Here is a 461,373-nt window from a genome sequence, read left to right as displayed (position 1 = left end):
AGTGTTGCCCGGCCGTGGGGCCAGACGACTGCTGCCCGGCAGAGGTGGCGGTGTCGCGGGCCGCCGCGTCCGACGGCTCCCCACCGGTGCCGTACCTGTTGTGAACACGCGCACTCGACAGTGAGAAGGCGAAGTGTGATGGGCGAACCGAAGAACCTCGGTTTGGCCGCGGCCGTGGCCGGAGGCTACCTGCTCGGCCGCGGGAAGAAGGGCCAGCTGGCTCTCACCGCCGCGGCGGTGCTGGCCGGCCGGGGCCTGCGGCCGGGCTCGATCGTCGCGGGCGGCCTGCGCAAGCTTCCCGGGGTGCCGGCGTCCCTCAGGGGCGGCGGCGACGATGACGAGGACGGGAACGACGGCGCTGACGAGGGCGGCGGCAAGGAGAGCCGCGGCCGTATCGGCCGGGCCGCGTCCTCCGTCACCAACCGCGGCCTGTCGGCACTGGCCGGCGCGCTGCACGAACGCACGCTCGGCCTGAGCGACGGTCCTCCCGAGGACGAGGAGGACGACGACGGCGCCGACGCGGAGGACGAGGATCAGGCGGACGAGGACGAAGACGCCGCCGACGACGCCGCCGACGCCGACGCGGACGACGCCGACGACGCTGACGCCGACGCCGGTGCGGACGAGGACGACGAGCCGCAAGAGCCGGCGCCCGCGCGCAAGCGCGCCGCCGGGAAGGCCGCCGAGCGGAGCGCGCCGCGCAAGAAGGCACCGGTCGGCGACGCGCCCGCGCGGCAGTCGGCCGCCAGGAAGCCCGCAGCGAAGAAGCGGGCGGCGCCCGAGAAGCCGCCGCCGGCCAAGGCACCGTCCGGCCGGTCCTCCGCCAGGACGACGACCGCGAAGAAGAGCCAGCCCACCAAGAAGGCAACTCCGCGTACCCGCCGGGAGAGGTGACCGACATGGCGTCCGACCAGAAGTCCAAGGGAACCGATTCCAGCCCACTGAGCCTGTTGAAGCGGGAGGTCGGCCAGTATCTGAGCGCACGGGCCAAGCAGGCCGCGCGCAAGGCCGGCAGCCGGCTGGCCGACGCGACGGACAAGATGCTGGACGTCGACGAGGACAGCGGCGCCGTCCCGAAGGCCGCCAGCCGGGTCCTGCACGGCGAGTCGCCCGCCAAGGCGATCGCCGCCGAGAAGGGCGAGGAGCTCAAGAGCGGGGTCACCGGGAAGATCAAGGATGCCGTTCCCGGACTCGATTCAGGCGACTCGGACGGCGGCGACGGCGGCGGCGGCTCGGGCGGCGGCGACCTGTCGGGCGACAGCAAAGCCACGAACATCGTCGAGACCATGGACGTCGGGGTCCCGCTGCGTACCGCCTACGACCACTGGACCGAATACGAGAACTTCAGCGGCTTCACCAAGAGCGTGCGGCAAGCGGAGCGCGGCGACGAGGCCACCAGCGAGTGGACGGTCAAGATCGGCCCGTCGACCAGGTCGTGGAAGGCGACCGTCCAGGAGCAACTTCCTGATGACCGCATCGTCTGGACGACCGAAGGCACCGCAGGCACCACGCAGGGTGCCGTCAGCTTCCACGAGATCACTCCGACGCTCACCCGGATCATCCTCGTCCTCGTCTACAAACCGAGCGGGTTCGTGGAGAAGACCGGCAACATCTGGCGCACCCAGGGCCGCCGGGCACGCCTGGACTTCAAGAACTTCCAGCGGTACGTGACCTTCTCCGAGGAGGAGGCCGAGGGCTGGCGCGGCGAGATCCGCGACGGCGAGGTCGTGAAGAGCCACGAGGACGCCATCGAGGAAGAGGAAGCGGAGGAGGACGAAGGGGAGGACGGCGAGGAGGAGGAAGACCTTGACGAGGACGACGAGGCATACGAAGAGGCCGGCTGACCATGGACGGTGACAGGACAGTGGACGAACGGCAGGACGGCGAGCTGGCAGTGCCGTCGGATGCCCGTAAGCCGAGCACCGAACCGGATGTGCTGCTCGACGTCCAGGACCTGCACGTCGACGAGATCGATCTCGACGTCCAGGATCTGCGTGCCCGGGTGGCACTCCACGCCGAAGTGCTCGACCTGCTCAAACTCGACGTCGGGGTGGATGTCGTGCTGGGCCGGGTCCAGCTCGACATCACCGGCGTCCAGGCGCAGGCCCTGCTCAAGGTGCGCCTGGACAACGTCGCCGAGATCGTCGGCACCGTGCTGCGCACGATCGACCACAACCCGCAGATCCTCGAACAGATCACCCGGCCCGTCGGCGAGGCGGTCCAGTCGGTCGGCGAGGGCACGGGGCACGCGGTCGGCGAGATCGGCAGCGGCGCCGGTGAGGCCGTCGAGGACGTCGGCGAGGGCGCCGGCAAGGCGGTGGAGGAGGTCGGTTCCGGCGCCGGGGACGCGGTCCAGGACGTCGGCGAAGGCGCGGGCAAGGCGGTGGAGGAGGTCGGCTCGGGTGCTGGTGAGGCGGCCAAGGACGTCGGCGAAGGCGCGGGCAAGGCGGCGGAAGAGGTCGGCTCGGGTGCTGGTGAGGCGGCCAAGGACGTCGGGTCCGGTGCCGGTGAGGCGGCCAAGGACGTCGGCGATGTCGCCGACAGTGCCGGGTCCGCGGCGGGTGACGCCGTCCAGGGCACCGCGTCCGAGGCCTCCTCCACGGCTGACGGTGCCGTCAAGGACATCAGCGCGACGGCGACCACGACGGCCGACGACGCCGCCGGGACGGCCGAGGACACGGCGGACGACGCCGGGGACAAGGCCGAGGACACCGCGGACGACGCGGCCGGCAAGGCGCAGGACACCGCGGACGACGTCGGAGACAAGGCGCAGGACACCGCCGAGGACAAGGCAGCGGACGCGCCGCCGGCCGAATCCGGGGCGAAGCCGGAGCGCGCGCCCGAGCACACCAGCCCTCCGCGCCGGCGGCCGCGCCGTCCGAGCCCGTCGCCGCACCGCACGGGAGCCTCCCGGCGCCACGCCCGCTGACCCGCCCGTACCCGGGTCGCGGCCGCGCGTGCCGCGACCGGGTACGGATAGCCGCGGGCGGCCCGGGTAGCCGCCGAAGGAGAGCGGGCCACGAGCCGGAGACCGGCGCGAGGAGGTCGCCATGGCCGCCAAGGACACCCTGGCCGACTACCACCGTCGGCGGGACTTCACCAGGACGCACGAACCCGAGGGGCGCGCGGGCGGCGCCGCCGGGGGCGACGGGCAGCCGTCCTTCGTGGTGCAGATCCACGACGCGACGAGCATGCACTTCGACTTCCGGATGGAGGCGGAGGGCGTGCTGAAGTCCTGGGCGGTGCCGAAGGGCCCGTCCGACGACCCGCACGTCAAGCGGCTGGCGATGCCGACCGAGGACCACCCGATGGACTACCGCGACTTCGAGGGCGCGATCGCCGCGGGGGAGTACGGTGCGGGCGCCGTCATCGTCTGGGACGAGGGCAGCTACCTGAATCTCACCACTGACCGCCGCGGCGCCCCGGTGCCCGTCGCGGAGGCGGTGCGCAGGGGCCATGTGTCCTTCCGCCTCCACGGGCACAAGTTGCACGGCGGCTACTCGCTGACCCGTTTCCGCGGCTCCGACGCGCCCGGCGGGGAGGCCTGGCTGCTGGTCAAGCACGCGGACGCGCAGGCCTCGCGGCACCCGACCCCCGACCCGCGGCGGGCCAGGTCCGCGCTCAGCGGCCACACCCTCGGGCAGGTCAGGGCGGCGGCCGAGGCCGGCGAGGCGGACACCTGGTCGGCCTCGGACGACGGGCGCCCGGCATGACGCCCGACGACGTGCTGGCCCGGCTGCCGGAACGCCAGCGCGGCCTGCTGCGGCCCGCGGCGGCCGACCCCGGCGAGCCGATGCTGGCGCAGCTCAGCGACCGCAGGGACTTCGGCGAGGACTGGATCTTCGAGCGGAAGCTGGACGGCGTCCGGCTGCTCGCCTCCCGCGAGAACGGGCAGGTGGAACTGTGGTCCCGCACCGGCGTGCGGCTGAACGCCACCTACCCGGAGGTGGCCGAGGCGCTTGCCGCGCAGCCGAGCGGGGACTTCGTGGTGGACGGCGAGCTGGTGGCGCTGCACCGCGGCCGCACCGACTTCGCCCGCCTCCAGCAGCGCAGCGGCCTGACCGCCCCGGCCGCCGTACGCGCCAGCGGTGTCGTCGTCACCTACTACCTCTTCGACCTGCTGCGGCTCGGCGGCCTTGACACCACCGGGCTGCCGCAGCGGCTGCGCAAGACGCTGCTGCGGGACACCCTGGACTTCCGCGCGCCGCTGCGCTTCACGCCGCACCGCAACCACGGCGGCCAGGAACTCCTCGACCAGGCGTGCGCCTGGGGCTGGGAGGGGCTGATCGCCAAGCGGGCAGGAGCGCCGTACGCGCACCGCCGCTCGCCCAACTGGCTCAAGCTCAAGTGCGCGGCCGGGCAGGAGCTGGTCGTCGGCGGCTTCACCGAGCCCGCGGGCAGCCGTATCGGCTTCGGAGCACTGCTGGTCGGCTACCAGCAGGACGGCGGGCTGCGCTACGCGGGCAAGGTCGGCACCGGCTACGACACCCGGACCCTGCGGGCGCTGCACAGCCGGCTGGAGGCGCTGGAGACGGGCCGCTCACCCTTCAAGGACGCGGTGAGGGAGCGGGGCGCGCACTGGGTGCGGCCCGAACTCGTCGTGCAGGTCGGCTTCACCGAGTGGACCCGGGACGGCCGGCTGCGCCATCCCCGCTATCTCGGCCTGCGCGAGGACAAGTCCGCCGCGGAGGTCACCCGCGAGACGCCGGCCAGGAGGCCCTGACGATGAGCGAGACCCCGTACACCACGATCCGCACCGGCGGCCGCTCGGTGCGGATCAACCGTCCCGGCAAGGTGCTCTTCCCCGACGACGGTCTGACGAAGGCCGACCTGGCCGCGTACTACCGGACCGTCGCCCGCCGGATGCTGCCGCACCTGCGCGCCCGGCCGCTGACGCTGGAGCGCCGGCCGGGCGGGATCGGCGAGCACGGTTTCTACCAGAAGGACACGCCCGCCCACGTGCCGGAATGGGTGCACCGGGTCGAACTCCCCAAGGAGGGCGGCACGGTCACCTACACCGTGTGCGACGACACCCCGACGCTGATGTACCTGGCGGACCAGGCGTGCGTGACGCTGCACCGCTTCCTGTCCCGCGCGGACCACGCCGACCGGCCGGACCGGCTGGTCATCGACCTGGACCCGCCGCACGACGACTTCGCACCGGTCCGCAGCGCCGCGGTGCGGGTGCGCGGCCTGCTCGGTGAGCTGGAGCTGCCGTCCACGGTGATGACGACCGGGTCGAGCGGGGTGCACATCGTGATCCCGCTGGACGCCGCGGCCGGCTTCGACGACGTCCGCGCGTTCGCCCGTGACGCCGCGGAACTGCTGGCCGCCAGGCACCCGGACAGCCTCTCGGCCGAGGCGCGCAAGGACGCCCGCCGCGGCCGGCTGTATCTGGACGTGCAGCGCAACGGGTACGGCCAGACGGCCGTCGCCCCCTACTCCGTCCGCCCGCTGGCCGGCGCGCCCGTCGCGGCGCCGATCGCCTGGGACGACATCGAGGACCCGGAGCTGACCGCCAGGCGCTGGACCGTCGCCACCGTCGAGGACCTGCTGAAGACCGATCCGTGGCGCGGGGCGCCGCGTGGCCGCTCGCTGGGCCCGGCCCGCCGCCGGCTGGCCGCGCTGCGCAAGGAGGCCGGCCTGTCATGACCTGACCGGCGGGCGGGGCGGGTTTCGCCCCGCGATGACCGGTAAGGCGGTCATCATGGTGCAAATCGGATACACGATGATGACCGAGCAGGCCGGCCCGCGCGACCTCGTCGACCACGTCGTCGGCGCCGAGCGGGCGGGCTTCGACTTCTCCGTCACCTCCGACCACTACTTCCCCTGGCTGGACACGCAGGGCCACGCGCCCTACGCCTGGAGCGTGCTCGGCGCCGCGGCGCAGGCCACCGAGCGGATACCGCTGATGACGTACGTGACGTGTCCGACCACCCGTTACCATCCGGTGGTGGTCGCCCAGAAGGCCGCGACGGTGCAGCAGCTCTCCGAGGGCCGCTTCCGGCTGGGCCTGGGTTCGGGGGAGAACCTCAACGAGCACGTGGTGGGCGGCGGCTGGCCGCCGGCGCCGGTCCGGCTGGAGAAGCTGGAGGAGGCGGTGGAGATCATCAGGGACCTGCTGTCAGGAGCCGAGCTCGACCGCCGGGGCCGGTACTTCGAGGCCCGCGGCGCCCGGCTGTGGGACCTGCCCGACGTGCCGCCGCCCATCGGCGTGGCCGTCTCGGGCGAGACCTCCTGCGCGCTGGCCGGGCGGCTCGCGGACCTGGTCATCGCCACCGAGCCCAAGCGCGAGCTGATAGAGGCGTTCGACCGGCACGGCGGGGCGGGCAAGCCCCGCGTCGGCCAGGTGCCGCTCTGCTACGACACCGACCGCGACGCCGCGATCGCCCGCGCCCACGACCAGTTCCGCTGGTTCGGCAGCAGCTGGAAGGTGAACTCAGAGCTCCCCGGGACGGCCGGTTTCGCCGGCGCCACCCAGTTCGTCCGCCCCGAGGACGTCGCGCGGTCGATCCCCTGCGGGGACGACGTCGAGGCGTTCGTGGACGCGGTGCGCCCCTACGTCGACGCCGGTTTCGACGAGGTCGCGCTGATCCAGGTCGGCGGCGACCAGCAGGCGCCGTTCCTCGCCTGGGCGGAGAAGACGCTGCTGCCGGCGCTGCGCGACGCCCTGTGAGCCCTGCTGCCCCGCCGCGGTCCGCCCATCCTTCCCGGTCACGCGGCGGGGCAGCGTTGCCCGCGTTTCCGTGGGTAGTCGACGCTGTGACGTGAGCGAGGGGCCGGCTGAGGGCCCGAGAGGGGTGAGGACAGTGGACTTGTTCGACGACGAGATACCGGACCCGGTGACCCAGGAGCTCCCGATACCCGACTACAACCACCTGCCCCGGCTGGACGTCGAGAGCCGCAGCAGACAGCTGGACGCCGAGGGTCTTGAGCTGGTGCTCCGCTACGAGCGCACGCACCGGGACCGGACGCCGGTCGCCCAGTTCCTCACCGCCCGCCTGCGCCGCCTGCGGGACCAGGGCCGCGAGGACCGGCGCGTCAAGGGCGGCTACGGCCCCGCGCCCCGCTCCTCCCGGCCGCTGTGACCGCACCTCGGCCCGGCTCCGCTGCGTAAGCGACCCACTCCGCAGGTGTGGTCCGCGGCATATGGGTAGCCGTAGGGCTGAGAGGGCGTTTTTGCGGCCTTTGGCCCCGATGTGCGCTCTCCGGCCGCAGCTGCCGCAGCGGCACTCCCGCCCGTCAGGAATCCCGCCCCGGATCAGGAATCCCCCTCGGAGAGGAGCGGCCCCATGAAGGCCCTGGTGTTCGACGGCCCGCCCCCACGGCATCTCGACCGAGCCGGTGCGGCACGCCTGCCGGCAGCCCGGCAGACCCCACGACGGACCTGCACGGCGTGCCGGCCGCTGACCGCGCCCGGTGGCGCCCGATGACCGCCGGCGCAGGGCGCTCCGCCGCGCCGCCCCGACCGGGAGGTACCCCCATGACGACCGTCGCCGAACCGCTGCGCCGCCGATCGAGCAGTCACTGGACGCTGCCGGGTGTCTACGCCCCGCAGGCGGACACGCGGCTGCTCGGCCGGGTGCTGCGGCAGGAGGGCGAGCTGGCCGGGGCCGACGTGCTGGAGATCGGCACGGGCAGCGGGGCGCTCGCGGTACTGGCCGCGCGGATGGGCGCCCGCGTCGCGGCCACCGACATCTCGTGGCGGGCGGTGATGACCGCCCGCCTCAACGCGGCACGGCAGCGCCAGCGCGTCCGGGTCCGCCGGGGCGACCTGGCAGGTCCGGGCAACGGGCGCACCTACGACCTGGTCATCACGAACCCGCCGTACGTACCCGCACCGCAGGCACTGCCCCCGGTCGGCGGCCGGGCGCGGGCGTGGGACGCCGGGCACGACGGGCGGCACGTGGTGGACCGGATCTGCGCGCACACCCCCGCGCTGCTGCGCCCCGCCGGGGTGCTGCTGATGGTGCACTCCGGCCTGTGCGGGGTGGAGACGACCCTGGGCCAGCTGCGGCGCGCCGGGCTGACGGCGGAGGTCGCCGCCCGGGCCCGGGTGCCGTTCGGACCGGTGATGGGCGGCCGGCTGGCCTGGCTGCGCGAGCAGGGCCTGGTCGGCCCGGCCGAGGAGCATGAGGAACTGGTGGTCATCCGTGCCGCACGCACCTGAACCCTACGATCGCGAGCACGCCGCGCCGGCCGGCGGCCCGGCCCCCGGCGAGCCCGGCCGGCAGCCCCGCAGGGTCATCGTCGACCCCGAGGGGCCGACGCTGGTCGAAGGGCCGGTCGAGGTGGTCGGGGAGGACGGCACGGTCGCCTACAGCGACCGGTTCGTGGTCGCGCTGTGCACCTGCCGGCGCACCCGGACCGCGCCCTGGTGCGACACCAGCCACCGGCGCCACCGGCGCCCCCGACGACCCGGAGAGGACGAGTCCCACGGTGACACTCCTGCCTGAGCGCGATCTCGCCGCCCCCGCGGTCCCGCAGCCGCGCGGACCGCTGTCGGCTGCCGTCGTGGCGGCCCTGACGGCGGACCGGCCGCCGGCGCTCGACGACGTACGGCAGGCGGAGGCCACCGACGACCCCTACGGCGACGACCTGCAACTGGCCCTCTACCTGCTCTACGAGCTGCACTACCGCGGCTTCGCCGCAGTACCCGAGGACCTGGAGTGGGCCCCCGCGCTCGCACCCTTGCGCGCCGCGCTTGAGGACCGCTTCCTGCGCGCGCTGCGCGCCGACGTGCCCGGCCGCACTCCCGACGACGCCTTCGGCGACCTGCTGGTGGAGCCCACCGAGCACGAGGGGAGCGTCGCCTACCACCTCGAACACGCCGGTGACCTGCGGCAGATGCGCGAGTACGCCGCCCTGCGGTCGCTGTACCACCTCAAGGAGGCCGACCCGCACGTCTGGGTCGTCCCGCGGCTGCGCGGCCGGGCGAAGGCCGCCATGGTCGCCATCGAGTTCGACGAGTACGGCGGCGGCCGGGCCGAGCGCGTGCACGCCCGGCTCTTCGCCGACCTGATGGCCGACCTCGGTCTCGACACCGCCTACGGCCGCTACGTCGACCTCGCCCCGGCCGAAGCGCTCGCGACGACCAACCTGATGACGCTGTTCGGCCTGCGCCGCACCCTGCGCGGGGCGCTGGTCGGCCACTTCGGATGCGTCGAGGTCACCTCCTCACCCGGTTCGCGGCGGCTCGCCGCGGGCATGCGCCGTCTCGGGGCCGGTCCGGCGGCGGAGGGCTTCTACAGCGAGCACGTGGAGGCCGACGCGGTCCACGAGCAGATGGTCAGGCACGAGGTGGTCGGCGGCCTGCTCGCCGACGAGCCCCACCTGGCCGCGGACATCGCCTTCGGCGTCGACGCCACCGTCTTCCTGGAGGACCGGCTGGCCGCCCATCTGCTGCGCGCCTGGCGCGGGGAAGGATCCGCCCTGGTCCGGCCACTGGGGTGAGAGGGGCCGGGAGGCCGTGTGCTGCGCCTGCAGAAGAATCTTCTGCGGGCTGCATGAGGCTGGGGTCGCGGGGTAGACGTGCCGCACCGGGCCATCTGGCCCCCCGGCCCACAACCTGAGGTGATGACGTGACCGCATCCACGCAGCCCGCAGTATCGTCCGTCGAGCCGGGCTCGACCGCGCTGCTCGCCAGTGCGGCAGGCCGGGTCGGTGAGCTGCCGTGGATCGAGGACGCGGGCAAGGTCACGCCGAAGGACGCCAGGTCGCTCACCAGGATGTTCTTCGACCGGCTGCAGGCACTCGAAGAGGGCACGGCCGAATACTCCTACGCGCGCAACACCCTGATCGAGATGAACATGTCCCTGGTCAGGTTCAGCGCGCGGCGCTTCCGCAGCCGCGGCCCCGAGGAGATGGAGGACATCCTCCAGGTCGGCACCATCGGCCTGATCAAGGCCATCGACCGCTTCGAGCTCAGCCGCGAGGTGGAGTTCACCACCTTCGCCGTGCCGTACATCGTCGGCGAGATGAAGCGCTTCTTCCGCGACACCACCTGGGCCGTCCACGTCCCGCGCCGGCTCCAGGAGCTGCGGGTCGAGCTGGCCAAGGCCCGCGACCACCTCACCGCCGTGCTGGACGCGCCGCCCACCGTCGCCGAGCTGGCCGCCTACCTCGAACTGTCCGAGGAGGACGTCATCGAGGGCCTGGTCGCCTCCAACGGCTACACCGCGGGATCCCTCGACCTCCCCAGCGGCGACGGCGAGGACGCCGGCTCCGACACCGGCCGCTCGTACGCCGAGACGGTCGGCGCCTGGGACCCGGCGATGGAGCTCGTCGAGGACTTCCAGTCGCTGGCGCCGCTGCTCGGCCGCCTCGACGAGCGCGAGCGGACGATCCTCCAGCTGCGCTTCGGCCAGGAGCTGACCCAGGCCGAGATCGGCGAGCAGCTCGGCTACTCCCAGATGCACGTCTCCCGGCTGCTCAGCCGGATCCTGAAGAAGCTCCGCACCGGGCTGCTCACCGAGCACTGACCCCCCTCGGCTGTTCGCCGCCGCCGGCCCCGGCCGGCGGCGGCCATCCGTGTGCTGCTGACGTGCGCGGACGGCCGCCGACGTGCTTGCGCCCGCCGTGGCAGCGCAGGGCTGGACGGCGGGCGCGGGTGCGGTCACACCTCGGGGGTCACACCCGGCGGTGGCGCCCGTAGTAGTGCTCGGTCTGCGCGCGGTGCTCCGGATCGGTCAGGTGCTTGTCCTTGTCGAACTCCGGTGCGTCCTTGATCTCGTCCTTGGTCAGGGCGATGAAGACCGTCTGCCGGTCGAGGTCGATGGAGCTGATGGTGGCCGCGGGAAGCAGCACGTGCTTGCCGAAGATCCACACGCCGACGTCGACCACGAGATAGGACGAGTCGACCTCGACCGAGTGCTTGTCGACCTTCCCGATGCTTCCGTCGGTCGCCTCGACCCGGAACCCGGCCAGGTCGGTACCCGGGTTGTATCCGGCGGCCGGCTGGTGCGCCCACATGGAGTCAGTCACTGCGTCAACTTTCCGTCGCGCGCACCCCTTGCCCTCCGGACGAGCCCGGGGGTTCGGTGCGCGAATCCAGGTGATTCCCTTTGCCCAGGTCGGCTGCCCTGCGGACACGGTGCCAAACGGGCGGGCTCCTCACCTGGCGGGCTCCCTGCCGGGCCGGCACCGCCTGGCGGGACGCTGCTACTGGGCCGGGATCCGCCCGCAGAGCAGGTTGCCCGGCTCCGCCGGATTGTCGCTGATCCAGAACTGGCGCCACAGCAGCGCGAACTCCTCGCGGCTGAGGTGGCCGTCGCCGTTCAGGTCGAGCAGCTCGAAGACCCCGGCCACGTCCACCGGCCGGCCGTTCCAGGTCTCGACGAGCCTGAGGTGCTCCTCCGGGGAGATCACGCCGTCGCCGTTGGCGTCCACCGCGTCGAAGACGGTGTCGGCGGTCGCGGTGACGTCGGCGACCATCGTGGGCAGCCGGTCGACGAGGGCGAGCACCTCGCCGAGGTCCACCGCGCCGTTCCCGTTGGTGTCGCCGGCTTCCCGCAGCGCCGCCCACCAGCCCATCAGCAGCGTCTCGACCCGGGTGCGCAGCTCCGTTCCCGGGCCCACCCCCGGCAGCCGGCTCCAGCGGGCGACCAGCGCCCGGAAGTCCTCCTCGCGCAGATAGCCGTCGCTGTCCGTGTCGAACGCCGCGAACATCCCCTTGAGCTTGCGCTCCTGAAACACGCTGGCCATGAGCGGCCTCCTCGTCGCAGAACCGGGCAGTGAACCCGTCTGAACCGGGCTGAAGCGGGTGGTGCACCGCCGGGGCAGGCGCCCGGACAGGCGCGGACAGCGGGTAACTATAGGCTTGGATGCCCGGTCGGCCCCACGGGCACATGTGTACGGAGGGTCACCCTCGGGGTGCGGGCGGCCCCAGTGAGAACGCAGAGAGGGGCCCCGGACCGAAGTCCGGAGCCCCGTGCGGCAGTCGGGCGGCCGGCTCAGGGCCGGCCCGCAGGCGTCAGGAGCCGGCGCCTCCGGTGATCGTGAACTGCGAACCCGGTTCGACCAGGATGTTGCCGTCGGCCGAGTCGGTGATGGTCACGTTCGTCAGCGTCGCGCTGCCGCGGGCGCCGCTCTGGGCGCGGATGCCCGCGCCGTTGTCGGACTTGTCGATCTTCACGTTGCTGATCACGACGCCCGGCATGTTGCCGCCGCCGGTCTTGAACTGGATGCCGTCGTAGGTCGAGTCGTAGATGTCGGTGTCCCGGATGGTGACCCCGGTGATGTCGCGACTGGACGGGAAGAGCGTGATGGCGCCGAACTCCTGCGCCTCGCCCCAGAAGGCACCGCCCGTGCGGTAGAGGGCGTTGTTGGCGACCAGTGTCTGCCCGGAGAAGGGCAGCGGGTCGTGGTCGGTCGCCAGCATGATGCCCGGGTAGTTCATGGTGTCGTAGATCAGGTTGTTCTCCACGGTGTTGCCGTAACCGCCGTAGATCGCGACACCGTTGGCCCGCCAGGGCAGCTGGATGGTGTTGTTGACGAAGTGGTTGTCATGGCCGATGTCGACCGAGGTGTCCTTCACGTAGCGGCTGGCCCAGACCGCCAGTGAGTCGTCGCCGGTGGTGCGGAAGGAGGAGTTGAACACCTTCGAGTTCCGGGTGCCGTTGGTGAAGTTGATGCCGTCGGCGTAGGTGTCGCGGATCCGCATCCCGCTGAACTGCAGCCCGTCCGCCGGGCCCCACAGGGCGGGGATGTTGTCGTAGTCGCGGCCGACCCACACGCCCACGTTGGAGTGCTCGATCCACACGTTGCTGATCCGGGTGTTCTGGCCGAAGCGGCCGTTGAGGCCGACGCCGCCCTCGTCGTTGCCGTCACCGCCGCGGATGCGGCCGGAGCCGAAGATGGCGATGTCGGAGATCTGGGTGTTGTCGTCGATGTCGAAGCCGAAGTTGCCCTCGTGCGGGTGGTTGATGCCGCCGGCGTCCTGCGGCTCGGTCAGGGTGTAGAGCTGGGAGTACCACATGCCCGCGCCGCGGATCGTGACGTTGCTGATGCCCACCTGGTTGTACTGCCCGCGGTTCAGCGGGTCGTCGGTGAGGATCTTCTGCTCCTGCCGCCACTGGCCCGCCGGGATCCACACGCAGTTGATCGTGCCCGTCTGGTCGGCGGTGACCGCTCGCTGGATGGCGGCCGTGTCGTCGATACCGTCGTCCGGCACCGCCCCGTAGTCGGTGATCGAGGTGCACTCGGCGGGCTTGGCGGTCGGCGGGGCCACCTGCTCCAGGTCGACCATGTCGATGATGTAGAACGACGCGGTGTCGGTGGCGTCGCGCTGCAGCCGGAAGGTGGTGCCGGCCGGATAGGTGGTGTTCAGCAACGCGTTGGACTCGTCGAACAGCCGCCGGGCGTCGCCCCCTGGCCGGTTCGTCAGCCCCTCGGGGTCGTCGGTGCTGCCGTACAGCCAGCTGTGCGTCGAGGACAGCGTGAGCTTGCGGACGAAGGTGTGGTTGACGTAGAGGCTGATGGTCGCGTCGATGCCGCCGCCGGCCGCCGCGTCCGGGATGGAGTTGCGCACCACGATGGAGTTCGTCGGCACGGTCGAGGTGAACTGCACGTACTGGCCGGTGGAGTTGAGCCGTACGGACTTGCGGCCGGAGGACTCGGTGGCGAAGTCGGTGTGCCCGAAGGTGCGTTCCCGGTCGGTGGTCAGCAACGTGCCCTGGTAGGTGCCGTTCTCGGCCTCGTACTCGGTGAACGGCACGGCTGCTCCGCGGCCGACGACGATGGGCTGGGAGAAGATGTTGTTGCTTTCGTTGGTCTCGGTGACGACACCGGTCGCGTCGGCGGTGGCCACGATGGTGGCGCCGCCGCTGGTGGCGGTCCAGGTGCCGCTGACGTTCACGGTCGTGGTCGAACCGGCGGCGACCGAGGGGGTGTTGGTGTTGAGCGTGGTCCCGCCCACCGTCAGCCGGGTCACCGTGGTGGCGCCGGAGGCGGTGGTGCCGCGGTTGTGCACGGCGACGGTGAAGGAGACAGAGGCGCCGACCGCCGGATTGGACGGGCTCGACGTGACGCCGAGCACCTGGAGGTCGGGTCCGGGGCTCTGGGCGACCACCAGCGGGGAGGACGCCGTCAGGCTGTTGTTGGCGTTGTTCTGCTCGATCACCGTGTCCGACGGGTCCACCGCCGCGGTGACGGGGTAACTGCCCGTCGGCCGCTTCCCCGCGTTCACCGACACGGTGGCGGAGGCCCCGGCCGCCAGGGCGCCGACCGGGGCGGTGCCCGCGACCACGCCGCCCACGCTGACGTTCACCGTGGTGGCGGGGGAGGCCGCCGAGCCGGCGTTCCTTACGGTCGCGCTGACCGTGACGCTGTCGGTCTCCACCGGCGCCGCGGGCGACCAGGACAGGGCGGTGACCGTCAGGTCGGGGTTGGGCGCCGGGACTCCGATGACCTGGAACTCGGCGACCTGGGCCCCGGGCGCACCGGAGTTGCCGGTGATGGCGAGTTGCACGTCGGCGGCCCGGCCGCTCACCGGAATCCGCACCGAGTTCTGGTTGGTGGCCGGATTGAAGGTGTAGGCGGCCGCGGCCGCCAGTGAGGTGAAGCCGCCGCCGGCCTGCCCGCGGCCGAGGACCTGGATGTTCTGCGTCCTGGTGCCCCAGACGCCGTCGGGGTTGAGCTTGACCACGACCGAGGTCAGGTCGGCGTCCGCGCCGAGCTTCGCGGTCAGGGTCGCGGGGAAGCCGTTGGACTCCCAGTAGGTGCCCAGCTGGCCGTCGTCGGCGTTGGCCGCGACGAAGGACTGGGTCGTGGAGGAGGCCTCGATCGGCTTGCCGTGGGCGAGGTCGGTGCCGTTGCCGTCACCGGGGTCACCGGGGTCACCGCCGGGATCGGTCGCCTCGGTGCCGTAGATCTCGAACTCGGAGACCTGCGCGGCGGGCCAGCCGGTGTTGCCGGTGATGTTCAGCCGTACGTACCGCGCGTCGGCGGCGCTGAAGCTGATGGTCACGGTGTTGGCCGTGCCCGGCGCGAACGCCCGTCCCTGCGCGGCGGCCAGCGTGCTGAACGCGGTCCCGTCGGTGCTGCCCTGCACGCTGAGCGTCTCGGTGCGCGCCTCCCACGAGGCCGGCAGCTTGAGCACCACCTGGTCGACGGCGGCGATGTGCCCGAGGTCGACCTGAAGCCCCTGCGGGAACGCGTTCGTCGGACCCTCCCAGTACGAACCCTGGTTCCCGTCGGTGACATTGGCCGCGGGATAGCCGCCGGTCGACCCGCCCGCGGAAGCGGGTTTGCCGAGCGCCAGGTCGGGGCGGTCGGCAGCGCCGGCCGAGGTGGCGAGGGGGGAGAGGCCGAGGGCGATCAGGCCGGCCGCGAGCACGCCCGTGATCAGGCGTCTGAGCTGTTTGCGTTTCATGGTCTCCTCTGTTCTGTCCGGAACGAGAGAGCGGGTGGGGGGAGGCCTCCTGGCCGCTTCGGCGACGGCTCGCGCGGCGCGGGGGCATGCTGGGGCAGCGGCCGGTGCCATGAAGTTGCAAACAACAGCCAGTAAAAGTGGGGACCTTGGCCAGCTTTTTGCGAGTCAAAGGCTGCAATCATGTCTCTGCTTTGTCAACGGTTTGCACATGGCTGGCGAGTTGTTGACGTGCCGGGTGGCGGAACCGCCGTGCCGGGTGCTGGCGTCACCTCCAGCGGGGGTGGTGGCATGAGCCAGCCATGGGGGATGAGCGGGCCGGAGTTCCTGGCGGTGTACGCGGCGGCCTTCGCCGGCGCCGGGATGGTGACGGGCCTGCTGAGAGCGGGACTTCGCAAGCGGTACGACACGGATCCGGCGGCCGGCACCGGGCCCGCTGACGTCTACACGCTGGCCGTGGTCGGCGGCGGCAGGGCGCGGGTGGTGGACACCGCGGTGCAGGCGCTCATCGAGGACGGCCGGCTGCGGGCCGGCCGGAACCACCGGATCACCGTCTGCGGGACGCCCGCGGCGGCCGAGCCGGTGCAGCAGGCGGTGCTGACCTGCTTCGGCGGCACCGGGGGCATCGACCTCTCGGTCGTGCGGGCCCGCGCCGCCGCGCGCGAGCCGGTGTCGCGGATCGCCGGGGACGCCGTCGCCCGCGGCCTGCTGCTCCCGCCAGGCAGGCGGGCCGGGTCGCTGGCCGCGGCGCTGCCGATGCTCGCGGTGTTCTGCGCCGGTGTGGCCAGACTCGTCAACGGGATCCACCTGGGCCGCCCGGTCGGCCTGCTGGTCCTCGCCCTGGTGGTCAGCGGTGTCGTCCTGGGCGTCACGGCGGCGGCCGTCCCGCGGCGCACCCTGGCGGGGGACCGGCTGCTGGAGCGGGCGCGGCAGGGCGGTGCGCCCGACCCGGGGCTGTTCGGCCGCTACGACGCTGCCTACGCACCGGCCGGCGGCGGCGACTCCCTCGTCCCCGCGGCGGTCCTCGGCGTCGCGGTGCTGGGCGCCGCGGGCGTGGCGGACCCCGACCTGCGCAACGCCCTCTACGGGGGGCTGTCAGGGTCCTCGGGCGGCGACTCCGGCGGCGGAAGCGGGGGCGGCTGTGGCGGCGGCGGATGCGGTGGCGGGGGGTGCGGCGGGTGACCGCCGCCGCGCCCGCGCTGGGGTACGGCATCGGCTGGCGGCCGCAGATCGACCTCACCGTCGAGCGGCTGCCCGGCGTCGACTTCGTGGAGGCCGTCGCGGAAGGGATCGTCCCGAGGCGGCTGTTCACCTCGCTGCGCGTGCTGCGCGACCGCGGCACCACGGTGATCCCGCACGGCGTCTCGCTGTCGCTCGGCGGCGCGGAACGCCCGGACCCCCGGCGGCTGGCGCATCTCGCCGCGTGCGCGACCGCACTGGGCGCACCGCTGGTCAGCGAGCACATCGCCTTCACCCGGGCCGGCGCCTGGAACGCCGGGCACCTGATCCCGGTGCCCAGGACCAGGGCCGCGCTCGGCGTCCTCACCGAGAACATCAGGATCGCCCAGGACCAGCTGCCGGTCCCGCTGGCGCTGGAGAACATCGCGCCGCTGCTCGCCTGGCCGGACGAGGAACTGACCGAGGGCCAGTTCATCGCCGAACTCGCCGAACGCACCGGCGTGCTGCTGCTGGTCGACGTCGCCAACCTGCACACCGCGCACGTCAACCTCGGCATCGACCCGCACCGGGTGCTCGACGACCTCCCGCTGGAGCGGCTCGGCTACGTCCACGTGGCCGGCGGGGCCGAGCGGGACGGCGTCTGGCACGACACCCACACCCACCCGGTGGGCCGGGCGGTGATCGACCTGCTCGCCGACCTCGCGGCCAGGACCCGGCTGCCGGGCGTGCTGCTCGAACGGGACGGCGACTACCCGGCCGACGCCGAACTCGCCGCCGAACTCGCCGCCATCCGCGGCGCCGTGGCCAGGGGCGCCGGTGTCCGAGGATGAGCGGGCCGCGCTCGGCGCGGCGCAGCAGCGGCTGCTGGCCGCACTCGTCGGCGGCGCCGAGCCGCCGCCCGGCTTCGACCCGGAACGCGTCCGGGTCCAGGCGCAGGCGCTCCGCGCCAAGCACGCGCACGCCGCTTCGGCGCCCCGCGGCCGGCGCCGCTTCCTCCCGCGATGGCGCCCGGCCGGCGCGTGGGCGTCCCATGGCGGCCGCTGAGCGTCCCCGCTACCCGCGGTGGCCGCCTTCCTCGTCCCGCGCGGCCTTCCGCGGACGCAGAGTGACGAGCGGCGGGCCTGGCGGCGGGTCTGGCGCCGGGCCTGGCGGCCGGGCGGGGCCGTCAGCCGCCCGGGGTGTTCTCGCCCTGCGTGCAGACCACGAACAGCGTCAGGTCGGCCGCGGTGCCGCGGTGCCCGGGCCGGCTGCGGGCGTCCCGGGCGAGGTCCTTGCGCACCGCGACGGTCCACCCGGTGGCGTCCGGGGTCGGCCGGCTCTCCACCAGGTCCGCCGAGGTGTGGCCGAGGGTCCGTCCCCGGGGGGCCGAGAGGGCGAAACCGCCGCTCAGGACGTTCTCTTCCGGCGGGCACATCAACGTGCGCGGGCTGCCGTCGGCGCCGCCCCTGATCACGCCGCCTTGCACCGCCTGCGGCTGTACGGTGGTCTGCGCCACGGCTGTCGTTCCGCCGCCTGCCATGACGACGAGCACCGAGGTGCCCACCGCCGCGGCGGCGCGCTTGAGGGTCCTGCTGATCACTGAACGCGCTCCTTCCAGCTGTCCTCGCACTTCCCGCCGAAGCGGTTCCAGTCATTGCAGCACGCCCCCGACCGGAAGCGCGGCCGGACACCCAGAGTGACCACTATCGAGTGACCGTACGGGATTCGGCGCTGTGTCCACTCCCCATTGCGCACTCTGCGTGATCAAATCATCGCTGTCCGTAGTCACATGTGCGGCCTGACCGGCGTATGCCGCACGCCGTCCGTCCCGTCCGCCGGTGCGGCCGGGCTGAGGAGTCCGATGTCACCCAACAGATCACGCATCCGCCCGCGCACCGGACGGCCGGCGGTGCGGGCGGCCTGGGGCGCCGTGCTCGCCCTGGGCACGACCGCCGCGCTGACCGCGCCGCTGTCGGCCTCGGCCGCCTCCGACCCCGGGTCGGGGGACCGTGCCACGCGCGCGGTCCAGACCGGCTACCCGCAGACCACCCGCACCCTGCGGCTGAAGATGCTCACCGAGACGCAGGCCAAGGACAACGCGAAGTTCGACCCGGCGAAGTCGGGGAAGTTCACCGACTACTTCTCCAGCCCCGACTTCGGCGTCCATGTCGCGCTGCTGCCGACCGGCAGGGTCCTGCTGTTCTCCTTCGAGAGCGTCGAGGACAACCCGCAGAAGGAGCCCGCGCCCACCGACGTCATCGGCAGCCGCAACGCCGGCCGCGCCTACGTCTGGGACCCGGCCGCCGGTGAGGGCCCGGCGGCCTTCAAGGCCGTACCGCCGCCGGTGGTCAACATGCCGGACGGGACCGACGAGCCGCGGCCCGCCCCGTTCTTCTGCGCCGGCCACTCCTACCTGCCCAACGGCATGATCGGCGTGTTCGGCGGGAATCTGGGCGGCAACGGCGGCACCGGGGCCAAGCTCGCGCTGGTCTTCGACCCGTGGACGGAGACCTGGCACCAGCAGCAGGATCTGGCGGTCGGCCGCTGGTATCCGACCGTGGTCACCGACGCCGAGGGCCGGCAGGTCATCATGTCCGGCCAGTCCGAGCTGGGTTGGGGCACCCCGACACCGGTCATCGAGCAGTTCCCGGCGAAGGGCGTCCCGGTCCCGTCCGACCCGGCACAGGCTCCTGACGGCGTCGCCGCCGACCAGTGGTCCTCCGAGGCGCCGTACCGGATGGACTACCCGCACCTCTTCGCGCTGAACGACGGGAGGATCTACGGCTTCGGCCGCGACGCGGACCAGGAGTGGCGCTTCGACCCGGCCGACCAGTCCCGTACGCAGCTGCCCGACCGTCCCGACGGGGGCCTGCGCAACTACGGTTCTGCCATCGCGCTGCCGGGCGGGACGCAGGGCCCCGACTCGGTCCTGGTGCTCGGCGGGAACCGCAACGACCCGAACACCTACCGCTTCTCCGGCGGCGCGTGGCACAAGGACACCCCGCGCGCGTTCGGCCGCACCCAGGACGACACGCTCATCCTGCCCGACGGCACGCTGCTCACCGTCAACGGCGCCTACGACATCCGCAACTACGGCAACGGCGACCTCAACCCGAACGCCGACCTGAAGTACCGCCAGACCGAGATGCGCGACGCCGACGGCACCTGGCGGCTCGGGCCCGCCCAGCGCCTGCCGCGCGGCTACCACTCCAACGCCGTCATCCTCCCCGACGGCCGGATCATGGTCACCGGCGACGAGCTCCAGCAGATCGCCAACAACCCGGACATCACCTCGGGCCAGAACGGCACCATCGAGATCTACGAGCCGGCCTATCTGCACCAGGGCGCCCGACCGGTGCTGAGCAGCGCGCCCACCGGCCCGGTCGGCTACGGCGCCGACGTGCGGGTCGGCACCAGCACCCCTGACCAGGTCAGCAGGGCGGTCCTGCTGGCGCCCATCACCTCCACCCACTCGGTGGACACCAGCCAGCGGCACCTGGACCTCCAGATCACCGGCCGTGCCGGGAACCAGCTGGAGTTGAAGATGCCACCGTCCGCCAAGGCGGCCCCGCCCGGCTACTACATGCTCTTCCTGCTCAACGACAAGGGCGTGCCCAGCGTCGCCAAGTGGGTCCGGCTGGCGCCCACTTCCTGAACCACCGTCCCAGCCCACGCCCCCCGGGGGCGGCCGCCGGCCGCCCCCGGGGGGTTTCGCTGTCCCCGCCGCCTCGGGCCGGGCCGGGCGGTGGCACGGTGTCACGGCGCCCGTGCCGTGCACGGAAAGCGGCCAACCTGCGGCGCCTGGAAGGTACTTCGGTGACAAAGCGTGGTAGCAGGGCAGGAAGAGACCACCCGGGTGGCATGGCACCCGCAGCCCGGGCGGTGGGTGCCGCCGGGCCGGCGGCGTCCGGGAAGGAGCGCCCTGATGGAGATCGACGCCGACGCGCTCGCGGTCGCGCCGCTGGACACCGCAACCGCCCGGGATCCGGGCCTGTCCGGGGCGAAGGCCGCCAACCTGGCCCGCGCCGCCGCGGCCGGCCTGCCGGTACTGCCCGGCTTCGTGATCGTGCCCGCCGGCCGCGCCCCCGGCCTCCCCGGCGGTGGCGACGCGCTGCGCGCCGCCGCCGTCTACCTGGTGATCTACCTCTACCGCTGGGAGTGGCAGCGCGCGATCGTCGCGGGGGTCCTGCTGCTCGCCGTCGAGGGTTTCCTGGTGCTGGTGGTGATGCTCGGCAGGCTGGGCCGGATCGAGCGGCGGCTCGCCGAGGCCGACAGCCGCGTCGACGAGATCAGGCGGCGTCTCGAGCACTCCCGCGACGAGCGGTCGGCGAACGCCTTCCGCTGGCTCGGCGGCGACCCGCGCCGCGACGCCCCTGACGGTACGGGCCGGACCTTCGTGTTCGTCCCCGTGCTGATGGTGACCGGAGCGGCGCTGTCCGGACTGGCCTGGGTGGTGTAGCGGTTCGCCGCCCTCACCGCCCGCCCCGGCGCCGAACGCCGCCTGGCGGGCCGGCTCGCCCCGCTGGCCGCCCCGGTGGGCGGCGTCCGCGGCCCGCTGCCGCAGTGGGAGGACCGGCCTGTCGTGCCGCGTCCGCACGTGCTGCGCACGTCGGCCGCGGTGCTCGGCTCGCTGATCGCCGTCGTGCTGCTGGTCCTCGGCGTCAGAGCCCTGTCCGACGCCACCGAGACCCGCGCCGAGTCCCGGCCGAACTCCGCCGCCAGCATCGTGGTCTTCCAGATCCAGGTGCACGGCGGCAACAGCGAACAGGCCCGCCGGCTCGCCGCCCAGGACCTGTGGGAGAGCTGCCGGCGCTCGACGTCCGCCGACAGCCCGGCAGCGAGCCTCGACCGGCTCTCCGGCGGGGTCTACGCGGCCGTCGTCCGCCCCGCGCTCAGCTCCCACGACAAGCTGCGGCTGCGCGGCTGCCTGACGGACGCGACGGCCAACCGGGCGACCGCGACGGTGCTGGGCGACGGTGACGCGATACGCGCTCACTGACCGTCAGGCCCGAGGGGGACACGGCGGCGGCAGGTACGCTGCTGGCACGGTCGCCGCCGCCGGCACGGCTGCGGCGGCTCCCGTCCCCGGCCTTCCGCCCAGGTGGTGACCCGCGCTTGCCCCCGTCCCCGGCTCCCCCCGTCGCCCCGCCCCCACCCGTCCTCGCCCCGGCCCCGCGACCACCTCTCACGTACCGGCAACTGCCGCGCCGGCTGGCGAAGTTCCTGGTCCTCGCGCTGCTCGGCTACGGCGTGCTGTGGGCCGGCTCGGCCGGCGGCATGCTCGCGCTGACCGGCTGGGCCCGCCACGACGCCTCCGGCGGGCGGCACACCGCGGCCGGCATCAACCACTTCCTGCGCGTCGACGGCAAGGTGTGGCGCGGCTCGGCACCCGCCCAGGCCGGCTACCGCGAACTCGCCCGGCAGGGCATCAGCACCGTGGTCGACCTGCGCGCCGAGCACCTGCCCGCCGATGAACTGGCCCGCCCCGCCCGGGCCGGCATCACCGCGGTCCGGCTGCCGATCCGCGACGGCCAGACCCCCCCGAGGCGTCAGGTGGACGAATTCCTCGCCGTCGTCCGGCAGTCGCCGGGGCCGGTGTACGTGCACTGCGGCGCCGGCGTCGGCCGTACCGGCTCGATGATCGCGGCCTACCTGGTGCGCACCGGCCAGGCCACCGTCCACCAGGCCACGGTCAGGACGCTGGCGGTGGGCCCGCCCTCCATCGAGCAGGTCTACTACGTGCTCAACGTCTCGGCCCGCGGCGCGGCCCGCCCGCCCGCGCTCGTACGCGGCATCAGCCGGTTCTTCGACGCCCCGCGCCGGATCAAGGCCTCGCTGTGATCCGCCCCTCGGGACCCGACGGGTCCTGAACCGTCCGGCGGCCACGGGACCTCCCGTGGCCGCCGGTGGCGATTACCTGGCGCGGCGCGCGACCGTGAAGTGGTCGATGCGTCGCCCTGTCTCGGCGATGGCGGAGACCGTCAGCGTCGACTCGCGGCCCGGGCGGGCAGGTTCGACGTCCACCGAGACGAACGAGTAGCCGGTGTAGCGCACCCGCGACCAGTGCACGGTGTCCACCACGTGCGCGCCGCCCTTGGCCGAGTGCCAGGTGGTCACCGTGTCCACCCGGTTCTCGCTGCCCTCGAAGGTGTCGGGGGCCGGGAAGTCGTAGAGGCTGCGGCCCGCACCGCCCGCGGTGATGTAGACGGTGCCGTCGGTGGCCGGACGGGTGGTCTCCCCGATCGGCACCGCGTGCGCGACCGCGCCCTTGCGGATCGCGTCGGTCCGCTCGTAGACGTGGTTGTGGCCGTTGATCACCAGGTCGACCTGGTGCTTCTCGAAGATCGGCACCCACTCGGCCTGCACGCCGCCGTCGGAGGCGTGCGAGTTGGTGGTCGAGTAGGCGCAGTGGTGGAAGAAGACCACCAGGAAGTCGATCTCCCGGCGGCCGCGGTAGCCGGCCAGGGTGCGGTCCAGCCACGCGGTCTGCTTGCCGCCGGTGATCCCGTAGTTGGCGGGGATCTCGTACGACACGTCGTTCGCGTCGAGCGCGATCACCGCGGTGTTGCCGTAGACGAAGGAGTAGGCGCCCGGCTGGTTCTTCGGGTCGTGGCCGTTGCCCGGCAGCGTCCAGCGGGCCTCCTGGCCGCCGTAGCCGTTGGGCGAGTACCAGGCCTCCATGTCGTGGTTGCCGGTGGTGACCATCCACGGCACCCGGGCCGACACCGACTCGGTCTGCGCCAGGAAGGAGTCCCAGGTGCGCGCGTCGTAGTCGGCCGCGTCGCTCTGCTGGCCGGAGCCGTCCGGGTCGGCGTAGCAGATGTCGCCCGCGTGCAGGTGGAAGGCCGGGTTCTGCGCCAGGATCAGCGAGTCGTTGGCCAGCGCGTGGTAGCTGACGCCCTGGTCGCCGAAGGCGGTGAAGGTGAAGCGCTCGCTGCGCGCGGGCGCGGTGGTGAACGAGCCGATGGTGGCGAAGGCCGCCGAGGTCGCCGGGTCGAAGCCCTCGTGGCCGACGCCGTAGTAGTACGTGGTGCCGGGACGCAGGCCGTCGATCCGCGTGTGCAGGTAGAACTGGTCGACCGGCGGCAGCTTGCTGTTCAGCAGCTGCGGGGTGTGCAGGTCCCGGACCTCGGCCTCGATCCTGTGGCTGAGCGACCAGGGCTGCAGGCCGATCCGCACGAACGGCTTGCGGACCGCGAGCGGCACCTGCCAGGAGATGGTGAACTGCGTCTTCGGGTCGGCCCCGAACTGCAGGTGCCGCCCGAACGGGGCGACCAGCGCTCCGTCGACGTGGTGGTCGGTGGCCGGCCGGGTGAGCAGTGCCGGGCTGGTGCTCTGGGCCTGCGCGACCCCGCTGAGCAGCCCGGACGCGGCGACCGTGCCCGCGGTGGCGATCCCGCCGAGCACCATCCGACGGCGCGTCACCTTGGACCGCAGATACTCGTGCTGCTCCGCCATGCTCATCTTCGCTGCGAGCCTGGCGTCAATACCCGTGTGAGGTGTGTCCATGCTGCGCAATCTGGCAGCGCCGGGCAACCGCCAGGGGACACCCGGGTGAACGTCGGATGTCTGCTTCCCTCTGGACGGTGGGCAGTTGGCCGCCTGACCGGGGTTGCCCGCCCGCGTCACCTTCCCCGCTGTCACTGCGGCCCCACCAGCCAACCCCGCCTTCGATCATCCGTCAATACCCCGGTGGTCGGCATCTTTTGCAGGCCGGGTGAGGGCTGTGGGGGATGTTCCGCAGGGTTCTGCTTTTTTCGTTGACAGCGGAAAAGAATGATCCTATGTTTCCGGCCATGCGCCCAGCCCCTCTGCACGCGACGGTCCCGGCGACGACGCCTGCCGCCTCCCTGGTCTTCACCACCGTGCTGTCCCGCGGCCCGCTCACCCGGTCCGAGATCGCCCGGCGGACCAGGCTGTCGCCGGCCGCGGTCACCAAGGCGGTACGCCCGCTGATGGAGGTCGGCTACCTGGTCGAGGACCTGGACGAGGACGCGCGGCCCGCCGTCGGACGCCCGGCCAACCTGGTGCGGGTGGACGGCGGCAGGGCGCTGTTCATCGGTGTCAAGGTGACGGGCGACGAGATCATCGCCGTGCTCACCGACCTGTGCTGCCGCATCCGGGTCGCCCGGCACGCGCCGCTCGGCGGGCGCGAGCCCGCGGCGGTGCTGCCGCCGCTCATCGCCATGGTGCAGGAACTCCTCACGGAGGCGGACGGGTTCGGCGTCCCGGTGTCCGGTCTCGGCATCGCCGTGTCGGGCGACGTCGACCGGGTGGACGGCGTGGTGCGCTACTCGCCCTTCCTGGACTGGCGGGACGTACCGCTCGCCGACGTCGCAGGCACCGCGACCGGGCTGCCGGTCACCGTCGACAACGACGTGCGGGCGCTCACCGTGGCCGAACAGTGGTTCGGGGCCGGAGTGGGCCTGTCCGACTTCGCGCTGGTGACGGTCGGCGCCGGCATCGGCTGCGGTCTTGTGGTGCACGGGCGGGTGGTCTCGGGGGCGCACGGCGTCGCCGGCGAGATCGGGCACCTGTCCATCGATCCGCTCGGGCCGCCGTGCCACTGCGGCAACCGCGGATGCGTGGAAGGCATCGCGTCGGACCCGGCGATCCTGCGCGCCGTCCGCGCCGCCACCGGCCTGCCGCTGGCCGGCGCCGCCGAGGCCCTGGAACTGGCCCGCGCCGGGGACCCGCTGGCCAGGGAGGTCTACGCACGGGCCGGTGCGGCGATCGGCCGCGCCATCGGTTCCGTGGTCAACGTCCTCGGTCCAGAGCGGGTGATCATCTCCGGTGAGGGACTGGCCGCCTACGACCTCTTCGCCGAGGACATCCGCACCGCCTTCGCCAGTTCGGCCTTCGGCACCGCCGCACAGTGCGACGTGATGACTCGCCCGCTGCCCTTCGAGGAGTGGGCGCGGGGCGCCGCGGCCACCGCGATCCAGACCTTCATCGGCCCCCACACCCCCCAGGACTAGACGCCGCGGCAGCCGCCGAGCCGCCCTTCCCCTCCGACCCCCCCTGCCCCGGAACGCGCTCCCGGTTCCGGCACGCCCTTGCCCGTACCCCCGACAGGAGGTCCGCCCCCCATGCGGTCATCGTCCTACCCGGCCCCGCACGGAGCCGCCACCGGCCCCGTGCGCCGGTCGCTCAGAGCCCTGCTGGTGCTGGCCGTCACGGCCGGCCTGGCGACGGCCGTGCCCGCCGGCGCCCGTGCCGCGGCCGCCGCTCCCGCGGCCCCGCCTGCGGCCGCCGGCGCCCAGGCGGCAGCCGCGGGCGGCACCGCCGCCACGCCGTACATGGGCTGGTCCAGCTGGAGCATGCAGTCCTCGCAGTATCCGGGTCTCAACCCGGAAGGCAGCTACAGCTACCTCACCGAGGCGAACGTCCTGAAGCAGGCGGACGCCCTCGCCACCACGCTGAAGCCGTACGGCTACGACTACGTCAACATCGACGCCGGCTGGTGGATGGACAACAGCTGGACGCCCGGCTATGACCAGTACGGCCGGCAGCGGCCCGACCCGGTCCGCTTCCCGCACGGCATGAAGCCGGTGGCCGACCACATCCACGCCAAGGGCCTCAAGGCCGGCATCTACCTGCCCGTCGGCCTGGAGAAGGGCGCCTACGGCAACGGCGAGGTGCCGATCTGGAACGCCCCCGGCTGCACCACCGCCGACATCGTCTACCCGGACCTGCGCACCACCAACGGCTGGGACAGCGCCTACAAGCTGGACTTCGGCAACCCCTGCGCGCAGAAGTACGTCGACTCGCAGGCGCGGGCCTTCGCCGACTGGGGCTACGACTTCCTCAAGCTGGACGGCGTCGGTCCCGGCTCGGCCAAGTCCGGTGACAACTACGACAACGTCCCCGACGTCGCCGCCTGGCAGCAGGCCATCGCCGCCACCGGCCGGCCCATCCACCTCGAAATATCCTGGGCACTGGACATCGGCCACGCGGCCGACTGGCAGCGGTACTCCGACGGCTGGCGGATCGACACCGACGTCGAGTGCTACTGCAACACCCTTGTCACCTGGGAGAACTCGGTCGACAACCGGTGGCAGGACGCCCCCGCGTGGAGCAGCAAGGCGGGTCCGGGCGGCTGGAACGACCTGGACGCGGTCGACGTCGGCAACGGCGCGATGGACGGCCTGACCAAGGCCGAGCGGCAGAGCTATCTGACGCTGTGGGCCATCAACAAGTCCCCGCTGTTCACCGGCGACGACCTCACCGCGCTGGACAGCTACGGCGTCTCCCTGCTGACCAACCGGGAGGTCATCGCCGTCGACCAGAACGCCTCGCCGGTCGCGCGCCCGGTCACCCCGGTGGGCGACCAGCAGGTGTGGGCCGCGAAGAACGCCGACGGCAGCTACACCGTCGCCCTGTTCAACCTCGCCGGCGCGCCGGCCTCCGTCACCGCGGGCTGGGCGTCGCTGGGCTTCGCCGGCAGCGCCTCGGTGCGTGACCTGTGGAACAAGCAGAACCTCGGGTCGTACCGGGACGGCATCACCGGGGCACTGCCCGCGCACGGCTCCCGGCTCTTCACCGTCAAGCCGGCCGGCCACGCGCTGGTGACGACGGCCTACGAGGCGGAGTCCGCGGCCAACACCCTCGGCGGCAACGCCTCCGTCGCGGACTGCGCGGCCTGTTCCGGTGGCCACAAGGTCGGCAACCTCTACGCGGGCGGCACGCTGCGGTTCAACGACGTCACGGCGGCGAAGGACGGCATCTACACCGTCAAGGTCGCCTACACCAGCGGTGATCCGCGCTCGGTGACGGTCCGCTCCAACAGCGGCAACGGAACATCCCTGCCCTTCCCGTCCACCGGCGACTGGGGCACCGTCCAGACCGTCGCCGTCCAGCTCGCGCTCAAGGCGGGCGCCAACACCATCACCTTCGACAGCGGCGCCGACGGATACGCGCCCGACATCGACCGGATCGACGTGCCGCAGTCCGGCTGACCGACCCCGGGCGGGGCCCGGTGACACCGGCCGGGCCCGCCCCCACCCCGTCAAGGCCGCACGACCGCTCCCGCCGTCCCTCACCCTGGAGTGCAGCACGTGGACATCCAGCACACCGACTCACCCGCACCCGACAACCGCCCCAGCCGCCGGGGCTTCCTGGCCCTCGCCGCCGCGACCGGCGCCACCGCCGCCCTCGGCCTGCCCGCATTCTCGGCGTCGGCGGCCCCGCAGCGTCCCACCGACTCGCCCCTGCTGTCCGCCGCCGACGCCGCGCGGAACCAGCTGTGGTGGCAGGCACCCGGCTCGGCCGGCTCGATGATCGGCCAGGGCCTGCCGGTCGGCAACGGCCGGCTGGGAGCGCTCGCCGGCAACGACCCCGCCGCCGAGCTGCTGATGATCACCGACGCCACCCTGTGGACCGGGGGCCGCAACGACACCCTGCAGGACGACGGCCAGTTCCCCTACGGCCGCGACGACTTCGGCTCCCTCACCCTGCTGGGCCAGCTCACCGTCGAGATACCCGACCACGACCTCGGCTCGGTGAACGGCTACCGCCGCGTCCTGGACATGGCGCAGGGCGTGCTGACCACCAGCTACGACGTCGGCGGCGCGAGTTACCAGCGGCAGATCTTCGCCAGCCGCCCCGACGACGCGATCGTGCTGCACTTCTCCCAGCGCGGCGGCGGCAGTTACACCGGCACCGTCTCCCTCGCCGGCACCCACGGCGAGACCACCACCGCCGACCGCGGCGGCCGCCACGCCTCGTTCGGCGCGGCCCTCGGCAACGGCCTGGCCTACGGCGCCGCGGTCACGGCCACCAGCAGCACCGGCAAGGTCGCCGTGGACGGCACGGCGCTGTCGTTCACGGGGTGCAGGGACCTCACCGTGGTCGTCAGCGGCGGCACCGACTACGCCCCGGACGCGTCGGCCGGCTTCCGTGACCCGTCCGTGGACCCGGAACGCCTCGCCAGGACGAAGGTCCTCGCCGCGGCCCGGCACTCCGCGACCACCCTGCTGCACACCCATGTCGCCGACTTCCGGGCCGCCTTCGGCGGGTTCGACCTGCGGCTGGGCACGTCCTCGGCGGCGCAGCGCGCGCTGGACACCTGGCAGCGGGTGCAGGCCCGCTACCGCGACGACGTCCCCGACCCGGAGCTGGAGGCCGCGTATCTGCAGTACGGCCGCTACCTGATGATCTCCGGGTCGCGGGGCAGCCTGCCGATGGGCCTGCAGGGCGTGTGGCTGGACGGCAACGACCCGGACTGGATGGGCGACTACCACACCGACATCAACCTCCAGATGAACTACTGGATGGCCGACAGGGCGGGCCTGGCGGACAGCTTCGACGCCTTCGCGGACTACTGCCTGGCGCAGCTGCCCTGCTGGACCGACACCACCAGGCGGCTGTTCGACGACCCGGCCAACCGATACCGCAACTCCAGCGGCAAGGTGGCCGGCTGGACCGTGGCGATCTCCACCAACCCTTACGGCGGCGGCGGTTGGTGGTGGCATCCGGCCGGCAACGCGTGGCTGTGCCACAACCTCTTCGAGCACTACGAGTACACCCAGGACCGCGACTACCTGGCGAAGGTCTACCCGCTCATCAAGGGAGCCGTCGACTTCTGGGAGGCGCGGCTGATCACCACCACCGTCACCGATGCTTCCGGGGCCACCCGCGAGGTATTGATCGCCGACAGCGACTGGTCGCCCGAGCAGGGGCCGCTGGATGCGAGGGGGATCACCTACGCCCAGGAACTGGTGTGGAACCTCTTCGGGCACTACCGCACCGCGACCCTGGTGCTCGGCAGGGACACCGGCCACAGCGCGGCGGTCGAGGCGCTCCGCGACCGGCTCTACCTGCCCGTGGTCAGCCCCACGACCGGCTGGCTTGAGGAGTGGATGTCACCGGACAACCTCGGCGAGACCACCCACCGCCACCTGTCACCGCTGTTCGGCCTCTTCCCTGGTGACCGGATCCGCCCCGACGACTCCACCCCGAAGGGCATCCTGGCCGGCGCGACGGCCCTGCTCACCGCCCGCGGCATGAACAGTTTCGGCTGGGCCAACGCCTGGCGCAGCCTGTGCTGGGCGCGGCTGAAGGACGCCGAGAAGGCCTACCGGCTGGTCGTCACCAACCTCAGGCCGTCGGCGGACGGCAGCAACGGCAGCGCGATGAACCTGTTCGACATCTACGAGGTGGAGCAGGGCCGCGGCATCTTCCAGATCGACGCCAACTTCGGCACCCCCTCCGCGATCGTGGAGATGCTGGTCTACTCCCGGCCCGGCCACGTCGAGCTGCTGCCCGCGCTGCCCGCCGCGTGGGCGGCAGCCGGCTCGGTCTCCGGCGTGGGGGTCCGCGGCGGCTTCGTCGTGGACCTGAGCTGGCGGGACGGCAAGGTCACCCAGGCGACCCTGCGCAGCGTGGGGGGCCGCACCACGACGCTCGCCGCGGGCGGCGGCTCCCGCCGGATCGACCTCAGGCCGGGGGAGTCCGTCACCCTGCGCCACCTGTAGGGCGCCGCGGGGGCGCTGGCTGGAAAACATCGGTGCGCCGGGCGGCCCGGCGCACCGGAACCCCGCGGTCCGTGACCTCGTCGAGACTTGTCCGTGCGTGATGAATGTATTAAAGTCCTGGTCATGTCCAGTGCACACAGGGTCTTCGACACGCGGTCGACCGGGGGAACCCCGCTCGTCGCGCGTCGGCATGTCGACCTGTGCCACTGCAACGGCGACCTCTGTACGCCGTGACGCGAATTCGCCCCTGAGGTCCCCGCCGCCCCGTGCCCACCCGGCCGTGTGCGGCGGCACACGACTGCCGGGGCGGCGTCCCGGCGCCTCGCGCCGGCCCTTCACCACCCGGCCCGGTCGTCGTCCGCCTGCCGCTCCTGATCCGCGTACTCGCTGAGGAGCGTGCGGCACGAGCTGCACCGCGCCGGTCCACCTCATCCGCGGTGTCCGGCCGTGTCCGCTCTCTCCAGGAGTTCCCCCTTGCCTGCCCTGCTCAAGAGAACCCCGTTCTGGGCCCAGATCCTCGGCGGTCTGGTCCTCGGCGTCGTCCTCGGGCTGATCGCCCGCGACGCCGACGTGAACTGGCTCACCGAGACCCTCACCCGGATCGGCGACATCTTCGTCCAACTGCTCAAGCTGGCCGTCCCGCCGCTGGTCTTCACCGCCGTGCTGGTCAGCGTGGTGAACCTGCGCAACGTCACCAACGCCGCCCGCCTGGCGCTGCGCACGCTGACGTGGTTCTGCATCACCTCGCTGATCGCGGTGAGCATCGGCCTGCTGCTGGGGCTCGCCACCAAGCCCGGCGACGGCGTGCACCTCAAGGCCGCCGCGCTGCCCGACGAGCTGCACAAGGGCAGCTGGATCGACTTCCTCACCGGGATCATCCCCACCAACGTGGTGGACGCCTTCAGCGAGCCCAACGTGCTGCAGATCGTCTTCCTCGCCGTGGTGGTCGGCGCCGCGTGCCTGTCGGTCGGCCCGAAGGCAGAACCCCTGATCGACTTCTCCAAGGTCGTGCTCGAGGTCGTGCAGAAGGCGCTGTGGTGGGTCATCAGGCTCGCCCCGCTGGGCACGCTGGGACTGATCGGCAAGTCCGTCGCCACCTACGGCTGGGACCTGCTCAAGCCGCTCGGCACCTTCACCGTCGACGTCTACGTGGGCTGCGCCCTGGTGATGTTCGTGGTCTACCCGCTGCTGCTCGCGCTGGTCGGCAAGGTGAACCCGGTCAACTTCTTCAGGGGTGCGTGGCCGGCCATCCAGCTCGCCTTCGTCTCCCGCTCCTCGGTGGGCACCATGCCGGTGACGCAGCGGGTGACCGAGCGGCTCGGCGTGCCGCGCGACTACGCCTCGTTCGCGGTGCCGTTCGGCGCCACCACGAAGATGGACGGCTGCGCCGCGGTCTACCCGGCGCTGGCGGCGATCTTCGTCGCGGAGGTCTACCACGTGCACCTGGGGATCGGCGACTACCTGCTGATCGCCTTCGTCTCGGTGATCGGCTCGGCCGCGACCGCCGGGCTCACCGGCGCCATCGTGATGCTGACGCTGACCCTGAGCACGGTCGGCCTGCCGCTCGAAGGCGTCGGCCTGCTGCTCGCGATCGACCCGATCCTGGACATGATGCGGACCGCGACCAACGTCGCCGGGCAGGTCGTGACCCCGGTCCTGGTCGCCTCGCGGGAGAAGATCCTGGACCTGGAAAAGTTCAACAACCCGCGCGACATCGAGGACCCCGACGAGCAGTCCGCCGAGCAGAGCGCACCCGACCGGGAGCTGGTCGGCGTCTGACCCCGGAACGCACTGCGGCGGCCCCCGGCCTCTCCACCACGGAGACCGGGGGCCGCCGCATGCGGTGCGGCGTCAGCCGGCCGCCGCGGTCGCGCGGGCCAGCTCCAGCGTCCGCTCGACGGCCCCGGGTATGTCGTCGACGGGGAACAGCGCGTGCCGTACGGTCCGCTCGCGGTCCACGACCAGGACCAGGCGCTTGAGACGCAGCCGCCCCGCGCCCCGGAAGGCCGGCAGCCGCAGGGCGGCCGCCAGTTGCTGCTGGGCGTCGGAGAGCAGCGGGTAGGGCACGGACTGGGCGCGGGCGAAGGCCGCCTGTTCGTGGGGGAGTTGGGTGCTGACCCCGTGCACCGCCACGCCCACCCGGCGGAAGTCGGGCCAGGTGTCGCGGAAGAGCTGGTTCTCCAGGGTGCACCCGGGGGCGCCGGGGATCGGGTCGTCGCCCCAGTCCACGCCGGTGCCGGGGTAGGTGAACAGCACGGTGGCGGCGGCGTCCGGGGCCACGACGTGGTGCGGGTCCCCGTCGGCGCCGGGCAGCCGGAGGTCCGCGGGCAGCTGCGTGCCGGTACGGGCGAGGGCGTGCACCCGGGCGTGCTCGGAACTGTCCGGCGCCGCCGTCGCGGTGGCGCTGCCGTCGCCGAGCACCCAGCGGTCGCCCCAGTCCTGCATGGCCACCAGCAGCGGCAGCAGGGCGAGTCCGGCGTCGGTGAGCAGGTACTCGTAGCGGACCGGGCGGCGCTGGTACAGGCTGCGGCGCAGGACACCGCGGGCCACCAGGGCGCCGAGCCGTTCGGTGAGGACCTTGCGGGACAGGCCGAGTTCGGCGGCGAGGGCGTCGAAGCGCACATGGCCGCGCGCCACCTCTCGCAGCACGAGCACGTTCCACCAGTCGGCCATCACGACGGCGGCCTGGGCGATCCCGCAGTCGGCGTCGGCGTTGTGCATCTTCATCCCGGCAGAGTACATTCCTTTTCGGAACTCACTTTGTTTTGGGTGGGAACTTAGTCCCGCCGTACGGACCGACCATGGGGAGCAGCACCATGACCGCCATCACCCGGATCGTCGCGCGCGAGATCATCGACAGCAGGGGCAACCCGACCGTCGAGGTGGACGTGGAGCTCGCCGACGGCTCGACCGGGCGGGCGGCCGCGCCGTCGGGTGCCTCGACCGGCGCGCGGGAGGCCGTGGAACTGCGCGACGAGGACCCGGCCCGCTTCCACGGCAAGGGCGTCAGGCGCGCCGTCGACGCCGTCAACGAGTCCATCGCGGACGTCGTGGTGGGCCTGCCCGCGGAGGACCAGGCCCTGGTGGACGCCGCGTTGATCGAGCTGGACGGCACCCCCGACAAGGCCAGGCTCGGGGCGAACGCGATCCTGGGCGTCTCGTTGGCCACCGCCAAGGCCGCCGCGCTCGCCCACAGGGTGCCGCTCCACCGCTACGTCGGCGGGGTGGACGCGCGGCTGCTGCCGGTGCCGATGATGAACATCGTCAACGGCGGCGCGCACGCCGACAACCGCCTGGACTTCCAGGAGTTCATGATCGCGCCGATCGGCGCCGCCACCTTCGCCGAGGCGGTGCGGATGGGCTCCGAGGTCTTCCACACCCTGCGCCGCGACCTGCTGGCCGCCGGCCACAGCACCGGCGTCGGCGACGAGGGCGGCTTCGCCCCGGATCTGCGCAGCGCGGAGGAGGCGCTGGACTTCGTCGTCCGGGCGGTCGAGCGGACCGGTTACAAGCCCGGCACGGACATCACCGTCGTGATGGACCCCGCCACGTCCGAGTTCTTCCGTGACGGGGTCTACGACTACGCCGGCGAGGGTGTCCGCCGCAGCGTCGAGGAACACGTCGACTACCTCGCCGCGTTGGTGGCCGCGTATCCGGTCGCGTCCATCGAGGACCCGATGGCCGAGGACGACCGCGACGGGTGGCGGCTGCTGATGGCACGGCTCGGCGACCGCTGCCAGCTCACCGGCGACGACGTCTTCTGCACCAACGAGACGCTGCTGCGCGAGGGGATCCGCGACGGCGTCGCCAACTCGATCCTGGTGAAGGTCAACCAGATCGGCACCCTCACCGAGACGCTGGCCACCGTCGGCACCGCGCACCGCGCCGGCTACACCGTCGTGATGTCCCACCGGTCAGGCGAGACCGAGGACACCACCATCGCCGACCTCGCCGTCGCCACCGGCTGCGGCCAGATCAAGACCGGTTCGCTGTCCCGCTCCGACCGCACCGCCAAGTACAACCAGCTCATCCGTATCGAGGAGGAGTTGGGCACCCAGGCCCGCTACGCCGGCCGCGACGCCCTCGGCCTGCGCCCCCGGACCCCCTGACGCCGGGGCGGCACCGTACGGGTGGGCCGCCCCGGCGTCAGCCGGTGTGGGTCAGAAGACGCGGATCGCGGTCTCAGCGGGGTCGGCGAGCAGGTCGGAGATCTCGTCGTCCAGCCGGACCAGGGTCACCGACGCGCCTGCCATGTCCAGCGAGGTGCAGTATTCGCCGACGTAGCTGCGGGCGACGCTGATGCCGCGGTCGGCCAGCAGGCGGTGAGCGATGCCGTACACCAGATACAGCTCGCTGATCGGGGTGCCGCCCAGGCCGTTGACCATCAGCGCCACCTCGTCGCCCGAGGCGTACGGCAGGTCGTCGGCGACCGCGTCCACCAGCTCGCGGACGATGGTGTCCGCTTCCTGCAGCTTCTCCCGGCGGCGGCCCGGCTCGCCGTGGATGCCGACGCCCATCTCGACCTCGTCGTCGGGCAGTTCGAACAGCGGCGAGCCCTTGGCCGGGGGAGTGCACGCGGTGAGGGCCATACCCATGGTGCGGGTCACCGAGTTGACCTTCTCGCCGATCCGCACCGCCTCGTCGAGTTCCGCGCCGCGCTCGGCCGCCGCGCCGACCGCCTTCATCACGAAGAAGTTGCCGGCCACGCCCCGGCGCCCGACGGTGTACGTCGAGTCCTGCACCGAGACGTCGTCGTCGATGAACAGCGTGCGCACCTTGGTGCCCTCGGCCTCGGAGAACTCCTGGGCCATCTCGAACGCCATCCGGTCACCGGTGTAGTTGTTGACCAGCAGCAGCACGCCCTTGGGGGAGGCGACGCGTTTGATCGTCTCCAGCACGTAGTCGGTGGGCGGCGCGGAGAAGACGTCGCCGGGACAGGCCGCGTCCAGCATGCCCTTGCCGACGCTCATCACGTGCGCAGGCTCGTGGCCGGAGCCCGAGCCCTGGATGATGGAGATCTTGTCGTCGTTCGGAGCGTCGGCCCGCATGATCAGGTTGTACTCGGGTACGTAGCGCAGACTGTCCGGGTTGGCGAGAGCCAGCCCCTGCAGCATCTCCGGGATGTAGTTCTTCGGGTCGTTGACGAACTTCTTCATGGTGTCACTCCCTGTCTCGGCTTCGTCAGGCCGCGCGCCCGGCCCACTCGTCGGCCACGCGTTCGGCCATCACCGCGACCGCCACCGCGCCCGCGTCCGGCGAGCCGATGCTCCGCTCGCCGGTGTAGCTCGGCCGGCCCCGCATGGCCTGCATCGGGGTGGTGGCGTCGGCCGCGGCACGTGCCGCGGACGCGGTGGACCGCGCCAGTCCGGCGGCACTGTCGTCGCCGGCGCCCAACTCCTTCTCCAGTGCGTCGGTCATCGGGATCAGCGCGTCAAGCAGCGTCTTGTCGCCCAGATCGGACTTGCCGCGGACCTTGATGCCCTCGGCCGCCGCGCGCAGCATGGCCACCGCGTCCTGCCCGGTCAGCGCGTCCAGTTCGGCTCGGTCGTTGACCGCGCTCGCCGCCCGCAGGAAGGCCGTGCCCCACAGCGGGCCCGACGTCCCGCCCACCCGCTGCGAGATGACCAGCGCGACCTTCTTCAGGAAGGCCGACGGAGTCGAGCGGTCGAAGCTCTCCCAGTCGGCGAGCACGATCTCGAAGCCGCGGGCGAGCGAGTAACCGAAGTCCCCGTCGCCGACGACCGCGTCGAGCTCGCCGAACTCCCGCTCGTTGTCGACCGAGGTCTGCGCCACGGTCCTGACCACGAATTCGAGGTCACTGACTGCTGGTGATGACGATGACATGGCTCTCCTTGCCGTCGCGGTGTCAACCCGCCCGCGGGGGCGGGGCCGTGAGCAGGAACTCGAGATCGGCGAGCGTGACGTACGCGCCCGGTTCCGCGCCGAACGGGTCGTCGAGCACCCGCGCAGCCACCGGGTCGGGCGGCGGCGCGCCCAGCGTGCTGACCACCAGCGAGGCGCCGGTGAAGTCCTCGTCCCCGGTGTAGGCGCTGGTCGTGACGGTGCACCTCAGGCCCGCGGCCAGCGCGGCGAGCATCCCGTTGCGGCTGTCCTCCACCACCAGCACGTCGGCCGCGTCCGCACCCATGTGGTCCACGGCGTGGGTGTAGATGTCCGGAGCGGGCTTCTTGCGGTCGACCACGTCGCCGGCGAACACCGAGAAGCGGGACGCCAGTTCGCTGCCCATCGCCATGTCGAGCACCGCGCGGACCGAGGGCTCGGCCGAGGTCGAGGCGACCGCGAGCGCCCAGCCGGCGCCCCGGGCCTGCTCGGCGACCCGCCGCACGCCGGGCCGCGCCGGGATGCTGCCGCTGGCGATGGTGGTCGTGTAGATGTCGGTCTTCCGCCGGTGCCAGCGGGCGACCTCCGCGTCCAGCGCGTCCGGATCGGTGGGCAGTCCGGCCTCGGCGACGAACTCCGGTGTCAGCAGCGTCTTCATCCGTTCCTTGCCGCCGCCGACCTTCACCTTCTCGGCGTAGTCCTGGTCGCTCCACCGCACCGGCAGGCCGAACTCCTCGAACGTCCGGTTGAACGCGGGCAGATGGCCGAAGCGCTCGGTGTCGGCGAGGACGCCGTCACAGTCGAAGACGAGTGCGGGCATGGCGATCACGCCACCCGTCCGGCGCTGCCGAACAACCGCATCAGCGAGGCCGCCAGCTCCACCACGTCCGCCCTGACGTGCGTGAAGAGCGAGGGCGGGTCCCACTTCTGCTTCTGCGCCGCGGTTTCGAGGAAGGCCAGATTCGACGTCATGAACGTCTCTTTGAGCGCGGTGGAGATGTTGACCTTCGCGCATCCCCGGGAGATCAGGTCGCGGAACTGCTCGTCGGAGAGCCCGCTGCCGCCGTGCAGGGCGATCGGCATCGGATGCGCGTCGACGATCGCCGTGACGCGTTCCGCGTCGAGCACGGGCGCCTGCTTGTAACTGCCGTGCGCGTTGCCGATGGCCGGCGCGAAGACGTCGACCCGCGTGGTCCGCAGGAACTCCAGCGCGACCGCGAGGTCCTGCTGCTGGGCCGCGGTGTCACTGCCGATCCCGTCCTCCACGCCCGTGATGGACTCGATCTCGCCCTCGACGTGCGCCCCGTACCGCCGCGCCTCCGCGACCACCTCGACGGTCTGCCGCATGTTCTCCTCCACCGGCAGCCGGGAGGCGTCGAAGAGCACGGAGTTCCAGCCGTGCCGCAGGCACTCGGAGATGACCTCGCGTTCCGGGCAGTGATCGAGGTGCAGGGTGACCGGTACCTCGATACCGGCCGTCATCGAGCGCCACATCGCGAAGAGCACGTCGTAGCCGATCGCCTTGACCGTCTTCACGGAGGTCTGGACGATCAGCGGTGACGAGTTCTCCACGGCGGCGGCGAGTACGGCCTCCAAGGTGAGGTCGTTGACCACGTTGATGGCCGGTACGCCGTAGCGCTCCTTGAAGGCGTCGGACAGGATGTCGGTCAGCGGTACGACGGACACATCGACTCCCCGGGCTCGGGTTCGCCTTTCCCCATCCACGCTAATCCGGGAGACGGCCGAGGTCAGCGGGGGTTCCCCCCATGCCGGGGCGGGAAATCCCCCATGCCGGGGCTCAGCGGCCCGCGGCCCGGTGCGCCAGCACCGTGCGGTTGGGCGCCCCGGTCTTGCGGAGCACCGCCCCGACGTGTTTCTCGACGGTCTTCACCGAGATCGCCAGCATCGCGGCGATCTGCTTGTCCGGCAGACCGCGCTCCACCAGCGCCCGCACCTCGCGCTCCCGGCCGGTGAGCGGGTCCGGCGCGGGACGGTCACGGGTGGTGAGCCGGCGCAGGATCCGCTCGGTGAGCAGCGCGTCCCCGCGGGTCGCGGCCAGCACGGCCCGGGCCAGCCCGGGACCGTCCAGGTCGGTGCCCACGCAGCCGCGGGCGCCCGCCCGCACCGCCTCCTCCAGCAGCTCGTCGCCGAGGTCGTCGGTCAGCATCAGCACCGCGGTGCCGGGGCTGGCGGAGCGGACGTACGAGGTCAGCCGGAGGCCGTCAAGACCCGGCATCCGCAGATCGAGCAGGACCACGTCGGGCTCCAGCGCCCGTACCGCGTCGACCACCTTGCGCGCGTCCCCGACCTCGCCCACCACCTCGATCTCCGGCCCCGACCTGGACAGCAGCCGGACCAGGCCGGCCCGCACCACCGGCCGCCGGTCCACCACCAGGACCCGGAAGGGCGCCGTGGCGGGATGCGGGTGCCCGCGGTCGGCCGCGTAGGGGATCCGGGCCGTGAGCCGGGTGCCCCAGCCGGGCGTCGACTCGATGCGCAGATCCGCGCCGAGCTGGTCGGCGCGCTCCACGATGCCGGTCAGCCCCATGCCGCGCCGTCGCACCCCGGCGTCCGCCGGGTCGAAACCGCGGCCGTCGTCCTCCACGACCAGCGCGACCTCGTCGTCCCCGTACATCACGCCCACCCTGACCACCTCCGCGTGCGCGTGGGCGACCACGTTGGTCAGCGCCTCCTGCACCAGCCGCAGGGCGTGCCCGCCGATGTCCGCGTCCAGCTGCGGGCGGTCGCCGGTGACCACCAGGTCGGTCCTGACCCCCGCCGTGGAGTGCACCCAGGCCAGCTCGACGGCGATCGCGTCGTCCAGCGAGTGCAGGTCGAGCAGCGACGGGCCGAGGCCCAGGACGGTCCGCCGGGTGTCGGACAGCGCGGCACGCGCCACCGCGCGGGCCGCGGCCAGCCGGTCGGCCGCACCGGCGGCATCGGCGGCATCGGGCGGCGAGAGCGCGTCGCCGGCGTCGAGGTGGCGCAGGATGGAGCCGAGCGCGCGGGCCACCGTGTCGTGGACGTCGCGCACCATCCGCTCGCGCTCGGCGCCGACCGCGAGCCGCCTGGCCCGCTGCTCGGCCTCCTGGTGCAGCCGGGCGTTGGCGATCGCGATGGCGGCGTGCTGGGCGAAGATGTGCAGCAGCTCCACGTCGCCCTTGTCGAAGCGGGTCTCGGGGTCGGTGCTGAAGACGACGCACACCCCGATGATCTCGTCGTGCCAGGTGATCGGTACCGCGAGCGTGGCGTGCAGGCGTGCCCGGTCCGCGGGGTCCACATGGCCGCCCGGCACGTCGGCGTAGCTGTCGAAGACGCAGGGGCCGCGCCGGGCCACCACCGCCCCGGTGGCGCCCTCGGCGAGCGGGAAGACCGCGCCCTCCTGGCAGCCGACCCCGAGGTCGACCTCCTTGCGGTACGTACCGGCCCTCTCGTCGACCGTGCTGATCGAGCCGGCGTCGGCGCCCAGCAGGCCCACGGCCCGCCGCAGGATCCGCTGCAGCAGCGGTCGCAGGGCGAACTGGCCGGCGAGGTCCTCGACCGCGCCGCTCAGCGCGTCGACCTGCGCGTCGGGTCTGGCCCGCCAGCCGGCGGCGTCCCCTGCGGTGTCGGCGGCCTTCCCGGCGGCGTCCGCGGCCTTCCTGGCAGCCTTCCCCGGGCCGTCCGCGGCCGTCCTGGAGCTCTTCGCCGCGGCCCGGGCCTGACCGGCGGCGCCCTGCCGCGCCTGGCCCGCCCTGCCACGGGAGCCGCGCGCCTCACCCACGGCACGACCGCCTGGTCCGCATGTTTTTCAGCATAACTTCGGCATGCCCGATGTGCTCCGGGCCGCGGGCGGGCGAAAGCGGCCCGCCGTGCACCGCAGCGCTACCGCTTCTCCGGCTCCCGCGGCGCCGGGGACCCGGCGGGCGGCGGCGTCATGGCCCAGCGGATGGCCCGGGTCAGCCCGCGACCCGCCAGCCGGACGCCTGTCTCCTCGACCACCGGCAGATACGGCACCCGCAGCGGCACCCGGGCCCACAGCGGGAGCAGGGCCACGGCGTTGGCGGCCAGCACCGCGTACGGCGCCCTGGCCGCCCACGGCAGCGGAGGGCTCAGCAGCAGGAAACGGGCGGCGTCCCGGGCCTGCGGGGTGGCGCGCAGCTCGGGCCGGTAGGCGTCGAGCTGCGCGGCGAGCTCGGCCTGGTCGCGCGGCGGGTCCTGGACGCCGAGCGCGACGGCCACCCGGGCGGCGTCGGCGACGTAGGCGTCGTAGCCGTCCTCGTCCAGCGGCGTGGCACCGTAGCGCCGGTGCGCCCGCAGGAAGCTGTCCACCTCGGCCACGTGCACCCACCTGAGCAGGTGCGGGTCCGAGGCGCGGTACGGCTCGCCCTCCGGGGTGGTGCCCGACACCCGGGCGTGGATCGCGCGCACGTGCGCGACGGCCTCCTCCGCGTCCTGCGCGGTCCCGAACGTCGTCACGGCGAGGAACGCGCTGGTCCGCTGCAGTCTGCCCCAGGGGTCGCCCCGGTAGCCGGAGTGCGCGGCGACCGCGGCCATGGCCAGCGGGTGCAGGGACTGGAGCAGCAGCGCCCGGAGGCCGCCGACGAACATCGAGGCGTCGCCGTGCACCGCACGGATCGGCCGCTCCGGGCCGAACCAGCGGTCGCCGGGGGTGCCGTTGATACGGGCCCGGCGGGCGGGCCCCTCCGGCCCCGCGACGCGCGCGAAGAGCTCGGCCCCGATCCGGCGCCGCACCGCGTCAAGTCCTGGTATCTCCGGGTAGCCCACACGGCCACTGTACGTCGGCCGCCTCCCGGGCCCGGCCCTGACGCACGAGGTCCCCGAGTGCCCGGGAGCGCATGCGCGCGGGGACGGGCGGGGGCAGGATGGGCCGCGGATCGCACTGGCTCCGTCTGCGGAAGGTCTGGCCCCATGCCGTACAGCCATCGCAAGGACATCGGCCTGCTCGCCCTGCGTCTGGGCACCGGCGGGGTGCTGCTCGCGCATGGCGCGCAGAAGCTCCTCGGCTGGTTCGGCGGCGGTGGCATCGAGGGGACGACCGCGGCCATGGAGAGCATGGGCTTCACGCCCGGGCGGGAGAACGCGATCGCCGCCGGCCTGGGCGAGGCGGGCGGCGGCGCCCTGCTGGTGCTGGGGCTCGCCACTCCCGTGGCGGGCGCGGCTGCGGCGGGCGCCATGGCCGGCGCGGTGTCCGTGCACGCGCCCGCCGGCTTCTTCTTCCAGCAGGGAGGCTTCGAATACCCGGCCTTCCTCGGCTTCGTCGCCGCGGGCCTCGGCCTCGCCGGACCCGGCTGCTACTCGATCGACGCGGTCTCCGGCCACCGGCTGAACCGCCCGAGCACCGTGCTGCTGGCCTTCGCCGTCAGCGCCGCGGCCGCGGTCGTCGTGGTCAACCGGCGGATGGCGACGCTCGCGTCCGCGGGTGAGCCGCTGGACGAGTCGCCGGCCGGGTAGCCGTACCCGCCCACCGGCACCTGATTCACCGTCACATCCCGAACCCGGCGACCGGGCGTGGTCGCCCCGCCGAAACACGGGGTGATCCCGCGCGAACCGGAGCGCGGCACCGGCGAGGCCCGCTGACGTGGTGGATGCCGGCCCGCCTCCGCCGTCCGAAGTGGCCCGCACCAGGCAGGACTTGGGTCAGGCGGTCGGCCGCCGCCGGTGTGCCTCGGCCGGGAGTGCCCGCCGGCGCCCGCCGCGCTGCTCCGGCCGCCCGCCGATGCGTTCACCTTCTGGACGGGTGATGACCGTTTCTTTATTGACGCTGCATAGCGCTGGTGCTTCACTTCGTCCCTGAGAGCGCTCTCTTGCGGTTCGGGACCAACCGCGATCCCTCCCCCATCCACCACTTCAGGGAGAGCCGTGTCCGTAATCCCCACTCGCCGTTCCGTACTCCGCGGGGCCGCTGTCGCCGCCGCGGTGCCGCTGGCCGGCGGTATCGCCGGCGGATCCGCCTTCGCCTCGTCGCCCGCGCACCGGGACCGCGCCGACCTCGGGCCGAACGTCCTGGTCTTCCACCCCTCCATGGGTGACGCCGCGATCCAGGCGCAGGTCGACGCCGTCTTCGCCGTTCAGGAGTCCAACCAGTTCGGCAACGAGCGCTTCGCCCTGGCCTTCCTGCCGGGGACGTACGCCATCGACCTCAACGTCGGTTTCTACACCCACGTGCTCGGCCTCGGCGCCAGCCCCTCCGACGTGGTGATCAACGGTCATGTCACGGTCGACGCCCAGTGGTTCGACGGCAACGGGACGCAGAACTTCTGGCGCGCCGCGGAGAACCTGACCATCGTGCCGCCGGACGGCCTCAACCGGTGGGCCGTCGCGCAGGCAGGACCGATGCGCCGGGTGCACGTCAAGGGCAACCTGACCCTGTGGCCGAGCCCGCCCGGCAACCAGTGGTCGAGCGGCGGCTTCCTGGTCGACAGCGTGGTGGACGGCTACGTGGAGTCCGGCTCGCAGCAGCAGTGGCTGTCCCGCAACGACACCTTCGGCAGCTGGACCGGCTCCAACTGGAACATGGTCTTCGTCGGCGTCCAGGGCGCACCCGCCACCAGCTTCCCGACACCCCCCTACACGACGGTCGACCACACCCCGGTCGTCCGCGAGAAGCCGTTCCTGACCGTGGACCGGCACGGCTCGTACGAGGTCTTCGTACCGGCCCTGCGCCACAACAGCACCGGCACCAGCTGGGCCCACGGGCACGCCGCGGGGCACAGCATCGCCCTCTCGCACTTCTTCGTGGCCCGGCCCGGCGACTCCGCCACCGAGATCAACCGGGCGCTGGCCAGGGGCCAGCACCTGCTGTTCACGCCCGGCATCTACCAGCTGTCCTCGCCGATCAGGGTCACCCGCCCCGGCACGGTGGTGCTGGGCCTGGGCTACACCACCCTGCGGTCCACCCACGGCAACACCCTGATCGACGTCGCCGACGTCAGCGGCGTCACCGTCGCCGGCGTGCTCGTCGAGGCGGCCTCGGCGCACACCCCCGTGCTGCTCAAGGTCGGCGACGGCCGCAGCCGGCGCCGCCACCAGTCCGACCCGACCGTGCTCTTCGACGTCTTCGCCCGGATCGGCGGCGCCATCGGCGGCGGCGCGGGCGTCAGCGTGCAGATCGACAGCAACGACGTCATCGGCGACCACCTGTGGCTGTGGCGCGCCGACCACGGCCTGGACGGCACCGTCGGCTGGTCGGTGAACCCGGCCGACACCGGCTTCCTGGTCAACGGCGACCACGTCACCGCCTACGGGCTGTTCGTGGAGCACTACCAGAAGTACGAGGTGCTCTGGAACGGCGACCACGGCAGCACGTACTTCTTCCAGAACGAGCACCCCTACGACGTCCCCACGCAGTCCGCCTGGGTCCACGGCACGACCAAGGGGTACGCCGCCTACAAGGTCGGGGACCACGTCAGGGACCACCAGGCCTGGGGGCTCGGCAGCTACTGCTTCTTCAACCTGGAGGCGGACATCTACACCGACCGGGCGTACGAGGTCCCGGACACCCCCGGCGTCGTGTTCACCGACCTGATGACCGTCTGCCTCAACGGCGCCGGCGGCGGCGGCATCCTGCACGCCATCAACAACAGCGGTGATCCGGTGCAGAACGGCTTCGGCACCTACGACATGAGGCGCTACGTGAACGGCGTCGCCACCGCCTGACCGTACGCCGTGGCCGCGGGCCGGTACTCAGGGCAGGATGGAGTCGATGTAGCCCCCGTCGGCCCGCACGGCCGCTCCGGTGGTGGCCGTGGCGAAGGGCGAGCTGAGGTAGACCGCCATATGGGCGATCTCCGCCGGCTCGATCAGCCGCTTGAGCAGCGACTGCGGGCGGTGCTCGGCCATGAACACCCGCTGCGCCTCCTCCCAGGGCAGCGACCGGTCCACCAGCGAGTAGACGAAGTCCTCCACGCCCGCGGTGTGGGTGGGGCCGGCGATCAACGAGTTCACCGTCACGCCGGTGCCCGCCGCGTCCTTGGCGAAGCCGCGGGTCACCGAGAGCAGGGCGGTCTTCGTCATGCCGTAGTGGATCATCTCGACGGGGGTGACCACGGCCGAGTCGCTGGCGACGTTGATCACCCGCCCCCAGGAGCGGTCCTTCATCCCCGGCAGGTAGCCGCGGATCATCCGCACCGCGGCCAGGACGTTCACCTCGAAATACCGCCGCCATTCCGCGTCGCTGATCTCCAGCGCGGCGACCGCGCCGTAGACGCCCAGGTTGTTGACCAGGATGTCCACGTCGGGGACGGCCTCGGTGACCTGCCGCGCCCCGTCGTCGGTGGCCAGGTCCCCGACCGCGCCGAGGACGGCACCCGACCCGGTCTCCTCGCGCAGCGCGGCGACGGCCCGCTCCACGGAGTCGGCGCTCCTGCCGTTCAGCGCGACCCGGGCGCCGGCCCGCGCCAGGCCGGCGGCGACGGCGTACCCGATGCCCTGTGTCGAGCCGGTCACCAGGGCGGTCCGGCCGTCCAGGTCGATGATCATCTTCTGTTCTCCCGCTGTCCGAGGAACGCCCGCGACCGGGCGCCGAGGTTCTCCTTCCCGGCCGGACCGCCACCGTGCCTCGGCCAGCCGGGGGTTTCGGTCCCGCGGCGCCCGCCGCCCGGTCCCGCGGCCCTCGCGTCCCAGGTCATCTGCTACCTGTTACGTTCTCGTGACTCCTTGGGCCAGCGCCGATCACCTGGCACAACCAGTCTGGTCTGCCATGCAACATGCGAAAAAGCGCGGGTCACCGGCGGTGACACCCGCAAGGGACGGCAGAGCGGGGTCACGCCGCCGCGGCGGCGGGCGCCGCCGGCGGGGGCTGTGGGCGCTCTGCGCGGTGCTGGCCGTCGGGCTGGCCGGCGCCGTAGTGGCCGGCAGGAACGCGGGGCGGAGCGCGACCGCCTCGCACGCGGCACAGATCAGCACGCGCGCGCCGACCACCCCGCCGCCGGCCGCCACGCCGGCGCCCACCCGGTCACCGAAGCCGAAGCCGAAGCCGAAGCCGGGCGCGACCGGCGCGGACCCCGGCCCGGAGAGCGGCACCGGCCGCTTCAGCACCGCCGAGGCGGCAGGCAAGCCCGTCGGCGAGGGCACCGTCCGCCGCTACAAGGTCCAGGTCGAGCAGGGCAGCGGCGTCTCGGCGGGCACCGCGGCCCGCGAGATCGAGCAGATCCTGGGCGACCCCAGGGGCTGGACCGCCGACCACCACGACGCCTTCCAGCTGGTCTCCGGCGGTTCCTACGACTTCGAGGTGAAGATCGCGACCCCGGCGACGGTGGACGCCATCTGCGGAGCCGCCGGCCTGCACACCCACGGCGAGGTGAACTGCGACGTCGGCGCCCAGGTGATCGTCAACCTCAAGCGCTGGAACATCGGCTCACCGGAGTTCCCGGGACCGGTCACCGACTACCGCGCACTGATCATCAACCACGAGGTCGGCCACCGCATCGGCCACGGCCACGAGACATGCCCAGGACCTGGCGAGCCGGCCCCCGCGATGATGCAGCAGATCGACGGCCTGCACGGTTGCGTCGCCAACGCCTGGCCCTACGACGCCCACGGGCGCTACCTCGGCGGTCCGCACGTGCCCTGAGCCGCGGGCCGCGGCGGTCAGGCGGCGATGCCGAGGGCGTGGGCGGTGACGACCCTGACCTGCGAGCCGGACCGCCCGTCGAGCCCCGGCCCCCGCGGTGTGACAGCCGGGCGCCGCGGCCTTGATCGCGGCCGGATGAATGCCTCGCCCCGGAACGGGCAGCCGCAGGCCACACCGCTTTCCGGTACAGAAGGGAAACCGTGGCCATGAGTGACGAGGAGAGCATGGGAGACGAGGTCTACCAGCCGACCGGGGAGGGCGAGGACCAGGGTGACGCCACCGAGCTGGACATGGAGGACGCCCTCGGCGAGGACGACTACGACCAGGAGCTCGACAAGGGCTACTCGCCGCCGGAGCGGCCGTACGCGGTGAACGCCGACGGCACCACCGCGGCGGAGCAGCGCGAGGGCGAGAGCCTCGACGAGCGCCTCGCCGAGGAGGTCCCCGACGTCCGCCCGGAGCAGGGCGACGGCATCGGCGACTCCACGGACACCGAGGGTGAGCCGCTGGACCCGGAGGCGGGCGACCGGCGGGCCGGGCGGCTGGTGGCGCCCGACGAGGGCTCGGACCGCCCGGTGCAGGACGGGGAAGTGGCCGAGGACGTCGGCATCGACGGCGGCGCCGCGGGCGCCGAGGAGGCGGCCGTCCACATCGTGGAGGACCCCGAGTAGGACCCCGGCGGCGGGACCGTGCGCCGCCCGCCGGTGCGCCCCCGGCGACGTCGAGCCGGCCGCACGCCGCTCCGCGCCGGGGATTCATCCCGCCCGGACAGGACAGGCGCAGACCTGAGGGGCTTCGGCCGGGCGGACCACCCCGGGCCCGGCGGCCCGGCAGCTACCGCTGAGAGGAAGCGTATGGAGCCGCAGGGGGGCCGCCCGGCCGTGCACAGGACCGTCGTCATCACCGGCGCAAGCGGCGGCATCGGCCGTGCCTGCGCACGTGAGTTCGCCAGAAGAGGGGACAGGGTCGGTCTGATCGCCCGCGGCCTGACCGGCCTTCAGGCCGCCGCCCGGGAGGTCACCGGACTCGGCGGGCAGGCCCTGGCCGTGCCGGCGGACGTCGCCGACCACGAGGCGCTGCACTCGGCGGCCGACGCGGTGGAGGAGGAGTTCGGCCCGATCGACGTCTGGGTGAACGTCGCCTTCACCTCGGTCTTCGCCCCCTTCGACGAGATCACCCCGGAGGAGTTCCAGCGGGTCACCGACGTCAGCTACCTCGGCTACGTCAACGGCACGCGCGAGGCGCTGTCGCGGATGCAGCCGCGAGACGCGGGCACGATCGTCCAGGTCGGCTCGGCCCTCGGCGAGCGCTCGATCCCGCTGCAGTCCGCCTACTGCGGTGCCAAGCACGCGGTGAACGGCTTCACCTCCTCGGTGCGCACCGAACTGATGCACCAGCACAGCGCCGTACGCGTCACCGTGGTGCAGATGCCGGCCGTGAACACCCCGCAGTTCTCCTGGGTGCTGTCCCGGCTGCCCCGGCATCCGCAGCCGGTGCCGCCCATCTACCAGCCCGAGGTCGCCGCCCGCGCGGTCGTCTACGCCGCCGGGCATCCGGGCCGCAAGCAGTTCTACGTCGGCGCCTCCACCGTCGCGACCATCGTGGCCGACAAGTTCGCGGCCGGGCTGCTCGACCGCTACCTGGCCAGGACCGGCTATGCCGCCCAGCAGACGGGCGAGCGCGGCGGCCACGACCGGCGTCCTGGCAACCTGTGGCAGCCGCTGGACGGATCGTCCCCCGGCGCACACGACTACGGCGCCCACGGCGTCTTCGACGAGCGGTCCCACCACAGGTCACCGCAGGCGTCGCTGTCCCGGCACTCCCGGCTGCTGTGGACCGCCTCCGCCGTGGCGGCCGCCGCGGGCCTGGCGGCGGGAGCGCTCCGGGCCAGGCGGCGCTGACCCCGGCGCGCGCCCGGCCGTCGGACCCCGGGGACCGGCGGGCGACGCCGGCGGGACGCGGACTCCGGCCGGTGGCGGCGTGTTTGCCCCGCGGCATCCGAGGTAGGCGGGGCCTATTCGTCACCGTCCCAGCGAAGGGAGTGCTCGCATGGCGTGGATGGACGACGCAGCGTGCGCCGGCAAGGATCCCGAAGTCTTCTTCCCGGTCAGCGAATCCGGCGCGGGCCTGCGGCAGATCGCCGAGGCCAAGCACATCTGTGCCCGCTGCCCCGTCGCGGAGGCGTGCCTGGACTGGGCCCTGCGGACCAGGCAACCGGACGGCGTGTGGGGCGGGATGAGCACGGGCGAGCGGCATGCCGTGCGCCGGCCGGGCCGCCGGGCGCGCACCACCCGCGGCCGGGCGGCGAGACGCGCCACCGCCGCCCGCTGAGGTGCCGCCGGAGGGCGGTGGGAAAGCCGCAGGACCGCAGCCGTCACCGGATGGGTGGGCTGCGGTCCCGCCGGTTCCCGGGCGTTCCGGGTGCGCTACTTCCCGATGCGCGGCAGGCTGTTGAGCTGGCCGGGCAGTACGGTGTCGGTCTGCTGGGCCCGGATCAGTGCGATGACCGCGCCCACCGCGGCCAGGATCAGGCTGAGCCAGAAGCTGAAGGCGTGGCCGCCGTCCGGGCCGAAGTCGGAGTGGGCGAAGATCGCGATGAGGTAGAGCACGAAGCCCACCGCGAAGGCGAGGAAGGACAGCGTCCTGGCCGGCGCGGGCAGCGAGACCGTGGGCGCGAACAGGCTGACCGCCAGCACGGCGGCGCCGAGCACGGTGAGGACCATCGCGAACCAGGCTATGAACAGCCCGTGGCTGAAGTGCCAGGCGCTCCAGCTGACGCTGCCCAGGTCGATGCCGTACCCGCCGAAGTCCCACGAGTAGTAGTCGAAGAACGAGAAGATGAACACGACGAACCCGATAGCGAGAATCGCCCAGTCGAGGCGGTTGACGGATGCCGGGTCGAAGGAATGTGCTGAAGGACCGCCGGAGTTCGGCGGCTGGGCCGGCGGCCCGGGCGGCGGCGGCACTTCGTGCGTCATGGTGGTGGGTCTCCCTGCTGAAGTCGTTCGACGAGCACTCGGGGGCTGAGACTAGGGCACGCGGCCTTGCGCCGTAAGCAGGTTGGCCCGGCCTGCACCGGGTGAGTTGAATGAGCCGTATTAGTGCCCGTGGGAATCCACGTGACAACTGGCGGCTTCCCGTGCGGACGTGAACGCCGGGGTCGAAGCGAAACCGAAAGCGCCGGGCGGTTCCACCCGCGACATTCAAGCACCCGCAAATTCGGCGTGCCGGAAACTCCGGCGCGGATGTCCCATGGTCATCCGATGTGTCCCGGCCTGACGCCCATTGCTTCCAATGAACTGTGCAAAATTTTCTTTGTGCACGCGGAAGCTTGCGGAGCGACAGGGTGCTCAGTACGGTACGGACGCCCCTCCCCCCACCCCAAGGAGCATCCCATGCGTGCGATCCCGAGGCCCGTGCGGAAGACGCGGGTCCTCCCACGTATGTCCGCGGCCCTCGCCGCCCTGGCCGGTCTGATCTGGATATCCGTCGCGCCGGCCAGCGCCGCCCCCCACGCCTCCGCCGTCCCGCGGGCGGCCGCGGCGAGCGCCGCGGCGGGGGCCGCGACGCCCTTCGCCATCTACGAGGGCGAGGCGGGGACGCTGGGCGGCGGCGCGAGCACCGTGTCGCTGACCTCGGCGCCCACCACGCAGTTCTCCAGCGCGCCCCTCGAGGCGTCCGGGCACGCCTACGCCCACCTCGCCGGCACCGGGCAGTCGGTCCAGTGGACCAACACCACCGGCCACCCCATCAGCTTCGTCAACGTCCGCGCCAGCATCCCCGATTCGGCCGCCGGCGGCGGCCTGACCGGCACGCTCGACCTGTACGTCAACGGCACGTTCCGGCAGGCGCTGAACCTCAACTCCAAGCAGACCTGGGTGTACGAGGGCAACAACAACTACAACACCAGCGACAACCAGAACCCCTCCGACGGCTCCCCGCGGGTGTTCTTCGACGAGTCGCACGCCTTCGTCACCGGCGACCCGATCGCCGCCGGCAGCACCTTCGCGCTGAAGAAGGACGCCGCCAACAGCGCGTCCTCCTACGACATCGACTCCGTGGACGTGGAGAACCCGCCCGCGCCGATCGCCCAGCCGGCCAACTCGATCTCGCTGACCAGCTGCGGGGCGGTGTCGGACAGCACCCCGACCAACGGCTCCGCCGACAGCCAGGCCGTCGACAGCAGCGCCGCCATCCAGAACTGCATCAACCAGGCGCAGTCCCAGTCCAAGACGCTGTGGATCCCGCCGGGCACCTTCTACGTCAAGGGCACCGCGGGACTGCACGCCACCGGGATCACCATCGCCGGCGCCGGGATGTGGTACAGCACCATCTACCGTGACGTGCCGGTACCCAACAACACGCCGCTGGCGGCGCTGTTCTCGGTCACCTCGTGCACGGTGAAGGACTTCCACATCGACGCCAACGCCGTCAGCCGCAGCACCATCGGCGGCGACGGCGGCGCCATGGACACCACCGGCACCAACTGGGTGGCCGACGGCATCTGGACCCAGCACACCATGTCCGGCTTCTGGGCCTCCGGCACCGGCGGCAAGGTGCAGAACAGCCGGCTGACCTCGATCTGGGCGGACGGGATCAACCTCAACAACGTCTCGCTGGGCGCCGACACGGGCAACAACCTGACCGCGACCAACAACTTCGTCCGCGGCACCGGTGACGACGCCATGGCGATCAACTCGGTCAACTACAACACCGACGGCGGCACCACCACCTACTACCACCCGATGACCGCCGTCACCTTCACCGGCAACACGGCGATCGCGCCCTGGGGCGGCAAGGGCATCGGCATCTACGGCGGCAGCGGCCATCTGGTCAGCAACAACTACATCAGCGACACGGCCCGCTACATCGGCCTTGGCGCCGGCCGGTTCGGCGTCAACGGCAGCGACCTGCTCTCGGCCGCGGTCACCGGCAACGTCGTCGTGCGCTCCGGCGGCAACGCCTACAGCCAGGGCCAGCCGGCACTGCACGTCGGCAACGGCGGCGACGGCCAGAACACCGGTGTCGTCGACCACGTCACCGTCACCGGCAACACCGTCGCCGACTCGGTCTACGACGCGGTGGGCTTCTCCACCTCCACCAACACCCTGCTGCAGAACAACACCATCACCAACCCCGGGCGCAACGGCGTCGTGATCTCGCCGCCGTTCTACCCCGCCCCCAGCGGGTCCGCCACCATCAGCGGCAACACCCTGACCGGCCTGCACGCGGGGAACGTCGCCTACGCCAACAACTCCGCCGGTTTCAGCGCGACGCTCAGCGGAAACAGCTGGCAGACCAGCACCCCGCCGGCCGGCGGCCCCTACGGCGGCACCCCCGCCGCCGTGCCCGGCACCGTACAGGCGGAGAACTACGACACCGGCGGCCAGGGCTCGGCCTACAACGTCACCTCGGTCAACGGCAACGGCACGGCCTACCGCGGTGACGGCGTCAACCTGGAGGCCACCTCCGACTCCGGCGGCGGCTACGACCTGGGCTGGACCGGCAGCGGGCAGTGGTTCCGCTACACGGTGGACGTCGCCTCGGCCGGTACGTACACCGTCGGCCTGCGGGCGGCGGCCCCCGCCGCCGTCAGCGGCGCCCTGCACCTGTCCAACGCCTCCGGCGCCAACCTCAGCGGAGCGGTGGCCCTCCCGGCCACCGGCGACTGGCAGAGCTGGGCGACGGTCACCACCAGCGTCACCCTGCCGGCCGGCCGGCAGGTACTGACGGTCAACCAGGACAACGGCGGCTGGAACCTCAACCAGCTGGCCTTCACCGCCTCGACCGGCACCACCCCGGCCACCGACCTGGCCGCGGGCCGGCCGGCCGGCGAGTCCAGCCACACGCAGACGTACAGCGCCTCGAACGTGACGGACGCGGACCGTTCCAGCTACTGGGAGAGCGCCAACAACGCCTTCCCGCAGTGGGTCCAGGTGGACCTGGGCTCGGCGCAGAGCGTGTCCCGCGTGGTACTCAGGCTGCCCGCAGGCTGGGGCGCCCGCACCCAGACGGTGTCCCTGCAGGGCAGCACCGACGGCTCGGCCTTCGGCACCCTCAAGGCCTCCGCGACCTACACCTTCGATCCGGCGGCCGACAACACCGTCACCGTCACCTTCCCCGCCACCACCGAGCGGTACGTCCGGGTGACCGTCACGGCCAACTCGGGCTGGCCGGCCGGCCAGCTCTCCGAGGTCCAGGTCTGGAAGGCGTGATCGCAGGCGGCCCGGCCGCCGTGCCACCCCCCACGGGTGGCACGGCGGCCGGGCCGCTGGTCAGACCCCGCTGGGCTGCGCGCGCAGGTCGGCTGCCGGTCCCTCCACCGGCAGCGACAGGCGCGGCTTAGGGCCGTGGCGCAGCATCACCCGCACCTGCCCGAGCGTCAGGACCAGCAGGGCGACGAGCACCGCGCTCCGCGCGAGCGGTGACCAAGCCTGCGGAAGCATCGACTCGTGGGCCAGCAGCGTGAGCAGCATGCCCCGGCCGACGATCGCGGTGGCCGAGATCAGCAGCGCCTCGCGGCGCGGGTGGGCGTCAGCGGCCAGCCGGCGCAGCAGCCACAGCACCACCGCGAGCTGTACGGCCGAGGCGGTCACCAGCGCCGGGGTCGGCCTGGGCGCACCCGCCAGCAGCAGGGCGCAGCCGGCCGTCCAGCCCACCGCGCTGAAGCGGCAGGTCCAGACCCTGCCGTGGCGGACCAGGAAGGTGCGCTTGCCGAACAGCGCGTCGCCGCGCACGTCCCGGAAGTCCTTGAGCAGGATCCGCCCGACGAAGCCGACGTAGAGCCCGAGCGGCAGCAGCATCCCCCGGCCGCGCGGCAGCGGGGCGACCGCCAGCCAGCCCACCAGGTACGGGACCGCGACGTAGCAGGCGGGCAGCACCAGCGCCGCCACCGCACCGCGGTCGGACAGCCGGACCGGGGGCAGCGAGTAGCCGGCGCTCACCAGGAGCCCCGCGATGACGGCCAGGCCCGGCCACGGCCCGAGCAGGAACCCGCCGGCCACCGCGACGGCCGCACTCGCGAGCGCGACCACCGTCATCTCCGCGCGCAGCGCGCCCGCGCCGACCAGCGGCCGGCGCGGGTCGCCCGGCAGGTTGACCCGGTCGATCCGCTCGTCCGCCAGGTCGTTGACCGCCACCGAGAACATCAGGAACGCGGCGACGGGCACCAGCGCCCGGCCCAGCAGCAGGTGGTCGCCCGCCCGGCCGGCGCCGGCCAGTGCCAGCGCGGTGTAGAGGGCGAACAGCATGAGGACCGGCGGCCTGGCCACCGTCACCAGCAGCCGCAGGCGGTTCGCCGGCGTCCGCAGCCGCTCCGGCCGGACAGCGTTCTCGCGGGCACGGCTCATTTGTTCGACCCCATGGTGTTCATGCCCACGGCGAGCATCACCATGGCCCCGACGACCACCAGCCCGGTCAGCGCCAGCACGATGGCCAGCAGGCTGCCGATCGCCGTCCACACGGACCGCTCCCGCCGGCCGCGGCCTCCCCGGGGCGGCCGCGGGTCGAACTTCCCCGGCGGAAGATAGTCGGGCATGACGCCTCCCGGTGCTCGTCGACGTGCCGGACCCTGCGTCCGTCCGGCACGAAGTATTCCCGGGCGGACGGCGGCGGCGCATGAGCATCCGTACTCAGTACGGGCCGCCGAGGCCGTACGCGGTCCCTCCGCCCGGCGTGGCCGGAAGCAGCGTCGGTTGCGAGGCGGCGACCAGGGCCCCGGGACCGCCGCGGGCCGGGTGTCCGGGTCGTTCCTTCGGCCCGGCGCGGTGGCGGGCCGGCGGGCCGTGCGGTGCGATGAACAGGTGACCTCACCTCCCGGCCGTCCCAGCCCCGGCACTTCCGACGCGCCGGCCGGGAGCGGAGCGCGATCCCGGCCCACCGTCGCGCAGGTGCTGGAGATGCTGCGCGGCACATCGCCGGGCGCCGGGGCCGTGGTGATGGCGACCGGGATCATCTCGGTGGGCCTTGGCCGGCTCGGCCACGCGTCGCTGTCCGGCGCCGCCCTCGCGGTCACCGCCCTGGTGTGGGTGGTGCTGGCGGCGGCCTTCGCGCTGCGGCTCGGCTGGGACCGGGCGGGCTGGCAGGCCGTTGCCGCCAGCCCGCCGGGACTGACCGCGGTCGCGGCGTCCTGCGTGCTGGGGACGCGGCTGTCGCTGTTCGGCTGGCAGACGGTCGCCGAGATCCTGCTGGCGCTGTCAGCCGCCGTCTGCCCGTGGCTGCTGGTCTCCGTTCTGCGGCACTGGAAGCGCCGGATGCCGGGCGTGGTCTTCCTTGTCTGCGTCGCGGCCGAGAGCCTGGCGGTGCTCGCGATCACCCTCTCGCTCGCCGAGCACTCCGAGTGGCTGGCGTCGGCGGCGCTGGCCGCCTGCGCCCTGGGCATCGTGCTCTACCTGGCGGCGCTGCCCCGCTTCGGCTTCCGGCAGGTCACCGTCGGGGCGGGGGACCAGTGGATCTCCGGGGGCGCGATCGCCATCGCCGCGCTGACCACCGCCAAGCTCAGCACGTCGCCGGTGTGGACCGGCGGCGCCCACTCGGCCCTGCGCACCGGCGCCTACGTGCTGCTGTCACTCGACCTGGCCTGGTGCGCCGTCCTCGCCCTCGCCGAGATCGCCTACCCGCGGCCGCACTACGACCTGCGCCGCTGGTCGACCGTCTTCCCGCTCGGCATGACCGCGGAGGCCACCCTGTTCACCAGCGACGCGACGGGCACCCGCTGGCTGCACGGCCTCGGCGCCGTACTGCTGTGGATCTCGGTGGCCGCCTGGCTGCTGGCCGCGGCAGGCGCCGCCCGCGCGTCGGCGGCCCGGCACCCGGAGCTCCTGCCGTCCCGGCGCTGACACCGCGCCGGCGCCCCCGGAGCCGGCGGCCGGGGGATCCTTCGGCGGGTGCCGAAACGTCGCGGCCCTACGGTCGGCGTCATGGACAGCGCGAAGCTCAGCAGCAGGCCCGCGGACACCCCGGCAGGCCATGTGGCCATCACACCGAGCATCCTGTATTTCGGGACGCCGGTCGTGCTGCTCTCGACGGAGAACGAGGACGGCTCGTTCAACCTGGCGCCGATGTCGTCGGCCTGGGCGCTCGGCCAGGTGGTCGTCCTCGGGCTGGGCGGTGAAGGGCAGACGGCGGCCAACCTGCGCAGCCGCCCCGACCTCGTCGTCAGCCTTCCCGGGCCCGAGCAGTGGCCCGCGGTGGAGCGGCTGGCACCGTTGACCGGCCGCAATCCGGTCCCCGCGCACAAGCGCGGCACCTTCCGCTTCGAACCGGACAAGTTCGCCGCCGCCGGCCTGCGGCCGCAGCCCGCGGAGCTGGTGCGGCCGCCCCGGGTCGCCGGGTGCCCGCTCCAGCTGGAGGCCCGGGCCGCGGCGGTCCGGGCCGACGCCTCGGGGGAGTTCCTCATCGTCGAGGCCCGGGTGCTCAAGGTGCACGCCGACCCGCGGATCGTCGTCCCCGGCACCCAGCACGTCGACCCGGCCGCGTGGAGCCCGCTGATCTACAACTTCAGGCACTACCACGGTCTCGGGCCCGAACTCGGGCACAGCTTCCGCTCCCTGACGCCCCGGTGAGACCGTGCGGGGGGCCGGCCCGGGCGCCGGGCGCGCCCGCCGACGCCGTAGGGTGCAGATCCGCCGGACCCGACCCGGACCGGCCACCGCGCGTGCGACGCCCGCGACGCCCGCAAGAAGGGACCCCCGATGATCACCTGTGTCGTCGACTACACCATCGACCCGTCGCAGATCGCCGCTTTCGAGGAGTTCGCGCGCCGCTGGATGGACCTGGTGCAGCGGCAGGGCGGGACGCACCACGGCTACTTCCTGCCGTCCGAGGGGGCCAGCGACAAGGCCCTCGCGCTCTTCAGCTTCCCCTCGCTGGCCGCCTACGAGGAGTACCGCTCGCTCTTCGGCCAGGACCCGGAGTTCATCGCCGCCGACGCCGTCCGCGACGACAGCGCCTGCGTGCTGCGCTACGAGCGCACCTTCATGCGCCCCCTGCTGCCGGCCGGCCCGCAGGACTGACGGCGCCGGCTCAGCCGGGGTCCGGCCGGCTGGAGAGGGCGAACTCGCCGACGCTCGACTCGGCCAGCGGGTCGAGCCCGGTGGCCAGCGCGAACAGGTCCGCGTCGCCGGTGCCCAGGGCGCACGGGGCCAGGCCGGTCGCGGTGGCCACCAGATACATCGTCTGCAGCAGCGCGCCCAGGTCCTTCAGGACGAGCGCGTAGGCCATGCTGCGGTACTTCCACATCACCCGGCCGAAGCGGGCCGAGACCACGAGCAGCACCTGCGGCGCTGCGCCGCCGGTCGCCGCGGTGGCGTCGGCGAGCAGCCTGCGGACGGTCGCCGGCCGCGCCGGGACCGGTTCCAGCAGGTGGCCGTAGGGGTCGTAGTGGTACATCCCGCCGGGCAGGCCGTCGACCGTGCGCACCACCGGGTACAGCTCAAGGGCGTGCAGGCCGCCGCCCGAGGGGCTGGCGCGCAGCGCCCCGCCGGGGCCACCGGTGTCCGCCGCGGCGCTCAGGTACAGGAACTCGCCGAGCCCGGCGACGGTCAGCGGCGCCCGCTCGTCCGCCGTCCGCAGCGAGCGCCGCGCGCGCAGCGCCGCGCCCAGCGGCATGGCCGGGGCGCCGGCCTCGGGGACGGGCAGCTGTACGGGAGCGCCCGGCCAGGGCGGGCGGCGCGCAGGCAGCGGCGGGAAGCGGCCCTCCGCCCAGCCGGTGGCCCCGTAGGGCAGGTCGTGGTGGCCCGCGCGGCTGCCGCGGTGGAACCACAGCTCGTGCGGGCTCCACTGCTCGGTGGCCAGGTCCGGCGGGTCCTCGGCGGCGGCGTCGTCCAGGAAGCCGTAACGGGCCAACAGGGCGAGGAGACCGGTGCGTACCGGCGCGGCCAGGTCCGCCGGCGGGGGACCGCCGGCCAGCGCGTGCAGCAGGGCCATCGCCTCGGGGCTGTGCACCTCGAAGACCGCACGGCTCAGCGGCGACTCCAGGACCAGGGCGCCGCCGTGCCCGCGCAGCACGGCGAACCGCGACAGCCGGGCCTCGGCGGGGGCGTGCGCGGGCGGCCCGCGATGCGCAGTGGGGGGTCCCAGCGGTCCCAGCGGCCGTACCGTCACCAGGCGCCGGCCGCCGAAGGCGTAGTGGACGGTGAGCCAGCCGCCGGCGTGCAGCCGCCGCACCAGCGGCCCGGCCGCCGGCCCGGCGAGCACGTCCAGGTCGGCCTGCGCGCACTCGCCCGCCGCGAGCGCCCGCAGCACCGCTTTCTGCGGCTGGGTCAGCACGCCGACGGCCTCGCTGTGCCGTCCGCCGTCGAGCAGTGAGATCCCCGAGTCCCTGCCGGTCACCAGCCGCACCCCGGGGCGTAGCGCCATGCGCCGCTCGACGGCGCCGGTCACCGCTGCTCCCGCAGCGCGGCCGACGTCTCGCGGACCACGGTGGCCGCGTCCACCCCGTAGGCGTCCTCGACGGTGCCCGCGACCAGGTGGCACAGCAGATAGCGCTCGTCGGGGCGGATCCCGATCCTGGTGAGCTGGAGGTAGAGCAGGTTCAGCAGAAGCCGGTAGCGCCGGAAGGGGACGGAGGTCTTCATCCGCAGCTGGAAGTCCTCGTTGGCCAGCAGCTCGCGCAGGAAGGGCGTGCTGCCGCGGGCCGGGCGGGAGGGGTGGTCCATCGTCAGCCCGCCTGCGTCGGCGAGCGCGAGGGCCGGTTCCCGTACGGTGCGCAGCGCGGCCGCCCAGTCCCTGACGTGGGGCGGGCCGCCGCAGCTGTCGACCGCGGTGACCACCTGGCGGAGCCGGCCGGCCAGCGCGGGAGCCGCGGCCCGGTGCAGCCGGTCCCAGGCGGCCCGGGTACGCCGCTGGTCGGCGGTGCGGGTGAGGTGGGTGTCCGCGTGGGCGCGGAAGGACACGTAGCCGCGGGACACACCGCCGCCGGAGAAGAGGTGCGCGGTCGCGGCCATCAGGTCGAACGCGGCCCACAGCCGCTGCCGTTCGGCCCGTGCCGCCTCCAGTGCGCTGAAGGCGGCCGGGTTGGCGGCCACGTAGAAGCCGGCGATCAGGGCCGCCGCCGCGGGGCCGCCCAGGACGCCGGCCCGGGAGTCGTAGGGCTCGGTGCTCAGGGTGTTGTCGGTGCTCGGCGGCCCCAGCGGGCGGTCGTCCAGCTCGACCGCCGCCAGCTCGCGGTGCCGGGGCAGCAGGGCGCGGACGTCCAGCGCTGACCGCGACGGGCGCTCCCGCAGGTGGGCGCCGACCGTGCGGTCCGCCGCGGGCAGCACGACCGCGTCCAGCACCTCGGGTGTCGTCAGCACGTTCAGGCGCAGGTGGGGGCCGCGCCGCCAGTGCTGGAGGAAGTAGGCGGCGCCGACCTGTCCCGACAGCTCGCCGAACAGCGGGCGTACCGCGTCCAGGATCAGGTCGCTGCGGCCCGCGTCCGCGAAGTGGTCGACGCGCAGGGTGTGCCAGCCTGCCGGTTCGGTCATCGGTCCTCGCTCTCACAGGTCACGGTGCGGTACGCCAGCCGGCGCAGCCGGTGTTCCTCGCGCGGTCCGACGCCCAGCCGGTTGCAGAAGAGGTGCGCGCAGATGTCGCGCACCCCGGGCTCCGGCAGGCTGCTGACCGTCCGCCACCAGGCCGTCAGGGCGCCGTCGTCCGGCAGCGGTGAGGTGCCGGCGGCGATCCGCGCCGCCGCGGCCGCCACGTCGTGCAGCAGCGTCACGTTGCCCCGGTAGGCCTCGTCGTCGCCGGCTTCCGTCGCCGGGTCCGCCGGCGGGACGGGGGGCCGGGGCAGGCCCTGCCAGGCGAGGACGAGCGCGGCGAAGGCCGCGATCTGCCGCTGCCCGCGGTCCGCCCCCGCGGCGATCAGGCCCAGCGCGATCCGGCTGGACTCGCCGAAGTGCCGCTCCGCGGCCGCCAGCGAGACGCCCTCGCCGTAGCGGCCGGTCTCGGGCCGGTAGGCGACGGCCCGCACGGTGTTGTTGGGCTCGGGGGTGCGCAGGTGGTCGGTGACGCCCTCCGCCGCCGCCAGCCGGGCGGACTGCGCCGGGTAGCCGGGCTGCGGGCGGTCGGCCGCCGGGTGGTCCCGCAGGTAGCCGCGCAGCGCGCCCAGGGCGATGCCGGTGACCTCGGCGTCGCGCGCGGTACGGAGGCGGACGCGCAGGTGCGGCCCGCCGTCCCAGTAGCGCAGGTAGAAGAAGCCGTCGATCAGTGCTGCCCGCCGCAGGTCGTCCACCAGCGGGCGGACCCCGTCGAGCAGCAGCACGTCGAGGTCACCGTGGTGGAAGGCGTGCAGGCTCACCCAGCTCACCGCGTCACCGCCGCCGTCTCGACCACGACTTCGGCGGTACGCCGCTCACCTGGCCCGTCCCCGACCGACGGCAGCGCTTCGGTGAACGCCACCGGGTCGGTGGCCTCAGACGTCAGCCGCTCGAACAGCGCGACCAGCCAGGGGCTCGCGAAATCGACGTAGAGCGGCTTGCGGGCCTTGGCGGGGCCGGCCGCCGCCCAGCCGGCGCCGCCCGGCGTGCTGGTCCGCACGAAGCACCGCTGCGGGATGCGGTGTTCGGCCAGCCAGCGGTGCAGCCGCAGCAGCAGCGACGCCGCCGGCTCGCCGGCCGTCCGGCGCGGGACCAGCGCGGCGGGCACCGTCCAGGTGGCGCGGCGCAGCACGACGGCGCCGACCTCGATCCTGGGGGCCGCGCTGACCGCGGCGTCCAGGACCGGCGGCGCCAGCAGGTCGTCAGGGCGCAGCAGCCAGCCCGGACTGGCGCCCAGGCCGCGGCAGAGCAGTTGCAGCGCCGGGGGCAGGCCGGTCTCCACGACCATCCCGCGGTGCGCCGGGACCACGCGCCGCCCGCTGCCGAGGTGCCGCAGCACGAGCAGCCCGGTGTCCGGGTCCCGCCCGACGCCGAGGTCCCGCAGGGCGGTCACCGGGCGGTGTCCGGGGGAGTGGACGGTGAAGGGGTAGTCGAGCTCGTGGCCGCCGTCCGCCCGCCGCAGGTTCAGGCTGTGCCCGAAGTCGCCGGAGGAGTCGGCCACCAGCGCCTCCGTGGGCGGCGCCGCGGTGGGCGGGAGGTCGCCGCCGCCGTGGGCGATGAGGTAGAGGGAGCGGTCGCGGCCCCTGCCATGGCCGCTCATCGCGCAGTTGAGCACCAGCCGCGGCCCGTCCGGCTGGACGAACCAGGCGACCGAGCCGGCCGGGACCGCCCAGGACGGCAGGCCGGCGTCCCCGGCCGGCAGGTCCGGGTCCGGCCGCGCGACACCGTCGGCGCCAGGCGGCGTCCCGAGCAGGGCGGCCACCGAGCGGGCCCGCAGCGCGGCCAGGTCCCGCAGCGCGGCCGACCGCCAGGTGGCGGCGCCCCTGCCGGTGCCGCCGAGGGCGAGCAGCGTCCGCAGGTCGTCCAGCGGGCCGCCGCCGCCACCGGCGAGATCGGCGAGCAGCGCCCGGTGGAAGACCAGGAAGGGCACCGGATCCCCGGCCGGGTAGCGGCTGTTCCCGTACGCGCCGAGGGCGAGCCGCAGCGGGAGGGCGGTGTCGTGCGGCGCCATCCAGCGGCGGATCAGCTCCAGGCTCGCCAGCGGGTCCTGCCAGGCGGGCAGCGCGGCCGTGGCGACGGGCCCGGGGAAGACGGCGTATTCGTGCAGCGAGGCCGACCGTCCCTCGGGGTCTGGCACCAGCCCGGCGCTCGCCCGCAGCTCGGTGACCGCGGCCCCGACCGCGCGCAGCCGCGCCCGGTGGCCGGCCACCGCACCGGCGTCCCCCGGCGCGGTGAGGGCGGCGGACAGCCGGGCGGACGCCGCGGCGGCCGGCGCCCAGCGGGCACCGCCGTGCTGCCGCAGCCAGCGTGCCAGGGCGCCGAACTTGTCCCGCTCCTGGTCGTCCACCGGCAGATGCGGCTCGATGACGCCGAGTTCGGCCAGCCGGTCGACGAAGGCGCGTACCTTGCCGCCGTCCGTGCCCGCGCCGAGCCGCGCGTACAGCTCGCCGAGCGCGGGCCGGTCGCCGTCCAGCGCCCGCAGGCACGCCTCCACGCCGGGCAGCGCGGCGACCGAGGCGATGTCCTCCAGGGGGCGGCGGCCCAGCACCATCACCCGGTCGCCCACCCGGGTGAGGCTGGGATTGGCGCGCACCCGCAGCGCGGGCCGCAGCTCGGCGTCGGCGGCGACGGCGGCGGCCAGGTCCGCCATCAGCGTGCCGTCCGGTTCGATCAGGCAGCGGGCGGGCGGCAGCGGCGCGAGGACCAGGACGCCGTCCCCGCCGGAGGTCCACGCGCCGGTCCCGATCGCGGTGAAGGTGCTGTTCGGGCTGGTCTTGGCGGCGGCCCGGGAGACGTATCTGACCAGCCGGACCAGCACCTTGCGGGGCGGCTGGCCGACCGGGTGCGCGAGCCACTTCTCCCACTGCGCCGAGAGGGTGGGGCTGGACTGGACGAGGCCGTGCCGGAACTCCGGGCGGGCGGCGGTGCCGATCAGCAGCCCCAGGGTGCGCTCGGTCTCCCGCTCCAGCGTGCCCGGCAGCCCGGCGGCGAGCCGGTCGCGCCGGGCGAGCCGCTCCGTCCAGGCGCCGATCCGGTCTGCGGTGCCCGCGGGCAGCGCGGCGCGCACGGCGGTGGACCACTCGGAGCCGCGGGGCGCCCGGCCGCGGAAGAGGGAGCGGCGCAGCCCGACCAGGAGGGGTTTGAGTGCCGGATCGCCCGGCTCGCCGATGAGGGCCCCGAGGTCGTCGGCGAGCGCCCGGCCCTCGCCGGCGACGGCCCGCTCCTCGGCCAGGGTTCGTGCCAGCAGCTCCCGCAGCGGCGCCGACGACAGGCCGGTGAGCGCGGAGGCCGGCAGGCCGGCGATCCGCACCACGAAGGGCGCGGCGACCTCAAGGACGGTGCTGGTGGCCGTGAGCGGGTCGAGCCGGGGCATCCGCGCCTCCTACGGGAACGGGTGCGGGTAGGGGCTGATCTCGTCCTCGGGCAGCGGGTCACCGCGGTGCCCGAGCAGCATCGGCACGGTCCGCAGCCGGGGCAGCCCGGTGAGCCGGCGGTTGCGGTGGCCGAAGGTCATCGGGAGCGTGCCCGGCACGATCACCCGGACCGAGGACAGGCCGGCCGCGCGCTGTTCCGGGCCGGTCTGGTCCACCGCGACCACGTCTAGACCGGCCCGGCGGTAGCGGTCAAGCAGCCCGGTCAGGTCGTCGCGCAGGTCGGCAGCGGGCGCCGGACGCCCGGTGAAGGAGTCCTCGAAGGTGCGCTGCCCGGCGCTGCCGCGGTCGAGCAGGAAGTCCCAGCGGGGCAGGGTGTCGCGATGGCCGTAGAGCAGTTCGTGGTCGGTCATCGCGGTCACCAGGTCGCTGTCGGCCGCCATGGCGGCGGCCCTGGCCCGCTCCGCCGGGTACCGCACGGGCAGGTGCGCCACCAGCAGGGCGAGTTCGGTCAGCGCCGACCAGCAGGCGTGCTCCGGGTCGGGATGGGCCGCCGCGGCGCACATCACGGCGGGGCGCAGCGGGTCGGTGGAGCGGTCGACGGCGAGCAGCGCGACCGAGGGGACGCCGTGCTCCAGGGAGGTGTCGAAGGCCAGCACCTCGTAACCGTGGGCGTGGTCGACGCGGTCGGCGAGCAGCCGGACCCGGCTGGACCTCGCCGACCCGATCGCGACGCGCGGCACCGGCATCCGGGCGTACCAGGTGAGCAGGAACGCGTCACGCTCGGCGACCTCCAGCAGGCCGTGGAGCACGGCTTCCTCGTAACAGCCGCCCAGCGCGCAGCCGTTGGAGGTCTCGTGGACGCGCGACCGGCCGGCGGCGCCGGGCAGCGGGCCGAAGTAGGCGTGCTCCGCGGGGACCAGGACCGGCTCGCCCCGGCCGAAGGAGAACCCCCACACCCAGGCCCTCTCCTCGCGGGGGTCGAGCTGTGCCGCCTCGCCGGCGCCGCCGGGCAGGCCGAGGGTCCGCGGATCGACGGCGTGCCCGCGCACGTCGGCGTACGCCGCCCGCTCGACCGGCCACCGCCCCGACGGCACGGTCCCCGCCCGGCGTTCGACCGCCTCCAGCAGCGCGGCGGCCCGGGCGGAGCGCCGGTCCGCGCCGCGCCCGATACCCGGCTCGGGGCGTCCCACCCCGGGCAGCCCGGTGTACGCGTACGCCACCGGCAGGCCGCAGGCGTCCCGTTCGCGTACCGCGCGCACGAGACCGGCCGTGCCGTCGACGTACACGCGCTCCAACTCCGCCGCCCGGGAGACCAGATCGGTGGCCCGCAGCACCGAAGGGTCCGGCTTGGGCCGGGCGGTGAGCCCGACCGCGGCGGCCCGCCGGGCGCCGGCCGGGTCGCCCGCCGGTGCGCAGGTGGCGCACGACGGGTCCGGCAGGAAGGGGTGGACGCCGGTCGTCAGCCGGTCCAACTCCACCACCAGGACCGCGCCGACAGTACGCGGAGTCCGGCCTTGGGCCAGGGCACGAAGTTCGGCGGCCACCACGCCGGCCACCGCGGGCACCGCGAAGGCCGTCAGCCAGGTGGACGGCGGTGCGGGCCGGTCGCCGCGCGCCGCGAGCAGCGCGGCCCGGTCGGCCGCGCCCGCCGGGTCGGCCGCGGCCCGCCTGGCGTCCAGGCAGCCGGTGCACCCCGCGCGCCCCGGCAGCACGGTCGGGCCGACGAGGACCTGGCCGAACTCCACCCGCACCCCGAGGAAGGGCATGCCGTCCGCCGCCGCGGCGCGCGCGCTCGCCGTGATCAGCGCCGGATCCCAGCCGTCGCTGACGGCCACCACCGCCCCGCCCTGCCCGCCGCCCGGCGGCAGCAGGCGCTCGACCGCGTCGTGCAGCACGCCGCTGCCGGCCAGCCGCCACGGCCCGGCTGTGGCACCCGCCTCAGGCATGCGCGAGCACCACCCGGACGACGAAGGGCATGATGCGCGACACCTCGGAGTCGTGGTCAAGCGGGACGGCGACCGGGTCGAGCCCGCGCGCCCGCAGCGCCGCCACCGCCTGCGGCACGGTGCACGGCACCGCCGCCACGCCCGTGGCTGCTTCGCCGGGATCCGGCTGCGGTACCGGCGGCGGCGCGTAGGCGGGCTGGTGGTGGCGGCGGGCCTGCTCGTCGAGCAGGATCGCGCGCAGCCCGGCGGCCAGCGCGCCGGCGGGCCGCAGCGCGCTGACGTAGGCGACGGTCCTGGAGCCGGTCAGGAACGCCAGCGTCGGCACGCGCAGGGAGCCGGTGACGTCGTGGACGGCGAGCGGCACCCCGAGGATGCGGACCATCCGCAGGCAGTGCGCGGCTTCCTGGCCGCTCCGGCGCGCGAGCAGGTCCAGGTCGACACGGACCGTGGGCCCCGGCCTGGCAGCGGTCAGCCGGGCGCAGTGGTCGAGCAGCCCGGCCGTGACGGCCTCCTGCCAGCTGAGAGCGGCCGCCGCGCCCACCGCTTCGCCGCCGGCGGTGGCGAAGCGGTCCCGGCCGGGCCCGCTGTCCTGCGCCAGGGTGAAGACGTCCGCCGGGTCAACCGACCGGGCGCGGTCGTCGGCGAGCTGGACACCCCAGGCCTGGCGGGCCGGCAGCCGGCTGATGTCCGTGCCCGACACCCCGTACGCCGCGAGCGCGGCGAGCACCGCCCGCCACCGGGCCTGCTCGACGGTGGTGCCTGCGCCCGTCAGCGGGTCGCGCACGCCGGCCGCGGTGGCGACGGCGACATTGAGCGGGAGCTGTGCGAAGTCGCGCTCGGACAGCTCCCCGAGCACACCCAGCCGCGGGTCGAGCAGCCTGGCTCCTGTCGCGTCGAGCACGTCCACGGTCAGCGCCGGTGCGGCCCGCAGCCGGGCCACCTTCTCGGTGACCGACCGGGCTGCGCCGCTTCGCTGGGCCATGAAACCGGGTCTCATCTCCCACGGCGGGAGTGGCACCGGCAGGAACCGGTGGGTGGTGGACGTGAGCGTGGCGATGTCCAGGCAGTCCATCGTGTCGGCCTCCGCCGCCTCCGCGACCCCGGTGAGCAGCCGCAACGCCGCTGTCCCGAGCCACCCGGCGGCCAGCGCCACCACCTCGGGCGGCAGCGCGTCGCTGCCCGAAGCCGGTCGCCCGAGGCCGCGCGACCACCGGTCGAGCCGGCTCAGGCCCCCCGTCCCGCCGGTGCCCGCGTGGAACCACAGCTCGCCGCCGCGCCTGACCGCGCGCACCACCGGCACACCGGCGCACTGGCACAGGCGGTCGACGTCCTCCGCCGGCAGGTCGGCAGGACCGCCGGGGACGTGCACGACGAGGTCGGCGCCGCGGTCGAGCGCGTCCTTCAGCGTCATGATTTCCGCCGCACCGGCGCCGGTCGGCAGCTGTCGGGCGGCGGTCATGCCCGAGCGGGCCAGCAGCCGCAGGAGTTCACCGAGGATCGACCCCGATCCGACAGCGAGGGCGCGGGCCTGCCGGTAGGTGGCGAGCGCGTGCCCGGCGTCGGGCAGGAAGGCGTCGAGGTAGCCGGTCTCGGCCCGTCCTGCGGGTTCCCCGCCGTCACGGACCAGCCCGCGGTCGATCAGCGCGGCGACGATCCGCTCCACCATCTCCCGCTGCCCGGCTGGCAGCCGGCCGACCAGTTCGGACAGCGGGGTGCTGCCGTCGAGGTACGGGGCGAGCACGCTGAGCCAGCGGTGGATGGTGGGGCCGCCGAGCGACTCGCCACCGCGGTTGGTGAGGAACCTGGCGCCGTCCGGAGCGGGTACCAGGAAGACGTCCGGCCGGAGCCGCGCCATGACATGGGATACGCCGTCCGCCACGGCGCGGCTCCTTCCCTGGTCGGGGTTACAGGGACACGCAGCTTCCGTTGCCCGACCAGCACGAACAGGACGCGGCCGTCTCGGTCATCGCGTGGGCGCCGGTGAGCGACTCCACCTCGACGTCCTCCCCGGTGATGCTGAAGACGTCGGCGGCCAGGCCGTCGAGGTCGAATGCGAGTTCTTCATCCATCGAACCACTCCCTGGTAAAGACGAGTTGGACACAAACGGACGGTGAACAGCTCGCGTGCCCCCGGGCTGCCGGGAGTGAGGTCCCCTCACTCCAGCGGAGCGGATCGCAACACGTCGGTTCCAGGTGGCTGCTGTTCACCGCGTCCCCCGTGGTCGGGTCCACTCGCGGACGCGGCCAGTGGCGGTGATGCCGGCATACGAAGCGTCGCGGCTGGCGACTCCCCCTCCGTGCTCGAATCGTGGCAGATCCGCGCGTGATAATGTGCGAATTTCGCGCAGATTGCGATAGTGGGCACTGGTTTCCGGACATCTGCGGGTGATCGCGCTCCCGGGTCCGGTGGCCCCGCGAGCAGCCGACGGGGCCCGGTCGGGGCGCCCGGGGGTGTCCGGGAGCGGACCCGCACCTGACCGAAAACCAGGCCTGCGCATAGCATCGGGCGATGCGTTCCCTCCCCACGGCGATACCCGTACTCGCCTGCCTGCTGACCGGCGCCCTGCTGACGGGTTGCGGGGCCTCCGGCGGCGGCCCCACGGCCGCTTCGGCGCCCGTGACGTCCGCGTCCCTGACGGCGACCACGGCCACCGCCGCCACGCCGACGCGTTCGGCCACCGCGGCCAGCACCCACCGGGCCAAGCCGTCCCCCACGAAGAAGGCGACCAGGCCGGCGGCCCCCGCCTCCGCCGGGAATCCGGCCGGGCACGCGACGGTGCCCGCCGCCGGCCGGGCCGCCGACACCTCGAAGCCCACCCGCACGGTGGGCAGCGGGACACCCGCGAGCTGCACGTCGGCCGCCGTGGTGGCCGCGGTCGCCGCGGGGGGAGTCATCACGTTCCACTGCGGGCCGCGTCCGGTGGTGATCACCATGAAGGCCACCGCCAAGGTCCGCAACGCCTCGCCGCGCGTCGTGCTGGACGGCGGCGGGCTGGTCACCCTCAGCGGCGGCGGCGCCCGGCGCATCCTCTACATGGACACCTGCGACCAGGCCCAGGGGTGGACCACCTCGCACTGCCAGGACCAGAGCACACCCGAACTCACCGTGCAGAACCTGGCCTTCGCCGACGGCAACTCCACCGGCCAGAGCGCCGAGGGCGGTGGCGGCGGGGCGATCCTGGTCCGCGGCGGCCGCTTCAAGGCCGTCAACGACCGCTTCGTACGCAACCGTTGCGACCGCACGGGGCCTGACCTCGGGGGCGCCGCGATCCGCGTCCTCGACCAGTACCACGGCCTGCCGGTCTACATCACCGGCAGCACCTTCGGCGGCGGGCCGGGACTGGGCGGGTCCTGCTCCAACGGCGGCGCGCTGAGCAGCATCGGGGTCTCCTGGGTGGTGCTCAACAGCGTCATCACCTACAACTCGGCGGTCGGCAGCGGGGCCAACCCCGCCCGCGGCGGCACCCCCGGCGGCGGCAGCGGCGGCGCGGTCTACACCGACGGCAACCGCTACACCGTCCGGGTCGAGGGCTCGCTCCTCGCGCACAACGACGCCAAGGAGGGTGGCGGCGCCTTCTTCTTCGTCAGCAACGACCACACCGGCACCCTGGCCGTGCACGGGTCGACCCTGCGCACCAACCCCAGCCACGGCTTCGCCACCGCCGGCTACCCCGGGGTCTTCTTCATCGGCGCCGGAAAGCCGGACGTGTCCGGCAGCACCCTCGACTGACCCCGGGTCCGCTCCGCACCCCGGCCGCCGCCCCCGGGCGGGCGGCGGCCGGGGTGCCGGGCCGGCTACGGCCGCTCGTCGGGGGAGGAGGAGGCGGGGGAGTGGTGGGTCTCGCTCTCGGCCGGCGTGTGCCACGAGTCGGAGCCGGGCTGCGGCTCCTGCGGCGGTACGGGCCGGCGCGAGGCGCGGCGGGAACCCCACCAGAAGGCGGCGATGATCAGGGCCACCAGGACCACGCCGACGGCGACGGCCCACCCGGCGCCGAAGGAACCGGCCAGGACCGTGGTGTTCTGCGCTGCTGCGACCATGGGGCGCCTTCCGTGAGGGGAGCCCCGGCGCGAGTCCGGCGGGCTCCGTGAACAGGGCGGCGGTCACCGGGTACCGGGGCCCGCCGTGCCGGGCGCGTACCCCCGCGTCATCGGGTTACCCCTCCATGACGGCCCGTCAGGAGGAGGGGCGCTGCCCGGGGTCCAGCGAGAGCAGGGCGAGGAGGGCGGCCACGGTCGGGCCGGCGTCCGCCGGGTGGCGCAGCGAGGTGCCGCCGGGGATCTCGTAGGTGTTGGTGCGCCCGTTGCGCGTGTGGGTGAGATATCCGTCCGACTCCAGGTCGGAGATGATCTTCTGTACCGCACGCTCGGTGAGCAGGCAGCGCTCGGCGATGTCGCGCACGCGGATGTCGGGATTGCGCGCGATGGCCGCCAGGACGCGGGCGTGGTTGGTGAGGAAGGTCCATCCGGTCCTCTGGCTGGCGACGTCATCCATGGCGGTATCGTACGACGCAGAATTCAGGACATGCAAAACACGAAACAGATTTCGCGTATCTCTTGACAGGGATCGCGGCGGACCGCACGCTGGAGCCGCCCAGTTCGGAACTCGAGGAGGTCTCAGCCGTGGCAGGTACAGGGCGCCGCCCGATCCCGCTGTCGCCGCCGGACGCGGTGACCGTCGCGCAGGCGAGGGCCTCGCGGGACGTGCGCGTGGTCCGGCATCTGCGGTCCGGCCTGGTCCTGCGGCTGTCCGACGCCGACGGCCTGACCCGGGCGTCCGTGCACGGCGAGATCGACTTCGACTCCGCGGACCTGCTGGAGCGGGTGCTGTCCGGTGCCCTGCTGGCGGCTCCCCGCGGCCTTCACGTCGATCTGGGCAGCGTCGGATTCTTCGACTGCGCCGGGCTGAACGCGCTGCTGCGGGTCTGCGCGCAGGCCGGCCCCGGCGGCGGCGAGCTGACGGTGACCGCGATCTCCGCCGCGGTGGCCCGCGTGCTGGACCTCACGCAGACCTGGCTCGCCTTCCCGCTGGCCGCCGCCCCCGAGGACCGCGCCGTGCCGAGCGTCCTGCCGCTGCACCGCGCCCGCCCCGCCTGACGGCCGCCCGGGGCGCCGGCGCACGTTCTAGACCTGCGCCCCCAGGGCGATCAGCAGGCCGGCCAGGCCGACGGTCAGCCAGGCCACGTAGTCGCCGAGGTGGCCCGAGTGCAGCCGGCGCAGTGGCACGATCAGCCGGCGGTCGACGCCGCGGGCCACGGCCGCCAGCGGGCTCGGCAGCCGGAAGGCGGCCAGGCGCAGGGCGGTGGCGGCGAAGGCCACGGCGAGCGCCACCGACAGCACGCCCAGCCCGGCCCCCGCCCCGGTCCAGGCCGCGTCCGGCGGCCGCGCGGCCTGCCCGGGCACCGGCAGGCCTTCTACCTGGGCGAGGTAGCCGGCCCGGTCCTGGAAGGCCACCGCCGCCGATGCCACAGCGCGCCCGACGGCCGGCCACACCCCGACCACGAACGCCCCGCACAGCAGCGCCGCCGGCACCGCGGTCATCGCGCCCGGCACCGCCCGCCGGGGGCCGCGGACCTCCGACTCCTCGCCCTCCCCGCCGGTCTCCACGTCGGAGTGGCCGCAGTCCGGAGCGGGCCCCGCCCCGAAGAAGACGCGCAGCCCGGCGCGCAGCACGGCGCCGCCGGTCAGCGCCGACACCACGACGTAGACCGCGGGCAGCCAGGCGGCGTGCTCGCCCGCCGCGTGCTCGGCCACCGCCTTGCCCAGCCCGACGCCGAACGGCGGCAGCCCCGCCAGCGCCAGCCCGCAGGCCACGTAGAGCGCGCCGGTCCACGGCGAGCCGCGTTCCGTGCCGTGCAGGCCGAGTTCGTCGACCGAGCCGTGCCGGTCGAGCAGGACGCCGGTCAGGCCGAACAGCGCCGCCTTCACCCCCGCGTGCCCGGCGACGTAGAGGGCGGTGCCCGCGGTCGCCGCCGGGTCGAGCAGGCTCAGGCCGAGCAGCCACAGGCCGGTGTGGCCGATGGTCGAGAAGGCCAGCAGGCGCTTGAGGTGCCGCTGCTTCCAGCACATGGTGGCGCCGACCAGTGCGGTCAGTACGCCGAGCGCGGCCAGCGTGTGGGTGTAGGCCGGGGCAGGGATGCCGCCGGGACCGGCGAAGACCGTCAGGTACACCCGGGCGATGCCGTACACCCCGAGTTCGACCATCACCCCCGACATCAGCATGCAGACCGGCGTGGGTGCCACCGCGTGCGCGTCGGGCAGCCAGAAGTGGAAGGGCACGGTCGCGGACTTCACCAGCAGGCCCGCCATCACCAGGACGAACGCGGTGACGGTGAGCGCGTCGGTGCGGTGGCCGGCCAGCGCGCCGCCGATCTGCGCCATGCCCAGCTCGCCGGTGCGCGCGTAGAGCAGGCCGATGCCGAGCAGCGAAGCGTACGCGGCAAGGGAGTTGACCACGCCGAAGGTCAGCGCGCCGTGCAGGGAGCGCGGGTCCTCGATGCGGAAGCCGGTCAGCGCGTAGGCCACCACGCCCATCAGCTCGAAGAAGACGAACGCGTTGAACAGGTCGCCGGTCAGCGCGAATCCGCACATGCCGGCCTCGAAGAGCAGCAGCAGCGCGGGGAAGACGCCGCGGTGCCGTGCGGGCGGTTCGTCGAAGTACCGCCAGGAGTAGACGAGTACGGCGGCCACCAGGGCCGCGACGAGCAGTGCGAGCCCCACGCCGAGCCGGTCGCCGACCAGCACGATGCCGATCCCGCGGCCGTGCAGCGGGGTCCAGCCGCCGGCCCAGGACACCACCCGGCCGCCGTCCGCGTCCCCCGCCCGGTCCCACAGCAGGGCGAGTTCGGCGACGGTGCCGGCCGCGAAGGCGGTCGCCACCGCGTCCAGGGCGGTACGCGGCAGCACCCGCCCGGCCAGCACCAGGAAGGCCGCGCCGAACAGCGGGATCGCGACGGCGAGCGGCAGCAGGTCGGCCGGCTGCCAGCCGGGATACGCCACGTGCGCCCCTCAGCCCTTCAGCTCGCTGAGCGCCTCGGGATCCACCGTCCCGGTGCGCTTGCGGATCTGGATGACCAGGCTGAGCAGCAGCGCCGTCACGGTCGCCCCGACCACGATGTCGGTGAGGACCAGCGCCTGGACGACCGGGTCGACCACGGGGGTGCCGACCGGGATGTCGGAGAACACCGGTGCGGTCCCGCCGTGCCGGTACCCGATGCCCAGCAGCAGGACGTACGTCGAGGACTGCGCCACGGCCAGGCAGCCGACCGCGTGCACCAGGTTGCGGCTGGTCACCATGCCGTAGACGCCGACCAGGAGGATCCAGCCGGCCGCGAGGAAGGGCAGTACGGTCATCGGTCGTCCTCTCCCGGAGCCGGGACGCGCTGCGTCCCGGTTGACTCGATCTCCACGGCCTGGTCGAGGAACTGCGCGACCAGCACGATCACGCCGGAGCCGACCTCCACGCCCACCGCGGCGTTCAGCAACGGCACCAGCCCGGCCGACGAGAGCTGGTTGAACGTGCCGAGCGGCAGCACGTTCTGCAGATAGGCGGCCCCGACGAACAGCCCGGCGAGCCCCAGCGCGGTGAAGGCCACGGCGCCCACCGCGTCCAGCGCGGCGAAGACGGCCAGCGGCCGCACCCGGCGCAGCACCCGGTAGTCGGCCGCCACGTAGGCCAGGTGCAGCCCGGTGGCGAGCACCACCCCGCCCTGGAACCCGCCGCCCGGGCTGAGCTGGCCGTGCGCCACGACGTAGCCGCCGACCAGCACCGTGACCGGCAGCAGGCACGCGCCGAGCAGCATCGTCGAGGGCTGCACCCGGCCGGGCTCGGGGTCGGCCCGGTCCTCGTCCCGCGCGCGGCGCAGCAGGACGACCGAGCCGAGCACCGACCCGAACAGGATCGACTCCTCGCCGAGGGTGTCCAGCGCGCGCTGGTCGAAGTTGATCGAGGAGATCACGTTGGCGGTGTGCTGCCGGACGGCCGCGGCGACCGCCCTGGTGCCGTAGGGGTGGTGCGCGGTGCCGAAGCGCGGCAGGTCGGTGCAGGCCAGCGCGAAGGCGATCGCGAGGACCGCCGCGGCCAGCAGGAAGACCGTGCTGCGGGCCCGCCGGCTCACCGCTCGCGCTCCGGGTCCTGCCCGTTCTCCGGCGGCGTCCGGCCGCGCGGGCCGCGGTGGATCTTGCGGACGGTGAGCAGGATCAGCAGCGGTGTCACCGCGCTGCCCACCGCGAGCTGCGACAGCGCCACGTCGGGCGCCTGGAGGGCGAGGAAGAGCAGCGCCAGGCACACTCCGAGCACCGAGAGCAGCACGGACTGGCGTACCGGGTCACGGGTGAGCGCGGCAGCGGTGGCGACCGCGCTCACCAGGACGAGGCCGGCGGCCACCAGGAAGTCGACCGCTCCGGGCGAAGGGTTCACGCCGGCGGCCCCTCGTCCCGCACGCCGCTGTCGACGGCCTCGTCCTCGTGCACCATCGTGCGGCCCACGACGATCGTGGTGACCGGGCCGGAGACGGCCGTCAGGGCGCCGATGACCAGCAGCTTCGCCGCCAGCCGGCCGGCGCCCGCGTCGACCGCGAGGGCCAGGCAGATCAGCGGCACGCCCAGGCTGGTCGCCGGGGCGAGCGCGTGCAGCCGGGCGTAGGGCGAGCGCAGCACCGCCAGCGCCGCCGCGGCCAGCAGCAGGGCGGCGCAGCCGCAGCAGAGCAGCGCCAGGGCCAGACCGTGGGTCCAGGTCATCTCAGTCCCGCCCTCCCGGCCCATCCCGCGTGGGGTCGGCGGGCCTGCCCGCGCCCCCCGCCAGGCAGCGTGCGAAGACCAGCGTCCCGGTGGGCGAGAGCACCGCCGTCACCAGGGCGACGTCCACGTACGAGGTGCGGTGCAGGCCGCGCGCCGCCAGCAGGAAGAAGGCCACCGCCATCACCCCGGCCAGCGCCATCGCCGGCAGCCGCCGGGCCGGCTCGCCGACGCAGGCCCGCCACACGCAGGGCGCGAGACCGGCGGGCAGCAGCACGCAGGCGGCCAGCAGCCAGGCGTTCACCGCGACCTCCGTCCGCCGAGCGCCCGCTCGACGGCCGAGGGCGCGTCGTCGAGCACGTGGACGGTCACGTCCGCCCCCACGGTGTCCAGCACGCACGCGCCGGGCGTGGCGGACAGCAGCATCGCGGCCAGCGCCGGGTCGGTGTCCGCGGGCAGCCGGATGACGACCTCGCCCTCCCCGGGCGTGCGCCCGCCGCGCGCGACGGCCGCCGCGAGCTGCGCGGTCTCCGTGAGCAGCGAGACGGGCAGCGCGGCGACGGCGGCGGCGATCCGGCGGCCACCGTGCACTCGTGGATGCTCGGCCCGGCGCACCGCCTCCGCGGCGATCCCGCCGAGGACGGCGAGAGCGCCGCCCACCACGGCCTCCAGCGTAGTGACGTCGGAGATCAGCACGATGTAGAGGACGAGGAGCAGCCCCGACCACCCGACCACGGTGGCCGCGGTGACCAGGACCCGGGACGTCATCCGCGCTCGCCTCCTCGAACCGTGCGGGCTGCCGCCCGTCGTCGCGCATGTCCGACTGCCCCGGTATACCGGGCGGCCGGTCCGTGCGGGGCCGAAGCGGGGGACACGCCTGAGCGGGCCACTCCTCTGCCGTGTGCGGCATCCGTCCCGCCCCGCCGGCCGGAAACCGCGGCGGCCCGCCGGTAACCCCGGCGGGCCGTAGCGGCGGGGTCAGCGCCGGGGTGACCGGTCCTTGGCGACCTGCTCCTCGACTGCCCGGTCGACCTCCTCCTTGCGCTCGCGGGCGCGCACCCGCTCGTGGTGGTCGGCGTCGACGATGTCGAGGAACACCTCACCGAAGGCCGGGCACCGGGTGCGCAGCTCGCGCTTGATCCGCTCGCTGACCTCCTCGACGTCCTCGCTGTCGATGCCCTCGCGCAGGTCGACCCGGGCCGCGAGCAGCGCCGAGTCCACCCCGAGGCGCATGGTCTGCAGCACGGCCACGGTGTCGATCTCCTCCTGCTCGGCGAGCAGCTCGTAGGCCTCCTGCTGCAGCCGGGGGTCCACGGCCTGTCCCACCAGCAGGTCGCGGGCCGAGCGGCCGAGGCCGTACGCGACGAGCACCAGCAGCAGCGCGATGGCCAGCGCGGCCGCCGCCTCCCAGCGCGACGAACCCGTGAGCTGGTGGCCCAGCACGCCGCCCGCGGCCAGCAGGACGCCGAGCACGGCGGTGGCGTCCTCCGCGAACACCGTCCGCACCGTCGGGTCCTCGCTCCTGGAGACCTCCTGCAGCAGGGTGCGCCCGTGGGTGCGGGCCCGGCCGCGCAGCTGGACGACCGCCCGCAGCAGCGAGGTGCCCTCGGCGACGAGGGCCACCGCCAGGACGACGTAGGTGATCAGGAAGTGCCCCGATCCCTCCGACTCCGGCGACAGCCAGCTGTGCAGCCCCTGGTAGAAGGAGAAGCACCCGCCGGTCACGAAGATGCCGACGGCCGCGAGGAGCGCCCAGAAGAAGCGCTCCTTGCCGTAGCCGAAGGGATGCTGCGCGTCGGGCTTGCGGCGGCTGAAGCGGACCGAGGCCAGCAGGAAGACCTCGTTGAGGGTGTCGGCGACCGAGTGCGCGGCCTCGGCGAGCAGGGCGGGGGAGGCGGTGATGACGCCGACGACGGCCTTGGCGATCGCGATCGCCACGTTCGCCAGCAGCGCGACCAGCACCGTTCCCCGGGTCGTGTCGTCGTCCTCCGCCTGCCCGGAGCCCGGGGGCTTGCCCGTGTCGGTGCCGCTGTCCGCGGCCTTTTCGGTGTCTGTGCCTGTGTCGGGAGTCATGGCGGTGTCGTGCGACCTCCGGGCCGGCGGAAGGCGGCTGGCGCCGCCGGTTGTCGGAGGTCGGCTACCCCTCCGGCCGCCCCGTACGCGACGGCGGGCCGATTGAGCGGTGCGGACGGGGTAGGAGTCAGCCATGGACGGTCGGGCGGCGGGCGGGATCACCCTCGGCGTCGAGGAGGAGTTCCTGCTCCTGGACGCGCGGACCGGACTGCCCGCCGCGCGTGCCGCCGAGGTGCAGGCCGCCGCCGACCTGGAGCCGGTCCTCGGCGCGGGCGAGGTGGACAACGAACTGCTGCAGGCCCAGGTGGAGGTGGCCACCCCGATCTGCTCCGGCCTCGCCGAGGTCGAGGCGCAGCTGCGGCGGCTGCGGCAGGCGGTCGGCGGCGCGGCCCTGCACACCGGGTGCCGGCTGGCCGCGACCGGCGGCGCGCCGCTGTGGTCCCGCGACGCGACGCCGGTGACCGAGGAGCCGCGCTATCAGGACATGCGCACCGACGCCGCCCGGCTGGTCGACGAACACCTCATCAACGGTATGCACATCCATGTCGCGGTGCCCGACCGGCACGCCGGTGCCGCCGCGCTCGGCCGGGTCCGGCCGTGGCTGCCGGTGCTGGTAGCGCTCGGCGCGAACTCGCCCTTCTGGGACGGCCGCGACACCGGGTTCGCCAGCTGGCGCACGGTGGTCTTCGGCCGCTGGCCGGTCAGCGGCTCGCCGCCGTACACCGCCGACGCGGCGACGTACGAGCAGCGGGTGGACGCGCTGGTGGACACCGGTGTGATCCGCGGCAGGCGGCAGGTCTACTGGCACGCCCGGCTCTCCGAGCGCTATCCGACGCTGGAGATCCGCGCGACCGACGTGCAGCTCGACGTCGCCAGCGCCGTCACCCTCGCGGGCCTCGGGCGGGCCGTGGTGGCGACCGGGTTGCGGGAGGCCGCCGCCGGGACGCCCGCCCTGGACCCGCCGGGGAGCGTGCTGCACGCGGCCGGCTGGCACGCGGCCAGGCACGGCGTCGACGCCGACCTGGTCGACCCGGTGCGCGGCAGGCCCGCCAAGGCCGCCGACGTGGTCGGCGCGCTGCTGGAGTACGTGACGCCCGCGCTGGAGGAGTACGGGGACGCGGAGCGGGTCGCCGGCGGCCTGACGGAGCTGCTCGACGGCGGCACCGGCGCGGCCCGCCAGCGCCGGGCGGTGCGCGGCGGCGGCATGCCCGCCCTCCTGGACCTGATCGCCCCCGCCCCGGGAACCGTCTAGGACTCAGGCACCGGCGGTCGGGGCGGGGCCCGCGACGAGCAGCCGGTATCCGTAGTCCACGGCGGACCGGCCGAGCAGGTCGGCGTGCCGCCGGTGCCAGGCACCCGACGCCAGATCGCCGCGCAGCCGCTCGGCCGCCGCCTCCACCACGGCGGGCGGCAGCTGGGCGAAGGTGGAGCTGGCCAGCCGCACAGCCGGGTCGAGATAGGCCTCGGGGCGCCGCCAGTAGGCGATCTGGAAGCCGTCCGTGAAGTCGTGCGGGATCGGGAAGGGCAGCACGGTGTGCGCGCCGAGGGCCTCGGCGACGACGTCCAGCGGGGTGAAGCGGGCGTGCTCCATCTCCCGGATCTCCGGCAGGTACTCCTCGATCAGCCACAGCTCCGGCCGGAAGACCGGGTCCCAGGTGAAGACGACCTGCCGGCGGGCCACCCGGCGCAACTCGCCGAGACCGCGGCGCAGGTCCGGCCAGTGATGGACGGTCATGACCGCCATGGCCGCGTCGAAGGAGCCGTCGGGGAACGGAAGCGCGTCGGCTGACGCCTTCACCTTCGCCGCCCCCGGGTGCTGGTCCAGCATGACCCGCGAAGGATCGACCGCGGTCACCGCGGCGCCCACCGGCTCGTAGGAGCCGGCGCCCGCGCCGACGTTGACGACGCTGCGGGCACCGTCCAGGGCCCGGGTGATCAGCGCGTGCAGCCGCGGATCGGGCCGCCGGATGTCGCGGTAGCCGGTGCCGATGCGGTCGTAGACGGCAGGCGTGCCGTCGGAGGCGGAGTTCATGAGGGCCAGCCCACCAGGCGGAAGGTGCGGCGGCCAGAGATTCAACAGGCGCCGAACGTTGCCGTCCCGGGCCCGAGTCGGTGGGCCTCGGCCGCCGGGCCGGGCACGCGCCGCCCGGCCGGCGCCGATCGGGCCACGGGGGAGCGAGTGCCGGGCCGCCCGGGCGGCGTTGCTACAGTCCGCCCATGTCTGCCTCCTCCTCGCGCGACTCGCTGGCCGGTGCCGGCTGGGAAGGCCACGAACCCGGCACGTACCGGGAGTTGATGCCGCCCAAGGTGAACAACCTGTCGTGGCTGAACCCCAGCACGCTGTGGAAGGCCCGCAACGGCCCGCTGGCCTCGCTGTTCGGCGACCCGACCGGCGCCGACCGGCAGCGGTGGGTGCGGGCGCAGGCGGCCGGTGGCGACCTGGTCATCACCAGGGACGACCCGGCGGAGTTCTCCTTCCTGCTGCTCGGCGACACCGGCGAGGGCGACGACCCGCAGTACGCGGTGGTGCCCGGCTTGCTCAAGGCGGGCGCCGGCACCCGCTTCGCGGTGGTGTGCAGCGACGTCCTCTACCCGGTCGGCAGCGCCAACGAGTACGGCCGCAAGTTCTTCCGCCCGTACCGCGACTACCCGGCGCCGATCTACGCGATACCGGGCAACCACGACTGGTACGACGGCCTGACCGGCTTCATGCGGGTCTTCTGCCGGGCGCCCGCACTGCCGCCGGGGCCCCGGCCGCGGCCGCTGTCGGCGGCCTGGTGGCGCGGCCTGCTGTGGCGCCCCTCGACCACCCCGGACGACGAACGGCTCGACCGGGCACGGGAGATGCGCGGCGCACCGGAGCAGGCGGCCGCGCAGCCCGGGCCGTACTGGGCACTGGACACCGGGCCGGTACGGATCATCGGCATCGACACCGGGCTGCTCGGTGACATCGACCGCGAGCAGGGCGAGTGGCTGCGCCGGGTGGCCGCGGGGCCCCGCCCGAAGATCCTGGTGACGGGCTCTCCCCTCTACGTGGACGGCGAGCACCACCCGTGCACGATCGAGGGCGGCGGCACCGTCGACGAGATCGTCCGCGACCCCGAGCACCACTTCGTCGCCGCGATAGGCGGCGACATCCACAACTACCAGCACTATCCGGTGGACGTGGACGGCCGGCGGATCGAATACGTCGTCTCCGGCGGCGGCGGCGCCTTCATGCACGCCACCCACACCATCCCGCGGGTCGCGGTGGGCGGCGTGGTCGAGGAGGAGTTCCGCTGCTACCCGATGCGCGGCGACTCGCTGGCCTTCTACAGCCGCTTCTACGGCGACCGGCTGCGCATGCGGCGGCTGTTCGCGCTGACCCCCGACGAGGCGGCCGCGGTGATCGCCGAGCGGCTGGAGGGCACCCCGGTACGCACCGCGGCGGGCCCGGCCCGGGTGACGCTGCGGACCCGCTTCGTCGCCTCGGCCCTCGGCGTGGCGCCGCGCGCGACGAGCGGCGTGCGCCGGTTCCGGCTGCCGGTGCGGCGGGTGCTGACCCGGGTGCTGTCGCCGGGGGGTGCGACCTACAGCCCGCCGTTCTTCAAGAGCTTCCTGCGGCTGGACGTCGGCGCCGACGCGATACGGGTGCGGTGCTTCGCCGCGACCGGGCTGCGGGCGCAGGAGGAGGACCCGCCGGTGGAGGACGACTTCACGATCAGGCTGTGAAGGGGAGTTTCCGGGGCAGGTGTACGTCGAACCCCCGACGGAGGTGACCATGGCGTACGACTCCTCGATGCGGGCCACAGGATGGGCCCGTTCGCTGCCCCTGAGCAGCGAGATCAGAACGGCCCGCGAGTGGACCAGGCGGCATCTGGAAACCCTCGGCTGGTCCGCCAGCGAGCCGGAGACGGTCGACGCCGTCCTGCTCACGGTCTCCGAACTGGTCACCAACGCGCACCGCCACGCGCACAGTTCGGCCCAGCTGGTGCTCACCTGGGACGGCACCTGCCTGCACGTCAGCGTGCACGACTCGTCGCCCGCGCTGCCCAGCCCGAACCTGCCGTCCGCCGACGCGCTGGGCGGGCGGGGGATGTTCCTGGTCGACGCCCTCGCCGACACCTGGCAGGCCCGCCCGTGCCCGGACGGCAAGACGGTCACGGCGTGCTTCCGGCTGCCCAAGGACGGCGACGGCTGAGGGAGGCGCCGGCGGCCCGGCGCTGCCCGATCCGGGCACGGGCGGCCCGGGAGGTGCCCCCACCCTCCGCGTTGCGATCGCACGCACCAGGCACCGCGGCCCCCGCCCTACCGGGCGGACGACGCCATGTGTCAGACATGGCCCTGGGAATGGCGTCGCCGCATCGTACTCACGCCACCGCCCTGCCGGGGCAGGTCAGCCGGCAGTCACCGTGCTCTTCCTGCGGGCGCGGTAGGCGGCCGCCTTGATGCGGTTGCCGCAGGACTCCATGCCGCACCACTGCCGGCGCGTGCCACGGGACCTGTCGATGTAGACCCGGGTGCACTCGGGGTTGCCGCACTCCTTGAGCAGCGGCACGTCCGCACCGCTCAGCAGCTCGACGGCACGCCGGGCGACCGCCGACAGCGCCTCGGCCGGCGTCGCCTGCGTCCAGCGCCCCTCGGCGGTCAGCTGCGGCACCGCGGAGGGGGTGCGGGCGGCGTCGTTGACCAGGGCCAGCGCCTCCGGGTCGTACTCCTGCCCGAGGCGGCGCGCGGTGACGAGCCGGTACACCGCCTCGCGTACCGCCGTCGCCTGCGCCACGTCGCCCGGGCCGCCCGGGGTGATGGCGTCGACCACCCCGGACTCCAGATACCAGGCGTCGAGCCGGTCCGGCGTCACGAACATCTCGAAGCGCGCCGACCGCCGGGCACGCAGGGTCGCCGCGAAGTCGAGCGCCGGATCCCCGCAGACGAAGACATGCTCAAGGTTCATGTCACCACTCTGGCAGGTGACCGACAGGCCGGCAAGAATCCCCGGCTGCCGGAGCGGGTCACACCGGCGGGGCCCCGATCTCCGCCAGCTCGCCGCCGGCCAGCCGCAGCCAGCGGTCCACCCCGATCCCACGCAGGAAGCGGTCGTCGTGGCTGACCACCACGAAGGCCCCCTGGTAGGAGTTCAGCGCGCTCTCCAGCTGGGCGGTGCCGAGCAGGTCCAGGTTGTTGGTCGGCTCGTCGAGCAGCAGCAGGTGCGGGGCCGGCTCCGCGCACAGGACGCACGCGAGGGTCGCGCGCAGCCGCTCCCCGCCGGACAGCAACCGCACGGGGAGATGCGCCCGCGCGCCGCGGAAGAGGAAGCGGGCGAGCAGGTTCATCCGCTCCGCCTCCGGCCGCTCCGGGGCGGCGGCGGCGAAGTTCTCGGCGACCGTGCGGTCCGGGTCGAGCAGGTCGAGCCGCTGCGACAGATACGCGATGCGCCCGTCGGCCCGTCCGGCCTCGCCGCTCCCCGGGGCCAGGTCGCCGTGGACCAGGCGCAGCAGCGTGCTCTTCCCCGCGCCGTTGGGGCCGGTCAGCGCGATGCGCTCAGGACCTCGGATGGCCAGGTCGACCCCCGCTCCGGCGAACACCTGCCGATCGCCGAGCGCGATCCGCAGCTGCTCGCCGAGGAAGAGGGTGCGCCCGGCGGGCACCCGGGTGTCCGGCAGGTCCAGGGCGATGAGCTGCTCGTCGCGCAGCGAACGGCCCGCCTCGTCGAGCCGGGCCCTGGCCTCGTCGACCCGGCCGGCGTGCACCTGGCCCGCGCGGCCCGCGGACTCCTGCGCGCCGCGTTTCATGGTCCCGGCGAAGATGCGGGGCAGGCCCGCGCTCCTGAGGTTCCTGGCGGCGTTGCCGGCCCGGCGCTCGGCGCGCTCCCTTGCCTGCTGCATCTCGCGCTTCTCCCGCTTCAGCTCCTGTTCGGCGTTGCGGACGTTCTTCTCGGCGGCCTCCTGCTCGGCCCGCACGGCCGTCTCGTAGTCGCTGAAGCTGCCGCCGTACAGCCGCACGTCGCCGGCGTCCAGCTCGGCGATGCGCTCCATGCGGTCGAGCAGTTCCCGGTCGTGGCTGACCAGCAGCAGGCAGCCGGTGAAGTCCTGCACCGCCTCGTAGAGCTTGAGGCGGGCCTCGCGGTCCAGGTTGTTGGTGGGTTCGTCGAGCAGCAGCACGTCGGGCCGCTTCAGCAGCTGGGCGGCCAGGCCCAGCGAGACGACCTGGCCGCCGCTGAGCGTGCCCAGCCGCCGGTCCAGGCCGAGGCCGGTCAGGCCGAGGCGGTCCAGCTGGGCGCGGGTGCGCTCCTCGATGTCCCAGTCGTCGCCGATGGCGGTGAAGTGCTCCTCGGCGACGTCGCCGGACTCGACGGCGTCCAGGGCGTGGATCACCGCGGCGACGCCGAGCACGTCGGCCACCGAGAGGTCGCCGGTCAGCGGGAGGCTCTGCGGGAGGTGGCCGAGGGTGCCGGCCACCGACACGGATCCGGCGCCGGGCCGCAGGTCGCCGGCGATCAGCCGGAGCAGGGTGGTCTTGCCGGCGCCGTTCGGGGCGACCAGGCCGGTACGGCCGGGGCCGACGGTGAAGGACAGGTCCTGGAAGACGGGGGTGCCGTCGGGCCAGGCGAAGGACAGGTTCGAGCAGATGACGGACGCGTCGGACATGGGGGTGACCTCGGGGGTGCGGGGCAGCAGGACGCACCTGTGCCCCGGGCGGCGGACAGGGAGGGAAGCGGGGACGACGACGCAGCCAGTGCGGCGGCGCTCCTGAGCGCCGGCGTGGCCGGTCGGATCCGGGTGTCACCCGGAGATGTCGTCGTCTACCAGCATGTCCGCACTCCTCGACAAACGATCAACGTCAGCTTCAGCTTAACAGCGGGCCCCGCCCCGCCGCCGGGTCATTCCTCCCGACCTCGCGGAAAGTGGCGGCGGAACCGCCGCCGCGGCCGGGCCGGACATGGAATCGTGCGGGCCTCGGAGGCGTTGACACCACTGAAGCCTGTGGGCCGGCGGGCGTCACAGCCGGGCCGCCCACGACGGCGGCTGTCCATGACGTGATGAGCGCGGAGAGGAACGAGATGGCCACGCAGATGCAGAAGGCGGTACTGGCGGGCGGCTGCTTCTGGGGGATGCAGGACCTGCTCCGACGGCTGCCGGGTGTGACCGGGACCCGGGTCGGCTACACGGGCGGCGACGTACCGAACGCCACGTACCGCAACCATGGCACCCACGCGGAGGCCATCGAGATCACCTTCGATCCCGAGAAGACCGACTTCCGCACCATCCTGGAGACGTTCTTCCAGATCCACGACCCGAGCACCAAGAACCGGCAGGGCAACGACATCGGTCTGAGCTACCGCTCGGCGATCTACTACGTGGACGACGAGCAGAAGCGGATCGCCGAGGACACCATCGCCGACGTGGACGCCTCGGGCCTGTGGCCCGGCAAGGTGGTCACCGAGGTCGAGCCCGAGGGCCCGTTCTGGGAGGCGGAGCCCGAGCACCAGGACTACCTGGAGCGGTACCCGGACGGGTACACGTGCCACTTCCCGCGGGCCGGCTGGCGGCTGCCCGCCCGTACCACGGGCTGACCGGACCGCCTCCCGCAGCGGCGCCGCCGCGCCGCTGCGGGACCCCGACCGTCGTGCTGTACTGGCCAGATGGAGCGCAAGCACCACAATCTGGTCTTCCCGGGGCACACCGGGCGGCAGGGCGCCGCGGACGCCGCCGTCGCCCGGCTGGCCGAGCAGGTGCGCACCCGGGTCCGGCTGACCATCGAGATCACCGCCCGGGCGGGTGAGTACCGCCGGGGCCTGCTGGGCGCGGTGAACCGCCTGAGCCCGGAGGAGGCGGCGATCGTCGCCGACCTGGAGCAGCACGGCCTCCAGGTCCCGCAGCTGCACGACGTGCTGTGCGGCGGGCACGTGCTGGTGGACGACCCGGAGCTCTACGAGAAGTGGCGGGCGGCCAAGGGCAGCCACCCCCGGCTGTCCAGCCACCACCGCGACATCGACAAGACGCTCTACCCCGACATCGGCATGCGCGGACACGTCGTCCGGGAGAAGCTGCACGGGCGCACGGCGACCGGCACCTGGGTGCAGCTGGAGAAGACGCCGGCCGCGTTCGGCGGCCGGAAGATGCCCAGCCTGGACGACCTGCGGCACCTGATGGACTACGTCGTCTACCGCTTCACCGGCAGCAACGTCGGCCCCTGGGGCCTGTCGCGGATGACCGAGCGGCGCCCGATGTATCTGTCCCCGATCGTGGCGGTGCCCACCACGCTGACACCGCCGGTCGCGCGGTCGCTGACCAAGGCGCTGCGCAGGATCGAGAAGGCAGACGACGTCACCGCCGTCTCCACCAGGCTCGCCGGGCACTTCCCGCCCCCTGACCGCCCCGACCTCGCCGGTGAGCTGGGCCAGGCGCTGTCCCGCAGGGGCGGGCGCGGCCTGTTCGGCAGCTCCGAGGTGTGGATCACCCAGACACCGTCACGCAGCGCCGCCGCGGTCCTCCGCACCCGCGGCGAGCAGCCACCCGCGGTGCGACTACGGCCGACGGGAGGCCCGCGATGAGTCACGAGCAGCGCGACGAGAGCCTGCCCGGCACGGCGGGCCCGCCCGCTCACACGGCGCCGGGCACCGCCCCCGGCGAGGCGTCCGTCCCGTCCGGGCTGGTCACCGCGGTGGTCAACCTGGTGCACACCGGGCCGGTACTGCTCGGCGCCTACACCATCGCCGAACTCACCGCGGTGGACGCGATCGTGGACTTCCTGGAGGCCCGGCCCTCGGAGGACGAGCTCACCGAGGCCGTCAGGTCGCTGGCGGCGCGGGAACTGCTGCTGGCCGGCGACTCCGGCGAGCAGGTCCAGGTGCGCGGCGACCTGGGCATCGCGGTGGCGTTCCAGCAGCGCGCCCGGGTGGTGCTCGACGCCCGCACGAGCGGTACCGGACCGGGGGAGCCGTGGCGGATCCTGCTGCTGCCGCAGCCCGAGCAGATCTGCCTGATGGTCCGCATCGACGCCCTCGGCGTCCACCAGATGGGCCTGTACGTGCTGGACGAGGCCCTGCGCATGGTCACCGACTGGCTGCCCAAGGGCAGTGCGGCCGACCACGACGAGCGCACGCTGGACGCCGACGCGCTGCTCGACGCGGCCGAGCGCTCCTCACTGGTCACCGTCACCCACTACACCGCCGAGGGCTCCGCGGAGATCGCCGGCGAGAGCACCGACCTGGTCCTCGCCCGCCACGACGGCCGGCTGCACGTCCTGTCCCGCGACCCCGACCGGCCGGACGAGCTGGTCCCGACCCCGCTCGACGGCAAGGACGCCGTCCGCGACCGCCTCGCCGAACTGCTGCACTAGGCCGTGTCCCCCGCCCGCGCGGGTCGCCCGGCGGGCCTGGAGCGGCCCGGCAGGTGACCCGCCCGGGGGTGTGACGGGCGGCCCGCGGGGTGCGGGAGTCCTAGCCGAAGACCTCCATCTCGTAGAGCGAGTAACCCCATTGACCCGACTTCTGCGTGCCCTGCATGCGCACGTAGCGGGCCGACCCGCTCACCGGGACCTTCTCGGTGCCGCCCGCGGAGTTCGTCTGGGTGACGAGGTCCCGCCAGGTCGAGCCGTCGGTGGACGCCTGCAGTTTGTCGCACTTCGCGTACGACTCCTCCCACAGCAGGTCGATCCCGCTGAGGGCGTACGTGCCGCCGAGGTCGACCTGCAGCCAGCTGCTCGCGTCAGGGCCGGCGCTCCAGCGGGTGGACAGGTCACCGTCGAAGGCCTTGGCGGCGCCCTGGTCGCTGCTGGACTCCGACGAGGCGGAGGCCGGCTTGCCCTGCGCCAGATCGGTCTTCGGCGCGTCGAGGGTCAGGTCCAGGGTGACCGTCCTGCCCTTCCGCAACGGCAGCACGCGGGCGATGGAACGCGTCCTGGCCGGCGAGACCCCCGGCCCCGGCTCGCCGCTGACCCGCCATCACCTGCGGGCGATCGACGGCATGCACAAGCTGACCCGCGGCCTCCAGCCGCACGTGCCGACCCCCGCCGAGGGCGCCGACTGGCACTTCGCCACCCAGCTGGTCCAGGCCCGCGCGGTGGCGGCGGGAACCGAGTGGCTGCGCTCCCGCGAGCGGTGCGGCGGGGTCGTCGTCTGGCAGCTCAACGACTGCTGGCCGGCCGGCAGCTGGTCGGCCGTCGACAGCGCCGGGATCGAGAAGCCACTCTGGTACGCCCTGCGCCACGCCTTCGCGCCCCGGCTGGCCACGGTGCAGCCCGTCCACCCCGGTCCGACCCACGACCCGACCGGTACCGCAGGCCTGCTGCTCGCCCTGGTCAACGACACCGGCGCCGACTGGCACCGGACGTCCTCGTGCTGCAGATCGGACTCGACGGCCAGGAGCACGCCCGCGCCCGGCTGCGGCCCGGCTGCCCGGCCGGCGGCCTGCTCCACCTGCCGCTGGACCCCGCGGTCTGCCGGCCGGCCGACCCGCACGCCGAGATGCTCGTCGTCGAGGCCGACGGGGTCCGCACCACCTGGACGTACCGGCCGGACCGGGAACTGGCCGGCCCGCGCCCGGAGCGTACGGTCGAGCCGGCAGCCGTCGGCGGCGGGCTGCTGGTGACGGTCACCGCCGGGACGCTGCTGCGTGACCTGTGCGTCTTCGCCGACCGGCTGGCCGCGCCGCTCGGGCTCGACCCGCACGAACTGGTGGTGGATGACGCCCTGGTCACCCTGCTGCCGGGGGAGCGGCGCACCTTCCGGGTGACCCGCAGGGACGGCCTGCCGATCACCGGGCAGGGCGGCGCCGCCCTGCCCGGCGCCGACCTGCTCGACGTGGCGGTCCGGTCGGCCGGCGAGCTCACCGGCTGACCGCGGGGGCCCGCCGGTGGCCGGGCCCGCCCGGCTACCGGCCCGGCAGCGATCGAGGCAGCCCGAACCACGGCAGCGTGCTGTTCTCGAACCGCGTCATGGCGCTGATCCGGTCGCCGGAGAGGGTGACGGCGATCAGGCCCGTGCCGTGCCGGACGCCGGTGGCCGCGTGCAGGTACGCCCCGAAGGCAGGCTGGCCGTTCGCGCGGGTCGCGACCAGGTCGAAACGCCGGCCGTCGCGGAAGAGACCGGCACAGAAGCGGGCCACCAGATCGCGGCCCTCGTACTCCAGCGGCATCGGCGGCATCGACATGAAGACGTCGTCGGTGAGCAGCGCGATCAGCGCGTCGAGATCGGCGGACTCGTAGGCGCTGACGAACCTCGCCACCAGGGCCTGCTCGGCCGGTGAGCCGGCGGCGGGGGCCGGCTCGCGCTCGGGCGCGGGCAGCCTGCGGTGCAGGGCGGCGCGGGCGCGCTTGAGCGCGCTGTTGACCGAGTCGAGCGTCGAGTCCAGCATCGCGGCCACCTCGGCGGCGTGGAATCCGAGGACGTCGCGCAGCAGCAGGACGGCCACCTGGCGCGGCGGCAGCACCTGCAGCGCGGTCACGAAGGCCAGCGAGACCGACTCGCTCTGCTCGTAGCGCGCCTCAGGCCCGAGCGGGACGCCGCCCACCCCGTCCAGCGCGGCGTCGGGGAAGGGTTCGAGCCAGACGACCTCGCCCAGCCGGGTCGGCTCCGGCGGCTGGACACCGGGGACGTTCCACTCCCTGGCCGGGCGCCGGGCCGCCGAACGCCGCGCGTTGAGGCACCGGTTGGTCGCGATCCGGTAGAGCCAGGTCCGCAGCGAGGCACGGCCCTCGAAGCCGCCCAGACCCTGCCAGGCGGTCAGCAGCGCGTCCTGCAGCGCGTCCTCCGCGTCCTGGAACGAGCCGAGCATCCGGTAGCAGTGCACCTGCAACTCCCGGCGGTAGGGCCCGACGAGCTCCCGGAACGCCTCACCGTCCCCGCCTCGCGCCCGGTCCAGCAGGCCGTCCGCCGCCGCGGTGGCTCCTACGTTCTTCCGCACCTTTTCCATCCCTTCCCCGCGCCTGGTCCCGCTCCGTGCAGACACCGGCCGGGGCCCGAACTGGGCGGTCGCCGGACGCCCACTTGCCAGGAAGCGCGGTGTCCGCACCACCGAAGACCGCGGCGATACGCGGACAGGTACGGATCGCCGCAGTGAAGCAGGGGAGAGGAACGCAGGCAATGATGCTCAAGGACAAGGTCGTGGTGGTCTACGGCGCCGGAGGGGCGATCGGGGGCGCGGTCGCCCGCGCCTTCGCCAGCGAGGGGGCCAGGCTCTTCGTCACCGGACGCCGCAGGGAACCGGTCGACGCCGTCGCCGAGGAGATCGCCGCGGCCGGCGGATCGGCCGAGGCGGCCACCGTCGACGCGCTGGACGAGCAGGCCGTGGACAGCCATCTGCGGTACGTGGTTGAGCAGGCGGGGCGCCTGGACGTCTCCTTCAACGCCGTCGGGGTGCCGGACACCGAGGTGGTGGGGGTGCCGCTGGTCGACCTGGACGCCGACCGGTTCTCGCTGCCGATCGCCGACTACACCAGGTCGTACTTCCTGACCGCCCGCCTGGCGGCCCGGCGGATGATCGAGAACGCCTCGGGGGTGATCATGACGCTGACCGCGCTGCCGGCCCGCTCGGGCACCACCCTGGTCGGCGGCTACGCCCCGGCGCAGGCCGCCAAGGAGGCGCTGACCCGGAGCCTGTCCGCGGAACTGGCGCCGCACGGCATCCGGGTGGTCGCGCTGCGGCCGCACGGCATTCCCGAGACGCCCTCGATGCGGGAGGTCGCCGGGCTCAAGGCGGCGGGACTGGGCTACGAGCAGTTCCAGAAGTACCTCGCCGACTCCACCCACCCGCGACGGGTCATGACGCTCGCGGACGTGGCGGGAGCCGCGGTCCTGATGGCGAGCGACCGGGCGAGCGGCCTCACCGGCACCACGGTCAACCTGACCATGGGCGGTCTGGACGACTGACCGGCGAGCCCCGGGGCCGGTACGGCACGCACCGCACCGGCTTCGGGGCGCCCGGCCGCCGGCCGGTCAGGCCAGGAAGGCCGCGGTCGTCGCGGTGAAGCCGGCCGGGTCGTCCAGCCAGGGGTAGTGGCCCGCGGCCGGCTGGACGCTGACGGTGGCGTCGGGGAAGAGGGCGGCCACCTCGCCGGTCGGGCGCGGCGGGCTGTTCACGTCGTACTCGCCGGTCAGCAGCAGCACGGGGGAGGGGAAGGCCGCCAGGGCGGCGCGGGTGGCGGGCGGGGTGAAGGCGTCCTCGGCCCCGAAGAGCGCGACGGCCTCGTCGTTCGCCGGCCGGCCGGCCGCGTGATGGTCGCGGGCCCCGGCGTCCCAACGGCCGTAGAAGAACGGTGTGGTGGCCTCCGCGTCGGCCGGCGTGCCCGCTCCCGAGGTGAGCGCCGCCAGGGCGGCGAAGGCCGTGGGGAACCACGGCTCGTGCGCGCGCAGCCCGGCGACCTCGCGCCGGACGTCCCCGGTGACCGGGATGCCGACGGCCCGGGTGCTGGGGCCGATCAGGGCGAGCCTGCGCAGCCGGTGCGGGTGGCGGGCCGCGTACTGCACCGCGGTGTTGGTGCCGCCGGAGTGGGCCAGCAGGTCGATCAGCGGCAGGCCGAGGTGGGCACGCAGCGCCTCGACGTCCTCGACCTGGCGGTCGCTGCGGTAGGAGGAGGGGTCCTGCGGCACGGCGGAGCCGCCGGTGCCGCGCGGATCGAGCAGGACCAGCCGGCGGTGGGCGGACAGACCGCCGAGATCGCCGAGGTAGCGGGCGTCGGTGGGGCCGCCCGGCAGGCACAGCAGCGGGGGGCCGTCGCCGGTGACGCGGTAGGCGAGCCGGGTCCCGTCGGATGCGGAGAAGGTGGGCATGGCGCGCAGTCTTGCAGCCCATAACTCGGTTGTACAACCGGGTTATATTTCCTGGATCCAGGTATACAACCAGCTATGGCAGAGGACATGCGACGCGCACCCGAGACGCTGACCGAGGAGCAGGCCGCCCGGATGCTCGCCGACATGAACGACGTCATCCGGGCCGGCGAGGAGATGCGGAAGCTGCGTACGGAGATGATCCAGGTCTTCGCGGGCTTCGGCTGGACCCAGGACCGGATCGCCCGGCTCACCGACATGAGCCAGCCCGCGGTGTCCAAGCAGGTGGCCAGGCACCGGACGGGCGAGCCGGCGCCGCCGCTCGGGCTCGGCCTCGACCAGGGCGACGCACCCTGGCTCGAAGGACGGCTCTGGGCCCTGGCCGAGGAGATCGCCGAGACCTGCGACGCGGCCGCCTGCGCACGCCACGTCCAGGCCGTCGCCAGGGGGAGGAAGCGCTTCACCCCGCAGAGCGTGGACGAGCTGCGCCGCCTGGTCGAGGAGGACCTGCGGGTGCGCCACGCCGAACTGCCCGCCGCCTACCGTGCCGCGTACGACACGATCAGCCGCGGCCTGGACCTCCCCGACCTCTCGGCCGCCGCCCCCGCCGCACCGGCCTCGGTGCGCCGCGCCCTGGCCCGCCAGATCCAGCGCGACCGGCTCAGGGGCGACGGCTAGCCCGGCGGATCCGCGCCGGTGGTCGCCAGGGCGGCCCCGTGCGGGTCCCCCCGTCCGGCCCGGGGGCCGGGCAGGGAGACCCGTCGCCGGCTCAGCGGTGGAACGCCTCGCGCACCGAGCCGCCGACCACGGCGCACCAGGTGCTCAGGTCGACCTTGCCGTCGGGCCTGAGGCCGTGCAGGCGCTGCATGGACTGCACCGCCTTCATCGTCGGGTGGTCGAACTCCCCGGTGGCGGTCACCTCCGCGTAGCCCTTGCGGGCGAGCATGAACTGCAGCGCGGTGACCGGCAGGCCGGCGGCGTGCTTGTCGAGCGGCGGGGCGAGGGCCTCCCACGTCGTGGTGTCGAAGGTGGAGTCCGGCGTCACCGGGATGCCCCGGGTGGTCTGGAAATCAGCGAGCGCGTCGTTCATGTCGTAGCCGAAGACGCCGTCCGGTGTGAGCGCGTAGCCGGCGTTGTCGAGCAGGTACTGCCCCACCTGGACGACCGGGCTGTCCACGAAGCGCCAGATGTCCGGCCACCGGCGGGCCGGCGCCGCGGACGGCTTGACGTCCATGGCGCGCAGCACCCGGGCGCGGATCATCGGGAACTGCGCGTAGAAGGCGATCCCCGGGCAGTCGGTGATCCGGAAGTCCCAGTGGCCGAAGATGTCCCAGGCGTTCAGCTCGAACTTCCCGCACACCGCGACGCACAGCTGCACGAGCGAGTCGAGCAGCGCCTCGGGCGGCGTCTCGGTGATGTACGTGCCCTCGTTCTCGATGCCGATGGCGTTGCCGTTCTCCCCGGGGCAGTGGGCCGCGGTGACCTGGTGCTCGCCGGCTTCCAGCGTCTCCAGGCTGCGGTGCCGGCCCTCCAGGACGTAGCCGCCCCGGCTGACGGTGAAGTGCTGGCCGGTGTCCGCCCAGCCGTTGGTGTCCATGTGCAGGTCCTGGCAGTCCTTGGCCAGCTGGACGGCGTGCTCGCGGGAGTAGTCGGTGACGTTGGGGAATGCCATGTGGTGCAGGATGATCTTGTTCGTCGTGTTGCCGGTGATCTGGATCGGGCTGGACGGCGGCCGGGCGCCCCAGCTGTCGCAGTCGATGATCCAGGGGAACTCGGCCGAGGGCTCGGCCTCGGCGGTACCGGGAAGGGCGAGTCCGGTGCCGACAACCGCGGCGACCGCGGTTCCCAGTCCGACCCTGAACAGCGTTCGGCGATCCACCTCGTGCTCGTGCAAGGCCATGCATACTCCGCATTGGACAGTGGGCGGCAGCTTTTCGGCTGCCGATGACCCCCGGAGAATATGAAGCCGGCTGACGCCTGGTCGGGAACTTCTCAAGATTGGGGTCCGCTTGCGGGGAAGATCCCCTTTGCGGCCCCCTGATCGGCGGACGTTCCGGCTGCGCATTGCCGTGTCCGGAATGGGTACCCGAGGTGCGGAAAGACTTTCCCGGGCAACCATCGGAGGCCCACCATGGCGGTCACCCACCCCGCACGGTCCGTGAACCCGCACCTGCCGGACGAGGGGCTGAGCGTCCCCGAGGACACGGTGCAGGGGGCCGGGCAGACCTCGCCGGCCGAATCGGGGATCTCCTCGCTCGACGGTCCCGAACGCCTCCCGCTCAGCCGCGGCTGGGCCACGGCACCGATCATCGGCATCATGTTCGTCGTCGGCATCTTCGCCGCCGGGGCGCTCGGGATGGCGATCGAGCTCATGCTCTGACCCGCGGCGGCTCCTCGTAGCGAAGGGTCCCGATCCGGCCGCGGCGGGCGTGGTGCCCGTCACGCCGGATCCGGGAATTGATCAGCACCCCCGGCGGCTGTCCCATGACGGCGGGCCGCGGACCCCTGAGGCCCCTTCGGACAAGGAAGTTGATCGCATGTACAAGAAGATCCTGGCCGCCGTCGACGGTTCGTCCCACGGCGCAGGGGTGCTGGACACCGTGGCGTCGCTGGCCGGGCTGACCGGCGCGGCCGTCCACGTCATCCACGTCAGGCCCTCCCAGGTCATCACCGACGGCATCTCCGGCGGCGTCTACACCGCCGAGAACCCCGCGGAGGGCAAGCAGGTCGTGGACGAGGCGCTCGCCACGCTGCGGGCCGCCGGGATCACCGCGGACGGCGAGGTGGACGAGGGGCTGCGCGAGGACCTGGCCGGCATCCTGGTCGAGCGGGCCGCGGCCCTGGGCAGCGACCTGATCGCCGTCGGCCCCGGCCACTACAACGGGATCTCCGCGCTGCTGCACACCAGCGTCAGCCGCGGCGTGGCGAAGGCCGCGCCGGTCTCGGTGCTGCTGGTCCGCGCCGAGGCCTGAGCCCCGGGCGGGGCCGGGTGAACTGACGGCGGCCCGGCCCCGCGTGCGGCACTACTCGCCGCGTGCGGTCAGCACGTAGTGCAGCGTCTGCCAGTGCTTCCTGCGGTGCAGGAACGGCACCAGGAAGCCGTGCAGGACCGGGTACTTGCGGGCGAGGGCCTTCGCCGCCGCGGCCGCCTCCGCGCCGCCGAGCAGAATGGCCCGCGCCTGCTCGGGAGCACCGGTGGGCTTCCCCCGCGCAGTGCACGGCGCGATCTCGACGTCCGGGTTGTTCCGCAACCGCTTGACCTTCCAGGCCGCGCTGTAGGTCCTGAAGACGGGCCGGTCCCCGTCGAAGGCGATACTCACCGCCGTGCCGACCGGGGTGCCGTCCCGCTTGTACGTGGTGAGCAGGATCGTCTTGTGCCTGGTGAACCGCGCGAGCGGCGAAGGGGTACTCGTCATCGGCTGCCTCCGGTCTCCGCGGCCCGCGGGCGCGGGCCACTGAGTACGACGGGGCGCCCGGCCCCCTCGTGACATGTCCGGCCCCATCGTCCTGTCCCGGCCGGCACAAGGACAGCCCCCGGCGCCCGCGCGGCAGGCACGGCCGCCGCCGCGGCCCGGCTCCCGCAGTGCCGCGCGGAGCCGCCGAGGACCCCGCCGCCGGGTGTCAGCCGCCCGGACCGCGCCAGATGTTGTCGAAGGCGGCCTGCTCGATGTCCCGCCGCTGGCGTACGGCGTCCAGCTCCATCACCGCGTCGCCGACCGTCGCCAGGACGGCGACGACCGCCTCGTCGGCCACCGCCGGGTCGTCGGAGGGCGCTTCCGCCTCACCGGCGGCCACCTCCTCTTCGGCGGCCGGCGGCTCGTCGCCCGACCCGGGGCGGATGCCGAGCGCGCCCGCCAGGAGCGCGAGGACCGGTTCGCCCGAGGTCCAGCGCTCGGTGGCGCGCCGCCTGGCGGGTGTGTCGGCGGGCGTCGCGGGACCCGGCCGGCCGGGGAGCAGCCGCCGGTGCTGCCGGGTGATCTGCCCCTCGGACTCCATGACGTCCACATACGCCGCGGACAGCGCGCGGCCCCTGCGCCACAGCCAGTCCTCGACCGACTCGTACGGCCGCTGCCGCACCAGCGCCGCCGCGGCCTCGGCCAGCAGCCGGTCGTCCGGCGTGCTCCCGGGCCCTGGCACCAGGAGCTCGCCGTCCAGCGTGACGAGGCCGGCGTCGAGCAGATCGACCAGTTCGGCGCCGGCCAGGACGAGCGAGAGGTCGCCCGACTCCACCGGGCGGCTCGACTCCACGTCCATGGCGACGATCAGCAGGTCCTGCGGTGTGGTCATGAGCGGCTCCACGTCGGGGCGCGCGGCCGGACGGCACGCGCTTGCGGTACACGACCGACGGTAACCCGGCAGCCGCGCGGACGGCCGCCCGGGACCGGACGTACCACGCACCTGCGTCATGCCGAGCGGCGTCTTCGGGTCGCCTGTAGCGTGAAGACGAGGATTTCCGGCGGGTGCCGGGATCGGCGGTCGACGGCCGGTGGACGAGCGGACAAGGGGCTCTGGATGGGATCGGATGCGGCCGGGGCGCCCGCTGCCGGTGAGCCGCCGGCCGGCGCCGGCCACGACGGGCAGGGCGGCGGCCGGCCCGGCGACGAGAACGACGCGGCCGAGGTCGGGCACGGGCCGAGACTGGCCTCGGTGGTGGTCTTCGTCCGCGACCTCGACCGGGCGATGGAGTTCTACCGGGAACTGCTGCTGATGCGGGTCGCGGTCCGCACCACGACGGCCGCGCTGCTGGTCGGCTCGGCCGACACCCAGCTGTATCTGCGCGTCATGGGCTCCGGCAGTGAGCACCCGCTCGGCGCCATCGGCGTGCAGTACGTGATCTGGACCGCGAACAGCGCCGACGACCTCCAGCGCTGCGAGCGGCTGCTCAAGGAGCGCGCCGCCCACATCTCCTCCAAGGAGACCGCGGACGGCGTGACGGTGGTCGAGGGCCGCGATCCCGACGGCCTGCCGCTGGTCATCGCCTTTCCCGGGCCGCACGGCGCGGCCCGGCAGGAGATCATGGCGCGGATCTACGCCTGGTGACCGGCGGCCGGCGGGAAGGTGCGGACCGGCGAGGAGGTGCGGGCATGACCGAGGACACCGGGTCCGGCGCCCCGGGCCGGGACGGGCCGGCGGCCTCCCTCGAGGAGCAGCTGCGCAGGCTGGAAACGCGCCAGCGCAGGCAGCGCCGGCTGCTGGACGCGGTCGTGGCCATGAGCGCGGACATGGACATGCGCAGCGTGCTGCACCAGATCGTGCTGGCGGGCATCGACCTGGTGGACGCCCGCCACGGCTCGCTCGGGGTGGTCGGCGAGGGCGGCAACGTGGTCGACGTCATCACGGTCGGCACCAAGGAGTGGGCCCCGGGCCAGCCGCCGGGGCACCCGGCGACCCGGAGCGTGCTGGGCGTCCCGCTGACCGTACGCGGCACGGTCTACGGCAACCTGTGCCTGTCGGGCAAGAACGACGGGACGCCCTTCAACGACGACGACCAGACCCTGCTGGCGGCGCTGGCCAGCGCCGCCAGCGTCAGCATCGAGAACACCCGGCTCTACGAACGGCTGAAGTACACCACCGAGCAGTTCCAGCGCAGCCTGCTGCCCGCGCTGCCCGACATTGCCCCGATCGAGGTGCGGGCGCGCTACCAGCCGGCCTCCGAGCTGCCCAATCTCGGCGGCGACTGGTACGACGTCCAGATCCTGCCCGACGGAGTGGCCTGCGTCGTCGTCGGCGACGTCACCGGGCACGACCCCGGGGTGGCCCCGGTCATGGGGCAGTTCCGCAACATGCTGCGGGCTCTGGCCCACGACCGGGGCGGGCCGCCGGGCATGATCGTCTCGAAGCTGGACGACGTCGTCGCGACCCTCATCGACCCGCCCGCGGCCACCCTGGTGCTCGGCCGGCTGGAGGAGCGCAGCGCGGGGGAGTACACCTTCCACTGGACCAACGCCGGGCACCCGCCGCCGCTGCTGGTCACCGTGGACGGCGCCGTCTGCTACCTCGCCCCGCCACGGCACGGCATCCCGGTCGGTGTCGACACCCGGCTGCCGCGGCCCGACCACGAGTACCCGCTGCCGCCGGGGAGCACCCTGCTGCTGTTCACCGACGGCCTGGTCGAGCGGCGCGGCCAGGACATCGACGAGGGCCTGCGTGCGCTGGCCGCGCAGGCGGGATCGCTGGCCACGGCCCCGCTGGACGTGTGGTGCGACGAGGTCATCGCCAACCACGGCCAGGTCTTCGACGACGACGTGGCGGTGCTCGTCGTACGGTTCCCGCGGCGGCCGGCCCTCTGACGGCGGCGGCACGCTGCGGGGCCTGCTACTTCTTCGGGCCGGCCAGCCACTCGGCGAGGACCGCGGCCTGGCTGCGGTCCACGTCCTTGGTGGCGGTCAGCAGCGTCAGCCGCCCGTCGCCCGCGAGCCCGCGCAGGCGCTCCGCGGCCGTACGGTGGCCGGCGTCGCGCAGTTCGGCCTGGTAGCGGCGGCGGAACTCGGGGAAGCGGTCGGGCTCGTGCCCGTACCAGCGCCGCAGGTCGGTCGAGGGGGCGATGTCCCGCAGCCACTCGTCCAGGTGCGCGTCCGCCTTGCGCATGCCGCGCGGCCAGACCCGGTCCACGAGCACCCGCGTGCCGTCCTGCGGTGTGGTCTCCTCGTAGACTCGGCGATAGGTGATCGACTGGGCCATGGCAGCACCTTCCGCTGACGGGTCACCCCGAGTTCCTCCATTTTACCGGCGGCAGGTGCTCGCGGCCGTTCGCGCACGCCACCGCGGGGCAGAGGGAGGCCAGGCCTTGGGAGTCGGCACACCGGGTGTCGGCCCGGACGATCCGGGCTTCCCCGTCGCGGCCGCCGCAGGAGCGGACGGTGTGCCCGCGCTGGACGCGGTGGTGACCACCTGCCGGGCGTGCCCGCGGCTGGTCGCCTGGCGCGAGGAGGTCGGCCGGGCCAGGCGGCGCGCGTACCTCGACTGGACGTACTGGGCCAGGCCGGTCCCCGGCTTCGGCCCGCACGACGCCGCGCTGGCGATCGTCGGGCTGGCCCCCGCCGCGCACGGCGGCAACCGCACGGGGCGGATGTTCACCGGAGACCCCTCGGGCGACGTGCTCTACGCCGCCCTGCACGCCGTCGGCCTGGCCTCCGGGCCCACCGCCGTGGACCGCTCGGACGGCCTTGAGCTGCACGGCGTAAGGATCACCTCTCCCGTGCACTGCGCCCCGCCCGACAACCGGCCGACCACCGCGGAACGCGACACCTGCCGCCCCTGGCTGGCCCAGGAGTTCCGGCTGCTGCGCCCGGCGCTGCGGGCCGTCGTCGTGCTCGGCGGCTTCGGCTGGCAGGCGCTGCTGCCTGTCCTGCGGGACGCCGGCTGGCAACTGCCCCGCCCCCGGCCGGCGTTCGGCCATGCCGCGCAGGTGCTGCTGCACGACGCGGGCGGCGGGCCCGACCTGCAGCTCTTCGGCAGTTACCATCCCAGCCAGCGCAACATCTCCACCCGCACGGTGACCCCGGCCATGCTGCGCGACGTGCTGCGCTCGGCCGCCGGCGCCGCGGGCCTGACCACCCGCGACTGACCGGCGGCGGGCGGTCCCCCGCCTGCCGTCACCGGCCGTCCGGGTCAGGACGCGGCGGCAGGCCCATCCCTGCGAGGCGCTCCGGGTCGCTCACCGACAGCACCTCGACGATGCGGCCGTCCGCCACGGTGCACGCCATCACCCCCAGCAGCCTGCCGCGGGCACCCCACACCACCACCCCGGCCGCGCCGTCGACCAGCACGGGGCGCGCCGCGACCACGGCGCGGGCGCCGCGCCGGACCTGGTCGGCCACCTCCGGAGCGCCCGTGCTGACGGACGGGCCGCGCGCGGACCAGGAGCGCCATGTCACCTCCGGGTCGAGCAGCCGCAGCAGGCCGTCGAAGTCGCCGCTGCGTGCCGCCGCCAGGAAGGCGTCGACCACCGCGCGACGGCGCTGCCGCCCGCCGGCGGGCGGGTCGGTGGCCTGCACCTTCCTGCGGGCCCTGCTCGCGAGCATCTTGGCGGCGTCGGTGGTCCTGCCGACGATCGGGGCGATCTCGTCGAACGGCACCGCGAACATGTCGTGCAGCACGAACGCCAGCCGCTCGGCGGGCCGCAGAGTGTCCAGCACCACCAGCAGCGCCGTCCCGACCGCGTCGGCGAGCACCGCGTCGTCCTCGGGGGCCGCGCCCTCGTCCTCGGCCACCACGACCTGCGGCAGCCGCTCGTCGTAGGGCGCCTCCGGCCGGGCCTTGCGCGAGCGCAGCACGTCGATGCAGACCCGGCCGACCACGGTGGTCAGCCAGCCGGTGAGGTTGCCGATCGAGCCCGCGTCCTGGCGGGCCAGCCGCAGCCACGCCTCCTGGACCGCGTCCTCCGCGTCGGCCCGCGACCCGAGCATCCGGGAGGCCACCGCCACCAGCCGCGGCCGCTGCTCCTCGAAGGCCCGCGCCAGCGCGTCGTCGGGACCTGGTCCCGCCATCGGCCTCACCCTTCCTCATGTGCGTCCCGTCCAGGGTGTGACGGTCCGGGGACGGCCGAGGTAACCGGCGGACGAGCCCCGCGAGGCAATCACGCGGGGGCTAAGGCGCACAAGCCGCCCGGGGCGACAGCGGCCCGCAGGATTCGGCGTTCTGACGGCGCCGCAGGGCCGCGGGGCGGACAATGGGCGGATGGCTGACACCACACCCGCGCAACCCGCACCGTCCGCCCCGGAGCCGGGGACGACGATCTTCGACGCGATCGGCGGCGCCGCCGCGGTCGAGGCCGTGGTCGACCTCTTCTACGACCGGGTGCTGGGCGACCCGGCCCTCGCCGGCTACTTCGAGGGCATCGACGTGGCCCGGCTCAAGCGCCATCAGCGGCTCTTCGTAGGGCAGGCGCTGGGGTCGGCGGAGCCGTACCCCGGGCGGACCATGGAGGTGGCGCACAGCGGCCTCGGCGTCACCGGTGAGGCGTTCGACCTGGTCGTCGCCCACCTGGCCGCCGCGCTCGCCGAGGCGGGCGTGGACGAACCCACCATCGGCACCATCGCGGGGGCGCTGCTGCCGCTGAAGCCGGACATCGTCACCGCCTGAGTACCCCCCGGCGGCCCCCGCGATCCGGCCGGCCCGGTGCTGCTGCCCGGCGAGTTCGCGGACGTTGCCGGTGCGGACGGAGCCGCGGGGGCGGCGAGTCACGCCCGCCCGCACCTTCTTGTTATCGCCGGGGGGCCGTCCGGGTCTCCTGTGCATGAGGTACGCAACGACACGCAGGCGGCACCGGGTCCGGCCGGCCTGGCCGCGGACCGCGGCGGTGCTCGCGGCGGTGGCAGCGATCGCGCTGGTCTCCTGGCTGGCGTCGCCGCTGGATCTGGGCTCCGGCGGCTCCGGCGCCGCCCGGCCCGCCGCCGGGGCGCCAGCGGCCCCCGCGCCGAGCACCGTGGCGGGCCCGCCCACCGCGTCGCCCACCACCCCCACCGCCACCGCCACGCCCACCCGCAGCGCCCGGGCGACCCCTTCCGCCACCCCTACCAAGCGCGCCGCACCGAAGAAGACGGTGGCCCCTGCGGCACCCCTCAAGCAGTCCGCGCCGGGCGGGCAGCGCAGCATCGTCATCGTCAACCGCACCGCTCAGACGGTGTGGGCGGTGGCCACCGGCACCGCCGCCTACCCCGGCGGCCGCAAGCTCGCGCCGGGCGCGAGCACGTCGCTGCTGGTCGGCAACTCCTGGGGCGGCCGGATCTGGGGCCGCACCGGCTGCACCGGCGACGCCTCGGGCCACTGCCTGACCGGTGACTGCACCACCACCTGCGGCGGGCCCGTGACGCCCACCACCCTCGGCGAATTCACCTTCGACGCCTTCGACGGCATGGACTTCTACGACGTCAGCATGGTGGACGGGTCCAACCTGCCGATGTACGTCAACATCTCGCACACCGTCAGCACCGACCCGCTCACCGCCGCCGGCTGCTACCACGGCGCCTGCACCCGTCCGGTGGACTGCCCGACCGCCATGCGGGCGACCTCCGGCGGCCAGGTCATCGGCTGCAAGCCGCCCTGCGCGGCGTTCGGCGGCGACACCTACTGCTGCCGGGGCGCCTGGGCCGGCCGCGAGCACTGCGTCCCGGCGAAGTGGCCGGTGGACTACACCCAGGTCTTCAAGAAGGCCGAGCCCTACGCCTACTCCTACGCCTTCGACGACTCGGCCACCATGGCCTGCAAGGGCGCCTGCTACTACCGGGTGACCTTCGGCACCAGCTGAACTGCCGCCCGGGCAGGCCTTAGCATGGGTCGGATGCGCGACGACACGCCCGACGAGGCGCACCGGGGCCGGCTGGGCGGGATCTTCGACGAGGATGCGGAGCTCTACGACCGGGCCAGGCCCGGCTATCCGCCGCGGCTGTTCGACGACCTCGACACGCTGGCCGGCACGGGGCCGGGCTGCCGGGTGCTGGAAGTGGGCGCGGGCACCGGCAAGGCGACCGTGCCGCTCGCCGAGCGCGGCTGCCGGATCACCGCCGTGGAGCTGGGCCCGGGCATGGCCGCCGTCGCCCGCCGCCGTCTGGCCGGGTTCGCGGCGGTCCAGGTCGTGACGGCGGACTTCGAGACCTGGCCGCTGCCGGCCGAGCCCTTCGACGCGGTCGTCGCGGCGACGGCCTTCCACTGGATCGACCCGGCGGTGCGGATGGCCAGGTGCGCCGACGCGCTGCGCCCCGGTGGCGCCCTCGCCGTGGTCGCCACCCAGCATGTGGCGGGCGGCACCGAGCTGTTCTTCGTCGAGGTGCAGGACTGCTACGAGCGTTTCGACCCGGACACGCCGCCGGGGCTGCGGCCGCCCGCCGCGGACGACGTCGACACCTCGGACCACGCGGACGAGGTCGCCCGCAGCGGCCGGTTCGGACCGGTCGCCGTCCGGCGCCACGAGTGGGAGCTGACGTACACCACGGGGGAGTACCTGGACGTGCTCCGCACCTACTCCGGTCACCGGGCGCTGTCGCCGGCGGCCAGGGACGGGCTGCTCGGCTGCGTGGCCGGGCTGATCGACCACCGCTACGCGGGCCGGATCACCAAGCGCTACCTGACGGAGCTGCGGGTGTCGCGAACGCTGTGACGACGCCGGCGACACCCGCGGCCGAGGGACGTCAGCGGATCCTGGTGCCCGTGCCGCCGACCCGGACCCTGGCGTCCCCGGCCCGCAGCTCCACGCTCAGGGTGCCGGGGCGGCCCATGTCCGCGCCCTGGTACAGGGTCAGCACGGCGTCCGCGGGGACCAGCGCGAGTTCCCGCGCGTAGGCGCCGAAGGCGGCCGCGGCCGCGCCGGTCGCCGGGTCCTCGACCACCCCGCCGACCGGGAACGGATCCCGGACGTGGAAGGTGCGCTCCGCCTCGCGCCACACCAGCTGCACGGTCGTCAGGGCGGCCCGGTGCATCAGCGCTTCGAGCCGTGCGAAGTCGTAGTGGAGGTCGGCCAGCCGCGTGCGGGTCCCGGCGGCCAGCACCAGGTGGCGGGCGCCCGCGTAGGCGATCCTGGGCGGCAGCGCCGGGTCGAGGTCCGCCGCGTCCCAGCCGAGCGCGGCCAGCGCCTCGGTGACGTCGGCCGGGTCGGGGTCCTCGACGTACGGCTCGACACTGGTCAGGGTCGCGCGCAGCTCGCCGTCCTGCCGGACCACGCTGACCGGCACCGGTCCCGCGGGAGTGGCGAACTCCAGCTCGCCCGGCCCGTCCCGCTCGGCCAGCGCGACCGCGGTGGCCACGGTGGCGTGCCCGCAGAAGGGCACTTCGGCCTTCGGGCTGAAGTAGCGGATCGCGTAGGCCCGTTCGCCGGTCCGCGCGGTCAGGAAGGCCGTCTCGCTGTAGCCCAGCCGCGCCGCGACGCCGAGCATCTGCTCCTCGTCGAGGCCGGACGCGTCGAGGACGACACCGGCGGGGTTGCCGCCCGCGGGGTCGGCGGAGAAGGCGGTGTAGTGCAGGATCTCGGTCCCGGAGGTCACAGTCACGACGCAGTCAACGGCGCAGGACCGCCCGGCATTCCCGCGCTGTTCCGCTCGGGGACGGGGAACGCCGGGCGGCGGCCGCCGCTCAGGAGTGGCCGATGACCGGGTGCGGCCGGTAGGGGGCTTCGAGGCGGGCGCCGTCGTCGGGAGTCAGGCGCAGGTCCACGGCCGCCACCGCGTCGTCCACATGGTGCGGCTTGGTGGCGCCGACGACCGGGGCGGTGACGCCCGGCCGCCCGAGCAGCCAGCCGAGGGCGACCCTGGCCGGTGGCACGCCGTGCTCGGCGGCGACGGCCCGCAGGACGTCCACGACATCGAAGTCGGCCTCGGCGTGGGCCTCGAAGCGGGCGTCGGCGAGCGGGTCGGAAGCCGCCCTGACCGTCCGCCGGCCGCCGGCCCGGGTACGGTTGCCCGCCAGCAGGCCGCGGGCCAGCGGGCTGTACGGGATGACGCCGACGCCCTGGTCCACGCACTGCGGGAGCATCTCGCGCTCCTCCTCGCGGTAGACCAGGTTGTAGTGGCTCTGCATCGACACGAAGCCGGGCCAGCCCGCCGCCCGCGCCGCGTACTGCGCCTTCGCGAACTGCCAGGCGTACATGCTGGACGCGCCGACGCAGCGGGCCTTCCCCGCCTTCACCACGTCCGCCAGCGCCGCCATGGTCTCCTCGACCGGGACGTCCGGGTCGTAGCGGTGGATCTGGTAGAGGTCGACGTAGTCGGTGCCGAGCCGGGTCAGGGAGGCGTCGATCGCCGCCATGACGTGGGTGCGTGACAGGCCGCGGTCCTGGGGGCCAGGGCCGGTGGGGAAGAAGACCTTGGTGGCCAGGACGTAGTCCTCGCGGCGGGCGAAGAGCCCGGAGAGCAGCCGGCCGGTGATCTCCTCGCCGCTGCCGCCCGCGTAGCTGTCCGCGGTGTCGAAGAAGGTCACCCCTGCCTCGACGGCCCGCCGGACGATCGGCCCGGCAGCGTCCTCCTTCAGCTGCCACTCGCGCGCCGGGGTGTCGCCGAAGCTCATCATGCCCAGGCAGATCCGCGAGACCGTCAGCTCCGAGGACCCCAGCCGTGCGTACTGCATCCGTGCCTCCTGCCGTGCCGCCACGGAGCGCCCGCCGGTGCGGGGACCGCGCGTGCCACGCGCCACACCGTACGGGACCGCGGCTCGCCGGTGCGGTCCCGTACAGTGCGCTCCGCGGGCGGCTGCGCCGACGACCGGCAACGCCGGGGCACCTCCCGCCGGAGGCAGCGGGAGGGCGTGCGTGCCGGACGCCGCAGGCCAGGCGGGATCTGTCGGACACGGCCTAGTCTGGTGCCGTGCACCTCAGCTTCGTCTGTACGGGCAACATCTGCCGGTCGCCGTCCGCCGCGCTGGTCCTCGCCGAGCGGCTGCGCCGGGCCGGACTCGCCGACCGGGTGCGGGTCAGCAGCGCCGGGCTCGGCGGCTGGCACGTCGGCGACGCCATCGACCCGCGGGCCGCGGACGTGCTGACCGGGCACGGCTACCCCGTCGACCATGTCGCGGCCCAGGTCGGCCCCGAACACCTCGACGCCGACCTGCTGGTGGCGATGGACCGGGGCCACGAGAAGGCGCTGCGCCGGCTGGCCGACGACCCCGCACGCGTACGGCTGCTGCGCTCCTTCGACCCGGCCGCGGTCGGCGACCCCGACGTGCCAGACCCGTACTACGGCGGCCCCGAGGGCTTCGAGGAGATGCTGGCCATGATCGAGGCGGCGATGCCCGGGCTGCTGGGCTGGGTGCGCGAGCACCTGGAGACGTGAGCGCCGACGGCCCGGGCGCCGCCGCGGCCCGGCTGACGGGCCACCGGGCGGCCGGCGAGCGCCGGCTGTCCGGCACGCTGGCCGAAGTCGTCCTGGACGGCGGCCCGGTGGTGATGGTCAAACGCGCCGACGAGCCGGGCTCGGTACGGGCCGAGGCGGCGGGGCTGCGCTGGCTGGCCGCCGCGGGAGCGGTCCGGGTGCCCGCGGTCCGCGGCGGCGACGACGAGTGGCTGGTGACCGACCGGGTCGCGGCCGGCCGCCCCGGGCAGGAAGCGGCGGCGGACTTCGGCCGGGACCTGGCCGCCCTGCATGCCGCGGGCGCGCCCGCCTTCGGCGCACCGCCGCCCGGCGGTCCGGTGGACGCCTTCATCGGGCGGGCGCCGATGCGCAACACCACCGGCACCGACTGGCCGCGCTGGTACGCCGAGCACCGTGTGCTGCCGTATCTGCGGCGGGCGGTGGACGCCGGCAGCATGCCCGCGACCGGGGCCGCCGTCGTGGCGGAGGCCTGCGAGCGGCTGCCAGGACTCGCCGGTCCCGCCGAGCCACCGGCCCGGCTGCACGGCGACCTGTGGAACGGCAACGTGCTGTGGGGCGCCGACGGGCACGTCCGGCTGATCGACCCGGCCGCGCACGGCGGGCACCGGGAGACCGACCTGGCGATGCTCCGGCTGTTCGGCTGCCCGCAGCTGTCCGTGGTCCTCGACGCCTACCAGGAGGCGGCGCCGCTCGCCGACGGCTTCGCGTCCCGCGTCCCGCTGCACCAGCTCTTCCCGCTGCTGGTGCACACCGTGCTCTTCGGCGGCGGCTACGCCGACCAGGCCGTCGCGGCGGCCCGCGCCGCCCTGGCGGCCTGATCGCCCCGCGGAGCCGGCCCGGTAGGGCGACGTAGTCTGTTCGACCATGGACTATCTCAAGCTCGGCACGACCGGCCTCGACGTCTCCCGTATCTGTCTGGGCTGCATGAGCTACGGCGTGGCCGACCGCGGCACCCACAGCTGGACCCTGGACGAGGAGGCGAGCCGGCCCTTCATACGTCAGGCCGTCGAGGCCGGGATCAACTTCTTCGACACCGCGAACGTCTACTCCGACGGCACCAGCGAGGAGATCGTCGGCCGCGCGCTGGCCGACTTCGCCCGCCGTGACGAGATCGTGCTGGCCACCAAGGTGCACGGCCGGATGCGGCCGGGTGCCAACGGCGGCGGCCTGTCCCGCAAGGCGATCATGACCGAGATCGACCACAGCCTGCGCCGGCTCGGCACCGACTACGTCGACCTCTACCAGATACACCGCTGGGACCGGGTGACTCCGATAGAGGAGACCATGGAGGCCCTGCACGACGTGGTGAAGGCCGGCAAGGCCCGCTACATCGGGGCGAGTTCGATGTACGCCTGGCAGTTCTCCAAGGCGCAGTACGTCGCCGAGCGGCACGGCTGGACCCGGTTCGTCAGCATGCAGGACCACTACAACCTGCTCTACCGCGAGGAGGAGCGGGAGATGCTGCCGCTGTGCGCCGACCAGGGCGTCGGGGTCATCCCGTGGAGCCCGCTGGCCAGGGGGCGGCTCACCCGCGCCTGGGACACCAGCAGCGCGCGCAGCGAGACCGACGAGTTCGGCAAGAACCTCTACCAGGACACCGACCGGCACATCGTGGACGCCGTGGCGGGGATCGCAGACGAGCGCGGGGTCACCCGCGCCCAGGTCGCGCTGGCCTGGCTGCTGCGGCAGCCCGGGGTGACCGCGCCGATCGTCGGCGCGACCAAGCCGCACCATCTGGACGACGCGATCGCCTCGGTCGACCTGCGGCTGAGCGACGAGGAGTGCAAGCGCCTTGAGGAGCCCTACACCCCGCGCGACATCGCCGGCTTCGTGTAGGCAGCACGCGCAACGCGCGGGAGCGGCCCGGCCGTTCGGCCGGGCCGCTCCTGTCTGACCTGCCGTTACACCGTGGTCACCGCCACACTCGCGGGCCGCGCCGGGGTGCCGGTCGGGTCCTCGGCCGTGGCCTTGACCGTGTGCGGCCCGGCGGCGAGCGTGCCGGACCCGGTGCAGGTCCAGCTGCCGCTGTCGGAGACCTCGGCCGTGCACAGCGGTGCGTCGTCGGACGTCACCGTGACCTTCGCGCCGGGTTCCGCGGACCCCGAGACGGCGGGGGCGGTTCCGACGGTGTCGCCCGCGGCCGGAGAGGTGATCGCCACCGGCGGTGCGAAGTCGGTGACATCGGGCACGCCGTCACCGCTGATCTTCACCGCCACGCTGTGCACGGTCACCTGCCCGCCGCCGTTGCGCAGCCGGAAGTCGGCCGCCGAGTGCTGCTGCCCGCCGAGGTAGGCGTCGGTGGCGGTCACCGTCGCGGTCTTCCAGGTGTCGCTGCCGGTGAGCGCGATCCCGGCGGTCGACTTGTACGGGTCGGACGATCCGTTGTCGTACTGCACCGAGAACGAGCCGGTGCCCTGGTCGTAGTAGGAGACGGTGAAGACCGCCGTGTAGTAGCCCGCGTGTGCGATCGAGTCGTCGACGTCGAAGTAGATGTTGCCCTGGGTGCTGGTACGCGCCGAGCGGCCGTCGATCACCGAGGCGGTCGTGGGGCCGTCGAAGCCGCCCGAGGGACGCTCGTCCTCGGCCATGCCGTACGCGTGGTCGGTGGCTCCGACGACCGAGCCGACCACGGCGGTGCCGGGCGGCAGGTCCGAGGCGTCGAAGGCGACACCCGCCGAGGCGTCGCCGACCAGGCCGGTCGGGTCGGTGGCCGTCGCGGTGGCGGTCTGCCGCCCCGGTGTGAAGCCGCCGTCGGGAGCGCAGCTCCAGGCGCCGCTGTCGTCCGCGGTGGCGGTGCACAGCACCCCGGACGCCTCGCGTACGGTCACCGTGCCGTCCGGGATCGCCGTGCCGGACACCGCCGAGGTCAGCTTGACCGTGGCGCCGGTGCGCGGAGTGGTGATCACCGGCGCGGGCGGGAAGGCGTGCCGGTCGGGCACCCAGGCGCCGGTGACCGTGACGCCGACGCTGTGCACGGTCAGGGGGCCCGGTGCCGGATGCAGCCGCAGGTCCGCGCCGTTGTGCTGCAGCCCGCCGAAGTAGCCGCCGCTGGCGGTGACGTGGGCGGTCTTCCAGGTGTCGGTGCCGGTCAGCTGGATGCTGCCGGCCTGGTGGTAGCGGTCCTTGGGCCCCGCGTCGTACTGCACGGCCACCGAGCCGGTGCCGGAGTCGTAGTACGACACGGTGACCTCGGCGTCGTAGGCCCCGGTCGCGGCCACGTCGTCGCCGATGTCGAAGGACAGGTCGCCGTCCGCTGTCCTGGCGGTGAGCCCCGCCACCTCGGCGGCGGTGGTGGCGGAACCGGCGTCCTCGGTCTGGCGCAGGCCGTAGTCCCGGTTGGTGCCGCCGAGCACGGTGCCGACCGTCGAACTGCCGGACCGCGCCGCCGCGTCGAGGCCGAGCTGCACGCCGCCCAGGTGCCGGGCCGCGGTCGGCGGGGTGCTGGTGACCTTCGCGAACGGCAGGGCGGTGGTGGGGGCGTCCGCCTGCTGCACCAGATAGGTCCTGCCGGACCTGACGGGGACGTCGAGGAGGTCCGCGGTGCCGGCCTTCACCACCACGTGGCCGTTCTTGCCGTCCACGACCTCGGTGCGCTGCCCGGGCCACGGGTTCTTCACCCGCAGGGTGCCCGAACTGCCCGCCTCGATCGCGGCGGTGACCAGCTTGCCGCCCTGCACCTGCACGTCGACCTTGCTCTTGCCCTGGATGTAGACGCTGCCGGCGCCCTCCCACTCGGTGGGCCAGGCAGGTGCGAAGCGCAGGATGCCGTCGTAGTCCTGCGCCAGCGCCTCGCCGACCGCGGTGGCGACGCCGGACTCCTGCTCGATGTAGGGCTGGAAGCCGACCGAACTGCCCAGGTCCGCAAAGCCGTTGGGGTAGACCTGGTGTCCCTCGGTGAGCGAGATCAGGTTGCTGCGCACCTCGGCGGGGTTCTGCAGCCTGGCCGCGTCGATGGCGTCCATCGACCAGTCGTTGCCGCCCTTGTTGGGCCGGTGGGTGAAGCTGCGCTGCTCCAGCGGGAAAAGGTCCTTGTCCTGGTCACTGACGGTGTTCCAGGGCCACAGCGGCTCCAGTTCGATGTTCTCGCCGTTCCTGCGCTCGGCCGCCGGCTGGTAGGAGATCGCCAGCATGTCGGTGCCGGTGGCGTCCGCCGCGGCGGTCTCGGCCGCGGTGTAACCGGGGTTGAGCAGCTGGCTGCGGGTGGCCTGGTCGGTCCGCGGGTAGGGCGGGATCTGCCGCTGGGCGGCGGCGACCCGGGACACCAGCGACCGGTCGGCGCCGCGGTCGGTGCCGAGCACCTGCGCGATCTCGCCGATCAGGGGGAAGACCGCCTGGTCGAGCGCGATGTCGGTGGTCGGGTCCTGCACCGCCCACTGCGTCTCGTGGGCGTTGGCGTCGGCGTGCAGCAGCCCGTCGGCGCCGGGGGTCTGGTAGGCGAGCTGGAACTCGGTGACCGACTTGATGAACGGCCAGTACCGCTTCAGCGCCGCCTTGTCGCCGGTGCCCTGGTACTGCTCCCACATGTAGAGGGCGATCTCCGGTCCCGAGGAGATGTCCAGCGCGTTCCAGTTGGGGCTGCCGGGCTCGCTGCACGAGCCGTTCTCGCCGGCGCCGGGGGAGATGCCGTTGCCGTTGAAGCGCATGGTCTCCGGCACGCACGCGCCGGGACGGCCGCCCATCTGCTGCTCGGTCCACGCCTCGATGGCGGGCAGGTCGTCGGCGTACATGTCGAAGACCGGTGTGTTGAGCTGGTAGTTGCCCGAGCTCATGTTCGCCGCGATCTGGGTGCGCAGGTTCCACAGCCAGTACGCCGAGGGCGTCCAGGTCTGGACGTCCTCGTTCCAGGAGAACATGTCGGCCTCGCCGGCCTGGCTGCCAGGGTAGATGCCCTTCCTCATCGACGCCGCCTCCTCGTAGAGGTACAGCGTGCGCAGATTCTCGATGTATTCGGCGCTGCCGTCCGCCGAGCTCATCGCGATCAGTCCTGAATGCGTCCAGAATGCGTCCCACCAGCGGTCCTGCGCGGACAGCAGCTTCCGCGCGGACGCGGTCGCGTCATGTCCGATCACCTTGGCCGCGGTCCTGGCGGCGTTGCCGCCGGTCCAGCCGGGGGAGGCGACGACGACCCGGAAGGTGCCGTCGGCGTGCGGGGTGAAACTGGTCGTGACCTGCGTGGGGCCGGTGACGGTGGTGGCGACCCGGCGGCCGCCCGCGGTGATGGCGGCGAGCGAGCCGAAGGTCTTCCCGGTGCCGATCGGCGGGGCGCCGTCCACCCACGTCTCGGCGAGGGTCCCGACGGTGCCGGACACGGCGGCGGTGGGCTTGCGGGGCGACCACAGGTCGATGGTGGCCGTCTGCGCGACGCTCGGGTCCGCGCCCGAGACGTCCACGACCAGCTCGTCCTTGCCGGTGGCGACCCAGGCCTTCATCGACATCCCGCCGCCGGACTCGCGCAGCACCCCGTCGGTGAGGTCCAGCTGCCCGTGGAAGTCCGCGGCGTGCGAGATGACCGACAGCCCGGGGATGTTCAGCTTGCCGGGCGACTTGCGGTCCGGCATGGTGTCGGACCGGTTGAGCTGGGCGGTGAAGCCGCCGGCGGCCCACGCCGCCACGCCCAGCGAGCCGTTGCCGAGCGGCATGGACGCGGTGGGGTCGGAGTTCGGTGCACCGAGCACGATGTCGGAGCGGCCGGCGACGCCCGCCGGGTCGAGCGCGAAGTCTCCGCGGTGCCAGGCGGTGGTGGGTCCCGCGGCAGCGGCGGCGGTGTCCGCGTCGGCCACGGCGGCGCCCGCGAGGGCGGTGAGCGCCGCCGAACAGAGCGCGACGATCCGTCTGTACGGAACCCGCCGGCGACGGCGGGGGAAGTTCTGCACGATGCCCTCCAGGGCGATGCGGCCATCAGCCAACGGTGTTGACTCAGTTCTCCGATGAATGCGTCTGCTTCCCTGCATGACTTCGCTACGACGGGCGGAAATCAGGTGTGGGGCTCACGTAACATCGGATGACTGTCGTTCTAGACCATCGATGGCGATGCCGTAAAGACCCCGGACGCACGAAAGTGCCGGTCCGCGGGCAGCCCGCGGACCGGCACCTGGCCGTCACCGTCGTCCGGCGTCACCCGGCCGAGGCCGTCGGCATCCCGAGGTCGACCGGGCCGGACGCCCCGCCCGCGGCGGGCTTGCAGGAGTCGTGGCAGTCCTTGTCCAGGCTGCAGCACAGCGAGCAGATCACACCGCTGTGGAAGGAGCAGCCGGCGATGTCGGGCCGCTCGAAGTCCTCGGCGCAGATCGTGCACGTCATGGTCGCCGCCGACAGCAGGCCGTCCTCCTGGAACAGCGGCTCCGCCAGGTCGTCGGTGCGCGCGATGTAGTAGCGGCCCTTGGTGGCCACCGCGAGCAGCGGCGAGAGCACCATCGCCACGACCAGCGCGATGAACGGCGAGAACGCCTTGCCGTACGCGCCGAAGGCGTGGAAGTACGCGGCGATGGACACCGCCGAGGCCACCAGCATCGAACCGAAGCCCACCGGGTTGAAGTTGTACAGGTGCGCGCGCTTGAACTCGATGTAGGACGGGCTGAGGCCCAGCGGCTTGTTGATCACCAGGTCCGCCACGACCGCGCCGATCCAGGCGATGGCCACGTTGGAGTAGAAGCCGAGCACGGTGTTGAGGAAGCCGAAGACGCCGCCTTCCATCAGGGCCAGCGCGATGCCGACGTTGAGGAAGATGTAGACGACCCGGCCGGGGTGGCGGTGGGTCAGCCGGGAGAAGAAGTTCGACCAGGACAGCGAGCCGGAGTAGGCGTTGGTGGTGTTGATCTTGATCTGCGAGAGGATCACGAAGAAGGTCGCCAGGCCCAGCGCGACCGGCGCGGCGAAGGTGTGGATACCCGAGACGTACTGCTGGATCGGCTCGTTGGCCTTGGCCAGGCCGATGTGCCCGGCGATGTAGAAGGCCAGGAAGGCGCCGCCCAACTGCTTGGCCGCGCCCAGCACCACCCAGCCGGGGCCGGCCGCGAGCACCGCGCTCCACCAGCGCCGGGCGTTCGCCGGCGTCTTGTCCGGCATGAAGCGCAGGTAGTCCACCTGCTCGCCGATCTGCGCGATCAGCGACAGCGCGACGCCCGCGCCGGCGCCCACCCCGAGCAGGCTGACCGAGGAACCGGTGGGGGAGTTGCCCGCGAAGTGCGTGAACCGCGAGAAGGCGTGCGGGTCCTGGATCGCGATCGACACGAAAGGCGCCACCATCAGCACCAGCCACACCGGCTGGGTCCACACCTGCATCGTGGACAGCGCGGTCATCCCGTAGAAGACCAGCGGCAGGATGATCAGCGCGCAGATCAGGTAGCCCACCGCCAGCGGGATGTGCAGGCCCAGATCGAGCGCCTGGGCCATGATCGAGCCTTCGAGGGCGAAGAAGATGAAGGTGAAGCTGGCATAGATGATGGACGTGAGGGTGGAGCCGAGATAGCCGAATCCGGCGCCCCTGGTCAACAGGTCCATGTCGATGGAGTATTTCGCCGAGTAGTACGAGATGGGAATTCCGGTGAGGAAGATGGTGACCGCGGCGGCCAGGATCGCGATCAGTGCGCTGCCGAATCCGTGCGAGATCGCGATGGAGCCGCCGATGGCGAAGTCGGCGAGGTAGGCGATGCCGCCGAGCGCGGTGGTGGCCACCACATAGGGGGTCCAGCGGCGGAAGGACTTGGGCGCGTAACGCAGCGAGTAGTCCTCCAGCGTGGTGTTCTTCGTCCAGCCGTTGTACCGGCGGGTCGTCGTACCGGTGGCGCCGCCGGGAGGCGCCGGTGTGTCGACCGTGTCCGTCACGAGAACTCCCTTTTCCGTCCGCGAGGTGCGATCCACCGCCAAGGACATGTCCATGGCGGCGTTGGAAGAGTCCCGCTGGTGTGTTTCTCGGTGATGTCCGGCGCTTTAAATACGTGACGCGTCGCCAGGAAATGGGTGACGCGCGTAGATCAAAAGGAGAAGGCGGCCGTGGATAAGGCGCTGATCCGCTGCTGCTATCCGCTCGGCGCAAATGCGCGGCACATCCGGAATACGCTCGGCGTGCGGCCGGGGCGCGAACGGCGCGGAGGGCGGCGCTGCCCGGCGACAGATGCTTCCCCTAGAAAGTATTTCCTGGGGAAGATACTGTCAATGCCCGGAGAGGGGCTCACAGTTGCGCGACGACCGCGAAGTCGAAGGTGTCGGCCCTGGCCAGGTACACCCGCTGGTCGAGATGGCTGCCGCGCAGCCGCAGCGCGCCGCGCGGGCCCTCGTAGCCGACCGAGTCGCGTACCGCGTGCATGGCGCGCACGTCGGCGGACCCGGCCCGCTCGGCCAGCGCCCCGAGCAGCCGCAGACCCTCGAAGCAGGACTCGCCGAGGCTGCCCACCACGGGCGCGTCCACCCCGAAGCGTCGGGCGAAGCGGCGGTTGAAGTCCAGGCTCTCCGCGGTGGCCAGCGTCTCGAAGTAGCCTGCAGCCGCCCACAGTCCCGCGGTGCCGTCGGCGCCGCTGGCCAGCAGCATGTTCTCGTCCATGTGCGTGCTCAGCCGCTGGCAGCGGGCCGGCAGCCCGTACGCGGCGAAGGCCCGGTTGAAGCGGACCGCGTCCGCGCCGACCAGCAGCATCAGCACCGCGTCCGCCTCGGTCCGCTCGATCCGCCGCAGCACGGGGCCGAAGTCGGCGCTGCCCAGCGGCAGCAGCTCCTCGCCGACCGTCCGCCCGCCGCAGGCCCTGGCGTGCCGGCGGGCGGCGGCCGCGGTGACCCGCGGCCACACGTAGTCGTTGCCGACCGTGAACCAGCGGCGTACACCGGTCGCCTCGGCCAGCAGCCGCATCGCGGGCCGCAGTTGGCGCCGGTCGGTCTCCCCGGTGAGGAACACCCCCGGCGTGCGCTCGCCACCCTCGTACTGCGCGGTGTAGACATACGGCACCAGGTGCGCGATCCGGGGTGCCAGCGCCCGGCGCACCGCCGAGATGTGCCAGCCCACCACCGCGTCCACTGCGCCGAGCCGGACCAGCGCCTCGACCTCCGCGGCCACCTGCTGCGGCGGCCCGGCGCCGTCCACCGGGAAGAGCCGGACCGGCCGCCCCGCCACCCCGTCGGCCGCGTTCAGCTCCTCCGCGGCGAGCTGCGCGGCCAGTTCGCAGGACGGGCCGAGGATGCCGCCGGGGCCGTGCAGCGGGACGACCAGGGCCACGGTCAGTGGTGGATCGGTACGCGCGGCGGGCCCGCCACGGGGCCGCCGCGCGGGGGCGTCCTGCGGTTCCGGCAGCATGCGGCCACCTCCGGAGGGGCGTTCGGGTACGAGGAAGGCCGACCCGGTCCCGGCGCCCTCGCAGAGACCTCCTAATGTGGCCGAACAGTAGACCTGGGAAAGGACACCGGCAAACATGCCATCGGATCCGCCACGGCAGCCCGGACGGGACCTCGCGCTCGTCCTCAGCCGCGCCGAACGCCTCATGGTGGCGCGGCTGTCGGTGCTGCTCGCGGCGGAGGACTGCTCGGTCGAGCAGTGGCGGGTGCTGAGCGCGGTGGCGGACGGCTGCGGCCGGTCCATGACGGAGATCGCCGACCACGCGCTGATGCCGGCGCCGAGCCTGACCAAGCTGGTGGACCGGATGGTCGCCGACAACCTCGTCTACCGCAGGGCCGACCCCGGTGACCGGCGACGGGTGCTGCTGCACCTGGCCGCCCGCGGCCGCATCCTGCACCAGCGCGCCGCCCACCGGGTGGCCGAGGACCACGCCCGGGTGCTCGCCGCGCTCGGCGACCGCGGCGATCTCGCCGCCGCGCTCGCGCTGCTCGCCGAGATCGTCGGCGACGGCCCGCGCGCCCACTTACCGGGCTGACCGCCCTTCCGCCCGGCCGCCGCGATGGCGGCCGGGACGTACACGGACGAATCCAGGACGCCACCCGCGCAGCCGGGGCGTCTCCGCAGCACGCCTGACGGGCGGTGTTGTGGCCAATTCCCAGAAAATTGTGCACAATGACAGGGTCGGACCGTCCGTTTCGATGGCGTTTACGGCGAGTGCGACCCCACGACAAGAGAGAGGCGGTGGCGTCGGTGGCGGGATCCGCGAAGACGACCGTCCGGTCGGACGGCAGCGAGCAGAGCGTCTACAACGAGCTGCGCCGCCTGATCCTGATGGGCGAACTGGAACCCGGGGCCGAGATCAGCCAGTTGGAGCTGGCCGACCGGCTCAGGGTCTCCCGTACCCCCCTGCGTGAGGCGCTGCGGCAGCTGGTCAGCGAGGGTCTGGTCGTCAGCAGCGGGCCGCACCGCTCGGTCCGGATCAGCACCCTGAGCATGAGCGACCTCGACGACCTGTACTCGATGCGGGTGCTGGGGGAGGGCCTGGCGATCTGGCTGACCGTGCCGATACTGCGCGGCGAGGACTTCGAACGGCTGGAGCACGACCTCGAACTGACCACCTCGCGGGCCGACGCGGACGCCCACGGCCGCTTCCACGCGGGCCTGCGGATCGGTGCGGGCGCCCGGCTGAACGACGAGCTGCGCCGGCAGTTCGACCACGCCGAGCGCTACCAGCGGGCCTTCCTGCGGCTGCTCGACCCCGAGGTCTTCGCCGTGAAGGTCGCCGAGCACCGCGCCATCCTGGACGCCTGCGCGGCCCGGGACGCCGAGCGGGCCAGGGACCTGATGGTCGACCACCTGGCGGGCACCGCGATGAGCCTGATGACCTCGCAGCGCCACGCGCCCTTCGCCCTGCCCGCCGCGGTGGTCATGGCCAAGGCGGGGCGCTCGGCCGGCCGCGGTTAGCCTCGCCGTAACGGAAGAGGGGGGTGCCGCCGGACCCGGAGGTCCGGTGGCACCCCCATGGGCGGGGTCACGAAGGGCGGGTCAGATCCGCCGGTCGTGCCCGGCCCAGTATTCGTCGCGCAGGGTCTTCTTGAGCACCTTGCCCGCCTCGGAGCGCGGGAGGCGCCGGAAGACGACCTGCTTGGGCGCCTTGACACTGCCGAGCCGTTCCCGGCACAGCGCGATGACCTCCTCGGCGCCGGCCTGCGCGCCGGCCTTGAGCTCCACCACCGCGGTCACCCGCTCGCCCCACTTGTCGTCGGGCAGCCCGATCACCGCGCAGTCGCCGACCGCCGGATGCGACCAGAGCACCTGCTCGACCTCGCTGGGGAAGACGTTGAAGCCGCCGGAGATGATGACATCGCGCTTGCGGTCGACCAGGTAGACGAATCCGTCCCCGTCGACGTAGCCGATGTCACCGGTGGCGTGCCAGCCCCCGGGGCGGCGCACCGCGGCGGTCTGCTCGGGGTCGTCGTGGTAGCCCGTCATCCGCAGCGAGGTGCGCACCACGATCTCGCCGTGCGTGCCGCTGCCGCAGAGCCTGCCCTCGTCGTCCATGATCGCGACGTTGGCGGCAAGGGAGGGCCGCCCGCAGCTGGCGAGCCGCTTGCGCAGCGCCGGGTCGGCCAGCGCCTCGGCGTGCTCCTCGGGGGAGAAGAAGGCGCACATCATCGGCGCCTCCACCTGGCCGTAGAACTGCGCCATCACCGGGCCGAAGACCTTGATCGCCTGTTCCAGCCTGGCCACCGACATCGGCGCGGCACCGTAGAGGAAGTAGCGCAGGCTCGAGGTGTCGCGGGTCCCCGCGTCGGGGTGGTCCAGCAGCGCATAGATCGCGGTGGGCGGCAGCAGCAGGCGGGTCACCCGGTGCTCCTCGACGGACCGCAGGATCGCGGCGGGCGAGACCCCGTCGTGGATGATCGTGGTACCGCCGAGGCTGAGCACCGGGAAGGCAGCGGCGCCGGCCGCGTGGGTGAGCGGGGCGGCGACCAGGTTGACCGGCTGCCGCTCCGGCAGATGCGCGTTGAAGGCGTGGATCATCGTCTCCAGCGCGCGGTGCGGCAGTCCGACCGCCTTGGGCCGCCCGGTGGTGCCGCCGGTGCCGAAGTAGGCTGCCACGCCCTCGGGTTCCAGCGGCGGCAGCTCGACCCTGCTGCCCTCGGGCGCCATCCACTGGTCGAGGCAGGGCCGGCCGTCCGCCGCGGGCCGCAGCGCCACCAGGTGGTCAAGGCCCGGCAGGCGCTCCGCCAACTGCCCCGCGACATCGGCCGCCTGGGGTGCGTAGACCAGCATGCGCGCGCCGACCAGCGCGAGCATCGCCGCCAACTCGTCGGTGTTCGAGGTCGCGTTGAGCGCGACCCAGCGGCAGCCGGCCCGCATGATGCCCAGCACGCACGGCATCACCAGCGGGTCGTTGGGGCTGAGCACCGCCACCTGGACCTCGCCCGCCGCGCCGAGGTCGCGGTGCAGGGCGGCGGCCACCCGGTGGGTGATCTCCTGCGCCTGCGCGTACGTCATCGCCTCGGTGCCGTCGTGCCGCATGAAGGCGACGGCCTCGGGGTCGAGCGACACCCCCCGGTCGAAGAACTCGATCACCCGCATCGCCCACCGCCTCCCGGGCGGGCGCGGCGGGCCGCACCGGTCACCGGCTGCCCTGCACGCTGTGCACGGCGCCCGGCGTGCCGGTGACCGGTGCCACGCAGCGGTTGGCCTGCTCGCCGAGGCCGGCGATGGCGGTCCGCAGCGTCTGGCCGGCGGACAGGTACAGCGGTGGGCGGCGGGCACCGCCGATGCCGGCCGGCGTGCCGGTGGCGATCAGGTCGCCGGGCACCAGGGTGATGAAGGAGCTGATGTAGGAGATCAGGCTGCCGACCGAGTGGATGAGCTGGCTGGTGTCCGACTGCTGCATCACGGTGGCGTCCACCGAGCAGCTCACCTCGAGCGAGCGGGCGTGCCCGACCTCGTCCGGGGTGACCAGGAAGGGGCCCACCGGGGTGGAGGCCTCGAAGGTCTTGCCCTGCAGGAACTGCGAGGTGCGCAACTGCCAGTCGCGCATGGAGACGTCGTTGACGATGGTGTAGCCGGCCACCGACTGCCAGGCCTGCTCCTCGTCGGCGTCCCTGACCGTCTGGCCGATCACGACGCCGAGTTCGACCTCCCAGTCGACCGCGTCGGAGTTCGCCGGCAGCACCAGGTCGTCGTAGGGGCCGATCAGGCTGCGGCTGTACTTCGCGAAGAGCGTGGGGTGGTCGGGCAGCGTCAGGCCCACCTCCGCCACGTGGTCACGGTAGTTGACGCCGACGCAGACGACCTTCTCCGGATGCGGCACCAGCGGTGCGTAGTCGGCCTCCTCGCAGGACACCCGGCCGCCGTCCGACTGCATCAGCGCGCGGGCCCGCCAGTCGGGACCCGACGCGAGCAGCGCACCGACGTCGGCGTACGGAAGCAGTCGGATGTCATCCCCGTCCACCCGGCCCGCTCTGGTGCCGCCTTCCCATCGGATCGTCGTCAGTCGCATCGGTCCCGTCCTCCTGTTGGTCAGCCAAGAATGCGCGAAACACGGCTCTCCTGTACGCTCTTCCCCGCCGAGTGTATACTAATCGCATTACATTGGATACAAAGACGGGGCTGCCGTTGTCCCATGGGATCCACGGCCCGCCGGGCGACCCACCTTGAAGTGCGTTGCCAGTCGCGCAACTTGAGTACCCAATGCATCCCAAAGCACTTCAATCACCTTAATCACCCCAGTAATCGGCTTGAAGCGACCGCTTGAAGCAATCGAGGAAGGATGGACGCCGTGATCCCACGACGCACCCTGCGCAGCGCCGTAGCACTGACGGTCGGCAGTCTCCTGCTCGTCGGTGTCAGTGCCTGCGGCAGCGACTCGGGCTCGTCGGGCAAAGGGGGCAAGCTGACAACGGTCAGCTACCGCGGCCCGTTCGTCACCTCCGGTGGTGACGCACCGATCTACTACGCGGAGAAACTCGGCTACTTCGCCGACGAAGGCCTCAAGGTCACCATCCGGGACAGCAAGGGCTCCGGGCAGACCATCACCGACGTGAACGCCGGCGGTTCCGACTACGGCATGGCCGCGCCGGTCAACCTGGTGCTGGCCGTCGGCCAGGGCCAGTCGGTCACCAGCGTCGCCACCCCGCTGGGCCTGAGCAGTTTCGGCTTCTTCGTGCCCAAGGACTCGGGCATCACCTCGATCAAGCAGCTGTCCGGCAAGAAGATCCTGGTCACCGCCTCCGCCCAGGCCAACGTCTTCGCCGCGCTGGCGGCCGAGGGCCTGGACAAGTCCTCGGTGCACCTGGTCGTCTCCGACCCGACGACGCTGAGCACCGCCTACGTGGGGTCCAAGGGCGTCGACGCGGTCTACACCACGCAGTTCCTCGCGCCGACGATGGCCAAGCGCCCGTCGTCCTTCCTGCCGCAGTCCGAGGCCGGTTACAACCCGCCCGACTACGCCGTCCTGGTCAAGAGGAGCAAGCTGGCCGCGGACCCCGGCCAGGTCCACGGCTTCGTCCGCGCGGTGCTGCGCGGCTACCAGGCCGCCCAGAAGGACCCGCAGGCCGCCGTCGACGCGCTGCTGGCCAAGCACCCGGAGCTCAACCCGGCCCAGGCGACGGGCACCTTGAAGGCGACGCTGCCCTTCTACTGCGCGCCCGGACAGCTCGAACAGCCCTACGGCATCAACGCCAACCGTGACTGGGTGATCACCGCCAACGCGATGAAGACCTACGCCGGACTGCCGGGCGCCACCAACGGGAGCAGGTTCTACGCGAATGACCTGTTCTCCGGGAAGGACCCGCTGAGTGTGGCAACGTGCTAGCAGCGCGCCGGATACCGGGTCACGGGCCGGATCGGAAGGGGAGGCGAAGATGACGGGGAAGAGCACGGCCAAACGCCCGCCTGCCACGTCCGCCGGCCTGCAGGTGCGGGTGGAGGGTCTCGGCAAGACCTTCCGCCCGGCCCGGGGCGCGGCCGTACGGGCGCTGGACGGGATCGACCTGAGCATCGGGGCCGGCGAGTTCGTCAGCATCCTGGGACCCAGCGGATGCGGCAAGAGCACACTGCTGGCCATCATGGCGGGTCTCGACAGCGCCACCGACGGCGCCGCGGTGGTCGGCGGGCGGCCGGTGACCGCGCCGCTGGTCGACGCGGGGGTGATGTTCCAGCGCGACCTGCTGCTGGACTGGCACACCTGCGAGGACAACATCCTGATGCAGTTCAGGATGCGCGGGCAGCCCACCGCCCAGTACCGCGACCGGGCCCGCGAACTGCTGGCGCTGGTCGGCATGGAGCACGCGGCGCAGCGCTATCCGCGCGAGCTGTCCGGCGGTATGCGGCAGCGGGTCGCCATCTGCCGGGCCCTGGTGCACGATCCGCCGCTGCTCTTTCTCGACGAGCCGTTCGGCGCCCTCGACGCCCTCACGCGGGAGAACCTGAACGCCGAACTCGCCGCGCTCACCGCCCACTCGGGCGCGACGGTCGTCTTCGTCACGCACAGCATCGACGAGGCGGTCTTCCTCGGCGACCGTGCCGTGGTGATGTCGGCCCGCCCGGGCCGCGTCATCGCCGACGTGCGGATCGACCTGCCGCACCCGCGCGGCCCGCAGGTGCGCGAACTGCCGCAGTTCACCGCTTACGCCGCGCAGTTGCGCAAGCTGCTGGCCCACGACGGGCCGGCCGTGGCAGTGGAAGGAGCCCGATCATGACGGGGACCGGTCAGCGCACCCCCACCCGGCACAAGTTCCAGGCGGGCGTGGCGGATCCGGTCGGGATGGAACGGCAGGCGGGCGATCCCGGGCTGCGCGGCGGGGTGGCGGCGCTGGCCGGCCGGGCCGGGCAGTGGACCGCGGTCTGGTATCTGGTGGCGGTGCTGCTGGTGCTGCTCGCCTGGGAGATCGCCATCGTGATCGGCGGCACGCCCGACTACCTGCTGCCGCCGCCCACCCAGGTGCTCAAGGCCTTCCGCACGTATCACCAACCGCTGGTCCACAACGGCTGGTTCACGCTGCGGGAGATCCTGTTCGGCTTCGCCGTCGCGGTCGGCGCCGGTGTGCTGCTCGCCGTGCCGATCGCCTTCTCCAAGATGGTGGAGCGGGTCGCGTACCCGCTCATCGTGATGATCCAGGCGGTGCCCAAGGTCGCCCTCGGCCCGCTGTTCATCGTGTGGTTCGGCTTCGGCCTGGAGACCGACATCTTCATCGCGGTGTCGGTGGCGATCTTCCCGGTCATCGTCAACACCGCGCTGGGCCTGACGTCCATCGACCCCGACCTGGTGCGGCTCGGCCGCTCCATGGGCGGCTCCCCGATGCGGCTGTTCTGGCTGGTGCGGCTGCCGACCGCGCTGCCGAGCATCTTCGCCGGGCTGAAGGTCGCGGTCACCTTCGCGGTGATCGGCGCGGTGGTCGGCGAGTTCATCGTCGGCGGTTCCGGCCTGGGCTATCTGACCCTGTCGGCCAGCGGCAACCAGAACGTGCCGCTGCTGTTCGCCTGCGTCATCGCGCTGGCCGTCATCGGCGTGCTGTTCTACGCGGCCATCGACATCGCCGAGCGGCTGGTGCTGCGGCACCACCCGCAGTCCGGTCACCGTGGATGACCGGTGACACCGGCGTCCTGCTGGCGGAGCTGACCGCGGCTCCCCGGCAGGCGCTGCCCGTCACGCGGCTGGCGGCACTGGTACGGGCGGCCGGCCTCGACGCCGGCCGCTTCGCCGGTGCGCTGGCCGCGCTGGCGGACGGCGGGCGGGTCGCCGTACTCGACCCGCCGCCGCCCGACCCGCACCTGGCCGGCACCGACCTGCGGGTGGTCGCCGCCGTCGCGGGGCCGGCCGGCGACGACCCGGCGGGCGCGTACCTGCGGGCCCGGCAGTGCTGGGACGAGATCCTGCGCGGCTTCCTGACCGCCCACCGCTGCCGCTGACCCCCGCCGGCCGCCGGCGCCACTTCGCCGTACCCACCCCCGCCGCACCATCGCGCACGAACGAGGAGCGAACACCATGGCACTGCGTGCAGCCGTCGACATCGGAGGCACCTTCACCGACGTCGTCACCTACGACGATCTGACCGGTCAGCTGCAGCTGGGCAAATCGCTCAGCACACCGCAGGACATGATCCAGGGCGTCTTCGACGGGCTGGCCGCGGCCGGGACGGCGCTGGAGGAACTGGCCTTCGTCATCCACGGCAGCACGGTGGTGGTCAACTCGCTGATCGAGCGCAAGGGCGCCCGCACCGCGCTGGTCACCACGGCCGGTTTCCGCGACGTCTACGAGATCGGCCGGATCAACCGCCCCGACGCGTTCAACCTCGCCTTCACCAAGCACGAGCCGCTGATACCCCGCGAGTTGATCCACGAGGTGCCCGAACGGCTCGGCGCCGACGGCCGGCTGATGACCCCGCTGGACGAGGAGCAGGCCAGGAAGGTCGCCAGGCGGCTGGCCGCCCAGGGCGTCGAGGCGGTCGCGGTGACCTTCCTGCACGCCTACCGCAACCCCGCGCACGAGATCAGGATGGGCGAGATCCTGCGCGAGGAGCTGCCGGGCGCCTACGTCTGCCTCTCGCACGGGATCAGCCGCGAGTACCGCGAGTTCGAGCGGACCTCGACCGCCGCCGCGAACGCCTTCGTCGGACCGCTGGTCAGCGACTACCTGCGCCGGCTCGACGACCGCCTCACCGCGGGCGGCTCCGCCGCGCCACTGGCGATCATGCAGTCCAACGGCGGGGTGTGCGACGTGGCCACCGCCGCCGCCCAGTGCGTCCAGATGCTGGAGTCCGGACCGGCCGGCGGGGTGGTCGGCGCCATCGCGCTGTGCGAGGCGCTCGGCCACCGGGAGGCCATCGCCTTCGACATGGGCGGCACCACCGCCAAGACCGCCGTCATCCGCGATCTGACCTTCCCGCTCGCCAGCGACTACTTCCTCGGCGGTTACCGCACCGGCCTGCCGATCCGCATCCCCTGCCTGGACATCGTCGAGGTGGGCACCGGGGGCGGCAGCATCGCCTGGCTGGACGACGCCCGCGGCATCCACGTCGGCCCGCGCAGCGCGGGCGCCGACCCGGGACCTGCCGCGTACGGCCGCGGCGGCACCCAGGCGACCATCACCGACGCTGCGGTCGTCCTCGGCCACCTGGCCGCCGGCGGTCGGCTGGCCGGCGGCCTGGAACTCGACGGCGACGCCGCCCGGCACGCCGTCGACCGGCTGGCCGCCCAGCTGGACCTGGACGCGGCCTCCACCGCGGCCGGCGTCATCGCGATCGGCGCCGCCGCGATGGCCAACTCGGTGCGCGCGGTCACCACGGAACGAGGCCTGGACCCGCGGGACTTCGCGCTGTTCGCCTACGGCGGCAACGGGCCGCTGCACATCTCGCTGGTGGCCCGCGAACTCGGGGTGCGCAACGTCGTCGTGCCGCCCTTCCCCGCCGTCTTCGCCGCCCTCGGCATGCTGATGGCCGACGTCCGCAGGGACATCGTGCAGACCGGGGTGCGGACCCTCGGCACCGAGGAGCACATCGAGGCCGGCACCGCGGAATCGCTCGAGACCTCCTTCCAGGAGCTGGAGCGCGAGTGCGCGCAGGCGCTGCGGGACGGCGCGGTCCGCTTCGAGGGCCTGGAGTTCCAGCGCGCCGCGGACATGCGCTACGTCGGCCAGGAGCACACCGTGACCGTCCAGGTCCCGGCCGAGCCGGGTCCCGCCGCGCTCAAGCGGGCCTTCGACACCACCCACGGGCAGCGCTACGGCCACAGCGCGCCCCAGGAGCGCGCGCAGATCGTCAGCCTGCGGGTGTCGGCGGTCGGCACCCTCGGCAAGCCGGACCTGCCCAAGATCGCCCGCGGGCAGGCGGAGCCGCCGGCCGGCGCGAGGACCGGCGCCCGCGACATCGTCTTCAGCCCCGCGGAGGGCCCCGTGGCCTCCGCGGTCTACGCCCGGGCGGCGCTGCTCGCGGGCAACACGATCGCCGGCCCCGCCGTCGTGGAGGAGCCCACCGCGACGACGTTGCTGCGGCCGGGCGACACCCTCGAGGTCGACGCGTTCGGCAACCTCCTCCTCACGATCGGACAGTGAGCACGCCATGGACAAGCCCGCCCTGCCCGCGGCCGCCGCGACGCCCGACGCCGCCCCCGGCACCGATCCGATCACCGCGGAGATCATCCGCGCCTCGCTGGTCTCGATCACCGACGAGATGAAGACCAACCTGATGAGGACCGCCTACAACCTCATCATCTACGAGGCCCAGGACTTCACCGTCGGCCTGTTCGACGCCAACGGCGACACCATCTCGGTCGGCCTGGGGCTGCCGATGTTCGTCGGCGGCCTGTCGGACGCCATCAAGGCGAAACTGGCCTTCTACGGGCCCAACGGCATCAGGCCGGGCGACATCCTGCTGACCAACGACGCCTACATCATGGGCAGTCACCTCAACCACATGATCTTCACGCTGCCGGTCTTCCACGAGGGCCGGCTGGTCGCCTTCGCCGCCTCGATGGCGCACTGGCTCGACGTGGGCGGCCTGCTCGGCGGCACCACCACGGACATCTTCGCCGAGGGGCTGCAGATCCCGATCGTGAAGCTGTTCAAGGAAGGCGTGCAGGACGACGAGCTGACCCGGCTGATCGCCACCAACGTCCGCTTCCCCGACCTGGCGATGGGCGACCTGCGCGCCCAGGTCGCGGCCATCCGCACCGGCGAGACCCGGATGCGCACCCTGCTGGAGCGCTACGGGGCCGATACCATACAGGCCGGGATCACCGGACTGTTCGACCACAGCGAGGAGTTGGCGCGGCAGTCGGTCCGCGACATCCCCGACGGCGACTACCGGGCCGAGGCGTACATGGACGACGACGGGGTGCACACCGGCACCCCGGTGCCGATCCGGGTCCGGGTGGTGGTCAAGGGCGACACCATGACCATCGACCTGAGCGAGATGAGCCCGCAGGTCGCGGGCTACTTCAACTCCGGTGCGACGGCGGGGCGTTCGGCGGCGCAGGTGGCCTTCACCTGCCTGACCTCGCCCGGCCGGCGCCCGATCAACTCCGGCTCGGTGCGCCCGCTGGAGGTGGTGCTGCCGCCCGGCACGGTGGTCAGCGCCACCAAGCCGGCCGCGATGCGCTGGTGGATGACCTACCCGATGACGGTGGTGGACTGCGTCTTCCGCGCGCTCGCCGAGGTGCTGCCGGACGGCTGCATCGCCGGGCACTACGCCGACCTGGGCATGACGCACAGCTACGGTGTCGACGACCTGACGGGCCAGTTCTTCCAGTTCTTCGGCGGACCGCAGGGCGGCGGCTGGGGCGCCACCTCGCGCGCCGACGGACAGAGTGCCACCATCTGCATCAACGACGGCGACACCCACAACGCACCGGCCGAGGTCGTCGAGGCCAAGTACCCGATGGTGACCGTCGAGGACTACGCGCTGCGCGAGGACTCCGGCGGCGCCGGCCGCAACCGCGGCGGCCTCGGCACCCGGATCCGGGTGCGGATGAACACCTCCTCCCGGCTGGACTCCTGGATCGAGCGCACCTCGTGTGCGCCCTGGGGCCTGGCGGGCGGCCATGACGCGCTCGCCAACCGGATCTCGGTCCAGCGGGCCGACGGCGAGCAGGTGGACTTCCCCAACGGCAAGGTCGGCGCCCAACTGGCCGCCGGCGACTGCCATGTGGTGGAACTCGGCGGGGGCGGCGGCTACGGGGACCCGTACGAGCGCCCCGCCGCGCGGGTGCTGGCCGACGTGCGGGCGGGCTATGTCTCGCCGGCGGCGGCCAGGGACTCCTACGGCGTCGTGGTGGTCCCCGACGGCGAGGACTTCCGGCTGGACGAGCCTGCGACGGCCCGGTTGCGGGAAGGCTGAACCACGGGCCCCGTCCGGGTGCACCCGCCGGAGATGTGTGTACAGCTGCCGAGAAGCTGTACGCTACGATTCCGGAAGTGAATACAGTTCGTGCCGTGACCGTGACGGTTCCGGCAGCTCGCTGGCAGGGAGGCCGCAGATGCGCCGCGCGTATGCCGATGTTCCGGCAGGCCAGATCCACTACGTGGAGGAGGGCGAGGGCGAGCCGGTGCTGATGCTGCACCAGTCGCCGCGCTCTTGGACGGAGTTCCGCCACGTGCTGCCGCTGCTCGGGCGCACCCATCGGGCGATCGCGATGGACACCCTCGGCTACGGTGCCTCCTCCGCGCCCCTGCCGCCGGCCGACGGACCCCTGCTGGAGTCGGTCGAGGCGTACGGGGAGGGTGTCGTCCAGCTGCTCGACGCCCTGGGCATCGAACGGGCCGCGCTGGTGGGCCACCACACCGGCGGGGTGATAGCGGTCGAGGTGGCCGCCACCCACCCCGACCGGGTGGCGAAGATCGTGCTCTCCTGCACCCCGCTGGTCGACGCCGAGGGCCGCACCAGCCGCCCCCGGGTCGACCACGCCGAGACCCACGAGGACGGCGACCACCTGCTGGAGCTGTGGCGCGCACGGCAGCCGTACTACCCGCCGGGCCGCCCCGACCTGCTGGAGGCCTTCATCGTCGACGCCCTGATGGCCGGCCCGCGCCGGCACGAGGGCCACGCGGCCGTGGCGCGCTACGTCATGGAGACCCGGCTGCCCCAACTGCGCTGTCCCGTCATGGCGGTCGGCGCCCCCGGCGACGTCGCCTACGGCGACCTGCCCCGCTGGGCGGCCGCGGTCCCCGGCATCCGCATCGAGGAGATCAAGGGCGGCATGGTGCCGCTGCCCGACCACCTGCCCGAGGAGTTCACCGACGTGGTCCGCGACTTCCTGGACGCCGCATGAGCGCCCCCACGTTCGGCCTGCGCCTGCCGCCGTGCGCGCCTGTCCGCGAGGTCGCCGACTTCGCCCGGCGCGCCGAGGACGAAGGCGTCGGCACGGTGTGGATCCCCGACTCGCAGTTCCTGTGGCACGACGTGTGGACCACCGCGGCCCTGGTCGCCGACCGCACCGAGCACATCGGCATCGGGGTCGCCGTCACCAACTTCGAGACCCGCCACATCGCGGTCACCGCCAACTCCGTCGCCTCCATCGACGACATCTCCGGCGGCCGGGTCAAGGTGGCCTTCGGCACCGGCGACAGCTCGGTGAAGACCATCGGCAAGCGCCCCACCCCGCTGCACCGGATGCGCGAGAACGTCGCGCTGCTGCGCCGGCTGCTGCGCGGCGAGGAGGCCTGCTGGCCGGGACCCTACGGCGAGCGGCCGATGCGGCTGCGCCGGCCCGCGACCCGCGAGGTGCCGGTCTACATGGCGGCGAGCGGGCCCAAGGCGCTCGCGCTGGCCGGTGAGGTCGCCGACGGCGTCATCCTCGCCGCAGGCACCGCGCCGCACCTGATCCGACGCGGCACCGGTTTCGTCCGCGCGGGAGCCGAGCGCGCCGGGCGCGCCCTGACCGACCTGGACATCGTCCTCGCCGCCCACACCCTGGTCACCGAGGACGAGGCCGACGCCGTCCGCCAGGTCAAACCGATGTGCCTGGCCATGGCGCAGAACGGCGCCGGGGCGGCCCTGCGCGCGGTCGGCATCGACATCGAGGTGCCCGACGTGGTCGAGGGCGTCTACCCCGACATCACCCACGCCGAGAGCTGGGACCTCGCCGTCGCGATCGCCGACCGCTACATCGGCGACGACGACGCCGAGCGCTTCGCGTCGAACCTGACCCTCGCGGGCACTCCCGGCCAGATCGGCAAGCGCGTCGACGCCGCCGCGGAGGTCGGCATCGAGTCCTTCTACCTGCTGGGCCTGTCCTCCTACCAGCTGCCGGTCAACCAGCTCGACGCCTTCGCCACGACCTTCGCCCGGCACAACCGATAGCTGGCCCGGCGGCCGGTACGCCGCCCGGCCGGACCGGTCCGCCGTCGCACACCACGGGGGGTGCGACGGCGGACCGGCTCACTCCGGGGCGCTCCCCCCGGGACGGGCTGCGAGCCGGACGGCAGCCGGTGCGGCATCGGCGGATTGCGCCGGTAACGCCACAAGTCCGCACCGGCCAGGGCATGATGGGCGTCGGCGGAATGCACCAGGGGGGGACGTCGTGGGGAGCCGGTTGCGCTGTGACGACATGATCGTCGTCATACCGGGAATTCTGGGCAGCACACTGCACCGCGGCGGAGAGCCGCTGTGGCAGCCGCCGCTCGCGCTCGGCGGGGCGCTGAGGCGCGGCGGCCGCGGACTTGAGGACCTGGCGGGGGACCACACCGCGCTCGACGACCCCGACCACGACGACGGTGTCGTCGCCACCGGTCTGATCGGCACCCCCGTCGCGCTGCCGGGGCTGGCCAAGGTGAACCAGTACCGGCTGCTGCGCCGCCGCATCACCGGTGAACTCGACGTCGTCCGCGGCGATCCCCGGGTGGACGGCCCGCCGGCCAACTACTTCGAATTCCCCTACGACTGGCGGCGCGACAACCGGGTGGCCGCGGGCCGCCTGAAGGCGCTCGTCGACCGCGAACTGCCCAAGTGGCAGACCACGCTCCCCTACGGGAAGCGCGCCAGGGCCGTGCTGGTCTGCCACAGCATGGGCGGCCTGGTGGCGAAGTTCTACCTGGACGTGCTCGGCGGCCGGGACCACTGCCGCGCCCTGATCACCTTCGGCACCCCCTTCCGCGGCTCGGTGGACGCGCTCGGCTTCCTGGCCAACGGCGTACGCAAGTTCGGCGTCGGCTTCGACGCCCTGTCCGAGGTGGCGGGGGAATTCACCTCCGTCCACCAGCTGCTGCCGCGTTACCCGGTCGTCGTCGACCACAGGTCCGGCAGGCCGCAGTTGCTCCGGGTGCGCGAACTCGCCCGCACGGTGGGCCGGTTGGACCTCAAGCGCACCACGGCGGCCTACCAGGACTTCCACCGGCCGATGGACGAGGGCGCCGCCGGTGCCGCCGGGTCACCCCTCACGGTCGTGCCGGTCGTCGGATACGGCCACCGCACCCTGCAGGCGGCCGAGATCGACGGCGTCGGGCGGCTGCGCACCACGAGGGATCCCCTCGCGCTCGACCCGGGGCAGGACTGGCTGGCGACCGGCGACGGCACCGTGCCGCTGCTGTCGGCGGTGCCCGTGGAGCTGTCGGAGTCGGGAACCTGGGCCTGGGAGAACGAAACGCACTCCTCCATGCACGCGACGCCCGCGGTGCTTGACCGGTTGCTGGCCGCACTCGCGCTGTTCGGTGCCGGCCTGCGCGATCTGCAGGGGCCCGACAGCCCACCCCCCTCGCTGCCCTTCAGCCCGGCCGCGGACCCCCAAGCGCTGGATCTGCGCGTGCAGGACGGCCTCGCCGACGGCGAGCCCGCGGTCGTGGTGTGCGACGGGGAACCGGTGCGGGCCGGGTCCGAGCCGGTCGACATCGCCTTCACCGGACCCGGCACCCCGGCCGGGATCGTCCGCGACGAGCTGGACGGCGCCGCCCGCTGGACCGCCACCGGACTCCCGGCCGGCAGCTACGAGGTGACCGTGACGGTCGGCGCCCGCAGCGTGACCGACGTCCTCGGTGTCTGGTGACCCACCAGCCGCCCTACCCCGGGCAGTGGGAGAAGTGGAAGCGGACCGAGCCCGCCCGCCTCGCCTGCTACGTCGACCCGCGGCGCATCGCGGACCGCTTCGGCGCCGGTCTCGGATCCACCCACGACGTGCGCGACGCCGACCGGCGGGCGACCGCACGGCTGCTCTACGACCACCTCGCCGGGCAGAGCCTGCGCTACGAGACGGCGGAGATCGACAGCGCGGCCTTCCACGAGGCCGAGCAGGTCATCAGACCGCCCGACCGGGTCGTCGCCGAGGGCGGCAACTGCCTTGAGCTGACACTGCTCTTCGCCGGACTGTGCCTGCACCACAAGCTGCGCACCCTGGTGGTGCTGCTGGAGGACCACGCACTGGCCGCGGTCTGGCTCGACGGCGACCTGGACGAGGTGTGGCCGGCCGGACGCCCGGCCGGGCACGACCACCGGGTGATGAGCGGCGGGCTGCTCAACCCGGCACCTCCGACCGGCACGGCGGGCGGCAATCTCGCGGCCCTGGTGGCCGAGGGGAGGTATCTGCTGGTCGAGTGCACCGGCCTGACCACGACCGGCCGGCGACCCCGGCGGAACTTCGACGCGGCTGTCGCCGAGGGCCTGGCCAGGATCGGACGCCAGGAGGTCGTCGGCCTGGTGGACGTCGCCTTCCACCAGCGCACCGGCCTCTATCCGCCGTACCCGCCACCGGCCGCCGCTCCACGCCGCTCGCTCGAAGACACCAGGCGGGGGTCCGAAGCCCCCGTGACCGGCGCGCACCCCGGGCCCGTGACCGGGCACCTCGCCGCCGTACCCGCCACGCGGCCCCTGCTCGGCGCGCTCGGCGCCCGCGTCCTCGGCTCCGGGCTGGGCGACGCGGCGCCCGCCATCCCGGCACTGGCCGGCTTCGCGCCCACCGCGTCCTGGTCGCGGCCCGACCTGCTGCGACTGCTGGGCGCGCTGGACGACGCCACGGCGTGCATGGAGAAGAACCGGCTGACCACCACCGTCGAAGGGCTCGTACTCGCCCTGGGCGCACAGGAGTTCATCACCGCCTGGATGCCGCAGGCGGTGACCCCCGCGGGACTGCGGCGTGCCCTGCTCGCCTGCGTCGCCGACTCCGCGCGGGTCTCGCCTCAGGGTCTGTCCGACCACCTGGCGGCGGTCGTGCTCTACCGCCCGGTCACCGAACCCGACGCCCGTGCGTCGCTCCTCGGCTTCGTCCTGCGGCTCGCCGTCGGTTCCGGGGTGGACACCGCGGACGACCGCTTCCACTGGTGGTGCCTGACCGACGGCTACGACATCGCGGCTGCCAACAGCCTGCGGCAGCGGCTGCGTACCGACGCGGAGACCAGGCGCACCCGCCTGGTGATAGAGCTGCGGAGCACGGGAGCCCACGACCGGTCCGGCGCCGGGGACCTGGCCGCCTGGCTGCTGGACGAGAAGGGCAGGTCCACCGCCAGCCGGCAGGCGGCGGACGGCCCGCCGGGGACCGGCACCGTGGAGGAGCAGCTCGCGGACGTCATGGAATGGGCCTACGCCACGGCCACCGTGCCGCTGCTGTCCCGGGTCGACCTCGCCCTGCCGACCGGTACGCTGCTGCGGCGCTGGCAGCCCGAGGACGCCGACGTGGGCACCCGGCTCGGCGCCCAGCACGAGGTGGTCGTCCACTGGGGCGGCCGCATCGAACCCCCGGGCGTCCTGCGGCGGTTCGCCCCGGTGGTCGCCCACCGGCTGCGGCAGATCGAACAAGCAGAGGACGCGTACGGCTCCGTGGACTGGGTCAGCCCCGAAACGGCCGACGCGCAGGACCAGTTCGAGGAACGGCTCAGCAGGAACGACTACCCGGGCGCGCTGGGCCTGCGGTTCGAACCCGCAGGCCGCGACGACCTGTTCGAGCTGCTGCTCGCGCAGTTCCCGGTCCTGCTCTGGCCGCGCGGACCCGTGGCGGGCTGGGACACCGTGGAGGAACACGTGCGGGACCAGTGGGTGAACCTGCCGGGCGGACTGACCACCGCCTACCGCGCCGCCTGGGGGTGCGAACCGGCCGCGGTCCCGCCGCTGGCAGGGGTGCGCGCAGTGTGGGACGACGCGGGGTGGCTCGCCTTCTGCCGCGAGACCAGCCGTTTCAGGGCGGGAATCGCGCCGGGTGACGGCGTACGACCGGGAGGACGTTCATGACCTGGAAGCCGTACTACCGGGGCGACGGCGACGCCCGTGCGGACAAGCTCCCCGAGCCGCCGTCGTGGCGGCTGGCCGCCCAGCGCGAGACGGCCGCCACCTTCCGCCCGCCACCCGGCCTGATCGAGGCGGTCAACGCGGCGCTGTACCTGCGCAGACCGCTGCTGCTCACCGGATCGCCCGGCACGGGCAAGTCCACGGTGGCGGCGTCCGTCGCGCACGAACTGAGCCTCGGCCAGGTCCTGCAGTGGCACATGACCTCACGCAGCACCCTCACGGACGCGCTCTACCGTTACGACGCGCTCGGCCGCCTCGACGCGACCCGGCGCAACGAGCAGGACGACATCGGCCGCTTCGTGGAACTCGGCCCGCTGGGCACCGCGCTGGTCCCCTCCAGGCGCCCCAGGATGCTGCTGGTCGACGAGATCGACAAGAGCGACATCGACCTGCCGAGCGACCTGCTCAACATCATCGAGAAGGGGACCTTCGACATCCCCGAACTGGCCCGGCACGCCAGGCGGCAGGTGCGGGTCCGCCCGTACGACGGCGGCGCGCCGGTCACGGTCCGCGATGGCAAGGTGCAGTGCACCGAGTTCCCGTTCATCGTCATGACCAGCAACGGCGAACGCGGCTTCCCGCCGCCCTTCCTGCGCCGGTGCGTCCGCTTCCAGATGCCCGACCCTGACGTCAAGCAGCTCGTCAAGATCGTCACCGCCCATCTCGGCCCCGACGTGACCGCCCGGACGGCCAAGTTGCTCGCCGACTTCGAGACCCGGCTCAAGCGCCGGGAGAGTCTCGCCACCGACCAACTGCTCAACGCGATCCACCTGGTGACCACGGAACTGGCCCCCGACGGCGAGCAGCGGGACCGGCTGGTCGACCTGCTGCTGCGCGACCTGTCCGCCACCTGACGTGCTCGACGACCTCATCCGCGCCCTGCGGGCGGCCGGCTGCGACGCCGACCCGGTGGCGCTCGCCGACGCCCTGTGGCTGGCCGGTGCGATGGCCGGCTCAGCGGACGGCGGCGGCGGGGACGGCTCCTCCGGCGGTGAGCCCGCCCCCAGGGGCGACGACAGTACGGCCCGGGACCCTGTCGGCCCGGCCGGTCCCGACGAGCTCGGCGGGCAACCGCCGCCGCCCGCCGAAGGGATGGACGCCTTCGACTCGGCGGGCGGCGTCGGCGGCAGGCCCGCGGTGATCCGCCACGCGGGCCGCGGTGTCGCCCTGCCGGACCGGCAGGCCGTCGCCCGCGCGCTGCGACCCCTCAAACTCGCCTTTCCGCGCGGCCGGGAGGTCGCCCTCGACGCCGAGGCAACCGTCCGCGCCACCGTCGAGGCCCGCACGCTGACCCCGGTGCTCTCCCCGCTGCCCGAACGCTGGTTCCACCTGGACCTGGTGGTGGACGGCTCGGCGTCGATGCAGGTGTGGCAGGACGTGGTCGGCGAACTCCAGTCCGTCATGGAGCAGTTGGGCGCCTTCAGTACCGTCAGGCGGTGGTCCCTCGACCCGGCGGCACCGGACGGCCACCCCGTACGCGGCCCCGACGGCGGCCCCGTACGAGCCGACCGGCTGTGCGACGCGGCCGGCCGCCGCCTTGTCGCCGTCGTCTCGGACTGCGTCGCTCCCGGGTGGCGCCGCCCCGAGGTGTGGCAGGCGCTGCGCACCTGGGGCCGGTCCACCGCGACCGTCCTGCTCAACCCGCTGCCACGCCGCATGTGGCCGCACACCGGCCTGGACGGCTACGTGGTCCCGCTGGCGGCGGCGGGCCGCGGCGCCCGCACGAACGACTTCGGCTACACCGTTCCCGCCGCTCTGCGGGTGCTCGCCGCCATGGATCCGCCGGACGCGGCCGGTGGATGGATGCCCTGTCCCGTGGTCGGCATCTCGGCGGACTCGGTCGGCGCCTGGGCAGGCACCCTGATGGCCACCGGCCTCGACGGCTGCGAGGGCGTCCTGATCCCGCCCGGCGGCCTGCTGCCGGAACCGGACGGCGACCTCTTCCCCGACGCCGATCAGGCCGACGAGCCGCTGCCGAGCGTCGAGCGGCTGATCGACACCTTCCGCCGGGTCTCGTCGCCGGCCGCCCAGCGCCTCGCCGTGCTGTGCAGCCCTTTCCCCACCCTGTCCCTCCCGGTGCTGCGGACCGTCCAGGCCGCACTCGAACCGCGTTCAGAAGTGGCCGACCTGGCCGAACTCGTCGTCGGCGGCCTCTTCGCCCACGCCCCCGGCTCGGACAGCCACGACCTGCGGCTGTGCTTCCGCACCGGCGTCCAGCACGAGCTGGGCAAGGCCCTCGCCTCGGACGACCTGTGGCAGGTCCACTTCGCCCTGAGCCGCTTCCTCCAGCAGGAGACGTCGCAGCGCGGCTTCCGCTACGCGGTCGCCGACCCGCTCGGCGACGAGACGATCCCGGACGACCTGCTGCCTTTCGCCGCTGCGAGCGAAGCCACGCTGAGGCTGCTGGGGGACGGAGCGATCCAGGAGGGCGGAGAGGGGTCGCCCCGGGAGCGGGAACTGGCGGTGGCGGGTGCGGCGGGTGAGGAATGGGAGTGGGGCTGGGAGCCGTTGCTGATCAGAGTGCAGCCCAGAGGGGCGGACGTGCGCGAATTCGACGTGGAGGCGACGATCCTCGGCCGGCTTCTGCTGGCGGAGATCGCCGGTCGCCAATCACAGGACGTCCGATCACTGGTGATGGAGAGTGTGGCAAGGGCGGAAGGCAGCCCCGGGACCGTCGCACGGCTGATGGTCGTGGTCGACCTGTCGCATACGGACCCGGCTGTCCCCGTGTATCACTGGGAGCGCTATCCGGGTGACCCGACGCACAGCCGTCCCCTCGACGCTGAGCACCCCGTGGTGGTGCGGTGGTCCCCGGACTCCGGCGGACTGCCGGCCAGGCGGCTCGGCGGCCACCACCGCTGGGAACTGATGGTCCGCGCGCGGGGTCGCGTTCGCGAGGACGACGTGTACTGGGCCGGCGACGAGGACGAGTGGACGCTGGCCGCGGGGTTGCGCGACAACCCCGCGGTGCTGTGCGTCGTTCTCGACGGTCCTCCCGTCGACCGTGGCAGCGCCCGCCGTCTCGGCCAGCTGCGGACGGCGGTATCCGCCGGCGTCCGCGCGGTGATCTGGAACGAGCGCCGAGGGGATCGCGAGGCTTTCCGCGACCTGGTGCGCGAGTTGCTGTCCCGGCCCAAAGCACTGCCCGATGCCCTGCTGGATCTGCGCAACGACCTCCTGGCCGAGGAAGGTCAGCCGGACCTCGCGCTCCTCTGGAACGACCCCGCGCTGGACGAGGAGCGCAGTTCCTTTCGCGATGCGGAGGTCCGCGAACTCTTCGGGTTCCCGGTCGCGAGGACCTACGCGGTGGTGGTGGGCGTCGAGACCTACGCCGCCGGAACCCCCGGACTGGACGGTCCCGCGCATGACGCGTGCAACGCCATCGAGTGGCTGCGGAAGTGCGGGGTGCCGGCCTCGCACATCTCGGCGCTGATCTCTCCGTCGGAGGTGAACCGCGCGAAGGTGGAGCGAGCGGGTGTGCCGACGAGGGACGCCACGCTGGCAGAGGTCGAGGCAGTGTTGTTCGGCGAGGTGTCCGAGCGCCGGGACGACGACTTGCTGCTGGTGTTCTGGAGCGGCCACGGTTTCCGGGACAGCACCGGCGAGTCGCGCCTGCTGCTCGCCGACGGCGAGCCCGAGGCGGCGAGCCTGGAGCTCGGCCGGACACTGGCGGCTTTCCGGCGGGAACACATCGGATTCGGACGTCAGCTGTGGTTCGTCGACTCCTGTGGGGGATCGCCGGCCGCCCTCCTGGACGGCATGGCGAACCAGGAATACACGGGGTGGACCCGCCCGCGGACGGTCGGCGGTACCGCCCAGGCGGTGTATCTGGCCAGCGGGCCCGAGGACAACGCGCAGGACATTCCCGGGGTGGGCGGCCTGTTCAGCATCGAAGTGATGAGGGCTTTCCGCACGATCGACCCGCGAGCGCCGATCGATCCCGAGGGACTGTTCGGCACGCTCGCGGACCGCTTCGCGGAATTGCGCCGCTCGGGGCAGACGGATCAGGCCCCCGCGTTCTTCAGGACCGGCTCCTGGGACGCCGCCCCGCCACCCGCCTGACCGCCCGTGGTCAGTTCTGCCAGGTCCAGTCGGCGACCTCCGGCAGGTCGGTGCCGTGCTCGCGGATCCAGGCGTGGTGGCGGAGACGTACCTCCTCCATGCGCTGGCGTACCGCGGCAGCGGTCACGGGGAGGCCGGGGACGCGGTCGATGACGTCCATCACCAGGCGGTAGCGGTCCAGGTCGTTGCGCAGCACCATGTCGAAGGGTGTCGTCGTGGTGCCGATCTCCTTGTAGCCGCGCACATGGAGGTTGGCGTGGCCGGTGCGGCGGTAGGCGAGGCGGTGGATGAGCCAGGGGTAGCCGTGATAGGCGAGGATGACCGGTTTGTCGGGGGTGAACAGGGCGTCGTATTCCGCGTCGGTCATACCGTGCGGGTGCTCCTCGTGCGGCATGAGGCGGGCGAGGTCGACGATGTTGACCACCCGGACGCCGAGTTGGGGCAGGTGGTGGCGCAACAGCTGCGCCGCTGCGAGCACTTCAAGGGTCGGCACGTCGCCGGCGCAGGCGAGGACGACGTCAGGACCGCGTCGTACGTCCTCGGTGCCCGCCCATTCCCACAGCCCGGCGCCGCGGGCCGCATGCGCGCGGGCGGCGTCCATGGACAGCCAGTCGAAGCTGGGCTGCTTCCCGGCGACGACGACGTTGACGTAGCCCCGGGAGGCCAGGACGTGGTCGGCCACCGAGAGCAGGGTGTTGGTGTCCGGCGGCAGGTAGACGCGGACGACCTCGGGAGCCTTGTTCAGCACGTGGTCGATGAAGCCGGGGTCCTGGTGGGAGAAGCCGTTGTGGTCCTGGCGCCAGACGTGCGAGGTGAGCAGGTAGTTCAGCGAGGCCAGCGGGCGGCGCCAGCGGAGTTCGCGGGTGGTGCGCAGCCATTTGATGTGCTGGTTGACCATCGAGTCGACGATGTGGACGAAGGCCTCGTAGCTGGAGAACAGGCCGTGCCGCCCGGTGAGGAGGTAGCCCTCGAGCCAGCCCTGGCAGGTGTGCTCGGACAGGATCTCCATGACCCGCCCGTGCCGGTCCAGGTGCTCGTCCACGTCGAGGACATCGGCCTGCCAGGCCTTACCGGTGGCCCCGTAGACGTCCTGCAGCCGGTTGGACGCGGTCTCGTCCGGGCCGACGATCCGGAAGTTCCTGCTGCCGGCGGTGTCGGCCATGATCCGCTCCAGCAGGGAGCCCAGGACCCGGGTCGGCTCGTGCAGGGTGGTGCCCGGGGTGTCGACCGGCACGGCGAATTCGTCGAGCGGCGGCAGCGGGAGGTCGCGCAGCAGCAGCCCGCCGTTGGTGTGCGGGTTCGCGCCCAGCCGCCGGGTGCCCTCCGGGACGCACTCGAGCACCTGGGGGCGGGGGTGGCCGTCGGCGTCGAAGAGTTCGGTGGGCCGGTAGGAGCGCAGCCACTCCTCCAGCTGGCGCAGGTGGTCGGGGTTGGTGCGCACCCCGCCGAGCGGCACCTGGTGGGCACGCCAGGTACCGGCGACCGGCAGCCCGTCGACCTCGGCGGGGCCGGTCCAGCCCTTGGGGGTGCGCAGCACGATCATCGGCCAGCGCGGCCGCTCGGTGGCGCCACGCTCCCTGGCCGCCTCCTGGAAGGCGGCGACACGGTCCAGGGCGGTGTCCATGGCGGCGGCCATCTCCTGGTGCACGGCCAGGGGGTCGTCGCCGGTGACGTGGATCGGGTCGTGGCCGTAGCCGCGCAGCAGCTCGTCCAGCTCCTCGCGGGGGAGGCGGGCCAGCACGGTGGGGTTGGCGATCTTGTAGCCGTTCAGGTGCAGGATCGGCAGCACGGCCCCGTCGTGCACCGGGTCGAGGAACTTGTTGGAGTGCCACGAGGCGGCCAGCGGCCCGGTCTCCGCCTCGCCGTCGCCGATCACGCAGGCGACCACCAGGCCCGGGTTGTCCAGCGCGGCGCCGTAGGCGTGCGAGAGGGAGTAGCCCAGCTCGCCGCCTTCGTGGATCGAGCCGGGCGTCTCCGGCGCCACGTGCGAGGGCACCCCGCCGGGGAAGGAGAACTGCCGGAACAGCCGGCCCATACCTTCCGCGTCCCGGCTGATCTCCGGGTAGGTCTCGGTGTAGCTGCCCTCGATCCAGGAGTTCGCCAGGACCGCCGGGCCGCCGTGGCCGGGGCCCCAGACGCAGATCGCGTCCAGGTCACGGGCGCTGATCACCCGGTTGAGGTGGGTGTGGACCAGGTTCAGCCCAGGGGAGGTGCCCCAGTGGCCGAGCAGCCGCGGCTTGATGTGCTCAGGACGCAGCGGCTCGGTCAGCAGCGGGTTGGCCATCAGGTAGATCTGCCCGACCGCGAGGTAGTTCGAGGCCCGCCAGTGGGCGTCGAGCGCCCTCAGCTCGTCCTCGGACAGGGCCGCGGGCGGGCGGGTGGTGGGCGCGTCGGGCATCGGGACCTCCAGGCGGGGACGGTGTCGTCCGGACCAGCCTTCCCGCCCGCCGCCTCCGGGCAGCGGGGCCGTTCGGGCATACCTGCCGGATTCCGGCCCCGCGGGGGACCTCCCCGGCCGGGCGTACGCTCGACGGGGGACGGCGGTCACGCCGCCGTACGGTCATGCGAACGCGGGAGGCTGCCGATGCCGGGCAGGGGAGTGCCACAGCGCATGCTGTGGATCACGGCGGCGGCGGGGCTCGCGCTCGACCAGGTGACGAAGGCGGTCGCGGCCGTGGTGGTCGAGGGCCACCCGCCGCACCACACGCTCGGCGGCCACCTCACCTTCACCGCCTACCGCAACTCCGGCGCCGCCGGATCCTTCGCGCCGCGCGCGACCCTGGTATTCACCGTGCTGGCGATCGGCGTGCTCGCCTTCATCATCCGCACGGCGCCGACGGTACGCAGCCGGGGCTGGGCGGTCGGCCTCGGCCTGATCTTCGCCGGCGCCGGCGGCAACCTCACCGACCGCATCTTCCGCACGCCCGGTTTCGGGCGGGGAGCGGTGCTGGACTTCATCCAGGTCGGCCACGGCGGCATCTTCAACCTCAGCGACCAGTGCGTCATGGCCGGCGTCGTCACGGTGATGGTCCAGCTGCTCCGGGGCGTGCCGCTCGGCCCGGCCGAGGTGAAGACCGCCGACCGGGCCGCCGCGGGCTGACCTCCCGGTCCGGGCTGGCTGACCTTCGGCCCGGACCCTCGCGCACGGAACCGGCTGACCTCCGCCCGGACCCCGCCGAACTCCCGCCCCGCGCCCCGCCGGACGGCGTGCGGCGCCGGCGGCCCGTGCACCGGGGCCGGGCTACGCCGTCGCCGTCACCAGCCAGGCCGCTCCGGTGAGGCGGACACCCTCGGGGGTCTCATGCCCGGCAAGAGCCTCCTGGATGACCTTGCGCACCGCATCGGGTGACGGCTCGGCCGCGCAGAGCGCGCGGACCGGGCCCCAGCCGGACAGGAAGCGGGCCGCCGCGGCCGCGTCGCGGCCCCACACCTGGGGCGCCTCGACGCCGGTGGCGGCGACGTCGTGGAAGCCCGCCCGGTCCAGCAGCGCGGCGACCGTGTCCCGCTCGGCGAGCGAGAAGGCCCCGGCCAGGTCGGCGGCCGGTGCGTCCGGGGGCGCGTAGCGGCGGGCGACCTGGCCGAGGACCGCGCCGATCCCGTTGCGCTCCATGGCCTGCAGGCACAGGAAGACCAGCCGCCCGCCGGGCCGCAGCGCGCGGTGGACGTTGGAGAAGGCCGCGACCGGGTCGGCGAAGAACATCACGCCGAAGCGGCTGACGGCGACGTCGAAACCGGCGTCCGGAAACGGGTGGACCTGCGCGTCGCCCTGGGCGAACTCCGCGTTCGTGACGTCCTCGACCACCGCCGTCGCCCTGGCGCGCTGGAGTATCGGCGCCGACAGGTCGATGCCGAGCGCACGGCCCCACGGGGCGCGGCGGGCGGCGAGCCGGGTGACCTGGCCGTTGCCGCAGCCGATGTCGAGCACCCGGTCCTCGTCGGCGACCCGGGCCGCCGCGAACAGCGCCTCGTTGAAACCGCTGTTCACGGCGTCGTAGTCCTGCTGGTGGTCCGCCCAGTGGACGCCTTCGTCACCGTTCCAGGCGGCCGCCTGCTCGGTGTTGACGATGCTGTGCACACGACTCCCTCCGCGGGCGCGGCCGGCCGGCCCGCGTTGTCTCGTATCGACACCTCAACGACCGGCGCCGGCGCGCGTCACGGGGCGGTCGGGTGACACCGGGCGGCGTCCCGCGGCCGTTCAGCGGGCGGGGGTGCGGGAGAGCCCCGCTCAAGCCAGCAATCTGCGCGATGCCGCCGGATCGGGCCGGACGTAGCGTCTGAGCCGGGACTTTAGGTCCGCGGGCGTACTGACGGGGGTGGTGGTTGCCGCCTGCCGTCGCCGCGCCCCGACCGCCGACCGTCAGGGAGGGCATCCGGATGCAGGAGCACGACGACGCGGTCGCGGTCATCGGGCTGGGGTGCAGGCTTCCGCAGGCCCCGGACCCGGCGGCGTTCTGGCACCTGCTGACGGAAGGCCGCAGCGCCATCGGCGAGGTCCCGGCCGGGCGCTGGGACCTCGCGGACGCGGCGGCGGACGGCGATGACGGCGACCTGCCCGCAGCCGTCCGCACCGGCGGCTTCATCGACGGGGTGGACCTCTTCGACCCGGCCTTCTTCCGGCTCTCGCCCCGGGAAGCCACCGCCATGGACCCGCAGCAGCGGCTGATGCTCGAACTGGGCTGGGAATCGCTGGAGGACGCCGGTATCCGCCCGGCAGACCTGCGCGGCAGCGCCACCGGTGTCTTCTTCGGCGCGATGGCCGACGACTACGCCACCATCGCCCGGCGCGGCGGCCACCGGGCGATCACCCGGCACACCCTCGCGGGCCTGGAGCGCGGGCTGATGGCCAACCGGCTCTCGTACGTCCTCGGCCTGCGGGGCCCGAGTCTGACCGTCGACTCCGGTCAGTCCTCGTCGCTGGTCGCCGTCCACCTGGCGGTGGAGAGCCTGCGCTCCGGCCGCAGCGCGCTGGCGCTGGCCGGCGGCGTCCACCTCAACCTCGTACCGGACAGCGCGGTGAGCGCCCACCGCTTCGGCGCGCTGTCGCCCGACGGCCGATGTCGGGTTTTCGACGCGCAGGCCAACGGATACGTCCGGGGCGAGGGCGGCGGGGTGGTCGTGCTCAAGCCGCTGCGGAAGGCTCTGGAGGACGGCGACGACATCTACTGCGTGATCCGCGGCACCGCTGTGAACAACGCCGGGGCCGCGGCAGGTCTGACCGTGCCGAGCGCGCCCGCCCAGGAGGAGGTGCTGCGCGGAGCCCATGCGATGGCCGGCACCGATCCGGCCGCCACCCAGTACGTCGAACTGCACGGCACCGGGACGAAGGTCGGCGACCCGGTCGAGGCGGCCGCGCTCGGCGCCGTCTTCGGCGAGGGCCGCACCGGCGGGGACGACCCGCTGCTGGTCGGATCCGCGAAGACGAACGTCGGGCACCTGGAGGGTGCGGCCGGCATCGTCGGGCTCCTCAAGGCGGCGCTGAGCATCAGGCACCGGCGCATCCCGGCCAGCCTCAACCTCACCGCCCCCAACCCCGCCGTCCCGCGCACCGTGCGGGTCGCGACCGCCGCAGGACCCTGGCCGCACCCCCATCGCCCGCTGCTGGCCGGCGTCAGCTCCTTCGGGATGGGCGGCACGAACTGCCACCTGGTGCTGACCGACGCCCCCCGGCCCGCGGCCGTCCAGGCCGTGCCCACCGCGCTGCCCGCCGCCGCACCCGTGCTGCCCTGGCCCGTGTCGGGACGGGACGCCGATGCCCTGCGCGGGCAGGCCGGGCAGCTGCGCGAGCACGTCCTCGCGTACCCCGAGCTCTCCGTCGCCGACCTCGGCCTGTCGCTCGCCGTGGCCAGGACCGCGTTCGCCGAGCGCGCGGTGATCGTCGCCGGGGACCGCGACGGCCACCTCCGCGCGCTCGACGCGCTGGCGCACGGCGGCGACGACCCCGCGCTCGTGCGGGGCACGGCCGACGAGGGGCCGCACCGGACGGCGTTCCTCTTCGGCGGGCAGGGCGGACAGCGGGCCGGCATGGGGCGCGGACTGCACGCCGCGTTCCCGGTCTACGCGCGCGCATTCGACGCCGTCTGCGCGCAGTTCGACCGGCACCTCGACCTCTCGCTGCGCGAACTCGTCCTGGCACCGGCCGGATCAGGGCCCGACGGGCCGATCGACCGGACCGCGTACACCCAGCCGGCGCTCTTCGCGCTCGAAGTGGCGCTGCACCGGCTGCTCGACCACCTGGGTGTCACCCCCGACCTGCTCGCCGGGCACTCCATCGGCGAGGTGGCCGCCGCCCATGTCGCGGGGACGCTGTCGCTGCCGGACGCCGTCACCCTGGTCGCCGCCCGCGGGCGGCTGATGCAGGAACTGCCCGGCGGCGGGGCGATGGTCGCGGTCCAGGCGGCGCCCGACGAGGTCACCGCCCTGCTGGCGGCGCACGCGGGCCGGGCCGGCATCGCGGCGCTCAACGGACCTGCGTCGGTGGTCGTCGCGGGCGACGAGGCCGCGGTGCTCGCGGTGGCCGCCGAACTGGCCGGCCGGGGCCGGAAGACCAAGCGGCTCCGGGTCAGCCACGCCTTCCACTCGCCGCTCATGGATCCGATGCTGGACGCCTTCGGTGAGGTCGTGGCGGGCCTGGACCTGCGACCGCCGGCGCTGCCGGTGGTCTCCACCCTGACCGGCGCCCTGGCCGACCCGGAGCGGTTCGCCAGCCCCGCCTACTGGGTCGAACACGCCCGCGGCACCGTGCGGTTCGCCGACGCGGTCGGCGCGCTGCACGCGCTCGGCGCCACGACCTTCCTCGAACTCGGCCCGGACGGCGCTCTGTCGGGCCTGGCCCGCGGCTGCCTGCGCGATCCGGCGGCCGCGATGCTGCCCACGCTGCGCGGCGACCGGCCCGAAGCGGGCGTCCTCGTCACGGCGCTGGCGCGGGCCCATGTCCGCGGCGTGCCGGTGGACCTCGGCGTGCTGTACGGCGCCGGTGCGCGCCGGGTGCCGCTGCCCACCTACGCCTTCCAGCGCACCCGGCACTGGCTGGGCGCAGCAGCCGAGCCGGTCACCGCGCTTTCCGCCACCGTTCCCGCGCCCCCGGCCGCCGAGGCGCCGCAGGTGCCCGAGGCGGCAGCGGACGCGCTGGAGCTGGTGCGCACCAACCTGGCGCTCGTCCTCGGCCATGTCACCACCGACGTCGTCGACGTGGACCGTGCCTTCAGCGAACTCGGCCTCGACTCGCTCGGCGCCGTCGAACTCGCCGACCGGCTCGGCACCCTCACCGGCGTCGACCTGCCGCCCGAGCAGATCTTCAACCACCCCAGCGCCGCGCTGCTCGCCCGCCACCTCGGCGGCCTGCGCGGCGAGGTGGCCGACACCGCCGACGGCGGCACGGCCGCGGCGGCCGCAGACCCGGCCGAGCCGATCGCCATCGTCGGGATGGCCTGCCGCTACCCCGGCGGCGTCACCGGGCCCGAGGACCTGTGGGAACTGGTGAGGTCCGGCGGCGACGCGATCAGCGACTTCCCCGGGAACCGCGGCTGGGACCCCGGTTCGCTCTTCGACGCCGATCCCGACAAGCCCGGCACGTCGTCCGCGCGGGCCGGCGGCTTCCTGCACGACGCCGACCGGTTCGACCCGGCCTTCTTCGGTATCAGCCCGCGTGAGGCCGCCGCGATGGACCCGCAGCAGCGGCTGCTGCTCGAGACGTCGTGGGAGGCGCTGGAGCGGGCCGGCGTCGTACCGGGGTCGCTGCGCGGCAGCAGCACGGCCGTCTTCGTCGGCGCGATGTCGCAGGAGTACGGTCCGCGGCTGCACGAGCCCGCTCTCGGCTACGACGGCTACCTGCTCACCGGCAGCACCGCGAGCGTCGCCTCGGGGCGTATCGCCTACACCCTCGGCCTGCACGGTCCCGCGCTCACCGTGGACACCGCGTGCTCGTCCTCGCTGGTGGCGACCCACCTCGCGGTGCGGTCGCTGCGCCAGGGCGAGTGCTCGCTGGCGCTCGCGGGCGGCGCGACCGTGATGGCCACGCCCGGGATGTTCGTGGAGTTCAGCCGCCAGCACGGGCTGTCGCCCGACGGCCGGTGCAAGGCCTTCTCCGCCGACGCCGACGGCACCGGGTGGTCGGAGGGCGTCGGCCTGCTCGTCCTCGAACGGCTCTCCGACGCCGTCCGCAACGGCCGTACGGTACTCGCCGTCCTGCGCGGCTCCGCGGTCAACCAGGACGGCGCGAGCAACGGGCTGACCGCGCCCAACGGCCTCGCCCAGGAACGGGTCATCCGGCAGGCGCTCGCCGACGCCCGCCTGGCACCGGCCGACGTGGACGCCGTCGAGGCGCACGGCACCGGCACGACGCTCGGCGACCCCATCGAGGCCCGCGCCCTGATGGCCGTCTACGGCGCCGGCCGCCCCGCGCACCGGCCGCTGCGGCTCGGCTCCCTCAAGTCCAACCTCGGCCACGCGCAGGCCGCAGCGGGCGTGGGCGGGGTGATCAAGACCGTGATGGCGCTGCGCCACGGCCTGCTCCCGAAGACCCTGCACGCGGACACCCCGACGTCCCGCGTCGACTGGTCCACCGGTGGGGTCTCGCTGCTGACGGAACCGGCGCACTGGCCCGCGGGTGAGACCCCCGGCAGCCCGCGCCGGGCCGCCGTCTCGTCCTTCGGCATCAGCGGCACGAACGCCCACGTCATCCTCGAACTGGCCCCGGACGACCCGGCCTTCGGCGACCTCGGCGACCTCGGCGAGGGCGGCCCCGAAGGCCGTACCGCCGTGCCACCACCCGCTCAGGACGCCGACGTGGTGCCGGCCGCCGCGGTCGCGCTGCCGCTGTCCGCGAAGGACCCCGCCGCGCTGCGCGAGCAGGCGGCCCGGGTGGGCGCGCTGCTGGACGGCGGCGCGGCCGCCGCCGACGTCGGCCACGCACTGGCCACCACCCGCAGCCACTTCGAGCACCGCGCCGTCGTGGTCGGCGGGAGCGCAGCGGAGTTACGCGCCGCGCTCGGTGGGCTGCGCGACGGCGGGATGCCGGCCGGCGTCGTCACCGGGCGGGCCGGGGCGCCGGGACGTACCGTCTTCGTCTTCCCGGGGCAGGGCTCGCAGTGGCGCGGCATGGGGCTCGAACTGCTCGACAGCAGTGCCGACTTCGCCCGCAGGATGCACGAGTGCGACGCCGCGCTCGCCCGCTGGACCGGCTGGTCGGTGCTCGCGGTGCTCCGCGGCGAGCCGGACGCGCCGCCGGTGGAACGGGTGGACGTGGTGCAGCCGTTGCTGTTCGCCGTGATGGTGTCGCTCGCCGAGGTGTGGCGGGCGCACGGGGTCGAACCCGACGCGGTCGTCGGGCACTCGCAGGGCGAGATCGCCGCCGCCTGCGTGGCGGGTGCGCTCGAACTCGACGCGGCGGCGCGGGTCAGCGCGCTGCGCGGCAAGGCGGTGGCGGCGCTGTCCGGACTCGGCGGGATGGCCTCGATACCGCTGCCCGCCGCCGAGGTCGAGCGGCGGCTCGCCGTCCACGACGGGCGGCTCGGGATCGCGGTGACCAACGGCCCGGCGGCCACGGTGGTCTCCGGCGACGCGACGGCGCTGGAGGAACTCCTGGCCGGCTTCAAGGCCGAGGAGATCGACGCCCGCAGAATCGACGTCGACTACGCCTCGCACTCCGCCCACGTGGAGACGCTGCGGGACCGGCTCGCACAGGAGCTGGCCGGCGTCACCGCCGGCGAAGCCGCGACGGCCTTCTACTCCACCGTCGCCGCCGACGTCTTCGACACCGCGGGACTCGACGCGGACTACTGGTTCCGCAACCTGCGCCACACGGTCCGCTTCGACGACACCATCCGGCGGCTGTACGCCGACGGGCACCGCTCCTTCGTGGAGATCAGCCCGCACCCGGTGCTGGTGACCGCCATCCAGGACACCCTGCGGGAGACCGCGCCCGACGACGGGATCGGCGCCGACGCCTGGGGGACGCTGCGCCGGGGCGACGGCGGCCGCGGGCGCTTCCTCGCCTCGCTCGGCCAGGCCCACGTCCGCGGCCTCGCGGTGGACTGGGACGCCGTCTTCGCCGGCGCCCCGGCCGGCCATGTCGACCTGCCGACTTATCCGTTCCAGCGGCAGCGCTACTGGCTCGACGCCCCCGCCCCGGCGGGCGACACACCCGGCCTGGAAGCGGCCGGCCACCCGCTGCTCGCGGCGGCCCTCGACCTGGCGGACGGCGGCGGGCTGGTGCTGACCGGGCGACTGTCGCTGCCGACCCACGAGTGGCTGGCCGACCACGTCGTGCGCGGCACGGTGCTGCTGGCCGGCGCCGCCTTCGCCGACCTCGCCCTGCACGCGGCGCGCCGCGCCGGATGCGGGCAGGTCGAGGAGCTCACGCTGCACGCTCCGCTGGCCCTGGCGGCGGAGGACGCCGTGCAGATCCAGCTCACGGTCGGCGCCCCCGACGCCGAGGGGCGGCGGCCCGTCGCCGTCCACGCCAGGCCGCAGGCGTCCCCCGGCGGGGCCGCAGACCCGGCGGACTGGACCTGCCACGCGGACGGCACCCTCGCCCCCGCCACGCCCGCCGGCCACCCGCTCGACGGCGCCTGGCCGCCGCCCGGCGCCGAAACGCTGGACGTCACCGGCGCCTACCAGCGGCTCGCCGAGCTGGGGTACGAGTACGGCCCCGGCTTCCAGGGGCTGCGAGCCGCCTGGCGAAAAGGCGACGAGGTCTACGCGGACGTCGCGCTGCCCGCGGCGCCCGAGGAAGGCGCCCAGGACGCGGCGGGCGGCTTCGAGGTGAACCCCGCGCTGCTGGACGCCGCGCTGCACCCGCTGGTGCTCTTCGCCGTCGGACACGAGGAGCCCGGCATCGTCCTGCCCTACAGCTGGGGCGGGCTGGCGCTGCACGCCACCGGCGCGAGCGCGCTGCGGGTGCGTATCGCCCCGGTCGGCGCGGGCGGCGGCACGTTCGCGCTGGACGCCGCAGACCCGGACGGCGCACCGGTGCTGAGCGTCGCCGCGCTCGCCACCAGGGTCGCAGGCGAGGAGCAGTTCGGCGGCGCCCGCCACCCGGCGGGAACACCGCTGCTGCACGTCGAGTGGTCCGAGGTGCCCGCCGCCACCGGCCCGCAGCAGGCGCGGGCGCCGCGCTGGGCCGTCCTCGACGGTTCGTGGGGCGAGGGGTCGCCGGTCGCGGACGTCTACGTGCTGCGTACCCCGCCCTCCGGCCAGGACCAGCCGGCCGCCACCCATCGCGCGACCGCGACCGCACTGCGCCAGGTGCAGGACTGGCTCGGCCAGGACCGCCTCGCCGGCAGCCGGCTGGTCGTCAGCACCCGGGGCGCGGTGGCCGCCCGCGACGGCGAGGACCCCGCCGACCTGGCGGCCGCGGCCCTGTGGGGCCTGCTCCGGGTCGCCCAGACCGAGCACCCCGGCCGCATCGTCCTGTGGGACGCCGACCCGCGGCTGCCCGACCCCGGCCAGGACGAGGGCCACTGGGAACGCCATGCCGCCGTACTCGCCGCCGGCGAGCCGCAACTGGCCGAGCGCGACGGGATGTTGCTGGCACCGCGGCTGGCCCGGGTGCCCGCCGGCCTGCCCGGGGCGCCGGAGGGTGCCCCCTGGCGGCTGGAGCCCGCGCCCGGCGCGCGCGGCGACCTGGACGCCGTCGTCCTGGCCCGGCGCCCCGAGCTGCGACGGCCGCTGGAACCAGGGGAGGTACGGGTCGCGCTGCGGGCGGCCGGGCTGAACTTCCGGGACGTCGTGGTCACCCTCGGCATGGTCGACGACGGCCGGGCGATGTGCGGGGAAGGCGCCGGAGTGGTGCTTGAGACCGGACCCGGCGTCACGGACTTGGCGGCCGGTGACCGCGTGATGGGCCTGTTCTTCGCCGGCGTCGGCCCGGTCACCGTCACCGACCGCCGCCTGCTCGCGCCGGTCCCGGCCGGCTGGAGCTTCGCGCAGGCCGCCACCGTGCCCATCGTCTTCATCTCCGCCTGGCACGGCCTGGCCGACCTCGCCGCGATCAAACCCGGCGACTCGCTGCTGCTGCACGCGGCGGCCGGCGGTGTCGGCATGGCGGCGCTGCAACTCGCCCAGCACTGGGGAGCCGAGGTCTACACGACCGCGAGCCGCCCCAAGCACGCCACCCTGCGGGCGCTCGGCGTCCAAGCCGACCGCATCGCCGACTCGCGCACCCTCGGCTTCGAGGACGCCTTCCGCGCCGCCGTGCCCGGCGGCATGGACGTCGTACTCAACTCGCTGGCCGGGGAGTTCACCGACGCCTCGCTGCGACTGACGGCCGGCGGCGGGCGGTTCGTCGAGATCGGCAAGACGGACATCAGGGACGCCGCCGAGGTCGCCGCCGCCCACCCAGGCGTCAGCTACCAGGCGTTCGACATCCTCGACGCCGGCCCCGACCGCATCCAGCAGATACTGGCCGAGCTCGGGGCGCTGTTCGACCGCGGCACGCTGCACCCGCTGCCGCTGCGCGCGTGGGATGTCCGCCGGGCCGGCCGGGCGCTGCGGCACCTGGGCGCGGCCCGGCACACCGGCAAGGTCGTCCTGCGCCTGCCGTGCGACCTCGACCCCGAGGGCACGGTGCTGATCACCGGCGGTACCGGCACGCTCGGCCTGCTGCTTGCCCGGCACCTCGCGACCGCCCACGGCGTACGCCGCCTGCTGCTGATCAGCCGCCGCGGCGCGGCCGGCGAGGCCGCGGCCCGGCTCACCGCCGACCTCGCGGCGCTCGGCGCCGAGGTGACCGTCGCCGCCTGCGACGCCGCCGACCAGGGGGAGTTGGCCGCCGTCCTGGACGCGATCCCCGCCCGGCACCCGCTGACCGCCGTGGTGCACGCGGCCGGGGCGCTTGACGACATGACGATCGGCTCGCTCACCCAGGGGCAGTTGGCGAGCGTGCTGCGCCCGAAGGTGGACGCCGGGTGGAACCTGCACCGGCTCACCGCCGGGCTCGACCTCGCCGCCTTCGTCCTCTTCTCCTCGATCGCCGGCGTCCTCGGCAGCCCCGGCCAGGCCAACTACGCGGCAGGCAACGCCTTCCTGGACGCCCTCGCCCAGCACCGCCAGGCAGCCGGCCTGCCCGCGACCAGCATCGCCTGGGGCTACTGGGCCGAGACCAGCGGGATGACCGCCCACCTGACCGGCCAGGACAGCGCCCGGATGGCCCGCGGCGGCCAGCTGCCGCTCGCCTCCGACGAGGCCTTGCGGCTCTTCGACGACGCCCTGGCCCACCGTGGTGCGGCCACCGTGGCCGCCCGCTTCGACCACGCGGCACTCGGCGCCCAGGACTCCGCCGTCCCCCCACTGCTGCGCGCTCTGATCCGCCCGCCGGTCCGGCGGGCGGCCGCGGCGCCACGGGAGGCGGCGCTCTCGCTGGCCCAGCGGCTCGCCGCGGGCACCGGCACCGACCACCCGCAGCGCGTGCTGCTCGACCTCGTACGCGCCCACGCGGCGGCCGTGCTCGGCCACGGCGACCCCGAACACATCGCCCCCGGGCGGTCGTTCAAGGAAGCCGGCTTCGACTCGCTGACCGCGGTGGAATTCCGCAACCGCATCACCGCCGCCACCGAACTGCGGCTGCCCGCCACGCTCGTCTTCGACCACCCCACCCCCACGGAGGTCACCGCCTTCCTGCTCGAACGCCTCGCCCCGGCGGCCGGAGCCGCGGCCGCCCCGGCCGCCTCCGCCGCGCCGCCGGGGGCCACGCTCACCGCCGACCTGGACCGGATCGAGGCGGCACTGGCCGTCCTCGGCGCGGACGAACCCGAGCGGGCGGCCGCGGCCGACCGGCTCACAGAGCTCCTACGCCGCCTGTCGGGCGACCAGTCGGCCGCCGCGGCCGCGTCCGGCACCGTCCACGACTTCGCGTCCGCCTCCGACGAAGACCTCTTCAACGCGCTGGACAGCGACCCCTTGATGCGCCAGGTGGGAAATGACTACTGAAGCCAAGCTCCGCAGTTACCTCAAGACCGCCACGTCACGCCTGGCCGAGGCACATCAGCGGTTGCGCGACCAGGAGGCCCGCGACGCCGAGCCGATGGCGATCATCGGCATGGCGTGCCGCTACCCCGGCGACGTGGCCGGCCCCGACGACCTGTGGCGGGTGGCCGCCGACGGCACCGACACGATCAGCGGCTTCCCCGAGGACCGCGGCTGGGACCTCGGCGCGCTGCGGCGGGCGGGCGACGCCCCCGCGACGGGCGGCGGATTCCTCGCCGACGCCGCGGGGTTCGACGCCGCCTTCTTCGGCATCTCGCCGCGCGAGGCGGTGGCCGTCGACCCGCAGCAGCGGCTGCTGCTCGAACTGGCCTGGGAGGCCGTCGAATACGCCGGCATCGACCCGCAGACGCTGCGTGGCGGCGACACCGGCGTCTTCACCGGCCTGGTGCACAACGACTACTGCGCCCCCCTGCACGAGCCGCCCGAGGGCCTGGAAGGTCACCTGCTCACCGGCAGGTCGACCAGCGTCGCCTCCGGCCGGATCGCGTACAGCCTGGGCCTGGGCGGACCCGCCGTCACCATCGACACGGCCTGCTCGTCCTCGCTGGTCGCGATGCACCTGGCGTGCGCGGCCCTGCGCCGCGGCGAGTGCGGGATCGCCCTGGCGGGCGGCGCCGCGGTGATGCCGACACCGGGGATGTTCGTGGAGTTCGGCGCGCAGGGCGGGCTCGCGCCCGACGGGCGGTGCAAGCCGTTCGCCGACGCGGCGGACGGCACGGCCTGGAGCGAGGGCGCGGGACTCGTCGTCCTGGAGCGCCTCTCCGACGCCCGGCGCAACGGCCACCGGGTGCTCGCGGTCGTCCGCGGCAGCGCCGTCAACCAGGACGGCGCAAGCAACGGTCTCACCGCGCCGAGCGGCCCCGCACAGCAGCGCGTGATCCGGCAGGCCCTCGCCGCGGCCCGGCTCACCCCCGCCGACATCGACGCGGTCGAGGCGCACGGCACCGGCACGACGCTGGGCGACCCCATCGAGGCGCAGGCCCTGCTGTCGGTCTTCGGCCCGGGCCGACCGGCCGGCCGCCCGCTGCTGCTCGGCGCCCTCAAGTCCAACCTCGGCCACTCGCAGGCCGCGTCCGGCGTCGCGGGGGTGATCAAGATGGTCATGGCGATGCGGCACGGCCTGCTCCCGCGTACCCTGCACACCGACCGCCCCTCCGACCACGTCGACTGGACCTCCGGCGCGATCACCCTGCTGACCGAACCCACCCCGTGGCCCCCCGGTGCCGTCCCGCGGCGCGCGGGCGTCTCGGCGTTCGGCATCAGCGGCACCAACGCGCACGTCATCCTGGAGGAGCCGCCCGCCCCCGAGGCGTACGCCCCCGCCGAGCCGGGCGTGTCGCCCGCGCCTGCGGTCACGCCCCCCACGCCCGGCAGCACGGCCGCTCCGGCCGGGCCGACCGCCGGGGTGTCGGACCAGGACCCGGCGGGCAGCCAGGCCGCCACCGACCCGGCGGCGACGCCGGACGCGGCAGGCGCCGGGGACGCCCCGCACCTCGCGGCCTCCGCGTCGGCGGGTGCGGACGCCGCGGACGGTGCCGCGGCGGAGCCGACGGGCAGGACCGGCACAGCCGGCGGGACGGACGCGTCCGGCGCCGGGGGAGCTCTTGCCCCGCGTGTCGCGGGCGTGTCAGCGGACGGGAGCGACGCGCCCGGCGCGCGGCAGGCCGGGGCCGCCGGCGGGCCCGGCGCCGGCGTCGTGCCCTGGGCGCTGTCCGCCCGGTCGCAGGGGGCGTTGCGGGAGATGGCCGCGCGACTGCGAGCGTACGCCGAGGACGGCGAGGACGCCGGGACCGGGGACATCGGGCTGGCACTCGCCACGACCCGGACGGACTTCGAGCACCGGGCGGTCGTCGTCGGACAGGGCCGGGCCGAACTGCTCGACGGGCTCCGCGCGCTCAGCGCGGGTGACGACGCCCCGCAGGTCGTCCGCGGCGAGGCGGGTGAACGGCCGCTCACCGCCTTCCTCTTCACCGGGCAGGGCGCCCAGCGCGCGGGCCGGGGCGCGGAACTCCACCGCGAGCAACCCGTCTTCGCCGCGGCGCTCGACGAGGTGTGCGCGGCACTCGACCCGCACCTCGAACGGCCGCTGCGGGAGCTGATGTTCGCCGCCCCCGGCAGCGCGCAGGCGGCGCTGCTGGACCGAACCGTCTACACGCAGCCCGCGCTCTTCGCACTCGAAGTCGCCCTCTACCGGCTGGCGGAGTCCTTCGGCGTCGTCCCCGACTACCTGCTCGGCCACTCCATCGGCGAGCTGGCCGCCGCCCATGTCGCGGGCGTCCTCTCCTTGCCGGACGCGGCCGCCCTGGTCGCCGCGCGCGGCCGGCTGATGGACGCGACGCCCGCGGGCGGTGCGATGTTCTCGCTCGACGGCGACGAGCCGGAGGTGCGCGCACTGCTCGCCGGCCGTACCGACCGCGTCACGATCGGCGCGGTCAACGCCCCAGGCGCCACGGTGATCTCCGGCGACGCGGACGCCACGGCCGAGCTGGCCGAGCAGTGGCGGTCCCGCGGCAGGAAGGCCACCCGGCTGCGGGTCAGCCACGCGTTCCACTCCCCGCACATGGACGGCGCGCTCGACCAACTGCGGGCGGTGGCGGCCACGGTGACCTTCCACCCGCCGCGCATCCCGGTGGTCTCCAACGTCACCGGAGCCGTCGCGGGCGAGGAGTTGCTGACCGCGGACTACTGGGTCGCCCAGGCCCGCGAGGCCGTCCGCTTCCTCGACGGCGTCCGCACCCTGCGGGCCGCCAAGGTCACCGCCTACCTCGAACTCGGCCCCGACCGGGTGCTCACCGCGCTGGTCCACCGCTGCCTGGGCGACGACGCGGGCGGCAGCGTCCTGGCCACCACGCTGCGCACCGGCAGTGCGGAGACCCGCGGCCTGCTGACCGCGTTCGCCGAACTGCACGCGGCCGGCGCCACGGTGACCTGGCCCGCCGCGGTCTTCGGCGCCGGCGCACGGGCGGTCCGGCTGCCGACATATCCCTTCCAGCGCCGGCGCTACTGGCACTTCGCCGGGCCGGGTACCGCCACCGCCGCCCCGGCGGCGCGGCCGGGCCATCCGCTGCTGGGCGCCCCCGTCGAGCTGGCCGGCGCTGCGGGCCGCTGGTTCGGGCAGAGCCTCGCGGCCGACCGGCCGTGGTATCTCGACCAGCACCGGGTCGCCGGTGTGCCGGTCCTGCCGGCGGCGGCGATGGTCGAATGGGCACTGGCCGCGGCCCGGACGGCGCTGGACACCCGCGGTGTCGGGGGCGGCGTCACCCTCGACACCGTCACCTTCACCGAGTTCCTGCCGTTCACCGACTCCCACCCCCGTCCCGTGCAGGCCGTCGTGCAGCCGCATCCGGACGGCGCCGCCTCCATCCGCTGCTTCAGCCGCGAGGACGGCGCCGCCGAGTGGACCGAGCACGCGACCGCGACCGCCACCCGTACCGCCGCCCCGCGCCCCGCGGACGCCCCGCCCGCCACCTTGACCGTCGGCATGACCGAGATCCCGGTCGACACCCTCTACGCCCGGCTGCGCGCGGGCGCCGTCGACCACGGTCCCGCCTTCCGCGCGCTGCGCCGCCTGTGGCGCACCGGAAACGAGGCGACCGCGCTGGTCGAGATGCCCCCGCCACCCGCGGCCGCGACCGGTCCTGCCGCTCCGGCCACGCCCGCAGGCGACGGCTGCCTGCTCGACCCGCCGCTGCTCGACGCCTGCTTCCAGACGGTCGGCGCCTTCCTGGGCGACGGCGACGGCGTGCCGCTGCCCACCTCGCTCGGCCGGTGCACCGTCTACGAGGCGCTGCCGCCCCGGGTCTGGTGCCGCGTCCGGCGGACCGACGACGGGACGACGGGGGAGCGGGTGCTGGACCTCGCCCTGCACGCGGAGAACGGCCGATGTCTTGCCGTGGTCGAGGCCCTGCGCTTCCAGGCCGTCCCGGCGGGCGCGCTCGCCGCCCTCGCCGGTCCGGCACTGCGCCGCTACGAGACCGCCTGGGTGCCGCTCGACGACACGGCAAGCACCGTGACGGCGCCCGGACCCGCGGGCGCGACCTGGCTGCTCTTCAGCGACGAGCCGGCCGTCGCCACCCGCTGGTCCGCCCAGCTGGCCGCCGTCGGCTCCCCGGTCGCCGCGCTCACCGAAGGTACCGCCGAGGCGCTGCGCGCCGAAGTGGCCCGCCTGCGCACCACGGGTGGCGCGGTGGCCGGCCTGATCCTGCACGCGGCCCCGTCCGCCCCGGCCGGCGAGCGCACACCGGCCGTATCGCCGCGCGAGGCACTGACGGGGGAGGCGGCGCAGGCACCTCCGGGCGGACCACCGCTCGCCGGAGGGGCCGCCGCCGACCGCGACGAGGACACCTTGCAGGCCGCCTTCCGGCTCGCCCGCCACAGCTTCGCCCTGCTCCAGGAGTTCGTGCGCTCGCCCGGCACCCAGGACGCGCAGATCCTGGTCTGCTCCACCGGCGCCGCCGACGACGCGCCCGACCCGGCGCAGGCGGTGCTCACCGGCGCCGCCAAGGCGGTCATCGCCGACTTCCCCGACCTGCGGGTCGCCCAGGTCGACCTCGACCCGGCCGCGGAGGCGCCCGCGCTGCCCGCGCTGCTCGACACCGTCGCCGGCCGGGACGGGTCCGGGCACTACAGGCTGCGCCGCGGCCACTGGTCCGAGGCGCGGCTGCGCGAGGGCGAACTCGCGGCCACCAAGCCGCCACCGGTGCGGGCGGACGCCACCTACCTGGTCACCGGTGCCTTCGGCGGCCTCGGCCGGGTCACCGCGAGCTGGCTGGCGCAGCACGGCGCACGCTCCCTCGTCCTGATCGGGCGGCACGTCCCGGCTGCCGGCACGCCGTGGATCGCCGACCTGCGGGACCGCGGCACCCGGGTCGAGACACGTGCCGTGGACATCGCGGATCCGGCGGCGGTCGCCGACCTCTTCGCGGAGACGGCCAAGGAACTCCCGCCGCTGCGCGGTGTCGTGCACGCGGCGGGCGTCACCGACGACGCGGCCCTGACCGACCTCGACTGGCCGCGCTTCAGCCGGGTGCTGGAACCGAAGGTCCGCGGCGCCTGGCTGCTGCACCAGCACACCGCCTCCCTGGACCTGGACTTCTGCGTCCTCTACTCCTCGGTGCTGTCGCTGACCGGCTCGCCCGGCCAGGCCGCCTACGTCGTCGCCAACAGCTTCCTCGACGCACTGGCGGGCTACCGCAGCGGCCACGGCCGCCGCACCCTGAGCGCCGGATGGGGGCCGTGGGCCGAGGCCGGTATGGCCTACGACCGCGGCCTGCTCGACCGCTTCACCGCGCAGGGGATGGAGGCGATACCGACCCGGCGGGCGCTGGCCGCGCTCGGCGGGCTGCTGGCCGGCGGCCCGCAGCCGCATGTGGGCCTGGCCCGGGTGGACTGGGACCGCTACCGGACCGCCTTCTCCCGGCGCCGGCCCTACACCCTGCTCGGCGACCTCGTCGGGGCGGCGCCCGACGAGCCGGCGGCCGACGCCGTGTCGCTTGAGGAGCTCACCTCGCTGGTGCTGCGGGACCCGGCGGCGGCCAGGCGGGCCGTGCTCGACGGCCTGCTCGACCGGGTCGGGCTGCTGCTGCGCATCCCCGGCGCCGACCGGGAGGAGCTGCGGCGGCGCTTCGCGGGCGTCCGGCTGAACACGCTGGGCCTGGACTCGCTGACCACGGTGCAGCTGCGCAGCAGGCTGCTCGCCGACTTCCGCGCCGACGTACCGCCGGACCTGCTCTTCAGCGGCGGCACCGCGGCGGAGGTGGCCGAGCTGATCTGCCAGCAGCTGACGATCAGAAGCGTGTCCGCCGCACCCGACGACGACTTTGACGGAGACCAGGAGACCGAGGTGCTGACGCTGTGACCACCGTCCCAGATCTGCTGGCCGAACTCGCCGGGGCCGGAGTGAGACTGCGGCTCGTGGACGACGCCCGCCTTGAGGTGTCCGCGCCCAAGGGCAGCCTGGGCGCCGACCTGCGTGACCGGATCGTGCTGCACAAGCCCGAGCTGATCGAGTGGCTGAGCGGGCTGGCCGGCACCGGCGCCGGCGACCTGCCGGTGATCAGCCATGACGCGGCGGCCCTGGGCGAGCCCTTCGCGCCCTCCGACCTGCAGACGTCCTTCATCATCGGCAGCCGCGAGGGCTTCGAGCACCATGTCCGCCCGCACCAGTACATGGAGTGGGAGTTCGCCGAACTCGACCCGGCCCGCTACGAGGCAGCTCTGAACCAGGTGCTGCGCAGGCAGCGCAAGGACCTGGTCGTGGTCCGCGACGACCTGCGGGTGCAGGCGGTCGGTGCGGACCCGGCACCGGTGCGGGTGACCGTGTCCGACCTGGCGGGCATGTCCGAGGCCGAGGAGCGGGCGGAGATCGCCCGGGTCCGCGCCGCGATGGAGCGGCACGAGCCCGACATCTCCCGCTGGCCGTGGGTCGAGGCGCACATCAGCCGCTACGGCGACGGCCGTGCCCGGCTGCACTGGAACAACAACAACCTCTTCAGCGACGCCCCCGGCACCATGGGCTTCCTGGCGAACGTGATGCGCGCCTACGACGACCCCGCCTCGGTGGCCGACGACCTGACGATCGGTTACCGCGACTGCGTGCTGGCCCTCGCCGAGCTGGAGGAGTCGCCGCAGGGCAGGGCGGCGGAACGCTACTGGCGCGAGCGCATCCCCGGCTGGCCGGAGGCGCCCGCCGTGCCGCTCGCGGCCGGCGCCGACCTGCGGCGCCGCTCGCTGCTGGTGCGCAGGGAGATCCTCTTCCCCGCCGAGCTGTGGACGGCGCTGCGGGGCAGGGCCGAGGCCAGGGGGCTGACCAAGACCAACGTGGTGCTCGCCGCGCACGCGGAACTGCTCGCGTACTGGAGCGGGTCGCGGCACTTCCTGATCAACAACATGATCACCCACCGGGTGCCGCTGCACCCGCAGATCGGCGAGGTGCTCGGCAACTTCGCCTCGCTCTATCCGCTGGAGGCCGACTGGCGGCACGACGAGCCGTTACTGGCCCGCGCGAGGAGGCTGCAGTCGCAGGTCATCACGGACGTCGAGCACTCGCAGTGGAGCGGGGTGAAGGTGCTCCAGGCGCTCAACCAGGCCCGCCGCACCCCGGGCCGCGCGGTCTGCCCGTTCGCGGTCGGCAGCGCGCTCTTCGTCGGCGCCACGCAGCGGCCCGACTACAGCACCCTGGAGACACCGCAGGTGCGGTTCGACTGCGAGTTCTGGGAACTGCCCGACGGCCGGCTGTGGGTGGTGTGGGACGTCATCGAGGAGATGTTCCCCGAAGGCCTGATCGACGCCATGGAGGAGGGCTACCGGACGGCGCTCACCGCGCTGGCGTACGACGACGCGGCCTGGGAGGCGCCCGGCCTCGACCTGCTGCCCGCCGCCCAGCGCGTCCGGCGCTCGCTGCCCGCGCCCGCGGCGGCGGCGCCCGCCGCCGACTTCCTGCACGACGCGCTCGCCGCGCGCGCGACGGATGCCCCGGACGCACCCGCGGTCATCGCCGACGGCGCCACCTGGACGTACGCCGAACTCCAGACCCGCAGCGCCGGGCTGGCCGCCCGGCTGCGCGCCTGCGGCGTCACGGACGGCTCCCGGGTCGCCGTGGTGCTGCCCAAGGGTCCCGAGCAGATCGTCGCGGTCTTCGCCGCGCTCGCCGCCGGCGCGGCGTACGTCCCGATGGACCCCGGCTGGCCGCAGGACCGCGTCGGCTACCTGCTCGGCGACATCGAGGCGGCCGCGGTCCTGACCGACGCCCCGCACAGCGCCGCGCTGGCCGCACTGACCACCGCCCCGGTGCTCTCCGTCACCCCCGCGGACGACGGGCAGGACGCCGTCACGCCTGCCGGCGAGGGGCAGGACGCCGTCACCCCTGCCGGTGACGGGCAGGACTCCCTCACCCCCGCGGGCGGCGGCGGTACGCGGACGCCCGCCGACCTCGCGTACGTCATCTACACCTCCGGTTCCACCGGCCGTCCCAAGGGCGTGATGCTCGACCACCGCGGTCCGCTGAACACCGTCGAGGACATCAACCGCCGCTTCGGCATCGGCGCGGGAGACGTCGTCTTCGGCATCTCCTCGCTCTGCTTCGACCTGTCGGTCTACGACGTGTTCGGCACCGCCGCCGCCGGCGCCGCCCTGGTGCTGCCGACCGCCGCGGCGGCCGACCCGGGAGCGTGGCTGGACCTGGTCGGGCGGCACGGCGTGACCGTGTGGAACTCGGTGCCCGCGATCATGCAGCTGTTCACCGAGGCCGCCGAGGCCGCGGGCGCGACCTTCCCGCGGTTGCGGACGGTGCTGCTCAGCGGCGACTGGATCCCGGTGCAACTGCCTGACCGCATCCGGCGTATCGCGCCCAACGCCCGGGTGGTCAGCCTCGGCGGCGCCACCGAGGCGTCGATCTGGTCGATCTGCCACCCGGTCGACCACGTCGACCCCGGGTGGACCAGCATCCCCTACGGCCGCCCGCTGGCCGGGCAGAGCTGGCACATCCTGGACGACCTCGGCCGCGACGCGCCCACCTGGGTCCCCGGCCACCTGTACATCGGCGGCGCCGGACTGGCGCTCGGCTACCTCGGCGACCCGGCCAAGACCGACGCGGCCTTCGTCACCCACCCCCGCACCGGCGAGCGCGTCTACCGCACCGGGGACCTCGGCCGCTACCTGCCCGACGGCACCATCGAATTCCTCGGCAGGGCCGACTTCCAGGTCAAGATCCAGGGCTTCCGGGTCGAGCCCGGCGAGGTCGAGCAGACGCTGCTCGACCACGAAGCCGTCGCGCAGGCTGCCGTGGTGGCCCGCAGCACCGGCTCAGGCAAGCAGCTCGCCGCCTTCGTCGTCGGCCACCCCGGCGCCGCACCGGACGGCGGGCCCACCGCCGAAGCGCTGCGCGAACTCGCGGCGGGGCGGCTGCCCTCCTACCTGGTGCCCGCGCACATCACGGTGCTGCCCGCGCTGCCGCTGACCGCCAACGGCAAGTTAGACCGGCGCGCGCTAGAAGCGCTCGGCCCGGGCGACGAGGGCGGCAGGGCCGCGCCCGTGGCGCCGCGGACAGCGACCGAGGCCGCCATCGCCGAGGTGTGGGCGGAGACGCTGGAGGCCGAACAGGTCGGCGTGCACGACGACTTCTTCGACCTCGGCGGCCAGTCCTTCGCCGCGCTGCGGGTCATCGAACGCCTCGCGGCCACCACCGGCCGCCGCATACCGCTCGGCGTGCTGCTCGAGCAGCGTACGGTGGCGGGCCTGGCCCAGTGGCTGGAGACCGCGCAGCCCCGGTGGTCCCCGCTGGTACGGCTCACCCACCGCCCCAGCGGCACCCCGTGGTTCTTCGTGCACCCGGCGGGCGGCAACGTGCTCTGCTACGACAGGCTCGCCGAACTGCTCGACGCGCCGGTGCACGCCTTCCAGGCGCCCACCCCGAGCAGCGGCGGCGGCCCGCTGGACAAGGTCGAGGACTTCGCCGGCCGCTACCTCGACGCGCTGCTCGCCGTCCAGCCGCACGGCCCCTACCGGCTCGGTGGCTGGTCGTCGGGCGGCGTCATCGCCTTCGAGCTGGCGCACCTTCTCGAGGCGCGCGGCGAGAGGGTGGAACGGCTGGCGGTGCTCGACTCGCCGAGCCCGACCGCCCCGCGCGCACTGGACGACACCCGGCTGCTGCTGTGGTTCGTCGAGGACCTCGGCGTCGGCTTCCGCGCCGAGACGGTCGCCGAGGACGAGGTGCGCGGGCTGTCCGCGCTGCCCGACGCGCAGGCGCTTGCCGAGGTGCTGGCACTGGCCGGCCCTGGCGCCGCCGGCATCGAACCGGCGTCGCTCGCCGACCCGCTGGCCGTCTTCCGCGGTGTGGTCCGCGCCTGCAACGGCTACGCGGCGCCGACCATCGCCGCCGACCTCGTCGTCGTACGCGCCGGCGAGGGCGAGGTCGGCGAATTCGCCGGCCACCCGGCTGCCGCCGTGCCCGACTGGGGCTGGGCGGCGGTGACCTCAGGGTCCGTGACCGGCGCCACCGTGCCGGCCACGCACTACACCTTGCTGACTCCCCGACATGCCGCCGCGGTGGCCGAAGCGATCAGCCGACCAAGACAAGGTGCGTAGACATCATGGCCCAGGCTCTGCTCTCCGAACTGCACCGGCGCGGCATCAGGCTGCGCCTGGTCGACGACCGTCTCGACGTGGTGGCTCCGGCCGGATCGCTCACCCCGGAACTGCGCCAACAGCTCAAGGCCGAGCGCGACCAGCTGATCGCGCTGCTGCGCCGCAGCGAGGCCGGCGGCGAGGACGTCCGCGTCGTGCCGCGCCCCGACCTGCGCCACGAGCCCTTCCCGCTGACCGACATCCAGCAGGCGTACTGGATCGGCCGCAGCTCCGCGATCGAACTGGGCGGCGTCTCCACCCACTACTACTTCGAACTCGACGGCAAGGGCCTCGACCCCGACCGCCTCACCCGCGCCCTGAACGCCGTCATCGAGCGGCACGACATGCTGCGGGCGATCGTCCAGCCCGACGGGTTGCAGCGGGTGCTGCCCGACGTGCCGGCGTACGAGATCGCGGTGCGCGACCTGGGCGGGCTGTCCCGGCAGCAGCGCGAGCACGAACTGCTGCACATCCGGGCGGAGATGGGCTCGCACACCCCGGAGCCGGACGCCTGGCCGCTGTTCGAGATCCGCACCAGCCTGGTCGGGGACGGGCGGCACCGGCTGCACCTGAGCTTCAACATCCTGATCATCGACTTCTTCAGCCTGGCGCTGCTCTTCCACGACTGGCGGATCTGCTACCAGCGGCCCGACCGGCTGCCCGAGCCGCCCGGCGTCTTCTACCGCGACTACATCACCGCACAGCAGGAGCTCCGCCAGGGCCCCGGCTACCAGCAGGCGGAGGCGTACTGGCTGGGGCGGCTCGCCGACCTGCCGCCCGCGCCCGAGCTCCCGCTGGCCAGGCAGCCCGCACAGCTGCCGTCGGTGGAGTTCGTCCGCCGCCAGGGCCGGCTGCCGCGCGAGCAGTGGGACGCGGTCAAGGCCGCGGCCAAGCGGCGCGGGCTGACCCCGTCGGTGGCGCTGATGGCGGCCTTCTCCGACGTGCTGCGGCTGTGGTCCGCCGGGCAGGACGGCTTCACCCTCAACCTGACGCTCTTCGACCGTCCGCCGCTGCACCCGAGCATCGGTGAGATCATCGGCGACTTCACCTCGCTGACCATGCTCGCCGTCCAGGAGCCCGGCGACGAGCCGTTCGCCGAGCGGGCGCTGCGGCTCGGCGGCCAGTTGCTGCGCGACCTCGGGCACACCGCCTACAGCGGGCTGCGGGTGCTGCGCGAGCGGGCCCGCAGCATGTCCTCGGGACTGGGCGCCGCGATGCCCATCGTGGTCACCAGCGCCATCGGCTCCGCCCCCGAGCAGGACCAGGCCGCGGACCGCGGCTTCTTCGGCCGGCTCGGCTACGGCATCAGCCAGACCCCGCAGGTGTGGATCGACCACCAGATCATGGAGGAGTTCGGCGATCTCCTCTACAACTGGGACTGCGTCGACGCGCTCTTCCCCGACCAGCTGCTCGACGACATGTTCGCCGCCTACCACGCCCTGCTCGAACAGCTCGCGGCCGACGACGGCGCCTGGGACGACCCGGGCCTGCGCCCGCGGCTGCCCGGCTGGCAGCGGGCCGAGCGCGACGCCGCCAACGCCACGGACCGGGAGCTGCCCGGCGGCACGCTGTGCGGCCTCGCCGAGGAGCAGGCACGCCGCACCCCCGACGCGGTCGCGGTCATCGCCGGCGACACCCGGCTGACGTACCGCCAGGTCACCGGGCACGCCAACCGGCTGGCCCGGCGGCTGCTCGAATGCGGCGCCCGGCGCGACAACCTGGTCGGCATCGTGCTGGAACGCGGCTGGGAGCAGGTCGCCGCCACCCTCGGGGTGACCGCGTCGGGAGCCGCCTACCTGCCGGTCGACCCGTCGTGGCCGCAGGCCCGCAGGTCCCAGGTGCTGGAGCTGGGCGGGGCGCAGCTGGTGGTGACCTCCGCCGCGCTGCGGGACTCCGCCCAGTGGCCGGCCGGCGTCCAGGTGCTGACCCTGGACGACGACGAGGTGCTGGCCGCCGACGACGGCCCGCTCGACAGCGGCCCGGCCCCCACCGACCTGGCCTACGTCATCTTCACCTCCGGCTCGACGGGCACGCCCAAGGGCGTGATGATCGACCACCGCGGCGCGGTCAACACCGTGCTGGACATCAACGAGCGCTTCGGCGTCGGCCCGCAGGACCGGGTCCTCGCGCTGTCCTCGCTGAGCTTCGACCTGTCCGTCTACGACGTCTTCGGCACGCTGGCGGCCGGCGCCGCCGTGGTGATCCCCTCGCCGTCCGGCGCCCGCGACCCGCAGCACTGGACCGAGCTGATGGACGGTCACCGCGTCACCGTGTGGAACTCGGTGCCCGCACTGATGCAGGCCTGGGTGGACGCCGGCGGCCGGACCGCCGCGGGCACGCTGCGTACGGTGCTGCTCAGCGGCGACTGGATCCCGGTCACCCTGCCTGACGCGATACGGGCCGCCGAGCCGGCCGCGCGGGTGATCAGCCTGGGCGGCGCCACCGAGGCGTCGATCTGGTCGGTCTGCTACCCGGTCGGCAAGGTGCCGCCTGAGTGGGTCCGCATCCCCTACGGCAAGCCGCTGGCCAACCAGACCCTGCACATCTACGACGCGGCCTTCGAGGACTGCCCGGTGTGGACCCCCGGCGACCTCTACATCGGCGGCACCGGCGTGGCCAAGGGTTACTGGGCCGACCCGCAGCGCACCGCGGCCGGCTTCGTCACCCACCCGGTCACCGGGGAACGCCTGTACCGCACCGGTGACCTCGGGCGCTACCTGCCCGGCGGCGACATCGAGTTCCTCGGCCGGCTGGACTCCCAGGTCAAGCTGAACGGCTACCGGATCGAGCTGGGCGAGATCACCGCGGCCCTGCGCCGGCTGCCCGGCGTGGCCGAGGGCCTGGTCCGGGTGGACGCCAACCCCGTCACCGGCGCCCGCCAGCTGGTCGCCTACGTGGTGGCGGCGCCCGGCTCGCAACCCGACACCGAAGCCGTACGCGACGCGCTCGCCGAGGTGCTGCCCGACTACATGGTGCCGCAGCACTACCTGCTCATCGACGCCGTGCCGCTCAGCGCCAACGGCAAGGTCGACGTCTCGGCGCTGCCCACCGCCTGGACGGAACCGGACCAGGAAGCGCTGGTCGGGCCGCGCGACGACCTGGAGGAGCGGATGCTCGGCATCTGGCGCGAGGTGCTGCAGCGCGACGACTTCGGGGTGCTGGACAACCTCTTCGAGATGGGCGCCGACTCGCTGCACGCCGTCCGCATCCTGACCCGGCTGCGCGAGGACCTCGGCTTCGACACCGAGGGCGACGAGGGCCTTCGGCTGCTGTTCGAGAGCCCCACGGTCACCGAACTCACCGCGGAGCTGCGCAAGCGGGCCGGGGCGCCGGCCTGATGGCGCGGGCGGCGGGCGAGGTGCTCGGGCGCGGCTGGGACGACATCGTCGTGGGCGCGGGCTCGGCCGGCTCGGTGCTGGCCGCCCGGCTGACCGAACAGGCCGGGCGGCGGGTGCTGCTGGTCGAGGCGGGCACCGAGCCCGCACCGCAGGCGGGGCCGCCCGGCAGCCCGGTGCTGACCGGTGCGAACTGGGACCACACGGCGTCCGTCGGCGACACCCCGCCCGGCATCGGGCGGCAGTATCCGTACCTGGTCGGCAAGGCGCTCGGCGGGTCCTCCGCGGTCAACGGGGCCATCGCGCTGCGCGGCCTGCCCGCCGACTTCGACGGCTGGGCGGCGGCCGGCAACCCCGGCTGGTCCTGGGCGCAGGTGCTGCCGTACTTCCGCCGCCTGGAGTCCGACGCGGACCACCGGGACGGCGGACCGCGCGGCCTGCACGGTACGGACGGCCCGCTGCCGATCCGCCGCCCGGCCCCCGGGCGGCTGTCGGCGACCGCGGCCGCCTTCCTGGCCGGCTGCCGCGCCGTGGGCCTGCCCGACCGGCCCGACCTCAACGACGGCGGCATCGGCGCCGGTCCGATCCCCGGCAACCTGGACGGGCCGCGCCGGGTCTCGGCCGCCGACGCCTACCTGGCGCCGGTACGCGGCCGCGCCGGGCTCGCCGTCCTCGACCGCTGCGAGGTCACCCGGGTGCTGGCCGCCGGCGGCCGGGCCACCGGCGTGGAACTGGTCCACGACGGGCGGCTCCACCAGGTGGCGGCCGACCGGGTCACCCTGTGCGCCGGCGCCATCGGCACCCCGCTGCTGCTCCAGCGCTCCGGTATCGGCGCCGCGGAACGCTCCGTCGCGCTGGGGCTGCCGGTGGTCGCCGACCTGGCCGGCGTCGGCGGCAATCTGATCGACCATCCGCTGGTGCCGGTGTGGTCCGCCGCGGCACCCGGGGTGTGCCGGGACGGCGACCCGTGGCACGAGGCGCTGGCCAGGGTCGCCACCACCGGCGAGGAGCCGGACATCAACCTGCTGCTGGTCGCCAACGTACGCGGCGCGGCGGTCCCCGGCATCGGCGCCGTGCTCGGCAGCGACCCGGGCATCTCGGTCGGCGCGCTGCTGCTCGCCCCGCGCTCGCGCGGCACGGTCGAGCTCACCGACGCCGACCCCAAGGCCGCCCCGGCGATCAGGCTGGGGCTCGGCACGGACCCCGACGACGTGCTGCGGCTGATGAACGGCGTACGGCTCGCCTGGTCGGTGGTGCGCTCCGAGCCGTTCGCCCCGGTGCTCTCGCGGACCTTCCTGTGGACCGACCGGATGGTGGACGACGACGCCCTGCTGCGCCGGGCGGTCGGCAACTTCGTCTCGCCGACCTGGCACGCGGCGGGCACCGCCCGGATGGGCACCGCGGACGACCCGGGCGCGGTCGTCGACGAGCGGCTCAACGTGCACGGCGTGGCGGGCCTGCGGGTCGCCGACGCCTCCGTGATGCCCTCGATCGTGCGCGCCCCCACCAACCTCACCTGCATCATGCTCGCCGAGCGGGCCGCCGAGTGGATGCGATGACCGGGAGGCAGCGATGACGGCGCCGAGGCCGATCACGGCGATGACGGGGAGACAGCGATGACAGTGCGGCAGCTCACCGAGAACGACCCGGCGCCGCAGGCGCCCGCTCCCTCGCCTGACGTCTTCCCGCTCACCGACCTGCAGGCCGGCTACCTGGTCGGCAGCAGCAGCCTCATCGAACTGGGCGGCTTCCGGCCGACGATGTACGTCGAGATCGACATGGTCGACTTCGACGCCGACCGGGCCCGCCGGGCCGTCGACCTGCTGATCGCCCGGCACGAGCACCTGCGGACCGTCGTGCTCGCCGAGGGCGCGCAGCGGGTGCTCGACCCGTCCGAGGTCGAGCCGTTCGCGCTGCCGGTCACCGACCTGACCGGGCTGCCGCCCGCCGAGCGGCAGGCGGCGCTGCTCGAGCGGCGGCGGGCGCTGTGCGAGCGCGGTGTCGACCCCACCGGCCGGCCGCTGTTCGAGGTCAGCGCGCACCGGGTGCGCCCGCACCGCTTCCGCATCCACCTCGCGATGAGCCTGCTGCTGCTCGACTCAGGCAGCACCCGGCAGCTCCAGCAGGAGTGGTGGCGCCTCTACACCGACCCCGCCGCCGAACTCCCGCCCACCGGCCTGACGTTCCGCGACTGCGTGCTCGCCCGGGTCGCCTACGAGCACACCGACGACTACGCCAAGCACTGGAGCTACTGGGAGGACCGGCTCGACACGCTGCCCGAGGCGCCGGTGCTGCCGGCCTCCGGCAGGGTCGCGACCCTGGAACCCGGCCGGCTGGTCCGCCGCACCCACCGCCTCGACCGGGCCCAGTGGCAGCGCCTGTCGACCGCCTTCCGCGCGCACAAGGTGCTGCCCGCCGCCGCGATGATGCATGTCTTCGCCGAGACGCTGGGCGCCTGGGCCGCCTCGCCGCACTTCTGCCTCAACGTGCTGCACCAGAACTGGGCCACCGCGCACCCCGAGACGGCGGGTGTGGTGGGGCAGTTCAGCTCCACCCTGCCGCTGGAGGTGGACCTGCGCGGCGAGGACGGCTTCTTCGCCCGCGCCGGGCTGCTGCAGCGCAGGCTGTGGCAGGACATGGCGCACAGCGAGGTCACCGCGGTCCAGGTGACCCGCGAGCTGGCCGCCCGCCGCGGCTGGACCGGCCGCGCGGCCCTGCCGTACGTCTTCAACAGCATGCTCGGCCCGGCCCGCCGGGACGCCGGCGAGCAAGGCCCGGCCTGCCGGGTGGTCCACAACAACCTCCGCACCCCGCAGGTGCTGATCGACAACCAGCTCGTCGACGGCGCCCACGGGGGAGTGGACTGCGTGTGGGACGTGGTGGACGAGGCCTTCCCGCCGGGGCTGGCCGACGCGATGTTCCGGGCGTACGCGCGGCTGCTGGACACGCTGGCCGGTCCGGACGGCGCGAGCTCCGCCCCGGACCCGGTGCCGTCCGTACACCGGGCGGCCGTCGCCGCGGACAACGCGCCGGCCGGCGAGCCGCCGCAAGGCCGCCTTGAGGACGGCTTCCTGCGGCAGGCGGCACTGCGGCCCGCCGCTCCGGCCGTCGTGACGGCGGAGCGGACGCTGTCCTACGGCGACCTGGAAGCGGTCTCGCGGGCCGTCGCCCGCTGGCTGCACCAGCAGCGGATCGGCGCGGGCGACATCGTGCCGGTGGTGATGGCCAAGGGCTGGGAGCAGGTCGCGGCCGCGCTCGGCGTGGTCCGCTGCGGCGCCGCCTACTGCCCGGTCGACGCCGGCCTGCCGCAGGCCCGTATCCGGGAACTGCTGGACGACTGCGGCGCCCGCGTGGTGCTCGGGCAGTCCCACCGGGTGCCGGAGGCCGCGACCGCCCGCCCGGTGCTGTTCGTGGACAGCCTCGACCCGGTCTCCTACCCCCCGGCGCCGGTGCACGGCGGGAAGCCCGGGGACCTCGCGTACATCATCCACACCTCCGGTTCCACCGGCCGCCCCAAGGGCGTGATGATCGAGCACGCCGCCGCGCTCAACACCGTGCTGGACGTCAACGCGCGGATCCGGCTCGCCCCGGACGACCGGGTGTTCGGCATCTCCTCGCTGAGCTTCGACCTGTCGGTCTGGGACGTCTTCGGCACCCTGGCGGCCGGCGCCGCCCTGGTGCTGCCCGCCGCGTCGAGCCGGCCCGACCCGGTCGGCTGGGCCGGATCAGCGGCCCGGCACGGGGTGACCGTGTGGAACTCGGTGCCCGCGCTCGCCGAGATGCTCACCGAGGTCGCCGAACAGGCCCCGGCCGCCGCCCGCCCGCCCCTGAGGTCCTTCCTGCTCAGCGGCGACTGGGTGCCCACCCCGCTGCCCGACCGGATGCGCGCGCTGTGGCCCGAGGCGGTGGTCACCGCGCTCGGCGGCGCCACCGAGGCCGCGATCTGGTCCAACTCCTACCAGGTCGGCCGGGTCGACCCCCAGTGGCGCAGCATCCCCTACGGCAGGCCGCTGCCCGGCCAGACGATGCGGGTACTCGACCACCGCCTGGACGTCCGCCCGCCAGGCGCGGTCGGCCGGATCCACATCGGCGGCGCAGGCCTGGCGCGCGGCTACTGGCGGGACGCCGAACGCACCGCCGAGCGCTTCATCACCCACCCCGCCACCGGTGAACGCCTCTACTGGACCGGCGACCTGGGCCGCTACCGGCCGGGCGGCGTCATCGAATTCCTCGGCCGCGAGGACCGCCAGGCCAAGATCCAGGGCTTCCGGGTGGAGCCGGGCGAGGTCGAGGCCGCCGTCCGTGCGTGCGACGGCGTACGGGACTGCGCGGTCGCCGTGGAGGACGGCCCGGCCGGGCAGAGGCGGCTGGTCGCCCTGGTCGTCGCCGAACCCGGCCGGCACCCGGACGCCGCCGCGCTGGCGGCCCTGCTGCGCGGCCGGCTGCCGCACTACATGGTGCCGGGCTCGATCCACGTGGTCGACCGCCCCGCGCTGTCCGCGAACGGCAAGGTGGACGTCGCACGCACCCTGGCCGCCGCCAGGGCCGCCGCCCGGGACGGCGGGACCGCCGTCGCGGCCGAGGGCCTGCCCGGCGGCAGGACCGCGGCTCGGCTGGCCGAGCTGTGGCGCGAACTGCTCGAAGCCGACACCGTCGGGCCGGACTCCGACTTCTTCGCGCTGGGCGGCAACTCGCTGCTCGCGCTGCGGCTGGTGAACCGGGTGGACGCGGAGTTCGGGGTGGCCCTGCGCTTCGGGGAGATCTTCGAGACGCCGACACTGCGGGCGCTGGCCGAACGGCTCGGGCAGGGCGCGGAGGGCCGGTCCGAGCAGGACCGGCAGGCCGGCTGCTCGGTCGCGTTGTCGGCGGGACCGGGGCAGCAGGTGCACCTCTTCCACCCGGTCGGCGGCTCGGTGAGCTGCTACACCGACTTCGCCCGGCTGTGGGCCGGGCCCGTACGCGCCTTCCAGCACCCGGTTCTGGCCAGGGGCGGCCCCGCCGACGAGCGGGCGGACCTGGCGGCGATGGCCGCCGCGTACCGTGCGGAGCTCCAGCGGCTCACGCCGAACGGCCCCTACCTGCTGGGCGGCTGGTCGATGGGCGGGGTGCTCGCCTACGAGGTGGCAGGCCGGCTGGCCGCCGACGGGCACCAGGTGCGGGTCTTCATGATCGACAGCGATCTGGCCAACCTGCGGCAGCCCGGCACCGACGCCGCGGGCCACCTGGAATTCCTCGCCGACCTCGCGGGCGGCGAGCTGCCCGCGGCAGTGGCCGCCGCGGTGGACGGCGCCCCGGACGGCGGTCTGCCGGCCGCCGCCCGGGACGCGGCCGTCGCGCACGGCCTGCTGCCGGCCGAGGTGGACCCGGCCGGCTACGAACGGCTGATGCGGGTGCACGCGGCCAATCTCGGGGCGCTGGCCCGCTACCGCCCCGCCGCCTCCGCGGTGCCCGCCCTGCTCTTCGTGGCGGGCGAGGTGGACCGGCCCGACCCGGTGCCCGCGTGGCGCGCGGTCTGCACGGAGCTGGAGACCGAACTGTGGCCGGCCGACCACTACTCGATCATGGCGCCCCCGGCCCAGCAGGCCATCGCGGAACGGGTCGCCGGCTGGTGCCGCACCGAGGGGTAGGACACGTCCGACAGCCGGTGTCGCGGGCCCGCCGGGCACGTTCCTTGCCGGTGTGCCTGCCGGGCGTCACGCACCCGGCAGGCACACCGGTCATTCGTCCGGGCCGAGTTCGGCGGTCATCGCCCGCACCAGCGCGGGCAGCCCGATGGCCAGCGCCTGCTGCTCCTCCGGGCTCAGCGCCGCGAGCCACCGCTCGTGCCGCTGCCGCATCGCCTCGGCGATCTGGGTCGCGGCCCGCCGCCCGAGGCCGGTCAGCACCACCTTCTGGAAGCGGCGGTTGTCGGGGTCGCGGCCGCGCTCGACCCAGCCCTTCTCGGTCATACCTGCCACCAGCCGGCTGACGGTGCTCTTCTCCAGGCCCAGGTACGAGCCGAGTTCGTGCTGCACGCAGGAGCCGGTGGCCAGATAGCCCAGCGCCAGCGACTCCGAGAGCGAAGCGCCGAGTCCCGGTACGACCCGGGACGGATCGAGCACACCACGCCGTCTGAACAAGCCGTCCATCGCCAATTCCAGCACATCGTGGGGTCCGGCGTGCATTACCACCTCCGTGGGTTGCACCGAGCAACCCTGATTGCTACGCTGCCGTTCGGCAGTTGTTATGTACAACTATAAGGTCTTGCCCATGTTATCCGACCGGAGTCGCCTCCCCGCCGGGTTCCGCCCGGTGGCGACAGCGGCGGGTGCCGGGGTCGTCGTGGTGGGCGAATCGTGGGGGAGGGGTCTTCACGGTACTGAAACTGGGGGAGTTGCGACGACCCGCGCGGCGAGTCGGCGAGGGTTCGGACAGGGATCGCCGTCGACCCCGAGGCGTGCTCGGGTGTCGGAGTGGTCGTTGCCCACTCAATCACTTCTGCGACCGCAATTGACCGGACCTTGACGAAATCCGTCACTTCTTCGCCGGGGACGACAGCGGCCGGCCCCCTGGCGGAGGGGCCGGCCGCCGTCGGGCGACGTCAGGCCTCGGCCTGCACGTCCCCGATCAGATACAGGTACATCACGCTGCTGTTGACCCCGTCCACGTCCAGCAACTGGTTGACGGCGTCGTCCATGTAGCCGCTGATCCCGATGCAGGACCGGCCCATCCAGGTGGCCACCAGCGACAGGTTCTGCGCCAGGTGACCGCACTCGACGAGCACCAGGCGGTAGGCGCGCAGTCCGTACGCCAACCGCTGGTGGGTGAGGTCGGCGACCGGGAAGACCCACAGCGGGCAGTCGGCCGCCTCCAGCTTCCCGGTGGCCTTCGGGGCCGGCACCCGCGGGTCCAGCCACGGCGAGGTCTGCAGCAGCTGAGGGCTGAAGTCGCCCGCGGACAGCAGCTCCAGCGCGTGCGCCTCCGGGTCGTAGAGATAGGTGCCGCGCTCGACGCCCTCCACCTCGTGGCAGTACATCAGCAGCCGTACCGGGTAGTTGGCGCCGCCACTGGGGTAGGTCCGCACCCGGTAGGTCGCCGACGTGCCGGGCAGCTTCTTGTCGGTCGCCGTGCCCGCCGAGTAGTGCAGCAGCGTGCTCAACTCGTCCAGCGAGAAGCGTCCCTGGTAGCGGCCGTGGGTGCTGCGCCGGGCGAGCAGCACCTCGGCCAGCCCGGGACCGCCGGCGCTCGCGCCGGGAGCGGGCAGCGCGACCGTACGCCCCGTCGACCGCAACTGCTGGCGGCCCAGCACCGGCCCCACGCTCTCGTCGGCCATCTGGTCCTCGCCGCGGAAGACGAAGTATTTGCTCTGCTCGTGATAACGGCGGTCGGAGGCCTGCGCGTTGTCGGTGAAGAACGGCTCGCGCGGCCCGTCGTCCAGCAGCGCGATCGACAACAGCCAGGCCAGGTACGCCTCGTCGGCCGCGGTGACACCCAGCTGCCCGTGCAACGTGGCGTGCACCAGGGCCGAGTGGACCTCGGCGGCCGGCCGCTGCAGCAGCCCGGCCTCCGCCATGCCCGACAGCCGCCCCCAGGCGGCCGACTGCCAGGCGAACCAGCGGGCGACGGCACCGTTCGGGGCGCCGTCCGCGACGGCGTTGGGGGCGCCGGCCGCGGTACGCACCCGGTCTGCCTGCGCCAGCCAGTCCGCCTGGTTGCGGATGAAGCCCGCCTCGGCGGTGAACCGCGCCTGCATCTCGTCGGCGAGCGTGAGACCGTCGGCGCGCGCCCAGGAGCGGGTGTGGCCGCGCAGCCACTGGACCGCGTCCCGCCAGCTGCCGCCGGCCGCCAACGCGCTGGCCGTCAGCAGGTCGGCGGCGGGACGCAGCCGCCGGGCGCGCGAGCGGTGGTCGCGGATGGTGGCGATCACGTCGGCGTTGGCCGACACCCACAGCCGCTCGCCGACCGCGGCACCGCCGGGGCCGCCGTAGCGGGCCGCGTCCAGCTCGTAGGGCACCTCCCGGGTGCTGAATCCGCCGCCTGCCGCGCGCTCCAGCCGCTCGCCCAGGTCGGCGAGCTGCTTGTCCTCGGCTGCGCGCAGATGGACCAGCAGCCGCGGCTCGTCACCCGCCTCGCGGGTCGCGTACCAGTCGCAGGCCGCGTCGCCGCCCGGGCCCGGGGCGCCGGCGGCCCACGGCCGGACGGTGCCGATGAGCACGTCGTCGAGCAGCCGCGCCCGCGCTGCCGGATCGCTGCCGCCGTCCACCCCGACGGACAGTGTCCGCCAGGGCCGGCCGGCTGCCGGGGAAGTCCCCTGATTCGTCTGCCCGCTCAACTTCAGCTCCTCGCTGCCGACCCCGATGGAGACGTGGAGTCCGCGACCCGCCCGCGGCCGGGGCGGACCCCACGGGGCGAGCTTCCGGCATGGGCGGCCGGTCGTCACCGTTGAGATTGCTCGAACCGCCGGCGATCGCCGGGCTGTTCGCGGGATTCCGGCGCCGGGCGGCCCGGACGGCGAACGCCCGGCTCACCGGGCCCGGGCCCGGTCGTGCGGACCCCGGCCCGGCGAACCGGGCGGTGGCGCCCGGCGGACCGGGCGAGCGCCGTCCGGCGGACCGGACGGCGGGACAGCGGTGGAGCGTTGCGGCCGGACAGCGGTGGAGCGGGGGCTCCGCTCAGCCGACCGAGCCGCTGGGGGACTGCGCGCCGGTGGCGGGCTCGCCCTCCGCCGCGACGGCCGGGCTGCCCGCCCTGGCCTTCACCATGGTCCGGGCGCCCTGCAGCGCGGCCCGGGCGACCAGCATGATGACCAGGCCGTTGATGACGTGCAGGCCCATGACGGCGACCCCGCCGGTCGAGCTGCGTGCGTCGTCCCGGCCCCCGATGGTGTTGATCAGGATCTGGACCGGGATCAGCGCGGCGACCAGGATGGTCATACCGACCAGCTTGCGCGGGACCCGGGCGATGATCGCGGCGATGGTGGCCAGCACGGACAGCGCCGGGATGATGATCATCCCGTTCATCTTGTGCGCGTCGAAGGTGCTGTCCGTCTGCGGTTTGGTGAACGCGGCGATGCCCGCCAGGTAGAACTGCACGCCGATGGCGGCGAACAGCAGGACGCACAGGATGAAATACAGCTTTCGCATGACGGAAGCAACCTTTCGGAATGCACGGCATGCCGGGTCCCGGCCGCGGCGGAAACGACGCTAGTTATCCTTAACGACAGTGTCAAGGATAGCTGGATCAGCCCGCAATACCGGAGCGGACTCCTCGTCAGCCGCCTTGCCCGCCGGCGCCGTTCGCGCCGCCGGGGACACCGGACGCCGTCGCGGTCAGCAGCGACAGGATCGTGGTGCTCACCAGCTCGCCCGCGACATCGGCCTTGGTCCGTCCCGAGCCCACCTGCTCGGCGCCCAGGTGCATCAGCGTGTAGACGGTGGCGACCAGCCAGTCCAGCGGCAGGTCGTCGCGGAAGACGCCGTCGGCCCGGCCACGGGCCAGCAGCCGCTCGATCCGGTCGAGCACCAGCTCGGCGTAGGCGCGCAGCCGGTCCGGCGGCAGGTTCGCCGACGCCACCAGATACAGGTTCCTGTGCTGCTCGAGGACCTGCCACGACGAGCTCAGCAGCTGGGCCAGCACCTCCTGCGGCGGCCCCTGGTCGAGCGGCAGTTCGGTCAACGCCTGGTGGGTCTGCGCGAAGGCCCGCTGCAGCGCCGCGTCGATCAGGGCCTCACGGGTCGGGAAGTGCGAGTAGAGGGTGACCCGGCTGACCCCCGCGGTACGCGCGATCGCGGACATGTTGAAGTCGCCCTCGGACGGCACGCAGTTCAGGGCGGCGTCGAGGATCGCGGCGATGCTCCGCTCGGCGTCCGAGCGGCGCCGCCGTCCGGCGTCGCCGCGCCGGACGGGCGAGTGATCGTCCATGGGCATGAGGATATCCGCGCCGTCGGGCCGGTCAGTGCATCGGCATCGGGCTGTCGCCGCGTTCCAGCGGGCCCTTGGGGAGCAAGGCGGTCACCGCGACGGCCAGCGCAGCGGCGCCGATCGCCAGCACCAGGAAGGCGTGCCGGTAGCCGGTCAGCGAGGGCGCGGTCATGGCGGCCACGCTGGTGGCGGCGACCGCGGAGACCACCGCGATGCCGAGCGAGGCACCCACCTCGTGGCCGGTGTTGAAGACCCCGGAGGCCACGCCGGCGTGCTCGTGGTCGACCGAGGACAGGCCGCTGGTGGTCGCGGTGACGAAGGTCGCGCCGATGCCGACGGCCGCGAGCAGGAAGCCCGGCATGAGGGTGGACCACACCCCGCCGCCGATGCCCTTCCAGGAGATCAGGCCGAGCCCCGCGGCGGCCAGCAGCAGCGCCGCGCACGCGGTCGGGCGCGGGCCGATCCTGCTGACCTGCTCCGAGGCCAGGTGCGCGCCCACCCCGGTGGCGAAGGCGACCGGCAGGAAGACCAGGCCGACGTGCAGCGGGCCGTAGTGCTCGGCGCGCTGCAGGTAGATCGACGTGAGGTAGTAGGTGCCGAGCAGCGCGGCGGTCGCGAAAACCATGGTGCCGACGGCGCCGGGCAGCGGCGGGCGGCGGACCAGGCCGAGCGGCACCAGCGGGCTGCGCACGCTCCGCTCGATCAGCAGGAATCCGGCCGCCAGCACCACGGCGATGCCGATCGGCACCAGGGCCTGGGCCGAGCCCCAGCCCTTGTCGCCGGCCCGCACCAGACCGTAGATCAGGAAGGCGACCGTGCCGGTGCCGGTCAGGGCGCCGGGAAGGTCGAGCCGGGTGCCGGGAGTGCGCGGCCGGCCGGGAACCACCGCAAGCACGGAGGCGAAGACCAGGACGCCGACGGGCACATTGATGAAGAACGCCCACTTCCAGCCCGGCCCGGAGGTCAGCGCGCCGCCCACGACGACGCCGACGGCGGCTCCGGCGGCACCGATCGCGGCCCACACCCCGAGCGCGCGGTTGCGTGCCCTGCCGGTGAACTCGGTGGTCAGGATGGACAGTGCGGCGGGTGACAGCAGCGCGGCCCCGACACCCTGGGCGACCCTCGCGGTCAGTAACTCGGCGCCGTGGGTGGACAGGCCGGCGCCGAGCGAGGAGAGGGTGAAGACGGCGAGGCCGATCTGGAAGGAGTTGCGGCGGCCGATGCCGTCGGCGACCTGGCCGCCGAGGATCAGCAGTCCGCCGAACGCCACGGTGTAGGCCGTGATCACCCACGGCAGCGAGTCGCCGCCGAGCCCGAGCGAACTGCCGATCGACGGCAGGGCCACGTTCACCACGGAGACGTCGAGAACGGCCATGAACTGAGCGAGGCAGAGCACTACGAGTACCGGCCATCCGGCGGTCGGCGCCGCGGGCTCCTCGTGGTCGGTGTGCTGGTCGGCTGCGGTCCTACTCACCAGGGGCCTCCTTACCCTTACATATATGTTAGGTTTACCGCAGTGCGGCCGGGTGCGCAATGGCAGGGTTTTCGGCCAGCTATCCGAGCAATCTCGGAGAGCCGAGGGGACATCGCGGCGTGCCAGCATCTGAGCCGACACGAGTACGTCTCGAACGCGATAATCGATCCCTTATGCGGATTTACGCCTGCATGGCGGGGCTGTGCCATGCCGCAGAAGACGCTGTCGGGGGAGCAAAAGGGGTACGGGACATGAATTCATCCGCTGATTCCACGGCGCCCGCAGGAGTGAAGCGCCGGTCCATGCTGATCGGCACGGCGGGGGGCGCCGCTCTGGCACTGGCCGGAGCCGGCACCGCCGCCGCCGCGCCGGGCGGCTCGTCGACCGGAGCGGCGGCCCCCAAGGCCGCGGCCGACATCGACTGGGACAACGGCAACATCGTCGAGATGGTCATCGTGCCGGAGGCCGAGCCCATCATCCTGACCTACGTCGCCGGCAACGACGCGACGATCATCGTCCGGGTCACCACCCTGTTGCAGCACGCCTGGTTCGACGCGATCGCCCCCTACCACCCGACCGCGGTGGGCGTCACCAGCCGGCTGGGCCGGCGCCCCGCGTCCGAGGGCGTGACGAACCGGAACAAGAACGTCGCGATCATGTACGCCTCCCTGCGGCTGCTCAGCGGCATGATCCCCGCGGCGATCCCGCAGTGGCGCGGGCTGCTGACGAAGTACGGCCTGGACCCTGACGACACCAGCAAGGACCTCAGCACCCCGGCCGGCATCGGCAACGCGGCGGGCCAGGCGGTCATCGACAACCGGCTGCGCGACGGCATGAACCAGACCGGCGACGTGGGCCGCAAGTACCACCCGATGCCCTACCACGACTACACCGGCTACCAGCCGGTCAACACCGCCTACGAGCTGCGCGACCCCTCGCGCTGGCAGCCCAACATCGTGCCCACCGACAAGCAGGGCCAGTGGCGGGTGCAGGAGTTCATCACCCCGCAACTGCAGCACGTGCGGCCGTACACCTACTCCGACGTCAGCAAGTTCCGGCTGCCCAAGCCCGCCGCGAGCGACGTGCACAACTGGCGGCAGTACAAGGCGCAGGCCGACGAGATCCTCGCGTACTCCGCCGGGCTGACGGACGAGCAGAAGATGATCGCCGAGACCTTCGACGACAAGTTCATGGCGCTCGGCATCTCGGTCGGCATGGCCGGCGCGGAGCGGAACCTGCCGTTCGACGACTGGTTCCACTTCCACATGATCACCGCGGTCGCCGTCTTCGACGCCCTGATCGCCGCCTGGTACAACAAGAACGTCTGGGACGCGATCCGCCCGATCAACGCCATCCGGCACATCTACGGGGACAACAAGGTGCGCGCCTGGGGCGGCCCCGGACTGGGCACGGTCAGCATGAAGGCCACCGAGTGGTCCAGCTACCTGACCATCCCCGACCACGTCGAGTTCCCCTCGGGCTCCACGACGCTCTACCACGCACACTCGCAGTCCGCGGCGCGCTTCCTCGGCACCGACGCCATCGACCTGCACTTCCCCTTCGCGAAGGGCTCGTCGATCATCGAGCCGGGCATCACGCCCTCGCAGGACTTCGAGCTGCACTTCACCACCTGGTCGGACTTCGCGAGCGTGGGCGGTATGAGCCGCGCCTACGGCGGCGTGCACTTCCTCGGCGCGATCAGGGCGGGCGAGAAGATCGGCCCGAAGTTCGGCGACCTCGCCTACGAGTTCGTCACGAAGTACGTCAACGGCCAGGTGTGACCGGTCCGGAGCGCGACCGGCCGCGGGCCGCCCGACTTTCCCTGCTGTCCTTCTTTCCGACTCACGACAATCGAGGTCAGATGGCAATCCGTCAGTTCATGTCGACCGGCCGCAGCGCGATCATCGTCGCCGCGACGGCCATGGCAGCCGTCGTCGGGATCGCCCTCCCGGCGAGCGCCCACACCCCGGTGATCCTCACCGACCACGACCGGGTGCCGCTGCTGGCCCCGCTGGTCAAGGACGGCACCGACCCGATGGGCCTGTACGGCGTGGTCAACCAGGCGAACGACGTGCGCTCGGCGCAGCTGCGCTTCACTGCGGGCCAGGAGGTCAGCATCGCCCTGCTGGTGCCCGACCAGGCGCCGGAGAACGCCCTGACGCCCGCGCAGCTGCCGACGGTGACCGTGATCGACCCGAAGCTCCACGTCACCCAGCTGACGCCGTCGTTGCGGGTCCCGATCACCGACGAGGACAGCGGCAACAACTTCCTGCTGCTGCTGAGCTACGACACCACGGCCGTCTCCGGGACCTACTCGGTGATCGTCTCCAGCCACGCCCCGGAGCGGTTCGCGCTGTCCACCGGGATCGAGAGCGAGGAGTTCCACGGCATCGCCCGCGGCTCGGTGGCCACCGAGGAAGAGGTCAGCGACTGGTACAACACCCCGCCGGCGATCGCCCACCACCACGGCTAGCCTAGGGGGCCCGGCCGGCGGCCGATGACCCCCTGACTCGTCGGTCGCCCTCCGTCCGCAACCCGCTCCCGAGGCGGGTTGCGGACTGCGGCATGTCCGCACCCCTTCCGCCTTCCGGCGCTGCCCCCCGACCTTCCGAACCGCGAGACAGGAACGAAGACACCCCCAGTGACCGCAAACCTGATCACCTTTGACCTCGTCGCCGTCGTGCTCACCGCGGCGGCCTGGCTGGCGGCCGGGACCACCGCGGCCTCCCGCCGTTCCTTACCGGCCCTTGCACTCACCGCCCTCGGCCTGCTGCTGACGGTGGCGCGCGTCGGCCTGACCGTGGTGCTCGGCACCACCGGCGGCTGGTGGTTCGTCCAGGAGAAGGCGGTACTGGAGCTGCCGCTGCAGTGCCTGACCGCTGCCGCCGCCGTCGCTATGAGCGCGTCCCGGCTCACCCGGGCGGCCAGAGCGCGCGCCGCGCTCGACGGCGACACCTCGCCGGTGGCCGTACCGCTGTTCACCGCCGGATACGCGGCGGCCGCCGGACTCGTCGTCACCCTGCTGATCGGCTACCCGGCGACCGTGGCCGTCGCGCTGGTCACCGTCGCCGTGGTGGCCCTCGCGGCCCTGGTCACCTGGCGGCTGCTGGACAGCAGGCCGCGCGGGGTGCGGCTGAGCGTCGGGGGGACGGCCGTCGTGGTCGGCCTGGTCGGCGCGCTGACCACCTTCGCGGGCAGCCCGAAGACCGACGCCGGCGGCGGCCCCGCGATCAGCTATCCGGCGGCCTCCGGAGTGTCGGTGGCCGGCTACACCGGCCCGGCCGCGCCGAGCCCGGGCGGCACCGTCCGCCAGTACGGGCTGACCGCCCGCACCGCGACCATCACGCTCGCGTCCGGCAAGCGGGTGGCCGCCTGGACGTTCAACGGCCAGGTGCCCGGACCGCCGATCACCGCCGTACAGGGCGACCTGGTCGAGGTCACCCTGCACAACGCCGACATCACCGCGGGCGTGTCGATCCACTGGCACGGCTACGACGTCCCCGCGGCCGAGGACGGCGCCGCCGGGCTGACCCAGGACCCGGTGGCGCCCGGGCACACCTTCGTCTACCGCTTCCTCGCCGAGCAGGTGGGCACGTACTGGTACCACACCCACCAGGACTCCGACCAGGGCGTGCAGAAGGGCCTCTACGGCTCGCTGGTGGTCACCCCGCGAAAGGCGCCGGCCACGCACACCGACCTGACCCTGCCCTTCCACACCTTCGGCGGCACCCCCGTCATCGGCGCCCACGACGGCGTGGAGACCCGGCAGGCCGCGCCCGGCAGCCCGGTGCGGCTGCGGCTGATCAACACCGACAACGTCACCCACCGCTTCACCCTCGCCGGCGCCCCCTACCGGCTCGTCGCGGCCGACGGCAACGACCTCAACGGACCTGGCACGCTGACCAGGACCGCGCTGAGCCTGGCCGCCGGGGGCCGGTACGACCTGGCACTGACCATGCCGGCCGGCTCGGTCGCCCTGCTGGCCGACGACGACAGGGCCGGCGGCCTGCGGCTCGTGGCAGGCGGCGGCAAGGCGGCCCCGCCGCCCGACACCACCGCCTGGCCGGAGCTGGACCTGACCTCCTACGGCAGGCCCGCCGCCGGGCCGATCACCGCCGGGAGCGACTTCGACCGCCGCTTCACCCTGGTGCTCGACCGTGGCCTGTCGCTGTCCGGCCCCACCAAGGGCCGCGACTGGACGGTCAACGGCCACGCCTTCCCCGATGTGCCGGCCCTGGTGGTGCGCAAGGGGGACCTGGTGGAGATGACGGTGGTCAACCGCAGCCTGAACACCCACCCGTGGCATCTGCACGGCCACTCGGTCCAGGTGCTGTCCAGGAACGGCGACGCGGTGACCGGCAGCCCGCTCAAGCTCGACACCTTCGACGTGCGGCCGGGCGAGGTGTGGAAGGTGGCCTTCACCGCCGACAACCCCGGCCTGTGGATGGTGCACTGCCACAACCTGGTGCACGCCGGCCAGGGCATGTCGCTGACCCTCGCCTACGAGGGGATCACCGACCCGTTCGACATGGCGGGCATGCACGGCGACTGACCGGCCCGGGGCCCCTCGTGACTCCGCCCGCCGGCGCGGATCTGCCGCATCGGCGGGCGGAGACGTTTGAGGGGCGGCGGCCGCTCAGGCGCAGGACCTGATGGACCGCCTGCCGATCCACACCGCGACGACCGCGAGGGCGAACTCGGCGGCCACCAGGATCCAGCCGGCCCGGTAGCCGCCCCGGCCGTCCGACAGCAGCCCGAAGGCGCTCGGGCCGAGCACGAAGCCGGCGAAGAAGCCCATCGAGACCAGGCCCGAGGCATGGCCGGTGCGCCCGAAACCGCTGCCCTGGGTCACCGCGACCATGGTCACCGCGTTGGCGGCCGCCGCCGAACCGCCGAGGCCCACCGCGCCCGCCCAGACCAGCCAGTGGCCGCTGGTGGCCGCCGGGATCAGCGCGGCGAAGACGATCGCGGTCAGCGCCAGCACCAGCAGCGACTTGGGGATGTCGGTCATCCGGTTGGCGTAGCGCGACCACAGCAGCCGCGAGGCGACGCCGGAGACGCCGATCGCCGAGATCAGCGCGCCGGCCTCGGTGCTGCTCAGGCCGAGGCGTTCGTGCGCGTAAAGGGCGAGGTAGGTGTTGAGCGAGGCGAGCCCGGCGCCGATGAAGAGCGAGTAGCCCATCAGCCACTGGGTGGCCCGGTTCGGCGGGGCCGGCAGCGCGAACGCCTTGCCAGGCGGCCCCGCCTGGTCGCGCGGCAGGGCGACCGCAGCCAGGGAGGCCGCGGCGGCGATCGGCACCACCAGCAGCACCGCGGTACGCCACGAGGTCGCCCGGGCCAGGCTCGGCAGGGCCAGGCCGGCGATGAGCGCCGCCAGCGGCACCCCCGACTGCTTGACGCCGATGGCGAACGCCCGCTTGGCGGGCGGCACATGGGCGGCGATCAGCTTGTTGGTCGACGGGTTGGACAGCGACTGCGGTATGCCGGCGATCAGCACCGCTATCAGCAGCAGCCAGTACGTGTGCCCGGCCGCGACCAGGGCGAAGTCCACCGCTATCAGCGCCGAGAGCAGGATGAACGCCCGCCTGGCGCCGAAGGTGTCGGTGAAGTGCCCCGCGAAGAGCGACAGCACGGTCGCGGTGCCGAACGCCGCCGAGGTCAGCAGGCCCAGTTCGGACTTGGTGATGTGCAGGTCCGCGATCACGAAGGGCGCGAGCGAGCCGATGGTGTAGAGGATGAACATCGAAAGACCCATGCCCCCGGCGAGCAGCGGCACCAGAACCCGTGGCGTCGCCTTGGCCGGTGCGGCGGCTTTCTGTGCCGAGTCGGTGGTCATGTGTGTCAGGCTGGCCTCGCGGCGCCCGCTCCTCCACTCCTGGATTGCTCCTGGACCGCGTACTCGTGAGCGCGGCCCCACGACAGGCGGGACCGCCGTCGTCCAGCGGGGTCCCGCCCGATCCGCGGGCTCAGAGCCCGCCGGGCAGACCGTCGCCGCTCAGCGCGGCCAGGTCGCTCTTGCGCATCTTGATCACGAACAGCGAGATCAGGAAGGCGACTCCGATGATCACCACCCCGGCCAGATACGCGGTGGTGACCCCGTGGGTGAGCACCGCGTCGGCCCACTTCGCGGGCAGCGCACCGGTCTTGGCGAACGCGGACTTCTGCTGCGGGGTGCCGGTCGCCAGGAAGTCCCCGGCCTGCTTCCTGCCCTCGCTGCGGCTGGCCGAGCCGAAGACGGTCACCAGGATGGACAGCCCGAGCGCGCCGCCCACCCCCTGCATCGCGTTGAGCAGCCCGGAGGCGGCGCCGACCTGCTGCTGCGCGATACCGGAGACCGCGGTCAGGGTGAGGGTGACGAAGGTCAGGCCGAGGCCGAGTCCGAAGACGATCATCGGCCCCATCACCCCGGTGACGTAACTGCTGTCCGGCGCGATCTGGGTGAACCACACCATGGCCACGGTGGTGATCGCGGTGCCCGAGATCAGGAAGGGCTTCGGGCCGAACTTGGGCAGCAGCTTCTGGGCGAGCGTCGCGGCCACGCCGATCGCGCCGGTCACCGGCAGGAAGCCAAGACCGGTCTTGATGGCGCTGTAGTCCAGCACGTTCTGCACGTAGAGCACCAGGAAGAAGACCAGCCCCAGCAGGCAGCCGCCGAGGCTGAGCATGATCACGTAGCTGCCGGCCCGGTTGCGGTCGGCGAACAGCGACAGGGGGGTGATGGGGTTGCGGGTCCTGCGTTCCTGCACCACGAACAGCGAGAGCAGCACGACGGCGGCGACGAACGCGCTGATCGTCCAGCCGTCCCGCCAGCCGTCGTCGGCGGCGCGGATGAAGCCGTAGACCAGCGAGGCCATGCCGAGCGTGGAGGTCAGTGCGCCCGGCACGTCGAAGCGGCTCGGTTGCTTCTCCGACTCGTCGATGTACAGCGGGGCGAGCAGCGCCACGGCCAGGCCGATCGGCAGGTTGACGAAGAAGACCCAGCGCCAGTCCAGCCACTGCACCAGGATGCCGCCGGCCAGCAGGCCGATCGCCCCGCCGCCGCCGGAGACGGCCGCGTAGATGCCGAACGCCTTGGTGCGCGCCGGGCCTTCGGGGAAGGTGGTGGTGATGAGCGCCAGCGACGTGGGCGAGGCGATGGCGCCGCCGACGCCCTGGACGGCCCGGGCGGCGAGCAGTTGCCAGGGTTCCTGTGCGAGCCCCGCCGCCAGCGAGGCGAGGGTGAACAGCGTGATGCCCGCGATGAAGACCTGGCGGCGGCCGAGAATGTCGCCGGCCCGGCCGCCGAGCAGCAACAGCCCGCCGAATGTCAGGGTATAGGCGTTGACCACCCAGGAAAGGCCCGAGGTGGAGAAGTCCAGCGCCTTTTGGATGTGCGGGTTGGCGATGTTCACAATCGTTGAATCGAGAACCACCATCAGCTGGCAGGTCACGATCACCGCGAGCGCGATACCGGGTCGCCCCGCACGGCGGGCGGCGCCCCTGGTCGAAGGCACCGATAACTGATCGGTAGTCAAGGCAGCTCCCAGTTGTGATCCGGCGATTCCGGACGGAACAGATCACAGTCAGCCTGACACCGTAACCGTACCGGGCGCCAGTTGCACCGGCCAACTCCGGTGAAAAATTGAGCAATCGTGGCGATGATCGAGCTGCCGCACCGGGCGAGACTCGAAGTCCCCGCCGCGGGGTCCCGCGGCACGGCAGCGCCCCCCGGAAGGATCACCATGTCGGAGCAGATCAAGGAGCTGGTCGGCAAGCTCTACGACGGCCTGGCCAAGGCGGACGTCGAGGCGATCGTCGCCCTGTTCGACCCCTCGGTGGAGATCGAGACCCCGCCGTCGCTGCCCTGGTCGCGGGGCAGCTACTCCGGAATCGACGGCGCCGTCGCCTACTTCACCAGCGCCCTGGAGTACCTGGAGGAGACCGGTTTCTCGGTCGACGAGGTGCGCGTCGACGGCGACTGGGCCGCGGCCATCGGCGACTGGACCGGCCGCTTCCGCGCCTCCGGCGGGGAGTTCAACGTGCGCTTCGTGCACTTCTGGCTCTTCCGCGACGGAAAGGTCGTCAAGGGCTCCGGGATCTCCGACACGGTCGGCATCGTGCGGGCCTACGCACCCGACTCGGTACCTTCCGCGGGCTGACACTCCTTTCGTTTTGCCGCCCCTTTATTTCACCTCGCTGAAGTGTGCGGGGACATCAGAGCAATGCGGAAGTCGCAGCCCGGTGTCCGGGTGCCTACGATCGGCACACGGACCTATCTGAGGAGGGCCTGTTGGCTGCACCACGAAAGGCGACCGAGCCGCAGGAACCCATCCGCGCCGATGTGTGCGTGATCGGTTCCGGGGTTGTCGGGCTGATCAACACCATCGCGATGGCGAAACGCGGACTGACCGTCGTCTGCGTCGACCAGCCCTCCGAGAAGCAGCTCGCGAGCTACAAGGTCGGCGAGTCGCTGCTCATCTACTCCAACGCGTTTCTGCGGGTACTCGGCGAAATCGACGAGGAACTGAACAACTCCTTCCATAAATCCGGTTTCTGGATGGCCTACGGCATGGAGGGCAGGACCAGTTTCGACGACAGCGTCTCGGAATGGGCTTTCGAGAGCGAGCTCCCGCAGCGCTGGATCGACAACTACTACGACCCGAAGTTCGCCCGGGTGATGTTCCAGGACTCGCAGATCGTCCGGCCGGAGATCGAGGCCGTGCTGCGCGACCGGGCCCGCAACACCGAGGGCGTGACCTTCCTGGACCGCGGCCTGGTGCGCGACGTCGAACTGGGCGCGGGCGACGGCGACCACCTGCTCACCTGGGCGTCCAGGGACCGCAGCGAGAGCGGCCGGATCGCCGCCCGCTGGATGGTCGACTGCTCGGGGCGGGCCCGCTTCCTGGCCAAGAGGTTCGGCCACGACAAGCCGCTGCGCGACGAGTTCAGCACCACCGCCGCGTGGGCGCAGTTCGCCAACTGCACCGACGACCTGTTCGACGAGCGGTGGGAGTACCAGTTCCCGGACGGCGTGGTGGCCCGCCGCGAGCGCAACACCCTGCACCTGTGGGGCGAGAACTACTGGATCTGGGTCATCCGGCTGGCCGGCGACCGGGTCAGCATCGGCGTCACCTACCACCGCGGCCGGCCCCCGGAGGACGGCAACGCGCGGGACGTCTTCTGGAAGATCCTGCGCCGCTACCCGGTGCTCGACTGGCTGCACGAGGACGACGTGCTGGAGTTCAGCGCGTACAAGGACGTCCAGCACATCACCGACACCTTCGTCTCCGACCGCCGCTACGCCATGGTCGGCGACGCCTCCTCGATCATCGACGCGTACTACAGCCAGGGCATCTCGCTGTCCATGGTGGGCTCCTGGCACATCGCCAACATCGCCCAGCGGGACGTGCAGGACAGCCGGCTCGACACCGACTACATCGACCACGTCAACAACTCGCTGACCGCCGACTGGCGGATCATGCGCTCGATGGTGCACTCCAAGTACAGCCCGGCCATCGCCGACAGCCGGTTCTTCATCCTGGACCACCTGCTGGACCTGACGGTCTTCGGGGCCGCGATGCTGGGCCGCTTCCGGGCCACCCGCTGGCTGATGGAGACCGACGGGCGCACCAGCGAGGAGCAGGACGAGCATCGGCACCTGCGGGAGGGCCTCGGCCGGCGGCTGTACCTGTCGCAGTCCGCGCCCTGGCACCGGATCGACCCGCAGCGGGTGGCCACCATCGTGGAGAACTGGCACCGCGGCCTTGAGGAGCGGGCCGTCTGGCGGCTGGAGAACGGCGAGAAGCTGCCGGCCACCAAGGCGGCGATGCGCGCCTACGCGGCCCTGCCCGGTGTGTGGCGGCTGCCGTTCCTCGACCGGATGCCGAAGGCCGACCTGACCCTGCGGCCCAGGGACGAGCCGGAGTGGACCTACGTCAAGGGCAACGAGTACCGGCCGCCGCTGATGGCCGTGTCGGGCACCCTGCTGCTCGCCCTGGTCGGTGCGGGCACCGCCTACGACATCGCCGACACCCGGATACGCAAGATGCGCAGGACGTGGCGCGGGCTCAGGGGCCGTCGCTGACCGTCCGCCGGACCTCCGCCGAGGCAGGCCCGCCGCGTTCCCGCACGGTTCCAGACGGCATATAGAAATCCCTCAGACCGCGCCAAGAATAATGAAGGCAACCGCGGTTGATGAGCGCAACCGACCACTCGACATGCCGCACCGCGGCAGAAGGACCGCGACCGGATCGGACTAGCGGAAGGTCTTCGCATGCGACCCAATCCCTATGGGGTACCGGAAGAATTCGATGTCATCGTGATCGGCGGGGGGCCGGCCGGAGCGACGACGGGCGGACTCCTCGCCAAACGCGGCCACCGGGTGCTCGTGCTCGACCGCGAGCGTTTCCCCAGGTATCACGTCGGGGAATCGCTTATTCCCGCGTTCATGCGTCCCATGGAGGAAATGGGGATCACCGAGCGCATGGACCAGCGCGGCTTCGAGCGCAAGAACGGCGGCACGCTGGTCTGGGGCAACGAGCAGGTCCCGTGGAACTTCTCCTTCGTGGAGGGCACCGCCTACACCCACGCCTTCCACACCCGGCGCGCCGACATGGACTCGCTGATCCTGGACCGGGCCCGCGAACTGGGCGTCTTCATCATCGAGGACGCCACCGTCAAGGAGCCCATCGAGGAGGACGGCCGGGTCACCGGGGTGCGCTACACCCTGCGCGGCGCCGACCGGCCGTACGAGGCGAAGGCCAAGCTCGTGGTCGACGCCTCCGGCCAGTCGCGGCTGCTCAGCCGCCGCTACGCCGACGTCACCTGGCACGAGGAACTCCGCAACGTCGCGGTGTGGACGTACTTCGACAACTGCGAGCGGCTGGCGGGCGACGAGTACACCAACATCCTCATCGAGGGCCTGGACGACGGCTGGTTCTGGGGCATCCCGCTGGACAAGGGCACCATCAGCGTCGGCTACGTGACCCGGTCCTCGCTGGCCGGGCAGGCCGACGAGAAGCTGCCCGACCTCTTCATGGCCGAGGTGGAGAAGTCCACCAAGCTCAAGAAGATGCTGGCGCCCGCCAACCAGGCGGCCGGCTGGCGCTCGGCCCGCGACTGGTCGTACACCAGCACCCAGTTCCACGGCAACGGCTGGGTCTGCGTGGGCGACTCGGCGGCCTTCGTCGACCCGCTGTTCTCCACCGGCGTGGCGCTGGCCACCCTGGCGGGCAGCACGCTGTCGAAGATCGTCGACCAGATCCTGAAGCACCCGCAGATCGAGGCCGCGGCGCTGGACCGCTACGCGACGGCCTACCGGGGCTTCTTCGACGAGATCCGGATGTTCGTCGAGCGCTTCTACGACCGCACGAAGTACAAGGAGTTCTACTACAGCCTGGCCTCGGAGATGGTCGACCCCGACCACGAGCGCACCCCGAACGCCAACTTCGTGCAGCTCATCTCCGGTCTCAGCGGCAAGCACCCGATGCTCAACCTCCATATGGAGGACCTGATCGCAGGTGCCGAGGCGGCCGAGCAGGAGACCGCGGCCTCCGCCTGACGCCGCCCGCCGGTCCGGCCCCCGGGCCGGCCGGGCGCCCGGAGCACACCGACTTCCACAGCACGTCCGCATCCATACCCGTGCGGACGCGCTGTGGAATTCCGGCTGTTCTCCCGCGCGCCCCTCTCCCGCGCGCCCCGGAAATGAAATGAGCGGGAAACAGCGAGGACGTGCGACGGATTCACCCCTAGCGCCTGGTAGGGGTTATACCGCATGAATTGCTCGCTCCGATTCAGGGGTTTTGCGGGCGGCAGAGTCCTCCGTAGGGTAGTGATGGGCGCCATTTCTCAGGGTGCGCCCGGATTCCACGTGGCTGTTGACGACCGCCCGGTCATTTCCGGGCACGACGAAAAGGCTACCCATGCGCGCGGATAATGCGTACGATCCGGAAGACCTGATCGCCATCGTCGGCATGGCCGGACGATTCCCCGGAGCCCCCGACACCGAGAGCCTGTGGACCCTGCTCATGGAGTCCCGCGAGGCGATCGTCCCGGTACCCGCGCAGCGCTGGGACACCGGCCGCCCGCTCGACCCCGACAAGGACATCCAGGCGGTCGGCGGCTTCGTCGACGGCGTGGAGAACTTCGACGCGGCCTTCTTCGGCGTCTCGCCCCGCGAAGCGGCGGCGATCGACCCGCAGCAGCGGCTCATGCTGGAACTCGGCTGGCGGGCCATGGAGGACGCCGGCCAGCGTGCCAGCGACCTGGCGGGCAGCCGCACCGGCGTCTACGTGGGCGCCTCGTGGCACGACTACGAGCTGCTGCGCATCAACCGCGGCGCCCGGCCCACCCCGCACAGCCTGGTCGGCAACGCGCTCGACGTGATCGCAGCCCGGCTGTCGTACTTCCTGCAACTGCGCGGCCCCAGCCTGACGGTGGAGACCGGCTGCTCCTCCTCGCTGGTCGCGCTGCACCTGGCCGCCCAGGCGCTGCGGCAAGGTGACGTCGACGCGGCGATCGTCGGCGGCGTCAACCTCATGATGGACCCGCATGTCACCGTGGGCCTCACCCACTTCGGCGGCCTGTCGCCCGACGGACGGTCCAAGGCGTTCTCCAGGCACGCCAACGGCTTCGTCCGCGGCGAAGGCATCGCCGCGCTCTACGTGAAGACCCTCACGCGCGCCCTCGCCGACGGCGACCGCATCCACGCCGTCGTCGCCAGGACCGTGGTCAACAACGACGGCGGCGGCGACAGCCTGGTCACCCCGAGCCCGGCCGGCCAGCGCGACCTGCTCACCCGCGCCTACCTCGGCGGCGAGCACCCCGTCGGCGCCCCCTCGTACATCGAGGCGCACGGCACCGGCACCGGTCGCGGCGACCCGATCGAGGCGACCGCCATCGGCGAGATCCTGGGCGGCAAGCGCGGCTCGGACGACCCGCTGCACATCGGCTCGATCAAGACCAACATCGGGCACCTGGAGGCCTGCGCGGGCATGGCGGGCCTGTTCAAGCTGCTGCTCGCGCTGCGGCACCGCACGGTGCCGCCGAGCCTGCACGCCGAGGAGCTGAACCCGGCGATCCCCTTCGACGAGCTGGGCCTGCGGGTCGCCCGCGAGGCGGTCGCGCTGCCCGCGGACGGCGTGGTCACCGTCGGCGTCAACTCCTTCGGCTGGGGCGGCACCAACGCCCATGTGGTGCTCACCTCACCGCCGCAGGGCCTCGCGCCCGCCCTGCCGGTACCCGACCCGGCCCCCGCCACCGGGCTGCCCGTCGTCCTCCCGCTGTCGGCCAAGGAGCGGCCGGTGCTCGCGCAGCGCGCCCGCGACCTGCTCGGCGTCCTGCCGCCGGACGACGCCGGCCTGGCGGCCACCGCCGGCGCCCTGGCCAGGCGGCGCGACCACTTCCCGGTCAGGGCCGCACTGGTGGCCGCCGGGCACGACGAACTGGTCGCGGGCCTGCGGGCAGTCGCCGAGCTGACGGACGCCGACCCCGATGTGCCCGGCGTCGTCCTCGGCCGGGCGGTGCCCAGGCGCCGGGTCGCCTTCGTCTTCCCCGGACAGGGCTCGCAGTGGCGCGACATGGGCCTGGCCCTGCACCGCGACAGCCCGCTGTTCGCCGAGGTCGTCGCCCGCTGCGCCAAGGCACTGCGCCCGCACTGCGACTGGGACCTGCTGGACATCTTCGCCGGCCGGGCCGGCGACGAGTGGACCACCCGCATCGACATGCTGCAGCCCACCCTGTGGGCGATGTCGCTGGGCCTGGCCGAGCTGTGGCGCGCGGCCGGCGTCGAACCCGATGTCGTACTCGGCCACAGCCAGGGCGAGATCACCGCGGCCACCGTCGCCGGCATCCTCTCCTACGAGGACGCCGCCCTGGTCATGGCGCGGCGCAGCGCCATCGCGCGGCGCACCTCGGGCCTGGGCCGCATGCTCGCCGTCGACCTGGACCGCGACGGCGCGCTCGCCGCGCTCGAAGGCTTCGAGGACAGCGTGTCCCTCGCGGTGCACAACGGCCCGACCTCCTGCGTGCTGTCCGGCGAGGAGGAGTCGGTCCTGGTGCTCAAGGAGCTGCTGGAGGCCGACGGCACCTACTGCAGGCTCGTCAACGTCGACTACGCCTCGCACAGCCCGCAGATGGACCCGCTACGCGACGACCTGCTCGCGGCGCTGGAACCGGTCAGGCCGCGAGCCGGCGCCACCGAGCTGATGTCCACGGTCCGGGTGGCCGGCCTTGACGGCCCGGAGATGGACGCCGCCTACTGGGTGGAGAACCTGCGCAGCCCGGTGCTCTTCGCCGACGCCATGGGCGCGCTGCTCGCCGACGGCGTGACCCATGTGGTCGAGATCAGCCCGCACCCGGTGCTGGCCCCCGCGGTGGAGCAGATCGCGGCCGAACTGCCCGACTCGCTTGCCGTGCTGACCACCCTGCGGCGCGACCAGGGCACCACCGGGCACTTCGCCCTCGCCTTGGCCCGCGGCTACACCCGCGGCCTCGAACCCTTCGCGACGCTGCCCTCCGACGCCGCCGTGGCACTGCCCGGCTACCCGCTGCGGGCGGATCCGTACTGGCCGCAGGAGCGGCGCGGCGGGACCGGGACCGCGCGCGGCTTCGACGTGCCCGTCACGGCCGTCCCCGGCGAGGACGACACCTGGCAGGCCGCGCTCGAACTGTCCCTGGTCGACCAGCCCTGGCTCGGCGACCACCGGGTCTACGGCACCGCGGTGCTGCCCGCCTCGGCCACCCTGTCGATCGCCCTGGACGTGATCCGCGCCCGCACCGGTGCGCTGCCGGCCCGGCTGGAGAAGATCACCTTCGACCGGGGCGTCACCCTGGACGACGGCGTCATCCGCCTCACGGCCCGCTGGCGCGAGGACATCGCAGGCGGCGGCACCTTCCGCCTGCTGTCGCTGCCGCAGAACGCCGAGGCCTGGCAGCCGAACGCCTCGGCGCGGGGCGCCGTCGGGGCGGCACGCGGCGACGCGGGCCCGGACTTCCCCGCCTGGGCGGACGGCACCGGCCCGGACGGCGACGCCGTGGACCTCGACACCGCGGACTTCTACCGCACCTGGGCCGGCCGCGGCCTCGAATACGGCGCCGCCTTCCAGGGCGTCACCGCCCTGCGCCACCGGCCCGGCCGCGAGGCACTGGGCGAGGTGCGGCTGGGCGAGCGGCTGCGCAGCGGCGTACGGCCCGGCACGCTGCACCCCGCGCTGTGGGACAGCGCCCTCCAGGTCGCGCTCGCCCTCTTCGACGACGCCCCGGCGGGGACCGCGCTGGTCCCGACGGCGATACGGCGGGTCGTCACGCACGCCGACCTCACCGAGCCGGTCACCGCCGTCTGGTCGCACGCGGTACGCCACGCAGACGACCTCGCCGACGTCACCCTCTACGCCCCCGACCGCACGGCCCTGCTGACCATGGAGGGCGTCGAACTGCGCCCGCTGGCGGTGGGCGACGGCGGCGGCCCGGCGGAGTCCGAGCGCCTCCACCGGCTGGAGTGGCAGGAACTCACCACCGGCGAGGAGGCGGACCCGGCGGCTGCCGCCGACGCTGCGACGTCCGCCGCCACCGTTGCGGCCCCGAGCGGCGGCGGCCGGGCGGACGGGACCGCGGTTGCTGCGGGCGGTAGCACCGCAGGTGGCCAGGTGGCCGGCAGCGCCGGCCCGGCTGCGCAGCCCACGGCCGGTGGCGCTGCTGCGGATGGCAGCACCGGAGGTGGCCGGGAGGCCGCCGGTGCCCTCGGTGCCGGCGGCGGCGCTCCGGCCGGCGCCCGGGGCAGCGCCTCGGTCTCGACCGCAGGCGGGAGTTGGGCGGTGCGCGGGGATGCCGCGCTCGCCCGTACGCTCGCCGGCGCGCTGGCCGCGGCAGGCGGGCGCATCACCGGCAAGGCCGACGCGGACGCCGTCGTCTTCGCCGTGCCGCCCGCCGGGACCGGCAGGGCCGCGCAGCGTGCGGCGCTCGACGCGCTGACCGCGCTCGTCCCCGCTCTCGCCGACCGCACCGCGCCGCCGTCGCTGACCGTCGTCACGGTGGGCGCCCAGCCCGCCGTCGACACCGACCTGCCCGACCCCGGCGCCGCCCTCTTCTGGGGCTTCGGGCGTGTCCTGCGCCGCGAGCACCCCGAGCTGACACCTCGACTTGTCGACATCGACGGCACGGGCGAGGCCGAGGCCGCCGGCGCCGTCGCGCTGCTCACCGCCGAGGACGGCGAGGACCAGACCGCGCTGCGCGGCGGCCGCCGGTTCGCCGCCCGGCTCGGCCGTGGTGAGCCCGCGCCCGGCGCGGGCGACGCGCTGCCGCCCGCGCACACCGCACCGCAGCCGTTCCGTTTCGCGCCCGCCGCATCCGGGGCCGCGCCCCTGGCGGTGCCGCTGACCCGGCGTGCCCCGGCGGAGGGCGAGATCGAGATCGAGGTCACCGCGTCCGCGCTGACCGGCTCCTGCGCCGGGCGGGTCACCGCCACCGGTCCTGGCGTCGACGGGTTCGCGGTCGGCGACCGGGCCGCCGCCTGCGGCGCCGGCGCCCCGGCCAGCCATGTCACCGTCCCCGTCACGCTGGCCCGGCCGCTGCCTGCCGGGCTCGACGACGTGGCCGCGGCCCCGCTGCCGCTCGCGCTGGCCACCGCCGGCTACGCGCTGGCCCACCTCGGGCGGCTCGACGCCGGCGAGTCCGTTCTCATCCATGTCGCGGCCGGAGACGCGGCCGCGCAGGCCGCCGTCCGGATCGCGACCATGCTCGGCGCCCACGTGCTGGCCACCGCCGCCGGTGAGGAGACCCTGGCCGGGCTCCGCGACCAGGGCGTCCTGGACGTCTTCGACGCCGCCGACCCGGCCTGGACCGACCAGGTCGCCGCGGCCACCGGAGGCCGCGGCGTCGACCTGATGATCGGCCTGCCCGCCGGCACCGCCCCCGACGCGGGCGCCACCGCGCTGGCTCCCGACGGGCGGCTGGTCGTCCTCGGCCCCGTCACCCCCACCAGGACGCCGCTGCCCAGCGGCCTGACCCTCGCCTCCGTCGACATCCCCGGGCTGCTGCTCCGCACGCCCGCCCGCTTCGTCCGCGCCCTGGACTCCGGCTGGAAGCTCGTCGCGGCCGGGAAGCTGCCGCCGCTGCCGGTGACACCACGCTCCTTCGCCGAGGCCGCCGACCTCCCTGCGGGCGAGGCCCGCACCGCGGACGGCGGCCAGGTGGGCGACGGCATCGGCGTCACCGTGCTCGTCGGCCCCTCCACCGTGGACGCCGTCAGCGCGGTCGCGCTGCCCGGCGGGCGGTTCCGGGCGGACGGGACGTATCTGATCACCGGCGGGCTCGGCGAACTCGGCCTGTCGCTGGCCCGTTTCATGGCCGGCCGGGGCGCCGGCCGGCTGGTGCTGATGGGCCGCTCGGCGCCGCGCGCCGAGACCGCCGGGCAGCTCGACGGGCTGCGCGCGGCCGGCGCCGAGGTGGTCACCGTCGCCTGCGACGTCGCCGACGCCGCCGCGCTGGAGGCCGCGCTCGCGGAGGTGCGTGCGGGGGCCTTCCCGCTGCGCGGCGTCGTGCACGCGGCGGGCCTGCTCGCCGACTCCACCATCCGCAATCTGACGTCCGCCCAGCTCGACGAGGTGCTGGCGCCCAAGGTCGCCGGCGCGGCCAACCTGGACGCGGCGACCGCGGGCGACCCGCTCGACCTGTTCGTCCTCTTCTCCTCGGCCGCCGCCCTCGTCGGCAACGCCGGCCAGGCCGCCTACGCGGCCGGCAACGCCTTCATGGACGCCCTCGCACAGGCCAGGCGCCGCCGCGGCCGGCCCGCACTCAGCGTGCAGTGGGGCCCGTTCACCGGCATCGGGCTGGCCGCCAGGGACGAGCAGCGCGGCGACCGGCTGGCCGAGCGCGGCATGGGCGGCTTCCCGGCCGAGGAGGCCTGGCCCGCGCTCGTGGCGATGCTGGAGCGCGGCGACGCCGTCACCGGCTACGTACCGATCCAGCTGCGGCAGTGGTTCGACGCCTACCCCGACACCGCCGCCCTCGGCAGCTGGCGGCAGCTGTACGCGGCCTCCCGGGACACCACCGCCTCCTCCGGCGGCGAGTTCCTGGCCGCACTGCTGCGCGGCACCCCCGAGGCGCGGCTCGCACCGGCCGAGGACAAGGTCAGGGAACTGGCCGGCCGGATCATGCGGATGGACCCCGCCAGGGTCGAGTCCGACACCCCGTTCAAGGCGCTGGGCCTCGACTCGCTGATGAGCCTGGAACTGCGCAACCGGCTGGAGGCCGCCTTCGGGCTCAAGCTCTCTCCCACACTGCTGTGGGCCTACGGCACCCCCCGCGCCCTGGCGGGCGCGCTGTGCGGGCAACTGCCCGCGACGGACGGCAGCCGACCGGACGCGACGTCGTAACCGACAGCGAGGAACGGACACATGGAAGAGAACCGCACCGGCGGGCAGGCCAAGCAGACCCCGCTCACCCGCGCGCTCGACACCATCCGCACGCTCCGGCAGCGCCTCGACGAGCAGGAGGGCAACCAGCCCATCGCCGTCGTCGGCATCGGACTGCGGCTGCCCGGCGGCATCCAGGACCTCGACGGCTACTGGACCGCACTCGCCGAGGGCCGCGACCTGGTCCGGCCGATGCCCGCGCACCGCAAGGGGCCGTTCGGCGCCGAGTGGGACGGCCTGCCGCAGCGCGGCGGCTACCTCGACGAGGTGCTGGACTTCGACGCCGCCTTCTTCGGCATCAGCCCGCGCGAGGCCAGGCACCTCGACCCGCAGCACCGCATGCTGCTCGAAGTGGCCTGGGAGGCGCTGGAGGACGCCGCGCTGCCCGCCGACCGGCTGCAGGGCAGCCGCAGCGGCTTCTACCTGGGCATCATGTGGCAGGACTACCGCGAGTGGCTGGCCGGCGAGCCCGACGCGTACTGGACGACAGGCAACGGCCACAACTTCGCCGCCGGGCGCATCGCCTACGCGCTCGGACTGACCGGACCCGCGCTGTCCGTGGACACCGCGTGCTCGTCCTCGCTGGTCTCGGTGCACCTGGCCGTGCAGGCGCTGCGCCGCGGGGAGTGCGACACCGCCTTCGCCGCGGGCGCCAACCTGATGATGTCGCCGCGCTCCATGCGGCTGGTGCAGGAGACGCGCTCGCTCTCGCCCGACGGCCTGTGCCGCACCTTCGACGCCAGGGCGGGCGGCTTCACCCGCGGCGAGGGCTGCGGGGTCGTCGTGCTCAAGCGGCTCGACCACGCCGAGCGCGACGGCGACCGGGTGCACGCGGTCATCCGCGGCACCGCCGTCAACCAGGACGGCCGCTCCGGCGGCTTCACCGCGCCCAACGTGCTCTCGCAGGCCGCGGTGATCGAGCAGGCACTCGCCGAAGCCGGCCTCGAACCGGCCGACATCGGCTACGTGGAGGCGCACGGCACCGGCACCGCGCTGGGCGACCCCATCGAGATGGAGGCCCTGGCGATGACGCTGGGCCGCCGCAACGGCGGGGCGCCGCTGCCGGTCGGCGCGGTCAAGACCAACATGGGTCACCTGGAGTCCGCCGCGGGCGTCGCCGGGCTCGTCAAGGCCGTGCTGTGCATGCGCGAGCGCAAGATCCCCCCGCTGGTCCACTTCCGTGACCTCAACCCGCGGATCGACCTGTCGGGCACCGGTATCACGGTGCCGACCGCCCTCCAGGACTGGCCCGCGGACGGCGGCAGCCACGCCGGCGTCAGCTCCTTCGGCATGAGCGGCACCAACGCGCACGTGGTCCTCGGCCCGGCCCCCGAACGGGCCGCCGCGCAAGCGCCGCCCGCCCCGGCCGGCTTCCCGCTCTCCGCCCGCACCCCCGAGGCCCTGCGCGCCCTCGCCGCGCGCTACGCCGACCACCTGGACGCGCTCGACCCGGCCGGCTACCCGGCGTTCGCGGCCACCGCCACGACCGGCCGCACACGGATGGAGACGGCAGGCTGGATCGCGGCACCTGACGCGCGTAGCGCGGCCGCCGTGCTGCGGGCGGTCGCGGCGGGGGAGCAGCAGCCCGCCGACGTCCCCGAACTGCCGGACGTACGACGGGTGGTCACCGACCTGCCCACCTACCCCTGGCAGCGGCGCCGCTTCGCCCCCGAGCAGACCGCGCCGGCCCCCGCCGCGCCGCCGGCCCTGCCCACCAGCCACCGGCTGGAGTGGGTGCCGCTGCCCGCACCCGCCGCGGGCCTCGCCGCCGAGCGGTGGGGGGCGCCCGCGTCCGGCGGCCCCGCCGCCGGTCTGGTGCTCGCGGGGGACGACACCGCGCTGCTCGGGCGCCTCGCCCGGCTCGCCGCCGCCGCCGGAGTGCCGGGCACGCTGCTCGCGCCCGAAGCGGTGGAGGTGCCCGAGGGCTGGACCTGCGGAGCGCTGCCGGTCGGCGCCGACGCGTGGGACGGGCACTGGGCCGGGCAACAGCCCCCCAAGTCAACGGCGTTGGTGCTCGCGCCGCGTGCCGTCGCCTTCCCCGAGGACGGCGACGCTGATCCCGCCGTGGCCGGCGCCGAGCAGTGCGCCGCCGTCGCCACCGCGGTCGCCTCGCTCGCGCGCGCCGGGCACGGCCGGGTGACCGCGCTGACGGCGGCCGCCCGGCGGCTCGCCGACGGCGAGCAGGCGCAGGCCGGCAGCGGCGGGCTCCTGCAGGGGCTCGCGCCCGTGCTCGGGCTGGAGTTCCCCGACACCTGGGCGGGCGTGATCGACCTGCCGGCCGCCGCGGACGACGCGGATCTGACCGCGCTGCTCGCCCATCTCGCCGGCCAGGCAGGCTCCCAGGGCCCGCTGGAGGACCTGGCGGCGGTACGCGACGGGGCCGTGCTCGCGGCGCGCCTGGTGGCGGCGGAGCGACCCGCACCGCCGCAGGTCGTCGCCGACGCCACCTACGTGGTGACCGGCGCGCTCGGCGCCGTCGGCCGCGAGCTGGTGGACGCCCTCGTCCGCCGCGGCGCCCGCCACCTGCTGCTGATCGGCCGCAAGGACCGCACCGAACTCGGCCCGGAGGCGGCGGAGTTCCTCGACCGGCTGGACCAGGCCGGCGTCACCGCCGTCTACCGCGGCGGCGGCAGCGACACCCCGCACGCGCTGGAGGCGGCGCTGTCCGCGCTGAGCCGGATGCCCGCCGTGCGGGGGGTGGTGCACGCGGCAGGCGTCGTCCACCGCACGCCCGCCGCCGAGTTGACCGCCGCCGGCATGCTCACCGAGATCGGCGCCAAGGCGTCGGGCGGCTGGTGGCTGCATCTGGCCTCCCGCGGCTGGCCGCTGGACTTCTTCGTACTGGCCTCGTCGGTCTCCGCGGTGTGGGGCACCGAGGGCCACGCGGCCTACTCCGCGGCGAACGGGGCACTGGACTCGATCGCCGCGCACCGGCGCTCGCTCGGACTGCCCGCGGTGAGCATCGCCTTCGGGCCCTGGGACCTCGCCGGCCAGGGCATGGCGGACGCCGAACTGCGCGAGCGCTCAGCCCGGTTGGGGATCGGGGCGCTCGACGCGCCCACCGGCCGGGCCGCGTTGACCGGTGCGGTGCCCGGGCCGGACGGCCTGCTGATCGCCTGCCCGCTCGACGTGGACCGGCTCCGCTCCACCATGGCCGTACTGCGGCCCCGCGGACTGTTCGCCGCCGCCGCGGGTCCGGCCCAGGCGCAGCCCGATGTGCCCTCGATCGCCGGCGAGTTGGCCGCGCTCCCCGAGCGCGAACGTGCCGCTGCCGCCCGCGCCCACGTCGCCCGGCTGGTCGCCGAGCAACTCGGCCACGCCGGCGCCTCGGACCTGCGCACCGACGTCGGCTTCTACGACCAGGGGCTCGACTCGATCACCGCCGTGGACCTCGCGGTCAGGATCGGCGCCGCCTTCGGCACCACCGTGCAGGTCACCGACGTCTTCGACCACCCGACCGTCGCGACCCTCGCCGCGCACCTGCTCGCCGGCCCCGCGCTCGTACACCGCCCGGCCCCGCAGGCCGCACCGCGGACGCCGGCGGTCGCGCGGGACGCGCAGGCCGTACCGGCCGACGAGCCGCAGCCGGCCGCGACCGGCACCCCGGCCGCCGACCCGATCGCCATCGTCGGCATGGCCGGCCGCTTCCCGCAGGCACCGACCGTCGAGGACTTCTGGGCACTGCTCAGCGAGGGCCGCGACGGCGTCACCGCACCGCCCGAGGGCCGCTGGGACGCCCACACCCTCGGCTCCGACCGGATCACCACCCTGGAGGGCGGCTACCTCGACGACGTCGACCGCTTCGACTCGGCCTTCTTCTCCGTCCCCGCCCGCGAGGCCGACAACCTCGACCCGCAGCAGCGGCTGCTGCTGGAGTCCGCCTGGCACGCCCTGGAGGACGGCGGCATCGCACCGGGACGGCTGCGCGGCACCCGCACCGGCGTCTTCGTCGGAATCGGCTACGCCGACTACGCCCGGCTGCTGGCCCGCGGCGGCACCCCGCACATCGACGCCTACTACAGCACCGGCACCGCGCTGAACGCCGCGGCAGGCCGAATCGCGTACACCCTCGGGCTCAACGGCCCCGCGATGGCCGTCGACACGGCCTGCTCATCCTCGCTGGTGGCGCTCCATCTCGCGGTGCGCTCGCTGCGCTCTGGCGAGAGCGACACCGCGCTGGCCGGCGGCGTCAACGTGCTGCTCGACCCGATGTCGTGGACCGCCGTGAGCCAGGCGCACATGCTGTCGCCGACCGGCCGCTGCCGCACCTTCGCCGCCGACGCGGACGGCTTCGCCCGCTCCGAGGGCTGCGGCGTGCTGGTGCTCAAGCGGCTCGCCGACGCCCGCCGCGACGGCGACCGGGTGCTCGCGGTGATCCGCGGCAGCGCCGTCAACCAGGACGGCGCGTCCTCCGGGCTGACCGTGCCCAACGGCGTCGCCCAGGAGGCGATGATCACCGCGGCACTCGGCGACGCGCACACCGACCCCGCCGAGGTGTCGTATCTGGAGGCGCACGGCACCGGCACCTCGATCGGCGACCCGATCGAGGTCGGCGCCGCCTGGCGGGTGCTCGGCCAGGGCCGCGCGCCGGACGAACCGCTGCTCGTGGGCTCGGTCAAGAGCAACGTCGGCCACTGCGAGACCGCGGCCGGCATGGCCGCCGTCTTCAAGACGGTGCTCGCGCTGCGGCACGACACCATCCCCGCCGACCTGCACTTCGGCGAGCCCAACCCGCACGTGCAATGGTCGGCGATGAACGTCCGGGTGGTCGACGCCGCCCACCCCTGGCCGCGCGGCTCCCGGCCGCGGGTCGCGGGCGTGTCCGGTTTCGGCTTCACCGGGACCAACGCCCATCTGATCCTCTCGGACGTGCCGTCGTCCCCCCTCCCCGACGGCACGTCCGAGACCCGCCCCGAGCCGTCCGAGCACCACCTGCTGCCGCTGTCCGCCCCCGACGCGGGCGGCATCGAGCGGCTGACCGACGCCTGGCGGGACCGGCTCGCCGGCTGCCGGGACGAGGACGTCCCCCCCCTGGTGGCCACCGCGGCCGCCGGCCGCAGCCACTTCCCCTACCGGCGGGCCGTCGCGGGCCGCGGCCGCGAGCAGCTGCTCGCGGCGCTCGACGAGCGCACCCCGGTCGCGCTGGCCCGGGCCGGCGCGCCGCGGGTCGCCTTCCTCTTCACCGGGCAGGGCAGCCAGTTCTTCGGCATGGGCCGCGAGCTGTACGAGACCGAGCCGGTCTTCCGGGACGTCTTCGACGCCTGCGACCGGGTCGTCGCCCCCGCCCTGGGCAGCTCCCTGACCGACCTGGTCCTCTACGGCGACGACCGCACCGCGATCAACGAGACCCGTGTCACCCAGCCGGCCCTGGTCACCCTGCAGACCGCGCTGGCAGCCCTGTGGGAGTCCTGGGGAGTACGCCCCGCGGTGGTGCTCGGCCACAGCGTCGGTGAGATCTCCGCCGCCATGCAGGCAGGGGCGATGGACCGCGCCACCGGGCTCGCGCTGATCGCCGCACGTGCCCGGCTGATGCAGGGCACCCGGCGCGGCGCGATGCTGGCGATCGCCGCGCCCGAGGACAGCGTCCGGGAGTGGACCGAGGGCCTGGAGCTGGACGTGGCGGTGCTCAACGGCCCCGAGGCCACCGTGGTCTCCGGCGATCCCGACGCGGTCGACGCGCTCGCGGCCCGGCTGAAGTCCGAGGGCGTCAAGGCGCGCAAGCTCGCCGTCTCGCACGCCTTCCACTCACGGCTGCTCGAACCGGCGATGGACGAGTTCTCCGCGCTGCTCGACACGTTCACCTTCGCCGACCCGCACACCCCGCTGATCACCAACGTCACCGGGCGGCTCGCCGGCCCCGGCGAGTACGACGCCGCCTACTGGCGGCGGCACGCCCGCAACCCGGTCCGCTTCCTCGACGGGCTGCGCCAGCTCGGCGAACTGGACATCGACGTCTGCCTGGAGATCGGCCCCGACCGCACCCTGGTCAACCTGGTCAAGGGCGCCGGCCTCACCCCGCCCTGCGGCGTCGCCCCGTCGCTGCGCCGCGGCTCGGCGGACCGCGCCGGACTGCTCGGCGCCGTCCGGGTCCTCTACGAGGCCGGGCAGGACCTCGACTGGCGGCGCGTGCACGCCGCCGCCGGCCACGACGACAGCGCACCGCGCTACCCGTTCGCCCGCACCCGGCACTGGACGGCCGCGGCGGCCGAGTCCGCCCCCGGCGCCGAGCCGGCCGCGGCGGGACCTGCCTGGGGTACGGAGCTGCGCTCGCCGGGCCTGCGCGGCAGGGTGTGGCGCACCGAGCGCACCACCGCCTATCCGGCGCACCTGACCGACCACCGGCTGTTCGGCACCGTGTCGGTGCCCGGCGCGTCGCAGACCGCGACCGTGCTGTCCGCCCTCGGGCAGGGCGGCGCACCGGTGGAGCTGGCCGACCTGTACTTCCCGCGCGCGCTGGTGCTGCACGACGGCGAGCGCTACGAGCTGCAGATCGTCGAGGAGCTGGGCAGCGGGCAGGTGAGCGTCCACAGCCTGGTCGACGCCGACCGCGACGAGTGGCAGCAGCACCTGTCCGCCCGGATCGTGCCGCAGGCCGACCTGACGGCCCCGCCGGCCCCCGCCCCGCGGGCCTTCGCCGCCGCGGCCGAACGCCACCTCACCGGCGCGGACTTCTACGGCCACCTGCGCGCGCTCGGCTACCACCTCGGCCCCTCCTTCCGCTGGATCGACGAGGTGTGGATCCGCGGCGACGAGGCGCTGATCCGCTACGCCGAGCCCGACGACCCGCGCGAGGCCCCCGCCTCCTACGAGATCCACCCGGGGCTGCTGGACTCCGTCCTGCAGAGCGCCGTGGTCTTCACGGTGGGCACCGCGGCGGAGGGCGAGCCGGCCGAGGAGGCCGGCCTCGCCATCCCGTTCGCGCTGGCCCGGGTGGCCTTCCCCGGCCGCCCGGCGCCCGGCAGCACCCTGTGGGGCCACATCACGGCGACCCGGCACACCGGCGGCGACGACGGCCTGATGCAGGTCGAATCGGCCGACCTGCACCTCTTCGACGGCACCGGCCGTACGGTGCTGGCCGCCGACGACTTCCGCTTCCGGCGCGCCCCGCGCTCGGTCCTGGAACGCTCGCTGCGCGGCGGCGTCCCGCACGCCTACCAGCTCCTGTGGCGCGACACCCCCGCGCTGCCGTCCACCGACTCCGCTCGGCGCCCGCTGCGGGTCGCCCTGCTGGGCGCCGAGTCCAAGCCCGGCCGCGCCCTCCGCGACGCCCTGGAGTCCTACGGGCACCGGGTGGACGCCCCCGCACCCGGCGCCGCCCCGCCCGCCGGCACCGAGCTGGTGGTCGACGCCCGCTTCGCGGAGGAGCCGGACGAGCAGGTCACCGCCGAGCCCGGCGAGGGCGAACGGGCCCGCGACGAGGGCGGGTCCGCCGCCTCGGCGCTGGGCGCGACCACCGCGCTGGCCCGCGGGCTGCGCGCGGTGGAACAGGACGTGCCCTACGCCGTGCTGGCCCCCGAGGGGGACGAACAGGCGCCGGTCACCGAGGCGTTGTGGGGGATGCTCGCGTCCGTCGAGGCCGAGCAGCCCGGCCGGCTGCTGCTGAGGCTGGGACTCGGCGCGGACTGGCAGCCGGACGTCGTGGCCAGGGCGCTGGACCGCGAGCTCGACGCCGCGGTCGCCGAACCGCGGCTGCTGGTCGGCGCAGACGGCGTACGTGCGGCGCGGCTGTCCGCCGTACCGCCCGCCGCCGGCGACGTACCACCGAGCGGCGGCGCCGCGCTGGTCACCGGCGGGCTCGGGGCACTCGGCCTGAGCGCCGCCGCCGCGCTGGGACGGGCCGGCTTCTCCGCGGTCACCCTGATGGGGCGCTCGGAACCGGACGCCGCGGCGCGGGCCGTGATCGCCGAACTCACCAGCAGCGGGCTGCGGGTGGACGTGGTGCGCGGTGACGTCACCGACCCGGCGGACTGCCGGGCCGCGGTCGCCACCGCCGCCGCCGGGGCACCGCTGCGTGCGGTGCTGCACCTGGCGGGCGCGACCTCCGACCGGGCCTTCGACCAGCTCACCGAGGACGACTTCGGCACGGCCTTCGCCGCCAAGGCCGCGGGCGCCGTGCAGTTGGCGGCGGCGCTGGAGGGCCAGGAGCTCGACGCCCTGGTGCTCTTCTCCTCGGCCTCCGCCGTCCTCGGCTCCGCCGGCCAGGCCAACTACGCCGCCGCCAACGGCTTCCTGGCCGGGCTCGCCCGCCGCCTGCGGGCAACGGGCGTCCCCGCGACCACCGTCGACTGGGGGCCCTGGATCCCGTCGGGCGGCGGCGGCCTCGCCGACTCCGCCGCCGTGCGCGCCGCGGCGGCCAGGCAGGGGCTGCGCCCGCTCACCGACCCCGAGGCCGAGGACCTGCTCAAGGTCGCGCTCGGCGGCGACCCGCGCCGGCTGGTGGCGGTCGCCCTCGACGCCGACGCCTACGCGGAGGCGTCGGCGACCCGCTGCGGCGGAACGCGGGCCGGGCTGCTGGACGGCGCCCTGCTGCGCCGCCCCGCCGGCCCCCCGCGCCAGGCGGCCGCGCCGCCCGACCGCGGCAGGCTGCGCGACGAACTGGCCGGGCTGCCGCCCGAGTCCAGGGACGAGCGGCTGCGCAAGGAACTGCGGGAGATGGTCGACGCGACGGTCGGCGCAGAGACGGCAGCCGACGACGACCTCGGCTTCGCCGAGGCCGGGCTCGACTCGATCATGATCATCGACCTGCGCACCCGGCTGTCCGACGCCGTGGGCCACGACCTGCCGGCCACGGTGGCGCTCGACCACCCGACCGTCGCACGCCTCGCGGCCCACACCCTCGGCCTGCTCTTCCCGGTCCCGGCACCAGCGGCGCCACCGGTCCCCGCGACCGGCACCGCAGCCGCACCCGCACCTGAATCCGACGGCGTACCCGCGTACGGTCCGCCGCCGTCCACCCCCGGAGCAGCGGAAGTCCCCGCGCAGGAGAGCGGGGACCTGGCCGGACTGTCCTTCGACGAGCTGCTGCAGGCCGTGCAAGCAGATGTGACCACAGAGAAATGAGGCGGGACAGCATGGACGCCGATGAGATACGCCGGCTGATGGAGGACCAGCTGAAGCACTCCCGCCGCCTCCAGGCCAGGATCCGCGAGCTGGAGGACGAGCGGCACGCCCCGCTGGCCGTCGTCGGCATGGCGCTGCGGCTGCCCGGCGGGCTCGACTCGCCGGACGGCTACTGGGACTTCCTGCGCGGCGACGCCACCGCCTACCGGCCGATCCCCGAGGACCGCCCCGGCCTGCGGGCCGTCTACGACCCCGTACCGGGCAAGCCAGGCCGCTCCTACGTCGACCAGGCGGGCTTCCTGGACGACATCGCGCACTTCGACGCCGACTTCTTCGGCATCTCCCAGCGCGAGGCCAAGCTCCTCGACCCGCAGCAGCGCATGCTGCTGGAGACCGCGTGGGAGGCGCTGGAGCGGGCCGGGGTGCCGGTACGCCGCTCCGACCGGCTCAACGTGGGCGTCTACCTCGGCATGATGGCGTCCGAGTACCTGGAGCGTCTTGAGGATCGCGCGGACACCACCGGCATCGACCCGTACTACACCACCGGCGGCGGCCTGTGCTTCGGCGCCGGGCGGATCAGCCACGTGATGGGCTTCAGCGGCCCGGTGCTCAGCGTCGACACCGCATGCTCGTCCTCGCTGACCGCACTGCACCTGGCCGCCCGCGGTCTGCGGGCCCGCGAGTGCGAGTACGCGCTGCTGTGCGGCTCCAACCTGCTGCTGTCCGCCAACTTGATGGTCTCGCTCAGCCAGACCAGGGCCCTGTCGCCGACCGGCAGGTCGAAGTCGTTCCTGGCCTCCGCCGACGGCTACGGCCGCGGTGAGGGCGTCGGCGTGCTGGTGCTGATGCGGCTGGCCGACGCCGAACGCCAGGGCCGCCCGGTGCTCGCGGTGCTGCGCGGCACCGCCGTCAACCACGACGGCGCCGCCTCCGGGCTCACTGCCCCCAACGGCCCCGCCCAGCAGGAGGTCATCCGCGCCGCGCTCGACGACGCCCGGGTCGACCCCGCGGAGATCGGCTGGATCGAGGCGCACGGCACCGGCACCGCGCTGGGCGACCCCATCGAGGTCGGCGCCCTCGACGGGGTGATCGGCGCCGCCGTGCGCGAGCGCGGCTTCCCGCTGCCCATCGGCAGCGTCAAGTCCCGGCTCGGGCACCTGGAAGCCGCCTCGGGCATCGCCGCGCTCATCAAGACCGTCCTGATGCTGCGGCACGGCGAGATCCCGGCGGCCGCCGCCGAGGACGACGGCCCGCTCAACCCGCACATCCCCTGGGACGCGACCGGCTTCACCGTGCCGCGGACCAACCAGCCCTGGCCCGAGCAGCTGCCCCGGCGGATCGCCGGCGTCAACTCCTTCGGCATGAGCGGCACCAACGCGCACGCGCTGCTCGAGGCGTACGCACCGGCGGCCGGGGACGCGACGGCCGCCGCTGGCGAGGACATCGAGGACGGCGGGCCGGAACTGCTCACCGTCTCCGCGAAGGACCCGGCGGCGCTCGCGATACTCGCCGGACGGCTCGCCGACCGGCTCCGCAAGGGCGACCCCGGGCAGACCGCGTCGCTGTGCCACACCCTGCGCTGCGGCCGGGCCGCCCATCCGGTACGGATCGCGGTCACCGGCAGCAGCGCCGCCGAGCTGGCCGACGAGCTCGACGCCGGCGTCGAGGGGCTGTCCGACGCTGCCCCGGCGACGCGCGCCGAACGCGCCGTGGTGCCGCGCGAGCTGACCCTGCTGCCGGGCTCCGACGACACGGAGCTGTCCGCGGCGGTCGAGGTGCTGCTGCAGGCCGTGCCCGCCGCCCGCGGCGGCGACTCTGCGCCGCCCGCCGGGCAACTGGCGGCGCTGCTGGCGGAGTTCGGCCTACGGGTCACCCTCGGCGACCGTCCGGCCGGCCGCGGACCGACCCGGCTGCGCTGGCAGACGGGCGGCGAGCCGCACGAGGCGCCGCTGACCGGCGGCCGGCCGCAGGACGCGCACCGGCTGCTGCTCGGCGCACTCGGCGAACTGTTCGCCGCCGGAGCCGAGTTGCGCCTTGACGCCCTGCGGGCACCCGGTGCGCGGCTGCTCGGCGACCTGCCCACCTACCCCTTCCAGCGGCGCCGCTTCTGGATCGACGAGCCCGCGATGGGCGCCGCAGCCCGCACCGCCGGAGCCGGCGCCGAGGCAGCCGGCCCTGCCGCACCCGACCCGCGGGACACCGCGGCCGTCGAGGCCTTCCTGCTCGGCCAGTTGCAGGAGGTGCTGCACTCCGACGAGCCCCTCGACCCGGCGCTGTCCTTCCTGGACGGCGGCGGCGACTCCTTCATCTCGACCCTGTTCATCACCCGCGTCGAGGAGCACTACACGTTCGGGCTGACGGCCGAGGAACTGGCGCTCGACCTGCCGCTGACCGAACTGCTCGGCTCGCTCGCCCGGGACATCACCGCCACCGCCGAGGCCGATCCCGCGGCGGCCGGCCGATGAACGCCCGCCAGGCGGTGGCCCCCCGGCCGGCGGACGCCGCCGCCGCGTTCGTCCGGCCCAGGCCCGTCGCCGAGCCGCGGCTGCGCCTGGTGGTGATCCACCACGCCGGCGGTTCGGCGGCCGCGTACTTCCCGCTGAGCCGGCTGCTGCCGCAGGACTGGGAGCTGCTGCTCCTCGACCTGCCCGGGCGGGGCAAGAGCCACACCCAGCCGCCGCTGGCCGACATGGCACGCCTGGCGGCCTGGACCGCGGACCGGATACGCCCCTGGGCGGACGGCGTGCCCCTCGCGCTGTTCGGCCACAGCCTCGGCGCGGTCGTCGCCCACGAGACGGCCCGGCTGCTTGAGGCCGACGGCGTGGCCCCCGCATGGGTCGGGGTGTCCGGCAGGGCCGCCCCCGGCCACCGGGTCCCGGACGGCCTGCCCGACACCGACCTGCCCGACGACGAACTCATGCGCCGCCTCGCCCTCATGGGCGGCATGCATCCGCGGATCGACGAACTCCCGGAGTTCCGGGCGCGCTTCCTGCACCTCGTACGCAACGACCTGCGGGCGGTGGCCGGTTACCGGCCCGACCCCGCGCGTCCGCCGCTCGGCATGCCGCTGACCGCCTTCGGCGCGACCGACGACCATGTCGCGCCGCCCGCCACCCTGCCCGGCTGGGTCGCCCAGACCCGGGCGCGGTTCGGACGGCTGGTCTTCGACGGCGGGCACTTCCACTTCCTGGGTCCGGCCTTCCCCGACTTCGCGGTCCGGCTGGTCCAGGAGATCCACCAGGCGCTGCAACCGGCCACGACCGGACGCCAGGTGTTCCAGCCCAGCACCGTGTGACCCCGTCAGGAAGGCTCCGGCTCATGACGCAGCAACCCGTACCGGACATCCGTCCGCTGATGAGCGCGTTTCCGACCGGTGTGTCGGTCATCACCTCGCGCGCACCCGACGGCGTGCCCTGGGGCATGACCTGCACCTCGCTGTGCAGCGTGGCCCTCGACCCGCCGACCCTGCTGGTCTGCCTGCGCCGCGGCAGCCCGACACTGCAGGCCATCCTGGACAGCGGCGCCTACACGATCAATCTGCTGCACCAGGCGGCCCGCGGCACCGCGGAACTCTTCGCCTCGGGCGCCCCCGACCGCTTCGAGAGGACCCGCTGGTCGATGGAGGGCCCCGCCTGCGGCCCGCACCTGGTCGAAGCCGCCCACACCATCGCGGACTGCCGTGTCGCCGACGTGCACGAGATCGGCGACCACGCGGTGGTCATGGGCGCGGCCGTCGCCGTCACCCAGCTGTCCTCGCAGTGGCCGCTGCTGTACGGCATGCGCCGTTACGGGGCGTGGGCCGAATCCGGGCAGGACGTCCACCTCTACTATGACTTCATCTCCTGACCGGGCGACCGCCACGGTCGCACCACCGGTACCGCGCGCCAGGGAACGCCCGCTCCAGCTCACCGCGGCGGCGGCCGGGCAGCTGACCCTCGACGCGATGTTCGCCAGGGTCGCCGCCCGCAAGCCCGACCACACCGCTGTCCGGGTCGGCACGGGCCGGCTCACCTACCGGGGCGCCGAGCAGCGCGCCCGCCAGCTCGCCTCGCTGCTCGTCCTGGGCGGGGTGCAGCTCGGTGACCCCGTCATCGTCTACTGCGTCGACCACCGCAGGTCGCTGGTGGCCCAGCTGGCGGTACTCAAGGCCGGCGGGGTCTGCGTACCCGTGCCCGCGGGCACCCCCGACGCGGCGCTCCGGGAGATCGCCGCGCTCAGCGGGGCGCAGACCGTGCTGTGCGGGCAGGCCCACCGCAACTCCTGGGGCCTTGTCCGGCTCGTCGTGCCCATGGACGACCCCGCCACCTGGCAGCGTGCCGAGGCCGTACGCCCCGACGACTCGCTGCCCAGGTCCAGCCCCATCGACCCGGCGTATCTGCTGCTCGCCCCCGGCACCGGCACGGTGCCGGGGCCGACCGGTGAGCTCATCGACCACCGCGCCTGGCAACTGGCCGCCGCCGCCCGCATCCAGCGGGTCGGCGCGGCCGAGCACGGTATCGAGATCCGCCAGCCCGCCCCCGGCGGCCCGGTGACCCTCGCCGCGCTCTGGTGGGCCGTCGCGTCGGCCGGCACGCTCTACTGCGGGGCGCCGGAAGGTGCGCTCACCCGCTCGCCGGTCGCCGTGCTCACCCCGCAGGAGTACGACCGGCTGCTGGTCCCCGGCGCGCCGGGGCCGCGCACGGTCGTCCTCATCGGCGACCCCTGCTCCGAGGAGCTCGCGACCCGGCACCGCGAGCTGCTTCCGACGTCCCGGCTCTGGGCGGAATTCGCCCCGGCCGGCGGGGCGTTGCCGTGGACGGCGCTCGACCTGTCCCACCCGGTGCCGCGGACCCGGTCCGGCGGCGGCCGGCGCCGCGGCCTGAACGTCGGCGGCGCGGTCGCGGGCGTCCGCATCCAGGTCCTCGACGACCGCGGCGCCGCAGCGCTCCCCGGCGCCGTCGGCGAGGTCTGCGCGGTGGGCCCGGCCCTCGCCTTCGACCGCGTCTTCCACCACACCCCAGGCCGCCCCTTCAACCCCGACCCGGGCCCAGTCCTCCACGCCGCCCTCAGCGGCCGCCACACCCCCACGGATTTCCTGACGGTCTTCCCCCCACCCTGACCCCTGGTCCCGCACCAAACCACCCCACCCCCTCGCGCCAGGCGGCCCCCCGAGGGGCGCGGGGGCCTGCGCGCGCAACCACGACGCGCCGGGGGGCCAGCATGCCCACCCCGGGTGGCAGTCACCCGAGGGGCGCGGGGAACTGCGCGCTCAGCCCCGACGCAGCGTGGAGCCAGCCAGCTCACCTCGGGTGGCACTCACCCCAGGGGCGCGAGGAACTGCGCGCGCAACCACGACGCCCCGGAGCCCGGCGGGGAGGGACTGGGGCAGCGCCCCGGTAGGAGCCCCCCACCGGAGTGGAGGTGGTGGGGGGCGTGGCCGCAGGCCCGGTGCGGGCGTCAGTCCGCCGGGTTGGCCGGGGAACGCCGAGCCGCCATCAGCGACCTGATCGCCGGCCCGGGCCGGAAGATCGACGAGGGCCGCGCCAGCAGATGCTGCATGTCCAGCAGGACCAGATGCGACTCCCGCGAGACATGCGTCGCCAGCATCAGCCGGCGCACGTACCGGTTGACCACCCCGGTCCCCAGCGGCCGCGGCCCCACCGTCTCGGGGTACATGAAGTCGCTGCCGGTGGACATCTGCCACGGCGTGGCGATCGCCGCCGCGGCCTTGCGGTAGTACGCCCGCGCCATCCGCGCGGACGCCCGCCCCTCCTGGTCGAGGGTCTCGCCGAGGGCCACCGCCTCCATCGCGCCGACAGTCATACCCTGCCCGTACAGCGGGTTGAAACTGCAGATGGCGTCGCCCAGGGCGACATAGCCGGTCGGCAGGGTGCGCAGCCGCTCGAAGTGGCGCCGCCTGGCCTGCGGGTAGGTGAACTTGTGCGCGCGCGGCCCGTCCAGCGGCTCGGCCGAGGCGAGCAGCTTGGCGACATGCGGGTCGGGCAGCGCCTCGGCGAACTCGGCGAAGCCCTCCGGGTCGGTCGGCGCGTGGGAGCGGTGCCAGCCGCCGAGGGTCACCATCCACCGGTCGCCCTCGACGGCGAAGACCGCCGCCGCACGCTTGTCGTGCGGCGGCACCGCCGACATCAGGTAGAGCAGGCCGCCGCCGATGCGGTCGCCCGGCTGCCGGCGCAGCACCCTCGTGGTGTAGCCGACGTCGATCTTGACCTTGGTGACCGCGGGTGCCGGGCACTCCAGCCGCCTGAGCCAGGCGTCGGTGCGGTCGCCGCTGCGGCCGGTCGCGTCCACGACGAGGTCGGAGCGCAGGATCTCGCCGCCGTCCAGCACGACCCCGCAGACCCGGCCGGGCGTGCCGTGCAGGTCGATGACGGAGACCTGGTCGCGTATCGCGACGTTGGGCAGTGCCCTGACCCGCTCGCGTACGGTGTGCTCCAGATACGCCCGGGTCAGGCTGATGCCGAGCTTGCCGCTGCTGAACCTGGTGCGCAGCGAGCCCATCTGATGGAACAGCAGGTCCCACCCGGCGTCGTAGGGCACCGCCCCGCCGCGGATCAGCTCGTCGGTCAGCCCGGGGAAGACCCCGTCGAGCACCTGCCGGCCGCTGATCAGCAGAGCGTGCGCGTGGCCGCTCTGCGGGACGCCGCGGCGGTCGCTCGCCCCGTCGGGCAGGGTGTCCCGGTCGATGACCGTGACCCGGTCGAACCTGGTCGACAGCACGGCGGCGGAGACGAGTCCGCTCATCGAGCCGCCGACGACGACCGCATGTCCACCGATTGTGCCCACAGATCCTCCAGGCCTCGCGACCAACTGGACAAAGGAGCCGACTGGACAAAGGAGTCCAAGTCGATTCTTCGCTCGAGGAGGGGAAGTGGCATCTCCCTGATTGCTGGCACTTGCGCGGCCTATCCGACCGCGCAAGTGCGCCTAGCAGCCGAAGAGATTGGGAACGGCGAGCCCGAGTTGTGCCCGATCGGGTTCCACAGCCCGGATTTTCGTCGGTGCTGTTAATAGGACATCGACGTTCACAACGCTGCCAGGATCAATCTGAAATGGTCCGGCCTGGCCGACCACCACGTCGAACCTGCCGCCGCCCACCGTTCTGGAAACCGCTTCGATCAACCACATTCCCGAGGGGATGTGAGCGATGTTCCACCGATCGGTGGAGTTGCCGCTGCGACAGCAGCGGGTGGCCTTCCGGCCGTTGAGCGACATCGGGAATGCGGCCAGGTAGACGGGCTCGCGCAGCAGTCCGTCGCTGCGTCTGGTGCGCCCGGTCACCGAGCCGTAGGTGAAGTGTGTCGCGTCGGCGCCCGCCACCATGTCGACGATGGAGCTGCCGAGCGAGCTGATCCGCCGGTACTTTCCAGGCGAAACCCCGACAACTTTCGTGAACCGTGAGGTGAACGCCCCGAGGCTCGCGTAGCCCACCTCGTCGGCGATGTCCGCGATGCTCCGCTCCGACCGCAACAGCCTGCGGCGGGCCTGCTCCATCCGTACTGCGAGCAGGAAACCGGAAGGAGTCAGTCCGGTCTCCTGGTGGAACAATCTGGCCATGTGGCAGGGGCTCAGCCTGGCCATACGCCCGAAGTCGGCGATGGACAAGTTGCCCTCGAAGCCCTCATGAATGCCTTGAACCACCCATTCGATCTCGGTTCGCACCCGTGCTCAGCCTCCCCGTATTGGGCCGCACGTGACAACTCGGTCACGATAACCACGTGCTATGTGCCAGGTCAAGGAGTCCCAGTCCCACGGTTGTCGAGCGGAACTGAGCAATCCGGGCGATGCGTGCGAGGTGTCACGGACGCACGCTTGTGGTGTCTACTTGATTGAGCGACTCGATCTGGACGGGGGATCATGCAGCTGGAATTGTTGGGGCCCATTCGCTTCTGGCGGCACGGTGAGGAGGTGTCGCTCGGCCCACCGAAGCAGCGCGCCGTACTGGGCCTGCTGGCCGGCCGGCTCGGCGAGATCGTCAGCGTGGAGCAGATCGTCGACGGGGTGTGGGGCCGTGAGCTGCCGCAGTCCGCGGCCAGCGGCGTCCACACCTACGTGGCCGGCCTGCGGCGGGTGCTCGACCCGGCCCGCGGCCGGCGCAAGTCCGGCGGCGTGCTGGTCTCGGCGAGCGGCGGGTACTGCCTGCGGCTGCCGGCCGAGGCGGTCGACGTCCAGCTGTTCAGCCGGCACCACACCGCGGCACGCAGCCTGCTGGCCAACGGCCAGGCCGAGGCGGCGATCGGCCAGCTGGAGCGGGCGCTCGGGCTGTGGCACGGCGACGCGTACGCCAACGTGCCCGGCCCGTTCGCCGAGATCGAGCGGGTGCGGCTGACCGAGTCACGGCTGATGGCGGTGGAGGAGTGGGCCGACCTGCTGCTCCACGCCGGCTGGCACAACCAGGTGATCCCCGCGCTGGTCGGCCATGTCGGCCGGGAGCCGCTGCGCGAGCGGCTGCGGTCGCTGCTGATGCTGGCCCTCTACCGCTGCGGGCGGCGGGCGCACGCGCTGGGGGTCTACCGGGAGACCAGGGAGCTGCTGATGGCCGAGCTGGGCGTCGAGCCCGGCCCCGAACTGAGCGCGCTGCACGAGCAGATACTCAACGGGCACCCGGCCCTGATGCCCCGTACGGTGCCCGGAAGTGTGCAACTGTTGCGCTCGATGACGGCGGCGCCCGCTGGTGTCGACCGCTGGCAGACGGCCGAACCGCGGCCGCAGGCCAGGCAGTCCCCTGCGGCCGGGGTGGCCGCCCGCAGGGTCCCGTACTCGCGGCAGCCGGCCGGCTACACCGCGGTGGCGGAGGGCTCGCGGTAGCCGCTGTGCAGCTCCCGGGTGGTGCCGACGCCGGGCATCTGGTGCGGCAGGGCGAGCAGCACCGGCGGCCGGAACCACTCCGCGGGGCGCGGGGTCAGGATGATCCGGTCGTGCCGCTCGGCCGATACCGGGTCCTGGTCCCGGATCGTCAGCGGCCCGGTACAGTCCACCAGTTGGACCGGTTGCCGCCACTGTCTGGTACGACAGCCGGCGGCGCCGGGTTCCGGGAGCGTGGCCGCGTGCAGATACCAGGTGCCGGCCGGGATCCCGGTGAGCCGGAAAGGGCCCGGCGCCTGCAGGACCGCGGACACCGCGGGCCTGCCCTGCAGGATGGGGCTGTCGAAGAGGCCGACGAAGACCTCGGTGCGACCGGTGCGCCAGGGCCGTACGTAGCCCGAGACGCTGTTCCTGCTGCCGCCCGGCCGCTGCGGCGGGCGGGGCAGCGGCGCCGCGGTCGCGCTCTGCCGGTACTGCGTCGGCGGCAGGCCCACGGATTCGGTGAACCTGCGGGTGAAACTGCCGATGCTGCTGTAGCCGACCTGCGCCGAGATGTCGGACACCTTCAATGAGGTGTCGAGAAGCAGGCGCTTCGCCTCCGCCAGCCGGACCGCACTCAGAAAGCGTCCCGGAGTGACCCCCGTGGTCCGCCGGAAGGAGCGCAGGAAATGGAACTTGCTCACCAGCACCATGCGCGCCAGTTCGTCGAGGGTGAGCGGCTCTCCGTACTTGTCACGGATGACCGCCACGGCGCGCTGAACTATGTACTCCATGAAACACTCCCAGGTCGTGAGGGTTCAATCGAAATACTCACAAACCGACGGGGCAGCCAGAGTGGCGCACGACCGCATAAGGAAGTACTCGGGTAAATCATTTATTTCACGCCGATTATCGGCGCGCAAATAACGCATTGCATCCCAGAGTCCCCCGTGAGTTCCCGTCACGCTCTGTGCTATAGAGGCGGTGTTGAACCGATGTAGCGTGAGTTGATCCTTGCATCTCCGCGCCCCCGGTGTCTTCTTCATCCTTGCGAATCAGCCAGATCTCGGGTGTATTCGCAGGTCAGAAGCTTCCAGTGGGCGTATAGACGCTCTTTAGGCGGCACCGGCAGAATCGACTGACGCCGAGTGGAATGCCAGGCAAGGTTGTTCCGCGACGGCAGCGTGCGGTGAAGTCAGATGCTCTGCGGCAACTGAGAGGGTCACGCTATGTCGAGTCATCAAGTGCAACTTCTTTTCGTGGACCTTGCCTTGATCGTGATCCTCGCCCGTGGACTCGGCCATGTTGTCGCCCGTTTTGGGCAGCCTGCGGTGATCGGTGAGATCCTCGGCGGGATCCTGCTCGGGCCCACGCTTCTGGGCGGTGCGGTCGACACGCTCTTTCCCGCGGGCGTACGTCCGCTGCTGACCGGAATGGCCGATGTGGGCGTCGCGCTGTTCATGTTCACCGTCGGCCTGGAGATCGAGAGCCGGCAGCTGCGCGGCCGCGGCTGGCTGACCACGGGCACCGCACTCGGCTCGATGCTGGTGCCGTTCTCGCTGGGCATCGGCATGGCCTTCTACCTGCTGCACAACCACCCGACGGACCGGCACGCCACCTTCATCGTCTTCATCGGCCTGTCGGTGTCGGTGACGGCCTTCCCGGTACTGGCCAGGATCCTCACCGACCGGGGCCTGTCCCGCACCACTCTCGGCGGCATCGCGCTGGCCACCGCCGCGATGGTCGACGTGCTGGCCTGGACCGGGCTCGCCGGGGTCCAGGCCGTCGCCGCCGACGGCGGGCAGCACTGGCGGCTGATCCTCGCCGTTCCCTACGCGCTGGTCATCGTGCTGTTCGTCCGCCCGCTGCTGGGCTGGCTGGTCGGCAACGGCACCCGGATGCGCCCGCAGAGCCCCAGCGCGGTCCTCGTGGTGCTGGTCGGCATCCTGCTGTCGGCCGCGGCCACCGAGGCGATGGGCCTGCACTTCATCTTCGGCGCCTTCATCTTCGGCCTGGTCACCCCCAAAGGGCAGGCCGTGCGCGCCTTCCACACCGAGATCACCGACCACATCGGGCGGATCTCCGGCCTGCTGCTGCCGGTGTACTTCATGGTCGCCGGCCTCGGCGTGGACCTGAGGCACTTCGGCACGACCCAGGCCGGTGAGCTGGGCGTCATCCTGCTGGTCGCGATGGCCGGCAAGTTCGGCGGCACCTACGTCACCGCCCGGCTGCTGAAACTGCCCGGCAGACCGGCCTGCGCACTCGCTGCCCTGATGAACACCCGAGGACTGACCGAGCTGGTGATCCTCGGCGTCGGCAAGCAGCTCGGCCTGCTGGACGGCCCGCTGTACTCGCTCATGGTCGTCATGGCCGTCGTCACCACGATGATGACCGGCCCGTTGCTGAACCGGATCTACAACCGTCCTGTCGTGGTGCCCGAGACGCCCGGCGTCCGGCTGCCGGAAATTGAGACAGTGCCGTCGGCCTAGCCGTGAGAGGTGGGGAGGAGCACGGATGCAGCTGATCGAACGCAGTGCGGAACTGTCCGAGATCGACGACCTGCTCGGCGAGTGCGCGGCCGGCACCGGAGGCGCGGTCCTGATCAGCGGTGCCATGGGATGCGGCAAGTCCGAGCTGCTGACCGCGCTGCTCAAGCGGGCCTCCGAGCAGGGGTACGTCGTCCTGGACGCGGTCTGCTCGGCGGCCGAGCAGCGCTCTCCCGGCGGGGTGCTCAACCAGCTGCTGCGCTGCACCGCCCCGATGGGCGGCGCCGGCTCCGGTGACACGGCCGGCGTCTCGCCCCTGCTGGAACGGGTCGGCGCCTTCCCGCCGTTCGCCGACCAGGACCCGGGGGCCGACGAGGCGGCGCTGCACCCCGCGGTCACCGAGGCGCTGCGTCGGCTGGTGCTGTGGGTGCTCGACACCGCCGAGCACACCCCGGTGCTGCTCTGCGTCGACGACATCCAGCTGGCCGACGACATCTCGCTGTACTGGCTGCTGCAACTGGTGCGCCAGCTGCGGTCGTCCAGGATCGCGCTGGCCCTCACCGAGTGCCCGCTGTCCCGGCCGGTCTACCCGCGGCTGCGCGCCGAGCTGATGCGGCAGCCCAACTACCGGCGCATCACGCTGGGCCCGCTGACCCCCGGCGGGGTCAGCGAGCTGATCGCCGACCACCTCGGCAGCCTGGCCGCCGCGGAACTGGGCGCCGCCTGCCACGCGGCCAGCGGCGGCAACCCGCTGCTGGTGCGGGCGCTGGCCGAGGACAACCTCGGCGCCGCCCCGGGCCACCGGCACGCCGCCGACGTACGGCTGTCCTGCGGCGAGGCCTACCGCGACATGTACCTGAGCCTGCTGCACCGGGGCAGCACCCCGCTGCTGCGGATGGCCCAGGTGCTCGGCATCCTCGACGGCGACCTCGGCGACGGCCTGATCCTGCCGGGCGCGCTGCTCGGCGGCGAACCCGCCGAGATCGCCAGGGCCGAGCAGGCGCTGCGCTCCGCCGGCCTGCTCGCCGGCCGCCGGCTGCGCGGACCCGCCGCCCGGCAGGCCGTCCTGGACAGCCTCAGCGCCGCCGAGCGCGGCGACCTTCACCAGCGCGCCGCCCAGTTGCTCTACCGCGAGGGTGCCTCCGTCACCCGGGTGGCCAGCCACCTGCTGGCCTGCGACGAGATCACCGAGCCCTGGGCGGGCACCGTGCTGCGCGAGGCGGCGGAGAGGCACCTGGCCGGCAACCGCGCCTCCGAGGCGCACGCCTGCCTCGACGCGGCCCTGCGGATCTGCCAGGACGAGGGCGAGCAGGTCTGCCTCAAGGCCCTGCTCGCCTCGACCGCGTGGGCGCTCAACCCCTCCATCAGCGCACCGCACCTCGGCGAGCTCGCCGTCGCCCTCCGCGACGGCCGGCTGCCCGACCGGCACGCGCTGATGCTCGCCAAGTACCTGCTGTGGCACGGCCGTTTCGACGAGGCGGTGGACGCCGTCCAGCGGATGGTCGAGCGCGAGGAACTCGCCGACCCCGGCTGGGCGGTGGAGGTGCGGGCCACCCGCGAACTGCTGTCCGCCTCGTATCCGGTGCTGGTCACCCAGCACGGCCGCGGCGGCCGCCGCCCCGCCCTCGACGCCGCCCACCGCTCCCGCTCCGACGAGGACCCGCGGGTGCGCGGCGCCGCTGCCCTCTCACACGTTCTGGCACATGGCCCGGACGACGCCGTCGCCTCGGTCGCGGAAGAGGCGATGCGGGCCATGCGGCTCGGCAAGAACACCCAGGAGTGGCTGATGTGCGCGGTCGCCGCGCTGGCCTTCTCCGACCGGCTCGACGCGGCGGGCAGCTGGTGCGACCACTGGCTCGAGGAGTCACGGGCCCGCCATGTCCCGCTGTGGGTGGCGGAGTTCTCCTCGCTGCGGGCCGGGATCGCGCTGCGCGAGGGCCGCCCGATACGCGCCAGGCTGCTCGCCGAGGCCGCGCTCGCCCAGGTGCCCGCCGACAGCTGGGGTGTCTGCATCGGCGGCCCGCTGGCCAACCTGGTGGAGGCCGCCACCGACACCGGCGACGTCGAGGCGGCCGCGGCCTACCTGCAGTTCTCCTTCCCCGAGGGGATGTACTCCAGCCGGTTCGGGCTGTACTTCCTGCAGGCCCGCGGCCACTACCACCTCGCCACCGGCCGCCCCTACGCGGCGCTCGACGACTTCATGGCGTGCGGCGACCTGATGGCCCGCTGGGGATTCGACCAGCCGACGCTGGTGCCCTGGCGCAGCGAGGCGGCCCGCGCCCATGTGATGCTCGGCGACCAGGCCCGCGCCTACACGCTGGCCCGCGAGCAGATGGACATGGTCGACCTGCGGCCCAGCCGCGCCCGCGGCATGTCGCTGCGGGTCCTCGCGGCCGCCGGCCCGCCGGCCGCCCGGGTGCCGCTGCTCAGCGAGGCCGTGGAGGTGCTGCAGATCTGCGGCGACCGGCTGCAGCTGGCCGGCGCACTGGCCGACCTCGGCCGCGCCCACACCGAGTCGGGCCGCCCCGGCCGGGCTCGGGCGCCCCGCGAGTCCGCCCTGCGACTGGCCCGCGAGGCCGGCGCCGTACCGCTGGAACGCGAGCTGGTGGCCGAACTGGCCGGCAGCGGCTCCCCGGCCGGGGAACGCGACACCCGGCTCGCCGCCGTCGCCCAGCTCAGCGGCGCAGAACGCCGGGTCGCCGTGCTCGCCGCACGGGGCCACACCAACAAGGAGATCTCGCAGAAGCTGGTCGTCACCGTCAGCACGGTGGAGCAGCACCTCACCAGGATCTTCCGCAAGCTCGGCGTCACCACCCGAACCCAACTGCCAGCGGAGAGCACGCTGGCAGCCGTATCCGACCGGCAGACCTGTTGACAAGGAAGGCTAGGTGAGGGACGTGAACTCCAGTTCCGCCCACCCGCGCAGCAACGAATTCGATGTGGCCATCCTCGGCAGCGGCATGGCAGGCGGTCTGCTCGGGGCGGTGCTCGCCCGCAACGGCGTACGCGTGCTACTGCTCGACGCGGGCACCCACCCCCGGTTCGCCGTCGGCGAGTCGACCATCCCGTACACCTCCGGCATGACCCGGCTGCTGGCCGACCGCTACCAGGTGCCGGAGCTGATGCCGCTGTCCAGCTTCAAGGGCATCCAGAAGCATGTCACCCGCAGTTGCGGCCAGAAGCAGAACTTCGGCTTCGTCTACCACCGCGAGGGCGAGGCGCAGAACGCGCAGGAGATCAACCAGCTGGTCGTGCCGTCGGCGATCAGGACCGAGACCCACCTGTTCCGCCAGGACATCGACGCCTACCTCTTCAATGTCGCGGTGAAGTACGGCGCTCACGCCCGGCTCGCCACCCGGATCTCCGACGTGGACATCGACCCGGCGAGCGGAGCGGTGCTGCGGGCCGACAGCGGGGAGGAGTTCCGCGCCAAATACGTCGTGGACGGCAGCGGCTTCCGCTCGCCGCTCGCCGAGCGGTTCGGCCTGCGCGAGACGCCCACCCGGGCGAAGACCCACACCCGGGCCATGTTCACGCACATGATCGGCGTCAAGCGCTTCGACGACGCGCCCGCAGCGAAGAACCACGACCAGCCCAACCCGTGGCACAACGGCACCCTGCACCACGTCTTCGACGGCGGCTGGCTGTGGGTCATCCCGTTCGACAACCACGAGGGCTCCACGAACCCGCTGTGCAGCGTCGGCCTGACCCTCGACCCGCGCAAGTACCCCAAGGGCGAGCTGAGCGCCGAGCAGGAGTTCGACGACTTCCTCAAGCGCTTCCCGGAGATCGCCTGGCAGTTCGAGGGCGCCAGGGCCGTACGCCCCTGGGTGTCCACCGGGCGGCTGCAGTATTCGGCCAACCAGGTGGTCGGTGAGCGCTACTGCCTGACCTCGCACGCGGCCGGCTTCATCGACGCGCTCTACTCGCGCGGCCTGACCAACACCCTCGAAGTGGTCAACGCGCTGGGCTGGCGGCTGATCGCCGCGTCCCGCGACGGCGACTGGTCGCAGGAGCGCTTCGGCTACGTCGACAGCCTGCAGCAGGGGCTGTTCGACTTCCACGACGACATCGTCTACAGCTCCTTCGTCGGCTTCCGCAACTACGAGCTGTGGAACGCCGTCAACCGCACCTGGATGCTCGGCACCATGCTCGGCAACGTGATGCTGGAGGACGCCTACTACCGGTTCGTCAAGACCGGCAGGGACGACGTCTTCCTGGAGCTGGAGCAGTCGAAGTACCCCGGCTCGCCGCTGCCGGTCAGCGCCGGATTCAACGACATGGGCCGGCTGGTGCGCGAGCAGTGCCAGCTGGTCGAGGAGAACAGGACCGACGCGACCGCCGCGGCCCACCGGATCCTGGAGCACATCAAGAACGCCGACTTCGTCGCGCCCTCCTTCCGGCTCGGCGAACGCGACACCCGCTGCTTCAACATGTCGCCGGGCAAGATGGCGCGCAACGCCGTCTGGTGCCGCCGCGAGGCGCCGCCGGAGATCGGCCCGCGCATGATCAACGCCAGCAAGGGCCTGGTCAGGATGCGGCTCAAGGGCGGTGAGTGAGTCGCCATGACCGTCGTCGAGGACATCGTGCAGACCGCGCCGGACGCGGGGGACCTGCGCGCCCGGGTCGCGGAGCTGCACGCCGTCCAGGAGCAGGCCAAGCAGGGTCCCGGCACCCGGGCGACCGAGGCGCAGCACGCCAAGGGCAAGCTCACCGCCCGGGAGCGGATCGACCTGCTGCTCGACGAGGGCAGCTTCACCGAGGTGGAGCCGTTGCGGCGGCACCGGGCGACCGGGTTCGGCTTGGAGGCCCGGCGGCCGTACACCGACGGTGTGGTCACCGGCTGGGGCACCGTCCACGGCCGCACGGTCTTCGTCTACGCCCATGACTTCCGGATCTTCGGCGGCGCGCTGGGCGAGGCGCACGCCACCAAGATCCACAAGATCATGGACATGGCCATCTCGGCCGGCGCCCCGCTGGTGTCGCTCAACGACGGCGCCGGCGCCCGGATCCAGGAGGGCGTCTCGGCGCTCGCCGGCTACGGCGGCATCTTCCAGCGCAACACCCGCGCCTCCGGCGTCATCCCGCAGATCAGCGTGATGCTCGGCCCGTGCGCGGGCGGCGCCGCCTACTCACCGGCGCTCACCGACTTCGTCTTCATGGTCCGCGAGACCTCGCAGATGTTCATCACGGGACCCGATGTGGTCCAGGCCGTCACCGGCGAGCAGATCACCCAGAACGGCCTGGGCGGCGCCGACGTGCACGCCGAGGTGTCGGGTGTCGCGCACTTCGCCTACGACGACGAGCAGACCTGCCTCGAAGAGGTCCGCTACCTGCTCTCGCTGCTGCCGCAGAACAACCGGGAGACGGCGCCCGTGGAACCGGCCCTCGATCCCGCGGGCCGGCGCTGCGAGGGGCTGCTCGACCTGGTCCCCGTCGAGGGCCAGCGGCCCTACGACATGCACAAGGTCATCGAGGAGATCGTCGACGACGGCGAGTTCCTGGAGATCCACGAACGCTGGGCCGCCAACGTGATCTGCGCGCTGACCCGGTTCGACGGCCACACCGTCGGCGTCGTGGCCAACCAGCCGCAGGCACTGGCCGGCGTCCTGGACATCCACGCCTCGGAGAAGGCAGCGCGCTTCGTCCAGTTCTGCGACGCCTTCAACATCCCGATCGTGACCCTCCTCGACGTCCCCGGCTTCCTGCCCGGCGTCGGGCAGGAGCACGGCGGCATCATCAGGCACGGCGCGAAGCTGCTCTACGCGTATTGCAACGCGACCGTCCCGCGCATCTCCCTGGTGCTCCGCAAGGCCTACGGTGGCGCGTACATCGTCATGGACTCCCGCTCGGTGGGCGCGGACCTGTCGTTCGCCTGGCCCTCGAACGAGATCGCGGTGATGGGCGCGGAAGGCGCGGCCAACGTCATCTTCCGCCGCCGGATCGCCGACTCCGACGATCCCGAAGGGACACGTACGGAGATGGTCAAGCAGTACAGGGACGAACTCATGCACCCCTACTACGCGGCGGAACGCGGCCTCGTCGACGACGTCATCGATCCCGCCGACACCCGTGACGTCCTGGTCCGCTCGCTGCGCATGCTGCGGACCAAGCACGCCGATCTACCGGTGCGCAAGCATGGCAACCCGCCGCAGTGAACGCACCCGCTTCCAGGAGGCGCAGTAACGTGACCAGCCAGGTCGAAGAGGCGGAGCACCCGACCGCCGCCACCGCGCCGGACCAGCCGTTCAGGACCGCCAAGAAGGTCCAGCGGATGGACCGTGTGATCATTCGTTTTGCGGGTGATTCGGGTGATGGTATGCAGCTCACGGGTGATCGTTTTACGTCGGAGACGGCGTCGTTCGGTAATGATCTGTCGACGTTGCCGAATTTCCCGGCGGAGATTCGGGCGCCTGCGGGGACGTTGCCGGGTGTGTCGTCGTTCCAGTTGCATTTCGCGGATCATGACATTCTGACGCCGGGGGATGCGCCGGATGTGCTGGTGGCGATGAATCCGGCGGCGTTGAAGGCGAATCTGGGTGATCTGCCGCGGGGTGCGGAGGTCATCGTGAACACCGATGAGTTCACCCGGCGTGCGCTGGGCAAGGTGGGCTGGCCGGTGAGTCCGCTGCTGGACGGGTCGCTGGCGGGGTTCGCGGTGCATGAGGTGCCGTTGACGACGCTGACGCTGGAGGCGTTGAAGGATTCGGGGCTGGCGCGGAAGGACGCGGAGCGGGCGAAGAACATGTTCGCTCTGGGGTTGCTGTCGTGGATGTATCACCGGCCGACGGAGGGTACCGAGGCGTTCTTGCTGCGGAAGTTCGCGGGGAAGCCGGATATCGCGGCGGCGAACGTGGCGGCGTTCCGTGCGGGGTGGAACTTCGGGGAGACGACGGAGGATTTCGCGGTCTCCTACGAGGTCGCTCCTGCGTCGTCGGCGTTTCCCGCGGGAACCTACCGGAACATTTCCGGGAATCTGGCGCTGTCGTACGGGTTGATCGCGGCGGGCCGGCAGTCGGGGCTGCCGTTGTTCCTGGGGTCGTATCCGATCACGCCGGCCTCCGACATTCTGCACGAGCTGTCCCGGCACAAGAATTTCGGGGTGCGGACGTTCCAGGCCGAGGACGAGATCGCCGCGATCGGTGCGGCGCTGGGGGCCGCGTTCGGCGGGTCCCTCGCGGTGACGACGACGTCGGGGCCGGGGGTGGCGCTGAAGTCGGAGACGATCGGTTTGGCGGTGTCGCTGGAGCTGCCGCTGCTGGTGGTCGACATCCAGCGCGGCGGGCCCTCGACGGGGCTGCCGACCAAGACCGAGCAGGCCGACCTGTTGCAGGCGATGTTCGGCCGCAACGGGGAGGCCCCGGTCCCGGTGCTGGCCCCGGCAACCGCCGGTGACTGCTTCGCGATGGCGCTGGAGGCCGCCCGGATCGCGGTGACCTACCGCACCCCGGTCTTCCTGCTCTCCGACGGCTACCTCGCCAACGGCTCCGAGCCCTGGCGGATCCCCGACGTGGAGGAGCTGCCGGATCTGCGGGTGGAGTTCGCGGCCGGCCCCAACCACACCGACGCCGAGGGGGTGGAGTCGTTCTGGCCGTATCTGCGGGACCCGGTCACGCTGGCCCGCCCGTGGGCGGTGCCCGGCACGGCGGGCCTGGAGCACCGGATCGGCGGGATCGAGAAGCAGGACGGCACCGGCAACATCTCCTACGACCCGGCCAACCACGACCTGATGGTCCGCACCCGCCAGGCCAAGATCGACAACATCACCGTGCCCGACGCGGCGGTCGACGACCCCACCGGCCGGGCCCGCACCCTCGTCGTGGGGTGGGGCTCGACGTATGGGCCGGTGACCGCCGCGGTGCGGCGGATCCGCGGCACCGGCCAGGAGGTCGCGCAGGTCCACCTGCGCCACCTCAACCCCTTCCCCGCGAACCTGGAACACATCCTGGGCTCCTATGAGCGGGTGGTGGTGCCGGAGATGAACCTCGGCCAGCTCGCCCACCTGCTGCGCGCCCGCTACCTGGTCGACGCCACCTCCCTGACACAGGTCACCGGGCTGCCCTTCAAGGCCGAACAGCTCGCCGACTCCATCACCGCGATCACGACGCAGGAGGCAGACCATGCCTGAGGTCACTGGAGTGTCCGGGGCACTGGGGGCGACCGGGGTGTCCGGGGTGACTGGGGTCTCCGAGGCGCTCTCGCTGGTGCCCAAGGCGGCCGGCCGGCAGTCGATGAAGGACTTCAAATCCGACCAGGAGGTCCGCTGGTGCCCCGGCTGCGGGGACTACGCGGTCCTGGCCGCGGTGCAGTCCTTCATGCCGGAACTGGGACTGGCCCGGGAGAACGTGGTGTTCATCTCCGGGATCGGCTGCTCCTCCCGCTTCCCCTACTACATGAACACCTACGGCATGCACTCCATCCACGGCCGCGCCCCCGCCATCGCCACCGGTCTTGCGACCTCCCGGCGGGACCTGTCGGTATGGGTCGTCACCGGGGACGGCGACGCGCTGTCCATCGGCGGGAACCACCTGATCCACGCGCTGCGGCGGAACGTGAACCTGAAGATCCTGCTGTTCAACAACCGGATCTACGGGCTGACCAAGGGGCAGTACTCGCCGACGTCGGAGACCGGGAAGATCACCAAGTCCACGCCGATGGGATCGCTGGACGCCCCCTTCAACCCGGTCTCGCTGGCGATCGGCGCGGAGGCCTCCTTCGTGGCCCGCACCATCGACTCCGACCGCAAACACCTGCAGTCCGTCCTGCGGGCGGCAGCCGACCACCCCGGCACCGCGCTGGTCGAGATCTACCAGAACTGCAACATCTTCAACGACGGCGCCTTCGACGCCCTCAAGGACACCGCGACCGCCACCGAGGCCGTCGTCCGCCTCGAACACGGCCAGCCCATCCGCTTCGGCACCCCCGCCCCCGACGGCCTGGGCTCCAGGGGCGTCATCCGCGACCCCCACACCGGCGACCTGACCGTCGTGGACGTCACCGACACCACCACCGACCACATCCTCATCCACGACGCCCACACCCCCAACCCCGCCACCGCCTTCGCCCTGTCCCGCCTCGCCGACCCCGACACCCTCCACCACACCCCCATCGGCGTCCTGCGCGACACCCGACGACCCGTCTACGACACCGACATGGCCGACCAACTCGACCAGGCCACCACCCAATACGGCCCAGGCAACCTCGCCACCCTCCTCGCCGGCCCCGACACCTGGACCGTCTCCTGACCCAGCGCCAGGGGGGCACCCCCCAGGGGCGCGGGTCGTCACCGCCCAAAAGGGGCTGTTGCTGTCGAAGACGGACCACCGGTCGGCGGTCGGCTGAGCGCGCAGTTCCCCGCGCCCCTGAGGGGCACCCCCTGCGCAGGGGAAACCGCGCACCCCCCGCCCGGGGAAGCGCACCCTCCCGCGGGAGGGGCACCGCAAGCCCGCGCCCCGCGAAGGGGCGTCAACGACCACGACGTGAGGAAAATCGTGCCGCCTACACTCACCGGCGCAGCCACCCGGACGTGGGTGCGCCGCTTCCACCCGTACGCGGACGCGTCCGCCCGGCTCGTCTGCTTCCCGCACGCCGGCGGCGCGGCCGGCTTCTTCCACCCGTTCTCGGCGGAACTCAGACAGCGGGCCGAGGTGTTGTGCGTGCAGTATCCGGGCCGCCAGGACCGATGTCGGGAGCCCCTGCTCGACGACATCGCCAGGATCGCGGACGGCGCAGCCGAGGCACTGGCGCCCTGGCGCGGCGAGCGGCTGGCGCTGTTCGGCCACAGCATGGGCGCGGTCGTGGGGTACGAGGTCGCGCGGCGGCTGGCGGCCGACGGCGCCGGACCCGTGCGGCTCTTCGCGTCCGGGCGACGGGCGCCCTCGGCGTACCGGGACGAGCAGCTGCACCTCGCGGGTGACGGCGCGCTGCTCGCCGACATCAGGGCGCTGGACGGCACGCCGCCCGAGGTCCTCGCCGACGAGGAGGTGCTGCGGATGGCGCTGCCGGTGCTGCGCAGCGACTACCGGGCGGTGGAGACGTACCGGCACCCGCAGGGGCCGCCGCTGGAGTGTCCGGTCACCGTGCTGACCGGGGACAACGACCCGCGGGTGACGGGGGAGGAGGCGCGGGCCTGGACCCGGCACACCGCGGCCGGGTGCGAGATCCACACCTTCGCCGGCGGCCACTTCTTCCTCGCCGAGCGCTGGCCGGAGATCGGCAGCCTGGTCCTGGACCGGCTCGCGGCGGCGCCGCAGCCGACCGGGAGCGGCCGCTGAGTCCGAGGTGAACCCGGTAACCGCCCCACGGGCCGTTACCGGGCTCCTGTCCGCGATCCGGCCCGGTCAGGCCATCGCGGACGCCGCGGGGATGAGGGCGTCGTCGGTCAGGACGGTCTGGTGGGCCATCCGCAGCTCCACGCCCGGTTCGATGCCCAGCTCCTCGATGAGCTGTGCCCGGGTGCGGCGGTAGACCTCGAGTGCCTCGCCGCTGCGGCCGCTGCGGTGCAGCGCGAGCATCAGGCGGGCGCAGAACCCCTCGTTGAGCTGGTCCTCGGCCATCAGCCGGCGCAGTTCGCCGACCAGTTCGTGGTGCCCGCCCAGCGTCAGGTCGACGTCGATACGGCGGCGCAGCGCGGTCATCCACGCCTCGTCGTACTGCAGCGCGGCGCCGGCCAGTGCCGGGCCGTCCCGCAGGTCCTCCAGCGTCGGGCCGCGGCGCAGTGCCAGCGCCTCGCGGTACAGGCGGGAGGCCGCCTCCAGGTCGCCGACATCGGCCCGCTCGCGGCCGCGCAGGCACAGCCGCTCGAACCTGACGGTGTCCAGGATGCGGTCGTCGACCTTGAGCTGGTAGCCGGGCGTCCTGGTGCGCAGCATGCACCAGCTGTCGAGGCCGTGCCGTGCCAGGAACTTCCGCAGCTGCGAGACGTACACCCGCAGCGCGGACAGTGCGGTGGCCGGCGGCTGGTCGCCCCACAGGTCGCGGATCAGCGAGTCGCTGGAGACGGTCGCGTTCGGCCTGATCACCAGCGTCGCGAGCAACTGGCGCAGCTTGCGCTGGGGGAGCGGCACCTCGACGGCGTCGGCGACCACTTCGAGCGGCCCGAGCAGCCGCAGCGACACCGTGGGTAACGCCTTCTCGTGCACCGACAGGTCCGCTTCCGTACAGTCGGCTGCCGGGCGGCCGGACAGGGGACCCGTGCCAGGTCGGCAGGACAGATCACGCACCGCCGCGCCCCCTGCGCGTAGGCCGTGCGGAAACTTCGATTCGAAAACGTTCAGGCTGTCCACGTGGTCCCCTCTGAACGATCGCATGCACCCCGTCCCCGTGACGGAGTGACCTGTCGCCCGGAACGGCGAATCAGTGCACCGGGCTGTGCTCTTTGCGCATACGGACGGGGCGTGCCGTACCAAACGAATTGGTAACCGTCGTGCGGATGCCACGAGCGTACCGATCGGCCGACGCGCTGCCTATGGTCCCCGGGATGAAGGGACGCGGTACTTTCGGGCAGGTGCGTGGTTGCGAAGCGTCGCTCCCCAACGCCGAGCATACGCTGCCGAATCGCCTCACAGCACACGTCCGCGGACGTTTTTCCACCCCCTCATGCGCGCTTTGCAGGACCCGGGGAATCTGATCCGGTCGCTGCTTTGCGCGACGCATCGGGAGTGGAGGAATGACATGCGCAGCACGCTCATTGTGGCTCGAATCAAGCCGGATTCGGCAGCGGAAGTGGCTCGAATCTTCGCGGAATCCGACGCCGGTGAACTCCCGCATCTGATCGGGGTGCGCGAGCGCCGGCTCTTTCGATTCCACGATCTGTACATGCATTACATCGCTGCTGAGGAAGAGGTCCGTCGGCCCCTTGCCGAAGTTCGCGACCACACCCTCTTCAAGGACGTCAACGAGCGCCTCGCGGCGCACATCGACGCGTACGACCCCCGGACCTGGCGTGGCCCCGAGGACGCCATGGCACACGAGTTCTACACCTGGCAGTCGGACTGAGAGGAGTCGGCGATGGCCGGCGAACGTATGACCAAGATCGCGGCGAAGGACGTGGAGCCCAACCGGCGCCGCGGCGGCGATCTGCGCACCCTGCTCAGCCCCGGCACCGCGGGCGCCACCTCCGGCTTCATGGGGGTGCTCAGCCTGGAGCCCGGCGAGGTGGTCACCGAGCACTACCACCCGCACTCGGAGGAGTTCCTCTACCTGGTGGACGGCGAGATCACCGCCCGGATCGACGGCGAACCGGTGGTGCTGACCGCGGGGGAGGCGCTTCACCTGCACATCAACGTCAAGCACCGGCTGGAGAACCACGGCGGCAGCGTCGCGCGCCTGGTCTTCCAGCTGGGACCGCTCGCGCCGCGGCCCGAGCTCGGTCATGTCGACACCGAGCCGCTGCCCGTGACGGAACAGGGGGACTCATGAACCAGCGCCGAGCCGTGGTCACCGGGATCGGCGTGGTCGCTCCCGGCGGCATCGGCACCAAGGCGTTCTGGAAGCTGCTCACCGACGGGCGGACCGCCACCCGGGCGATCTCGCACTTCGACGCCTCGGGATTCCGCTCCAGGATCGCCGCGGAGGCCGACTTCAACGCCGCCGCCAGCGGTCTGACGGCCACCGAGGTGGCCCGGATGGACCGCAGTTCGCAGTTCGCCGTGGTGGCGGCCCGCGAGGCGCTCGCCGACAGTGGCATGGCCGTGGAGGACGTGCCGCCGCACCGCATCGGGGTGTCCGTCGGCACCGCGGTGGGCTGCACGATCACCCTGGAGGAGCAGTACGTCCAGGTCAGCGGGAACGGCAGCCGGTGGGTGGTGGACGCAGACGACCCCTTCCCGCACCTTTACCGGGCGCTGGTGCCCAGCGCGATCGGTGCCGAGGTCGCCTGGGCGGCCGGCGCGCAGGGACCCGTCCGGGTGGTCTCCACCGGCTGCACCTCCGGCCTCGACGCGGTCGCGCAGGGCGCGCAGTACATCGAGGACGGCACCGCCGACATGGTGCTCGCCGGGGCCACCGACGCCCCCATCTCGCCGATCACCGTGGCCTGTTTCGACGCGATCAGGGCCACCTCGCCCAACAACGACGACCCGGCGCACGCCTCCCGGCCCTTCGACCGGGACCGCGACGGCTTCGTGCTGGGCGAGGGCTCCGCGGTGCTGATCCTGGAGGAGGCCGGCGCCGCCAGGCGCCGGGGCGCCAGGATCTACTGCGAGATCGCCGGCTACGCACAGCGCAGCAACGCCTTCCACATGACCGGCCTGCGCCCCGACGGGCTGGAACTCGCCGAGGCCATCAGGGTGGCGCTTGACCGGGCCAGGCTGCCGGTGGACAGCGTCGACTACGTCAACGCGCACGGCTCGGGCACCCGGCAGAACGACCGGCACGAGACGGCCGCCTTCAAGGCCACCCTCGGTGAGCACGCCTACCGGGTGCCGGTCAGCTCCATCAAGTCGATGATCGGGCACTCGCTCGGTGCCATCGGCGCTCTCGAACTGGCCGCCTGCGCACTGGCGATCGAGATGGACACCGTCCCGCCGACCGCCAACCTGCACACCCCCGACCCTGAACTGGGCCTGGACTACGTCCCGTTGGAGGCCCGCGAACACCCGGTCGACACCGTACTGAGCGTCGGCAGCGGATTCGGCGGCTTCCAGACCGCGATGCTGCTCACCGCGTCCCGGCCGGAGGCCGACCATGGCTGACACCCTGGCCGCGGACACCGCGGCCGCCGGCAGGGTCGTGCCCGAGGGCCGCGCGGTGGTGACCGGCATCTCGGCGCTGGCCCCCAACGGGGTGGGCGTGCCCGACTTCTGGGACGCGCTGCTGAACGCCCGCGGCGGCCTCGGGCCGGTCACCCGATTCGCCGCGGACGGCTTCCCGATCCGGGTGGTCGGTGAGATCCCCGGTCCCGAGACGGTGCCGGGGGTGGACCCGCGGTTGGCCGTACAGACCGACCGATGGAGCCAGTTGGCGATGGTGGCGACCGAGGAGGCGCTGCGGGACGCCGCCCTGGACCCGGCGGCGCTGCCGCCCTACGACCTCGGCGTCATCACCGCCTCGTCCTCCGGCGGAAACGCCTTCGGGCAGCGGGAGATCGAGGCGCTGTGGTCCAAGGGGCCGCGGTACGTGGGGCCTTACCAGTCCATCGCCTGGTTCTACGCGGCCACCACCGGCCAGCTGTCCATCAAGCACGGCATGAAAGGGCCCTGCGGGGTCCTGGTCGCCGAGCAGGCCGGCGGCCTCGACGCCATCGGCCAGGCCCGGCGCACGGTGCTGCGCGGCGACGCCCGTGCGGTGCTGACCGGCGGCACCGAGGCGCCGCTCAGCCCGTACGCGCTGACCTGCCAGCGCAGTTCGGGCCGGCTGAGCGAGAGCGCCGACCCGCGGCGCGCGTATCTGCCCTTCGACGCTGCCGCGTGCGGCCATGTCCCGGGCGAGGGCGGCGCCCTGCTGCTGGTCGAGGACGCGGCGGTCGCCCGCGCCCGCGGGGTGCGCCGGACGTACGGCGAGATCGCCGGCTACGCGGCGACCTTCGACCCGCCGCCGGGGGCGGTGCACGGCAGCGGGCCGACCGCGCTGCGCCTAGCGGTCGAGATCGCGCTGGCGGACGCCCGGCTGCGGCCGGACCAGATCGACGTGGTCTTCGCCGACGCGATGGGCACCCCGGACCAGGACCTGGCGGAGACCAAGTGCCTGGCCCAGGTCTTCGGCCCGCGCGCGGTCCCGGTCAGCGCGCCCAAGTCGCTGTACGGGCGGCTCTACGCCGGCGGCGCACCGCTCGACGTGGTCACCGCGCTGCTCGCGCTGCGCGAGCAGGTCGTCCCGCCGGCCAGCCCGCAGATCACCCTGGCCGCAGCCCACGCGATCGACCTGGTCACCGAGCCGCGACAGACGCGGCTGCGCACCGCCCTGGTCGTCGCCCGCGGCTACGGCGGCTTCAACAGCGCCCTGGTCCTGCGCTCCGGCCAGGACCACGGCTGACGGCCGGGAGCGCGATCCGGCCGCCGCACCACCGACAGGCACCCTCCGCGAACCGACAGCCCCGCGAACGCAAAGGACGGGTCCGATGACCTTGCCGCCCCTCGCCTACAACGAGTTCCTCAACATCATCCAGCGCTGCACCGGCGTCCCCGCCGACGTCCTCGTCACCGACGACCCCACCGTGACCATCGAGGACATGGGGGTCGACTCGCTCGGCCTGATCAACGTCCTCACCGAGGTGGAGAACCGCTACGACATCCAGCTGGACGCCGAGGGCGTCCAGTGCTTCCCGGAGATCTACTCGCTGATCAACGAGCAGCTGGCACCGGCCGCCGCGCGTACCGAGAACGCCATCGTCATCGGTGCGCCCCTCCCGCTGGTCTGGGACATGACCAACGACGTGGCCAACTGGCCGCGCCTGTTCAGCGAGTACTCAGAGGCCACGGTGCTGCACCGGGAGGGCGACACCGTCCGCTTCCGGCTGTCGCTGCACGCCGAGCCGGACGGCAAGGTGTGGAGCTGGGTCTCCGAGCGGGTCATGGACCGTGCCGGGCGCAGCGTGACCGCGCGCCGGGTGGAGACCGGCCCGTTCGCGTTCATGAACATCCACTGGACCTACCGCGAGGTGCCCGGCGGGGTGGAGATGCGCTGGGTGCAGGAGTTCCACATGCGGCCCGACGCGCCGGTCGACGACCGGGCGATGGCCGACCGTATCAACGGCAACTCCAAGATCCAGCTCGCGCTGATCAAGGACCGGATCGAGCAGGCCGCGAAGACCCGGGCCACCGGTGAGCTGGTGGGGCAGTGATGGACCTCGAACTGCGCGGCGGCAACGTCGTCGTCACCGGCGGCTCGCGCGGCATCGGCCGGGCCATCGTGCTCGGCCTGGCCGCCCAGGGCGCCACCGTGACCGCCTGCTACGTCCACGAGAGCGACGCCGTCGAAGCGCTCCGCAAGGAGCTGGCCGACCTCGGCGCCCGCGCCGAACTGGTGCGCTGCGACGTCACCGACGCGGCGCAGACCACGGTGCTCGCGGCGCGGGTGAGCGAGGCCCACGGCCCGATCACCGGCCTGGTCAACAACGCCGGGGTGATCAGCCACCTGCCGCTCGAAGCGCTGACCCCCGAGGAGTGGCACCGCATCGTCGACACCAACCTCACCGGCGTCTACCACCTGTCGCGGGCAGCGCTGCCGCACTTCGCCGACGACGCCGCCATCGTCAACATCAGCTCCGCCGTCGCCCACCACGGCATGCCCGCGGCCGCCCACTACGTGGCCTCCAAGGCCGGCGTGATGGGCCTGACCCGGGCGCTGGCCAAGGAACTCGGCCCGCGCGGCATCCGGGTCAACTGCATCGCCTCCGGGCTGATCGAGACCGACCAGATGCAGGCGGTCAGCGAGGAGGGCAAGGCCCGCTACCGGCAGATGATCGCGCTCGGCCGGCTCGGCCGGCCCGAGGAGATCGCCGACGCGGTGCTCTTCCTGCTCTCGCGCGCCGCCCGCTACATCAGCGGCGCCACCCTCGACGCCGACGGCGGCATCTAGCGCCCCCGTGGCCGGAAGGAGATCGCACACCATGCTGCGCACCGTCCTGCGGATGACCGTCCGCGCCGGCTGCACCGAGGAGTTCCGCGAGGCCTGGTCGCGCACCGCACGGGTGGCCGCGACCCTGCCGGGCAGCCTCGCCCAGGCGCTGCTCAGCGACCCGGCGGACCCGGCCGTCCACCTGATCATGGCCGACTGGGCCGACAAGGCGTCGCTCGACGCCTTCCAGAACAGCGCGCACCGCCACGAACTGAGCGCCCAGCTCGACCGGTTCCGGGAGTCCGCGGAGAAGAGCGTGCTCGACGTCGTCGCGTACGTCCCCGCCGCGGCCCCGGCCGGCAGCGCCCTCGGCACCTTTTCCCGTACCACCGAGTGAGAGGCAGGACGTCATGCCCGTACGCGTCATGGTCACGGCCACCATCGAGGAGCAGCACAGGGAGGCGTTCGAGGAGGCGTACCGCCAGGTGACCTCCGTCGTCCGCGGCACCCCCGGCCACCTGCGCGACGAGATGCTGCGCGACGCCGAACAGCCCGGCCGCTACATCCTGCTGGCCGAGTGGGAGAGCGAGGAGGCCTTCCGCAGCTGGGAGGACGCCCCCTCGCACCGCGAGATGGCCGCGCCGATGTTCCCCTACTGGAGCGGCGGCGGCATCGAGCGGCACATCTACGACGTCCGCGCGCGGCTCGACAGCGTGCCCTCCCACACCTGATCGGACGGCGATGATGGCGCGCATCGGCAAGGCCCTGGTGATCGGGGCCGGACTCGGCGGGCTGACCACCGCGGCAGGCCTGCTCAGGCAGGGTGTCGAGACGGAGGTGTTCGAGGCCCGGCCCACCCCCGGACGGCTGCTGACCGGCGGCGGGTTCATGCTCTGGCACAACGTCTTCCTCTCCCTGCGGCGGATCGGCCTCGACGAGGCCGTGGCGGCGAACGCGGTGCGCATCCGGCACCACGAATTCCGCTCCGACCGGGGGCGCCGGCTGGCCCGCTGGGACCTCGACGGGCCGACCAGGGACTGCGGAGCCCCCGCCTCGGTGCTGCGCCGCTCCTCCCTGCACAAGGTGCTCACCGAGACCGTCGGAGACCACCGGATCAGGCTCGGCGTCCGCTTCACCGGCTACACCCAGGACGCCACCGGCGTCACCGCCCACTTCGAGGACGGGTCAAGCGCCCGCGGCGACGTGCTGATCGGTGCGGACGGGCTGCGCTCCACCGTCCGCGCCGTGATGCGCAAGGGCTTCGAACCGCCGCCGCGCTACGCCCGCTACACCGCCTGGCAGGCCATCACCCAGCTGCCCGGTGAGGACGTGGTGCCCACCGGCACCTTCTTCAACCTGTGGGGGCGGGGCGGCCTGCGCTTCCTCTACTGCCGGCTGAGCGAGAGCGAGGTCTACTGGGACGCCGTCACCAGCGACCGGGCCGCGGCGGGCATCGACACCATGAACGGCACCCGGCGCACCGCCCTGATGGACGCCTACCGGCGGTGGCCCGAGCCGATTCGCTCGATCATCGCCTCCACCGAGGAGGACGCCATCTTGCCGGTGGCCATCCACGACCGGCCGCCGGCCGGCGGCTGGAGCCAGGGCCGGGTGGTGCTCACCGGCGACGCGGCCCACCCGATGACCCTCAACCTCAGCCAGGGGGCCGGCCAGTCCATCGAGAGCGGGGTGGTGCTCGCCGGGCTGCTCGGCCCGGCGGACACCGAAGCCGTCCCCGACGTGCTGCGCCGCTTCGAGGAGACCCGCAGGGAGCGCACCGCCGACATGGTCACCACCTCCTGGCGGATCGGCACCCTCGGCCTGATCCACCACCCGCTGCTGTGCGGGCTGCGGGACCTGTTCATGCGCACCACCTTCGACAGCATCGCGCGGGGCCAGAGCTACTCGCTGATGCTCGACGGCCGCCTCGAACGCGGACCGGTGCTGCCGGTCCGCGCCGGGGGTGAGTGACGCCGTGCTCACCTCCGCGCTCGCCGTGGTCTTCGTGCTGTGCACCGGGGTGCTGGCCGGCGCCCTGGTCGCGGTGGAGATGGCCGTGGTGCCGATGCTGCTGAAACTGCCCCGGCAGACCTGGTCGGAGGTGCACCGGCTGCTCGACCCCGGCTTCGACCCGCTGATGCCGACGGTCAACAAGGTCGCGCTCGGCACCGGGCTCGCGCTTGTGGTGCTGGCGCCGGGTGCGGCTGCCAGGGCGGTCTTCGGCGCCGCTCTGGCCGGCGTCGCCGGCGTGGCCCTGGTCTCCGAACTGCGGAACGTCCGGATGAACCGGCGGATCGACGCGTGGGCCGACGCCGGCGAGATCCCCGAGGCCTGGCAGGGCCTGCGCGCCCGCTGGGCGCGGGCCAACACCTGGCGCACCGCGTCCGCCGTCTTCGCCTTCTGCGCCGCCCTCGGCGCCGGCTGGCTGAGCTGGGGATGACCCGCGCCGACCCGCACGGACCCCGTACGACCCGCCCGAACGCCGTACGCCCGCCGCGGCGAGCGGAACCGCGGTCGGGACGACGTCGACCGAAGGAGCTGACCCGATGAAGGAATTCGACGGCAAGGTGGCACTGGTGACCGGCGCCGGCAGCGGCATCGGCGCGGCCACCGCCCGCCTGCTGGGCGCCCGCGGCGCCCGGGTGGCGGTCAACTACCGCTCGGACGCGGCCCGCGCCGAGGACGTCGCCGCCGCCATCCGCAAGGACGGCGGGCAGGCGGTCGCGCTGCAGGCCGACGTCACCAGCCCGGCGGAGGTACGCGCGCTGGTGGCGCGCACGACCGAGGAACTGGGCGTCATCGACGTGCTGGTGCTCAACGCGATGGGCCTGGGCGCCCACGAGGCCAGGATCGCCCCGGTGGGGCAGCTGGACTGGGCCGACGTCGAACGCATCGTCACCCAGCAGCTCAAGGCGGTCTTCCACCTCGCCCACGAGGTGCTGCCGGCCATGCAGGCCCGGGGCAGCGGCTCGGTGGTGGCCGTCGGCGCCGCGCTGGCCCGCAGGGCCGCACCCGGCTTCCTCGCGCTCGCGGTCGCCAAGGCGGGCGTGGAGGCCGCGGTGCGCACCCTGGCGCTGGAGGCCGGGCCGTACGGGGTGCGGGTCAACGCGGTCCATCCCGGGCTGATCCTCACCGAGCTGTCCGGCATGATCCCCGAGGAGCAGCGCAAGGCAGCGGCGGCCAGGGCCGCCGTCCGCCGCAACGGCACCCCCGAGGACGTCGCCGAGCTGATCGCCTTCGCCGCCAGCGACCGGGCCGGGTACCTCACCGGCGCCGGCCTGATGGCCGACGGCGGCACCGCGATGATCTGACCTCCGTGACGACCGCGGGCGGACCGCAGCGGTTTTCGCCCGCTTTACCGGCCCCTTTACCCGCTGCTGATTTCCTGGCGCTTGAGCGCCCCGCACACGACCGGCGAAACCAACGAAAGGCCAGGACGATCGTGACGAAACTCGAACGGAAAGTCGTCAGCCGCGACGGTGTCGAAGCCGTCTGCTGGCTGGGTGAGGAAGGCCGCTTCCTGCTCCGCAAGGAAGACACCGGTGGCCTCTACAGCTTCTACCAGATCACCACCCAGCCCGGCAGCGGTCCGCCGCTGCACATTCACGAGACCGCGGACGAGGCCTTCTTCGTCAACTCCGGGACCTATGAATTCGAGGTCGGCGGCGTCACCGAGGTGATACCGACCGGTACGGTGATCTTCGGCCCGCGCGGAGTTCCGCACCGTTTCCGCAATATCGGAGAAGGGCCGGGACAGCTGCTGGTGATCGCCACCCCCGGCGGTGTCGAGAACTTCTTCATCGGGCTCAGCAAGCTGGTCTCGCAGGGGCCGCCCGACTGGGACAAGATGGCCGAGCTCGCCCGGGCCAACGAGATGCAGGGCTTCCGCCCGCCGCCCGGTGCCCACGGCGGTCTCGGCGGCCCGCCCGTCGCCGCCGGCGGCGCCCGCGCCTGACGCACCCCGCCGCACGGCAGCTGCCGCGGCCGGCACGGGGCCGCGGCCGGCGCAGCCGCGCTGACCGCCACGAACCTGCCTGTCCGAGCACCGCCCACCGGGGCACCGCGCCACGATGCGGTGCCCCGGTGGGCGTTCCGTCCGACCGATTCCAGGAGGCTCCCATGCCCGGACAGCAGTCCGGCTACCGCCCCATCCACCGGCCCGCCGCCCCGCACCGCTACGACGTCATCATCCTGGGCTCGGGCATCGCCGGGTCGACCCTCGGCGCCATCCTCGCCCGGCAGGGCGCCTCGGTGCTGCTGCTCGACGCCGGCACCCACCCCAGGTTCGCCGTCGGCGAGTCGACCACCCTCTACACCCTCAAGGTCTTCCGGCTGCTGGCCCGCCGCTACGACGTCCCCGAGCTGGAGCCGCTCACCTCCTACGACGGCTGCCGCGACGAGATCGGCCCGACCAGCGGCACCAAGCGGCACTTCGGCTTCATCCGGCACGAGGAGGGCAAGGAGCCGGACCCGGCGGAGTTCAACCAGTTCAGCCCGCCGTCGAAGGTGCTGCAGACCAGCCATCTGTTCCGGCAGGACACCGACGCGTATCTCTTCCACACCGCGATCCGCTACGGATGCACCGTCCGGCAGGCGTTCTTCGCCGAGGACGTCGACCTCGCCGAGGACCATGTGGCGGTGACCGGACGCGGCGGTGAACGCTACGAGGGCCGCTACCTGGTGGACGGCAGCGGCTTCCGCTCGCCGCTGGCGGCCAAGCTGTCGCTGCGCGAGCCGCCGGAGAACCTCAAGCACCACTCGCGGTCGCTGTTCACGCACATGATCGGCGTGCGTCCCACCGACGAGTGCCTGCGGGTGGAGGCCGCCGACCGGCCGCCCATCCCGTGGGTCGAGGGCACCATGCACCACCTCTTCGAGCGCGGCTGGTTCTGGTCCATCCCGTTCAACAACACCCCCGACTCAAGGAACCCGCTGGTCTCCGTGGGCCTGACCCTGGACGAACGGCTCTACCCCAAGCCGGAGGGGATGACCGCCGAGGAGGAGTTCCGCGCCTTCGCGGCCCGCTTCCCCGCCGTCGAGCGGCTGTTCGCCCCGGCGCGCACGGTGCGGCCGTGGGTGTCTGCCGGGCGTATCCAGTACGGCTCGACGCGCACGGTCGGACACCGCTGGGCGCTGCTGTCGCACGCGGCCGGCTTCATCGACCCGCTGTACTCGCGCGGCCTGACCAACACCGGCGAGGTCATCAACTCCCTCGCCTGGCGGCTGCTCGACGCCTTGGCCGAGGACGACTTCGCCGAGGAGCGCTTCGGGTACGTCGACGAGCTGCAGCGCGGACTGATCCGCTACAACGACGAGCTGGTCAACTGCTCCTTCGTCTCCTTCGCCGACCACGGCCTGTGGAACGCGGTCTACCGGGTGTGGTGCGCGGCCGAGGTCCCGATCAACCTGCGCTTCGACCGCTTCACCGAGCGCTACATGGAGTCCGGCGACGACGGCGTGCTGCGTGCGATGGAGCGCGCCGACTACCCGGGCCTGCTGGTGCCGGGATCACCGGGCTACAAGGCGCTCTTCGACGAGATGGTCCGGGTCTGCGAGGCCGTGGACCGCGGGGAGCGCACCGCGGCGGACGCCGGGCGCGAGCTGATCGCCGTGGTGCAGAACTCGCCCGTCGTGCTCGAGCACATCGGAGTACGCGACCCCGGCTGCCGCTTCATCTACCCGCAGGGCGGCGACCTGCGGAAGATGTCGCAGTGGCTGGCCCACGAGGGCCCCGACGAACTGCGCTACCTGACCACCGGCGTCGACGTGCACGGCGACCCGCTGCCGGCCCCGGCGTCCACCCCGGCCCGCGAGGCGATGGCGGTACCGCACTGAGCGCCGCAGGCCGTGCAAGGGGCCGCCCCCGGAAGTCACTTCCGGGGGCGGCCCCTTGCACGGCCTGCGGCGGCTCGGGTCAGCCGGGCTTGAGCGCGATCAGCGCGGTGTTGTGAGCCGGCATCGCCAGCGTCGCGGTCACGTCGAGCCCCGCCTCGGCCAGCCAGTCCGCGCACTGCCCGGGCGTGAAGCCGGTGGCCTGCGCCGACTGCATCATCATGATGAGGCTCAGCACGAGGCTGTCGGCCCTGCCGCGCGCGTCGTCCAGCATCGTGTCGTAGACCACCAGCGCGCCGCCGGGGTTGATGGCCGCGGCCACCTTCCCCAGCAGCAGCCGGCGCCGCTCCTGCGGCCAGTCGTGCAGCACGCCGCCCATGATCAGCACATCGGCACGCGGCAGTTCGTCGGTGAAGAAGTCACCGCCGACGTAAGTCAGCCGGTCCGCCACCGCGCGGTCCTCGGTGAGCCGGTCGAACAGCGGGTCGAAGCCGGGCCGGTCGAAGACCGTGCCGGTCAGTTGCGGGTAGGCACTGGCCAGCAGCGCGGCCAGGTTGCCGCGACCGCCGCCGATGTCGGCGAAGGTCGCGAACTGCCCCCAGTCCAGCGCCTTGAGCAGTTCCGAGCCCACCGCGGTGCTGAAGCTGTCCATGGCACCGAGGAAGTACTCAAGACGCACCGGGTCCTGGAAGATCCGGGTGAACGGCACCTCGCCGCCGCCACCCTGGCCGCGGGCGTTGCCGGTGCGCAGCAGCCCGGTCAGCGGCGCCTGGTCCTGGCCGAGGAGTTCGGTGGTGGTGCCGAGGAAGCCGCCGACGTAGCCGGGGACGTCCGGTACGAGGTAGCGGGCCGCCGCCGGGCTGTTGCGGTAGCGGTCGCCGTCCCGGTCCAGCAGGCCGAAGGCGGCGAGCGCGTCGAGGAACTCCCGGGCTGCACGCGGGTGCAGCTCCAGGCGGGTGCGCAACTCCTCGGCGCTCATGGCCTGGTCGCCGAGGCGGGTGAACAACCCGAGTTCCAGCGCGGCCGAGACCACCCGGCTGCGCATGAAGGACCACCCCAGCATCATCACGTCGAAGGGGTCGTCCAGACCGCCGCCGGGCAGCGTGCCCGCGCCGGTGCCCGCGGTCATTGCGCCACACCCGCCTTGGCCGGGACGTCGGTGGCGTGCCGGGCGCGGCGCGGGCTGACCCGGTGGCGCACCCAGCGCTCGATCGGGCGCTCCACGACGATGAACAGCAGCGCGGAGGCGGTGAGCGCGATGGCCAGCGCCAGCAGCGCCCAGCCGGCGTCGGAGCCGGTCGCGGTGACCGGCCGCATGTAGAACATCAGGATGTTGTCGCGGTGCTGGACGTGCTTGGCGATCTCGAACAGCACGGTGAAGTGGATCAGGTAGAAGGCGTAGGAGTATTCGCCCAGCATCACCATCGGCCGGGTCCGCAGCCAGGACCTGCGGCCGCCGCGCAGTTCGCGGACCGCGAGGGAGACCACGAGCAGGGCGAAGAGCGGGGCGGTGACCTGGCTCAGCGCGTCGTAGGGCACCGCGGACCTGAACGCCTCGTCACGCAGCGTCCAGAGCACGAACAGGCCGACCGCGAGCAGCCCGGTGGCCACCAGCGGCGAGATCCGCGGCCGCCAGCCGGCCCGGATCGCGGCGGCCGCGACCACGCCGAGCAGGAACTCCCAGACCCGGGCGATCGGCGAGTACACCCAGAACGTGAGGGTGTTCATGTTGCCGCCGAACTGCGGGCGGGTGGGCGGCGGGTACTCCTGCCACATCCAGATCCTGATACCCCAGCCGACCGCCACCAGGACCACCGCGGCCACGGCCAGCCAGCGCAGGCTGCGGCGCAGCGTGAAGCCGGCCAGGAACGGGAAGAGCGCGTAGAAGAACGCCTCGCAGGACAGCGACCAGGTCACCGGGCTCGCGCCGCCCAGGATGTCCTTGGGCACCCACGCCTGGTAGAAGAAGATCGCGGCGATCGCCGCCGCCACCATGGTGGTGTCCTGGCCGGGCATCGCGTCCGGCTTCATCAGGAACAGCGGCACCAGCGCGCCGACGATCAGCAGCGGCCAGATGCGCGCCAGCCGCCGGGCGTAGAAGGCCGGTGCCCGGTCGTCCGAGGTGCGGGTCCAGGTCAGCACGAAGCCGGAGAGCACGAAGAAGAACGTCACGCCCGAGGAGCCGAGCACGAACACGTCACGCGTGTGCGGGATCGGCAGCAGCGTGGCGGTGTGGTTCAGGAACACCGCGAAGGCCGCGAGCCAGCGCAGCCCGGTCAGCGAGTCGAGCCGGACCAGCCGGTCGGCGGCGGGAGCGCCGCCGGCGGCGGGAGCGGTCGCGGTGGTGGCGCCGGCAGGCGGTGGAGCGGCTCGTCTTTCGTCTGGGGAGATCACGACAGTCACCAGCCATTTCAGGGACGACGGAGTCGGTGGGTATTTCGGCCGCGCGTGTGCCGGTAAATTCCAGCAGTGAGCCGTGAACGCCCCGTAAAAAACCGCTAAAACGGCTACTTCGGGTCCCTGGCTCCTTTTCGGGGTGCCAGCTAACCTCGACTTGTGCGTACCCAATTACCGGACAGATTCGGGGAATCCGATGCGTGAATTTCCGTACCGAACGGCCATGGTGACCGGTGCGTCGAGCGGGATCGGGGAGGCGCTGGCCCGGCAGCTGGCGGCCCGGGGTGTGGGCCTGGTGCTGGTCGCCCGCCGCGGCGACGTGCTCAAGCAGCTCGCCGACGAACTGCGCGAGCGGCACGGGGTGCACGTCGACGTGCTGCCGCTCGACCTGACCGACGACGAGCAGTGCGCCGAGGCCGAACGGCGGCTCGCCGACCCGCACCGGCCGGTCGAACTGCTGGTGAACAATGCCGGGTCAAGCGGTTCCGGGCTGTTCGCCGACCTGCCGCTCAAGCGCGAGTTGCAGACGGCGCTGCTCAGCGCGATCGTCCCGCTGCGGCTCACCCACGCGGTGCTGCCCGCCATGATCGCCCGCGGCTCCGGCGGGGTGCTCAACATCTCCTCGATGTCCGCGCTGCTGCCCCGGCCGCGCTCGGCGACCTACGGCGCCTCCAAGGCCTTCCTGTCCTCGCTAGGCGAGACCCTGGCGATGGAGACCGCCGGCCACGGGGTGCGGGTCACCACCGTCCACACCGGCCTGACCAGGTCCGGGTTCCACCAGGCGGCCGGGGTGCCGGCCGACCGGCTGCCGGACATGAAGTGGCTCGCGCCGGAGCAGGTGGCGCAGGAGTCGCTCGGGGCGCTGGTGGCCGGCCGGCCCGCCGTGGTGCCTGGCCGGGCCTACCGGTTGCGCTATCCGGTGCTGCGGGTGCTGCCGCGATGGCTGCTGCGACGGATCGTCAGGCGCGAACACCAGGCGTGATGCCGCGGACACGCACCGCGTGATAGGAAGCTCCCCATGACGACGCAGAGCGCGATCAGCTCGAAACAGAAGGTACGCAACCGGGTGGTCGTCTTCTTCCACCGCATCGGACTGCCCTTCGGGCCGATGCAGTTGCTGACCGTCCCTGGCCGTACCTCGGGAGTCCCGCGCACCACCCCGGTGGCGCCGGTGGTCATCGACGGCGCCACGTACATCTGCCAGGCCTATCCGCACGCCGACTGGGTCAAGAACGCCCGGGCGGCCGGGCGCGGCACCCTCACCCGCGGCCGGCACACCCGCGCGGTGGACCTGGTCGAGGTGCCCGAACAGGAGCGCGGCGCGATCCTGCGCGAATTCCCCGGCCAGAACCCTCGCGGGGTCGACGCCTTCGTCAGGAACGGCCTGGTGGAGGCGCCCACCCCGGAGGCCTTCGCCGCCGCCGGCCCCGCCATCCCGATGTTCCGCGCCGCCGAACACGGACCCGACCGGGACTGACCGCACCGCGGCGGCCGGGCCCGCTTTATGCGGGCTTTGCCGCCGCGGTCTATCTTCGCCGGATGAGACGCATCTCCCGGTGGCTGCTCAATCAGTTGATAACGGGGCTCGGCTGCCTCGGCAGCTTCTGGTTCCATTTGCCCGACCCGGCCGGGGCGTATCCCGAATTGACGGCACTGTCGGATTCCGGCGGGCCGCCTGCCGGACATCCTGAACGTATGTGCCGCGGAATTCCGTTGACCAGGGCGGAACTCATGCTGATGGCCGAGATCGACGGTATCGGCGACGGCGGGATGTGACGTGCCCTCGGCGGACCGGCGTTCTGCGGCTAGTCTGGCAGCCATGGAAGCGGACATCCTCAGGGGCAATCTGGAAGGGATGTTGCTGTCCGTGCTCGAACCCGGCGGACTGCACGGCTACGCGGTCATCGAGGAGTTGAGGCGGCGCAGCGGATCGGCGATCGACCTGCCGAGCGGCACCGTCTACCCGGCCCTGCACCGGCTCGAAGCGGCCCGCCTGGTCCGCAGCGAGTGGGACGTGGTGGGCGGCCGGCGCCGGCGTACGTACCATCTGACCACCGCTGGGCAGCGCACGCTGAGCGACAAGCGCACCGCCTGGCGGGAGGTCTCCTCGCTCATCTCGGTGGTCCTGGGAGGCGCTTCGTGAGCACACCGGCCGCACTCGCCGACTACACCGACCACCTGGCCAGCCGGCTGGTCGGCCCGCCCGCCCGACGTACCGCCATCCTCGACGAGGTGCTCGACGGTCTGCTGTGCGCCGCCGAGGAGCACGCCCGCTCCTGCCCCGACCCGGAGCGTGCCGCGCACCTCGCGGTCGAGGAGTGGGGGCCGCCGGAGGAGATCGCCGCCGCGTACAACGACGCGACGATGCGGCTCAGCGCCGGACGCTTCTCGCTGCTCGCGCTCGGCATTCTGCCGCTGCTCGGGCTCTCCTACGCCGTCGCCCTGCTGGGCGGCCCGGCGGGTCCCTGGCCGCGGCACCCGCCGATCCTGCTGGCCGGCATCGCGGTGATCGGCTTCGGCTGCGCGCTGTGCCTGACCGGCGGTCTGGCGGCGCTGCGCGGCGGCGGGGGCCTGCCGGCCGCCGGCCGCAGGCCGGTGTCCGCGGTGACCTCGGGGACGTACGCGGCGCTGGCCGGCGTGCTGTGCGTGCTGGTGGCGCTGATCGTGCTGCTGGTCAACCGCGGAGTGACCCATCCGGCGTCACTCGACTGGGGCGCGATCGCCGCGCCCGCGGCGCTCACCGTGCTGGCGGTGGCGTACTTCTCGGTGGCCCTGCGGCGTTTCCTGCTGGTCGCCCGGCTCTGCCGGCCCTGAGACCGGCTGCTCGGCCCCGACGCCCACCTCCCCGTCCACCGTGCAGCGCGTGAAACGCAGTTGACGCTGTGTTGCCATCGCGCCCGGCGGAGCGCTAGCGTGCCCTCCATAGGTAGCGTGCCTACATATGCTGCAGGAGGTCTGTCGTGGAGCGCATGACCAGATGGGTGCTCGCCCACCGCTGGCAGGTGGTCGTGGTCTGGGTGCTGCTCACGCTCGCGGGCGGCGCCATGGCGAGCGGCACGATCGACAAGCTGAGCTTTGAGTCCAAGCTGCCCGGCCGGCACTCCCAGCAGGCCAACGACGACCTGGCCCGGCAGTTCTCCGCCACCGGCGGCAAGAACGCCCCGCTGCTGCTCACGGTGACGCTGCCCGCCGGTGCCGGCTTCGACACCCCGGCCGTGCGCGACCAGTGGACCTCGCTGGTCCACGGCGTCACCCCGAAGAGCGGCCGCAGCGTGACCTACGCGGACGCGGCGGGCGGCACCGGCAAGGCGCTGCTGTCCAAGGACGGCCGCACGACCGTCGCCCTGGTCTACCCGCCGGCCAACCCCACCACCAGCCCGTACGACGCCTGGCTGCCCGGGATCAAGGCCAAGCTCGCGCACGCCACCGTCGCCGGCGCGCCGGTGGAGCTGACCGGGCAGCCGGTGCTGTCGGGGCGGGACAGCGGCGGCGCCAGAAGTCCGGTGGGGGAGACCCTGATCGGTGCGCTGGGCGCGCTGATCGTGCTCGCCCTGGTCTTCGCCAGCGGCCTGGCCGTCCTGCCGCTGCTGATGGCCGCGGTCGCCATCCCCACCACCTTCCTGCTGGTGCGGGGCGTCGTCTCGATCACCGACGTGTCCTTCATCGTGCAGTATCTGGTCGCCCTGATCGGCCTGGGCGTGGCCATCGACTACTCGCTGCTCGTCGTCACCCGATGGCGTGAGGAACGCCAGAAGCCCGGCGGCAGCGGCCCCGACCCCGAGGCCCGCAGGGAGGCCATCGTCAGGTCGCTGAACAGCGCGGGCCGCGCGGTCGCGCTCAGCGGCGCCACGGTGGCGATCTCGCTGGCCGCGCTGGTCGTGCTGCCGGTGCCCTTCCTGCGCAGCGTCGGCTACGGCGGCCTGCTCATCCCGGTGGTCAGCGTCGCCGTCGCGCTCACCTTGCTGCCGGTGATGCTCTACGCCTGGGGCGACAAGCTGGACAGGCCGCGCCGCGAGCATCGGCCGGACAGCCGGCTGTGGTCCTCGATCGCCCGCTGGACCACCCGCAGGCCGGTGGTGGCCGCGCTGCTCAGCGGAGCGGTGCTGCTGGCGCTGGCCGCGCCGGTGCTGGTGATCAGGCTCGGAGCGCCGGAGACCACCACCCTGGCGCACGGCGGCCAACCCGCCGTGTCCTTCCGGAAGATCGTCGACGCGGGCTTCGGCGAGGGCATCGCCCGCCCGGTCGAGGTGGTCGCCCCGGCCACCGACGCCGGCGCCCTGACCGGCCGGCTCGGCGGCATCGACGGCGTGGCCGGTTCGGTCTCGCCCGCGGACTGGGCACGCGGCGGCCGCACGGTGGTGGACGTGTGGACCACCGCGGACCCGTCGAGCCCCGGCGGCCGCGACACCGTGACCTCGGTGGTGGACACCGCCCAGCGCACCCCGCAGGCGCTGGCCGGCGGCGGGCCGCCCGCCGACGTCGACTTCATCGACGCCGTCTACGGCTCGCTCTGGCTGATCTTCGCCTTCGTCGCGCTGCTCACCTTCGTGGTGCTGGCCAGAACGCTGCGCTCGATCCTGCTGCCGCTCAAGGCCCTGGTGCTGAACGCGCTGTCCACCTGCGCCGCCTACGGTGCGGTGGTCCTGATCTGGCAGAAGGGCTACGGCAGCGCCGCGCTCTACGACACCCCGGCGGTCGGCTCGATCACCATCTGGGTGCCGATGACCGTCTTCGCGTTCCTGTTCGGGCTGTCCATGGACTACGAGGTCTTCATCCTGCACCGGATCAGGGAGACCCACGTGGAACTGTCCGCGAAGGGTGAACGGGACACGGTGGTGCCCTCGGTGGTGACCGGCATCAGCCGCACCGGACGGCTCATCAGCTCGGCGGCCTTCATCCTCTTCCTGGCCTTCGTCGCCCTGTCCACGGTGCCCATCACCGACGTCCGGGTCTTCGCCACCGCGCTGGCCGCCGGCATCATCGTCGACGCCACCGTGGTCCGCGGCATCCTCGCCCCGGCACTGGTCACGCTGATGGGCCGGGCCAACTGGTGGTTCCCCGACTGGGCCGCCAGGGCGCTGCTGATCCGCGACCGGCCGCAGCCGCCCGCGGCCGCCGGCCCGGTGCCCGGACCCGCGGGTGAGCCCGAGCGCCGCCGCGACCCCGTCTGACCCGTGCCCGGCGGGCGGCCCGCAGCGCCCGCCCGACCCACCGACCGCAGGCCACCGCTCCCCCCGTGCATGGGCGGTGGCCTGCATTATGCGTGCTTTCTCTGCCCTTCACCCCCCGGTGACATCGTGAAATGGCGGGCGTCGGCCCGACAGGGTGTCCGCGATCCGACAACCGGGAGGCAATCCTTCATGTCCACTTCCAGCCCCGATTACGACGTGGCGATACTCGGTGCCGGCATCGCCGGCTCCTCGCTGGGAGCCGTACTCGCCAAGCAAGGTGCGAAGGTGCTGCTCGCCGATGCCGGCAGCCACCCGCGGTTCGCCGTCGGAGAGTCGATGATCCCGCAGCTGACGGCCTGGATGGAGGTCCTCGCCCTCCGCTACGACGTGCCGGAACTGCTCGCGCTCGCCGACGCCAGCGTGATCAACGAGAAGGTCAGCAACACCTTCGGCCGCAAGCGGCACTTCGGCTTCATGCTGCACCACCCCGGCGAGGAGCCCGACCCGTCGCAGGCGCACCAGTTCGTCATTCCCAAGCTGCTCTCCGAGTCCAGCCACCTCTTCCGGCAGGACAGCGACGCCTACCTGTTCCGGCTCGCCGTCATGAACGGCTGCGACACCCGGCAGAACTGGATGGTCACCAAGGTCGCCTTCGACGACGACCGGGTCACCCTGCTCGGCGCCGACGGCCGCGACGTGTCGGCCCGCTACCTGGTGGACGCCAGCGGATTCCGCTCGCCGCTGGCCGAGCACCTGGAGCTGCGGGAGAAGCCGGCCCGCTTCAAGCACCACGCCCGCTCGATGTTCACCCACATGGTGGGCGTCACGCCCTACGACGACGTGCTGGAGACGCCCGAGGCGCTCAAGCCGCCGGCCCGCTGGCACGAGGGCACCATGCACCACCTCTTCGACCGCGGCTGGTTCTGGATCATCCCGTTCGACAACCACGACAAGTCCCGCAACCCGCTGTGCTCGGTGGGCGTGACCCTTGACGAGCGGAAATACCCCAAGCCCACCGACCTGACCCCCGACGAGGAGTTCGACCTGCTGCTCAGCCGCTTCCCGGCGGTGAAGCGGCAGTTCACCGGCGCACGCAAGGTGCGCGAGTGGGTGTCCACCGGGCGGATGCAGTACTCGTCCCACAAGACGGTGGGCAAGCGCTGGTGCCTGATGTCGCACGCGTCGGGCTTCCTCGACCCGCTGTACTCGCGGGGCATGTCCAACACCTTCGAGCTGATCAACGCCCTCGCCCCGCGGCTGCTCGCCGCCCTGGCCGACGACGACTTCTCCGAGGAGCGCTTCCGCTTCGTGGAGGAGATGGAGCAGGGCCTGCTCGACTGGAACGACACCCTGGTCAACTGCTCCTACATCTCCTTCTCGCACTTCCGGCTGTGGGACGCGGTCTTCCGCGTCTGGGGCAGCGGCACCACCCCCGGCACGCTGCGGATCAACAACGCGCTGCGCGCCTACCGCGTCGATCGCGACGAGTCGGTCTTCGAGCAGCTGGAGAAGGCCCCGCACACCGGTCTGTGGTGGCCCGACAGCGACGCGTTCAAGGAGCTGGTGGAGGCCACCGAACGGGCCTGCCTGCTCTACGAGGCCGGTCAGATCGACGGTGACACCGCCGCCGACATGATCCTGCGGATGCTGGACTCCAGCGAGGCGGTCTCCCGCAGCTTCGGCTGGAAGGACATGGACCAGCGCTTCATCTTCCCCAGCCAGAGCGACATGCTGCACTACCTGGAGGAGATCTCGGCCTCCCCGCTGCCGGAGCTGTCGGTGCTCGGCCAGGAAGCCCTCACCGCCTTCCGGGCGGCGGCGGCCAAGGGCGGCTGGACGGGCCGGTGACCGGCCTCGGCAGGCCCGCCGCGGTCGACGTGCACCGGGGCGTCGATGAGCAGCAGGCCAACAAGGACCTCGCCAGGTACTGGTTCGAGGAGGGCTGGTCGCGCGGCAACCTGGCGGTCGCCGACCGGATCTTCGCCCCCGACTTCGTGCTCAGCGGGAAGACGGTCGGCCCCGAGGGGCCCCGGCGCAGCGTCAGCAACCGCCGTGCCGCCTTCGCCGGCCTCTCGGTCTCGATCGGACTGCAGGTGGCCGAGGGGCCGTGGGTGGCGACCTGGTTCACCACCAGGGCCACCCACGTGGGGGAGTTCGCCGGGGTGCCGCCCACCGGCCGGCTCGTGGTCTCCGAGGGGATTCAGCTGTGGCGGGTGGCCGACGGTCTCGTGGTCGAGGACCGCAATGTGTTCGACCGCTGGGCTGTGGTTTCCCAACTGCGTTCGACCGGCTGACGATTGCTTATCCGTCACCCCCCCCGCACAAGCCGGCCGCACCGCCGGATCGCCTACGAACGGGTGTGCACGATATTCCGTTCGTAGGCGAAAATCACCGCATGCACGCGGTTGCGGAGTCCGAGTTTGTCCATCAGATGCTGGATATGCGACTTCACCGTGCTTTCGCTCACCTGCAGGGAATCCGAGATCTCTGCATTCGAGAAACCCCGGGTGATGAGCCGGAATATCTCCACCTCCCGGTCGGTGAGCCGGGCCAGCGGGGAATCGATCCTGCTGTTCTCGGACGGCACAAGAAGTGACGTGCCGGTCGCGGTGAGCCGCACCGCGGCGGCGAGTTCCGCCGCACTGCTGCGATTCGACAGCAGGCCCTTCGCGCCCGCCCTCAGCACCTCGTGCGCCTCGCCCGCACTGCCGCTGATCAGCACCAGGACGTGCGGCGGAGCGAGCGGCGGGCACTGCGCGGACAGCGCGACGACGGTGTAGAGCGCCTCGGAGGCATGGGCGTGCGTATTGACGATGACGACGTCGGGACGGAGTTTCCGATATTCGGAAGCAACTTCCTGCTCGTCCTGGACAGCGCCCACCACCTCAAGATCCTGGGAGTTATCCAGAATCGTCTGCAATCCGGCCAGCGAGATGGGGTGTGAGTCGACGATCAGAATTTTGGTGGCCACCGTACCTGGCATGAGTCCCCCGGTGAGTCGATGGCGGCGCAGATACGACGGTCCGCCGCTACGGCGCCGTGCTAAATCCGTTTCAGGGTGCGGTGGTCATCGGCCGGCTGTCACCGCCGAGATTGCTGCAAAAGCGTAAATCGCATCCGGATCCTGCGCGCCGGCGGGTTCGGCGACGGCACCCGATCATGTCCGAGGGGGCGAATCCAAGCCACCGCAAGCGGGTTTCTGACAGATGGCGAGATGATCGGATATCAAAAGTAAACAGCTGTATAGTTTTTAGGGTCACCACGTCAGGTCCATGTCCCGCTCAACCGCGTGGAGGATCCATGTCCCTGGAAGACAAGGCTGTCTCGGCTCCCGCAGCCGCCGCACCACTGCCGGGAACGCGCCATCCCGGACTCGCGCTGTTCGTCCTGACCGCCGCGGAGCTGATGGTGGTGCTCGACGCCACGATCGTGAACATCGCGCTGCCCAGCATCCAGACCGCGTTACACGTCTCCGCCGGCAATCTCGCCTGGGTGGTCAACGCCTACGCCCTGGCCTTCGGCGGCCTGATGCTGCTCGGCGGCCGGGCCGGCGACCTCTTCGGCCGCCGCCGGATGTTCCGGGGCGGCATCGCCTTCTTCACCGGCGCCTCGCTGCTCGGCGGCGTGGCCCCCAACACCGCCGTCCTGATCACCGCCCGGGTCCTGCAAGGCGCGGGCGCCGCCGTGGCCGCACCCACCGCGCTGGCCCTGATCGCCACCACCTTCGCCGAGGGCAAGCCGCGCAACCGGGCGATGGGCCTCTACGCCGCCATGGCCGGCGTCGGATCGGCCGTCGGCCTGCTGCTCGGCGGCGCGCTCACCCAGTATCTGGACTGGCGCTGGGTGCTGCTGATCAACATCCCGATCGGCGTCGCCGTCCTGATCGGCACCTCGGTGCTCGCCGAGCCCCGCAGGACCAACGGGCGGCTCGACGGCCCCGGCGCCGCCGTCGGCACCGCGGGGCTGGTCGCCCTCGTCTACGGCATCAACCGGGCCGGGGTCGAGGGCTGGGGCGACACCGGCACGCTCATCTGCTTCGCCCTGGCCGCGGTGCTGCTGCCCACCTTCATCGTCACCCAGATCCGCGGCAGTTACCCGATGCTGCCGATGAGCGTGCTGCGCGACCGCAACCGCGGCGGCGCGTACGCCACCCTGCTGTGCGTCGGCGTCGGGATGTTCTCCACCTTCTACTTCACCACCCTTTTCCAGCAGGAGGTCCTCGGCTACGGAGCCGTACGCACCGGCCTGGGCTATCTGCCGTTCACGGTGGCCATCGGCGCCGCCGCCACCATCAGCTCCCGGCTGGTCTCCCGGGTGCCGCCGCGCTTCCTGCTGGTGCCGGGACTGCTGCTGGCCGCCTGCGGCATGCTGGTGCTCAGCACCCTGACCCCGCACACCAGCTTCGTCAGCGGGGTGCTGCCCGGCACCCTCATCACCGGCTTCGGCCTCGGCAGCACCTTCGTACCGCTCACCGTGCTCGCGGTGCACAAGGTCAGGCCGCAGGAGTCCGGCAGCGCCTCCGCGATGCTCAACACCTCCCAGCAGATCGGCGGCGCCCTGGGCCTGGCCTCGCTGGCCACCCTGGTCAACGCCGTCGCCAACCGCCGGCTGCCGCACGCCGGCGACCAGTACCTGGCCGGCCTGCGGCACCACGACCCGGCGCTGGTGGCCCGCGCCGCCGACGCCATGACCCACGGCTACACCCGCGGATATCTGGTCTCGCTCGGCGTGTTCGTGCTCGGCGCGGTGATCGCCGCCGTGGTGCTCGACGCGCCTCCGCAGGACGCCTCGGACGGCGCCACGACCGGCCACTGACCCGGCAGAACCCGTCCATGGCGCCGCCGCCCCCTCCCCGCCGGCGTGCCCGACCCCCGGCGGCACGCGACACCGCCGGGGGAGAGGGCGCCGTGGCGGCGGCGTCCTCTACAGTCGGGCGTGTCCCACGCAGGAGTTGATGTCATGACCGGCGCCCCCGCGGCCCCCGGCGCCCCGCACCTCCCGGAGCCCGCGCCCGAACCGGATCCGCCGCCCGTCCCCGAGCGCAAGGGGGAGCGCACCCGCCGCCGTATCCTGCAGGCCGCCAGGACCGAATTCGGCCGGCACGGCTACGAGAAGGCCACCATCCGCGGCATCGCGCTCACCGCCTCCGTCGACAAGGCCTCGGTGATCGGCTACTTCGGCACCAAGGAGGCGCTGTTCAGGGAGGCCGTGCACTGGCACGCCAGGATCGACGAACTGGCCGACGACGACCCCGGGCGCACCGCCGAGGCCTACCTGCGGGCACTGCTCGGCCGCTGGGCCGCCGAGGAGGACAGCCCCATGTCGGTCCTGCTGCGGGCCGGCATGACCAGCGCTCAGGCGGCCGAGCTGCTGCGCCGCCACGTCACCAGCGAGGTCGTCGACCGGGTCGCCGACCGCATCGAAGGCCCCGACGCGCGGCTGCGGGCCGCGGTCTTCGCCGCGGTGATGATGGGCATCGTCTCGCAGCGCTACCTGCTGCGGCTGCCCGACCTCGCCGACGCGCCGCTGGAGGACGTGCTGCGCATCGCCGTCCCGCTGGTGCGCGGCGTCATCGCCCCGGAGGGCTGACGTCCTCCGGGCCGTAACGCTCCGGCGGGCCGCCGTCCAGGATCGAGTGGTGCAGATTCTCCACCCACGACGACGGTTCGAGCCCCAGCTCCTCGCGCAGCACCTGGCGCAGTCGCCCCATCACCACCAGCGCCCGGTCACGGTGGCCCGAGCGGTACAGCGCCAGCATGTACTGCGCCTGGACGTACTCCTCCGCGGGCTGGCCCGCTGCCAACCCGTCCAGCTCCTCCAGCAGTTCGCGGTGCCGCCCCAGGCTCAGATCCGCGTCGATCCGCTGCGTGCGCACGCTCAGCAGCTCCTCGTGCAGTACCCGCAGCCGCCCGGCCAGCACCGGGCCGGCCGGTACGCCGGCCAGCGCGGGACCCTGCCACAGGGCCAGCGCCAGCGCCAGCAGCCGGGAGGCGCCCCGGTCGTCCCGGTGCATCAGCGCGCTGCCGCGGCGGGCCAGCGCCCTGAACCGCTCCAGGTCGAGCGCGTCGACCGGCACCACGAGCGAGTAGCCGTTCTCCCTGGTCTCCAGCAGCCGCCGGGCCGCGGGAGCGCTGCCGACGCTCGGCATCCCGGCCAGCATCCGGCGCAGCGACAGTACGTACGACTGCAGGGTCGCCGCGGCGCTGCTCGGCGGGGCGCTGCCCCAGAGCTCGGTGACGCAGGTGCCGGCCGGGACGACCTTGCCAGCGTCGAGCAGCAGCAGCGACAACAGCTGGCGCTGCTTGGGCGCGGTGGGCGTATGGTCACGGTCCGCGTCACGGACCCGTAACGGCCCGAGTACACCGAACTCCAAACCGGTCACCCCTCCGCGGCGTCGAGGTGGCTGCGGTGGACCTGCGGTCCGGCGGCCAGTCCTTCACTCTACCGGCGTGCTACCCCGCCGGAACCCCTCCCACCGGGGCCGCACCTTGCCGCGGACCTGCCCCCCGAGCCCACCCCCACGCGCGCGGAGGGGCGGGGGACCGCGCGCCGAGCTAGGACAGCGGCGGGACGCGGGGTCCCCGCGAGCGGCAGCACCCAAAGGGCGCGGGGAACCGCCCGACTGGCCACGATGGCGGGAAGGGCGCGCGGCCACCGCGAGTGGCAACCCCGGGGGGACGGGCCGGCGGGGATGGGCGACCGGGGGCCTGGAAGGGCGGCGCGGGGCGCCGCGAGGGAGGATGGCGGGATGCCGTTCACACTCAGTCACCCCGCCGCGGTGCTGCCGATGCTGCGCGACGGCCGCCCCCGCGGCCCGCTCGTGGCCTCGGCGCTGGTCGCCGGGTCGCTGGCGCCCGACGTCCCCTACTTCACCGACTCCCTGGTGCACGGCACCTTCGGCTTCGGGGTGTTCACGCACAGCCCGCTCGGCGTGGTCACCGCCGACGTGGCGATCGCCGCAGGGCTCGCCGCCGGCTGGCACTGGCTGCTGCGCGAACCGCTGGTCGCGCTGCTGCCGGCCAGGTGGGCGGACGCCGCCGAGGCGATGACCGCGCCGACCGGGCGCACCGCGGGCCTGGCCGGCGCCGGCCGCTTCGCGCTGTCCGCGGCCGTCGGCGCGGCCACGCACGTGGCCTGGGACGCCTTCACCCACGGCGGCCGGCTGGGCGCGCGGCTGCTGCCGGTGCTGAACCGGACCGTGCTGGGCCGCCCGCTGTACTACGACCTGCAGTTCGGCTCCTCGGTCCTCGGCCTCGGCGTCGTCGGCTGGTACGTGGCGCGCACCCTGCGGGCGGTGCGCCCGCAGACCCCGCCGCGGCCGCGGCTGTCGGCCCGTGCCAGGGTCGCGGCGACCACGCTGGTGGGGGCGGCCGCCGCGGCCGGGGCGGCGGCGCGGCTGGCCCGCTGGGACCACGGCCCGCTGCATAGCGCCGGCATCCTCGACCTCATCCCGGCCGTCGCCTTCGGCGGCGGCGCGGGCGCCGCAGTGGGCCTGGCCTGCTTCGCCGCCGTGGCGCGTACCGCACTGGGACGCCGCAGGACGGCGGTCTGACCGACGGTGACGGCGCGCCGGCCGGGTGCAGGTCGCCCGCCGGGCGCCGGGCGGGCCGATGGTCGGTGCGGGCCCGGAGTATGCCCGGCATGCGTGCGCCGGGGCGGTGCGGTTCGGCCGACCGGCGCCCGGCTGGGCGGCGTTCGGTGCGGGCCCGGAGTATGCCCGGCACGGGCCCGGCCCCCGGCTGACCGATGGTCGGTGCGGGCCCGGAGTATGCCCGGCACGCGTGCGCCGGGTCGGTGCGGGTCGGCCGCCGGGCGCCCGGCTGGCCGGGGGTCACCGCTCGCGCGTACGGTGACCGTCCGGCCTTGTCCGTGCGGCGGCGAAGAAACTTCCCGCGCCGACCAATCCGTACCGGCCGCGGCGTCGAAACCTCCGTGACGACGTTCCCGTCCGGAGGTGTGCCCATGCGCGCGGTGGCCCGCGGCGACCGATCACCGGCCCCGCACAGCGGTGCCCTGGAGCAGCTGCTCGACCTGACCGCCCGCGGGGACCGCGAGGCCTTCGAGGACCTCTACAACGCGGTCGCCGGCTCGGTGCTCGGCCTGGTGCGCAGGGTGCTGCGCGACCCGGCGCAGTCCGAGGAGGTCGCCCAGGAGGTGCTGGTGGACGTGTGGCGGTGCGCCGCCCGCTTCGACCCCGCGCAGGGCAGCGCCATGGGCTGGATCATGACGCTGGCCCACCGCAGGGCCGTCGACCGGGCCCGGTCCGCGCAGGCCGCAGCCGAGCGCGAGCACCGGGCGGCGGTGCGCGACCACAGCCCGGCCTTCGACGAGGTCGGCGAGCTGGTCGAGCGCCGGCTCGAACGCGAGCAGGTCCGCCGCTGCCTCGGCCGGCTCACCGAACTGCAGCGCGAGTCCGTCACGCTGGCGTACTACCGCGGCTGCACCTACCGCGAGACCGCCGACCTGCTCGGGGTCGCCCTCGGCACCGTCAAGACCCGCATGCGGGACGGGCTGATCCGGCTCCGTGACTGCCTGGGGGTGACCTCCGTATGAGCGCCGCCGACCTGCACACGCTCACCGGTGCCTACGCGCTCGACGCGCTGTCGGAACGTGAGGCCGCGCAGTTCTCCCGCCACCTGGCCGCCTGCCGGTCCTGCGCCCAGGAGGTGGGCGAGCTGCGGGAGACCGCTGCCCGGCTGGCGCTGGCGGTCGCCGTGGTCCCGCCCGCCGAACTGCGCGGCCGGGTGATGGGCGCGCTGCCCGGGGTGCGCCAGCTGCCGCCAGGCCCGCACGCCACGGCGGGCCCGTCCGGTGGCGGCTGGCGGCGCAGGCTGCCGCAGTTGGCTGCCGCCGCCTGCCTGGTGGCGGCCCTGGCGGCCGGTGCGGTCGCGGTGGACGCCGAGCACCGGGCCGACCGGCAGCGGGACCGCACCGCTCAGGCCGAGCAACAGGCCGCTGAGCTCGGCGCGCTGCTCGCGGCGCCCGACGCCACCACCCACGCCGGCGCGGTCAGGGGCGGCGGCAGCGCCACCGTCGTGTCCTCCCGGCAGCTGGGGCGGACCGCCTTCCTCTACCGCGGCCTGCCGCGGCTGGACGGCTCCCACGTCTACCAGCTGTGGTATAGCCGCGGCGGCGCCATGGTGCCCGCCGGGCTGGTCGACCCGGGCAGCCCCGACGGTGCCGCCCTGCTGGCCGGCAGCGCGCGCGGCGCGTCCGGAGTCGGGGTGACCGTGGAGCCGCAGGGCGGCTCCCGGACGCCGACCGGCACGCCGGTCGTCCTGCTGACGCTGTGAGGCCGCCCGGTGCGGGGCGCCGCGGAGGGCGCCCCGCACCGGCCGCCGCCGTCAGTCGGCGGTCACGGTGGACGGCAGCGTGAGGCCGCCGCTCAATGGGAGGTTGCGGGACGACTCGCCGACCAGGATCTGGTAGGTGCCCGCGCCGGCCACCCAGTGGCCCGCCGTGGTCGACCAGGAGGCCAGCGCGTGGACCGGCACGGTGAAGGTGACCGTGCCCGACGCGCCCGCGGCCAGGCTGATCCGCTGGAATCCCTTCAACTGGTGCGGCGGCTCACCCGCGGCGGCCGGATCGGCCACGTAGAGCTGGGCGACCTCGCTGCCCGCCCGGCTGCCGGTGTTGGTGACCGTCGCCTTCACCGTGGCCTGCCCGTTGCTGACCGCGCCGACCTGGAGGTTGCCGAACGAGAAGGAGGTGTACGACAGCCCGAAGCCGAACGGGAACAGCGGGGTGAGGTTGTTCGTGTCGTACCACCGGTAGCCGACCTTGAGGCCCTCGGAGTAGCTGACCTGCCCGTTGCTGCCCGGCCACTGGGCGGCGGTGTTCGCCGGCACCTGGGAGAGCGACGCGGGGAAGGTCACCGGCAGGTGGCCCGACGGGTTCACGTCGCCGAACAGCAGCGCCGCGATGCCCTGACCGTACTGCTGGCCGTCGTAGAAGCCCTCGAAGACCCCGGCGACCTGGTTCAGCCACGGCATCAGGATCGCCGAGTTGTCGTTGAGCACCACGATGGTGTGCGGGTTGGCCGCCGCCACCGCGGAGATCAGCGCGTCCTGGTTGCCGGGCAGGTTCAGCGAGGCGTTGTCGGCCTCCTCGTGGCCGTAGTTGTCGCTGGCGAAGACCACCGCGACGCTGGAGGTCCGCGCCAGGTCCGCCGCCGCGTTCACGTCGGTGCCCTCGTTGTACGTCACCTTGGTGCCGGTGTCGGCCAGCCGCTGCTGGATGCCGATGACCGGGGTGTACGTGCCGCTGCTGGTCACCGTGCCGCTGCCGCCGCCGATGGTCTGGGTGCCCGGCCCCCCGTCGACGCCGATCACCGCCACGCCGGACGGCAGCGCCGCCGGATTCAGCGGCAGGGCGCCGTTGTTCTTGAGCAGGACCGTGCCCTCCTCGACGCCCTGCAGAGCGACCTTGTTGTGCCCGGGGGTGGTCACGATCGCCTTGTTGTCACCGGTGGGCGCCTTGTCGAACATCCCGAAGCGGAACATCTGGGTGAGCACCCGGGAGACCATGGTGTCCACGGTCGCCTGGCTGACCCGGCCGTCCTGCACCGCCTGGATCAGGAAGTCGGCGTAGTAGTAGCCGCCCGGCATCTCGACGGTCAGCCCGGCGTTCGCCGACTCCACGGTGGAGTGGATGGCGCCCCAGTCGGACGTCACGAAACCGGTGAAACCCGCTTGCTGGTAGAGGCCCTTGTTGAGGATGTCGGGGTTCTGGCAGGACGGTTCGTTGTTGACGTTGCTGTACGCGCACATCACCGCCGCCGCGCCGCCATCCTTGATCGCGGTCTGGAAGGCGGGCAGGTAGATCTCCTGCAGGGTGCGCGCGTCGACGTTCACCGTGCCGGCCGGCTGCTCGATGTTGTACGCGGCGGCGTGCTTGACCTCCGCCATCACGCCCTGCTCCTGGATGCCCCTGATGTCGGCGGCGCCCATCTGCCCCGACAGGTAGGGGTCCTCGCCGAAGGTCTCGTACGACCGCCCCCAGCGCGGGTCGCGGATGATGTTCACCGTCGGGCCGAGCGCGACGTGCACGCCCTTGCCGGCGAACTCCTGGCCCACCGCGTCGCCGTACTGCTGCTGCCACTGCGGGTCGAAGGTCGCGGCGGACACCATGCCGGACGGCATCTGGGTGACTCCGCCGAGCCCGTCGCCGACACCGGCGGGGCCGTCCTCGAAGTTGACGTCGGGGATGCACAGCGCGGGGATGCCGATGATCTTGCCGATGTAGTCGGGGGCGTCGGTCCCGTGCAGCATGGCGACCTTCTGCTGGAGCGACATCTGCCCCATCAGCTGGGCGACCCTGGTGGAGGTGACCGCGGTGGAGTTGAGCCACGGGCAGTTGCCGGGTGCGGGCTTCGACGGCGGCGGCGGGATGGTCGCGGTCACCCCGCCGACGGTGTAGACCTCGAACTCCCACAGGGCGTAGCCGTAGGCGGTTGCCCGCGCGGTGCCGTACATCCGGACGTAGCGGCCGCTGCCGGACACCTCGATGCTCTGCTTGCCGCCGGTACCCGTGGTGGTGGAGTAGGCCTGCCGCCAGTCGGTGCCGTTGTCGGACAGCTGGATCTGGAAGGCCTTCGCGTACGCGTTCTCCCAGGTGATCACGACCCGGCAGACCGGCAGGCTCGCGCCCAGGTCGACCTGGAACCACTGCGGGTCGGAGGACGCGCTCGACCAGCGGCTGATGGTGCTGCCGTCGACCCCGTAGGTGGCGGAGTAGCCGGGGTCGCCGTCCTGGAGCGAGGAGGCGGTGGCCGGGTGGCCGAGGGCGGCGTTCTCGGTGCCGCAGTCGCCGGTGCTGCCGCCGCCGGTGGTACCGCCGGTCGTACCGCCGCCCGAGGTGCCGCTGCCGCCGGTGTGGACCTGGAACTCCCACAGCGAGTAGCCGTAACCCGTGGCGCGTGCGGTGCCGTTCATCCGGACGTAGCGGCCGGTGCCGGCCACGGTCAGGGTCTGGGTGCCGCCGGTGCCGGTGGTGGTGGAGTAGACCGGGGTCCAGGTGGTGCCGTTGTCGGACAGCTGGATCTGGAAGGCCTTCGCGTAGGCGGACTCCCAGTTGAGCACGACCTGGCAGACCGGGACGCTGCTGCCGAGGTCGACCTGCAGCCACTGGGGGTCGGCGGCGGCGCTGGACCAGCGGGTGCCGGTGTTGCCGTCGACGGCGGCCGAGGCGGGGGTGCCGGCGTTCTCGGTGGACGACGCGGTGGCGGTCCTGCCCTGCGCGGCGTTGTCGGTGCCGCAACTGGCGGGTGTGGTGGTGCCGGTGGTGCCGTAGACCTGGAACTCCCAGAGGGAGTAGCCGTATCCGGTGGCGCGGGCGGTGCCGTAGAGGCGGACGTAGCGGCCGGAAGCGTTTACGGGGACCGTCTGGGTGCCGCCGGTCGCGGTGGTGGTGGAGTAGGCGTCGGTCCAGGTCTGGGCGTTGTCGGAGACCTGGATCTTGAAGGCGGTGGCGTAGGCCGACTCCCAGTTGAGGGTGACGGAGCTGAGGGTGGCGCTGCTGCCGAGGTCGACCTGGAGCCACTGTGGGTCGGCGGCGGCGCTGGACCAGCGGGTGCCGGTGTTGCCGTCGACGGCGGCCGAGGCGGGGGTCCCGGCGTTCTCGGTGGACGAGGCGGTGGCGGGCTTGCCCTGCGACAGCAGCGAGGGCGCGGCATGGGCGGGCCGTGCGGAGCTGAAGAGCGCGGCGATCAGTGCCAGGACGGCGGCCGAGGCGAGCCAGGCGGCGCGGGTGGTGCGGGCAGGCACGGGATCTGACCCTGTTGCTGGCATACATGAGTCTCCCTCAGGGGGGTGTGGGGGAATGCAGGAGATCTCTGGACGGCGGCCGCCGGGCGGGGTGATGCGGTGAACGGGTGACAGTGGGGCGGGAGAGCGCTCTCCAATGCGGAAGTGAACACTCGCGTGCAGGTCGCGTCAAGGTCTCGACGTGAACTGGCCCAGAGGGCGGGGCCGGTACGGCGCACGAGCGGGGACGTCGGGTACCGGAAGAACGCGGGGCCGGGGCAACCCACCGGCATTGCCAGGTGGTTCCACAAGTATGGGAACTGATATCCGCCCCAGCCGCCGAGGCCTCGAAGAGCGATTGCCGGGCGGCCCCTGCCCGCCGCCGGGCGCGTGAGACCCCCCTTTCCGCACCCTCCTTGGACCGAAGGGTTCCACCCATGCCTTCCCCCACCCCCCGCGTCCTGCTGTCAGGACTGGGCGCGGCGGCGATCGCCGTACTCGCCGGCTGCGGGACCCCCGTCGGCGCGGCCGCGCAGGACCGGACCGCACCGCTCGTCATCGACGACCAGCCGTCGGGCCCGGCCGCCACGACGGCACCGGCGCCGGCCGCCACGCCTGCCCCGCCGCGGCAGTTGCCGGGTCTCGGCGTGCAGACGCTGGCCCGGATACCGCGGCAGACCGACCAGGTCGTCCTGGTGACCGGACGGTCCCGCAGCTCGTCCGACGCGACGCTGGTGGTCTACCGGCGGACCCCCGACGGCGGCTGGCGGCCGGGCACCGCCTGGCCCGCGCACAACGCGAAGGACGGCTGGACCACCGACCACCACGCGGGCGATCTGCGCTCACCGATCGGGGTGTTCACGCTCTCCGACGCCGGCGGCCTGCGGTCCGACCCCGGCACCAAGCTGCCGTACCACCACTCCCGGGGCTTCAGCATCGGCGGGCGCGGCTTCCGCGGTGAGCCGCTGGCCGGATCCTTCGACTACGTCGTCGCGATCGACTACAACCGGAAGACCGGGGTGTCACCCCTGGACTGGACCCGCCCGATGGGCGACTCCCGTGGCGGCGGCATCTGGTTGCACGTCGACCACGGCGGGCCCACCCACGGCTGCGTCAGCGTCTCCGAGGCGCATATGAAGCAGCTGCTCGCCACCCTCGACCCGGCCCTGCACCCGGTCGTGGTCATGGGTGACACGGCCTCACTGGCCCGCTGAGGCGATCCTGAAGGCTTCGGCGTTGCGGGCGCACCAGTCGGCGAAGGTGCCCGGCTTGCGGCCGAGCAGCCGCTCCACGGTGTCGGTGCGGAGGCCTTCGGTGTCGGCCCGCAGCAGCATGAAGCCCTCGACGACGGCCTCGGCGAGGGCCGGCGGCGCGCCGTTCGGGAAGCGGGCCGCCACCGCCTCCTGCGGCGTACTGGTGGCGCGTACGTCGATCGGCCGGCCGATGGTGGCGGCGATGATCGCCACCTGCTCGGCCACCGTGAAGGCCTCGGCGCCGGTGAGGGAGTAGTCCTGGCCCTCGTGTCCCTCCCCGGTGAGGGCCAGGGCGGCGACCGCCGCGATGTCCGCGGGGTCGATCGGCGCGATACGGCCGGGGCCGACCGGGTCGAGGACGTAGCCGCCCTCGCGGATGCTGGGCAGCCAGTCCAGCGCGTTGGTCATGAAGCCGCCGGGGCGCAGCACGGTGGCGGGAATGCCGGAGTCGCGGACGATCTGCTCGCGGGCGTGGTGCCAGCGGCCCATCGCGGGCATCGGGTCACCCAGCACGTTGGTCGAGGACAGCAGCACGATGTGCCGTACGCCCGCGGTCCGCGCGGCGGCGACCGCGTGGGCGGCGGGTTCGGTGGCGATGCCCGGGGTGAGCAGGAACAGCCGGTCGACGCCGGTGAGGGCGGCGGTCAGGCTGTCCGGCGCGGTGAGGTCGCCGGTGACCCGCTCGGCGCTCGCCGGCAGTGCCGCCGCGCGCTGCGGGTCGCGGACCAGGATACGGAAGGGCGCGCCGGTGGCGTCGAGCTGTCTGACCAGCTCGCGGCCGATGTTTCCGGTGGCGCCGGTCACGAGTATCATCGGGATCTCCTCGGGTCGTTTGCCGTCTAATGACCTGGCGGAGAGAACGCTAGTCGGCTAATCATTAGCCGTCAAACGAATCCGTGGGCGGCCCGACCCGTCCCGCCGCCGGAAGGTCGCGATGCCCGAATTTCTCGACCTGCACAGCAGGACCTCGAAGGTGCTGCGCGCGCTCGCCGACGAGGCGATGCGCCGCAACGGCCTGCACTACGGCCAGCACCACCTGCTCGCCGCGCTGTGGGAGCAGGACGGCAGGACGCCCGGCGAGGTCGCCGCGAAGCTCCACGTCACCACCCCGACGGTGGTCAAGATGGCCGACCGGATGACCGCCACGGGTCTGCTCGTACGCCGTCGCGACGACCGGGACAACCGGCTGGTCCGGCTGTGGCTCACCGATGCGGGACGCGCGCTGCGCGAGCCGGTCGAGACCGCGCGGCGCGAGCTCGAACAGCAGGTCACCGCCGGGCTGACCGACGCCCAGCGAGCCTGCCTGATGGAGGCGCTGGCCCAGGTCAACCGGGCCGCGGAAGACCTGCTCGACGGGTCCGGGACCGGGTCCTGACCGGCCGCCGGGCGGCGCCCCGGTCAGGACAGGGCCGGCCTCAGGCCCCCGGCAGGAGACCGGCGAGCCGCAGCAGCAGGTCCTTGACCTCCGTCACGTGGTAGCGGTCCCTGCCCTCTTCGGGGTCCGAGCAGATCAGCAGCGGGCCGTCCTGCGGATCGTCCGGCAGCCGGCCGTGGCTGCCGCGCACGCACGACGGATCGAGGCCGACCACCTGGAGCGAGGCGCGGATGCCCAGCTTGAGCTTGGCCACCGACAGCGCCGCCCGCACCTTCACCGTCGGATCGGTCGTGTCGAGGAAGAGTTCGGCCGGGTCGTAGCCGGCCTTGCGGAAGATCTCCACCCCGGTGGCGAAGTCCGGTGCGAGGTCGTCGTCGAGCCAGTAGTAGTAGGTGAACCAGGCGTCCGGCTCGGCGATCGCGACCAGTTCCCCCGAGCGCTCGTGGCCGATCCGGAACTCCGCCTGCTCGCCGCGGTCCAGCACCCGGTCCACCCCCGGCAGAGCCTTGACCACGTCCCGCACCCGGGGGATGTCGGCCGGATCACGGACGTAGAGGTGCGCAACCTGGTGGTCGGCGACCGCGAAGGCCGGCGAGGTCCACGGGTCCAGGTTCTCCACGTCCTGCTGGACGTAGACATGCAGCAGCCCCTCGCGGCGCAGCGCCCGGTTGATGTCGACCGGGCGGCGGGCCGCGGTGATGCCGTATTCGCTGAGCGCCACCACCGTCGTGCCCTCGGCGCGCAACCGGCGCAGCAGCGGGGCCAGTTCGGCGTCCACCGCGCGTGCGGCAGCCGGTGCCTCCGGGCCGTCGGGGCCGTGCCGCTGCACCTCGTAGTCCAGGTGCGGGATGTAGACAAGCAGCGTGTCGGGCGCGCGGGTGTCCATGATGTGCCCGGCGGCGCCGACGATCCACCGGGTGGAGGCGATGCCCGCGCCCGGACCCCAGTAGCTGAACAGCGGGAACGGGCCGAGCGCCGCGGTCAGTTCGTCGTGCACGTCCTGCGGATGGGCGTAGCAGTCCTGGGACTTCCGGCCGTCGTAGTGGTAGACCGGGCGAGGCGTGACGGTGACGTCCACGTCCATGCCCATCGCGTACCACCAGCAGACGTTGCCGACACGGTAGCCGGGGTCGCCGCGGCGGCCCGCGGCCCACAGCTTGTCGCCGCGCACCAGGCTGTTGGACTGCCGCCAGTGGAAGATCTCCCCGGCGTCGCGGAAGAACCAGCCGTTGGCGACGATGCCGTGCTCGTCGGGCATCGAGCCGGTCAGGATGCTGGACTGCACCGGGCAGGTCAGCGCCGGGAAGACGGTGCCCATCTCGGCCGTGAAGCCCGAGGCGGCCACCTCGCGCAGGGCCGGCATGTGCGCCAGCAGCCGCGGGGTCAGGCCGACCACGTCGAGGACGACGGTCCTTCTGCGGTGTGCCGACGGCGTCATGCCGCCACCTCCTTGAGGCCCAGATCGGTCAACGTGCCTGCGGCCCAGGCCACTTCCGCGGCGATACCGGCGACCAGCGCGTCGGGGCCGTCCGGCCGCCGGTCCGCTGGCAGCACCGACCAGGTGTAGGTCTCCACCTCGACGTGGTCGGCCAGCGCCGCCGGTCCGCCGACGAGCAGGGCGAGGGACTGTTCGAGTACGGCCGAGGTACCGGCCAGCGGGGGCTCCGGCGGCGCGTGCAGCGGGACGTGGAAGTGCACCCGCCAGGGCGCGGCCCCGGGCAGCGCGCCGGCACCCGACAGGGCCTCGCCGAGATCGTCGGCGGCGTACGCGGCGCCGCCCTCGCCCGCCTCGCGCGTCTGGTGCAGGAAACGCGGCTCCACGAATGCGGCCAGCGCCCGGCGTACGGCCGGGTCGCCCGGGTCGTCGGCCTGCAGCGCGCAGGAGGCCTGCACCTTGACCACCGCGAGGCCGGCGGCCGCGATCCTGGCAAGCACCCGCGCGGGGTCCTCGAAGGACACCGCAAGATGGCACACGTCCAGGCATACCCCGAGCAGGTCGCCGCCCTGACCGGTCAGTTCGCGCTCGATCTGGTCCACCGTCTCGACCGCGCAGCCCGGCTCCGGCTCGAAGCCGACCCGGATCGGACGGCCGTGGCGGGCCGCCCGCACGGCGAGTCCCGTCTCCAGCGTGCGGATCCGCCGCCCCGCCGCCGCCCTGCTCCCGGAGTTCCAGGGGTCCCGCCAGGCCAGCGGCAGGGTGGAGATGCTGCCGTGCGGCACGTCGTCGGGGAGCAGGCCGTAGAGCACGTCCGCCAGGTCGAGGGTGTAGGCGAGCCGCGCCTGCGTCGTCCAGTCCGGACGGTAGACCGCGTGCTTGACCACCGGCGCGTGGAAGCCGCGGTAGGGGAAGCCGTTGAGGGTGACCACCTCCAGGCCGCGGGCGCCGAGTTCGGCCCGCAGCCGGGCCACCGCCGCGGGATCACCGGCCAGTTCGCGCGCCACGTCATGGGCGAGCCACAGGCCCAGCCCCAGCCGGTCGGTGCCGAGCCGCTCGCGTACCGGCCCTGCGTAGCAGTCGAGTTGGTTGACGATCCCGGCCAGGTCCTCGGCCGGGTGGACGTTGGTGCAGTAGCCGAGGTGGACGGTGGTCCCGTCGGCGTGCCGCAGCCGCATTGCTGCCTCCTGGGGTCGACGTGCGTCGGTCAGCGGGGGCCGCGCTGGACGGAGTTGCCCTCGAAGACGGCTGCCGGGTCGAGCGCCGGCGCGTCCACCTCCAGCCGCCCGCCGGCGCTGTAGAAGGCCACCGGGTTCTGCCACAGCACCTTGTCCACGTCCTCGGCGGAGAAGCCTGCGGCGAGCATCGCCTCGCCGGTGGCGCGGGTCCGCAGCGGGTCGCTGTGGCCCCAGTCGGCGGCCGAGTTCACCAGGACCCGCTCGGTGCCGTACTCGCGCAGGATCGCCACCATCCGGTCGGGCTCCATCTTGGTGTCCGGGTAGATGGAGAAGCCCGCCCAGCAGCCGGAGTCCAGCACCTGGCGTACCGTCAGCTCGTTGAGGTGGTCCACCACGACATGCCCGACCGGGATGCCCGACTCCCTGATCACGTCGAGCGACCTGGCGGTGCCCGCGGCCTTGTCGCGGTGCGGGGTGTGCACCAGCGCGGGCAGCCCGTGCTCGACGGCCAGCGCGAGCTGCGTGCTGAAGGCCTTCTCCTCGGCCGCGGTCATCGAGTCGAAGCCGGTCTCGCCCACCGCGACCACGCCGTCCTTCACCAGGTAGCGCGGCAGCAGCTCAAGCACCTCCGCGCACCGCGGGTCGTTGGCCTCCTTCGGGTTGAGCGCCACAGCGCAGTGGTGCCTGATGCCGAACTGCGCGGCGCGGTAGGGCTCCCAGCCGAGCAGCCCGTCGAAGTAGTCCACGAAGCTCGCCGCGGAGGTACGCGGCTGGCCCAGCCAGAACGCCGGTTCCACCAGCGCGCGGACACCCGCCGCGTGCATCGCCCGGTAGTCGTCCGTGGTGCGCGAGGTCATATGGATGTGCGGGTCGAAGATGCGCATGCGGTGCTCCAGGGTCGGGTTCCGGTGGTCAGCGCAGAGCGGCGAGTACCCGCCGGGCGGCCTCGGCCCTGCGTGGCTCCGGCGAGGCCGCCTCCGCGTGGATCGGGGACGCGTCCAGCAGCGCGGGGTAGCGCCGTACCAGCGCGAGCGCGTCGGCGGGCACGTCACGGCCGGCCGCGACCCGCTCGTGGGCGAAGTCCAGAAGCATCCGGGCGAGTTCGGCGTCCATCCGCTCCTCGACCGCCGCCACCTCGCGCAGCGGGACGCCCAGGAAGACGCATTTGAGCACCCCCTGCCGCCAGGCCTCCGCGTCCAGGCCGGCGGCGGCCGGGCCGAGCGCCGCGGCGACCAGCGCGATGTCGTTGGTACGCAGCGCGTCCTCGACCAGCGGCAGCGCGGCCCGCCCGAGGTCCAGATACGGCAACGCCCGCAGCACGGCTCGGCGTTCCGCCCGGTCGCCGCGGGCGTAGACGTCGGCCACCGTGTCCGCCGCCGCCCCGTCGAGCAGGACGGCGCGGGCCGCCTCGTCCACCGTCCACCCGGCCCAGCCGGGCACGGTCAGCGGACCGCGCCCGCAGCCGCGGCCGACCGCGGGGAAGTCGGTGAGCAGCGCGGCGGGGTCCTTGCGTGCCCTGGCCACCGCTGCCGCCAGCCAGGCCCGGCCCGGCTCGGTCATGCCGGCGTCGACCGCTTCGGCCGGTGAGAGCCGGGGCGGTTCGGCGTGCGCGCGCAGGAACGCCAGCGAGCGGCGGGCGGTGTCCGGCGCGCTGTGGCTGTGCCGGGGGAGCTCCACCGCCACCAGCCCGCGGTAACCCGCCTCCGCCAGCGCGGCAAGCACCGGCGTGAAGTCGATCTCGCCCTCGCCGAACTCCAGATGCTCGTGCACGCCACGGCGCATGTCGTCGATCTGCACGTTCACCAGGTCGGGTCCCGCGCTGCGCACGCAGTCGGCCACCGGCTCCGCCTCCAGGCAGCGGCAGTGCCCGATGTCCAGGGTGAGCCGGAACGACGCGGGGGAGCCCAGCGAGTCGCGCAGCCGCCGGTAGCCGGCCAAGTCCTCGACCAGCATGCCCGGTTCGGGCTCGAAGCCCAGCACCACGCCCTCACGGGCGGCCGTTCGCGCGAGCCGCCCGCAGCCCTCGGCCAGCAGTTCCCAGCCGCGCTCCGGCGAGCTGCCGGCCGGCAGCACGCCGCTCCAGAAGGACACCGCCTCCGCGCCCAGGCCGGCGCCGATCCGTATCGCCCGCTCCAGGAAGTCGACCCTGGCCGCCCGGCCCTCCGCGTCCTCGTGCAGCAGGGTGGGGGAGTGCTTGTGCCAGGGGTCGAGGAGGTAGCGGGCGCCGGTCTCCACGACCACCGCCAGGCCGAGCGCGTCGAGCCGCCGCCTCACCTCGTCCAGCCGAGTGCCGAGGTCCGGGTCGTACGGGTCGAGGTGGGTATGGTCGAGGGTCAGCGCCACACCCTCGTAGCCGAGTCCGGCGATCACGTCGAGGGCGTGGTCGAGGCGGTGGTTGGCGAAGCCGTTGGTGCCGTATCCGAAGCGCAGCGGGGAGCGGGACGTCACGTCGGTGAGACCTTCCGGGAGAGCCGGCGGGCCAGCGGCAGCGCCGCCAGCAGGGGGAGTGCGGCGCGGGTGGCTCCGGCCCGGCCGGCCAGCGCCGCCTGCAGCGGTATCACGCCGAGGATCCCGGCGCCGACCGCCCGTTGCAGCCGGCGCGGGTCCGGCTTGCGGATCGCCGCGAACTGGGCGCCGCCGAAGGTGCGGCCGTACACGCACAGCAGCGCGGCGGCCGTGGCCCGGTGCCGGCCGCGCGCCCCGGGCGCCGCCGCGACACCCGCTGCGAGCGCGGCCGTCGCGGCGAGGGTCGCCTCGGGCAGCGCGTGCGAGGAGCCCTCGGCCTCGCGGCGGCTCAGCGCCATCACGATCCCGGTGTGCGCGGCGACAGCGGCGGCGGCGGGCGCCGCCGCCCGCCGGCCACGGGGCCCTGCCGCGAGCAGCACGTCAAGACCGCGGGCCGCGGCCATCGCCGGCGGCCCGAGCGGGGTGTCCTTCAACGCCAGGTCGTACGCCCACACCGCGGCGGCCAGCGGCAGCGCCGTGCCCAGCGCCCGCCGCCCGCCCGCCGCGCCGGCCACACCGAGGCCGGCCGCGGTCAGCGCCGCCGCGGTCGCCAGCGCGGCGCGCGGGCTCACCCGGCCTGACGGGATCGGGCGGCCCGGGCGCTCGACGGCGTCGACCTCGCGGTCGGCGTAGTCGTTGAGCGCCATGCCGCCCCAGTAGAGCAGCACGGACGCCGCCGCGAGCCCTCCGCTGGCCCGCACACCGTACGGCCACCCGGCCGCACTCGCCCCGACCAGCACGTCACCGGGCACGGTCAGCGCGGCGGGCGCCCGCACCAACTCGGCCAGCGCTCTGGCGCTGGCTCGACGCGCCGGGGGCCTGGGGGTGCCCAGGTGCCCCTGGGGGGTGCCACTTGCGGTTGCGTTCACGGTCGCGCTCCGTCCCGGCTTGTCGCGCAGTTCCTCGCGCCCCTGGGGGGTGCCGCTTGGGGTTGCGTTCCCCGTCGCGGTGTGTCGCGCCGTTCTGGCCCCCAGGGCTTCGCCTGGGGGTACCCCCTTGCGTCCCTCCCGGGCGGGATTCTCTGCCGCACAGGGCACGCTTCAGGGGCGCGGGGAACTGCGCGCCCAACCACGATGGCGCGACAGGCGAACGGCCACCGCGAGTGGCAGCCCCTCTGGGGCGCGAGGACCCGCGCGGGCAACCGCGACGGCGCTGCCCGCCACCGGCCACCGCAGGGGGTCCTCACCCCTCAAGGCCCGAGCGGCCAGCGAATTGCGCGGCCCATGTGCGGAGGTGCTCGTACTGGGCCACCAGGCGGTGTTCCGATGAGCCCATCGGGTCCTTGAAGAAGAAGGCGAACTGCGGCTGCACCCCTACCTCCCCGTCGGCCATGGCGCGGCCGAGGAGGCGGACCAGGTCGAGGACCAGTGGCGCGGCGAGCGCCGAGTCGCAGCCCTGCCAGGTGAACTGCATGGTCATCCGCACGCCGAGGAATCCGTCGAAGGCGATGTGGTCCCAGGCCGTCTTCCAGTCGCCGAGCGCGGGCACGTCGTCGATGTGGACCTCGCCCTCGACCGGGTCGGGGAGCAGTTCGGCCAGGCTGCGCGCCTTGGACGCGGTCTTGCTCGCCGCCGCCGACGGGTCGGCGAGCGTGGCCCCGTCCCCGCCGCCGAGCAGATTCGTGCCGGACCAGGCACGTACGCGCAGCGCCCGGTGCGCGAACATCGGTGCGAGCGCGCTCCTGACCAGGGTCTCGCCGGTCTTGCCGTCGTTGCCCGTGTAAGGGACACCGATGCTGCGGGCGAGTTCGTCCAGCGCGGGCAGCAGCATCGCGCCGGACGGGGTGAAGTCGATGTAGCCGCACCCGGCACTGAGCGCGGCATAGGCGTAGAGCGCGTGCGGCGGCAGTACGGGCTCGGGTCCCGCCAGGGCCGCCCGCAGCGCGGCCAGGTCCGCGTGGGCGGGGTGCGGAGCCGGCTGCGGGGCGGTCGAGGACAGGTTGACCACCACCACCCGCTCCAGGCCGTGCCGCTCGCGGAAGTCCGTCAACTGCGCGGCGATCGCGGTCGCCTGCGGCTCCTGCGGATCGGCCACCGCGCTGACGCCGGGCCGGATCTCCCCATCGGCGGCGTCCAGCGCCCGCTGGACGGAGGCCGGCAGATCGGCGGGTACGACACCCGCCGCGACCAGCTGTTCCGCCCGTTTGACCAGCGGAATGCCGGTGATGTCGCAGCCGCCGAAGACCAGGTCCCCGACGGGGGTCAGGCCGGCCGAGCGGAAGTCCTGCTGCTCGGTCACGCAGCCGACCGGTGCGGCGAGCCCGGCGGCGACGGCCGCGGCGCCGACGACGACCGTCGTGGCGACCGAGCCGCGTGCGCCGATGATCCACACCCCCAGCCGGGGACCGTGTGCAGTGGCCGAACCCATGCCTTCACCTCCGTGTGTCACCTGCTGCGGAGCGTTCGGAGAAGCGTGCCCTTGAGGCCGGGAAGAAGAGTGGGACGAGCGTCCGCCGGGGCCGGACGGCGCGGTCTGCCCGCCCGCGCTCACGGCGCCGACGTAGCTGTTCGTCAGTTCAGCGAATAAACTAATCACCCCTTCCCCCTGCGGCAAGAGGCAGTCAAGAATCCTTTGAACGCACCACGCGCCGCGTCGACTTGGGCAACCCTGAAGCGGTGCCCCCAGCGCCGCCGGGGGGCGGGGTCGAGTCCGTGGAAGTCGCCGCGTAAGGTACATCCCCGGCATCCGCAACGATCACCGCTGGTGCTTCCGCGGTGGTCGGCAGCGGCTGCCGCCGTCGGGTCCGTCCGTCTCCTGAGGCTTTCCTGTGAGTGTCCTGAAGGTCGTTGACCTGCGGTGGAGCGTCTCTTAGTTTGGTGAATGAATAAATGGGCCAGAGAGGTTTGCCGGGCGGGACCCGTCGTGGTCCGCGCCGGCGGAGAAAGGTCGCAGCGTGATGAACGGCGGCGGGCAGCCGGCGAGCAAGCAGAGCATGCGCCGGCACAACCTGGCGCTGGTGCTCCGTCAGGTCGCGGCCAGTGAGAGCGCCTCCAGAGCCACCGTCGCCGCCCGGGTGGGCCTGACCAAGGCCACCGTCTCCTCGCTCGTCGAGGAGCTGCGGCTGGCCGGCCTCGTCATCGAGCACGTGCCGGAGAACCAGGGCAGGGTCGGCCGCCCCGGCGGCGCGCTCGCGCTCAACCCGCAGGGCGCCGCGGGTGTCGGCGTGGAGGTCAACGTCGACTACACCGCGGTCTGCGTCGCCGACCTGACCGGTGCGCCCCGGGTCCGGCTCACCGAGCGCGCCGACAACCGCGGCCGGGACGCCGAGGAGACGCTGCACGCGGCCGGCCGGCTCGCGGCCCGGGCCTGCGCCGCCGCCCGGCGCGCCGGACTGACCCCGGTCCAGGTCACCCTCGGCGTCCCGGGACTCGTCCACGACGACAAGGTGCTGCACGCTCCCAACCTGGACTGGCGCCATGTCCCGGCCGCCGACCTGCTGGTACGCGGCCTGGGCAGGCAGCGGCTCGCGGTGTCGGTCGACAACGAGGCCAACCTCGCCGCGATCGGCGAGTTCCAGGCCAGGCCGGCCGGCGCCGGGGCGAGCTTCCTGTACGTGTCCGGCGAGATCGGCATCGGGGCCGGGCTGATGGTGGACGGCACGCTGTTCCGCGGCGGCGGCTTCGCCGGCGAGATCGGCCATGTCACCGTGATCCCCGACGGACCCGAGTGCGGCTGCGGGGCGCGCGGCTGCCTGGAGCGCTACGCGGGCCAGGACGCGCTGCTGGAGGCCGCGGCGCTCGACACGGTGAGCGCGACCCGGCTGGGCTCGGCGCCCACCGCGACGGCCACCGTGGCCCGTACCGGCGGCGGCCCCCGGCAGCAGGCGCTGCAGGAGGCGCCGGCCGAGGGCAACGCCCCGGTGGAACGGCTCGCCGCCCTGGCCGCCGAGGGCGACGAGGCCGCGGTGCGGGCGCTCGCGGTGGCCGGCCGGGCGCTCGGGGTCGCGCTGTCCGGCGCGGTGAATCTGCTCGATCCGCCCGAGGTGGTGATCGGCGGGATCTACGCCACGCTGGCGCCCTGGCTGATCCCCAGCCTCCAGGTGCAGTTGCACGAGCGGGTGACCTCGGGCCGCTGGCGCTCGGACCGCCTCCAGGTCTCCGGCCTCGGCACCGAGGCCGCGGTACGGGGCGCGGCGGGCGCCGGGGTGCAGGCGATGCTGCGCGACCCGTCGGCGTACATCGACCTGACCAGCGCGGTGCTCTGAACGATCATCAAGTCCTGGCTGGATCAGCGGAGTTGGCTGCCAGGCCGGTGGTGAAGGCCGGGGCGCAAGCGCTTGGTGGCTTGTCTGTGACAACCCTTGACGCTCCGGTCCCGGCCAATTAGTTTTTTGAACCAACGAACCAATTCATCACTCCGCTCGCGGTTTGCGCTGATCAGCGCGCCACGTCGGAGCTGAGGCATCCCTTGTCACCACCAAGTCCCAAGGTGATGCCCCCATGCCGCAGGACGGACCCGTTGCCGCCCGGCGCGAGCAGACGTGCTTCGCCGCGCCCCGACGCGGTCCGTCCGTCCCACCCAGCGGCACATCCCCCCGCAGTGCGTCGACTCGAGGAGCCGCCATGCGCACGCCCCGCCCACGCACCCGTCTTGCCCTGCTCGCGGCACTGAGCCTGTCCGCGGCAGCCGTCCTGACCGCCGCGGCTCCCGCCGTGACCGCCGCTCCCGCCCCGGCGTCCGCCGACCGGGCCGCGGCGGCGCCGTTCAAGGTCCTGGTCTTCTCCAAGACCACCGGCTTCCGGCACGACTCCATCCCGGCCGGCATCGCCGCCATCCAACTGCTCGGCCAGCAGAACAACTTCACCGTCGTCGCCACCGAGGACGACTCGCAGTTCACCGACGCGAACCTCGCGCAGTACGCTGCGGTGGTCTTCCTGTCGGCGACCGGCGACCCGGTGAGCACCCAGGCCGAGAAGGACGCCTTCCAGCGCTACATCGAGCACGGCGGCGGCTACGTGGGCGTCCACGCCGCCGCGGACAGCGGCTACAGCTGGTCCTGGTACGGCGACCTGGTCGGGGCCTACTTCAAGCAGCACCCGGCCATCCAGCCGGCCACCGTCAACATCGAGGAGCACACCCACCCCTCGACCCAGGGCCTGCCCAACTCGTACACCCACACCGACGAGTGGTACGACTTCCAGACCAACCCGCGCTCCAAGGTGCACGTCCTGGCGTCGGTGGACGACAACTCGTACACCGGCTCCACCATGGGCGCCGACCACCCCACCACCTGGTGCCACAACTTCGACGGCGGCCGTGCCTGGTACACCGGCCTGGGCCACACCAACGAGAGCTACACCGAGGCGAACTTCCTGCACCTGCTGCTCGGCGGCATCCAGACGGCGGCCGGCGTGCTGCCCGCGGACTGCTCGGTCACCTCCACCCCGCCGCCCAGCGACCCGGGGATCAGCCTCAAGGCGCACGCCAACGGCAAGTACGTCACCACGCCGGGCGGCGGCGCCCAGCCGCTCATCGCCGGCAGCACCACGGTGGGCACCTCGGAGAAGTTCGACGAGGTCGACCTGGGCGGCGGCAACATCGCGCTGCGCGCCCACGCCAACAAGCAGTTCGTGACGGCGGAGAACGCCGGCGCGCAGTCGCTGATCGCCAACCGGGGGGCGGCAGCAGGGTGGGAGACCTTCCAGCTGATCCACAACTCTGACGGCAGCATCAGCCTCAAGGCCGGGGTCAACGGCAAGTACGTGACGGCGGAGAACGCCGGCGCCCAGCCGCTGATCGCCAACCGCACGGCCATCGGTCCGTGGGAGGAGTTCGACCTCTCCACGAGCTGAGCCCGCACCGACCGGCAGCGCGGCGGCACGCGCCATCCGCCGCCGTGGTGACCTGTCATGCCCATGATCATCTTGACCGAGGAGACCCACGTGTTGCCCGTACGACCACGACCACGACCACGACCACGACCACGACTGCGCCCACGCGTGCGCGCACGTCTGCTCAGCTGGCTGACGCTGCTGGTGGCGCTGGTGACGCTGCCCGTCCTCGCGGTGCTCGCCACCGTGCCGGCCGACGCGGCGGCCCGGCACACGGCCGCCACCACGACGGCCGCGAAGCCCGCCGCCAAGCCCGCCGTCGCCGGTGTCCCCGACAGCAGCTTCCAGAAGGTGCTGCTCAACAACTCCGGTGGAAACCCGCTGCAGCTGGACATCGCCAGCGACGGCCGCGTCTTCTTCATCGACATGCTCGGCGACGTGCGGATCGTCAACACCGGCGGCACCACGGTGACGGCCGGCCACCTCGACGTCTTCACGGCGAACGAGAGCGGTCTGCTCGCGATGGCCCTCGACCCGGCCTTCGCGACCAACCACTGGATCTACCTCTACTACTCGCCGTCGTCGGCGAGCGTCGACCGGCTCAGCCGCTTCACCGTCAACGGCTCCACGCTGGACCTCAGCAGCGAGAAGGTCGTCCTGGAAGTCCCGGTCCAGCGCGCCGAGTGCTGCCACCACGGCGCCGGCATGGCGATGGACCACAAGAACGGCAACCTGTGGCTCTCCACCGGTGACAACACCAACCCCTTCGCCTCCGACGGCTACGCGCCGATCGACGAGCAGTCGGGCCGGGCCACCTGGGACGCCCAGCGCACCGCGGGCAACACCAACAGCCTGTCGGGCAAGGTGCTGCGCATCCACCCCGAGTCCAACGGCACCTACACCGTCCCGAGCGGCAACCTGTTCACGCCCGGCACGGCCAAGACCAGGTCCGAGATCTACGCCATGGGCTACCGCAACCCCTTCCGGCTGGCCCTCGACCCCAAGACCGGTTTCCCGGTGGTCGGCAACTACGGCCCGGACGCCGGCACCGCCAACTCCGGCCGCGGGCCGGAGAACACCGTCGAGTGGGACCTGCTGAGCAAGCCGATCAACGCGGGCTGGCCGTACTGCGTCGGCAACAACACCCCCTACATCGACTACAACTTCGCCACCAAGACCTCCGGTTCCGCCTTCGACTGCGCGGGCGGCCCGACCAACAACTCCCCGAACAACACCGGCCTGACCAAGCTCCCGCCGGCCACCCCGGCCAACGTCTGGTACCACTACAGCGCGGACCCGAACAACTTCCCGCTGCTCAGCGGCGGCGCCCCGATGGCGGGGCCGGTCTACCGCTACGACGCCAACCTGGCCTCGGACCGCAAGTGGCCCGCCGCCATGGACGGCCAGGCGATCTTCTCCGAGTGGAACACCAGCAAGGTCTACACCTTCCATGTCAAGGCGGACAACACCGGCACCGACGACATCGAGACCTTCCTGCCCTCGGTGTCGTTCAAGAAGCCGATGGACATGAAGTTCGGGCCGGACGGCGCTCTCTACATGGTCGAGTGGGGCACCGGCTACGGCGGCAACAACGCCGACGCGGGCATCTACCGCATCGACTACCTCAACGGCGGAGCGCTGCCGGTCGCCGCGGCGAGCGCCAACCGCACCAGCGGCCCCGCGCCACTGGCGGTGACCTTCTCCAGCAGCGGCTCCAAGGACCCGGCAGGCGGGGCTCTCACCTACAAGTGGGCGTTCGGGGACGGCACCACCTCGACCACCGCCAGCCCCAGCCACACCTACAGCACGGTCGGCAACTACACGGCCGTCCTGACGGTGACCAACAGCGCGGGCAAGAGCGCCACCGCGAGCGTCGACATCACCGCGGGCAACACCGCGCCGACGCTCACCGTCACCGCCCCACCCAACGGGGGGCTGTTCGACTGGGGTGACAAGGTCAACTTCGCGGTCACCGTCACCGATCCAGAGGACGGCACCGTCGACTGCAGCAAGGTCAAGATCCAGGCCATCCTGGGCCACGACACCCACGGCCACCCGCTCGACCAGTACACCGGATGCAGCGCCACCGTCACCACGACGCTGTCCAACGGCCACAGCGACGGCGACAACGTCTTCTACGTGATCGAGGCCACCTACACCGACAAGGGCGGCACCGGCGGCGCCGCCCCGCTCACCGGCCGGGCGCAGATCACCCTGCAACCCAAGCACAAGCAGGCCGAGTTCTACACCGACACCGGCCGTGCCAGTGACGGTCAGGGCACCGACACCCCGGGTGTCACGGTCGAGAACGGTGCGGACAGCGCCGGCGGCGGCCAGGACATCGGCTTCATCGAGGACGGCGACTACTGGAGCGTGTCGCCGATCGCTCTCAACAACATCACCTCGGTCGGCTTCCGTACGGCCTCGGCGAACGCCGGCGGCCGCATCGAGGTCCGCTGGAACGCGGCGAACGGACCGCTGCTGGGCACCGCCACCGTTCCGACCACCGGAGCCTGGCAGACCTACACCGACGTCACCGCCAGCCTGAGCAACGTCCCCAGCGGCAGCGGCAAGATCTACTTCGTCGCCCGCAACCCCTCGGGCCACACCGGGCCCGGCGCGCTGATGAACGTCAACTGGATGCTGTTCGCCGGCGCCGGGGTGGGCACGCCGGGAACTCCGGGCGGTGGCACCGGGATCAGCCTCAAGGCGCACGCCAACGGCAAGTACGTGACGGCGCCGAGTGGCGGCGCGCAGCCGCTGATCGCCAGCGCCACCACGGTCGGCACCGCGGAACGGTTCGACGAGATCGACCTCGGCAGCGGCAACATCGCGCTGCGCGCCCACGCGAACAACCAGTTCGTGACGGCGGAGAACGCCGGGGCGGCGTCGCTGATCGCCAACCGGGCGACCCAAGGCCAGTGGGAGACCTTCGCGTTGGTCCACAACGCCGACGGCAGTGTCAGCCTGAAGGCCGCGGCGAACGGCAAGTACGTGACGGCGGAGAACGCCGGCGCGGCGGCGCTGATCGCCAACCGGGACGCCATCGGCCCGTGGGAGGAGTTCGACCTGAGCACCTCCTGAGCGCCCGCGGCGCGAGCCGCACACGGACCTGCCCCGGGCCGACGGGCCCGGGGCAGGTCCATGCGGGGGTTCTGGGGGCGGCGGGATCAGGTGAAGGACGTCGGCAGGTAGGTGTCGACGTTGTCCTTGGTGACCGTCGCCGAGAACAGCGTGATCGAGGAGGGCACCTCCTGCTCGACCAGGTCGCCCATGCCCTTGCTCTGCCCGATCAGCCGGGCCAGCGTGATCGCCGAGGCCGACATGCTCGACGGGTAGACCACGGTGGCCTTGAGCACTCCGCTGTCCGCCTTGATCTCCTGCATCGCGTGCTTGGACCCGGCGCCGCCGACCATGAAGAACTCGCTGCGCCCGGCCTGCTTGATCGCCGCCTCGACGCCGATGCCCTGGTCGTCGTCGTGGTTCCAGACCGCGTCGAGCTTGGAGCGGGCCTGCAGCACGTTGCTCATCACCTGCTGGCCGCTGTCCGCGGTGAAGGCGGCCGCCTGCCGGATGCTCACCGAGTAGCCCGCCTTGGCGAGCGCCTCCTTGAAGCCCAGGCTGCGCTGCTTGGTGAGTTCGAGGTTGTCGATCCCGGCGATCTCGCCGATCACCGGCTTGCTGACACCCTTGGCCTTGAGGGTCTTGATGATGTACGCGGCGGCGTTGACGCCCATGCCGTAGTTGTCGCCGCCGATCCAGGTGCGGTAGGCCAGCGAGTTGTCGAAGACCCGGTCGAGGTTGACCACCGGGATGCCGGCGTTCATCGCCTGGGTGGCGATCGCGGTCAGCGCCTTGCCGTCGAAGGGCAGGATCACCAGGACGTCGACCTTCTTGTCGATCAGCGTCTGGACCGCGCTGATCTGCGCGTTGACGTCGTTGGTGCCCTCGGCCGCCTGGAAGCTGACATCGCTGTACTGCCCCGCCTGCGCCTTGGCGTTCTTGGTGATCGCCGCGGTCCAGCCGTGGTCGGCGGCGGGCGCGGAGAAGCCGATCGTGACGTGCTTGCCGGGAGTGCTGCCCGACGCCGCGGTCGTGGCCTTCACGTTGGCCTTGTCCGCGTCGCCGTCGGAGTTGCTGGTGCACGCCGACAGCAGCAGACCGCTGCCCAGGGCGCCCGCGCCGAGCAGCATGTTTCTGCGCCCCACGGCCGTGGGTCCGGTCTCTTTCATACGGGTGTTCCCTTCAGAGGGGAGTAAGGCAGGAGGTGGAACCGGTGAGTCCGCAGGTCAGGCGGGCGAGCGCGCACCGCGGGTGCGCTGCAGCAGGACGGCGACCAGGATGATCAGCCCCTTGGCGATCTCCTGGATGTCCGTGGTCAGGTTGTTGAGCACGAAGATGTTGGTGATCGTGGTGAAGACCAGGACGCCGAGGATCGAGCCGAACAGCGACCCGCGACCGCCGGCCAGCAGCGTGCCGCCGATGATCACCGCGGCGATGGAGTCCAGCTCGTAGAGGTTCCCCAGGTTGCTGGCCCCGCTGGTGGTACGGGCGGTGAGCATCACCGCGGCGATACCGCAGCACACCCCGGACAGCAGGTACAGCAGCATGGTGTGCCGACGCACCGCGATGCCGGCCAGCCGCGCGGCCTCCGGGTTCCCGCCGACCGCGAAGGTGCGCCGGCCGAAGGTCGTACGGTTCAGCAGTAGCCAGCCCAGCACCACGATCCCGGCCATCAGGTAGACCAGCAGCGGGATGCCGAGGAATTTGTCGGTCGCGATCCGGTTGAACGACTCCACCGTCACCACCTGGGACTGCCGGTCGGACAGCCGCTCGGCGACACCGCGGGCGGACGCCATCATCGCCAGCGTGGTGATGAAGGCGACGATCTTGCCGTAGGCGATCAGCACGCCGTTGAGCAGTCCGACGACCGCCCCGACGACGACCGCGGTGAAGAGCATCCCGCCGAGCCCGTACGACTGGGTGGCCACCGTGGTGCACCACACCGAGGCCACGGCCACGATCGCGCCGACCGACAGGTCGATGCCGCCGCCGATGATCACGAACGTCTGGCCCACCGTGATGACGCCGATGACCGCCGCGCTGGTGAGGATGTTGACGATGTTGTTGCTGGTCAGGAAGTTGCCGGAGCTCGCCGTTCCCACCACGCCCAGCAGCACCAGCACCACCAGCAACCCGAGGCTGTGCACCTGGTGCAGTGGGAAGAGCCGCGGCAACCGCCGCCGTTCGGGCGCCGGCTGGGGCCCGGGGTCGGGTCCCTCCTTCACCAGGGACGGCTTGGTGGCCACGTCGGCGCCGGACCCGGTTCGCGCGGGCGGTTCGGGGGCGTCCTGCGCGGGTCTCGGCGTGGTCTGGTCACTCATGGGCGGCTCTCTTCCATCACGAGGTCGAGTACGTGGGATTCCTTCAGCGAGGCGGCTTCGGCCTCATGGACGATCCGGCCCTCGCGCAGCACCAGGGCGCGGTCGGCGAGGCCGAGGACTTCGGGGACCTCGCTGGACACGAACAGCACCGCGACCCCGGAGTCGGCCAGTTCCCTGACCAGCGCGTAGAGCTCGGAGCGCGCGCCGACGTCCACCCCCCGGGTGGGCTCGTCGAGCAGCAGCACCCGGCAGCCGCGCAGCAGCCAGCGGGCCAGCACCGCCTTCTGCTGGTTGCCGCCGGACAGCGTGCGGACCGCGCGCTGCGGGTCGGCCGGGCGCAGGTCCAGCGCGGCGACCCGCTCGGTCGCCGCAGCGGCCTCCCGGCGGCGGTCCAGCCAGCCCAAGCGCGCGAAGCGGCCCAGCGAGGAGACGCTGACGTTGCGTACGACGCTGTCCTGGAGGAAGAGCGCCTGGCTCTTGCGTTCCTCGGGTGCCAGGCCCACTCCGGCCTTCACCGCGGCGGTCACCCGGCCGGGCGGCAGCGGCCGCCCGTCGACCAGCACCGTGCCGGACGCCGGGCGCGTCGCACCGTAGACGGCGTGCAGGATCTCGGAGCGGCCCGAGCCGACCAGCCCCACCAGGCCGACGATCTCTCCGGCGTGGACGGTGAAGCTGACGTCCTCGAAGCTGCCGGGCTGCGTCAGGCCCTCCACCCGCAGCACCTCGGCGCGCTCCGGCGCGGCCGTGCCTCCCGCCCGCTGCGGGAAGTCGTAGGCGGTCTCGCGGCCGGTCATCAGCGCGACGAGCTCGGCGGTGGGCGTGCCGGCCGGCAGCCCGCCGGCGACGGTGCGGCCGTCCTTGAGCACGGTGACGCGGGTGCCGATGGCGCGGATCTCGGCCATCCGGTGCGAGATGTAGAGGACGGCCACCCCGCTCGCGGTCAGTTCGCCGATGACCCGGAAGAGGTTCTCGACCTCGTCCTGGGTGAGGACGGCCGAGGGCTCGTCCATCACGATCAGCCGGGTGTCGTGCGACAGCGCCCTGGCCATGCTGACGATCTGCTGCTGCGCGGGGGACAGGCTCCCCACCTCGGTGCCGGGCGAGATCTCCGGGTGGCCGAGGGAACGCAGCAGCCGGCGGGCGGCGGTGGCGGTCTCGCCGCGCCGGGTGAGGCCGAAGCGGGCGTGTTCGTGTCCGAGGAAGATGTTGTCGGCCACCGAAAGGCCTTCCACCAGGTCGAGTTCCTGGTAGATGGTGGAGATCCCATGCCGCATCGCCGCTGTCGGGCTGTGCAGCACCACCGTCTCGCCGTCCCAGGTCAGATCGCCGCTGTCCGGCTGGTGGGCGCCGGCCAGCACCTTGATCAGCGTCGACTTCCCGGCGCCGTTCTGTCCCAGCAGGCAGTGCACCTCTCCTGGCTCGACCTCCAGATCGACGCCGTCCAGTGCCTTGGCACCGGGAAATTCCTTGGTAATTCCCCGCATTCGAAGCAGAGGAGAACTCACATTGCCACCTAGGGAGGGGGGAACTGTGGGTGCCGATAGAGACACAAAGCGTTCGTTCGTCAGTTCAGCGAACAAACTAATAAGGACCGAGGGGGAGGGCAAGAGCGAGGACGGAACCAGTTTGGAAACCTGACGGCGCTTCACCGGCCCGCCATGCGGCGGGTGTACGGCCGCGTCCGCCGCCCGCGCTCCCGCGCCGGGGCTGGAGGGTCACGTGTGCCGCCCGGGTGGAATGGTCCGCCGCACCGCCGTCCCGCTCATCATCAGGGGCAAGGTCCACGGTGTGGGCGCGCACGCCCGTCCGATACGGGATGGCGCCGACCTGTCACCGGCGGGCCCGGCCTGGCTCATCCGAGACGTTCTTGACCTGCGGGACGTCACGCTGGTCGGCAGCGACACCTGCGGCGCGCTGGTGCAGCCGGTCATCGCGCGGGGCGCGGAAAGGGAGGGCGCGGCGGTGCCGGCGTCGTGCGACGCCTACGACAACTTCCGGCCCGGGCTGACCGGGACCGCGCGTCATGCCGCGGGAGTGCGGCCGCCGGCTGGCGGCCGCACTCCCGAGGGCGCGACTCGTCGTCGTACCGGTCAGGTCACCGCCTCGGCGGCGACCGGGCCGCCGCCGAGCGCGTCGCGGCGGGACGGCATCGTCAGGGAGGTCATCCGCCGCCAGCCGGCGACGCGCTCGTAGGCGTACATCGCGTGGATGCCCGCCCGCAGCGCGGCGGACTTCGGCGCGGACCAGTGCAGCAGCCGGCCCATGTGGGCCATCACCGCGAGGCTGACCTCGCGGTAGACGCGGATCTCCGCCATCGCGCACTCGCGCAAGGTGCGGTGGATCAGCGGGCCGTGCCCGGCGCCGGCGAGCCGGAGCAACTCCTCGTGGCAGTACGCCAGATGGTTGTCCTCGTCGCGGGCGATCTGCCGGACCGCCCGGCCGATCTCCGGGTGGTCCCCGAAGTGCTTGAGCAGCAGCGCCATCTGCTCGGAGGCCCGCTGCTCGGTCACCCGGCTGTGCGCCAGGTAGGTGACGATGTCCTGCTCGCTGAGCGGCTGCTCGGCCCGCAGCCGGGAGTGGGCGAGCCCGATCCCCGCGCGTTCCAGCAGCATCGTGTAGTCGGTGTCCGCCGGCACCGGTGCCGGCTCGAGGTCGCGGCCCCGCAGCAGACCGTTGAAGATCCGCCCGTGCTTGTCCTCGTCCGCGCCGTGCCGGGCGATCTTGGGGGCCAGTTCGACCAGCCCCTGCGGTACCAGGGCCGCGATCCTCCCGTTCTCCCAGCCGCCCTGCGTCTCGCCGCTCGCGGCGATGGAGCAGAAGAGCCGGAAGGACTCGTCGTTGTCGAGGATCTCCGTGAACAGGCTGCGTGCTGACAGCACCACGCCTCTCCTCTCGCCGTCCACCGGGTGTCATGACGAGTCAAGAGCCGGGTAAGGGCGCCCGCAACCGGACGGGCGGCGGGGCTGCGCCGTCCGGGTGAGGGCTCCCGCCGGGGCCGGGCGCCGGCCCCGCGGTCCGGACACCGCACCGGGGACGCGCAGCCGCGGGCCGGTCCGGAGCCGGGTCAGTCCAGGCCGCGAGCCTGCCGGAAGCGGTCCCGGGCGTCGGACAGCTCGACCATCGGCGCCGGGTAGCCCTTGCGCTCGCCCGCCGGAAGCTTCCACGGCTCGTGCACCGCGCCCCCCTGCACGCCCGCCAGCTCGGGGACCCAGCGGCGTACGTAGGCGCCCTCCGGGTCGTGGCGGCGGGCCTGGAGCATCGGGTTGAGCACCCGGTTGGGGCGGGTGTCCGTGCCGGTGCCCGCCACCCACTGCCAGTTCAGCTGGTTGTTGGCGATGTCGCCGTCCACCAGCTGGTCGAGGAAGTACCTGGCGCCCACCCGCCAGTCCACGTACAGCGTCTTGGTCAGGAAGCTCGCCACCAGCAGGCGCCCGCGGTTGTGCATCCAGCCCTCGGCCCGCAGCTGCCGCATCGCCGCGTCGACCACCGGATAGCCGGTCCGGCCCTCCCGCCAGGCCTCGGCGTCGGCCTCCGCGGTCCTGCCGGTGCGCCAGCGGTCCTGCCGGCCGCGGTAGTCCGCCGCGGACACCGCCGTCCTGGCGGCCAGCAGTTGGCGGTTGAAGTCCCGCCAGCACAGCTGGCGTACGAAGGCGTCGGCGCCGGGACCGCCGGCGGCGCGCGCGCGGTGCACCGTCTCGACGGGCGACAGCGTGCCGAAGTGCAGATGCGCCGACAGCCGGGAGGTCGCGTCACCGGCGAGGTCGTCCTGGCCGGTGTCGTAGGACCCGAGGCCGTCGCGCAGCCAGGCGGACAGCCGGCGCCGCGCCGCACCCTCGCCGCCCGCGGCGGGTCCGGCGCCACGCGCGGGCAGGTCCGCCGACCGTACCGGCTCCGGCACCCGGACGGCCCTGGGCGCGGGCAGCGTGTCCCGCAGCCGCTGCTGCGACCAGTGCCGGAAGTAGGGGGTGAAGACGGCGAAGTGGTCCGAGCCCTGCGGGGTCAGCGCCCCCGGCGGCACCGCCGTCACCACCGTGTCGTGCACGTGCAGCCGCCGTCCGGCGGCGGTGAGCGCGGCCCGCAGCCGGTCCTCGCGGCGCTGCCCGAAACCGCTGTCGGCCGCCGCGACGTGCACCTCGGTGGCGTCGCACTCCGCGGCCACCGCGCACACCTCGGCGGCCGGGTCGCCGGCCCGCACCACCAGCCGGCCGCCGCGATCGCGCAACCCGGCGTCGAGATCGGCCAGGCAGTCGGCGAGGAAGGCACGCCTGCCGGGCGCGTCGAAGCCCGCCCGCGCCACCGCAGGGTCCAGCACGAACAGCGGGACCACCTCGTCGGCCGCGGCCAGCGCCGCCCGCAGCGGCGGGTGGTCGTGCAGCCGCAGGTCACCGGTGAACAGCACGACGGCCCGCCTCACGCGGCGCCCTCCGCCGCCGTCCGTGCCGCGGCGCGTGCGATGTTGCGGGCCATGCCGCCGAAGACCGTCGCGTGGAAGGGCGAGATCGCCCACCAGTAGGCGTGCCCCACCAGCCCGCGCGGATGGAAGACGGCCCGCTGCCGGTAGCAGGTGCGCCCGGCGGCGTCGCGGTCCGCGCACATCTCCAGCCAGGCCAGGCCCGGCAGCCGCATCTCGGCGCGCAGCCTGAGCAGATGGCCCCGTTCGATCTCCTCGACCCGCCAGAAGTCCAGCGAGTCGCCGACCCGCAGCCGCGCCGCGTCCCGCCGGCCCCTGCGCAGCCCGACCCCGCCGACCAGCCGGTCGAGCTGCCCCCGTACCACCCAGGCGAGCGGGAAGGAGTACCAGCCGTGCTCGCCGCCGATGCCCTCGATCACCCGCCACAGATCGGCGGGGCTCGCGTCGACCACGGCCTCCCGCCGGTCGGTGTAGAGGCTGCCGCCCGCCCAGTCGGGGTCGGTGGGCAGCGGGTCGCTGGGGGCGCCCTGCACCGAGGCGGACGACCACCGGGTGCTCACCTGGGCGTCCTGCACCCGGCGCAGCGCCAGCGTCAGCGCCGCGTCCACCCCGATGGGCGCACCCGGCGGGTCGGGCACGTGGTCGGCGATGTCGTGCTCCTCGCAGACGACCTCGTGCCGCAGCGACTCGGCCAGCGGTTTGGCCACCCCCGCAGGCACCGGGGTGACCAGGCCGATCCAGTGGCTGGACAGCCGCGGGGTCAGGACCGGCACCGGCACGATGAGCCGCCGCGGCAGCCCGGCCACCACGGCGTAACGGCGCATCAGGTCGCGGTAGGTGACCACGTCGGGGCCGCCGACGTCGAAGGCCCGGCTCACGTCGGCGGGCATCGTGGCGCTGCCGACCAGGTAGCGCAGCACGTCCCGCACCGCGATCGGCTGGATCCTGGTGCTCACCCAGCTCGGGGTGACCATCACCGGCAGCCGCTCGGTGAGGTAGCGCAGCATCTCGAAGGACGCGGAGCCGGAGCCGATGATGACCGCCGCCCGCAGCACGGTGGCCGGCACGCCGGACTCCAGCAGGATCCGGCCCACCTCGGCGCGGGAGCGCAGATGCGGCGACAGGTCGCGTGCGGGCACCCCGCGCGGGGTGAGGCCGCCGAGGTAGACGATCCGGCGCACTCCCGCGGCCCGCGCCTGCTCGCCGAAGACCCGGGCCGCCGTCCGGTCGGTCCGCTCGAAGTCCCTTCCGGTGCCGAGCGCGTGCACCAGGTAGTAGGCGACGTCGATGCCTTCCAGCGCGTCCCGGACCGACGCCTCGTCCGTCACGTCGCCGGCGACAACCTCCGCCGAGCCCACCCAGGGGTGGTCGCGCAGCTTGACCGGGGTGCGGGCCAGGCAGCGCACCTGGTGCCCGGCGTCGAGGAGTTCCGGCACGAGGCGTCCGCCGATGTAACCGGTGGCCCCGGTGACCAGGCAGCGCAGCGCCGGACCGCCGCCGGGACGGTCTGCCGGCTCGGGCTGCTCCGCAGGGCTGTTCACGTCGGCACCTCTGTGCTCGCCCGCCCTACCTGGTCGCTGGCGGTCTGTCACCGTCCAGCAGACCACGGCGGCCGCTCCTACGGCAGGCGCCCCGGTGCACAGTCACCCGAAGCGCCCAACCGTCCGTGTACGTGGGCGGGCCGGGACGGGCCGTCCCGCCCACCCGGCTCAGACCTCCAGGTCGTTCTCGATGCTCCTGAGCTGGTGCCGGGCCATCGCCAGATTCGCCCGGCCGCGGTCGAGGGCCAGGTAGAGGAAGAGCCCGTTCTTGCCGCGGCCGCGCAGCAGCCGGATCAGGTGGTACTGCCCGCTCAAGGTGATCAGGATGTCCTCGATCTCGTCCTTGAGCCCGAGCAGTTCCATGGTGCGGGCCTTGGCGCGGACGACGTCGGTGTTGCCGGCGGCGGCCACCGACAGGTCGAGGTCCTTGCCGCCGCCGAGGGTGCCCAGGGCCATGCCGCTGGTGTAGTCGACGAGCGCCACGCCGATGACTCCCTCGATGGAGGTCATCGCGTCCTTGAGCGCGGTTTCGGTGTTGGCCATGATCTTCGTGCTTCCCTTCGACGGTGTGTTCCTGTTGGTGCGGTCAGGTGCTGGGGTCGGGCTCTTCGTGGGGTCGGGCGTACGGGTTCTGGCCCGGCTGCCGCGCGGCCTCGGCTGCTGGTCGGTCATGGCGTACCGCCGCCCTCCGGCAGCGCGAAGGCGGCGTCCAGCAGGCCCGCCACCCGGGCGCAGCTGCGGCGGGTCTCCAGGTGCAGCCGGCCGACGTTGGTGCGGGGGCCGGCGAGCACCGCGAGCACCGCGTCGCGGCCGGCCGCGTGCAGCACGATGCAGCCGGTGTCGCTGCGGATCAGCAGCTCGTGCAGCGACCGGTGCCCGGCGCTGTCGGCGAGCCGCAGCCCCACCCCCAGGGCGGCGGCGGTCAGCGCCGCGAAACCCTCGGCCTGCACCCCTGGGGCGTCCGCGGCCAGCAGCAGGCCGTCGGTGGTGGCCGCGAGGGCGCCGGTCACCTCCGGCAGCCGCGCCCGCAGCCCTTCCAACTCGGTACGTATAGCGGCTTCGTGCACCATCGACCTCCTCCGCTCGGCACGCAGGGCGCGCCGCTGCAGCGCCCGCCTCACAACCGCTCCAGCGCGACCCGCAGCCTGCGCAGCAGTGCCGCGTCCGGGTCGTCGCCGATGTTCTGGAACCAGGCCGGCGCCCGCGCCGTCGCCCGGGTGCTGCCGCGCGGGGTCTCGACCAGCCCGAGTGCGGCCAGCCGCCGTACGTCCACCAGCGCGTGGAAGGCCGGCCGGCCCAGCAGCGCGGCGATGGCCGACGGAGTCCGTACGCCGTCCGCCAGGTCGAGTACGGCGGCTTGCCGGCGCGGCAGGAACGGCGGCCGGGCGGCCGGCAGCAGGGCGGTCCTGGCGACCGACACCGGGGCGGTGTCCAGCCGCGGGTGCGGCCACAGCGACTCGAGCAGCAGCCGGCGGCGCCGGGTCTCGCCCTCCAACCGGCCCACCGCCACACCGCCCAGCGAGCCGAACCAGTGCCTGACCCCGTGCCGGAAGCGGGTCGGTCCGGCGCCGGGCGCCAGGACGAAGTAGGCGGCGTCGTACAGCGCGCCGAGCCGGCTGATCTCCAACTCGCCCGCCGCCAGCCTGCGGTGCTCGATGAGCCAGTGGCCGGTCCGGCAGGCGGCGCCCGCCGCGGCCACCGCCTCCTGCCAGGCCTCGGGCGACAGCCGGCCGCCGGCGGTCAGCAGCACCTCGATCCCGGGCGCCGCCGGGCTCTCGGCGTGCACGACCTCGCCGGCGTCCAGGTAGAGCGCGCCGGTGTCCCGTAACAGCACGCCGGTGGCCCGCTGTTCGGCGAGCCGGGACAGCATGGGGGAGTGGCCGGCCGCCGCGCTCACACCAGCACCAGCCCGTCGGCGAGTTCCCGCATCCCGCGCATCGCGAGCGCGAGGTTCGCCTGTGCCCGGTCCAGCCACAGGTAGAGGAACACCCCGCCCTCGTACGGCGCTTCGACGAACCGCAGCAGGTGGTATCCGGTGCCGGTGACCACCACGGCCTCCTCGGCCGCGAGTCCGGGGCCCTGCTGGTCCGCGGTGAAGACCGGGTGCTCGGCGGTGGCTCGGGCGTAGCCGGCGGTCTCCGCCGCCACCGCCTCGTGGTCGCCGCCGGGCGCCTCGCCGATCACGCCGAGCGCCAGCCCGCTGACCCACTCCACCAGGGCGGCACCGCGTGCCCCCGGCAGCGTCATCGCCCGCAGCAGGCACTCGTCGATCCCGGACACACGGCTCCCCTCGGTCCACGGCGTTTGCGCGGCCGCCCGGTTCGGGCGGTGACGAGCAAGTTACGCTGCGTGCAATCCGATTCGGGGAGTTCTGGCATTTTCCTGCGGTACATGCGGGCGGTTGGCCTAGGATGCCCCCGCACCCTGCGGCCGGTCAGCCGCGCCTCGACAGCGTGTTGATCCCCAGGTCGAACAACCCGTCGAGGACGAGATCGACGCCGACCGCCGCGAGCAGCAACCCGACCAGCCGGGCGACCAGTTCGACGACGGCGGTGTGCGCCCTCTGCAACAGCCCGCCGAGCAGCAGGACGCAGACCAGGTCCACCGCGATGACCGAGACGAAGGCCGCGGCGACGGTGCCGCGCCAGCCCCAGTCGTTGCGTTCCGCGGCCTCGATCAGCACCGCCGTCATGGCCAGCGGGCTGACCACGTACGGCACCAGCAGCTCCCGCAGCCCGCTGGTGACATCGGGTCCGTCCTCGCCGGGGCCCTCGGTGCCGATGTGCAGGCCGAGCACCAGGCCGACCGCGTAGAGGAAGAAGATGATCCCGCCGGCCAGCGCCAGCGCGGGGGTCGAGATGTGGAACAGTTCGAGCAGCCACGGCGAGCTGAGCCCGGCGGCCACTCCGATGACCACCGCGCCGGCCGACGAGATCAGCGCGATGGTGTGCAGGTCCCCTCTCGGGTGGTACTGCGCGAGCCCGGCGAAGGCGAGCAGCACCTTGGGCGGGCCGATCACGGAGAAGAACGTGATGAACGCTGCGGAGTAGGTCAAGGTGATCATAACGGGCATGATGCGCAGTTCCGGGCCGCGTGCCGGGTATTGACCCCGCCGCGGTCTGTGCTTTCCGGTATCCGGCAGTATCGTTGCCCAGGGCAAGCAAGGATCCGGAGAAAGAGTCCCCATGAGCGCCCAAGCAGACGCCGCGCAGACCGGCACCGCCGCACCCCCGACGGGCTACACCCACCGGCAGATCATGATCATCCTGTCCGGACTGCTGCTGGGGATGTTCCTCGCCGCACTGGACCAGACGGTGGTCTCCACCGCCATCTACAAGATCGGCGAGAGCCTCAACGGCCTGACCGCACAGGCGTGGGTGACCACCGCCTTCCTGATCACCTCGACGATCGCGACCCCGCTGTACGGCAAGCTGTCCGACCAGTACGGCCGCAAGCCCTTCTTCCTCTTCGCGATCTCGGTCTTCGTCGTCGGGTCGGCGCTGTGCATGCTGTCGACCTCGATGTACATGCTGGCCGGATTCCGTGCCTTCCAGGGCATAGGCGCCGGCGGCCTGTTCTCGCTGGCCTTCGCGATCATCGGCGACATCATCCCGCCGCGGGAACGCGCGAAGTACCAGGGCTACTTCATGGCCGTCTTCGGCACCTCCAGCGTCCTCGGCCCGGTCATCGGCGGAGCGCTGGCCGGGCAGGACTCGCTGCTCGGCATCGACGGCTGGCGGTGGATCTTCCTGGTCAACGTGCCGATCGGCGTCCTGGCGCTGATCGTGGTGGCCAAGGTGCTGCACGTCAAGCAGGACCGCCGCCCGCACCGGGTGGACTCGCTGGGCGCGGTCGCGCTGGTCGTCGCGCTGGTGCCGCTGCTGATCATCGCCGAGCAGGGCCGCGAATGGGGCTGGGGCAGCGGCACCGCGCTGGCCTGCTACGTCGTCGGCGCGATCGGCATCGTCTGCTTCCTGCTCGCCGAACGACGGGCCGGCGAGGAGGCGCTGCTGCCGCTGCGGCTGTTCCGCAACGGGGTCTTCGCGCTGGGCTCGGCCCAGTCCGCGATCATCGGTATCGGGATGTTCGGCGGCATCACCCTCATCCCGCTCTACCTCCAGCTGGTCAAGGGCAACTCGCCCACCAGGGCGGGCCTGCTGACGCTGCCTCTGGTACTGGGCATCATGGTGCTGTCCATGGTCTCGGGCGTGATCACCTCGCGCACCGGCCGCTACAAGATCTTCCCGATCATCGGCTGCGTGCTGCTGGTGGCCGGCATGCTGATGTTCTGGCAGATGGACGCCGACAGCAGCCTGCTGTACGTCGACGTCGCGATGTTCGTGGTCGGCGCCGGGCTCGGGCTCAACTTCCAGACCATCGTGCTGGCCATGCAGAACGCCGTGCCGCCCCGGGACATCGGCGTCGCCACCTCGTCGACCACCTTCTTCCGGCAGATGGGCGGCACGCTCGGCGTCGCCGTCTTCCTGTCGATCGTCTACTCGGTGGTCGGCGGCCGGATCTCCGCCGCCTACGCCGACGCGCGCGGCGGCGCCGCTTTCCACAAGGCCGCCGCCGCCCACCCCGACCAGCTCAAGCAGCTCACCTCGGGCGGGTCGGGAAGCCTCAACGACACGTCCTTCCTCAACCACATCGACCCGGTGCTCGGCCACCCCTTCAAGGTCGGCTTCACCGAGGCCATCAACGTGGCCTTCCTGGTCGGTGCCGGCGTCCTGGTGGTCGCCCTGCTGCTGTCCACGCTGCTGAAGGAGGTGCCGCTGCGGACCACGGCGGCCGCCTTCAGCCCCGACGAGGCAGAACCGGAGGCGGGCAAGGCCGCGGGCAGCGGGACGCCCGACGGCTCGGTGGCCTAGCGACCGGCACGGCGAGGCCGTGGTTTTCGATCGGGCCGCCGCCCCGCGGGGCGGCGGCCGCACAGTCGTGGTCGGAGTGGCCGACTCCGACTCCTCATGGCGGGCCGCCGCCTACGCCGTGGGGCTCGCCCGGCGCCAGGACGCCCTGCTGGTGGTGATCCACGTCCTGCCGGTGCACTCCACCGCGATGCTGGCCGGCCTGTCGTGGATGCTCGCCGCCGACGACCTGGCGGTGGCCGAGCAGCTGCGGCACCGGGTGGCGATCGGGCTGACCGGCACGCTCGGCCTACCCGCCCCGCGCTGGGAGTTCCACATCCTGCGGGCCGCCGACGTGGCCACCGGGCTCGCCGAGACAGCCGACGAGCTGCGCGCGGACACGGTGGTCATCGGCGCGTCCAGGGGCCTGCGGCACCGGCTCTTCGGCTCGGCCGGCGTGCGGCTGGTCAGGACCGGGCGGTGGCCGGTGATCGTGGTGCCCTGAGGCGCCCGGAGGCGGCGGGCGGCCGGGGCGGTGGCCGGCCGGACGGCGGGTCCGCCCGCCGCGCGGACGCGGCTGGTGATCGTCGTGCGGTGGACGATACGGCTGTCGCCCCCGGTGACAGGTGGGGCCGACGTTGCTTCAATGCGGGTGGCGCCGTCACGCGGCGCCGCCCGCCGACCGTTGGAGCGTCCGCCGTGCAGATGTCCCGCCGTACCCTGCTGTCGATGGCCCCGGCCGGCGCCCTGCTGGCACTGGCCGGCCGGATACGCGCCGCCGCCGCGGAACCGGGCGCCGCCGCCCCGCCGTCCGCCGCGACCGACCGGGCGACCCTTCTCGGCAACGTCACCGCGATATTCTGCGGCACACCGCAGTCCAACGCCCGCCCGGAGGTGGCCGGCAAGCTCGCCGCCCTCCAGTCCACCGCCACCGCCAGGCTCGCCGCGATGGACGCGGCCGGCGCCGGCGAGCTCTTCCACGGCGTCGACCTCGGCACCAGCGACCCGCACCTGACCAGCTCCTTCCAGTACCTGTACGAGATCGCGCTGGCCACCCTCGCCCCCGGCTCCTCGCTGCTCGGCGACACCGCTGTGCAGCAACGCGTCATCGACGCTCTGGCCTGGCTCTACGACCGTTACTACGGCGACCAGGCGACCGGCTACTACGGCAACTGGTTCAACTGGGAGATCGGCATCTCCACCTACGTCAGCCGCACCCTGGTCCTGCTCGCCGACCGCCTCGACCAGGCCGCGCCCGGCCTGACCGCCACCTACGTCGCCGCCATGGACGGATACCTGCGCAACGGCAAGGGCGGCGACGTCGACCTCGACTCCCGCTTCCACACCGGCGCCAACCTCGCCGACATCACCACCAACCGCATCCTGCAGGGCGCCGCGCTCGGCGAGGCCGCACGGATCACCAAGGCCGTCGCCGACCAGCTCACCGTCTACGCCACGGTGGACCCCTACGCCCCCCAGCACGGCGTCACCGACGGCTTCTACGCCGACGGGTCGTTCCTCCAGCACTCCTCGGTGGCCTACACCGGCTCGTACGGCACCGGGCTGCTCACCCGGGTGGTGCAGACCGTCAAGATCCTGGACGGCACCGGCTTCGTCCCCGCCGAGGGCGACCTGCCCGGCGTCGTCGCCGGCTGGGTGGCCGGCAGCTTCGCGCCGCTGATCGTCGAGGGCTGGATGTCCGAGATCGTCAAGGGCCGGGCGCTGTCCAGGACCGGCACCGGATACGCCGACGTGGCCGCCGTGGTCGAGGCGGTCGTCGACCTGTCGGGCTACGCCACCGGCGACGGCGCCACCGCGCTGGCCGGCTACGCGAAATACCTGCGGCAGGTGACGAAGGCCGCGCCCGACCCGGCCGGCTTCGTCTCCCCGGTCAGCGTCGCCCGCTACGCCGACCTGCTGGCCGACCCCGCGATCCCGGCCCGCGACATCAACCCCGCCGCCCAGCACAGCGCCTACCCCGCCATGGACCGCAGCGTCCACCGCCGCCCCGGCTGGACCTTCGCGCTGGCCCGCAGCTCCACCCGGATCAGCGGTTACGAGTACATGAGCGGCGAGAACCTGATGCCGTGGTTCCAGGGCGCGGGCGCCCACTACCTCTACCTCGCCGGGCAGGACCAGACGCAGGCCTTCGGCGTCGACTACTTCACCGCCGTGCCGCCCGACCGGCTGGCCGGCGTCACCGCCCCGGTCGAGGTCCGGCGGACCGTCCCCGAGCTGTACGGCACCCAGTGGTACGACAACCCCGCCGCCGGCTTCACCTCGTCCTCCGAGTCGCAGAACAGTTACCTGTACTTCCCGCGCGGCACCAACGCCCTGTCGGGCGGCGCCGTCCTCGGTACGTACGGCGCCGCCGCGATGGTGCTGGCCCCCGACGTGGCCTGGACCGCGAAACAGGCCGGGCTGCTGCCCGCCGACTTCGTCGCCTACCGCGGGGCCGACGCCACCAAGTCGTGGTTCATGCTGGACGACGAGGTCGTGGTGCTCGCCGCCGGCGTCGGCGACGGCGCGGGGCGCGCGGTCACCACCACCGTCGACGCCAGGATCGCCGGCGCCGCCGACCCGGTGGCCCTCACCGGCGAGGTGCGCGGCGGCGGCGCCTGGTCCGGCACCGGCACCGCCCCGCTGAGCTGGCTGCGGTACGCCGACGCCGCCCAGGGGACCGCGGTCGGCTACGTCCTGCTCGACACGCACCAGCCGCCGCCGACCGTAGCCCTGGACACGGTCACCCGCAGCCGCCGCGCGGTCCGGCTGACCAACCCCGACACCTCCGTCACCAAGCAGGTCTTCACGCTGACCTTCCACCAGGAAGCAGGCGCCCGGCACACCGCGCTGGCCTACGCCATCGTCCCCGGCGCCTCCGAGCGGACCCTGCGGTCGTACGCCCGCGGGCCGCTCGCCGTCCTCGCCAACACCACCGCCGTCCAGGCCGTGAGCCATCGGGGGCTCGGCCTGCTGGCCGTGAACACCTTCACCGCCGGCTTGCACCGCGCCGGACGCCTGACCGTCGACGGCCCCGCGTCCGTGCTGCTCCGCGAAGCCCGCGACGGCACCGTGGCGCTGGCACTGGCCGATCCGACCACCGGGCGGGCCACCGTCTCGGTCCAGCTGCGGGGGCGCCGCCTGCGCCCGGTGACCTCGGCGCCCGGGATCCACGTCCGCTCCACCCCGGCCGGCACCACCGTCGTGGCGGACACCGACCGGCTCTACGGCCGCACCCTGTCCGCCACCCTGCGCTGACCCCCGGTCAGCGCCCGCGCAGCCGGGCGGGCAGGCGGGTGAGCCCGCCCGGCAGCGCGACGACGGTGGCGACGAAGAGGGCGCCCAGCAGGAACAGCGGCTGGGACAGCGGCACCCGCAGGACGGACGGCAGGTCCGAGACCGCTCCGGACCCCGCCAGGTCGCCCAGCCGGTGGTCCGCCCAGGTGTAGAGGACGCCGCCGATCAGCGGCCCCCAGCGCGACCCGGACCCGCCGAGCACCACCATCACCAGCAGCGACAGCGTGAAGTCCGACGTGGTGGTCTGCGGGGTCGCGCCGCCGGTGAGCAGCAGATGCACCACGCCGCCGACGGCGGCCAGCGCACCGGCCAGCATGAAGGCGACCAGCTTGAACCCGTACGGGCGCAGGCCGAGCACCTCGACCCGGCGCTCGTTCTCCTTGATGCCCTCCCAGACCCGGCCGGTGGGGGAGCGCACCGCCCAGTGCACCACCGCGAGGGTCAGCACCAGGTAGGCCAGGGCGATCCAGTAGAGGTTGGCGGTGTTGCCGATGCCGGCCAGCGAGGACGGCAGTCTGTCGGCCGGGATGGCCCGGCCCTCCTCGCCGCCGGTGACACCGCCCGGGTCGCGTTCCACCAGGATGGAGCCGGCCTGCGCGAAGGCCAGCGTGACCATGGAGAAGGCGATCCCGCCGACCCGCAGCGCCACCGAGCCCAGCGCCGCGCTCAGCGCGACACCGCAGCACAGCCCGAGCGCCGCGGCCGCAGCGAACGGCAACCCGGCCTCGGCCATGAGGAGTTCGGTCGCGTAGCTGCCCGCGGCGAAATACAGCGCATGCCCGAACGACAGCAGCCCCGTGCGCCCGAGCAGCAGGTCGTAGCCGGTCGCGAGCGCGCCGAACACCAGGCACAGCGCCAGCAGTTGCAGGCTGCCCGCGCTGCCGATCGGGCCGTCGAGCAGCCCGGGCAGCGGCAGCGAGCTGTAGGGCGCCGCGAGCAGCGCGGCCAGCGCGGCAGCCGGCCACCAGCGGCCGTAGCGGCGCAGCGACCCGGCGGGCCCGGGCACCTCGCCGGTGGCGGCCGCCTCGCGGGCGGGCGTGGCGGTGGTCATGCGAGCCTCCCGGTGATGCCGCGTGGCTTGAGCAGCAGCAGCGCGGCGAGCAGCACGACGACGGCGAGGTCGCCGAGGCCGGACGCGGTGTAGTAGTTGGCGAACTGCTGGACCAGGCCGACGACGACGGCGGCCAGCGCGGCGCCGGCGACCGAGCCCATGCCGCCCATGACCACCACGACGAAGGCGAAGATCAGCAGCGAGGTGCCCTGGCCCGGGTCGACCGAGCCGTAGTAGAGCCCGCCGAGCGCCCCGCCCAGCGCGGCTGCCGCCCCGCCGATCGCGAAGACCAGGGTGAAGGCGCGGCGCACGTTGATGCCGAGCGCGGTGACCATGGACCGGTCCTCCACCCCGGCGCGCACCACCAGGCCGTGCCGGGTGCCGCCGAGGAAGAGCCGCAGCGCCACCAGCACCGCGGCGGCGGCGCCGATCAGCACCAGCCGGTTCACCGGGATGTGCGCTCCCAGCAGACCGAACGTGCCGGACAGCGCGGCCGGTCCTGGGAAGGGCCGGGCGTCCGGCCCCCAGATCGCCGACAGCAGCGCGGGGACGGCCAGGCCGACACCGACAGTGGCCAGCACCTGCTCGCGCGGGCGGCCGTACAGCGGCCGGATCAGGGCGAGTTCGAGGACCATGGCGGCCGCGGTGCCGACGACGGTGCCGAAGCAGACCGCGAGCACGAAGCCGGGCCCGCCCCCGCCCGCCCCCGGCAGGTGTCCGTCGGCGGCCCACCAGGTGGCGTAGCCGCCGATCGACAGCAGCCCCCCGTGGGCGAAGTTGAGCACGTCCATCAGACCGAAGATCAGCGAGAGTCCCGCGGCCACCAGGAAGTACAGGGCGCCGAGGCCGAGTCCGGTCACGGCGAGCAGCACGACGGTCGACATCACACCCCTGCCTTTCCGTTTCCCGCCGCCGAGCCGGCCGGCCCGGCGGTCCCGGCCGGGGGTCCGGCGGTTGTCCCGGCGGCTGTCCCGGTGTCCTGCGGTGACATGTGGTGCTCCTCGGTGACGGCGGCGGTACGGCGGCCGACGCCCAGCAGCCGCCGGGTGGCCTCGGGATCGGCGAGCAGGTCGGCGGCGGGGCCGCGGTGCGCGGTGCGGCCGTCGGCGAGGACCACGCAGTGCGCGGCGAGCCTGCGCACCATCGCCAGGTTCTGCTCCACCAGCAGCACCGGCACCGCCTGCGCGGCCCGCTCCAGCACCCGCGCCACCTCGGTGACCACCTTGGGCGCCAGGCCCTTGGTCGGCTCGTCGGCGATGATCAGCCGGTTGCCGTTCAGCAGGGTGCGGCCGATCGCCACCATCTGCTGCTGGCCGCCGGACAGCGTCCCCGCCGACTGGCGTGCACGGGTCTTGAGTTCGGGAAAGAGTTCGTGCACCAGGGCGTACGCGGGCTCGCCCGCGCCCGGCCGCTCCGCCAGCCGCAGGTTCTCCGCGACGGTGAGCGCGGCGAAGACGCCGCGGTCCTCCGGCGCGTAGCCGATACCGCGCCGCACCAGCGCGTGGGTGGGCAGCCGCACCGTCTCCTCGCCGAGGAAGCGGACACTGCCGGTCCGCGGCACCAGGCCGAGCACCCCGCGCACCGTCGTGGTCTTCCCCGCCCCGTTCCGGCCGAGCAGCGCGGTCACCCCGGACGGCGCGACCTCCAGGTCCACTCCGTGCAGGATGTGCCGGCCGCCGATGACCACCGCCAGGTCCCGCACCACCAGCAGGGGTTCGGCGCTCACAACGCCTCCCCGAGATAGGCCTGCTGGACGACCGGGTCGGCGGTGACCGTCTGCGGGGTGTCGAGCGCCAGCAGGGTTCCGTGGTGCATGACCGCCAACCGGTCCGCCAGGCCAAGCAGTACGTCCATGTGGTGCTCCACCATCAGCACGGTCCTGCCCTCCTCGCGGTGCAGCGAGCGGATCAGGCCGGTCAGCGCGGGCACCTCCTCTGCGCTCACCCCGGCCATCGGCTCGTCGAGCAGCATCAGCCGCGGTTCACCGACCAGCAGCACCGCCAGCTCCAGCTTGCGTTTCTCGCCGTGCGACAGCTCGGCGGACGGTACGTCGGCCCGGTGCGCGAGACCGGTGCGCTCCAGCACCCGCCCGACCTGGCCGGCGTAGCCGGACGCGCGCCGCCAGATCCGGTACGAACCGCCGGACGCCGCCTGCGCCGCCAGCCGTACGTGGTCGGCGACCGTCATCGCCGGCCACAGGCTGGAGGTCTGGAACGTGCGGCCGAGTCCGCGCCGCGCCCTGGCGGGCACGCTCTCGGCCGTCACCTCCGCCCCGTCGAGCCTGATCGACCCCCGGGTGGCCGGCACGAGTCCGCTGATCAGGTTGAACAGCGAGGTCTTGCCGGCGCCGTTGGGACCGATGAAGGCGAGGAACTCGCCCTCGTGCGCCTCGAAGGACACCTCGTCCACGATGGTCGCGCCGCCCACCGACCACTCCAGGTCGCGCACCCGCAGTACGGGGGCCACCGATCAGCCTGCCATCTGCTTCGAGGGCGGCGTGACCGCGTCCTTCGGCAGCCGGCTGATCAGCTCGGGCTTCGCGGCAGCGCCGGCGCCGGTCAGCGTCGCGGTGAACATCGGCTGCAGCAGCGCGTGGTCCACCGTCCTGATCTGCTCGTCGCCCTTGGGACCCTGGAACGACCAGCCCGCCAGCGCCTTCGCCATCGCCGTCGGATCGGTGGCGCCGCCCGACTCCACCGCGTGCACGATCATCTGTGCCGCGGTGAAGCCGTCCGGGCTGAACAGGTCGGGAGTGCCACCGGCCTTGGTGATGCCGTCCAGCATCGCCTTCTCCACCGGATTGCCGGCCGCACCGGGGAAGTAGTGCGCCAGGAAGGACACCTTGGAGCCCGCCGCGCCGAACAGCGGGTACGAGGCGACGCCGGCCAGGCCGGTCACCACCTTCGTCGAGGCCACCACGCCCTGCTGGTCAAGCGCCGTCCACAGCGCCGGCGCGCTCGCCCCGGCCCATGCCACGAACACCAGGTCCGGCTTCTTGGACTTGACCTGCTGCGCGAACGGCGTCAGGTCGCCCGCGCTGGGCGGCGCGAGCACCGAGTCGACGATCGCGCCCCGGCCAGTGCCCAGCACCTCCTTGACCGCGGCCACATTCGCCTGGCCGAAGGCCGAGTTCTGGGTGAGCACCACGACCTTCTTGCCGCGTGAGCCGCCGAGCAGCGAACCGGCGGTGAGGATGTCCTGGTAGGACTGCCGTCCGGAGCGGAAGGTGTAGGCGTTCATGCCGGTCAGGGCGTCGGTCGCGGCGGGGCCTGCGATGTAGAGCACGTGGTTCTGCGCGGCCAGCGGCGCCAGTTGCAGCGCCACGCCGGAGTCCGTGGTGCCCGCGATGATCTTCGTGCCCTTGCCGATAAGCGTCTTGGCCGCGGCGACCGCCTTGGCCGGGTCGCCCGCGTCGTCCTGCTCGGTGAGGCGGATCGGGTGGCCGGCCGCCTTGCCGGTGCCGTGGGTGGCGTAGTCCAGACCGGCGTTGAACCCCTCGATGTACTGCTTGCCGTAGGCGGCGAGCGGCCCGCTGCGCGAGTAGACCAGGCCCACGTCGACGGCGGCGCTGCCGTCCTTGCCCGCGGACGAACTGCCCGCCGTCCCCGCCTTGCTGCAGCCCGTCAGCCCTGCCAGCAGGACGGCGGCGGCCAGCAGCGCAAGCGCGGGGACGGATCTGGTGCGGTACGTGCTCGATGTGCTGCTGCGACGCATGGTGACCGGCTCCCGGAACGGTGGATTGTTGCGCACACCGTAGAAGTGCTGGGTCCGGGTGGACATGTGGCCGGAGCATGCACCTGCCGGGGACGGCATGTCGGCGGGCACCATGGTGGGGTGCCCGCCGCGCCGGGCCTCAGAGGGCCTCGCGGAGGTGGGCGGCCACGGTGGCGGCGCCCGCCGCCGCGAGGACGATCGAGTAGTGGTTCACCCCGGGGACGAAGTGCGTGGCGACCGTGCCGGGGGCTGCCGTCTCGATCACGGCGGGCGGGTACAGGCCGACGGGCTCGTCGCGCAGGCCCCGTTCTGCCCAGAGCAGCCGGGCCGGTACCCGCAGCTCGTGGATCGCGGCGAAGACCGCGGGATCGCGCAGCTCGTCCTCGGCGTCCTCGCGGATCGCCGCCGCCCGGCACGCCGAGCGCAGGTGCGGCTCCTCGCCGACGAGGTCGCGGTCCAGATAGGCCCGTACCACCTCGCCGGTCAGCTCGGCGAAGGCCGGGTGCGCGGCCCAGAAGGCGTGGTAGGCGGCACGGTCGGGGAACTCCATGTCGAGCTTGGCCATCGCCGGCCCGATCACCGCGTGCAGCACCTGGTCGATGTCCATGTCGGCCGGGACGGGGAAGCCCAGGCCGCCGTCGACCAGCACCAGCTGCCGGTAGCGCCGCGGGTCGCGGCGGGCGGCGACACAGCCGACGAAGCCGCCCATGGAGTGCCCGGCGAGCACCGCACGGTCCACCGCGAAGCTGTCCAGCACCGCGAGCAGGTCGTCGGCGTGCGCCGCCATGCTGCTCTCGCCCTTGACATCGTTGCTCCGTCCCCGCCCGCGAAGGTCGGGAGCGAGCACCTCGACGCCGTCGAGGGCTTCGGCGACGGCGGCCCACGACAGGCCGTTGCTCGCGATGCCGTGCACGGCGAGCACCGTGCCGGCCCCCGGTTCGCCCGGCCAGTGGCGTACGGCGAGCGTGCCGCCCGCCACCTCGACGCCGACATCCCGGTAATCCCTCATGCGCCCCGCCCAGAATCGGACCCGCCGGCCCGCACGCCGCCCGTGCGGACTCAGCAGCATAGGTGTCACCGGGGTGCGTGACGCATGGCGGCGGCCGACACAGCCGGTGCTGCCGCCGTGTCGCCCGCCGCCATCCCCGAGGGGGCGGTGTCAGTGGCGCCCGTCCGACCGCTTGCGGTGCAGCGTGAACTGCTCGAAGACCGACAGCTCGCCGTGCGGTTTGTTCACGTTGTAGTACGTGACGTGCAGCCGGGTGGTGTCACCGGGGAAGCGGCCCGGGTCCACCGTGAAGGCGGCGAAGCCGTAGGGGTGGTCGATGTCCCGCACGCCCGTCCAGACCGCCTCCTCCTTGACGTAGGTCGCCGCCCGCTTGCCGCCCTCGGGACGGGTGGCGGCCACCGCGGTGATCACCTTGGCGGTGCCGTCCTTGAAGAAGGACTGGTTGGTGGTGCCCGAGACTCCGCCGCCGCCCAGCACCATGTGGACGGTGCCGAGCCCGGTGTCGATGTCGTCGGTCCTGGTCGAGGCGGGGTTCGGGGTCAGTGTCTCGCTGCCGCCGACCACCCCGCGCACCGCGAGGGACCGCTCGTAGTTGTGCTCGTGGCCACACACCACGAGGTCCACCTGGTAGCGGTCGAAGAGCGGCCCGTACGCCGCGCGCAGGCCCAGGTCCGCGCCGTTGGCGTCGGAGGAGCTGATCATCACCTGGTGCATCGCCACGACGACCCAGTCGATGTCGGTGTCCCGCCTGGCCGCCTTCAACTCCCGCTCAAAGAAGGCCAGCTGACGGCCACCCGAGTAGCCGTGGACGTAGTTGTCGCCGCCGTCCTGCAGCGCGACGTCGTCGTTCTGCAGCACGATCACCCGCACCGACCCGGCGGTGAACGCGTACCACAGGCCCGCGAGTTCGTCGTCGGTCTCGGTCGAGGGCAGGTCGAAGTACGTCTGGTACGCGCCCAGGCCGATCGGACCGTTGCCCGACTCGATCTCGTGGTTGCCCGCGGCGGGCATCCACGGCCGGAAGCGGGCCGAACGGGTGTTGTTGGTGAAGAAGTTGTTCCAGGTGCGTACCCGGTCCACGTCCAGGTTGGCGTAACACAGGTCGCCGTTGAGCAGGTGGAACAGCGGCGCGACCTGCTCGATGCCGGTGACGATGTCCTTGGTCGCCGGCGTGGAGTTCGCGTCGAACGCCGCCGTGCCGTCGCTCGCCCAGGTCACCTGGGGCGCCGACTGGTCGCCGAAGCTGGTGAAGGTCAGCGGCTGGCGCCCGCGCGGCGCGGTGCGGAAGGTGCCGCTGTCCGGGGTGGCGCCGTCGTGCGAGACCAGGTACAGGTAGTCGGTCCCCGGGTGCAGCTTGCTGATCAGCGCGTGGTGGACGTAGACCACCCGGCCCGACTTGCCGTCGGTGTACGCCCGGGTCCGCGCCGACGCGCCGGAGCCCAGACCGTGGTCGAGCGTGCCGTACAGCACCCGCGGGCGCTTGACCGGGGCGTCGGTCAGCCAGGACACCACCATCTGGGTGGACGGGTCCTTGCCGAAGGTCAGATGCAGGCCCTGCACCGGGGAGGCGCCCCCGGCGTCGGGGGTGGGGTGGAAGGCGGGCGCGCCGGCCGGCGCCGCCGCGGCGGGACCCGCGCTCAGCAGGGGCACGGCGACCGCGCCGACCCCGGCGGTCCCCAGCAGGCCGACCGCGGTGCGCCGGCTGAGGCGCTCTCCCGACGGCTCGGGTGTGTCCATCTGTGCGACCATCGTTGCTCCTTGGTGCATGGGCTGCGAATGCGTGAAGACTCGCGCCCCGCGGCGACGGCCAGTTGAACTCCGCCTTTCCGGTGCACGTCGGAAGGCGGCGGGACCCCGGGGCGCGGCCGCGGCGCGCACCCGCGGCCCCCGTGACTCCGTTTCCCGCCTGCCGGACCTGGCTGTTCGCGACCCGTACCGCAGGCTTTCACCCGCGGGACACGGGCAGGTCGCCTGTACTCGCTGCTCTTGGGATCACCCCCTGCTCGCCCCGCACACTCCCCTTGCGAAGAGGTACTCCGAGCCATGGCCGAACCCACCCGGCGGCGCTTCCTGCAGATCGCCGGCGCCACCGCGGGCTTCACCGCCCTGTCAAGCAGCATCAACCGCGCCGCCGCCATCCCGGCCGGGCGCCGCACCGGGACCATCAAGGACGTCGACCACATCGTCGTCCTGATGCAGGAGAACCGGTCCTTCGACCACTACTTCGGCTCGCTGCGCGGAGTGCGCGGCTTCGGCGACCCGCGCCCCGTCCGGCTCGCGAACGGCAAGCCCGTCTGGTACCAGCCGGATGGCACGGGCAAGGACGTGCTGCCGTACCACCCGGACGTCGCGGACCTGGGGCTGCAGTTCATCGAGGGCCTCAACCACGAGTGGACCGGCAGCCACGCCGCCGTCAACGACGGCAAGTACGACCGCTGGATCCCCGCCAAGTCCACCGGCACGATGGCCTACCTGACCCGGGACGACATCCCGTTCCACTACGCGCTCGCCGACGCCTTCACCGTCTGCGACGCCTACCACTGCTCGTTCATCGGCGGCACCGACCCCAACCGCTACTACATGTGGTCGGGCTGGACCGGCAACGACGGCAAGGGCGCCGGCCCGGTGCTCGACAACTCCGAACTCGGCTACTCCTGGACCACCTACCCCGAGCGGCTGGAGAAGGCGGGCGTGTCCTGGAAGATCTACCAGGACATTGGCGACGGCCTGGACGCCGCCAACTCCTGGGGCTGGATCCCGGACGCCTACCGCGGCAACTACGGCGACAACTCGCTGCTGTACTTCGACAACTACCGCAACGCGCAGCCCGGCGACCCGCTGTACGACAAGGCCCGCACCGGCACGAACGCCAAGGCGGGTGAGGGCTTCTTCGACGCCCTCAGGGCGGACGTCCAGGGCGGCAGGCTCCCGCAGATCTCCTGGATCGCCGCGCCCGAGGCCTTCTCCGAGCACCCCAACTGGCCTGCGAATTACGGAGCCTGGTACATCTCGCAGGTCCTCGACGCGCTCACCTCCGACCCCGAGGTGTGGAGCAGGACCGCGCTGTTCATCACCTACGACGAGAACGACGGCTACTTCGACCACGTCGTCCCGCCGTTCGCACCGCCCGCCGAGGGCCGCGGCGCCTCCACCGTCAGCACCGACCTGGAGATCTTCCCCGGCAACGGCACCTACGCCGCCGGTCCCTACGGGCTGGGCCAGCGGGTGCCGATGACGGTGGTCTCACCGTGGAGCACCGGCGGCTATGTCTGCTCCGAGGTCTTCGACCACACCTCGATCGTGCGCTTCATGGAGCGCCGCTTCGGGGTGCACGAGCCGCAGATCTCGCCGTGGCGGCGCGCCGTCTGCGGTGACCTCACCTCGGCCTTCGACTTCGGCCTCACGCACGGCAGGCCCGCGCCGCTGCCCGACACCGACGCCTACCAGCCGCCCGACCGCGACCGGCACGACAGCTACGTGCCGGTGCCGCCCGCGCACCAGGTGCTCCCGGTGCAGGAGAGGGGCAGCCGCCCCACTCGCCCGCTGCCGTACGCCCCGCAGGTCGACGCGGCCGTGACGCCCTCCAGCAGGCGCGTCACCCTCACCTTCGCCGGCGGAGTGGCCGCCGGCGTGTGCTTCCACGTCACCGCCGCCGGCCGCACCGACGGCCCGTGGACGTACACCGCCGAGGCCGGCAAGAAGCTCTCCGGCAGCTGGGACACCGCCGCCCAGGGCGGCAGCTACGACCTGACGGCGTACGGCCCGGCCGGCTTCCTGCGCACCTTCAAGGGCTCGGCGGCCCACGCCGGGCCCGAGGTCACCGCCCGCCACGACGCCAGCGCCGGCCGGATCGAGCTGACCTTCACCAACTCCGGCCGCACCGACGTCCGGCTCACCGTCCGCAACTCCTACGACGGCCTGCACGCGACGTACACCGTCCGCGCCGGCCGCCGCGAGACCCACACCGTCGACCTCGGCCGCAGCAAGCGCTGGTACGACCTCACCGTGACCGCCGACCACGACCCGGGCTTCCTGCGCCGGCTGGCCGGCCACGTGGAGAACGGCAGGCCCGGGGTGAGCGACCCGGCCATCGCCACCCGCTGACCGGTCCCGTCCCACCACCGCCTGCTTCCGGCGGCGCGTCCGCGTCAGACCTGCGCGCCGCGCCGCCCGAAGCGGGCCGGGGTCACCCCCAGATGCCGGGTGAAGTGCCGGCTCAGATGGGCCTGGTCGTAGAAGCCGACCGCGCTCGCCACGTCGGCCGACCGCTCGCCGGCGAGCAGCAGGGCGCGGGCCCGGTCGATCCGGCGCCCGGTGAGATAGGTGTGCGGCGGCAGCCCGTAGGCCCGGGTGAAGCAGCGGATCAGATGCGTCGGATGGGCATGCAGCACCGCCGTCGCCTCGTCCAGCGTCAGGCCGGTCCGCAGCCGGGAGTCCAGCAGTTCGCGCAGCCGCGCCGCCAGCCGGTGGTCGGCCGGGTCCCTGCCGGCCGGCCTGCGGGCGTCCAGGTGGGTCAGCAGCCGCTCCCGGACGAACGCCAGCCGCGAGGCGGCCTCCAGGGCGTCCCCTTCGTGCCGCAGCGCCGCGTGCAGGAAGTGCACCCGGTCGTGCAGCGCAGGGTCGAGCAGGATCGGCCCGTCCACCGCGGGTCCCGCCAGCCGCTCGGGCAGCACCGACGTCGACAGGTACAGCACCCGCTTGCGGAAGCCGCGTCCGCCCACCGACCGCCCGTCGTGCGGCACCCCCGGTGGCAGCAGCACCACCCGCCCGGCGTCCGTCGCGTCGTGCCGCCTGCGGTCGAGCGCGAAGTCCACGACACCGTCGTCCAGCAGCATCAGGTCCCAGGTGTCGTGGGTGTGCACCGGGTAGGCGTGCGCGGTGAAGGTCGCGTGCAGCACCTCGCTGATCCCCGCCACGGCCGGCCGCCAGGCGTGGACCTCGGTACCGGGACGCGATCCCCTCATAGCGGAAAAGGTAACAAGACCCGGCAGGGGCGGCCCCGCCCGTCCGGCAGATCATCTCTGTCCGGCCCACCGGCGGACGACGCTGTGTGCCGGTGGGCCCCTACGACGGCCGCAGGTCCCTGATCCGCTGGATCTTGCCGACCGAGCGCTCCAGGCTCCCGGGGTCGGTGACGACGACCTCGACGGTGACCCCGACCGCGTCCTTGACGCCCTGGGCGACCGTGTGGGCCGCCTCCTCCTGCTGGGCCGCCGGCGCGTCGGGCCTGGCCTCCACGACGACGGTCATGTGGTCCATCCGGCCGCGCCGGGTCAGGTCGAGCCGGAAGTGCGGGGCGACCCCCGGGACGCCGAGGACGATCTCCTCGACCTGGCTCGGGAAGACGTTCACGCCGCGCAGGATGATCATGTCGTCGCAGCGGCCGGTGACCTTCTCCATCCGCCGGAAGGCCGGCCGCGCGGTGCCGGGCAGCAGCCGGGTCAGGTCCCGGGTGCGGTAGCGGACGACGGGCAGCGCCTCCTTGCTCAGCGAGGTGAAGACCAGCTCACCGCGCTCGCCGTCCGGCATGACCGCGTCGCTGATCGGGTCGACCACCTCCGGGTAGAAGTGGTCCTCCCACACGTGCAGGCCGTCCTTGGTCTCCACGCACTCCTGCGCCACCCCCGGGCCCATGACCTCCGACAGGCCGTAGATGTCCACCGCGTGGATGTCCAGCCGGTCCTCGATCTCCCGTCGCATCGCCTCGGTCCACGGCTCGGCGCCGAAGATGCCCACCCGCAGCGAGGTGGTCCGCGGGTCCACCCCCTGCCGTTCGAACTCGTCCAGCAGGGTGAGCATGTAGGACGGCGTGACCATGATGATCTCGGGCCTGAAGTCCTGGATGATCTGCACCTGGCGGGCGGTCATGCCGCCCGAGGCTGGGATCACCGTGCAGCCGGCCCGCTCGGCGCCGTAGTGCGCCCCGAGGCCGCCGGTGAACAGGCCGTAGCCGTAGGCGATATGCACCTTGTGACCGGGGCGGCCGCCCGCGGCCCTGATCGACCGCGCCACCACGTCGGCCCACACCGACAGGTCAGCGTCGGTGTAACCCACCACGGTGGGGCGGCCGGTGGTGCCGCTGGAGGCGTGGATGCGGCGCACCCGGTCCATCGGCACGGCGAACATCCCGAAGGGGTAGGTGTCGCGCAGGTCGGCCTTGGTGGTGAAGGGGAAGCGCGCCAGGTCCTCCAGGCCGCGGCAGTCCTGGGGCTCCACCCCCGCGGCGTCGAACTTGCGCCGGTAGAGCTCCACTTCCGCGTACGCGTGGCGCAGCGTCGCGCGCAGCCGGTCGAGTTGCAGCGCGCGCAGCTCCGCGCGGGTGAGCAGCTCGCTGCCGTCCAGCAGGTCCCGGGGTGCGGGGGCGCCCAGGCGGACGGCGGTCGGCTCGGGCACGCTGGTCGCTTCGCGGCTCACTGGGCTCCTCCACCGCCTTGTCCACCAACCGACCATTCGGTTAGCGTGCCGCCACGTAAGCAAGCACCGCCGCCGCCTGTCAAGGGGGGGAAGCATGCTCCGTACGCCCCTGAGCGCTCCGGCGTCCGCGCCGGTCGCCCGCCGTCCCGCAGCCACCGAGGAGAGCCATGTCCGATGAGGTCTACCTGATCGACGGCGCCCGCACCCCGCAGGGGCGCTACGGCGGCGCGCTGGCGAGCGTGCGGCCCGACGACCTGGCCGCGCTGGTGGTCGGCGAGGCCGTCCGGCGGGCCGGGGTCCCCGCGGCGGCGGTGGACGAGGTGGTCCTCGGCGCGGCGAACCAGGCGGGCGAGGACAACCGCGACGTCGCGCGGATGGCGGTGCTGCTGGCGGGTCTGCCGCACACCGTCCCCGGCTACACGGTCAACCGGCTGTGCGCCTCCGGGCTGACCGCGGTCGCCTCGGCGGCGCAGGCGATCCGCTCGGGCGACGCGGAGCTGGTGGTCGCCGGCGGCGTGGAGTCCATGACCAGGGCGCCCTGGGTGATGGCCAAGCCGGGCACACCGTGGGCCAGGCCGGGGGAAGTCCACGACAGCGCGCTCGGCTGGCGTTTCACCAATCCGCGCTTCAGCGCCGCCGACCGGGCGGTGCCGGACGGTGCGGGCGCCGAGACGCCGGGGAGGGTGACGCTGTCGATGGGGGAGACCGCGGAGGAGGTCGCCGCGCTCGACGGCATCACCCGGGCCGACAGCGACGCCTTCGCGCTGCGCAGCCACCGGCGCGCGGTGGCCGCGCAGGAGGCCGGGCACTTCGACCGGGAGATCGTCCCGGTGCCGGTCGGCGACTCCTCGGTCACCCGTGACGAGGGCCCGCGCCCCGGCACGTCGCCGGAGAAGCTGGCCGCGCTGCGTACGGCCTTCCGGGAGGGCGGCGTCGTCACCGCGGGGTCCTCCTCGCCGCTGTCCGACGGCGCCGCCGCCCTGGTGGTGGCCGGCGCGCGGGCCGTCGATCGGTACGGCCTGACGCCGCGCGCCCGGATCGTCACCTCCGCCTCCGCCGGGGTGCAGCCACACCTGATGGGGCTCGGGCCGGTGCCCGCCACCGAGAAGGCACTGGCCCGCGCCGGGTGGAAGAGCGCCGACCTGGACGCCGTCGAGCTGAACGAGGCCTTCGCCGCCCAGGCGCTGGCGGTCATCGGCCGTCTCGGCCTGGACCAGGACACGGTCAACGCCGACGGCGGCGCGATCGCGCTCGGCCACCCGCTGGGCTGCTCGGGGGCGCGCATCCTGCTCACCCTGCTCGGCCGGCTGGAGCGCGGGGGCGGCGGCCGCGGCCTTGCCACTCTGTGCGTCGGCGTGGGCCAGGGCGTGGCGATGCTCGTCGAGCGGGTGTGAGCGCACGGCCCGGCGGGGACTCTCCCTGCGGCCGGGGCTTGCCGTGCGGCCGGAGGATCCGCACACTTGGTACCGAACGAACGGTCGGTTGGGGTGAGGAGAGACATGGCCATGCCACTCGAAGGCTCGCCGGGCGACAGCGGCGACGGTGACCGCGGCACCGAGCCGCTGCAGGAACGCTTCGACGCCACCATCGCGGGCAACCAGCGGGTCGAGCCGCGCGACTGGATGCCCGAGGGCTACCGGAAGACGCTGATCCGGCAGATCGCGCAGCACGCGCACTCCGAGATCATCGGCATGCAGCCCGAGGGGGAGTGGATCACCCGCGCGCCCTCGCTGCGCCGCAAGGCCATCCTCTTCGCCAAGGTGCAGGACGAGGCCGGCCACGGACTGTATCTGTACTCGGCCGCCGAGACCCTGGGCGCCGACCGCGCGGACCTGACCCAGCGGCTCATCGAGGGCCGCCAGAAGTATTCGTCGATCTTCAACTACCCGACGCCCAGCTTCGCCGACGTCGGGGTGATCGGCTGGTTCGTGGACGGCGCCGCCATCTGCAACCAGGTTCCGCTGTGCCGCAGCTCGTACGGTCCCTACGCACGCGCCATGGTGCGGGTGTGCAAGGAGGAGTCCTTCCACCAGCGGCAGGGATACGAACTGCTGATGACGATGATGCGCGGCACCGGCGCCCAGCGCGCGATGGTGCAGGACGCGGTGGACCGCTGGTGGTGGCCGTCGCTGATGATGTTCGGCCCGCCGGACGAGAATTCGCCCAACTCGGCGCAGTCGATGGCCTGGAAGATCAAGCGCCACAGCAACGACGAGCTGCGCCGCCGCTTCGTCGACATGACCGTGCCGCAGGCCGAGAAGCTCGGCGTCACCCTGCCCGACCCCGAACTGCGCTGGAACGACGAGCGCGGCGGATACGACTTCGGCACCCCCGACTGGTCCGAGCTCCAGCGGGTGATCAGCGGCGACGGGCCGTGCAACGCCGAACGGGTGGCTCGGCGCACCGCTGCCCACGACGAGGGCGCCTGGGTCCGCGCGGCGGCCACCGCCCACGCCGCCAAGCAGGCGGCCAGGGCGAAGCACGACGAAGGAGCGGCAGCATGAGTGACGCAAGTACGGCAGGGGATACGCCCACGGCCAGGGCGGACTGGCCGCTCTACGAGGTCTTCGTCCGGGGCAAGCGCGGCCTGAACCACGTGCACGTCGGCTCGCTGCACGCCGCCGACGACACCATGGCGCTGACCCACGCCCGTGACCTCTACACCCGCCGCAACGAGGGCGTGTCCATCTGGGTGGTCCGCTCCACCCACATCGCCGCCTCGACCCGCGACGAGAAGGACCCGTTCTTCAAGCCGAGCGCCGACAAGGTCTACCGCCACCCGACCTTCTACGACATCCCCGACGATGTCCCGCACATCTAGGAGCCGGCCGGTATGAGCGACGCCACCGACGAGCACGCCACCGACGACCACGTCTACCTGTCCCTCGCCGAGGATCACGACGGTGACGGCGAGGGCAACGCCCGCTGGGCCTTCGGCACCGGTTTCGAGGACCCGCTGTACGGCGTCGACACCGCCGTGCCTGCCGGCCTGGACACCGCCGAACTCGTGGCGCAGTGCCTGGCGTTGGCCGACGACGCGCTGGTCGGCGCGCAGCGGCTGGCGCAGTGGTGCACCCGGGCGCCGGAGCTGGAGGAGGAGGTCGCGCTCGCCAACATCGGGCTCGACCTGCTCGGCCAGGCCCGGCTGCTCTACGCGCGCTGCGGCCAGGTCGACGGCACCGGCCGCGGCGAGGACGCCTACGCCTACTTCCGTGACGCCGGCGACTTCCGCAGCGCCCGGCTGGCCGAACTGCCCGACACCGACTTCGCGTTCTGCGTCGTACGGCTGCTGGTGCTGTCCGCCTGGCGGCTGGCCCTCTTCGGCCGGCTCGCCGCGGCCGAGGACCCGGTGCTCGCCGCGGTGGCGGCCAAGGGCGTGCCCGAACTGGCCTACCACCGGCAGTATGCCGCCGACTGGGCGGTCCGGCTGGGCGACGGCACCGAGGAGTCGCACCGCCGGATGCGCGACGCGCTGGCGGCGGTTGCCCCGTATCTGGATGAACTGTTCGGCGCCCGGCCGGAGTTCGCCGCCCATGCGGACGCTGTCAGGCAGGAGGCGCTGGCCGTGCTCGACCAGGTGCTGTCGGCCGCCGGCCTCGCCCTGCCGCCCGCGCCAGGCGCGCCGGACGACAGCCGGCACACCCCTCAGCTGGCCCCGCTGCTTGCGGAGTTGCAGAGCGTGGCCCGGGCGCACCCGGAGGCGACATGGTGACGGAGCTGCCCCGGACGGCTGCGGCGCGGGCCCGGCAGGTCGCCGCGCAGGTGCCCGACCCCGAGCTGCCCATGCTGACGCTCGCCGACCTCGGCGTGCTCAGGGACGTCCGGGTGGCCGGCGACGGCACGGTGGTCGCCAGCCTCACGCCCACCTACTCCGGGTGCCCGGCGATGGCCGAGATGCGGGCCGACGTGGCCGCCCGGCTGCGCCGGGCCGGCTTCGAGAAGGTGGAGATCCGCACGGTCCTCGACCCGCCGTGGTCCACCGACCTGATCACCGCGCGGGGCCGGCGCAAGCTCCGCGAGCACGGCATCTCACCGCCGGGAGCCGCACCGCGACGCAACCCCGGGCCGGTGCCGCTGGTGCTCGGCGCACCCCGGCAGGCCGTCGGCTGCCCGCAGTGCGGCTCCACCGACACCGAGGAGACCTCCCGCTTCTCGGGCACCGCCTGCAAGTCCCTGTGGCGCTGCCGTGCCTGCCGGGAACCGTTCGAGCACGTCAAGGAGTTGTGATGGCCGCGACCACCACCGCCGTCGGGACCGCGCGGCCGCGCCGCCGCCCGGCCTTCCATCCGCTGCGGGTGGCCGACGTGCGCCCGCTGTGCGAGGACGCCGTGACCGTGGGCTTCGAGATCCCCGACGAGCTGGCCGCGGAGTTCGCGCACCGCCCCGGCCAGTCCCTCACGCTGCGGCGTACGGTCGACGGCCGCGACGAGCGCCGGTCGTACTCCATCTGCTCACCGGCCGGGGCACCGCCGCGGATCGGCGTGCGGATGGTGCCCGGCGGGCTGTTCTCCGACTGGCTGGTGCACGGGGTGCGCCGCGGTGACACCGTCGAGGTGATGCCGCCGATCGGGGCCTTCACTCCCGACCCGGGCACCCCCGGGCACCATGTGCTGATCGCCGCGGGCTCCGGGATCACCCCGATGATGTCGATCGCGGAGTCCGTGCTCGCCGGCAACGGGCGTTCGCGGGTCACCCTCTTCTACGGCAACCGGCGCGCGGGGACGGTGATGTTCGCCGACGAACTGGCCGACCTCAAGGACTCCTACCCGGCGCGCTTTCAGCTCGGCCATGTGCTCTCCCGCGAGCCGCGCGAGGCCGAGCTCCTCTCCGGCCGCCTCGACGCGGACCGGCTCGCCGCGCTGATCGCCGGCCTGGTGCACGTGCCCGGTGCGGACCACTGGTGGCTGTGCGGACCGCACGGCATGGTCGCCGGTGCCCAACACGTGCTGGCCGGGCTGGGGGTGCCGCCCGACCGCGTCCACCAGGAGCTCTTCTTCGCCGACGACGAGCCGATCACCCCGCTGCGGCACCCGGACGACATCGCGAGCGGCCCGGTCAGCCAGGTCACCGTCACCCTCGACGGACGCACCTCCACCGCCGCCCTGCCGACCGACTCGACGATCCTCGACGGGGCCCAACGCGCCCGCCCCGACCTGCCCTTCGCCTGCAAGGGCGGGGTGTGCGGCACCTGCCGCGCCAAGATCACCGAGGGCCGGGCCGACATGCGCCGCAACTTCGCCCTGGAACCCGCGGAGGTCGACGCGGGCTACGTGCTGACCTGCCAGTCCTTCCCCGCCTCCGGCGCCCTCACCGTGGACTACGACGCCTGACCTCCCCCGTACCCCGGCGGCGGGTTCAGGGCATCGGCTGGCCGCGGTCGTCGTAGTCGACGCGGGCCGCGGCCACCTCGTCCAGGTGGGTGTGTGACCACTGTGCGAGGGTCTGGAACAGCGGGGCCAGGCTCATGCCCAGCTCGCTGATCTCGTACTCGACCCTCGGCGGCACCTCCGGGTGGTAGGTCCGGACGACCAGCCCGTCGCGCTCCAACTGCCGCAGCCGCTGAGTGAGCACCTTCGGGGTGATGGTGCCGATCCGGCGCTCCAGCTCCACGAAGCGCTGCCGGCCGAACTCGTTGAGCAGCCACAGGATCGGCGTCGTCCACCGGCTGAAGACCAGGTCGACCACCGGGCTGACCGGACAGGGTTCGACGTGCACCTTCGCGGCGGCCCTGCCGCCGGTGCGGCCGCGGGCAGGGGGAGCGCTGTCGGCCACGGCGGGTGCCTCCGGAACGGGAGTCAGGGAACGCGGGTCATCACTATCCTGCGGGTACCCACTATATTCACGACCCCGCCGGTGGCGAGTGAACGGTCAGGCCCGCAGCCCCAGGGTGGCGAGGGCGCGGCCGGCCGCAGTGAGCAGCACGTCCTGCAGGACACGCGCCGCCCGGGGCGGAGCCACATCGCTGCGGTGGGCCAGCGCCACCGTCCGCCGCAGGCCGGGGCGGGCCAGCGGGGTGACCCGCAGGTCGTGGCCCGCGCGGGCCGCGACCATGGTCGGCACCACGCCGACCCCCAGCCCGGCCCGCACGAAACCCAGCACCGCGTCCATCTCTCCGCCCTCGACGGTGAAGTACGGCTCGAAGCCGGCCGCCCGGCACGCCGCGAGCGTCAGATCGCGCAGGTCGTAGCCGTGCCGGAACATCACCATCGGCCGCCCTTCGAGGTCCGCGATCCGCAGCGGCGAGGCCGGCGCCTCGTCGTCGGCGGACGAGACGACGACCAGGTCCTCCTGGAAGAGCTCCACCGTGGTGAGGGCCGGCGACGGCGTCGGCAGCGGCAGCACGACCAGCGCCAGGTCGAGCGCGCCGCGCGCCAGGTGGCGCACCAGGTCGTGCGACCCGCTCTCCTCGACGATCAGCTGGATCGCGGGATGCCGGTCGTGGAAGGTGCGCAGCACGTCGGGCAGCAGCCCGGTGGCCAGGCTCGGCGTGGCGCCGAGGCGAACCCGGCCCCGGCGCAGCTGCGCCAGTTCGAGCACCTCGTGCCTGGCCGTGTCCGCGTCGGCGAGGATCCGCCGGGCCAGTGGCAGCAGCGCCTCGCCGGCGTCGGTGAGCGCGATGTTGCCGCGCGCCCGGCTGAACAGCGCGGCGCCCAGTTCCTTCTCCAGGGCCCTGATCTGCTGGGACAGCGAGGGTTGTGACACGTGCACCGCCTCGGCCGCCCGGGTGAAGTGCCGGGCGTCGGCGACGGCCACGAAGTAGGCCAGCTGCTGGAACTGCATGCCACCACGATAACGCGTCGATAGTCATCCGCTATCGAGTCCAGCTCGATCATGTCTTGGACCACTGGACATCTTCGGCCGTAGCGTCGTTCCCATGGCACTGGCAACGCGGACGGACCGGCGGCCGTCGATGGCCCGTACGGTCTGGGGGTCGACCGTCGGCAAGAAGGCGGTCATGGCGGTGAGCGGCCTGGTGATGCTGCTCTACCTGGTCGTCCACATGTTCGGCAACCTCAAGATCTTCTTCGGCCCGGGCACCTTCAACGGCTACGCCCACTGGCTGCGGACCCTGGGCGAGCCGTTCCTGCACTACGAGTGGGCGCTGTGGATCATCAGGGTCGGCCTGGTCGCCGCGGTGGTGGCGCACGGCGTGTGCGCGTACCAGCTCAGCCGCCGCGATCTGCGCTCCCGGCCGGTCGGCTACGTGCACACCAGGGCCCGCAGCAGTTACGCGACCCGCACCATGCGCTGGGGCGGGGTGATCCTGGCCCTTTTCGTCGTCTGGCACATCCTCGATCTGACCACCGGCACCGTCCAGCGGGGCTTCGAGCCGGGCCACCCCTACCAGAACGTGGTCGCCGCCTTCCACGACTGGTGGAACAACGTCTTCTACATCGCCGCGATGCTCGCCCTCGGCCTGCACATCCGGCACGGGTTCTGGTCCGCCGCCCAGACCCTCGGCGCCGGCAGCGCCACCCGCGACCGGGTGCTGAAAGGCACCGCCAACGCCCTCGCCCTGGTACTGACGGCCGGCTTCGTCGCCGTGCCGGTCGGCGTCATGACCGGACTCGTGAGCTGAGTGGACTGAGTGAGCTGACATGACCGACTACACCCGTTACACCACCGGCGAACCGCTCGCCGACGCCACAGCCCCCGACGGCCCGATCGAACAGCGCTGGGACACCCGCCGTTTCACCGCGAAGCTGGTCAACCCCGCCAACCGCCGCAAGCACACCGTGATCGTGGTCGGCACCGGTCTGGCCGGCGGCTCCGCGGGCGCCACGCTCGCCGAACAGGGCTACCACGTGGTGCAGTTCTGCTACCAGGACTCCCCGCGCCGGGCCCACTCCATCGCCGCCCAGGGCGGCATCAACGCCGCCAAGAACTACCGCAACGACGGCGACTCGATCCACCGGCTCTTCTACGACACCGTCAAGGGCGGCGACTTCCGCTCCCGCGAGTCCAACGTCCACCGGCTCGCGCAGATCTCGGTGGAGATCATCGACCAGTGCGTGGCGCAGGGCGTCCCCTTCGCCCGCGAGTACGGCGGCCTGCTCGACACCCGCTCCTTCGGCGGCGTCCAGGTCTCCCGGACCTTCTACGCCCGCGGCCAGACCGGGCAGCAACTGCTGCTAGGCGCCTACCAGGCGCTGTCCCGGCAGATCGCGGCGGGCAACGTCGAACTGCACGCCCGCACCGAGATGCTCGACCTGCTCGTCATCGACGGCCGCGCCCGCGGCATCGTGGCGCGCGACCTGATCACCGGCGAGATCTCGACGCATGTCGCCGACGCCGTGGTGCTCGCCTCCGGCGGCTACGGCAACGTCTTCTACCTGTCGACCAACGCGATGAACTCCAACGCGACCGCGATCTGGCGGGCGCACCGCCGGGGCGCGCACTTCGCCAACCCCTGCTTCACCCAGATCCATCCCACCTGCATCCCGCGCACCGGCGACCACCAGTCCAAGCTCACCTTGATGAGCGAGTCGCTGCGCAATGACGGCCGGATCTGGGTGCCCAAGGCCGAGGGCGACGCCCGCCCCGCCGCCGAGATCCCCGAGGACGAGCGCGACTACTACCTGGAGCGCGTCTACCCCGCCTTCGGCAACCTCGTGCCCCGCGACATCGCCTCCCGTGCGGCGAAGAACGTCTGCGACGAGGGCCGCGGCGTCGGACCCGGCGGCCAGGGCGTCTACCTCGACTTCGCCGACGCCATCGCCCGGCTCGGCCGCAAGGCCGTCGAGCAGAAGTACGGAAACCTCTTCGAGATGTACGAGCGGATCACCGCGGAGAATCCCTACGAGGTCCCGATGCGGATCTACCCGGCCGTGCACTACACGATGGGCGGCCTGTGGGTGGACTACGACCTGCAGACCACGATCCCGGGCCTGTTCGCGATCGGCGAGGCCAACTTCTCCGACCACGGCGCCAACCGGCTCGGTGCGTCCGCCCTCATGCAGGGGCTGGCCGACGGCTACTTCGTGCTGCCGGCCACCGTCAACGACTACCTCGCCCGGCACCCCGGGCAGGACACCCCCGGACCCGAACACCCCGAAGTCGCGGCCGCACTGGCCGAGACCAGGGAGCGGCTGCACCGGCTGGTCAGCGTCGACGGCGACCGCACCGCCGACTCCTTCCACCGTGAACTCGGCGAGCTGATGTGGGAGTTCTGCGGCATGGCCCGCAACGAGCAGGGCCTGCGCAAGGCCCTGGACCGCATCCCGCAGATCCGCGAGGAGTTCTGGCGCCGCATCAAGGTCCCCGGCACCGAGGGCGAGTTCAACCAGTCGCTGGAGCGCGCCAACCGCGTCGTGGACTACCTCGAACTCGCCGAGCTGATGTGCCTCGACGCCCTGCACCGCGCCGAGTCCTGCGGCGGCCACTTCCGCGAGGAGTCGCAGACTCCGGACGGCGAGGCCGCCCGCAGGGACGAGGAGTTCTCCTACGCCGCCGCCTGGGAGTTCACCGGCACCGGCAGCGCCCCCGTCCTGCACCGCGAAGACCTGGTCTTCGAGTACGTCCACCCCACCCAGCGGAGCTACGCATGAAGCTCACCCTGCGCATCTGGCGCCAGCACGACCCCGGCGCGCCCGGCGGCATGGCCAGCTACGACGTCGACGGCATCTCGCCCGACATGTCCTTCCTGGAGATGCTCGACACCCTCAACGAACGCCTCACCGTCGAGGGCGAGGACCCGGTCGCCTTCGACCACGACTGCCGCGAGGGAATCTGCGGCGCGTGCAGCCTGGTCATCAACGGCGAGGCCCACGGCCCGGAGCGCACCACCAGCTGCCAGCTGCACATGCGGTCCTTCCGGGACGGCGACACCATCGACGTCGAACCCTGGCGGGCCGCCGCCTTCCCGGTGGTGCGCGACCTGGTCGTGGACCGGGCCGCCTTCGACCGGATCATCCAGTCCGGCGGCTACGTCAGCGTCCCCACCGGCTCCGCCCCCGAGGCGCACGCCACGCCGGTGCCCAAGGCCGCCGCCGACAGCGCCTTCGAGCACGCCGAGTGCATCGGCTGCGGCGCCTGCGTGGCCGCCTGCCCCAACGGCTCGGCGATGCTCTTCACCTCGGCGAAGGTCAACCACCTCAACGTCCTGCCGCAGGGCGCGCCGGAGCGGGAGACCCGGGTGCTGGACATGGTGGCGCAGATGGACGCCGAGGGCTTCGGCGGCTGCACCCTGACCGGCGAGTGTGCCACCGCCTGCCCCAAGGGGATCCCGCTCACCTCGATCACCGCCATGAACAGGGAGTGGCTGCGCGCGTCCCGGAAGGTGCCGAGGGACTGAGAGAAATGCGGTTGCCGCCCGCGGCGCCGCTCTGCTGTAGTCGTGGCGTCAGCACAGCCGACCAGGGAGCAATGATCATGCGCGGTTCCGTCATGCCCGCCCGGACAGGAATCACTCCCTATCTTGAGGACATGACCGGCTGTGCCTTCGCTCAACCTCGGCATTCTCGCGCACATCGACGCAGGTAAGACCAGCCTCACCGAACGGCTGCTGTACTCCGCAGGAGTGATCGACACGATCGGCAGCGTCGACCGGGGAAGTACGCAGACCGACTCCCTCGCGCTGGAGAAGCAGCGCGGCATCACCATCAAGTCCGCCGTGGTCTCCTTCGCCCTCGGCGGCACCACCGTGAACCTCATCGACACCCCGGGCCACCCCGACTTCATCGCCGAGGTCGAGCGGGTGCTCGGCGTGCTCGACGGCGCGGTGCTCGTGGTCTCCGCGGTGGAGGGCGTCCAGCCGCAGACCGCGGTGCTGATGCGGACGCTGCGCCGGCTGCGTATCCCGACCCTGGTCTTCGTCAACAAGCTTGACCGCGGCGGCGCCGACCTGGACCGTACGCTGGCCGGCGTCGCAGCCCGGCTGACCCCCGACGTCGTGCCGCTGGCCGCCGCCGCGGGGCAGGGCACCAGGGCCGCCGCCGTCCTGCCGTACGACGCTGCCGACGCCGGTTTCACCGCCCGGCTCACCGAGCTGCTGGCCGCCCACGACGACGGCCTGCTCGCCGCCTGGGTGCGCGAGGGCGGCGCCGCGCTGCCCTACGCCCGGCTGCGCGGGGCGCTGGCGGACCAGACCGGGCGGGCGCTGGTGCACCCGGTCTATGCCGGCTCCGCGGTCACCGGCGCGGGCGTCGAGGCGCTGATCGACGGCGTCGCGGAACTGCTGCCCCGCTCCGGCGGCGACCCCGCGGGGCCGCTGGCGGGCACCGTGTTCAAGATCGAGCGCGGCCCGTCGGGCGAGCGGATCGCGTACGTCCGGCTGACCTCGGGCACCCTGCGCGTCCGCGACCGCCCGCCGGTGCACCGGGACGGCGCCGCCGCGGGGGAGGGCCGGGTGACCGCGATCAGCGTCTTCGACGGCGGCGCCGACGAGGCCGCGACCTCGGCCGCCGCCGGGCGGATCGCCCGGGTGTGGGGTCTGGGCGAGGTGCGGATCGGCGACACCGTCGGCGAGGGGGCCGGCCCGCCCGGCGCGGCGCACCACTTCGCCCCGCCCAGCCTGGAGACGGTGGTCGCCGCCCGCAGGCCCGCCGACCGTACCGCCCTGCACACCGCCCTCGGACAGCTCGCCGAGCAGGACCCGCTGATCAACCTGCGGCGGGACGAGGACCGCGGGGAGATCGCGGTGTCGCTCTACGGCGAGGTGCAGAAGGAGGTCATCCAGGCCACCCTGGCGGGCGACTACGGCGTGGACGTCGACTTCCACCCGACGACCACCCTGCACATCGAGCGGGTCACCGGCAGCGGCGCCGCGGTCGAGTTCATCAAGAAGGACGCCAACCCCTTCCTGGCCACCGTGGGCCTGCGCGTCGACCCCGCACCGCCGGGCAGCGGCGTCGCCTTCCGCCGCGAGGTCGAACTGGGCTCGCTGCCCTACGCGTTCTTCGTCGCCGTCGAGGAGACGGTGACGTCCACCCTGGCCCAGGGGCTGTACGGCTGGCAGGTCACCGACTGCACGGTCACCATGACGCACGCCGGCTACTGGGCCCGGCAGAGCCATGCGCACGCCGTCTTCGACAAGAGCATGTCGAGCACCTCGGGCGACTTCCGCAACCTCACCCCGCTGGTGCTGATGGCCGCGCTGCGGCAGGCCGGCACCCGGGTGCACGAGCCGATGCACCGCTTCCGGATCGACCTTCCCTCCGACGCGCTCGGCGCGGTGCTGCCCGCGCTGTCCCGGCTGCGCGCGGTGCCGCGCGGCCCGGCGCCGGCGGGCGCGGGCGGCTACCTGCTCGAGGGTGACATCCCGGCCGCCCGGGTGCACGACCTGGAGCAGCAGCTGCCCACCCTCACCCGGGGCGAGGGCGCCCTGGAGACGGGCTTCGACCACTACGCACCCGTCCACGGTGCGACCCCGATACGCCCCCGCAGCGGTCCCGACCCGCTCGACCACAAGGAGTACCTGCTGTACGTGCAGCGCCGGCTCGGAACGGCGCCGTCCCGCCCCGCCGGGGGCTCTGCTTGACGCTGCTTCGCGCGTCTGCCTACGGTCGAAAGGCCGTCCGTCCACGTATGGAGATGTCATGGAACGCACCGTCAAGACCCCTGGCCCCGACCACCCCATCACCATCGAGCCCCATCCGTCACGGGTCGTCCTCCGGGCCGGCGGCCGGGTGATCGCCGAGACGACGCGGGCGCTGACGCTGCGTGAGGCGTCCTACCCGCCGGTGTTCTACATCCCGCTGGCCGACGTCGAGGACAGCGCCCTGGAATCCACCGACACCCGCACCTACTGCCCCTACAAGGGCGACGCCACGTACTTCTCGCTGGTCACCGCGGACGACACGGTCGCCGACGCGGTGTGGACGTACGACAAGCCCTATGACGCCGTCAGCGAGATCGCCGGGCATGTGGCCTTCTACCCGCAGTATGTGGAGGTGACGGAGGGCTGACCCGTCGGCCCGGCCGCCGCCCGCCTCGCCGCCGCCGATGAATTCCCCGGGACGCCGTTGTCTTTATTGAGCCAGACACCGGCGTCAACCGAGGAGAGATCATGTCCGTCAAGGACCCGGCGGGGACCACTGTCGTCGTCACCGGCGCGGGGCGCGGCTTCGGCCGTGGCACGGCGACCGCGTTCGTCAGGGCGGGAGCACGGGTCGTCGGGCTCGGCAGGGACGCCGACACGCTGGAGAAGCTGCACGCGGAGTTGGGCGACGCCTTCGTCCCGGTGCCCGGCGACGCCACGGATCCCGCCCGGGCCGAGGAACTGCTCGCCCGGTACGCACCGGCGACCGTGGTGCTCAACGCCGGCGCGGCACCGGTCATGCGGCCGCTGCAGGACCACACCTGGGACACCTTCGCCGCCAACTGGGAGGTGGACGTGCGGCAGGTCTTCCACTGGCTGCGGGCGGCGCTCACTCAGCCGCTGCCACCGGGCAGCACGGTCGTCTCCCTGTCCAGCGGTGCCGCGCTGCGCGGCTCCCCGCTCAGCGGCGGCTACGCGGGCGCCAAGGCCACCATCCGTTTCGTGTCGGAGTACGCCGCCGCCGAGTCGCGGCGCCTGGCGCTGGGCATCCGCTTCCGCGCCGTCCTGCCCGTGCTGTCCCCGACCACCGATCTCGGCGCCGCGGCAGCCGCGGCCTACGCCGCCCATCAGGGCGTCGACGAGGACGCCTTCGTGTCGGCGATGGGCCCGCTGCTCACCCCGGAGGCGGTGGGCGCGGCGATGGTGTCGCTGGCCGCAGGCGAGGACCAGGACACCCTGTCCTATCTGCTGTCCGCCGGCGGGCTGCAGCCGGTGTGACGCTTCCGTGCCGTCCGCCGCCGATGACTTTCCGGGCCGGGGCGGGTCTCTACTCATGGAGGCGCATCCCGACCACCCGGAGACACCACGTGAACACGCTGAGCGGCCAGACGGCTCCCGAGGCGGTGCCGCAGGACAGCGACACCTTCCTGCGGCGGGCCGCCGAATACCGGCCGGAGCTGCTGGCCCACTGCTATCGGATGCTCGGCTCGGTGCACGACGCCGAGGACCTGGTCCAGGAGACCTATCTGCGCGCCTGGCGCGGCCGTTACGGCTTCGAGGGCCGGTCCTCGCTGCGGTTCTGGCTCTACCGGATCGCCACCAGCGCGTGCCTGACCGCACTCCAGCACAGCAGCCGCCGCTTCGTGCCCGCGGGCCTGGGGACCGCGGGCGACGACCCCCACGCGCCGCTGGACCCGGCCGGCGTCGAGCTGCCGTGGGTCCAGCCCATGCTCGACCTGCCGCCCGACCCCGCCGCGGTGGTCGCCGAGCGCGGCAGTGTACGGCTCGCGCTGATCGTCGCCCTCCAGCAACTGCCGCCCAGGCAGCGGGCCGTGCTGATCCTGCGCGACGTCCTGGCCTGGCGCGCCGCCGAGGTGGCCGCGCTGCTTGACACCAGCGCCGCCGCCGTCAACAGCGCGCTGCAGCGCGCCCGCGCCCAGCTCCAGCAGACCGCCGCCACCGAGGACGGCGTGACCGACTCGCTCGACGAGCGCGGCCGCGCGCTGGTCGACCGGTTCGCGAAGGCCTTCGAGGACGCCGACGTCGACGCCCTGGCCCGGCTGCTGCGCGAGGACGTACGGCTGGAGATGCCGCCCGACCCGCTGTGGTTCGCCGGCCGTACGCTCGTGCTGCGCTTCCTCGCCGACCGGGTCTTCCCGATCGTCGCGGAGCAGCGGCTGCTGGCGGTCACGGTCAACGACGGCCAGCCGGCCCTGGCGACGTACTGGCGGGAAGCGGACGGCCGCTTCCACCCGCACGTGCTGCAGGTGCTCACGCTGCGCGGGCACCGGGTGGCCGGGATCCTCGCCTTCCGCGACACCACGTTCTTCCCGGCCGCCGGGCTGCCCGCGTCGCTGGACCCGGGCACCCCGCCGGCCCCGTCGTGGCTGTGGTGACCCGAACGGGGGCCAATGCTCTGCCCGCCACCCGGACGGCCCCGACCGCGGAACCGCGAAGACCGCCACGGTACCCGGTCGTCCCGGATACCGCGGCGGTCTCCGCCGCCTCGCGGCGGCGGCGCGCCCGCGTCAGACCGTCTCGGCCTGCGGGAGCGGCGCGGCCACCGGCGCGGCATTCTGGCCCGCCGCGTCGGAGTCCCGCCTGCCCGGTGCCAGCGCCGCGACCCCCGCACCGATCACCGTCGCCACCGCCGCGACGATCTCGGCGGCCTTGAAACCGTCCATGAAGGACGACGCCGACCCGTAGCCGCCGTGCGCGGCGAAGACGGCCACCAGCACCGCGACGCCGAAGACGCCGCCGGCCTCGCGCACGGTGTTGTTGGTGCCCGCCGCCACCCCGGAGTCCTCCAGCGGCACCGCGCCGACCACCGCGTTCGCCACCGTGGGGAAGGTCATCGAGATGCCGACGCCGGCCACCAGCAGCGGCCCGACCAGCGACCCGTAGCCGGCGTCCGGCGAGGCGACCAGGGCGAGCCACAGCAGGCCGACGCCTTGCAGCAGCAGGCCGAGCACCATGAACGGCCGGTTGCCGAACCGGTCGGACAGCACACCGGCGAGCGGCGCGACCAGCATCGGCATGCCCGTCCACACCAGCAGCCGCAGGCCCGTCTGCAACGGGTCGTAGCCGAGGCCGAGCTGGAACATCTGGGCGATCATGAACAGCGAGCCGATCAGCGAGAACGACATGAAGAAGGCCACGCCGTTGGCGGTGGAGAAGCCGCGATCGCGGAAGTACCGCAGCGGCAGCATCGGATAGCGCGCCCTGCCCTGCCACACCAGGAAGGCCGCCATCAGGGCCGCCCCGACCAGCAGCGCGCCGAGCACCTGCGGGTCGTCCCAGCCGATGGACGGCGCCCTGACCGGCGCCCACACCAGGGCGAGGAGCGCGGCGCTGACCAGCGCCACACCGACCAGGTCGAGTTGCGGACGCGCGCCGCGGCTGTCCTGGAGCATCAGCAGGCACAGCACGATGACCGCGGCGCCGACCGGCACGTTGATCCAGAAGATCCACTGCCAGGCGATGTCCTGGATGATCAGGCCGCCGAGCACCGGCCCGGCCGCCACCCCCAGGCCCGTGATGGCACCCCAGACACCGATCGCGGCGCCCCGCTTCTCCAGCGGAAAGGCGTTGCTGATCAGGGTGAGGGTCAGCGGCAGCACCACCGCCGCGCCCGCGCCCTGCACCACCCGTGCCGCGATCAGCGCGGACGACGAGCCCGCCGTCGCGCACGCGATGGACGACAGCGTGAAGACGCCCACCCCGAGCACGTACATGTTGCGCCGCCCGAAGCGGTCGCCGAGCGCCGCGCCGGTCAGCATCAGGCACGCGAACGCCAGGTTGTAGCCGTTGATCGTCCATTCCAGGTCCGCCAGGCTCGCGTGCAGATGGGTCCGCAGCGTCGGCAGGGCGGTGGAGACGACCACCACGTCCAGCGACGTGAGGAACGCCCCGAGCGACGCCAGGACCAGCGTCCATGCCGTCCGCGACGACGCGGGCGGTTCCGTGCTTGTTGTCACCTGAAAAACCTCCAGTCCGGCCCCGGCTCGCAGCCGGCGGCACCTGTGGGCGGCCCCTCTCCACCGTCCGCAGCGCCGTGCGCGGGGGACGGGGTGGGCGTGGCCCTCAGGAATAAAGACCAGGGTGTTCGGGGAAAGTCATCGCGGCCGGTGGGCAGCCGGGAGGATGCCGGGCGGTCAGGAGGCCGTGGCGCCCGCGGCGTCGGGGACGGGCCCGGTCGAGCCGCGCAGCACCAGCTGGGTGGCGAGTTCGACGTGCAGCGCGTCCACCGTGTGCCGGTCGAGCAGCCGCATCAGCAGCGAGACCGCCATCCGCCCCATCTCCTCCAGCGGCTGACGCACCGTCGTCAGCCGGGGCACCGTGCTGCGGCTCAGGTCGATGTCGTCGAAGCCGGTGATCGACAGGTCCTCAGGCACTCGCAGACCCCGTTCGTACGCGGCCCGCAGCGCGCCGACGGCGGCCTTGTCGTTGAAGGCCACCAGCGCGGTGGGGCGGTCCGGCAGGTCGAGCAGCTCGCAGGCCGCGTCGTAACCCCAGTCCGCGGTGGGCTCGATGCTGCGCAGCAGCTCGGGGGTGGGCAGCACCCCTGCTTCGGCCAGCGCCGAGGTGTGCCCGGCCAGCCGGGACTGGCTGGCGAGCCAGTCGCCCGGGCCGCCGATGACGCCGATCCGCCGGTGGCCGAGGTCCACCAGGTGGGCGCTGACGGTACGCGCCGCGGTGAGGTTGGCGGCCGAGACCGACGCGATGTCCTGCGGCAGCGGGGTGCGCGGATCGACCACGACGAACGGGAAGTCGGCGGCGCGCAGCGCCTCCAGGTCCCGCTCAGGCTCGGGCGGAACGACCAGGATCGCGCCGACTGTCGCGGGGTCGCCCGGCAGGTCGCCGAGCACCTGCAGCTCGCGGGCCGCGTCGCCGGCGCTCAGCACCAGCCGCCTGCCGTACAGGTCGAGGGTCTCCGCGATCGAGGAGACGATCACCCCGAAGTAGTCGGTGAGGACGTACGGGCAGCGTACGTAGATGGCGCCGCCGGCCGTGCCTCGCCTGGCAGGTGCGGGGGCGCCCAGCCGGGCCACCGCCCTGCGCACCTGTTCGCGGGTCTCGGGGGCGACGTTCGCCTGACCGTTCATCACCCGCGAGACGGTGGCGATCGACACGCCCGCCTCCGCGGCGATGGCCCTGACGGTGGCCCTGGAACCCGGCTGCCTAGCCATGCGTTACACCGCAGCGTTTCATGCGCACAGCCTAGCGCCGCACGATGCGGTGTTGACATGGCCGGGTGGGAAGCGGTGTGCTGGATCTCCGCCGCATGCCGCCGAGGATGTTACATCCTGTTCCAGGCGCGCTGCTCGGGTGACCGGACGCGGCGGCGTCCGGGACCGGGCGGACCGCAGCTGTCGAGGGATCAGCTGCGGTCCTGCTCCGGGACGCCGGGGTCCGGCGCGGCCTGCTGCGCGGTGCCGGCCGCCGGTTCGCCGCCCGTCGCCCGCTGCGACTGCCAGTGCCGTACGCCGTAGAGGGCGCCGCCGGCCAATAGGCCCCAGAAGGCACCGCTGACCCCGAAGAAGGTCACACCGGACACGGTCACCACCACGGTGACCGCCGCGGCCTCCCGCTGCCCCGGGTCGGCCATCGCCCCGCTGAGCGCGCCGGCGAGCGCGCCGAGCAGCGCGAGCCCCGCCACCGCCTCGATGAGGTGCGGCGGCGCCGCGCCGACCAGCGCCACGGCCGCGCTCGCGGCCAGTCCGAGCAGGATGTGGACGCAGCCCGCCGCCACCGCCGCGCGGTAGCGGCCGCGCCGGTCCGGTCCCGCCTCGTCACCCGCGCACAGGGCGGCGGTGATGGCCGCCAGGTTGACCGCGTGCCCGCCCAGCGGCGCGGAGGCGAGCGAGAAGGCACCGGTCCAGCCGAACAGCGGTCCGGGCCGCGGGTGGTAGCCGTTCGCGCCGAGCACCGCGATACCCGGGATGTTCTGCGAGGCCATGGTGACCACGTACAGCGGCAGGGCGATGCCGACCGCGGCGGCGAGCGTGAAGTGCGGTGCGACGGCGACCGGGTGGGGCCACATCGGCCCGAGCGAGTCCGCCGCGATGTGGGTGGTGGTGGCGATCAGGACGACGGCCACCACCACGGCGGCCGGCACCGCGTAGAGCTTGCGCACGCTGCCGACGACCGCCCAGGTCACCACCACGGCGAGCCCGATCGCGGGGTCGGAGCGCACCGCCTGGGCGGGCGCCAGGCAGAGCGGCAGCAGGATGCCGGCCAGCATGGCGTTCGCCAGCGGCGCCGGGATCGCGGACACCCAGCGGCCCAGCGGCCGCCACAGCCCCGACACCACGATCAGCACCGCGGTGATCAGGAACGCGCCCACGGCGACCGGGAATCCGCCGTGCGGCACCGCGGAGCCGGCCAGCAGCGCGGCACCCGGCGTCGACCAGGCGACGCTGATCGGCAGCCGGGAGCGCAGGCTCAGGAAGATCGCACAGAGCCCCATCGCGACACACAGCGCCATCAGCCCCGACGCCGCCTGGGCATGCGAGGCACCGACCTTGGTCAGGCCTTCGAGGACCACGGCGAAGGAGCTGGCGAAACCCACGAACGCGGCGATGACGCCGGCCGTCACCGGCCGCCACAGCCCGCCGGCGCCGGAGCCCCCCTCCGCGCCCTCGGCCGTGCTCTCCGGTACGGCAGTGGCCGTCACAACCCCTCCGATCCGCCACCGGACGAGGTTCCCCGGGGCAATCCGCGCAGCCTAATGCGCCGCCGCGCGCAGGGCCCGTGGATTATCGGGCGCCTGCGCGCGGGTGGGGACCAGGTCAGGGCGTCCCGAAGGTCAGCAGCAGCTGCGGATGGCCGGAGGTGCCCGGCGACTCGCGGGACCAGAACCACGCCGAGTCGGTGCCGGTCGAGGTCAGCGCGAGATCGTACGGGCCGCCGAGCGCCGCGGTGAGCGAGGGCAGCGCCAGCGACGCGGAGTAGTCGGTCTGTGTCGCGGCGGGTGCCGGGACCGTGCCGATCGCGGCCGGGTCCAGTGCGGGACGGGTCGTCCAGGTCGTGTCGCCCTCGGTCCAGCTGCCGGTGACGTGCTGCACGCTGATCGGGTCGGTGGAGTTCGCGACCGCGTCCGAGCTGGTGCGCAACGTCAGCTGGGCGCCCTTGAGCACCATCCCGGCGGGCGCGGCGGGCAGGTCGAAGCGCAGATACGAGGCGTAGGCGGAGCTGCCGCGCACGGCCAGCTCCTGGTCCGTGCCGTAAGCGGCACTCGGCGCACCGGCGTTGACGTAGGTGTCCGCGCCGTCTTCGACGGTGAGCGTGGTCGACGTCGCGGTGCCGAAGGTGGTGACGCTCGCGGCCGCCGAGCGTGCGCTGGTGTTGCCCACCGCGTCACTCGCCGCGACCTGGTAGGCGTAGGTCGTACCCGGCTGGGTCGCCTTGTCCGTCAGGCCGAGCGTCGGCAGGATCCAGAAGGTGGAGTTGCCGCTGACCGTCGCGATCTTGGCGCCGTTGCGGTAGATCGTGTAGGTCAGTGCCGAGTCGTCCAGGTCCAGCGACGCCTGCCAGTTGAGCCGTACGCCGCCGCCGACCAGCGACGCGGTCACCGACTGCGGGACCGAGGGGGTGCGGGTGTCCGGGGTGTTCGCGAACCGGACCAGGCCCTGCTGCGGCCGGTTCCCGTTGCTGGCGATCCGGGTGAACTCACCACCCACCCACAGGTAGTCGGTGCCGCCCTTGGACGCGGTGACCAGGGTGCGCGGGCCGATCTGCTCGGTGCCGGCCGGCCCGTCGTCGGTGTCAGGGAACCAGCCGAGCAGCGGGCGCGGGTTGGTGACCGACTCGGCCAGCAGGTGCTGCCGGTCGTCCATCTGCGGGAACTGCCCCATGCTGGAGCAGTCGTGGCCGTGGGACGCGCTGTAGAGCACGCCTTTGTACACCTGCACCGCCTGGGTGGCGCCCAGGCAGGTGTCGCGCCAGCGCTGGTTCAGCGTGCTGAAGTCCACCGCGATCCGGCCGTCGAAGATCCCGCCGCCGGTGCCCTCGTTGCCGGTGTAGAAGCCGGTGGCGTCGGAGGTGAGGTCCTGCACGGTCGAGGTGAGCGGGATGAACCCCGGGTAGGTCCGCACGTTGGCGCCGGTGGTGGCGTCGACCACCGCCAGGGCGTGCGAGTCCGCGCCGTTGACGGTGTTGAAGTCGCCGCCGAGCACCAGATCCGAGCCGTCCGGGGTGAACAGCAGGGCCTTGCCGATGTCGTCGGCGGCCGGAGCGAAGGGTTTCAGCGCGCCGGTGGTGCCGACGGCGGCGAAGTGCTGCCGGGCCTCCCCGGCCACGGTGGTGAAGTTCCCGCCGAAGTAGACGGTGTCGTCGCTCGCCACGATCCCGCGCACCTGCGCCGACACCGACACCTTGAAGTCGGTCTTCACCGTGCAGGTGGCGATGTCGATCGCCGCCAGGTTGCTGGCCGGCACGCCGTTGACCGATCCGAACGTGCCGCCCGCGTAGAGCGTCGACTTGTCCGGCGACACCGCTAGCGCCCGTACCGTCGCCGTGCCGCTGCCGACGGTGAAGGACAGCTTGCACGAGGTCGGGGCGCCCGAAGCGGCGTCGAAGGCCTGGAAGTTGAGCGCCTGCTGCTCACCGGTGCCAGCGGCCGCGCCCGGCGGCCGGACCGAGGAGAAGGTCCCGCCGGCGAAGACCACGCCGTCCGCCTGCGCCAGCGCCCACACGACCCCGTTGGTCTGCCAGGTCGACAGGTCGTCCGCGGTCATCGCCACCGGCCCGGTCAACGCCTCCGCCGGCCCCGCCGACGAGAAACCGACCATCGAGGCCGCCGCCATCCCCACCGCGACGACTCCCGCACTGCTTCTTCTCATGAGCCCCCCTGCCCCCATCCGACCCGCATCCGCCGAACACGCGCAACACGTGGCAAGGGTAGCGTTTGCGCCACTATCGGGTACCCGACTCGGCACTTCCCGTACCGGGGTTCCGACGGTCGACGCACGGGACGCAGGGCAGGACAGCGGCGGCCGGCTCCCGGCGTCGTACGAACCGGGCCACCGCCCGTCCCGGGACGGGCGGTGGCCGCCGGGGGGCCGGCCGTCAGGACCGGGCCAGCGGGCCCGGGGCCTCCTGCTGTGCCAACACGCCCACCGGTGGCGCGGGTTCGGCCCGGGGCCGGGCGGGGATGCCCAGGGCGACGAGCACGCCGAGGAGGGCGTAGCCGGTGACCGCGGTCATCGCCGCGGTGAATCCCCTGGTGAACTGCTCGGGTGAGGCGTAGCCGCCGCGACCGGCGAAGACGGCCACGGTGACCGCCACTCCGAAGACCCCGCCGAAGATCCGCAGCATCATGAACACCCCGGACGCCTGGCCGATCTCCTGCGGCCGCACCGCGCCGACGACCGCACGCTGGGCGGCGGGCATGGCCATGGTCAGGCCCACACCGCTGAGGATCAGCGCGGGCAGCAGCGTGAGGTAACTCGTGCCGGTACCGGCCACCAGCGCGATCCAGCCCATGCTGAGCGTCTGCAGCAGCAGCCCGCCGATGACGAAGGCGCGCTCGCCGAAGGAGTCCGCCAGCCGGCCCACGACCGGCCCGCACACCATCAGCGTCGCCGACCACGGCATCAGCCGCAGCCCGGCGCCGAGCGGCCCGGTGCCCAGCACCGTCTGGAAATACTGCGCCAGGAAGAACAGCGTGCCGTACAGGGAGGCGAAGACCAGGAAGTTCGCCGGGTTGGCGGTGGCGAAGGCCCGCGCCCTGAAGAACCGCATCGGCAGCATCGGCGCCGCCGTCCGCTGCTCCCAGCGCACGAAGGCGACCACCAGCGCGACTCCGAGCGCCCAGCAGACCAGCACCTCGGGGCTGACCCAGCCCGCCGTGTTGCCGCGGACCAGACCCCAGACCAGGCCCAGGGCGCCCAGCGTCACCAGCACCACGCCGGCCAGGTCGAAGCGGGTGTTCGGGCCATGGCTCTCGTCGACGCGCCGGGGGGTGAGCGCGATCGTGACCAGCCCGACGGGCAGGTTCAGCCAGAAGATCCACTGCCACGCCAGGCCCTCGGCGATGACACCGCCGATGAAGGGGCCGCTGAAGGTCGCCAGGCCGGTGAAGCCCAGGTAGAGCCCCATCGCCTTGCCCCGCTGCCGTGGCGGGAAGATCGCGCTGATCATGGTGAGCGACAGCGGCAGCACCATCGCGGCCCCCGCGCCCTGCACGGCCCGGAAGGCGATCAGCGCGCCGACCCCCGGTGACAGCGCGCACGCCGCCGACGCCGCGGTGAACGTCGCGAGCCCGCCGAGGAAGATCCGCCGGCGGCCGAAACGGTCACCCAGTGCCGCTCCGGTCAGCAGCAGTACCGCGAACGCCAGGTTGTACGCGTTGACAACCCACTCCAGTGACGCGGTCGAGGCCGTCAGGTCCCGCCGGATCGTGGTCAGCGCCGTGGACACCACCACGCTGTCCATTGCCATCATGAACGACGCCACTGAAGCAAGGCCCAGTACCCATGCCTGCCGGGACGTCATCCGTCCTGTGTCGCTACCCACCGTTCTCCCTCTGCTCGTACCGCCCCGGGACACCCGGCCCGCCCTCGCCCGCACGGTCCGCGCCCACGTCCCGGGCTGCTCGTTCGGGTAGACACCGGCAGTGCCGGAAAATGGCCGGAGCCGGTGGACCGCATCGAACGGACCCGGGAGGGGCTGCGCCTGCGGCAGCCCCTCCCGGGTCCCTGCGTCCCGGCGCCGGCCGCCGCCGTGCCTGCGGAGCCGACCTCGGCGGTACGGACGGCGGGGAGCCGGGAGCACCCGTGTGCCGGGCGGGACCGCCGCGCCGAGCACCGGCGGCGGCGGGTCCGCGCGGCGGCGCGGGACGCGCGGCCGGTGCCAGGGCCGGCCGCGCGGGTCGTCAGCCCGCTGACGAAGTCGACCATCTGCGCGCGGTGTTCGGCGGGCAGATCCTCCGCCAGGTCGGCGGCGACCAGCGCGAAGTCCAGGCAGTGGCCGATGACGTCCGAGCCCTGCGGATGTGCGATCCGCCACCGCCCCTCACCCGCGTACTGCCCCAGCACCGCCCGGGCCAGCTCGTCGCCGTCCCCCGGTCCCGTGCTGCCTCGGGGGTCCGCCGGCCGTCGAGGCCAGGGACGGAGCAGCCACCCGCGCTGGGACGTGGCGGGGCCGCCGGGCGCCCGTACGGCCTTCCGCGACGCGGCACGCCCGTCACGGATCGACCTGCCGATCACCCGCCCGCGGGCGGGTGACCGGCGGACGGGGGCGGCGGGCCGCTCAGGAGGTGACCAGGTCGAACTCCTCCCACGGCCCGATCGCGTCCCGGTTGGCGATCAGCGACGCGGCCCCCGCGTTCTCGGCGGTCACGTACTTTCCGTTGGCCTGCGCCTTGAGGCTGACGCTGTGATCGGGATTCTGGACCAGCTGGAAGGTCTCCCACTGCCCGACCGCCGTACGGTTGGCGATCAGCGGCGCCGCGCCCGCGTTCTCCGCGGTCACCAGCAGCCCGTTCGCGTGTGCCCGCAGGGCGATCAGGCCGTTGCCCTGGCTGAGCTCGTCGAACTGCGAGGTGGTGCCCACCGCGTCGGCCCCGGCGATCAGCGCGCCGGCGCCGCCGCTCGGCGCGGTCACGTACTTGCCGTTGGCGTGGGCCCGCAGGGCGATCCCACCGCCGCCGGGCTGGCCGGGAGTTCCGAAGAAGGAGAGGTTCACGGCGTCGGCGATCGCCTGCAACCCGGCCTCGTTCGGGTGCAGGTGGTCGCCCGCGTCGTAAGCGGGCAGGTAGCGGGTGGGGTTGGCCGGGTCATGGGTCGCGGTGTCCTGGTCGATGAGGCCGTCGCATCCGCTGCCCGAGCCGCGCACGAAGGAGTTGATCGCCGCGCGGGCGTTCTCCCCGGCCTGGGTCCAGCCGCCTGAGCCCTGGTAGGGCGTGAGGGTCGAGCACAGGAAGGACAGCCCTGCCTGGTGTGCGCGGGAGATCAACTGCTGGATCCCGGAGATCAGTTGGGCGCCGCTCGGCGGACTGCCAGACCCCAGGTCGTTGATCGGGTCGTCGGACAGCGCCACCCAGCGCACCCCCGGCTGGCCGATGACGTCCCGGTCGAAGCGGGCCAGCGCGCTCTGCCCGGCACCGTCGCTGAGCAGCTTGTTGCCGCTGATGCCCTGGTTGAGCACGCCGACCGTGCGCCCGCTGTCGGCCAGCCGCCTGGCCAGGTCGTTGGGCCAGCGCCGGTTGGAGTCCTGCGCCGAGGCGACCCCGTCGGTGATCGAGGCGCCCAGGGTGACGACCGCGCCCTGCGCGGCCGAGTTCTGCACGTCGAGATTGGTCAGGAAGGAGTAACTGCCGCTGGTGGACGCCCCGCTCAGGGTGCCGTTGCCACTGACGTCACCGCCGGCCAGGTAGTTGGTCTGGGTGCCCTGCTGGTGATACGTCGCAGAGCCGGTGGGCTGCGGCAGGTAGAGGCTGACCGCGACATCGGCCAGCGCGGGCACGCTGAAGGCGACCGAGTCACTGACCGCCGAGCCGCCGGCCGGCACGGTCACCGTGCTCTGGCCGCCGAAGGTCACCGTCCGGTCGGTGCCGGTGTTCACCGACGAGCCGGAGGTGCGCTGCGCCAGATGCACGTCGGCCACGGTCAGCGGCGCGGAGCCGAAGGCGTTGGAGATCCGCAGCCTCGCCGCGGTGCCGCCGATACCGGTGTGCACGATCTGCCGCAGCGTCTGCTGGTTGTACGACGGTCCGCCGCTCTGCGGCGACACCGACCACGTACCGGTCCAGCCGTCCGCCGCGGCGGGGTTGGCGGCGGGCGCGGGCGCGGCAGCGGACCGGGAAGTGCCGGAGTGACCCGGGTTGGCGGCGGTAGCACCGGCGGTGGGGGCCGAGACGGACAGTCCGACGGCCAGGACTGCGGCCGCCAGCACGGCGGCGCGGCGCGGGGAGCGCGCGGGACGTTGCACAGGAGCCTCCTGTGGTGGGGGAGTGGAACTGTAATCCCCTCCTTGGTCCGCGCCAATCCCCGTGCAGCAGCGAAGAGTTCGGATGACTCGATCCCCCTTCCGGTGATTCGCGCCAGATCCGGCCAGAAAGGTGCTCTGACATCGGATCTCTGGCCGGGGCCGGTGCCGGCAGCCCCTCGCGCCGGCGGAACGGCGGGGTGCTCCGGCCGCCCCGGTCGCGGTGCCGGAATTTGCTAGCCTTGGACGAACCCGACGAGCGCGCCGTACCGGGACCCTGCAAAGACGGCGCACCCCCGTAAGTCCACATTCCACGGAGGTGCCCCCATGGCATGGGTCCTTGTTGCTGTCGCCGGCCTGCTCGAAGTCGTCTGGTCGATCGGCATGAAGTACACCGACGGCTTCACGCGCCTGTGGCCGAGCGTCTTCACCGGCGCCGGCGTCGCCGCCAGCATGCTGCTGCTGTCGCAGGCCGCCAGGTCGCTGCCGATTGGTACGGCCTACGGGGTGTGGGTCGGCATCGGAGCCGCGGGCGCCGCCGTGGCCGGCATGCTGCTGCTCGGCGAGCCCGCCACCGCCGCCCGGGTCTTCTTCATCGCCCTGCTGCTGGTGGCGGTGGTCGGCCTCAAGGTCACCTCGGGCCACTGACCTCCGGCCACCGGGCCGGGCGCCCCGGCAGCGCACGCACGACACGGCCCGGGCCGGGCGCCATGGTGGCGCCCGGCCCGGGCCGTGGTCGAACGGGTCCGCGTCAGTGTGCGCGGCCCGCGCCCCGCCTGCGCAGCGCGTAGGTCACGCCGCCGCCGGCCGCGACGAGCGCCGCCGCCAGGCCGAGCAGCAGGCCGGTGTTGCTGCCGCCGCCGGTGGACGCCAGCGACTGGTCGCCGGTCGCGGTCGGCGAGGCCGACGCGGAGCCGGTCGCGTCGACGGCCGCGGGCGACGTGGTCGCGGGCGAGGAGGTGGCGGGCGACGAGGAGTCGCTGGGTGCCGGAGTGCCGGCCGTGGTCGACGGCGAGGCCGACGTCGAGGTCGTCGCCGACGTCGAGGGGCCGGCCGGGGGGGTGGTCGGCTGGTCGACGCAGTCCTTGCCGCCCACCGGCCCGTTCCAGGACGCCAGCAGGTTGCCGCCGATGACCGCGCCGTCGGGACCCTTGGGCGCCGGGCCGTGGCCCGCACCCGTACCGCCGTCGTATTCGGTGCTGCCCTTGTACAGGTCGATCTGTGCGAAGCAGCCCGCGATCGGGGCGGTGATGGTCAGGGTGCCGTGCTCGCGCTTGGCCAGCGAGACCGTGGCGAAGTCGGTGAGCACCTGCTGGCCGGAGCTGGCGAAGTCGGCGCCGTGCGCCAGGTAGGCCGCCAGCGAGACGGTGCACGCGCCGCCGGAGCCCTTCACGCCGATGCTGATCTTCCCGTCGGCGGTGGGCGTGATGGACGACAGGCCCTGGCCGGCCGTCCATGGCTTGCCGTCCACCGTGAAGCTGCAGTGGTCGCCCGACGACTGCTTGCCGGGACCCCCGTGCTGCGCCCGGTACGTCGAACGGTCGGCCGCGTCGGCCGAGCCGGCCCCCACCGCGGCGACCGCGGCGACCGCCGTGACGGCGGCCGCAATCTGCAATGTGACGGTGCGTCGAGACATCAGACCGGCACCCCTCCCTCGATGACAGTGACAACCCGGGGGTCACGCACGGGAGATGAGCTCCGCGCACGCCGCACCAGCGTGCGCGGTGGCGGCGGCCGGGACGCGGTGAACGCGCCGGGGCCGCACCGGAGCCGGGATCAAAAGGCATATTTTCGGCCTGGGATGAGTCTTGTCAAGCCGGTCTTACCGGACAACACGCAGCGGCCTGCGGCCCGGTGAGCGGTGCGACACGCCCGGCCGGACCGCGTGACCGGGCGCTCCGGGGCCGACATCCCTGCTGCGGCCCGGGGCGTCACCCGTGTCACACGCCGGGCGGGAGGAGCGGGCACCGGCCCCGGCGGCCCGAAATGACCAGCAAGCGGCATCCGTGTGACCTGTGCCACAGACGTCTCCTGTGCGTACCGCAACTTCACCTGCACTTCCCCGTCCGTACGCCGGCCGGTGCTTCCCTGAGGCGATGGACCACATCACCTTCCTTGTGGCAATGGTCATCGTCACCGCCTTGGCCTTCGACTTCACGAACGGTTTCCATGACACCGCCAACGCGATGGCGACCTCCATCGCGACCGGCGCCCTGCGCCCGAAGGTCGCCGTCGCCATCAGCGGCGTGCTGAACCTGGCGGGCGCGTTCCTGTCCACCGAGGTGGCCAAGACGATCTCCGGCGGCATCGTCGACGACGCCCTGGTCACCCCCGGCATGATCTTCGCGGGCCTGGTCGGCGCCATCCTGTGGAACCTCGCCACCTGGCTGCTCGGCCTGCCCTCCAGCTCCTCGCACGCGCTCTTCGGCGGCCTGATCGGCGCGGTGTGGGTCGGCGCCGGGCAGGACGGGGTGCACTTCGACAAGGTCGTGGAGAAGATCCTCATACCGGCGGTCGCCTCACCGGTGGTGGCCGGCCTGGCCGCCCTCGCGGCCACCTACCTGGCGTACCGGATCACCGCCCGCGCACCGAAGGACGGCGTGTCCAAGGGGTTCAGGGCCGGCCAGATCGCCTCCGCCTCGCTCGTCTCGCTCGCGCACGGCACCAACGACGCGCAGAAGACGATGGGCGTCATCACCCTCGCGCTGATCTCCTGCGGTGCGCTCGGCCACGACGCCGGGCCGCCGGTGTGGGTGATCCTCACCGCGGGGCTGGCCATCGCGATGGGCACCTACCTGGGCGGCTGGCGGATCATCCGGACCATGGGCAAGGGCCTGGTGGACATCGAGTCCCCGCAGGGCTTCGCCGCCGAGTCGGCGGCCACCGCGGTCATCCTCAGCTCCGCCAACCTCGGCTTCGCGCTGTCCACCACCCAGGTCTGCTCCGGCGGCATCCTGGGCGCCGGGGTCGGCCGGCGGCTCGCCGAGGTCCGGTGGAGCACCGCGGGCCGGATGGCCCTTGCCTGGCTGGTGACGCTGCCGGCCGCCGCTGCGGTCGGTGCGCTGGCCGCCGGCGCCGTCGTGCACGGCGGCACCCTCGGCACCGTGCTGATCGCCCTGGCCGCGGTGGCGGTGGCCGGGGTGATCGTCGTGCTGTCGCGCCGCAACCCGGTGCGCGCGGAGAACGTGAACAACGCCACGAGCACCTCCGTCCGCCCGGTGGCACCCGCCGGCGCCGGCGTGTGAGCGCACCAGATGACCATCAGCGGGTACAAGGGAAAGCAACGGACCGGGAGTGGCGTATGGACGTGAAGTGGGGATCCCTGGGTGAGGTCGCCGTGGTGAGCTTCGGTGCCACCGTCGCGGTGGTGGTGCTCTTCGCGCTGGGCGTCCGCGCGCTGGCCGGCCGCGACGAGGCCCGCGGCGCGGGCCTGGGCGGTACGGCACAGGCCACCGCCGCGGGCGCGTGCTTCGCGGTGTGCGCGGCCGCGGTGCTCTACGGGCTGTATCTGATCATTCCCCAGTTCCACTGACGGCCTGAACGGCGAAAGGCAGTACCCATGGTGAGCACGGACTCCGGAGCGGCACTCCTCGCGGGGATGCGGGTCGACTACACCGACCAGGACGACCCGGTGCTGGTGCGCCCCGACGGCAGTGTCGTGGACACCTGGCGGGAGAACTACCCCTACGACGCCCGGATGGAGCGGCCCGAGTACGAGGTGCACAAGCGGCTGCAGCAGATAGAGCTGCTCAAGCTGCAGAGCTGGGTCAAGGAGACGGGGCAGCGGCTCGTCATCCTCTTCGAGGGCCGGGACGCCGCGGGCAAGGGCGGCACCATCAAGCGCTTCATCGAGCACCTCAACCCGCGCGGCGCCCGGGTGGTGGCGCTGGAGAAGCCCACTGAGCGGGAGAGTGGGCAGTGGTATTTCCAGCGCTACGCCGCCCATCTGCCCACCGCGGGTGAGATCGTGCTCTTCGACCGGTCCTGGTACAACCGGGCCGGCGTCGAGCGGGTCATGGGCTTCTGCACCGACGACGAGTACCACCGCTTCATGAGGCAGGCACCCGGCTTCGAGCGGATGCTGGTGGACGACGGGATCGCCCTGGTGAAGTTCTGGTTCTCCGTGTCGCGCGACGAGCAGCGCACCCGCTTCACCATCCGGCAGGTCGACCCGGTGCGGCAGTGGAAGCTCAGCCCGATGGACCTCGCCTCGCTCGACCGGTGGGACGACTACACCGAGGCGAAGGTCGCGATGTTCCACGACACGGACACCGAGTACGCGCCCTGGACGGTGGTCAAGAGCAACGACAAGAAGCGCGCCCGGGTCGAGGCGATGCGCAGCGTGCTGGCCCGCTTCCCCTACACCGACCGCGACGACGAGGTCGTCGGCACCCCCGACCCGCTGATCGTCGGCGCCGCCGCCAACCTGCTGGAGGCCGGTGAGGACGCGGCGGCACAGTCCCGGCTGCAGCCCTGACATCCCGCCGGGGCGCCTCCCCGGGGCCCATTGCGCGAACTCGCTGGCGCGTCACCGTGCGGTTTGCCGTGCGGGACGCGCCGCAGCGGGAAGGCTCGGCTCATGCACTCCATCACCGACTGGCTGTCGCACTCCTCAGGGCCCGTGGTCTACACGGTCGTGGCCGCCCTGGTCTTCTGCGAGGACGCGCTCTTCTTCGGCTTCGTGCTGCCCGGCGAGACCGCGGTGGTGCTGGGCGGGGTGGTCGCCGGGCAGGGACGGGTGTCCGTCTACTGGCTGGCCGCGGTGGTCGTGGTGGCGGCGGTCGCAGGGGACTCGATCGGTTACGAGGTCGGCCGGCGCTTCGGGCCGCGCATCCTGCAGACCAAGGCGCTGCGCGGACACGAGGCGCGGATCGACCAGGCCAGTGACTTCATCCGCAGGCGCGGGCCGTCGGCGGTCTTCCTCGGCCGCTTCATCGCCTTCTTCCGTGCCCTGATGCCCGCCCTCGCCGGGATCTCCCGGATGCCCTACCGGACGTTCCTGCTGTTCAACGCGCTCGGCGGGCTGGTCTGGGGCGTCGGCTTCACCTTGCTGGGGTACTTCGCGGGCACCGCGTACAAGCGGGTCGAGAAGACCGCGGGAACGGCGGTGGCCATCACGGTGGCGGTGATCGTGGTCGCCGCGCTGGTCGTCTGGGAGATCCGCCGCCACCGCGGTGCACGTCGCGGTGGCGGCGGTCACGACGTCGGCGACGGCGACAGCGACAGCGACGGCGACAGCGACGAGGGGAACGGCGACGAGGAGGGACGCGAGGAGCACGAGGGGCGCGAGCGGCGTGCGGGGGACAAGAGAGACAAGGGAGACAAGCAGGACGGCGAACGGGACTGATGGCGTACGCACGTTCGCGGTTCGCATGGGTGTGCTGATTCCGGTGTTCCTCCCGGTGACAATGTGCTGAGACAGCAACAATTCGGGCTTCGGAGGTTCGAAACGGGCCGACGGTGAGCAATCGAGCAGTATGCCTATCTCGTCACAGCGTCCCGCGACCGCCGACCCGCTCCGGGTGCGGCGCCGCAGGACCGTCCTCGTCGCGGCGACCGTGGTGCTGCTGTCCGCGGCCGCAGCCGGCTGCGGCGACGGTGCCGCCTCCGGCTCGCCGGCGGGCTCCACAGGCGCACCCTCGTCCTCCGCCGCGGTGGCGCTGCCCGGCAGTCCGGAGGAGGCGACCGGCGACGCCGCCAACGGCGCGACCGGCACCGCGCCGCCCTCGTCCGCCGGCACCGCGCCGCCCGCCGCGACCTCAGGCGCCGCCCGGCCGCGGGCCGCGGTCGCCCGATGCACCGTCACCGGGCTGAAGATGACCTTGGGCCGTGGCGACCCCGGGGCGGGCAACATCTACTACCCTCTGGACTTCACCAACACCTCGTCGCACACCTGCACCCTCGACGGCTTTCCCGGCGTCTCGCTGCTGCGCGGCGACGGCAGCGTGATCGGCAAGCCCGCCGGCCGCGAAGGCCGCAAGCCGGCCGCCGTGCGGATCGCACCGGGTCGGACCGTCGAGGCCGACCTGCACACCCTCAACCAGGGAGTGAAGGGCGACAGCTGCTGGCGCAAGCCGACCCTGATCATGGTCTACCCGCCGGGATCGACGGACTCCATGACCCTTGCCACGTCGAACCCGGTCGTCTGCGGCGACACCTTCGGCGTCGGCCCCGTGCACTGAGAGGACCACCGTGACGGTCAACGGAATCGATGTCGCCTCGTACCAGAGCAGCGACTACAGCACCAGCGGCCTGGACTTCGTGATGGTCAAGGCCACCGAGGGGTCCAGCTACCTCAACCCCAAGCACGCGGCACAGGTCGCCACCGGCCGGGCCCACGGCCTGGTCGTCGGCCACTACCACTTCGCCCGGGCCGGATCGTCGACCGCGCAGGCCGACTACTTCCTCGCGCACGCCGGCGCGCAGGCCGGCGACGTGCTGGCCTTCGACTGGGAGGACACCGGCGTGTCGGGCGCCGACAAGGACGCCTGGCTGCGGCACGTCCAGGCCAAGGCGCCCGAGCACCGGGTGATCCTCTACTGCAACCGGGACTTCTGGCTGAACCGCGACAGCACGTCCTTCTGCGCCGACGGCCTGTGGATCGCCGACCCCTCGGCGCCCGCGGGCCATCCGAGGGTCGAGCACCCCTGGCTCTTCCACCAGTACAGCTCGGCCGGCGGTGTGGACCGCAACGTCGGGAACTTCGCCAGCCCCGGCGCGCTGCGGACCTGGGCCGCCAAGGGCGCCAAGCCGCGCTACGAGCCCTTTCCCGGCGCCGGCTGGTTCACCACCGGGCGCCGGTCGCCGATCGTGGCCGCCATGCACGACCGGCTGGTCGCCGTCGGCTGCGACCACTACACCAGCACCGCCAACAAGGACGTCATCGGCTCGGGTGACGTGGCCTCCTACGAGGCGTGGCAGCGCAAGTACAACACCGACCACCACAAGGGCTGGACGGGCTCCGCGCTGAAGTGGCCGCCCGGCAAGGAGACCTGGGACGCGCTGCACGTGCCGAACGTCTGACCCGTCCCGAACGTGTGACCCGGGCGGCCGGGCGGTTACGCGGCAGGCCCGACCGGGAAACCGGAGTGCATGGAGCCGATCGAGGCACTGGAGCGGATCGCGTTCCTGCTGGAACGCGCCGACGCGCCCGTCTACCGCATCAGGGCCTTCCGTAACGCCGCCGCCGTGCTGTCCGCGCTGCCGCCCGCCGAACTGGAGCAGCGGACGGCCGGCGGCCGCTTCACCGATCTCAAGGGCATCGGAGCCACCACCGGCACGGTGCTCGCCGAGGCGGCCGCCGGCCGTACCCCCGGCTATCTGGCGGACCTCGAACGGGACAGCGGCGGCCCGCTCGCCGGCGGTGGCGCCGCGCTGCGGGCGGCCCTGCGCGGCGACTGCCATCTGCACTCCGACTGGTCCGACGGCGGCAGCCCGATCGAGGTGATGGCGCTGGCCGCCCGGGCCGCCGGGCACCAGTGGGCGGTGCTCACCGACCACTCGCCGCGGCTACGGATCGCCCGCGGGCTGACCGCCGACCGGCTCCGCCGCCAGCTGGACGTGGTCGCCGACCTCAACATCCGGCTGGCGCCCTTCCGGCTGCTCACCGGTATCGAGTGCGACATCCTGCCGGACGGCTCGCTGGACCAGGAGGACGACCTGCTCGACCGGCTCGACGTCGTCGTCGCCTCGGCCCACTCCGAACTGCGGATGGCCGCGCCCACCTTCACCCGCCGGCTGGTGGCCGCGGCCGGCAACCCGCTGGTCGATGTGCTCGGGCACTGCACGGGACGGCTCATCGGCGGCCGCAAGCGCCCCGAGTCGACCTTCGACGCCGCCGCTGTCTTCGCCGCGTGCGCGGCGGCCGGCACCGCCGTGGAGATCAACAGCAGCCCGCAGCGCCTCGACCCGCCGCGCCGCCTGCTGGCGCTGGCCAGGGACGCGGGCACGCTGTTCTCGATCGACAGCGACGCCCATGCGCCGGGCCAGCTCGACTGGCAGATCCACGGCTGCGCCCGCGCCGAGGAGGCCGGCATCCCGGCCGCGCGGATCGTCACCACCTGGACCGCGGAGGACCTGCTGGGCTGGACCAGGACCCGGCAGGTGCCGCCCGGTCCCGGGGTGTGAGCGGGCCGGCCGCGCCCGGCGCCCCTGACAGGCGCCGGGCGCGGCCGGCGGTCGTACGGCCCGGTGGCGGCGCAGCCACCGGGCCGCAGGCTCACAGGGTCGTGCAGACCGCCCCGTTGAGGGTGAAGACCGTCGGGTCCTGATACGCGCCGTTGTTGGCGCCGGTGAAGCCGAAGGTCGCCGAGTTGCCGCCGTTCGCGGCCAGCGTGCCGTTCCAGTCCACCGGAGTCGCCACCACATGGGTGCCCTGGCTGGTGAGCACGGCGTTCCAGTAGCCGCTGACCGACTCGCCGCTGCTGGGGAATGTGAAGGCCAGCGTCCAGCCGGTGATCGGGGTGGGGCCGGTGTTGGTGACCGTCACGCTGGCGTTGAAGCCGTTGCCCCAGCCGCCCGTCAGGTCGTAGGAGACCGTGCAGGGCGCGTCCTGCGGCGTCCCGGTGCGTACCGTGACCGGGTCCGAGGGCCGGGACAGCCGGCCGGCGGAGTCCCTGGCCAGGACGTTCCAGGTGAAGGTGCTGCCCGGGGTCAGGTTGTGCACGGTCACCGAGGTGCCTGTGCTGCCGGCCAGCAGCTCGCTGGTGCCGCCGACCTGCCGGTAGACCTCGTAGCGGTCGACCTTGCCGCCGGTCGACGGGGTCCAGCTGACGGTGGCGCTGGTGGCGCCGGCGGCGGTGACCTTCGGCGCGCCCGGCGCCGAGAGGGCAGCGGACGTACCGGACTTCGGGTGCACGGTCACCGTGGTGATCGAGTACGGCGGCAGGGTCCAGGTCCCGGTGTCGGCCGCGGTGGTGCTGTCGATCGCGGTGGCCTGGTCGCGGAAGGTGTCCACGGTCGCCGCCGAGCCGTCGGGGGTGAAGCCGGCGTAGTGCAGTGCGACGGTCTGCGAGTGCGCGGGATCCTTGTTGATCAGCATCACGCTCAGGTCGCCGTCGGCCCGGTGCACCGCGTGCGCTGCCACCAGCGGGCCGCCGCTGTCCGCGGCGACCAGCTGGTCGCCCGGCGTGCCGAGGTGGCTGAGCATCGAGATGGCGTGGTACGGCGCGAACGGGGTGTTCAGCGGCGGCTCGCACACCGCGCCGACGCAGGTGCCGCTGGAGAGGATGCCGTAGTCGTTGTAGTCGGTGGCGCCGTCCGGCGCGGTGCTGATGCTGCCGGGGCCGTTGTGGGTGTCCCACCAGTCCACCGTGAAGACGCCGCTCTGCAGCGCGGTCAGATACGCGTCGGCGCCGAAGAGCGCGTTGGGCTGGGTGTCCTCGAAGACGTTGGAGTTCAGCTCGGTCAGCGCGATCGGCAGGTCCGCGACGCCTGCCGCGTCCAGCTGGTCGTGCAGCTGGGCGAGTTCACCGGCGAGCTGGGAGGGGGTGTTGAGCATGCCAGCGGCGTCCGAGCCGCCCGGGTACCAGTGCACGATGACGAAGTCGGCCTTGCCCGCGATCAGCGGGATGACGGTGTGGTTCCAGTCGGCGCTCTCCCCGGCGGCCATCACCCCGTCCGGCCAGTTGCCGGGCAGCGTCAGGACCGCGCCGATCTTGACCGAGGGGTCGACCGCCTTCATGGCCGTGGCGTAGTCGGCGACGTTGCGCGCGTAGGCGGCGGGGGAGGTGTCGGCGTGGGTGTCGGTCTCCCATCCGCTGCCGTAATGGCCGTTGCCGTACAGCTCGTTGCCGATCTCCCAGTATTTCGCGCCGTAGTGCTGGGTGACGTTGGCGTAGCGCACCCAGCCGGCGGCCTCCTGGGGGGTGCCGGAACCGTAGTTGGCGATCAGGATCGGCTGGGCGCCGATCTTCTTGACGGTGCCCATGAAGGCGTCGAAGTCGGTGCCGGGGGCCACGTAACCGCCCGGCGCGGAGTTGTCCTGCCAGTGGTAGATGTCCCCGTAGGAGCCGCCGGGGTAGCGCAGCATGCCGATGTTCGCGGCCGACAGCAGGTTCTGGACCTGCGGGGCGTTCATCTGGGCGTCCCACACGGCGCTGTTGAGACCGTAGGCGGTGCCGGGGATGGTGCCCTGGCCTTCGGCGGCGTTCACCGTGACGTCCACCGCGGAGGCGGCCGGGTCGCCGGGGTCGGCCAGGGCGGTCCCGCCGCCGGCCAGCAGCGCGGCGCCGAGTGCCAGGACGGAGGCACCGACGGCGAACCGTCTGCGCAGGGGGGCCGAGCCGATCGAAATGCCAGGGCGCACGGGAGGTCTCACCTTCGCGAGGCGGATGTGGGGGGTGGCGCGCGAACGTGTGGGAGCGCTCCCATATTTGGCACGGCGGTGCCGCTTGTCAATGCCCCTGTCCGTAACCGGAGTTCGGCACCGACCGCGGCGCCCGGCGGGTCAGTCGCCGAGCTGGTCGATCTGCCGGATCCGGTTCGTCACGTCCAGCGCGGCCACCTTGTAGGACTCCGCCAGCGTCGGGTAGTTGAAGACCGCGTCCACCAGGTAGTCCACCGTGCCGCCGCAGCCCATCACCGCGTGCCCGATGTGGACCAGCTCGGTCGCCCCGGTCCCGAAGCAGTGCACGCCAAGCAGCTTGCGGTCGACGGGCGAGACCAGCAGCTTGAGCATGCCGTGCGCGTCGCCCATGATCTGGCCGCGGGCCAGCTCCCGGTAGCGGGACACCCCCACCTCGAAGGGCACCGAGGCCTCGGTGAGCTGGTCCTCGGTCCGCCCGAGGAAGCTGATCTCCGGAATGGTGTAGATACCGATCGGCTGCAGATCCTGCAACCCGCGCACCGGTTCGCCGAACGCGTGGTAGGCCGCGCTGCGGCCCTGCTCCATCGAGGTCGCGGCCAGCGCCGGGAAGCCGATGACGTCGCCGACCGCGTAGATGTGCGAGACAGCCGTACGGTAGTGGCCGTCCACCGTGATCCGGCCGCGCTTGTCGGCCGTCAGCCCCGCCTTCTCCAGGCCGAGCCCGTCGGTGAGGCCCTGCCGGCCCGCGGAGTACATCACCGCGTCGGCGGCTATCTTCTTGCCGCTGGCCAGCAGGGTCAGGGTGCCGTGCTCGTGCCGCTCGACCGCCGCCACCGTCTCGCCGAAGCGGAAGGTCACCGCCAGTTCCCGCAGGTGGTACTTCAGCGCCTCGACGATCTCCGCGTCGCAGAAGTCCAGCATGGCGTCGCGCTGTTCGACCACCGTGATCCTGCTGCCCAGGGCGGCGAACATCGAGGCGTACTCCATGCCGATCACCCCGGCCCCGACGATGACCATCGAGCGCGGCACCCGCTCCATGTTGAGCACGCTGTCGGAGTCCATCACCGTGCGGTCGTCGAACTCGACGGACGCCGGACGGGCCGGCCTGGTCCCGGTGGCGATCACGATGTGGTCGGCGGTCAGCACCCGGTCCTGGCCGCCGGCGTCCCTGACCGCCACGGTGTGCTCGTCGAGGAAGCGCCCGGTGCCGTCGAGCACCGTGATCCGGTTGCGGGACAGCTGGTTGCGGACCACGTCCACCTCGCGGCCGACCACGTGCTGGGTCCTGGCCGTCAGGTCGGCGACGGTGATGTCCTCCTTGAGCCGGTAACTCTGCCCGTACAGATCGCGCTGGTTGAGCCCGGTGAGGTAGAGCACCGCCTCGCGCAGCGTCTTGGACGGGATGGTGCCGGTGTGCAGGGACACCCCGCCGAGCCGGTCGGAGCGGTCCACCAGGGCCGCCCGCCGGCCGAGTTTGGCCGCCGCGATGGCCGCCTTCTGTCCCCCGGGGCCGGAACCGATCACAAGTATGTCGAAATCGCGCACCCGTCCAGTCTGTCAGCCCGCCCCGCCCCGCGTCACCGGATCACCAGGTGAAGAACGGCCGGCTATTGCTGGTGCTGCGGGCGGCGCAGCGGGGCGCGGCCCGGCGGCTGGGTGGGCGCCGGGCGGTGCACGACCTCGGGCAGCTCGCGGACCACCGGCCGTTCCGTGGTCAGCGTGAACGGCTTCTCGTAGTGCAGGATCTCCAGCGGCTCGCCGGACGCCAGGGTGTACGTCACGGACTTCCTGGTCACCTCCACCCGCAACCGCCGGCCGCGGAAGAGCAGCCGGAAGGCGATCCGGCTGAGCGACCCGGGCAGCCGCGGCGCGAAGCGGATCGAGTCGCCGTTGAAGAGCCGCATCCCGCCGAACCCCGCCACCAGCGCCGTCCAGGTGCCGGCCAGCGCCGCGATGTGCAGCCCGTCGCGCGCGTTGTTCTCCAGGTCCTCCAGATCCATCATCGCGGACTCGCCGAGGTAGTCGTAGGCCAGCTGCAGATGCCCGACCTCGGCGGCGATCACCGACTGGCAGTAGGCCGACAGCGAGGAGTCGCGCACCGTGAGCGGCTCGTAGTAGGCGAAGTTGCGGGCCTTCTGCTCGTCCGTGAAGGCGTCACCGCGCAGATACATCGCCAGCACCAGGTCGGCCTGCTTGACCACCTGCTTGCGGTACAGGTCGAAGTACGGGTAGTGCAGCATCAGCGGATAGCGCTCGGCGTCGGTGGCCGCGAAGTCCCAGCGCTGGTGCTGGGTGTAGCCCGCGGACTGCTCGTGCACCCCGAGCCCCTCGTTGTACGGCAGCACCATCGCCGCCGCCGCGTCCCGCCAGGCGGCGGTCTCCTCGTCGGTTACGCCGAGTTGGGACGCGTGCCGCGGATGCCGCTCGGAGGCGTCCGCCGCGGCGTTCAGGTTCGCCTGCGCCATCAGGTTGGTGAAGGCGTTGTCGTCGGAGACCGCGCTGTACTCGTCCGGCCCGGTGACCCCGTCGATGTGGAAGGCGCCCGCGTGGTCGTGGTGGCCGAGCGAGCGCCACAGCCTGGCGGTCTCCACCAGCAGTACCAGGCCGGTGTCGCGCTCGAAGACGTAGTCGCCGGTGGTGGCGACGTAGCGGACGACGGCGTCGGCGATGTCGGCGTTGATGTGGAAGGCGGCGGTGCCGGCCGGCCAGTAGCCGGACGCCTCCTCGCCGTTGATGGTGCGCCACGGGAAGGCGGCGCCGGCCAGGCCCAGTTGGCGAGCCCGGTCCTGCGCGACGGGCAGCATGTTGTACCGCCAGCGCAGCACCTCGGCGGCGGCCTGCGGCGAGGTGAAGGCCAGCAGCGGCAGCACGAAGGTCTCGGCGTCCCAGAAGGTGTGGCCGTCGTAGCCCGACCCGGTCAGGCCCTTGGCGGGAATGGCCCGCTCCTCGGCCCGCGCGCCGACCTGCAGGACGTGGAAGAGCGCGAAGCGCACCGCCTGCTGGATCTCGGTGTCGCCGTCCACCTCGACGTCGGCCCGCTCCCAGAAGTCGTCCAGATACGCCCGCTGCTGGTCGAGCAGGCCCTGCCAGCCGGTGTCGCGCGCGCCCACCAGCGCCGCGTCCGCCTGGTCGCGCAGCGCGGGCAGCGAACGCGTCGCCGACCAGCCGTAGGCGACGAACTTCTCCAGCCGCAGCCCCTGGCCGGGCTTCACCACCGAGGTGACGGTCAGCCGGCTCACGTCGTCGCCGGAGTCCGCCGAGACCTGGGTGGTGCCGTCCGGGCCCTCGACCCGGTGGTCGGCGGCCACCGCGAGCCGCAGCCGGCTGCGGGCGGTGGAGTGCACCAGCCGCAGCCGGGTGCCCGCCGCGGCGTGCTCCTCGGGCTGCAGCGGCGATTGGAGCGCGGCCGACACCCGCGGGTCGCCGGCGGAGTAGGGCACCTCCTCGTTGGCGGCCAGCTCCGACTGCACCACCACCCGCACCTCGTCCTCGCCGTCCAGCGGCTCGACCTCGTAGGCGATGGCGGCGACCGCCCGCTGCTGGAAGGACACCATCCGGGTCGAGGTCACCCGCACCGCGCGGCCGGCCGGCGAGACCCACTCGCACACCCGGCGCAGCACCCCGGCCCGCAGGTCGAGCTCCCGCTCGTGCCGGCGGACGGTGCCGTAGCGCAGGTCGAACGGCTCGTCGTCCACCAGCAGCCTGATGAGCTTGCCGTTGGTGACGTTGATGACGGTCTGCCCGGACTCCGGATAGCCGTAGCCGGCTTCCGCGTACGGCAGCGGGTGCAGCTCGTGCAGGCCGTTGAGGTACGTGCCGGGCAGGCCGTTGGGCTCGCCCTCGTCGAGGTTGCCGCGCCAGCCGATGTGCCCGTTGGACAGCGCGAAGACCGACTCGCTCTGCGGCAGCAGGTCCAGGTTCAGCTCGGACTCGCGCAGCGACCAGGGCGACACCTCGAAGGCCGGATCGGTGATCACGCGGTGGCCCCCAGCAGGTCGGCCAGGTCGGTGACCACCGTGTCGGCGCCGTGCTTGCGCAGCTCCTCGGCCAGCCCGGTGCGGTCCACGCCCACCACGTAGCCGAACCGCCCGGCCCGCCCGGCGTCCATGCCGACCAGCGCGTCCTCGAAGACCGCGGCCTGCTCAGGACCGAGGCCCAGGTCGGCAGCCGCCTCCAGGTAGGTGTCGGGCTTCGGCTTGCCGCGCAGCCCGCGCTCCCTGGCGACCACGCCGTCGATCCGCACGTCGATCAGGTGCTCGATCCCGGCGGCCACCAGGACGTCACGGCAGTTGGCGCTGGAGGACACCACCGCGGTGCGCAGGCCCGCGGCTCGCACCGCCTCGGCGTAACGCACCGAGCCGGGATACGCCTCGACGCCGTCCTTGCGGATCTTCTCCACCACCACGACGTTCTTGCGGTTGCCCAGGCCGTGGACGGTGTCGTGGTCCGGCGGGTCGTCCTCGTCGCCCTCGGGCAACTCGATGCCGCGCGAGGCCAGGAAGGTGCGCACCCCGTCGGCGCGCGGGCGGCCGTCCACGTACTCGTCGTAGTCGGCGGTCGCGTCGAAGGGCTTGAACTCCGGGCCCTGCAGGTGGCGCAGGAAGCCGTCGAAGGTCTCCTTCCACGCGGCGGCATGCACCAGCGCGGTCGGAGTGAGGACCCCGTCGAGGTCGAAGAGGCAGGCACGGATACCGCTGGGCAGGCCGATCTCGGTCATGACGCAGCTTGTGCCCGCAACTCCGGCCGGGTATGTCCGGCCGGGCCGAAGTCCGCCCGACTCGCCGAACGGCTCAGGCCGCGCCCAGCCGGTTGATGTCCCGCGCGGACAGGATGTGCGGCCCGCCGCCCGCCAGTCGAACGACGCCGAGCATCGACCTGCCGAGCAGTTCGGTGGTGGTGACCTGGTCCGGCGCCAGCCGGTGCACCAGCGGGTAGAGCCATGACGTCAGCGCGTAGATGACGCGGTAGGCCCGGGTGCGGGAGACCGCGCCGTGCATCGGCCTGATCCAGCCGGGGCGGAACATGTACGCCCGCATGTCCATCGCCAGCAGCGCGTTCTCGGTCCGGCCCTTGACCCTGGCCCAGGCGACCCGGCCCTGCTCGGTGCTGTCGGTGCCCGCGCCCGACACGTAGGTGAAGGTCAGGTCGGGGCGGCCGTCCGCCAGCAGCCGGGCGGCGGCCAGCGGGAAGTCGTAGCTGACCCGGCGGTAGACCTCGGCGCTGTGCCCGGCGGTGGAGACGCCCAGGCAGTAGAAGCAGGCGTCGGCGCCGGCCAGCTCGCCGGCCAACGGGGACAGGTCGGTGAAGTCCGCGTGGGCCACCTCGCGCAGTTTGGGGTGCGTGACGCCGAGCGGGCTGCGCCCCACCGTGACCACCTCGGTCACCTCGTCGTCCAGCAGGCAGGCCCGCAGCACACCGTGCCCGACCATGCCCGAGGCCCCGAAGACCACCACCTTCATCGCGGTTCGCCGCCGCCTTCCTGCTGTCCTGGCGGGCGCGGAGCGCACCCATGGGCGGGCACGATAGTAACGCCCGCCGCACGTCGGCGAGTCGGCGCCGGCTGTCGCGGGCCCCCGGGCCGGCGGGCAACTCCCGTCCGGCCGCCGGTGTCCGGTTCTCCGGCCGGCTCCTCCGGCAGGCGATCTCCGAGATCAGCCGGCGATCACCGCGATCTTGCGCAGGTAGTCGCCCGAGGCGACCCGGCCGAGGATGAAGTCGGCGACGTCGGCCCTGGACACCGTCGGCAGGCCGCTCAGTTCCAGATACTCCCCGTGCCGGTAGCGCCCGGTGCGCGCGCGGTTGGTGAGCATCACCGGGTAGACCAGCGTCCAGTCCAGCGTGCTACGGCGCAGCGTCTGCTCGCCGGCCGCCTTGTCGGCGTAGACCCGGCGCAGCGCGCGATAGCTCAGCCGCGGCAGCGCGGGCACCTGCGCCAGCGTGTCACCGACGCCGAGCCCCGACAGCCACACCAGCCGGCCCACACCCGTCTCCTCCATGGCGCGGACGATCAGCGGGGTCGCCCGCGCCATCACCGTGGGCGAGCTCAGCCCCTGCCAGGTGCGCTCCGTGCCCAGCGTGCTGACGACGGCGTCGGCGCCGCTCACGGCCGCGGTCACGGCGGCCTGGTCGGACGTCACCTGCCCGACCGCGACCCGCAGCCCGTCCCTGGCGGGCGGCGCCTTCGCCGGTTCGCGGAGAAAGGCGGTCACCTCATGGCCCGCTGCCAGCGCCTGCGCGACGACCTGGCGTCCGGTCGCGCCGGTGCTGCCGAAGACCACGATCCGCATGGCGTCCTCCTGTGCTGCCCGGCCTGCCGTCGCCGGCCGCCCGGCGCCCGCTTGCCCGGGCCGCGTCACGGCCCCGCCCGCACACTACCGGCCCCTGCCGCCGTCAGGCGGGCAGCGGGGTGCGGATCTGTTCGACGGCGGAGACCAGGGGTGCCAGCCGGGGGTCGCGGGCGGCGAGGTCGAGGCCTTCGCGCAGCGACGCGTTGTTGGTCGGGCGGGCGGCGGCGAGCAGGTCGGTGCCTGCGGGGGTGACGTCGGTATAGATGCCGCGGCGGTCGGTCGGGCACAGGTAGCGGGCGAGCAGGCCGCGTTCCTCCAGCCGGGTGACCAGCCGGGTGGTCGCGGACTGGCTGAGCACCACGGCGTCGGCGACCTGCTTCATCTGCAGCCGCCCGCCGGCGCCGTCGTGCTGCCTGCTGAGCACGTCGAGCAGCGAGAACTCGCGGACGCTCAGCCCGTGCCCGGCCTGCAGCGCCCGCTCGACGTGCGCCTCGATCCGGCCGTGCAGCAGGGACAGCGCGCCCCAGCCGTCGGCCAGTGCGGCCAGTGCCGGATCCGTCGCGGTCATCGGTCCTCCAGGCCCTGCTCGGGCGGTCCGCGCCCGGCCCGGGTGCCGTGAGGGGCGCGCGCCCCACCTTAACGCGGGTGCAAGTACCCGCGTCTGCAATCATTGCCGCCCCGGTCGCCCCGGTCGCCCCGGTCCCCCCGTCGCCCGCGCCGCCGCGGACGGTGCCGGAGGCGGGACGGGCGACGAGGGCGGCGGCTCCGCCGCCGGACTCAGCTCCCCGGCGACACGCCCACGCTGACGTAGGTCACGCCGACCAGTGCGGTCTGCGCGGTGGGACTCGTCGGCGCGGGGAGGAAGGACACCGTGCCGGTGCCGTAGCAGGGCAGGTTCAGCGCCTGCGGGATGGCGACCGCCAGACCGTAGGCCTTGACCTCGGTGACCGGCGCGACCGAGACCGCGGTCCCGAAGCCGACCAGGTCGCGGTCCGCCGCGGTGCCCGTGTAGCCGACGGTCGCCGAGGCGGGGGCGGTGCCGGAGACCAGCTGGGCGGACACGTGCTGGCCCGCCAGCGGGTGGCCGGTGGAGGCGGGGGTCACCGGGCCGAAGCAGCCCACCTTGATGACCGCGCCGATCGTCACACCGTTGACCTGCCCGACGAAGGTCTGGCCGGGACCGACCGGCAGCGGCGAGACCGCGCCGGCCGAGGACAGGCCGAGGCTCGCGCCGGCCACGGCCAGGGCCGCGACGGTGCCAAGGGAGCGTAAGTGATGGTGCCTGCTGCGCATGCCTACCTCCGGGGTGGGGGAACCGGGGCCGTTCGCGGCCCCGGTAGGACGAGGGCGAACCGTGCGGGAGCGGTGCAGGAGTGCGGGAGCACCAGCATGCTAGCGACCCGCGAGCCGAACCGACCCCGGCCGTCGGCGGCCCGCCCGGCGCGGACGCTCCGCCCGGCATCCGGTCGTACCACCCCGCTGGCGGGGCCGGTGCGGTCACGGTAGGACAGGAGGTGCGAAGCCGCAGCGTGCGGGCAGGCTTTCCGCCGACCGCAGGCAGCCCCAGAAGGGACGACATCGTGGCACGACCGAAGATCCTCGTGGTGGGTGCGGGTTTCGCCGGGGTGGGATGCGTACGCAGACTTGAGCGCAGCCTGGCCCGGGACGAGGCGGACATCTGCCTGGTGACCCCGTTCTCCTACCAGCTCTACCTTCCCCTGCTGCCGCAGGTCGCCTCCGGCATCCTGACCCCGCAGTCGATCGCGGTGTCGCTGCGCCGCAGCAGCAGGTACCGCACCAGGATCGTCCCCGGCGGCGCCGTCGGCGTGGACACCAAGGCCAAGGTCTGCGTCGTGCGGACGATAACGGGAGAGGTCGTCAACGAGCACTACGACCACATCGTGCTCGCCCCCGGCAGCATCACCCGGACCTTCGACATCCCCGGCCTGGTCGACAACGCCCGCGGGATGAAGACCCTCGCCGAGGCCGCCTACATCCGCGACCACGTGATCGCGCAACTCGACCTCGCCGACGCCTCGCACGACCACGCCGAGCGGACCTCGCGGCTGCAGTTCGTCGTGGTCGGCGGCGGCTACGCAGGCACCGAGACCGCGGCCTGCCTGCAGCGGCTGACCACCGCCGCGCTGCAGCGCTACCCCCGGCTGGACCCGAAGCTGATCAAGTGGCACCTGATCGACATCGCGCCGCACCTGATGCCCGAACTCGGCGAGAACCTGGGGCTGACGGCGCAGAAGATCCTCCGCGACCGCGGGGTCGACATCGCGCTCGGCGTGTCCGTCGCCAAGGCGGCCCCCGAGGAGGTCACCTTCACCGACGGCCGGGTGGTGCCCACCCGCACGCTGATCTGGACCGCGGGCGTGGCGGCGAGCCCGCTGATCGCCACCCTCGGCGCGGAGACCGTACGCGGCCGGCTCACCGTCACCCCGGAGATGACGCTGCCGGGCGCCGAAGGGGTCTACGCGCTCGGCGACGCGGCAGCCGTACCCGACCTGGCCGCGGGCCAGGAGGGCGCGGTCTGCCCGCCCACCGCACAGCACGCGATGCGGCAGGGCACCAAGGTGGCCGACAACGTCATCGCCGCGATCAGGCACCAGCCGCTGAAGCCGTACCGGCACAAGGACCTCGGCCTGGTCGTCGACCTCGGCGGCCGGGACGCGGTCTCCAAGCCGCTCGGCATCGAGCTGCGCGGCCTGCCCGCCCAGGCCGTCGCCCGCGGCTACCACTGGTCGGCACTGCGCACCAACGTCGCCAAGACCCGGGTGCTGACCAACTGGCTGCTCAACGCGCTGGCCGGCGACGACTTCGTACGGACCGGCTTCCAGTCCCGGGTGCCCGCCACCATGCGCGACTTCGAGTTCACCGACTCGTACATGTCGCCGGACGAGCTGCGCGACCAGGTGGCCGACGCGATGCCGCGCGCCTGAGGGGCGTTCCCGCCCGTCTCAGTCCGGCAGGTCGGACAGGGACGCGGAGCCGGCCGGCCCGTCGTCGGCCGGCTCCTCCGGCTCCTCGTCCTCCCACAGCGAGAACCACACCGTCTTGCCCTCCGACTCCGGCCGCACGCTCCACTGGCCGGACAGGATGTCGAGCAGCATCAGCCCCCGGCCCGAGGACGCCATCTCGCCAGGGGCCCGCTGGTGTGGCAGCTCGTCGCCGTTGTCGGAGACCTCCACCCGCAGCACGCGGTGGCCAGGCTCGCCGGTCAGTGACGCGGTCAGCGCCGCCGACTGGTCGGTGTGCATCAGCACGTTGCCCACCAGCTCCGACGTCAGCAGCACCGCGGTGTCCACCTGGTCGGGCTGGGCCCAGTCGTGCAGCAGGGCCTGCAACTGGGCCCGCGCCTCGGACAGGCCCTCGGCCTGGTCCTGCTCGATGGTCAGCACCAGCTTGCGCTCGGGCACCGCCCGGTGGTGCACACCGGCGTCGCGGCGCAGCAGCAGCAGCGCGATGTCGTCCTCGTTGCGCGGCGCCAGATCGGCGCGGACCCCGGCGGCGTCCGGCTCCCGCTCGCCGCCCTCCTCGCCCGCCGCGTGGCCGTCCTGCCACGAGGGGTGGTGGACCGCGCGGATCAGGCTGTCGGCGATGCCCTCCAGATCGTCGGTCGGCCCCGGGGACATCGCGTCCCTGACCCGTACCCAGCCGCTGTACATGTCGTGGCCGCCGGTCTCGATCAGCCCGTCAGTGCAGAGCATGAGGATCTCGTCCGGCATCAGCTCCATGTCGGTGACGGGATAGTCCTCGGTGCCAGGCATCAGGCCAAGCGGGAGGCCGCCACCGATGTGCTTGAGCAGGCAGGTGCCGTCCGGCAGCCGGAGCACCGGGTGCGGATGGCCGGCCCTGGCGATGTGCAGCATCCCGGTGGCGGGCTCCGCCTCGATGTAGATGCAGGTGGCGAAGCGGTCCTCGTCCAGCGCAGCCAGGAAGCGCGACGACCGGGACAGCACCGCGTCAGGACCGTGGCCCTCGGCGGCGTAGGCGTGCACGGCGGTACGCAACTGGGCCATCAGGCCGGCCGCGTGCACGTCGTGGCCCTGCACATCGCCGATCACCACGGCCAGCCTCCCGCCCGGCAGGTTGATCACGTCGTACCAGTCGCCGCCGACCACCAGGCCGCCGCCGGTCGGCACGTAGCGGCTGGCCACCGACAGCCCCGGCACCGCCGGCGCCACCGCGCCCATGCTCCGCCGCAGCCCGGTGGACAGCGCCAGCTCCGCGCTGCTGGTCCTGGTCCGCTCCAGCGCCTGTGCCACCAGCCGGGTGGTCAGCCCCAGCAGGGCCCGCTCGTCGGCGGTGAAGGCCATCGGCTGCCTGAAGGCCATCAGGCACACCGCGCTGATCCGCCCCGAGGTCACCAGCGGCAGGAACGCCCACGACTGCCTGCCGTGCTGGACCGCGATCGGCCAGGTGACGGGGAAACGGTCGAGGAACTCCTGCGGCGAGGACAGATACACCGGGCGACCCGACCTGACCACCTCGGTGGCCGGGAAGGCCGTCTCCATCGGCATCCGGAAGACCCGCTGGGCCTGGCCGCTGCGGTATCCGCTCTGGCCGAGCACGTTGAGGAACTTGTCGGTGACGCCGAAGACGACCATCCCGTCGAGGCTGAAATCCGGGGTGAAGAGCCTGGCCACCGTCTTGAGGGCGGCGTCGAGCGTTTCCGCCTCGGCCAGCTCGTGGCCGGCTTCGAGCAGCAGCGCGTCGCGCCGCCGATCCTGCGACGGGCTGCTGCCCGTCGCCGGCTGCGGCACGGCGGCGGGGTCGCCCGGGTGCGGTTCGAACCGGTTCATCGCCTCGATCTGCCGCACCTCGGCGCTCTCGGCGCCGCCGCCGGACTCCTCCGCCATGTCGGGCTCGTCCTCCGGCGTGGGCTGGGACCCGCCCTCGGACCCGGGCTCAGCCTCAACCTCAGCTTCAGCTTCAGACCCGGGCTCGACCTCGGGTCCTGGCTCGGGCTCGGACCCCGGCTCGGGCGCAGCGTCGGCCCCGGGCTCGGCACCGGTGTCGGCCTGCGACCGCCCGTGCCGCCCCGGACCCTCTGCTCCCTTGCCCATCCGGCGCCCTCTCGCCACAGGGGTGGTCCTGTCGGTACCCATGCTCGGTGACGACCGCGGTCCTCGCATGCGGAGCGCCCGGGCGCGCCGGTGGGGGGCGATGTGCTTCCCGGGGCGGTCTACTGGCATGCTCGGAGTCGTGGGTGAACACATCATCGCCGCGTGTGACGGGGCATCGAAGGGCAATCCGGGGCCTGCGGCATGGGCCTGGGTCATCGCGGACGACCGGGGCGAGCCGGTCCGCTGGGAGGCGGCGCCGCTGGGCGTCGCGACGAACAACGTCGCCGAGCTGACCGCGCTGGAGCGGCTGCTGACCGCGGTGGAGCCGGAGGTCGCGCTGGAGATCCGGATGGACTCGCAGTACGCGATGAAGGCCGTCACGACCTGGCTGCCCGGCTGGAAGCGCAAGGGCTGGAAGACCGCCGCCGGCAAACCCGTCGCCAATCAGGAACTGGTCGTACGGATCGACGCCCTGCTGACCGGCCGCTCGGTGGACTTCCGCTACGTGGCCGCCCACCAGGTGGACGGCGACCGGCTCAACGACTTCGCCGACCGCGCCGCCAGCCACGCCGCGATCGTCCAGCAGCCGGCCGGCAGCGCCCTCGGGTCACCGCCGCCGCCGCGCACGCCCGACACCGTGCGCAAGGCGCCCCGCGCGTCGGGTTCCGCGGCCGCGAGCGGATCCGCCCAGGGCGGTGGGGCGCCGCGCACGCTGAAGGCCAAATTCCCCGGCCGCTGCCGCTGCGGGCGCGCCTACGCGGCGGGGGAGCCGATCACCAAGAACGCCGACGGCTGGGGCCACCCCGACTGCCGCTGACCTGGGACACCCCCTCGGCATCGCACCGTCGCCCCCGTCGCCCCCGTCACCCGCGCACCCCGCGGTGACGGGGGCGGCGGCGTTCGCCGTCCCCGCCCGCGGGCCGATCCCGTGCAGGGCGTTGACGGCCGTCCCTCGCGGCCGTACGTTCCTTGGCGTCATACTTCATACGTCATATATGAGAGCCGATCGCGAGATCCGAGGGGCCCATGACCTTCGCTCCCACCCCGATCCCCTCCCGTACGCAGTACGTCCTCGAAGCCGTCAAGCACCGCATCCTCACCGGTCAGCTCGGCCCCGGGCAGGCACTGGTCGAGGCAGACCTGGCAGCGCAGTTCGGAGTGTCCAAGACGCCCGTGCGCGAGGCGCTGAAGACGCTGGCCGGCACCGGGCTGGTGGTCATGAACCAGTACAAGGGCGTCGCCGTGCGGACCGTCGACGCCGCGATGGCCCGCGAGGTCCACGACGTACGCCTGCTGCTCGAGCCCGAGGCGCTGCGCAGGACCGTCGCCCGAGGCGCCTCGCTCGACGCGGCGGGCGACGCGCTGGTGTGGGCCGAGGAAGCCAGGGACCGGGCGGCCCGCAGCCTCGCCAACCGGGACTTCCACCGCGCGCTCTACGCGTCGTGCGGCAACCCGCTGCTGGCCAGGATGCTCGACGAGGTCCGCGACCAGGCGGCCCTGGTCTCCACCGTGGCCTGGGCCGCCGACCCGTCGTGGGAGCGGGAGGCGCAGGAGCACCAGGAGATCCTGCGGGTCGCCCTGACCGGGGACGCGCAGGAGGCGGGCCGGCTGCTGCACGCGCACATCGCGGACTTCGTCCGCCGGGCGTTCCCGCTCCCCGGCGAGGAGGAGACACGGTGAAGGACCGTTCCGCGCTCATGGCGGCACTCGCCGGCGTGGTGGCCGTCCCTGTGGTCCCCTTCGGCGCCGGCGGCGGCATCGACAGGCCGGTTTACCGGCTGCTGCTGCGCCGGCTGCTGGACGCCGGCATCGGCACCGTCACGCCCAACGGCAACACCGGGGAGTTCTACGCCCTCACCCCGCAGGAGCGGCAGGCGGTCCTGCGCGACACGCTGGCCGAGACCGCCCACCACCCCGCCACCGTGATCGCCGGGGTCGGCCACGACCTGCCGACGGCGATCGGCGCGGCCGAGCACGCCCGCGCGTGCGGGGCGCAGCTGGTGATGGTGCACCAGCCCGTGCACCCGTACGTCTCGCCGGACGGCTGGGCCGCCTACCACCGCGCCGTCGCCGGCGCCGTACCGGAGCTCGGCGTGGTGCCCTACGTCCGCGACCCGCTGCTCGACGGCAGCACGATGGCGGAGCTCGGCGAGCGGTGCCCCAACGTGCTCGGCGTGAAGTACGCGGTGCCGGACGCCGCGCGCTTCGCCGCCTTCGCCCGGGACGCCGGGCTCGACCGCTTCGTATGGCTCGCCGGCCTCGCCGAGCTGTACGCGCCCGCCTACTTCGCCGTCGGTGCGACCGGCTTCACCTCGGGCCTGGCCAATGTCGCCCCCCGGGTGCCGCTGGACATGCTGGCCGCGCTGCGGGCCGGGGACTACCCGGGCGCGATGAAGGTCTGGGAGCTTGTCCGCGCGTTCGAGGACCTGCGCGCCGCCGGCCGGTCCGCCGACAACGTGAGCGTGGTCAAGGAGGCGCTGGCCGCCCTCGGGCTGTGCCGCCGCGAGGTGCGGCCGCCCAGCAGCGTGCTCCCCGACGACCGGCGCGCCGAGGTCGCCGCCGCGGTCCAGGGCTGGGGCCTGTGACCGGCGGCGGTGCGGCCGACCCGCCGGTGCTGCGCAGCAGCCGCTGGTACGAGGGGGAGGGCCTGCGGGCGTTCAGCCACCGGGCCAGGACCCGGCAGCTCGGCTACCTGCCCGAGGAGCACCTGGGCAAGCCGGTGATCGCGGTGCTGAACACCTGGTCGGACATCAACCCCTGCCACAGTCACCTGCGCGACCGCGCCCAGGCCGTCAAGCGCGGGGTGTGGCAGGCCGGCGGCTTCCCGCTGGAGTTCCCGGTCGCCACGCTCTCCGAGACGTTCCAGAAGCCCACCCCGATGCTCTACCGCAACCTGCTGGCGATGGAGACCGAGGAGCTGCTGCGCTCCTACCCGGTGGACGGCGCGGTGCTGCTCGGCGGCTGCGACAAGACCACCCCCGCCCTGCTGATGGGGGCCGCCAGCGCCGACCTGCCGGCCCTCTTCGTGCCGGCGGGCCCGATGCTGCCGGGCCACTGGCGCGACCGGGTGGTGGGCTCGGGGACCGACATGTGGAAGTTCTGGGACGACCGGCGCGCCGGCCTGATCGGCGACTGCGAGCTGTCCGAGCTGGAGAACGGCCTGGCCCGGTCGGCCGGCCACTGCATGACCATGGGCACCGCCTCCACCCTGACCGCCGCCGCCGAGGCGCTGGGCATGACGCTGCCCGGCGCGTCCTCCATCCCTGCGGTCGACTCCGGCCACGAGCGGATGGCGGCGGCGGCCGGCGTACGCGTCGTGGACCTGGTGCGGCGCGAGCTGAGACCCTCGGCGATCCTCACCCGCGAGGCCTACGAGGACGCCGTCACCACCGTGCTGGCGCTCGGCGGCTCCACCAACGCCGTCATCCACCTGACAGCCATGGCCGGCCGCTCCGGCGTCCGGCTCACCCTGGACGACTTCGACCGGCTGGCCCGTACGGTCCCGGTGCTCGCCAACGTGCGCCCCGGCGGGCGGTATCTGATGGAGGACTTCCACTTCGCCGGCGGCCTGCCGGGGCTGCTGTCCCAGATCACCGGGCTGCTGCACCTGGAGCGGCCCACCGTGGCCCACGCGACGCTGCGCGAGCAACTGGCCGGCGCGGCCGTGCACGACGACGACGTCATCCGCAGCGCCGCCGACCCGCTGGCCGGCGAAGGCGGGATCGCCGTCCTGCGCGGCAACCTCTGCCCGGACGGCGCCGTCATCAAGCACATCGCCGCGCAGCCGCGGCTGCTCACCCACACCGGCCCCGCCGTCGTCTTCGACGACTACCGGACCCTGCAGGCCACCGTCAACGATCCCGGCCTCGGCATCACCGCGGACAGCGTGCTGGTGCTGCGCAACTCCGGCCCGCTCGGCGGCCCGGGCATGCCCGAGTACGGCATGCTGCCGATCCCCGACCACCTGCTCGAACAGGGCGTCCGTGACATGGTCAGGATCTCCGACGCCCGCATGAGCGGCACCAGTTACGGCGCCTGCGTCCTGCACATCGCCCCGGAGTCCTACGTCGGCGGCCCGCTCGCACTGGTCCGCACCGGCGACCCCATCACCCTCGACGTGCCGGCCCGCACCTTGACCCTCGGCGTCCCCGAGGCCGAACTCGACCGCCGCCGGGCCGAGTTGCAGCCGCCCCCGGCGCGCTACACGCGGGGCTACGGCGCGCTCTACCAGGAGCAGATCACCCAGGCCGACACCGGCTGCGACTTCCGCTTCCTGGCCGCACCCGGCCAGGTCCCCGACCCGTACCCGGGCTGAACCGGCACCGACACCGCCGGCACCCTGCGGCCGGGCGGCCCTGACCGGGTGTCATGACGGGGGATTGCCGGTGCTGCCCGCGACGAACGGGGTGACCGTGAAGAGGTCGTCGCAGTTGGTGACGCTTCCGGTGAAGTCCAGCGACGCGGTGTTGCCCGGCGGGTAGATCCGCAGCCTCGCCGACGCCGGCAGGCAGGTGCCCTGCTGGTTGACGGTGTGGATGGTGTCGCTCGCCGACCCGCCGGGCCGCAGCACCACCGGGGTGTAGTCCATCGGCTGCCGGTCGGCGGGCGCCCCGATCTGCCGGCCCTTCGCGTCCAGCATCGAAAGGCCCGGGTAGCCGGTGAGATGGCAGGACGTGGAGCCGTGGTTGACCAGCACCAGGTAGCGGAAGAGGCTGCCCGCGCCGGCGTCACCGCCGCCGAGGGTCGCAGTCAGCTGCGAGGTCGCGCACATCGGGGTGGTGGCCGGATGCCCGGTGGAGCCGCCGCGGGTCGGGGTGCCGGTGGTCGGGGTGCCGGCTTCGGTCGGCGTGCTGCTCGGGGTGCCGGTGGTCCGCCGCGCGGCCGGCGTGCTGGGGGCCGACGACGGCGGTGTCCGCCGGGGCGTCGGGACCGAAGAGGCCGCGGTGGTCGAGGAGTCGCCGGCCGGCGGGCCCACCACCTCGTCGGTGCCGCGCGAGTGCAGCGTGCCGACCAGGTAGACGGATCCGGTCAGCACCACGGCCGCGGCAAGCCCGCCGCCGGCCGCCCGCGCCCGGCGGCGGCGTGCCGCCCGCCGGCGGATCTGCGCGAAGGCGCTTGGCGGCGCGTCCAGATAACCGGGCGGCTGCCGCAGCAGCGGCTCCACCGGGTCGGCGCCGTCGCCGTCCGGGCCGCCCCCCTGGGGGTCAGGAAATCCGGTCATGGTGTCCCTTGAGTCGGGCGCGGAGCAGTTCGCGTGCCGCGTGCAGGTCGGCCTTCACGGTTCCCTCGTTCCGGCCAAGCAGCGCGGCCACCTCACGGACCGGCAGGTCGGCGTAGTAGTACAGCAGGACGGGGTTGCGCAGCCGCTCGGGCAGCGACTGCACCAGCAGGCGTACGGAAGGGTCGGCCGGCTCCGCCTGCGAGCGTACGGACTGCTCGGTGGTGACCCGGCGCAGCGCCCGCCGCTCGCGCTCCATTCTGCGCCAGTGGTCGCGGACCAGGTTGGCGGCGGTGACGTAGAGGAAGCCGTTGGGCTCCTCGACCCGCGTCCAGCGTGCCCACAGTCGGGTGAAGGCCTCCGCGGCGATCTCGTGCGCCGTCCCGTCGTCGTCCACCAGCCGGCGGCACCAGCCCGCGAGCCGCGGATAGACGGCCTCGAACAGCTCGGAGGCAGCGCGCTCTTCTCGCCGGATGACCGCTCTCCTCACTCCTGTCGCCGAGGTGCCGGCCGCCGCGGGCCAGTGGTTCACGAGCCGCCGACCAGCGAGGCGTAGACGATCACGTTGTCCGGATAGCCGCCGCCGTCCGAGATCTTCGTGCCGCCGCACGTGATGAGACGCAGCGCGGGGTGGTCGACGTTCCCGTACACCTCCTCGGTGGGGAAGCGCGACTTGGCGACGGTCTGCACCCGGTCGACGCGGAAGGCCGCCTCGCTGCCGTCCTCGCGAACGACCGTCACCCGGTCGCCCGGCCGCATCCGGTCCAGGTGCCGGAAGACGCCGTCGCCGTACGCCCCGACGGTCACATGCCCCAGCAGCACGGCGGGCCCGTCCTGCCCCGGCGTCGGCGACCCGTCGTACCAGCCGGCGGGCGCGTGCGCCTCGATCGGCGGTACGCGGACGCTGCCGTCGGCCGCCAGGCCGAGAGGGACGACGGGGGTGTCGACGCCGATCCCGGGAATCCGCAGCCGTTCCGGCGACGACTTCGCCATCGCCGTGGGCCTCGTCCCCGTGGACCCCTCGGCTGACGGCGTCGCCGCCGCGCTCGTGGTCCCCGCGGACGTCGCCCGCGCGCCGGGTGTCGCGGCGGGGCCCGCCTGCCCCCCGCCCCTGCACCCGACCAGAAGCACGCCGACCACGACCGCACCCACCCACCTCCCGACGCGCCCACCCCCTCCGCCCCACCTGCGAGCACGTCGCCCCCGTCCGCGCGGTTGCTCGCGCCCCTGTTGGGATCGGCCTGCGCCGCAGGGCGCACCCGCCAGGGGCGCGGGGAACGGCGCGCCCAGCCACGACGGGCGGTCAGCGTGTTCACGGTGGTGCAGGCCCCGCGGGGGCGCGGGGAGCTGCGCGCCCAGCCACGACGGGCCGTCAGCGTCCGCACGGGGGTTCAGCCCCCGGAGGCGCATGCCCCGCCGCGACGGAGTCGCTCGTGTGGGCCGGGGGGAGGTCGGGGCCCGCAAGGTCAGGCCCCGGTGCGGCGGTGGCGCCGCGTGGCGGCGGTGACGCCGAGACCGCCCAGCAGGGCCACCCCCGCGGCCGCGCCGGCGGCCAACGCGGGGGAGTGGCCGGAGGCCGACGCGGCGAGCCCGGTGTCGGGGGCGCCCGAGGGCACCCTCGGGACCTGCCGGCCGGCGGCGGGCGTGGTGGCCGGAGCGACCACGGGGTCACTGCCGCTCCGCCCGGCGGCCATCGGCGTCACCGTGAAGGTGTGGTCGCAGTTCGTCACCGCCCCCGTGATGACCATCGCCGCCGTGTTCCCCGGCGGGTAGATCCGCACCTTGGCCGACGCCGGCAGGCACGACCCGAGGTGGTTGATCGTATGGATCGTGTCGCTCGCCGATCCCCCGGGGCGCAGCACCACCGCCGCGTATCGGCTGGGCTGCCGGTCGGCCGGCGCGCCGATCTGCTTGCCGGCCGAATCCAGCAGCGACACCCCCGGGTAGCCGGTGAGGTGGCACGCCGTGGAGCTGTGGTTGGTGAGGACCAGGTAGCGGTAGAGGTTGCCCGCCCCGGCGTCGCCGCCGCCGAGCGCGCCGGTCAGCTGCGAGGTGGTGCACATCGGGGTGCCGGCAGCCCGGCCGGGGGCCGAGGCGGCGGCGGGGACGGCGCCCGCGAGCGCCACCGCGAGGACCGCCGCCGCACCGGCGGCGAGTGAAGTGCTGCGCATGTCCCGTCCCTCGTTTCTCCGGCGGCCCGCGCGCCCGGGAGCGGGCGCGGATCCGGGTGTGCCGGGAGTCGCGAGCAGAGACGACACAGCCGCCGGCGGGGTTGTAAAGACTTCGCCAAGTCCGGCAGCGCGCACCGCAGTCGGCCGGCACACGCCTCAACCCGCCCCGCTGACCAGCCGACTTCATGAATGGGCCGGACCTTCACTACGATCCTCCGATGATCATGAGAAGACTCGTGGCCACGGGAATGGCCGGTGGCCTGCTGGCCACCCTCGCCTGCGGGCTGCTGCCCGCGAGCGCCGCCGCGGACGAACCCGCGACGCAACCCTCACCGAAGGTCGAACTCGTCCTCGACGTCAGCGGCTCCATGCGGGCCAAGGACATCGACGGGCAGAGCCGGATGTCCGCCGCCAAGCAGGCCTTCGACGACGTCCTCGACTCGACGCCGCCGAACGTCAACCTGGGCATACGCACCCTCGGTGCGGACTACCCGGGCAACGACCGCAAAACCGGGTGCAAGGACACCCGGCAGCTCTACCCGGTCGGTCCGCTGAACCGCACCGAGGCCAAGACCGCGGTGGCGACCCTCGCCCCCACCGGCTGGACCCCGATCGGCCCCGCCCTGCTCGCGGCCGCCGACGACCTCAAGGCGGGCGGCGACGGCACCCGCCGGATGGTGCTGATCACCGACGGCGAGGACACCTGCAACGCCAACCCCTGCGACGTCGCCCGCGACATCGCCGCCCAGGGCATCCACCTGGTCATCGACACGCTCGGCCTGATCCCCAACTCGACCACCCGCAACCAGCTCAGCTGCATCGCCGAGGCCACCGGCGGCACCTACACCACCGTCCAGCACCGGGCGCAGCTCACCACCAAGGTGCAGCAGCTGGTCAACCGCAGCACCGACCCGGTCGCCACCCCGGTGGCCACCCAGGGCGCAGCGGACTGCGCCGGCGCCCCGGCCCTCAAGCCGGGCCTGTACTCCGACCGGGAGACCTTCTCGGAGAACCGCTGGTACCGCGTCGACGTACGCCCCGGGCAGGAGCTGCGGGCCGCGGTGAGCATCAGTGACGACCGGGCCGTCAACGCGGGCTACGGCGTCCTGCTGCGCGGCGTCACCGTGCACGGCCGGGAGATCGTCCGCGACGACGAGGGCGGCACCGGGCGTACCGACGTCATCTCGGCCGGCATCCGCTACCCCAAGCCGAAGGCCGACTCCGACACCCCCGCGGAGACCGTGTGCCTCCAGGTCGGCAACTCCTTCTCCGCGCCGGCCTCCGTCAAGACCACCCCCGGCCTGCCGGTCGAGCTGTCCATCGACCTGGTGCACAGCCCCGACCAGCCGTCCGACGTGGCCTTCTACGGCCTCGGGCGCGGCTGGTGGCTGCTGGGACTGCTGGCCGTCACCGGCGCCGTGGCCGGTCTGCTGACCGGCTGGGCCGCCCGCTGGCGGATGAACTCCGGGAGGGCTTCCTGATGCGCACCGCACGACGCCTGGCCGCCGCGGGGCTGCTCGCGGCCACCGCGCTCACCGCACTGACCGGCCAGGCCACGGCCGACGACACCCCGACCGCCACGCCCACCGCGACCAGCACCGCGGGCACCGACGGGCCGCCCACCGAGGCGGGCACCAACTTCCTGACCGCCACGGTGATCAAGCAGGGCCAGCAGGCCACTGCCAGCGCCTCGGCAGGCGACTACCTGTACTGGGTGGTGCCCGCGGACACCGGGCAGAACGTCACGGTGAAGGCCACCGTCACCTTCGGCTCGGGCAGCGGGGCCGCCGCCAAGCACGGCGCCTCGACCTGGCAGCTGGACGTCTACGACGGCCTGCGCCGCCGCCAGCCGTGCCGCTACGGCGCCCAGACGCGTACGGCCGCGGCCGACGCGGCGACCGTGGAACTGGCGTGCACCCTGCGGCCGGTGCGCGCGTATGCCGACACCTGGTCCAACGACCCGCTGCGCGGCGCTTATTACCTGCGGCTCACCGCGCTGAGCGTGCCGGAGGCCGACCTCGGCCAGCCGGTGCGCGCGGCGGTCACGGCCACCTCGCACGGCACCGCGGGCCGCGACGCGGTCGACGGCTCCGTCGCCCCGGTGGTCTCTGCCAACGCCCCGGACGTCGCCCCCGCCGACGGCTGGGCGGGCACCTGGTGGTCCCCCCGCTGGCTGTGGACCGGTGGCGGCGGGCTGCTCGCCGTGCTGGTCGCCCTGGGTGCCCACCGGCTGGCCCGCGGCCCGATCCGGGCCACCTCCCGCCAGCGTCCCCACCAGCCCGACCAGCCGCACTACCCACGCGATCCCGCGGGCTACGGCAGCTGACCGCCCGTCGGCCGGGCGCGGCACCCGCCGCGCCCGGCCGACGGCCTTCCGCGCACGCCTCGCGGCCCGCACGGCGCGGCACCCGCCGCGCCGTGCGGGCCGCGAGGCGTTCTACTCCTCGCGGACGAAGTCGGCTTCCCAGCACTCCTTGTCCAGCGCCCGCTGCGCGGCGAAGTACAGGTCGTGCACGAACTCGCGGGCCTGCGCGGGCGTCAGCGCGGGTGCCTCGCGCACCAGCCGCTCGCTCCACGCGGCGATGTTGTGATCGTTGTTCACCATCGGTGCACCTCCAGCCGGGGGCCGCTACTACGTGTCGGAGTCCGTGCCGGTCCGTGAGGACCCCGGTTCCGGGGGCAGGCCCAGCTCCTCCCGGTCCTCCTCGGTACGGTCCTCCAGCTCCTGGTCCTCGGGGCGCTCCGGCATGCCGCGCGAGTGTCCCGAGTCGGGGTTGCCCTCGACGGTCTTGTTGGACTTGTGGTGGTGTGCCATGGCTACGTCTCCTCGTCGTGGGAGTCTGCCCCGCGCGGTCCTCGTCGCCGAATGTCAGTTCGCGCGCCGACTCGCTCAGCAGCCGTCCGAGGGGGACACATACCGGAAAGGGGCGCCACCCTCCACTGAAACGCCTCGGCCCCCGGGTCGCAAGCGGGGCCGCGCTCACCCGGACGGCCCAGTCGCCTCCTTCGCGGGTACGGCGTAGCGTTGATGCTACGAATGGGCAGCCCCGCTCCGGGCTTTCCGTACGCGAGGGGAGCTGAAAGGCATGAGTAAGAACTCCCCGGCCAAGGGCCACCACGGCCTGGCCGCGCGAGGACAGGGAAAACTGCTGTATTACCACACCCAGATTCCCTATACGGATCAGCGGCGCAAGGACCCCCTCCTCCCCAAGCGCCACCAGCCGCACGACCACCGCCGGCAGAGCGGCCACTGGGTCCCGTGACCGCCCGCGTCGTCACACGCACATCGCCGCAACCACAGTGAGGGTGGCATGGCTGATACGTACGATCTGACGCCCGAGGTCCTGGCCGAACTGCGTGCACCGCGGCCGTATCCCGCGATCACGCTGGCCATGCCGACCGATCCCGACCAGCCGTTCGGCGAAGGGGACCGCATCCTGCTCCGCGACCTGGCCACCCAGGCCAAACGGCAGCTGGCCGAGGACTCCGACGTCCCGCGGCAGGCGAAGCTCGAACTGCGGGACCGCCTGCTGGATCCCGACGCGATCGAGGGGGCGGGATTCCCCTTTCACCCCGCCGACGCGCTGGTGGTCCATATCGCGGCCGGAGAGCCGATCCGGGTCTGGCAGCTGACCTCGCCGGCCGTCGAGCCGCGAGTGGAATTCGCCACGGAATTCCTGACCCGTTACGCGGTCGCCGCCGAGCAGCGTTCCCGGCCGTATCTGGTGCTCGTACTGGACCAGGAGATATCCCGCCTCTACCACGGCTCGGCAGGGGACCTGGCCGAGGTGACGCGCTACGGATTTCCCGACCCACCGCGGATTCCCTCGCCCGAGGACTCGATTCCCGGTCCGATTCCGCATTCGCCCCCTTACGAGGGCCATGACGAGCGGGTCAAGCAGTATCTGCGGACCGTCGACACGCGGCTGAATCTGGCGCTCAAGGAGAACAACGGGATCCCGCTGTTCGTCATCGGCGGCGAGAAGACGCTCGCGCTCTTCATGGGCCTGACCGGCGCCGGGGACCGCCTCGCCGGGACGCTGGCGCTGACCGGTATGGACAAGGACCCCAAGCCCGATCTGGCCAGGCGGCTCGCACCGGTGCTCGCGGACTTCCGAGCCCGGCAGGTCGCCGAGGCCGTCGAGGAGCTGGACGCGGCGCGCCCGCGGCAGAAGTACGCCGGCGGCCCCGCCGACGTGTGGACCGCGACCGCCGACAAGCGGGTGCGGCGGCTGCTGGTGGAGGAGGGCCTGATGGTGGCGGGCCGGATCTCCGGGGACGGCAGGACGCTGGACGTCCTCCCCTACCCGGGAGGGGTGACGGTGACGCTGCCGGACCCGGTCCCGGACGTCGAACCGCCCCCGCACGACGCCGGTGTGGCCACCGACATCGTCGAGCAACTGGTGGAGAACGCGGTGGAGGCCGACTCCCAGGTGCTGTTCGTGCCCGACGGCACGCTCCTCGCACCCGGCGGCGTCGCCGCCGTCCTGCGGTACTGACGCCGGCGTCCCAGCGCTGCCCGCCCCGGCAGGGCCTACCCGACCGGGCCGGGCACCGCGAGCGCGGCCGCCAGCTCCGCGGTGTCCGGGGGGTTCGCCCCGGCCCTGGCCACGGTCAGTGCCGCGGCCGTGCCCGCCCGGTGCAGTATCCGGGCGAGCGCGGGACCGTCGAGGGCCGCCGGGAGAGCGGACCGGGCCGCGGCTCCGGTCAGCCCTCGCGTGGCCATCGTGTCGAGCGCGGCGGACATGAAGGCGTCGCCCGCCCCCACCGTGTCGGCCACCTCGACCCGCACCGGCGCTCCCGTCACCCGCCCCGCGCGGGTGACGGCGAGGGCCCCGTCCGCGCCGAGCGTCACGAAGACGGCGGCCGGGCCGAGTCCGAGCCAGCGGCGCGCCACCTCGCCGGGCGGCTCGCCCGGGTACAGCCAGGCCAGGTCCTCGTCGCTGGCCTTGACCAGATCGCTCAGCGCCACGCACCGCTCCACCTGGACCAGCGTCCCGGCCCGCGCGCCCAGCAGCGCCGGCCGCATGTTCGGGTCGTAGCTGACCGTCGCCGTCGCCCGCAGCCGCGCCGCCAGGTCGAGCACCGCCGCCGCGCCCGGCGCCCGCACCGCGGCGATCGAGCCGAGGTGCACGTGCCGTGGCCCCGCGGGCACGTCCACCGGCCGCAGCGTCCAGCCGATGTCGAAGTCGTACGAGGCCGCGCCGCGCCCGTCGAGCGTCACCACCGCGGTCGGGGTGGCCACGCCCTGCTGCCCGTCGCTCAGCAACTCCACCCCGGCGCCGGCCAGATGCCCGCCGATCAGCCGCCCGGCCTCGTCCTGCCCGAGCTGGGTGAGCAGCGCCGTCCTGCGGCCCAGCCGGGCCAGCCCGTAAGCGACGTTGGCGGGGCTGCCACCGGGGTGCGGCACGTCGGGGTTGCCGGGGGTGCGGACGATGTCGGCGACGGATTCGCCGATCACCAGGAAGTCGGTCATGCCCTCATCCTGCCCAGCCGCCGCGCCCGTCCCACGCCCGCGGTGTCGCGGCCCGCGCGGGGCGCGCAGCGGCCTGACACGGCCGGGAAGCCGCCCCGACGCGCAGGCCACGCACCCCGGGATGCAAGGATGGGGTCCATGGACAATGTGTACTTCGACATCTCCGTCGACGATGCCCCGGCCGGACGTATCGTCTTCCGGCTGTTCGACGACGTGGTGCCCGAGACGGCCAGGAACTTCCGTGAGCTGGCCACCGGTGAGCACGGCTTCGGCTACGCGGGCTCCGGCTTCCACCGGATCATCCCGGAGTTCATGCTCCAGGGCGGCGACTTCACCTCCGGTGACGGGCGCGGCGGCAAGAGCATCTACGGTGCCAAGTTCAAGGACGAGAACTTCCAGCTCAAGCACGACCGGCCGTTCCTGCTGTCGATGGCGAACGCCGGGCCGAACTCCAACGGTTCGCAGTTCTTCATCACCACCGTCGTCACCAACTGGCTCGACGGCAAGCATGTCGTCTTCGGCGAGGTCGTCGAGGGCGAGGAGCTCGTCAAGCTGATCGAGGGCAAGGGCTCCCGCAGTGGCAAGCCGTCCTCGAAGGTCGTCATCACCTCCTCCGGCACCGTCTGACAAGCAGCGCGGACCCGCCGTCCGGCGTTCCGCACCACGTGAAGGGTCCTCGCGGGCGACCGCCCGCGAGGACCCTTCACGCATCCCGCCGTGCCGCCGCCGGCGCCCGCCGTCAGGGGGTGACGATCGGGAAGTCCGGGTCGGGGCTGTCGAGGAGGGCCAGCAGGCGGGCCAGCACCGCCGGGTCGCCGTCGGTGGCGACACCGTCCAGGCCCTGCCCGGCGAGTGCGGCGAGCAGCTGCGGCTTGGTCAGGCTCATCACCAGGTCGGCGGGGTGGGGCCGGGGGCGGAAGGCCTCGACGGTGTGGTGGGTCAGGGCGCCGTTGGACAGGTTCAGCCGCCAGGTGGTCCGCTCGTCGGTGAGCTCCCAGTCGATCGTCAGGTCGGCGTCCCAGGCGCGCGGGCCGTCGACCCGGACGGCGAGGGAGTCGATCAGCTGGCCCACGGTCAGCGCCATCGCCATCTCCGGGTTGCCCATGTCCACCGAGACCCTTGCCAGGGTGCCGCGCAGCTCCATCGCCCCGGTGAGGTAGAAGTTGCGCCAGGTGCCGTTCTCCGCGCCGTGTGCGAGCCGCTCGTAGACGGACGCGAGGGCCTCCCGCGCGGCCATGTCGTCGGGGTGGGCGAAGACCGCGTGGTTCAGGAGGGTGGCCGCGAAGCGCAGGTCGTCGACGGCGGCGTATTCCAGGCCGCGGGCGGTGATGGCCCGGATGCCGCCGTAGTCGGCGGTGTAGCGCCTGGCCGTCTCGACCGGCGGGTGCTCCCACAGGTGGGCGGGATTCCCGTCGAACCATCCCATGTAACGCTGGTAGACCGCCTTGACGTTGTGGGACACCGAGCCGTAGTAGCCGCGGGCGGACCAGGTGCGTTCCAGCGCCGGGGGCAGCACCATCTCCTCGGCGATCTCCGGCCCGGTCAGGCCGCGGTTGAGCAGCCGCAGCGTCTGGTCGTGCAGGTAGGCGTACAGGTCCCGCTGGTCGCTCAGGAAGCAGGCGATCTCCCGCTCCCCCCAGGTCGGCCAGTGGTGCGAGGCGAAGGCGACGTCGGCCTGGCCGGCGAAGAACTGCAACGTCTCGTTGAGGTAGTGCGCCCAGACGCGCGGGTCGCGGACGACCGCGCCGCGCAGCGTCAGGATGTTGTGCAGGGTGTGGGTGGCGTTCTCCGCCACGCACAGCGCCCGATGGCCGGGGAAGAGGATGTTCATCTCGGCGGGGGCCTCGGTGCCGGGGGTCAGCTGGAAGATGATCCTGACCCCGTCGATCGTCTCCTCCTGCCCGGTGTGGTTGACGTCGATGGTCGGCGGCACGAGGCTGATGGTGCCGGTGGAGGTGGTGGTGCCAAGACCGACCCCGATCTGCCCCGCGGGACCCTTGGGCAGCTCGGTGCCGTACATGTAGACCGCGCGCCGCGACATCGCGCCGCCCGCGTAGACGTTCTCCGCCACCGCGTGTTCGAGGAAGTCGGCGGGGGCCAGCACCGGGATCCCGCCACCGTCGCCGTGCGGGACGATCGCGCGGGAGCCGCCGAAGTGGTCGCCGTGCGAGTGCGTGTAGATCAGGCCGGTCACCGGGCGCGGCCCGCGGTGCTCCTGGTACAGCGCCAGGGCGGCCGCCGCGGTCTCCACCGAGATCAGCGGGTCGATGACGATGACACCCTGGTCGCCCTCGACCAGCGTCATGTTGGACAGGTCGAGACCCCGCACCTGGTAGATCCCCGTCGTGACCTCGTACAGACCCGTGCGCGCGCACAGCCTGCCCTGCCGCCACAGGCTCGGATGGGCGGTGGGCGGACAGTCGGCGTCGAGGAAGCCGTACGCCTGCGCGTCCCACACGACGGTGCCGTCGGCGTCGGTCACCAGGGGCGCGGCCGGCGCGGCGACGAATCCGCGGTCGGCGTTCTCGAAGTCCTGCGTGTCGTCGAAGGCGAGTTCCGTCATGCCGGAAGGGTATGACGGTGCGGGGAGTTTGCCCCGCTTTGCTCCGCCGGTGTCTCGGGGCTTCGCGCGTGCGGGCGCCGACCCGGGCGGATGTCGTGCCGACGCGGGTGAGGGTCGGAATGCACCGGTTTGTGACCGCCGGGGCCGGGCAGGCGCCCAGGTGCAAGGAGGCCGAGGTGTGCCGGGGGTGAGCATGCGCGGCAGCGTGTGCCGCGGTCAGGCACCCGGCCCGACGCGCGTGAGGGAACGGACGGCTCGTGATGAAGCAGCACACCGCGGCGCAGCCGCGCACCAAGACCTGGACGCTGCATCTGGAGATCGCCGAGGAGAGCCAGGACGACACCACGGTGAAGGCCGCCCTGGACACCGGTGACCGCACCCTGCGCACTCGCACCACCGCGCAGCGCAATCCCGAGGACCCGCCCGCGCCCGCCATCGGCGACGAGTACGCCGCCGGCCGCGCCCTGCTCGAACTGGGCCGGCAGCTCCTCCACGAGGCCACCACGGACGCGGCGGCCAACGCCCGGTCGCAGCACGCCCGCTGACCGTCGCCGCCGGGGAGTCGCCCCGGTCAGGCGGACTCCTGGCCGTCCAGGCGAACCCGGCCGCCGACCTCGATCAGGCCGTCGGGGTGGGGTGCGGTCATGATCTGCGAGCCGGCGCCCTGGGCGATGTTCAGCGCGCGGCCGAGAAGCTCGGTGAGCAGCAGTGCCGCCGCCCCGGTGGCCTCGTCCTCGTCGATCCCGTCGTCCCTGCCGGGGAAGGCCCTGGCCCTGATCCGTCCTGCCGCCTTGTCCTGCCACGCCCAGGCGTAGATCCACTCGCCCGGCGGCGGCACCTCAAGCGCCTCCACCTCCTCGGCGGATTCGTACTGCCGCAGGGTGCGCGGCGGCGCCCAGGCCGGCATCGCCTCGATCCAGGTGAACTCGCCGTCCAGCCGCACTCCCACCACTCCCGCGGACGTGACCAGCTCCGGCAGGTCGAGCAGCCAGCCGGTGCCCACGCAGGGATGCCCGGCGAAGGGCAGCCGCAGGGCGGGCGTCCAGATGTCGATGGCCCCGCGCTCGGGGTCGTCGACGAAGACGGTCTCGCTGAACCCCAGCTTCCCGGCCAGCACTTGGCGCTCGCCGGGGTCGGGCACGGCGGACCCGTCGCGCACGACGGCGAGTTCGTTGCCGTGCCGTCCGTCGGCTCCGCAGAAGACACGCAGGACGTCGTAGTCGGTCACCGGGGCAGTCAACCACGTCCGCGCGGGACCGGGCCGCCTCCGAGGCATCCCGCCCCGCCTGCGGGCGGGACGCGCTAGGTGCCGGATGCGGCCCGGTCCGGGACCAGGCAGTCCGCGAGCAGCGTGGCCACCAGGCCGCGCGCCCACTCGCCCGACGCCGGGCGGGCGCTGAAGATCGCCCGGTAGTACAGCGGGCCGAGCAGCAGGTCGACCGCCCGCTCCACCTCGGGTACCCGGCCGCCCCGCGCGCGTTCCCGCTCGATGATCGCGCGCAGCTGGTCGTGGCGGTCGACGGTGCAGGCGCAGCCGCCCTCAGGCCCCGAGCCGATGGTGGCGCGCATCAGGGCGAGGACGTCGGGGTCGGCGAGGTCGGTGGCGACGTCGCCCATCCAGCGTTCGAGGTCGCCGGCCAGCGAGCCGGAGTCGGGCACCACCACGTCGCCGCTGAAGCGGCTGGTGGCGACGTCGGCCAGCAGTTGCGCCACCGATCCCCAGCGGCGGTAGACCGTGGTCGGGTGCACTCCGGCGCGCGCGGCGACGGCGGGGATGGTGAGCGTCTCGGCGGACCCGGCGCCGACCAGCTCCTCGACGGCCCGGTGCACCGCGGCGCGTACTCGCGCGGAGCGGCCGCCGGGTCGGGTCTGGACTGCTTCGGTCATGCAGAAATTATCGCACTCATCGTTGCGTTAGCATAGCCAGTCGTTAACGCAATGATCACTGCAAACGGAGATCCGTATGACCGTCGCGCCGATGCACCACGACAAGACCTCCGCCGCCGCGTCGCCGTCGCGCAGCGCGTCCGGCCGGCGGGGGCTGAGCCGTCCGGCCGCCTTCGCCGCCATCGCGGCGATCTTCGTCCTCTTCATGGCCGCGTCGAGCGCGCCGTCCCCCCTCTACGTCGTCTACCAGCATCAATGGGGCTTCTCCGCCTCCACGCTGACCACGGTCTTCGCGGTGTACGTCGTCGGCATGATCGGCGCGCTGCTGGTGCTCGGGGCGCTGTCCGACCACATAGGCCGCCGCCCGGTCCTCGTCTCGGCGATCGCCCTGGAGGCGGTGGCGATGGTGCTGTTCATCGCCGCCGGGGACGTCCCGCTCCTGCTGGTGGCCCGCTTCGTCCAGGGGATCGCCACCGGCGCGGCCATGACGACCCTCGGCGCGACGCTGGTGGACCTCAACCCGCCGCACGCACCGCACCGCGCGGGCGTCATCACCGGCGCGGCGCCCACCTTCGGCCTGGGCCTCGGCGCACTCGGCTGCGGCTTCCTGGTGCAGTACGGCCCGCACCCGACCCGGCTGGTCTACGTGCTCCTGCTCGCGGGACTGGTGCTCGCCGGCCTGCTCATCGCCGTGCTCCCTGAGACCTCCGCGCGGCGCCCCGGCGCCGCACGCTCGCTGCAGCCGCGGCTCGGCGTCGCTCCGAGGCTGCGCGCCGACCTGGCCGCACTGGTGCCGATCCTCGTGGCGAGCTGGGCGTTGGGCGGGCTCTACCTCGCGCTCGGCCCCTCGGTGGCCGTCGGTCTGTTCGGCCTGTCCAGCCACGTCATCGGCGGCCTGGTCGTCACGCTGCTCTGCGTGCCGGCCTCGATCACGGCGTTCGCGCTGCGCGGCTGGCCGACCGAGCGCACGCTGGCCCTCGGCGCCACCCTGCTGGTGACCGGTACGGCGGTGGGCCTGACCGGGGTCCAGACGCACTCGGTCACCGCGGCCGCCCTCGGCACCGCCATCGCCGGAGTCGGCTTCGGCGCGGCGGGCCTGGCCAGCTTCGGGACGCTGGCCCGTATCGCCGAACCGGCGGAGCGGGGAGAACTGTTCGCGGTCGCCTTCGTGATCTCCTACCTGGCGTTCAGCATCCCGGCCGTCGTGGCCGGCTTCGCCACCACCGATGTGGGCCTGCACAGGACCGCGGTCGTGTACAGCGGCGCGGTCATCGCCTTCGGCGCCCTCGCCCTCGTCGCCCAGCGGCTGCGCATGTCCCGGGCGGCCCGCCGGCAGCCCGCCTGAGCCGGCGCGCGGCCACCGCGCCGCCGGACGGGCTGGCGCGCTGCCCGGACACCGGGACCGGCCGCGCCACCACGTGACGGTGCCGGGCCGGTCCTCGCGGACCGGCCCGGCACGTCAGGTGGTGAAGGCGACGGCTCAGCCGAGGCCGATGGACTTCAGCCAGGCCTGGGCGACGCCCAGCGGGTCCTTCTTCTGGTTCTGCACCTGGTCGTCCAGGTCGAGCAGCGCCTTGGTGTCGAGCTTCGCCGACACCGCGTTCAGCGCGGCCACGCCCTCGCTGGACAGACCGGTCTTGGACACCATCGGCTGGACGTTCGCGAAGCCGAACAGCTTCTTCGGGTCCTGCAGGACCACGAACTTCTCCCGCGCCACCGACGCGTCGGTGCTGAAGACGTCAGCGGCCTGGACGTTGTTGTTCTTCAGTGCCGCGATGGTCAGCGGACCGCCCGCGTCCAGCGTCTTGAACGACTTGGGGACCAGGCCGTACTGGGACTTCAGGCCGACAAGGCCCTGCTGCCGGGTCTGGAACTCCGGCGAACCGCCGACGACGATGTCCTTGCCGACCTTCGCCAGGTCGGCGATCGTGGACTGGGACGTCAGGTGGTACTTCGCGGCGGTCGCCGCGTTGACCGTGACGGAGTCCTTGTCCTCGGCCGGGGCCGGGTCGAGCATGGTCAGCTTCGGGTCCAGCTTCGCGGTGATCGCGGCGGTGGCGGCCTCCGCCGTGGTGGGGGCGGCCGCGGACTTGTCCAGGAACGCCAGCAACGAGCCGTTGTACTCAGGCAGCACCGTCACCGTGCCGTTCTTGACCAGCCCGTAGGTGATCTCCCGGGTGCCGATGTTCGGCTTGTAGCTGACCTTGATGCCCTTGGCCTTGAGCGCTTCGCCGTAGACGTCCATCAGGACGATGCTCTCGGCGAAGTTGTTGGAGCCGACCACCACGGTGCCGGAGTCCGCCGGCGGCGCTGCCAGCGGGTCCTTGGGCTTGCCGCCGCCGGAGGACGACGAGGAGGAGTCGGAGGAGGACGAACAGCCCGCGAGCAGCGCCGCGGCCGTGGCGACGGCGATCACGATCGCCGCCGCGCTGAGGTGTCGAGGGCCGTTTGTGGTGCTCTTCGCGTGTGAAGTCACGATTCCCGCTTCCGGGGCTGAGGGTTCGGATGGCGTTCAGCTGTCATCGGAACGTCGGTTCCGTACTTCAACTGATCCAATCCAGTGGGATCAAACCGAGTCAAGGCCACCATGGTCACCGATGGATATCGATGGGCGCCGGGCGCGAAACGCGCTGTTCGTGTTACGCGCGGAGGCCGGATCCCGCCGGTGCGGCGGAATCCGGCGTCCACCAAGGTCAACGGCCGCCCCGGACACCGGGGGAGACGGCCAGCCGGCCGACCAGCCAGAAGAGCGCGATCATGGCAAGCGCCAGACCCGCGATCAGCGTCGCGCCGCCCACCACGATCTCGTAGTCGCGCTGGTAGAGCCCGTCGACCACGAACCGCCCGAGGCCGCCCAGCGAGACGGTCGCGGCGATGGCGGTCGTGGAGACCACCTGGATCGCCGCGGACCGCAGCCCGCTGAGGATCAGCGGCAGCGCGACCGGCAGTTCCACCTGGAAGAGCACGGCGACCGGCCCCATGCCCATCCCGCGGGCCGCGTCCGCCGGGGCCGGGTCGACGGTGCGCATCGCCTCGTAGCCGGTCACCAGGATCGGCGGGACGGCCAGCGCGACCAGCGGGATCATCACCGGGGTGAGCCCGATGCCCAGCCAGAAGAACATCAGCACCAGCAGCCCGTAGCTGGGCAGGGCGCGGGCCGCGGTGGCGACCAGCGCCACCGCGTTGCCACCGCGTCCGGTGTGGCCGGTGACCAGCCCCACCGGCAGGGCGATGGCCGCCGCGATGCCGAGCGCCATGAACGAATACTGCAGATGTTCGAGCACCCGGTGCGGGATGCCGCTGTAGCCGTGCCAGTGCGCGCTGTCCCGGAAGAAGTCGCTGATGAACTGCAGGATGCTCATGAGACGGCGTCCTCCAGGGTGGGCCGGGCGGCGGGTTCGACCGCCGCGGCACGGGACGCCCTGCGGGCCGCCCGCTCACCGCGCGGCATCCACGGGGTCAGCGCCATCCGCAGCAGCACCAGCGCGACGTCCAGCAGGACGGCCAGCGCGGCGGTGGTGACCACCGAGTTCACCGCGAGGTTCGTGCGGTGGTAGAGGATGGCGTCCTGCAGCAGATTGCCCAGCGCGCCCTGGTTGCCGATCAGCGCGCCGACGCTGACCAGGCTGATGCTGGAGGCGACGGCGACCCGTAGCCCGGCGATGATCGCCGGCACCGCGATGGGCAGCTGGACCTTCAGATAGCGCTGCACGGGTCCGAACCCCATGGCGGTGGCTGCCGACATGGTCTCCTGCGGCACCGATCTGACGCCGTCGACGATGGCAGGCAGCAGCAGCACCAGGCTGTAGACGGTCAGCGGGATCATCACCGTGGTCCTGGTCGCCCCGGTGTAGTCGATGAGGAAGACGAAGAAGGCCAGGGACGGGATGGCGTACAGCACCGTGGTGACCCACAGCACCGGCGCGTACAGCCAGGAGAAGCGTGCGCACAGCTGGCCCAGCGGCAAGGCCACCGCGAGCCCGATGGCCACCGGTATCAGGGCCTCCTCCAGGTGCACGCCGACCAGGCCGAGGTAGGAGTTCTGCAGGTCGCTCGGAAGGTCGAAGAAGCCGGCGCCGCTCATGTGGCCGCCCCGGTCCTGGCGGCGGGCACCGGGTCAGCGCCGCCGGCCTCCTGGCTCCCGGCGTGCGCGCTGCGGATGGCGGCGCCGATCGTCTCCTGCGAGACCACCCCGGCCACCTTCCCGTCGCCGTCCACCGCGACCGCCCACCCGGTGGGGGAGAGCACCGCGCAGTCCAGCGCGTCGCGCAGCGACTCGCTCCCGGCGACGAACGGCCGCCCGTACGGCAGCAGCCGGCCCGCCGCGACCAGATCGGCGCCGCCCGCCGCGTCCTGCGGCCGCACCCAGCCCAGCGGCTTGCGGTCGGCGTCGGTGATCAGCAGATACGGCGCCCCGGCCGCCGCGGCGCGCGCGACCTGCCCGGCGTCGGCGTCCACCGGGACGACCGGTCCCTGGTCCAGCCGCAGGCCCTCCGAGGTGAAGAACGACAGCCGCCGGATGCCGCGGTCGGTGCCGAGGAAGTCCTCGACGAAGGCGTCGGCGGGGGAGCTGAGCAGTTCCTCGGGCGGTGCGAACTGGGCCAGCCGGCCGCCGGTGCGCATCACCGCGATCATGTCGCCGATCTTGATGGCCTCGTCGATGTCATGCGTGACGAAGACGATGGTCTTGCCCAGCTCCTGCTGGATGCGCAGCAGCTCGGCCTGCAGGCTCTTGCGGACGATCGGGTCGACCGCCGAGAACGGCTCGTCCATCAGCAGCACCGGCGGATCGGCGGCGAGCGCCCTGGCCACTCCCACCCGCTGCTGCTGGCCGCCGGACAGCTGGTACGGGTAGCGCTTGGCCAGCGCCTCGTCGAGACCGACCCGCCCCATCAGCTCCCTGGCCCGTTCCCTGGCCTTGCGCCGGTCCCAGCCGAGCATGCGCGGCACGGTCGCGATGTTGTCCACGATGGTGCGGTGCTGGAAGAGGCCGGCGTTCTGGATGACGTAGCCCATCGAGCGGCGCAGCGCGTTGACCGGCTGCGCCGTGACGTCGGAGCCGTCCAGCAGGATGCGGCCGGACGTCGGCTCGACCATCCGGTTGATCATGCGCAAAGTGGTGGTCTTCCCACATCCCGACGGTCCGACCAGTACGGTGATCGAACCGTCCGGGATGTCCAGCGACAGCTCGTCGACCGCCGTCGTGCCGTCGGGGTAGCGCTTCGTGACTGACTCTATCTGTATCAAAGTGCCGAATACCCCTCGGGATCGGGCATGGACGGCCTGTCTCCGGTCACCATCGAACAGGCCGGTGCCAGGAGAGTTTAGACCGGACCTCCGACAGACCGTGATGGCATCACTCCGGTGGGGGTACGGGCTGCTTCGCGCCGGTGTCGGGCTAGCCCTCGGCCACGGTGAGTTCGGCTTGCCGCCCCCGCTGCAGACCGACGAAGGCGACCACCGCGGCGACGGCCGTGATCCCGGCCATGCAGAAGAGCACCGTACGGGTCGCCTCGGCGAAGTGCGCCCGGACGAGGCCGGGGATCGGGCCGCCGCCGCTCTGCGCCATGGAGTTCGCCTGCGCCAGACTCCTCGCCCGGTCGGCCGCCTCCGGCGCAGGTACGCCGCGGGCGATCAGCGACGTCCGCAGATGGCTGCGGACCCTGCGGTGCCCCACGGTGTCCGCCAGCCGGCCGCCGTGGGCGAAGAACGCCGCGGGCGAGAGCAGGTAGGCGTTGACGGCCCACGGCACACCGGTGTTGGACAGCCCCAGCTCGTGCTGGATGTCAGGGACCGCGATCGACACGACAGTCTGGGCGATGAAGGTCATCGCGACCGCGAAGATCATTGCCGCGAGTACCAGATTCCGCGACCCCCGAGGACGGCCTCGCGGTGGCGGTCATGGCTCTCCCCGGGGGGTGGCGGCCGCCCCCGCCGCCAGGCGTGGGCACGATTGCCACCACGTTCGGCCAGCAGCGGGCGCCACGCCACTCGACGGGCGGGCGGGTCACCCGGATGCCGCGCCCGGGTGACCCGCCCGCCGTTCTCGCCCTCGCCCGTGCGCGGGCCGTTGCCCGGCGGCGAGCTCAGCCGGTGATGAGGTCGAACTGCTCCCAGCCGCCCGCGGTCGCCCGGTTGGCGATCAGCGCTGCCGCGCCGGCGTTCTCCGCGGTCACGTACAGCCCATTGATCTGCGCCTTGAGGCTGACGGTGCCGTTGGAGTTGTGCACCAGCTGGAAGGTCTCCCAGGCGCCCGCGGACGTCCGGTTGGCGATCAGCGGGGACGCCCCGGCGTTGTCGGCGCAGACGATGAGGCTGTTGGCGTGGGCGCGCAGCGCGACGTTGCCGCCCCCCTGGTCGAGCAGGTCGAACTGCTCCCACGGCCCCACCGAGGTGCGGCTGGCGATCAGCGGGGAGGCGCCGCCGGCGTCCGCGGTGACGTACTGGCCGTTGGCGCGGGCCCGGAAGCTGACCACCGTGGTGGGTCCGCCGGACGAGCCCGCGGTCGGTTTGGTCGGCCTGGTGGCGGTGAGGGCGATCTGGCCTTTGAGCATGCGGCCGCCGTCGCCTGTGAGGCGGAGGTAGTAGTCGGCGGAGCAGGCGGTGCCGTCCTCGTCCAGGGCGAGGAAGCCGGAGTTGGTGGGGACCCAGGCCTGGGACTCGGCGGTCTTGGCGATCTGGTTGCCCTCGTTGTACTCGTCGAACATGGAGATGTAGATGCCCTGCACGCCGGCCCGGCACATGTTGTAGAACTGCCGCCACATGAAGTCGCCGTGGGCGCGCTGGCGCAAGGTGACCGCGCCGGGCAGCACGCAGGGCTGGTAGTCGATGCCGTGCGCGGCGCACTCGGCCAGGTCCGGCACCGTCGCGACGTTGTAGAAGTTGTCGGCGTCGCCGGCGTTCCCGATCCTGCCGACCATCCACGGCGAGAGCATGTGGAAGGCGTGGTAGACGTCGGAGAAGCCCGGACGCGAGTCCCGGTCCCCGGTACGCCACCACGTCGGCACCCCGCCGATGACGTAGCAGCCCTGCCCCTTGAACCAGTTCACCACGTCCAGACACGCCGCCGCGGAGAACGGCCGCTGGTTGTCGGCGAACCCGAAGCCCCAGATGCACACCACCGGCTTCCCGTTCTGCGTGGCATACGCCGACGAGGCGGTGTACGCCTTCATCTTGTTCGTCCAGTCCGCCTTGATGTCGGACTGCATGTTCGTCCAGTCCGACACGTCGTACATGATGTAGAACTTCCGCCCGTGCGACTCCGCCGCACTACGGACCTTCGCCGTCATCGCATCCCGGGTCGGGCCCTCACCACCGGTGGGGTTGAACCGCTGCAGCGCCGCGGTGTCGATACCGTTCTGCTGCATCCACAGGAAATGCGTGTCCACCGTCTGCTGGTCGTACGAGGAGAACAACGTCGCCGGCTGACCGTTGCCCAACGCCGCATAACCCGTCTGATACGTCCGCGTGTAGTCCCGCACATCCGGCCACGCCACGATCCCGGTGTTCGACGGCGACGGCGCCTGACCCCCGTTCGCACTCCAATGCCACCACGCATTGATCGGCGCACCATCACCGATCGCCGCGAACCACCCCTGATACCCCACCGTGACCTTGCCGACCACATCACCGGGCCCGCTGGCCGCCGACGCGGTGGGGGCGGCGCTCAGCGTGCCCAGGGCCGCTGCGGCGGCTCCGCCTGCCGCGGTGCCGATGAACGTACGACGCGAAACTGACATGGCTGTCTCCGAACGGTGGCGCACGACACGATCGGCCGGGCGCGACGGTGGACTGAGCGCACGGAACCTGCTGCTTCAAGCTTCAACTTCAACAGGTGAACCCAGTGCCCCGCGCGCGGCCGTGACACATCGCGCCACGGCCGCGGTGGAATCCGCTTGTTTCGGGCTGACTTGCGGTGGGGGGAGGTGCGCGCAGTCCCATGACACGCACCACGCTGAGCACTTCCGAAAGCGCGGTTTCAGGTACGCAGGGATTCAACTGCTGAAACAAACATCCCGTCAAGGGTCCAGACCAGATCAGTGAATTGTCCGCAAAGCGTAGCATTCACGGGACGGTTACCGTCGTTGCGCCCTGTGCAATGCCGCCCAAAGATCGGATGAGTCCATTCACGACTTGTCGGACCGAGCGGTCAGGCGGCGTTCAGCAGCGCCACCTCCTCCTCGGTGAGCCGCAGCTCCCCGGCAGCCACGTTCTCCGCCAGGTGGTCCGGGTCGCCGGTACCCGGGATGGCCAGCACGTGCGGGCCCTGCTGGAGCGTCCAGGCCAGCCTGACCTGCGCTCCGGACACCCCGTGTGCTGCGGCGACCGCCGCGATCTGCGCGCTGCTGTCGGCGGTCGCGCCGACTTCCCGGCCCTTGCCGGCGATCGAGTAGAACGGCACGAAGGCGATGCCCAGTTCGCCGCACTCGCGCAGCACCTGCGCGCTGCGCTCCCGGTCGTCGAGGCCGAACAGATTCTGCACGCACACCACCGGCGCCACGGCCCGCGCGTCGGCGAGCTGTGCGCTGGTGACGTTGGAGACGCCCAGATGCCGGATCAGCCCGGCCGTCCGCAGCTCGGCCAGCGCGCCGAAGTGCTCGGAGAGCTCCGTGGTCGGCATGACGCGCAGGTTGACCAGGTCCAAGTGATCGCGGCCGAGCTGCCGCAGATTCTCCTCGACCTGGCCGCGCAGCTGGTCGGGCCTGGCCAGCGGGAGCCACTCGCCCGACGGATCCCTGCCGGGTCCGACCTTGGTGGCGATCACCAGTTCGTCGGGGTAGGGCGCGAGCGCCCGGCCGATGAGCTCGTTCGCCGAGCGCAGCGAGGAGAAGTAGAAGGCGGCGGTGTCGATGTGGTTGACGCCCAGTTCGACCGCCCGGCGCAGCACCCCGAGCACCCGCTCGCGGTCACTCGGCGCGCCGAGGTGGAAGGCGGAACTGCCTGTCAGGCGCATGGCGCCGAAGCCGATACGGTTCACCCTCAGATCGCCGAGCTGCCAGCTGCCGGCTGCCGCGGCGGTGATGGTCCGTGAGGCCATGGATGATCGATTCCTCTCGTAGCGGAGACCGGAGTATCACCCGTCGCCCGCCGCACCGGGAATGCCCTGCTGGCCAGGGAATTGTCACAGCGGAAACGGGAACGATGGCGCGGCGCCGGGAGTTGATCCAGTACCGGACACGGCGACCGCGGCCGGTCGCCTGCGCAGCACGGTTTTTCCGGTTCGCCCCGATACGCTCGCTGATGTGACGACGACCCAGCAGCTCAGCGGCCGTGGCCCGGCTCCGCGCCTCAAGGGCCGCGCCAGGATGGCGCCGGTCCTGCTGACGGTGGTGCTGGGCGTGGTGGCCGTCGCCACGCCCACGGACTTCGCCTTCAGCCGGCTGCTGCCCGCCGCCCCCGCGCTGGCCGCCTCGATGTGGTCGGTCGGCGCGACCGTGGGCCTCGGCGTGCTGGCCCTGGTGCTGGTGATCGCCGTCTAAGCGGCCTACCACCAGCCAGGCGCCGAGACCCGCAACCGGTCCGGCGAGTTCTTCCCGCTGCCGGCCTGGCTGCGGGGGCAGGACGCGGTCGCGCCGCGCCGCGCCGGCTGCTCGACCTGCTGCACGAGCAGCTGCTGCGCCACAGCGGCGGCGGCCCCGACGACGACATCGCCGCGCTCGTCGTCAGGGTGGAGGCCGTCGGCGCCGGCGCCGCCTGACCGGCGGGCCCGCGCGCTTCCCGGCAGCCGGCGGTGCCGCCCGCTTCCCTGAGCCCCCGTGCGCGCGTCTTGGCGGAAGGCGAGGGATGCTGGAAGGGAGCCGATATCGGGAGGCATGTGCCATGCCGAATATGGGAGTCGCCGTCGTGCGGCAGTACGAGCGCGGGGTGGTGTTCCGGCTCGGGCGGCTGCGCGGGGTGCGCAAGCCGGGATTCCACTTCATGGTCCCGCTGTCCGACCGGATGATGAAGGTCAGCATGCGTACGGTCACCATGCCGGTGCCGTCACAGCAGGTGATCACCGAGGACAATGTGTCGATCGGCGTGGCCGCCGTGGCGTACTTCCGCCGGGTGGACGCGGTGAAGTCGATCGTGGAGATCGAGAACGTCGCCCAGGCGGTCGGCCAGATCGCCCAGACCACCGTCCGTAACATCGTCGGCCGGTCGATGCTGGACAAGGTGCTGACCGACACGCAGACGCTGAATCTGGCGATCCGCGAGATCCTGGACAGCATCACCGAGCAGTGGGGCGTGCAGGTCTTCCTCGTGGAGCTCAAGGACATCGAGCTGCCGACGAGCATGCAGCGGGCGATGGCCCGGCAGGCCGAGGCCGAGCGGGAGAAGCGGGCCAAGATCATCGCCGCCGAGGGCGAGGCGCTGAGCGCCGGACGGCTCGCCGAGGCAGCCGACGTCATCGCCGACCACCCGGTCGCCCTGCAGCTGCGGAATCTGCAGATCCTGGCGGAGATCGCCGCGGAGAAGAACAGCACCATCGTCTTCCCGTCGCAGCTGCTGGACAGCGCCAAGGCGGTCACCGAGTCCGTCACGAACCCGGGCCGCCCGGCCGCGGACCACGGCGCCGGCTCGCCGCGGATCGACCCGGCCGCCGAACCCCGCGCCGTCGACGGCACGCCGGAGAACCCGCCGGAGATCGACACGGGGGACTGATCCCCGCCGGTCCCCGGCGGCCTCGCCCGGCCCGCTGCCGTGGCGGCGGGCGGCAGCGCGGTGCCGCCGCCCGCCGGACCCTCACAGCGACCGCAGGATGTCCTCCACCCGCTCCTTCGCGTCACCGAAGAGCATCTGGCTGTTCTCCCGGAAGAACAGCGGGTTCTGCACCCCGGCGTAACCGGGGTTCATGGACCGCTTGAAGACGATGACGTTCTCCGCCTCCCACACCCGCAGCACCGGCATACCGGCGATCGGGCTGCCAGGGTCGTCGATGGCGGCCGGGTTGACCGTGTCGTTCGCCCCGATGACCAGCACCACCGTGGTCGCCGCCAGGTCGTCGTTGATCTCGTCCATTTCCAGCACGATGTCGTACGGCACCTTCGCCTCGGCCAGCAGCACGTTCATGTGGCCGGGCAGCCGGCCCGCGACCGGGTGGATGCCGAAGCGCACCTCCACCCCGCGCTCGCGCAGCCTGCGCGTCAGATCGGCCACCGGATACTGCGCCTGCGCCACCGCCATGCCGTAGCCGGGGGTGATGACCACCGACGAGGCGTCCCGCAGCAGCTTCGCGGTGTCCTCGGCGTTGATCTCCCGGTGGTCGCCGTACTCGGTGGTGTCGGCGGGGCCGGCCTCGATGCCGAAGCCGCCGGCGATCACCGAGAGGAACGACCGGTTCATCGCGGTGCACATGATGTACGACAGGTAGGCACCCGAGGACCCGACCAGCGCGCCGGTCACGATCAGCAGGTTGTTGTTCAGCAGGAAGCCCGAGGCGGCGGCCGCCCACCCGGAGTAGCTGTTCAGCATCGAGACGACGACCGGCATGTCCCCGCCGCCGATCGACGCCACCAGGTGCAGTCCGAGGGCCAGCGCCACCGCGGTCACCGCGATCAGCAGCCACAGGTGCGGCGAGACGATGAAGGCGACGGTCAGCCCGGCGAAGGCCGCCAGGGCGCCCAGGTTGATGGCGTTGCGGCCCGGCAGCATCAGCGGGCTCGACTTGATCCGCGCCGACAGCTTGAGGAAGGCGATGATCGACCCGGTGAAGGTCACCGCCCCGATGAAGACGCCGATGAAGACCTCGGCGTGGTGGATGCGCAGCAGGTCGGAGGCGATCTCGTGCTGCGCCGCGCCCTTGGCCTCGACGTCGAGGTAGCCGTCCCAGCCGACGAGGACCGCGGCAAGGCCGACGAAGCTGTGCAGTATCGCGATGAGTTCCGGCATGCCGGTCATCTCGACCCGGCGGGCCCGCCACAGGCCGATACCGGCGCCGATGACCATCGCCCCCACCAGCAGCCCGATCCCGGTCGCCGCGATGCTGCGGGACGCCAGACCGATGGTCGCGGCCAGTGCGATGGCCATGCCGCCGATCCCGTAGGCGACCCCGGAGCGGGACGTCTCGTGCCGGGACAGCCCGGCGAGGCTGAGGATGAACAGCAGGGCGGCGACGAGGTAGGCCGCCTGTGCGGCAGTCGATGCAGTCATGGCGGCTCAGTCCTTCGCGAACATGCTGAGCATGCGCCGGGTCACGGCGAAGCCGCCGAAGATGTTGATGGACGCCAGCAGCACCGCCACGAACGACAGCACCGTCACCGCGGTGTGCGCGTGCCCGATCTGCAGCAGCGCGCCGACCACGATGATCCCGGAGATCGCGTTGGTCACCGACATCAGCGGGGTGTGCAGGGCGTGGTGCACATGGCCGATCACGTAGTAGCCGATGACGATCGCCAGCACGAAGACCGTCAGGTTGCCGATCAACTGCTCGGGGGCGTAACCCGTCGCCACGAACAGCACGGCGGCGCCCAGTCCGACCAGCGCGTACCTGCGGCCCGGTGAGGGCGCCCTGCGGGCCGCCGCCGGGGCGGGCGGTGGCGGGGCGGCGGCGGCCGGCGGCGCGGCGGACACCTGGACCGGCGGTGGCGGCCAGGTCTTCGCGCCGTCCCGCACCACCGTCACCGAGCGCTGCACCACGTCGTCGAAGTCCAGCACCAGCCGCCCGTCCTTGCCCGGGGTCAGCAGCTTGAGCAGATTCACCAGGTTGGTGCTGTACAGCTGGGAGGCCTGCGCGGGCAGCCGGGACGCCAGGTCGGTGTAGCCGATGATCGACACCTGGTTGGCGGTGACCACCACCTCGCCGGGTACCGTGCCGGCCACGTTGCCGCCCTGGGCGGCGGCCATGTCGACGATCACGCTGCCCGGCCGCATGCTGGCGACCATCTCCTCGGTGATCAGCAGCGGCGCGGGGCGGCCGGGGATCAGCGCGGTGGTGATGATGATGTCCACCTCGGGGGCCTGCCGGGCGTAGAGCGCGGCGGCCAGGCTGCTGTAGTCCTCCGACATCTCCTTGGCGTAACCGGTCGCGCTCACCTCCGCCTCGGCCGACTCCACCGGCAGGTACTCCCCGCCCAGCGACTTGACCTGGTCGGCGACCTCCGGCCGCGGGTCGGTGGCCCGTACGATCGCCCCCAGGCTGCCCGCCGCGCCGATCGCCGCGAGGCCGGCCACTCCGGCGCCGGCCACCAGCACCCTCGCCGGGGGCACCTTGCCGGCCGCGGTGACCTGGCCGGTGAAGAACCGCCCGAAGGCGTGCGCGGCCTCCACCACGGCCCGGTAGCCGGCGATGTTGGCCATCGAGCTCAGCACGTCGAGCGACTGCGCGCGGGAGATCCGCGGTACCGCGTCCATCGCGAGCGCGGTGACCGGGCGGGCCGCGAGCGCGTCGAGCAGGTCGGGGTTCTGTGCCGGGGCGAGCAGCGAGATCAGCGTCGAGCCGTCCGCCAGCAGCGCGATCTCCGCCGCCGAGGGCGCGTTGACCGCCAGGACGACGTCGGCGCCCCACACTTCTGTCCGGCTCCCGATGTCCGCGCCGGCGTCGCGGTAGGCCTCGTCGGTCAGGCTCGCCCCGAGGCCCGCGCCGGCCTCGACCACCACCTGGTACCCCAGGTCACGCAGTCGCGCGACGGTCACCGGGGTGGCCGCCACCCGCGTCTCCCCGGCCCGTGACTCGGCCACGACGCCCACTCGTTGCCCCGACTGACTCATCATGGGTCCTCTCTGGTCGGCGAACCACCTCGGATGAGGCGAATAACGGGAAGGTAGCCGCAGTTCGCAAGGCTGTGCGCCTACGAAACCGACAGTGCCCGCGCGCCGCCCCCTCCCGGCGCCCGGAAAGCACCCACGCGTCCCGCTGTGCCCTCCCGCCGGCCCCGTGCCGCGCCGGCTCCTCGTGACTCGCCCCCCGGTCGGGCACCTCCCGTGCGGCGGGGCCGAAGGTCAGCCGCGGCGGCGGGCGTTGAGGCGGGCGGCCTGCCGGGTGAGGTGGTCGCGCTCCGCGAGGTTCTGCGCCTTCAGCGCCGCCTCGGCGTAGAGCCGTGCCGCCGTCGCCGGATCGCCGTCGCGCTCGTGGAGGTACGCGGCCACCGCGGCGTGGCGGGGCAGCGAGTCGTCCAGCTCGGCGAGCGCGGCCAGACCCGCGCGCGGGCCGTCGGCCTCGCCGACCGCGACCGCGCGGTTGAGCCGCACGACCGGGCTGCCGGTCAGGCGTACGAGCTCGTTGTACCACCCGAGGATCTGCGTCCAGTCGGTCTCCTCGGCGGCCGGCGCGTCGGCGTGCAGCGCCGCGATGGCGGCCTGGGCCTGGAATTCGCCCAGCCGGTCTCGGGCGAGGGCCGCCTGCAGGATCGCCACGCCCTCGGCGATCGACGCGGTGTCCCACCGGGCGCGGTCCTGCTCGGCGAGCGGCACCAGGCCGCCGTCGGACGCGCTACGGGCGTCGCGCCGGGCGTGGTGGAGCAGCATGAGGGCCAGCAGCCCCGCCACTTCGGGGTGGTCGATGGCGGCCGCGAGCTGCCGGGTGAGCCGGACGGCCTCGGCGGCGAGGTCGACGTCGCCGGAGTAGCCCTCGTTGAAGACCAGGTAGAGCACGCGCAGCACGGTGGCGACGTCGCCGGGCTGGTCGAACCGCACGCCGGAGACCGTGCGCTTGGCCCGGCTGATCCGCTGCGCCATGGTCGCCTCGGGGATCAGGTACGCGTGGGCGATCTGGCGGGTGGTCAGCCCGCCGACAGCGCGCAGCGTCAACGCGACCGCGGACGACGGCGTCAGCGACGGGTGGGCGCACAGGAAGTACAGGTGGAGCGTGTCGTCCAGTCCCGGCGCGGGCCCCGGCGCCGGCTGATCGTCGACCAGCTCCTCCCGCCGGCGGCGGGCCGCGTCCGACCGCGTCGCGTCGAGGAACCGGCGCCAGGCCACGGTGACCAGCCAGCCCTGCGGGTCCCGCGGCCGGCCGCCCGGCCAGCCGCGGACCGCCTCGACCAGCGCCTCCTGAACGGCGTCCTCGGCCGCCGCGAAGCCGGCTCCGCGGCGGACGAGGATCCCGAGCACGCTCGGCGTGAGGCTCCGCAGGAGCGCCTCGTCCAGCTCGCCGGTCACTCGGTGATGGTGTGGGACGCGCCCAGGAACAGCCGCAGTTCGAGCCACTCGTGGATCGGCTTCCCGCCCGCCCCGGGGGCGGCGGACAGCTCTCCGGCGAGCTCGACCGCGCGCTGGTGGCTGTCGACGTCGATCACGATCCAGCCGGCGATGAGGTCCTTGGTCTCGGCGAACGGGCCGTCGGTGACCGGCGGACGCCCCTCGCCGTCGTAGCGGACGAACATCCCCTCCGGGCCGAGCGCCTGGTTGTCGACCAGCTCGCCGGTCTCCTCCAGCCGGTCCGCGAAGTCGTTCACATACTGCACATGGGCCGAGATCTCCTCCTGCGACCACCGGTCCATGGGCACGTCGTTGACCGGGGCCGGGGCGCCGCGGTAGTGCTTGAGCAGCAGGTACTTCGCCATGGGATTGCTCCTCGGTGCTGGTGCGGCCCATCGTGGCCGCGTCCACCCCTGGGACGGAGCCGGCCACGCGATCTCGACATCGGCGCCCCGGCCGGTCAGGCCGGGTCGTCCTGGTGCAGGGCGACGGCCTGCAGGGCGGCGCGGAAGCCGGGCGTGTCGGCTGCGGCGAGCGGGGCCAGGAAGCGCCGTTCCGCCGCGTCGCTCGCCGCGGTCGCGCGCCGCAGGACGTCCTCGCCCTTCGCCGTCAGGACGACGACGTTGCGGCGCCGGTCGTCGGGGTCCGGGCGGCGGGCCACCAGCTCCTTGCCCTCCAGGGTGTCGAGGAAGGCGACCATCGTGGTCCGGTCCACGCCGAGCCGGCCCGCGGCCTGCTGCTGGGAGGCCGCCTCCTGGCCGGCGAGCACCAGCAGCACCGCGAGCTCGCGCCCGCTGATGCCGAACGGCGCGAGTGCTTCCGCGTGCAGCTCGGTCAGTCGCAGCTGCGCGTGCTTGAGGAGATGGCCGAGCCGGGTGTTCAGCTCCGGGGCTGTGTTGGACACCGGAGGATTCTACAGCTAGCGTGAACGTCAGTGGAGCTGATGTTCTCTACAGCTGACGATCAGGTCGAGGACGCATACGGGTCCCGCGCCGGCCGTCCCCCACCGACACCCGCGACGGAGAACCTGGATGATCCTCATCACCGGCGGCCTGGGCTTCATCGGCTCGCACACCGCCCGCGCCCTGCTCGACCTCGGCGAATCCTGCGTGCTGCTGCAGCGGCGTACGGTCACCTCGCTGCCCGCCGCCCTCGCCGCCGAGCACGGCACGCGGCTCTTCGTCGAGCAGGGCGACCTCGCCGACCTCGACCGGCTGCGCGACATCGGCGCCCGGCACCGTGTCACGGGCATCGTCCACCTCGCCGGGTCCGTCCCGTGGCCGCTTGGCGCCGGCGACCCGGTGGACGCCGCCCGCGCGGCCCTCGACACCCTCTTCGCCGTCGTCAAGGCGGCGGCCGAGTGGAAGGTCGCGCGGGTCGTGGTGGCCGGCACCATCGGCGTCTACGCCGGGGCCGAGACCGGCCCCGGCGCGGCGGGCGGCCCGCTCGGCGAGGACCTGCCGCTGCCGATGACGAGCGGCCACGTCATTCCGGCGTTCAAGAAGATCGGCGAGCTGCTCGCCGACCACCTCACCGCGGCGACCGGCGTCGAGCTGGTCAACGCGCGCATATCCGCCGCATGGGGCCCGCTCGGCCGCCCGGCGTCGGTCTTCGTCGCCGCACCCCAGCTCGTCCACGCGGCCGCCCGCGGCACCGCGCCCGACCTGTCCGCGCTCTACGTCCCCGCGTACGCCGGCCACGGCACCGACCTGATCTACGCCAAGGACTGCGGCCGCGCTCTGGCCCTGCTCCAGCAGGCCCCCCGGCTGGCCCACCGCACCTACAACGTCGCCTCGGGCCGCGTCACCACCAACGCCGACATCCTCGCCGCGCTGTCCGCCCTCGCCCCCGCCGCCCCGGTCGAGCTCCCTCCTGGCCGGGCCCCGCAGGCGCCCGCGGACATCTGCCTGGACATCACCCGGCTGCGCCAGGACACCGGTTACGCCCCCGCGTACGGCACCGCCCGTGCCGTCGCCGACTACCTCGGCTGGCTTCGCGCGGGCAACGCCCGCTGACCGCCCCGCCACCGGCGCCGCGCCGGCTCAGCCGCCGAACCTGCCCAGTGCCGCGACGGTCAGGGCCTCCACGCCGGTGGTCAGGGTGGGCTGGACCACGGGTGCGAAGTCGGGGGAGTGGTTGCTGGGCAGCTGGTCGTGGCGGCCCTCCTCGAAGGCCGTCACCACGGTCGCGGCGTCCAGGCCGCCCCAGAACCAGAAGACCGTCGGCACCCCCGCCGCCTCGCCGAACAGGCCGACGTCCTCGCTCGCCGCGATCGGCGGCAGGGGCAGCATCCGCTCCTGCCCGAAGTGCCCGGCCAGGTCGGCGATCACCGCCCGGGTCGCGTCCACGTCACTGACCAGCACCGGCGCGGCCGGCTTCCAGCTGATCACCGGCGGCCTGGGCGAACCGCTCACCGCCGCCTCGCCGTTGACGATCCGCTCGACCGCGTCGATCACCAGCCGCCGCACCTGCGGGGTGTACGAGCGCACGCTGATGCCCAGCTGGGCGGTGTCCGGGATGATGTTCTCCTTCGCCCCGGCCTGCAGCCGGCCCACCGTCACCACCGCGGTCTCGGCCGGCGGCACCTCCCGCGCCACGATGCCCTGCAGGCGCACGACCACCGACGCGGCGAGCAGCACCGGGTCGACGGTCGCCTCGGGGCGCGAGCCGTGGCCGCCGCGGCCGAAGAGCTCCACGTCGGCGAAGTCGGCCGCGGCCATCACCGTGCCCTCGCGGTACCCGATCATGCCGGCCGGCAACGGCCCGACGTGCTGGCCGAGCACGACGTCGGGCCGCGGGAACCGCTCGAAGAGCCCGTCCTCGATCATCGCGCGGGCGCCCGCGACCAGCTCCTCGGCGGGCTGGAAGACCGCCAGCACGGTGCCCGACCAGTGCGCCCGCAGCCGGGCGAGCAGCGCCGTCGCCCCGGCCAGGCAGGCCACGTGCATGTCGTGCCCGCAGGCGTGCGCGACCGGCACGCTCGCGCCGTCCGGACCGGGCGCGTACACCTCGGACGCGTACGGCAGCCCGGTGTCCTCGCGCACCGGCAGCGCGTCCATGTCGGCCCGCAGCATCACCACGGGACCGTCGCCGTTGCGCAGCACCCCGACCACCCCGGTGCCGCCGACGTCCTGCGTCACCTCGTAGCCGGCGACGGTCAGCGCCTCCGCGGCCTTCGCGGCGGTGCGGTGCTCGTGTCCCGACAGTTCTGGATGCCGGTGCAGACCCTCGTACAGCGATTCGAGTCCCGGCAGGAGCTCGGTCGGCCACGCGTCGTCGGGCAGCGCCATCGGGTCACCTTCCACTGTGCCGTGCCGGTCCGGCCGGGACCGGGTGCGGCCCATTCGACCACGCCGGTGCCGGGCGGGCGCCGGGCGCGGGCAGGTCAGTGCTTGGCGGCGACGTCGAAGAGGAAGTAGAGGTAGGCGGCCAGCAGATGGGCGACCACCACGTAGACGAGCACCCGGGTGATCACCCCGCGCTGCTTGCGCTTCTCGCTGCCGTTGGTGGTGGGGACGACGACCGGGGGGAGCGGGCGGGGGTCGTGCGGGGTGCTGTCGGTGGTCATGTCCGGTCTCCTCGTGGGGTGACGGTACGGTGCGCCGCGGGGAGCGCGGCGGTGGTGCGGGAGGACGGCTCGCCGATGCACAGTGCGGACGTCTCGCTCTGCATCAGGGTGTGCAGGAACAGCACGTCGGCGCCCGAGCCGCCGCCGGCGGCGAGCCGGTGCGGCACCAGCGAGTCGAAGTGCGCGGAGTCGCCGGGGGCGAGGGTGTGTGTGCGCTCGCCGAGCGTCAGGTCGAGCGTGCCGCCGGTGACGTACAGCCACTCCTCGCCGGCGTGCACCCGCACCAGCGCGCGCTGCGTCCCGGCGGGGATGTGCAGCCGCAGCGCCTGCATGGCGCGCCCGTTGCCGCCGGCCCGCCAGTAGGTCCATCCGCCGGCCGGCACCGCGGCGGCGTCGGCGCCGCGTACGATGGGGTCGGGTTCGCCCGTGGTCTCGCCGAGCAGGTCCGAGACCGTGGTCCCGTACATCCGGGCGAGCCCGAGCAGCACCGGGAGCGAGGGCTGACGCAGTCCGGACTCCAGCCGCGACAGATGCGCCGCGGACAGGCCGACCCGGTTCGCCGCGCTCTCCAGCGTGAGCCCGGCCGCCTGCCGCAGGTCCCGCAGCCGCGGGGCGAGGACGAGGTCGTCACCGGGGGTCGCGGTCGGCTGGTGATCGGTGTCTGCCATGAGTCCATGGAACAGCAGTTGTGCCTGAGAGGCAAAGAATTTGCCCCTCGGGCAAATCCGCATGCCTACGGGCGCCGGACTGCTGCGCCGAAGCGGCGTGCGGCCAGGAGTGCGCGCCGGGCGGACGCTCCCGCACGCTGCTTCCGCTGATGCGGCCGAACCGGATTGAATGGGGTCATTCCGGCCGTCAGCAGGGAGCCACCCATGAGCGACCGCCCCACCGCACCGGTGGTCTTCGACGCGCCCTTCAGCGACCGCACCGCCTGGGCGGTCGGCCGCACCTCCGCCTATCCCGAGGACGGTCGGAACCCCGGCGACAACAAGCTCGACGTGATCGGCCCCGGCTACGGCCCCACCGCCGACGGGGTCTTCACCGCCCGCCGGGCGCGCGGCGGAAGCTGGCACACCGCGCTGGTCTCCACCGAATACGCCCCCGGCGGCTTCGAACTGCTGCCGGACGACGAGCTGACCGCGACCTGCGTCGTCCACGACGTGCAGGGCGCCTGGCCCGCGCTGTGGACCTGGGGGCGCGACTCCGGCAGCCGCCCGCAGCCCGGGCACGGCGAGGTGGACGCCTTCGAGTACCACCCCACCAACCCCGGCCTGCTGGAGCTGACCAACCACGTCCGCCCGGCCGCCCACTACGCCGAGGACGCCGTCACCGCGGGGCGCCCGTTCGTCCTGCGGGTGGTCTTCGGCACCACCAGCGTCGCGTGGTACGTCGACGGCCGGCTGCTCTTCGCCGACCACCTGGGCGTCGGCCCGCGCTGGCGGGCCTGGCCGGTGGTCTGCATCAGTGTCTCGGCCGGGCAGTACGGCCATCTGGCGCCGCGTCCCGGCACCGACGAGCTGCACTGGCAGTGCACCGCCCTGACCGTGCGCCGCGCCGCCGGAGGCAGTGGCAGAGGAGATCCGGATCGTCCGGCATGATCGCGCGCGGACGGGGCATGTGCGCCAGAGTGACCTCTGGGCACCAGGGGCTCTCTCCCATGGGCATGAATCGGATGAATCGGAGTCGGTGCGATGACCGGGCGGCAGCCGGCGCAGAGGGACCAGCACGCGGCCGGCGGGACGGACCCGTCCCGCGGCGGCGCGGACGTGGCGCGCGGTGCCCCCTGCTGGGTCAGCCTGACCGCGCGGGATCTTGCCGCCGCCGAGAAGTTCTACGGCACCGTCCTCGGCTGGGAGTTCCGCTCGACGACGCTCGGTGAGCGGTTCGCCGTCGCGGAGACCGACGGCCGGCCCATCGCCACCATCGGCGCGGTCGCCGGCGACATGCAGGTCGCGGTGGTGTGGACACCGTTCTTCGCGGTCACCCAGGCCGACGAGGCGACCGCCAGGATCAGGGAGCGCAGCGCCACCGTGGCGCTCGGCCCGGTGTCCTTCGCCTCCGGCCGCGCCGCGCTCGCCGCCGACCGGGACGGCGCGGTCTTCGGCGTGTGGGACGGCCTGCTGCCCGGCGGCTGGCAGTCCTGGCACGACCGCGGCCCGGTCGTGGTACGCCTGCGCACCAGGGACGCCTTCGAGTCGGCCATCTTCTACGGCGGTGTCCTGCAGTGGGCCGACGAGGACGACGGCTGCTGCAGCGTGGCCTACGAGTACGAGCGCGCCGAGGTCGTCGTCCACAACCGCGGCGAGGTGGTGGCCAGGATCTCCTCCGGCGCGGTCGAGGCGGCGCCCGATCCGACGATCCGCCCGCACTGGGCCGTCCACTTCGCGGTCGACGACGTGCCGGCGCGGATCGAGGCCGCCCGCGAGCTGGGCGCCGCGGTGCTCGCCAGCGGTAAAGGCCCGACCGGACCGTGGGCCGATCTGCGCGACCCGGACGGCGGCCTGTTCACGGTGTTCGCCCGCTAGGACGTGTCCGGCACACCCCGCCATGCGGCGCGACAGCCTGCCCGGGCGGCCTCAACCGAGCGAACGGTCGTGCCGAAAGTTCGGCCGCTGCTTCCCGCAGAGCCCCCGGACGGCGCCGGGCGGACGTGAGGTCAGCCGGCGGCCGGCAGCAGCGACGGATCGGTCGCCGCGTCCCGCAGCCGGCTCAGGATGCCGTCGGCCGCCATGCGGTAGCCGGTGTCGTCCCCGTGCAGCACCGACTCCCCGTTGGCCAGCTCCAGCAGCGCGCAGATCTCGAAGACCAGCTGCCGCCTGTCGAGGTCCCGCCGTGCCTCGCCCACCTGCTGGGCCTCCCGGAGGGTCTGCTCCAGCAGGGAGGACCAGTTCTTGCGCGTCGCCGCGACGGTGTCGTGCAGTCGCCCCGGACGCGCGTCGTACTCGGCGGCGGCCGAGGAGAAGAAGCAGCCCCCCGGGAAGACCCTGGCCTGCGAATACACCAGCCAGCCGGAGCACAGCCGCCACAGCCGGTCCATGCCGTGCGGCAGCTCGTGGACCGGGTGGACGACGTGTTCGAGGAAGATCCCGATGGCCGCGCGCACGGTGGCCAGCTGCAGGTCCTCCTTCGACCCGAACAGCGCGAAGACCCCGCTCTTGCTGAGCCCCAGGTCGGCCGCGAGCCGCCCGACCGTCAGCCCGTCGAGGCCGTCGACCGAGGCGACCGAGACGGCCCGCGCCAGCACCAGCCGCCGCGTCTCGTCACCCCGCGCGACCCGGCCGTCGGTACGGGTGCCCGCCCTGCCGGTCGTCGTCATGGGAAGCCTCCAGTGCGTCACAGGTCCGCTGCGCCCAGCCTACGCGACTGACCGGACGACCGTGCTGTTTGTCGGCCGGGCAGGGGAATGCGGAGCCGGCCAGGAGCGTTGACCACGGCGGACGGAGAAGGAACCCAGAACGATGACGGAAAGAGGTGGATCCATGGCCCGCAGCGAACTTCGCCCCGTCGTGAAGCTCCGCTCCACCGCCGGCACCGGTCACACCTACGTGACCCGCAAGAACCGGCGCAACGACCCCGACCGGCTGACGCTGCTCAAGTACGACCCCGTCGCCCGCCGGCACGTGCTCTTCCGCGAAGAGCGCTGACGCCCGGCCGCACGGCACAGCACGCCGGTCCCCGCGCCCACCACCACGAAAGGACCTCCATGAAGCACGACATCCACCCCACGTCCCGCCCGGTGGTCTACCGCGACAAGGCCGGCGACTTCGCCTTCCTGACCCGCTCCACCGCGACGTCGGACCGCAGCGTCGTCTGGACGGACGGCAACACCTACCCCGTCATCGACGTGGAGATCTCCTCGGCCAGCCACCCGTTCTACACGGGCAAGGCACGCGAGCTGGACACCGCGGGCCGGGTCGAGCGCTTCCGCCAGCGCTACGGCCGTAACGCCGGCTGACGCGGGACTCCTTCCGCACACTTCGGGCCGCGCCCCCGCGAGGGGGCGCGGCCCGCTCTTCGCTGGATCGGGTGATCCTCGGAGTGCGGCGGCGGTTCGCCACCGCGTCCCGGTGCGGCGTGAGTAGCGTCGTCGGCCTGGAGAGTGTTTCCTGCAGCTGCGGTGGACAGTGCCTTCGACCAGCCCCATCCACCCACGCCGGGGGCACTCTCCTGCTTCTTGCTGCTGCCTCCCGGCCGCGCCGGTCAGCGCAGGCGGATGTGCTTCGCGCTGATCCACGCCCGGCGCAGCCGCCCTCGCAGGGCGCCGTCGGTGTTCGGGGCGAGGCGCAGGCCGGTCGAGGCGGCGATGTGGTCGGCCACGCCGGGGACGCCGAGCCGGTCGGTCCACACCTGCTCGGCGAATTCCGGCCCGGCCAGCCGCTCCAGGCACAGGTCCAGCTTGCCGACGGCGAAGCTCTCCCGCCGCAGGGGCGCGTCCTTCCCCGCGACGGCCTGCACGAGGTGCCCGACACCCCGCTCCCGCAGCCGCTTCACGACCGTCGAGCGCTCGGCGAGCAACGCGAAGTGCCGCACATCATGCCCGCGTTCTCGCAGCCGGCCCACGGTCTCCCGGAAGTACACCGGCTCGACCACGGTCATCGGCACGATCACCGTCCCCCGATGCCCGCTCGCGGCGAGGTCAAGCACCTCGTATACGCCTTCCCGCCACGCCCGCAGATCCTGGAAGTCGCTGCGCAGCGCCGGCGGCAGCGTCCGGTGCAGGCCGAAGCCGACGTGTTCCGGGTCGCACACCACGCTGCCGTCCAGCCGCCGGGCCAGCTCGAAGGCGGTCGCGGTCTTGCCGCCGCCGAACGGTCCGTTGATCCACACCAGCATGCGCCGACCCTACGCGCCCGCCGGTGCCGTGTCCGTGGCGCCGTTCCAGGTGATCCGCAGAGATTCAGCCGCCCGGTCGCGGGCCGTCAGAAGACCGGCTCGCCGATGCCGAGCAGATTCCCCTCGCTGTCGCGGAACCAGGCGCCGCGCTCACCGCGCGCACCCTTGCTGGGGTAGTTCCCCTCGATCTCGGCGATGCCGCCCTCCGTGCGGAAGCCGGGCGCGTCGACCTCCTCGAAGACCACGCCGCGCCGCTTGAGCGCGGCGACGGCCGCCTCGATGTCGGCGACCTCCAACGCCATCTGGGTGAAGGTGCCGGGCGAGGTCCCCGTCGACTGGAACAGCACGAAGTCGGCGCCCTCACAGCGGTACAGCAGCCCGCCGGGCCGTTCGTCCACGGGATCGAGGCCCAGCCGCTCCGAGTAGAAGCGCCGTGCACGCTCCAGGTCCTGGGCCGGAAGCCTGGCCGCCACGCGTACCCGGCCCAGAACCTCCCCGTCGTCTGCGTCCATGCGCCCACTATGACGTGGCCAGCGGCGTTCTCCCTGCGCCTGGCTCGGCAGGCAGTACGTGTCGTGGATCTCCTGCCCGTACGGCAGGCTCTCCGGGACGTCCACGATGCGGGTCCGCGCACCGGCTCAGAGTGCGAGATGCATGATGTGCAGTCCCACATAGCCCAGTCCGGGATGCCGGAAACCCTCCGGCAGGGTGCCGATCACCTCGAAGCCGAGCGACCGGTAGAGCCGCACGGCGTGCACGTTCGACTCCACGACCGCGTTGAACTGCATGGCGCGGTATCCCGCCGCCCGCGCCCAGTCCACCGAGTACGCGCACAGCGCCCGTCCCACGCCCTGCCCGGAGTGCGCCGGGTCGACCATGTAGCTGGCGCTCGCGATGTGCGAGCCGTTGCCCATGTGGTTGCGGTTCATCTTCGCCGTGCCCAGCACCGTACCCGCCTCGTCCACCGCGACGACCGTACGGTGCGGTGCCGGCAGCAGCCACCACTCGCGACCCTGGTCCTCGGTCAGGTCCGCGGGGTAGGTGAAGGTCTCGCCCGCGGTGACGATGCGGTGGAAGAACGGCCAGATGGCGGGCCAGTCCGCCGCGGTGGCTTCTCTGATCAGCATGCGGACAGGATGCCCGCGGCGGACCCCCGTCTCCACTGGTTATCGCTGCCGCGGGCACGCCCGTCCGGCCCGCGCCGGCGAAAACCAGGTGCGCGCGGGCGTTGCTGTTGGCAGGCTGCGCCGGTGAACCACGAACAGCTGTCCCGGATCGCCCACGCCACCCACCCGATCAAGGCCCCTCTCGACGATGCGTCGGTGCGCCTGTTGCTGGAGAAGGCACTGCCCCGCGGTGACGAACGGGTCCTCGACCTCGGGTGCGGCGGCGGCGAATGGCTGCTGCGCGCCCTGGCCATGAGCCCGCGGGTGCGCGCCGAGGGCGTGGACGTCTCCGACGAGGCGATGTCCCAGGCCCGCGCGGCGGCGACCGGCCGCGGCCTCGGGCAGCGGCTGGTGCTGCACCAGCAGGACGCTGCGGGGTTCGCCGCCGCCCAGCCCTTCGACCTGGTGCTCAGCGTCGGGGCGGCGCACGCGTTCGGCGGGCTGCTCCCGACCCTCGCCGCGGCCCGGCGCCACCTGGCCCCCGGCGGGCACGTCCTGGTCGGCGACGGGTTCTGGGACCGTACGCCGTCCCCCGATGCGGTGGAGGTGCTGGGCGACTTCGCGGACCTGGCCACCACCGTGGACCGCGTCGTCGCCGACGGATGGACGCCGGTGTTCGGACACGTCAGCACCCGCGGGGAGCTGGACGACTACGAATGGGCCTGCTGGGGCACGCTCGCCGGCTGGGCGCTGGACCACCCCGAGCACCCGGCCGCCCCTGAGGTACTGGCCACGGCCGGCACCCGCCGCTCCGAATGGCTGCGCGCCTACCGCGACACCTTCGGTTTCGTCACCCTCGTGCTGCGCCGGACCCGAGACCGCCTCTGACCAGCGCGTCGGTGGCCCCGCGGGCGTTGCGACCGGGCATAGGCTGCCGCCGTGGACGACACGACGCACGGCATACGGATCAGACCCGGCGGCCTTGCCGACGCGCCGGCCACCCTGGGCATGCTCGACCGGGCGGTGGTCTGGATGAACGACCGGGGCAACACCGAGCAGTGGGGCACGACGCCGTATTCGCGGCAGCCGGGCGGGGTCGCGCGCGTCGAGCGCTATCTGACCGAGAACGCCCCCTTCATCGCCGAACTGGACGGCACCCCCGTCGGCACTCTGGTGCTGGACTCCGGGCCCAGCCCGCAGGTGCCGATCCCGCCGGCCGACGAGCCGGAGCGGTACGTCCGGCTGCTGGTCTCCGACCGGCGCTACGCGGGCCGGGGCGTCGGGGCGGCGCTGCTGGCCCACGCGGCCGAGGAGACCCGGCGGGCGGGGGTCGGGCTGCTGCGGGTGGACTGCTGGGCGGGCGGCGACGGCGACCTCGTGGCCTTCTACCGGCGCAACGGCTTCACCCCCACCGACCGTTTCCTGGCAGGCTCCTGGCCCGGCCAGGTGCTCGCCCGGCGGGTCAGCTGACCACCGACGCCCACCCCACCCGCCGTCGCCTCCTGCGCTCACCCGCCCCGCGCTCACCCGACCCGCAGCACCACCTTGCCGCGGGTGTGACCCGCCTCGACCTGGCGGTGGGCGGCGGCGACCTGGTCGAGCGGGTAGCCGGTGACGCTGGGCAGGTCGAGGTCGCCGGTGCGGCACCACTCGGCCAGCTGCCGAAGTCCCGGTGTGGTGCGCCCGCCCACACGCTGGAAGCCGTACGTCTCGGCGGCCGCGGTGTCGATCGTGGTCCCGATACGCCGCCGGTCGGCGACCAGCGCCAGCGACACCGCGGTGGCGTCACCGCCGACCGCGTCGAGGGCCGCGTCGACGCCGCCGGGCGCCAGCTCGCGCACCCGGTCCACCAGGCCGGGGCCGTACGCCACCGGGACGGCGCCGAGCGAGCGCAGGTAGTCGTGGTTGCGCTCGCTCGCGGTGCCGATGACGGCGGCACCCCGCAGCCGGGCGATCTGGACGGCGACGGTTCCGACACCGCCCGCGGCGGCGTGCACGAGCAGGGTCTCGCCCGCCGTGACGCCGCCGATCTGCTCCAGCGCGGTGTACGCGGTCTGGCCGACAGCCGGCAGTCCGCCGGCGGCGTCCCAGCCCAGTGGCGCGGGCTTGCCGACGGCGTCCGCCGCCTCGACGACGACCAGCTCCGCGTAGCACTGCCCCGTCGCCGAGCCGAACACCTCGTCGCCAACGGCGAATCCGCCGACACCCTCGCCGACCTGGTCGACGGGGCCGGCGTACTCGTTGCCCAGGCGCAGCGGGAAGGACGCCGAGGCGGTCGCGGAGAAGTACCCGGCGCGCTGCTTGGTGTCGACCGGGTTGACGCCCGCGGTGCGTACCCGCACCCGCAGTTGGCCGGGCCCCGCGACGGGCGCGGGCACCTCGGTGAGCCGCAGGACCTCGGGACCGCCGTACTCCTCGATCACCACAGCGCGCATGCGCCACTCCTCATCTCTCGTTCCCGCCCGCTGCCGGGCGGGTCTGCGCCGCCTTGTCACGGCTGATCGCCCAAATGCCCGCCCGGCAGCCGCTATTCCCGCAGCGCGCCCGCACCGTACGGCGCCGGCGCCGCCGCTCAGGCCGAGCCGGCCCGGGCGCCGAAGCGGAGGCCGTCCACCAGCAGCGCGATCATGCGCCCTGTGTGGCCGCTGCCGTCCTCCGGAGCCGGGACGGTGAGGTTGCCGATGGCCCGCAGCAGGTCCCACGGGTCGGTGTCCGCGCGGATGTCGCCGGCGCGCGCCGCGGCGTCGAGCAGTGCCGCAAGGACCGGCTCGAAGCGCTCCCTGAAGTAGGCGGGCAGGCTGTCGTAGGCCGGGTCGCCGGAGTGCAGGGCGGCGCTGAGCCCGCGCTTGGTGGCGATGAAGCCCGCGAACCGCTGCAGCCATCCGATGAGCGCGTCGAGCGGCCCGTACTGCCCGGCGAGGGCGGGCGCGGCGGCCGCGCAGGCGTCGACCTCGTGGCGGAAGACCGCCGCGATGAGGTCGGAGCGCTGCGGGAAGTGCCGGTAGAGGGTTCCCGCGCCGACCCCGGCCCTGGCGGTTATCTGCCGTACGGGGGCGTCCACGCCGGCGTCGGCGAAGACCTCGGCGGCCGCGGTGAGCAGGGCGTCGATGCTGCGCTGCGCGTCGGCGCGCACGGGCTGGCGGGGGTGCTCCGCACTGGTCGCCATGTCGTGCACGGGTATCCCTCCTTGCTAAGCGGAACGTCGTTCCGTATCGTGGCTGTCAGTGGAACGCTGTTCCGTTTATCGAGCCTATCGCGGAGCAGCCGGGATCCCCACCGATGAGGAGCACCGTGAAGTACCGCACGCTGGGCCGGACCGGCATCAAGGTCAGCCCCTTCTGCCTGGGCGCGATGATGTTCGGCGCCCAGGGCAACCCCGACCACGACGACTGCGTACGCATCGTGCACAAGGCGCTGGACGCGGGCATCAACTTCGTCGACACCGCCGACGTCTACTCGCAGGGCGAGTCCGAGGAGATCGTCGGCAAGGCACTCAAGGGCCGCCGCGACAACGTCGTGCTGGCCACCAAGGCGCATCTGCCGATGGGGGACGACCCCAACCAGCGCGGCAACTCGCGGCGCTGGCTGGTGCGCGCACTGGACGACTCGCTGCGCCGGTTGCGGACCGACCACGTCGACCTGTTCCAGATCCACCGGCCCGCACCGGACACCGACGTGGAGGAGACCCTCTCCGCCCTCACCGACCTGGTGCGCGCGGGCAAGGTCAGGACGATCGGCTCCTCCACCTTCCCGGCCTCGGACATCGTCGAGGCCCAGTGGGTCGCAGAGCGCCGCGGCCTGCACCGCTTCCGTACCGAGCAGCCGCCGTACTCGATCCTGGACCGCGGCATCGAGACCGAGGTGCTGCCGGTCAGCGAGCGCTACGGCATGGGCACCCTGGTCTGGAGCCCCCTCGCGGGCGGCCTGCTCACCGGGCGCTACCGCAAGGGCCGGCCGGCCGACACCCACCGGGCCGGCTTCGGTTTCGCCCACATGAGCGACGAGCGCAGGCTCGACGCCGTCGAACAGCTCATCCCGCTGGCCCGGGACGCCGGGATGCCGCTGACCCACATGGCGATGGCGTTCGTGATCGCCCACCCCGGGGTCACGTCCGCGATCATCGGTCCGCGCACCATGGCCCACTTCGACGACCTGCTGGCCGGCGCGGAGGTCACCCTCACCGACGACGTGCTGGACGCGATCGACGCGATAGCGCCGCCGGGTTCCGACACCGGCAGGATGGACATGGCCTACACCTCGCCCGCCCTCGCGCAGCCCGCGCTCCGCCGCCGCCCCGCCCCCGACCGCTCCGCGGCCTGACCCGGCCGGACGGCGGCGACCGGACCAGGGGCCACCGCCGTCCGCGGGGCTACCGCCGGGTGCGGACCAGCAGATAGAGGAAGTAGGGCGCCCCGACGACGGCGGTCATGAGCCCGGCGCCGAGCTGCGCCGGGGCGATGACCGTGCGGCCGAGCAGGTCGGCGGCGCAGACCAGCGTCGCGCCGAGCAGCATCGCCGTCGGGGCGACCCGCACGTGCCGCCGCCCGACGAGCGCGCGCGCCGCGTGCGGGGCGACGAGTCCGACGAAGCCGATCGTGCCCGCGGCGGCCACCGCGGTGGCGCTGAGCAGCACGCTCACCGCCAGCAGGCCCAGCCGGGCCGGCGCGAGGCGCAGCCCGAGCAGCCGGGGGGTGTCGTCGTCCAGGCAGACCAGGTCGAGTTCCCGGCGGCGGACCATGGCGAAGCCGGTCCCGACGGCCAGCACGGCCGCGACCGGCAGCACGTCCGGCAGCGTCCGCCCGTAGGTCGAACCGGACAGCCAGGTCAGCGCCTTCGTGGCGTTGAACGGGTCGGTGAGGACGATCAGCAGGCTGATGAGGGCCGTGGTCCCGGCCGAGGCGCCCACGCCGACGAGCACGAGGCGGTTCTGCCGGAAGCCGCCGCGGGCCGCGAGCCCGAAGACCAGGGCCGCGGTGGCCGACGCCCCGGCGAAGGCCGCGCCCGCCACGCTCCACGAACCGGCGGCCGGCACGGTGGTGACGAGCAGTACGGCCCCCAGCCCGGCCCCGCCGGAGACGCCGAGGACACCGGGATCCGCGAGCGGGTTGCGGGTCACGGCCTGCACGAGCGTCCCGGCCAGCGCGAGCGCCGCCCCGGCGAGCAGCGCGGCGAGCACCCGCGGCACCCGGGTGTCGAGGACGAAGGTGACGACATGGTCGCCGCGCCCCTGCGCCCAGTTCACCACGTCGCCGAGCAGCAGCCGGGTGTCGCCGAGCAGCACCGCGGCGGTCACCACGCCGACGAGCACCGCCGTCAGGACGGCGACGGTGACGGCGTACGCCGCCCGGCCTGGGATACGCGACCGGTCGGGTGCGGCGGACGCCCCGGGGTCCTGGGTGCGCAGTGCCATGACGACGAGGAACACCGCGCCGACGGCGCTGGTGATCACCCCGGTCGGCACCGCGACCGCGGACTCGGCGCTCACAACAGCCCGCAGCAGGACGTCGGAGCCGAGCACCAGCGCCGCGCCGACCAGGCCGGCGAAGGGCATGGCCGCCCGCGCCCGGGTGAAGCCGCGCAACCGGCCGGCCAGTGGCCGGCCGAGTGCCGGCGCGCACAGGCCCACGAAGCCGATCGGACCGGCCAGCGACACCGCGGCGGCCGAGAGCAGCGAGGCGAGCACGACGACGGTGACCCGGGTGCCCCGCACCGGCACGCCGAGCCCGCGGGCCGCGTCGTCGCCCAGCGTGAGGGCGTCGACGCGGCCGGCGAGAAGCAGCAGCCCGGCCAGCGCGAGCAGCACGACCGGCGCCATCTGCGCGACGCCGTCGAAGCCGTTCTGGCTGACGCTGCCCTGGCTCCACTGGTAGAGGCCGTTGGTCTGCTCGGGGAAGAGCAGGAGCAGCGCGTCGGTGACCGAGCCCAGTCCCAGCGCGAGTGCGCTGCCGGCCAGTACGAGCCGCACCGTCCCCGTACCCAGCCCGGACAGCCCGAGGACGACGGCCGCCGCCGCGAGGCCGCTGGCGAACGCGACGCCGGAGGAGGCGAGCAGCGGCATGGACGCACCGGTGACGGTGAGCAGTCCCAGCGCGAGATACGAACCGGCGTTCACCGCGAGCGTGTCGGGTGCGGCCAGCACGTTCCGGCTCACCGCCTGCAAGGCGGCGCCCGCGGCGCCGAGGGCGACGCCGACCAGCACGGCGGCGGCCGCCCTCGGCAGCCGCGAGGCGATCACCACGGAGGCGTCGCCCGGGTCGGCGTGGCCGGTGACCGCCTTCCACACCTGGGTCGCGCCGACCGCGGCCGTTCCCTGGGTGATGTCGACGACGGCGAGCGCTGCGACCAGCAGGACCAGCGCCGCCGTCACCGCGGCCGCGCCCGCCGAGGGCGTGGCCACGGACCGGCGTTCGGAAGCGGGCGCGAGCGGTGGTGTGGTGACGGCCATGGCGTTACGTCAGCGCGTCGACGACGGCGTCGGCGTACGCCTCCATCGACACCAGGCCGCCGAACATCCACACGCCGTCGGGCAGCCGGTGGACCTGCCCCGCCTTGACGAACGGCAGCGATTTCCACACGGCGTTCCTGGCGAGGCCGTCGGCGAACGGGTCGCCGTCGACGGCGTTCGCGATGTAGGCGAACCGCACGTCACCGAGCCCGGTGAGGCCCTCGACGTCGGTGGTGGCCAGGCCGTAGTCCTTGTCGCCCTTGACCGTCCAGGCGTTCTTCAGACCGAGCCGCTCGTTGACGGCGCCGATCAGGGAGCCGCCGGTGTACGGGCGGATCGCGACCTGGTTGGACTGGACGTACCCGTCGGCGAAGGCGTAGGCGGCCCCGTCGAGGCCGGCCGCCTTCAGCGCGTTCCGGCTCGCGGTGAGCTTCGCGTCGAAGGCCTGCTCGGCGGCGGTCGCCTTGGCCGCCGTCCCGGTGGCCCGGGCTATCAGGTCGAGGTTCCTCGTCATCAGGCCGATCTGGTCGGCGGCGTCGGCCGACCGCACCTCGAGCACCGGGGCGATCTTCCGCAACTGCGCCACCGCAGAGGCCGTCAGGTCGGTGGTGGCCACGATGAGGTCGGGGTCGAGCGTCGCGATGGTGTCCATGCTGGGCTCGCCGCGGGTGCCGATGTCCTTCGGGGTGTTCTTCAGCGGGGCGGCGGCGTCCCACGCCTGATAGCCCTTCACGTCGGCGACGCCCACCGGGTCGACGCCGAGCGTGACGAGGTCCTCCACGACGTTCCACTCGGTGCCGACCACCCTGGTGGCGGGAGCGTCGAGCCGCACCGCGGTGCCGGCCGCGTCGGTGAGCGTGATCGGGCCGGTTGCGCCGGAGGTGGCCGAGGCCGGGCCTGCGGCGCGGGCGGGGTCGGTGTCGGCGGCCGGGTGGGTCGTTCCGCACGCGGTCAGGGAGAGCGCCGCGACGGTGGCGGCGGCTGCGGCGCCGAGGAGGCGGCCGGCGGGGCGGGGCATGGTGGGAACCGATCTCATGAGGAGGGGTGGAGCCTTTCACTGCGGGTGTGGTGGCGGCCGACCGCGCGGGTGCGCAGCCGGCCGGTCGAGGGGTCGGTGTCGACGTCGATCCGGATGCCGTAGACCTCGGACAGCCGCTGCGGTGTCAGCACGTCCTCGGGCGGCCCGTCGGCGACGATCCGCCCCTGGCTGAGCAGCGCGACCCGGTCGGCGACGGCGGCCGCCTGGTCCAGGTCGTGCAGGACGACGCCGACGGCGATCGCGTGGTCGTCGGCCAGGTCGCGGATCAGGTCGAGGAGTTCGATCTGATAGCGCAGGTCGAGATAGGTGGTCGGTTCGTCCAGGAGCAGCACGCCGGTCTCCTGGGCGAGGCAGCTCGCCAGCCACACCCGCTGCAGCTGCCCGCCGGACAGCTGCTCGACACCGCGTGTGGCGAGGTGCGCCACACCGGTCAGGCCGAGCGCCCGCTCCACCACCGCGGCGCCGCCGGGATCGGGCCTGCCCCAGCGCCCCCGGTGCGGGTAGCGGCCGAACTCCACCACGTCGCGGACGCTGAGCCCGCTCGGCGTGGGCCGGCCCTGCGTCAGGAGCGCGACGTGCCGGGCGAATTCGCGCGGGTCGAGGCCGAAGCCGTCCGTGGCGCCGGCGGTGCCGGCCCCCAGGGTGAGCGTGCCGCTGCGGGCACGCTGCAGCCGGGCGAGCGTACGCAGCAGCGTCGACTTCCCGCTGCCGTTGGGACCCACGAGCGCGGTCACCTCGGCAGGCCGGATCGCGATCGCGGCGTCGTGCACGACGTCGGTGCGGTCGTAGGCCACCGTCACTCCTGTGGCCGACAGTTCATGGCCGCGCTGGCGCGACCGACTGCCGGCTCTCCCACCAGCCATCATGGAAGTGAGGTTAGCCTAACCTAAGTAGCGTGTCTCCCCGGGGGCCGCCGTGCCCGTCCGCCCGTGCCCGGCCGGAGTGCCGGTCAGTGCCGCAGGGAGTAGCGGGAGACGCGGGTCCTGGCGTCCTGCTCGGTCAGGCCGAGCGCGGCGGCGACGGCCGTCCAGGAGGTGGCCTCCGCCTCGACGTTGAGCGCGGCCACCCGGGCGATGTCGTACGTCGTGTGCTCCAGGGCGGCGATCGCCTTCAGTGCGGCCAACGGGGCATCCGCGGCCAGGTTTCCGAGCTCATCCTCCAGCCGGCAAAGGAGCGCGCTCAGGGTGCCGGGCAGCGGCACGGAACGCGCCTCGGTCTCGGAGATGTGGCCCGCCCAGTCGCTTTCCGGCCCCGTGGTGTCGTGCAGGTGCGGGCGGTCCGGGTCGATGTCGTCCCAGTCGAGGGGGAAGCGGGCGGCCCCGCGCCAGCCGCAGGAGCAGGCGGCGCGCAGATCGGTGGCCAGCGGCGCCCGCAGGGTGCCGTCGTAGACCCACCAGTCGCTGGTCCGGTGGCCGCCGCCACCGCTCCCGGTGTCGAAGTACACCGGCCCGGGCTCGCTCCCGTCGGCGAGCACCGCGGCCGGCCGGCCGGTGTGCGAGGCCCCGAACTGTTCCGACTGCCACTCCGTCACTGAACTGCCCTCCGGCCGCCGGTCCTTGACTGTCCTGCCTGGACGGTCACGATGGCGAACGGGTGCGCGGCGGCGCAAGGCGTTCTCCCTCCTTTCACCCCCGAACCGGCGAAAGCGGCGCGTACTGCGGCGTACTACCCGCGCCCCACCCGGCGTTGGCCGCCCGAACGGCCTGCTGCTCCGGCGGGAGGCGACGGCGGGCCTCCAACGACCTGACGCGGGCGGACTGTTCCCCGGTGACCACGTCGCACACCCAGTCCCAGTGCAGGGCGACCAGGTCACCGGGGGAGGGGCAGGCGATCAGTGCCCGACCGCCGGTGGACCAGCGGACCCGCTCGCGGCGCGGCGCGCCGGTCACCATCGCGGCGCCGTCCCACTCCAGCGGCGCCGACTCGACCGTCGCGGTCTCACCGTGGACCTCGTGGACCAGACCGGTCCTGATACGGCACCGGTCGAGCACGCTGAGCGCGGTCGGGTTGCCGGTGGTGCGCAGCAAGCCGGCCCACGGGTAGACGTCGAAGACCTGGAAACTGTGGTGGGCCAGCGCCCCGGCGCCCGCCTCCCGCCAGGTGCCGCCCGGCTGGGTGCGGAACCGGTCCCGCATCCGGTCGAGCAGCGCGGCCGGCGAGGCCCGGTCGAGCAGCTCGTTGCCGATCCAGTACGCCTCCACCACCTGCTCGTCGAGCGGATCGGCGAGCCCGGCGGTCTCGGCGAGGAATTCGAGGTAGCACCACGCCCCCTCGAACTCCCGGGCCCGCAGGCCGATCTCCGCCGCCGCCTCGGTCCGCAGCATGGCCGAGGCGTCGTCGGGGCCGCAGTAGCCGAGCTCGTTGGGCGGGTAGGCGTACCGCGCGAAGAGCAGAGCGCCCTGAGTGCTCACTCAGCAGATCCTCGGGAGTTGTTCGCCGACCGGCAGCCCCACCACCCGGGTGGCGCCCAGGCCGGTCCTGGCGACCACCATGCCCGGGTGCTCCGGCACGCAGGTGCCGATCCGGCGGGCGGCGCGCCCCAGCGGGTGGGCCCGGACGGCCGCAAGCACCTGGTCGGCGGATTCGGCCGGCACGATCGCCAGCAGCTTGCCCTCGTTGGCGACCTGGAGCGGGTCGAGCCCCAGCAGGCTGCACGCGTCGGCCACGGTCTGCGGGATCGGCAACTCCCGCTCGACCAGGTCGATCCCCACCGACGAGGCCCGGGCGATCTCGTTGAGCGACGCCGCGACCCCGCCCCGCGTCGGGTCCCGCAGCACATGCAGGTCCGCGCCCGTCGCGATCATGCCGGCGACGAGGCCGTGCAGCGGCGCGCTGTCGCTCTCGACGGCGGTGCCGAACTCCAGACCCTCCCGGCAGCTCATCACCGCCACCCCGTGCACCCCGATGTCGCCGCTGACGATGACGGCGTCGCCCGGCCGCGCGCGGCGCGGACCGATGTCGACGCCGTCCGGGATCAGCCCGATACCGGAGGTGTTGATGTAGACGCCGTCGCCGCTGGCGCGCTCCACGACCTTGGTGTCGCCGGTCACCAGCCGGACGCCCGCCGCCCGGGCCGCCGCCCCCATCGCCTGGGCGATACTGCCGAGTTCGTCGAGCCGCGTGCCCTCCTGGAGGATGAAGGCGGTCGACAGGAACAGCGGCGTCGCGCCGGACATCGCCAGGTCGTTGACCGTGCCGTTCACCGCGAGGTCGCCGATCGAGCCGCCGGGGAAGAACATCGGCTTGACCACGTAGGAGTCGGTGGAGAAGGCGAGCCGCGCCCCGCCGACGCTGAGGACGGCCGAGTCGCCGAGGTCCGCGGTGGCGGCGTCGGCGTAGGCGGGCAGGAAGAGATGCTCGACCAGTTCCGCCGACATCGCCCCGCCGCCGCCGTGTCCCATCACGACAGCAGGCGTCTCCCGCAGCGGCACCGGACACACCCAGCTGTCGAAGTCGAGCTCGGCGACCGGCAGTTCGGCCGGCCGTGCCACGTCTTTCTGCATCGCGTCGGTCACCGGGCATCGACCATTTCGAGCGGGCGGTAGGTGTGGTAGGCGGCGCACGCGCCCTCGGAGGACACCATGGTGGCGCCCAGCGGATTGCGGGGCGTGCACTCCTTGCCGAAGGCGGCGCATTCGTGCGGCTTGATCAGGCCCTGGAGCACTTCGCCCGACCGGCACAGCGACGACTCGGCGGTACGGATACCGGTGACGCCGAAACGCTGCTCGGCGTCGAAGTCGCGGTATTTCTCGGACAGTTGCCAGCCGCTGCGCGGGATCGTCCCGATCCCGCGCCAGGTCCGGTCGGTCACCTCGAAGACGTCCCGCAGCATCTCCATCGCCGGCAGGTTGCCCTCGTCGCGCACGGCACGCGGATACGCGTTCTCCACCTCGTGCCGCCCCTGCTCCAGTTGCAGCACCGTGCGGCGGATCCCCTCCAGGATGTCCAGCGGCTCGAAACCCGTGACCACGATGGGGACCCGGTACTTCTCCGCCAGCGGCGGGTACTGCGCGGTGCCCATCACGCTGCACACATGGCCGGCGGCGAGGAAGGCCTGCACCCGGCAGGTGGGGGACTCCATGATGGCGGCCATCGCCGGCGGGACCAGGACGTGGGAGACCAGCAGCGAGAAGTTCGCCACGCCCATCCGCCTGGCCTGGTAGACCGTCATGGCGTTGGCGGGCGCGGTGGTCTCGAAGCCGATCCCGAAGAAGACGACCTCCTTGTCGGGATTCTGCCGGGCGAGCTTGAGTGCGTCGAGCGGCGAGTACACCACCCGCACGTCACCGCCCGCGCTCTTGACGGAGAAGAGATCCTGGGTGCTGCCCGGGACCCGCAGCATGTCGCCGAAGGAGCAGAAGATCACCCCGGGGCGGCCGGCGATGGCCAGCGCCCGGTCGATGATCTCCAGCGGCGTCACGCACACCGGGCAGCCGGGGCCGTGGATCATCTCGATGCCGTCGGGCAGGAGTTGGTCGATGCCGTGCCGGATGATCGAGTGCGTCTGGCCGCCGCAGACCTCCATCATCGCCCAGGGCCTGGTGGCGGCCGCGTGGATCTGGTCGAGCAGCTTCTCGGCCAGGCCGGGGTCGCTGAATTCGTCGAGGTATTTCACGAGCCTGCTCCTTCGCGGACGCCGCCCGGGACAGTCGCTGCCCCCGGCACGTCCGACACGTCCTTGTGCTGGGCGGCGATGGCGAACCCGTCGCCGAACTCCTCGGCGAGGATGCCGAGTCTGTCGAAGTTGGCGAGCGTCTCCAGGGCCGACGCCTCGTCGAGCCGCTGGATCGCGAACCCCACGTGGACCACGACGTATTCACCCACCGCGGCGTCGGGGATGTACTGCAGGCACACCTCTTTGCGCACCCCGCCGAAGTCGACGTCCGCCATCACGGTGCCGTCGGCCTCGGTGGTGCTGAGGATGCGCCCGGGAACTGCCAGACACATGGCTTCTCTTCTCTTCGTCTTGCGGTGCTGCTCCGAGGCAGCTCCGCGGTGATGGGCGGGCCCTGCGGGCTGAGGCGTCAGTCCGAGGCCGCGATCAGGAGCTGGCCGAAGGCGATGCCTCCGTCGTTGGGCGGCAGCAGCCTCGGCCGCAGGACGGTGAACTCCCTCGCGTTGAGGGCGTGTTGCGTGGCCTCCAGCAGTACGGCGTTCTGGAACACCCCACCTCCCAGGGCGACCCGCTGCAGGCCGGACCGTGTCCGGCAGTGGTCGGCGAGGTCGGCGACGAGCGCGGCCACGCAGGCGTGGAAGTCCGCGGCGATCCGCTCGGGCGGCACGTTCGCCCGCACGTCGCGCACCACCGCGCGGATCACCGGCGCCGCGTCCGCGACGGCGGGCTCCGCGGCGGCGGGATCCGCGGCGTTCGGATCCGCGGGGGCCCGGACGTCGAACGCGTAGCGGTCGGCGGATCCGGCAGGCGGCGGCCCCGCGGTCCTGGCCAGGCCTTCGAGGCCGACGGCCGCCTCGGCCTCGTAGTCGACCTCCTGGCGTACGCCGATCAGCGCGGCGACCGCGTCGAAGAGCCGCCCCATGCTGGAGGTGGGCACGCAGCCGAATCCGGTGGTGAACTGGTGCAGCAGCACCGCCCGCTCCCAGGGACGGCAGGCCCGCACCGGCAGCAGGTCGTCCTCCAGCGCGACACCGGCGGCCCAGAGGTGCGCCAGCGCCATCCGGTAGGGCCGCAGCACGCTCGCGTCGCCGCCCGCCAGCGGCACGTACCGCAGGTGCGCCGCCCTGCGGAAGGAGCCGTAGCCGGCGAGCAGCGCCTCACCGCCCCAGGCGGCGCCGTCGGTGCCGTGACCGGTGCCGTCGAAGGCGATGCCGATCACCTCCTCGCCGAGGCCGAGCCCGTGCTCGCCCATCACGGAGGCGATGTGCGCGTGGTGGTGCTGGACGGTACGCACCGGGCGCCCCCGCGCGTGGTCGCGCGCCCAGTCGCCCGACCGGTAGCCGGGGTGCGTGTCCGCGACGAGCCGCCGCGGTGCGGCCCCGGTCAGCGCCTCAAGATGGGCCGCGGTCGCGGTGAGCGCCTGCACGGTGGACAGGTCGTCCATGTCGCCGACGTGCTGGCTGACCCAGGCGTAACGGCCCTGCCCGAGGGCGCAGGTGTTCTTCAGGTCCGCCCCGACCGCCAGTGCCGGTGGTACGTCGAAGGGCAGCGCGAGCGGCAGCGGCGCGTATCCGCGCGACCTGCGCACCGGCAGCTCGGCGCCCGCCACGAACCGGCTGACCGAGTCGTCGCACGGTACGTGGATGCGCCGGTCGTGCCGCAGCCAGCCGTCGACCAGCGGCGCCAGCTCCGCCAGCGCCCGCCCGTCCTCGGTCACGATCGGCTCACCCGACAGATTCCCCGACGTCATGACCAGCACGTCGGGGCCCGGCGTGTCGTCCCCGATCCCGAACAGCAGCACGTGCAGCGGCGTGTAGGGCAGCATCACCCCCAGGTCGGGAGCGCCCGGCGCGACGGCGGCGCACACCCCCGCGACGCCGGCCTGCGCCGGATCGGCCTCCCGCCGGGCGAGCAGCACGATCGGGCGGCGGACGCCGGTGAGCAGTTGCTCCTCGTCCTGGGACATCGCCACCAGGCCGCGGGCGACGTCCAGGTCGCGCGCCATCACGGCGAACGGCTTGCCGCCGCGCTGCTTGCGGCGCCGCAGTTCCGCGACGGCGGCCACGTCGCGGGCGTCGCACACCAGGTGGTAGCCGCCGAGGCCCTTGACCGCCAGGATCCGGCCGTCGGCGAGCAGGACGCGGGCGGCGCGCAGCCCGTCCTCGCCGCTCAGCGCGGGAGCGCCGTCCTTGCCGACCAGTTCCAGCTGCGGACCGCAGGCCGGGCAGGCGATGGGCTGGGCGTGGAAGCGGCGGTCGGCGGGGTCCTCGTACTCGCCCCGGCAGGCCTCGCACATGGCGAAGTCCGCCATCGTGGTCGCCGCCCGGTCGTAGGGCGTGCCGGTGACGATGGTGAAACGCGGCCCGCAGTGGGTGCAGGTGATGAACGGGTGGCGGTAGCGGCGGTCCGCCGGGTCGCACATCTCCGCCAGGCACGCCTGGCAGGTGGCGACGTCGGGGGAGACCATCGTGCGCGAACCGCCGGCCGCGGCTTCCCCGCCGGAGGTGTCGATGCTGAATCCGGTGCCGCCCCGCACCTCCTGCTCGGACTCGGTCACCGACTCCACCAGCGCCAGCGGCGGCGGGTCCGTACGCAGCCGCCGGCCGAACTCCGCGACCGCCGGGGCGTCGCCCTCGACCTCGGCGACCACACCGGCCGCGGTGTTCGCCACCCGGCCGGCGAGCGCCAGTTCGCAGGCCGTGACGTAGACGAAGGGCCGGAAGCCGACACCCTGGACGACGCCGTGCACCTCGAAGCGCCGGCGGATCAGGCCCTGCTGCCCGCGCCCCATCATCTCCAGGCCGGACATGGCCTGCGCGGCCTTGGCCCGGTCGATGACCTCCAGCGCGAAACCCATGTGCAGCAGGACCCAGTCGCCGTGGGCCGGCGGCGCCTCCAGCATGCCGATGTTGACCCGGCGCCGCGCTCCCTCGACGTCGACCAGCGCGAGCTGACCGGCGTAACCGTCGACGATCTCCACGACCCGGCCGGGAATGCCCAGGCACATCTCACAGCCTCCCGGGCTTCATGGTGTCGGTCTCGGCGTCGGCCCCGCCGACGCCTCCGGCGCGGCGGTCCAGCCGCGCGAGCAGCGCGTGCACGGACGCGAGCGCCTCGGGCACCGCGGCCGCGACGGCCGGGCTGAGCCCGATCCCCTCCTCGACGCCGGCCGGTACGCAGCCGACGACATACGTGGCGGGCAGCGTGCCGCCCAGCGCCTCCAGGCTGCCGAGCACCGCCACCGGGTCCATCCCGTGCGCGTCGAACTCCCCGGCGCCCAGGTCGGCGGCGCCGACTTCGAGCACGGTGACGGTGCCCGGCGGCCCCTGGCCGGCGCAGGCGTCGACGAGCACCAGCGCCTCGTAGCCGTCGAGGAGGTCGTAGGCCAGGTGCATGCCGCGGATGCCGTAGTCGACGGCCCGGACATGCGGCGGCACGGCGCCGGCCTCGGCGAGGCGCCTGACGACCTCGGGGCCGAAGCCGTCGTCGCCGAGGAAGAGATTGCCGATGCCCGCCACGAGCACGCCCCCGCCCACGCCGGTCACATCGAGCGGATGCGCAGATAGCGGCGGATGTCGGGGATCGACAGCACTCCGACGACCAGTCCCGCGACCGCGCCGGCGGCGGCCAGCCCCGCGGTGATCCTGCCCAGGGTCTTCATGACGGGCTCTCCTCTCGATGGTGCGCTGTGCTGTCCGGGGGCAGCGGTTCCAGCTCGTCGGGGGCGAAGTAGAAGTAGCGGCCGTACCAGTCGTGCATGTCGGCCGCCGGGTCGTCGAGAAGGACCAGCGCGACATGCGTCCCGCCGTCCACGTCGGACAGGACCGCGGTGACGCGGGCCACCTGGCCGGCGAAGAAGATGTCCTGCGCGTCGGCCCGCCGGGACGGATGCACCCGCACCAGGCTGTCCTTGCCGACGACCACCCCGTCGATGACGACGGTGTCGCTCGCCGGATGGACGGCCGCGTCGGCAGCGGGATCCCACCAGGGGGCGCCGCCGGTGTCGAAGGTGGGCGGCTCGATGTCGCGGACGTCCGGTCCGTGCCCGGTTTTCGGCGCGGCCGGGTGCGGGTCGCGCAGCAGGCCGTGCAGCTGTTGCAGGTCCGCGGGCGACATCGCGTCGCAGCGGTCGATGATCTCCCTGGCCCGCGGATCGGTGGCCCGCGCCTCGGCCTTCTCCTGCTCGGTCATGGTCATGATCCGCAGGGTGAGGATCTCGTCGATCTCGGTGGAGTCGAAGAGGGCGCCCGGGCTCTGCTCGGCCACCTCCGGGTGGTCGTAGAGGATGATCGGCGCGCCGAGCACGGTGTCGGTGGTGCCCTTCGCACCCGCGAGCACCGGCCAGCAGCGCCGCTGCCGGCAGCGGGCGGCCGCGTCGGCCCCCTCGGCGGGCGGGTCGAGCAGCGAGACGAACCGGGTGCCGCGGGCCTGGACGATGACGTGCGCGCCGATCAGGGAGGCCCGGATCGCGGCGTCCTTGTCCGCGGCGACGGCCGGGTGCTCGTTGTCCACCGCCACCGACAGCCGCACGAAGCCGCCGTCGGCCTCCGCCGCAGAGCGGATCCGTACCGTCAGCTCCTCGCGGCTCCGCACGATCCGGCCGACCCGGGTGCCCCGCGCGTCGGTGAGCTCCTCGACGTCCGCGCCACCGGGGACGGTGTGCCGCTCGTCGTAGCCCGCCGTCAACTCCCGTACCGGGAGCGCGATCTCCCGCTCCACCGCCTCGTCCCAGCTGAGCACCGACGTGCCGTCCACGGTCAGTGCGGGGACCGCCTGGTGGCTGCCGTCGCCGGCCCGCCGCTGCACCTCGCGGACCTGCAACTGGAGGAACCTCAGGTGGATCGCGACCGTCGCCGGCGCGGTCCCGGGGGCGGCGAGCAGGCACTGCATCGCCATGCCGGGCTCCTCGGCGAAGCTGTCCGGGGCCGCGGCCGGCGGCCCGAGGACGCCGAACTGCCAGCGCGACTGGTTCTTGTGCGAGCTGGCACGGTACGGGTAGAGCAGATAGCCCTCGTAGAGCACCGCGTCGGCGACGGTACGGACATGGCCGAGCCCCACGGGAGCTGCGGCCTCCTCGGCGTCAAGCGCTGTCATACGACCACCTCGCCGCTCCCGGCCAGCAGGGTCCGTACCGTCTCGTCCCAGCTGATCAGCCCGCGCCGGGCGCGGAAGTCGGCCAGGCTGTCGAGCGCGTCCTGATCGAGCCTGATCCAGCCGGAGTTGGGGTAGTGCGAGGCGATCATCTGCCGCCACACCGCGACCGGCATCCCGTAGCGCGCCTCGCAGTCCCACGGCACCTGGCGCACGCCGAATCCCGCGGCGCCCCTGGTGAAGACCGTCCCGGAGAACAGAAAGCTGAGCGGCACCTGCCCGCTGCCCAGCGCGTGCAGGTAGCGCGAGCCCACCACGTCGAAGTCGTAGGTGCACGGCAGCGCGAGGTCGACGTCGCAAGTGCCGCTGAAGCCCTGCACGGTGGTGTGGCACTGCATCCACTGGAACGGCCGCAGGGTGTCGGTCCACCGGTCGTGCTCGCCGAACAGGCCGCGCAGGCCGTCCCGTTCCGCCTCGTCGTAGTGCCGCCGCTGCGGCTCGATCCGGACCTGGCAGCGCAGTACGACCGCGTGCACGCGCTCGCCTGCGTCGTCGGTGATCCGCAGCCGCGCCGTCAACTGCGGTACGGCGGTGTACGGCTCGGCGACGATGTCGAGCACCGAGAAGCCCAGGCCGGTCACGTGACGCCCACCACGGCTGCGGGCCTGCTGCGCTGCCGGACCTGCGCGAAGAAGCCGTCCATCGCCTCGTGCGCCTCCCGGCCGCCGTCGAAGCCGCGCCACAACGTCCGCAGCCGGCCGACGAGTTCGTAACAGGCGTCGATGGGTACCAGATGGCACGAACTGTCCCCGCCGCCAGGCTCCTTGGTACGCCGTACCAGCAGTGCCTCCACGTCCTGGTGCAGCACCGCGAGTTCGGGGTGGGCCTCGACGACCTTGTCCCAGGCGTCCAGCGGGAGTTCGGACTCGGTGGCGCCCGCGGGGCCCGGATAGAAGGCGATGGTGCGCTCCTGGACGGAGTTGCGGAACAGGAAGGCGAGGCCTACCGGGATCTGCAGCTCGTCCCAGGTCCGCTCGTCCAGGGTGAGCCCGTCGAAGGACAGGTAGCGCTCGGGGACGGCCCGGTAGCGCAGTCGCGCGTCCTGGTCGCCGAACAGCAGGTAGCAGGGCCGGCAGGTGCACATCAGCGCCCGGCCGTCCAGGTTCACCACATGCCAGTGCTCGGCCCCGACCGGTTCCGCGCACATCTCGCAGCGCTCGCCCGGCGCGGGCTGCGGCCGCCGCCGGGTGATGCGCAGCAGCGAGGCGGCGGGGGAGGACGGCCGGGCGGGGATGATCATGTCGCCACCGCGGCGGGCACCGCGACCGAGACGACCGGGCCGCCGGCCAGCAGGGGCAGCGGGTCAAGGTGCAGCCCCTCGACGTCCACGCACGCGCCGGCCCGCCGCACGTCGTAGTGCGTACGGCAGCCCGGGCAGCGCAGCAACCCGTCACCCGAGGCGCCGCCCAGCCGCCGGGCGAGGACCGCGCCCGCCATCGGCCCCTCGCACCGGACGCAACCGTCCAGGAAGGCGAAGAGGTCGGAACCGATCCGGCAGGCAAGCACCGGGACGCCGCCGACCTCGAGGCACAGCACAACCCCGGACTCCAGGGCGGCCAGCTCCGGCACCGGTTGCCAGGACGCGCCCGGCTCCTGCGCCGGCGCTCCGGCCTGCCCGGGCGCCGCCTCGTGCAGCCGGGAGAACAGCGCGTCGACCGGCACCAGCGGACCGGGGGCCGCCGCCGCCTCGTCGGCTGCCTCGACCTCGATCGCGGTGACCTCGGGCGCCGCCGCCTCGACCGCGCCCTGCACCGCCAGCTTGAGGGTGGCCGACGAGGACGGGCACCCGTCGCAGGAGCCCAGCAGACGCAGCCGGACGGCGCCCTCGGCGCTGACGCCGAGCAGTTCCACGTCGCCGCCGTGCGAGCCCAGATACGGCCGGACGCTCGCCAGCGCCTGCTCGACCCTGGTCTCCACGCTGTAGGGGTGCAGGCCGTGCACCAGCAGCAGGCTGGCGACCAGGTCGTCGGCGGCCAGCGCGGCCAGCACGCCGTCGTCCAACCGGCCCTGCTCGTACAGCACGTCGAGCAGCCGTTCGAGACCGGCGCCGTAGAAGTCGGTGACCAGCCTGACCAGTTCCTCGCTGCGCTCGCGCGCGACGGCGCCGCCCGACGAACTCGCGGAGATCAGCGTGTCGATCCGCTCGCCGGTCGCGCGCCAGTCCGCCGCGCCGGGACCGGCGGGCCCGGACGGAGCGTCGGCAGGGCCGGGCACGGGACTGCCGGACGGGGCGACCGGCAGGGATCCGGGACGCTCGGCCACCTCACGCACCCGCGGACTGCGTCGGGGAGTGCAGCAGTTCCAGCTTCTTGCCCTCGCCCAGATACATGTGCACACCGCACGGCAGGCACGGGTCGAAGCTGCGTACCGTCCGCATGATGTCGATGCCCTTGAAGTTCTCCCGGTCGTTCTCCTCGAAGATCGGCTGGCCCTGCACCGCGTCCTCGTAGGGCCCCGGGGTGCCGTACGTGTCACGCGGGCTGGCGTTCCACGGGGTCGGCGGGTAGGGGTGGTAGTTGGCGATCTTGCCGTCCCTGATCACCATGTGGTGCGAGAGCACGCCGCGCACGGCCTCGGTGAAGCCGCAGCCGATGCCCTCCTCCGGGACCTCGAACTTCTCCCAGGTCTTCGTGCGGCCCGCCCTGATCTCCGCGAGCGCCTGCTCGGCGAAGTGCAGTGCGCAGGCGGCCGCGTAGGCCTGGAAGTAGGTGCGCGCCCGGTTGCGCTCGATGGTGTTGCTCCACTGCGGGATCCGCCACTCCAGCTCCACCGGGCCCTTGAGCGCGGTCTTCGGCAGGTTGATCTTCACGCTGCTGCCGGTCGCCTGGACGTAGCCGATGTCGACAAGACCGGCCAGCGCCGTGGTCCACAGCCGCGCCAGCGGGCCGCCGCCGGTGTCCAGCGCCAGGTAGTCCTTGCCGTCGAACCAGCGCGGCGACATCACCCAGCTGTACTTGTCGTCCAGGTCCCGCTTCTGCGGCCGCGGGTTGGTGTGCTGGTTCCACGGGTGCCGCCGGTCCACGGGGTTGCCCAGCGGGTCGTGGGTCACGAACATCTCCTGGTCCTCCCAGTCGCCGTAGTACGACGAGCCGAGGAGGATGCGGATGCCCAGGTTGATCTCGACCAGGTCGGTGGTGACCAGCTTCCCGTCGACGACGACACCGGGGGTGACGTACATCTTCCGGCCCCACTCGGTCATGTCCTGGTACTTGAAGTTGCAGTGCTCGGGATCCTGGAAGGAGCCCCAGCAGCCCAGCAGGATCCGCCGGTTGCCGACCTGCTCGTAGCCGGGCAGCGCCTCGTAGAAGAAGTCGAAGAGGTCGTCGTGCATCGGCACGACCTTCTTCATGAACTCGACGTAGCGCTGCAGGCGGGTGATGTAGTCGGTCATGAGCTGGATGGTCGCCACCGTGCCCACGCCGCCCGGGTAGAGCGTGGAGGGGTGCACGTGCCGGCCCTCCATCAGGCAGAACATCTCGCGGGTCATCCGGCTCACCTGGAGCGCCTCGCGGTAGAACTCGCCGGTGAACGGGTTCAGCGACCGCATGATGTCGCCGATGGTCTTGTAGCCGTGCGCCTCGGCGTGCGGCGACGCCGTCCTGTTCGCCTGCTCCAGGACTCCGGGATTCGTCTCCGCGACCATTTTCTCGCAGTAGTCGACCCCGACGAGGTTCTCCTGGAAGATGTTGTGGTCGAACATGTACTCGGCGGCCTCACCGAGATTGACGATCCATTCGCCGATGGCCGGCGGCTTGACGCCGTAAGCCATGTTCTGCGCGTAGCAGGAACAGGTGGCGTGGTTGTCACCGCAGATTCCGCAGATCCGGCTGGTGATGAAGTGCGCGTCCCGCGGGTCCTTGCCCTTCATGAACACCGAATAGCCGCGGAAGATGGAGCTGGTGCTGTGGCACTCGGCCACCACTCGCTGCTTGAAGTCGATCTTCGTGTAGATGCCGAGACTGCCGACGATGCGGGTGATGGGATCCCACGCCATCTCCACCAGTTCGTTCTTGCCGGATTTCCCGCTGCCGCCCTTGTGCTGCGTCGCCGTCATTGCGCCGTCTCGTCCTTCTGTTTGTCGCGAGGAGTGGTCGGGGGAGCGCTGGAATCACCAGGTGCGGGTGGCTCCGGTGGTCAACTCGGTTCCGGGCCTACGCCATTTGGGTTCCCGGTCGAGGGTGTGCGTGGTGATCCCGCGCAGCCGGCGCATCGTCGAGCCGTACAGCCCCACCGCGTTGGTGGAGAGCTTCCCGCCGGGCGGCTCGTCCATGAAGGGCATGAACATGTCGGGGAAGCCGGGCATCGTGCAGCCGATACAGATGCCGCCGACGTTCGGGCAGCCGCCGATGCCGTTCATCCAGCCGCGCTTGGGCACGTTGCACTTCACCGTCGGGCCCCAGCACCCCAGCTTCACGATGCACTTCGGCGAGCCGTACTCGGTGGCGAAGTCGGCCTGCTCGTAGTAGCCCGCGCGGTCGCAGCCCTCGTGCACGGTCTGGCCGAACAGCCAGGTCGGCCGTAGCGCGTCGTCGAGCGGGATCATCGGCGCCTGCTCGGTCGCCATGTAGAGCAGGTAGGTGAGCGTCTCGGAGAGGTTGTCCGGCTGGATCGGGCAGCCCGGCACGCACACGATCGGGATCCCGGCCTTGGACTTCCAGTCCCAGCCCAGGTAGTCGGGCACGCCCATCGCACCGGTCGGGTTGCCCGCCATGGCGTGGATACCGCCGTAGGTGGCGCAGGTGCCGACGGCGACGACCGCGGTGGCCTTGGGCACCAGGCGGTCCAGCCACTCGCTGGTGGTGATCGGCTGATCGGTGGCGGGGTCGTTGCCGAAGCCCGACCAGTAGCCCTCCTCGTGCAGCTTCTCGTTGGGGATCGACCCCTCGACGACCAGCACGAACGGGTCGAGCTCGCCACGGTCGGCCTTGAAGAACCACTGCAGGAAGTCGTCGGCGCCGCCGGTGGGGCCGCACTCGAAATCGATGAGCGGCCAGTGCACGGCGACCTTCGGCAGCCCCGGCAGCGCGCCGAGGGCGATCTCCTCGATACTCGGCTGCGTGGCCGCGGTCAGCGACACCGAGTCGCCGTCGCAGCTGAGGCCGGCATTGATCCACAGCACATGGATCAGGGTGTCTTCCGCGCGTACTGCCTCTTCCGTCGGCATAGCAATGCCACCTTCCGGGATCGCCAATGGCTCCCTTGCCGTCCCGCCGCTGGGCCGACTTTCGAACCGCGAGTGCGGTGCTGTCACATTGCTACCATCTAGACTCGCGCCGAATGCCCTGTCAACACGAGAATTCACCATCCGACTGCGCCGAACGGTGCGGATACCTCCTCGCGCGCAATACGCCGCGAGAGTGAATGTGCAGCTCCGGCGGCTGGTCGCGGGGGGTAAGGAGAAGAGGTCGCGTGCACGAATTGTCCATCACGCAGAGCGTTGTTGACGCGGTATGCGAACGTGCGTCAGGACGGCCGGTGCACGCGGTACGTGTCCGGGTCGGCGCATTGACCGCCGTGGTGCCGGAATCGATGCGATTCTGCTTCACTCTGGTCACCGAGGGGACGGTCGCGGAAGGCGCGCTGCTGGAGATCGACCAGCCGCGGGGAACGGCGTCGTGTCGCGGTTGCGGCGCCGATTTCACGCTGGATGATCTGGTACTGCTGTGCTCCTGCGGGAGCGCCGACGTCGAGGTCACCTCGGGGCGGGAACTGGAGATCGTTTCGATGAGAGTGGGCTGAGGTATGTGCGGGACCTGCGGGTGCGAGGACAGCAGCGGTGGCGGCGCGGGGACCAGGATCGCCGTGCCGCACGACCACACCGGTGCGCCGCACAGCCATGTTCACGACGTCCGCCGGACCGTTCCCGGCCCCCCGGCGGGCGGCGAGACGATCACCCTGGAACAGCGGGTGCTCGCCAAGAACGACGACCTGGCCCGGCGCAACCGCGGCTGGCTGGCGGAGCACGGCATCGTGGCGGTGAACATCATGAGCTCCCCGGGCGCGGGCAAGACGACGCTGCTCGAACGCACCATCAGGCACCTGGCGGGCACGCGCCCGGTCGCGGTCGTCGAGGGCGACCAGGAGACGCTGCTGGACGCCGAGCGCATCAAGCGCGCCGGCTGCGCGGTGGTGCAGGTCAACACCGGCGCGGGGTGCCACCTGGACGCCGGGATGATGCACGGCGCGCTCACCACCCTGGCCCCGGCGCCCGGCACGCTCGTCCTGGTGGAGAACGTCGGCAATCTGGTCTGCCCGGCCCTCTTCGACCTCGGCGAGCAGAGCAAGGTCGTGGTCATCTCGGTGACCGAGGGCACCGACAAGCCGCTGAAGTACCCGTACATGTTCGCGGCCGCCGACCTGGTCGTCATCAACAAGATCGACCTGCTGCCCTACGTCGACTTCGACGTCGACCGCTGCGCGGAGTACGCCCGCTCGGTCAACCCCGGCCTGCACCTGCTGACGGTGTCCGCGACCTCAGGCGAGGGCATGGGTGACTGGTACGACTGGGTGGCCGGGCAGTACCGCTGACGTCCCGTCCGCAGCGAATTCTCTGACCGCCAACCAGCCCTGGCAATGAGACCGTGTCCTATGCGGTGAGGCGGACGAGGCGTTTGTAGCAGCAGAGGGCGGCGGCGAGGCCGAGGAAGGCCAGGTGGTTGCGGGGGTGACGTTCGTAGCGGTGGTTGAGCCGGCGGTATCCGGTGAGCCAGGACATGGTGCGCTCGATGACCCAGCGCGGGCGCCCTCATCGTTCGCTGGACTCGGTGCCCAGGACGTGCATCCTGGAGCCCGGTTTACCCCGGTCCACGGGGCTCGGACCTGTGAGTTCGCCCCCTTTTTTTGCCCTGACGTGGGCGGAGTCCAGGACAGCACGGGACAGGTCGAGCAGGCCTTCGTCGTCGAGCCGGTGCGGGCCATCCAAGGCCGAAGATCACTACGTGCGGATCGTCTTCTCCTGTGAAACAGCGGACCCGCGCTACGTGTGGCTGAACACGGCCATGTTCGTCGGTGAAGGCCGCTTCGAACGCACAATCAACAAGGAGAGAACTAGACATGACCGCGCACAACGAATCCAGGTTCGATTTCTCGGACAGCGTCGTCCTGGTGACCGGAGGCGGCAGCGGGATCGGTCTCGCCACCGCCGATGCATTCGCAAAGGCTGGCGCAACCGTCATCATCACCGGAAGGAATCAGGACAAGCTCGACAGGGCGCTTGCCCAGCTTCCCGAGAACCGTGCGACCGGCGTCCGCACGGATATCGGTGACCCTGCGGACGTGGAAAGGCTCGTCAGTACCGTCATCGACCGGTACGGCCGGCTCGACGTCGTAGTCAGCAACGCCGCAGGTTACGTCAGCGGTGAGATCACCGACGTGAGCACAGCCGACTGGGAGGCGCTGCGGCAGACCAACATCGATGGCTTCTTCCACCTCGCCAAAGCCACGTTGCCTCTGCTGGCGCAGACGGGTGGCTCTTTCACGGCGACCAGTAGCGTCTCGGGCCTGGCCGGCGACTGGAAGGGCGCGGTGTACGACGCCACCAAGGGCGCGGTGTCCCTGTTCGTGCGCGCCCTCGCGCTCGACTGGGGGCCGCGCGGGGTCCGGGTCAATGCTGTTGCGCCCTCCCTGACCAGGACGGGCCCGGTGGCCGGTGTCACCGGCAACGCGGAGCTCGCCGCCAAGTTCGAGGAGCGCGTGGCTCTGGGACGGCTGGGCGAGCCCGAAGACGTGGCCCTTGTGTTCCTCTTCCTGGCCAGCGACGCCGCTCGCTATGTCACGGGGGTCATCCTGCCCGTTGACGGAGGCACCTCTGCCTCCAACGGTCAGGCCCGGGTCTGACAACGCAGATGCGCCGCCTTTCCCCGAGCCCCTGGTGGGCTCGGGGAAAGGCTGTGCGGCGGGGCGGAGCGCTCCGCGCGTGTTGGCTCACCAGGACACGGACGACCGCAAATGAGACAGCCGCGCACCAGTCGTCCAACCAGGCCCTGCTGGATGGGGAGGAGACGGCGATCCTTGGCTGCGTCCACATCGACCCGCCCGAGTGCGCCGGCTCCGACGGAGAAGCCGGCCCTTTCGAGCGACTTCGGTTGATGCGGGGCGGGGGGACGAGTGTCTGTGGAGGGGGTGTGGGGGCGGGTCGGTAGCGTGTGGGCCCCATGCCCCGCTGGTTCGTGCCTCTGACAGGCGCGGCCGACAAGGGCCTGGTTGCCGGCGGGGTATTCTTCCGGCATGGAACATGCGGGACGCTCAGGACGTTTTCCGGGCCATGACAGTGAAAAGGGTCACCGACCTCGAACCGCAGCTGGCTAACTGCCGGGCTTACTGGCTCGGCTGGGGAGCGGCAGACCGCGCCGACGGCGACCTCACCTACTACCGCAGTGGGCTCGGGAACGGTCAGCTCAACGGAGTGCTCCGGCTGCGGGGCAGCGATGAAGGTGAAGTCGGCCGCGCACTCGCCGAGGCAAAGGGCGCTCTGGCCGGCGTGCCCTGGCTCTGGTGGGTGGGACCGGACAGTGCGCCCGGGGTCGCTGACGGGCTTCTTGAGCGGGGCGCTGAAAGCCTCGGCGCGATGCCGGTCATGGCCGTCGCGCTCGATCGGGTCGCCGACGTGACAGGGCCGCCGGAGCTGACGATCGAAACCGTGGAAGGCGCCGAGTCCCTCACCGAATGGGTCCGGGCTTACAGTCCCTCCTTCGCAATGGGGCCGGAACTGGTAGACGATGCGGTGCGCGTGGAAGCGGGGCGTGAGGATGCCTCCCGTATCGTGCGCCTCACCGCGCGTCTTGAGGGACAGGCGGTAGGCACCGCCCTCATGCTCGATGCTCACGGTGTGGCCGGGATCTACGTGGTCGCGACGGTCGAGGACTACCGCCGCCGAGGCATCGGCGCGGTGCTCACCGCGGCTGCCTTGAAGACGGGCCGTCAGCGGGGGCTGCACATCGGCACCCTCCAGGCCAGCGGACTGGGCGCATCTGTCTACGCGCGCATGGGGTTTGAGAAAGTCGCCGAGTATCAGCTCTTCCAGCCTCCGGCGCCCTAGCCTCGCGTTTCGTTTGCGGTGGGGTCCGTATCTTGCGCGGGAACGCGAAAGTGCCTTCTGGGCTGGGATGATGAGGTCTGTCCAGGGCTTCTGTCATCACAGCGAGAAGTCACTTTCTGCGTGCAGAGGACCGGGTCGCGTCCCAAACCCGTTGTCTCGGCCGACGGCCGTGGGGTGGTCAGCCACGCCGGGTCCCGTCTGCTGGCCGACCTCGCGGATGTCACCGGCCTGACCGCGGCCTTCACCGACGCGCTGCGCCGCCTACGTCCGCGCGGCACTGGCCATGACCCGGGCAGGATCGGGGTCGATCTGGCGGTGATGCTCGCCGACGGCGGCCAGGCCATCTCCGACCTGGCCCTGCTGCGCGACCAAAGGACGTGTTCGGCCCCGTCGCCTCCTTGAGGATGTTGTCCGAGTCGGCGGCTGAGGCGGCCGGCGACCGGGCCTATGATGGGCGCGAGACGACCGGTGGTTACCGGGGGCAACCCCGGGTCTGAGCGGCGGCGGGGTTGTGGACATGGCGGATGGGACAGCGCTCGGCGATGCGGAGTCCGAGTCGGCAGCCGAGCTGCAGGCGGGCATCCGGACGGACATCCCGCACAGCGCACGGATGTACGACTACTACCTCGGCGGGCGGACGAACTACCGCCCCGACCGCGAGGCCGCGAACGAAGTCGCGACGATCTTCCCCGGCATCTTCCTGAGCGCGGTGGAGAACCGCGACTTCATGCACCGGGCCACCCGCGTGCTGGCCCGCTCCCACGGGATCAGGCAGTGGCTGGACATCGGCAGCGGTATCCCGACCTCGCCGAACCTGCACGAGGTCGCGCAGAGCATCGCCGACGACGCGCGGGTGGTGTACATCGACCACGACCCGATCGTGCTGAACTACGCCCGCGCCCTGCTGCGCAGCACCCCCGCGGGCCGCACCGCCTACGTCCAGGCCGATGTGACACAGCCGGACTCGATCCTGTCCGACCAGACGGTCACCGCCACGCTGGACCTGTCACGGCCTGTCGCGCTGAGCCTGAACGCGCTGCTGCACTTCATCCCCGACGACCGTGACGCGTACGGCATCGTGGCCCGGCTGATGGCCGGGCTGCCGTCGGGCTCCGCGCTGGCGATCAGCCACTGCACGCCGGACTTCGCGCCCGAGGTCTGGGCGGAGGTGGAGGGCGTCTACCGCAGCGCGGGGACCCCGGGCCAGGTCCGTACCCGCGAGGAGGTCGCGCGCTTCTTCGACGGCCTCGACCTCATCGACCCCGGGATCGCCGTCGGCCACCGCTGGCGCCCGGAGGAGTCGACCCGCATCGAGACCCCGCTGGTCACGGACGAGGACGTGAGCCTGTGGGTGGGCGTCGGCATCAAGCCGTAGCCGGCGGCAGGGCGGTCCCCGCGGCCGGCGCGCGAGCGGTCATCGGCGCGTCGGCAGGGCGGCGGCGACCGCCGCACGGATCGGCGCGAGGTCGACGTCCGCGGCGATCGACTCCTTGCCCGGGCGCTCGGTGAGCAGCTGCTCTGTGCCGAACAGCGCCCGCAGGAAGCGCGGGTGGAGGGTGCGCCCGAGGAGGTCGTGCGCGATCCGGGTACGGTCCGCCGCCGGCAGGCCGTACCGCAGCCCGAGGTGGTCGGCGAGCCGCTGGTGCGCCGAGTCGAAGATGGCGTCGTAGTAGCGGGCCGACGCCTCCGGGAGCCGTTCGGCCTCGGTGATGCCCAGCCGGCACATGCGCAGCGTGGGGGCCCACAGCAGCGTCTGCAGGAAGCGGCCGCAGAAGAGCACCACGGCCTCGGTGTCGTCGTCCGCGTACTCGGCGGGCGTCCTGAGCCGGTCGAGGTAGAGCTCGCGCACCAGGTCGACGACGGCCAGGAAGAGCTTGTCCTTGCTCTCGAAGTGCGCGTAGAGGGTCCGCTTCGAGGTCGACGCGCGGGCGGCGAGCGCGTCCATCGAGGCACGCTCGAAGCCCGTTTCGAGGAAGACGTCCTTCGCGGTGTGCAGGATGTGGTCCCGCAGTTCGTCGCCGCGCCTTGCCATGCGCCCTCCCTCTGCAGAGAAGTAAACGGTACGGTAGAGTTTACTTCTGCTCGGTTGTTCGGCTGCTCGGGCACGGATCGGAGAGAGACATGATCGTCGTCACCACACCCACCGGAAGTATCGGGCACCAGGTCCTCGCGCGGGTCATCGAGGCCGGTGCGCCGGTCCGGGTGATCGCCCGTGACCCCTTCCGGCTGTCCCCGGAGGTCCGTGACCGGATCGAGGTGGTGAAGGGGTCGACCGACGACCCGGGCGCCGTCGCCGAGGTCTGCGCCGGGGCCGACAGCGTGCTGTGGGTGCTGCCGCCGGACCCGCACGCAGCGAGCGTCCACGGCCACGCCATCGACTTCACCCGGCCGCTGTGCGACGCGATCGGCGCCCAGGGCGTGCGGCGGGTGGTGGGCGTCTCCAGCCTGGGCCGGGGGAGGGCCAGGAAGGCCGGGCAGGTCTCCGCGGTCCTCGCGATGGACCAGCTGATCGAGAGCACCGGGGTGAACTACCGCTCGCTCGGCATGCCCGGCTTCATGGAGAACCTGCTCTGGCAGGTCGGGCCGATCAGGGACCAGGGCGCGTTCTTCGGCCTGCTGCCCGCCGACCACAAGGGTCCGGCCTGCGCCACCCGCGACGTCGCCGCCACCGCGGCCGCGCTGCTGCTCGACGACTCCTGGACCGGCCAGGACGACATCGCGCTGCCGGGCCCCGAGGACCTGTCTCCCGACGACATGGCCGGGACGATGTCCGAGGTGCTGGGCCGCCCGATCGCCTACCGGCAGATCCCCGCCGAGGCCCACCGGTCGCAGATGCTCGGCCATGGGATGAGCGGCGCGTGGGTCCAGGGACTGCTGGACATGGCGGCCGCGGTCGAGGCGGGCATCTACGGCAGCGCGCCGTCCGGGTCGAGGGTCGCCTGCCCGACGACCTTCCGGGAGTGGTGCCAGGACGTGCTGCGGCCCGTCGTGGCGGCCTGACCTCGCCGGCGGCACCCGCCGGGGCACCGGAAAACCGTTCGAGAACGCGAGCGGGCGACCGGTAGCGTCGCGGCCATGGATGCTCTGACCGACGCCGACCTCCGCGCCAGCTTCGTGAACTGTTCCAAGGGGGAGGCCAAGCGGGTCAGCCTGCCGCGGGACCTGCCGGACCTGCCGTGGGCCGACCTGGACTTCCTGGGATGGCGGGACCCGGGGGCGCCGGACCGGGCCTATCTGGTGAGCCCGGTGGCCGGCGGCGACCCGGTCGGCCTGACCCTGCGGGTCGCCCCCGGCGCCCGGCGGAACCTGCTGCGGAGCAGCCTGTGCGGGCTGTGCCTGACCGGGCACGGCGGCGGCGGTGTCGACCTGCTGGCGGCCCCGCTGGCCGGACCGGCCGGCCGCCAGGGCAACACGGTGGCGCTGTACATGTGCGCGGACCTGGCATGCTCGCTCTACATCCGCGGCAAGAAGACCACCGCGCTGGTGCGGCGCATGGAGGAGACCCTCACCCTCGACGAGCACATCGCCCGCACCCGCCGCAATCTGGACGCCTTCCTGGCCAAGGTCACCGGCACCGCCGCCTGACCCGCCGGTGGACGCGCCGGACCCGGACCCGGCTTCGGCTGCTCCGGGCGTTACGCTCCCGAATGCGCCACGACGACCCTTTCGTCCGCGCGTTCGGGGTGGCCGGTCGGGTGGCGGATGTGCGGGAGGCCGGTAGCCGCAAGGCGGGTCCCGCGGGCGCCCCCGGCGACACGCCCGGGTGATCAATCCCGCGCATCGCACATCCGACAGTTACTGATATGTCCAGATCCTGTAACGCCGTGCGGTTCCCCCTGCCCGCCCGGGCGAAGTCCCGCCACAGTGGTGCTCCTCGGCACCCGCCGGGGCATGCACCACAGGTCACGGCCCTGCCGTCGACGCATGAAGCTCACATGAAAGGGGACTACGTGTCCCGTATTGCCTTCCGCCTCGTCTCGGCCGCCCTCGCCGCCGGAGCGATCGTGGCCGCCGCCGCCCTGCCCGCCTCCGCCGCGGACCACGGCCGGAGCGGCCCGGCGCGCTCGCGGGTCGTCATCGGCGACGTCCACCACGCCGGCCGCGGGTCGGACGTCCGGTCGAACCGCTCGCTGAACGAGGAGTGGGTCACCGTCACCAACAAGGGACGCCACTCGGTCAGGCTCGACCGCTGGACCCTCACCGACGCCGACCACCACGTCTACCGCTTCGGACACGTGAGCCTGCGCGGCCACCAGTCCGTACGGATCCACACCGGCAACGGGCGGAACACCGACCGCGACCTCTACCAGGACCGCCGCGCCTCGGTGTTCGACAAGAGCCGCGACACCGCGACCCTCCGCGACGGCCGCGGGCACGTGGTGGACACCGAGTCGTGGGGTGGCCGGCACCACCGCTGACCCGCGACCGAGCGCCGGCTCCCGGCCGGCCGCCGCGCCCCGCCACCCGATCGGGCGGCGGGGCGCCGGCACGACTGGCCGCCGCCGCCCGGACCTCACTCCTGCTGCCGCCGTGCGAACGCCGCGTAGGCCGTCTCGTCGAAGAGCACGAACCGCACGTCGGCCACCGCGGTCCGGGAGTCGCGTACGGTCTCCAGGGCGATGCGCCCCCCGTCGTCGAGCGGCCACCCGTAGACCCCGGTGGAGACGGCGGGGAAGGCGACCGACACCGCGCCCAGCTCATCTGCGACCCGCAGCGATTCGCGGTAGCAGGAGGCGAGTTGCGCCGAGCGGTCCTCGGTCGCGGACCACACAGGACCCACCGTGTGGATCACCCAGCGCGCGTCCAGGCGTCCCGCGGGAGTGGCCACGGCCTGTCCCACGCCGAGTCCCTTGCCGTAGTGCGAGGCGCGCAGCGCCCGGCAGGCCGCCAGGATCTCCGGACCGCCGCGGCGGTGGATGGCGCCGTCGACCCCGCCGCCGCCGAGGAGCGAGGAATTCGCCGCGTTGACGATGGCGTCGACGCGCTGCTGGGTGATGTCGCCCTGCACGAGCGAGATGGCCGTCATGGTCCCATGCTGACCTACCGCCGTACCGCCAGGCCATTCGACTGATCCCTCCCGGCCGGGTACGCGGGCCCGCTAACGTGTCGGAACCACGCACTCGGGCGCGGGTCGCGGCCCTGCCGGGCAGCGGCGGTGCGAAGGGGGATCGTCGTGCTCAACGAGAAGGACGTTCTTGAGGCCGTCCAGCGCCATCTGGGAACCGGCGGCCCCGTGGCGGCCGACCTGCCGGGCGCAGCCGAGATCACCTGGTACCCCCTGCTCGAAGGCAGCATAGAACGCTGCATCGAGACCCGCGCGGAGAGGCAGGCAGCGGCACGACGGCCCGATCGATCTGGCGGACCGGCCGGTGTACGACACGCTCGCCGCTGTCGCACTCGACCCGCCCAAGTACCCCTACCCGAGCGAGACCAGGAAGCTGGTGCTCCGCGGCTCGGTGGTGGAGAAGCTCTGCGAATGCGGCAACGGACAGGTCGTCTGCTCGCGCTGCGGGGGCCGGGGCGACCTGGACTGCGCGGCGACCGCCCCCTGCGCGACCTGTCACGGCATCAACCCGTGCGCGCGCTGCCACGGCACCGGCCGCGCGAAGGGCGGGACCAGCACCGACATCGCCACGCCCACGGACGAGCGGGTCAACTGCCGCAAGTGCGGTACGGCGAAGACCGCTTGCTCCGGGTGCCACGGGCAGGGCCAGGTGCCCTGCCCGACCTGCGAGGGCAAGGGCAGGCGCGCGTGCCCCGCCTGCCACAGCGAGGGCACCGTGGTGCACAAGAGCTGCGGCGGCACCGGCGGGTCGGTGAGCTGGACCGAGGGCGTCATCACCCGCACCCGCAGGAACGAGGCGATACGGCTGCCTGCTACAGGGCCCGCCCGGCTGGCCAGATGGCGCGCCGGCGAGACCGGCCAGTGGCGCGAGACCACGCTGGCGCACCACGACCCGCTGCCGTCCGACCTGGCGGCCCAGTTCGCGACCCTGCGGACCCGGCTGGCCGAGCAGACCGACGAGATCGCCCGGCGCGCCACCCTGCGGTACCTCCCGCTGGCCCGGGTCCAGGTCCATCAACAGGCGCACCGGATCTACTACGTCTACCCGCGCGACGACACCCTGCAGGTCCGCACCCTGCCCTCCCGGCACCGCGGCGGGCAGATCGCCGCCGGCGTCCTGGGCGGACTCGCACTCCTGATCCTCCTCCTCGTGCTCCTCTGAGACGACTCCGAGACGACTCCGAGACGACTCGCGCTGTCCGGTGATCGCGGAGTCGCGGACGCCCCGGCAGGCGGCGCGACACGCCGCACCGGACGGTTAAGTCCGGGGCTAAATCCGATAGTGTGCCGCCGGGAGGTGGCCTGTTCCGATGCCCACTGAGGAAGAGCTGTTCGCGGCGGTCGACGATCTGCTGGCGGGGGAGCCGGAGCTTCCCGAACCGGCCGAGCGTGCGCGCTTGCGGGAGGCGGCCGGGCTGACCCAGGCCCGGCTCGCGGCGAGGCTGCAAACGACGACGCAGTCGGTGAAGAACTGGGAGAACGGCCGGGCCGAACCCCGCCCCCCGCGCCGCGGCCCGTACATCCGGCTGCTGGAGGGCTGGGCGGAGCGCTATCCCCTCGCCACCGCCGCCGAGCCCGAGGCGTTCACCCCGATCCCCGAGCCGGCCGCGCCGCCGGCCGCCGCCCCCGCCGCGCCCGTGACGCCTAGCGGGCCCGCGCCTGCGCCCGTGGCCACCGCCCCGGCCCCCGCGGCCCGGACGCCGTACCGCACACCGGCGGCGAGGAGGACGGCCCGGCCGGCCGAACCGGCCCCGCAGGACCCGCGCTTCCGGCACGGACCACTGCTGGTCCTGGACGGCGACGGGTCGGCGTACGGCGTCGGCGGGATCGTGCTGGACTGCCCCGCCACCACCGTGCCCGCGCTGGTGGAGTGGACCCTGGCGGAGGCAGGCATCGGATCCGGCCGGCTGCACCGGTTCGGCAAGGACGCCGATCCGCTGGTGGTGCTCACCGAGGCGGCCGCCGTCCGGCTCGGACTGCCCGCCCGCCTGGAGGGCTTCGAGGCGCGACGGGGCCTGCGGCTGCCCGACGACCACAAGGTGGTCCAGCAGATCACCCGCGCCCGCTGGAAGCTCACCCAGCGCGGCTTCGGGCCCTGGCCGCGCGTCTACCGGCCCGCGCAAGGCGGGCAGCGGCAGTGCGTGCAACTCGCCGTCGTGTCCTGGGACGCGCTGGACCCGCGGTCATGGGGCGCAGCCGCGGATCTGCCGGCGCCGGAACTGGCCTACGTCCTCGGTACGTACGCGGCCCGGGTGCTCACCCCGCGCGGCTCCGCGGCCACCTCGGGCCTGGAGCTGATGTCCGCGCTGCGACCGCCGACCCGGCCGGAGCGCGACCAGGACGGCAGCTGGGTCTCGGCACCCAACCCCGGCGCGTTGACCGCCGTACTGGATCCGGCGCCGCCGGAGGCCCCGGCTGAGCACCCCGTCGCACAGGACTGGAAAGCGGCCGGCGGCGGCTTCCTGGACGAGGAGGCGTACCAGTGGGTGCGCCCGATGGAGACCCTGACCGACGAGGAGTGCCTGCTGCCCTGGGCGGTGGGCATCGACATCAACACCGCGTTCCTCGCTGCGGCCAACCGGCTGACGGTGGGTCTGGACGCACCCGTCCACCGCAGCCGGCCGGTGTTCGACAAGAAGATCCCCGGCGCCTGGCGTGTCGACCTCTCGCACGTGGCCGTCGACCCCCGGCTGCCCAGCCCGTTCACCCCGTCCGGCGAGCAGCCGGCCGGACCCGCCTGGTACGCCACCCCGACCGTCGCCTACGCGGTGGAGCTGGGCGCCGAGGTGAGGCCGCTGGAGGCCTTCCTGCGGTTCGACACCGGCGCGTATCTCGACCCCTGGCACGACCGGCTGCGCGAGGCCTATCTCGCCACGATGGCCGACCTCGGCGTGCCGTCCGGCAAGGACGTCGGCGAGCAGGAGTTCCTGGCGGCGATGGAGCACCACAAGCAGGCCGACCCGGGTATGGCCATGGTGCTGTCGGCGATCAAGTCGACGGTGAAGAACGGCATCGGGAAACTCCGCGAGCGCCCGCAGGGCCGCCGCTACGTGGAGGGAGAGCGGTGGCCCGCGCTGGAACGTCCCACGTGGCGGCCGGACATCAGGGCCGCGGTCATCGCCAAGGCGCGCACGAACATGCACCGCAAGATGCTCAAGACCGCTGCCACGACGGGTCGTTATCCGCTCGGAGTGCTGTCGGACTGCGTCGTCTACGCCAGCCCCGGCCGTTCGCCGATGGACTTCCTGCCGCTCACCGACGAGGGGCGGGTGCTCCCTGGCTCCTTCCGGCTCGGTGCCGGGCCCGGGCTGGCGAAAGTGGAGGGCGTGCAGCCCATGATGTGGGCGGTCGAGCTGATGGACCAGGGTCTCAACCCGGCCCGGCACGTCAAGGGCGACGGCCACGACGCCGTCCTGGACGAGGGGGAGTAGAGCGGTGGGGGACATCGACGAGGCGATCGACCGGGCGGGAACGGAGCAGTTCACCCGCAGGCCGCCCAAGACACCGGTGGCGCAGATGCGGCTGCTGCTGAAGGCCGAGAAGGGGTCCACGAGGGCGGTCGCGGCACGCCTGGGCGTCTCCCAGCGCACGGTGGAGCGCTATCTCGCCCGGCAGCGCAAGAACCCCCGGGCCGCCCTGCGGGAGGCGCTGGCCCGCGAGGTGGCCAGGGCGTGGCAGCCCCGCGTCCGCCAGCAGGCCCGCAGACGTGCCGCGACCGCCACCGGCATCACGGTGGAGACCCGCGCGCGCTTCGGCTACACCGCCCCGGTCGGCACCACCGACGACCCCCGCATGCGAAGGCTGACCGTGCACCTCCCGCCGCAGTACGCGGCCCGCCTCTTCGACGCGCAGCAGCAGGGCGCCGGCGACCAGGCGCTGCGCGGGATCGTCGCCGAGGGCCTCCAGGAGATCTACTTCAAGGACAACGGGGCCCGCGCCCAGGGCCTCGAAGTCGACATCACCGACATCGACTACTTCGACGTCTCCTTCTGAGCCCGGCCGTCGCAGCGAGCCGGGCCGCGCGCGGAGCCGCGTCGCCGCGGCGGCGGATCACAGCGGAGGGCGGCGGTGAACCCCCGGGGCGCCACCCGATATCGTTCCCGGATGTCAACGGTGCATCTGCGTCACGCAGTTCGCGCGGTCATCCTCGACGAGGACGACCGCATCCTGCTGTGCCGGTTCGTCTTCGCCAAGCCGGACGGCCCGATGGTCGTCTGGGCGGCCCCTGGCGGCGGCGTCGAAGCCGGCGAATCCCTGCTGACGGCGCTGCGCCGCGAGCTGCGGGAGGAGGTGGGCCTCACCTGCGCCGCGGACCCGCCGCACGTATGGCACCAGGTGGTCCTCGACCCGGGCCACGCGGCCGGTTTCGACGGTGTGATCAACGACTACTTCCTCATACGTACCGCATCCTTCGACCCCCGCGGCGCGCTGTCCGACGACGAGCTCGCGGCCGAGAACGTCACCCGGTTCGAGTGGTGGCGGCCGCAGCACATCATCGGCTACCGGGGTGCCGAGCTGTTCTCGCCCCGCGACCTGGCCGGCGCGCTGGCGACGCTGCTCTCCGGCGGCCCCCCGGAGACCCCGGTGCGCCTCGGCGAGTGAGCGCCGGCCCGATCGGCACGCGGGAAGACCGTCCCGTCCAGGGCGCGGACCCTTACTGGGTGAAGTACAGGGCCAGGTGCCGCGGGTCGGTGGAGCAGACGACGATCCCGGCGTCGGCGACGTCGTCGACCCGGAATCCGGTGGGCTCCATCGCCAGAGTGCACTCTGCGGTCCCCCAGACCACCCGCTGCCCGGTGACGGTGCACAGGTAGGTGTGCGGGTCCTCCGACACGAGCGGCAGGCTCTCGTAGGAGTCCACCTGGAGCAGCAGGACCAGGGGTGAGCCGCACCGCGGGCAGTCCATGCCCGCCGGCATGTCGCTGGAGGCCCAGGACTTGCTGCCGCCGACCTTCCAGCCACCCGTCAGGCTCTCCTGCCAGTAGAGATCCATCAGCTCGCGCGAGTCCTCCAACCGGATGCGGAGCGCGGGCGGAAGCTCCTCCCACCAGGGGTATTCCGCGACCGCCTCGGGGTGCACGGTGCAAGGCATGGGGACCTCGTCCCACTCCGGGTCCCAGCGCTGCCAGGGGTCGGGCTGCACCCCCGGCCCGTGCTCGACGCCTCCGGACCGGCGCCACAGGACCCGGCACTCCTTGCCCTGGAAGGCCGGTTCCGGGAGGTCGTGCGGCTCGGGGCACCACAGGACCTGCACCAGGCCGGTGCCCTCGGGGAAGGCGATCCCGGGGACGTCGGCGGCGTACAGCTGCGCCACGGACACCATCGGCGCCGGATCCTTCCCGCGCCCGTGGTCGCCGTGCGTGCAGTGCGGCCAGGCTTCCTCCGCCGGCCAGAGCATCGGCCCGCCGACATGGCTGTCGCGAACCCCGGGCTCCCCGCGCCGCGGGCGGAGCGCGACGACAGTCCGTGCGAACGCTGACAGCCCCGGCATGACGGCCAGGAGACGCCCCAGACCGCTGCCGGCATCGCCCCCGGAGCCCTGCCCTGTGTCGATCACGCCCGCATTCTCCCAGGCCCGTCCGACATCCCGCCGTCCGGCCGGCGGCACCCGGGTGGCCTCAGCAGTCGTCCTCGACGTAGAGCAGAAGGCGCCCCGACTCCGCGCGGAATTCATGGGCCAGATAGCGACCGGCGGACCCGTCTCCCCCCGGCCCCCGGTACGCGCCCTTGATTCGGATCCAGAGCCCGGGCCGTTCCGCATCCGTCGTGGGACGCGGCACGATGCCCGCCATGTCCCCCCACACCACCGGCGTGCCGGGGTCCTTGACGAGCCGCCGGACGACACGCAGGTCAACCCGCTTGCGGTGGAGCACCCATGAGGTGCCCTGATCGTCGACCAGCGTGACAGGGCCGTCGAGACTGTCCGGATTCGCGGGGAACGACTGCATGCCCGCAGTCTCCATTCGCCAGGCAGCCTGTCGCAACGGTGAATACCGGCTGTCCCGCCGCCGGACCGCCGGCAGGGGCGCGGTTCAGGATGCGGCGACGGAGAGTGTGTGGATGCCGGCGGACGGTGGCCGACCCACTGCCATGCGACCGCGCCGGTCACGGGCAGCGGGCCGGGCCGTGCACGGCCAGGACATGCCCTCGGGCCCCCGCGACGCCCGGAAACCGGCACGGAGAGCACCGGATGCCCGCCCGGAAGATGCGCGTGCCGCCCAGGTGCAGGATGGTTGATGTGGTGGGCGTGTCCTTGGACGAGGCCTCGCCCTCCCGGTCCGGCGCTTTCCGAACTGGCGTCCCGGTCAGTTGGTCCGCCATCCCGCCGAGGCAGCGGTCGACGGCGGGGCAGCGCACGCCTCCACGAGCCTGACCGCACTCTCCCAAAGGGCGATGGCTATGGATTCCAGAACCAGGTCAATTGTTGCCGCAAGCGTCGCGGCCGGATATGTCGTCGGCCGCAACAACAAGGAGAAGCTCGCTCTCGGCCTGCTGTCCCTGGCGACAGGCCGCGCAATGGACCCCATGTCCCTGATCGGCCAGGGGATCAGGAAACTGTCGGAGAGCCCGCAGTTCGAGCGGGTCACCGAATCCCTCACCAGCGCCCTGGAACAGCGGACGCGAATGCTGCTGGAGGCCGACGCCCCCGGGAAGCCCGAGACCCCCGAGGGACCCGCGAAGGAAGCATCCGCCGCCGGCGCGGGCACGGCGGAGACCGGTGCGGAGGGCGACGACGACACCGACGGGGCACGGCAGGAGGCCGGGGATTCCGAGGACGAGGCGGACCAGGACGAGGCGGACCAGGGCGAGGCGGCCGAGGAGAAGCCGGCCGAGGGGAAGCCTGGCGACACCGAGGAAGAAGTGCAGCCCCCGCCGTCCTCCCCGCGCCGGGCTCAGAAGTCCGCGAGCAGCGGAAAGCCTTCCGCCCACGCGGCCGGCGCGAAGAACCCCCCGGCCGCGAAGGCCAAGGCGATGGCCGGGAAGGCGAGGGCCGAGCGGGCCGCGAGGAAGCCGGGACCGAAGAACCCGCCCGCGGCGAAGGCCATGGCCAGGAAGGCGGCCGAGCAGGCGGCCGCCGAGTCGGCCGGGAAGAAGCCCCCGACCCGCGGAAATTAGCCCGGGCGAATGAGGCCTTCAGGTTTCCGGACCCCTTAGCGGTGGCAAGGTGGGGTTCGGGGGATCTCATGGCCGTTCCGGAAGAAGGAGCGTCGTTGCCGCCGTCGACTGCGACGAGCGCGATGACACCGTCGATTTCGCCGCCGCGCCGTCCGCGCTGGGTGCGGGTGCGGCGGGCGGCACGTGCGCACGGAATCCCGGCCGCCGGGGGAGGACTGGTCGGCCTGGGGGCATACGCAGGTCTGGCCGCCCAGATGTCGGGTCCGCAGAGCGCCGCAAGCATCACTCTGGCAGCCTTCAGCTCCCTCGTGGCTGCCGGGACCGTGTACGGCGGCCTGTGGCGGGAAGGCCGGCGTCGGCTGCCCCTCGCGCCCGCCTCGCATCAACCCGCCGCTGCGGTACGGGTGTCCGTGGATCACGCTCCGTACGACCGCATGTGGGCGACGTGGATCGCGGAGTCGGCCGGCCCGGGCATCGACGCCCTGCTGCGATCGGACACCGACCGGCTTCCGCCCGGCCTTCAAGAGCCGGGGTGCTGGACGCTCGTCCTGCTGTCCGCCACCCGCGCCGGGCAACAGCGCACCACCCAGCCCGAGCCCGTATGGGCCGGTACGGACGACCAGTTGGCCGCGTCCCGGACGGTGATCGTACGGGTGGACCGCGACCCGCTCCCCGGCCTGCGCGCGGTCGAGCACCTCATCGACCTCAGCGGCGCCGACGCATCCCGGGCCGGCGAGATCCTGCGGGAGGCACTGCACCGGCTCGGGATAGCGACAGCGACAGCGGCGGAACCACCGGCACCAGGCCACCCGGCCACCCCCGATCCCGGGTCACCGCATCCCGCGCCGTTCCCCGCCGACCGCCCCGTGCTGTGCCGCCTGCCGCCGGCGGACCGGACCTTCGTCGGACGTGACGACCTGCTCGCCCGCATCCACCGGTCGCTGGTGGCGGACACGGCACCGGCGGGCCCCCGCGGTGTCTGCTTATGGGGGCTCGGCGGAGTCGGCAAGACCAGCCTCGCACTGGAATACGCCCACCGGTTCCACCACTACTACGAGACCATCTGGTGGGTCAGAGCGGAGACCGCGGCCGATCTTCGGGCCGACCTCGCCGACCTCGCCGCGGAACTCGGCGTCCGGGGCGACCCCGACATGCCGGTGATGCTCCGCGAGCTGCTCCACGTCCTCGCTCGCTCCCAGGACGTCCTGCTGATCCTCGACAACGCCGAACCCGACGCGCAACTGCGGGAGGTGTGGCCGCACAGCAGCGGCGTCCACCTGCTCATCACCAGCAGGCAACCGGACTGGGCCGACTTGCTGAGAGCACGCGACCGGATGGAAGTACCGCTGCCCAGCGAGTCGGCGGCAACGGACATGCTGCTCGCGGCAAGCGAGGGACCCCCGGCGCGCGAGGCGCGGGCAGCGGCGGCGGCGATCGCCGAACAGCTCGGCCGGCTTCCCCTCGCGCTCTCCCACGTGGCCGCCTACGTGCGCCAGTCGGGAACCACACTGCAGCAGTTCGACGAGTTGCTCGGTACGTCCCGCGCGCGGTTGCTGACCCGGTACCGGCCGGACCCCGCCTCGCATCCGGTCGCGCTGACCTGGGAGCTGTCCCTGCGGCGGAGCGATCAGGAGACGCCAGGGGCGCGGGAGCTGATGAAGTTGTGCGCCACGCTCGCACCCGACGACATCCCGCGCCGGATGCTGCACGAGCACGCGAGCGCCGTCAGCGGAGCGCTGACACCGGTGCTCGGCGACGCTCTGGCCTTCGACGCGGCAGTACGGAGTCTCGTCAAATACTCCCTGGTGAAAGCCGCCCCTGACAGCCTGCAACTGCACCGCCTCGTGCAGGACGCCGTCCTCGCGGATCTCGATGCCGAGGAGGCCGCCGGATGGCTGGCCGACGCGGCCGCTCTGGTGCTCGCCGCGCTGCCCCAGCACGTCGACGATCCCGACCAGTGGCCCGACTGCGACCGGTTGACCACGCACGCGGCCGTCCTGGTGGCGCGGGCGGCGCGGTTGCCGGCCGCCGGGCTCGCCGCCGGCACCTCGCACGCCGTACGCGCCCGCATCTCCGTGCTCGCCCTGCGCTGCGGCGAGTACCAGCTGGAACGGGGCAACTTCTCCACGGCGGACGCACTCTTCCAGACCGCTGTCGACCTCGCCCGGGAGACCTCCGGCGGGTCCAGCGCGTCCTTCATCACCGCGGCGGCCCGGCACGCGCTGGCCCGCTACCGGCTGGCCGACCTTCCCGCGGCGCGCAGCACCGCCGAGTCCGCCGTGGCCGCCTGTTCTGAAGGAACCGACACCGCGGCGCAGATCCTCGCCTTCCACACGCTGTCCCGTGTCCTGGTCGAGTTCTCCGAACTCGACGAGGCCTACCGGCATGCCGAGCACGCCCACCACCTGCTGCGGGACGCACCCGCGTCGACCGTGATGGCGGTGGGCGAAGGGACCCCGATGGTGGAGAGGACGCTGGCCGTCATCCAGTGGCGCCGCGGCGACTACCGGGACGCTGTGCGATGGATACGTTCCGCCGACGCCCACTGGGACGCCGCCGGGGCGCGCAGGCCGCGCTTCGAACCCATGGAGCTCGCCTTCGCCGAACTGCTGGGGGATCAGGACCTGATCCGGGCCGTCGGTGAGCGCGCGGAGCGGTCCATCGACGAGCTGGAACAGCAGGTCGGCCCGGACCATCGCGATCTGGTCGGCAGGAAACAACTGGCAGCGGAGGCAGCCGTTCTGCTCGGGCAGCACGCCAAGGCCCGCCGCCTGCTCCAGGAGTGCGTCGAGGGGCTGCGGCGCAGTCACGGGCCGGAACACCCCAGCACCGCATGGGCGGAGCGCAGCCTGGGAAGCGTGCTGTGCCGTGCGGGGGACCGCGCGGAGGGCCTCTCCCTGCTCCGCCACGCCCTGGCCGTCTACGAGAGCGACTACGGGGCGGCCCACCCCTACGCCGCGGAAGGCATGGCGTCCCTCGGCGCGGCCGAACTGGCCTGCGGGTTGCGGGACGAGGCGGAACGGCACCTGCGCGAGGCCTGGCGGATCAACGAGCTCGCCTACGGGCCGGTCCATCCCAAGCTCGCATTCGTCTTCGACGACCTGGCCGCGCTCCTGGCGGAAGGCGATCCCCGGTCGGCCGAGGCAGCGGCGCTCGCCGCACGCGCAGCCGCGATACGGGCAGACGCATGAGGCCATGGTGGCAGTCGGATCCGGAGCGCACAGCATGAACACCACCGAGTTCACCCGCATGTTCGGATCGGGTCAGATCCGGGCCAGGCTCGACTGGTCCCGCATCACCGAGCCCGACGTGCTGGTCGAACAGGACTTCCACACCTCGGTCGACCGCCTCGCGGAGATGACCACCATGTGGTACGCCGATGCCGAAGGTCGCCCTGTCGACTACGCCGCCCCGAACGCCTCCCCGCTGACCGTCCGGGAGGCCGCCGCGCTCGACATGAGCACCGTCCCCCGGCGTGAGGAAGACCTGAGCCTCTACACCGACCGCGCCGCGCGGAGCCCGGCGCCCGTCCAACTCGTCCTGGCCGCCTACTACCTGTACAGCGGCTCGCATCTCATCCTGGACGGCACCCACCGGGCGGTGGCCGCGATTCGCGCCCGCGCCCCCGCAGCGGTGTTCTCCTTCGTCCTGCGCGGCCCGCTGGACGCCGCCATCCTCCCCGACCTGTCCCACCATCTCGCCGGTGACCCGCTGCGGACCTGACCTCCCTCACGGGCGGCCTCGCCCCTGCTCTCCGGCCCGCCGAAACCCCTGTCCTGGCAGTTCCGTTACAAGTCCCAGAAGCGGAATCGAGGCTACGATTGCCCCACGGTGTCTGCCGATGCGGGGGAGCGGAGGCAGGGGCAACATCTAGTGCGGGCGGTGTTTCCATCATTCCGTCCGCGGGGGTGCCAATGGAGCCATCAGCGGATATGCAACGGCCCGGTCTTCCCGATCTGGCCGGTTTGGAACTGTCGGACATCGACGATCTGCCGCAGGCAGGACTTCGCGCTTCCGTGCGTGCGCTGCTGCTCCGGATGGAAGACGGCCAGGAACCACTCTATTCGTTCAACGCGAACATCTGATCCGGCGCATGACGATCGCCGTGCACGAACTCCCCGCCGCGGAGCTGCTCCAGCTCGCCGCGGGCGAGGGCTCAAGGGAAACCGCTGCGCGCCTGTGCGACGCCGAACGCAGCAAGCACATCCTGCTGCTGCACGCGGTGATCGCCGAGACGGCGCAGCGCTTCCCCGCGGCCCACCGCGAGTTGGAGTTGGCCGCGTCCTGGACGGCCCTGAGCATCGCCCAGTCGTACGCGCCCGACACCGTCGCCCCGGTGCTCGCGATGCCCCAGCTCGGAGCATGGGCCGCCGACTGCCTGCTGCGGCTGGCGCGTTCGGACGGCGACAGCCCCGAGCTGCGCGCCTGCCTGGCAGACGCCGGGGCCTTCGCCGCGATCGCCTGCCTGCGGGCGGGGGTGGACTTCGACCTGCTGGTCGCCTCCTCGGACGGGGTGCCCGCGCTCCCGGTCACCGGAGCGCTGACGCCCGCCGCCGACGGTCCCGCCCGCCGGGCTCCCGCAGCCGTGCGCGGCCCCGTCCGGCTGCGCGGTCACGGCGGGCGGCTCGAACTGGTCACCGCGGACGTCGTGCTGCCCGTCGACCGGCCACGCCCGATCACCCTGACCACCCGTCACGCCGGGCTCACGCTGGATCTCGCCGTCGACTGCTCGACTCCGTCGCTCGACTGCCCCCGTCACCGCCGGGTGGAATCGCTCGACCCGGTGGAAATACGCCGGTGGGCCGAAACCCTCGCCGGGACGTGGCGCATTCTGACCCGCCACCACCGAGCCGACGCCGAGGCGATCTCTCTCGTCGTACGCACGCTGGTGCCGCTGATGCCCGAGGGGAGCGGCTCCAGTGTCGCCGCCACCCTTCCCTCGGCATTCGGCGCGGTCGCCGCGTCGTTACCGCCTGACGACCTGGCGATGGCCGAAACCCTGGTCCATGAGTTGCAGCACCTGAAATTGTGCGCCGTTCTCGAACTGGTCCCGCTGATCGGCGAAGGCGAAGGCGAAGGCGAAGGGGACGGCGCCGGTCCCGGTCCCGGGCCTGTGAGTGACGACTTCTTCTACGCACCCTGGCGCGACGACCCGCGGCCACCGGCAGCGCTGCTGCAGGGGGCCTACGCCTTCCTCGGCGTCACCCGGTTCTGGCGCACCCAGCGCCGGCTGCTGCCCGCCGAGCAGGCCGTCCGCGGCCACGCGGAGTTCGCCCGCCGGCGCGCCGAGACGCTCGGCGTCGCCGAGAACCTGCTCGCCTCCGGACGGCTCACGGCGGAGGGCGCGGGCTTCGTCGGGGAGATGGCCCGGCGGCTGCGTGCCTGGCGCGCCGACGAGGTTCCCGCCGAGGCCCGGCGCCTGGGCCTGAGCGCGTCGTTCGAGCACCGGACGACCTGGGAGGTGAGGCATGTCCTGGTGGACCCGGCGGCGCTCCACGAGCTGGCCGCACGCTGGAACGCGCGTCGCCCGGCGGCTCTCGCCGACCGGTCCTGGCCGCCGTACCGCGTCCGCCCCGCCGACCGGCGCGGCCTGCATCCCCGGAGCAGGCTGCTCACCCTGCGCTATGCCGACCCTGCGCGCTTCCGCGACCTGCTGGGCGCTGAGAACCCGTCAGGTACGGGCGCGCTGGGTCTCGGCCCGGCCGACGCGGCGCTGCTGCGGGACGACCTCCCGGCCGCCGCGGCCGGCTACCTCGACGCCCTGCGGCGCCGCCCGTGCGGACCCGAGGTGTGGTCCGGACTGGCCCTCGCCGTCCGCGGCCGGCGCGACGACCCCGCCGCAGCGTTCCTGAGCCGCCGCGTCCCTCTGGTCAGCGCCGTGCACACCGCCCTGCACACCGCCTCCGGTGAGACCGCCGACCCCCTCGCGCTGGCCGGCTGGCTCGCGCGCGGCGAGTCCGGCGACGTCTGCGGCCGGTACGCGTCCAGCGGCGGCCGATCCCCCGGGAGGACGACATGACCGCCGTCCCGTTCCGCCAGTTCGTCCTGAAGGTGCACAGCCGCTGCAATCTGGCCTGCGACTACTGCTACGTCTACGAGACGGCCGACCAGTCGTGGCGGGACCAGCCGCTCCGGATGAGCGCGGTCACGGTGGACCGTACGGTCGAGCGGATCGCCGAGCACGCCGGGACCCACCGGCTGCCGTCGCTCGCGGTGATCCTGCACGGCGGTGAACCGCTGCTCGCGGGAACGGACTTCCTCACCGAGCTCGTCCACCGGCTGCGGGCGGTCGTGCCCGCCCGGGTGGACGTCAGCATGCAGACCAACGGCGTCCTGCTCACCGAGGAGCGGCTGGCGGCGCTGGCCGGGCTGGGCGTCCGGATCGGGGTCAGCCTGGACGGGGGCGCCCGGGCGACCGACCACCACCGCAAGTTCGCCGACGGGCGCGGCAGCCACCAGCACGTGGAGCGCGCGCTTCGGCTCCTGGAGAAGGATCGCTACCGCGGCGCCTTCGGCGGGATTCTGTGCACGGTGGATCTCGACCACCCGCCCCTCGCCACGTACGAGGCGCTGCTGGCGTACGCGCCGCCCGCCGTCGACTTCCTGCTGCCGCACGGCACCTGGTCGCATCCGCCGCCGGCCCGGGGCGCGGAGACGGCGGGCACCCCCTACGCGGACTGGCTGCTGGCGGTCTTCGACCGCTGGTACGCGAAGGGGGAGACCCGGGTGCGGCTGTTCAGCGAGATCGTCCAGTCGGTGCTGGGGGGGACACCGGCCGTCGAGGGCCTCGGGCTGCGCCCCTCGACCGTGGTCGTGGTGGACACCGACGGGGCCGTCAAGCAGCTCGACTCGCTCACCCTGGCCGGTTCCGGCGCCGCCGATCTCGGCCTGAACGTGGCGGACTCGCCCTTCGACGCCGCGCTCGCGCATCCGCTCACCCGGCTCAGGCAGGGCGGCCTGGACTCCCTCTGCGAGCTCTGCAGGAGCTGCCCGGTCGTACGGACGTGCGGCGGCGGGCTGTTCACCCACCGCTACGACCAGGCCACCGGCTTCGCGAACCCGTCGGTGTACTGCCCCGACCTGCTGCGGATGATCACGGTGATCCGCGACCGGGTGAGGGCCGATCTGCCCGCCGCGGCTCAGTAGGGTTCGATGTCGAGGCTGACCCTCCCGCGCTGCTGCACGATCCTGGCCACGGGATGCTGCGGGGACAGCACCTGCTCGAACCGCAGCACGACCTCGTTCCGCAGTTCCTCGGCTGCCGCCGCGTCGCCAGCGGCCCGCCGGTCGAGGCTGAGGTTGGCGCCCACGGCGAGGGCGTCGGGGTGGTCCGCGCCGAGGACCCGGCAGCTCGCCTCGTAGCAGCGCTCGCCCAGCTCGCGTGCCGCCGTGGTGTCCCCGACCGCCGCGAGGTCGCTGGCGAGGTTGGCGGTGGCCTGCAGGGTCAGCGGGTGCTCCGGGCCGAAGAGCTCCGTCATCGCGCCGACCGCCGTGTCGTCCAGCGCGTAGGCCTCTTCCGGCCGGTTGCGGGATCGGAGCACCACGGCCAGGTTGACCGACGCGGCCCAGGTCATGTCGCCCTTCGGGATGTCGAGGTCGGCGCAGCGCCGCAGCGCCCCGCGGGCCAGTTCTTCGGCCTCCCGCAGCCGGTCGGTGACGCGGAGGTCGTTGATCCTGTTGATCACCGCCCTGAGGTGGTAGCGGTGCTGGTCGCCGAGGAAGTCGGCGTAGCGCTGCACGGCTCGCTCGCTCTGCAGCAGCGCCTCGTCGTACTGCCCCGCCTTGCGCAGTGCGACGGCGAAGCACTTCTGCGCGTTGAGGGCGTCGACGGTCTCGGGCCCGGACCGCAGGGCGAGGGCCTTGACGACGTCCCTGGCCACATCCAGCGACAGGTCGTACTTCCCGCAGGCCCGCAGGTCCGTCGAGAGCGCGTTCTTCGACCTCAGGGTGCGCAGGTCGGTGGGACCGAGGGAGCGCTCGCGCGCGTCGTAGGTGAGCTGGTCCTGCTCCAGCGCTTCGGGGAATCTGCCGAGCCGCCGGTAGTCGGCGCCGAGGTTGTTGCGCACGTTGAGGGTCCGCGGGTGGTCGGGCAGGAAGACGCGCTCGAACAACGGGAGAAGTTTGAGGTCGAGTTCCAGGGCTTCGGTGTACCTGCCGAGGGTGCGCAGGTCACCGCCGTAGCTGTTGGCGCAGATGAGGGTGGTCTCATGGTCGTCGCCGACCGCCCTGGTCAGCCGCTCCAGGGTCTCCTGGTTCAGCTCGTGGGCCTCGGGGAAGCGCCCCGACGGCCGCATGGCGATCCCCACCTCGACGCACAGGTGCAGGACCTGCTCGTTGTCGGGCCCCAGCTTGGCGCGCCACAACGCCAGGGCCTCCTCACCGAGCCGCAGGGACTCCTTGTGGCGGCCCCTCAGGTGCAGCCGCCGGACCTGGTCGATGACCAGCTGCCGCAGCTCCGGATTGTCGGTCTCCAGCGCCCCGGCCGGCCTGAGGTGCTGGAGCGAGAGGTCGTACTGGTCGTCGTTGCTCTCCCGGTCGGGATTGTGCGGGTTGGTGGACGCCAGCAGCGCGTGGACGGCCGCGCGGTACTCCTCGCAGTCCTGGAACCGCTCGATCTCCAACTGGCCGCGGGTGACGTGCTGCACCACACGGTGCACGGTGATGACGTCGTGCTTGCCATCGGCCTTCACCAGCGAGTAGCGGTGCAGGCGCCGCAACGCCGTACGGAAGCGGCTGGCGTCGCACAGCACCGCGGCCAGGGCGGCCGGCGCCGCCACCTTGCCGCCACCGCTGAGGAACAGCTCCTCGGCCATCGGCTCCGGCGAGAAGAACGCGAAGAGATGGAACAACTCGACGGCGTCGGACCCCAGATGGCGGCTGGACACGCTCCAGGTGGCCGCCACCGTGTGCGGGTAGTCCATGTCGACCTCCTGGCTGAACAGGGTGTGGGCGTTCTCCCTGAACATCGCGAGGTAGCGCTCGACGGCGATCCCCGTCTCGGCCAGGTAGGCGGCGGCGTGCTCCACGGCGATCGGCAGTTTCCCCAGCGCGGTCGCCAGACGCACGGCGTCGTCGTGGCGGCTGCGCCGGTCGGCGGGGTCAAGCGGAGCACCCTGTTCGGTGCGCTGTGCCAGGTCGGGGACGCGCTTGCCGAGGAATTCGGCGGCCTCCTCCAGCGAGAACGGGGTGACCTCGATCCCCTCGGCCTTGGTGTGGATCCGCCAGTGCTGCTCGCGGGAGGTGATGATCACATGGCCGTACCGCCGGCCCGGGGGGAGATAGCGCTTGACGACGGCGGGCTCGGTGGCGCTGTCGAAGATGAGCAGCCACCGTTCGAACGGTCCGTGGTGCAGCGCGTCGATCACCGTCGGGACGAACTTGTCGGGCGGGTAGTCGTCCGCGTGCGGCAGATCGAGTCGCCTGCCCAGTTTGACGAAGGCGTCCTGGACGCGGTCTTCATCTTCTGAACGTATCCACCAGATGATGTCGTAGTCCTGGGCGTGGCGGTGGGCGAACTCCGCGGCGATCTCGGTCTTGCCCACCCCGCCGAGACCGTAGACAACCTGGGGCGGCCGCCCGGGGGTCTTCTCCGACTCGGCCGCAAGCCGCTGCCGCAGCGTCTCCAGCTCCTCGTCCCGACCGGTGAAGTGCGAATTCCTCGCCGGGATCTCCTCGCCGAAGATCAGAATGCGCGTGAAGTCCTCCACGAGGTCAACTCCCTTGTCGTACCCACGGTGCGCGTGCCGGACGTTCGGCCGGCGAATGCGGAATCCGCATGCCGCCACGGCTTATCTGTAGGGTACGGCGTGATTCGGGTGGAAGCGGGTGGGCTGCGACGCCGGTCGGAAGTTCACTCGATGACCGTGCCGCGGGCCTTCACACGTTCAGGTGTTACCAGAGGAACGTGATTCGTTTTGTGTGAACTCCGCTCCCCGCGTCCGACCGACCGGTATGTTGTGCACCGCCTCGCGGCGGTTTTCCGGCCCGCCCGGGCAGGCCCCCAGGGGCCATTGCCGGACGTCCGGGTACAGAGGCGAGGGTGGCTGAGACTGGTGGCTCGACGAGGCGCGGGGGCCGTCGCCGTGATTGACAGGCCGAGCGACCGGGAAGAACACTGGTGTCCGGGGAATCCGTTGGACGCCTGGTCGGGGGAGATCCCGCCATTCGGCCGGCCACCTGGTGGGAGGCGGCCATGAGTGAGGCGCCCGCGCATTCGCTCGTGAAGAGCCGCGGCATCACAGCCCCGAAGCGGAACAACCTTGCACCCTGGTACGGATTGTCGGTGCCCTATCGGGAACCGGCACCGTCCCCGGTCGGCGAAGCCGCCGATCACCCCCGCACCCCCGACGAACTGCGAATGTCCGCGGAAAGCGCTTATGGCGCCGGTGATTTCGACGCGGCCGGGCATTTCATCCGAGCCGCCGTCACGGCCTACCACGCCGCCCGTGACGAATGGGGAGAGGCGGACGCCCTGGCCGTGCAGGGCTCCCTGGCCCGGACTGCCGGCGACCCCGCCGCCGCCGTGAAGCTCTACCGGCAGGCCCTGTCGCTGTTCAACATCGTCGGCGATCTGACGTCGACCGCCCGTCTCTACCACGCCCTCGCCGAAGTGCGCTTCACCACCGGCGACTACGAGGAATCCGCCGCCGTGCAGCACGAAGGGCTGGCCCTGCTGCCCGACGACCCGGTGATGCTCGAAGGCCTGGGCTACGCCCTCTGGTACGCGGGCCACGAGGCCAACGCCCTCACCTACCTCTCCCGCGCACTGAGCAGCGCGCCCGAGAAGGCGTCGGCACTCCTGGCGCGGGGACAGATTCAGGCCGATCTCGACCGTCCGCGACCGGCCTTGGCGGATCTGGACCGGCTGACCGGTCGCGAGCCGGATCAGCCGGAGTTCCGCGCGGACCTGAGATCCGCGCGCGGGCTGTCCCTCGCCGCGATCGGCCGGACCCCCGAGGCGGAGGCCGAGTTGCGGGCCGCGCTGCTGCTCGCCCCGCAACGGGCGCGCACGCACCTGCGGATCGCCGCGGTGCGGTTGCGCGCGGGCGACACGGTCCGGGCCCGCGCCGCGCTGCGTGCCGCGCTCGGCGCGGCGGACCCGTTGCCGCCGGAACACATCGAGCGGGCACGGCGGATGCTCGGCCGGCTCGCGGAGACACGCGTGTGACACCGGGATCGGGGGAGCGGCGCGCGCTGCTGATCGGCGTGTCCGGATTCGACCCGGACGGCCAGGAGCCGCTGGCCGAGTTGGACTTCGCGGCCGACGCCGTAAGGGATCTGGCGACCGTCCTGGAGGACGGCTTCGGGTTCTCGGTCACCGTCGCCGCGGAGCCGGGACTCAGCACGAAGCGGCTCGGCGCCCTGGTGCGGGAGTCCCTGGAGGCGGCCGGCGGCGACAGCGTCCTGCTGGTCCACCTGCTCACGCACGGCCACGGCAGGGACGGCGCCCTGTACGCCCTCGGCGCCGACGGGATGCCGCACGAGGGCGCCGAGATCGGGGGCTGGCTCGCCGGGCTGCAGCACGTCAAGGACCGGCCGGAGGTCCTGTTCACGCTCGACCTGTGCGAGTCCGGCGCCGTGACCCAGCTGCCGTGGCAGTCGCGTTACGACCGATCGGGCCGCCGCGGATGGGTCATCGCCGCCTGCGAGCCCGACAGGGACGCCTTCAACGGGCACTTCACCATGGCACTCACCGAGGTCCTCGGCGATCTGGCCGCCCGGCGCACCGACGTGACGTCCCGCGCGCCCTACATCCCGCTGGGCACCGTGGCTGACGCGGTTCGCCGCACCACCCTCAAACTGGCCGACGCCCATCGCGTCTACCGGCAGTACGTCACCGCGAGCCGGATCGAGCTCACCGACGAGGCGGTGGTGCTGCCGCTGTTCCGCAATCCCGCCTTCGGCCGGCAGGAGTCGGCGGGCTCCGGAGTTCCCGGCGGCAGGCTGAGCTCCTTCCTCGACGGGGCGGAGCACGGCTCGGATCTGCGGCACTTCGTCGACTCGGTGGCGGGATCCGAGGGACTGCGGGACGAGGCCGGCGGGCTCGTCGGAGGGTTCACCGGCCGGGCCCATGAGCTGCGTCGGCTCTCCCGCTGGCTCGCCGGCGACGGCACGTCGCCGGTGTCCGTGGTCACCGGCAGTCCGGGCGCGGGCAAGTCGGCGCTCGCGGGCCTGCTGGTGTGCGCCGCCCACCGGGATCTGCGCGAGCCCACCAGGGCGGTGTGGGACGACGTCGCGGCGTCCCCGCCCGCGGTGGACCGGCTGGCGGCGGCCCACGCCGGCGGGCGCGGCCTGGAGGCCGTCGCCGGGGAGCTGGGCCGCCAGCTCGGATTCGGCGAGCTGTCCGCCGACCGGCTGCTGGCCGCGCTGCACGCGCCGGACGTGCCGGGGCCGGCCACGCTGGTGATCGACGCGGTCGACGAGGCCGACGACGTGGCGGCCGTGTGCGACTGGGTGATACGCGCGGCGGACGGCAGGACGGTGCGGATTCTGGTCGCGACCCGGCCCTACGAGGAGAGCGGCGGGCTGCGTGATCTCGCCCACGAGGCAGGACACTGCTTCGATCTCGACGCGGTGGAGCCCGCGGTCCTGCTGAGGGATCTGCACGCGTACGTGAGCGGGCTGCTGCTGGGCGTGCCGGAATATCGGGGCCGGCATCAGACGACGGGAGCGTTCGCGGGTTCGCTCGCCGAGACGCTGGTTTCCCACCGGGGCAACGGGTGGGGCGAGTTCCTGGTCGCCGGCCTCTACACGCGTCACTTTCTGGGGTCCTTCGACCCGGACCGCGGAGCCGACGAGGCCGAGCGCCTGGGCGCCGCCGCGCCGCGTACGCTGCCGGAGATCCTCGATCTCGACCTGGCGGGGCCTGCCGCCCACCCGTGGCTGCTGACGGTGCTGACCGCTCTCGCGCACGCCCGCGGCGACGGCATGCCCGCTTCGGTGATCCAGCGGGTGGCCGCGGCCCTGCACCCGGAGCCGGGACCCTCGCTCGCCGACGTCCAGGAGGCCCTGGCGGCAGGGCACACCTACCTGCGCCGCGCCGTCGACGACGACGCGGTGACCGTCCAGCGGCTCTTCCACACCGAACTCGTCCAGCATCTGCGCCGGGAGAAGGACGCCGAGCCGGTCCTCCAGGCCCTGCTCGACGGGCTCGGCCCCGCAGGGCACCGGCAGTGGCCGGCGGCCGAGCCGTACGTCCTGCGCCACAGCCTCGGCCACGCACTCGGGTTGAAGCCCGTCCGCAGGGACGCCGGGGACCCAGGACCGGACGCGGGTGCGGGCGTCGCTGCAGCCGGTGCCGGTGCCGGTGCCGGTGCGATCCTCGGCGACCCGGGGTACCTGCTGTGCGCGGCGGAGTCGGCCTATCTGCCCCATCTCGACGGGTCGCTGCGCCGGGTGGTGACGCGCTGGCACGGTGCCGCCACCTCCGACCGGCGGTTGGGCCTGGGGCTGGCGGCGGCGCTGGAGGGTCGGGACGATCTCGCCCGGAGGGTCGCGCGACTTCCTGGTGAAGAGCCGCTGCCGTGGGCGCCGTTGTGGGCGGGCGGCGCGGACGACGCGGGTGGTGCCGGACCTGTTGTCGGGGTGTTGACCCGCCGCGGGGTGTTGCGGGTGTGGGAGGGGCAGGGGCTGGTGCCGTGCACCGACGGCACCGCTGCCGCGCGTGCCCTGGCCCAGGGCAGGCTCGACGGGCGGCCGGTGCTGGTGGTCGGCACCGGGCAGGGCGGGGTGACCGTCCTCGACCACGCCGAGGCGGTGGCCGGATGGCCGGGGCAGGGCGCCGCGGTCAAGGCGCTCGCGGTCGCCGACCGCGCGGACGGCCCGCTCGTCGTCAGCGGCACCAGCGACGGCGAGGTGACGGTCCGCGAGCTGGCGACCGGCGAGCTCATGGGCCCCGCGGTGCGGCTCGCGGGTCTGGCACCGGGCGCGCTGGCCGCCGTCGCGGACCGCGAGGTGGTGGCGGTGGCGTGCGCGACCGTCGGCGGACGCCTGCAGAGCTGGTATCAGGACGGCAGCCAGACACCCCTGCCCCATTCCTGGTCGACTCCAGCCCCCGCGCTCTCGGTTGCCGTCGGCCACTGTGAGGGGCGGCTGGTCCTCGTGGCGGGGTGCGCCAACGGCGCGGTGGCGGTGTGGGACATGCGCATCCACACCCGTAAGCGGTCACTGGGCGGTGACCACGGCGCGGTGAACGCGGTCGCCCTCGGGAAGCTGCACTCCCGGTGCGTCGTCGTCGCCGGCTGCCAGGACGGGTCGGTGACGGTGTGGGACCTGGCGGGCCTGAAGCAGGTGGGGGAGGCCATCAAGGTCGGCCGGGACCCGGTACGGTCCCTCGCCCTGATCGACGCGCGCGACGGGGAGCTGCACTGCCTGGTCGGCGGTGACGGCCCGACGACGTTGTGGAGCCTCGGCGCGCGGAGCCTGCTGCGGAACTACGGCCAGGACGGTGCCTCCCATGTCGCCCTCGCGGGTCCCGACCCGGCGGGCGCCGCGCCCGTCCGCCCCGCCGCGCTGCCGGTGACCGCCGTCGGTCTGGTGTCGGTGGCGGGAGAACCCGTCGCGGTCTACGGCGACGACAACGGTGCCTGCCACGCTGTGGACGCCCGCACCGGCCGTCCGCGACGGCCGCCGCTGGCCGGCGACGGTGCCGCGGTCGTCGGCGTGGAGGAGATCGTGCTCGGCGGCGCCCCCGTACTGCTGCTGCGCTCGGCGCGGGGCTGCCGCCTCTGGGACGTCGCCTCCGGAGCCCACGCCGACCGGCTGCCGTGGCCCGAGCCTGACCGCCGGCCGGCCGGCCCCGAGCTGCGGACGTCCTTCGTGGGCGGCGCCCTGGTGAGCGTGCACGCCGACCCCGACGGGCAGGTGCGGGTCGGCGAGCACGCCCTGGGCCAACATCGCGGCGCCGTCACCGCGCTGCTGACGACGCGTCTGGCCGGCCGGCCGGTGGCCGTGTCGGGTGGTGTGGACGGCACGGTGCGGGTGTGGGACCTGGAAGGCCGCCGCACGCTGGGCGTGATCGATCTCGGCCGGCCGGTCGTCGCGGTCGCCTCCAGCGGCGACGGGCTGTTGCTGGTGGGTGCGGGAGGGCGGGTGTACGCGCTCGAGCACGTCGCTAGACGGTCCCCGGCGTGAGGAAGGGCAGGATCTCCGCGGCCAGTTCGCGGCAGCGCAGGTACTGCTTCGCCCGGTGCGGGTCGATGAGGTGGATGCTGGTCTCGTGGTCGCGCGTGACGTCGTGGAAACGCCGGGAGATGCCGTGCCGGGGGACGGCCACGGGGTCGCCGCGGTCCGCGACGGTCACCCAGGCGGCGGCTCCGGGTGGCTTCGGTCCGCGGTCCGCCGGCGCCGGTATCAGCCGGTCGAAGACCACGCTGCGCATCGCCAGCGGGCTGCCCAGCGTCACGAAGAGCTCGACGCCGAGGTCGGGCTGGTCGCACAGGGCCTCGTAGGCCACGACGCTGCCCAGGGAGTGCGCGAGCAGCACGCGCGGCTGGTACCGGCGGAGCATCCCGGCGACCCGCTCGCGAGCCTGCGTCCGCGTGTCCGGCGTGTCGGGGTCGAAGTAGGCGGCGAGTTCGCCCACCGTCGCGGTGACGATCCGCAGGGCCTGCCGGCCGTACCGCTCGGTGAACCACTGGGTCATGGAGCGCAGCAGCAGCGTCAGACGCCCCTGCGGCGCGAGCGGCACCGCCTCCGCGCCTTCTTGCGCCAGCCGCACTTCCTCGATCCAGGCGGCGAGGAGTTCCTGCCCGAACGGCGTGAGCCGGGCGGGATCCTCCGCGCCCATGGCCTCACCGCGGAACAGGCAGTCGGCGTAATAGGCGACCGGCACCGGTCCTGGCTCCACCACGTCGCCGCCCACCGCCTGCAGCCCCCGGGCGATCCACTGCTCCCAGTCGGCGCCGATCGCGGCCGTGGCACCGGGCAGATCGCCCCTGGCGGCTTTGAGATACCCGTGGTTCCCGATCCCGTGGACTCCCGCCACCGCGATCCCGGCCATAGCCCGCCCCCCAGCGTCTGCGCGACGGCGCCCGCAGGTCCGGCCCCCGCCCGTCCCTGTCGACGTTAGCAGCGCGCCCCGCAGCCGCGCAGAGCTTCCCGGCCACGGCCGCCGGCCACCACCGCCCCCGGGTCAGTGGAGCGGCACCACCCAGGGGGATGTGGCAGGAGGGAGGCTGAAGGTCCCGTTGCCGGGGAGGAACGGAACGATGGACGGCACGACGGGGAGTCTGCTCGTGGGCGGCGTGTACGGCGTGATCACGGTGGTCCGGTCCGGCGATGGGTGTCCGGCGACCCAGTAGGCGGCCGCGAACAGGCCCACGGCGAAGACGACAAGGATGGCCAGGCCGGAAAACAGTCTGACGCGGCGCTCCTGCGGCGTGCCCCGCGAGTCCAGCAGCGCCTGCAAGCGGGAGGCCCGGCGGATGCCCACGTCGCCCGGTGCGGCCGGCTCGGGGCCGGTGGCCGAACGGGCAGCGGGACGATCGGTGAGGCGCGGGCGGGCGGTCAGGTCGACGCCGAGCCCGGTGAGGCGGTCGCGCAGTTCCTCGACGGCGGCCGGATCGTACGGCGCCGCCCGTATCAGAGCCGGCAGCGGCCCCAGGTCCGGCCCGAACGGGCTCATCGGCTCCATGCCCCCCTGGTGGAGCCAGGACGGCTGCCGGCGCACGTATCCGCCCTGGTGGAGGAGTTGGCCGACCAGGGCGGTGAGGTGGCCGGTCAGCTCGGTGAGGTCCGGGTCCCGTCGCCGCGCGAGACGCCTGGGCCCGCGGTCCACGGCCAGCGCCCGGGCCAGCTGAGGGGCCTGTCCATCGCGCAGCAGGTCAAGCACGGTGCCGGTGCCCGGGTCCGGCCTGCCCGAGCGGCCGGCGGCCGCCGCCAGCAGACGGTCGGCGGCGGCCGCCGCGACGATCTCCGCCACCCGCTGTCGCCAGTCGTGGAGCGGCAGCCGCTCGACCGGGGTGTCCGGCGCGCCGACAGCGGCGACCCGTTGGAGCCGGCCGGCCGGCGCCGCCCAGTCCACCAGGAGGCCGATCGCCGGCGGACCCGGCGCGTCCGTCCGCTCGGGGACCGCACCGAGCGCCGCGATACGCGCGGCCAGCGGCGGATGGGTGTCCCGTACCGAGCGGCGAGGCTCCGGCAGGGACATCCTCAGCTGGTCGAAGCGGGCGCCGTAGCCGGGATCGCCGAGCATGGCGGCGAAGACGGCGAAGACGTCGGCGGGCGCGATCCCCCGGTGGTGGCCGGGGCGTACCCAGTTCACGACCAGGTCCTCCCAGGCGTGGGACGTGGCGCTCAGCGCCCGGAAGGCGTCCGCCGTGGTGCGGCGGGCCTGCGCGCCGGCCGCGTCGATCTCCCCCCGGGCCGACGGCCCGCCGCGTCGCACCGTCAGCACGGCCAGCGCGTGGACCGCCCTGGCGTCGGCGGCCCGTTCCTGCTGGCGCGCCATCGCCAGCGTCACCAGGTCGAAGCACAGGGTGTAACCCGCGAAGACCTTGCGCACCACCCAGGCGAAGGTGCGCGTGTAGCTGCTGGCCCGGCCGAGCAGTTCGAGTTTCGCCGTGAGCTGGTGCAGGGACTGGCTGCCGCGGTGCACCACGGCGGCCAGCCTGGTGTCGAGTGCCGCGTAATGGCCGAGTTCGTGGCCGAGGACCGCGCGCAGTTCGTCCTCGGTCATCCCGAGCAGGAGGGGGAGTCCCAGATACAGGCGGCGGCGTCCGGCGACCAGGCCGAGCAGCCAGGACTCCTCGGTCACCGCGGCGTTCACCTCGGCCGTGAGGTGGATCTCGCTCGGCGCCTCGGTACCGAGCGTCCTGGCCAGTTCATCGGTCAGCCGCCACAGCCGTGGCGCGTCCTGCTCGCTGAGGGCGACCGACTCCGCCAGGGTGAACGACGGCCGGCTCACGGTCGCCAGCCCCCAGAAGACGGCTCCGACAGCGGGCACCGAGGCGAGGATCGCGACCGGGTTCGTGGTGGAACCCGCCTCGTCGCGCGTCTGGTGGACGAGGAATTCGAAAACCACCAGCGTGTCGAGTGCGGCCAGCACGAGCGCCAGAACGTAGATGCCGATGAGGAGCCCGACCGCGATCAGCGTCCTCGCGGCGATCAGCGCGCGCCTCACCGCGTCCCCCCTTCCATGGCGTCGTTGACCAGCGCTCCGAGGCGCCGTCGGGTCCGGTCGTCGTGCGCGAAGCAGCGTGTGAGCCAGTCCTGGCTCTGGCGCAGCCGCTCCCGCAGCAGGGGGTCGAGCAGCGCTCGCCGGTCGATCCGGGTGGAGGCCGCCGTCCCCTGCAGGTGCCGGTCCGCTGCGGCGGCCGGGCCGGCGGCGTCGGTGACCGGGCCGCCCAGCAGCTTGCGCAGCGTCCGGCGCGCCCGGCGGAGGTACGCGGTCGCCACGCCGCGCGGCACGGCGAGTTCCCGGGCGATCTCGTCCTCCGCCAGCCCCTGGACGAAGGCCATCTCGGTGACCACGCGCTGTCCGCGGGGCAGCCGGGTGACGGCGTCGAGAGTCCGCAGTGCCGCACCGGTCTCGGCGGCCGTCGCGTCGCGCGGCGGCGTGAAGCGCAGGTCGGTTGGCCCTCCCGACCGCCACCGCCGGCCGGTCTGCCAGGCGGCCTTGTCCAGCGCCCGGTAGAAGCCGGTCTCGGCGGAGGCGGCCGGCCGGCGCCCTCCCCGCGCGTACACCTCGGTGACCAAGGCTTCGGCCTGCCGCAGGTCGGCGGTGGTCATGACGGCCTTGGCCAGGCCGCGCGCGAAGGTGCGCGTGAAGAGCTCGTCGAAGGGGTCCGCCAACGCGCCTGCCGGGGCCAGGTCCAGTGCCACCGCGTCCTGCGGCCTGGGGGCCGGGCGGGCGGGCCCCGGCAGATCGGGGGCGGCGCCTTCGTAACTGAGCAGCGGCGCGGTGGTGTCGGCCGCGGCCAGGTAGCGGGCGCACCTGGCGAGGGCACCGGCCAGAGCGGGGTCGGCCGCTTTCGCCGGGACGGCCACCCCCGGGTCCGGTTCCGCCAGGCGGGTCAGCCTCATCCCTTCGACCAGGATGCGCAGGCCATCGGTGCAGACCGGCAGGTCCCGCTGTGCGGCGGCGACGAAGGCCGCGCGCGCTGCGACCGCTGACGGGCTCTCGGCTCCGGTACGCATCCGCTCCAGGCGGTGCCACGCCGCCAGCACGGCGCCGTCCGGCGTGTCCGCGGTCCGGTCCAGGACCTCTGGCGGCCAGGCGGCCGGGTCACGCCGGGTGCGGACCAGGTGGTATCCGAGGGCCGCCGCCTGCGACCAGGTGCGCGGCGGGTCGATCAGGTCCGCGACCATCGCGGCCTGCCGGGCCGCCCCGGTGGCGAGATAGCCGAGCAGGGCCCGCGCGACCGGATCGGCCGACGCGTCGGTGCCGAGCACGCCGGCCACCAGCCGGACCGGTCCGGGCGCCGCCGGGCGGAGGGTCGCCGCCGCCGTCCGGCCGCGGGGGAGGTGGAGCAGTTGCCAGGGGGCGCGGGAGCTGCCGAACTGGAGGGCGCACGGCACCGGCGGCAGGTCCTCCACGATCACCCGGGCGCCCTCCGGGGAGCTTCCGACCGACATCCGCGGCGGGGAGGTCCGCCAGCCGCCCGGTTGACGGGCCCACAGCCGCAGCCAGACGTCCTCGTAGCGGGGGTCGTCCAGGCGGCCGAACGCGGAGGTGTGCGCGGGGAGCAGGAGCACGGTCGCCTCCAACCACGGCTGGGGGGCGCTGCCTTCCAGGGTGAGCCGGCACTCGCGCCAGTGCCCGGGGTCGTCGGTCACCCGGGTGTATCCGCCGCCCAAGGTCAGGCCGGACGGCAGGACCGCGTGTACGGCGTAGTCACCCGGTGGCAGCGCGATCGGGCACGGCCGCCCGGCCGTGACCAGACGGCTGGTGACCAGTCGCTGGCGGTCGTCGAGGACGTCCGCGCAGACGGGTGTCCCCACCGCCCAGGCGTCCTGTGCGTCGAGCAGGACGGTCAGACCCGTCGTCGGCGCTCCCGCCTGCCCCGGCGGCCGGACCGCACCCGGTTCCGTGCCCGCGCCCGGTGTCACCTCGCCACCTCCATGCTCGCCCGGGAGTGCGGCGGCAGGACGCTGTGCGGCCGTGACACCTCGGCAGCGGGGGACTTGGCCCGCAGCAGGTAGACGCCGGCCCGCACCCGCATCCGCCACTCCTGCCCTGCAGGCAGGTCCGCCGTGGCGGCGGCCTGCCGTGGCTCGCCGCAGTCCACCGGTGGCAGGTCCTCCGGGTGGTGCGGCGCGCAGCTCAGGCGGGTCCGCGCGGCCGGGCCGGCCGGGTGGCAGCGGACGGTCAGGGACGCGGCGGGCGCCTCGTCGAGCCGGCGCAGCACGGTGTCGCCGAGGCTGTTGGACTCGACCCCGCGCGGGAGCGAGGAGACGTCCAGCTCCTCCCTGAGCAGGGTGTCGACGGATCTGCGGACACCCTCCATCCGGACCACCCAGCGCCCGGCGTCATCCGTGGTGGCCGCCTCCCCGTCGAGCGCGCGGATCACCGCCCGGGTCAGCTGGGAGACCTCCCCACGGCGACCGCCGGTCTCCTCGAACGCGGGCAGCCGCAGCGTCAACTCGTGCGTGCACACGCGGGGGGCGAAAACCTCGGGCCGGGCCAGCGGGGCGACCGGTCCGGGACGCAGGTCGAAGCAGTCCGTCCGGCAGGCGTCGATGATCAGGCACTGGGTGCGCGGCCCGCGCTGCTGGAGGGCAAGACGCGTCTCGTCGAAGTCGAACGCCTGGGCGAAGGGGGTCGCCCCGAAGCGGTTGAAGTCGCCGGCCAGCAGCAGCTGGCTCTCGGCCTGGAGGCCGTGGCCGCAGAAGTAGAGGACGGCGACGTTCTCCGGATGCGTGGCGCAGCGTGCCAGCCAGGCCGCGAAGGCCTCGCGAATACGGTCGATGGTCGGCTCGCGGGGTGCAGGTTCCGGCAGTCCGGGCGGGACGTCACCGTCGGGGCTGGAGATCAGCAGGTCCACGCTGCCCGCCGGTACGTTCCAGCGTGCCGTGCCGCCGTCCACCAGCAGCCGGGCGAAGGCGAGTGCCGACCGGGGTGGGGACGTCAGTTGCCGCATGCCGTCGAAGGTGAACGCCTCGCGCGGGTCGGCGAGCGGGCCGCCGGGCAGGTACGGATAGCTGCCGACGCCGATCACCAGCGCGTGCATGGCGGGTTCGTCGCGGCGCGCGTCGTGGAAGAGCTCCGTCATGCCTCGTGCTCCGCGGCCGGCGCAGCCGGGTGCAGGGGAGCGGGTGCGACCACGCGGTGCGCGGCCGGGCCGTTGCCCAGCCGTCCGGCGAGCAGGTGGTGGAAGCTGGGCGTGAGGAGATACCCGGAGTGCGCGCCGAGCAGCCCCCGACCGGTGGAGTAACGGTAGTCCTCGGCGCCGGCGAAGATGCCCGCGGTCACGAAGGCCAGGACGTCGTCGGGATCGAAGACGTTGATCCAGCGCCCGACACCGGCCAGGGCGGGCACCCGTTCCACGGCGGGGTCCAGCGGGGGTGCGACGGCGGGGAAGAGGTCCAGCTCGGCGAAGAGGCCGACCTGCGAGCCGACGGTCACCAGCGCGTCGCACTCCAGGTCGGGGCGCAGGTGGGAGAGGAGGTCGTAGACGATGTTCCCGCCCATGCTGTGCGCGACGACGACCAGCCGCGGATCCGCCTCGGTACGCGACCGGGCACCCTCCTCGACGGCCCCGGCGACGGCGCGGGCGATCGCGCCGTCGGCGCCGTGCTGCTCGCGCTGCCGGAGGTAGGCGAGCACGTCGCCGAGGAAGACGGACACCGAGCGGTGCGTACGGGAGCGGGCGACCGACAGCGTCGCGGTCGTCGCGGCCCGAGGCACGGCGGAGGCGATCCGGGCCAGCCCTTCCCGCAGCCGCCCCACCGCGGCTCGCCGGCGGGACGGCCCGAACGCCTCCACGGCTGCCGGGCCTGCGTGTTCGGGCGCCGTGTCGCGGCCCTCGACCAGGTGCGCGAGCAGTGCGGCGAGGAAGTCCCGGTCGTCGCGGACCTGCGCCAGCCAGGCGGGCTGCGGCTGCCGCTCGGCGTAGTCGGCCGCTTCCGCGGCGAGCCTGGCCAGTTCCGGTGCCTGCGCCCCGGAGTCCGACTGACCGGCCGCTTCCCACAGCAGGTCGACCGCGGCGGCCAGGGACTCGCGCGCGAGCGCGGTCAACGGTGCGGCACCCACCTCACCGCCGCGCGCCGGCAGGAAGCCGAGGAGGTCCTGCATCGTGTCCGGGTCGGCGGTACCGAACCGCTCCTCACCCGCACCCGGTAACGACGCGTGGTTCCAGCCGAATCGCGCCGCGGCGTCCCCCCAGTAGGCGTCCACGATCCCGAGCCCACCCGGCGGGACGCCCCACGCGGGTGCCAGGAACGCCTCCCAGAGCGCGGCGCGCCGTAACGCCGCCCGCTCGTACGCCGCGGACCGCCGCGTCGCCACTCCGTGAACGAAGACAACAGGCATGTCCCACCCCCCAGCTACTCCCACCCCGGCCCGACCGATCCCCGTCGGCCGGGTGACAACAAGCCGGGGAGCGCCCCGCACTTCCGCACGGGTCACGCCGCCGGCTCTGCGCCGAATCTACAAAACTGCCGATCTCCGCGTGCGGTTTCACCGAAATCCACCCAGGAACGGCAAATCTCACCCGAGACGTCGGCCGAGACCGCCGGAGGACCGTACGCTGCCGGTCCGCCTACTGGTGGGCGAGACACGCCTCGGCGACGGCGGCGTCCTCGGAGATCAGGCCGCCCGAGGCCCCCACCCCACCGACGATGCGGCCGTCCGCGCCGACGATGGGCAGGCCGCCGCTGAAGGAGACCAGCCCGCCGTTGGTGATCTCGATGTTGTACAGGTCGCCGCCCGGCTGTGACAGTTCGCCGATCGCCGCGGACGGCATCTTGAACAGCACGGCGGTCCGCGCCTTCTTGACCGCGATGTCGACGGAGCCGAGCCAGGCGTCTTCCATCCGCGAGAAGTGCAGCAGATGGCCCCCGGCATCCACGATGGCGACGTTCATGGCCACGCCCATTTCGGTGGCTTTGGCGATACCGGCGGCCGTGCGGTCCATCGCCTCCTGCAGCGTCAGGGTCGTCACTTCCACGGTCCTTTCGTCGTTCGGGATGCGCCGGCCGCGAAGAATATGTATGGCGCGCGGATTATCGCCGGGAGCGGCACCCCCACCGGCGGAAGGGTCCGTACAAAAAGGCGGCGCAGACGAGCATATGAGCCCCATCGCAGAATCGCCGGGAGGACACGACTCGCCGGCCGTGTCGCGTCGGGTATCCGGAGCAGCCCGGCCGTCGCCCGTACGGAGGCCGTCGCCCGAGCCGATGGCGGACTTCGCCGCGGGTCACCGCAAAGGGGGCAGCGGCTCCTCGTCGAGGGACTCGTCGGGATCCGGCTGCACGGGATTCCACCGGTACTGCAGGTCGTCGTTCTTCTGCAGGACCCCTGCCTTGACCATGCTTTCGAGCATCTCGTCCAGCATGATGCCGAGCGGAAAACCGTCGATCCAGAACGCTCCCTTCATGGACCCGAAACTCCGTTCCTGCGGTACCGCCCCGATGAATCTGCCGAGCCGATATCCCGCCACGTCGAAGTCCGTCCACTCGGCAAGAATCTCCGGCAGTCGTGCCTCTTCCATCGCGATGCCTTTCGTACTCACGCATGTGCCTGTCCATCTGCCGGCCGGGTGGGGCAGCGCCGTCGCAGTCGCGTTGCCGGCCGGGGCCGCCGCCTGACCGGCCGGAGACGAACCGACCTCGGGGCGGGCCGGGGAGCTCACGTAGGCTAACCGTTTCATCCGACGTCGCGACGAGGTCAGCCCCCATGCACAGCAGCACCAGGATCCGCCTGATCGAGCCCGCCGACGCCGCCACGATCGCCGCGCATCGGGTGCGGGACGTCGAGGCCTTCCGGCCGTGGGAACCGGCCCATCCGGCCGACTTCTTCACCCCGGAGGGCCAGGCCGCGCGGATCGACGGCCTGCTGGCCGGGCACCGGGCCGGCGCGGTCTGGCCGGGTGTGGTCCTCGCCGACGACCAGGTGATCGGGCAGGTCACCGTCGGAGGCATCCTGCCCCAGCCGCACCTGCGCCGCGGCTCCGTCGGCTACTGGATCGCGAGCGTCGCCCAGAACCAGGGGCACGCGGGGCGCGCCGTCGGGCTGCTGCTCCAGGTGATGACGGACGAACTCGGCCTGCACCGGGCCGAAGCGTCCACCAACCTGGAGAATCTGCCCTCACAGCGGGTGCTGCGCCGCAACGGCTTCGCCCCGTACGGCGTCGCGCACTCCTCGATCTTCCTCGACGGGAGCTGGCGGGACGGGCTGCTGTGGGAGCGGATCCTCGGCGGCTGAGAGCTGTCACGGAGCCCGTCGGCGGCCGCGTCACCGCGAGCTGGGCGCCGGCGCGGGGGGTAGGCGCGCCGGACGAGGGAAGTCGTCCGGGCAGGGAGCAGGCCGCTCCCAGGTGTCCACGTGCCTGACGGAAGAGGAACCGCCGATGAGCTCGCAGATCTGGGTGGTGACGGGTGCCGTCGTCCTCATGGCAGTGGCGGCAGCCGTGGTGGTGGCATGGCGGCGAATCCGCCAGGGGTCCACGCCCTCCACCGCCCCGGCTCGTGGCAGTGGCCCTCGGCGTGGCGAGGTGTGGTGGGCCGAGGTCCCCTACGAGGACGTCGTCGGGGCGAAGGACCGCCCGTGCCTGGTCATATCGGTGCGGGGCCGGAAGGCGAGGGTCGCGAAGATCACCTCCCGCTTCCACGAGGAACTCCCCGGGGTCGTCGCGCTTCCGGTCGGCACCGTCGACGACGCCGAGGGCCGGCGGAGCTACCTGGAGACCAACGAGCTGCGCACCGTCTCGCTCTCGGCTTTCCGGCGTCGCGCGGGCAGCCTCGACGCGCGCACGATGAAGGGCCTGGGCCTGCGCTGACGCCGCCTCGGACGCCCGGGCACGCGCCGCCCGCGAGAAGCGGGACCGTCTCACAGTGCCTCGGCGAGGAAGTCCAGCCGGCGCAACTGCTGGAAGCCTTCGCCGCCCTCGTGCCCGTTGAACTCCCACAGCCTCATCTCCGCGGGGCCGGCGTAGGCGTTGTAGGCCGCGTACGCCGTCGACGGCGGGCATATCGGGTCCATCAGCGCGGCGCTGAAGAGCGCCGGAACCGATGCCCGCCGCGCGAAGAACACCCCGTCGACGTAGGACAGCGTCCGCATGACCTGGTCGACGAGGTCGCGCCGAGCGCGCAGAAAGCCCACCACCTCAAGGTAGGGGCCCTCGGTGGCGAGCTCGCACCCGCGCCGAATGTCGCACAGGTAGGGCACGTCGGCGATCAGGCAGCGCACGGGAGCGCCGAGCCCGGTCGCCGCGAGCGCGACACCCGCACCGGCGCTGCCGCCCATCAGAGCGATGCGTTCCGCGTCGACAGCCGGATGCGCGGCGATCGCGCGCACCGCGCACACCGCGTCCGTGATGACCCGTCGGAAGTAGTAACTCTCCGGGAGGGCGATGCCACTGGTCATGAAGCCGGGGTAGTGCGGTTCCGGGGAGGCGTCCGGATCGGGGGTGTCACCGACCAGCCAGTGCGCCCCCTGACCGCGCAGGTCCATGATGAAGTGTGCGTACCCGGCGGCCGAGTAGACGAGCGAGTCGTGCGGCAGGCCGCGCCCGCCGCCGTAGCCCGGGATCTCCACCACGCAGGGCAGCGGCCCCTCGGCGTGGGCCGGCACCAGCAACCACCCGCGTACTGCCGCTCCACCGAAGCCGGTGAAGGTCACATCCTGGACGGTGACGGTACGCAGCGGTGTCGGATGCGACGCGAAGCTCGCCGACGGCTGGGCCTCCGCCAGAGTGCGCTTCCAGAACGCGTCGAAATCCGCTGGCTCCGGAGTGGCGCAGCGGTACGCCGCGAGCTGCGGGACCGTGAGATCGGTCAAGGGCATCGAGGTCTCTCCCCCCATGTCATGTCGGCTGGAGTCTGGTCCTCGAAAGAGATCGACTCGTGTCAACGCATGATTATCGGACCCGGTGCGAGGCCGGCACAAGGATGTTCCGCCGGCCCGGACGGCGGCACGGGCGCAGCGCAGTCGTGTCAAGAAGGCCTGAGCCCTGCCCCGGAACCGAATGGCCCGGGCCCCGGCGTCTTCTGGAGGTGGTCCGGCGGTCCTTGCCGTCACCTGGATGAAAGAGCTACGCGTCAGCCGGAACTGCGAGTGAAGAGGATCGCACCCGGAGCGCTTCCTTCCGGATCGAGCAGCATCTCGGCCTCGACCGTGAACCCGGCCTCGCGCAGCCAAGCGCCCACTCGGGCGGGCCGGCGCCGGTGGACGTGGACCTTCATCGGGTGACCGCCGTAGCCCTCCGTCTTGAGCTTCGACCCGTCGCCCACGTGAAAGCCGATCAGCAGCGGTGCTCCGGAACGCAGCACTCGCCTGAAGCCGGCGAGCACCGCCGGGACGGCCTCGTCAGGGATGTGGATCAGCGACCAGAAGGAGAGCGCGCCGGCGATGGACGCCTCGTCGAGGTCGAGAGCCGTCATCGAGCCGACCTCGAACCGGACTCCCGGGTGGTCACCGCGAGCCACCTCGACCATCCCGGGGGAGAGGTCGATTCCGAAGGCGTCGACGCCCAGGCTGTTGAGGTGGGCGGTGATATGGCCCGGTCCGCATCCCACGTCGGCCACGGGCCCTCCGCCGGCGCCACGGACGGCGTCGGCGAACAGGGCCAGAGCTGCCCGTATGTAGGGCTCGTCACCCAGAACGCCGCGCATTTTGTCGGCGTAGCTTGCTGCCACCGTGTCGTACGAGACCGAGGTGTCCACCAACCAGCTGTCCGCTTTCATGCTGCGACACAGTAGCCGTGCCGGTCGCCCGGGAGCATCTCACAGGCCGGTGAAGGAGCCCTGGTGGAGCCGGAGCCACTGTGCGAACGACTCCAGCCGCGGGTTGAGCTCGCGTACTCCGTCCAACTGCCTGGCGCCGATGAATTCGGCCTCGGCGTCGCGGTAGTAGCGGAACATGTTGGCGAGTTCGTTGCTGGTGGGCAGCCCCTGTGCGCGGAACTGCTCGATGCTCATCGGACGGTAGCCCACGGGCTCGCCCAGCGCCGCGGCGAAGGCGACGGCGTACTGCTGCCCCGTCCGGCCGCCCCACGCGAGCCCGCGTGCCGGCCGGACGGGGCCGCTGACCGCAGCCGGGCTGCGCCGAGGTGATCCCGCCGTGGTCCGCGCGCGGACCACGGGAGCCGTGACGGCGGCCGCCGTCACGGCTCCCGGCCGTCACGCGGGTCGCGATCCACAGCTGGGGCAGGCGCCGTTGCTCAGAACGTCCACCGGGTGTGGGTGTACACCCCACCGTTGCGACCGAAGCCGTACGCGGCGGCCGGGGTCACCGCGAAAGCCGCCACGTGGCCACCGCGGATGGCGTCCCCGATGCCGTGGAAGGTGCCCTCGGGTGACGTGATGTGCGACCGGTACTTCGCCTCGTACGCCGTGATCATCACCTCCAGGGCTGCCGGATCGGCAACCCGCTGCGCCGTGCCCTCGACCACGAGGTCGAGCCCCTCGGTGAGGGAGTTCCCCCCGGTGGTCAGTGCGCAGTGGCCGTCATGGGCCAGGTTCTTTGCCTTCTGCTCGTGCGTGCCGGTGGAGAAGTACAGCACTCCTTCGTGCCAGGCGGCGATCACGGGAGTGACGTGCTGCCGGCCGTCGGGTCGCGCTGTGGACAGCCAGAAGATCCCGGCGGCCTCGAGGTGCTGCTGTGCCTGATCCCATTCGGTCGCCGTGGCGGCCGCGGCGCCGGGGCGGGGATTGAGCGCGGAGCTGTAGCGGTCGTCGAGCTCGGCGGTGGGCTGTTTTGCGGATCCCTGTGTCGTCATGGCGGATCTCCTTCCTCTCCTTCCGCTAACGACACACCGCCCGCGTGGCAATCGGCACTACGCCGTCCGGGGCCGTGCGCACGCCAGGAACCTCCCGGGGGGCGGAACCGCCGGACTACCGGGAGGCTGTGACGGGCTACGAGCGGCCGATGAGACGCACTTCTCCGCGCCGCAGCACTACGTGGGACGACGGCGGCCGAGAACGTTCGCGAGCTCGCCGACCGGCGCCAGCACGTGTCCGCCGTCGCCCGCGCACCACCACACGGCCTCGCGCCCCCGCTGCGAGCCGTGGACACCGAGGTCGTGCCGGGGACACACCGGCCAGACCTGCCAGGTCCATTCGAGCAGGCTCTCCTGGATCAGGACCGCCAGGCTGGTCAGTGCCGTGGTCGGGTCGTCGCACATGCCAGGCAGGATGTGGCCGCCCCAGTCGAGCCGTTCGCCGCCGGCAAGGCGGACACCGGCTCCCACCGCGAACCAGTCCTCCAGGACCTCGATCTGCGGCTCGCCCTCGATCCCGCGCGTGGGCAGGTCGCGGGCGGCAATGCGCAGCGCGGCGCGCAACGTCTCCAGACGCCCGGGGGCGAGGTCGAAGCCGGGATCGAAGCCCGCGTCGTCCAGGACGCGCCGGGCCAGCGCGGTCATCTCCGCCCGCGGCACCTCCGCCGGGTTCCGCTCGACAACCTCCAGGACCGCCTCCGTGCAGCGGGACCAGTCGAGCAGCTCGCAGGCGAGAGCGACGACGTCCTGCGGGTCGAGGTTGCCCTCGCGCAGGCCGAGGTAGACCCTTCGCTTCAACTGCTCGGTGTCCGCTTCGTATTCGGCCATGGCGTTGCTCACCGGGCCAGTATCCCCACCTGTCGCGGTTCCCCGCTGCATGGTTTTTCCGGACGGCCTCTGACCTCTGACATCTGACGTCCGACGCACCCAGCTGCGCAGACGTCAGGCGGTGCTGCCGGCGCCGGAGGTGGTCTTGAGCCGGGTCCGGTGTGCGGCCTGTTTCGCGCGGTTGCCGCAGATCGCCATGCTGCACCACCTGCGGACGCGTCCTCGGGTGTGGTCGACGAACATGAGCGTGCACGCCGGCCCTTCGCACGCCTTGACGTCCACGAAGTTCTCCTCGCTGAGGAACCGCGCCAGCGCCTCGGCGATGGGCTGGAGCAGCGCATCGGGTGAGCGCCAGCGGCGCGTCCTGTGCAAGTGAAGGCCGGGTGCACCCTCCGGCCCGGCGGTGAGCTGGAGGAATTGCTCGTCGCGCGCCAGCAGCCGGTTCAGCGGTGCCAGCTCCCCGAGGTCCTCCGGCGGGAGGGGCCGGCCCCGGCGCTGGTGGACGAACGTTCTGAGCTCTTCGCGCAGGCTCCGCGCCTGGGCGGCGAGCTTGTCGAGCTCGCCGGGCAGGGCCTGCTCGCGCAGCTCCGCGAGGACCCGGGGCGGCGCCGCTTCCGCCTGCTCCAGCCAGGACAGGAGGCCGTCGCCGTCCTCGATCCAGTCGATCTCCCTGTCGAGCGGTGTGGCAATCGAGTTGAGGAAGTCCAGGCCGAGCGCGTCGGCGAGAAAGAGAGCCGGAGCGTGTTGGACCATCCTGTCTGTCCCTTCCTGGTGCCTGGTGGTGCGTTCCTGCAAGGTAACCGGCTTGCGCCCTGTTGACAAGTTACGGATCTGCTTCGTAACCTCGCTGACGACGTCAAGGGAGTTACCCATGGAGCGTCCGTATGTCGCCTGAGCAGGGCGACTCAGAAGGAGTAGCGATGCAGGAGAGCGCGGTCAGGGTGGTACTGGCGCACGGCGCCTGGTCCGACGGGTCCAGCTGGAACAAGGTGATCGCCGGCCTGCGGTCCGAGGGGGTGCGCGCGGTCGCCGTGCCACTGCCGCTGACCTCGCTTGCCGACGACGTCGCGGCGCTCGACCGGACGCTGGAGCGGGTCGACGGCCCGGTCGTCGTGGTGGGGCACGCCTACGCCGGCGCGGTGATCGCGTCGACGACCAGCGAGAAGGTCGCGGCACTGGTGTACGTCGCGGCGCTCGCCCCCGACGAGGGCGAGACGGTCGCCGATGTCTTCTACCGGAACGAGCCGCATCCGCAGGCCCCCGAACTCGGCCCGGACCGCCACCAGCTGATCTGGCTGCCCGAGGAGGCCTTCGCGACGGCTTTCGCCCAGCAGGCCTCGACGGACGACCAGGCAGTGCTTGCCGCCGCCCAGCGGCCTCTCGCGGCGGCGTCGATCGGGGTCCCGGTGGGGCGTCCGGCCTGGAAGGACGCGCCGAGCTGGTTCCTGGTGGCAGAGGAGGACCGGATGATCCCCGCGGAGACCCAGCGCTTCATGGCCGAGCGGATGAAGGCCCGGGTGCGCACGGTCCCGGCCGATCACGTGCCCATGGTCACCGCACCCTCGGCGGTCGTCGACATCGTCATGGAAGCGGTGCGCGAGGTCGAATCCGGCCGCTGACGGCCGTGCCGCATCACTGAGTAACCCTACGAACGAGACCCAGAAAGTTACCGGTGGGCGTGATCCCCAGCCCACCGCGGCCACGCACCGTCGGCCGCGTTCCCGAAGGAAGAGGCGACCCACGATGGCGGACATCGCATACCGCACCGCGGATGTGGACGGTCTGAAGGTGTTCTATCGCGAGGCCGGCGCAGCGGACGCGCCTGCACTGATCCTGCTGCACGGCTTCCCGTCGGCCGGCCACATGTTCCGGGAGCTGATCCCGCTGCTCGCGGACCGGTTCCACATCATCGCTCCCGACCTGCCCGGCTTCGGCAAGTCGGACATGCCCGCCCGGGGCGACTTCGAGTACACCTTCGAGCACATCACCGACGTGATCGACCGGCTGACGGAGACACTCGGCCTTGACCGCTTCGCGCTGTACGTCTTCGACTACGGCGCGCCCGTCGGGTTCCGGATCGCCACCCGGCACCCCGAGCGGATCACCGCGATCATCTCGCAGAACGGCAACGCGTACGAGGACGGTCTGAGCGACGGCTGGGCTCCCGTGCAGGCGTACTGGAAGGACCCGTCGGAGGCCACCAGGGACGGGATCCGGACACTCATCCAGCCGGAGACGACGGTCTGGCAGTACACCCACGGGGTTCCCGACGAGACGCGGGTCAGCCCGGACGGCTACGAGCTGGACAACCACTACCTGACCCGCCCAGGCGCGGACGACATCCAGCTGGACCTGTTCCTCGACTACGCGGACAACGTCGCGCTGTACCCGACGTTCCAGGAGTACTTCCGGACCAGCAGGCCTCCGCTGCTCGCCGTCTGGGGCAGGAACGACCCGTTCTTCCTCCCCGCCGGGGCCGAGGCCTTCAGGCGCGACATCCCGGACGCAGACGTCCGCCTCCTCGACACCGGCCACTTCGCGCTGGAGACCCACGTCGAGGAGATCGCCGGCGCGATCCGCGCCTTCCTGCCGGCATGAGCGTCACGCCGTCCACCTGCCCGCGGGCCCGGGTGCGGTCCTCGCCCGTCGGTCGGGCGTCCCGACCCGGCCCGCAACCCGTCAATACCCAAGGAGAAGTTCGATGCCCGACTCCGTAGCGGTGGTCACCGGGGCGAGCCAGGGGATCGGCCGCGCCACGGCGATCCGGCTTGCGCGCGACTTCACCTCGGTGGTGCTCGTCGCGCGCAACCGGTCCCACCTGGAGGACACCGCCGCCCAGGTGCGGGCGGCCGGTGCCGGGACCCGCGTCATCGACCTGGACCTCTCCGCGCCCGCGGCGGCCAGAACCGTGGTGGACGAGGCGCTCGCGGCGTTCGGCCGCATCGACACGCTGGTCAACATCGCCGGCGCCGTACCGCAGATCGACCTGTTCGAGATGACGGACGAGCAGTGGGACGCGGGCATGGCCCTCAAGCTCCACGGCGCCCGGCGGCTGACGATCGAGGCCTGGCCCGCGTTGGTCGAGGCCAAGGGCTCCGTCGTGCTGATGTCCGGCAACTCCGCGATCTTCCCCAAGGCGCCGTACGCGGCCGTCGGGACGATCAACGCTGCCATCGCCGCCCTCGCCAAGGCCTTCTCCGACCGCGGCATCACCGATGGCGTCCAGGTCAACAGCGTGATGCCGGGCGCCGTCCTGACGGGCCGCCGCCGCTCCTACCTGGAACACTGGGCGCCCGCCCACGGCATGACGGTCGAGGACGCCATCAGCCGATTCCCGCAGGAGGCCGAGATCGAGCGCTTCGGCCAGGCGGAGGAGATCGCCGAGCTGATCGGCTTCCTGGTCTCGCCGGCGGCGCGCTGGATGACCGGTTCGACCCTGCGGATGGACGGCGGCGAGGTCAAGTCCGTCTGACCTGCTCGCCGCCCGCGACCTGCCAGGCGGCCCGCTTCGTGCATCGATGGCAACCGGCTACGCGTCGGCGCTGGGCACCTTGAGCGGGTCGCGGGGAGCGGTGGGCTTGGCGGCCTCCAGTTGCTCGCCGATCTCCGTCAGGCGCGTGCGGCCCAGGGCGGCACGCACCTGCGGGAACCACTCCTGCTCCTCCTCTTCCACGTGGTGGCGCACGTTCTCCATCAGGACGGTCATCTTGGCGTCGAAGCGCTCGTCCTCCGGGTCGAGGCCGGCCAGCTCGGAGAGCATCCAGAGCACGACGTGGTGCTCCTCCACGCTCTCCAGGACGTGGTCGGTGGTCTCCGGTACCGCCGCACGGGCCGCCGGGTAGAAGATCTTCTCCTCGATCCAGGTGTGGACCGTCAGTTCCTGGATCACCGTGTCGGCGATCCGTCGCTTTGTCTTGTACGCGCGGTCGCCGGCCTGCTCGAACTCCTTGAACAGCTTCTCGACCGTCTTGTGGTCGTCCTTCAGCAGCACGATCGCATCCATCGTGACCTCCGTGTTCCCTGTTCGGACCACACGCGGCAGAGCGCCGGCGGCGGTTTCGCCGGCGCGACGATGCGTCCGTAGTGCCGGCGCGGGGGCGACTACCCCCGGGAACTCCGATGACTCACCCCGTCTCGTCCACCGCCGTGCGAACGGCGGACCGGGGCGCCTGTGGGTCAGAGGGCTTCGTGTCCGAGCGACGCCGCCAGCCGGACCTCCAGCTCGGTCAGCCGGGTGTGGTCGCGTGCGAGGGCTGCGTAGCGCCAGCCTCGCCCGTCGGGCGGGCAGTCGGCGTAGAGGAGCACTCCTTCGGTATCGCCTGGCCGGAAGTCCAGTCCCGCCTCGCCCAGGCGCGCGAGCGCCGTGTCGAAGGACAGCGGTGAGACCGCGGCCATCGTCCCGGTGGACCACGCGGGCACCGCACCGCCGGTGGGGACGAGCCGGGTCACCATCGCCTGGGCGGTGGTGGTCGCGGTCCGCCGCACGTTGCACTCCAGGGCGTAGAGGACGTCGTCCTCAGTGCACACCGCGTCCAGGCTGTAGGGCCCCCGGTAGCCCCCGGCGGCCAGATGCCGGCCCAGCGCCCGTGTCCAGTGGGCCAGTTCCCGGCGTGCTGTGCCGGACACCCCGTCCAGCGGCGAGCGGTAGCCGGCGAAGGAGCCGCCGCTCATCCTCATCTCGCCGTCGTAGGTGACCTCGACCCGGGCGGCGGTGACGTACCCCTGGGCGCTGACCGCTCTGGTGTGGTCGACGTATTCCTCCACGACCCAGCGGCTGTCAGGTGGTGGTGCCGGGTGCGGGGCCGGGTCGTCACGGGCGACGAAGTGCATGCCGTGGCCGCCGGCCGACCGGTCGGGTTTGACGACCAGCCGCTCGTGCGCCGCCAGGAGTTCGCGGGTCACCCGGGTGAGTTCCGCCCCGGTGCACACCCGGCCGGTCGGCAGCCGCAAGCCCAAGTCGCCGGCGATGCCGCGGAAGCCGGACTTGGTGTTCAGGTCGGCGACCCGCTGCAGGACGCCAGGGCCCGGCACGCCGTGCTCGTAAGGGGCGACGGGCACGCCGAGGTCCGCGGCCAGGGCGACGGAGGCCTCATCCAGCGCGGTCGGCAGGAGACGGGCTCCCGGGCGCTCACGGACCAGGGCGCGCAGGGGCTCAAGCAGACCGTGCGCGGCCAGTGCCTCGGCCATGGGGAGGTGCGGCGTGTCGGGCACGGTGATGACGGTGACGGAGCCGTCCGGGATTCCCAGCCGGTCGAAGACGTAGCGGCGGAAGGGGTCGTTGAAGGGGACGGGGGTGATCACGACATCGCCGGGCCGCATGAGCCACAGCTTGCGAGGTGCCTGTTCCGACCACTGGCGAAGGACCGATTCCTCCCGCAGGTCGACCGCCAGCGGGGAGACGAAATTGGCCAGGACGACGAGGGCGCCCGGGTGCTCGTGCTCGCTGATCACGATGAAGAGGCCTCCGCGGGTGCGCTGGTGGTCGATGGGTGCCCCGCGCGCCCGACGGACCTGGGCGCAACGGTTCTCTCCCATTGTCCGCGGGGCCCGAGTCGGCCGTCGCCCGCAGGCATGGTCACGGCTCCCGCCCCGTACCGGGCGGGAGCCGTGCGAGGGGTCAGACAGCCGGGGCGAAGCGGTCCCAGGCGCGGTGGCCCGCCAGCAGCGCCGTGATCCGTTCCAGGACGGTGCCGGGTTCGGTGCCGACAGCGACACCTTCGGCCCCGGCCGCGATGCCGGCGGACTCCAGCGCCCGCAAACCGTCGGCCCAGCCGCCGATCGCCTTGCCGTGCCGGTACGCCTCGTTGAGCAGCAGCACGACCCGCGGGTCGACGCCCTGCGCGCCGGCCGCGCCGTCGTCCACCTTGGCGTCGCGTGCGCCGTAGGCGTCGGCCCCCGGGGCAGGCGCGCCGGCGACCAGGACGGCGTCGAATTCGATGGAGCGGGCGTTGCCGAAGGTGCGCTGCACCGTGACGGGGCCGTCGTCCGGGCTGAGCACGCCGCCCGTCGGGGCGATGACCAGCGGGACCATGCCGGCCTCCCGTACGGCCTGGCGAACGTCACGGACACCGCCGAGGTCCTGACCCTCGGCCACGACGATGCCGACGACCCTTCCGTCCAGCGGCCACTCCCGCCCGATCTGGGACAGCGCGGGGCTCGGAGCAGGATGGGTGAGCCGGAACTCCGGCTCGGGCGCGGGCAGCCCGAGACCGGTGGCGACCTGCTCGCACAGCTCCGCATCGATGTTGGCGAGTACCCTCAGCGCCCGTTCCCTGATCGCCGTCTCGTAGCACTTGCTGAGCTCGAAGGTGTACGCGGCGATGATGTGCTCGCGCTCGGTGGGCGTCATGCTGAGCCAGAACAGCCGGGCCTGGCTGAAGTGGTCGTCGAAGGACGCCGGGGCCTCCCTCACCTTGCGGCCCGCCGCCACCTCGACGGGGGACTCGATGTAGGCGCCGGAGTCGGCGCCAGCGAGGAACGGGCAGCCGCCGTCGAGGGAGTTGGGCCGGTAGGGCGCCACTCCGCTGTGGACGGCGGTCTGGTGCATGCCGTCGCGGAGCATGTCGTTGACCGGGGCGTGCGTACGGTTGATCGGCAGCTGGCCGAAGTTGGGGCCGCCGAGGCGGCTGATCTGGGTGTCCAGGTACGAGAAGAGCCGGCCCTGGAGCAGCGGGTCGTCGGTGACGTCGATACCGGGCACGAGGTGGCCGGGGTGGAAGGCGACCTGCTCGGTCTCGGCGAAGTAGTTCGACGGGTTGGCGTCGAGCGTCATCAGACCGATCGGCTGGACGGGCGCGAGCTCCTCCGGCACGATCTTCGTCGGGTCCAGGAGGTCGATGCCCTGGAACATCTGGTCCTCGGTGTCGGGGAAGGTCTGCACCCCGAGCTCCCACTGCGGGAAGGCGCCGGACTCGATCGCGTCCGCGAGGTCGCGCCGGTGGAAGTCCGGGTCCATCCCGCTGGTGATCTGCGCCTCCTCCCACACCAGGGAGTGCACCCCGAGCTTCGGCTTCCAGTGGAACTTCACCAGCGTGGTCGCCCCGTCCGCGGCGACCAGCCGGAAGGTGTGGATGCCGAAGCCCTCCATCATCCGGTACGAGCGCGGGATGCCGCGGTCGGACATGTTCCACAGCGTGTGGGCGGTGGCCTCGGTGTGCAGGGTGACGAAGTCCCAGAAGGTGTCGTGGGCGCTCTGCGCCTGCGGGATCTCCCGGTCGGGGTGCGGCTTGCCCGCGTGGATCACGTCGGGGAACTTGATCGCGTCCTGGATGAAGAACACCGGGATGTTGTTGCCGACCAGGTCGAAGACGCCCTCCGAGGTGTAGAACTTCGTCGCGAAGCCCCGGGTGTCCCGCACTGTGTCGGCCGAGCCGCGCGAGCCGAGCACGGTGGAGAACCGCACGAAGACGGGCGTCTCGACGCCCTTGGCAAGGAAAGCGGCCTTGCTGATGCCTTCCGCGGCACCGTAGCCGCGGAAGACGCCGTGGGCGGCGGCGCCGCGCGCGTGCACCACCCGCTCCGGGATCCGCTCGTGGTCGAAGTGGGTGATCTTCTCCCGCAGGTGGTGGTCCTGCAGCAGCACCGGACCGCGCGGGCCCGCCTTGAGCGAGTGGTCCGTGTCGTACAG

Annotated in this window: 380 protein-coding genes, 10 pseudogenes and 1 riboswitch (1 of these 391 running past the window's edge); of the genes and pseudogenes, 203 read left to right on the top strand and 187 right to left on the bottom strand. The window is 73.2% G+C overall.

Going from position 1 to position 461,373, the window contains the following annotated elements:
* Positions 1 to 138: 138 nt before the first annotated feature.
* From OG702_RS02525 to OG702_RS02470, 12 genes are all read left to right on the top strand, one after another.
* Positions 139 to 894: a hypothetical protein gene (locus OG702_RS02525; RefSeq protein WP_327287211.1), complete on the top strand. Its 756-nt coding sequence runs from the start codon at positions 139 to 141 to the stop codon at positions 892 to 894.
* Positions 895 to 899: 5 nt separating this feature from the next.
* Entirely contained in the window at positions 900 to 1,844 is a 945-nt protein-coding gene (locus OG702_RS02520; protein WP_327287210.1) for an SRPBCC family protein, read from the top strand.
* A gap of 2 nt (positions 1,845 to 1,846) precedes the next feature.
* The gene (locus tag OG702_RS02515; RefSeq protein WP_327287209.1) at positions 1,847 to 2,929 is read left to right on the top strand and encodes a hypothetical protein; all 1,083 of its coding nucleotides are present in this window, start codon (positions 1,847 to 1,849) and stop codon (positions 2,927 to 2,929) included.
* A 121-nt stretch (positions 2,930 to 3,050) separates the two neighbouring features.
* Complete coding sequence (locus OG702_RS02510; protein ID WP_327287208.1) at positions 3,051 to 3,713, top strand: DNA polymerase ligase N-terminal domain-containing protein; 663 nt, start codon at positions 3,051 to 3,053, stop codon at positions 3,711 to 3,713.
* The gene (gene ligD / locus OG702_RS02505; protein WP_327287207.1) at positions 3,710 to 4,723 is read left to right on the top strand and encodes a non-homologous end-joining DNA ligase; all 1,014 of its coding nucleotides are present in this window, start codon (positions 3,710 to 3,712) and stop codon (positions 4,721 to 4,723) included. The genes OG702_RS02510 and ligD (OG702_RS02505) overlap by 4 nt, the downstream gene beginning before the upstream one ends.
* A 2-nt stretch (positions 4,724 to 4,725) precedes the next feature.
* On the top strand, positions 4,726 to 5,652 hold the full coding sequence (ligD, locus tag OG702_RS02500) for a non-homologous end-joining DNA ligase (protein ID WP_327287206.1): 927 nt from the start codon (positions 4,726 to 4,728) through the stop codon (positions 5,650 to 5,652).
* 55 nt (positions 5,653 to 5,707) lie between these two features.
* Entirely contained in the window at positions 5,708 to 6,676 is a 969-nt protein-coding gene (locus OG702_RS02495; protein WP_327287205.1) for an LLM class F420-dependent oxidoreductase, read from the top strand.
* Between the two features lie 133 nt (positions 6,677 to 6,809).
* A complete protein-coding gene (locus tag OG702_RS02490) occupies positions 6,810 to 7,088 on the top strand; it encodes a hypothetical protein (RefSeq protein ID WP_327287204.1) in 279 nt (92 codons plus the stop codon).
* A 395-nt stretch (positions 7,089 to 7,483) separates the two neighbouring features.
* Entirely contained in the window at positions 7,484 to 8,170 is a 687-nt protein-coding gene (locus tag OG702_RS02485) for a HemK2/MTQ2 family protein methyltransferase (RefSeq protein ID WP_327287203.1), read from the top strand.
* Positions 8,154 to 8,456 carry a CDGSH iron-sulfur domain-containing protein gene (locus tag OG702_RS02480; RefSeq protein WP_442814280.1) on the top strand — a complete coding sequence of 101 codons (303 nt, stop codon included), beginning with the start codon at positions 8,154 to 8,156 and terminating at the stop codon, positions 8,454 to 8,456. Before OG702_RS02485 ends, OG702_RS02480 begins: the two co-directional genes overlap by 17 nt.
* Positions 8,440 to 9,453 (top strand): iron-containing redox enzyme family protein, encoded by a 1,014-nt coding sequence (locus OG702_RS02475; protein ID WP_327287202.1) that lies wholly within the window; start codon positions 8,440 to 8,442, stop codon positions 9,451 to 9,453. The genes OG702_RS02480 and OG702_RS02475 overlap by 17 nt, the downstream gene beginning before the upstream one ends.
* A gap of 128 nt (positions 9,454 to 9,581) precedes the next feature.
* Positions 9,582 to 10,481 (top strand): SigB/SigF/SigG family RNA polymerase sigma factor, encoded by a 900-nt coding sequence (locus tag OG702_RS02470; protein ID WP_442814279.1) that lies wholly within the window; start codon positions 9,582 to 9,584, stop codon positions 10,479 to 10,481.
* A 148-nt stretch (positions 10,482 to 10,629) separates the two neighbouring features.
* On the opposite strand, the gene OG702_RS02465 is transcribed toward OG702_RS02470, so the two are convergent.
* From OG702_RS02465 to OG702_RS02455, 3 genes are all read right to left on the bottom strand, one after another.
* Positions 10,630 to 10,983: a PRC-barrel domain-containing protein gene (locus OG702_RS02465; protein WP_327287201.1), complete on the bottom strand. Its 354-nt coding sequence runs from the start codon at positions 10,981 to 10,983 to the stop codon at positions 10,630 to 10,632.
* Positions 10,984 to 11,160: 177 nt separating this feature from the next.
* Positions 11,161 to 11,703 (bottom strand): EF-hand domain-containing protein, encoded by a 543-nt coding sequence (locus OG702_RS02460; protein ID WP_327287200.1) that lies wholly within the window; start codon positions 11,701 to 11,703, stop codon positions 11,161 to 11,163.
* Positions 11,704 to 11,971: 268 nt separating this feature from the next.
* On the bottom strand, positions 11,972 to 15,370 hold the full coding sequence (locus tag OG702_RS02455; protein ID WP_327287199.1) for a CARDB domain-containing protein: 3,399 nt from the start codon (positions 15,368 to 15,370) through the stop codon (positions 11,972 to 11,974).
* Positions 15,371 to 15,658: 288 nt separating this feature from the next.
* Between OG702_RS02455 and OG702_RS02450 the strand changes: the two genes are divergently transcribed.
* Together OG702_RS02450 and OG702_RS02445 are read left to right on the top strand one after the other, a co-directional pair.
* A complete protein-coding gene (locus tag OG702_RS02450) occupies positions 15,659 to 16,549 on the top strand; it encodes a TIGR04222 domain-containing membrane protein (protein ID WP_327287198.1) in 891 nt (296 codons plus the stop codon).
* Positions 16,522 to 17,503, top strand: a pseudogene (locus OG702_RS02445) (DUF692 domain-containing protein); the annotation flags it as partial. The gene OG702_RS02450 and the pseudogene OG702_RS02445, both read left to right, overlap by 28 nt.
* A gap of 208 nt (positions 17,504 to 17,711) precedes the next feature.
* On the opposite strand, the gene OG702_RS02440 reads toward OG702_RS02445, so the two are convergent.
* On the bottom strand, positions 17,712 to 18,125 hold the full coding sequence (locus OG702_RS02440; protein WP_327287197.1) for a hypothetical protein: 414 nt from the start codon (positions 18,123 to 18,125) through the stop codon (positions 17,712 to 17,714).
* 261 nt (positions 18,126 to 18,386) lie between these two features.
* Here OG702_RS02440 and OG702_RS02435 point away from each other — a divergent pair, with 261 nt between their 5' ends.
* The 4 genes from OG702_RS02435 (at position 18,387) to OG702_RS02420 (ending at position 22,366) form a co-directional block, all read left to right on the top strand.
* Entirely contained in the window at positions 18,387 to 20,180 is a 1,794-nt protein-coding gene (locus OG702_RS02435) for a galactose oxidase early set domain-containing protein (RefSeq protein ID WP_327287196.1), read from the top strand.
* A gap of 270 nt (positions 20,181 to 20,450) precedes the next feature.
* Positions 20,451 to 20,984, top strand: a complete 534-nt coding sequence (locus OG702_RS02430; RefSeq protein ID WP_327287195.1) for a hypothetical protein — start codon at positions 20,451 to 20,453, stop codon at positions 20,982 to 20,984.
* Positions 20,985 to 21,107: 123 nt separating this feature from the next.
* Positions 21,108 to 21,524: a hypothetical protein gene (locus tag OG702_RS02425; protein ID WP_327287194.1), complete on the top strand. Its 417-nt coding sequence runs from the start codon at positions 21,108 to 21,110 to the stop codon at positions 21,522 to 21,524.
* Positions 21,525 to 21,640: 116 nt separating this feature from the next.
* Positions 21,641 to 22,366 carry a protein-tyrosine phosphatase family protein gene (locus OG702_RS02420; protein WP_327287193.1) on the top strand — a complete coding sequence of 242 codons (726 nt, stop codon included), beginning with the start codon at positions 21,641 to 21,643 and terminating at the stop codon, positions 22,364 to 22,366.
* A 72-nt stretch (positions 22,367 to 22,438) separates the two neighbouring features.
* Here OG702_RS02420 and OG702_RS02415 read toward each other — a convergent pair whose 3' ends face one another.
* Entirely contained in the window at positions 22,439 to 24,034 is a 1,596-nt protein-coding gene (locus tag OG702_RS02415) for a purple acid phosphatase family protein (protein ID WP_327287192.1), read from the bottom strand.
* Between the two features lie 287 nt (positions 24,035 to 24,321).
* Here OG702_RS02415 and OG702_RS02410 point away from each other — a divergent pair, with 287 nt between their 5' ends.
* From OG702_RS02410 to OG702_RS02395, 4 genes are all read left to right on the top strand, one after another.
* A complete protein-coding gene (locus OG702_RS02410; RefSeq protein ID WP_327287191.1) occupies positions 24,322 to 25,503 on the top strand; it encodes an ROK family transcriptional regulator in 1,182 nt (393 codons plus the stop codon).
* Positions 25,504 to 25,614: 111 nt separating this feature from the next.
* Positions 25,615 to 27,483 (top strand): alpha-galactosidase D, encoded by a 1,869-nt coding sequence (locus OG702_RS02405; protein WP_327287190.1) that lies wholly within the window; start codon positions 25,615 to 25,617, stop codon positions 27,481 to 27,483.
* A gap of 99 nt (positions 27,484 to 27,582) precedes the next feature.
* Positions 27,583 to 30,000 (top strand): glycosyl hydrolase family 95 catalytic domain-containing protein, encoded by a 2,418-nt coding sequence (locus OG702_RS02400; RefSeq protein ID WP_327287189.1) that lies wholly within the window; start codon positions 27,583 to 27,585, stop codon positions 29,998 to 30,000.
* 474 nt (positions 30,001 to 30,474) lie between these two features.
* Positions 30,475 to 31,779, top strand: coding sequence for a dicarboxylate/amino acid:cation symporter (locus tag OG702_RS02395; RefSeq protein ID WP_327287188.1), 1,305 nt, complete (start codon positions 30,475 to 30,477; stop codon positions 31,777 to 31,779).
* Between the two features lie 72 nt (positions 31,780 to 31,851).
* Here the strand turns inward: OG702_RS02395 and OG702_RS02390 are convergent, their stop codons facing one another.
* Positions 31,852 to 32,727, bottom strand: a complete 876-nt coding sequence (locus OG702_RS02390) for a winged helix-turn-helix transcriptional regulator (protein ID WP_327287187.1) — start codon at positions 32,725 to 32,727, stop codon at positions 31,852 to 31,854.
* Between the two features lie 89 nt (positions 32,728 to 32,816).
* Here OG702_RS02390 and eno point away from each other — a divergent pair, with 89 nt between their 5' ends.
* Entirely contained in the window at positions 32,817 to 34,109 is a 1,293-nt protein-coding gene (gene eno / locus OG702_RS02385) for a phosphopyruvate hydratase (RefSeq protein WP_327287186.1), read from the top strand.
* 51 nt (positions 34,110 to 34,160) lie between these two features.
* Here the strand turns inward: eno and dhaK are convergent, their stop codons facing one another.
* The 6 genes from dhaK to OG702_RS02355 all read right to left on the bottom strand — a co-directional run bounded on the left by dhaK (position 34,161) and on the right by OG702_RS02355 (position 40,608).
* A complete protein-coding gene (gene dhaK / locus OG702_RS02380; protein ID WP_327287185.1) occupies positions 34,161 to 35,156 on the bottom strand; it encodes a dihydroxyacetone kinase subunit DhaK in 996 nt (331 codons plus the stop codon).
* 25 nt (positions 35,157 to 35,181) lie between these two features.
* Positions 35,182 to 35,844, bottom strand: coding sequence for a dihydroxyacetone kinase subunit DhaL (gene dhaL / locus OG702_RS02375; protein WP_327287184.1), 663 nt, complete (start codon positions 35,842 to 35,844; stop codon positions 35,182 to 35,184).
* A gap of 22 nt (positions 35,845 to 35,866) precedes the next feature.
* The gene (locus tag OG702_RS02370) at positions 35,867 to 36,661 is read right to left on the bottom strand and encodes an HAD-IA family hydrolase (RefSeq protein ID WP_327287183.1); all 795 of its coding nucleotides are present in this window, start codon (positions 36,659 to 36,661) and stop codon (positions 35,867 to 35,869) included.
* A 5-nt stretch (positions 36,662 to 36,666) separates the two neighbouring features.
* A complete protein-coding gene (locus tag OG702_RS02365; RefSeq protein ID WP_327287182.1) occupies positions 36,667 to 37,527 on the bottom strand; it encodes a class II fructose-bisphosphate aldolase in 861 nt (286 codons plus the stop codon).
* 112 nt (positions 37,528 to 37,639) lie between these two features.
* On the bottom strand, positions 37,640 to 39,604 hold the full coding sequence (locus OG702_RS02360) for a response regulator (RefSeq protein WP_327287181.1): 1,965 nt from the start codon (positions 39,602 to 39,604) through the stop codon (positions 37,640 to 37,642).
* A gap of 101 nt (positions 39,605 to 39,705) precedes the next feature.
* A complete protein-coding gene (locus tag OG702_RS02355; RefSeq protein WP_327287180.1) occupies positions 39,706 to 40,608 on the bottom strand; it encodes an oxygenase MpaB family protein in 903 nt (300 codons plus the stop codon).
* A 144-nt stretch (positions 40,609 to 40,752) separates the two neighbouring features.
* On the opposite strand from OG702_RS02355, the gene OG702_RS02350 reads away from it, so the two are divergent.
* Positions 40,753 to 41,295: a DoxX family protein gene (locus OG702_RS02350; RefSeq protein ID WP_327287179.1), complete on the top strand. Its 543-nt coding sequence runs from the start codon at positions 40,753 to 40,755 to the stop codon at positions 41,293 to 41,295.
* Positions 41,296 to 41,703: 408 nt separating this feature from the next.
* Positions 41,704 to 43,500 carry an adenylyl cyclase gene (locus OG702_RS02345; RefSeq protein ID WP_327287178.1) on the top strand — a complete coding sequence of 599 codons (1,797 nt, stop codon included), beginning with the start codon at positions 41,704 to 41,706 and terminating at the stop codon, positions 43,498 to 43,500.
* 27 nt (positions 43,501 to 43,527) lie between these two features.
* Here OG702_RS02345 and OG702_RS02340 read toward each other — a convergent pair whose 3' ends face one another.
* Positions 43,528 to 44,322 (bottom strand): SDR family NAD(P)-dependent oxidoreductase, encoded by a 795-nt coding sequence (locus tag OG702_RS02340; protein ID WP_327287177.1) that lies wholly within the window; start codon positions 44,320 to 44,322, stop codon positions 43,528 to 43,530.
* A gap of 220 nt (positions 44,323 to 44,542) precedes the next feature.
* Here OG702_RS02340 and OG702_RS02335 point away from each other — a divergent pair, with 220 nt between their 5' ends.
* From OG702_RS02335 to OG702_RS02320, 4 genes are all read left to right on the top strand, one after another.
* Complete coding sequence (locus OG702_RS02335) at positions 44,543 to 45,415, top strand: DUF3152 domain-containing protein (RefSeq protein ID WP_442814278.1); 873 nt, start codon at positions 44,543 to 44,545, stop codon at positions 45,413 to 45,415.
* A gap of 206 nt (positions 45,416 to 45,621) precedes the next feature.
* Positions 45,622 to 46,086 carry a DUF5709 domain-containing protein gene (locus OG702_RS02330; protein ID WP_327287175.1) on the top strand — a complete coding sequence of 155 codons (465 nt, stop codon included), beginning with the start codon at positions 45,622 to 45,624 and terminating at the stop codon, positions 46,084 to 46,086.
* A 183-nt stretch (positions 46,087 to 46,269) separates the two neighbouring features.
* On the top strand, positions 46,270 to 47,316 hold the full coding sequence (locus OG702_RS02325) for an SDR family oxidoreductase (RefSeq protein WP_327287174.1): 1,047 nt from the start codon (positions 46,270 to 46,272) through the stop codon (positions 47,314 to 47,316).
* A 157-nt stretch (positions 47,317 to 47,473) separates the two neighbouring features.
* Entirely contained in the window at positions 47,474 to 47,746 is a 273-nt protein-coding gene (locus OG702_RS02320; RefSeq protein WP_442814277.1) for a WhiB family transcriptional regulator, read from the top strand.
* 95 nt (positions 47,747 to 47,841) lie between these two features.
* On the opposite strand, the gene OG702_RS02315 is transcribed toward OG702_RS02320, so the two are convergent.
* Positions 47,842 to 48,393, bottom strand: coding sequence for a hypothetical protein (locus OG702_RS02315; protein ID WP_327287172.1), 552 nt, complete (start codon positions 48,391 to 48,393; stop codon positions 47,842 to 47,844).
* A gap of 465 nt (positions 48,394 to 48,858) precedes the next feature.
* On the opposite strand from OG702_RS02315, the gene OG702_RS02310 reads away from it, so the two are divergent.
* Entirely contained in the window at positions 48,859 to 51,630 is a 2,772-nt protein-coding gene (locus OG702_RS02310; RefSeq protein WP_327287171.1) for a discoidin domain-containing protein, read from the top strand.
* 60 nt (positions 51,631 to 51,690) lie between these two features.
* Here the strand turns inward: OG702_RS02310 and OG702_RS02305 are convergent, their stop codons facing one another.
* Positions 51,691 to 52,764, bottom strand: a complete 1,074-nt coding sequence (locus OG702_RS02305; RefSeq protein ID WP_327287170.1) for a UbiA family prenyltransferase — start codon at positions 52,762 to 52,764, stop codon at positions 51,691 to 51,693.
* Positions 52,761 to 52,952: a hypothetical protein gene (locus tag OG702_RS02300; RefSeq protein WP_327287169.1), complete on the bottom strand. Its 192-nt coding sequence runs from the start codon at positions 52,950 to 52,952 to the stop codon at positions 52,761 to 52,763. The genes OG702_RS02305 and OG702_RS02300 overlap by 4 nt, the downstream gene beginning before the upstream one ends.
* Positions 52,953 to 53,217: 265 nt before the next feature.
* Here OG702_RS02300 and OG702_RS02295 point away from each other — a divergent pair, with 265 nt between their 5' ends.
* The 3 genes from OG702_RS02295 to OG702_RS02285 all read left to right on the top strand — a co-directional run bounded on the left by OG702_RS02295 (position 53,218) and on the right by OG702_RS02285 (position 55,428).
* The gene (locus tag OG702_RS02295) at positions 53,218 to 54,252 is read left to right on the top strand and encodes a tellurite resistance/C4-dicarboxylate transporter family protein (RefSeq protein WP_327287168.1); all 1,035 of its coding nucleotides are present in this window, start codon (positions 53,218 to 53,220) and stop codon (positions 54,250 to 54,252) included.
* A gap of 81 nt (positions 54,253 to 54,333) precedes the next feature.
* A complete protein-coding gene (locus OG702_RS02290) occupies positions 54,334 to 54,978 on the top strand; it encodes a flavin reductase family protein (RefSeq protein WP_327287167.1) in 645 nt (214 codons plus the stop codon).
* 129 nt (positions 54,979 to 55,107) lie between these two features.
* Entirely contained in the window at positions 55,108 to 55,428 is a 321-nt protein-coding gene (locus tag OG702_RS02285) for an NIPSNAP family protein (protein ID WP_327287166.1), read from the top strand.
* A 10-nt stretch (positions 55,429 to 55,438) separates the two neighbouring features.
* Here OG702_RS02285 and OG702_RS02280 read toward each other — a convergent pair whose 3' ends face one another.
* Genes OG702_RS02280 through OG702_RS02250 form a run of 7 tightly spaced genes read right to left on the bottom strand, consistent with a single transcriptional unit; the run spans position 55,439 to position 65,322 of the window.
* Entirely contained in the window at positions 55,439 to 56,797 is a 1,359-nt protein-coding gene (locus tag OG702_RS02280; RefSeq protein ID WP_327287165.1) for a SagB family peptide dehydrogenase, read from the bottom strand.
* The gene (locus OG702_RS02275) at positions 56,794 to 57,879 is read right to left on the bottom strand and encodes a thiopeptide maturation pyridine synthase (RefSeq protein ID WP_327287164.1); all 1,086 of its coding nucleotides are present in this window, start codon (positions 57,877 to 57,879) and stop codon (positions 56,794 to 56,796) included. The genes OG702_RS02280 and OG702_RS02275 overlap by 4 nt, the downstream gene beginning before the upstream one ends.
* Complete coding sequence (locus OG702_RS02270) at positions 57,876 to 58,703, bottom strand: lantibiotic dehydratase C-terminal domain-containing protein (protein ID WP_327287163.1); 828 nt, start codon at positions 58,701 to 58,703, stop codon at positions 57,876 to 57,878. Before OG702_RS02270 ends, OG702_RS02275 begins: the two co-directional genes overlap by 4 nt.
* Positions 58,700 to 61,306: a lantibiotic dehydratase gene (locus OG702_RS02265; protein WP_327287162.1), complete on the bottom strand. Its 2,607-nt coding sequence runs from the start codon at positions 61,304 to 61,306 to the stop codon at positions 58,700 to 58,702. Before OG702_RS02265 ends, OG702_RS02270 begins: the two co-directional genes overlap by 4 nt.
* Before the next feature lie 9 nt (positions 61,307 to 61,315).
* Positions 61,316 to 63,253: a TOMM precursor leader peptide-binding protein gene (locus OG702_RS02260; protein ID WP_327287161.1), complete on the bottom strand. Its 1,938-nt coding sequence runs from the start codon at positions 63,251 to 63,253 to the stop codon at positions 61,316 to 61,318.
* Positions 63,246 to 65,132, bottom strand: a complete 1,887-nt coding sequence (locus OG702_RS02255) for a hypothetical protein (protein ID WP_327287160.1) — start codon at positions 65,130 to 65,132, stop codon at positions 63,246 to 63,248. The genes OG702_RS02260 and OG702_RS02255 overlap by 8 nt, the downstream gene beginning before the upstream one ends.
* A 25-nt stretch (positions 65,133 to 65,157) precedes the next feature.
* Complete coding sequence (locus OG702_RS02250) at positions 65,158 to 65,322, bottom strand: thiomuracin/GE37468 family thiazolyl RiPP peptide (protein WP_327287159.1); 165 nt, start codon at positions 65,320 to 65,322, stop codon at positions 65,158 to 65,160.
* A 440-nt stretch (positions 65,323 to 65,762) separates the two neighbouring features.
* Here OG702_RS02250 and OG702_RS02245 point away from each other — a divergent pair, with 440 nt between their 5' ends.
* Positions 65,763 to 66,983: a hypothetical protein gene (locus OG702_RS02245; RefSeq protein WP_327287158.1), complete on the top strand. Its 1,221-nt coding sequence runs from the start codon at positions 65,763 to 65,765 to the stop codon at positions 66,981 to 66,983.
* A 65-nt stretch (positions 66,984 to 67,048) separates the two neighbouring features.
* Here OG702_RS02245 and OG702_RS02240 read toward each other — a convergent pair whose 3' ends face one another.
* Both OG702_RS02240 and OG702_RS02235 read right to left on the bottom strand, forming a co-directional pair.
* Positions 67,049 to 67,291 (bottom strand): DUF6479 family protein, encoded by a 243-nt coding sequence (locus OG702_RS02240; protein WP_327287157.1) that lies wholly within the window; start codon positions 67,289 to 67,291, stop codon positions 67,049 to 67,051.
* 136 nt (positions 67,292 to 67,427) lie between these two features.
* The gene (locus OG702_RS02235) at positions 67,428 to 67,745 is read right to left on the bottom strand and encodes a helix-turn-helix transcriptional regulator (RefSeq protein WP_327287156.1); all 318 of its coding nucleotides are present in this window, start codon (positions 67,743 to 67,745) and stop codon (positions 67,428 to 67,430) included.
* Between the two features lie 128 nt (positions 67,746 to 67,873).
* Here OG702_RS02235 and OG702_RS02230 point away from each other — a divergent pair, with 128 nt between their 5' ends.
* Entirely contained in the window at positions 67,874 to 68,347 is a 474-nt protein-coding gene (locus tag OG702_RS02230; protein WP_327287155.1) for an STAS domain-containing protein, read from the top strand.
* A 27-nt stretch (positions 68,348 to 68,374) separates the two neighbouring features.
* Here OG702_RS02230 and OG702_RS02225 read toward each other — a convergent pair whose 3' ends face one another.
* The 8 genes from OG702_RS02225 to OG702_RS02190 form a co-directional block, all read right to left on the bottom strand.
* On the bottom strand, positions 68,375 to 70,249 hold the full coding sequence (locus tag OG702_RS02225; protein ID WP_327287154.1) for a complex I subunit 5 family protein: 1,875 nt from the start codon (positions 70,247 to 70,249) through the stop codon (positions 68,375 to 68,377).
* Between the two features lie 9 nt (positions 70,250 to 70,258).
* Positions 70,259 to 70,603, bottom strand: coding sequence for a sodium:proton antiporter (locus OG702_RS02220; RefSeq protein ID WP_327287153.1), 345 nt, complete (start codon positions 70,601 to 70,603; stop codon positions 70,259 to 70,261).
* Positions 70,600 to 71,367, bottom strand: a complete 768-nt coding sequence (locus OG702_RS02215) for an MnhB domain-containing protein (protein WP_327287152.1) — start codon at positions 71,365 to 71,367, stop codon at positions 70,600 to 70,602. The genes OG702_RS02220 and OG702_RS02215 overlap by 4 nt, the downstream gene beginning before the upstream one ends.
* Entirely contained in the window at positions 71,364 to 71,669 is a 306-nt protein-coding gene (locus OG702_RS02210; RefSeq protein WP_327287151.1) for a Na(+)/H(+) antiporter subunit B, read from the bottom strand. The genes OG702_RS02215 and OG702_RS02210 overlap by 4 nt, the downstream gene beginning before the upstream one ends.
* Positions 71,666 to 71,989: a cation:proton antiporter gene (locus OG702_RS02205; protein WP_327287150.1), complete on the bottom strand. Its 324-nt coding sequence runs from the start codon at positions 71,987 to 71,989 to the stop codon at positions 71,666 to 71,668. The genes OG702_RS02210 and OG702_RS02205 overlap by 4 nt, the downstream gene beginning before the upstream one ends.
* 1 nt (position 71,990) lies before the next feature.
* A complete protein-coding gene (locus OG702_RS02200) occupies positions 71,991 to 72,290 on the bottom strand; it encodes a monovalent cation/H+ antiporter complex subunit F (RefSeq protein WP_327287149.1) in 300 nt (99 codons plus the stop codon).
* Complete coding sequence (locus OG702_RS02195; RefSeq protein ID WP_327287148.1) at positions 72,287 to 72,754, bottom strand: Na+/H+ antiporter subunit E; 468 nt, start codon at positions 72,752 to 72,754, stop codon at positions 72,287 to 72,289. Before OG702_RS02195 ends, OG702_RS02200 begins: the two co-directional genes overlap by 4 nt.
* Positions 72,755 to 72,964: 210 nt before the next feature.
* Entirely contained in the window at positions 72,965 to 74,059 is a 1,095-nt protein-coding gene (locus OG702_RS02190; protein WP_327287147.1) for a cation diffusion facilitator family transporter, read from the bottom strand.
* A 133-nt stretch (positions 74,060 to 74,192) separates the two neighbouring features.
* On the opposite strand from OG702_RS02190, the gene OG702_RS02185 reads away from it, so the two are divergent.
* A complete protein-coding gene (locus tag OG702_RS02185; protein ID WP_327287146.1) occupies positions 74,193 to 75,311 on the top strand; it encodes a carboxylate-amine ligase in 1,119 nt (372 codons plus the stop codon).
* Positions 75,312 to 75,314: 3 nt separating this feature from the next.
* Here the strand turns inward: OG702_RS02185 and OG702_RS02180 are convergent, their stop codons facing one another.
* A complete protein-coding gene (locus OG702_RS02180) occupies positions 75,315 to 76,091 on the bottom strand; it encodes a class I SAM-dependent methyltransferase (RefSeq protein WP_327287145.1) in 777 nt (258 codons plus the stop codon).
* Positions 76,092 to 76,276: 185 nt separating this feature from the next.
* On the opposite strand from OG702_RS02180, the gene OG702_RS02175 reads away from it, so the two are divergent.
* Together OG702_RS02175 and OG702_RS02170 are read left to right on the top strand one after the other, a co-directional pair.
* A complete protein-coding gene (locus OG702_RS02175; protein WP_327287144.1) occupies positions 76,277 to 77,770 on the top strand; it encodes a metallophosphoesterase family protein in 1,494 nt (497 codons plus the stop codon).
* A 49-nt stretch (positions 77,771 to 77,819) separates the two neighbouring features.
* The gene (locus tag OG702_RS02170; RefSeq protein WP_327287143.1) at positions 77,820 to 78,239 is read left to right on the top strand and encodes an ATP-binding protein; all 420 of its coding nucleotides are present in this window, start codon (positions 77,820 to 77,822) and stop codon (positions 78,237 to 78,239) included.
* A 195-nt stretch (positions 78,240 to 78,434) separates the two neighbouring features.
* On the opposite strand, the gene OG702_RS02165 is transcribed toward OG702_RS02170, so the two are convergent.
* Both OG702_RS02165 and OG702_RS02160 read right to left on the bottom strand, forming a co-directional pair.
* On the bottom strand, positions 78,435 to 78,992 hold the full coding sequence (locus tag OG702_RS02165) for a CGNR zinc finger domain-containing protein (RefSeq protein ID WP_327287142.1): 558 nt from the start codon (positions 78,990 to 78,992) through the stop codon (positions 78,435 to 78,437).
* 58 nt (positions 78,993 to 79,050) lie between these two features.
* Positions 79,051 to 80,685 (bottom strand): ABC-F family ATP-binding cassette domain-containing protein, encoded by a 1,635-nt coding sequence (locus tag OG702_RS02160; protein ID WP_327287141.1) that lies wholly within the window; start codon positions 80,683 to 80,685, stop codon positions 79,051 to 79,053.
* Between the two features lie 413 nt (positions 80,686 to 81,098).
* Between OG702_RS02160 and msrA the strand changes: the two genes are divergently transcribed.
* The 3 genes from msrA to OG702_RS02145 all read left to right on the top strand — a co-directional run bounded on the left by msrA (position 81,099) and on the right by OG702_RS02145 (position 83,380).
* Positions 81,099 to 81,611 carry a peptide-methionine (S)-S-oxide reductase MsrA gene (msrA, locus tag OG702_RS02155; RefSeq protein WP_327293057.1) on the top strand — a complete coding sequence of 171 codons (513 nt, stop codon included), beginning with the start codon at positions 81,099 to 81,101 and terminating at the stop codon, positions 81,609 to 81,611.
* 69 nt (positions 81,612 to 81,680) lie between these two features.
* Positions 81,681 to 82,592: a hypothetical protein gene (locus tag OG702_RS02150; RefSeq protein WP_327287140.1), complete on the top strand. Its 912-nt coding sequence runs from the start codon at positions 81,681 to 81,683 to the stop codon at positions 82,590 to 82,592.
* Complete coding sequence (locus OG702_RS02145; RefSeq protein WP_327287139.1) at positions 82,589 to 83,380, top strand: hypothetical protein; 792 nt, start codon at positions 82,589 to 82,591, stop codon at positions 83,378 to 83,380. Before OG702_RS02150 ends, OG702_RS02145 begins: the two co-directional genes overlap by 4 nt.
* Positions 83,381 to 83,480: 100 nt before the next feature.
* Here OG702_RS02145 and OG702_RS02140 read toward each other — a convergent pair whose 3' ends face one another.
* Both OG702_RS02140 and OG702_RS02135 read right to left on the bottom strand, forming a co-directional pair.
* Positions 83,481 to 83,921 carry a discoidin domain-containing protein gene (locus tag OG702_RS02140; protein ID WP_327287138.1) on the bottom strand — a complete coding sequence of 147 codons (441 nt, stop codon included), beginning with the start codon at positions 83,919 to 83,921 and terminating at the stop codon, positions 83,481 to 83,483.
* Positions 83,922 to 83,984: 63 nt separating this feature from the next.
* Positions 83,985 to 84,272: a hypothetical protein gene (locus OG702_RS02135; RefSeq protein ID WP_327287137.1), complete on the bottom strand. Its 288-nt coding sequence runs from the start codon at positions 84,270 to 84,272 to the stop codon at positions 83,985 to 83,987.
* 105 nt (positions 84,273 to 84,377) lie between these two features.
* Here OG702_RS02135 and OG702_RS02130 point away from each other — a divergent pair, with 105 nt between their 5' ends.
* A complete protein-coding gene (locus OG702_RS02130) occupies positions 84,378 to 84,878 on the top strand; it encodes a hypothetical protein (protein ID WP_327287136.1) in 501 nt (166 codons plus the stop codon).
* A gap of 34 nt (positions 84,879 to 84,912) precedes the next feature.
* Here the strand turns inward: OG702_RS02130 and OG702_RS02125 are convergent, their stop codons facing one another.
* Positions 84,913 to 85,944 (bottom strand): sigma-70 family RNA polymerase sigma factor, encoded by a 1,032-nt coding sequence (locus OG702_RS02125; protein ID WP_327287135.1) that lies wholly within the window; start codon positions 85,942 to 85,944, stop codon positions 84,913 to 84,915.
* Positions 85,945 to 86,042: 98 nt separating this feature from the next.
* Between OG702_RS02125 and OG702_RS02120 the strand changes: the two genes are divergently transcribed.
* Positions 86,043 to 86,909, top strand: coding sequence for an SDR family NAD(P)-dependent oxidoreductase (locus OG702_RS02120; RefSeq protein ID WP_327287134.1), 867 nt, complete (start codon positions 86,043 to 86,045; stop codon positions 86,907 to 86,909).
* Between the two features lie 66 nt (positions 86,910 to 86,975).
* On the opposite strand, the gene OG702_RS02115 is transcribed toward OG702_RS02120, so the two are convergent.
* Positions 86,976 to 87,809 carry an alpha/beta fold hydrolase gene (locus tag OG702_RS02115; RefSeq protein ID WP_327287133.1) on the bottom strand — a complete coding sequence of 278 codons (834 nt, stop codon included), beginning with the start codon at positions 87,807 to 87,809 and terminating at the stop codon, positions 86,976 to 86,978.
* Positions 87,810 to 87,896: 87 nt separating this feature from the next.
* Between OG702_RS02115 and OG702_RS02110 the strand changes: the two genes are divergently transcribed.
* Positions 87,897 to 88,484 carry a sigma-70 family RNA polymerase sigma factor gene (locus tag OG702_RS02110; RefSeq protein ID WP_327287132.1) on the top strand — a complete coding sequence of 196 codons (588 nt, stop codon included), beginning with the start codon at positions 87,897 to 87,899 and terminating at the stop codon, positions 88,482 to 88,484.
* 91 nt (positions 88,485 to 88,575) lie between these two features.
* Here the strand turns inward: OG702_RS02110 and OG702_RS02105 are convergent, their stop codons facing one another.
* Positions 88,576 to 89,706: a peptidoglycan recognition protein family protein gene (locus OG702_RS02105; RefSeq protein ID WP_327287131.1), complete on the bottom strand. Its 1,131-nt coding sequence runs from the start codon at positions 89,704 to 89,706 to the stop codon at positions 88,576 to 88,578.
* Positions 89,707 to 89,937: 231 nt separating this feature from the next.
* On the opposite strand from OG702_RS02105, the gene OG702_RS02100 reads away from it, so the two are divergent.
* Both OG702_RS02100 and OG702_RS02095 read left to right on the top strand, forming a co-directional pair.
* Positions 89,938 to 90,186, top strand: a complete 249-nt coding sequence (locus tag OG702_RS02100) for a DUF6480 family protein (protein ID WP_327287130.1) — start codon at positions 89,938 to 89,940, stop codon at positions 90,184 to 90,186.
* A 157-nt stretch (positions 90,187 to 90,343) separates the two neighbouring features.
* The gene (locus OG702_RS02095; protein ID WP_327287129.1) at positions 90,344 to 90,778 is read left to right on the top strand and encodes a universal stress protein; all 435 of its coding nucleotides are present in this window, start codon (positions 90,344 to 90,346) and stop codon (positions 90,776 to 90,778) included.
* Between the two features lie 51 nt (positions 90,779 to 90,829).
* Here the strand turns inward: OG702_RS02095 and OG702_RS02090 are convergent, their stop codons facing one another.
* Both OG702_RS02090 and OG702_RS02085 read right to left on the bottom strand, forming a co-directional pair.
* On the bottom strand, positions 90,830 to 91,222 hold the full coding sequence (locus OG702_RS02090; protein ID WP_327287128.1) for a PPOX class F420-dependent oxidoreductase: 393 nt from the start codon (positions 91,220 to 91,222) through the stop codon (positions 90,830 to 90,832).
* Positions 91,223 to 91,427: 205 nt separating this feature from the next.
* Positions 91,428 to 92,093 carry a GOLPH3/VPS74 family protein gene (locus tag OG702_RS02085; protein WP_327287127.1) on the bottom strand — a complete coding sequence of 222 codons (666 nt, stop codon included), beginning with the start codon at positions 92,091 to 92,093 and terminating at the stop codon, positions 91,428 to 91,430.
* Between the two features lie 225 nt (positions 92,094 to 92,318).
* Between OG702_RS02085 and OG702_RS02080 the strand changes: the two genes are divergently transcribed.
* Positions 92,319 to 92,846: a VOC family protein gene (locus tag OG702_RS02080; protein WP_327287126.1), complete on the top strand. Its 528-nt coding sequence runs from the start codon at positions 92,319 to 92,321 to the stop codon at positions 92,844 to 92,846.
* Positions 92,847 to 92,890: 44 nt separating this feature from the next.
* Entirely contained in the window at positions 92,891 to 94,096 is a 1,206-nt protein-coding gene (locus OG702_RS02075) for a SpoIIE family protein phosphatase (RefSeq protein ID WP_327287125.1), read from the top strand.
* A 25-nt stretch (positions 94,097 to 94,121) separates the two neighbouring features.
* Here OG702_RS02075 and OG702_RS02070 read toward each other — a convergent pair whose 3' ends face one another.
* On the bottom strand, positions 94,122 to 94,487 hold the full coding sequence (locus OG702_RS02070; protein ID WP_327287124.1) for a DUF488 domain-containing protein: 366 nt from the start codon (positions 94,485 to 94,487) through the stop codon (positions 94,122 to 94,124).
* A 106-nt stretch (positions 94,488 to 94,593) separates the two neighbouring features.
* On the opposite strand from OG702_RS02070, the gene OG702_RS02065 reads away from it, so the two are divergent.
* Entirely contained in the window at positions 94,594 to 95,373 is a 780-nt protein-coding gene (locus OG702_RS02065; protein WP_327287123.1) for a uracil-DNA glycosylase, read from the top strand.
* A 28-nt stretch (positions 95,374 to 95,401) separates the two neighbouring features.
* Here the strand turns inward: OG702_RS02065 and OG702_RS02060 are convergent, their stop codons facing one another.
* Positions 95,402 to 96,295 (bottom strand): sigma-70 family RNA polymerase sigma factor, encoded by an 894-nt coding sequence (locus tag OG702_RS02060; protein ID WP_327287122.1) that lies wholly within the window; start codon positions 96,293 to 96,295, stop codon positions 95,402 to 95,404.
* Positions 96,296 to 96,485: 190 nt separating this feature from the next.
* Here OG702_RS02060 and OG702_RS02055 point away from each other — a divergent pair, with 190 nt between their 5' ends.
* The 3 genes from OG702_RS02055 to OG702_RS02045 all read left to right on the top strand — a co-directional run bounded on the left by OG702_RS02055 (position 96,486) and on the right by OG702_RS02045 (position 98,904).
* Positions 96,486 to 96,890 (top strand): group I truncated hemoglobin, encoded by a 405-nt coding sequence (locus tag OG702_RS02055; protein ID WP_327287121.1) that lies wholly within the window; start codon positions 96,486 to 96,488, stop codon positions 96,888 to 96,890.
* A 154-nt stretch (positions 96,891 to 97,044) separates the two neighbouring features.
* Positions 97,045 to 98,055 (top strand): thaumatin family protein, encoded by a 1,011-nt coding sequence (locus OG702_RS02050; protein WP_327287120.1) that lies wholly within the window; start codon positions 97,045 to 97,047, stop codon positions 98,053 to 98,055.
* Positions 98,056 to 98,088: 33 nt separating this feature from the next.
* The gene (locus OG702_RS02045; protein ID WP_327287119.1) at positions 98,089 to 98,904 is read left to right on the top strand and encodes a class I SAM-dependent methyltransferase; all 816 of its coding nucleotides are present in this window, start codon (positions 98,089 to 98,091) and stop codon (positions 98,902 to 98,904) included.
* Between the two features lie 31 nt (positions 98,905 to 98,935).
* On the opposite strand, the gene OG702_RS02040 is transcribed toward OG702_RS02045, so the two are convergent.
* A complete protein-coding gene (locus tag OG702_RS02040; protein ID WP_327287118.1) occupies positions 98,936 to 99,790 on the bottom strand; it encodes a PhzF family phenazine biosynthesis protein in 855 nt (284 codons plus the stop codon).
* A gap of 82 nt (positions 99,791 to 99,872) precedes the next feature.
* The gene (locus OG702_RS02035) at positions 99,873 to 100,862 is read right to left on the bottom strand and encodes an aldo/keto reductase (RefSeq protein ID WP_327287117.1); all 990 of its coding nucleotides are present in this window, start codon (positions 100,860 to 100,862) and stop codon (positions 99,873 to 99,875) included.
* Positions 100,863 to 101,098: 236 nt separating this feature from the next.
* Here OG702_RS02035 and OG702_RS02030 point away from each other — a divergent pair, with 236 nt between their 5' ends.
* The 3 genes from OG702_RS02030 to OG702_RS02020 are packed head-to-tail and all read left to right on the top strand — an operon-like array spanning position 101,099 to position 103,438.
* Positions 101,099 to 101,563: a low molecular weight protein-tyrosine-phosphatase gene (locus tag OG702_RS02030; protein WP_327287116.1), complete on the top strand. Its 465-nt coding sequence runs from the start codon at positions 101,099 to 101,101 to the stop codon at positions 101,561 to 101,563.
* Positions 101,560 to 102,420 carry a fructosamine kinase family protein gene (locus tag OG702_RS02025; RefSeq protein WP_327287115.1) on the top strand — a complete coding sequence of 287 codons (861 nt, stop codon included), beginning with the start codon at positions 101,560 to 101,562 and terminating at the stop codon, positions 102,418 to 102,420. The genes OG702_RS02030 and OG702_RS02025 overlap by 4 nt, the downstream gene beginning before the upstream one ends.
* Positions 102,421 to 102,466: 46 nt before the next feature.
* Positions 102,467 to 103,438 carry an aldo/keto reductase gene (locus tag OG702_RS02020; protein WP_327287114.1) on the top strand — a complete coding sequence of 324 codons (972 nt, stop codon included), beginning with the start codon at positions 102,467 to 102,469 and terminating at the stop codon, positions 103,436 to 103,438.
* Between the two features lie 65 nt (positions 103,439 to 103,503).
* Here the strand turns inward: OG702_RS02020 and OG702_RS02015 are convergent, their stop codons facing one another.
* The 3 genes from OG702_RS02015 to OG702_RS02005 form a co-directional block, all read right to left on the bottom strand.
* Entirely contained in the window at positions 103,504 to 107,508 is a 4,005-nt protein-coding gene (locus tag OG702_RS02015; RefSeq protein ID WP_327287113.1) for an Ig-like domain-containing protein, read from the bottom strand.
* A gap of 208 nt (positions 107,509 to 107,716) precedes the next feature.
* Complete coding sequence (locus OG702_RS02010; protein ID WP_327287112.1) at positions 107,717 to 109,426, bottom strand: purine-cytosine permease family protein; 1,710 nt, start codon at positions 109,424 to 109,426, stop codon at positions 107,717 to 107,719.
* Positions 109,427 to 109,772: 346 nt separating this feature from the next.
* Positions 109,773 to 110,882 carry a substrate-binding domain-containing protein gene (locus tag OG702_RS02005; RefSeq protein WP_327287110.1) on the bottom strand — a complete coding sequence of 370 codons (1,110 nt, stop codon included), beginning with the start codon at positions 110,880 to 110,882 and terminating at the stop codon, positions 109,773 to 109,775.
* Between the two features lie 115 nt (positions 110,883 to 110,997).
* Between OG702_RS02005 and OG702_RS02000 the strand changes: the two genes are divergently transcribed.
* Together OG702_RS02000 and OG702_RS01995 are read left to right on the top strand one after the other, a co-directional pair.
* The gene (locus tag OG702_RS02000) at positions 110,998 to 111,456 is read left to right on the top strand and encodes a MarR family winged helix-turn-helix transcriptional regulator (protein WP_327287109.1); all 459 of its coding nucleotides are present in this window, start codon (positions 110,998 to 111,000) and stop codon (positions 111,454 to 111,456) included.
* A 215-nt stretch (positions 111,457 to 111,671) separates the two neighbouring features.
* Positions 111,672 to 112,385: a GntR family transcriptional regulator gene (locus tag OG702_RS01995; RefSeq protein ID WP_327287108.1), complete on the top strand. Its 714-nt coding sequence runs from the start codon at positions 111,672 to 111,674 to the stop codon at positions 112,383 to 112,385.
* 81 nt (positions 112,386 to 112,466) lie between these two features.
* Here the strand turns inward: OG702_RS01995 and OG702_RS01990 are convergent, their stop codons facing one another.
* Both OG702_RS01990 and OG702_RS01985 read right to left on the bottom strand, forming a co-directional pair.
* Positions 112,467 to 114,026: an AMP-binding protein gene (locus OG702_RS01990; protein WP_327287107.1), complete on the bottom strand. Its 1,560-nt coding sequence runs from the start codon at positions 114,024 to 114,026 to the stop codon at positions 112,467 to 112,469.
* A gap of 40 nt (positions 114,027 to 114,066) precedes the next feature.
* On the bottom strand, positions 114,067 to 114,942 hold the full coding sequence (locus tag OG702_RS01985; RefSeq protein WP_327287105.1) for a fumarylacetoacetate hydrolase family protein: 876 nt from the start codon (positions 114,940 to 114,942) through the stop codon (positions 114,067 to 114,069).
* A 279-nt stretch (positions 114,943 to 115,221) separates the two neighbouring features.
* Between OG702_RS01985 and OG702_RS01980 the strand changes: the two genes are divergently transcribed.
* From OG702_RS01980 to OG702_RS01925, 12 genes are all read left to right on the top strand, one after another.
* On the top strand, positions 115,222 to 116,256 hold the full coding sequence (locus tag OG702_RS01980) for an ABC transporter substrate-binding protein (RefSeq protein WP_327287104.1): 1,035 nt from the start codon (positions 115,222 to 115,224) through the stop codon (positions 116,254 to 116,256).
* A 49-nt stretch (positions 116,257 to 116,305) separates the two neighbouring features.
* The gene (locus OG702_RS01975; protein ID WP_327287103.1) at positions 116,306 to 117,142 is read left to right on the top strand and encodes an ABC transporter ATP-binding protein; all 837 of its coding nucleotides are present in this window, start codon (positions 116,306 to 116,308) and stop codon (positions 117,140 to 117,142) included.
* Positions 117,139 to 118,029 (top strand): ABC transporter permease, encoded by an 891-nt coding sequence (locus OG702_RS01970; RefSeq protein WP_327287102.1) that lies wholly within the window; start codon positions 117,139 to 117,141, stop codon positions 118,027 to 118,029. The genes OG702_RS01975 and OG702_RS01970 overlap by 4 nt, the downstream gene beginning before the upstream one ends.
* Complete coding sequence (locus tag OG702_RS01965) at positions 118,026 to 118,352, top strand: hypothetical protein (RefSeq protein ID WP_327287101.1); 327 nt, start codon at positions 118,026 to 118,028, stop codon at positions 118,350 to 118,352. Before OG702_RS01970 ends, OG702_RS01965 begins: the two co-directional genes overlap by 4 nt.
* Positions 118,353 to 118,428: 76 nt before the next feature.
* A complete protein-coding gene (locus OG702_RS01960) occupies positions 118,429 to 120,492 on the top strand; it encodes a hydantoinase/oxoprolinase family protein (RefSeq protein ID WP_327287100.1) in 2,064 nt (687 codons plus the stop codon).
* Between the two features lie 7 nt (positions 120,493 to 120,499).
* A complete protein-coding gene (locus tag OG702_RS01955) occupies positions 120,500 to 122,275 on the top strand; it encodes a hydantoinase B/oxoprolinase family protein (RefSeq protein ID WP_327287099.1) in 1,776 nt (591 codons plus the stop codon).
* Between the two features lie 139 nt (positions 122,276 to 122,414).
* Positions 122,415 to 123,206 (top strand): alpha/beta fold hydrolase, encoded by a 792-nt coding sequence (locus OG702_RS01950; protein ID WP_327287098.1) that lies wholly within the window; start codon positions 122,415 to 122,417, stop codon positions 123,204 to 123,206.
* Positions 123,203 to 124,237, top strand: a complete 1,035-nt coding sequence (locus tag OG702_RS01945) for an LLM class flavin-dependent oxidoreductase (RefSeq protein ID WP_327287097.1) — start codon at positions 123,203 to 123,205, stop codon at positions 124,235 to 124,237. Before OG702_RS01950 ends, OG702_RS01945 begins: the two co-directional genes overlap by 4 nt.
* A 247-nt stretch (positions 124,238 to 124,484) precedes the next feature.
* Positions 124,485 to 125,915 carry an esterase/lipase family protein gene (locus tag OG702_RS01940; protein WP_327287096.1) on the top strand — a complete coding sequence of 477 codons (1,431 nt, stop codon included), beginning with the start codon at positions 124,485 to 124,487 and terminating at the stop codon, positions 125,913 to 125,915.
* Positions 125,912 to 128,086 (top strand): hypothetical protein, encoded by a 2,175-nt coding sequence (locus OG702_RS01935; RefSeq protein ID WP_327287095.1) that lies wholly within the window; start codon positions 125,912 to 125,914, stop codon positions 128,084 to 128,086. The genes OG702_RS01940 and OG702_RS01935 overlap by 4 nt, the downstream gene beginning before the upstream one ends.
* Positions 128,083 to 128,997 carry an AAA family ATPase gene (locus OG702_RS01930; protein ID WP_327287093.1) on the top strand — a complete coding sequence of 305 codons (915 nt, stop codon included), beginning with the start codon at positions 128,083 to 128,085 and terminating at the stop codon, positions 128,995 to 128,997. Before OG702_RS01935 ends, OG702_RS01930 begins: the two co-directional genes overlap by 4 nt.
* A gap of 1 nt (position 128,998) precedes the next feature.
* Positions 128,999 to 132,205 (top strand): SAV_2336 N-terminal domain-related protein, encoded by a 3,207-nt coding sequence (locus tag OG702_RS01925; protein ID WP_327287092.1) that lies wholly within the window; start codon positions 128,999 to 129,001, stop codon positions 132,203 to 132,205.
* Between the two features lie 10 nt (positions 132,206 to 132,215).
* Here OG702_RS01925 and OG702_RS01920 read toward each other — a convergent pair whose 3' ends face one another.
* The gene (locus OG702_RS01920) at positions 132,216 to 134,603 is read right to left on the bottom strand and encodes a phosphoketolase family protein (protein ID WP_327287091.1); all 2,388 of its coding nucleotides are present in this window, start codon (positions 134,601 to 134,603) and stop codon (positions 132,216 to 132,218) included.
* 213 nt (positions 134,604 to 134,816) lie between these two features.
* Between OG702_RS01920 and OG702_RS01915 the strand changes: the two genes are divergently transcribed.
* A complete protein-coding gene (locus tag OG702_RS01915) occupies positions 134,817 to 135,305 on the top strand; it encodes a signal peptidase II (protein ID WP_327287089.1) in 489 nt (162 codons plus the stop codon).
* A gap of 141 nt (positions 135,306 to 135,446) precedes the next feature.
* Here the strand turns inward: OG702_RS01915 and OG702_RS01910 are convergent, their stop codons facing one another.
* Entirely contained in the window at positions 135,447 to 136,280 is an 834-nt protein-coding gene (locus OG702_RS01910) for a class I SAM-dependent methyltransferase (protein ID WP_327287088.1), read from the bottom strand.
* Positions 136,281 to 136,579: 299 nt separating this feature from the next.
* Between OG702_RS01910 and OG702_RS01905 the strand changes: the two genes are divergently transcribed.
* The 6 genes and pseudogenes from OG702_RS01905 (at position 136,580) to OG702_RS01880 (ending at position 165,272) form a co-directional block, all read left to right on the top strand.
* On the top strand, positions 136,580 to 146,131 hold the full coding sequence (locus tag OG702_RS01905; RefSeq protein WP_327287087.1) for an SDR family NAD(P)-dependent oxidoreductase: 9,552 nt from the start codon (positions 136,580 to 136,582) through the stop codon (positions 146,129 to 146,131).
* 88 nt (positions 146,132 to 146,219) lie between these two features.
* Positions 146,220 to 152,045, top strand: a pseudogene (locus OG702_RS01900) (type I polyketide synthase); the annotation flags it as partial.
* Complete coding sequence (locus OG702_RS01895) at positions 152,042 to 156,271, top strand: non-ribosomal peptide synthetase (RefSeq protein ID WP_327287085.1); 4,230 nt, start codon at positions 152,042 to 152,044, stop codon at positions 156,269 to 156,271. The pseudogene OG702_RS01900 and the gene OG702_RS01895, both read left to right, overlap by 4 nt.
* A 5-nt stretch (positions 156,272 to 156,276) precedes the next feature.
* Entirely contained in the window at positions 156,277 to 159,648 is a 3,372-nt protein-coding gene (locus tag OG702_RS01890; RefSeq protein WP_327287084.1) for a non-ribosomal peptide synthetase, read from the top strand.
* On the top strand, positions 159,648 to 161,204 hold the full coding sequence (locus tag OG702_RS01885) for a GMC family oxidoreductase (protein ID WP_327287083.1): 1,557 nt from the start codon (positions 159,648 to 159,650) through the stop codon (positions 161,202 to 161,204). Before OG702_RS01890 ends, OG702_RS01885 begins: the two co-directional genes overlap by 1 nt.
* A gap of 57 nt (positions 161,205 to 161,261) precedes the next feature.
* Entirely contained in the window at positions 161,262 to 165,272 is a 4,011-nt protein-coding gene (locus OG702_RS01880) for a non-ribosomal peptide synthetase (RefSeq protein WP_327287082.1), read from the top strand.
* Between the two features lie 90 nt (positions 165,273 to 165,362).
* Here OG702_RS01880 and OG702_RS01875 read toward each other — a convergent pair whose 3' ends face one another.
* The 5 genes from OG702_RS01875 to OG702_RS01855 all read right to left on the bottom strand — a co-directional run bounded on the left by OG702_RS01875 (position 165,363) and on the right by OG702_RS01855 (position 171,019).
* Positions 165,363 to 165,809, bottom strand: coding sequence for a MarR family winged helix-turn-helix transcriptional regulator (locus OG702_RS01875; protein ID WP_327287081.1), 447 nt, complete (start codon positions 165,807 to 165,809; stop codon positions 165,363 to 165,365).
* A gap of 416 nt (positions 165,810 to 166,225) precedes the next feature.
* A complete protein-coding gene (locus tag OG702_RS01870; protein WP_327287080.1) occupies positions 166,226 to 167,956 on the bottom strand; it encodes a SagB family peptide dehydrogenase in 1,731 nt (576 codons plus the stop codon).
* 340 nt (positions 167,957 to 168,296) lie between these two features.
* On the bottom strand, positions 168,297 to 168,767 hold the full coding sequence (locus OG702_RS01865) for a DUF6220 domain-containing protein (protein ID WP_327287079.1): 471 nt from the start codon (positions 168,765 to 168,767) through the stop codon (positions 168,297 to 168,299).
* 127 nt (positions 168,768 to 168,894) lie between these two features.
* Entirely contained in the window at positions 168,895 to 169,545 is a 651-nt protein-coding gene (locus tag OG702_RS01860) for a TetR/AcrR family transcriptional regulator (RefSeq protein ID WP_327287077.1), read from the bottom strand.
* Positions 169,546 to 169,576: 31 nt separating this feature from the next.
* Positions 169,577 to 171,019 carry an MFS transporter gene (locus OG702_RS01855; RefSeq protein ID WP_327287076.1) on the bottom strand — a complete coding sequence of 481 codons (1,443 nt, stop codon included), beginning with the start codon at positions 171,017 to 171,019 and terminating at the stop codon, positions 169,577 to 169,579.
* Between the two features lie 302 nt (positions 171,020 to 171,321).
* Here OG702_RS01855 and OG702_RS01850 point away from each other — a divergent pair, with 302 nt between their 5' ends.
* The 3 genes from OG702_RS01850 to OG702_RS01840 all read left to right on the top strand — a co-directional run bounded on the left by OG702_RS01850 (position 171,322) and on the right by OG702_RS01840 (position 175,571).
* The gene (locus tag OG702_RS01850) at positions 171,322 to 172,800 is read left to right on the top strand and encodes a DUF6851 domain-containing protein (protein WP_327287075.1); all 1,479 of its coding nucleotides are present in this window, start codon (positions 171,322 to 171,324) and stop codon (positions 172,798 to 172,800) included.
* An 80-nt stretch (positions 172,801 to 172,880) separates the two neighbouring features.
* Entirely contained in the window at positions 172,881 to 173,492 is a 612-nt protein-coding gene (locus OG702_RS01845) for a hypothetical protein (protein ID WP_327287074.1), read from the top strand.
* Between the two features lie 168 nt (positions 173,493 to 173,660).
* On the top strand, positions 173,661 to 175,571 hold the full coding sequence (locus tag OG702_RS01840) for a multicopper oxidase family protein (protein WP_327287073.1): 1,911 nt from the start codon (positions 173,661 to 173,663) through the stop codon (positions 175,569 to 175,571).
* Positions 175,572 to 175,655: 84 nt separating this feature from the next.
* Here OG702_RS01840 and OG702_RS01835 read toward each other — a convergent pair whose 3' ends face one another.
* A complete protein-coding gene (locus OG702_RS01835) occupies positions 175,656 to 176,855 on the bottom strand; it encodes an MFS transporter (RefSeq protein ID WP_327287072.1) in 1,200 nt (399 codons plus the stop codon).
* A 130-nt stretch (positions 176,856 to 176,985) separates the two neighbouring features.
* The gene (locus OG702_RS01830; RefSeq protein ID WP_442814275.1) at positions 176,986 to 178,533 is read right to left on the bottom strand and encodes an MFS transporter; all 1,548 of its coding nucleotides are present in this window, start codon (positions 178,531 to 178,533) and stop codon (positions 176,986 to 176,988) included.
* A gap of 207 nt (positions 178,534 to 178,740) precedes the next feature.
* Here OG702_RS01830 and OG702_RS01825 point away from each other — a divergent pair, with 207 nt between their 5' ends.
* From OG702_RS01825 to OG702_RS01785, 9 genes are all read left to right on the top strand, one after another.
* Entirely contained in the window at positions 178,741 to 179,157 is a 417-nt protein-coding gene (locus OG702_RS01825) for a nuclear transport factor 2 family protein (RefSeq protein ID WP_327287070.1), read from the top strand.
* Between the two features lie 131 nt (positions 179,158 to 179,288).
* Positions 179,289 to 181,082 (top strand): NAD(P)/FAD-dependent oxidoreductase, encoded by a 1,794-nt coding sequence (locus tag OG702_RS01820; protein WP_327287069.1) that lies wholly within the window; start codon positions 179,289 to 179,291, stop codon positions 181,080 to 181,082.
* Positions 181,083 to 181,271: 189 nt separating this feature from the next.
* Positions 181,272 to 182,558 carry an NAD(P)/FAD-dependent oxidoreductase gene (locus OG702_RS01815; protein ID WP_327287068.1) on the top strand — a complete coding sequence of 429 codons (1,287 nt, stop codon included), beginning with the start codon at positions 181,272 to 181,274 and terminating at the stop codon, positions 182,556 to 182,558.
* Positions 182,559 to 182,919: 361 nt separating this feature from the next.
* Entirely contained in the window at positions 182,920 to 189,369 is a 6,450-nt protein-coding gene (locus tag OG702_RS01810; RefSeq protein ID WP_327287067.1) for an SDR family NAD(P)-dependent oxidoreductase, read from the top strand.
* 21 nt (positions 189,370 to 189,390) lie between these two features.
* On the top strand, positions 189,391 to 198,468 hold the full coding sequence (locus OG702_RS01805) for an SDR family NAD(P)-dependent oxidoreductase (RefSeq protein ID WP_327287066.1): 9,078 nt from the start codon (positions 189,391 to 189,393) through the stop codon (positions 198,466 to 198,468).
* Between the two features lie 11 nt (positions 198,469 to 198,479).
* Positions 198,480 to 200,933 carry a beta-ketoacyl synthase N-terminal-like domain-containing protein gene (locus OG702_RS01800; RefSeq protein ID WP_327287065.1) on the top strand — a complete coding sequence of 818 codons (2,454 nt, stop codon included), beginning with the start codon at positions 198,480 to 198,482 and terminating at the stop codon, positions 200,931 to 200,933.
* A complete protein-coding gene (locus tag OG702_RS01795; RefSeq protein ID WP_327287063.1) occupies positions 200,930 to 201,763 on the top strand; it encodes a thioesterase II family protein in 834 nt (277 codons plus the stop codon). The genes OG702_RS01800 and OG702_RS01795 overlap by 4 nt, the downstream gene beginning before the upstream one ends.
* A 23-nt stretch (positions 201,764 to 201,786) precedes the next feature.
* On the top strand, positions 201,787 to 202,314 hold the full coding sequence (locus OG702_RS01790; protein WP_327287062.1) for a flavin reductase family protein: 528 nt from the start codon (positions 201,787 to 201,789) through the stop codon (positions 202,312 to 202,314).
* Complete coding sequence (locus OG702_RS01785; RefSeq protein ID WP_327287061.1) at positions 202,298 to 203,566, top strand: AMP-binding protein; 1,269 nt, start codon at positions 202,298 to 202,300, stop codon at positions 203,564 to 203,566. Before OG702_RS01790 ends, OG702_RS01785 begins: the two co-directional genes overlap by 17 nt.
* Positions 203,567 to 203,904: 338 nt before the next feature.
* Here OG702_RS01785 and OG702_RS01780 read toward each other — a convergent pair whose 3' ends face one another.
* Both OG702_RS01780 and OG702_RS01775 read right to left on the bottom strand, forming a co-directional pair.
* Entirely contained in the window at positions 203,905 to 205,251 is a 1,347-nt protein-coding gene (locus OG702_RS01780) for an FAD-dependent oxidoreductase (protein ID WP_327287060.1), read from the bottom strand.
* 141 nt (positions 205,252 to 205,392) lie between these two features.
* Positions 205,393 to 206,127, bottom strand: a complete 735-nt coding sequence (locus OG702_RS01775; RefSeq protein ID WP_327287059.1) for a helix-turn-helix transcriptional regulator — start codon at positions 206,125 to 206,127, stop codon at positions 205,393 to 205,395.
* Between the two features lie 195 nt (positions 206,128 to 206,322).
* Here OG702_RS01775 and OG702_RS01770 point away from each other — a divergent pair, with 195 nt between their 5' ends.
* On the top strand, positions 206,323 to 207,273 hold the full coding sequence (locus tag OG702_RS01770; RefSeq protein ID WP_327287058.1) for an AfsR/SARP family transcriptional regulator: 951 nt from the start codon (positions 206,323 to 206,325) through the stop codon (positions 207,271 to 207,273).
* Here OG702_RS01770 and OG702_RS01765 read toward each other — a convergent pair.
* Positions 207,243 to 208,043 (bottom strand): AraC family transcriptional regulator, encoded by an 801-nt coding sequence (locus OG702_RS01765; RefSeq protein ID WP_327287056.1) that lies wholly within the window; start codon positions 208,041 to 208,043, stop codon positions 207,243 to 207,245. The genes OG702_RS01770 and OG702_RS01765 overlap by 31 nt on opposite strands.
* 465 nt (positions 208,044 to 208,508) lie before the next feature.
* On the opposite strand from OG702_RS01765, the gene OG702_RS01760 reads away from it, so the two are divergent.
* From OG702_RS01760 to OG702_RS01730, 7 genes are all read left to right on the top strand, one after another.
* Complete coding sequence (locus OG702_RS01760) at positions 208,509 to 209,738, top strand: cation:proton antiporter domain-containing protein (protein ID WP_327287055.1); 1,230 nt, start codon at positions 208,509 to 208,511, stop codon at positions 209,736 to 209,738.
* Between the two features lie 25 nt (positions 209,739 to 209,763).
* Positions 209,764 to 212,610, top strand: coding sequence for a helix-turn-helix transcriptional regulator (locus OG702_RS01755; RefSeq protein WP_327287054.1), 2,847 nt, complete (start codon positions 209,764 to 209,766; stop codon positions 212,608 to 212,610).
* Between the two features lie 22 nt (positions 212,611 to 212,632).
* Positions 212,633 to 214,294 carry an NAD(P)/FAD-dependent oxidoreductase gene (locus OG702_RS01750; RefSeq protein WP_327287053.1) on the top strand — a complete coding sequence of 554 codons (1,662 nt, stop codon included), beginning with the start codon at positions 212,633 to 212,635 and terminating at the stop codon, positions 214,292 to 214,294.
* 6 nt (positions 214,295 to 214,300) lie between these two features.
* Positions 214,301 to 215,893: an acyl-CoA carboxylase subunit beta gene (locus OG702_RS01745; protein ID WP_327287052.1), complete on the top strand. Its 1,593-nt coding sequence runs from the start codon at positions 214,301 to 214,303 to the stop codon at positions 215,891 to 215,893.
* A gap of 29 nt (positions 215,894 to 215,922) precedes the next feature.
* A complete protein-coding gene (locus OG702_RS01740) occupies positions 215,923 to 217,863 on the top strand; it encodes a 2-oxoacid:acceptor oxidoreductase subunit alpha (protein ID WP_327287051.1) in 1,941 nt (646 codons plus the stop codon).
* 103 nt (positions 217,864 to 217,966) lie between these two features.
* Positions 217,967 to 218,980, top strand: a complete 1,014-nt coding sequence (locus OG702_RS01735; protein WP_327293056.1) for a 2-oxoacid:ferredoxin oxidoreductase subunit beta — start codon at positions 217,967 to 217,969, stop codon at positions 218,978 to 218,980.
* A 246-nt stretch (positions 218,981 to 219,226) separates the two neighbouring features.
* The gene (locus OG702_RS01730; protein ID WP_327287050.1) at positions 219,227 to 220,009 is read left to right on the top strand and encodes a thioesterase II family protein; all 783 of its coding nucleotides are present in this window, start codon (positions 219,227 to 219,229) and stop codon (positions 220,007 to 220,009) included.
* Between the two features lie 66 nt (positions 220,010 to 220,075).
* On the opposite strand, the gene OG702_RS01725 is transcribed toward OG702_RS01730, so the two are convergent.
* The gene (locus tag OG702_RS01725) at positions 220,076 to 220,876 is read right to left on the bottom strand and encodes an AfsR/SARP family transcriptional regulator (RefSeq protein ID WP_327287048.1); all 801 of its coding nucleotides are present in this window, start codon (positions 220,874 to 220,876) and stop codon (positions 220,076 to 220,078) included.
* A gap of 532 nt (positions 220,877 to 221,408) precedes the next feature.
* On the opposite strand from OG702_RS01725, the gene OG702_RS01720 reads away from it, so the two are divergent.
* From OG702_RS01720 to OG702_RS01655, 14 genes and pseudogenes are all read left to right on the top strand, one after another.
* Positions 221,409 to 221,732: a TcmI family type II polyketide cyclase gene (locus tag OG702_RS01720; protein WP_327287047.1), complete on the top strand. Its 324-nt coding sequence runs from the start codon at positions 221,409 to 221,411 to the stop codon at positions 221,730 to 221,732.
* Between the two features lie 12 nt (positions 221,733 to 221,744).
* The gene (locus OG702_RS01715) at positions 221,745 to 222,155 is read left to right on the top strand and encodes a cupin domain-containing protein (protein WP_327287046.1); all 411 of its coding nucleotides are present in this window, start codon (positions 221,745 to 221,747) and stop codon (positions 222,153 to 222,155) included.
* Complete coding sequence (locus OG702_RS01710) at positions 222,152 to 223,429, top strand: beta-ketoacyl-[acyl-carrier-protein] synthase family protein (protein WP_327287045.1); 1,278 nt, start codon at positions 222,152 to 222,154, stop codon at positions 223,427 to 223,429. The genes OG702_RS01715 and OG702_RS01710 overlap by 4 nt, the downstream gene beginning before the upstream one ends.
* Entirely contained in the window at positions 223,422 to 224,708 is a 1,287-nt protein-coding gene (locus OG702_RS01705) for a ketosynthase chain-length factor (protein WP_327287044.1), read from the top strand. Before OG702_RS01710 ends, OG702_RS01705 begins: the two co-directional genes overlap by 8 nt.
* Positions 224,709 to 224,793: 85 nt before the next feature.
* A pseudogene (locus OG702_RS01700) lies at positions 224,794 to 224,970 on the top strand (acyl carrier protein); the annotation flags it as partial.
* A gap of 57 nt (positions 224,971 to 225,027) precedes the next feature.
* Complete coding sequence (locus OG702_RS01695; RefSeq protein ID WP_327293055.1) at positions 225,028 to 225,516, top strand: SRPBCC family protein; 489 nt, start codon at positions 225,028 to 225,030, stop codon at positions 225,514 to 225,516.
* Positions 225,516 to 226,253, top strand: a complete 738-nt coding sequence (locus OG702_RS01690; protein WP_327287043.1) for an SDR family oxidoreductase — start codon at positions 225,516 to 225,518, stop codon at positions 226,251 to 226,253. Before OG702_RS01695 ends, OG702_RS01690 begins: the two co-directional genes overlap by 1 nt.
* Positions 226,254 to 226,284: 31 nt before the next feature.
* Positions 226,285 to 226,629, top strand: a complete 345-nt coding sequence (locus OG702_RS01685; RefSeq protein ID WP_327287042.1) for an antibiotic biosynthesis monooxygenase family protein — start codon at positions 226,285 to 226,287, stop codon at positions 226,627 to 226,629.
* 13 nt (positions 226,630 to 226,642) lie between these two features.
* Positions 226,643 to 226,963: an antibiotic biosynthesis monooxygenase family protein gene (locus OG702_RS01680; protein WP_327287041.1), complete on the top strand. Its 321-nt coding sequence runs from the start codon at positions 226,643 to 226,645 to the stop codon at positions 226,961 to 226,963.
* Between the two features lie 10 nt (positions 226,964 to 226,973).
* Positions 226,974 to 228,203: an FAD-dependent monooxygenase gene (locus OG702_RS01675; RefSeq protein ID WP_327287040.1), complete on the top strand. Its 1,230-nt coding sequence runs from the start codon at positions 226,974 to 226,976 to the stop codon at positions 228,201 to 228,203.
* Complete coding sequence (locus OG702_RS01670) at positions 228,196 to 228,672, top strand: anthrone oxygenase family protein (RefSeq protein ID WP_327287039.1); 477 nt, start codon at positions 228,196 to 228,198, stop codon at positions 228,670 to 228,672. Before OG702_RS01675 ends, OG702_RS01670 begins: the two co-directional genes overlap by 8 nt.
* A 106-nt stretch (positions 228,673 to 228,778) precedes the next feature.
* On the top strand, positions 228,779 to 229,543 hold the full coding sequence (locus OG702_RS01665) for an SDR family NAD(P)-dependent oxidoreductase (RefSeq protein ID WP_327287038.1): 765 nt from the start codon (positions 228,779 to 228,781) through the stop codon (positions 229,541 to 229,543).
* A gap of 131 nt (positions 229,544 to 229,674) precedes the next feature.
* Positions 229,675 to 230,187, top strand: coding sequence for a cupin domain-containing protein (locus tag OG702_RS01660; protein ID WP_327287037.1), 513 nt, complete (start codon positions 229,675 to 229,677; stop codon positions 230,185 to 230,187).
* A gap of 164 nt (positions 230,188 to 230,351) precedes the next feature.
* Complete coding sequence (locus OG702_RS01655) at positions 230,352 to 232,067, top strand: NAD(P)/FAD-dependent oxidoreductase (protein WP_327287036.1); 1,716 nt, start codon at positions 230,352 to 230,354, stop codon at positions 232,065 to 232,067.
* Positions 232,068 to 232,146: 79 nt separating this feature from the next.
* On the opposite strand, the pseudogene OG702_RS35350 reads toward OG702_RS01655, so the two are convergent.
* The 3 genes and pseudogenes from OG702_RS35350 to OG702_RS01645 all read right to left on the bottom strand — a co-directional run.
* Positions 232,147 to 232,758: pseudogene (locus tag OG702_RS35350) on the bottom strand (methyltransferase); the annotation flags it as partial.
* Between the two features lie 153 nt (positions 232,759 to 232,911).
* Positions 232,912 to 233,193 (bottom strand): annotated as a pseudogene (locus tag OG702_RS35345) (methyltransferase family protein); the annotation flags it as partial.
* Positions 233,190 to 234,458 (bottom strand): acyltransferase family protein, encoded by a 1,269-nt coding sequence (locus tag OG702_RS01645; protein ID WP_327287033.1) that lies wholly within the window; start codon positions 234,456 to 234,458, stop codon positions 233,190 to 233,192. The gene OG702_RS01645 and the pseudogene OG702_RS35345, both read right to left, overlap by 4 nt.
* Positions 234,459 to 234,684: 226 nt before the next feature.
* Here OG702_RS01645 and OG702_RS01640 point away from each other — a divergent pair, with 226 nt between their 5' ends.
* The 8 genes from OG702_RS01640 to OG702_RS01605 all read left to right on the top strand — a co-directional run bounded on the left by OG702_RS01640 (position 234,685) and on the right by OG702_RS01605 (position 241,926).
* Positions 234,685 to 235,443: an SDR family NAD(P)-dependent oxidoreductase gene (locus OG702_RS01640; protein WP_327287032.1), complete on the top strand. Its 759-nt coding sequence runs from the start codon at positions 234,685 to 234,687 to the stop codon at positions 235,441 to 235,443.
* A 36-nt stretch (positions 235,444 to 235,479) separates the two neighbouring features.
* Positions 235,480 to 235,938: a nitroreductase family deazaflavin-dependent oxidoreductase gene (locus OG702_RS01635; RefSeq protein WP_327287031.1), complete on the top strand. Its 459-nt coding sequence runs from the start codon at positions 235,480 to 235,482 to the stop codon at positions 235,936 to 235,938.
* Between the two features lie 62 nt (positions 235,939 to 236,000).
* The gene (locus tag OG702_RS01630; protein ID WP_327287030.1) at positions 236,001 to 236,237 is read left to right on the top strand and encodes a DUF6059 family protein; all 237 of its coding nucleotides are present in this window, start codon (positions 236,001 to 236,003) and stop codon (positions 236,235 to 236,237) included.
* Positions 236,238 to 236,280: 43 nt separating this feature from the next.
* Positions 236,281 to 236,604 (top strand): PadR family transcriptional regulator, encoded by a 324-nt coding sequence (locus OG702_RS01625; RefSeq protein WP_327287029.1) that lies wholly within the window; start codon positions 236,281 to 236,283, stop codon positions 236,602 to 236,604.
* Positions 236,601 to 237,275, top strand: a complete 675-nt coding sequence (locus OG702_RS01620) for a hypothetical protein (RefSeq protein ID WP_327287028.1) — start codon at positions 236,601 to 236,603, stop codon at positions 237,273 to 237,275. The genes OG702_RS01625 and OG702_RS01620 overlap by 4 nt, the downstream gene beginning before the upstream one ends.
* Before the next feature lie 155 nt (positions 237,276 to 237,430).
* The gene (locus tag OG702_RS01615) at positions 237,431 to 239,632 is read left to right on the top strand and encodes an MMPL family transporter (RefSeq protein WP_327287027.1); all 2,202 of its coding nucleotides are present in this window, start codon (positions 237,431 to 237,433) and stop codon (positions 239,630 to 239,632) included.
* 189 nt (positions 239,633 to 239,821) lie between these two features.
* Positions 239,822 to 241,480, top strand: a complete 1,659-nt coding sequence (locus OG702_RS01610; protein WP_327287026.1) for an NAD(P)/FAD-dependent oxidoreductase — start codon at positions 239,822 to 239,824, stop codon at positions 241,478 to 241,480.
* Positions 241,477 to 241,926 carry an ester cyclase gene (locus OG702_RS01605; protein ID WP_327287025.1) on the top strand — a complete coding sequence of 150 codons (450 nt, stop codon included), beginning with the start codon at positions 241,477 to 241,479 and terminating at the stop codon, positions 241,924 to 241,926. The genes OG702_RS01610 and OG702_RS01605 overlap by 4 nt, the downstream gene beginning before the upstream one ends.
* Before the next feature lie 53 nt (positions 241,927 to 241,979).
* On the opposite strand, the gene OG702_RS01600 is transcribed toward OG702_RS01605, so the two are convergent.
* Entirely contained in the window at positions 241,980 to 242,603 is a 624-nt protein-coding gene (locus OG702_RS01600; RefSeq protein ID WP_327287024.1) for a response regulator transcription factor, read from the bottom strand.
* A gap of 329 nt (positions 242,604 to 242,932) precedes the next feature.
* On the opposite strand from OG702_RS01600, the gene OG702_RS01595 reads away from it, so the two are divergent.
* On the top strand, positions 242,933 to 244,447 hold the full coding sequence (locus tag OG702_RS01595) for an MFS transporter (RefSeq protein ID WP_327287023.1): 1,515 nt from the start codon (positions 242,933 to 242,935) through the stop codon (positions 244,445 to 244,447).
* Positions 244,448 to 244,591: 144 nt separating this feature from the next.
* On the top strand, positions 244,592 to 245,221 hold the full coding sequence (locus tag OG702_RS01590) for a TetR/AcrR family transcriptional regulator (RefSeq protein ID WP_327287022.1): 630 nt from the start codon (positions 244,592 to 244,594) through the stop codon (positions 245,219 to 245,221).
* Here OG702_RS01590 and OG702_RS01585 read toward each other — a convergent pair.
* Positions 245,202 to 246,005, bottom strand: a complete 804-nt coding sequence (locus OG702_RS01585) for an AfsR/SARP family transcriptional regulator (protein ID WP_327287021.1) — start codon at positions 246,003 to 246,005, stop codon at positions 245,202 to 245,204. The two genes, OG702_RS01590 and OG702_RS01585, sit on opposite strands and share 20 nt — an antisense overlap.
* 375 nt (positions 246,006 to 246,380) lie before the next feature.
* Between OG702_RS01585 and OG702_RS01580 the strand changes: the two genes are divergently transcribed.
* The 3 genes from OG702_RS01580 to OG702_RS01570 all read left to right on the top strand — a co-directional run bounded on the left by OG702_RS01580 (position 246,381) and on the right by OG702_RS01570 (position 248,925).
* On the top strand, positions 246,381 to 247,184 hold the full coding sequence (locus OG702_RS01580) for a DUF4184 family protein (RefSeq protein WP_327287020.1): 804 nt from the start codon (positions 246,381 to 246,383) through the stop codon (positions 247,182 to 247,184).
* A 410-nt stretch (positions 247,185 to 247,594) separates the two neighbouring features.
* Complete coding sequence (gene sigK, locus OG702_RS01575) at positions 247,595 to 248,185, top strand: ECF RNA polymerase sigma factor SigK (protein ID WP_327287019.1); 591 nt, start codon at positions 247,595 to 247,597, stop codon at positions 248,183 to 248,185.
* Positions 248,182 to 248,925, top strand: coding sequence for an anti-sigma factor (locus OG702_RS01570; RefSeq protein ID WP_327287018.1), 744 nt, complete (start codon positions 248,182 to 248,184; stop codon positions 248,923 to 248,925). Before sigK ends, OG702_RS01570 begins: the two co-directional genes overlap by 4 nt.
* A 51-nt stretch (positions 248,926 to 248,976) precedes the next feature.
* Here the strand turns inward: OG702_RS01570 and OG702_RS01565 are convergent, their stop codons facing one another.
* The gene (locus OG702_RS01565; protein ID WP_327287017.1) at positions 248,977 to 252,396 is read right to left on the bottom strand and encodes a discoidin domain-containing protein; all 3,420 of its coding nucleotides are present in this window, start codon (positions 252,394 to 252,396) and stop codon (positions 248,977 to 248,979) included.
* 416 nt (positions 252,397 to 252,812) lie between these two features.
* Here OG702_RS01565 and OG702_RS01560 point away from each other — a divergent pair, with 416 nt between their 5' ends.
* A complete protein-coding gene (locus OG702_RS01560) occupies positions 252,813 to 253,589 on the top strand; it encodes a L,D-transpeptidase family protein (protein ID WP_327287016.1) in 777 nt (258 codons plus the stop codon).
* Here OG702_RS01560 and OG702_RS01555 read toward each other — a convergent pair.
* Positions 253,575 to 254,441, bottom strand: coding sequence for an NAD(P)H-binding protein (locus tag OG702_RS01555; protein ID WP_327287015.1), 867 nt, complete (start codon positions 254,439 to 254,441; stop codon positions 253,575 to 253,577). The two genes, OG702_RS01560 and OG702_RS01555, sit on opposite strands and share 15 nt — an antisense overlap.
* Positions 254,442 to 254,562: 121 nt before the next feature.
* Between OG702_RS01555 and OG702_RS01550 the strand changes: the two genes are divergently transcribed.
* On the top strand, positions 254,563 to 255,003 hold the full coding sequence (locus OG702_RS01550) for a MarR family winged helix-turn-helix transcriptional regulator (RefSeq protein WP_327287014.1): 441 nt from the start codon (positions 254,563 to 254,565) through the stop codon (positions 255,001 to 255,003).
* Between the two features lie 40 nt (positions 255,004 to 255,043).
* On the opposite strand, the gene OG702_RS01545 is transcribed toward OG702_RS01550, so the two are convergent.
* The 6 genes from OG702_RS01545 to OG702_RS01520 all read right to left on the bottom strand — a co-directional run bounded on the left by OG702_RS01545 (position 255,044) and on the right by OG702_RS01520 (position 262,488).
* Positions 255,044 to 256,441 (bottom strand): alkaline phosphatase family protein, encoded by a 1,398-nt coding sequence (locus OG702_RS01545; RefSeq protein WP_327287013.1) that lies wholly within the window; start codon positions 256,439 to 256,441, stop codon positions 255,044 to 255,046.
* Positions 256,438 to 257,616, bottom strand: a complete 1,179-nt coding sequence (gene eboE / locus OG702_RS01540) for a metabolite traffic protein EboE (RefSeq protein WP_327287012.1) — start codon at positions 257,614 to 257,616, stop codon at positions 256,438 to 256,440. The genes OG702_RS01545 and eboE overlap by 4 nt, the downstream gene beginning before the upstream one ends.
* Positions 257,617 to 257,645: 29 nt before the next feature.
* A complete protein-coding gene (locus OG702_RS01535; RefSeq protein WP_327287011.1) occupies positions 257,646 to 258,500 on the bottom strand; it encodes a TatD family hydrolase in 855 nt (284 codons plus the stop codon).
* Positions 258,501 to 258,528: 28 nt separating this feature from the next.
* A complete protein-coding gene (locus tag OG702_RS01530) occupies positions 258,529 to 260,064 on the bottom strand; it encodes an EboA domain-containing protein (RefSeq protein ID WP_327287010.1) in 1,536 nt (511 codons plus the stop codon).
* Positions 260,061 to 260,990 (bottom strand): SCO3242 family prenyltransferase, encoded by a 930-nt coding sequence (locus OG702_RS01525; protein WP_327287009.1) that lies wholly within the window; start codon positions 260,988 to 260,990, stop codon positions 260,061 to 260,063. Before OG702_RS01525 ends, OG702_RS01530 begins: the two co-directional genes overlap by 4 nt.
* A gap of 313 nt (positions 260,991 to 261,303) precedes the next feature.
* Positions 261,304 to 262,488, bottom strand: coding sequence for an inositol-3-phosphate synthase (locus tag OG702_RS01520; RefSeq protein ID WP_327287008.1), 1,185 nt, complete (start codon positions 262,486 to 262,488; stop codon positions 261,304 to 261,306).
* 529 nt (positions 262,489 to 263,017) lie between these two features.
* Between OG702_RS01520 and OG702_RS01515 the strand changes: the two genes are divergently transcribed.
* The 3 genes from OG702_RS01515 to OG702_RS01505 all read left to right on the top strand — a co-directional run bounded on the left by OG702_RS01515 (position 263,018) and on the right by OG702_RS01505 (position 268,976).
* Positions 263,018 to 264,325 carry an ROK family transcriptional regulator gene (locus OG702_RS01515; protein ID WP_327287007.1) on the top strand — a complete coding sequence of 436 codons (1,308 nt, stop codon included), beginning with the start codon at positions 263,018 to 263,020 and terminating at the stop codon, positions 264,323 to 264,325.
* A gap of 358 nt (positions 264,326 to 264,683) precedes the next feature.
* Positions 264,684 to 265,913, top strand: a complete 1,230-nt coding sequence (locus OG702_RS01510) for a ThuA domain-containing protein (protein WP_327287006.1) — start codon at positions 264,684 to 264,686, stop codon at positions 265,911 to 265,913.
* Positions 265,914 to 266,060: 147 nt separating this feature from the next.
* The gene (locus OG702_RS01505) at positions 266,061 to 268,976 is read left to right on the top strand and encodes a PQQ-dependent sugar dehydrogenase (RefSeq protein WP_327287005.1); all 2,916 of its coding nucleotides are present in this window, start codon (positions 266,061 to 266,063) and stop codon (positions 268,974 to 268,976) included.
* An 86-nt stretch (positions 268,977 to 269,062) separates the two neighbouring features.
* On the opposite strand, the gene OG702_RS01500 is transcribed toward OG702_RS01505, so the two are convergent.
* The 11 genes from OG702_RS01500 to OG702_RS01450 form a co-directional block, all read right to left on the bottom strand.
* Complete coding sequence (locus tag OG702_RS01500; protein WP_327287004.1) at positions 269,063 to 270,124, bottom strand: substrate-binding domain-containing protein; 1,062 nt, start codon at positions 270,122 to 270,124, stop codon at positions 269,063 to 269,065.
* 57 nt (positions 270,125 to 270,181) lie between these two features.
* Positions 270,182 to 271,276 (bottom strand): ABC transporter permease, encoded by a 1,095-nt coding sequence (locus OG702_RS01495; RefSeq protein WP_327287003.1) that lies wholly within the window; start codon positions 271,274 to 271,276, stop codon positions 270,182 to 270,184.
* On the bottom strand, positions 271,273 to 272,760 hold the full coding sequence (locus OG702_RS01490; RefSeq protein WP_327287002.1) for a sugar ABC transporter ATP-binding protein: 1,488 nt from the start codon (positions 272,758 to 272,760) through the stop codon (positions 271,273 to 271,275). The genes OG702_RS01495 and OG702_RS01490 overlap by 4 nt, the downstream gene beginning before the upstream one ends.
* A 606-nt stretch (positions 272,761 to 273,366) precedes the next feature.
* On the bottom strand, positions 273,367 to 274,155 hold the full coding sequence (locus OG702_RS01485; RefSeq protein ID WP_327287001.1) for a ferritin-like domain-containing protein: 789 nt from the start codon (positions 274,153 to 274,155) through the stop codon (positions 273,367 to 273,369).
* A 185-nt stretch (positions 274,156 to 274,340) separates the two neighbouring features.
* Positions 274,341 to 275,690: a cryptochrome/photolyase family protein gene (locus tag OG702_RS01480; RefSeq protein WP_327287000.1), complete on the bottom strand. Its 1,350-nt coding sequence runs from the start codon at positions 275,688 to 275,690 to the stop codon at positions 274,341 to 274,343.
* A complete protein-coding gene (locus OG702_RS01475; RefSeq protein ID WP_327293054.1) occupies positions 275,687 to 277,171 on the bottom strand; it encodes an SDR family oxidoreductase in 1,485 nt (494 codons plus the stop codon). The genes OG702_RS01480 and OG702_RS01475 overlap by 4 nt, the downstream gene beginning before the upstream one ends.
* A 225-nt stretch (positions 277,172 to 277,396) precedes the next feature.
* Positions 277,397 to 277,771 (bottom strand): hypothetical protein, encoded by a 375-nt coding sequence (locus OG702_RS01470; protein WP_327286999.1) that lies wholly within the window; start codon positions 277,769 to 277,771, stop codon positions 277,397 to 277,399.
* A gap of 125 nt (positions 277,772 to 277,896) precedes the next feature.
* The gene (locus OG702_RS01465) at positions 277,897 to 278,298 is read right to left on the bottom strand and encodes a roadblock/LC7 domain-containing protein (protein ID WP_327286998.1); all 402 of its coding nucleotides are present in this window, start codon (positions 278,296 to 278,298) and stop codon (positions 277,897 to 277,899) included.
* 47 nt (positions 278,299 to 278,345) lie between these two features.
* A complete protein-coding gene (locus OG702_RS01460) occupies positions 278,346 to 279,098 on the bottom strand; it encodes a transcriptional regulator (RefSeq protein ID WP_327293053.1) in 753 nt (250 codons plus the stop codon).
* A 23-nt stretch (positions 279,099 to 279,121) separates the two neighbouring features.
* A complete protein-coding gene (locus tag OG702_RS01455; RefSeq protein ID WP_442814685.1) occupies positions 279,122 to 279,475 on the bottom strand; it encodes a hypothetical protein in 354 nt (117 codons plus the stop codon).
* 187 nt (positions 279,476 to 279,662) lie between these two features.
* Positions 279,663 to 280,292, bottom strand: coding sequence for a MarC family protein (locus tag OG702_RS01450; protein WP_327286996.1), 630 nt, complete (start codon positions 280,290 to 280,292; stop codon positions 279,663 to 279,665).
* Positions 280,293 to 280,413: 121 nt separating this feature from the next.
* Here OG702_RS01450 and OG702_RS01445 point away from each other — a divergent pair, with 121 nt between their 5' ends.
* The 3 genes from OG702_RS01445 to OG702_RS01435 all read left to right on the top strand — a co-directional run bounded on the left by OG702_RS01445 (position 280,414) and on the right by OG702_RS01435 (position 285,333).
* Positions 280,414 to 282,099, top strand: a complete 1,686-nt coding sequence (locus OG702_RS01445; RefSeq protein ID WP_327286995.1) for an MDR family MFS transporter — start codon at positions 280,414 to 280,416, stop codon at positions 282,097 to 282,099.
* Positions 282,100 to 282,118: 19 nt separating this feature from the next.
* Entirely contained in the window at positions 282,119 to 282,580 is a 462-nt protein-coding gene (locus OG702_RS01440) for a universal stress protein (RefSeq protein ID WP_327286994.1), read from the top strand.
* Positions 282,581 to 282,774: 194 nt separating this feature from the next.
* Complete coding sequence (locus OG702_RS01435; RefSeq protein ID WP_327286993.1) at positions 282,775 to 285,333, top strand: polysaccharide lyase family 8 super-sandwich domain-containing protein; 2,559 nt, start codon at positions 282,775 to 282,777, stop codon at positions 285,331 to 285,333.
* Positions 285,334 to 285,340: 7 nt separating this feature from the next.
* Here OG702_RS01435 and OG702_RS01430 read toward each other — a convergent pair whose 3' ends face one another.
* The 7 genes from OG702_RS01430 to OG702_RS01400 all read right to left on the bottom strand — a co-directional run bounded on the left by OG702_RS01430 (position 285,341) and on the right by OG702_RS01400 (position 292,895).
* Positions 285,341 to 286,423 carry a branched-chain amino acid ABC transporter permease gene (locus tag OG702_RS01430; RefSeq protein ID WP_327286992.1) on the bottom strand — a complete coding sequence of 361 codons (1,083 nt, stop codon included), beginning with the start codon at positions 286,421 to 286,423 and terminating at the stop codon, positions 285,341 to 285,343.
* Positions 286,420 to 287,307 carry a branched-chain amino acid ABC transporter permease gene (locus OG702_RS01425; RefSeq protein WP_327286991.1) on the bottom strand — a complete coding sequence of 296 codons (888 nt, stop codon included), beginning with the start codon at positions 287,305 to 287,307 and terminating at the stop codon, positions 286,420 to 286,422. Before OG702_RS01425 ends, OG702_RS01430 begins: the two co-directional genes overlap by 4 nt.
* Positions 287,307 to 288,149 (bottom strand): ABC transporter ATP-binding protein, encoded by an 843-nt coding sequence (locus OG702_RS01420; RefSeq protein WP_327286990.1) that lies wholly within the window; start codon positions 288,147 to 288,149, stop codon positions 287,307 to 287,309. The genes OG702_RS01425 and OG702_RS01420 overlap by 1 nt, the downstream gene beginning before the upstream one ends.
* A complete protein-coding gene (locus OG702_RS01415) occupies positions 288,146 to 288,889 on the bottom strand; it encodes an ABC transporter ATP-binding protein (RefSeq protein ID WP_327286988.1) in 744 nt (247 codons plus the stop codon). Before OG702_RS01415 ends, OG702_RS01420 begins: the two co-directional genes overlap by 4 nt.
* Positions 288,890 to 288,892: 3 nt before the next feature.
* Positions 288,893 to 290,137, bottom strand: a complete 1,245-nt coding sequence (locus OG702_RS01410; RefSeq protein WP_327293052.1) for a substrate-binding domain-containing protein — start codon at positions 290,135 to 290,137, stop codon at positions 288,893 to 288,895.
* A gap of 139 nt (positions 290,138 to 290,276) precedes the next feature.
* Positions 290,277 to 291,146 (bottom strand): alpha/beta fold hydrolase, encoded by an 870-nt coding sequence (locus OG702_RS01405; RefSeq protein ID WP_327286987.1) that lies wholly within the window; start codon positions 291,144 to 291,146, stop codon positions 290,277 to 290,279.
* A gap of 150 nt (positions 291,147 to 291,296) precedes the next feature.
* Positions 291,297 to 292,895 carry a purple acid phosphatase family protein gene (locus OG702_RS01400; protein WP_327286986.1) on the bottom strand — a complete coding sequence of 533 codons (1,599 nt, stop codon included), beginning with the start codon at positions 292,893 to 292,895 and terminating at the stop codon, positions 291,297 to 291,299.
* 294 nt (positions 292,896 to 293,189) lie between these two features.
* Here OG702_RS01400 and OG702_RS01395 point away from each other — a divergent pair, with 294 nt between their 5' ends.
* Complete coding sequence (locus tag OG702_RS01395) at positions 293,190 to 295,250, top strand: phosphocholine-specific phospholipase C (protein ID WP_327286985.1); 2,061 nt, start codon at positions 293,190 to 293,192, stop codon at positions 295,248 to 295,250.
* Positions 295,251 to 295,294: 44 nt separating this feature from the next.
* On the opposite strand, the gene OG702_RS01390 is transcribed toward OG702_RS01395, so the two are convergent.
* Entirely contained in the window at positions 295,295 to 296,110 is an 816-nt protein-coding gene (locus tag OG702_RS01390; protein ID WP_327286984.1) for a helix-turn-helix domain-containing protein, read from the bottom strand.
* Positions 296,111 to 296,210: 100 nt separating this feature from the next.
* Positions 296,211 to 297,596 (bottom strand): phenylacetate--CoA ligase PaaK, encoded by a 1,386-nt coding sequence (gene paaK / locus OG702_RS01385; protein ID WP_442814272.1) that lies wholly within the window; start codon positions 297,594 to 297,596, stop codon positions 296,211 to 296,213.
* A 131-nt stretch (positions 297,597 to 297,727) separates the two neighbouring features.
* On the opposite strand from paaK, the gene OG702_RS01380 reads away from it, so the two are divergent.
* From OG702_RS01380 to paaE, 6 genes are all read left to right on the top strand, one after another.
* Complete coding sequence (locus OG702_RS01380) at positions 297,728 to 298,954, top strand: thiolase family protein (RefSeq protein WP_327286982.1); 1,227 nt, start codon at positions 297,728 to 297,730, stop codon at positions 298,952 to 298,954.
* A gap of 111 nt (positions 298,955 to 299,065) precedes the next feature.
* Positions 299,066 to 300,064 (top strand): 1,2-phenylacetyl-CoA epoxidase subunit PaaA, encoded by a 999-nt coding sequence (gene paaA / locus OG702_RS01375; protein WP_327293051.1) that lies wholly within the window; start codon positions 299,066 to 299,068, stop codon positions 300,062 to 300,064.
* Positions 300,061 to 300,381 (top strand): 1,2-phenylacetyl-CoA epoxidase subunit PaaB, encoded by a 321-nt coding sequence (gene paaB / locus OG702_RS01370; RefSeq protein WP_327286981.1) that lies wholly within the window; start codon positions 300,061 to 300,063, stop codon positions 300,379 to 300,381. The genes paaA and paaB overlap by 4 nt, the downstream gene beginning before the upstream one ends.
* A 12-nt stretch (positions 300,382 to 300,393) precedes the next feature.
* The gene (gene paaC, locus OG702_RS01365; protein WP_327286980.1) at positions 300,394 to 301,272 is read left to right on the top strand and encodes a 1,2-phenylacetyl-CoA epoxidase subunit PaaC; all 879 of its coding nucleotides are present in this window, start codon (positions 300,394 to 300,396) and stop codon (positions 301,270 to 301,272) included.
* Complete coding sequence (gene paaD, locus OG702_RS01360; protein ID WP_327286979.1) at positions 301,266 to 301,787, top strand: 1,2-phenylacetyl-CoA epoxidase subunit PaaD; 522 nt, start codon at positions 301,266 to 301,268, stop codon at positions 301,785 to 301,787. Before paaC ends, paaD begins: the two co-directional genes overlap by 7 nt.
* The gene (paaE, locus tag OG702_RS01355; RefSeq protein ID WP_327286978.1) at positions 301,787 to 302,890 is read left to right on the top strand and encodes a 1,2-phenylacetyl-CoA epoxidase subunit PaaE; all 1,104 of its coding nucleotides are present in this window, start codon (positions 301,787 to 301,789) and stop codon (positions 302,888 to 302,890) included. Before paaD ends, paaE begins: the two co-directional genes overlap by 1 nt.
* Before the next feature lie 25 nt (positions 302,891 to 302,915).
* Here paaE and OG702_RS01350 read toward each other — a convergent pair whose 3' ends face one another.
* On the bottom strand, positions 302,916 to 303,275 hold the full coding sequence (locus OG702_RS01350; RefSeq protein WP_327293050.1) for a winged helix-turn-helix transcriptional regulator: 360 nt from the start codon (positions 303,273 to 303,275) through the stop codon (positions 302,916 to 302,918).
* Positions 303,276 to 303,428: 153 nt separating this feature from the next.
* On the bottom strand, positions 303,429 to 304,340 hold the full coding sequence (locus tag OG702_RS01345; protein WP_327286977.1) for a LysR family transcriptional regulator: 912 nt from the start codon (positions 304,338 to 304,340) through the stop codon (positions 303,429 to 303,431).
* Between the two features lie 94 nt (positions 304,341 to 304,434).
* Between OG702_RS01345 and OG702_RS01340 the strand changes: the two genes are divergently transcribed.
* The 7 genes from OG702_RS01340 to OG702_RS01310 all read left to right on the top strand — a co-directional run bounded on the left by OG702_RS01340 (position 304,435) and on the right by OG702_RS01310 (position 312,434).
* On the top strand, positions 304,435 to 305,139 hold the full coding sequence (locus OG702_RS01340; RefSeq protein ID WP_327286976.1) for a succinate dehydrogenase cytochrome b subunit: 705 nt from the start codon (positions 304,435 to 304,437) through the stop codon (positions 305,137 to 305,139).
* 19 nt (positions 305,140 to 305,158) lie between these two features.
* Complete coding sequence (locus tag OG702_RS01335) at positions 305,159 to 307,108, top strand: fumarate reductase/succinate dehydrogenase flavoprotein subunit (protein WP_327286975.1); 1,950 nt, start codon at positions 305,159 to 305,161, stop codon at positions 307,106 to 307,108.
* Positions 307,105 to 307,854, top strand: coding sequence for a succinate dehydrogenase/fumarate reductase iron-sulfur subunit (locus tag OG702_RS01330; protein ID WP_327286974.1), 750 nt, complete (start codon positions 307,105 to 307,107; stop codon positions 307,852 to 307,854). The genes OG702_RS01335 and OG702_RS01330 overlap by 4 nt, the downstream gene beginning before the upstream one ends.
* A 141-nt stretch (positions 307,855 to 307,995) precedes the next feature.
* Positions 307,996 to 310,038, top strand: coding sequence for a translation factor GTPase family protein (locus OG702_RS01325; protein ID WP_327286972.1), 2,043 nt, complete (start codon positions 307,996 to 307,998; stop codon positions 310,036 to 310,038).
* A 58-nt stretch (positions 310,039 to 310,096) separates the two neighbouring features.
* Positions 310,097 to 310,465: a DUF427 domain-containing protein gene (locus OG702_RS01320; protein ID WP_327286971.1), complete on the top strand. Its 369-nt coding sequence runs from the start codon at positions 310,097 to 310,099 to the stop codon at positions 310,463 to 310,465.
* A 101-nt stretch (positions 310,466 to 310,566) separates the two neighbouring features.
* A complete protein-coding gene (locus tag OG702_RS01315; RefSeq protein WP_327286970.1) occupies positions 310,567 to 311,316 on the top strand; it encodes an SDR family oxidoreductase in 750 nt (249 codons plus the stop codon).
* 89 nt (positions 311,317 to 311,405) lie between these two features.
* Positions 311,406 to 312,434: a sigma-70 family RNA polymerase sigma factor gene (locus OG702_RS01310; RefSeq protein WP_327286969.1), complete on the top strand. Its 1,029-nt coding sequence runs from the start codon at positions 311,406 to 311,408 to the stop codon at positions 312,432 to 312,434.
* Positions 312,435 to 312,566: 132 nt separating this feature from the next.
* On the opposite strand, the gene OG702_RS01305 is transcribed toward OG702_RS01310, so the two are convergent.
* From OG702_RS01305 to OG702_RS01280, 6 genes are all read right to left on the bottom strand, one after another.
* The gene (locus OG702_RS01305) at positions 312,567 to 314,015 is read right to left on the bottom strand and encodes an MFS transporter (RefSeq protein ID WP_327286968.1); all 1,449 of its coding nucleotides are present in this window, start codon (positions 314,013 to 314,015) and stop codon (positions 312,567 to 312,569) included.
* A 177-nt stretch (positions 314,016 to 314,192) separates the two neighbouring features.
* Positions 314,193 to 315,227, bottom strand: a complete 1,035-nt coding sequence (locus tag OG702_RS01300) for a LacI family DNA-binding transcriptional regulator (RefSeq protein ID WP_327286967.1) — start codon at positions 315,225 to 315,227, stop codon at positions 314,193 to 314,195.
* A 191-nt stretch (positions 315,228 to 315,418) separates the two neighbouring features.
* Positions 315,419 to 316,714: a benzoate/H(+) symporter BenE family transporter gene (locus OG702_RS01295; protein WP_327286966.1), complete on the bottom strand. Its 1,296-nt coding sequence runs from the start codon at positions 316,712 to 316,714 to the stop codon at positions 315,419 to 315,421.
* 115 nt (positions 316,715 to 316,829) lie between these two features.
* The gene (locus tag OG702_RS01290) at positions 316,830 to 318,881 is read right to left on the bottom strand and encodes a DNRLRE domain-containing protein (protein ID WP_327286965.1); all 2,052 of its coding nucleotides are present in this window, start codon (positions 318,879 to 318,881) and stop codon (positions 316,830 to 316,832) included.
* Positions 318,882 to 319,107: 226 nt separating this feature from the next.
* Entirely contained in the window at positions 319,108 to 320,484 is a 1,377-nt protein-coding gene (locus OG702_RS01285; protein ID WP_442814271.1) for an MFS transporter, read from the bottom strand.
* An 807-nt stretch (positions 320,485 to 321,291) separates the two neighbouring features.
* The gene (locus tag OG702_RS01280; protein WP_327286963.1) at positions 321,292 to 322,971 is read right to left on the bottom strand and encodes a GDSL-type esterase/lipase family protein; all 1,680 of its coding nucleotides are present in this window, start codon (positions 322,969 to 322,971) and stop codon (positions 321,292 to 321,294) included.
* A 231-nt stretch (positions 322,972 to 323,202) separates the two neighbouring features.
* Positions 323,203 to 323,263, top strand: a riboswitch (guanidine-III (ykkC-III) riboswitch).
* 32 nt (positions 323,264 to 323,295) lie between these two features.
* Between OG702_RS01280 and OG702_RS01275 the strand changes: the two genes are divergently transcribed.
* Positions 323,296 to 323,616 (top strand): DMT family transporter, encoded by a 321-nt coding sequence (locus OG702_RS01275; RefSeq protein WP_327286962.1) that lies wholly within the window; start codon positions 323,296 to 323,298, stop codon positions 323,614 to 323,616.
* Between the two features lie 103 nt (positions 323,617 to 323,719).
* Here the strand turns inward: OG702_RS01275 and OG702_RS01270 are convergent, their stop codons facing one another.
* On the bottom strand, positions 323,720 to 324,604 hold the full coding sequence (locus tag OG702_RS01270; protein ID WP_327286961.1) for a hypothetical protein: 885 nt from the start codon (positions 324,602 to 324,604) through the stop codon (positions 323,720 to 323,722).
* 460 nt (positions 324,605 to 325,064) lie between these two features.
* Here OG702_RS01270 and OG702_RS01265 point away from each other — a divergent pair, with 460 nt between their 5' ends.
* The 7 genes from OG702_RS01265 (at position 325,065) to OG702_RS01235 (ending at position 331,095) form a co-directional block, all read left to right on the top strand.
* Positions 325,065 to 326,213, top strand: coding sequence for an inorganic phosphate transporter (locus OG702_RS01265; RefSeq protein WP_327286960.1), 1,149 nt, complete (start codon positions 325,065 to 325,067; stop codon positions 326,211 to 326,213).
* 56 nt (positions 326,214 to 326,269) lie between these two features.
* Positions 326,270 to 326,500, top strand: a complete 231-nt coding sequence (locus OG702_RS01260; protein WP_327286959.1) for a hypothetical protein — start codon at positions 326,270 to 326,272, stop codon at positions 326,498 to 326,500.
* 27 nt (positions 326,501 to 326,527) lie between these two features.
* On the top strand, positions 326,528 to 327,445 hold the full coding sequence (gene ppk2 / locus OG702_RS01255; protein ID WP_327286958.1) for a polyphosphate kinase 2: 918 nt from the start codon (positions 326,528 to 326,530) through the stop codon (positions 327,443 to 327,445).
* Positions 327,446 to 327,547: 102 nt separating this feature from the next.
* Complete coding sequence (locus OG702_RS01250; protein ID WP_327286957.1) at positions 327,548 to 328,315, top strand: DedA family protein; 768 nt, start codon at positions 327,548 to 327,550, stop codon at positions 328,313 to 328,315.
* Positions 328,316 to 328,445: 130 nt separating this feature from the next.
* Complete coding sequence (locus OG702_RS01245; protein WP_327286956.1) at positions 328,446 to 329,150, top strand: DUF4232 domain-containing protein; 705 nt, start codon at positions 328,446 to 328,448, stop codon at positions 329,148 to 329,150.
* Positions 329,151 to 329,160: 10 nt separating this feature from the next.
* Positions 329,161 to 329,991, top strand: coding sequence for a GH25 family lysozyme (locus OG702_RS01240; RefSeq protein WP_327286955.1), 831 nt, complete (start codon positions 329,161 to 329,163; stop codon positions 329,989 to 329,991).
* 69 nt (positions 329,992 to 330,060) lie between these two features.
* On the top strand, positions 330,061 to 331,095 hold the full coding sequence (locus OG702_RS01235; protein ID WP_327286953.1) for a PHP domain-containing protein: 1,035 nt from the start codon (positions 330,061 to 330,063) through the stop codon (positions 331,093 to 331,095).
* 91 nt (positions 331,096 to 331,186) lie between these two features.
* Here OG702_RS01235 and OG702_RS01230 read toward each other — a convergent pair whose 3' ends face one another.
* The 8 genes from OG702_RS01230 to OG702_RS01195 all read right to left on the bottom strand — a co-directional run bounded on the left by OG702_RS01230 (position 331,187) and on the right by OG702_RS01195 (position 340,854).
* Positions 331,187 to 333,274, bottom strand: coding sequence for a cellulose binding domain-containing protein (locus OG702_RS01230; protein ID WP_327286952.1), 2,088 nt, complete (start codon positions 333,272 to 333,274; stop codon positions 331,187 to 331,189).
* A gap of 141 nt (positions 333,275 to 333,415) precedes the next feature.
* Positions 333,416 to 334,819, bottom strand: coding sequence for a Si-specific NAD(P)(+) transhydrogenase (gene sthA, locus OG702_RS01225; protein WP_327286950.1), 1,404 nt, complete (start codon positions 334,817 to 334,819; stop codon positions 333,416 to 333,418).
* A 62-nt stretch (positions 334,820 to 334,881) separates the two neighbouring features.
* On the bottom strand, positions 334,882 to 337,251 hold the full coding sequence (locus OG702_RS01220; protein ID WP_327286949.1) for a glycoside hydrolase family 65 protein: 2,370 nt from the start codon (positions 337,249 to 337,251) through the stop codon (positions 334,882 to 334,884).
* Positions 337,248 to 337,991 (bottom strand): HAD family hydrolase, encoded by a 744-nt coding sequence (locus OG702_RS01215; protein WP_327286948.1) that lies wholly within the window; start codon positions 337,989 to 337,991, stop codon positions 337,248 to 337,250. The genes OG702_RS01220 and OG702_RS01215 overlap by 4 nt, the downstream gene beginning before the upstream one ends.
* Positions 337,992 to 338,064: 73 nt before the next feature.
* Positions 338,065 to 338,733: an epimerase gene (locus OG702_RS01210; RefSeq protein WP_327286947.1), complete on the bottom strand. Its 669-nt coding sequence runs from the start codon at positions 338,731 to 338,733 to the stop codon at positions 338,065 to 338,067.
* 192 nt (positions 338,734 to 338,925) lie between these two features.
* The gene (locus OG702_RS01205; RefSeq protein ID WP_327286946.1) at positions 338,926 to 339,561 is read right to left on the bottom strand and encodes an NAD(P)-dependent oxidoreductase; all 636 of its coding nucleotides are present in this window, start codon (positions 339,559 to 339,561) and stop codon (positions 338,926 to 338,928) included.
* A 103-nt stretch (positions 339,562 to 339,664) separates the two neighbouring features.
* A complete protein-coding gene (locus tag OG702_RS01200) occupies positions 339,665 to 340,129 on the bottom strand; it encodes a MarR family winged helix-turn-helix transcriptional regulator (protein ID WP_327286945.1) in 465 nt (154 codons plus the stop codon).
* Between the two features lie 209 nt (positions 340,130 to 340,338).
* The gene (locus OG702_RS01195; protein WP_327286944.1) at positions 340,339 to 340,854 is read right to left on the bottom strand and encodes a hypothetical protein; all 516 of its coding nucleotides are present in this window, start codon (positions 340,852 to 340,854) and stop codon (positions 340,339 to 340,341) included.
* 287 nt (positions 340,855 to 341,141) lie between these two features.
* Here OG702_RS01195 and OG702_RS01190 point away from each other — a divergent pair, with 287 nt between their 5' ends.
* A complete protein-coding gene (locus OG702_RS01190; RefSeq protein ID WP_327286942.1) occupies positions 341,142 to 342,506 on the top strand; it encodes an NAD(P)/FAD-dependent oxidoreductase in 1,365 nt (454 codons plus the stop codon).
* A gap of 18 nt (positions 342,507 to 342,524) precedes the next feature.
* On the opposite strand, the gene OG702_RS01185 is transcribed toward OG702_RS01190, so the two are convergent.
* Positions 342,525 to 344,426 (bottom strand): ATP-binding SpoIIE family protein phosphatase, encoded by a 1,902-nt coding sequence (locus tag OG702_RS01185; protein WP_327286941.1) that lies wholly within the window; start codon positions 344,424 to 344,426, stop codon positions 342,525 to 342,527.
* Positions 344,427 to 344,760: 334 nt separating this feature from the next.
* On the opposite strand from OG702_RS01185, the gene OG702_RS01180 reads away from it, so the two are divergent.
* The 4 genes from OG702_RS01180 (at position 344,761) to araD (ending at position 348,948) form a co-directional block, all read left to right on the top strand.
* Complete coding sequence (locus OG702_RS01180) at positions 344,761 to 345,450, top strand: ribonuclease H family protein (protein WP_327286940.1); 690 nt, start codon at positions 344,761 to 344,763, stop codon at positions 345,448 to 345,450.
* 209 nt (positions 345,451 to 345,659) lie between these two features.
* A complete protein-coding gene (locus OG702_RS01175) occupies positions 345,660 to 346,313 on the top strand; it encodes a GntR family transcriptional regulator (RefSeq protein ID WP_327286939.1) in 654 nt (217 codons plus the stop codon).
* A 17-nt stretch (positions 346,314 to 346,330) separates the two neighbouring features.
* On the top strand, positions 346,331 to 347,218 hold the full coding sequence (locus tag OG702_RS01170; RefSeq protein ID WP_327293048.1) for a dihydrodipicolinate synthase family protein: 888 nt from the start codon (positions 346,331 to 346,333) through the stop codon (positions 347,216 to 347,218).
* The gene (gene araD / locus OG702_RS01165) at positions 347,215 to 348,948 is read left to right on the top strand and encodes an L-arabinonate dehydratase (protein ID WP_327286938.1); all 1,734 of its coding nucleotides are present in this window, start codon (positions 347,215 to 347,217) and stop codon (positions 348,946 to 348,948) included. Before OG702_RS01170 ends, araD begins: the two co-directional genes overlap by 4 nt.
* Before the next feature lie 51 nt (positions 348,949 to 348,999).
* Here araD and OG702_RS01160 read toward each other — a convergent pair whose 3' ends face one another.
* The 4 genes from OG702_RS01160 to OG702_RS01145 all read right to left on the bottom strand — a co-directional run bounded on the left by OG702_RS01160 (position 349,000) and on the right by OG702_RS01145 (position 352,022).
* Entirely contained in the window at positions 349,000 to 349,854 is an 855-nt protein-coding gene (locus OG702_RS01160) for a DUF4232 domain-containing protein (RefSeq protein ID WP_327286937.1), read from the bottom strand.
* Entirely contained in the window at positions 349,838 to 350,326 is a 489-nt protein-coding gene (locus OG702_RS01155; protein ID WP_442814684.1) for an RNA polymerase sigma factor, read from the bottom strand. Before OG702_RS01155 ends, OG702_RS01160 begins: the two co-directional genes overlap by 17 nt.
* Positions 350,327 to 350,379: 53 nt before the next feature.
* A complete protein-coding gene (locus OG702_RS01150; RefSeq protein ID WP_327286936.1) occupies positions 350,380 to 350,844 on the bottom strand; it encodes a class F sortase in 465 nt (154 codons plus the stop codon).
* Between the two features lie 473 nt (positions 350,845 to 351,317).
* Complete coding sequence (locus tag OG702_RS01145; RefSeq protein WP_327286935.1) at positions 351,318 to 352,022, bottom strand: DUF4232 domain-containing protein; 705 nt, start codon at positions 352,020 to 352,022, stop codon at positions 351,318 to 351,320.
* 218 nt (positions 352,023 to 352,240) lie between these two features.
* Between OG702_RS01145 and OG702_RS01140 the strand changes: the two genes are divergently transcribed.
* A complete protein-coding gene (locus tag OG702_RS01140) occupies positions 352,241 to 353,503 on the top strand; it encodes a VWA domain-containing protein (RefSeq protein WP_327286934.1) in 1,263 nt (420 codons plus the stop codon).
* The gene (locus OG702_RS01135) at positions 353,503 to 354,348 is read left to right on the top strand and encodes a hypothetical protein (protein WP_327286933.1); all 846 of its coding nucleotides are present in this window, start codon (positions 353,503 to 353,505) and stop codon (positions 354,346 to 354,348) included. The genes OG702_RS01140 and OG702_RS01135 overlap by 1 nt, the downstream gene beginning before the upstream one ends.
* 111 nt (positions 354,349 to 354,459) lie before the next feature.
* Here OG702_RS01135 and OG702_RS01130 read toward each other — a convergent pair whose 3' ends face one another.
* Positions 354,460 to 354,627, bottom strand: coding sequence for a hypothetical protein (locus tag OG702_RS01130; protein ID WP_327286932.1), 168 nt, complete (start codon positions 354,625 to 354,627; stop codon positions 354,460 to 354,462).
* 27 nt (positions 354,628 to 354,654) lie between these two features.
* A complete protein-coding gene (locus OG702_RS01125; protein ID WP_327286931.1) occupies positions 354,655 to 354,837 on the bottom strand; it encodes a hypothetical protein in 183 nt (60 codons plus the stop codon).
* A 271-nt stretch (positions 354,838 to 355,108) separates the two neighbouring features.
* Between OG702_RS01125 and OG702_RS01120 the strand changes: the two genes are divergently transcribed.
* Together OG702_RS01120 and OG702_RS01115 are read left to right on the top strand one after the other, a co-directional pair.
* Entirely contained in the window at positions 355,109 to 355,285 is a 177-nt protein-coding gene (locus tag OG702_RS01120; RefSeq protein WP_327286930.1) for a hypothetical protein, read from the top strand.
* Positions 355,286 to 355,333: 48 nt separating this feature from the next.
* On the top strand, positions 355,334 to 356,521 hold the full coding sequence (locus OG702_RS01115; protein ID WP_327286929.1) for a baeRF3 domain-containing protein: 1,188 nt from the start codon (positions 355,334 to 355,336) through the stop codon (positions 356,519 to 356,521).
* 35 nt (positions 356,522 to 356,556) lie between these two features.
* Here OG702_RS01115 and OG702_RS01110 read toward each other — a convergent pair whose 3' ends face one another.
* The gene (locus tag OG702_RS01110) at positions 356,557 to 357,498 is read right to left on the bottom strand and encodes a carbohydrate kinase family protein (RefSeq protein ID WP_327286928.1); all 942 of its coding nucleotides are present in this window, start codon (positions 357,496 to 357,498) and stop codon (positions 356,557 to 356,559) included.
* A gap of 138 nt (positions 357,499 to 357,636) precedes the next feature.
* Here OG702_RS01110 and OG702_RS01105 point away from each other — a divergent pair, with 138 nt between their 5' ends.
* Positions 357,637 to 358,125, top strand: coding sequence for a peptidylprolyl isomerase (locus OG702_RS01105; RefSeq protein ID WP_327286927.1), 489 nt, complete (start codon positions 357,637 to 357,639; stop codon positions 358,123 to 358,125).
* A gap of 112 nt (positions 358,126 to 358,237) precedes the next feature.
* On the opposite strand, the gene OG702_RS01100 is transcribed toward OG702_RS01105, so the two are convergent.
* Entirely contained in the window at positions 358,238 to 360,061 is a 1,824-nt protein-coding gene (locus OG702_RS01100; protein ID WP_327286926.1) for an alkyl/aryl-sulfatase, read from the bottom strand.
* Positions 360,062 to 360,321: 260 nt separating this feature from the next.
* On the opposite strand from OG702_RS01100, the gene OG702_RS01095 reads away from it, so the two are divergent.
* The gene (locus OG702_RS01095; RefSeq protein ID WP_327286925.1) at positions 360,322 to 360,606 is read left to right on the top strand and encodes a dsRBD fold-containing protein; all 285 of its coding nucleotides are present in this window, start codon (positions 360,322 to 360,324) and stop codon (positions 360,604 to 360,606) included.
* A gap of 26 nt (positions 360,607 to 360,632) precedes the next feature.
* On the opposite strand, the gene OG702_RS01090 is transcribed toward OG702_RS01095, so the two are convergent.
* Both OG702_RS01090 and OG702_RS01085 read right to left on the bottom strand, forming a co-directional pair.
* Positions 360,633 to 361,289: a PhzF family phenazine biosynthesis protein gene (locus tag OG702_RS01090; protein WP_327286924.1), complete on the bottom strand. Its 657-nt coding sequence runs from the start codon at positions 361,287 to 361,289 to the stop codon at positions 360,633 to 360,635.
* A 74-nt stretch (positions 361,290 to 361,363) separates the two neighbouring features.
* A complete protein-coding gene (locus tag OG702_RS01085; protein WP_327286923.1) occupies positions 361,364 to 361,948 on the bottom strand; it encodes a TetR/AcrR family transcriptional regulator in 585 nt (194 codons plus the stop codon).
* A 76-nt stretch (positions 361,949 to 362,024) separates the two neighbouring features.
* Between OG702_RS01085 and OG702_RS01080 the strand changes: the two genes are divergently transcribed.
* Positions 362,025 to 363,293 (top strand): MFS transporter, encoded by a 1,269-nt coding sequence (locus tag OG702_RS01080; RefSeq protein WP_327286922.1) that lies wholly within the window; start codon positions 362,025 to 362,027, stop codon positions 363,291 to 363,293.
* A gap of 135 nt (positions 363,294 to 363,428) precedes the next feature.
* On the opposite strand, the gene OG702_RS01075 is transcribed toward OG702_RS01080, so the two are convergent.
* From OG702_RS01075 to OG702_RS01045, 7 genes and pseudogenes are all read right to left on the bottom strand, one after another.
* Positions 363,429 to 364,424, bottom strand: coding sequence for an ABC transporter substrate-binding protein (locus OG702_RS01075; RefSeq protein WP_327286921.1), 996 nt, complete (start codon positions 364,422 to 364,424; stop codon positions 363,429 to 363,431).
* A gap of 217 nt (positions 364,425 to 364,641) precedes the next feature.
* Complete coding sequence (locus tag OG702_RS01070) at positions 364,642 to 365,310, bottom strand: ABC transporter permease (protein WP_327286920.1); 669 nt, start codon at positions 365,308 to 365,310, stop codon at positions 364,642 to 364,644.
* Positions 365,307 to 366,032, bottom strand: coding sequence for an ABC transporter permease (locus OG702_RS01065; protein WP_327286919.1), 726 nt, complete (start codon positions 366,030 to 366,032; stop codon positions 365,307 to 365,309). The genes OG702_RS01070 and OG702_RS01065 overlap by 4 nt, the downstream gene beginning before the upstream one ends.
* Entirely contained in the window at positions 366,029 to 367,195 is a 1,167-nt protein-coding gene (locus tag OG702_RS01060) for an ABC transporter ATP-binding protein (RefSeq protein ID WP_327286918.1), read from the bottom strand. Before OG702_RS01060 ends, OG702_RS01065 begins: the two co-directional genes overlap by 4 nt.
* Positions 367,196 to 367,607: 412 nt before the next feature.
* Positions 367,608 to 367,796, bottom strand: a pseudogene (locus OG702_RS01055) (MFS transporter); the annotation flags it as partial.
* A gap of 238 nt (positions 367,797 to 368,034) precedes the next feature.
* Positions 368,035 to 369,687 (bottom strand): xylosidase, encoded by a 1,653-nt coding sequence (locus OG702_RS01050; protein ID WP_327286917.1) that lies wholly within the window; start codon positions 369,685 to 369,687, stop codon positions 368,035 to 368,037.
* Positions 369,688 to 370,097: 410 nt separating this feature from the next.
* On the bottom strand, positions 370,098 to 370,985 hold the full coding sequence (locus tag OG702_RS01045) for an aldo/keto reductase (RefSeq protein WP_327286916.1): 888 nt from the start codon (positions 370,983 to 370,985) through the stop codon (positions 370,098 to 370,100).
* Positions 370,986 to 371,190: 205 nt separating this feature from the next.
* On the opposite strand from OG702_RS01045, the gene OG702_RS01040 reads away from it, so the two are divergent.
* Positions 371,191 to 371,427, top strand: coding sequence for a hypothetical protein (locus OG702_RS01040; protein ID WP_327286915.1), 237 nt, complete (start codon positions 371,191 to 371,193; stop codon positions 371,425 to 371,427).
* Positions 371,428 to 371,432: 5 nt separating this feature from the next.
* Here OG702_RS01040 and OG702_RS01035 read toward each other — a convergent pair whose 3' ends face one another.
* Positions 371,433 to 371,762, bottom strand: coding sequence for a hypothetical protein (locus tag OG702_RS01035; RefSeq protein WP_327286914.1), 330 nt, complete (start codon positions 371,760 to 371,762; stop codon positions 371,433 to 371,435).
* 5 nt (positions 371,763 to 371,767) lie between these two features.
* Here OG702_RS01035 and OG702_RS01030 point away from each other — a divergent pair, with 5 nt between their 5' ends.
* Positions 371,768 to 372,592 carry a slipin family protein gene (locus OG702_RS01030; RefSeq protein WP_327286913.1) on the top strand — a complete coding sequence of 275 codons (825 nt, stop codon included), beginning with the start codon at positions 371,768 to 371,770 and terminating at the stop codon, positions 372,590 to 372,592.
* Between the two features lie 81 nt (positions 372,593 to 372,673).
* Here OG702_RS01030 and pntB read toward each other — a convergent pair whose 3' ends face one another.
* From pntB to OG702_RS01005, 5 genes are all read right to left on the bottom strand, one after another.
* Positions 372,674 to 374,080: a Re/Si-specific NAD(P)(+) transhydrogenase subunit beta gene (gene pntB, locus OG702_RS01025; RefSeq protein WP_327286912.1), complete on the bottom strand. Its 1,407-nt coding sequence runs from the start codon at positions 374,078 to 374,080 to the stop codon at positions 372,674 to 372,676.
* Between the two features lie 6 nt (positions 374,081 to 374,086).
* On the bottom strand, positions 374,087 to 375,640 hold the full coding sequence (locus tag OG702_RS01020) for a Re/Si-specific NAD(P)(+) transhydrogenase subunit alpha (RefSeq protein WP_442814269.1): 1,554 nt from the start codon (positions 375,638 to 375,640) through the stop codon (positions 374,087 to 374,089).
* A 228-nt stretch (positions 375,641 to 375,868) separates the two neighbouring features.
* Positions 375,869 to 377,014 (bottom strand): RNA polymerase sigma factor, encoded by a 1,146-nt coding sequence (locus OG702_RS01015; RefSeq protein WP_327293045.1) that lies wholly within the window; start codon positions 377,012 to 377,014, stop codon positions 375,869 to 375,871.
* Between the two features lie 8 nt (positions 377,015 to 377,022).
* Positions 377,023 to 377,430, bottom strand: a complete 408-nt coding sequence (locus OG702_RS01010) for a YciI family protein (RefSeq protein ID WP_327286911.1) — start codon at positions 377,428 to 377,430, stop codon at positions 377,023 to 377,025.
* Between the two features lie 95 nt (positions 377,431 to 377,525).
* Complete coding sequence (locus tag OG702_RS01005) at positions 377,526 to 377,969, bottom strand: MarR family winged helix-turn-helix transcriptional regulator (protein ID WP_327286910.1); 444 nt, start codon at positions 377,967 to 377,969, stop codon at positions 377,526 to 377,528.
* 127 nt (positions 377,970 to 378,096) lie between these two features.
* Between OG702_RS01005 and OG702_RS01000 the strand changes: the two genes are divergently transcribed.
* Positions 378,097 to 379,080 carry an NAD-dependent epimerase/dehydratase family protein gene (locus OG702_RS01000; RefSeq protein WP_327286909.1) on the top strand — a complete coding sequence of 328 codons (984 nt, stop codon included), beginning with the start codon at positions 378,097 to 378,099 and terminating at the stop codon, positions 379,078 to 379,080.
* Between the two features lie 27 nt (positions 379,081 to 379,107).
* Here the strand turns inward: OG702_RS01000 and OG702_RS00995 are convergent, their stop codons facing one another.
* The 3 genes from OG702_RS00995 to OG702_RS00985 form a co-directional block, all read right to left on the bottom strand.
* A complete protein-coding gene (locus OG702_RS00995; protein WP_327286908.1) occupies positions 379,108 to 380,355 on the bottom strand; it encodes an amidohydrolase in 1,248 nt (415 codons plus the stop codon).
* A gap of 95 nt (positions 380,356 to 380,450) precedes the next feature.
* Entirely contained in the window at positions 380,451 to 380,633 is a 183-nt protein-coding gene (locus tag OG702_RS00990) for a DUF6126 family protein (protein ID WP_327286907.1), read from the bottom strand.
* On the bottom strand, positions 380,630 to 381,301 hold the full coding sequence (locus tag OG702_RS00985; RefSeq protein WP_327286906.1) for a helix-turn-helix domain-containing protein: 672 nt from the start codon (positions 381,299 to 381,301) through the stop codon (positions 380,630 to 380,632). Before OG702_RS00985 ends, OG702_RS00990 begins: the two co-directional genes overlap by 4 nt.
* A gap of 204 nt (positions 381,302 to 381,505) precedes the next feature.
* Between OG702_RS00985 and OG702_RS00980 the strand changes: the two genes are divergently transcribed.
* Together OG702_RS00980 and OG702_RS00975 are read left to right on the top strand one after the other, a co-directional pair.
* The gene (locus tag OG702_RS00980; RefSeq protein WP_327286905.1) at positions 381,506 to 382,231 is read left to right on the top strand and encodes a beta-glucanase; all 726 of its coding nucleotides are present in this window, start codon (positions 381,506 to 381,508) and stop codon (positions 382,229 to 382,231) included.
* A 93-nt stretch (positions 382,232 to 382,324) separates the two neighbouring features.
* On the top strand, positions 382,325 to 383,158 hold the full coding sequence (locus OG702_RS00975) for a VOC family protein (protein WP_327286904.1): 834 nt from the start codon (positions 382,325 to 382,327) through the stop codon (positions 383,156 to 383,158).
* A gap of 131 nt (positions 383,159 to 383,289) precedes the next feature.
* Here the strand turns inward: OG702_RS00975 and OG702_RS00970 are convergent, their stop codons facing one another.
* Complete coding sequence (locus tag OG702_RS00970; RefSeq protein WP_327286903.1) at positions 383,290 to 383,949, bottom strand: TetR/AcrR family transcriptional regulator; 660 nt, start codon at positions 383,947 to 383,949, stop codon at positions 383,290 to 383,292.
* Between the two features lie 163 nt (positions 383,950 to 384,112).
* Between OG702_RS00970 and rpmG the strand changes: the two genes are divergently transcribed.
* Positions 384,113 to 384,277 (top strand): 50S ribosomal protein L33, encoded by a 165-nt coding sequence (gene rpmG, locus OG702_RS00965; protein WP_033171982.1) that lies wholly within the window; start codon positions 384,113 to 384,115, stop codon positions 384,275 to 384,277.
* Positions 384,278 to 384,336: 59 nt separating this feature from the next.
* Positions 384,337 to 384,588: a type B 50S ribosomal protein L31 gene (locus OG702_RS00960; protein WP_327286902.1), complete on the top strand. Its 252-nt coding sequence runs from the start codon at positions 384,337 to 384,339 to the stop codon at positions 384,586 to 384,588.
* Positions 384,589 to 384,833: 245 nt separating this feature from the next.
* Here OG702_RS00960 and OG702_RS00955 read toward each other — a convergent pair whose 3' ends face one another.
* From OG702_RS00955 to OG702_RS00945, 3 genes are all read right to left on the bottom strand, one after another.
* The gene (locus OG702_RS00955; RefSeq protein ID WP_327286901.1) at positions 384,834 to 385,466 is read right to left on the bottom strand and encodes an AAA family ATPase; all 633 of its coding nucleotides are present in this window, start codon (positions 385,464 to 385,466) and stop codon (positions 384,834 to 384,836) included.
* Positions 385,467 to 385,552: 86 nt separating this feature from the next.
* Positions 385,553 to 385,978: a VOC family protein gene (locus OG702_RS00950; protein WP_327286900.1), complete on the bottom strand. Its 426-nt coding sequence runs from the start codon at positions 385,976 to 385,978 to the stop codon at positions 385,553 to 385,555.
* Positions 385,979 to 386,104: 126 nt separating this feature from the next.
* On the bottom strand, positions 386,105 to 386,593 hold the full coding sequence (locus tag OG702_RS00945; RefSeq protein WP_327286899.1) for a GNAT family N-acetyltransferase: 489 nt from the start codon (positions 386,591 to 386,593) through the stop codon (positions 386,105 to 386,107).
* 123 nt (positions 386,594 to 386,716) lie between these two features.
* Between OG702_RS00945 and OG702_RS00940 the strand changes: the two genes are divergently transcribed.
* Both OG702_RS00940 and OG702_RS00935 read left to right on the top strand, forming a co-directional pair.
* Positions 386,717 to 387,460 (top strand): SAM-dependent methyltransferase, encoded by a 744-nt coding sequence (locus OG702_RS00940; protein ID WP_327286898.1) that lies wholly within the window; start codon positions 386,717 to 386,719, stop codon positions 387,458 to 387,460.
* Between the two features lie 51 nt (positions 387,461 to 387,511).
* A complete protein-coding gene (locus OG702_RS00935; RefSeq protein ID WP_327286897.1) occupies positions 387,512 to 388,042 on the top strand; it encodes a GNAT family N-acetyltransferase in 531 nt (176 codons plus the stop codon).
* Positions 388,043 to 388,095: 53 nt separating this feature from the next.
* On the opposite strand, the gene OG702_RS00930 is transcribed toward OG702_RS00935, so the two are convergent.
* Positions 388,096 to 389,007, bottom strand: a complete 912-nt coding sequence (locus OG702_RS00930; RefSeq protein WP_327286896.1) for an NADP-dependent oxidoreductase — start codon at positions 389,005 to 389,007, stop codon at positions 388,096 to 388,098.
* Positions 389,008 to 389,144: 137 nt separating this feature from the next.
* On the bottom strand, positions 389,145 to 389,738 hold the full coding sequence (locus tag OG702_RS00925; protein WP_327293044.1) for a TetR/AcrR family transcriptional regulator: 594 nt from the start codon (positions 389,736 to 389,738) through the stop codon (positions 389,145 to 389,147).
* Between the two features lie 125 nt (positions 389,739 to 389,863).
* Between OG702_RS00925 and OG702_RS00920 the strand changes: the two genes are divergently transcribed.
* Positions 389,864 to 390,892, top strand: coding sequence for an aldo/keto reductase (locus OG702_RS00920; RefSeq protein ID WP_327293043.1), 1,029 nt, complete (start codon positions 389,864 to 389,866; stop codon positions 390,890 to 390,892).
* Positions 390,893 to 390,941: 49 nt separating this feature from the next.
* Here the strand turns inward: OG702_RS00920 and OG702_RS00915 are convergent, their stop codons facing one another.
* The 17 genes from OG702_RS00915 to OG702_RS00840 all read right to left on the bottom strand — a co-directional run bounded on the left by OG702_RS00915 (position 390,942) and on the right by OG702_RS00840 (position 408,986).
* Complete coding sequence (locus tag OG702_RS00915; protein ID WP_327286894.1) at positions 390,942 to 393,017, bottom strand: iron ABC transporter permease; 2,076 nt, start codon at positions 393,015 to 393,017, stop codon at positions 390,942 to 390,944.
* A gap of 4 nt (positions 393,018 to 393,021) precedes the next feature.
* Positions 393,022 to 394,035, bottom strand: coding sequence for an iron-siderophore ABC transporter substrate-binding protein (locus OG702_RS00910; protein ID WP_327286893.1), 1,014 nt, complete (start codon positions 394,033 to 394,035; stop codon positions 393,022 to 393,024).
* Between the two features lie 14 nt (positions 394,036 to 394,049).
* On the bottom strand, positions 394,050 to 394,922 hold the full coding sequence (locus OG702_RS00905) for an ABC transporter ATP-binding protein (protein ID WP_327286892.1): 873 nt from the start codon (positions 394,920 to 394,922) through the stop codon (positions 394,050 to 394,052).
* Between the two features lie 83 nt (positions 394,923 to 395,005).
* The gene (locus tag OG702_RS00900) at positions 395,006 to 395,587 is read right to left on the bottom strand and encodes a hypothetical protein (RefSeq protein ID WP_327286891.1); all 582 of its coding nucleotides are present in this window, start codon (positions 395,585 to 395,587) and stop codon (positions 395,006 to 395,008) included.
* A 94-nt stretch (positions 395,588 to 395,681) separates the two neighbouring features.
* Positions 395,682 to 396,467: a DUF6390 family protein gene (locus tag OG702_RS00895; RefSeq protein ID WP_327286890.1), complete on the bottom strand. Its 786-nt coding sequence runs from the start codon at positions 396,465 to 396,467 to the stop codon at positions 395,682 to 395,684.
* A complete protein-coding gene (hypE, locus tag OG702_RS00890) occupies positions 396,468 to 397,559 on the bottom strand; it encodes a hydrogenase expression/formation protein HypE (protein WP_327293042.1) in 1,092 nt (363 codons plus the stop codon).
* A gap of 8 nt (positions 397,560 to 397,567) precedes the next feature.
* Positions 397,568 to 398,671 (bottom strand): hydrogenase formation protein HypD, encoded by a 1,104-nt coding sequence (hypD, locus tag OG702_RS00885; RefSeq protein WP_327286889.1) that lies wholly within the window; start codon positions 398,669 to 398,671, stop codon positions 397,568 to 397,570.
* Positions 398,668 to 399,003: a HypC/HybG/HupF family hydrogenase formation chaperone gene (locus tag OG702_RS00880; protein ID WP_327286888.1), complete on the bottom strand. Its 336-nt coding sequence runs from the start codon at positions 399,001 to 399,003 to the stop codon at positions 398,668 to 398,670. Before OG702_RS00880 ends, hypD begins: the two co-directional genes overlap by 4 nt.
* A 77-nt stretch (positions 399,004 to 399,080) precedes the next feature.
* Positions 399,081 to 401,678, bottom strand: coding sequence for a carbamoyltransferase HypF (gene hypF, locus OG702_RS00875; protein WP_327286887.1), 2,598 nt, complete (start codon positions 401,676 to 401,678; stop codon positions 399,081 to 399,083).
* A 1-nt stretch (position 401,679) separates the two neighbouring features.
* The gene (locus OG702_RS00870; protein ID WP_327286886.1) at positions 401,680 to 402,216 is read right to left on the bottom strand and encodes a hydrogenase maturation protease; all 537 of its coding nucleotides are present in this window, start codon (positions 402,214 to 402,216) and stop codon (positions 401,680 to 401,682) included.
* Positions 402,213 to 402,332, bottom strand: coding sequence for a DUF6893 family small protein (locus OG702_RS35340; protein ID WP_442814267.1), 120 nt, complete (start codon positions 402,330 to 402,332; stop codon positions 402,213 to 402,215). The genes OG702_RS00870 and OG702_RS35340 overlap by 4 nt, the downstream gene beginning before the upstream one ends.
* Positions 402,329 to 403,765: a hypothetical protein gene (locus OG702_RS00865; protein WP_327286885.1), complete on the bottom strand. Its 1,437-nt coding sequence runs from the start codon at positions 403,763 to 403,765 to the stop codon at positions 402,329 to 402,331. The genes OG702_RS35340 and OG702_RS00865 overlap by 4 nt, the downstream gene beginning before the upstream one ends.
* A complete protein-coding gene (locus tag OG702_RS00860) occupies positions 403,762 to 404,403 on the bottom strand; it encodes a DUF6084 family protein (RefSeq protein ID WP_327286884.1) in 642 nt (213 codons plus the stop codon). The genes OG702_RS00865 and OG702_RS00860 overlap by 4 nt, the downstream gene beginning before the upstream one ends.
* Positions 404,400 to 405,062, bottom strand: coding sequence for a DUF5947 family protein (locus OG702_RS00855; protein WP_327286883.1), 663 nt, complete (start codon positions 405,060 to 405,062; stop codon positions 404,400 to 404,402). Before OG702_RS00855 ends, OG702_RS00860 begins: the two co-directional genes overlap by 4 nt.
* On the bottom strand, positions 405,059 to 406,084 hold the full coding sequence (locus OG702_RS00850; RefSeq protein WP_327286882.1) for a NifU family protein: 1,026 nt from the start codon (positions 406,082 to 406,084) through the stop codon (positions 405,059 to 405,061). Before OG702_RS00850 ends, OG702_RS00855 begins: the two co-directional genes overlap by 4 nt.
* 1 nt (position 406,085) lies before the next feature.
* Positions 406,086 to 407,876, bottom strand: coding sequence for a nickel-dependent hydrogenase large subunit (locus OG702_RS00845; protein WP_327286881.1), 1,791 nt, complete (start codon positions 407,874 to 407,876; stop codon positions 406,086 to 406,088).
* 54 nt (positions 407,877 to 407,930) lie between these two features.
* Positions 407,931 to 408,986 (bottom strand): hydrogenase expression protein HypE, encoded by a 1,056-nt coding sequence (locus OG702_RS00840; protein ID WP_327286880.1) that lies wholly within the window; start codon positions 408,984 to 408,986, stop codon positions 407,931 to 407,933.
* A 245-nt stretch (positions 408,987 to 409,231) separates the two neighbouring features.
* Between OG702_RS00840 and OG702_RS00835 the strand changes: the two genes are divergently transcribed.
* Both OG702_RS00835 and hypB read left to right on the top strand, forming a co-directional pair.
* Positions 409,232 to 409,561 carry a hydrogenase maturation nickel metallochaperone HypA/HybF gene (locus OG702_RS00835; RefSeq protein ID WP_327286879.1) on the top strand — a complete coding sequence of 110 codons (330 nt, stop codon included), beginning with the start codon at positions 409,232 to 409,234 and terminating at the stop codon, positions 409,559 to 409,561.
* Positions 409,562 to 409,564: 3 nt separating this feature from the next.
* Complete coding sequence (hypB, locus tag OG702_RS00830; RefSeq protein ID WP_327286878.1) at positions 409,565 to 410,350, top strand: hydrogenase nickel incorporation protein HypB; 786 nt, start codon at positions 409,565 to 409,567, stop codon at positions 410,348 to 410,350.
* Positions 410,351 to 410,408: 58 nt separating this feature from the next.
* Here the strand turns inward: hypB and OG702_RS00825 are convergent.
* Positions 410,409 to 410,732 (bottom strand): annotated as a pseudogene (locus OG702_RS00825) (transposase); the annotation flags it as partial.
* On the opposite strand from OG702_RS00825, the pseudogene OG702_RS35335 reads away from it, so the two are divergent.
* From OG702_RS35335 to OG702_RS00800, 6 genes and pseudogenes are all read left to right on the top strand, one after another.
* Positions 410,644 to 410,838, top strand: a pseudogene (locus OG702_RS35335) (DUF3237 family protein); the annotation flags it as partial. The pseudogenes OG702_RS00825 and OG702_RS35335 sit on opposite strands and share 89 nt — an antisense overlap.
* Before the next feature lie 37 nt (positions 410,839 to 410,875).
* Positions 410,876 to 411,658, top strand: a complete 783-nt coding sequence (locus OG702_RS00820; protein ID WP_327286877.1) for an SDR family NAD(P)-dependent oxidoreductase — start codon at positions 410,876 to 410,878, stop codon at positions 411,656 to 411,658.
* Between the two features lie 113 nt (positions 411,659 to 411,771).
* A pseudogene (locus OG702_RS00815) lies at positions 411,772 to 411,882 on the top strand (N-acetyltransferase); the annotation flags it as partial.
* 173 nt (positions 411,883 to 412,055) lie between these two features.
* Entirely contained in the window at positions 412,056 to 412,859 is an 804-nt protein-coding gene (locus tag OG702_RS00810; protein WP_327286876.1) for a GNAT family N-acetyltransferase, read from the top strand.
* Positions 412,860 to 412,949: 90 nt separating this feature from the next.
* Positions 412,950 to 413,308, top strand: a pseudogene (locus OG702_RS00805) (IS1380 family transposase); the annotation flags it as partial.
* A gap of 68 nt (positions 413,309 to 413,376) precedes the next feature.
* Positions 413,377 to 414,234, top strand: coding sequence for an SAM-dependent methyltransferase (locus tag OG702_RS00800; RefSeq protein ID WP_327286875.1), 858 nt, complete (start codon positions 413,377 to 413,379; stop codon positions 414,232 to 414,234).
* Between the two features lie 39 nt (positions 414,235 to 414,273).
* Here the strand turns inward: OG702_RS00800 and OG702_RS00795 are convergent, their stop codons facing one another.
* On the bottom strand, positions 414,274 to 414,891 hold the full coding sequence (locus OG702_RS00795) for a TetR/AcrR family transcriptional regulator (RefSeq protein ID WP_327286874.1): 618 nt from the start codon (positions 414,889 to 414,891) through the stop codon (positions 414,274 to 414,276).
* 89 nt (positions 414,892 to 414,980) lie between these two features.
* On the opposite strand from OG702_RS00795, the gene OG702_RS00790 reads away from it, so the two are divergent.
* The 3 genes from OG702_RS00790 (at position 414,981) to OG702_RS00780 (ending at position 417,277) form a co-directional block, all read left to right on the top strand.
* A complete protein-coding gene (locus tag OG702_RS00790; protein ID WP_327286873.1) occupies positions 414,981 to 415,859 on the top strand; it encodes an NmrA family NAD(P)-binding protein in 879 nt (292 codons plus the stop codon).
* 75 nt (positions 415,860 to 415,934) lie between these two features.
* The gene (locus tag OG702_RS00785; protein WP_327286872.1) at positions 415,935 to 416,444 is read left to right on the top strand and encodes an FBP domain-containing protein; all 510 of its coding nucleotides are present in this window, start codon (positions 415,935 to 415,937) and stop codon (positions 416,442 to 416,444) included.
* 365 nt (positions 416,445 to 416,809) lie between these two features.
* The gene (locus tag OG702_RS00780) at positions 416,810 to 417,277 is read left to right on the top strand and encodes a lamin tail domain-containing protein (protein ID WP_327286871.1); all 468 of its coding nucleotides are present in this window, start codon (positions 416,810 to 416,812) and stop codon (positions 417,275 to 417,277) included.
* Positions 417,278 to 417,372: 95 nt separating this feature from the next.
* Here the strand turns inward: OG702_RS00780 and OG702_RS00775 are convergent, their stop codons facing one another.
* Positions 417,373 to 417,885 (bottom strand): O-acetyl-ADP-ribose deacetylase, encoded by a 513-nt coding sequence (locus tag OG702_RS00775; RefSeq protein WP_327286870.1) that lies wholly within the window; start codon positions 417,883 to 417,885, stop codon positions 417,373 to 417,375.
* Between the two features lie 343 nt (positions 417,886 to 418,228).
* On the opposite strand from OG702_RS00775, the gene OG702_RS00770 reads away from it, so the two are divergent.
* The 4 genes from OG702_RS00770 (at position 418,229) to OG702_RS00755 (ending at position 422,526) form a co-directional block, all read left to right on the top strand.
* A complete protein-coding gene (locus tag OG702_RS00770; protein ID WP_327286869.1) occupies positions 418,229 to 419,086 on the top strand; it encodes a hypothetical protein in 858 nt (285 codons plus the stop codon).
* Between the two features lie 148 nt (positions 419,087 to 419,234).
* Entirely contained in the window at positions 419,235 to 421,355 is a 2,121-nt protein-coding gene (gene tap / locus OG702_RS00765) for a telomere-associated protein Tap (RefSeq protein WP_327286868.1), read from the top strand.
* A 4-nt stretch (positions 421,356 to 421,359) separates the two neighbouring features.
* Positions 421,360 to 421,917 carry a telomere-protecting terminal protein Tpg gene (gene tpg, locus OG702_RS00760; RefSeq protein WP_327286867.1) on the top strand — a complete coding sequence of 186 codons (558 nt, stop codon included), beginning with the start codon at positions 421,360 to 421,362 and terminating at the stop codon, positions 421,915 to 421,917.
* Positions 421,918 to 422,028: 111 nt separating this feature from the next.
* Entirely contained in the window at positions 422,029 to 422,526 is a 498-nt protein-coding gene (locus OG702_RS00755) for an NUDIX hydrolase (RefSeq protein WP_327286866.1), read from the top strand.
* Positions 422,527 to 422,578: 52 nt separating this feature from the next.
* Here the strand turns inward: OG702_RS00755 and OG702_RS00750 are convergent, their stop codons facing one another.
* Complete coding sequence (locus tag OG702_RS00750; RefSeq protein ID WP_327286865.1) at positions 422,579 to 423,247, bottom strand: hypothetical protein; 669 nt, start codon at positions 423,245 to 423,247, stop codon at positions 422,579 to 422,581.
* Between the two features lie 295 nt (positions 423,248 to 423,542).
* Positions 423,543 to 423,872, bottom strand: a complete 330-nt coding sequence (locus OG702_RS00745; RefSeq protein ID WP_327286864.1) for a hypothetical protein — start codon at positions 423,870 to 423,872, stop codon at positions 423,543 to 423,545.
* A 451-nt stretch (positions 423,873 to 424,323) separates the two neighbouring features.
* Here OG702_RS00745 and OG702_RS00740 point away from each other — a divergent pair, with 451 nt between their 5' ends.
* The 6 genes from OG702_RS00740 (at position 424,324) to OG702_RS00715 (ending at position 432,186) form a co-directional block, all read left to right on the top strand.
* Positions 424,324 to 425,040 (top strand): hypothetical protein, encoded by a 717-nt coding sequence (locus tag OG702_RS00740; protein WP_327286863.1) that lies wholly within the window; start codon positions 424,324 to 424,326, stop codon positions 425,038 to 425,040.
* Between the two features lie 410 nt (positions 425,041 to 425,450).
* Positions 425,451 to 428,231, top strand: coding sequence for an FxSxx-COOH system tetratricopeptide repeat protein (gene fxsT / locus OG702_RS00735; RefSeq protein WP_327286862.1), 2,781 nt, complete (start codon positions 425,451 to 425,453; stop codon positions 428,229 to 428,231).
* Between the two features lie 34 nt (positions 428,232 to 428,265).
* Positions 428,266 to 428,763, top strand: coding sequence for a hypothetical protein (locus OG702_RS00730; protein ID WP_327286861.1), 498 nt, complete (start codon positions 428,266 to 428,268; stop codon positions 428,761 to 428,763).
* A 191-nt stretch (positions 428,764 to 428,954) separates the two neighbouring features.
* Positions 428,955 to 429,125: a hypothetical protein gene (locus tag OG702_RS00725; protein WP_327286860.1), complete on the top strand. Its 171-nt coding sequence runs from the start codon at positions 428,955 to 428,957 to the stop codon at positions 429,123 to 429,125.
* An 8-nt stretch (positions 429,126 to 429,133) separates the two neighbouring features.
* Positions 429,134 to 431,059, top strand: a complete 1,926-nt coding sequence (locus tag OG702_RS00720) for an aKG-HExxH-type peptide beta-hydroxylase (RefSeq protein ID WP_327286858.1) — start codon at positions 429,134 to 429,136, stop codon at positions 431,057 to 431,059.
* On the top strand, positions 431,056 to 432,186 hold the full coding sequence (locus tag OG702_RS00715; RefSeq protein ID WP_327286857.1) for an FxsB family cyclophane-forming radical SAM/SPASM peptide maturase: 1,131 nt from the start codon (positions 431,056 to 431,058) through the stop codon (positions 432,184 to 432,186). Before OG702_RS00720 ends, OG702_RS00715 begins: the two co-directional genes overlap by 4 nt.
* Here OG702_RS00715 and fxsT (OG702_RS00710) read toward each other — a convergent pair.
* Complete coding sequence (fxsT, locus tag OG702_RS00710; RefSeq protein ID WP_327286856.1) at positions 432,180 to 434,747, bottom strand: FxSxx-COOH system tetratricopeptide repeat protein; 2,568 nt, start codon at positions 434,745 to 434,747, stop codon at positions 432,180 to 432,182. The two genes, OG702_RS00715 and fxsT (OG702_RS00710), sit on opposite strands and share 7 nt — an antisense overlap.
* Before the next feature lie 650 nt (positions 434,748 to 435,397).
* Here fxsT (OG702_RS00710) and OG702_RS00705 point away from each other — a divergent pair.
* Together OG702_RS00705 and OG702_RS00700 are read left to right on the top strand one after the other, a co-directional pair.
* Positions 435,398 to 436,207 (top strand): tetratricopeptide repeat protein, encoded by an 810-nt coding sequence (locus tag OG702_RS00705; RefSeq protein ID WP_327286855.1) that lies wholly within the window; start codon positions 435,398 to 435,400, stop codon positions 436,205 to 436,207.
* Positions 436,204 to 440,172: a hypothetical protein gene (locus OG702_RS00700; RefSeq protein WP_327286854.1), complete on the top strand. Its 3,969-nt coding sequence runs from the start codon at positions 436,204 to 436,206 to the stop codon at positions 440,170 to 440,172. The genes OG702_RS00705 and OG702_RS00700 overlap by 4 nt, the downstream gene beginning before the upstream one ends.
* Here the strand turns inward: OG702_RS00700 and OG702_RS00695 are convergent.
* The 7 genes from OG702_RS00695 to OG702_RS00665 form a co-directional block, all read right to left on the bottom strand.
* A complete protein-coding gene (locus OG702_RS00695; RefSeq protein ID WP_327286853.1) occupies positions 440,153 to 441,040 on the bottom strand; it encodes a hypothetical protein in 888 nt (295 codons plus the stop codon). The two genes, OG702_RS00700 and OG702_RS00695, sit on opposite strands and share 20 nt — an antisense overlap.
* 132 nt (positions 441,041 to 441,172) lie before the next feature.
* Positions 441,173 to 443,161: a M48 family metallopeptidase gene (locus OG702_RS00690; RefSeq protein ID WP_327286852.1), complete on the bottom strand. Its 1,989-nt coding sequence runs from the start codon at positions 443,159 to 443,161 to the stop codon at positions 441,173 to 441,175.
* On the bottom strand, positions 443,158 to 445,089 hold the full coding sequence (locus OG702_RS00685; RefSeq protein ID WP_327286851.1) for a sigma factor-like helix-turn-helix DNA-binding protein: 1,932 nt from the start codon (positions 445,087 to 445,089) through the stop codon (positions 443,158 to 443,160). Before OG702_RS00685 ends, OG702_RS00690 begins: the two co-directional genes overlap by 4 nt.
* Positions 445,086 to 446,252, bottom strand: coding sequence for a caspase family protein (locus OG702_RS00680; protein WP_327286850.1), 1,167 nt, complete (start codon positions 446,250 to 446,252; stop codon positions 445,086 to 445,088). Before OG702_RS00680 ends, OG702_RS00685 begins: the two co-directional genes overlap by 4 nt.
* The gene (locus OG702_RS00675) at positions 446,249 to 447,511 is read right to left on the bottom strand and encodes a hypothetical protein (protein ID WP_327286849.1); all 1,263 of its coding nucleotides are present in this window, start codon (positions 447,509 to 447,511) and stop codon (positions 446,249 to 446,251) included. Before OG702_RS00675 ends, OG702_RS00680 begins: the two co-directional genes overlap by 4 nt.
* A 229-nt stretch (positions 447,512 to 447,740) precedes the next feature.
* Positions 447,741 to 448,142 (bottom strand): GlcG/HbpS family heme-binding protein, encoded by a 402-nt coding sequence (locus OG702_RS00670; protein ID WP_327286848.1) that lies wholly within the window; start codon positions 448,140 to 448,142, stop codon positions 447,741 to 447,743.
* Positions 448,143 to 448,397: 255 nt separating this feature from the next.
* Positions 448,398 to 448,712, bottom strand: coding sequence for a hypothetical protein (locus OG702_RS00665; protein WP_327286847.1), 315 nt, complete (start codon positions 448,710 to 448,712; stop codon positions 448,398 to 448,400).
* Between the two features lie 164 nt (positions 448,713 to 448,876).
* Between OG702_RS00665 and OG702_RS00660 the strand changes: the two genes are divergently transcribed.
* Both OG702_RS00660 and OG702_RS00655 read left to right on the top strand, forming a co-directional pair.
* Positions 448,877 to 449,404 carry a GNAT family N-acetyltransferase gene (locus OG702_RS00660; RefSeq protein ID WP_327286846.1) on the top strand — a complete coding sequence of 176 codons (528 nt, stop codon included), beginning with the start codon at positions 448,877 to 448,879 and terminating at the stop codon, positions 449,402 to 449,404.
* Positions 449,405 to 449,549: 145 nt separating this feature from the next.
* On the top strand, positions 449,550 to 449,978 hold the full coding sequence (locus OG702_RS00655; protein ID WP_327286845.1) for a type II toxin-antitoxin system PemK/MazF family toxin: 429 nt from the start codon (positions 449,550 to 449,552) through the stop codon (positions 449,976 to 449,978).
* A 50-nt stretch (positions 449,979 to 450,028) separates the two neighbouring features.
* Here OG702_RS00655 and OG702_RS00650 read toward each other — a convergent pair whose 3' ends face one another.
* From OG702_RS00650 to OG702_RS00625, 6 genes are all read right to left on the bottom strand, one after another.
* Positions 450,029 to 450,985 carry an acetylxylan esterase gene (locus tag OG702_RS00650; protein WP_327286844.1) on the bottom strand — a complete coding sequence of 319 codons (957 nt, stop codon included), beginning with the start codon at positions 450,983 to 450,985 and terminating at the stop codon, positions 450,029 to 450,031.
* 254 nt (positions 450,986 to 451,239) lie between these two features.
* Complete coding sequence (locus OG702_RS00645; protein ID WP_327286843.1) at positions 451,240 to 451,884, bottom strand: class I SAM-dependent DNA methyltransferase; 645 nt, start codon at positions 451,882 to 451,884, stop codon at positions 451,240 to 451,242.
* Between the two features lie 39 nt (positions 451,885 to 451,923).
* A complete protein-coding gene (locus tag OG702_RS00640) occupies positions 451,924 to 452,118 on the bottom strand; it encodes a hypothetical protein (RefSeq protein WP_327286842.1) in 195 nt (64 codons plus the stop codon).
* 242 nt (positions 452,119 to 452,360) lie between these two features.
* Complete coding sequence (locus OG702_RS00635) at positions 452,361 to 452,918, bottom strand: pyridoxamine 5'-phosphate oxidase family protein (protein ID WP_327286841.1); 558 nt, start codon at positions 452,916 to 452,918, stop codon at positions 452,361 to 452,363.
* 177 nt (positions 452,919 to 453,095) lie between these two features.
* Positions 453,096 to 453,758: a hypothetical protein gene (locus OG702_RS00630; protein ID WP_327286840.1), complete on the bottom strand. Its 663-nt coding sequence runs from the start codon at positions 453,756 to 453,758 to the stop codon at positions 453,096 to 453,098.
* Positions 453,759 to 453,860: 102 nt separating this feature from the next.
* A complete protein-coding gene (locus tag OG702_RS00625; protein WP_327286839.1) occupies positions 453,861 to 454,499 on the bottom strand; it encodes a CGNR zinc finger domain-containing protein in 639 nt (212 codons plus the stop codon).
* A gap of 167 nt (positions 454,500 to 454,666) precedes the next feature.
* Between OG702_RS00625 and OG702_RS00620 the strand changes: the two genes are divergently transcribed.
* From OG702_RS00620 to OG702_RS00610, 3 genes are all read left to right on the top strand, one after another.
* Positions 454,667 to 455,365 (top strand): alpha/beta fold hydrolase, encoded by a 699-nt coding sequence (locus tag OG702_RS00620; RefSeq protein WP_327286838.1) that lies wholly within the window; start codon positions 454,667 to 454,669, stop codon positions 455,363 to 455,365.
* Positions 455,366 to 455,489: 124 nt separating this feature from the next.
* Positions 455,490 to 456,344: an alpha/beta fold hydrolase gene (locus OG702_RS00615; protein ID WP_327286837.1), complete on the top strand. Its 855-nt coding sequence runs from the start codon at positions 455,490 to 455,492 to the stop codon at positions 456,342 to 456,344.
* 103 nt (positions 456,345 to 456,447) lie between these two features.
* Positions 456,448 to 457,218, top strand: coding sequence for an SDR family oxidoreductase (locus OG702_RS00610; protein WP_327286836.1), 771 nt, complete (start codon positions 456,448 to 456,450; stop codon positions 457,216 to 457,218).
* Between the two features lie 57 nt (positions 457,219 to 457,275).
* Here the strand turns inward: OG702_RS00610 and OG702_RS00605 are convergent, their stop codons facing one another.
* The 3 genes from OG702_RS00605 to OG702_RS00595 form a co-directional block, all read right to left on the bottom strand.
* Positions 457,276 to 457,749, bottom strand: coding sequence for a hemerythrin domain-containing protein (locus tag OG702_RS00605; RefSeq protein ID WP_327286835.1), 474 nt, complete (start codon positions 457,747 to 457,749; stop codon positions 457,276 to 457,278).
* 173 nt (positions 457,750 to 457,922) lie between these two features.
* Positions 457,923 to 459,197 carry a peptide ligase PGM1-related protein gene (locus OG702_RS00600; RefSeq protein WP_327286834.1) on the bottom strand — a complete coding sequence of 425 codons (1,275 nt, stop codon included), beginning with the start codon at positions 459,195 to 459,197 and terminating at the stop codon, positions 457,923 to 457,925.
* A 166-nt stretch (positions 459,198 to 459,363) separates the two neighbouring features.
* On the bottom strand, positions 459,364 to 461,373 hold the 3' portion of the coding sequence (locus OG702_RS00595; protein ID WP_327293041.1) for a catalase. It continues 228 nt past the right edge of the window; only the last 2,010 of its 2,238 coding nucleotides appear in the window; the start codon falls outside the window, past its right edge; the stop codon is at positions 459,364 to 459,366.

Source organism: Streptomyces sp. NBC_01198, assembly GCF_036010485.1.
GTDB lineage: Bacteria > Actinomycetota > Actinomycetes > Streptomycetales > Streptomycetaceae > Actinacidiphila.
Note: the sequence above shows the minus strand (reverse complement) of the source record. Positions and strands in the feature narration are given on the sequence as shown.

Coding starts and splice junctions, on each gene's coding strand:
- OG702_RS02525 (WP_327287211.1), top strand. CDS start 139: ATGGGCGAACCGAAGAACCTCGGTTTGGCCGCGGCCGTGGCCGGAGGC.
- OG702_RS02520 (WP_327287210.1), top strand. CDS start 900: ATGGCGTCCGACCAGAAGTCCAAGGGAACCGATTCCAGCCCACTGAGC.
- OG702_RS02515 (WP_327287209.1), top strand. CDS start 1,847: ATGGACGGTGACAGGACAGTGGACGAACGGCAGGACGGCGAGCTGGCA.
- OG702_RS02510 (WP_327287208.1), top strand. CDS start 3,051: ATGGCCGCCAAGGACACCCTGGCCGACTACCACCGTCGGCGGGACTTC.
- ligD (WP_327287207.1), top strand. CDS start 3,710: ATGACGCCCGACGACGTGCTGGCCCGGCTGCCGGAACGCCAGCGCGGC.
- ligD (WP_327287206.1), top strand. CDS start 4,726: ATGAGCGAGACCCCGTACACCACGATCCGCACCGGCGGCCGCTCGGTG.
- OG702_RS02495 (WP_327287205.1), top strand. CDS start 5,708: ATGGTGCAAATCGGATACACGATGATGACCGAGCAGGCCGGCCCGCGC.
- OG702_RS02485 (WP_327287203.1), top strand. CDS start 7,484: ATGACGACCGTCGCCGAACCGCTGCGCCGCCGATCGAGCAGTCACTGG.
- OG702_RS02460 (WP_327287200.1), bottom strand. CDS start 11,703: ATGGCCAGCGTGTTTCAGGAGCGCAAGCTCAAGGGGATGTTCGCGGCG.
- OG702_RS02455 (WP_327287199.1), bottom strand. CDS start 15,370: ATGAAACGCAAACAGCTCAGACGCCTGATCACGGGCGTGCTCGCGGCC.
- OG702_RS02450 (WP_327287198.1), top strand. CDS start 15,659: ATGAGCCAGCCATGGGGGATGAGCGGGCCGGAGTTCCTGGCGGTGTAC.
- OG702_RS02435 (WP_327287196.1), top strand. CDS start 18,387: ATGTCACCCAACAGATCACGCATCCGCCCGCGCACCGGACGGCCGGCG.
- OG702_RS02430 (WP_327287195.1), top strand. CDS start 20,451: ATGGAGATCGACGCCGACGCGCTCGCGGTCGCGCCGCTGGACACCGCA.
- OG702_RS02415 (WP_327287192.1), bottom strand. CDS start 24,034: ATGGACACACCTCACACGGGTATTGACGCCAGGCTCGCAGCGAAGATG.
- OG702_RS02410 (WP_327287191.1), top strand. CDS start 24,322: ATGCGCCCAGCCCCTCTGCACGCGACGGTCCCGGCGACGACGCCTGCC.
- OG702_RS02405 (WP_327287190.1), top strand. CDS start 25,615: ATGCGGTCATCGTCCTACCCGGCCCCGCACGGAGCCGCCACCGGCCCC.
- OG702_RS02390 (WP_327287187.1), bottom strand. CDS start 32,727: ATGAAGATGCACAACGCCGACGCCGACTGCGGGATCGCCCAGGCCGCC.
- eno (WP_327287186.1), top strand. CDS start 32,817: ATGACCGCCATCACCCGGATCGTCGCGCGCGAGATCATCGACAGCAGG.
- dhaK (WP_327287185.1), bottom strand. CDS start 35,156: ATGAAGAAGTTCGTCAACGACCCGAAGAACTACATCCCGGAGATGCTG.
- dhaL (WP_327287184.1), bottom strand. CDS start 35,844: ATGTCATCGTCATCACCAGCAGTCAGTGACCTCGAATTCGTGGTCAGG.
- OG702_RS02370 (WP_327287183.1), bottom strand. CDS start 36,661: ATGCCCGCACTCGTCTTCGACTGTGACGGCGTCCTCGCCGACACCGAG.
- OG702_RS02350 (WP_327287179.1), top strand. CDS start 40,753: ATGCCGTACAGCCATCGCAAGGACATCGGCCTGCTCGCCCTGCGTCTG.
- OG702_RS02340 (WP_327287177.1), bottom strand. CDS start 44,322: ATGATCATCGACCTGGACGGCCGGACCGCCCTGGTGACCGGCTCGACA.
- OG702_RS02335 (WP_442814278.1), top strand. CDS start 44,543: ATGCAACATGCGAAAAAGCGCGGGTCACCGGCGGTGACACCCGCAAGG.
- OG702_RS02330 (WP_327287175.1), top strand. CDS start 45,622: ATGAGTGACGAGGAGAGCATGGGAGACGAGGTCTACCAGCCGACCGGG.
- OG702_RS02325 (WP_327287174.1), top strand. CDS start 46,270: ATGGAGCCGCAGGGGGGCCGCCCGGCCGTGCACAGGACCGTCGTCATC.
- OG702_RS02320 (WP_442814277.1), top strand. CDS start 47,474: ATGGACGACGCAGCGTGCGCCGGCAAGGATCCCGAAGTCTTCTTCCCG.
- OG702_RS02315 (WP_327287172.1), bottom strand. CDS start 48,393: ATGACGCACGAAGTGCCGCCGCCGCCCGGGCCGCCGGCCCAGCCGCCG.
- OG702_RS02310 (WP_327287171.1), top strand. CDS start 48,859: ATGTCCGCGGCCCTCGCCGCCCTGGCCGGTCTGATCTGGATATCCGTC.
- OG702_RS02305 (WP_327287170.1), bottom strand. CDS start 52,764: ATGAGCCGTGCCCGCGAGAACGCTGTCCGGCCGGAGCGGCTGCGGACG.
- OG702_RS02300 (WP_327287169.1), bottom strand. CDS start 52,952: ATGCCCGACTATCTTCCGCCGGGGAAGTTCGACCCGCGGCCGCCCCGG.
- OG702_RS02290 (WP_327287167.1), top strand. CDS start 54,334: ATGGACAGCGCGAAGCTCAGCAGCAGGCCCGCGGACACCCCGGCAGGC.
- OG702_RS02285 (WP_327287166.1), top strand. CDS start 55,108: ATGATCACCTGTGTCGTCGACTACACCATCGACCCGTCGCAGATCGCC.
- OG702_RS02275 (WP_327287164.1), bottom strand. CDS start 57,879: ATGACCGAACCGGCAGGCTGGCACACCCTGCGCGTCGACCACTTCGCG.
- OG702_RS02265 (WP_327287162.1), bottom strand. CDS start 61,306: ATGCCCCGGCTCGACCCGCTCACGGCCACCAGCACCGTCCTTGAGGTC.
- OG702_RS02260 (WP_327287161.1), bottom strand. CDS start 63,253: ATGCCTGAGGCGGGTGCCACAGCCGGGCCGTGGCGGCTGGCCGGCAGC.
- OG702_RS02250 (WP_327287159.1), bottom strand. CDS start 65,322: ATGGATGAAGAACTCGCATTCGACCTCGACGGCCTGGCCGCCGACGTC.
- OG702_RS02245 (WP_327287158.1), top strand. CDS start 65,763: ATGCGTTCCCTCCCCACGGCGATACCCGTACTCGCCTGCCTGCTGACC.
- OG702_RS02240 (WP_327287157.1), bottom strand. CDS start 67,291: ATGGTCGCAGCAGCGCAGAACACCACGGTCCTGGCCGGTTCCTTCGGC.
- OG702_RS02235 (WP_327287156.1), bottom strand. CDS start 67,745: ATGGATGACGTCGCCAGCCAGAGGACCGGATGGACCTTCCTCACCAAC.
- OG702_RS02220 (WP_327287153.1), bottom strand. CDS start 70,603: ATGACCGTACTGCCCTTCCTCGCGGCCGGCTGGATCCTCCTGGTCGGC.
- OG702_RS02205 (WP_327287150.1), bottom strand. CDS start 71,989: ATGACCTGGACCCACGGTCTGGCCCTGGCGCTGCTCTGCTGCGGCTGC.
- OG702_RS02195 (WP_327287148.1), bottom strand. CDS start 72,754: ATGACGTCCCGGGTCCTGGTCACCGCGGCCACCGTGGTCGGGTGGTCG.
- OG702_RS02190 (WP_327287147.1), bottom strand. CDS start 74,059: ATGACTCCCGACACAGGCACAGACACCGAAAAGGCCGCGGACAGCGGC.
- OG702_RS02185 (WP_327287146.1), top strand. CDS start 74,193: ATGGACGGTCGGGCGGCGGGCGGGATCACCCTCGGCGTCGAGGAGGAG.
- OG702_RS02180 (WP_327287145.1), bottom strand. CDS start 76,091: ATGAACTCCGCCTCCGACGGCACGCCTGCCGTCTACGACCGCATCGGC.
- OG702_RS02175 (WP_327287144.1), top strand. CDS start 76,277: ATGTCTGCCTCCTCCTCGCGCGACTCGCTGGCCGGTGCCGGCTGGGAA.
- OG702_RS02170 (WP_327287143.1), top strand. CDS start 77,820: ATGGCGTACGACTCCTCGATGCGGGCCACAGGATGGGCCCGTTCGCTG.
- OG702_RS02165 (WP_327287142.1), bottom strand. CDS start 78,992: ATGAACCTTGAGCATGTCTTCGTCTGCGGGGATCCGGCGCTCGACTTC.
- OG702_RS02160 (WP_327287141.1), bottom strand. CDS start 80,685: ATGTCCGACGCGTCCGTCATCTGCTCGAACCTGTCCTTCGCCTGGCCC.
- msrA (WP_327293057.1), top strand. CDS start 81,099: ATGGCCACGCAGATGCAGAAGGCGGTACTGGCGGGCGGCTGCTTCTGG.
- OG702_RS02150 (WP_327287140.1), top strand. CDS start 81,681: ATGGAGCGCAAGCACCACAATCTGGTCTTCCCGGGGCACACCGGGCGG.
- OG702_RS02145 (WP_327287139.1), top strand. CDS start 82,589: ATGAGTCACGAGCAGCGCGACGAGAGCCTGCCCGGCACGGCGGGCCCG.
- OG702_RS02115 (WP_327287133.1), bottom strand. CDS start 87,809: ATGCCCACCTTCTCCGCATCCGACGGGACCCGGCTCGCCTACCGCGTC.
- OG702_RS02110 (WP_327287132.1), top strand. CDS start 87,897: ATGCGACGCGCACCCGAGACGCTGACCGAGGAGCAGGCCGCCCGGATG.
- OG702_RS02105 (WP_327287131.1), bottom strand. CDS start 89,706: ATGGCCTTGCACGAGCACGAGGTGGATCGCCGAACGCTGTTCAGGGTC.
- OG702_RS02100 (WP_327287130.1), top strand. CDS start 89,938: ATGGCGGTCACCCACCCCGCACGGTCCGTGAACCCGCACCTGCCGGAC.
- OG702_RS02095 (WP_327287129.1), top strand. CDS start 90,344: ATGTACAAGAAGATCCTGGCCGCCGTCGACGGTTCGTCCCACGGCGCA.
- OG702_RS02090 (WP_327287128.1), bottom strand. CDS start 91,222: ATGACGAGTACCCCTTCGCCGCTCGCGCGGTTCACCAGGCACAAGACG.
- OG702_RS02085 (WP_327287127.1), bottom strand. CDS start 92,093: ATGACCACACCGCAGGACCTGCTGATCGTCGCCATGGACGTGGAGTCG.
- OG702_RS02080 (WP_327287126.1), top strand. CDS start 92,319: ATGGGATCGGATGCGGCCGGGGCGCCCGCTGCCGGTGAGCCGCCGGCC.
- OG702_RS02075 (WP_327287125.1), top strand. CDS start 92,891: ATGACCGAGGACACCGGGTCCGGCGCCCCGGGCCGGGACGGGCCGGCG.
- OG702_RS02070 (WP_327287124.1), bottom strand. CDS start 94,487: ATGGCCCAGTCGATCACCTATCGCCGAGTCTACGAGGAGACCACACCG.
- OG702_RS02060 (WP_327287122.1), bottom strand. CDS start 96,295: ATGGCGGGACCAGGTCCCGACGACGCGCTGGCGCGGGCCTTCGAGGAG.
- OG702_RS02055 (WP_327287121.1), top strand. CDS start 96,486: ATGGCTGACACCACACCCGCGCAACCCGCACCGTCCGCCCCGGAGCCG.
- OG702_RS02050 (WP_327287120.1), top strand. CDS start 97,045: ATGAGGTACGCAACGACACGCAGGCGGCACCGGGTCCGGCCGGCCTGG.
- OG702_RS02045 (WP_327287119.1), top strand. CDS start 98,089: ATGCGCGACGACACGCCCGACGAGGCGCACCGGGGCCGGCTGGGCGGG.
- OG702_RS02035 (WP_327287117.1), bottom strand. CDS start 100,862: ATGCAGTACGCACGGCTGGGGTCCTCGGAGCTGACGGTCTCGCGGATC.
- OG702_RS02020 (WP_327287114.1), top strand. CDS start 102,467: ATGGACTATCTCAAGCTCGGCACGACCGGCCTCGACGTCTCCCGTATC.
- OG702_RS02005 (WP_327287110.1), bottom strand. CDS start 110,882: ATGCTGCCGGAACCGCAGGACGCCCCCGCGCGGCGGCCCCGTGGCGGG.
- OG702_RS02000 (WP_327287109.1), top strand. CDS start 110,998: ATGCCATCGGATCCGCCACGGCAGCCCGGACGGGACCTCGCGCTCGTC.
- OG702_RS01990 (WP_327287107.1), bottom strand. CDS start 114,026: ATGCGGGTGATCGAGTTCTTCGACCGGGGGGTGTCGCTCGACCCCGAG.
- OG702_RS01985 (WP_327287105.1), bottom strand. CDS start 114,942: ATGCGACTGACGACGATCCGATGGGAAGGCGGCACCAGAGCGGGCCGG.
- OG702_RS01975 (WP_327287103.1), top strand. CDS start 116,306: ATGACGGGGAAGAGCACGGCCAAACGCCCGCCTGCCACGTCCGCCGGC.
- OG702_RS01970 (WP_327287102.1), top strand. CDS start 117,139: ATGACGGGGACCGGTCAGCGCACCCCCACCCGGCACAAGTTCCAGGCG.
- OG702_RS01965 (WP_327287101.1), top strand. CDS start 118,026: ATGACCGGTGACACCGGCGTCCTGCTGGCGGAGCTGACCGCGGCTCCC.
- OG702_RS01960 (WP_327287100.1), top strand. CDS start 118,429: ATGGCACTGCGTGCAGCCGTCGACATCGGAGGCACCTTCACCGACGTC.
- OG702_RS01955 (WP_327287099.1), top strand. CDS start 120,500: ATGGACAAGCCCGCCCTGCCCGCGGCCGCCGCGACGCCCGACGCCGCC.
- OG702_RS01950 (WP_327287098.1), top strand. CDS start 122,415: ATGCGCCGCGCGTATGCCGATGTTCCGGCAGGCCAGATCCACTACGTG.
- OG702_RS01945 (WP_327287097.1), top strand. CDS start 123,203: ATGAGCGCCCCCACGTTCGGCCTGCGCCTGCCGCCGTGCGCGCCTGTC.
- OG702_RS01940 (WP_327287096.1), top strand. CDS start 124,485: ATGATCGTCGTCATACCGGGAATTCTGGGCAGCACACTGCACCGCGGC.
- OG702_RS01930 (WP_327287093.1), top strand. CDS start 128,083: ATGACCTGGAAGCCGTACTACCGGGGCGACGGCGACGCCCGTGCGGAC.
- OG702_RS01920 (WP_327287091.1), bottom strand. CDS start 134,603: ATGCCCGACGCGCCCACCACCCGCCCGCCCGCGGCCCTGTCCGAGGAC.
- OG702_RS01915 (WP_327287089.1), top strand. CDS start 134,817: ATGCTGTGGATCACGGCGGCGGCGGGGCTCGCGCTCGACCAGGTGACG.
- OG702_RS01905 (WP_327287087.1), top strand. CDS start 136,580: ATGCAGGAGCACGACGACGCGGTCGCGGTCATCGGGCTGGGGTGCAGG.
- OG702_RS01890 (WP_327287084.1), top strand. CDS start 156,277: ATGGCCCAGGCTCTGCTCTCCGAACTGCACCGGCGCGGCATCAGGCTG.
- OG702_RS01885 (WP_327287083.1), top strand. CDS start 159,648: ATGGCGCGGGCGGCGGGCGAGGTGCTCGGGCGCGGCTGGGACGACATC.
- OG702_RS01880 (WP_327287082.1), top strand. CDS start 161,262: ATGACAGTGCGGCAGCTCACCGAGAACGACCCGGCGCCGCAGGCGCCC.
- OG702_RS01875 (WP_327287081.1), bottom strand. CDS start 165,809: ATGCACGCCGGACCCCACGATGTGCTGGAATTGGCGATGGACGGCTTG.
- OG702_RS01865 (WP_327287079.1), bottom strand. CDS start 168,767: ATGCGAAAGCTGTATTTCATCCTGTGCGTCCTGCTGTTCGCCGCCATC.
- OG702_RS01860 (WP_327287077.1), bottom strand. CDS start 169,545: ATGGACGATCACTCGCCCGTCCGGCGCGGCGACGCCGGACGGCGGCGC.
- OG702_RS01850 (WP_327287075.1), top strand. CDS start 171,322: ATGCTGATCGGCACGGCGGGGGGCGCCGCTCTGGCACTGGCCGGAGCC.
- OG702_RS01845 (WP_327287074.1), top strand. CDS start 172,881: ATGGCAATCCGTCAGTTCATGTCGACCGGCCGCAGCGCGATCATCGTC.
- OG702_RS01835 (WP_327287072.1), bottom strand. CDS start 176,855: ATGACCACCGACTCGGCACAGAAAGCCGCCGCACCGGCCAAGGCGACG.
- OG702_RS01825 (WP_327287070.1), top strand. CDS start 178,741: ATGTCGGAGCAGATCAAGGAGCTGGTCGGCAAGCTCTACGACGGCCTG.
- OG702_RS01815 (WP_327287068.1), top strand. CDS start 181,272: ATGCGACCCAATCCCTATGGGGTACCGGAAGAATTCGATGTCATCGTG.
- OG702_RS01810 (WP_327287067.1), top strand. CDS start 182,920: ATGCGCGCGGATAATGCGTACGATCCGGAAGACCTGATCGCCATCGTC.
- OG702_RS01805 (WP_327287066.1), top strand. CDS start 189,391: ATGGAAGAGAACCGCACCGGCGGGCAGGCCAAGCAGACCCCGCTCACC.
- OG702_RS01800 (WP_327287065.1), top strand. CDS start 198,480: ATGGACGCCGATGAGATACGCCGGCTGATGGAGGACCAGCTGAAGCAC.
- OG702_RS01795 (WP_327287063.1), top strand. CDS start 200,930: ATGAACGCCCGCCAGGCGGTGGCCCCCCGGCCGGCGGACGCCGCCGCC.
- OG702_RS01790 (WP_327287062.1), top strand. CDS start 201,787: ATGACGCAGCAACCCGTACCGGACATCCGTCCGCTGATGAGCGCGTTT.
- OG702_RS01785 (WP_327287061.1), top strand. CDS start 202,298: ATGACTTCATCTCCTGACCGGGCGACCGCCACGGTCGCACCACCGGTA.
- OG702_RS01770 (WP_327287058.1), top strand. CDS start 206,323: ATGCAGCTGGAATTGTTGGGGCCCATTCGCTTCTGGCGGCACGGTGAG.
- OG702_RS01765 (WP_327287056.1), bottom strand. CDS start 208,043: ATGGAGTACATAGTTCAGCGCGCCGTGGCGGTCATCCGTGACAAGTAC.
- OG702_RS01755 (WP_327287054.1), top strand. CDS start 209,764: ATGCAGCTGATCGAACGCAGTGCGGAACTGTCCGAGATCGACGACCTG.
- OG702_RS01745 (WP_327287052.1), top strand. CDS start 214,301: ATGACCGTCGTCGAGGACATCGTGCAGACCGCGCCGGACGCGGGGGAC.
- OG702_RS01735 (WP_327293056.1), top strand. CDS start 217,967: ATGAAGGACTTCAAATCCGACCAGGAGGTCCGCTGGTGCCCCGGCTGC.
- OG702_RS01720 (WP_327287047.1), top strand. CDS start 221,409: ATGCGCAGCACGCTCATTGTGGCTCGAATCAAGCCGGATTCGGCAGCG.
- OG702_RS01715 (WP_327287046.1), top strand. CDS start 221,745: ATGGCCGGCGAACGTATGACCAAGATCGCGGCGAAGGACGTGGAGCCC.
- OG702_RS01710 (WP_327287045.1), top strand. CDS start 222,152: ATGAACCAGCGCCGAGCCGTGGTCACCGGGATCGGCGTGGTCGCTCCC.
- OG702_RS01705 (WP_327287044.1), top strand. CDS start 223,422: ATGGCTGACACCCTGGCCGCGGACACCGCGGCCGCCGGCAGGGTCGTG.
- OG702_RS01690 (WP_327287043.1), top strand. CDS start 225,516: ATGGACCTCGAACTGCGCGGCGGCAACGTCGTCGTCACCGGCGGCTCG.
- OG702_RS01685 (WP_327287042.1), top strand. CDS start 226,285: ATGCTGCGCACCGTCCTGCGGATGACCGTCCGCGCCGGCTGCACCGAG.
- OG702_RS01680 (WP_327287041.1), top strand. CDS start 226,643: ATGCCCGTACGCGTCATGGTCACGGCCACCATCGAGGAGCAGCACAGG.
- OG702_RS01675 (WP_327287040.1), top strand. CDS start 226,974: ATGATGGCGCGCATCGGCAAGGCCCTGGTGATCGGGGCCGGACTCGGC.
- OG702_RS01665 (WP_327287038.1), top strand. CDS start 228,779: ATGAAGGAATTCGACGGCAAGGTGGCACTGGTGACCGGCGCCGGCAGC.
- OG702_RS01655 (WP_327287036.1), top strand. CDS start 230,352: ATGCCCGGACAGCAGTCCGGCTACCGCCCCATCCACCGGCCCGCCGCC.
- OG702_RS01640 (WP_327287032.1), top strand. CDS start 234,685: ATGGTGACCGGTGCGTCGAGCGGGATCGGGGAGGCGCTGGCCCGGCAG.
- OG702_RS01635 (WP_327287031.1), top strand. CDS start 235,480: ATGACGACGCAGAGCGCGATCAGCTCGAAACAGAAGGTACGCAACCGG.
- OG702_RS01630 (WP_327287030.1), top strand. CDS start 236,001: ATGAGACGCATCTCCCGGTGGCTGCTCAATCAGTTGATAACGGGGCTC.
- OG702_RS01625 (WP_327287029.1), top strand. CDS start 236,281: ATGGAAGCGGACATCCTCAGGGGCAATCTGGAAGGGATGTTGCTGTCC.
- OG702_RS01615 (WP_327287027.1), top strand. CDS start 237,431: ATGACCAGATGGGTGCTCGCCCACCGCTGGCAGGTGGTCGTGGTCTGG.
- OG702_RS01610 (WP_327287026.1), top strand. CDS start 239,822: ATGTCCACTTCCAGCCCCGATTACGACGTGGCGATACTCGGTGCCGGC.
- OG702_RS01595 (WP_327287023.1), top strand. CDS start 242,933: ATGTCCCTGGAAGACAAGGCTGTCTCGGCTCCCGCAGCCGCCGCACCA.
- OG702_RS01590 (WP_327287022.1), top strand. CDS start 244,592: ATGACCGGCGCCCCCGCGGCCCCCGGCGCCCCGCACCTCCCGGAGCCC.
- OG702_RS01580 (WP_327287020.1), top strand. CDS start 246,381: ATGCCGTTCACACTCAGTCACCCCGCCGCGGTGCTGCCGATGCTGCGC.
- sigK (WP_327287019.1), top strand. CDS start 247,595: ATGCGCGCGGTGGCCCGCGGCGACCGATCACCGGCCCCGCACAGCGGT.
- OG702_RS01570 (WP_327287018.1), top strand. CDS start 248,182: ATGAGCGCCGCCGACCTGCACACGCTCACCGGTGCCTACGCGCTCGAC.
- OG702_RS01560 (WP_327287016.1), top strand. CDS start 252,813: ATGCCTTCCCCCACCCCCCGCGTCCTGCTGTCAGGACTGGGCGCGGCG.
- OG702_RS01555 (WP_327287015.1), bottom strand. CDS start 254,441: ATGATACTCGTGACCGGCGCCACCGGAAACATCGGCCGCGAGCTGGTC.
- OG702_RS01550 (WP_327287014.1), top strand. CDS start 254,563: ATGCCCGAATTTCTCGACCTGCACAGCAGGACCTCGAAGGTGCTGCGC.
- OG702_RS01545 (WP_327287013.1), bottom strand. CDS start 256,441: ATGACGCCGTCGGCACACCGCAGAAGGACCGTCGTCCTCGACGTGGTC.
- eboE (WP_327287012.1), bottom strand. CDS start 257,616: ATGCGGCTGCGGCACGCCGACGGGACCACCGTCCACCTCGGCTACTGC.
- OG702_RS01535 (WP_327287011.1), bottom strand. CDS start 258,500: ATGCGCATCTTCGACCCGCACATCCATATGACCTCGCGCACCACGGAC.
- OG702_RS01520 (WP_327287008.1), bottom strand. CDS start 262,488: ATGGGTTCGGCCACTGCACACGGTCCCCGGCTGGGGGTGTGGATCATC.
- OG702_RS01515 (WP_327287007.1), top strand. CDS start 263,018: ATGAACGGCGGCGGGCAGCCGGCGAGCAAGCAGAGCATGCGCCGGCAC.
- OG702_RS01510 (WP_327287006.1), top strand. CDS start 264,684: ATGCGCACGCCCCGCCCACGCACCCGTCTTGCCCTGCTCGCGGCACTG.
- OG702_RS01500 (WP_327287004.1), bottom strand. CDS start 270,124: ATGAAAGAGACCGGACCCACGGCCGTGGGGCGCAGAAACATGCTGCTC.
- OG702_RS01495 (WP_327287003.1), bottom strand. CDS start 271,276: ATGAGTGACCAGACCACGCCGAGACCCGCGCAGGACGCCCCCGAACCG.
- OG702_RS01490 (WP_327287002.1), bottom strand. CDS start 272,760: ATGCGGGGAATTACCAAGGAATTTCCCGGTGCCAAGGCACTGGACGGC.
- OG702_RS01470 (WP_327286999.1), bottom strand. CDS start 277,771: ATGGCCAACACCGAAACCGCGCTCAAGGACGCGATGACCTCCATCGAG.
- OG702_RS01465 (WP_327286998.1), bottom strand. CDS start 278,298: ATGGTGCACGAAGCCGCTATACGTACCGAGTTGGAAGGGCTGCGGGCG.
- OG702_RS01460 (WP_327293053.1), bottom strand. CDS start 279,098: ATGCTGTCCCGGCTCGCCGAACAGCGGGCCACCGGCGTGCTGTTACGG.
- OG702_RS01455 (WP_442814685.1), bottom strand. CDS start 279,475: ATGACGCTGCCGGGGGCACGCGGTGCCGCCCTGGTGGAGTGGGTCAGC.
- OG702_RS01450 (WP_327286996.1), bottom strand. CDS start 280,292: ATGATCACCTTGACCTACTCCGCAGCGTTCATCACGTTCTTCTCCGTG.
- OG702_RS01445 (WP_327286995.1), top strand. CDS start 280,414: ATGAGCGCCCAAGCAGACGCCGCGCAGACCGGCACCGCCGCACCCCCG.
- OG702_RS01430 (WP_327286992.1), bottom strand. CDS start 286,423: ATGACCACCGCCACGCCCGCCCGCGAGGCGGCCGCCACCGGCGAGGTG.
- OG702_RS01425 (WP_327286991.1), bottom strand. CDS start 287,307: ATGTCGACCGTCGTGCTGCTCGCCGTGACCGGACTCGGCCTCGGCGCC.
- OG702_RS01410 (WP_327293052.1), bottom strand. CDS start 290,137: ATGCGTCGCAGCAGCACATCGAGCACGTACCGCACCAGATCCGTCCCC.
- OG702_RS01405 (WP_327286987.1), bottom strand. CDS start 291,146: ATGAGGGATTACCGGGATGTCGGCGTCGAGGTGGCGGGCGGCACGCTC.
- OG702_RS01400 (WP_327286986.1), bottom strand. CDS start 292,895: ATGGTCGCACAGATGGACACACCCGAGCCGTCGGGAGAGCGCCTCAGC.
- OG702_RS01395 (WP_327286985.1), top strand. CDS start 293,190: ATGGCCGAACCCACCCGGCGGCGCTTCCTGCAGATCGCCGGCGCCACC.
- OG702_RS01390 (WP_327286984.1), bottom strand. CDS start 296,110: ATGAGGGGATCGCGTCCCGGTACCGAGGTCCACGCCTGGCGGCCGGCC.
- paaK (WP_442814272.1), bottom strand. CDS start 297,596: ATGGTCGGTTGGTGGACAAGGCGGTGGAGGAGCCCAGTGAGCCGCGAA.
- OG702_RS01380 (WP_327286982.1), top strand. CDS start 297,728: ATGTCCGATGAGGTCTACCTGATCGACGGCGCCCGCACCCCGCAGGGG.
- paaA (WP_327293051.1), top strand. CDS start 299,066: ATGCCACTCGAAGGCTCGCCGGGCGACAGCGGCGACGGTGACCGCGGC.
- paaB (WP_327286981.1), top strand. CDS start 300,061: ATGAGTGACGCAAGTACGGCAGGGGATACGCCCACGGCCAGGGCGGAC.
- paaC (WP_327286980.1), top strand. CDS start 300,394: ATGAGCGACGCCACCGACGAGCACGCCACCGACGACCACGTCTACCTG.
- paaD (WP_327286979.1), top strand. CDS start 301,266: ATGGTGACGGAGCTGCCCCGGACGGCTGCGGCGCGGGCCCGGCAGGTC.
- paaE (WP_327286978.1), top strand. CDS start 301,787: ATGGCCGCGACCACCACCGCCGTCGGGACCGCGCGGCCGCGCCGCCGC.
- OG702_RS01345 (WP_327286977.1), bottom strand. CDS start 304,340: ATGCAGTTCCAGCAGCTGGCCTACTTCGTGGCCGTCGCCGACGCCCGG.
- OG702_RS01340 (WP_327286976.1), top strand. CDS start 304,435: ATGGCACTGGCAACGCGGACGGACCGGCGGCCGTCGATGGCCCGTACG.
- OG702_RS01335 (WP_327286975.1), top strand. CDS start 305,159: ATGACCGACTACACCCGTTACACCACCGGCGAACCGCTCGCCGACGCC.
- OG702_RS01330 (WP_327286974.1), top strand. CDS start 307,105: ATGAAGCTCACCCTGCGCATCTGGCGCCAGCACGACCCCGGCGCGCCC.
- OG702_RS01320 (WP_327286971.1), top strand. CDS start 310,097: ATGGAACGCACCGTCAAGACCCCTGGCCCCGACCACCCCATCACCATC.
- OG702_RS01315 (WP_327286970.1), top strand. CDS start 310,567: ATGTCCGTCAAGGACCCGGCGGGGACCACTGTCGTCGTCACCGGCGCG.
- OG702_RS01300 (WP_327286967.1), bottom strand. CDS start 315,227: ATGGCTAGGCAGCCGGGTTCCAGGGCCACCGTCAGGGCCATCGCCGCG.
- OG702_RS01290 (WP_327286965.1), bottom strand. CDS start 318,881: ATGAGAAGAAGCAGTGCGGGAGTCGTCGCGGTGGGGATGGCGGCGGCC.
- OG702_RS01285 (WP_442814271.1), bottom strand. CDS start 320,484: ATGATGGCAATGGACAGCGTGGTGGTGTCCACGGCGCTGACCACGATC.
- OG702_RS01275 (WP_327286962.1), top strand. CDS start 323,296: ATGGCATGGGTCCTTGTTGCTGTCGCCGGCCTGCTCGAAGTCGTCTGG.
- OG702_RS01270 (WP_327286961.1), bottom strand. CDS start 324,604: ATGTCTCGACGCACCGTCACATTGCAGATTGCGGCCGCCGTCACGGCG.
- OG702_RS01265 (WP_327286960.1), top strand. CDS start 325,065: ATGGACCACATCACCTTCCTTGTGGCAATGGTCATCGTCACCGCCTTG.
- OG702_RS01260 (WP_327286959.1), top strand. CDS start 326,270: ATGGACGTGAAGTGGGGATCCCTGGGTGAGGTCGCCGTGGTGAGCTTC.
- ppk2 (WP_327286958.1), top strand. CDS start 326,528: ATGGTGAGCACGGACTCCGGAGCGGCACTCCTCGCGGGGATGCGGGTC.
- OG702_RS01250 (WP_327286957.1), top strand. CDS start 327,548: ATGCACTCCATCACCGACTGGCTGTCGCACTCCTCAGGGCCCGTGGTC.
- OG702_RS01245 (WP_327286956.1), top strand. CDS start 328,446: ATGCCTATCTCGTCACAGCGTCCCGCGACCGCCGACCCGCTCCGGGTG.
- OG702_RS01235 (WP_327286953.1), top strand. CDS start 330,061: ATGGAGCCGATCGAGGCACTGGAGCGGATCGCGTTCCTGCTGGAACGC.
- OG702_RS01215 (WP_327286948.1), bottom strand. CDS start 337,991: ATGACCGAGATCGGCCTGCCCAGCGGTATCCGTGCCTGCCTCTTCGAC.
- OG702_RS01210 (WP_327286947.1), bottom strand. CDS start 338,733: ATGAAGGTGGTGGTCTTCGGGGCCTCGGGCATGGTCGGGCACGGTGTG.
- OG702_RS01205 (WP_327286946.1), bottom strand. CDS start 339,561: ATGCGGATCGTGGTCTTCGGCAGCACCGGCGCGACCGGACGCCAGGTC.
- OG702_RS01200 (WP_327286945.1), bottom strand. CDS start 340,129: ATGACCGCGACGGATCCGGCACTGGCCGCACTGGCCGACGGCTGGGGC.
- OG702_RS01195 (WP_327286944.1), bottom strand. CDS start 340,854: ATGCGCAGCAGGCACCATCACTTACGCTCCCTTGGCACCGTCGCGGCC.
- OG702_RS01185 (WP_327286941.1), bottom strand. CDS start 344,426: ATGGCGGAGGAGTCCGGCGGCGGCGCCGAGAGCGCCGAGGTGCGGCAG.
- OG702_RS01180 (WP_327286940.1), top strand. CDS start 344,761: ATGCTCGGAGTCGTGGGTGAACACATCATCGCCGCGTGTGACGGGGCA.
- OG702_RS01175 (WP_327286939.1), top strand. CDS start 345,660: ATGACCTTCGCTCCCACCCCGATCCCCTCCCGTACGCAGTACGTCCTC.
- OG702_RS01170 (WP_327293048.1), top strand. CDS start 346,331: ATGGCGGCACTCGCCGGCGTGGTGGCCGTCCCTGTGGTCCCCTTCGGC.
- OG702_RS01160 (WP_327286937.1), bottom strand. CDS start 349,854: ATGACCGGATTTCCTGACCCCCAGGGGGGCGGCCCGGACGGCGACGGC.
- OG702_RS01150 (WP_327286936.1), bottom strand. CDS start 350,844: ATGGCGAAGTCGTCGCCGGAACGGCTGCGGATTCCCGGGATCGGCGTC.
- OG702_RS01145 (WP_327286935.1), bottom strand. CDS start 352,022: ATGCGCAGCACTTCACTCGCCGCCGGTGCGGCGGCGGTCCTCGCGGTG.
- OG702_RS01140 (WP_327286934.1), top strand. CDS start 352,241: ATGATCATGAGAAGACTCGTGGCCACGGGAATGGCCGGTGGCCTGCTG.
- OG702_RS01135 (WP_327286933.1), top strand. CDS start 353,503: ATGCGCACCGCACGACGCCTGGCCGCCGCGGGGCTGCTCGCGGCCACC.
- OG702_RS01130 (WP_327286932.1), bottom strand. CDS start 354,627: ATGGTGAACAACGATCACAACATCGCCGCGTGGAGCGAGCGGCTGGTG.
- OG702_RS01125 (WP_327286931.1), bottom strand. CDS start 354,837: ATGGCACACCACCACAAGTCCAACAAGACCGTCGAGGGCAACCCCGAC.
- OG702_RS01120 (WP_327286930.1), top strand. CDS start 355,109: ATGAGTAAGAACTCCCCGGCCAAGGGCCACCACGGCCTGGCCGCGCGA.
- OG702_RS01115 (WP_327286929.1), top strand. CDS start 355,334: ATGGCTGATACGTACGATCTGACGCCCGAGGTCCTGGCCGAACTGCGT.
- OG702_RS01110 (WP_327286928.1), bottom strand. CDS start 357,498: ATGACCGACTTCCTGGTGATCGGCGAATCCGTCGCCGACATCGTCCGC.
- OG702_RS01105 (WP_327286927.1), top strand. CDS start 357,637: ATGGACAATGTGTACTTCGACATCTCCGTCGACGATGCCCCGGCCGGA.
- OG702_RS01100 (WP_327286926.1), bottom strand. CDS start 360,061: ATGACGGAACTCGCCTTCGACGACACGCAGGACTTCGAGAACGCCGAC.
- OG702_RS01095 (WP_327286925.1), top strand. CDS start 360,322: ATGAAGCAGCACACCGCGGCGCAGCCGCGCACCAAGACCTGGACGCTG.
- OG702_RS01085 (WP_327286923.1), bottom strand. CDS start 361,948: ATGACCGAAGCAGTCCAGACCCGACCCGGCGGCCGCTCCGCGCGAGTA.
- OG702_RS01080 (WP_327286922.1), top strand. CDS start 362,025: ATGACCGTCGCGCCGATGCACCACGACAAGACCTCCGCCGCCGCGTCG.
- OG702_RS01070 (WP_327286920.1), bottom strand. CDS start 365,310: ATGAGCATCCTGCAGTTCATCAGCGACTTCTTCCGGGACAGCGCGCAC.
- OG702_RS01065 (WP_327286919.1), bottom strand. CDS start 366,032: ATGAGCGGCGCCGGCTTCTTCGACCTTCCGAGCGACCTGCAGAACTCC.
- OG702_RS01050 (WP_327286917.1), bottom strand. CDS start 369,687: ATGTCAGTTTCGCGTCGTACGTTCATCGGCACCGCGGCAGGCGGAGCC.
- OG702_RS01045 (WP_327286916.1), bottom strand. CDS start 370,985: ATGGCCTCACGGACCATCACCGCCGCGGCAGCCGGCAGCTGGCAGCTC.
- OG702_RS01035 (WP_327286914.1), bottom strand. CDS start 371,762: ATGCCTCCCGATATCGGCTCCCTTCCAGCATCCCTCGCCTTCCGCCAA.
- OG702_RS01030 (WP_327286913.1), top strand. CDS start 371,768: ATGCCGAATATGGGAGTCGCCGTCGTGCGGCAGTACGAGCGCGGGGTG.
- pntB (WP_327286912.1), bottom strand. CDS start 374,080: ATGACTGCATCGACTGCCGCACAGGCGGCCTACCTCGTCGCCGCCCTG.
- OG702_RS01020 (WP_442814269.1), bottom strand. CDS start 375,640: ATGATGAGTCAGTCGGGGCAACGAGTGGGCGTCGTGGCCGAGTCACGG.
- OG702_RS01010 (WP_327286911.1), bottom strand. CDS start 377,430: ATGGCGAAGTACCTGCTGCTCAAGCACTACCGCGGCGCCCCGGCCCCG.
- OG702_RS01000 (WP_327286909.1), top strand. CDS start 378,097: ATGATCCTCATCACCGGCGGCCTGGGCTTCATCGGCTCGCACACCGCC.
- OG702_RS00995 (WP_327286908.1), bottom strand. CDS start 380,355: ATGGCGCTGCCCGACGACGCGTGGCCGACCGAGCTCCTGCCGGGACTC.
- OG702_RS00990 (WP_327286907.1), bottom strand. CDS start 380,633: ATGACCACCGACAGCACCCCGCACGACCCCCGCCCGCTCCCCCCGGTC.
- OG702_RS00985 (WP_327286906.1), bottom strand. CDS start 381,301: ATGGCAGACACCGATCACCAGCCGACCGCGACCCCCGGTGACGACCTC.
- OG702_RS00980 (WP_327286905.1), top strand. CDS start 381,506: ATGAGCGACCGCCCCACCGCACCGGTGGTCTTCGACGCGCCCTTCAGC.
- OG702_RS00975 (WP_327286904.1), top strand. CDS start 382,325: ATGACCGGGCGGCAGCCGGCGCAGAGGGACCAGCACGCGGCCGGCGGG.
- OG702_RS00970 (WP_327286903.1), bottom strand. CDS start 383,949: ATGACGACGACCGGCAGGGCGGGCACCCGTACCGACGGCCGGGTCGCG.
- rpmG (WP_033171982.1), top strand. CDS start 384,113: ATGGCCCGCAGCGAACTTCGCCCCGTCGTGAAGCTCCGCTCCACCGCC.
- OG702_RS00960 (WP_327286902.1), top strand. CDS start 384,337: ATGAAGCACGACATCCACCCCACGTCCCGCCCGGTGGTCTACCGCGAC.
- OG702_RS00955 (WP_327286901.1), bottom strand. CDS start 385,466: ATGCTGGTGTGGATCAACGGACCGTTCGGCGGCGGCAAGACCGCGACC.
- OG702_RS00950 (WP_327286900.1), bottom strand. CDS start 385,978: ATGGACGCAGACGACGGGGAGGTTCTGGGCCGGGTACGCGTGGCGGCC.
- OG702_RS00945 (WP_327286899.1), bottom strand. CDS start 386,593: ATGCTGATCAGAGAAGCCACCGCGGCGGACTGGCCCGCCATCTGGCCG.
- OG702_RS00930 (WP_327286896.1), bottom strand. CDS start 389,007: ATGCGCGCTGTGGTGATCGAGGAGTACGGCGGTCCCGAGGTCCTGCGG.
- OG702_RS00925 (WP_327293044.1), bottom strand. CDS start 389,738: ATGGCGACCAGTGCGGAGCACCCCCGCCAGCCCGTGCGCGCCGACGCG.
- OG702_RS00915 (WP_327286894.1), bottom strand. CDS start 393,017: ATGGCCGTCACCACACCACCGCTCGCGCCCGCTTCCGAACGCCGGTCC.
- OG702_RS00910 (WP_327286893.1), bottom strand. CDS start 394,035: ATGCCCCGCCCCGCCGGCCGCCTCCTCGGCGCCGCAGCCGCCGCCACC.
- OG702_RS00905 (WP_327286892.1), bottom strand. CDS start 394,922: ATGATGGCTGGTGGGAGAGCCGGCAGTCGGTCGCGCCAGCGCGGCCAT.
- hypE (WP_327293042.1), bottom strand. CDS start 397,559: ATGCAGAAAGACGTGGCACGGCCGGCCGAACTGCCGGTCGCCGAGCTC.
- OG702_RS00880 (WP_327286888.1), bottom strand. CDS start 399,003: ATGTGTCTGGCAGTTCCCGGGCGCATCCTCAGCACCACCGAGGCCGAC.
- hypF (WP_327286887.1), bottom strand. CDS start 401,678: ATGTGCCTGGGCATTCCCGGCCGGGTCGTGGAGATCGTCGACGGTTAC.
- OG702_RS35340 (WP_442814267.1), bottom strand. CDS start 402,332: ATGAAGACCCTGGGCAGGATCACCGCGGGGCTGGCCGCCGCCGGCGCG.
- OG702_RS00865 (WP_327286885.1), bottom strand. CDS start 403,765: ATGACAGCGCTTGACGCCGAGGAGGCCGCAGCTCCCGTGGGGCTCGGC.
- OG702_RS00855 (WP_327286883.1), bottom strand. CDS start 405,062: ATGATCATCCCCGCCCGGCCGTCCTCCCCCGCCGCCTCGCTGCTGCGC.
- OG702_RS00845 (WP_327286881.1), bottom strand. CDS start 407,876: ATGACGGCGACGCAGCACAAGGGCGGCAGCGGGAAATCCGGCAAGAAC.
- OG702_RS00840 (WP_327286880.1), bottom strand. CDS start 408,986: ATGCCGACGGAAGAGGCAGTACGCGCGGAAGACACCCTGATCCATGTG.
- hypB (WP_327286878.1), top strand. CDS start 409,565: ATGTGCGGGACCTGCGGGTGCGAGGACAGCAGCGGTGGCGGCGCGGGG.
- OG702_RS00820 (WP_327286877.1), top strand. CDS start 410,876: ATGACCGCGCACAACGAATCCAGGTTCGATTTCTCGGACAGCGTCGTC.
- OG702_RS00810 (WP_327286876.1), top strand. CDS start 412,056: ATGCGGGACGCTCAGGACGTTTTCCGGGCCATGACAGTGAAAAGGGTC.
- OG702_RS00800 (WP_327286875.1), top strand. CDS start 413,377: ATGGCGGATGGGACAGCGCTCGGCGATGCGGAGTCCGAGTCGGCAGCC.
- OG702_RS00795 (WP_327286874.1), bottom strand. CDS start 414,891: ATGGCAAGGCGCGGCGACGAACTGCGGGACCACATCCTGCACACCGCG.
- OG702_RS00790 (WP_327286873.1), top strand. CDS start 414,981: ATGATCGTCGTCACCACACCCACCGGAAGTATCGGGCACCAGGTCCTC.
- OG702_RS00785 (WP_327286872.1), top strand. CDS start 415,935: ATGGATGCTCTGACCGACGCCGACCTCCGCGCCAGCTTCGTGAACTGT.
- OG702_RS00775 (WP_327286870.1), bottom strand. CDS start 417,885: ATGACGGCCATCTCGCTCGTGCAGGGCGACATCACCCAGCAGCGCGTC.
- tap (WP_327286868.1), top strand. CDS start 419,235: ATGCCCACTGAGGAAGAGCTGTTCGCGGCGGTCGACGATCTGCTGGCG.
- OG702_RS00755 (WP_327286866.1), top strand. CDS start 422,029: ATGTCAACGGTGCATCTGCGTCACGCAGTTCGCGCGGTCATCCTCGAC.
- OG702_RS00750 (WP_327286865.1), bottom strand. CDS start 423,247: ATGGTGTCCGTGGCGCAGCTGTACGCCGCCGACGTCCCCGGGATCGCC.
- OG702_RS00745 (WP_327286864.1), bottom strand. CDS start 423,872: ATGCAGTCGTTCCCCGCGAATCCGGACAGTCTCGACGGCCCTGTCACG.
- OG702_RS00740 (WP_327286863.1), top strand. CDS start 424,324: ATGGATTCCAGAACCAGGTCAATTGTTGCCGCAAGCGTCGCGGCCGGA.
- OG702_RS00730 (WP_327286861.1), top strand. CDS start 428,266: ATGAACACCACCGAGTTCACCCGCATGTTCGGATCGGGTCAGATCCGG.
- OG702_RS00725 (WP_327286860.1), top strand. CDS start 428,955: ATGGAGCCATCAGCGGATATGCAACGGCCCGGTCTTCCCGATCTGGCC.
- OG702_RS00720 (WP_327286858.1), top strand. CDS start 429,134: ATGACGATCGCCGTGCACGAACTCCCCGCCGCGGAGCTGCTCCAGCTC.
- OG702_RS00715 (WP_327286857.1), top strand. CDS start 431,056: ATGACCGCCGTCCCGTTCCGCCAGTTCGTCCTGAAGGTGCACAGCCGC.
- OG702_RS00705 (WP_327286855.1), top strand. CDS start 435,398: ATGTCCGCGGAAAGCGCTTATGGCGCCGGTGATTTCGACGCGGCCGGG.
- OG702_RS00695 (WP_327286853.1), bottom strand. CDS start 441,040: ATGGCCGGGATCGCGGTGGCGGGAGTCCACGGGATCGGGAACCACGGG.
- OG702_RS00680 (WP_327286850.1), bottom strand. CDS start 446,252: ATGACGGAGCTCTTCCACGACGCGCGCCGCGACGAACCCGCCATGCAC.
- OG702_RS00675 (WP_327286849.1), bottom strand. CDS start 447,511: ATGCCTGTTGTCTTCGTTCACGGAGTGGCGACGCGGCGGTCCGCGGCG.
- OG702_RS00660 (WP_327286846.1), top strand. CDS start 448,877: ATGCACAGCAGCACCAGGATCCGCCTGATCGAGCCCGCCGACGCCGCC.
- OG702_RS00655 (WP_327286845.1), top strand. CDS start 449,550: ATGAGCTCGCAGATCTGGGTGGTGACGGGTGCCGTCGTCCTCATGGCA.
- OG702_RS00650 (WP_327286844.1), bottom strand. CDS start 450,985: ATGCCCTTGACCGATCTCACGGTCCCGCAGCTCGCGGCGTACCGCTGC.
- OG702_RS00645 (WP_327286843.1), bottom strand. CDS start 451,884: ATGAAAGCGGACAGCTGGTTGGTGGACACCTCGGTCTCGTACGACACG.
- OG702_RS00640 (WP_327286842.1), bottom strand. CDS start 452,118: ATGAGCATCGAGCAGTTCCGCGCACAGGGGCTGCCCACCAGCAACGAA.
- OG702_RS00635 (WP_327286841.1), bottom strand. CDS start 452,918: ATGACGACACAGGGATCCGCAAAACAGCCCACCGCCGAGCTCGACGAC.
- OG702_RS00625 (WP_327286839.1), bottom strand. CDS start 454,499: ATGGTCCAACACGCTCCGGCTCTCTTTCTCGCCGACGCGCTCGGCCTG.
- OG702_RS00620 (WP_327286838.1), top strand. CDS start 454,667: ATGCAGGAGAGCGCGGTCAGGGTGGTACTGGCGCACGGCGCCTGGTCC.
- OG702_RS00615 (WP_327286837.1), top strand. CDS start 455,490: ATGGCGGACATCGCATACCGCACCGCGGATGTGGACGGTCTGAAGGTG.
- OG702_RS00610 (WP_327286836.1), top strand. CDS start 456,448: ATGCCCGACTCCGTAGCGGTGGTCACCGGGGCGAGCCAGGGGATCGGC.
- OG702_RS00605 (WP_327286835.1), bottom strand. CDS start 457,749: ATGGATGCGATCGTGCTGCTGAAGGACGACCACAAGACGGTCGAGAAG.